Origin of the sequence: Kitasatospora sp. HPM-01-4 (assembly GCF_051374625.1) — a bacterium.
Lineage (GTDB): Bacteria > Actinomycetota > Actinomycetes > Streptomycetales > Streptomycetaceae > Kitasatospora.
Genome location: NZ_JBPQGP010000005.1, coordinates 1 through 461,373 on the forward strand (window position 1 = coordinate 1; position 461,373 = coordinate 461,373).

337 protein-coding genes, 1 tRNA gene and 23 pseudogenes (1 of these 361 only partly in view) are annotated in these 461,373 nt (G+C 71.6%); 173 read left to right on the forward strand and 188 right to left on the reverse strand.

Annotation, left to right across the window (positions count from 1 at the left end; translation table 11 throughout):
- Window positions 1-113 precede the first annotated feature (113 nt).
- Window positions 114-665 (forward strand): winged helix-turn-helix domain-containing protein, encoded by a 552-nt coding sequence (locus ACSMTC_RS00415; protein WP_436557593.1) that lies wholly within the window; start codon window positions 114-116, stop codon window positions 663-665.
- On the opposite strand, the gene ACSMTC_RS00420 is transcribed toward ACSMTC_RS00415, so the two are convergent.
- From ACSMTC_RS00420 to ACSMTC_RS00440, 5 genes and pseudogenes are all read right to left on the reverse strand, one after another.
- On the reverse strand, window positions 631-1,413 hold the full coding sequence (locus tag ACSMTC_RS00420) for an IS5 family transposase (RefSeq protein WP_436557594.1): 783 nt from the start codon (window positions 1,411-1,413) through the stop codon (window positions 631-633). The two genes, ACSMTC_RS00415 and ACSMTC_RS00420, sit on opposite strands and share 35 nt — an antisense overlap.
- A 1,094-nt stretch (window positions 1,414-2,507) precedes the next feature.
- Window positions 2,508-3,317 (reverse strand): SURF1 family cytochrome oxidase biogenesis protein, encoded by an 810-nt coding sequence (locus ACSMTC_RS00425; RefSeq protein ID WP_436557595.1) that lies wholly within the window; start codon window positions 3,315-3,317, stop codon window positions 2,508-2,510.
- 69 nt (window positions 3,318-3,386) lie between these two features.
- Window positions 3,387-4,019, reverse strand: coding sequence for a DEAD/DEAH box helicase (locus ACSMTC_RS00430; protein ID WP_436564925.1), 633 nt, complete (start codon window positions 4,017-4,019; stop codon window positions 3,387-3,389).
- Window positions 4,020-4,060: 41 nt separating this feature from the next.
- Window positions 4,061-4,303 (reverse strand): annotated as a pseudogene (locus tag ACSMTC_RS00435) (DEAD/DEAH box helicase); the annotation flags it as partial.
- Between the two features lie 118 nt (window positions 4,304-4,421).
- Complete coding sequence (locus ACSMTC_RS00440; protein WP_436557596.1) at window positions 4,422-5,912, reverse strand: hypothetical protein; 1,491 nt, start codon at window positions 5,910-5,912, stop codon at window positions 4,422-4,424.
- 614 nt (window positions 5,913-6,526) lie between these two features.
- Between ACSMTC_RS00440 and ACSMTC_RS00445 the strand changes: the two genes are divergently transcribed.
- Entirely contained in the window at window positions 6,527-7,327 is an 801-nt protein-coding gene (locus tag ACSMTC_RS00445) for a GNAT family N-acetyltransferase (protein WP_436564561.1), read from the forward strand.
- Between the two features lie 175 nt (window positions 7,328-7,502).
- Window positions 7,503-8,351 carry a patatin-like phospholipase family protein gene (locus ACSMTC_RS00450; protein ID WP_436557597.1) on the forward strand — a complete coding sequence of 283 codons (849 nt, stop codon included), beginning with the start codon at window positions 7,503-7,505 and terminating at the stop codon, window positions 8,349-8,351.
- Between the two features lie 407 nt (window positions 8,352-8,758).
- Here the strand turns inward: ACSMTC_RS00450 and ACSMTC_RS00455 are convergent, their stop codons facing one another.
- The 3 genes and pseudogenes from ACSMTC_RS00455 to ACSMTC_RS00465 all read right to left on the reverse strand — a co-directional run bounded on the left by ACSMTC_RS00455 (window position 8,759) and on the right by ACSMTC_RS00465 (window position 11,531).
- Window positions 8,759-9,946 carry an alpha/beta hydrolase family protein gene (locus ACSMTC_RS00455; RefSeq protein ID WP_436557598.1) on the reverse strand — a complete coding sequence of 396 codons (1,188 nt, stop codon included), beginning with the start codon at window positions 9,944-9,946 and terminating at the stop codon, window positions 8,759-8,761.
- A 318-nt stretch (window positions 9,947-10,264) separates the two neighbouring features.
- On the reverse strand, window positions 10,265-10,663 hold the full coding sequence (locus tag ACSMTC_RS00460) for a hypothetical protein (RefSeq protein WP_436557599.1): 399 nt from the start codon (window positions 10,661-10,663) through the stop codon (window positions 10,265-10,267).
- Window positions 10,660-11,531 (reverse strand): annotated as a pseudogene (locus ACSMTC_RS00465) (IS5 family transposase). The gene ACSMTC_RS00460 and the pseudogene ACSMTC_RS00465 overlap by 4 nt, the downstream one beginning before the upstream one ends.
- A 593-nt stretch (window positions 11,532-12,124) precedes the next feature.
- Between ACSMTC_RS00465 and ACSMTC_RS00470 the strand changes: the two are divergent.
- Window positions 12,125-12,235 (forward strand): annotated as a pseudogene (locus ACSMTC_RS00470) (VOC family protein); the annotation flags it as partial.
- A 193-nt stretch (window positions 12,236-12,428) separates the two neighbouring features.
- Here the strand turns inward: ACSMTC_RS00470 and ACSMTC_RS00475 are convergent.
- Together ACSMTC_RS00475 and ACSMTC_RS00480 are read right to left on the reverse strand one after the other, a co-directional pair.
- On the reverse strand, window positions 12,429-12,659 hold the full coding sequence (locus ACSMTC_RS00475) for a hypothetical protein (RefSeq protein WP_436557600.1): 231 nt from the start codon (window positions 12,657-12,659) through the stop codon (window positions 12,429-12,431).
- Between the two features lie 294 nt (window positions 12,660-12,953).
- Window positions 12,954-13,091 (reverse strand): hypothetical protein, encoded by a 138-nt coding sequence (locus ACSMTC_RS00480; protein WP_436557601.1) that lies wholly within the window; start codon window positions 13,089-13,091, stop codon window positions 12,954-12,956.
- 191 nt (window positions 13,092-13,282) lie between these two features.
- On the opposite strand from ACSMTC_RS00480, the pseudogene ACSMTC_RS00485 reads away from it, so the two are divergent.
- From ACSMTC_RS00485 to ACSMTC_RS00495, 3 genes and pseudogenes are all read left to right on the forward strand, one after another.
- A pseudogene (locus tag ACSMTC_RS00485) lies at window positions 13,283-14,154 on the forward strand (IS5 family transposase).
- A complete protein-coding gene (locus ACSMTC_RS00490; protein ID WP_436557602.1) occupies window positions 14,151-14,549 on the forward strand; it encodes a hypothetical protein in 399 nt (132 codons plus the stop codon). Before ACSMTC_RS00485 ends, ACSMTC_RS00490 begins: the two are co-directional and overlap by 4 nt.
- Before the next feature lie 102 nt (window positions 14,550-14,651).
- Window positions 14,652-15,494: an IS5 family transposase gene (locus ACSMTC_RS00495; RefSeq protein WP_436557603.1), complete on the forward strand. Its 843-nt coding sequence runs from the start codon at window positions 14,652-14,654 to the stop codon at window positions 15,492-15,494.
- A gap of 8 nt (window positions 15,495-15,502) precedes the next feature.
- Here ACSMTC_RS00495 and ACSMTC_RS00500 read toward each other — a convergent pair whose 3' ends face one another.
- On the reverse strand, window positions 15,503-15,958 hold the full coding sequence (locus ACSMTC_RS00500) for a hypothetical protein (RefSeq protein WP_436557604.1): 456 nt from the start codon (window positions 15,956-15,958) through the stop codon (window positions 15,503-15,505).
- 237 nt (window positions 15,959-16,195) lie between these two features.
- Window positions 16,196-17,170, reverse strand: coding sequence for a LuxR C-terminal-related transcriptional regulator (locus ACSMTC_RS00505; RefSeq protein WP_436557605.1), 975 nt, complete (start codon window positions 17,168-17,170; stop codon window positions 16,196-16,198).
- A 275-nt stretch (window positions 17,171-17,445) separates the two neighbouring features.
- On the opposite strand from ACSMTC_RS00505, the gene ACSMTC_RS00510 reads away from it, so the two are divergent.
- The 8 genes from ACSMTC_RS00510 to ACSMTC_RS00545 all read left to right on the forward strand — a co-directional run bounded on the left by ACSMTC_RS00510 (window position 17,446) and on the right by ACSMTC_RS00545 (window position 22,165).
- Window positions 17,446-17,586, forward strand: coding sequence for a hypothetical protein (locus ACSMTC_RS00510; protein ID WP_436557606.1), 141 nt, complete (start codon window positions 17,446-17,448; stop codon window positions 17,584-17,586).
- A gap of 9 nt (window positions 17,587-17,595) precedes the next feature.
- Entirely contained in the window at window positions 17,596-17,865 is a 270-nt protein-coding gene (locus ACSMTC_RS00515; protein ID WP_436557607.1) for a hypothetical protein, read from the forward strand.
- A gap of 411 nt (window positions 17,866-18,276) precedes the next feature.
- Window positions 18,277-18,735 carry a chromo domain-containing protein gene (locus ACSMTC_RS00520; RefSeq protein ID WP_436557608.1) on the forward strand — a complete coding sequence of 153 codons (459 nt, stop codon included), beginning with the start codon at window positions 18,277-18,279 and terminating at the stop codon, window positions 18,733-18,735.
- A gap of 345 nt (window positions 18,736-19,080) precedes the next feature.
- Entirely contained in the window at window positions 19,081-19,971 is an 891-nt protein-coding gene (locus ACSMTC_RS00525; protein ID WP_436557609.1) for a peptidoglycan-binding domain-containing protein, read from the forward strand.
- 67 nt (window positions 19,972-20,038) lie between these two features.
- Window positions 20,039-20,362: a peptidase inhibitor family I36 protein gene (locus ACSMTC_RS00530; protein ID WP_436557610.1), complete on the forward strand. Its 324-nt coding sequence runs from the start codon at window positions 20,039-20,041 to the stop codon at window positions 20,360-20,362.
- An 82-nt stretch (window positions 20,363-20,444) separates the two neighbouring features.
- Entirely contained in the window at window positions 20,445-20,735 is a 291-nt protein-coding gene (locus ACSMTC_RS00535; RefSeq protein ID WP_436557611.1) for a transposase, read from the forward strand.
- On the forward strand, window positions 20,732-21,622 hold the full coding sequence (locus tag ACSMTC_RS00540; RefSeq protein ID WP_436557612.1) for an IS3 family transposase: 891 nt from the start codon (window positions 20,732-20,734) through the stop codon (window positions 21,620-21,622). The genes ACSMTC_RS00535 and ACSMTC_RS00540 overlap by 4 nt, the downstream gene beginning before the upstream one ends.
- A gap of 231 nt (window positions 21,623-21,853) precedes the next feature.
- Entirely contained in the window at window positions 21,854-22,165 is a 312-nt protein-coding gene (locus tag ACSMTC_RS00545) for a CHAP domain-containing protein (RefSeq protein WP_436564562.1), read from the forward strand.
- Between the two features lie 426 nt (window positions 22,166-22,591).
- Here ACSMTC_RS00545 and ACSMTC_RS00550 read toward each other — a convergent pair.
- A pseudogene (locus ACSMTC_RS00550) lies at window positions 22,592-23,095 on the reverse strand (transposase); the annotation flags it as partial.
- Between the two features lie 336 nt (window positions 23,096-23,431).
- Between ACSMTC_RS00550 and ACSMTC_RS00555 the strand changes: the two are divergent.
- The 4 genes and pseudogenes from ACSMTC_RS00555 to istB all read left to right on the forward strand — a co-directional run bounded on the left by ACSMTC_RS00555 (window position 23,432) and on the right by istB (window position 28,022).
- Complete coding sequence (locus ACSMTC_RS00555; RefSeq protein ID WP_436557613.1) at window positions 23,432-24,385, forward strand: IS481 family transposase; 954 nt, start codon at window positions 23,432-23,434, stop codon at window positions 24,383-24,385.
- Window positions 24,382-25,716, forward strand: a pseudogene (locus ACSMTC_RS00560) (IS1634 family transposase); the annotation flags it as partial. The gene ACSMTC_RS00555 and the pseudogene ACSMTC_RS00560, both read left to right, overlap by 4 nt.
- A 186-nt stretch (window positions 25,717-25,902) precedes the next feature.
- A complete protein-coding gene (gene istA, locus ACSMTC_RS00565) occupies window positions 25,903-27,255 on the forward strand; it encodes an IS21 family transposase (protein WP_436557614.1) in 1,353 nt (450 codons plus the stop codon).
- Window positions 27,252-28,022, forward strand: coding sequence for an IS21-like element helper ATPase IstB (istB, locus tag ACSMTC_RS00570; protein ID WP_436557615.1), 771 nt, complete (start codon window positions 27,252-27,254; stop codon window positions 28,020-28,022). The genes istA and istB overlap by 4 nt, the downstream gene beginning before the upstream one ends.
- A 56-nt stretch (window positions 28,023-28,078) precedes the next feature.
- Here the strand turns inward: istB and ACSMTC_RS00575 are convergent, their stop codons facing one another.
- On the reverse strand, window positions 28,079-28,282 hold the full coding sequence (locus tag ACSMTC_RS00575) for a hypothetical protein (protein ID WP_436557616.1): 204 nt from the start codon (window positions 28,280-28,282) through the stop codon (window positions 28,079-28,081).
- Between the two features lie 152 nt (window positions 28,283-28,434).
- Here ACSMTC_RS00575 and ACSMTC_RS00580 point away from each other — a divergent pair.
- Window positions 28,435-28,767, forward strand: a pseudogene (locus ACSMTC_RS00580) (IS1634 family transposase); the annotation flags it as partial.
- Window positions 28,768-28,874: 107 nt separating this feature from the next.
- On the opposite strand, the pseudogene ACSMTC_RS00585 reads toward ACSMTC_RS00580, so the two are convergent.
- The 3 genes and pseudogenes from ACSMTC_RS00585 to ACSMTC_RS00595 all read right to left on the reverse strand — a co-directional run.
- Window positions 28,875-29,231, reverse strand: a pseudogene (locus ACSMTC_RS00585) (transposase); the annotation flags it as partial.
- 126 nt (window positions 29,232-29,357) lie between these two features.
- Window positions 29,358-30,206, reverse strand: coding sequence for an IS5 family transposase (locus tag ACSMTC_RS00590; protein ID WP_436557617.1), 849 nt, complete (start codon window positions 30,204-30,206; stop codon window positions 29,358-29,360).
- A gap of 139 nt (window positions 30,207-30,345) precedes the next feature.
- Complete coding sequence (locus tag ACSMTC_RS00595) at window positions 30,346-31,188, reverse strand: IS5 family transposase (protein ID WP_436557618.1); 843 nt, start codon at window positions 31,186-31,188, stop codon at window positions 30,346-30,348.
- Window positions 31,189-31,238: 50 nt separating this feature from the next.
- Here ACSMTC_RS00595 and ACSMTC_RS00600 point away from each other — a divergent pair, with 50 nt between their 5' ends.
- From ACSMTC_RS00600 to ACSMTC_RS00610, 3 genes and pseudogenes are all read left to right on the forward strand, one after another.
- The gene (locus tag ACSMTC_RS00600; RefSeq protein ID WP_436557619.1) at window positions 31,239-31,382 is read left to right on the forward strand and encodes a hypothetical protein; all 144 of its coding nucleotides are present in this window, start codon (window positions 31,239-31,241) and stop codon (window positions 31,380-31,382) included.
- 89 nt (window positions 31,383-31,471) lie between these two features.
- Window positions 31,472-31,990: a hypothetical protein gene (locus tag ACSMTC_RS00605; protein WP_436557620.1), complete on the forward strand. Its 519-nt coding sequence runs from the start codon at window positions 31,472-31,474 to the stop codon at window positions 31,988-31,990.
- A gap of 419 nt (window positions 31,991-32,409) precedes the next feature.
- Window positions 32,410-32,559: pseudogene (locus tag ACSMTC_RS00610) on the forward strand (IS110 family transposase); the annotation flags it as partial.
- A 53-nt stretch (window positions 32,560-32,612) separates the two neighbouring features.
- On the opposite strand, the gene ACSMTC_RS00615 reads toward ACSMTC_RS00610, so the two are convergent.
- On the reverse strand, window positions 32,613-32,798 hold the full coding sequence (locus ACSMTC_RS00615) for a hypothetical protein (RefSeq protein ID WP_436557621.1): 186 nt from the start codon (window positions 32,796-32,798) through the stop codon (window positions 32,613-32,615).
- 303 nt (window positions 32,799-33,101) lie between these two features.
- Between ACSMTC_RS00615 and ACSMTC_RS00620 the strand changes: the two are divergent.
- Window positions 33,102-34,585, forward strand: a pseudogene (locus ACSMTC_RS00620) (SDR family oxidoreductase); the annotation flags it as partial.
- Here ACSMTC_RS00620 and ACSMTC_RS00625 read toward each other — a convergent pair.
- The 3 genes from ACSMTC_RS00625 to ACSMTC_RS40625 form a co-directional block, all read right to left on the reverse strand.
- The gene (locus ACSMTC_RS00625; RefSeq protein ID WP_436557622.1) at window positions 34,566-34,973 is read right to left on the reverse strand and encodes a hypothetical protein; all 408 of its coding nucleotides are present in this window, start codon (window positions 34,971-34,973) and stop codon (window positions 34,566-34,568) included. The pseudogene ACSMTC_RS00620 and the gene ACSMTC_RS00625 sit on opposite strands and share 20 nt — an antisense overlap.
- Before the next feature lie 875 nt (window positions 34,974-35,848).
- Window positions 35,849-36,640, reverse strand: coding sequence for a DUF2785 domain-containing protein (locus tag ACSMTC_RS00630; protein WP_436557623.1), 792 nt, complete (start codon window positions 36,638-36,640; stop codon window positions 35,849-35,851).
- Window positions 36,641-36,785: 145 nt separating this feature from the next.
- Window positions 36,786-37,181: an SRPBCC family protein gene (locus tag ACSMTC_RS40625; RefSeq protein WP_473965319.1), complete on the reverse strand. Its 396-nt coding sequence runs from the start codon at window positions 37,179-37,181 to the stop codon at window positions 36,786-36,788.
- Window positions 37,182-37,686: 505 nt separating this feature from the next.
- Between ACSMTC_RS40625 and ACSMTC_RS00635 the strand changes: the two genes are divergently transcribed.
- The 3 genes from ACSMTC_RS00635 (at window position 37,687) to ACSMTC_RS00645 (ending at window position 40,084) form a co-directional block, all read left to right on the forward strand.
- The gene (locus tag ACSMTC_RS00635; protein ID WP_436557624.1) at window positions 37,687-38,247 is read left to right on the forward strand and encodes a DUF4253 domain-containing protein; all 561 of its coding nucleotides are present in this window, start codon (window positions 37,687-37,689) and stop codon (window positions 38,245-38,247) included.
- A 161-nt stretch (window positions 38,248-38,408) separates the two neighbouring features.
- A complete protein-coding gene (locus ACSMTC_RS00640; RefSeq protein ID WP_436557625.1) occupies window positions 38,409-38,774 on the forward strand; it encodes a hypothetical protein in 366 nt (121 codons plus the stop codon).
- A gap of 524 nt (window positions 38,775-39,298) precedes the next feature.
- Entirely contained in the window at window positions 39,299-40,084 is a 786-nt protein-coding gene (locus tag ACSMTC_RS00645) for an SDR family NAD(P)-dependent oxidoreductase (RefSeq protein ID WP_436557626.1), read from the forward strand.
- A 331-nt stretch (window positions 40,085-40,415) separates the two neighbouring features.
- On the opposite strand, the gene ACSMTC_RS00650 is transcribed toward ACSMTC_RS00645, so the two are convergent.
- Complete coding sequence (locus tag ACSMTC_RS00650) at window positions 40,416-40,553, reverse strand: hypothetical protein (RefSeq protein WP_436557627.1); 138 nt, start codon at window positions 40,551-40,553, stop codon at window positions 40,416-40,418.
- A 142-nt stretch (window positions 40,554-40,695) separates the two neighbouring features.
- On the opposite strand from ACSMTC_RS00650, the gene ACSMTC_RS00655 reads away from it, so the two are divergent.
- A complete protein-coding gene (locus ACSMTC_RS00655; protein ID WP_436557628.1) occupies window positions 40,696-41,751 on the forward strand; it encodes a S41 family peptidase in 1,056 nt (351 codons plus the stop codon).
- A 975-nt stretch (window positions 41,752-42,726) separates the two neighbouring features.
- Here the strand turns inward: ACSMTC_RS00655 and ACSMTC_RS00660 are convergent.
- Together ACSMTC_RS00660 and ACSMTC_RS00665 are read right to left on the reverse strand one after the other, a co-directional pair.
- Entirely contained in the window at window positions 42,727-43,137 is a 411-nt protein-coding gene (locus tag ACSMTC_RS00660) for a hypothetical protein (RefSeq protein ID WP_436557629.1), read from the reverse strand.
- 114 nt (window positions 43,138-43,251) lie between these two features.
- Window positions 43,252-44,838: a Na+/H+ antiporter gene (locus ACSMTC_RS00665; RefSeq protein WP_436557630.1), complete on the reverse strand. Its 1,587-nt coding sequence runs from the start codon at window positions 44,836-44,838 to the stop codon at window positions 43,252-43,254.
- Between the two features lie 695 nt (window positions 44,839-45,533).
- Between ACSMTC_RS00665 and ACSMTC_RS00670 the strand changes: the two genes are divergently transcribed.
- The gene (locus ACSMTC_RS00670) at window positions 45,534-46,637 is read left to right on the forward strand and encodes a beta-propeller fold lactonase family protein (protein ID WP_436557631.1); all 1,104 of its coding nucleotides are present in this window, start codon (window positions 45,534-45,536) and stop codon (window positions 46,635-46,637) included.
- Window positions 46,638-46,772: 135 nt separating this feature from the next.
- Here ACSMTC_RS00670 and ACSMTC_RS00675 read toward each other — a convergent pair whose 3' ends face one another.
- The 3 genes from ACSMTC_RS00675 to ACSMTC_RS00685 all read right to left on the reverse strand — a co-directional run bounded on the left by ACSMTC_RS00675 (window position 46,773) and on the right by ACSMTC_RS00685 (window position 49,144).
- Complete coding sequence (locus ACSMTC_RS00675) at window positions 46,773-47,168, reverse strand: winged helix-turn-helix domain-containing protein (RefSeq protein WP_436557632.1); 396 nt, start codon at window positions 47,166-47,168, stop codon at window positions 46,773-46,775.
- Complete coding sequence (locus tag ACSMTC_RS00680; RefSeq protein WP_436557633.1) at window positions 47,165-47,827, reverse strand: hypothetical protein; 663 nt, start codon at window positions 47,825-47,827, stop codon at window positions 47,165-47,167. The genes ACSMTC_RS00675 and ACSMTC_RS00680 overlap by 4 nt, the downstream gene beginning before the upstream one ends.
- 453 nt (window positions 47,828-48,280) lie before the next feature.
- Window positions 48,281-49,144: a helix-turn-helix domain-containing protein gene (locus ACSMTC_RS00685; RefSeq protein WP_436557634.1), complete on the reverse strand. Its 864-nt coding sequence runs from the start codon at window positions 49,142-49,144 to the stop codon at window positions 48,281-48,283.
- 153 nt (window positions 49,145-49,297) lie between these two features.
- Between ACSMTC_RS00685 and ACSMTC_RS00690 the strand changes: the two genes are divergently transcribed.
- Window positions 49,298-50,020, forward strand: a complete 723-nt coding sequence (locus ACSMTC_RS00690) for an SDR family oxidoreductase (RefSeq protein WP_436557635.1) — start codon at window positions 49,298-49,300, stop codon at window positions 50,018-50,020.
- 308 nt (window positions 50,021-50,328) lie between these two features.
- Here the strand turns inward: ACSMTC_RS00690 and ACSMTC_RS00695 are convergent, their stop codons facing one another.
- Window positions 50,329-50,922 (reverse strand): TetR/AcrR family transcriptional regulator, encoded by a 594-nt coding sequence (locus ACSMTC_RS00695; RefSeq protein ID WP_436557636.1) that lies wholly within the window; start codon window positions 50,920-50,922, stop codon window positions 50,329-50,331.
- Between the two features lie 124 nt (window positions 50,923-51,046).
- Between ACSMTC_RS00695 and ACSMTC_RS00700 the strand changes: the two genes are divergently transcribed.
- Window positions 51,047-52,156, forward strand: a complete 1,110-nt coding sequence (locus tag ACSMTC_RS00700; protein WP_436557637.1) for an FAD-dependent oxidoreductase — start codon at window positions 51,047-51,049, stop codon at window positions 52,154-52,156.
- Window positions 52,157-52,306: 150 nt separating this feature from the next.
- On the opposite strand, the pseudogene ACSMTC_RS00705 reads toward ACSMTC_RS00700, so the two are convergent.
- Window positions 52,307-53,164 (reverse strand): annotated as a pseudogene (locus ACSMTC_RS00705) (ISAs1 family transposase); the annotation flags it as partial.
- A 463-nt stretch (window positions 53,165-53,627) separates the two neighbouring features.
- Window positions 53,628-53,714, reverse strand: a pseudogene (locus tag ACSMTC_RS00710) (IS6 family transposase); the annotation flags it as partial.
- A 410-nt stretch (window positions 53,715-54,124) separates the two neighbouring features.
- Between ACSMTC_RS00710 and ACSMTC_RS00715 the strand changes: the two are divergent.
- Window positions 54,125-55,717, forward strand: coding sequence for an alanine/glycine:cation symporter family protein (locus ACSMTC_RS00715; RefSeq protein ID WP_436557638.1), 1,593 nt, complete (start codon window positions 54,125-54,127; stop codon window positions 55,715-55,717).
- 244 nt (window positions 55,718-55,961) lie between these two features.
- On the opposite strand, the gene ACSMTC_RS00720 is transcribed toward ACSMTC_RS00715, so the two are convergent.
- Window positions 55,962-56,657, reverse strand: a complete 696-nt coding sequence (locus tag ACSMTC_RS00720; protein WP_436557639.1) for an SDR family oxidoreductase — start codon at window positions 56,655-56,657, stop codon at window positions 55,962-55,964.
- A 117-nt stretch (window positions 56,658-56,774) separates the two neighbouring features.
- On the opposite strand from ACSMTC_RS00720, the gene ACSMTC_RS00725 reads away from it, so the two are divergent.
- The gene (locus ACSMTC_RS00725; protein WP_436557640.1) at window positions 56,775-57,647 is read left to right on the forward strand and encodes a helix-turn-helix transcriptional regulator; all 873 of its coding nucleotides are present in this window, start codon (window positions 56,775-56,777) and stop codon (window positions 57,645-57,647) included.
- Between the two features lie 636 nt (window positions 57,648-58,283).
- On the opposite strand, the gene ACSMTC_RS00730 is transcribed toward ACSMTC_RS00725, so the two are convergent.
- Window positions 58,284-58,724, reverse strand: a complete 441-nt coding sequence (locus ACSMTC_RS00730; protein ID WP_436557641.1) for a nuclear transport factor 2 family protein — start codon at window positions 58,722-58,724, stop codon at window positions 58,284-58,286.
- Between the two features lie 120 nt (window positions 58,725-58,844).
- On the opposite strand from ACSMTC_RS00730, the gene ACSMTC_RS00735 reads away from it, so the two are divergent.
- A complete protein-coding gene (locus ACSMTC_RS00735; RefSeq protein ID WP_436557642.1) occupies window positions 58,845-59,417 on the forward strand; it encodes a TetR/AcrR family transcriptional regulator in 573 nt (190 codons plus the stop codon).
- A 423-nt stretch (window positions 59,418-59,840) separates the two neighbouring features.
- Here ACSMTC_RS00735 and ACSMTC_RS00740 read toward each other — a convergent pair whose 3' ends face one another.
- The 6 genes from ACSMTC_RS00740 to ACSMTC_RS00765 all read right to left on the reverse strand — a co-directional run bounded on the left by ACSMTC_RS00740 (window position 59,841) and on the right by ACSMTC_RS00765 (window position 66,640).
- Window positions 59,841-60,296, reverse strand: coding sequence for a MarR family winged helix-turn-helix transcriptional regulator (locus ACSMTC_RS00740; protein ID WP_436557643.1), 456 nt, complete (start codon window positions 60,294-60,296; stop codon window positions 59,841-59,843).
- Window positions 60,283-61,143, reverse strand: coding sequence for an N-acyl homoserine lactonase family protein (locus tag ACSMTC_RS00745; RefSeq protein ID WP_436557644.1), 861 nt, complete (start codon window positions 61,141-61,143; stop codon window positions 60,283-60,285). Before ACSMTC_RS00745 ends, ACSMTC_RS00740 begins: the two co-directional genes overlap by 14 nt.
- Window positions 61,144-61,523: 380 nt before the next feature.
- Complete coding sequence (locus tag ACSMTC_RS00750) at window positions 61,524-62,297, reverse strand: helix-turn-helix transcriptional regulator (protein ID WP_436557645.1); 774 nt, start codon at window positions 62,295-62,297, stop codon at window positions 61,524-61,526.
- 31 nt (window positions 62,298-62,328) lie between these two features.
- Complete coding sequence (locus ACSMTC_RS00755; protein WP_436557646.1) at window positions 62,329-64,041, reverse strand: amidohydrolase; 1,713 nt, start codon at window positions 64,039-64,041, stop codon at window positions 62,329-62,331.
- Window positions 64,042-64,616: 575 nt separating this feature from the next.
- Window positions 64,617-65,831: a glycosyltransferase gene (locus ACSMTC_RS00760; protein WP_436557647.1), complete on the reverse strand. Its 1,215-nt coding sequence runs from the start codon at window positions 65,829-65,831 to the stop codon at window positions 64,617-64,619.
- Window positions 65,832-66,028: 197 nt separating this feature from the next.
- Window positions 66,029-66,640, reverse strand: a complete 612-nt coding sequence (locus ACSMTC_RS00765) for a TetR/AcrR family transcriptional regulator (RefSeq protein WP_436557648.1) — start codon at window positions 66,638-66,640, stop codon at window positions 66,029-66,031.
- 118 nt (window positions 66,641-66,758) lie between these two features.
- Here ACSMTC_RS00765 and ACSMTC_RS00770 point away from each other — a divergent pair, with 118 nt between their 5' ends.
- Together ACSMTC_RS00770 and ACSMTC_RS00775 are read left to right on the forward strand one after the other, a co-directional pair.
- Window positions 66,759-68,387, forward strand: a complete 1,629-nt coding sequence (locus ACSMTC_RS00770; RefSeq protein WP_436557649.1) for an amidohydrolase — start codon at window positions 66,759-66,761, stop codon at window positions 68,385-68,387.
- A gap of 39 nt (window positions 68,388-68,426) precedes the next feature.
- Window positions 68,427-69,899: an APC family permease gene (locus ACSMTC_RS00775; RefSeq protein ID WP_436557650.1), complete on the forward strand. Its 1,473-nt coding sequence runs from the start codon at window positions 68,427-68,429 to the stop codon at window positions 69,897-69,899.
- Window positions 69,900-70,030: 131 nt separating this feature from the next.
- Here the strand turns inward: ACSMTC_RS00775 and ACSMTC_RS00780 are convergent, their stop codons facing one another.
- From ACSMTC_RS00780 to ACSMTC_RS00790, 3 genes are all read right to left on the reverse strand, one after another.
- Window positions 70,031-72,226: a DEAD/DEAH box helicase gene (locus ACSMTC_RS00780; protein ID WP_436557651.1), complete on the reverse strand. Its 2,196-nt coding sequence runs from the start codon at window positions 72,224-72,226 to the stop codon at window positions 70,031-70,033.
- 146 nt (window positions 72,227-72,372) lie between these two features.
- Window positions 72,373-73,161 (reverse strand): phosphotransferase, encoded by a 789-nt coding sequence (locus tag ACSMTC_RS00785; protein WP_436557652.1) that lies wholly within the window; start codon window positions 73,159-73,161, stop codon window positions 72,373-72,375.
- Between the two features lie 263 nt (window positions 73,162-73,424).
- A complete protein-coding gene (locus ACSMTC_RS00790) occupies window positions 73,425-74,531 on the reverse strand; it encodes a DUF5937 family protein (RefSeq protein ID WP_436557653.1) in 1,107 nt (368 codons plus the stop codon).
- A 150-nt stretch (window positions 74,532-74,681) separates the two neighbouring features.
- On the opposite strand from ACSMTC_RS00790, the gene ACSMTC_RS00795 reads away from it, so the two are divergent.
- Together ACSMTC_RS00795 and ACSMTC_RS00800 are read left to right on the forward strand one after the other, a co-directional pair.
- Complete coding sequence (locus ACSMTC_RS00795) at window positions 74,682-74,888, forward strand: hypothetical protein (protein ID WP_436557654.1); 207 nt, start codon at window positions 74,682-74,684, stop codon at window positions 74,886-74,888.
- A pseudogene (locus ACSMTC_RS00800) lies at window positions 74,889-75,725 on the forward strand (IS630 family transposase); the annotation flags it as partial.
- 31 nt (window positions 75,726-75,756) lie between these two features.
- Here the strand turns inward: ACSMTC_RS00800 and ACSMTC_RS00805 are convergent.
- On the reverse strand, window positions 75,757-76,500 hold the full coding sequence (locus ACSMTC_RS00805) for an SDR family oxidoreductase (protein ID WP_436557655.1): 744 nt from the start codon (window positions 76,498-76,500) through the stop codon (window positions 75,757-75,759).
- Between the two features lie 99 nt (window positions 76,501-76,599).
- Here ACSMTC_RS00805 and ACSMTC_RS00810 point away from each other — a divergent pair, with 99 nt between their 5' ends.
- Both ACSMTC_RS00810 and ACSMTC_RS00815 read left to right on the forward strand, forming a co-directional pair.
- The gene (locus ACSMTC_RS00810) at window positions 76,600-77,502 is read left to right on the forward strand and encodes a LysR family transcriptional regulator (protein ID WP_436557656.1); all 903 of its coding nucleotides are present in this window, start codon (window positions 76,600-76,602) and stop codon (window positions 77,500-77,502) included.
- A 429-nt stretch (window positions 77,503-77,931) separates the two neighbouring features.
- Window positions 77,932-78,561 (forward strand): hypothetical protein, encoded by a 630-nt coding sequence (locus ACSMTC_RS00815; protein WP_436557657.1) that lies wholly within the window; start codon window positions 77,932-77,934, stop codon window positions 78,559-78,561.
- 531 nt (window positions 78,562-79,092) lie between these two features.
- Here the strand turns inward: ACSMTC_RS00815 and ACSMTC_RS00820 are convergent.
- Complete coding sequence (locus tag ACSMTC_RS00820; protein ID WP_436557658.1) at window positions 79,093-80,586, reverse strand: FAD-dependent monooxygenase; 1,494 nt, start codon at window positions 80,584-80,586, stop codon at window positions 79,093-79,095.
- Window positions 80,587-80,637: 51 nt separating this feature from the next.
- Between ACSMTC_RS00820 and ACSMTC_RS00825 the strand changes: the two genes are divergently transcribed.
- The 3 genes and pseudogenes from ACSMTC_RS00825 to ACSMTC_RS00835 all read left to right on the forward strand — a co-directional run bounded on the left by ACSMTC_RS00825 (window position 80,638) and on the right by ACSMTC_RS00835 (window position 82,093).
- A complete protein-coding gene (locus ACSMTC_RS00825; protein ID WP_436557659.1) occupies window positions 80,638-81,300 on the forward strand; it encodes a TetR/AcrR family transcriptional regulator C-terminal domain-containing protein in 663 nt (220 codons plus the stop codon).
- 129 nt (window positions 81,301-81,429) lie between these two features.
- A pseudogene (locus ACSMTC_RS00830) lies at window positions 81,430-81,738 on the forward strand (methyltransferase domain-containing protein); the annotation flags it as partial.
- Between the two features lie 22 nt (window positions 81,739-81,760).
- Window positions 81,761-82,093, forward strand: a complete 333-nt coding sequence (locus tag ACSMTC_RS00835) for a methyltransferase domain-containing protein (protein WP_436564563.1) — start codon at window positions 81,761-81,763, stop codon at window positions 82,091-82,093.
- On the opposite strand, the gene ACSMTC_RS00840 is transcribed toward ACSMTC_RS00835, so the two are convergent.
- Window positions 82,072-82,788 (reverse strand): AraC family transcriptional regulator, encoded by a 717-nt coding sequence (locus ACSMTC_RS00840; protein WP_436557660.1) that lies wholly within the window; start codon window positions 82,786-82,788, stop codon window positions 82,072-82,074. The two genes, ACSMTC_RS00835 and ACSMTC_RS00840, sit on opposite strands and share 22 nt — an antisense overlap.
- Window positions 82,789-83,023: 235 nt before the next feature.
- Between ACSMTC_RS00840 and ACSMTC_RS00845 the strand changes: the two are divergent.
- Window positions 83,024-83,207: pseudogene (locus ACSMTC_RS00845) on the forward strand (cold-shock protein); the annotation flags it as partial.
- 50 nt (window positions 83,208-83,257) lie between these two features.
- Here the strand turns inward: ACSMTC_RS00845 and ACSMTC_RS00850 are convergent.
- Window positions 83,258-85,420, reverse strand: coding sequence for a phosphocholine-specific phospholipase C (locus ACSMTC_RS00850; RefSeq protein ID WP_436557661.1), 2,163 nt, complete (start codon window positions 85,418-85,420; stop codon window positions 83,258-83,260).
- 130 nt (window positions 85,421-85,550) lie between these two features.
- Between ACSMTC_RS00850 and ACSMTC_RS00855 the strand changes: the two genes are divergently transcribed.
- Window positions 85,551-85,790 (forward strand): hypothetical protein, encoded by a 240-nt coding sequence (locus ACSMTC_RS00855; RefSeq protein WP_436557662.1) that lies wholly within the window; start codon window positions 85,551-85,553, stop codon window positions 85,788-85,790.
- A 251-nt stretch (window positions 85,791-86,041) separates the two neighbouring features.
- Window positions 86,042-86,803: a class I SAM-dependent methyltransferase gene (locus ACSMTC_RS00860; RefSeq protein ID WP_436557663.1), complete on the forward strand. Its 762-nt coding sequence runs from the start codon at window positions 86,042-86,044 to the stop codon at window positions 86,801-86,803.
- A gap of 321 nt (window positions 86,804-87,124) precedes the next feature.
- Here the strand turns inward: ACSMTC_RS00860 and ACSMTC_RS00865 are convergent, their stop codons facing one another.
- The 3 genes from ACSMTC_RS00865 to ACSMTC_RS00875 all read right to left on the reverse strand — a co-directional run bounded on the left by ACSMTC_RS00865 (window position 87,125) and on the right by ACSMTC_RS00875 (window position 89,671).
- Window positions 87,125-88,135 (reverse strand): terpene synthase family protein, encoded by a 1,011-nt coding sequence (locus ACSMTC_RS00865; protein ID WP_436557664.1) that lies wholly within the window; start codon window positions 88,133-88,135, stop codon window positions 87,125-87,127.
- A gap of 481 nt (window positions 88,136-88,616) precedes the next feature.
- Window positions 88,617-88,751, reverse strand: a complete 135-nt coding sequence (locus tag ACSMTC_RS00870; RefSeq protein WP_436557665.1) for a hypothetical protein — start codon at window positions 88,749-88,751, stop codon at window positions 88,617-88,619.
- 89 nt (window positions 88,752-88,840) lie between these two features.
- Entirely contained in the window at window positions 88,841-89,671 is an 831-nt protein-coding gene (locus tag ACSMTC_RS00875) for an inositol monophosphatase family protein (protein WP_436557666.1), read from the reverse strand.
- 194 nt (window positions 89,672-89,865) lie between these two features.
- Between ACSMTC_RS00875 and ACSMTC_RS00880 the strand changes: the two genes are divergently transcribed.
- A complete protein-coding gene (locus tag ACSMTC_RS00880; protein ID WP_436557667.1) occupies window positions 89,866-90,480 on the forward strand; it encodes a hypothetical protein in 615 nt (204 codons plus the stop codon).
- Between the two features lie 244 nt (window positions 90,481-90,724).
- On the opposite strand, the gene ACSMTC_RS00885 is transcribed toward ACSMTC_RS00880, so the two are convergent.
- The 6 genes from ACSMTC_RS00885 to ACSMTC_RS00910 form a co-directional block, all read right to left on the reverse strand.
- A complete protein-coding gene (locus ACSMTC_RS00885) occupies window positions 90,725-91,741 on the reverse strand; it encodes an NADPH:quinone oxidoreductase family protein (protein ID WP_436557668.1) in 1,017 nt (338 codons plus the stop codon).
- Between the two features lie 46 nt (window positions 91,742-91,787).
- On the reverse strand, window positions 91,788-92,153 hold the full coding sequence (locus tag ACSMTC_RS00890; RefSeq protein WP_436557669.1) for a MerR family transcriptional regulator: 366 nt from the start codon (window positions 92,151-92,153) through the stop codon (window positions 91,788-91,790).
- An 86-nt stretch (window positions 92,154-92,239) separates the two neighbouring features.
- Window positions 92,240-92,533 (reverse strand): hypothetical protein, encoded by a 294-nt coding sequence (locus tag ACSMTC_RS00895; protein WP_436557670.1) that lies wholly within the window; start codon window positions 92,531-92,533, stop codon window positions 92,240-92,242.
- A gap of 385 nt (window positions 92,534-92,918) precedes the next feature.
- Window positions 92,919-94,463 carry an FMN-binding glutamate synthase family protein gene (locus ACSMTC_RS00900; RefSeq protein WP_436557671.1) on the reverse strand — a complete coding sequence of 515 codons (1,545 nt, stop codon included), beginning with the start codon at window positions 94,461-94,463 and terminating at the stop codon, window positions 92,919-92,921.
- A gap of 393 nt (window positions 94,464-94,856) precedes the next feature.
- A complete protein-coding gene (locus ACSMTC_RS00905) occupies window positions 94,857-96,077 on the reverse strand; it encodes an MFS transporter (protein WP_436557672.1) in 1,221 nt (406 codons plus the stop codon).
- Window positions 96,078-96,634: 557 nt separating this feature from the next.
- A tRNA-Met gene (locus ACSMTC_RS00910) sits at window positions 96,635-96,708 on the reverse strand.
- A gap of 567 nt (window positions 96,709-97,275) precedes the next feature.
- Between ACSMTC_RS00910 and ACSMTC_RS00915 the strand changes: the two genes are divergently transcribed.
- Complete coding sequence (locus ACSMTC_RS00915; RefSeq protein ID WP_436557673.1) at window positions 97,276-97,674, forward strand: hypothetical protein; 399 nt, start codon at window positions 97,276-97,278, stop codon at window positions 97,672-97,674.
- Between the two features lie 182 nt (window positions 97,675-97,856).
- Here the strand turns inward: ACSMTC_RS00915 and ACSMTC_RS00920 are convergent, their stop codons facing one another.
- The gene (locus ACSMTC_RS00920; RefSeq protein WP_436557674.1) at window positions 97,857-98,624 is read right to left on the reverse strand and encodes an SDR family NAD(P)-dependent oxidoreductase; all 768 of its coding nucleotides are present in this window, start codon (window positions 98,622-98,624) and stop codon (window positions 97,857-97,859) included.
- 585 nt (window positions 98,625-99,209) lie between these two features.
- On the opposite strand from ACSMTC_RS00920, the gene ACSMTC_RS00925 reads away from it, so the two are divergent.
- The gene (locus tag ACSMTC_RS00925; protein WP_436557675.1) at window positions 99,210-100,637 is read left to right on the forward strand and encodes a CoA transferase; all 1,428 of its coding nucleotides are present in this window, start codon (window positions 99,210-99,212) and stop codon (window positions 100,635-100,637) included.
- Window positions 100,638-100,667: 30 nt separating this feature from the next.
- Here the strand turns inward: ACSMTC_RS00925 and ACSMTC_RS00930 are convergent, their stop codons facing one another.
- On the reverse strand, window positions 100,668-101,597 hold the full coding sequence (locus ACSMTC_RS00930; RefSeq protein ID WP_436557676.1) for a LysR substrate-binding domain-containing protein: 930 nt from the start codon (window positions 101,595-101,597) through the stop codon (window positions 100,668-100,670).
- Between the two features lie 697 nt (window positions 101,598-102,294).
- Between ACSMTC_RS00930 and ACSMTC_RS00935 the strand changes: the two genes are divergently transcribed.
- From ACSMTC_RS00935 to ACSMTC_RS00955, 5 genes are all read left to right on the forward strand, one after another.
- Entirely contained in the window at window positions 102,295-103,167 is an 873-nt protein-coding gene (locus ACSMTC_RS00935) for an alpha/beta fold hydrolase (RefSeq protein WP_436557677.1), read from the forward strand.
- A gap of 40 nt (window positions 103,168-103,207) precedes the next feature.
- Window positions 103,208-103,435: a hypothetical protein gene (locus ACSMTC_RS00940; RefSeq protein ID WP_436557678.1), complete on the forward strand. Its 228-nt coding sequence runs from the start codon at window positions 103,208-103,210 to the stop codon at window positions 103,433-103,435.
- A gap of 274 nt (window positions 103,436-103,709) precedes the next feature.
- Window positions 103,710-104,924, forward strand: coding sequence for a beta-ketoacyl-[acyl-carrier-protein] synthase family protein (locus ACSMTC_RS00945; RefSeq protein ID WP_436557679.1), 1,215 nt, complete (start codon window positions 103,710-103,712; stop codon window positions 104,922-104,924).
- Window positions 104,925-105,084: 160 nt separating this feature from the next.
- Complete coding sequence (locus tag ACSMTC_RS00950; protein WP_436557680.1) at window positions 105,085-105,615, forward strand: NUDIX hydrolase; 531 nt, start codon at window positions 105,085-105,087, stop codon at window positions 105,613-105,615.
- 323 nt (window positions 105,616-105,938) lie between these two features.
- On the forward strand, window positions 105,939-106,478 hold the full coding sequence (locus tag ACSMTC_RS00955; protein ID WP_436557681.1) for an RICIN domain-containing protein: 540 nt from the start codon (window positions 105,939-105,941) through the stop codon (window positions 106,476-106,478).
- Between the two features lie 795 nt (window positions 106,479-107,273).
- On the opposite strand, the gene ACSMTC_RS00960 is transcribed toward ACSMTC_RS00955, so the two are convergent.
- Entirely contained in the window at window positions 107,274-108,038 is a 765-nt protein-coding gene (locus ACSMTC_RS00960) for a class II aldolase/adducin family protein (protein ID WP_436557682.1), read from the reverse strand.
- A gap of 262 nt (window positions 108,039-108,300) precedes the next feature.
- A complete protein-coding gene (locus ACSMTC_RS00965; protein WP_436557683.1) occupies window positions 108,301-108,954 on the reverse strand; it encodes a TetR/AcrR family transcriptional regulator in 654 nt (217 codons plus the stop codon).
- 59 nt (window positions 108,955-109,013) lie between these two features.
- Between ACSMTC_RS00965 and ACSMTC_RS00970 the strand changes: the two genes are divergently transcribed.
- Window positions 109,014-110,417 (forward strand): aldehyde dehydrogenase family protein, encoded by a 1,404-nt coding sequence (locus ACSMTC_RS00970; RefSeq protein WP_436557684.1) that lies wholly within the window; start codon window positions 109,014-109,016, stop codon window positions 110,415-110,417.
- A 244-nt stretch (window positions 110,418-110,661) separates the two neighbouring features.
- Here ACSMTC_RS00970 and ACSMTC_RS00975 read toward each other — a convergent pair whose 3' ends face one another.
- Window positions 110,662-111,753 (reverse strand): vWA domain-containing protein, encoded by a 1,092-nt coding sequence (locus ACSMTC_RS00975; protein WP_436557685.1) that lies wholly within the window; start codon window positions 111,751-111,753, stop codon window positions 110,662-110,664.
- 325 nt (window positions 111,754-112,078) lie between these two features.
- Between ACSMTC_RS00975 and ACSMTC_RS00980 the strand changes: the two genes are divergently transcribed.
- Window positions 112,079-112,714 carry a DUF4232 domain-containing protein gene (locus ACSMTC_RS00980; RefSeq protein ID WP_436557686.1) on the forward strand — a complete coding sequence of 212 codons (636 nt, stop codon included), beginning with the start codon at window positions 112,079-112,081 and terminating at the stop codon, window positions 112,712-112,714.
- Between the two features lie 178 nt (window positions 112,715-112,892).
- Window positions 112,893-113,195, forward strand: a complete 303-nt coding sequence (locus ACSMTC_RS00985) for a DUF1330 domain-containing protein (protein ID WP_436557687.1) — start codon at window positions 112,893-112,895, stop codon at window positions 113,193-113,195.
- 109 nt (window positions 113,196-113,304) lie between these two features.
- Here the strand turns inward: ACSMTC_RS00985 and ACSMTC_RS00990 are convergent, their stop codons facing one another.
- Window positions 113,305-114,333 carry a saccharopine dehydrogenase family protein gene (locus ACSMTC_RS00990; RefSeq protein WP_436557688.1) on the reverse strand — a complete coding sequence of 343 codons (1,029 nt, stop codon included), beginning with the start codon at window positions 114,331-114,333 and terminating at the stop codon, window positions 113,305-113,307.
- Between the two features lie 177 nt (window positions 114,334-114,510).
- On the reverse strand, window positions 114,511-115,083 hold the full coding sequence (locus tag ACSMTC_RS00995) for a hypothetical protein (RefSeq protein WP_436557689.1): 573 nt from the start codon (window positions 115,081-115,083) through the stop codon (window positions 114,511-114,513).
- Between the two features lie 314 nt (window positions 115,084-115,397).
- Between ACSMTC_RS00995 and ACSMTC_RS01000 the strand changes: the two genes are divergently transcribed.
- Complete coding sequence (locus tag ACSMTC_RS01000; protein WP_436557690.1) at window positions 115,398-115,577, forward strand: hypothetical protein; 180 nt, start codon at window positions 115,398-115,400, stop codon at window positions 115,575-115,577.
- A gap of 103 nt (window positions 115,578-115,680) precedes the next feature.
- Here ACSMTC_RS01000 and ACSMTC_RS01005 read toward each other — a convergent pair whose 3' ends face one another.
- The 5 genes and pseudogenes from ACSMTC_RS01005 to ACSMTC_RS01025 form a co-directional block, all read right to left on the reverse strand.
- Window positions 115,681-116,253, reverse strand: a complete 573-nt coding sequence (locus ACSMTC_RS01005) for a hypothetical protein (RefSeq protein WP_436557691.1) — start codon at window positions 116,251-116,253, stop codon at window positions 115,681-115,683.
- Between the two features lie 345 nt (window positions 116,254-116,598).
- Window positions 116,599-117,444 (reverse strand): hypothetical protein, encoded by an 846-nt coding sequence (locus tag ACSMTC_RS01010; RefSeq protein WP_436557692.1) that lies wholly within the window; start codon window positions 117,442-117,444, stop codon window positions 116,599-116,601.
- Between the two features lie 348 nt (window positions 117,445-117,792).
- Window positions 117,793-118,113 carry a hypothetical protein gene (locus ACSMTC_RS01015; RefSeq protein WP_436557693.1) on the reverse strand — a complete coding sequence of 107 codons (321 nt, stop codon included), beginning with the start codon at window positions 118,111-118,113 and terminating at the stop codon, window positions 117,793-117,795.
- A 310-nt stretch (window positions 118,114-118,423) separates the two neighbouring features.
- Window positions 118,424-119,341, reverse strand: a complete 918-nt coding sequence (locus tag ACSMTC_RS01020; RefSeq protein ID WP_436557694.1) for a DUF6891 domain-containing protein — start codon at window positions 119,339-119,341, stop codon at window positions 118,424-118,426.
- Between the two features lie 421 nt (window positions 119,342-119,762).
- A pseudogene (locus ACSMTC_RS01025) lies at window positions 119,763-119,870 on the reverse strand (hydroxymethylbilane synthase); the annotation flags it as partial.
- Between the two features lie 53 nt (window positions 119,871-119,923).
- Here ACSMTC_RS01025 and ACSMTC_RS01030 point away from each other — a divergent pair.
- From ACSMTC_RS01030 to ACSMTC_RS01040, 3 genes are all read left to right on the forward strand, one after another.
- Entirely contained in the window at window positions 119,924-120,145 is a 222-nt protein-coding gene (locus ACSMTC_RS01030; protein WP_436557695.1) for a hypothetical protein, read from the forward strand.
- A gap of 365 nt (window positions 120,146-120,510) precedes the next feature.
- Window positions 120,511-121,473: a quinone oxidoreductase family protein gene (locus ACSMTC_RS01035; RefSeq protein WP_436557696.1), complete on the forward strand. Its 963-nt coding sequence runs from the start codon at window positions 120,511-120,513 to the stop codon at window positions 121,471-121,473.
- 66 nt (window positions 121,474-121,539) lie between these two features.
- Window positions 121,540-122,157, forward strand: coding sequence for a TetR/AcrR family transcriptional regulator (locus tag ACSMTC_RS01040; RefSeq protein ID WP_436557697.1), 618 nt, complete (start codon window positions 121,540-121,542; stop codon window positions 122,155-122,157).
- A 38-nt stretch (window positions 122,158-122,195) separates the two neighbouring features.
- Here the strand turns inward: ACSMTC_RS01040 and ACSMTC_RS01045 are convergent, their stop codons facing one another.
- The 4 genes from ACSMTC_RS01045 to ACSMTC_RS01060 all read right to left on the reverse strand — a co-directional run bounded on the left by ACSMTC_RS01045 (window position 122,196) and on the right by ACSMTC_RS01060 (window position 125,122).
- Window positions 122,196-122,783, reverse strand: coding sequence for a phosphoribosyltransferase family protein (locus ACSMTC_RS01045; RefSeq protein WP_436557698.1), 588 nt, complete (start codon window positions 122,781-122,783; stop codon window positions 122,196-122,198).
- A 232-nt stretch (window positions 122,784-123,015) separates the two neighbouring features.
- Window positions 123,016-123,489 carry a GNAT family N-acetyltransferase gene (locus ACSMTC_RS01050; protein ID WP_436557699.1) on the reverse strand — a complete coding sequence of 158 codons (474 nt, stop codon included), beginning with the start codon at window positions 123,487-123,489 and terminating at the stop codon, window positions 123,016-123,018.
- A 23-nt stretch (window positions 123,490-123,512) separates the two neighbouring features.
- The gene (locus ACSMTC_RS01055) at window positions 123,513-123,863 is read right to left on the reverse strand and encodes a hypothetical protein (RefSeq protein WP_436557700.1); all 351 of its coding nucleotides are present in this window, start codon (window positions 123,861-123,863) and stop codon (window positions 123,513-123,515) included.
- Between the two features lie 26 nt (window positions 123,864-123,889).
- Entirely contained in the window at window positions 123,890-125,122 is a 1,233-nt protein-coding gene (locus tag ACSMTC_RS01060; protein ID WP_436557701.1) for an alpha/beta hydrolase, read from the reverse strand.
- Window positions 125,123-125,188: 66 nt separating this feature from the next.
- Between ACSMTC_RS01060 and ACSMTC_RS01065 the strand changes: the two genes are divergently transcribed.
- The gene (locus tag ACSMTC_RS01065; protein WP_436557702.1) at window positions 125,189-125,725 is read left to right on the forward strand and encodes a helix-turn-helix domain-containing protein; all 537 of its coding nucleotides are present in this window, start codon (window positions 125,189-125,191) and stop codon (window positions 125,723-125,725) included.
- A gap of 102 nt (window positions 125,726-125,827) precedes the next feature.
- Here ACSMTC_RS01065 and ACSMTC_RS01070 read toward each other — a convergent pair whose 3' ends face one another.
- Window positions 125,828-126,607: an aminoglycoside phosphotransferase family protein gene (locus tag ACSMTC_RS01070; protein WP_436557703.1), complete on the reverse strand. Its 780-nt coding sequence runs from the start codon at window positions 126,605-126,607 to the stop codon at window positions 125,828-125,830.
- Between the two features lie 107 nt (window positions 126,608-126,714).
- Window positions 126,715-127,092, reverse strand: a complete 378-nt coding sequence (locus ACSMTC_RS01075) for a winged helix-turn-helix transcriptional regulator (RefSeq protein ID WP_436557704.1) — start codon at window positions 127,090-127,092, stop codon at window positions 126,715-126,717.
- 140 nt (window positions 127,093-127,232) lie between these two features.
- Between ACSMTC_RS01075 and ACSMTC_RS01080 the strand changes: the two genes are divergently transcribed.
- Together ACSMTC_RS01080 and ACSMTC_RS01085 are read left to right on the forward strand one after the other, a co-directional pair.
- Entirely contained in the window at window positions 127,233-128,201 is a 969-nt protein-coding gene (locus ACSMTC_RS01080; RefSeq protein WP_436557705.1) for an NADP-dependent oxidoreductase, read from the forward strand.
- A gap of 68 nt (window positions 128,202-128,269) precedes the next feature.
- Window positions 128,270-128,404 carry a hypothetical protein gene (locus ACSMTC_RS01085; protein ID WP_436557706.1) on the forward strand — a complete coding sequence of 45 codons (135 nt, stop codon included), beginning with the start codon at window positions 128,270-128,272 and terminating at the stop codon, window positions 128,402-128,404.
- Window positions 128,405-128,677: 273 nt separating this feature from the next.
- Here the strand turns inward: ACSMTC_RS01085 and ACSMTC_RS01090 are convergent, their stop codons facing one another.
- Window positions 128,678-129,760: a protein phosphatase 2C domain-containing protein gene (locus ACSMTC_RS01090; protein WP_436557707.1), complete on the reverse strand. Its 1,083-nt coding sequence runs from the start codon at window positions 129,758-129,760 to the stop codon at window positions 128,678-128,680.
- A gap of 186 nt (window positions 129,761-129,946) precedes the next feature.
- Here ACSMTC_RS01090 and ACSMTC_RS01095 point away from each other — a divergent pair, with 186 nt between their 5' ends.
- The 3 genes and pseudogenes from ACSMTC_RS01095 to ACSMTC_RS01105 form a co-directional block, all read left to right on the forward strand.
- Window positions 129,947-130,237 (forward strand): TetR family transcriptional regulator, encoded by a 291-nt coding sequence (locus tag ACSMTC_RS01095; protein ID WP_436557708.1) that lies wholly within the window; start codon window positions 129,947-129,949, stop codon window positions 130,235-130,237.
- A 155-nt stretch (window positions 130,238-130,392) separates the two neighbouring features.
- Window positions 130,393-130,725, forward strand: a pseudogene (locus tag ACSMTC_RS01100) (DUF4158 domain-containing protein); the annotation flags it as partial.
- A gap of 886 nt (window positions 130,726-131,611) precedes the next feature.
- Window positions 131,612-132,256: pseudogene (locus ACSMTC_RS01105) on the forward strand (Tn3 family transposase); the annotation flags it as partial.
- Between the two features lie 15 nt (window positions 132,257-132,271).
- On the opposite strand, the gene ACSMTC_RS01110 reads toward ACSMTC_RS01105, so the two are convergent.
- Together ACSMTC_RS01110 and ACSMTC_RS01115 are read right to left on the reverse strand one after the other, a co-directional pair.
- On the reverse strand, window positions 132,272-132,691 hold the full coding sequence (locus tag ACSMTC_RS01110) for a hypothetical protein (protein WP_436557709.1): 420 nt from the start codon (window positions 132,689-132,691) through the stop codon (window positions 132,272-132,274).
- 1,822 nt (window positions 132,692-134,513) lie between these two features.
- Window positions 134,514-135,059, reverse strand: coding sequence for a TetR/AcrR family transcriptional regulator (locus ACSMTC_RS01115; RefSeq protein ID WP_436557710.1), 546 nt, complete (start codon window positions 135,057-135,059; stop codon window positions 134,514-134,516).
- 437 nt (window positions 135,060-135,496) lie between these two features.
- Between ACSMTC_RS01115 and ACSMTC_RS01120 the strand changes: the two genes are divergently transcribed.
- From ACSMTC_RS01120 to ACSMTC_RS01130, 3 genes are all read left to right on the forward strand, one after another.
- Window positions 135,497-136,954 (forward strand): aldehyde dehydrogenase, encoded by a 1,458-nt coding sequence (locus tag ACSMTC_RS01120; protein WP_436557711.1) that lies wholly within the window; start codon window positions 135,497-135,499, stop codon window positions 136,952-136,954.
- A gap of 530 nt (window positions 136,955-137,484) precedes the next feature.
- Window positions 137,485-137,631, forward strand: a complete 147-nt coding sequence (locus ACSMTC_RS01125; protein ID WP_436557712.1) for a hypothetical protein — start codon at window positions 137,485-137,487, stop codon at window positions 137,629-137,631.
- Between the two features lie 218 nt (window positions 137,632-137,849).
- Window positions 137,850-138,905 carry an alpha/beta fold hydrolase gene (locus ACSMTC_RS01130; RefSeq protein ID WP_436557713.1) on the forward strand — a complete coding sequence of 352 codons (1,056 nt, stop codon included), beginning with the start codon at window positions 137,850-137,852 and terminating at the stop codon, window positions 138,903-138,905.
- Between the two features lie 82 nt (window positions 138,906-138,987).
- Here ACSMTC_RS01130 and ACSMTC_RS01135 read toward each other — a convergent pair whose 3' ends face one another.
- Window positions 138,988-140,172 (reverse strand): thiolase family protein, encoded by a 1,185-nt coding sequence (locus tag ACSMTC_RS01135; RefSeq protein WP_436557714.1) that lies wholly within the window; start codon window positions 140,170-140,172, stop codon window positions 138,988-138,990.
- Window positions 140,173-140,440: 268 nt separating this feature from the next.
- On the opposite strand from ACSMTC_RS01135, the gene ACSMTC_RS01140 reads away from it, so the two are divergent.
- Window positions 140,441-140,899 carry a winged helix-turn-helix transcriptional regulator gene (locus ACSMTC_RS01140; RefSeq protein WP_436557715.1) on the forward strand — a complete coding sequence of 153 codons (459 nt, stop codon included), beginning with the start codon at window positions 140,441-140,443 and terminating at the stop codon, window positions 140,897-140,899.
- A gap of 35 nt (window positions 140,900-140,934) precedes the next feature.
- Here the strand turns inward: ACSMTC_RS01140 and ACSMTC_RS01145 are convergent, their stop codons facing one another.
- Window positions 140,935-141,714 (reverse strand): enoyl-CoA hydratase-related protein, encoded by a 780-nt coding sequence (locus ACSMTC_RS01145; protein WP_436557716.1) that lies wholly within the window; start codon window positions 141,712-141,714, stop codon window positions 140,935-140,937.
- Between the two features lie 101 nt (window positions 141,715-141,815).
- Window positions 141,816-142,676, reverse strand: a complete 861-nt coding sequence (locus ACSMTC_RS01150; protein ID WP_436557717.1) for an SCO6745 family protein — start codon at window positions 142,674-142,676, stop codon at window positions 141,816-141,818.
- A 150-nt stretch (window positions 142,677-142,826) separates the two neighbouring features.
- Between ACSMTC_RS01150 and ACSMTC_RS01155 the strand changes: the two genes are divergently transcribed.
- Entirely contained in the window at window positions 142,827-144,257 is a 1,431-nt protein-coding gene (locus ACSMTC_RS01155; protein ID WP_436557718.1) for an aminotransferase-like domain-containing protein, read from the forward strand.
- Window positions 144,258-144,350: 93 nt separating this feature from the next.
- On the opposite strand, the gene ACSMTC_RS01160 is transcribed toward ACSMTC_RS01155, so the two are convergent.
- Window positions 144,351-145,919 (reverse strand): MBL fold metallo-hydrolase, encoded by a 1,569-nt coding sequence (locus tag ACSMTC_RS01160; protein ID WP_436557719.1) that lies wholly within the window; start codon window positions 145,917-145,919, stop codon window positions 144,351-144,353.
- 96 nt (window positions 145,920-146,015) lie between these two features.
- Here ACSMTC_RS01160 and ACSMTC_RS01165 point away from each other — a divergent pair, with 96 nt between their 5' ends.
- Window positions 146,016-146,660, forward strand: coding sequence for a TetR/AcrR family transcriptional regulator (locus ACSMTC_RS01165; RefSeq protein ID WP_436557720.1), 645 nt, complete (start codon window positions 146,016-146,018; stop codon window positions 146,658-146,660).
- Window positions 146,661-146,893: 233 nt separating this feature from the next.
- Here ACSMTC_RS01165 and ACSMTC_RS01170 read toward each other — a convergent pair whose 3' ends face one another.
- Window positions 146,894-147,286 (reverse strand): aggregation-promoting factor C-terminal-like domain-containing protein, encoded by a 393-nt coding sequence (locus ACSMTC_RS01170; protein ID WP_436557721.1) that lies wholly within the window; start codon window positions 147,284-147,286, stop codon window positions 146,894-146,896.
- A gap of 1,306 nt (window positions 147,287-148,592) precedes the next feature.
- On the opposite strand from ACSMTC_RS01170, the gene ACSMTC_RS01175 reads away from it, so the two are divergent.
- From ACSMTC_RS01175 to ACSMTC_RS01185, 3 genes are all read left to right on the forward strand, one after another.
- The gene (locus ACSMTC_RS01175) at window positions 148,593-150,920 is read left to right on the forward strand and encodes a GH92 family glycosyl hydrolase (RefSeq protein WP_436557722.1); all 2,328 of its coding nucleotides are present in this window, start codon (window positions 148,593-148,595) and stop codon (window positions 150,918-150,920) included.
- Window positions 150,921-151,253: 333 nt separating this feature from the next.
- Window positions 151,254-151,763 carry a hypothetical protein gene (locus ACSMTC_RS01180; protein ID WP_436557723.1) on the forward strand — a complete coding sequence of 170 codons (510 nt, stop codon included), beginning with the start codon at window positions 151,254-151,256 and terminating at the stop codon, window positions 151,761-151,763.
- 270 nt (window positions 151,764-152,033) lie between these two features.
- Window positions 152,034-152,684 (forward strand): prephenate dehydrogenase, encoded by a 651-nt coding sequence (locus tag ACSMTC_RS01185; protein ID WP_436557724.1) that lies wholly within the window; start codon window positions 152,034-152,036, stop codon window positions 152,682-152,684.
- A gap of 237 nt (window positions 152,685-152,921) precedes the next feature.
- Here the strand turns inward: ACSMTC_RS01185 and ACSMTC_RS01190 are convergent, their stop codons facing one another.
- From ACSMTC_RS01190 to ACSMTC_RS01210, 5 genes are all read right to left on the reverse strand, one after another.
- Window positions 152,922-153,839, reverse strand: coding sequence for an SDR family oxidoreductase (locus ACSMTC_RS01190; RefSeq protein ID WP_436557725.1), 918 nt, complete (start codon window positions 153,837-153,839; stop codon window positions 152,922-152,924).
- 300 nt (window positions 153,840-154,139) lie between these two features.
- On the reverse strand, window positions 154,140-154,406 hold the full coding sequence (locus ACSMTC_RS01195; protein ID WP_436557726.1) for a class I SAM-dependent methyltransferase: 267 nt from the start codon (window positions 154,404-154,406) through the stop codon (window positions 154,140-154,142).
- Window positions 154,407-154,607: 201 nt separating this feature from the next.
- A complete protein-coding gene (locus tag ACSMTC_RS01200) occupies window positions 154,608-155,033 on the reverse strand; it encodes a hypothetical protein (RefSeq protein WP_436557727.1) in 426 nt (141 codons plus the stop codon).
- A 191-nt stretch (window positions 155,034-155,224) separates the two neighbouring features.
- Entirely contained in the window at window positions 155,225-156,745 is a 1,521-nt protein-coding gene (locus ACSMTC_RS01205) for a glycosyltransferase family 39 protein (protein WP_436557728.1), read from the reverse strand.
- The gene (locus tag ACSMTC_RS01210; RefSeq protein WP_436557729.1) at window positions 156,742-157,476 is read right to left on the reverse strand and encodes a TetR/AcrR family transcriptional regulator; all 735 of its coding nucleotides are present in this window, start codon (window positions 157,474-157,476) and stop codon (window positions 156,742-156,744) included. The genes ACSMTC_RS01205 and ACSMTC_RS01210 overlap by 4 nt, the downstream gene beginning before the upstream one ends.
- A 184-nt stretch (window positions 157,477-157,660) precedes the next feature.
- Here ACSMTC_RS01210 and ACSMTC_RS01215 point away from each other — a divergent pair, with 184 nt between their 5' ends.
- Window positions 157,661-158,005 carry a hypothetical protein gene (locus tag ACSMTC_RS01215; RefSeq protein WP_436557730.1) on the forward strand — a complete coding sequence of 115 codons (345 nt, stop codon included), beginning with the start codon at window positions 157,661-157,663 and terminating at the stop codon, window positions 158,003-158,005.
- A 21-nt stretch (window positions 158,006-158,026) separates the two neighbouring features.
- Here the strand turns inward: ACSMTC_RS01215 and ACSMTC_RS01220 are convergent, their stop codons facing one another.
- A complete protein-coding gene (locus ACSMTC_RS01220; RefSeq protein ID WP_436557731.1) occupies window positions 158,027-159,463 on the reverse strand; it encodes an NF041680 family putative transposase in 1,437 nt (478 codons plus the stop codon).
- Between the two features lie 229 nt (window positions 159,464-159,692).
- Between ACSMTC_RS01220 and ACSMTC_RS01225 the strand changes: the two genes are divergently transcribed.
- Window positions 159,693-160,169, forward strand: coding sequence for a CbrC family protein (locus ACSMTC_RS01225; RefSeq protein ID WP_436557732.1), 477 nt, complete (start codon window positions 159,693-159,695; stop codon window positions 160,167-160,169).
- 131 nt (window positions 160,170-160,300) lie between these two features.
- Window positions 160,301-162,265: a S9 family peptidase gene (locus ACSMTC_RS01230; RefSeq protein ID WP_436557733.1), complete on the forward strand. Its 1,965-nt coding sequence runs from the start codon at window positions 160,301-160,303 to the stop codon at window positions 162,263-162,265.
- Window positions 162,266-162,381: 116 nt separating this feature from the next.
- On the opposite strand, the gene ACSMTC_RS01235 is transcribed toward ACSMTC_RS01230, so the two are convergent.
- The 3 genes from ACSMTC_RS01235 to ACSMTC_RS01245 all read right to left on the reverse strand — a co-directional run bounded on the left by ACSMTC_RS01235 (window position 162,382) and on the right by ACSMTC_RS01245 (window position 165,205).
- Window positions 162,382-162,774, reverse strand: coding sequence for an aggregation-promoting factor C-terminal-like domain-containing protein (locus ACSMTC_RS01235; protein WP_436557721.1), 393 nt, complete (start codon window positions 162,772-162,774; stop codon window positions 162,382-162,384).
- 743 nt (window positions 162,775-163,517) lie between these two features.
- Window positions 163,518-163,907 (reverse strand): nuclear transport factor 2 family protein, encoded by a 390-nt coding sequence (locus tag ACSMTC_RS01240; RefSeq protein ID WP_436557734.1) that lies wholly within the window; start codon window positions 163,905-163,907, stop codon window positions 163,518-163,520.
- Window positions 163,908-164,005: 98 nt separating this feature from the next.
- Window positions 164,006-165,205: an MFS transporter gene (locus ACSMTC_RS01245; RefSeq protein ID WP_436564564.1), complete on the reverse strand. Its 1,200-nt coding sequence runs from the start codon at window positions 165,203-165,205 to the stop codon at window positions 164,006-164,008.
- Between the two features lie 218 nt (window positions 165,206-165,423).
- On the opposite strand from ACSMTC_RS01245, the gene ACSMTC_RS01250 reads away from it, so the two are divergent.
- From ACSMTC_RS01250 to ACSMTC_RS01265, 4 genes are all read left to right on the forward strand, one after another.
- A complete protein-coding gene (locus tag ACSMTC_RS01250; protein WP_436557735.1) occupies window positions 165,424-166,014 on the forward strand; it encodes a TetR/AcrR family transcriptional regulator in 591 nt (196 codons plus the stop codon).
- Between the two features lie 255 nt (window positions 166,015-166,269).
- Window positions 166,270-167,106 (forward strand): patatin-like phospholipase family protein, encoded by an 837-nt coding sequence (locus ACSMTC_RS01255; RefSeq protein ID WP_436557736.1) that lies wholly within the window; start codon window positions 166,270-166,272, stop codon window positions 167,104-167,106.
- A 356-nt stretch (window positions 167,107-167,462) separates the two neighbouring features.
- Complete coding sequence (locus tag ACSMTC_RS01260) at window positions 167,463-168,647, forward strand: macrolide family glycosyltransferase (protein WP_436557737.1); 1,185 nt, start codon at window positions 167,463-167,465, stop codon at window positions 168,645-168,647.
- 395 nt (window positions 168,648-169,042) lie between these two features.
- Complete coding sequence (locus ACSMTC_RS01265) at window positions 169,043-171,349, forward strand: FdhF/YdeP family oxidoreductase (RefSeq protein ID WP_436557738.1); 2,307 nt, start codon at window positions 169,043-169,045, stop codon at window positions 171,347-171,349.
- A 13-nt stretch (window positions 171,350-171,362) separates the two neighbouring features.
- Here the strand turns inward: ACSMTC_RS01265 and ACSMTC_RS01270 are convergent, their stop codons facing one another.
- The 8 genes from ACSMTC_RS01270 to ACSMTC_RS01305 form a co-directional block, all read right to left on the reverse strand.
- Window positions 171,363-173,111, reverse strand: a complete 1,749-nt coding sequence (locus ACSMTC_RS01270; RefSeq protein WP_436557739.1) for an FUSC family protein — start codon at window positions 173,109-173,111, stop codon at window positions 171,363-171,365.
- A gap of 254 nt (window positions 173,112-173,365) precedes the next feature.
- Window positions 173,366-174,931 (reverse strand): FAD-dependent monooxygenase, encoded by a 1,566-nt coding sequence (locus ACSMTC_RS01275; protein ID WP_436557740.1) that lies wholly within the window; start codon window positions 174,929-174,931, stop codon window positions 173,366-173,368.
- 111 nt (window positions 174,932-175,042) lie between these two features.
- A complete protein-coding gene (locus tag ACSMTC_RS01280; protein ID WP_436557741.1) occupies window positions 175,043-176,155 on the reverse strand; it encodes an amidinotransferase in 1,113 nt (370 codons plus the stop codon).
- A 251-nt stretch (window positions 176,156-176,406) separates the two neighbouring features.
- Window positions 176,407-177,060: an isochorismatase family protein gene (locus tag ACSMTC_RS01285; RefSeq protein ID WP_436557742.1), complete on the reverse strand. Its 654-nt coding sequence runs from the start codon at window positions 177,058-177,060 to the stop codon at window positions 176,407-176,409.
- Between the two features lie 103 nt (window positions 177,061-177,163).
- On the reverse strand, window positions 177,164-177,754 hold the full coding sequence (locus ACSMTC_RS01290; RefSeq protein ID WP_436557743.1) for a TetR/AcrR family transcriptional regulator: 591 nt from the start codon (window positions 177,752-177,754) through the stop codon (window positions 177,164-177,166).
- A gap of 69 nt (window positions 177,755-177,823) precedes the next feature.
- Window positions 177,824-178,282 carry a hypothetical protein gene (locus ACSMTC_RS01295; protein ID WP_436557744.1) on the reverse strand — a complete coding sequence of 153 codons (459 nt, stop codon included), beginning with the start codon at window positions 178,280-178,282 and terminating at the stop codon, window positions 177,824-177,826.
- Between the two features lie 2 nt (window positions 178,283-178,284).
- On the reverse strand, window positions 178,285-178,584 hold the full coding sequence (locus tag ACSMTC_RS01300; RefSeq protein ID WP_436557745.1) for a cupredoxin domain-containing protein: 300 nt from the start codon (window positions 178,582-178,584) through the stop codon (window positions 178,285-178,287).
- 501 nt (window positions 178,585-179,085) lie between these two features.
- The gene (locus tag ACSMTC_RS01305; protein ID WP_436557746.1) at window positions 179,086-180,018 is read right to left on the reverse strand and encodes an aminoglycoside phosphotransferase family protein; all 933 of its coding nucleotides are present in this window, start codon (window positions 180,016-180,018) and stop codon (window positions 179,086-179,088) included.
- Window positions 180,019-180,112: 94 nt separating this feature from the next.
- On the opposite strand from ACSMTC_RS01305, the gene ACSMTC_RS01310 reads away from it, so the two are divergent.
- The 3 genes from ACSMTC_RS01310 to ACSMTC_RS01320 all read left to right on the forward strand — a co-directional run bounded on the left by ACSMTC_RS01310 (window position 180,113) and on the right by ACSMTC_RS01320 (window position 182,478).
- Entirely contained in the window at window positions 180,113-180,586 is a 474-nt protein-coding gene (locus ACSMTC_RS01310; RefSeq protein ID WP_436557747.1) for a hypothetical protein, read from the forward strand.
- A gap of 214 nt (window positions 180,587-180,800) precedes the next feature.
- Entirely contained in the window at window positions 180,801-181,478 is a 678-nt protein-coding gene (locus ACSMTC_RS01315; protein WP_436557748.1) for a GAP family protein, read from the forward strand.
- 124 nt (window positions 181,479-181,602) lie between these two features.
- Window positions 181,603-182,478 (forward strand): NAD-dependent protein deacetylase, encoded by an 876-nt coding sequence (locus tag ACSMTC_RS01320; RefSeq protein WP_436557749.1) that lies wholly within the window; start codon window positions 181,603-181,605, stop codon window positions 182,476-182,478.
- Window positions 182,479-182,573: 95 nt separating this feature from the next.
- On the opposite strand, the gene ACSMTC_RS01325 is transcribed toward ACSMTC_RS01320, so the two are convergent.
- On the reverse strand, window positions 182,574-183,749 hold the full coding sequence (locus ACSMTC_RS01325; RefSeq protein WP_436557750.1) for a GDSL-type esterase/lipase family protein: 1,176 nt from the start codon (window positions 183,747-183,749) through the stop codon (window positions 182,574-182,576).
- Between the two features lie 89 nt (window positions 183,750-183,838).
- Window positions 183,839-184,408: a TetR/AcrR family transcriptional regulator gene (locus ACSMTC_RS01330; RefSeq protein ID WP_436557751.1), complete on the reverse strand. Its 570-nt coding sequence runs from the start codon at window positions 184,406-184,408 to the stop codon at window positions 183,839-183,841.
- A 277-nt stretch (window positions 184,409-184,685) separates the two neighbouring features.
- Between ACSMTC_RS01330 and ACSMTC_RS01335 the strand changes: the two genes are divergently transcribed.
- The 3 genes from ACSMTC_RS01335 to ACSMTC_RS01345 all read left to right on the forward strand — a co-directional run bounded on the left by ACSMTC_RS01335 (window position 184,686) and on the right by ACSMTC_RS01345 (window position 187,752).
- On the forward strand, window positions 184,686-185,441 hold the full coding sequence (locus ACSMTC_RS01335; RefSeq protein ID WP_436557752.1) for a dienelactone hydrolase family protein: 756 nt from the start codon (window positions 184,686-184,688) through the stop codon (window positions 185,439-185,441).
- 334 nt (window positions 185,442-185,775) lie between these two features.
- Complete coding sequence (locus ACSMTC_RS01340; RefSeq protein ID WP_436557753.1) at window positions 185,776-186,726, forward strand: NAD-dependent epimerase/dehydratase family protein; 951 nt, start codon at window positions 185,776-185,778, stop codon at window positions 186,724-186,726.
- A gap of 255 nt (window positions 186,727-186,981) precedes the next feature.
- The gene (locus ACSMTC_RS01345; protein ID WP_436557754.1) at window positions 186,982-187,752 is read left to right on the forward strand and encodes a maleylpyruvate isomerase N-terminal domain-containing protein; all 771 of its coding nucleotides are present in this window, start codon (window positions 186,982-186,984) and stop codon (window positions 187,750-187,752) included.
- A gap of 11 nt (window positions 187,753-187,763) precedes the next feature.
- Here ACSMTC_RS01345 and ACSMTC_RS01350 read toward each other — a convergent pair whose 3' ends face one another.
- A complete protein-coding gene (locus ACSMTC_RS01350) occupies window positions 187,764-188,870 on the reverse strand; it encodes a serine hydrolase domain-containing protein (protein ID WP_436557755.1) in 1,107 nt (368 codons plus the stop codon).
- Between the two features lie 243 nt (window positions 188,871-189,113).
- Window positions 189,114-189,512 (reverse strand): hypothetical protein, encoded by a 399-nt coding sequence (locus ACSMTC_RS01355; RefSeq protein ID WP_436557756.1) that lies wholly within the window; start codon window positions 189,510-189,512, stop codon window positions 189,114-189,116.
- 725 nt (window positions 189,513-190,237) lie between these two features.
- On the opposite strand from ACSMTC_RS01355, the gene ACSMTC_RS01360 reads away from it, so the two are divergent.
- The 3 genes from ACSMTC_RS01360 (at window position 190,238) to ACSMTC_RS01370 (ending at window position 194,720) form a co-directional block, all read left to right on the forward strand.
- A complete protein-coding gene (locus ACSMTC_RS01360) occupies window positions 190,238-191,857 on the forward strand; it encodes an ABC transporter substrate-binding protein (protein WP_436557757.1) in 1,620 nt (539 codons plus the stop codon).
- Window positions 191,858-192,378: 521 nt separating this feature from the next.
- The gene (locus ACSMTC_RS01365; protein WP_436557758.1) at window positions 192,379-193,665 is read left to right on the forward strand and encodes a vanadium-dependent haloperoxidase; all 1,287 of its coding nucleotides are present in this window, start codon (window positions 192,379-192,381) and stop codon (window positions 193,663-193,665) included.
- 188 nt (window positions 193,666-193,853) lie between these two features.
- On the forward strand, window positions 193,854-194,720 hold the full coding sequence (locus tag ACSMTC_RS01370; protein ID WP_436557759.1) for an alpha/beta fold hydrolase: 867 nt from the start codon (window positions 193,854-193,856) through the stop codon (window positions 194,718-194,720).
- 273 nt (window positions 194,721-194,993) lie between these two features.
- On the opposite strand, the pseudogene ACSMTC_RS01375 reads toward ACSMTC_RS01370, so the two are convergent.
- A pseudogene (locus tag ACSMTC_RS01375) lies at window positions 194,994-195,371 on the reverse strand (dimethylarginine dimethylaminohydrolase family protein); the annotation flags it as partial.
- A gap of 231 nt (window positions 195,372-195,602) precedes the next feature.
- On the opposite strand from ACSMTC_RS01375, the gene ACSMTC_RS01380 reads away from it, so the two are divergent.
- The gene (locus ACSMTC_RS01380) at window positions 195,603-196,316 is read left to right on the forward strand and encodes a hypothetical protein (RefSeq protein WP_436557760.1); all 714 of its coding nucleotides are present in this window, start codon (window positions 195,603-195,605) and stop codon (window positions 196,314-196,316) included.
- Between the two features lie 35 nt (window positions 196,317-196,351).
- Here ACSMTC_RS01380 and ACSMTC_RS01385 read toward each other — a convergent pair whose 3' ends face one another.
- The 6 genes from ACSMTC_RS01385 to ACSMTC_RS01410 form a co-directional block, all read right to left on the reverse strand.
- Complete coding sequence (locus ACSMTC_RS01385; RefSeq protein WP_436557761.1) at window positions 196,352-196,996, reverse strand: response regulator transcription factor; 645 nt, start codon at window positions 196,994-196,996, stop codon at window positions 196,352-196,354.
- The gene (locus ACSMTC_RS01390) at window positions 196,948-198,255 is read right to left on the reverse strand and encodes a sensor histidine kinase (RefSeq protein ID WP_436557762.1); all 1,308 of its coding nucleotides are present in this window, start codon (window positions 198,253-198,255) and stop codon (window positions 196,948-196,950) included. The genes ACSMTC_RS01385 and ACSMTC_RS01390 overlap by 49 nt, the downstream gene beginning before the upstream one ends.
- 1 nt (window position 198,256) lies before the next feature.
- Window positions 198,257-199,057, reverse strand: a complete 801-nt coding sequence (locus tag ACSMTC_RS01395) for a CPBP family intramembrane glutamic endopeptidase (RefSeq protein ID WP_436557763.1) — start codon at window positions 199,055-199,057, stop codon at window positions 198,257-198,259.
- 163 nt (window positions 199,058-199,220) lie between these two features.
- Entirely contained in the window at window positions 199,221-199,433 is a 213-nt protein-coding gene (locus ACSMTC_RS01400; protein WP_436557764.1) for a DUF4287 domain-containing protein, read from the reverse strand.
- A gap of 176 nt (window positions 199,434-199,609) precedes the next feature.
- On the reverse strand, window positions 199,610-200,278 hold the full coding sequence (locus ACSMTC_RS01405) for a DUF4097 family beta strand repeat-containing protein (protein WP_436557765.1): 669 nt from the start codon (window positions 200,276-200,278) through the stop codon (window positions 199,610-199,612).
- Between the two features lie 297 nt (window positions 200,279-200,575).
- The gene (locus tag ACSMTC_RS01410) at window positions 200,576-200,875 is read right to left on the reverse strand and encodes a hypothetical protein (protein ID WP_436557766.1); all 300 of its coding nucleotides are present in this window, start codon (window positions 200,873-200,875) and stop codon (window positions 200,576-200,578) included.
- Between the two features lie 445 nt (window positions 200,876-201,320).
- Here ACSMTC_RS01410 and ACSMTC_RS01415 point away from each other — a divergent pair, with 445 nt between their 5' ends.
- Entirely contained in the window at window positions 201,321-201,539 is a 219-nt protein-coding gene (locus ACSMTC_RS01415) for a hypothetical protein (RefSeq protein ID WP_436557767.1), read from the forward strand.
- A 187-nt stretch (window positions 201,540-201,726) separates the two neighbouring features.
- Here ACSMTC_RS01415 and ACSMTC_RS01420 read toward each other — a convergent pair whose 3' ends face one another.
- A complete protein-coding gene (locus tag ACSMTC_RS01420) occupies window positions 201,727-202,857 on the reverse strand; it encodes a hypothetical protein (protein WP_436557768.1) in 1,131 nt (376 codons plus the stop codon).
- Window positions 202,858-203,199: 342 nt separating this feature from the next.
- Between ACSMTC_RS01420 and ACSMTC_RS01425 the strand changes: the two genes are divergently transcribed.
- Window positions 203,200-203,643, forward strand: coding sequence for a hypothetical protein (locus ACSMTC_RS01425; protein WP_436557769.1), 444 nt, complete (start codon window positions 203,200-203,202; stop codon window positions 203,641-203,643).
- A gap of 13 nt (window positions 203,644-203,656) precedes the next feature.
- Here the strand turns inward: ACSMTC_RS01425 and ACSMTC_RS01430 are convergent, their stop codons facing one another.
- Genes ACSMTC_RS01430 through ACSMTC_RS01440 form a run of 3 tightly spaced genes read right to left on the reverse strand, consistent with a single transcriptional unit; the run spans window position 203,657 to window position 207,957 of the window.
- Window positions 203,657-205,030, reverse strand: a complete 1,374-nt coding sequence (locus ACSMTC_RS01430; RefSeq protein WP_436557770.1) for a glucose-6-phosphate dehydrogenase — start codon at window positions 205,028-205,030, stop codon at window positions 203,657-203,659.
- A complete protein-coding gene (locus ACSMTC_RS01435) occupies window positions 205,027-206,856 on the reverse strand; it encodes a glycoside hydrolase family 15 protein (protein WP_436557771.1) in 1,830 nt (609 codons plus the stop codon). The genes ACSMTC_RS01430 and ACSMTC_RS01435 overlap by 4 nt, the downstream gene beginning before the upstream one ends.
- Window positions 206,857-206,907: 51 nt before the next feature.
- Window positions 206,908-207,957: an NAD(P)-dependent alcohol dehydrogenase gene (locus ACSMTC_RS01440; protein ID WP_436557772.1), complete on the reverse strand. Its 1,050-nt coding sequence runs from the start codon at window positions 207,955-207,957 to the stop codon at window positions 206,908-206,910.
- A 275-nt stretch (window positions 207,958-208,232) separates the two neighbouring features.
- On the opposite strand from ACSMTC_RS01440, the gene ACSMTC_RS01445 reads away from it, so the two are divergent.
- The 3 genes from ACSMTC_RS01445 to ACSMTC_RS01455 all read left to right on the forward strand — a co-directional run bounded on the left by ACSMTC_RS01445 (window position 208,233) and on the right by ACSMTC_RS01455 (window position 209,882).
- Window positions 208,233-209,267 (forward strand): lactonase family protein, encoded by a 1,035-nt coding sequence (locus ACSMTC_RS01445; RefSeq protein ID WP_436564565.1) that lies wholly within the window; start codon window positions 208,233-208,235, stop codon window positions 209,265-209,267.
- 107 nt (window positions 209,268-209,374) lie between these two features.
- On the forward strand, window positions 209,375-209,533 hold the full coding sequence (locus ACSMTC_RS01450; RefSeq protein ID WP_436557773.1) for a hypothetical protein: 159 nt from the start codon (window positions 209,375-209,377) through the stop codon (window positions 209,531-209,533).
- Between the two features lie 88 nt (window positions 209,534-209,621).
- Window positions 209,622-209,882 (forward strand): hypothetical protein, encoded by a 261-nt coding sequence (locus ACSMTC_RS01455; protein WP_436557774.1) that lies wholly within the window; start codon window positions 209,622-209,624, stop codon window positions 209,880-209,882.
- A 105-nt stretch (window positions 209,883-209,987) separates the two neighbouring features.
- Here ACSMTC_RS01455 and ACSMTC_RS01460 read toward each other — a convergent pair whose 3' ends face one another.
- Window positions 209,988-210,713 carry an alpha/beta fold hydrolase gene (locus tag ACSMTC_RS01460; protein ID WP_436557775.1) on the reverse strand — a complete coding sequence of 242 codons (726 nt, stop codon included), beginning with the start codon at window positions 210,711-210,713 and terminating at the stop codon, window positions 209,988-209,990.
- Window positions 210,714-210,888: 175 nt separating this feature from the next.
- On the opposite strand from ACSMTC_RS01460, the gene ACSMTC_RS01465 reads away from it, so the two are divergent.
- On the forward strand, window positions 210,889-211,467 hold the full coding sequence (locus ACSMTC_RS01465; protein ID WP_436557776.1) for a maltokinase N-terminal cap-like domain-containing protein: 579 nt from the start codon (window positions 210,889-210,891) through the stop codon (window positions 211,465-211,467).
- A 183-nt stretch (window positions 211,468-211,650) separates the two neighbouring features.
- On the opposite strand, the gene ACSMTC_RS01470 is transcribed toward ACSMTC_RS01465, so the two are convergent.
- The 3 genes and pseudogenes from ACSMTC_RS01470 to ACSMTC_RS01480 form a co-directional block, all read right to left on the reverse strand.
- Window positions 211,651-212,550 (reverse strand): aminoglycoside phosphotransferase family protein, encoded by a 900-nt coding sequence (locus ACSMTC_RS01470; protein WP_436557777.1) that lies wholly within the window; start codon window positions 212,548-212,550, stop codon window positions 211,651-211,653.
- A 441-nt stretch (window positions 212,551-212,991) separates the two neighbouring features.
- Window positions 212,992-213,471 (reverse strand): annotated as a pseudogene (locus ACSMTC_RS01475) (helix-turn-helix domain-containing protein); the annotation flags it as partial.
- 200 nt (window positions 213,472-213,671) lie between these two features.
- A complete protein-coding gene (locus tag ACSMTC_RS01480; RefSeq protein ID WP_436557778.1) occupies window positions 213,672-214,061 on the reverse strand; it encodes a hypothetical protein in 390 nt (129 codons plus the stop codon).
- A gap of 70 nt (window positions 214,062-214,131) precedes the next feature.
- On the opposite strand from ACSMTC_RS01480, the pseudogene ACSMTC_RS01485 reads away from it, so the two are divergent.
- Window positions 214,132-215,043: pseudogene (locus ACSMTC_RS01485) on the forward strand (IS982 family transposase); the annotation flags it as partial.
- 83 nt (window positions 215,044-215,126) lie between these two features.
- On the opposite strand, the gene ACSMTC_RS01490 reads toward ACSMTC_RS01485, so the two are convergent.
- From ACSMTC_RS01490 to ACSMTC_RS01500, 3 genes are all read right to left on the reverse strand, one after another.
- A complete protein-coding gene (locus ACSMTC_RS01490; RefSeq protein WP_436557779.1) occupies window positions 215,127-216,113 on the reverse strand; it encodes an aldo/keto reductase in 987 nt (328 codons plus the stop codon).
- 342 nt (window positions 216,114-216,455) lie between these two features.
- Complete coding sequence (locus tag ACSMTC_RS01495) at window positions 216,456-216,971, reverse strand: GNAT family N-acetyltransferase (protein ID WP_436557780.1); 516 nt, start codon at window positions 216,969-216,971, stop codon at window positions 216,456-216,458.
- A 365-nt stretch (window positions 216,972-217,336) separates the two neighbouring features.
- Window positions 217,337-217,912, reverse strand: a complete 576-nt coding sequence (locus tag ACSMTC_RS01500) for a MarR family winged helix-turn-helix transcriptional regulator (protein ID WP_436557781.1) — start codon at window positions 217,910-217,912, stop codon at window positions 217,337-217,339.
- 48 nt (window positions 217,913-217,960) lie between these two features.
- On the opposite strand from ACSMTC_RS01500, the gene ACSMTC_RS01505 reads away from it, so the two are divergent.
- Window positions 217,961-218,866, forward strand: coding sequence for an EamA family transporter (locus ACSMTC_RS01505; RefSeq protein WP_436557782.1), 906 nt, complete (start codon window positions 217,961-217,963; stop codon window positions 218,864-218,866).
- A gap of 198 nt (window positions 218,867-219,064) precedes the next feature.
- On the opposite strand, the gene ACSMTC_RS40630 is transcribed toward ACSMTC_RS01505, so the two are convergent.
- Window positions 219,065-219,160, reverse strand: a complete 96-nt coding sequence (locus ACSMTC_RS40630) for a hypothetical protein (RefSeq protein WP_473965320.1) — start codon at window positions 219,158-219,160, stop codon at window positions 219,065-219,067.
- A 572-nt stretch (window positions 219,161-219,732) separates the two neighbouring features.
- Here ACSMTC_RS40630 and ACSMTC_RS01510 point away from each other — a divergent pair.
- A complete protein-coding gene (locus ACSMTC_RS01510) occupies window positions 219,733-220,410 on the forward strand; it encodes a response regulator transcription factor (RefSeq protein ID WP_436564566.1) in 678 nt (225 codons plus the stop codon).
- A gap of 58 nt (window positions 220,411-220,468) precedes the next feature.
- Window positions 220,469-221,971, forward strand: coding sequence for a sensor histidine kinase (locus tag ACSMTC_RS01515; protein ID WP_436557783.1), 1,503 nt, complete (start codon window positions 220,469-220,471; stop codon window positions 221,969-221,971).
- A gap of 8 nt (window positions 221,972-221,979) precedes the next feature.
- Here ACSMTC_RS01515 and ACSMTC_RS01520 read toward each other — a convergent pair whose 3' ends face one another.
- Together ACSMTC_RS01520 and ACSMTC_RS01525 are read right to left on the reverse strand one after the other, a co-directional pair.
- Window positions 221,980-222,885: an SAM-dependent methyltransferase gene (locus tag ACSMTC_RS01520; RefSeq protein WP_436557784.1), complete on the reverse strand. Its 906-nt coding sequence runs from the start codon at window positions 222,883-222,885 to the stop codon at window positions 221,980-221,982.
- 377 nt (window positions 222,886-223,262) lie between these two features.
- Window positions 223,263-224,471: an MFS transporter gene (locus ACSMTC_RS01525; RefSeq protein WP_436557785.1), complete on the reverse strand. Its 1,209-nt coding sequence runs from the start codon at window positions 224,469-224,471 to the stop codon at window positions 223,263-223,265.
- Window positions 224,472-224,519: 48 nt separating this feature from the next.
- Between ACSMTC_RS01525 and ACSMTC_RS01530 the strand changes: the two genes are divergently transcribed.
- The 4 genes from ACSMTC_RS01530 (at window position 224,520) to ACSMTC_RS01545 (ending at window position 227,238) form a co-directional block, all read left to right on the forward strand.
- Window positions 224,520-224,852 carry an ArsR/SmtB family transcription factor gene (locus ACSMTC_RS01530; protein ID WP_436557786.1) on the forward strand — a complete coding sequence of 111 codons (333 nt, stop codon included), beginning with the start codon at window positions 224,520-224,522 and terminating at the stop codon, window positions 224,850-224,852.
- 380 nt (window positions 224,853-225,232) lie between these two features.
- A complete protein-coding gene (locus tag ACSMTC_RS01535; protein ID WP_436557787.1) occupies window positions 225,233-225,991 on the forward strand; it encodes a maleylpyruvate isomerase family mycothiol-dependent enzyme in 759 nt (252 codons plus the stop codon).
- Window positions 225,992-226,391: 400 nt separating this feature from the next.
- On the forward strand, window positions 226,392-226,964 hold the full coding sequence (locus tag ACSMTC_RS01540) for a class I SAM-dependent methyltransferase (protein WP_436557788.1): 573 nt from the start codon (window positions 226,392-226,394) through the stop codon (window positions 226,962-226,964).
- Between the two features lie 61 nt (window positions 226,965-227,025).
- Complete coding sequence (locus tag ACSMTC_RS01545) at window positions 227,026-227,238, forward strand: hypothetical protein (protein ID WP_436557789.1); 213 nt, start codon at window positions 227,026-227,028, stop codon at window positions 227,236-227,238.
- 80 nt (window positions 227,239-227,318) lie between these two features.
- On the opposite strand, the gene ACSMTC_RS01550 is transcribed toward ACSMTC_RS01545, so the two are convergent.
- The 6 genes from ACSMTC_RS01550 to ACSMTC_RS01575 form a co-directional block, all read right to left on the reverse strand.
- On the reverse strand, window positions 227,319-229,556 hold the full coding sequence (locus tag ACSMTC_RS01550) for a S9 family peptidase (protein ID WP_436557790.1): 2,238 nt from the start codon (window positions 229,554-229,556) through the stop codon (window positions 227,319-227,321).
- A gap of 14 nt (window positions 229,557-229,570) precedes the next feature.
- Window positions 229,571-231,355, reverse strand: coding sequence for an N-acetylglutaminylglutamine amidotransferase (locus ACSMTC_RS01555; protein WP_436557791.1), 1,785 nt, complete (start codon window positions 231,353-231,355; stop codon window positions 229,571-229,573).
- A complete protein-coding gene (locus ACSMTC_RS01560) occupies window positions 231,343-232,662 on the reverse strand; it encodes a carboxylate-amine ligase (protein ID WP_436557792.1) in 1,320 nt (439 codons plus the stop codon). The genes ACSMTC_RS01555 and ACSMTC_RS01560 overlap by 13 nt, the downstream gene beginning before the upstream one ends.
- A gap of 355 nt (window positions 232,663-233,017) precedes the next feature.
- Window positions 233,018-233,914: a glycosyltransferase family 2 protein gene (locus tag ACSMTC_RS01565; protein ID WP_436557793.1), complete on the reverse strand. Its 897-nt coding sequence runs from the start codon at window positions 233,912-233,914 to the stop codon at window positions 233,018-233,020.
- Window positions 233,907-234,614: an HAD family hydrolase gene (locus ACSMTC_RS01570; protein WP_436557794.1), complete on the reverse strand. Its 708-nt coding sequence runs from the start codon at window positions 234,612-234,614 to the stop codon at window positions 233,907-233,909. Before ACSMTC_RS01570 ends, ACSMTC_RS01565 begins: the two co-directional genes overlap by 8 nt.
- Entirely contained in the window at window positions 234,611-235,516 is a 906-nt protein-coding gene (locus ACSMTC_RS01575; protein WP_436557795.1) for a PfkB family carbohydrate kinase, read from the reverse strand. The genes ACSMTC_RS01570 and ACSMTC_RS01575 overlap by 4 nt, the downstream gene beginning before the upstream one ends.
- 362 nt (window positions 235,517-235,878) lie before the next feature.
- Here ACSMTC_RS01575 and ACSMTC_RS01580 point away from each other — a divergent pair, with 362 nt between their 5' ends.
- From ACSMTC_RS01580 to ACSMTC_RS01595, 4 genes are all read left to right on the forward strand, one after another.
- A complete protein-coding gene (locus ACSMTC_RS01580; protein ID WP_436557796.1) occupies window positions 235,879-236,631 on the forward strand; it encodes an HAD family hydrolase in 753 nt (250 codons plus the stop codon).
- A 43-nt stretch (window positions 236,632-236,674) separates the two neighbouring features.
- Window positions 236,675-237,991 carry an aspartate aminotransferase family protein gene (locus tag ACSMTC_RS01585; RefSeq protein WP_436557797.1) on the forward strand — a complete coding sequence of 439 codons (1,317 nt, stop codon included), beginning with the start codon at window positions 236,675-236,677 and terminating at the stop codon, window positions 237,989-237,991.
- The gene (locus tag ACSMTC_RS01590) at window positions 237,988-238,896 is read left to right on the forward strand and encodes an inositol monophosphatase family protein (RefSeq protein WP_436557798.1); all 909 of its coding nucleotides are present in this window, start codon (window positions 237,988-237,990) and stop codon (window positions 238,894-238,896) included. Before ACSMTC_RS01585 ends, ACSMTC_RS01590 begins: the two co-directional genes overlap by 4 nt.
- A gap of 110 nt (window positions 238,897-239,006) precedes the next feature.
- On the forward strand, window positions 239,007-240,281 hold the full coding sequence (locus ACSMTC_RS01595) for a hypothetical protein (protein WP_436557799.1): 1,275 nt from the start codon (window positions 239,007-239,009) through the stop codon (window positions 240,279-240,281).
- Window positions 240,282-240,310: 29 nt separating this feature from the next.
- Here ACSMTC_RS01595 and ACSMTC_RS01600 read toward each other — a convergent pair whose 3' ends face one another.
- Window positions 240,311-241,141 carry an SDR family oxidoreductase gene (locus ACSMTC_RS01600; RefSeq protein WP_436557800.1) on the reverse strand — a complete coding sequence of 277 codons (831 nt, stop codon included), beginning with the start codon at window positions 241,139-241,141 and terminating at the stop codon, window positions 240,311-240,313.
- A gap of 122 nt (window positions 241,142-241,263) precedes the next feature.
- On the opposite strand from ACSMTC_RS01600, the gene ACSMTC_RS01605 reads away from it, so the two are divergent.
- From ACSMTC_RS01605 to ACSMTC_RS01615, 3 genes are read left to right on the forward strand one after another with little or no spacing between them, the layout of a single operon-like run.
- Window positions 241,264-242,319, forward strand: a complete 1,056-nt coding sequence (locus tag ACSMTC_RS01605) for a zinc-dependent alcohol dehydrogenase (protein ID WP_436557801.1) — start codon at window positions 241,264-241,266, stop codon at window positions 242,317-242,319.
- On the forward strand, window positions 242,316-244,514 hold the full coding sequence (locus ACSMTC_RS01610; protein ID WP_436557802.1) for a beta-galactosidase: 2,199 nt from the start codon (window positions 242,316-242,318) through the stop codon (window positions 244,512-244,514). Before ACSMTC_RS01605 ends, ACSMTC_RS01610 begins: the two co-directional genes overlap by 4 nt.
- Window positions 244,511-245,518 (forward strand): ROK family protein, encoded by a 1,008-nt coding sequence (locus tag ACSMTC_RS01615; RefSeq protein WP_436557803.1) that lies wholly within the window; start codon window positions 244,511-244,513, stop codon window positions 245,516-245,518. Before ACSMTC_RS01610 ends, ACSMTC_RS01615 begins: the two co-directional genes overlap by 4 nt.
- A 21-nt stretch (window positions 245,519-245,539) precedes the next feature.
- On the opposite strand, the gene ACSMTC_RS01620 is transcribed toward ACSMTC_RS01615, so the two are convergent.
- Entirely contained in the window at window positions 245,540-246,487 is a 948-nt protein-coding gene (locus tag ACSMTC_RS01620; protein ID WP_436557804.1) for an ROK family glucokinase, read from the reverse strand.
- 266 nt (window positions 246,488-246,753) lie between these two features.
- Here ACSMTC_RS01620 and pth point away from each other — a divergent pair, with 266 nt between their 5' ends.
- Window positions 246,754-247,338, forward strand: coding sequence for an aminoacyl-tRNA hydrolase (gene pth / locus ACSMTC_RS01625; protein WP_436557805.1), 585 nt, complete (start codon window positions 246,754-246,756; stop codon window positions 247,336-247,338).
- Between the two features lie 201 nt (window positions 247,339-247,539).
- Entirely contained in the window at window positions 247,540-247,725 is a 186-nt protein-coding gene (locus ACSMTC_RS01630) for a hypothetical protein (protein ID WP_436557806.1), read from the forward strand.
- 121 nt (window positions 247,726-247,846) lie between these two features.
- On the opposite strand, the gene ACSMTC_RS01635 is transcribed toward ACSMTC_RS01630, so the two are convergent.
- The gene (locus tag ACSMTC_RS01635) at window positions 247,847-248,884 is read right to left on the reverse strand and encodes an aldo/keto reductase (protein WP_436557807.1); all 1,038 of its coding nucleotides are present in this window, start codon (window positions 248,882-248,884) and stop codon (window positions 247,847-247,849) included.
- Window positions 248,885-248,988: 104 nt separating this feature from the next.
- On the opposite strand from ACSMTC_RS01635, the gene ACSMTC_RS01640 reads away from it, so the two are divergent.
- Together ACSMTC_RS01640 and ACSMTC_RS01645 are read left to right on the forward strand one after the other, a co-directional pair.
- The gene (locus ACSMTC_RS01640) at window positions 248,989-249,621 is read left to right on the forward strand and encodes a TetR/AcrR family transcriptional regulator (RefSeq protein ID WP_436557808.1); all 633 of its coding nucleotides are present in this window, start codon (window positions 248,989-248,991) and stop codon (window positions 249,619-249,621) included.
- A gap of 414 nt (window positions 249,622-250,035) precedes the next feature.
- Window positions 250,036-250,776, forward strand: a complete 741-nt coding sequence (locus tag ACSMTC_RS01645; RefSeq protein WP_436557809.1) for a DUF998 domain-containing protein — start codon at window positions 250,036-250,038, stop codon at window positions 250,774-250,776.
- A gap of 29 nt (window positions 250,777-250,805) precedes the next feature.
- Here ACSMTC_RS01645 and ACSMTC_RS01650 read toward each other — a convergent pair whose 3' ends face one another.
- The gene (locus ACSMTC_RS01650; protein WP_436557810.1) at window positions 250,806-252,032 is read right to left on the reverse strand and encodes a glycosyltransferase; all 1,227 of its coding nucleotides are present in this window, start codon (window positions 252,030-252,032) and stop codon (window positions 250,806-250,808) included.
- A 533-nt stretch (window positions 252,033-252,565) separates the two neighbouring features.
- Between ACSMTC_RS01650 and ACSMTC_RS01655 the strand changes: the two genes are divergently transcribed.
- Window positions 252,566-253,630 (forward strand): class I SAM-dependent methyltransferase, encoded by a 1,065-nt coding sequence (locus ACSMTC_RS01655; RefSeq protein ID WP_436557811.1) that lies wholly within the window; start codon window positions 252,566-252,568, stop codon window positions 253,628-253,630.
- A 230-nt stretch (window positions 253,631-253,860) separates the two neighbouring features.
- Here ACSMTC_RS01655 and ACSMTC_RS01660 read toward each other — a convergent pair whose 3' ends face one another.
- From ACSMTC_RS01660 to ACSMTC_RS01670, 3 genes are all read right to left on the reverse strand, one after another.
- Window positions 253,861-254,550 carry an SDR family NAD(P)-dependent oxidoreductase gene (locus ACSMTC_RS01660; protein ID WP_436557812.1) on the reverse strand — a complete coding sequence of 230 codons (690 nt, stop codon included), beginning with the start codon at window positions 254,548-254,550 and terminating at the stop codon, window positions 253,861-253,863.
- Window positions 254,551-254,773: 223 nt separating this feature from the next.
- Entirely contained in the window at window positions 254,774-255,196 is a 423-nt protein-coding gene (locus ACSMTC_RS01665; protein ID WP_436557813.1) for a tautomerase family protein, read from the reverse strand.
- A 64-nt stretch (window positions 255,197-255,260) separates the two neighbouring features.
- Window positions 255,261-255,962, reverse strand: coding sequence for an SDR family oxidoreductase (locus ACSMTC_RS01670; protein ID WP_436557814.1), 702 nt, complete (start codon window positions 255,960-255,962; stop codon window positions 255,261-255,263).
- Between the two features lie 181 nt (window positions 255,963-256,143).
- On the opposite strand from ACSMTC_RS01670, the gene ACSMTC_RS01675 reads away from it, so the two are divergent.
- The gene (locus tag ACSMTC_RS01675) at window positions 256,144-256,713 is read left to right on the forward strand and encodes a TetR/AcrR family transcriptional regulator (RefSeq protein ID WP_436557815.1); all 570 of its coding nucleotides are present in this window, start codon (window positions 256,144-256,146) and stop codon (window positions 256,711-256,713) included.
- 133 nt (window positions 256,714-256,846) lie between these two features.
- Window positions 256,847-257,356, forward strand: a complete 510-nt coding sequence (locus ACSMTC_RS01680; RefSeq protein WP_436557816.1) for a DinB family protein — start codon at window positions 256,847-256,849, stop codon at window positions 257,354-257,356.
- Window positions 257,357-257,433: 77 nt separating this feature from the next.
- Here the strand turns inward: ACSMTC_RS01680 and ACSMTC_RS01685 are convergent, their stop codons facing one another.
- A complete protein-coding gene (locus ACSMTC_RS01685) occupies window positions 257,434-258,135 on the reverse strand; it encodes a type 1 glutamine amidotransferase (protein WP_436557817.1) in 702 nt (233 codons plus the stop codon).
- Between the two features lie 315 nt (window positions 258,136-258,450).
- Between ACSMTC_RS01685 and ACSMTC_RS01690 the strand changes: the two genes are divergently transcribed.
- The gene (locus tag ACSMTC_RS01690; RefSeq protein WP_436557818.1) at window positions 258,451-259,944 is read left to right on the forward strand and encodes an aldehyde dehydrogenase; all 1,494 of its coding nucleotides are present in this window, start codon (window positions 258,451-258,453) and stop codon (window positions 259,942-259,944) included.
- Entirely contained in the window at window positions 259,941-260,666 is a 726-nt protein-coding gene (locus ACSMTC_RS01695; protein WP_436557819.1) for a gamma-glutamyl-gamma-aminobutyrate hydrolase family protein, read from the forward strand. Before ACSMTC_RS01690 ends, ACSMTC_RS01695 begins: the two co-directional genes overlap by 4 nt.
- A gap of 82 nt (window positions 260,667-260,748) precedes the next feature.
- Here the strand turns inward: ACSMTC_RS01695 and ACSMTC_RS01700 are convergent, their stop codons facing one another.
- From ACSMTC_RS01700 to ACSMTC_RS01740, 9 genes are all read right to left on the reverse strand, one after another.
- Window positions 260,749-261,321: a MarR family winged helix-turn-helix transcriptional regulator gene (locus ACSMTC_RS01700; RefSeq protein WP_436557820.1), complete on the reverse strand. Its 573-nt coding sequence runs from the start codon at window positions 261,319-261,321 to the stop codon at window positions 260,749-260,751.
- Window positions 261,322-261,450: 129 nt separating this feature from the next.
- Window positions 261,451-262,917: an APC family permease gene (locus tag ACSMTC_RS01705; RefSeq protein WP_436557821.1), complete on the reverse strand. Its 1,467-nt coding sequence runs from the start codon at window positions 262,915-262,917 to the stop codon at window positions 261,451-261,453.
- Between the two features lie 237 nt (window positions 262,918-263,154).
- Window positions 263,155-263,526, reverse strand: a complete 372-nt coding sequence (locus ACSMTC_RS01710) for a TetR family transcriptional regulator (protein WP_436557822.1) — start codon at window positions 263,524-263,526, stop codon at window positions 263,155-263,157.
- An 89-nt stretch (window positions 263,527-263,615) separates the two neighbouring features.
- Window positions 263,616-264,464 carry a fumarylacetoacetate hydrolase family protein gene (locus ACSMTC_RS01715; protein ID WP_436557823.1) on the reverse strand — a complete coding sequence of 283 codons (849 nt, stop codon included), beginning with the start codon at window positions 264,462-264,464 and terminating at the stop codon, window positions 263,616-263,618.
- A complete protein-coding gene (locus ACSMTC_RS01720) occupies window positions 264,457-265,389 on the reverse strand; it encodes a 3,4-dihydroxyphenylacetate 2,3-dioxygenase (RefSeq protein ID WP_436557824.1) in 933 nt (310 codons plus the stop codon). The genes ACSMTC_RS01715 and ACSMTC_RS01720 overlap by 8 nt, the downstream gene beginning before the upstream one ends.
- Window positions 265,382-266,872 (reverse strand): aldehyde dehydrogenase, encoded by a 1,491-nt coding sequence (locus ACSMTC_RS01725; RefSeq protein ID WP_436557825.1) that lies wholly within the window; start codon window positions 266,870-266,872, stop codon window positions 265,382-265,384. The genes ACSMTC_RS01720 and ACSMTC_RS01725 overlap by 8 nt, the downstream gene beginning before the upstream one ends.
- A 52-nt stretch (window positions 266,873-266,924) precedes the next feature.
- Window positions 266,925-267,731: an acetoacetate decarboxylase family protein gene (locus ACSMTC_RS01730; RefSeq protein WP_436557826.1), complete on the reverse strand. Its 807-nt coding sequence runs from the start codon at window positions 267,729-267,731 to the stop codon at window positions 266,925-266,927.
- A gap of 73 nt (window positions 267,732-267,804) precedes the next feature.
- Entirely contained in the window at window positions 267,805-269,007 is a 1,203-nt protein-coding gene (locus ACSMTC_RS01735; RefSeq protein WP_436564567.1) for an NAD(P)/FAD-dependent oxidoreductase, read from the reverse strand.
- A gap of 32 nt (window positions 269,008-269,039) precedes the next feature.
- Entirely contained in the window at window positions 269,040-269,228 is a 189-nt protein-coding gene (locus tag ACSMTC_RS01740) for a ferredoxin (protein WP_436557827.1), read from the reverse strand.
- A 278-nt stretch (window positions 269,229-269,506) separates the two neighbouring features.
- On the opposite strand from ACSMTC_RS01740, the gene ACSMTC_RS01745 reads away from it, so the two are divergent.
- The 3 genes from ACSMTC_RS01745 (at window position 269,507) to ACSMTC_RS01755 (ending at window position 273,495) form a co-directional block, all read left to right on the forward strand.
- Window positions 269,507-270,862 carry a glutamine synthetase family protein gene (locus tag ACSMTC_RS01745; RefSeq protein ID WP_436557828.1) on the forward strand — a complete coding sequence of 452 codons (1,356 nt, stop codon included), beginning with the start codon at window positions 269,507-269,509 and terminating at the stop codon, window positions 270,860-270,862.
- Window positions 270,863-270,894: 32 nt separating this feature from the next.
- Entirely contained in the window at window positions 270,895-272,181 is a 1,287-nt protein-coding gene (locus tag ACSMTC_RS01750; protein ID WP_436557829.1) for a cytochrome P450, read from the forward strand.
- A 663-nt stretch (window positions 272,182-272,844) separates the two neighbouring features.
- Window positions 272,845-273,495: an NAD(P)-dependent oxidoreductase gene (locus ACSMTC_RS01755; protein ID WP_436564568.1), complete on the forward strand. Its 651-nt coding sequence runs from the start codon at window positions 272,845-272,847 to the stop codon at window positions 273,493-273,495.
- 247 nt (window positions 273,496-273,742) lie between these two features.
- Here the strand turns inward: ACSMTC_RS01755 and ACSMTC_RS01760 are convergent, their stop codons facing one another.
- Window positions 273,743-274,576, reverse strand: a complete 834-nt coding sequence (locus ACSMTC_RS01760; protein WP_436557830.1) for an MBL fold metallo-hydrolase — start codon at window positions 274,574-274,576, stop codon at window positions 273,743-273,745.
- A 349-nt stretch (window positions 274,577-274,925) separates the two neighbouring features.
- On the opposite strand from ACSMTC_RS01760, the gene ACSMTC_RS01765 reads away from it, so the two are divergent.
- The 5 genes from ACSMTC_RS01765 to ACSMTC_RS01785 all read left to right on the forward strand — a co-directional run bounded on the left by ACSMTC_RS01765 (window position 274,926) and on the right by ACSMTC_RS01785 (window position 280,773).
- Window positions 274,926-276,803 carry an MFS transporter gene (locus ACSMTC_RS01765; protein WP_436557831.1) on the forward strand — a complete coding sequence of 626 codons (1,878 nt, stop codon included), beginning with the start codon at window positions 274,926-274,928 and terminating at the stop codon, window positions 276,801-276,803.
- Window positions 276,800-277,327, forward strand: coding sequence for a MarR family winged helix-turn-helix transcriptional regulator (locus ACSMTC_RS01770; protein WP_436557832.1), 528 nt, complete (start codon window positions 276,800-276,802; stop codon window positions 277,325-277,327). Before ACSMTC_RS01765 ends, ACSMTC_RS01770 begins: the two co-directional genes overlap by 4 nt.
- A 386-nt stretch (window positions 277,328-277,713) precedes the next feature.
- Window positions 277,714-279,240: a multicopper oxidase family protein gene (locus ACSMTC_RS01775; RefSeq protein ID WP_436557833.1), complete on the forward strand. Its 1,527-nt coding sequence runs from the start codon at window positions 277,714-277,716 to the stop codon at window positions 279,238-279,240.
- A 135-nt stretch (window positions 279,241-279,375) separates the two neighbouring features.
- Window positions 279,376-279,678 (forward strand): hypothetical protein, encoded by a 303-nt coding sequence (locus ACSMTC_RS01780; protein ID WP_436557834.1) that lies wholly within the window; start codon window positions 279,376-279,378, stop codon window positions 279,676-279,678.
- Window positions 279,679-279,927: 249 nt separating this feature from the next.
- Window positions 279,928-280,773, forward strand: coding sequence for an NAD(P)H-binding protein (locus ACSMTC_RS01785; protein ID WP_436557835.1), 846 nt, complete (start codon window positions 279,928-279,930; stop codon window positions 280,771-280,773).
- A 5-nt stretch (window positions 280,774-280,778) separates the two neighbouring features.
- Here ACSMTC_RS01785 and ACSMTC_RS01790 read toward each other — a convergent pair whose 3' ends face one another.
- The 3 genes from ACSMTC_RS01790 to ACSMTC_RS01800 all read right to left on the reverse strand — a co-directional run bounded on the left by ACSMTC_RS01790 (window position 280,779) and on the right by ACSMTC_RS01800 (window position 283,366).
- Window positions 280,779-282,101 carry an LCP family protein gene (locus ACSMTC_RS01790; protein WP_436557836.1) on the reverse strand — a complete coding sequence of 441 codons (1,323 nt, stop codon included), beginning with the start codon at window positions 282,099-282,101 and terminating at the stop codon, window positions 280,779-280,781.
- Window positions 282,102-282,352: 251 nt separating this feature from the next.
- A complete protein-coding gene (locus ACSMTC_RS01795; protein WP_436557837.1) occupies window positions 282,353-282,619 on the reverse strand; it encodes a DUF6295 family protein in 267 nt (88 codons plus the stop codon).
- A gap of 3 nt (window positions 282,620-282,622) precedes the next feature.
- Window positions 282,623-283,366 (reverse strand): dienelactone hydrolase family protein, encoded by a 744-nt coding sequence (locus ACSMTC_RS01800; RefSeq protein ID WP_436557838.1) that lies wholly within the window; start codon window positions 283,364-283,366, stop codon window positions 282,623-282,625.
- 571 nt (window positions 283,367-283,937) lie between these two features.
- On the opposite strand from ACSMTC_RS01800, the gene ACSMTC_RS01805 reads away from it, so the two are divergent.
- Window positions 283,938-284,135: a hypothetical protein gene (locus ACSMTC_RS01805; RefSeq protein WP_436557839.1), complete on the forward strand. Its 198-nt coding sequence runs from the start codon at window positions 283,938-283,940 to the stop codon at window positions 284,133-284,135.
- A gap of 116 nt (window positions 284,136-284,251) precedes the next feature.
- On the forward strand, window positions 284,252-284,677 hold the full coding sequence (locus tag ACSMTC_RS01810) for a DUF302 domain-containing protein (protein ID WP_436557840.1): 426 nt from the start codon (window positions 284,252-284,254) through the stop codon (window positions 284,675-284,677).
- Window positions 284,678-284,833: 156 nt separating this feature from the next.
- Here the strand turns inward: ACSMTC_RS01810 and ACSMTC_RS01815 are convergent, their stop codons facing one another.
- Entirely contained in the window at window positions 284,834-285,160 is a 327-nt protein-coding gene (locus ACSMTC_RS01815; protein ID WP_436557841.1) for a hypothetical protein, read from the reverse strand.
- Window positions 285,161-285,889: 729 nt separating this feature from the next.
- On the opposite strand from ACSMTC_RS01815, the gene ACSMTC_RS01820 reads away from it, so the two are divergent.
- From ACSMTC_RS01820 to ACSMTC_RS01840, 5 genes are all read left to right on the forward strand, one after another.
- On the forward strand, window positions 285,890-286,732 hold the full coding sequence (locus ACSMTC_RS01820) for a GH25 family lysozyme (protein WP_436557842.1): 843 nt from the start codon (window positions 285,890-285,892) through the stop codon (window positions 286,730-286,732).
- A gap of 254 nt (window positions 286,733-286,986) precedes the next feature.
- Window positions 286,987-287,199, forward strand: a complete 213-nt coding sequence (locus ACSMTC_RS01825) for a hypothetical protein (RefSeq protein ID WP_436557843.1) — start codon at window positions 286,987-286,989, stop codon at window positions 287,197-287,199.
- A gap of 304 nt (window positions 287,200-287,503) precedes the next feature.
- On the forward strand, window positions 287,504-288,325 hold the full coding sequence (locus ACSMTC_RS01830; RefSeq protein WP_436557844.1) for a 2,3,4,5-tetrahydropyridine-2,6-dicarboxylate N-succinyltransferase: 822 nt from the start codon (window positions 287,504-287,506) through the stop codon (window positions 288,323-288,325).
- A gap of 57 nt (window positions 288,326-288,382) precedes the next feature.
- Window positions 288,383-289,636 (forward strand): acyl-CoA dehydrogenase family protein, encoded by a 1,254-nt coding sequence (locus ACSMTC_RS01835; RefSeq protein WP_436557845.1) that lies wholly within the window; start codon window positions 288,383-288,385, stop codon window positions 289,634-289,636.
- 141 nt (window positions 289,637-289,777) lie between these two features.
- A complete protein-coding gene (locus tag ACSMTC_RS01840; RefSeq protein WP_436557846.1) occupies window positions 289,778-291,328 on the forward strand; it encodes an AMP-binding protein in 1,551 nt (516 codons plus the stop codon).
- An 84-nt stretch (window positions 291,329-291,412) separates the two neighbouring features.
- Here the strand turns inward: ACSMTC_RS01840 and ACSMTC_RS01845 are convergent, their stop codons facing one another.
- Entirely contained in the window at window positions 291,413-291,814 is a 402-nt protein-coding gene (locus ACSMTC_RS01845; RefSeq protein ID WP_436557847.1) for a carboxymuconolactone decarboxylase family protein, read from the reverse strand.
- Between the two features lie 130 nt (window positions 291,815-291,944).
- Between ACSMTC_RS01845 and ACSMTC_RS01850 the strand changes: the two genes are divergently transcribed.
- From ACSMTC_RS01850 to ACSMTC_RS01875, 6 genes are all read left to right on the forward strand, one after another.
- Window positions 291,945-292,823, forward strand: coding sequence for a LysR family transcriptional regulator (locus ACSMTC_RS01850; RefSeq protein WP_436557848.1), 879 nt, complete (start codon window positions 291,945-291,947; stop codon window positions 292,821-292,823).
- 271 nt (window positions 292,824-293,094) lie between these two features.
- A complete protein-coding gene (locus ACSMTC_RS01855; protein ID WP_436557849.1) occupies window positions 293,095-294,009 on the forward strand; it encodes a hypothetical protein in 915 nt (304 codons plus the stop codon).
- Window positions 294,010-294,043: 34 nt separating this feature from the next.
- On the forward strand, window positions 294,044-295,924 hold the full coding sequence (locus tag ACSMTC_RS01860) for an HSP90 family protein (protein ID WP_436557850.1): 1,881 nt from the start codon (window positions 294,044-294,046) through the stop codon (window positions 295,922-295,924).
- Window positions 295,924-298,842, forward strand: a complete 2,919-nt coding sequence (locus ACSMTC_RS01865) for a hypothetical protein (RefSeq protein WP_436557851.1) — start codon at window positions 295,924-295,926, stop codon at window positions 298,840-298,842. Before ACSMTC_RS01860 ends, ACSMTC_RS01865 begins: the two co-directional genes overlap by 1 nt.
- Before the next feature lie 636 nt (window positions 298,843-299,478).
- The gene (locus ACSMTC_RS01870; RefSeq protein WP_436557852.1) at window positions 299,479-300,114 is read left to right on the forward strand and encodes a PadR family transcriptional regulator; all 636 of its coding nucleotides are present in this window, start codon (window positions 299,479-299,481) and stop codon (window positions 300,112-300,114) included.
- Window positions 300,104-301,507 carry an alpha/beta hydrolase gene (locus ACSMTC_RS01875; RefSeq protein WP_436557853.1) on the forward strand — a complete coding sequence of 468 codons (1,404 nt, stop codon included), beginning with the start codon at window positions 300,104-300,106 and terminating at the stop codon, window positions 301,505-301,507. The genes ACSMTC_RS01870 and ACSMTC_RS01875 overlap by 11 nt, the downstream gene beginning before the upstream one ends.
- A 131-nt stretch (window positions 301,508-301,638) precedes the next feature.
- Here the strand turns inward: ACSMTC_RS01875 and ACSMTC_RS01880 are convergent, their stop codons facing one another.
- Entirely contained in the window at window positions 301,639-303,231 is a 1,593-nt protein-coding gene (locus tag ACSMTC_RS01880) for an FAD-dependent monooxygenase (protein ID WP_436557854.1), read from the reverse strand.
- 48 nt (window positions 303,232-303,279) lie between these two features.
- Between ACSMTC_RS01880 and ACSMTC_RS01885 the strand changes: the two genes are divergently transcribed.
- The 4 genes from ACSMTC_RS01885 (at window position 303,280) to ACSMTC_RS01900 (ending at window position 306,950) form a co-directional block, all read left to right on the forward strand.
- Complete coding sequence (locus ACSMTC_RS01885; protein WP_436557855.1) at window positions 303,280-303,927, forward strand: TetR/AcrR family transcriptional regulator; 648 nt, start codon at window positions 303,280-303,282, stop codon at window positions 303,925-303,927.
- Window positions 303,928-304,062: 135 nt separating this feature from the next.
- Window positions 304,063-304,506 (forward strand): hypothetical protein, encoded by a 444-nt coding sequence (locus ACSMTC_RS01890; RefSeq protein ID WP_436557856.1) that lies wholly within the window; start codon window positions 304,063-304,065, stop codon window positions 304,504-304,506.
- A gap of 69 nt (window positions 304,507-304,575) precedes the next feature.
- On the forward strand, window positions 304,576-305,142 hold the full coding sequence (locus ACSMTC_RS01895; protein WP_436557857.1) for a hypothetical protein: 567 nt from the start codon (window positions 304,576-304,578) through the stop codon (window positions 305,140-305,142).
- Between the two features lie 200 nt (window positions 305,143-305,342).
- Window positions 305,343-306,950 (forward strand): ricin-type beta-trefoil lectin domain protein, encoded by a 1,608-nt coding sequence (locus tag ACSMTC_RS01900; RefSeq protein WP_436557858.1) that lies wholly within the window; start codon window positions 305,343-305,345, stop codon window positions 306,948-306,950.
- A gap of 245 nt (window positions 306,951-307,195) precedes the next feature.
- Here the strand turns inward: ACSMTC_RS01900 and ACSMTC_RS01905 are convergent, their stop codons facing one another.
- From ACSMTC_RS01905 to ACSMTC_RS01925, 5 genes are all read right to left on the reverse strand, one after another.
- Window positions 307,196-308,527 carry an RNA polymerase sigma factor gene (locus ACSMTC_RS01905; protein ID WP_436557859.1) on the reverse strand — a complete coding sequence of 444 codons (1,332 nt, stop codon included), beginning with the start codon at window positions 308,525-308,527 and terminating at the stop codon, window positions 307,196-307,198.
- Window positions 308,500-308,919, reverse strand: a complete 420-nt coding sequence (locus tag ACSMTC_RS01910; protein WP_436557860.1) for a YciI family protein — start codon at window positions 308,917-308,919, stop codon at window positions 308,500-308,502. Before ACSMTC_RS01910 ends, ACSMTC_RS01905 begins: the two co-directional genes overlap by 28 nt.
- 237 nt (window positions 308,920-309,156) lie before the next feature.
- Window positions 309,157-310,374: an alpha/beta hydrolase gene (locus ACSMTC_RS01915; protein ID WP_436557861.1), complete on the reverse strand. Its 1,218-nt coding sequence runs from the start codon at window positions 310,372-310,374 to the stop codon at window positions 309,157-309,159.
- A complete protein-coding gene (locus tag ACSMTC_RS01920) occupies window positions 310,364-310,492 on the reverse strand; it encodes a hypothetical protein (protein ID WP_436557862.1) in 129 nt (42 codons plus the stop codon). The genes ACSMTC_RS01915 and ACSMTC_RS01920 overlap by 11 nt, the downstream gene beginning before the upstream one ends.
- Window positions 310,493-310,637: 145 nt before the next feature.
- Entirely contained in the window at window positions 310,638-311,618 is a 981-nt protein-coding gene (locus ACSMTC_RS01925; protein WP_436564569.1) for a hydroxyacid dehydrogenase, read from the reverse strand.
- 348 nt (window positions 311,619-311,966) lie between these two features.
- Between ACSMTC_RS01925 and ACSMTC_RS01930 the strand changes: the two are divergent.
- Window positions 311,967-312,920: pseudogene (locus tag ACSMTC_RS01930) on the forward strand (DUF2264 domain-containing protein); the annotation flags it as partial.
- Between the two features lie 5 nt (window positions 312,921-312,925).
- A complete protein-coding gene (locus tag ACSMTC_RS01935; protein ID WP_436557863.1) occupies window positions 312,926-313,705 on the forward strand; it encodes a sugar phosphate isomerase/epimerase family protein in 780 nt (259 codons plus the stop codon).
- Between the two features lie 90 nt (window positions 313,706-313,795).
- Here ACSMTC_RS01935 and ACSMTC_RS01940 read toward each other — a convergent pair whose 3' ends face one another.
- Window positions 313,796-314,782, reverse strand: a complete 987-nt coding sequence (locus ACSMTC_RS01940) for a substrate-binding domain-containing protein (protein ID WP_436557864.1) — start codon at window positions 314,780-314,782, stop codon at window positions 313,796-313,798.
- Between the two features lie 925 nt (window positions 314,783-315,707).
- On the opposite strand from ACSMTC_RS01940, the gene ACSMTC_RS01945 reads away from it, so the two are divergent.
- On the forward strand, window positions 315,708-316,028 hold the full coding sequence (locus ACSMTC_RS01945) for a hypothetical protein (protein ID WP_436557865.1): 321 nt from the start codon (window positions 315,708-315,710) through the stop codon (window positions 316,026-316,028).
- Window positions 316,029-316,328: 300 nt separating this feature from the next.
- On the opposite strand, the gene ACSMTC_RS01950 is transcribed toward ACSMTC_RS01945, so the two are convergent.
- From ACSMTC_RS01950 to ACSMTC_RS01965, 4 genes are all read right to left on the reverse strand, one after another.
- Window positions 316,329-317,753: an alpha/beta fold hydrolase gene (locus tag ACSMTC_RS01950; RefSeq protein ID WP_436557866.1), complete on the reverse strand. Its 1,425-nt coding sequence runs from the start codon at window positions 317,751-317,753 to the stop codon at window positions 316,329-316,331.
- A gap of 162 nt (window positions 317,754-317,915) precedes the next feature.
- The gene (locus ACSMTC_RS01955) at window positions 317,916-318,647 is read right to left on the reverse strand and encodes a trypsin-like serine peptidase (RefSeq protein ID WP_436557867.1); all 732 of its coding nucleotides are present in this window, start codon (window positions 318,645-318,647) and stop codon (window positions 317,916-317,918) included.
- A 221-nt stretch (window positions 318,648-318,868) separates the two neighbouring features.
- A complete protein-coding gene (locus tag ACSMTC_RS01960; RefSeq protein ID WP_436557868.1) occupies window positions 318,869-319,192 on the reverse strand; it encodes a putative quinol monooxygenase in 324 nt (107 codons plus the stop codon).
- 50 nt (window positions 319,193-319,242) lie between these two features.
- Complete coding sequence (locus tag ACSMTC_RS01965; protein ID WP_436557869.1) at window positions 319,243-320,028, reverse strand: SDR family NAD(P)-dependent oxidoreductase; 786 nt, start codon at window positions 320,026-320,028, stop codon at window positions 319,243-319,245.
- A 323-nt stretch (window positions 320,029-320,351) separates the two neighbouring features.
- Here ACSMTC_RS01965 and ACSMTC_RS01970 point away from each other — a divergent pair, with 323 nt between their 5' ends.
- The 3 genes from ACSMTC_RS01970 to ACSMTC_RS01980 all read left to right on the forward strand — a co-directional run bounded on the left by ACSMTC_RS01970 (window position 320,352) and on the right by ACSMTC_RS01980 (window position 327,232).
- Complete coding sequence (locus tag ACSMTC_RS01970; protein WP_436557870.1) at window positions 320,352-324,359, forward strand: Pls/PosA family non-ribosomal peptide synthetase; 4,008 nt, start codon at window positions 320,352-320,354, stop codon at window positions 324,357-324,359.
- Between the two features lie 53 nt (window positions 324,360-324,412).
- On the forward strand, window positions 324,413-325,816 hold the full coding sequence (locus tag ACSMTC_RS01975; protein WP_436557871.1) for an aspartate aminotransferase family protein: 1,404 nt from the start codon (window positions 324,413-324,415) through the stop codon (window positions 325,814-325,816).
- Between the two features lie 288 nt (window positions 325,817-326,104).
- Window positions 326,105-327,232, forward strand: a complete 1,128-nt coding sequence (locus ACSMTC_RS01980; protein ID WP_436557872.1) for a carboxylate-amine ligase — start codon at window positions 326,105-326,107, stop codon at window positions 327,230-327,232.
- Window positions 327,233-327,391: 159 nt separating this feature from the next.
- Here ACSMTC_RS01980 and ACSMTC_RS01985 read toward each other — a convergent pair whose 3' ends face one another.
- The gene (locus ACSMTC_RS01985) at window positions 327,392-327,925 is read right to left on the reverse strand and encodes a ferritin-like domain-containing protein (protein WP_436557873.1); all 534 of its coding nucleotides are present in this window, start codon (window positions 327,923-327,925) and stop codon (window positions 327,392-327,394) included.
- A 328-nt stretch (window positions 327,926-328,253) separates the two neighbouring features.
- Between ACSMTC_RS01985 and ACSMTC_RS01990 the strand changes: the two genes are divergently transcribed.
- On the forward strand, window positions 328,254-328,583 hold the full coding sequence (locus ACSMTC_RS01990) for a DUF3040 domain-containing protein (RefSeq protein ID WP_436557874.1): 330 nt from the start codon (window positions 328,254-328,256) through the stop codon (window positions 328,581-328,583).
- Between the two features lie 90 nt (window positions 328,584-328,673).
- Window positions 328,674-328,829, forward strand: coding sequence for a DUF6131 family protein (locus ACSMTC_RS01995; protein ID WP_436557875.1), 156 nt, complete (start codon window positions 328,674-328,676; stop codon window positions 328,827-328,829).
- A gap of 15 nt (window positions 328,830-328,844) precedes the next feature.
- Here ACSMTC_RS01995 and ACSMTC_RS02000 read toward each other — a convergent pair whose 3' ends face one another.
- Window positions 328,845-329,570, reverse strand: a complete 726-nt coding sequence (locus tag ACSMTC_RS02000; RefSeq protein WP_436557876.1) for a hypothetical protein — start codon at window positions 329,568-329,570, stop codon at window positions 328,845-328,847.
- Window positions 329,563-330,117 carry an RNA polymerase sigma factor gene (locus ACSMTC_RS02005; protein WP_436557877.1) on the reverse strand — a complete coding sequence of 185 codons (555 nt, stop codon included), beginning with the start codon at window positions 330,115-330,117 and terminating at the stop codon, window positions 329,563-329,565. Before ACSMTC_RS02005 ends, ACSMTC_RS02000 begins: the two co-directional genes overlap by 8 nt.
- 603 nt (window positions 330,118-330,720) lie before the next feature.
- Between ACSMTC_RS02005 and ACSMTC_RS02010 the strand changes: the two genes are divergently transcribed.
- Window positions 330,721-332,466 carry an ABC transporter ATP-binding protein gene (locus ACSMTC_RS02010; RefSeq protein WP_436557878.1) on the forward strand — a complete coding sequence of 582 codons (1,746 nt, stop codon included), beginning with the start codon at window positions 330,721-330,723 and terminating at the stop codon, window positions 332,464-332,466.
- Between the two features lie 77 nt (window positions 332,467-332,543).
- On the opposite strand, the gene ACSMTC_RS02015 is transcribed toward ACSMTC_RS02010, so the two are convergent.
- Window positions 332,544-333,104, reverse strand: coding sequence for a DoxX family membrane protein (locus tag ACSMTC_RS02015; RefSeq protein WP_436557879.1), 561 nt, complete (start codon window positions 333,102-333,104; stop codon window positions 332,544-332,546).
- A 298-nt stretch (window positions 333,105-333,402) separates the two neighbouring features.
- On the opposite strand from ACSMTC_RS02015, the gene ACSMTC_RS02020 reads away from it, so the two are divergent.
- Window positions 333,403-334,122 carry a Clp protease N-terminal domain-containing protein gene (locus ACSMTC_RS02020; protein ID WP_436557880.1) on the forward strand — a complete coding sequence of 240 codons (720 nt, stop codon included), beginning with the start codon at window positions 333,403-333,405 and terminating at the stop codon, window positions 334,120-334,122.
- Window positions 334,123-334,129: 7 nt separating this feature from the next.
- On the opposite strand, the gene ACSMTC_RS02025 is transcribed toward ACSMTC_RS02020, so the two are convergent.
- Window positions 334,130-335,470, reverse strand: coding sequence for a phosphodiester glycosidase family protein (locus tag ACSMTC_RS02025; RefSeq protein WP_436557881.1), 1,341 nt, complete (start codon window positions 335,468-335,470; stop codon window positions 334,130-334,132).
- Window positions 335,471-335,863: 393 nt separating this feature from the next.
- Here ACSMTC_RS02025 and ACSMTC_RS02030 point away from each other — a divergent pair, with 393 nt between their 5' ends.
- The 5 genes from ACSMTC_RS02030 (at window position 335,864) to ACSMTC_RS02050 (ending at window position 339,888) form a co-directional block, all read left to right on the forward strand.
- Window positions 335,864-337,024: a methyltransferase gene (locus ACSMTC_RS02030; RefSeq protein WP_436557882.1), complete on the forward strand. Its 1,161-nt coding sequence runs from the start codon at window positions 335,864-335,866 to the stop codon at window positions 337,022-337,024.
- 30 nt (window positions 337,025-337,054) lie between these two features.
- Window positions 337,055-337,786, forward strand: coding sequence for a phytanoyl-CoA dioxygenase family protein (locus ACSMTC_RS02035; protein ID WP_436557883.1), 732 nt, complete (start codon window positions 337,055-337,057; stop codon window positions 337,784-337,786).
- A 405-nt stretch (window positions 337,787-338,191) separates the two neighbouring features.
- Window positions 338,192-338,458: a hypothetical protein gene (locus ACSMTC_RS02040; RefSeq protein ID WP_436557884.1), complete on the forward strand. Its 267-nt coding sequence runs from the start codon at window positions 338,192-338,194 to the stop codon at window positions 338,456-338,458.
- Complete coding sequence (locus ACSMTC_RS02045) at window positions 338,455-339,180, forward strand: acyl-CoA thioesterase (RefSeq protein ID WP_436557885.1); 726 nt, start codon at window positions 338,455-338,457, stop codon at window positions 339,178-339,180. Before ACSMTC_RS02040 ends, ACSMTC_RS02045 begins: the two co-directional genes overlap by 4 nt.
- Window positions 339,181-339,288: 108 nt before the next feature.
- Window positions 339,289-339,888, forward strand: coding sequence for an AAA family ATPase (locus ACSMTC_RS02050; RefSeq protein WP_436557886.1), 600 nt, complete (start codon window positions 339,289-339,291; stop codon window positions 339,886-339,888).
- 67 nt (window positions 339,889-339,955) lie between these two features.
- Here ACSMTC_RS02050 and ACSMTC_RS02055 read toward each other — a convergent pair whose 3' ends face one another.
- Complete coding sequence (locus ACSMTC_RS02055; protein WP_436557887.1) at window positions 339,956-340,849, reverse strand: DUF2268 domain-containing putative Zn-dependent protease; 894 nt, start codon at window positions 340,847-340,849, stop codon at window positions 339,956-339,958.
- Window positions 340,850-341,125: 276 nt separating this feature from the next.
- On the opposite strand from ACSMTC_RS02055, the gene ACSMTC_RS02060 reads away from it, so the two are divergent.
- Both ACSMTC_RS02060 and ACSMTC_RS02065 read left to right on the forward strand, forming a co-directional pair.
- A complete protein-coding gene (locus ACSMTC_RS02060; RefSeq protein ID WP_436557888.1) occupies window positions 341,126-341,503 on the forward strand; it encodes a PadR family transcriptional regulator in 378 nt (125 codons plus the stop codon).
- The gene (locus ACSMTC_RS02065; protein WP_436557889.1) at window positions 341,500-342,102 is read left to right on the forward strand and encodes an HAAS signaling domain-containing protein; all 603 of its coding nucleotides are present in this window, start codon (window positions 341,500-341,502) and stop codon (window positions 342,100-342,102) included. The genes ACSMTC_RS02060 and ACSMTC_RS02065 overlap by 4 nt, the downstream gene beginning before the upstream one ends.
- A gap of 388 nt (window positions 342,103-342,490) precedes the next feature.
- On the opposite strand, the gene ACSMTC_RS02070 is transcribed toward ACSMTC_RS02065, so the two are convergent.
- Window positions 342,491-343,183, reverse strand: a complete 693-nt coding sequence (locus ACSMTC_RS02070) for a DUF4232 domain-containing protein (protein WP_436557890.1) — start codon at window positions 343,181-343,183, stop codon at window positions 342,491-342,493.
- Window positions 343,184-343,394: 211 nt separating this feature from the next.
- Between ACSMTC_RS02070 and ACSMTC_RS02075 the strand changes: the two genes are divergently transcribed.
- Window positions 343,395-344,291, forward strand: coding sequence for a Vgb family protein (locus ACSMTC_RS02075; RefSeq protein ID WP_436557891.1), 897 nt, complete (start codon window positions 343,395-343,397; stop codon window positions 344,289-344,291).
- Between the two features lie 65 nt (window positions 344,292-344,356).
- Here ACSMTC_RS02075 and ACSMTC_RS02080 read toward each other — a convergent pair whose 3' ends face one another.
- Window positions 344,357-344,743 carry an aggregation-promoting factor C-terminal-like domain-containing protein gene (locus tag ACSMTC_RS02080; protein ID WP_436557892.1) on the reverse strand — a complete coding sequence of 129 codons (387 nt, stop codon included), beginning with the start codon at window positions 344,741-344,743 and terminating at the stop codon, window positions 344,357-344,359.
- Between the two features lie 848 nt (window positions 344,744-345,591).
- Between ACSMTC_RS02080 and ACSMTC_RS02085 the strand changes: the two genes are divergently transcribed.
- Window positions 345,592-346,134 (forward strand): GNAT family N-acetyltransferase, encoded by a 543-nt coding sequence (locus ACSMTC_RS02085; RefSeq protein WP_436557893.1) that lies wholly within the window; start codon window positions 345,592-345,594, stop codon window positions 346,132-346,134.
- A 37-nt stretch (window positions 346,135-346,171) separates the two neighbouring features.
- On the opposite strand, the gene rox is transcribed toward ACSMTC_RS02085, so the two are convergent.
- From rox to ACSMTC_RS02125, 8 genes and pseudogenes are all read right to left on the reverse strand, one after another.
- The gene (gene rox / locus ACSMTC_RS02090; RefSeq protein ID WP_436557894.1) at window positions 346,172-347,599 is read right to left on the reverse strand and encodes a rifampin monooxygenase; all 1,428 of its coding nucleotides are present in this window, start codon (window positions 347,597-347,599) and stop codon (window positions 346,172-346,174) included.
- 566 nt (window positions 347,600-348,165) lie between these two features.
- A pseudogene (locus ACSMTC_RS02095) lies at window positions 348,166-351,597 on the reverse strand (type I polyketide synthase); the annotation flags it as partial.
- A gap of 69 nt (window positions 351,598-351,666) precedes the next feature.
- Entirely contained in the window at window positions 351,667-366,969 is a 15,303-nt protein-coding gene (locus tag ACSMTC_RS02100; RefSeq protein WP_436564570.1) for a type I polyketide synthase, read from the reverse strand.
- Between the two features lie 57 nt (window positions 366,970-367,026).
- On the reverse strand, window positions 367,027-376,428 hold the full coding sequence (locus ACSMTC_RS02105; RefSeq protein WP_436564571.1) for a type I polyketide synthase: 9,402 nt from the start codon (window positions 376,426-376,428) through the stop codon (window positions 367,027-367,029).
- A 72-nt stretch (window positions 376,429-376,500) separates the two neighbouring features.
- Window positions 376,501-411,024, reverse strand: coding sequence for a type I polyketide synthase (locus ACSMTC_RS02110; protein WP_436557895.1), 34,524 nt, complete (start codon window positions 411,022-411,024; stop codon window positions 376,501-376,503).
- 233 nt (window positions 411,025-411,257) lie between these two features.
- Window positions 411,258-412,790, reverse strand: coding sequence for a PH domain-containing protein (locus ACSMTC_RS02115; RefSeq protein ID WP_436557896.1), 1,533 nt, complete (start codon window positions 412,788-412,790; stop codon window positions 411,258-411,260).
- Complete coding sequence (locus ACSMTC_RS02120) at window positions 412,787-413,287, reverse strand: PH domain-containing protein (protein WP_436557897.1); 501 nt, start codon at window positions 413,285-413,287, stop codon at window positions 412,787-412,789. Before ACSMTC_RS02120 ends, ACSMTC_RS02115 begins: the two co-directional genes overlap by 4 nt.
- A gap of 19 nt (window positions 413,288-413,306) precedes the next feature.
- A complete protein-coding gene (locus tag ACSMTC_RS02125) occupies window positions 413,307-413,816 on the reverse strand; it encodes a hypothetical protein (protein WP_436557898.1) in 510 nt (169 codons plus the stop codon).
- 200 nt (window positions 413,817-414,016) lie between these two features.
- Between ACSMTC_RS02125 and ACSMTC_RS02130 the strand changes: the two genes are divergently transcribed.
- Window positions 414,017-415,327: a sensor histidine kinase gene (locus ACSMTC_RS02130; RefSeq protein ID WP_436557899.1), complete on the forward strand. Its 1,311-nt coding sequence runs from the start codon at window positions 414,017-414,019 to the stop codon at window positions 415,325-415,327.
- A gap of 8 nt (window positions 415,328-415,335) precedes the next feature.
- On the opposite strand, the gene ACSMTC_RS02135 is transcribed toward ACSMTC_RS02130, so the two are convergent.
- A complete protein-coding gene (locus tag ACSMTC_RS02135; protein ID WP_436557900.1) occupies window positions 415,336-416,103 on the reverse strand; it encodes a nucleotidyltransferase family protein in 768 nt (255 codons plus the stop codon).
- 183 nt (window positions 416,104-416,286) lie between these two features.
- The gene (locus tag ACSMTC_RS02140; protein ID WP_436557901.1) at window positions 416,287-416,499 is read right to left on the reverse strand and encodes a hypothetical protein; all 213 of its coding nucleotides are present in this window, start codon (window positions 416,497-416,499) and stop codon (window positions 416,287-416,289) included.
- A 123-nt stretch (window positions 416,500-416,622) separates the two neighbouring features.
- Here ACSMTC_RS02140 and ACSMTC_RS02145 point away from each other — a divergent pair, with 123 nt between their 5' ends.
- Window positions 416,623-417,252, forward strand: a complete 630-nt coding sequence (locus tag ACSMTC_RS02145; RefSeq protein WP_436557902.1) for a response regulator — start codon at window positions 416,623-416,625, stop codon at window positions 417,250-417,252.
- 7 nt (window positions 417,253-417,259) lie between these two features.
- Here the strand turns inward: ACSMTC_RS02145 and ACSMTC_RS02150 are convergent, their stop codons facing one another.
- From ACSMTC_RS02150 to ACSMTC_RS02165, 4 genes are all read right to left on the reverse strand, one after another.
- Window positions 417,260-418,669, reverse strand: coding sequence for a class I adenylate-forming enzyme family protein (locus ACSMTC_RS02150; protein ID WP_436557903.1), 1,410 nt, complete (start codon window positions 418,667-418,669; stop codon window positions 417,260-417,262).
- 108 nt (window positions 418,670-418,777) lie between these two features.
- On the reverse strand, window positions 418,778-419,434 hold the full coding sequence (locus ACSMTC_RS02155; RefSeq protein WP_436557904.1) for a 4'-phosphopantetheinyl transferase family protein: 657 nt from the start codon (window positions 419,432-419,434) through the stop codon (window positions 418,778-418,780).
- The gene (locus tag ACSMTC_RS02160; RefSeq protein ID WP_436557905.1) at window positions 419,431-420,291 is read right to left on the reverse strand and encodes a metallophosphoesterase family protein; all 861 of its coding nucleotides are present in this window, start codon (window positions 420,289-420,291) and stop codon (window positions 419,431-419,433) included. The genes ACSMTC_RS02155 and ACSMTC_RS02160 overlap by 4 nt, the downstream gene beginning before the upstream one ends.
- Before the next feature lie 26 nt (window positions 420,292-420,317).
- A complete protein-coding gene (locus tag ACSMTC_RS02165; protein WP_436557906.1) occupies window positions 420,318-421,247 on the reverse strand; it encodes an ACP S-malonyltransferase in 930 nt (309 codons plus the stop codon).
- Between the two features lie 314 nt (window positions 421,248-421,561).
- Between ACSMTC_RS02165 and ACSMTC_RS02170 the strand changes: the two genes are divergently transcribed.
- From ACSMTC_RS02170 to ACSMTC_RS02185, 4 genes are all read left to right on the forward strand, one after another.
- Window positions 421,562-422,377, forward strand: a complete 816-nt coding sequence (locus tag ACSMTC_RS02170) for a carbon-nitrogen hydrolase family protein (protein WP_436564572.1) — start codon at window positions 421,562-421,564, stop codon at window positions 422,375-422,377.
- A gap of 144 nt (window positions 422,378-422,521) precedes the next feature.
- On the forward strand, window positions 422,522-424,177 hold the full coding sequence (locus ACSMTC_RS02175) for a flavin monoamine oxidase family protein (RefSeq protein WP_436564573.1): 1,656 nt from the start codon (window positions 422,522-422,524) through the stop codon (window positions 424,175-424,177).
- Between the two features lie 115 nt (window positions 424,178-424,292).
- A complete protein-coding gene (locus tag ACSMTC_RS02180; protein ID WP_436557907.1) occupies window positions 424,293-424,667 on the forward strand; it encodes a helix-turn-helix domain-containing protein in 375 nt (124 codons plus the stop codon).
- A gap of 730 nt (window positions 424,668-425,397) precedes the next feature.
- Window positions 425,398-428,238, forward strand: coding sequence for a helix-turn-helix transcriptional regulator (locus ACSMTC_RS02185; protein ID WP_436557908.1), 2,841 nt, complete (start codon window positions 425,398-425,400; stop codon window positions 428,236-428,238).
- Window positions 428,239-428,396: 158 nt separating this feature from the next.
- Here the strand turns inward: ACSMTC_RS02185 and ACSMTC_RS02190 are convergent, their stop codons facing one another.
- The 4 genes from ACSMTC_RS02190 to ACSMTC_RS02205 all read right to left on the reverse strand — a co-directional run.
- Window positions 428,397-429,158, reverse strand: a complete 762-nt coding sequence (locus ACSMTC_RS02190; RefSeq protein WP_436557909.1) for a thioesterase II family protein — start codon at window positions 429,156-429,158, stop codon at window positions 428,397-428,399.
- A 135-nt stretch (window positions 429,159-429,293) separates the two neighbouring features.
- Entirely contained in the window at window positions 429,294-440,717 is an 11,424-nt protein-coding gene (locus tag ACSMTC_RS02195; protein WP_436557910.1) for an SDR family NAD(P)-dependent oxidoreductase, read from the reverse strand.
- A 72-nt stretch (window positions 440,718-440,789) separates the two neighbouring features.
- Window positions 440,790-456,767, reverse strand: a complete 15,978-nt coding sequence (locus ACSMTC_RS02200; protein ID WP_436557911.1) for an SDR family NAD(P)-dependent oxidoreductase — start codon at window positions 456,765-456,767, stop codon at window positions 440,790-440,792.
- Between the two features lie 349 nt (window positions 456,768-457,116).
- On the reverse strand, window positions 457,117-461,373 hold the 3' end of the coding sequence (locus ACSMTC_RS02205; RefSeq protein ID WP_436564574.1) for an SDR family NAD(P)-dependent oxidoreductase. It continues 7,521 nt past the right edge of the window; 4,257 of the gene's 11,778 nt are visible here — the last part of the coding sequence; the start codon falls outside the window, past its right edge; the stop codon is at window positions 457,117-457,119.

Sequence of the window (461,373 nt, forward strand, 5' to 3'; positions counted from 1 at the left end):
GAAGCCGTTGTCGTACCGAACTTGATCGGCGTGTTTTCGCAGCTCAGGCATGATGTCGGCATGGGCGAGGCATGCTCGGGCCGTTGGGTTGTCTCGCTGGTGGAGGTGTCGGGATGGCGTCGGTCGTGGGTCTTCTCGAGGAGCGGGAACTGGCCCCGCGGGAGCGCGTGGAAGAGCTTCGGGAGGTGGCCGACCGGGTGCTCGCCGAGCTTGCGGAAGCGGAGACGGCCTGGCACGAGTGGTTGATCGCCAGGCAGCGCGTCGGCGAGGTCCTGTCCGTGCCGCGGCCCCTGGAGGCAGGTGAGGCCGGCTCTGCAGCTGGTGAGCCTCCAGTGTCGGAGCCCGCCACGAACGCGCCTGCCGAGGTTCCCGTGCCGAGGGCTGCTCGCGCGGGATCGATCGTCCCGGTGTGGCGTCCCGCGCTGTCCGTGGACGTGCTCGCTCCCGACTACCAGCGCATCCTCGCCACGCTCGCCGAGCGAGGGACCGGCCGGAACGCGGTGATGACGTGCCAGGAGATCGCCGCCGCGCTCGGGCTGGAGCCGGTCCCGGCGAGCGTGGAAGGGGTCCGGTCGAGGATGAAGCGGCTGGCGGACCGGGGCTGGGCCGTCGAGCCGTCCCCGGGCCGGTTCACGCTCGCCGCCGGGCCAGCCTGCGCGTCATGAGCATCGTCATCGACCAGAGCACCATCTGCTCGTGGACGGCGGGCAGCGTCTCGTAGTCGCGGACCAGACGCCGCGAGCGCATCAGCCAGCTCAGCGTGCGCTCCACCACCCAGCGCCTGGGTAGCACCACGAAGCCGGACGCGTCGTCGCTGCGTTTGACGATCTCGAGGGTGAGTCGCAGTGCCTGCTTCGCCCAGGTGACCAGGCGGCCCGCGTAGCCGCCGTCGGCCCAGACCAGGACGATCTTCCGGTAGCGGGCCCGCACCCGCTCCAGCAGGGGCATCGCGCCATCCCGGTCCGTCACGTTCGCGGCGGTGACCACCACGGCCAGCAGCAGTCCGAGGCAGTCGACCACGATGCGACGCTTGCGCCCCGGCACCTTCTTCGCCCCGTCGTACCCGCGTGAGGACGCCAGCACCGTGGCCGCCGCACGCAGGGACTGCGCGTCGATCACCGCGGCGGTCGGCTCCGGGTCGCGGCCGGCGTCCTCGCGCACCAGGCCCCGCAGCCGGTCGTGCAACTCGGCCAGCAGGCCCCGCGCACGCCACCGCCGCACGAACGCGTAAACGCGGTCCCACGCGGGAAAGTCGGCCGGCATCGCCCGCCACTTGATCCCGTTGTCCACCAGGTATCGGACAGCGTCCAACATCTGCCGGTGGCAGTAGCCCTCCGGCTGCCCACCCCGCCCCTCCAACCACGACGGAACGGGCAGCACATCCCTCACGACGGCCCACTCCGCGTCCGTCATGTCCGAGTCGTAGCGGCGCACACGGTCCGGACGGTCACCCGCATTCCCGAACCGGTGAGCGAGGCAATCACACGATCGGGCAGCCGAGTTGGACTCAACCGGCAGGACAGCGAAAGACTGCGACACAGGGCCTCCTGTGTGGTTGGGGCGTCGACAACCTCGAACTGAACAGGAGGCCCTGCCTTCATGCGCACACCACTTGGAGATCACCCGACCGGGTCGCCCCATTCGAACCGATGCTCACCATGATCGGTACGACAACGACTTCTCAGCCCGGAGCATGCCCGCTGATCAGGCGGGCACACCGGGAACTCCAAGATCCCCGACAGAGTCAAGCTGAGTGGGTGTTCTGCGAGTGCTCGACTGACTCGTGGTAGTTGAAGGCAGGTTGTCCGATTTCCGGGCTTCACGGCGGGCCGGGGATGAGCTGCCCCGGCTTTGGTGGAGTCCGCGATCGTGTGATCAAGCGGCCCGCGGGACTTTCTCCAGTCCCGTCCAGCAGGCCTGTTCGTATTCGTCGGGCGGGAGGTAGCCGAGGGCGGAGTGGAGCCGTTCACCGTTGTACCACGCGACCCCTTGGAAGACGGCCCGCTCGACCTCGCCTCCAGGCGTTTGCGGGCGTTGGCGGCGGCCTTCTCCTGGCGTTCCCGGTGCTTGTGGTGGCAGGGGCAGAGCGGCCACCGGGGCGGCGGGTCCACTGACCGTGGAGCCCATACTCGTAGATGCTCTCCTGCCCGGGGACCTGGCCGCAGCCGGCGCAGGCCAGGGTCCGCATCAGCTCGCGGTGGGCCCGGCGGGCCTTCTTCTCGCGGGCCTTCTGGCGCCGGTCGCAGGCGGCACGGTTGTCCGGGTTGTCCAGGGCTTCGGTCAGGAGGAGCACCTCGGCGAGGAGCTGACGCTCGACCTCATGGCCCGGCGCATCGGATTGCTCGCCCGTGCGACCCGCACAGTCGAAGCGGGAACCTGCTCACCGGAACGGGGACGAACGGACAACGCGCACCTCACCACCAGGTCGGCCCGCACCACAGCCACGAGCCCACCCACCGACCACGCTACTCAGCCAGGGAATCCCCAAGATCACCGACAGAGCCAAGCTAAGCGGCCGGGACGGGGGCCTGCTGCTCGCGGGCCTCGCGGAGGTCGCGGCGGAGCAGGACGACCCAACCGGTCGGGATCAGCGCGGCGAACAGCCACCACTGGATCGCGTAGGGCAGGTGGACGCCCTGGCCGACCACCGCGGCGTCGTTGGTGGTGGTGACGTTGGGGGCCGGCACCAGCTCGGCCTCGTCGGCGGCCGGTGGGGTGGGGCTGGTGGAGACCAGTTCCAGGTAGCCCGCGACGACCGGCCGCTTCAGCCGCGCGGCCTGCACGCCGCTGTCGATCCGCATGAACATCCGGTCCGGCAGGCCGGCGGGCTCGCGGATCCCGGTGCTCTTGAAGGTCTCATCGGGCCGCAGCCGGCCGGTCACGGTCAGCTCGCCGGAGGGGGCCGGCGGCACCGTCGGGTAGACGGTGGCGTCCGCGCCCGAGCTGACCCAACCGCGGTTGACCAGCACCAGATTGCCCCCGTCGGTAACCAGCGGGGTGATCACGTAGTAGCCGACCGTGCCGCCGCCCGCCGCGGTGCGCTGGCGGATCACGAACTCGTCCGACGGGTCGTAGCGCCCCGTCGCGGTGACCGGGCGGTACGTCTGCGTGCCAGGCACGGTCCGGCCGGGGTGCGAGATGACGTCCATCGCGACCGGCGGCGCCTTCATCGCGGCGGCGGTCACGGCGTTCTGCCGGTTGGTCTGCTCATAGCGGTGGTACTGCCATCGTCCGAGCAGGACCATCACCGGGATGATCGCGAAAAAGACGAGGGTCAGGACCAGCCAGCGCCGGGTCAGGAGAATACGGAACAGCACCAGGCGACGGTATCTCCCCCCGACTCACCGCCCCGAACCGGCCCCGAACCCGCCCCTCGGTTCGAACCCTCAAGCGCTCGGCTCGGCATCAGCCAGGCAGGTCAGCGTCTTCTTCCGGTCCCGTAGGGCCAACAGCCCCGGACCCCAACCATCACGACGACAGCCACCATCACCGACAACACCGGCGCGACCCGACAGTTCGGCGCTTTCACCGGACAAGCGGCCAAGGCCGTCGCCGTCCTCGCCGGTGTGCGCGGCGAAGTCCCTGAAGGCCTCGCGGCGGTCCTTGAGCCGGTCCGTCCCCGCGACGGCGCGTGCCCACAGCCGCTCCGGGCGGTCCTGGTCCTTCAGCAGTTCGGAGGCGGCCAGCAGGTCGCCGGCGAACGCACGCGCCGAAGCGATCCGCGAGTGGAAGGTGATCACGCGGCGCAGGTCCAGGTCGGCGACCGCGCGCAGCACGGCGATCTGCAGCGCCAGGCGCAGCAGGTCCTCGTTGGAGCGCTGCGAGCGGAGGTCGGCGACGGCGGGGAGGTTGAGGAGTTCGCGGAGGTCTTCGTCGGTGACGACGGGGACGAGGACGCGGTAGTCGGCGAGGTAGCCGTGCTCGATGCCCTGCCCGAGCCTCCAGGTGTAGACGGTGGGGCCGTAGATGCGCTCGTCGTCCATCGAACACAGCACCATCCCCTCCGCGACGTCGACCACCTTGGGATGCGGGTCTCATCGCCGACCCGCGGGGGCGCGGTGAAGTACAGCCGGCGCAGCGCGGGCACGTCCGCGTCGTTGTGGACAGCCGCCCACGGCTTGCCATCGGATCCAGCGGTACGGTGCGCCTCGTCGATGACGACCAGGTCCCACCGGGCCAAGCCGAAGTCACGGTGCGCCCGCACGATCCGCTCCAGGCTCGCGTAGGTCGCGTACACGGTCACCGGGTGGTTGTCCGAGGCGCCGTTGACCAGGTCCGTGAGCGCGACGGGCTGCGTGGTCACCGCCGCGTCAATCCGCCCACCGGCCTCCGCGCTCTCCAACGCCTCCTCCCGCGATTCTTCGTCGACCTCCCCACCTGTTGACGTGTTCGGTCTTTGATCATGGTGTCGGGTTGCCGGTTCACCGGTTTGTCAGTGGCCGCAGGAGGTGGGCGACTTCGGTGTGGCTGAAGTGCTCGGCCCAGCCCAGCGGTGTGGCACCGAACCGAGCGTCGCGGATGTTCGGGTCGGCGCCCAGATCGATCAGGAGGCTCGCGCCGGTCACGTCGGCGGCGGCCGCTGCCTGGTGCAGCGCGGTCTCCCATGGCTGTTCGAGGGGGACGTCGCCACGGCTCAGTGCGTTGACGTCGAATCCGAGTGCCGCCAGCAGGGGCACGGCGCGCCAGGCACGGCGGGCCGCCGCCCATACGATCAGCCCGGGCCGCCGCCGGCGTGCGGTGCCGGCGTGCGCGTGCAATCGCTCGACGGTTGCGTGTGCGCCTGCCAGGGCTGCCGCGACGAATGCGTCGACGCCGTCAGCCGGTGACCAGGCAGCGCCGTGCGCGTCCAGGTACCCCAGCGCCCGTGTGCTGCCGCACAGCGCGGCCAGGCGTGCCGGTGTGGTGCCGTTCCAGACTCGCAGGTGCGCCGGGCGATCGTCGGGGAACCGAAATGGGGCGCGCAGGTCGGCGCACTCGGCGAGCAGCCCTACCCGGTCGGCGAGATCGTGGGTGACCGCCCACCAGAGTTGATCGGCGATCAGGTCGGCGGGTGAGGGAATCGCGTCGCCCAGCCGCGCCCGCCACGGGCCGCCGCCGTGCCCGAGGCCGTGGTCGATCAGCAGACGCAGGTGGTCGTCGCTGGAACCGAACTGCCGGTTGTACATGGCCTGGGCGTCGTTGGGATCGGCGCCGGCAGCCAGGAGGGTGCGGGCCAGCGCATCGGCCCTCGGGTGGCCGGGCTGCCCGCCCTCGCCGCCGCCCAGCGCTCCGGCCAGCGCCGTGAAGGGCGAGGTCAAGCCGTGCCACAGGTAGCCGGCGTTCGGGTCGGCGCCGTGGTCGAGCAGCATGCGGGCGGCCCGGACGACCGCGTCCGCGCGGATGGAGGGATCATGCCGGGCGTACGCGAGGTACAGGAGGGGCTCCCAGGCGAACGGGCCGCCTTCGGCGGTGGCCAGCGTCGAATCCACGGCGAGCAGGCCGGCGAGCGCGTCGGTGTCGGCCGCGGCTGCCGCCGCGGGCACCGAGGTGGTGGTGAGTCCGGGGTGGGCGGCGAGCAGTGCGGCGGCCCGCCTCCAGCGGGCCGGGTCGTCGTCGTGGCCGTACCGCAGACACGCCAGCAACAGGAACTCGTCCGCAGGTGAGCTCGCCGCGTCGACCTGGTCCGGGGTACGGCGGTAGTGCCGGATGATCTGGACGTGCCGCTTGAGCGCGGCCCACGACGGGAAACCGTGGCGGCGGGCGATGACCAGTTGCGCACCGGCGAGTGATGGCGGGCGCGGCCCGTCCGGGTGGTGGGAGCCCACCAGGCCCAGCGCGTCCGGCGCACCGGACCTGGCCTGGTCGCGAAGGTCCTTCGCCTGCTTGCGCAGTTGCTCGAAGCTCGGATCGTCGGGAAGACGGACAGTCGCCATGGCGACCTCCTTCCAAGGCCCGCGGTCCGCTACGCGGGGCTGAAAGGAGGCAGAGAGCGATGCCGATACCGCAACGCACAGCCGGGTGGGCTCGGCCCTGTCCGCGGACGGGTGGCGCCCCGGGACGCCAGCAGAAGTCTAGCCGGGGCACCGTCACCGCACTCAAACGTGGTTGGTCAGGCCAAACAAAGACGGCCCAGGCCGTCGCAGGTCATCGCCAGCTACGCACTGATGCCGAGGTGGCGGGCTACGCATCCGTGTTCGGCAGCGGGGCGGCCGAGTGCACGATCCTCGGGTGCGGACGTGGCGCAGGTACCGCCTTCGCGAGGGCGGCCTTGACGGTCGTCGGGCTGGCGAAGATGTCGGACGCCACGGTGTCGGGTGCGACCCGGATGAGGTCTGCGCTCCACCGTGGGCACGGACCCAGTCGATCGTGGTTCACGCCGCGGCGACGACATCTCGGCCAGCGCTCTCTGCGGAGAAGACAAGGTGATCGGAGTCCCCTCGGCCCTACGGAATGACTCATGCTCATCGACCACCGGCCTCTGCTCGGACTGCGACTGACCACGCCTCGATTAGAACTCCGCCTGCCCTAGGACGAGGAACTCTCCGAGCTGGCCGACCTTGCGGCGGAAGGCGTCCACGATCCAGACCGCATGCCCTTCTCCGTCCCCTGGACAGATCTGCCTCCCCGGGAACGGGCACGCTCGGTGGTTCAGCACCACTGGCTCCGGCTCGGCAACTGGACCCCGGACAACTGGGCGCTGAACCTCGCGGTCTTCGAACACGGCCAGATCGTCGGTCAGCAGACGATCGCCGCCCGCAACTACGCGACCCTGTGTGAGGTCAACACAGGCTCCTGGATCGGCCTTCGACACCAGGGACGAGGCATCGGCACCGAAATGCGCGCAGCCGTCCTCCACCTGGCATTCGTAGGGCTGGAAGCAGCCGAGGCAACCTCCGGCGCCTTCGCGGACAACCCGTCATCGTTCCGGGTGTCCAGCAAGCTCGGCTACGAGCCAGACGGCATCGAGCACCTCACCGTGCGCGGCCAGGTCACCGTCATGCGCCGACTGCGGCTCTCGCGCGCGCGGTGGGAGGAGCACCAGCAGGCAAGCGTCGCAATCAACGGACTCAGCGCTTGTCTGCCCCTGCTCGGCCTGACGGACAAGACCAACGAACTGCCCGATGGGCTTCAATCACCGAACCCCCAACAACCCCACCCCACACCCCAACCACACCACCCCGGAACGTCAGCAACACGCTGCCACACGGGCTCAGCACGGGCCCCACGTTGCAGCGTGTTGCGGGACGGCGGATGGAACCGTTGCTGCCGGACCGGACGCCGAAGCGGGCCGGGATCGCCCAGCGGCTGGCGGACCGCTGCTGGCGCTGCGACATCTGACGGTCCGTGATCTCCCCGGGCCTGGTGGCCGCCCCGGTCAGCCGGCCGATTCGCGGCCGGCTCCGTTGAGACGGAGATCACCGTACGGACCGGAACGTACGGCTCCTCCGTCAGGTTGTGCCCGTACAACACCCGCGAGAACGGCTCGCGGTGTCGGGACGGACCGAAAGGAACGGGGACACCAGGTGGGGCGGGACAAGGCTCTTGTACTCGGAGGCGGCGGCGTGGCCGGGATCGCCTGGACGTTCGGCGTGCTCGCCGGGCTGGCGGACGGCCCGTCAGGAGTGGACGTCAGGACGCCGGATGTGGTGATCGGGACGTCGGCGGGCTCGGTGGTGGCGGCGCAGCTACGGTCCGAGGTGTCGTTGCCCGAGCGCTACGAGCAGCAGATCAAGCCACGGCCGGACGGCGCCGAGACGGAGCTGACGCCCATCGGACTCGACGTACAGGCGTTGTGGCTGCGGCTCACCGAGGCGCGTACCGGCACGGACGATCCGCAGGAGCAGCGACGCAGGGTCGGCGCGCTCGCGCTGGCGGCGTCGACCGTGGACGAGGCCGCCCGGCGGGCCTCGGTCGCCGCCCGGCTGGCCCTGCCCTCCTGGCCGGAGGGCGACGTGCGGATCACCGGGGTGGACGCCCATACCGGTGAGGACGTGGTGTTCACCCGGAAGTCGGGCGTCGACCTCCTCGACGCGGTCGCGGCGAGCTGTGCGGTGCCGGGTGTCTGGCCGCCCGCCACGATCGCGGGCCGCCGGTATGTGGACGGCGGCGTGCGCACCATGGTGAACGCCGACCTCGCCACGGGCTTCGACCGGATCCTGATCCTCGCCCCGCTCCCCACACCCGACCTCGACGAGCAAGTGGCCGAACTGGAGCGGCATTCCCGGGTGGTGGTGATCGCCGCCGACGAGGCCGCCCGGACCGCCTTCGGAGCGAACCCACTGGATCCGAGCACCCGTGCCCCCGCCGGCCTGGCCGGATTCGCGCAGGGGCAGGCGAACATCGAAACCGTGCGCGCCCTCTGGGGCGGGTAGCGGCCAGCGCGGTCGCGAACCCCTCGGAAAGGCCGTCGGCGGACGCGCGGCCTCAGCGGCCGTCGGCAGGGCGATTCTTGCCCGTAGTACGACCGGTATCAGCGCACGCGGCCCGCACCATCAACGCAGAAGTCCAGCTCCGAGCCCGCAGCTGAGGGGGTACCCCGAAGCCCAGGCGACGGGCGTAGAGGGTGGAACTTCCGGCGGCTGATCGGGTCGGCACTTGTCCCTTGCCAGTGAAGTTTGACCGTTTGCCATTGAACTTCGACCACTGCGACGCCCTCGGAATCCTGGCGTTGTCCCAGCGCGCCGGGATTCGAAGGTGCAGCGTAGCGGCCCGCGCCGACACGGGCCTGTTCCGGGGTGACCCGGGCCGGTCACCCCGGCGGGGTGTCGGCGCCGCGGTGTCAGGGCCGCTGCTGGAAGACCACCTCCGGGTCGGCCGGCGACGGGCTGTCCAGCAGCGGCTGTGGGATGCCCTTCAGCTGCTCGTCGAAGAAGGCCGCGACGTAGTCGCGGGTGAGCCGCGCGGCGCGCACCGCGGGGATCGAGCCGTCCACTCCGGGGATGCCCGCCTCGTGGGCGAGTACGGGCACGTCGGTGAAGCTGACGTGGTTGGAGCCGGTGATGGTCAGCCATCGCTTCCACCCGTCGAGGTCCGGCCAGTCCGTTGCCCAGCTCGACTCGTCGCCGCCCACGGCGTGGTTCGCCGGGTTGCCGAGCAGCAGCACCGGGCGGCCGCCGAGACCGCCGGTCGGCACCGGCACGAAGAACCTGCCGTCCAGGTCGGCGCCAGCCCGCACCCGCTGGTCAGCGGCCATGGTCGCGGTAACGGCGTTGCCTCCGAGTGAGTGCCCGGCCATTCCGATCCGCTTGCGGTCAATCAACTGCGCGTACTGCCAGGCCGAGTGGTGGCCGGTCAGCTGGTCCAGCACGAACGAGAGGTCCTCGGTCCGGCTCTGCACGTTTTCGGCGTCTGTCACGTTGGGCAGGTCGCACAGCGCGCAGCCGAGCGTCTGCCCGTCGGGAAAGGTCGTCCCGGAGTCCTCGTACGTGTGATTGACGAGCGCGACGACGTAGCCGCGGCTGGCCAGGTCCACGGCGAGGCCGGTGAGCGTCTGGCGCGGCAGTTCGAAGCCGGGCGAGAGCACCACCAGCGGGTACCTGCCGTGCTCCGGGCGGGCGTCGGTGGACGCGTAGGTACGAGTGTCGGCAAGCGTCTGCGCCGGGAACGCGCTGCCGACACCCTCCATGTTCAGGAAGAGCCGGGCCTCCTCGGTGGTCATGTAGGGAGCGGGCCTGCCGGTGCCGGGCCGGGCGGGGTAGTACATCGACACCATGAGCTGTCGTGGTCCCGCGCTCGGTACCCACGGGTCCGGGCGGTCCCGGTCGACCAGGTGCAGCGTGTTGACGCCGACCGCATGCGGGCCGGTCGGGCGTGGGAGTTCCAGCTGAACGCCCTGGCCGGCCGGGGCCGACGCGGTGGCGGCGGGGGCCTGTCCGGCGGCGGCGAACGCCGTACCCGCTCCGACGATCGGCAACGGCAGGACGAGCGCGAGGGCGACAACTACGGCGGTGCGACGGATACGAGTCATACCGACGACATTAGAAACCGAGCACCCCACCCCACCTCGTCACAGCGGCGGACCCGAACCCCGAACCGAACCCGGAGCGCGACCCCGGACAACCCCCGGACACCGGCGGACCGGGTCCCAGGGGCATGCGGCAACCGCGCAGCTCGGCGGGTTGGGCTCACCCCGTGACCCGTCCATGTGAGAGAGCAAGCAGACGGCCTCTCCATCGTCATTCAAGAGCTACCAGTCCTGGCTGACCACCAGGCATAGCGCCAGTTCGAAGCAGTAGAGACGGACCAGATCAACTGAGTGGCTTTGTAAATGAGTAGTGAGTGGACGTTAAGTCCGTTTCTGGTAGCGGCCTCGTCCGGGTTGGGTGAGGAAGGCTTGGTGGGTGAGGCGTCCGAGGCGGCTGCGGGTGATGTTGACGGACGCCTCGTCGGTGGGCATGCCGAGGAGGTCGTGCAGCTCGCGTGCCCGGAATGCCTGGTCGGGGTGCTGGTTGAAGGCATTCACGATGGCCTGGTAGGTGGTGTTCGTCTCGGGTGGTTCGGATTCGGTTCCCGCCGGCGTGACCTCCGCGATGATCTTTCGGGCGGTGGCCAGGTCTGTGAGCCGCGCTTCGGTCTCGGTCAGGTCGGCGGCGAGCTCTTCAATCCGGGCTCGTAGTTCTGCGGCCCGGGCGGCGGCCTCGTCCTGCCGGGTTCGGAGGTCTGCCAGGAGTTCGGCGACGTTCACGCTGCCAGTCCGAGGGTGTCGCGCCAGGCCGGGGCTGGTGTGGTGAGGCGGCGGGTCATGTTCGCGGTGGAGGCCCAGTAGACGCGTGAGGCGGAGGTGTCGGGCCTGCGGAGGTGTCGGGCCTGTGGTCGTACTCGCGAGCGAGGCGCCGATGCAGCATCAAGGTGCCGTTCGTCTGCTCCACCACCCACCGTTTCGGCTGCGGGACGAAGCCCTTGCCCTGGTCGGCCGGGTTGCGGCGGACGACTTCGACGTCGATGTCCAGCAGTGCACCGTGGATGACGACCTCGTCCTTGAAGCCCTGGTCCACCAGGGCCTTCTCCAGACGCATCCCGCACCGTTCGGCGGCCTGGTCGAGCAGGGCAGTGCCGGCGGTGTTGTCGTGAGCGGAGGCGGCCAGGACGACGACACCGATGATCAGCCCCATGACGTCGACAGCCAGTCCCCGCTTGCGGCCCGACACCTTCTTGTTCGCGTCCAGTCCCGTCGTGGTCTTCGGAACACCGGCGGCCGCGCGGACGGACTGGGTGTCGATGATCACGAGGGACCGGTCCTCTAATCGGCGGGCCCTCTCCCGGACCTGGCAGCGCAGGAGTTCCTGGATCCGCTGGTCGAGCCCGTCCTGGCGCCACAGGCCGAAGTAGTAGAACACCGCTGACCAGGACGGCAGGTCATGGGGCAGGTAGCGCCACTGACAGCCCGTCCGGTTCTGGTAGAAGACCGCGTTCACGATCTCCCGCAGGTCGCAGGACCCCGGGTCCCCAGTCGCCGACCGCGCCACCCGGTCCTGCTTCCAGGCAGTGATCATCGGCTCGATCAACGCCCACTGCTCGTCCGATAAGTCGCTCGGATACGCCCGTCTGTCCATGCGCCGCAGAACATCACCCGAACCCCGACGGGCACGCCAGTACGGTCGAGGTTCACACGAACGAGCGATCACAAGCCGAGAGAAAAGGGACTTAACATCCACTGAGAGCACCCAGGTGCTTGCTTCGGGACCATGGTTGTGCTCTGCACGACGAGGGGGCCCGGGTGCTGCCGGAATCCGAGGTCGATCTGTACGCGCCGATCCGTCGTGACTCGCGCGCCGGCCTGTCGCAGCGTGCCCTGCAGCGCAAGTACGGGGTCGGCTTCCTGACAGTGAAGAAGGGGTTGAGACCGAGCGGTGGACCGCGTTCCGCTCGCACTACGGCCTGGACAGCCTCTACTGCCAGCCCGGCATCCGCGGCGCCCACGAGAAGGGCGGCGTCGGGGGCCGGATCGGCTGACTCCGCCGCAACCACCTGGTCCCCGTCCCCGAGCGCCAGCAGACGAATCCGCCCCCGGACGCAGGGAACCGTGCGTCAACGCGGCACAGGCAAAATGCCTGTCGGGCGCCAGAGCGCGGATGGCACGATCTTCCAGTCACCAGTTCGACGAGGGAGGTCCGCATGACTGCGGCTGAGGAAATCCAGAACCTGCGGATGCTCTCTGGTGATGGCGGACCCCGAGGGCGATGAGTTCCGCATCATCCCCGAGGGCACCTTCGAACTCGACGACGAAGGAGACGCAAACTACCTGCTGACCGCTTAAGGGCTCAGATGCGGGTCGAGGTCGCCGAGCAACACCCGGCTGTCGCGCCCCGACCACACACGGGGGAAGCCCCATCCCGCAGGTCACAGCACACAGCGGTGCGGAGGCAGCGGAGGCGATGTTGGCGACGTGGGCCGCGGTCATCCCGCTGTCCTCAGGCCAGCGCAGTGGGATGTTCAGGGACTCCTGAAGCTCAGCCCGCGCGGACGAACTCCATGTTGATCGAGTACATGAACTGGCCGACGTTCACGCACTCCCAGCCGACGGCTTCGACGGATCGGACGACCAGGTCAATTTCCTTGCGGATTGCCTTCATGGGGTTCCTGACCCGGGCCATGCCCCGGGGGTCGATGTCGATGGACGCTTCGAAGGTGGCGTCCCCCTGCGCATATGCGCGCCTGGCATCCGCGACGAGCCTCTGCATTCGGATCGCGTGCACTATTCCCACGTGCGCCTCCCGCTCTGCTGCCGAGGGCCCGCTCCTTCTCACCCGCTCTACGAGCCCGGTGCGACTAAGAAGCCATTCCCTGATTTGGATGGCTCCATGCCGGAGACGACGATTCCTGAAGGACGGTCAGCTCCGCAGCGGAGGGGTTCGCTGCGCCGGTGGTATCCCGACGTGCGTTCGAGCGCCACAGGCGCCTGCGGCGTCGACTGGGGAAGGTGGCTGCGCAACGGATGCAGGTCATCGTTTACTGCGGCTTCGGCGAGGGGTGTCTCAGCTCGCCCCGAGGACGCCGAACGCGCGCGCTGCCCTCACAGAGGTCCAGGTGTAGACGGTGGGGCCGTAGATCTGCTCGTCGTCCATCGAACACAGCACCATCCCCTCGGCGACGTCGACCACCTCACGCGGCACCCGGGCCTCGTCGCCGACCCGCGGGCTGGCCGCGGTCTCCTTCGCTACCAGGTCCTGGGCCCCGCAGCCGACCGGTCAGCCCGTTCTCAGTGGATGTTAAGTCCCTTTTCTCTCGGCTTGTGATCGCTCGTTCGTATGAACCTCGACCGTACTGGCGTGCCCGTCGGGGTTCGGGTGATGTTCTGCGGCGCATGGACAGACGGGCGTATCCGAGCGACTTATCGGACGAGCAGTGGGCGTTGATCGAGCCGATGATCACTGCCTGGAAGCAGGACCGGGTGGCGCGGTCGGCGACTGGGGACCCGGGGTCCTGCGACCTGCGGGAGATCGTGAACGCGGTCTTCTACCAGAACCGGACGGGCTGTCAGTGGCGCTACCTGCCCCATGACCTGCCGTCCTGGTCAGCGGTGTTCTACTACTTCGGCCTGTGGCGCCAGGACGGGCTCGACCAGCGGATCCAGGAACTCCTGCGCTGCCAGGTCCGGGAGAGGGCCCGCCGATTAGAGGACCGGTCCCTCGTGATCATCGACACCCAGTCCGTCCGCGCGGCCGCCGGTGTTCCGAAGACCACGACGGGACTGGACGCGAACAAGAAGGTGTCGGGCCGCAAGCGGGGACTGGCTGTCGACGTCATGGGGCTGATCATCGGTGTCGTCGTCCTGGCCGCCTCCGCTCACGACAACACCGCCGGCACTGCCCTGCTCGACCAGGCCGCCGAACGGTGCGGGATGCGTCTGGAGAAGGCCCTGGTGGACCAGGGCTTCAAGGACGAGGTCGTCATCCACGGTGCACTGCTGGACATCGACGTCGAAGTCGTCCGCCGCAACCCGGCCGACCAGGGCAAGGGCTTCGTCCCGCAGCCGAAACGGTGGGTGGTGGAGCAGACGAACGGCACCTTGATGCTGCATCGGCGCCTCGCTCGCGAGTACGACCACAGGCCCGACACCTCCGCAGGCCCGACACCTCCGCCTCACGCGTCTACTGGGCCTCCACCGCGAACATGACCCGCCGCCTCACCACACCAGCCCCGGCCTGGCGCGACACCCTCGGACTGGCAGCGTGAACGTCGCCGAACTCCTGGCAGACCTCCGAACCCGGCAGGACGAGGCCGCCGCCCGGGCCGCAGAACTACGAGCCCGGATTGAAGAGCTCGCCGCCGACCTGACCGAGACCGAAACGCGGCTCACAGACCTGGCCACCGCCCGAAAGATCATCGCGGAGGTCACGCCGGCGGGAACCGAATCCGAACCACCCGAGACGAACACCACCTACCAGGCCATCGTGAATGCCTTCAACCAGCACCCCGACCAGGCATTCCGGGCACGCGAGCTGCACGACCTCCTCGGCATGCCCACCGACGAGGCGTCCGTCAACATCACCCGCAGCCGCCTCGGACGCCTCACCCACCAAGCCTTCCTCACCCAACCCGGACGAGGCCGCTACCAGAAACGGACTTAGAGGCTGCGCAGATAGGCGGTTGGTGGGACCAGTCGGCGGACGAGACAGGCACAGGTTCCTTGATCATGGAGTTGCGACGCTCTGTGATCATTGGGGAGACCTGTGCCTGTGCTGCCATTCTGGCTGACCGAACCGCTCTGGGACCAATTCGCCGCCCTGCTGCCGCAGCGGCCACAGTTCGATCCAGCCCACCCGCTGGGCTGCCACCGACGCCGGATCAGCGACCGGATCGTCTTCGACAAGCTGCTCCAAGTCCTGCGGTTCGGTTGCTCCTACGAGGCGATAGCGGACTCGACCTGCTCGGCCGCCACGATCCGAGGCCGCCGCGACGAGTGGATCGGCCTGGGCCTGTTCGCCCGCCTGAAGCAGATCGCCCTCCAGGCCTATGACCGCGTCGTCGGCCTCGTCCTCGACCAGATTGCCGTGGACGGCGCCATCACCAAGGCCCCCGGCGGCGGCGAAGCGGCCGGACGCTCACCCGTCGACCGGGGCAAGCAGGGCATGAAACGGTCCGGGATGACCGATGGCTACGGCATCCCGCTCGGCCGCGTCCTGGCCGGCGCCAACCGCCACGACTCGCCGCTCCTGGCGCCAACTCTCGATCTCCTGGAGGGACTTGGGCCGTTGCCCGACGAGATCACCGTCCACCTCGACGCCGGCTACGACTCGGACAAGTCCCGTGCCGTGCTCGACGAGCGGAAGCTGTGCGGTCAGATCGCGCGCAAGGGGACCAAGGCGCCGGTCCAGGCCACCCGGCGATGGCATGTCGAGCGCACCCACGCCTGGCAGAACGCCTTCCACCGCCTCGCCCGCTGCTACGAGCGCCGCACCAGCGTCATCGAAGCCTTCTTCGACCTCGCCGACACCGTCATCACCGTCCGCAGTCTGATCCGCCGAGCCTGGACCACCCACCGCTGGGACACCCGCCCCCGACGCCGCCCATGACCAGCCGCCTATCTGCGCAGCCTCTTAACGTCCACTAAGGCGTCGTCGACCGATAGGGTCTGCGACACGAACGCGTCCACCGTGCCCCGCCCTGCCTCGATGCGGATCTCCTCGCGCCGCGACGCCACGTAGCCGCGGACCATCTGGTAGGAGATATCGTCCGCACCGTGCTCGTCCACCAGCCGATCGGAGATCCGCTTCACCGTGTGCCGCTGCCTTCGCGGCGCGTCCAGGTCGGCCCGCAGCATCTGGTCGATCAAGGGCTTGAACGGGTCCAGCCTGGTTGCCCTGGGCCGCAGCTTCTTCCGCGGCTCCGGCCAGGCCGACGACAACGCCTTCTGCACTGTTCGGAGCCCGACGCCGTACTTGCGCTCCAGCGCACGGCCGGACAGGCCTGCCCGGGAGTCGCGGCGGATCGCCGCGTGCAGATCGACCTTGGACTTCGGCAGTACCCATGCCCCCACGTCGTGCAGAGCGCAACCATGGTCCCGAAGCAAGTACTCAGGTGCTGTCAGAACTCAGCGAGATCACTCTCCCGCGGCACAGGACGCTGTCGTCGCTGACCGACAGGTGCTGTCACGACTCACGTATAAAGCCGGCGGCTGCGGGCCCGGGGAGGCAGGGTGTGCAGGCTCGCAGTCGGTCGAGGGGGCGGCAAACCCTCGGAGTACCCCTATGGTGCCGGTACGGCTGCCTCGGGGTCATAGCCAACCCTTCCGCACGGCTTGGGCCCCTGCCTGGAAGCGGCTTTCGGCGCCCAGACGATTCATCAGGTCTTGCATCATTCGACGCACGGTCCGCAAGGACAGGCCCAGTTTGCGGCCGGCGGACTCGTCGGTGTGGCCATGGCCCAGCAGCTGCAGCAGAGCGCGCTCGGACCCGGTCAGGCCTTGATCGTCACGGGAGGCGGGCTGACCGAAGTCGGCTCCGCTGCGCCACAGTTCATCGAACAGTGCGTACAAGGGCTGGATGAGGGCCGCGCCGTGCAGTTCCAGTGCGCCACGGCGGCCGTCATCGGGGTCGCTCGGAATCAGGGCGATACTGCGGTCGACGATCACCAGTCGTAGCGGCAGTAGCGGCACGGTGCGCGTCAAGCCGCCCAGATCGGCCAACCATCGGGCATAGCGCCGGGTTTCGGGGTCGTTGCGGAAGCTGTCCTGGAAGATACTGCGGATGACTACTCCGCGCTCCAGCGCCAGCTGATTGGGGTGCTTGCCGGCCTGGATGGAATCGGGGCGAACGGCTCCTCCGCGCATCAAGGACAGGCATTCCTCGGTCGCGGTTGCCGCGAGTTCCTCAAGGCGGTCACGGACGGCTTCGAGGGAGTCCAGCCGCAGGACCATCTCATCATCGCGTCGTCGGTCGATGTACTCGGCGGAAAGGGCTTCGATCGCGGTCCGGGCGCTCTCTAATTGCTGCTGGCGAAAGAGCAGCCGGTTCTGGTTGTGGGCGAGCAGCCTGGTCAGTCCGACTTGCGGGCTGACGGCCCGCAGCGTACGGGAGTCGGTCGCGGGCCGCAGTAGCGTCAGTTCCAGCAGTTCGTCGAGTGCTTCCCGTACCTCTGCCTCCGAGAGGTGCAGATCGGCGGCGATCCGCTCGACTCCCCCGTCCGGCTCGGCCAGCAGGGTCCTGTAGACGCTCTCCGTCAGTGCGTTCAATCCGAGTGCTTGCAACACCGCGCCCCCTCCCCATGTCGGTGATCATCATCGGTGCATGGTGGTCGGAGACGCAATGCTTTCGCAGACGAAATGATCTGGCACTTAGCTGCCGAGCGACTTGGTGCCACCTCTGCAGCCGTGACACCGCCTTGCCCGGACGGCAAGATCTTCCTCGCCAGCGGAAAGCACCACAAAAATCGGGACGAGTTCCGCGAACCACGCACGGGCACAGCATGGTTACGAAACGGGAGAGAACAGTCGTGACCCACTCGATACGCATCGTTTGCACCGGCTTGACCGTCGCATTCACCGTCGGCCTGGGCTCCACCGCCGCAGGCGGCATCGTCGCCGATCGCTCGGCCGCCCAACGCACCGCCGCCGCCGCGGGTTTCGACTGGGATATCGCTCCCCCCGCACCACCCGCACAGAGTTGACCGGATCCCGTGCACCTGATCGCGGTGACTCTCGTCCGTCCTGACCCGGCGCCATCGCAACTGACGGCTGAGGCGGTCACCGATCTGATCTGGGTCCACAGCCAACGCGAAGACCGGGTGGAACACATCCGCGCCCGCGTCGACCTCAACCGCTACTGCATCGCCGCCGCGATCATCGCGGACACTCCGGATACGGCAACCGCGAACCTGCGCCGCGTCTGCGAACGCGCTCTGCGGCACGCGCCGGCCCTGCGTGGCTGGCGCCTCGTCCTCACATAAGACCTCCACGGACCGAGCCCACGGCCCTCCCGGCCGCATGAGTGCAGTCGCGCCGGGAGATCGAGAACCACCCGCCCGCCTCCGTCCGAACACCTCGGATCGGCCGGACACATGACGTCGGGCTCGGAAAGAAACACACCCGAGCGCGACAGCCCTGATGGCCGGCGCAGCGGCCGCCCGGGCTCCTCGGCCTCATCGGCCGGCGTCCGCGCGCCCCGAGGTCCCCGGCCGGGCCGCGCCGGCGGGGTGAACCGGCACCACGTGGCCTGTATCGAACCGCAGTGCCCCCGTCAACCCGGTACCGGGGAGGGGGCGGTGCGGCCCGTCCGCGGAAGAAGCCCAACTCCAACGCCCCGGCCGCGGCCGCGGGCGTCTCCTCCAATCCCGTTTCCTGGAAGAAGGTTGTTCGCCATGCGCGTCTTCACCAAGATCGCTGCCGTCGCGGCCCTTGCCGTGCCGATGCTCGTCGCTGTTCCCGGCGCCGCCAATGCCGCCACCGCCTCCGCTGCCTCGGCTGCCTCCGCTGCGGCTGGTTGTTCCAGTGTCACGCAGATCGGCAGCACCGCCTACCTCAACGTCGGCGGGCAGACGATGGCGTCGGTGAAGCAGTACAAGGGCTGCGGGAAGAACTACTCCTACCTGTACGTGTGGGAGGGCTACCGCTCCACCCACAGCAGCTGGAATGCGTGCACGGCCATCGTCACCAGCGGCGGGCACGTCCAGGACCCCCAGTGCGACTCCAACTTCGTGGAGCTGTGGTCCTCCGGCGCCGACACCCTGTCGCAGTGCACCCAGGCCCTGGGCTGGAACGGGACCGGCCCCATTCCCTACTCCGGCGACATCACCGTCAAGACCGACGAACGCTGCTGACCGCCCGGCCCACGGCGACCATCGCGGCGCCGGGTCCCCAAAGGGCTGTCGCTGACTGTTCGGCGGATTCCCCGAAGCCGGTCATGTCCATCGAGTAGTACCGCCCCCCGAACCGTCACCAGAACTTGTACCGGTCGCCCGGCGGCGCCGGGGCAGCGGCAAGTGCACCTGCCCCGGCGCCGCCCTTGTGCGCGGCAACCACGTCAGCGACGCCCGCACCGACCGGCAGTGCGGATAAGCGCCGCCCCGGCCGGGAGCCCTCCACCGGAGCCCCCACCCGCCCTGCTGCCCGACACCGGGACAAGGTCAGGGCCGATCCTCCACCGAACCAGAAGGAAGCACCGCATGGCATCCGTCATCAAGACCCAGAACGCCGCAACCCGACTGCTCACGGCCGTCGCCGTCCTGAGCGGCCTGGTGTTGGGCGCCGCACAGGCCCACGCGGCAACCCCGCCGCCCCCCGCCGAGGCATCGGCGCCCACCGCCACCGCGCTGCCCGCGGTGGACATGGAAGCCACTGTTCTGGCTGCCCAGATCGATCCCCGACGCCCCGACAACACGCTGACCCCGGGGGCCCATGACTCGGTCCTGGCCGTCGAGCAGGCCCTGCAGGCCCGCGGCCTCCTCGACGCCCGCTGGGTGGACGGCTACTTCGGCACCACCACCATCACCGCCTACGCCGCCTTCCAGCGCTCCCTCGGCTACAGCGGCCTGGCCGCCAACGGACTGCCCGGCGCCTCCTCCCTCACCGCACTCGGACAGGGCCGATACACCCTCACCCACCAGATCGGGCCCGGCGCGCACCTGCAACGCGACGGATACACCGTCAACACCCGCACCCAGAACATGCTCACCGAGGCCGAACGCCTCCTGGGCTTCCGCCTCACCCTGGACCAGGGCTCCTACAACCCCGGCGGCGATCCCACCTCCGCCGGCACCCACGACGGCGGCGGCGTCGTGGACATCAACGTCGACGGCATGTCCAGCAGCACCCGCACCGCCGTCGCCCAGGCACTGCGCCAGGTCGGATTCGCCGCCTGGGTCCGCAACCCCAGCCAGGGCGACTGGCCGTGGCACATCCACGCCGCGGCGATCAACGACACCGATCTTTCCACCCAGGCCCAGAACCAGACCGGTGACTACTACCTCGGCCTCAACGGCCTGGCCAACCACGGCGCCGACGACGGCCCCCGCATCCCCATCCAGACCTGGGAGCAGTACCAGCGCACCCACTGACCGCGCACGGCACCACCCCAGCACGAGCGAAACACCCGTCGATGACACGTCACGAAAAGAGAAAACCATGAAGAACATACGCACCACGCTCGCCGTCGCCGGCACCGCACTGGCCATGGCCGTTCCCCTCATCGGCGCCACCTCCACCCCCGCCTTCGCCGCGTCCCGCGACGGAGTCTGCGACGCCGGAGAGTTCTGCTACTACTACAACAGCGACGAGGCCGGCTCGGTCTCCGACTTCACCGGCTCCCTCAGCGACTACGGAGCCACCCAGCCGACCTGCTACGAATTCAAGGGCGCCGGCAACGGCCAGGGCATCTGCGTCAAGAACAACGCCGCATCGGTGTGGAACCGCACCGGGCAGACCGTCCGCGTCTACTACAACAGCTGAAGTTCCACCTTCGGCTCGGACACCTGGACACTGGGACATGTGAGCCCGGAGGAAGCAGTTTCAGGTGGGAACCAAGAGCAACATGAGTAAGCGGTATACGGCGGAGTTCAAGCGGGACGCGGTCGCGCTGGTTCGTTCGTCGCCGCATCGGAACGTCACCGAGATCGCCAGGGAGCTGGGGGTCAGCCCGGAGGGGCTGCGGGGCTGGGTCAAGCAGGACCGCACCGACCGGGGCGAGGGCCGGCCCGGGGATCTGACCAGTGCGGAGCGCGAGGAGCTCACCCGGCTGCGGCGACAGACGGTCGAGCAGCAGAAGACGATCGAGATCCTGCGCAAGGCAGCCGCCTATTTCGCGGCCGAGACGACACGGTGATCCGCTTCCGTTTCGTTGAGGACCACCACGGCGCCTGGGGCGTCAAGCGGATCTGCCGCGTCTTGGGCATCGCCCGCTCCTCGTTCTACGACTGGCGGGCCGGCGAGCAGGCCCGCCGTGCCCGGGAACGGGCCGAAGATCTGCTCGCTGCCGAGATCGCCGTGATCCACCTCGCCTCCCGCGGCGCCTACGGCGTCCCGCGCGTGCACGCGGAATTGCGCCGCCAGGGGCGGGCGGTCAACCGGAAGAAGGTGGAGCGGATCATGCGCGAGCGTGGGATCGCGGGCGTCACCCGCCGCCGGCGCCGTGGTCTGACCCGCCAGGCCCGCAAGCCCGTGTTCGCCCCCGACCTGATCGGGCGCGACTTCAGCGCGCCCCGGCCGGGGATGCGGTTGGTCGGCGACATGACCTTCCTGCCGACCGAGGAGGGCTGGCTCTACCTGGCGACCTGCATCGACCTGGCCACCCGCGAGGTCGTCGGCTACGCGATGGCCGACCACCACCGCGCCGAACTTCCGGTGGCCGCACTGCGGATGGCCGCCGGCCGTGGCGGTCTGGAACGTGGCTGCATTTTTCACTCGGACCGCGGCAGCGAATATACGTCGAATGAATTCCGCAGTGAGATAGGCAAGTTGGACATGAGGCAGTCGATGGGGCGAGTCGGCTCCTGTTACGATAACGCCGCCGCCGAGAGCTTCTTCGCTGTGTTGAAGGAGGAGATCGGCACGCGGATCTGGCCGGACCGCGCGACCGCCCGCGCGGAGGTCTTCGCGTTCATTGAGACCTTCTACAACCGCAGGCGTCTACGCAGGCACCCCGAGTGGGGCTACCTCACCCCACTCGAGATCCGCCAGCGACACCGGCAAGGTCACACCCTCGCGGCGTAGACAGAGAGTGTCCGAGCGCAGGGTGGAACTTCAAGCGGCTACGGCGGCGCCAGCCAGGACTTCGCCCCCGGCGCCAAGGGCAACCTCAACGCCACCCTGAAGAACAACAACGCCTCCCACCAGTTCCTCAGCGGCGGCGGCAACGGCAGCAACCAGACCCCCACCGACGACTTCGACCACGGCACCCGCGGCTTCGCCGCCGACAACTGCACCGCCTTCGCCGCCTACCGCATCGCCAGCCGTCTCGGCGTCCCGAACTTCAGCAACTCCTGGGGCGGCACCACCTGGGGCAACGCCAACACCTGGGACGACGCCGCCCGCCGCGTCGGCGTCACGGTCAACACCACCCCCACCGTCGGCGCCATCGCCGTCAACGACGTCCACGGCACCTACGGCCACGTCGCCTACGTCAACGCCGTCTACTCCGACGGCTCCTTCGACGTCGAGGAGTACAACTGGAACAACCGCACCGCGTACGGCACCCGCAGCCACGTCCACGTCAGCAACGCCGACACCGACTTCCAGTGGATGCTCCACTTCTGAGCAACCACCAGCAGGACACCGGCACACCCAGGCCAAAGGCAACTCCACAGCCGGGGTGATCCTGTGAGCGCGCGGGTCACGGCGGTGCGACGATACCCGCCGGAGCCGCAGCGGCACACGTCGAAGCCCCGTCAGGCAGGTGACCTTTCCAAGTCACCTCCGTCCAACGGGGCTTCGACACACCACCCGGGTTCCGCACCACACACACCAGGCGGCGACGGCTGGCCCCTCGCGCGCCAGGCTCTATGGCAGGGCCCGTTTCTCGCGGCTCCTGCGGCGTGAAGGAGTCCGACCGATCACGGCCATCCGGACGTGTCCCGGCCAGCATGCCCCAGAACGGCCGGCGGTCAGCCCAGGTCGAAGCCTTCGGGATCGTACTCGAAGTCCTCAGCTCTGAGTGGACGTTAAGACCGACCGGCAAATGGATCACTTGAGGCGGCGTGTGGTGGGACGGTCGCCCCACCGGTAGCGGGTGGTGGCGCGGCGGATCAGCATGCGGAGTGTGACGAGTGCGGCGGCCAGGTGGAGATAGAACTCGACGACCGCGCCGTTCCTCTCGGTACAGTGCCGCAGCTTGCCGTAGCCGTTCATCCACGAGTGCGTTCGTTCCACGGTCCACCGCTTGCCGGCCTGGATCGGGGCGGGTACGCCCTTGCGGGCGATCTCACCGGTGAAGCCCAACTCCCGAAGCAGACTTCGGGACTTGTTGTTGTCGTAGCCCCGGTCGAGGTTGACATTCACGTCCTGAGGAAGGGGCCCGACCTGCCCGATGGCGGCCTCGAGGGTTGGTCCGAGAAGAGGCGAGTCGTGGCGGTTGGCCCCCACGGCGACCAGGCCGAGCGGGACGCCGTGGGCCTCGGTGGCGATCGAGCGTTTCAGGCCCTGCTTTCCGCGGTCGACCGGGGACCGGCCCGCACGCTCGCCGCCGCACGCCCGGGTTCGACGTAATTCGCGGGTTCTAGAGGGTCTCCGGGGTTGAACGTGCAGGTCATCGGGCTGCGGTGGGTGCTGGCGCCCGAGAATGCCTAGAGACGCGACTTTTCTGATTCTCCTGCGCTGGCCTGCTGCTTCGGCCTATCGTCTGGAGTCGTGTACGTGAAGACGACGAAGCGGGAGAACAAGTCCGGGACGGTCCGGTACCTGCACCTAGCTGTACTGATCACGGAGGTTGGTGACAGGGCTCACGGCGTGGTGATCTTGAAATGAGTGAGGGCCTTCTGGCTCGGTGTGGATTGCGACATCTGCACCTCAGCCAGAAAGGCCCTCATGCCACACCGTAACGCACCGCTGACCGAGACCGGACGCCTGCGCCTGGCCCGCTGCGTAGTCGACGACGGCTGGCCGTTGCGGCGGGCCGCCGAGCGCTTCCAGGTCTCGCCCACCACGGCCAAGCGCTGGGCGGACCGCTACCGCATGCTCGGCGAGGCCGGTATGAGCGACCTCTCCAGCCGCCCGCACCGCAGCCCTCGGCGGACCCCGTCGCGCACCGAGCGGCGGATCATCAAGGTCCGCGTCCTGCGCCGCTGGGGCCCGGCCCGCATCGCCTACCTGCTGAAGCTCAACCCAGCCACCGTGCACCGCGTCCTCACCCGCTACAGGCTCGCCCGCCTGGCCCACCTGGACCGCGCGACCGGCCGCGTGGTGCGGCGCTACGAGCACAGCGCGCCAGGCGAGTTGGTCCACGTCGACATCAAGAAGCTCGGCAACATCCCCGACGGCGGCGGCCACAAGATCCTGGGCCGTGAGGCCGGCCGCAAGAACCGCTCCAAAGCCGGCTACAGCTACCTGCACAACGCCGTCGACGACCACTCCCGCCTGGCCTACAGCGAGATCCTGCCCGACGAACGCAAGGAGACCGCCACCGCCTTCTGGGCCCGGGCAAGCGAGTTCTTCGCCCGGGCAGGGATCACCGTCCAGCGCGTGCTGACCGACAACGGCTCCTGCTACCGCTCCCGGACCTGGCGCGATGCCCTCGCGGCCGAAGGCATCACGCACAAGCGAACCCGGCCCTACCGGCCCCAGACCAACGGCAAGGTCGAACGCTTCAATCGCACCCTGCTCGACGAATGGGCCTACGCCAGGCCCTACCGCACCGAACAGGAACGCCGCGACGCCTACCCCGCCTGGCTCCACACCTACAATCACCACCGCGGACACACCGCACTCGCAGGCAAACCACCCGCCAGCCGCGTCCCCAACCTCACGGGTCAGAACACCTAGCCCACAACGAGTGGGACCCGGTGAAGGGGCGGGCGGTGCCGAAGGTGCTGTTCACCTTCGGCCGCGAGGACGACCTGGACCGCGACGCGGTCAAGCGCCTGGTCGCGTCTCTATCGAGGCTGCTGGAGCCGGGGGACACCCTGGCCGCGACCGCCGCCTCCGACCTGGAGTTCGTCTCCTCGGTGCCGTTCGGCGGCGCCTACGTACTCGACCACCTCTGGCGCCGACTGCGGATCGATCAAATCGTGGGCCGAGTCGGGCAGCCCAAGCGGGGTCGCCGCCGGGACATGGCCGCGACCGAGCGGGTGCTGTTCGCCCTTGTCGCCAACCGCGCGCTGGCCCCGTCCTCGAAGCTCGCAGCCGCGGACTGGATCACGAACGACGTGCACATCGACGGCCTGGCCGATGCCGGCGAACAGACCTGCTACCGGGCGATGGACTGGCTGCACGAGGTCAAGGACGACCTGGAGAAGCAGGTGTTCGACGAGGTCGCGAACCTGCTGAACCTGGAGGTGGACCTGCTGTTCTTCGACACCACCAGCACCTACTTCGAGCTGGAGGAGCCCGACGAGCCGGTCGCCCGCGACAACGCCGGCCGCAGGCTGGAGGGCGACGGCCAGGCAGGCGGCGACGCGAAGCCGGTCGGGTTCCGGACCTACGGCAAGTCGAAGGACTCCCGCGACGACCTGCCGCAGATCGTCATCGGCATGGCCGTCACCCGCGACGGCATCCCGGTGCGCTGCTGGTGCTGGCCGGGCAACGCCTCCGACCAGACCCTGATCCGGCAGGTCAAGGACGAGATGCGGGACTGGACCCTCTCCAAGATCGTGTGGGTGGCCGACCGCGGATTCTCCTCCGCCGAGAACCGCCGCTACCTGCGCAAGGGCGACCACGCCTACATCATCGGCGAGAAGCTCCGCTCCGGGAGCCCCGAGGTGCAGGCCGCCCTGTCCCGGCAGGGCCGCTACCAGGACGTCGGCGAGAACATGCGCGTCAAGGAAGTGCGGATATCCGACACCGACCGGTTCGTGATCTGCCACAACCCTGAAGCGGCCGAGCGTGACCGGCACATGCGCGAACAACTCGTCGCCCAACTTGCCGACTTGATCGCCGACACCGACAAGCTCAGCGACTTCAAGCGGGGCGAACTGCGCGGCAGGATCGCCGACAAGCCCGGCCTGAACCGCTACCTTCGCGCCACCCCGGCCGGCAAGCTCCGCATCGACCAGGCGAAGATCAAGGCTGAGGAGAACCTCGACGGGAAGTACCTCCTGCGCTGCTCGGACCCTCACCTGAGCGCCGAGGACATCGCGCTCGGCTACAAGTGTCGGCGTACACGTGAACGTCCCCAGCCACGTACGGATGAACGTGGCCGCTTCTTGATGCGTCGTGGGCTGTTGCCCGACACTCTGCTGCTTGGTCGGTGAGGAGAGTGCGGAGGGCGGCTGACGGTGGTTCTGGATCCGCATCGCTGGTTGGAACTGAGGCGTTTCCGTGGCCTGTTCGATTCCGGGTCGATGAGTCTGTCGGAGATCGCCAGGGAGACGGGGCTGGACCGGAAGACGGTCCGTAAGTACCTCTCGGCCCCGGGCCCGGCCACCCCACCACGCCGGTCGTCGAACGGACGCTCGCGGGCAAGGGTCATCGACGAGTTCGCGCCGCTGGTCGACTCGATGCTCCGGGCGGAGGTCCTGATGAAGGCCGCCGTGATCCACGAGCGCCTGGCCACCGAGTACGGGTTCACCGGGAACTACCAGCGCGTCAAGCTCTACCTCCAGGAGGCCCGCCCGCGGATCGCCGAAGAACTCGGCATCACACCGAAGGAGCTGGCGGGGATGCACCGCCGGTTCGAGGTGATCCCGGGCGCCCAGGCCCAAGTGGACTGGGGGGACGAGGGCAAGATCCTCGCCCACATGGGCATCGACAAGGTCTACTCCTTCCACATGACGCTGTCGTACTCGCGCGACCCGTTCTGCTGCTTCACCACCAGCCAGGACCTGCAGACGTTCTTCGACTGCCACCGCAGGGCGTTCGCGCACTTCGGCGGGGCACCGATGACGATCGTCTACGACCGCACCAAGACCGTCGTCCGCCGCCACGTCGCCCCGGGCGAGGCGGTCCCGCTGCACCCGGAGGCGGTCGGCTTCGCCGGCCACTACGACTTCGACCCCGACGTCCTGGCCGCCTACCGCCCCACCGGCAAAGGCCGGGTCGAACGCCAGGTCCTGATCGTCCGCGACCACGTCCTGTCCGGCCGGGCCTTCTCCTCCATCGAGGAGATGGACTCCGCGTTCGCCGCCTGGGTGCCCATCCGGCGCGCTCAGATCCACAAGACACACCGCGAAGTCATCGGCGAGCGGGCGGCCCGCGACCACGCGGCCCTCAAACCGCTGCCACCCACCCCGTATCTGGTGGCCGAGCGGCACCTGCGGCCCGTCGGCAAGGACTGCCTGGTCGCCTTCGGCGGCAACCTCTACTCGGTGCCGGCCCGCAAGGTGCGACCGCGCCAGCTGGTCGAGATCCGGGCCACGAAGTCGCAAATCATGCTGCACTCCACCGTCCCCGGCACCGACGGCGAGACACTGCTGGCCATGCACGCCAGGGCGGTCGGCCGGGGTGCCCGCGTCGTCCAGGAGACGCACTGGGACGGCCTGCCCACCGGCAAGGGACGCCGGACCACCACGGGTGATGTCCCCTCCCAGCCCCGCCACGAGCGGCCTCTCGGCCGGGAAGCCGGACCCCTGCAATCCCTGCTGAACCGGGCCGCGATCACCCGCATCGAAGTCGGCCGCCGTCCGCTGTCGGTCTACGACGAGCTGACCGGTACCCGCCCCTTCACCACCAACCGACCGACGAAGGAACCCTCTTGAGCCAGCTGACCGGCAACCGCATCCGGACCACGGCCGCCAAGCTCGGCCTGCCCCACCTGGCGGAGACCATCAACGAGTTCACCCGGCGGGCGGACGAGGCGAAGATGGGCTACCTCGACTTCCTCGACCTGGTCCTGTCCGAGGAACTCGCCGTCCGCGACGACCGGCGCTTCCGCCAGGGCCTGCGGCTGTCGAAGCTGCCCCACCACAAGACAATCGACGAGTACGACTTCTCCTTCCAGCCCGACCTCGACCCGCGCAAGGTCAAGGACCTCGCCACCCTCTCTTTCGTCGAGGCCAAGGCCAACGCCGCCCTCCTCGGGCCGCCCGGGGTGGGAAAGACACACATCGCCGTCGGGCTCGCGGTCGCGGCCTGCCGAGCTGGTTACTCCATCTACTTCACCAGCCTCGACGACATGGTCCGCAACCTCAAGGCCGCCGAGACAGCCGGTCGCCTGGCCAACAAACTCGGCACCTACCTGCGGCCCGGCGTCCTGGTGGTCGATGAGGTCGGCTACCAGCCCCTGGAGCGAGCCGAGGCGAACCTGGTCTTCCAGGTGATCTCCAAGCGCTACGAGAAGGGCTCGATCATCCTGACCTCGAACAAGACCTTCAGCGAGTGGGGACAAGTCTTCGGCGACGAGGTCCTCGCCACCGCCATCCTCGACCGGCTCCTCCACCACTGCGACGTGATCTCCATCAACGGCCCCAGTTACCGCCTGAAGAACCGCCTCAAGGCCATCGAGCGAGACGCGGAAGTGGCCTGACATCCAGCCTCGTTGGACGTCGACTGTCCGCCGAGCTTGACCGGTGTCAGTGTGCGTCAGGAGTAGAAGCCTCGGCCGTACTCTTCGCGGTTCAGCTGGAAGTCGTCCGGTCGATCACGGCGGAGCTCCTCGTAGCGCGCGACGAAGGCGTCCAACGCCTCGTGCAACGTGCAGTCCGACACCTCCCGGATTGCCTTGATCGCGAAGACGATCCGGTGATCCAGGATGTCGCGGTCTACGCTCTCCGGCAGCTGTCCCATGGGGTCGACAGCGTAGCGGAGGCCCCGCGTGCACTGGGCCTGAGCGGTTGGGACCTCCTGGCAAGCAGCCAAGATCTGGCGCCAGAGACCGCCTGATAGCTGGGGACGTTTAGGCGTACGCAGTTGGGGAGTCAAGGCCGTACGCCGACAACAAGCAACTGCTGGAAGTCGAGCGCGGCTGGCGCGACATGAAGCAGATCATCGACCTGCGGCCCGTCTACCACCGACTCGAAGAACGCATCCGAGCCCACGTCGTCCTGTGCTGGCTCGCTCTCCTGCTGATCAGGATCACCGAGACCACCACCGGCGACACCTGGCCGCACATCCGACGCGAGCTCGACCGCCTCCACCTGGGCACCTTCACCGGCCCCACCGGAACGTTCCAGCAGGTCACCGCCCTGACGAAGCCTCAGCGGGACCTGCTCGCGAAGCTGCAGATCCCCGTCCCCAAGCAGGTCGTCGCGCTTCAGCCCGCAACCCGCTGACCAGCAGAAACGCGACCGCCTAGAGAAACGCCCTCCAGGCGGTCACAAGCACGTCCGCCCAGGTCAGACCCCGGATTCGCCACTCCAGGCTGCCGAATTATGTCGAACCCGGGGCACGGGGCCTTGGTGATGCAGCCGTCGACGGATATCTCGGACAGTTCCAGGCCGATCATGCGGTCGTACGCCTGGAGCGCGAGAGCGTGGACGGCCTCGGAAATGCCTTGTTCCGCCCATTCCTTGAGTCTTCGACGGATGGTGCGGTCCGAGCATCCGGGGCTGGAGAGGCGCTCGTAGCCCGAGCCGTGGACCAGTGCGAGTACCACGTGTTCGAACACGGTCCGGTCGGGGACTCTGCGGCGGTGGCAGCCGAGTGGGTGGCCCACAGCGAACTCCGGTCGTGTGGGCAGGAGTGCGGCGAATTGGTCCCAGAGGGGTTCGAGCAGGCAAGATGGCAGCGCGGGCACGGCTGTCCTTCGTGATCACTGAGCGTAGAGAACTCCATGATCGCGTGGACCCGTGCCCGTTCTGCCGTCCGGGCCACCTCGCCAGCACCTATTGCCGGTCGGTCTTAGAGGGTGTTCGATACCGATTTAGGCTGCCGCAGGCGGTTTCGGACGGAGGTATTGCCCGGTTCTGTCCGGGCTGGCGGTCAGGCGGTCGGTCATGGAGTTCACCATGGCCCACTGGATCATCGAGCGTGACCGGTCCGGCAGTTCCTCGTAGTCACGGTGGAGCCGCCGGTACCGGGACATGATCCCGAAGGTCTGCTCCACGCGCCAGCGGATCGGCTGGACGACGAAGCCTTTCTGCTCCTTGTCCCGGGCCACGACCTCGACGTCGATGTCGAGTGCGGCGCCGTGCTTGACGACGGCGTTGTTGTAGCCGGCGTCCACCCACGCTTTGGTCACGGTGGGCCACTGGGCGGCGAGGGTGTCCAGGACCTGCTTGCCGCCGGCGGAGTCCTGGACGCCGGCGGCGGTGACGATCAAAACCAGGAGCAGGCCGAGGGTGTCGGTGGCTATGTGGCGCTTGCGGCCCTTGACCCGCTTGCCGCCGTCGTAGCCCTGGCTGTCGGCCGGGGCGTTCGGTGAGGCTTTCACGGACTGGGCGTCGATGATCGCGGCGCTGGGCAGGATGCGGCGGCCCTTCTTCGCCCGGAGCTGGTCACGGAGTGTGTCGTGGATCCGCTCGGTGGTGCCGTCTCGTTCCCATTCCTTGAAGTAGCCGTAGACGGTGGTGTGGGGTGGGAAGTCGTGCGGAAGGTAGCGCCATGCGATGCCGGTCCGCGCGACGTAGAGGATCGCGTTGACCACCTCGCGCAGCCCGGTCGTGGGCTCACGTCCTTCGGCGCGGGTGCGTCGCCACTCCAGCAGCATGGGCTCGATGAGCTCCCACTGATCGTCCTTCAGGTCCGAGGGATACCGGCGTCGTTCCGTCACAGTTGATCAATATCGCGGACACGGACCCGGCCGCCACGAGATCCTGGAACCGAGTCCGCGCCGCAAGAACCAAAGCCGGACAGTTGGGGGGAATCCCCTATCGAACACCCTCTTAGAGGCTGCGCAGATAGGCGGCTGGTCATGGGCGGCGTCGGGGGCGGGTGTCCCAGCGGTGGGTGGTCCAGGCTCGGCGGATCAGACTGCGGACGGTGATGACGGTGTCGGCGAGGTCGAAGAAGGCTTCGATGACGCTGGTGCGGCGCTCGTAGCAGCGGGCGAGGCGGTGGAAGGCGTTCTGCCAGGCGTGGGTGCGCTCGACATGCCATCGCCGGGTGGCCTGGACCGGCGCCTTGGTCCCCTTGCGCGCGATCTGACCGCACAGCTTCCGCTCGTCGAGCACGGCACGGGACTTGTCCGAGTCGTAGCCGGCGTCGAGGTGGACGGTGATCTCGTCGGGCAACGGCCCAAGTCCCTCCAGGAGATCGAGAGTTGGCGCCAGGAGCGGCGAGTCGTGGCGGTTGGCGCCGGCCAGGACGCGGCCGAGCGGGATGCCGTAGCCACCGGTCATCCCGGACCGTTTCATGCCCTGCTTGCCCCGGTCGACGGGTGAGCGTCCGGCCGCTTCGCCGCCGCCGGGGGCCTTGGTGATGGCGCCGTCCACGGCAATCTGGTCGAGGACGAGGCCGACGACGCGGTCATAGGCCTGGAGAGCGATCTGCTTCAGGCGGGCGAACAGGCCCAGGCCGATCCACTCGTCGCGGCGGCCTCGGATCGTGGCGGCCGAGCAGGTCGAGTCCGCTATCGCCTCGTAGGAGCAACCGAACCGCAGGACTTGGAGCAGCTTGTCGAAGACGATCCGGTCGCTGATCCGGCGTCGGTGGCAGCCCAGCGGGTGGGCTGGATCGAACTGTGGCCGCTGCGGCAGCAGGGCGGCGAATTGGTCCCAGAGCGGTTCGGTCAGCCAGAATGGCAGCACAGGCACAGGTCTCCCCAATGATCACAGAGCGTCGCAACTCCATGATCAAGGAACCTGTGCCTGTCTCGTCCGCCGACTGCTCGACGAACGGGGCCGAACAGCGACGCTACATCGGCTCCGAGATCCTCGGCCGCTGCCGCCTTCACCTGATCGAGGGACAAACCCCCGACGAGACCACCCCGACCGCACTCGCCGCCTAACCTGCAACCGGATCACCGAGTAGCCGTCGATACACCACTCCAGCGGACGTGACCTGCATCCCGCATCCCAAGGACATCAGGGGGACCAGATGAACATCGCTTCGCGCTTGCGCACCACCGCCCTTGCCACCATCACCGCGCTTGCTTCCTTCGGACTCACCCTCCCGTTGGCGGGGACGGCGCATGCGGGCACCGTTCCGGGCTGCCGCACCGACAAGTACTACTTCGAGGTCGACGACGCCGCACTCACCCGCGCTGAGGGCGCGTTCATCCAGGTCAACATCACCGCGTGCTGGGACAACAACGGGCAGCTCGCCTCAGGGACCACCGCCACGGTGCAAGCTGCCACCAAGGGCGCGGCCGCAACCCTGTATGACGTAAGCGTCGCCAGCACCAACATGTGGACCACCGCCAGCTCGGAGGCTACCTACTACTTCGACGGCAACGTCGTCCTGAAGCAGTGCGTGATCACGAGCCTGCTGCCGCTGTGCGCCAACGACGAGATCAAGCTGACCGGCTACGCAGACAAGCCCAGCACCACCGGTGCCGCCGCCACGAGCTTGAACACCTGGGACTGGACTGTCAAACGGGTCAACAGCGACCACTAGACGGGGGCTTGACTGAGCAAGGAGCCCCCGTAGTAATCGCCGCAAAAACAACGGATATCGCTGACCAGCAGGAACGCGGCTTGGCCCGCTGGTCAGCCTTCCCGCCCGACGTGATGGGTAGGCACACCACACTCGCCGAGCCCATGGTCACGCCCGTGCCGCCCCGGCCAGCCCAGCCAACCGAGTAGCCGTCAGGGGATCTCGAATGAGTGGTACGGCCACTTCACGACGAGGAACGTGTTCTCCACCGCAACGTCCGGCCCGAGGACGGCCTGGACCGCGGCGAGCAGGTTCAGAAAGCGAACGGCGAACTCAGCCCAGTCCTCCGTGAGGTGGGGGTTGCGAACGATCTCGTGGTCACGGTGGGCGGCGGTCAGGAGCGCGGCGCGGCCCCGGGCAGACCCCGGCATGGACCACCCGATCGCCGATACCTCAAGAAGCGCGCTGAGGGCTGCGACCACGTCCAGGCCCTCATCGCCCTCGCCCGCCGCCGGGTGAACGTTCCGTGGGCCCTTCTGCGCGACGGACGGGAGTTCACCCCCGCCCAGCCGGCCGAGCAGACGGCTTGACTCGGTCATTGAAACTCCCGGGATCGTCGTGTGGGTACGAGTCGGAACCGGGCTCAGCCGAAGGTGGGGATGGTGGTGGGTGCCTGTGTGGGGCTCTCAGGTGTCCAGCGCGGGTCGTTGGCGAGCTGGAGTCGCTCCCACAGCGACCTGATGTCTTCCGCCCGGCCGCGCAGCGCGGTGATCAGGGATTCGAGGACCGTCCAGGAGGGGACGGCGGGCTTCTCCAGGACCGCTTTCACCGCATGCGCGGTGACGGCTGCCCGCAGGCTCCGCCAACGCCGGACCAGGTCGCGGCGGTGACGGTGAGCTTGAGCTCGGTGCCGGGCCACGGGCTTCCGCAGGCGATGAGGATCGTGCCGGTGCTGCGCAGGTGGGCGCCCGGGCGAGCCGCCGTCCGGGGCTCCAAGGGCCGCAGCGCGTAAGCCGTCCGCCGTACCGCAACGGCTCGAAGGCGTTTCGAATCACCGGCGCAGCCTGCCCGACGCTCGCCGCAGACCAAGCGATCATCGACCTGCCGTACCCCTCACCCTCCGGAGGTCCCGATGAACGATCCGGCTCCCACCGGTCTGCGGTGCCTGGTCACGGGCGCCACCGGCTACATCGGCGGGCGGCTCGTACCGGAGCTGCTCGCCGCCGGACACCAGGTCCGCTGCCTGGCCCGCGACCCCGGGCGGCTGCGCGACCACCCCTGGCGCGAGCGCGTCGAGACCGCACCGCAGACGTCACCACGCCGCAGAGCCTGCCGCCCGCCTTCCAGGACGTGGACGTCGCCTACTACCTGGTGCACGCGCTGACCACCGGGCCGGGCTTCGAGGCCACCGACCGTGCCGCCGCCCGGGCGTTCGCCGCAGCCGCCGCGGCGGCCGGGGTGCGCCGGATCGTCTACCTCGGCGGCCTGGTACCCGACGGCGTGCCGGCCGACCGGCTCTCCCCTCACCTGCGCTCGCGCGCCGAGGTGGGCCGGATCCTGCGTCAGAGCGCGGTGGCCACCGCCGAACTGCGCGTGGCCGTGATCCTCGGCTCCGGGTCGGCGTCCTTCGAGATGCTGCGCTACCTGACCGAACGCCTGCCCGTCATGGTGACCCCGAGCTGGGTCGACACCCGGATCCAGCCGATCGCCGTCCGGGACGTGCTGCGCTACCTCACCGCCGCAGCGACCCTGCCGCCCGACGTCAACCGCGCCTTCGACGTCGGCGGCCCGGATGTCCTGACATACCGCCAGATGATGCAGCGCTACGCCAAGCTGGCCCACCTGCGCCCCAGACACATCATCCCTGTGCCGGTCCTGACCCCCCGGCTGTCGAGCCACTGGGTCGGCCTGGTCACCCCCGTGCCGAACGCGATCGCCCGGCCGCTGGTCGAGTCGCTACGCCACGAGGTGGTCTGCACCGAGCACGACATCTCCCGCTACGTCCCTGACCCGCCCGAGGGGCTGCTCGGCTTCGACTCCGCCGTGCGCCTGGCGCTGCGGCGCATCCAGGACGCACAGGTCGCCACCCGCTGGTCCTCCGCCAGCATCCCCGGCGCCCCCAGCGACCCACTGCCGACCGACCCGCAGTGGGCCGGCGGGAGCCTCTACCAGGACGTACGGGAGCGCCGGGTGGCGGCCGACCCGCAAGCCGTGTGGCGGGTGATCGAGAGTATCGGCGGCGACAACGGTTGGTACTCCCTCCCCTTCACCTGGGCGCTGCGCGGCTGGCTGGACCGGCTGGCCGGGGGCGTGGGACTACGGCGCGGGCGGCGCGATCCGACCCGGCTACGGGTAGGTGACTCGCTGGACTTCTGGCGCGTGGAGGCCATCGACCGGCCACGACTGCTGCGCCTGCGCGCGGAGATGCGGCTGCCAGGCCTGGCCTGGCTGGAGCTGTCCGTCGTGCCCGACCCCGCTGGTGGATCGGTCTACCACCAGCGCGCCCTGTTCCACCCCCACGGGCTCGCCGGTCACGCCTACTGGCACGCCGTGTCCCCGTTCCACGCACTGGTCTTCGGCGCGATGGCCCGCAACATCACCAGTCGGGCGCTCGCCGCCGGTTGAGCCTGCCGCACCGGCCCCTTTCCCCCCAGAGCAGCCCGGCCACCGACAGCGCTCCCCACCCGACCGAGACCGCGAGCGCCGCCCGCCGGTGGCGCGCCGTGGGCAGGGTGCGGGACAGCAGTGCGGCGTCACCGAAGTCCGCCACGATCCGCAACAGGGTCGCGGTGCGCAGGCTCCGGTCATCCGGTGCCAGTGCCATCGCCGCACCGCAGGCGGCGTCCCGCAGGCCGAGCGGGCGAAGCGAGGCTGCCACCTCCGGTGCCACCCCGCCGGGGCCGGCCAGCCCGGACGGCCGGGCGAGCAGCTCCGGGCGCAGGGCCACGGCGATTCCGTAGACGGCCGTTGCGGCTCCGGTGGTGCGCAGCAGCGAGCGGTTCACCCGACCTCCTCGGTGGTTGTGCGGTATCAGGTGCCTGCCACACGTCATGAACGGCACGCTCTGGGGCGGACAGCAGAACGGCACAAGCACCACGCGCTGCCCGTTCGGGTGAGCCCATCCCCCGGGTCAGCTCGACTGTAGTCCGACCCGACGGCTCTGCCGAACCTGACTGTGCCCGCGCAGCGAGGTACGGACCTCGGAGCTGTCCCGGTCGGCGAACGCGACGATGATGCGGGTGGCCGCGAACTCCTCCCGCAGGCGGCCGCGCTCCCCTCGACAGCTGCCGGCCGCGCGCAGCTCGTCCACCTCGCCGTTGCCCCCATTCTCCGGGTCCCTCCCGGGTCGACTTGCTCGGCGGCACTCCCGTTCAGCGTGATCGCGTCCCGATGGCCGGCAGCGCGATCTACGGCTGCTGGCGGCGTAGTACCACCATCACCCTCGCACAGCCTCAACGAGTGACCGGGCCCCGGACCAAAACCGCCACGGCGACCTCGGCGCACCTCGACAGCACCGCTGATTGCCCCTCACGCGAGGTGCACACCCGCCGGAATGGCCCTCGGCACTGGTGGGCTCGCATATTCAACTGTCGCCAGTTCTCCGAGGAGTCCAACCGGCTGGTGACCTCGTGTGATCGCCAGCCGCGTACGGCTCCGCGCCCCGTCGGTCTCCTCCAGGAGGCGGCTGGTGGTCTTGTCGTGGTAGCCGAGAGCGTCCGTGACAACGGGGCGGGCAGTTCAAGGAGCCGCTGTCGGATGGCGGCGCCGCGGGCGGCTGCGACCGGGACGCCGATCCCACCCATGAGCGCGGAAAGGTGGTCGGGGCGGGCCGGCTGAGGAAGAGCCGGCGGGGTACCCGGCCGAACCGGGTGCCGTCGGTCAGCGTCTGACGATCCGGTCGAGGGCTGTGGCGATGCCGGACTTGACCGCGTCGCGGTGGTGGAGGGGTTCCGCGGGCAGTTCGCTGGTGGGGCGCACGCCCCGGTCGGCGAGGATGTAGAGCAGGCGCAGGGTGCGCAGGCAGTTGCTGATGTGAGCGGGCACCGGGGTGCTGATGCGGTCGGCCCCGAAGCGGTCGGCGATCGGTTCCAGCCAGCCGACGGCGTCGCGTTCGCTCAGGTCGGTGCGGGCGAGGACCCGGGCGATCGCCCGGGCGAGGCGGTCGTCCTCCATCTGGTCCCAGACGTGGTCGGTGGGCGCCGTCAGCCGCGCGGCGGCGAGGTCCAGCATCCGCACCGGCGCGACCTCGGGGTGGCGACCGAAGCTGGCAAGCAGGTCCGCGCCGTGCGCCACCGCGTGAAGCCAGCCGAGCGTCTCGTCGTGGCCGCGCAGATCCTGCTCCGCCGGGTACCAGTGCTCGAACGCGTCCACCCAGCCGGCCTTGAAGTCCCCCGCGGCCACCAGCATGTCGAGCACGAGGGGCGCGAAGGTGCGGGCCTCGACCCGCGGGTCGGTGAACCGGGTGGCCATCTCGTCCCCCAGCTCCAGCCGCCGGGACGTCCCGATCGCCCCGCGGGCGATCCAGGTCGCGAGGACGGCGTAGGGCGCACCGTCCCGGACCAGTGGATCGGGATCTGCCAGGGCACGGGACAGCTCGCGGACGAGGTCGCCCATGGGCCGGTCAGCGGGCACGGCACAGTCGGCGGCTTCGACGCTCTTCCAGTCGGTCATGACGGGCAGAATAGGTCTTTGCCGTTGCCGTACGCCTGCGAATTATGTCCAGGAATCCGTCTCACCAGCTGTGTGGTGTGGTCGTCGAGCGGGGTCAGCCGGGAGGTGGTGGTTCCGGAGAATGGGCCGAAGTCGCCGTCCATGGTCAGAAGGGTCGGGGGTCGTACCTGACGACGCGGAGGTGCTCCTCGGCCGGGCGCGGGATCGTGCGGGTCTGGCGGTAGGTGGATCCGCCCCCGATCGGGCCGGGGGAGGTCTGCTCGGTGTGGCTGAGCGTGTAGTTCCAGCGTGGGAGGTTCTCGGGCCGTGCGAGGTAGGCGAAGACCTCGCCGAGGGGCGCGTTGATGGTCAGGGTGTTGAAACGCTCCCGCTGCCGCGCGCCGGTGCTTCCCTCGGTACGAGCTGCCGTCTTCCGGTACGAGCACCACTTCCACTCCCCCGGGTACGCCGCGCAACCGGCTATGACGACACAGGTCTCTTGGTCCAGGAAGCCGGAGTCCGCACGCGGCCGGCACCGCGATCGGCATTCCGCTGAGGCCAGGGCAGGTCAGGCTGTATACGTACGGCATGACGTGCCTTCAGCCCACCGGGCCCGGAGTTGCTGATCGAGATCGTCGACGGCCTACCGCCGCAATCGGCATACTTGCCGCCCATGGCGGGCTGGCCGCCAAGCCTCGGCGGCTGTCGGCCGACAACTGATGAGTGCGGCCGTCCATCCGCTCTTGTTGTCAGCACACTGCCTTAGCGTGTCCGCGTGACCGATCCTCAGCCCCCCGCGCACCGAGCCCCACCATCTCCTTGCCTCCACAGCCGTCGGCCACCTCGCCCTGCCGACCCCGCTCCCGGCGGGCCGCCTCCTCGGATCCGACGAAGGCGACGACAGCGCACCCGTGATGTGGATGAGCGATGGACCGGCCCCCGCAGGGCTGTGGGAGGTCCTACACGGAGAGCGGGAGCGATCCGGCCTGTGGCCGCTGCTTCTCGCCCCCCTCCACGACGAGTCGGACTTCCGCCCCTGGCAATCCCAGGAGCTGTACCCGCGGCAAATGTCCTCCCCCGACGGACATGACGCCGTCGCCCTGCTGCGCGACTGGTGGGAGGGCGTGGCCTCCTGGGAGGCCGATGGCCCGGAGGAGGCCGACGAACGGCTGGCGGTCACCGCGCCGTTCGGGCCGGCCTGGCCCGGACTCGCCCCAGCCCCGGCCAGGATCCGCGATCCCGACGAGAAGGCGTGCTCCATCGCTGCGGAGATGCTGCGGGCTCGCCCGGGCATGCGGATCGGCCTTGTCCCTGCCGCCGGCGGTGCCGAGGCGCTGGCGGCCTGCGGATGGAGCGGCCCTGTGAACCGCGAGAACGACACCGGGAAGATCGCCAGTGTGCTCCGCAGCTGGGAGCGCCGCTTCGGCGCCAGGGTGGTCGGTGTCGGCTTCGACACCCTCTACCTCAGCGTCGCCGCCCCGCCCACCGACATGGACCACGCCCTGCTGATTGCGGCCGAGCACCTCGCTCTCTGTCCAGACAACATCCTGCAAGGCCATAGGGACACACTGGCCGAGTACGCCGCCGACCTCATCGACGAGGAGCTCTGGGTTCTCTGGTGGGACTGAGGTGCGGCTTCCCCGACGTCGGGCCGGTGCACCGCCGGCTTCCCGGCCCGGTACCGGGCCTGGGGTCCCTGTGGAGTGGACACAGCGTCGGGCCATCCACCGGTCGGTGCTGCCGAGCAGCGCTGGCCCGCCTGACGCGATCGACAGAGAGGCTGGACGGAGTGTCCGAGCAAGAGCAGTCCTGGTACGCGGTGCGCACCTTCTACCGCTGGACTCCCTGGAAGGAAGAGCCGTATGAGGAGCGCATCACGCTCTGGCAGGCGGCGGACCTGGACGCCGCGATGGCGCAAGCCGAGCGGGACGCGGCGCAGTACGCCAAGGAGAACAGCTTCGAGGTGCTGCCGCTCACCCAGGCGTTCGCCCTCGACGGCCGACCGGGGCACGGCAGCGAGGTCTACTCACTGCTCCACCGGACCGGGCAGACGCCGACCGCCTTCCTCGACCGCTTCGCCGCCCCCGACGACGAATCCGAGGCGCAGCCCGCGGCGAGAGGCGTCACCTCACCACCCCGCCCGGCAGCCTCCTGACCGCCTGAACGCAGCATCACACCCGCTGAACCCCCAGGCGGTCAGCCCGCCCACGCAGCACGGCACAGCACCACGAGCCTGACGCGAACTCAGCCGGCTCCCGACACATACGGGGTCCTCATCCAGACCGCGGGAAACCCCACTGCCTCTCGTGCCATCCGGCACTTCTCAGCCGACCTCACAGACCCCCAGGCCACACGGCCCGGGCACCCTGCCGGCCCGCCACAGCACAACAGGTCACAGTCTCCGGTCCTTCCCCGGATAGAGCTTCGCACGCGCAACACCAGCACCTCCCACCACGGATCGCCCGGGACGGACACCAACGCGGCCACCAACTCCCGGAGCGTCGAAGCCCTGTTGGAGCCGTGGTACTCCAGCCTTGGATCGTCAGATCGTGACGTTGACGGCTGGAACCAGAGCCCCTGCCGCCCCTGCGCTCCTCCACAGGGACGGTGGCATGGCTGGTACACCCGGCGTGGGTGTCCCTAGAGCCGCTTCGCCGACACGGGAAGGAAAGAAGACCCATGACCTCAGTAGACAGCAGCCGCTTCGCGGGCAAGGTCGCGGTGGTGACCGGAGGCAGCCGGGGAATCGGCGCGGCGGTCGCCGCGCGACTGGCCGCGGAGGGGGCAGCGGTCGTCATCGGCTACCTCGGCAACCAGCAGGCGGCGGACGAGTTGGTCGCCACGCTCGCGGCCGGCGGCGGCAGGGCACTTGCCCTGCGCGCGGACGTCGCCGACCCCGAGCAGACCAAGGCCCTGATCGAGCGGACCGTATCCGAGTTCGGCCGGCTCGACGCGCTGGCCTCGTGCGCCGGCATCGAGCACTTCGACGCCCTGGAGAACATCACCCCGGCCGACTTCGACCGCGTCTTCGCCGTGAACACCCGCGGCCAGCTGTTCGCCGTCCAGCACGCCGTCGCCCACATGCGCGAGGGCGGACGGATCGTGCTCACCTCCTCGGTAAGCGCCTCCCGCGCGGTGTTCGGTCACACCCTGTACGCCTCGTCCAAGGCGGCCGTGGAATCCATGGTCCTCAACCTGTCCGCGGAGCTCGGCCAGCGCGGCATCACCATCAACGCCATCGCCCCCGGCGGCACCGCCACCGACATGGCCGCCGAGCACGCCGCCAGCTACCTGCACCCGCAGCTGCGGGACTCGATGCCGCTCTCCCTTTGGCTGTCCGTCCACGGCGCGCTCGGCCGCCTGGCCCAGCCCGAGGAGATCGCCGCGGGCTACGCCTTCCTCGCCTCCGACGACGCCGCCTACATGACCGGCCGCACGCTGCCCATGGACGGCGGCTTCTTCTAGAAACCGTCTTGAGCTGACCCCTACCAAGAAGTCGCACCATCTGGCACAGCCAGGTCACATGCGGTCCTTCGCCGGGTAGAGCTTCGCGTGCAACACCCGACCTCCCGCCACCGGTCGTAGAGCCTGCCGCGCCGGCGCGGCCTGCGCTCCCTTGTCGGTGGGCATTCTCCTCGCGGAGGTCCGTCACCATCACCGGGCACACGCGGACGCCGCGCCCGGCCGGACCGGACCAGCACCGCAGCGCGGACCTCACCGGGACCCGCCCGCGGTTCGGGCAACTCCAAGACCTGCAGGCCCTCCGGACCGCCGAACTCGTGAACACCAACAACCTTCATGCCCTAGTGCAAAAGGAGAGGTAGACCGGGATGACGACCCAGGAGACCTTGCCCTGCCGGTAGGCCTGGCGCAGCGCGCGGCCGATGGCCTGGACGATGTCGGTGATCGAGCTCTTGGGGTCGGCGAGGCACACCGCACGGCCGCGATGTCGATCCCTTCCGACAGGAGGCGGGAGTTGGCGAGGATGCCGCACTCCTCGCCGTACCTTGTTGCCGTTCGGGCCGGGTGAGATCATCTGCCTGTCGGTGGGGCGGTGGCGCAACGGGGGGACGCGCATGGCGTACACGGAGATATGGCTGCGCCGGATCCGGGTCACAGCGAGCCTGCTGCTCTGCACGGTGCTGCTCGACATAGCGGGTACGGCACCGGTGGTTCCGGACAGCAGTGCGGCCACTTCGGATCCCGCGTCGGCTGCCATGTCCCCACAAGCCCGGGCCTATCTGGATCACGCGTTGGACCTGCTGCAGCGCTACTCCATCGCTCGCGACCACACCGACTGGTCCGACCTGCGTAAATGGATCTATCCGTTCGCCAGCGGGGCGCAGCGCACCGCCGACACCTACCGGGCCATTCAGACTGCGGCCAGGTTCCTCGACAAGCACAGCAGTCTGGAACCGCCCGCGATGGTCCGCGCGAAGCAAGCACCGCCTACTTCGGACCTGCCCGTGCCCACCGGCCAGGTCGAACCGGGCCGACTGGGCCTGCTCGTCCTGCCCGAGAGAGCACTCGGCGCAAACCTCGGGGACCGACAGTACGTACAGGCAGGCCGTGATGCGGTCGAGCGCCTGGACCGCGCGGGCGTCTGCGGCTGGATCGTCGATCTTCGGGGCAACCCCGGCGGCAGCATGGACCCGATGGTCGCCGCCGTAGCACCCCTTCTCGGAGACGGACCCCTCGGCCGTTTCATCGACCCGGACGGCACGGCGGACCACTCCTGGGGCATCAACGGCGGTGAGCTCCAACGCGACGGGCGAACGGAATCCTTCGGCACCACCTCCTACCGGCTGCGTCTGCCCAACCCTCCCGTTGCCGTGCTGACCGACGGGAGAACGGCCAGCGCGGCCGAAGCCACGGTGATCTCCTTCCACGACCGCCCACGCACCCGGTTCTTCGGCGCGCCCACAGGCGGATACCCCTCAGGCAACATCGTCTTGCCCCTGAGTGACGGCGCCCGACTTGTCATCACCAGCACGGCCGAGGCCGACCGCACCGGCCACCGCTACGACCCCGACAGGCCGCTCCTCCCGGACCAACCCACCCCGCCCGAGGAAGCGGACACCGCAGCACGAACATGGCTGGCCCAACAACCCGCGTGCGCCTCGGTGACCTGAAGCCACAGCCCGGCACGCGCCAGCCGCATCCCGCAACCGCCGCTGGAGACCGGATCCGAAGGCACGTAGCGCGGTAGTCAAGCCGTTGGGGTTGCCCGCGCCGTGCACGTACGCGGTGCGGCCCGGACGCGCCACACCCCCGGAGTCGCCGGGCCGGCCACCTGGCCGTGGTTGGCGTCGGGCGCGGCCGGGCGGGGCCTCGCGCTGACGGGTGCTCACGGCTGCTCCCGGTGGTGGTGGTCGGCTGCTGCTCTCCGGGATATCCGGCACTTCCGACAGCGGCCAAGCCCGTTCCGGGCCCGCACGCTGGCGCTGCGCTACGCCGAGTTCGGCGAGGACGTTCCCGTGCGACGGAGGTCCGGAGCTTCGCCAGACGACGCCGCGCTGCTCGTACTCCATGACGGATTCGACGCTGATGGCGATGGATGCTCCACATTCGCGGGTGATCATCCAGAGCGCCAGATCGATTCCGCTGGTGACACCGCCCGCGGTCACCAGGTTCCCGTCGTCAACGACTCGCGCGTCGATCACCTTGCCTCCCCGGGAGGCCACGCCGGGGTCCTGACGCAGGCCGCCGCCGTGATCGGACGGGCCACCGACCACGAGATCATCCCCGGCGGGCGGAACCCTGGAGGCAGGATCCCGGTGCCGGCGGGCGGGAGTACGAGTACCGTGGATATTGGCCTGCAGGGCGAGCGAGGGAGTTCGACCGGATGGGCCCCTGGCGATGGGCGAAGGCTCCGCGCGGGGCCGTTTGTCGCCGGTCGGGCTGAGAGGCTGGAAGGTCTGTGAGACCGGAAAGCGACCTCCATCACCTGATCCGGACAATGCCGGCGAAGGGAGCCCACCTTGCAGGTTTCTTCGCATGCGCGCACGGCGTCGCCACGCGGACGCGATCAACGCAGGGGATGGCGTACCGGTCAGTAGGCCTGGTGGACGGCGGTGTGAGACCTCAACTGGCGCGTGCTGCCGCAGCTACGCCTGGCCTGTGGCGGGCGGCGGACTCTCGGGCCACACCTCGAACGCCTGTGAAACCCCCGCGGGCGGTCCGGCACGGAAGCGGTCGCGGATCAGCGCCGCGACCTTGACCACGGCATCGGCTCTACCGCCGAGCTCCACTTTCACCGGGCCGGCACCGGCAGGTGCGAGGGCAACCGGCCGTGCGGCGGGTTCGGCGATCGGCGCCGACGTGTCCACCTGCCAGCGGGTGCGGGCCACCTGATCGGCGGGTGAGACATAGTCCCCGGCTGTGCCAGGACCTGGGACAGCGATCAGCCTGAACGACTCGCCCACCGCGTCGGCGACCACGTTCGCAACGGGCAGCGCACCGACGATCGACATGTGCACCATCGCGCTCGGTTCCCGTGAAGGGTTGGCACCGGTCATCGCTCTCCTCCGCGGTCGGCTCCTCTCCCAGGGTCTGCCGATGCCAGGCCTGCCGCACCTGGGCAGCGGGGCACCAGCCCTGTGCACAGCGGCCGGCGGCACGACGTCGGCCCGTCAGTCACGGGCACGGAGGCTGGCTTCCTCGAGGTCGAGTTCGCGCTGGATCCGGCGCCGGGTGGCGTTGCTGATCATGTTTGCGTCGTAGAGGCGCTGGAGCTCGGCCGCCTCGATGCCGATGAGTGTCCGGCGTATCTCGCGATAGGCGTCGGCGGGACGGGCGTCCGGGTCGCTGTAGTGGGCATCTTCCGCTTGGTGGATGCGCGCTTCCAGATGGCGACGGGCCTGTTTCAAGGCGGCCTCAGCGGCGGCGCCCAGTTCGGCGAGCTCATCCAGATCGCCGAGCTGTTTGAGCTCTTCGAGAGCGGTGTGGGCAATGTGTCGGCGGGTTTTGGCCTCCTCGCGGGCGGTGTGCTCCGGTTCCAGTGCGATGCCCGAGCGGCGGACGACAGGAGCGAGGGTGAAGCCCTGGAAGACAACGGTGAGCGCGATGGTCCCGGTGGTGAGCGTGAGGATGAGCGCCCGGTGCGGCAGCGGCTCCCCCGTGTGGGTGACCAGGGGGATGGAGAGCGCGGCGGCCAGCGGCATGACGCCCCGGGCGCCCGCCCAGGACAGGACGGCCGGAACGCGCCAGGAAAGGCGACCATCTCCCTCCTTGTGCCGGTACCGGATCAGGGCGGACAGCGGGAAGAGCCACAGCAGGCGGATCGCCAGCACCGTGAAGGCGATCACCGGCACCCACAGCAGCCAGCCGTGCTCGTCGTGTGCGAGGTGACGGACGGCAAAGGGGAGCTCGAGACCGATGAGGGCGAAGACGACGCTCTCCAGCAGGAAAGTCACGGTGTCGTAGACGGCGTGGATCTGGAGACGGACGGGGGCGTTGCTGAGCTTGTGGCCGGTGCTGCCGAGGACCACCCCGGCCACGATGACGGCGGTCACGCCGGAGGCGTGCGAGTCCTCCGCGATGACGTACGAGGCGTACGGAGTGACCAAAGCGATGACGGTCTCCAGCACGGGGTCCTCGGTCCGTCTGCGGATGAGGGTCACCACCGCGGCGACCGCCGCGCCGATGAGGGCTCCTCCGCCCGCGAGGATCAGGAACTGCTCGACGGTCCCGGACACGGTGATGGCGCTGCCGGAAACCGCGGTCGCCACGGCGACCTTGTACAGAACCAGCGACGTGGCGTCGTTGAACAGGCTTTCCGCCTGCACCATGGCCTGCACGCGCGATGGCAGGGACAGGCGCCGGCCGAGAGCGGTGACCGCCACGGGGTCGGTACTGGCCAGGACAGCGCCGAGAATCAACGCGGTCTCGGTGGTGAGCGGAGTGATCGCCCGGGCGACGTACCCGACAGCGACGGCCGAGGCCAGGACCAGACCGAAGACCAAGCCGGTCACAGGCCGCCACACGCTGCGCAGGTCACGGACGGAGATTTCCCCAGCCGCGGCGTAGAGCAACGGCGGCAGCACCAGCACACTGATCACGTGAGGCGGCAGGCGGACCTCGGGAACCCAGGGCATGAGACCGACGATCACACCGGCGATGACCAGGAGCGAGGGAGCCGGCAAGCTCCAGCGCCGGGCACCGGTAGCCACCGCCGTGGCCAGGACCACAAGCAGCAAGATGACGGTCAGACCAGTCATGCAACGTCCCCAACGGGTTACGACGTGTTACCACCCTCTGACCAGGTGCTCTACCAACGTAACCGGATTACGGACGCCGGCTCACCACCAGGCAGCCGGGGCCCACACCCTCTCCCGCGGCCGACGCCACCGCGAGATAAGCCGGCCCTTTCGCAACGCGGGTGCAAGGTCGGCTGCCCCGGCCTCAGATCCGCCCACGGCGCGCCGCCGGCCTGGAGGGCGGAAGCTGTTCGCTGCTGCGCAAAGCGAGCGCCGCGCTACGGGTGCGCTCCAGCCAGCCCGTGACTGGTCGCTCGGGCGAAAAGGCGTCGAACCACCATATTTCATACTGCGGCGCTTACGCTGACGCGCGGTGGCCTGTGCTCTTTGAGGGCCTGTCAGGCCGTGGCGCAGCCGCCGCGGGGCGGTGAGGCGTCACAGCACGCGGCCGTGGGCCCGGGTGGTGGCCGCGGTGGCGGAGCGGGCCGTGGCGGTCGCGTGTGCCGTCATCGCACGGCCCGTCCCGCCCCCCGGGGCCTGCGTCGCCACCCTATTGGGTTCTTCGAGCGAGAGGTACGGCGATGATCAGTTGCGGGAAACGACCACTGCCCGGCCCCGCCCGGCCGGATACAGGCCGGGGCCGGGCCCCGCGGTGGGCGGCGCGGGCACGCGCCCTGGTGGCGGGGCTGGTTGTGCTGGGGACTGGGGCACTGCCGGTGACGGCGGCCACGCCGGCCCGGGCCGCGACGTCGGGGACCTTCGCGTACGTCGCCAACCAGGCCGGCAACAGCGTGACGGTGATCAACGCGGCCACCAACACCGTCACCGCCACCATCCCCGTCAACGACCCCCAAGCGGTGGCGGTCACCCCGGACGGCACCCGTGCCTACACCGCCAACGGGCCCTTCAACACCGTGTCCGTCATCGACACGACCACGAACACCGTCACCACCACCATCCCCGCCGGCAGTGCCCCGATCGGAGTGGCGATCAGCCCTGACGGCACCACTGCCTACGTCGCCAACTTCGACGGAAACAACGTGTCGGTGATCAGCACCGCCACGAACACCGTCACCGCCACCGTCCCCGTCGGCAGCTTTCCGATCGGGGTGGCGTTCAGCCCCAACGGCACCACCGCCTACGTCGCCAACAGCAACTCGAGCACCGTGTCGGTGATCAACACCGCCACCAACACCGTCACCGCCACCTTCCCCGTCGGCACCAGCCCCCGAGGGGTGGTGGTCAGCCCCGACGGCACCACCGCCTACACCGCCAACGGCGGCTCGAACGACGTGTCGGTCATCAACACCGCCACCAACACCGTCACCGCCACCATCCCCGTCGGCCTCTTCCCCACCGGGCTGGCGGTCAGCCCCGACGGCACCACCGTCTACACCTCCAACTTCACCTCGAACACCGCGTCCGTGATCAACACCGCCACCAACACCGTCACCGCCACCATCCCCGTCGGCACCAACCCCAACGGGGTGGCGTTCAGCCCGGGCGGCACCCGCGCCTACACCGCCAACGGCGGCTCGAACAACGTGTCGGTGATCAACACCGCCACCGCCACCGTCATCGCCACCGTCCCCGCCGGCACCAACCCCTTCGGGGTAACCACCGCCAGAGTCCCGGTCGTGGCCACCGCCACCTGCCCCACCGGCAGCGTGATCACCGGCGGCGGATACCAGCAGAGCGGCGGCGCCGTCCCACCCGTCGAAACCACCAGCCGACCCGTCGGCAACACCTGGCAGATCCTCGCCGACAACCAGAACACCAACTACACCGACGTCACCCCCTACGCCGTCTGCGCGCCCTGACACCCCCAGGCCCCCACAGCCAGCGCTCCGACAGCCGGAGCACGGCCGCGGGGCACAACCACGACAACCGGACAGGACCCAGTGATACTGGAGGCCGCCACCCGCGCGGCGGCCTCCGAACGTCGAACAAAAAACTCAGCCCGGTGCGGGAGTAGCCGCGGAACCGGGGTCGGCTTCCCCTTCCCCGTCGCGTCCTTCGTATCCTCCAAGCCCTGCGAACGCTCCGGGTCCTTCGAGCTGGCGGATCAGGGTCTTGAGCGTCGCGATCTCGTCGTGCAGGGCCTTCTTGCCCGCCCTGGTGAGCTGGATCCAGGTGCGGGCGCGTTTGCCCTCGTAGCCCTTGTCGATCGTGACCAGACCTGCCTTCTCCAGGACCCCGAGGTGCTGGGAGAGATTGCCGGCGGTGAGACCGAGCGTGCTGCGGAGGAACGTGAACTCCACCCGCCGGGCTTCCTTCGACACCGCGAGGATGCCCAAGCGGACGCGCTGGTGCACGACATCGTCGAGGCTGCTGGTGGGGTGTTCGGTCATGCGGCAGACCGTCCCTGGAACCGCTGCAGCAGACCGAGGCCGACTCCGCCGAGCAGCAGCACACCTCCGCCGAGCAGGAGGCTCGGAAGGAAGCCCCACGGCGACGGGTCGGGACGGTCGCCGGAACCGAGCATGACGACCAGGTATCCGCAGGTGACGGCGAGGAGCGGCCAGCTGCGCTCGATCCGGGCGAGCAGCAGCAACGCCAGGCCGATCGTGCCGGCCGGGCTCACCACCGTGTTGAAGAACAGGCCGACGGGTGACGGTCCGTGGAGAGCGGCGAGGAACCCCGGGTGCAGGGCCGTCCACGCAACGTAGACGGTGACGAGCACGGCCAGGACAACACCCAGCGCCAGGTACGGTCCGACCCGGGTACCCAGGCCCAGCCGGTCGGAACGACGCAGGTAGAACCAGCTGATCGCGACATAGGCGAGCACCAGCGCCACCGGCCAGTACCACATCGCCGGCGGCAGGTCACCGACGGTGTGGTCGCCCTGGCCGTAGCGGACCACCGGCGCCGCGCCGAACCGCACCGCGGCGAAGACGAGGAGAGGGAACCAGGCACCCCGCTGCTCACGACGGACATGGCGGACCAGGGCCCGCCTCATTGCCAGGAGGTTGTGCGGGTCGCTCGGGGACGGGACAGGATGAGTCGTCATGCCGACAAGGTTTGCATCGCAAACCAGTTGTGTCTAGAGATCTATTTGCGACACGCCTGAAGGCGTCTCCCCGTGACCCAACCCTCTGGACCCTTCCGACCAGCCGACACCAGCGAAGTCGAGATCGGCTCGCCAGAGGGCCACGGTCGTCTTCAGGCGGTGCACCCGCTGGTAGCCGCTCAGCAGGATCGGGCCGTACCCGACACCGGAAAGGTGATCGGGGTCGAAGCCGTAGCGGGCGGTGAAGCGCGGCCACCGCGGGGCACCCTTCTTCCCCTCGGCGACCGGCAGGCCGTACGCGAGGCGCTGTTCGTCGGTGAGCAGGACCCCGCTCGACGTGGTCCCAGCAGCCGGTGCGAGCGAGGCGGTCGCGCTCGGTGTCTTCGCCGGAGCAGTCGAAGTCCCCGATGTTTCTCCGGGGTGCCACGAGCGTGCGGTTCGAATCCGCGCAGCTCAGGATGCGGGGGCGGACCAGCCGGCGAGGAGTCGGAGGGCGCGTTCGGAGGGGCTGTCGGGTTCTGCGGTGTAGAGGTAGAGAGCCTGGTCGGGGTCGTCCGGGAGGGCGAGCGACTCGTAGGCCAGGGTGAGCTCGCCGACGAGGGGGTGGCGGTAGAGCTTGATGCCGTGGGTGTACTGCAGGACGTCGTGGTCGGCCCACCACTGGCGGAAGTCCTCGTCCCTCACGGACAACTCGCCGACCAGACCGTTCAGCCTCGGATCGTGCGGATGGCGGCCCGCGTACAGGCGCAGGGCCGCCGCCGTGCCGCGGGCAGCGATCTCCCAGTCGGCGAGCAGGTCGTGGGCGGCCGGGTTCAGGAAGATGAAGCGGGCGAGGTTGCGGTCGCGGTGGGGCAGGGCGTCGAAGTCGGTGTAGAGGGCCTTGGCGAGGGGGTTGGCGGCGAGGACGTCCAGGCGGTGTCCGAGGATCATCGCCGGGGTGTCGGTCAGGGCGTCCAGGAGCCGCAGCAGTCCGGGCCGTACCCGCTGCGGCGGAGCCGCGCGGCGGCGGCCGGAGCCCGGCTTGGGTTTGGCCAGGTCGAACAGGTGGGACCGCTCGGCGGAGTCGAGCTGAAGTACGCGGGCCACGGCGTCCAGCACAGCGGCCGAGGCGTTCGGGGTGCGGCCGCGCTCCAGGCGGACGTAGTAGTCGACGCTGACCCCGGCCAGCTGGGCGACCTCCTCGCGGCGCAGTCCGGGTACCCGGCGCCGGCCGGCGTGCGGGCCGAGGCCCGCCTCGTCGGGTCGGATCCGTGCCCTGCGGGAGCGCAGGAAGTCCCGCAGTTCCAGGTTGGGTCCGCGCTCCGCTGACGTGCTCATTCCTTCAGGCTAGGGCGGTGCACGGGGCCTCGGTCACGCCAGAGGGGGTCTGTCGGACCCCCGGTGGACCCGGCCTCCTGTGCCGGCACGTGCGGGGCCCCGCACGGTGGTCTCATGGGATGCGACACCACACCCTGCTTCAAGAGGTATTCCATGGCCAAGCCCCTGATCGTCATCACCGGCGCCAGCTCCGGCATCGGCGCCGCCACCGCCCGCCTGCTCTCCGCACAGGGACACCCGCTGCTACTGCTCGCCCGCAGGCTCGAGCGGCTGGAGGAACTCGGCCTGCCGAACACGCTGTGCCGCAAGGTCGACGTCACCGACCACCGCGCCGTCGAGGAGGCCGTACGCGAGGCGGAGGAACGGTTCGGCCCCGCCGACGCGATCATCAACAACGCCGGGGCGATGCTGCTGGGCCACATCGCCGACCAGCCGGTCGACGAGTGGGACCGGATGATCGACCTCAACGTCAAGGGTGTGCTGTACGGCACCCGCGCGGTGCTGCCCGGCATGCTCGCCCGCGGCACCGGCACCATCATCAACGTCAGCTCCATCGCCGGCCGCAAGACCTTCCCCAACCACACCGCCTACGTCGCCACCAAGTTCGCCGTGCACGCCCTGTCGGAGAACCTCCGCGAGGAGGTCGCCTCGACCGGTGTCCGGGTAGTGACCATCGCCCCCGGCGCAGTGGAGACCGAACTGCTCTCCCACACCAGCGACGAGCAGATCAAGCGCGACTACGAAGCCTGGAAGAAGTCCGCCGGTGGCGCCCTGGACCCGCAGGCGGTGGCCGAGGCCATCGCCTACGCCTACCGGCAGCCGCAGAACGTCACCATCCGCGAGATCGTCCTCGCCAGCACCGGCCAGGAAGCCTGAACCTTCCAAGCCACCCGGGAACGGAACACGGAATTTCGAGCTCCCCGCTGGCGGCCTCGGGTCCGGACCAGGGCGGCGTCGTTCAGAGCTTTTGTCCGGCTTGATGCCGGTTAGCTTGCTTGGCCGCGTTGTTTGCCGTGGCAGTGGAACGGAGACAGCGCGGCTTCCCGGGCGATCACGAGGTGGCGAGTCCCTGATCACCATGGCGAATGAGGGTGCCTGCCCGCTCATCATCGCCTATCGCCGCTGCCTGAGGACCCCGCCGGCTGACGGTCGCGGAGCTACGGTCGGCCCGGCCAGAGGATCGGTCAGCTGCCCGGATGGGAGGCCGCCCAGCCGTGTTCGAGCAACGCGAAGGCCTCGTCGGCGGCGCGGCGCGGCTCGGCGTGCCGCAGGATGAGGCCGCGGGCCTCAAGCGCGAAGTGAGCCAGGGCGGTGCAGCTGACGTCGTCCTCGGGGGCGCCGACAGCCTCGGTAATGGCTCGCGCCAGGGCCGCTTCGTGGCGCGTCCACATGCGGTGGGCGTAGTCGCGCAGCGCGGGGGTCTCCTGCACCATGCGCGTGAAGTCGGCGAACCGCGGGTCCGTGGCGTGGACGGCGAGTTGGGTCTGTGTCAGCAGGATGTGCTCGCGCAGAGCCTGCGGGATCGACTGGCCGGGGGTGCGGTCGCGTACGGCGGCGACGAGTGCTGCTTCCAGGTCGTCGTCTTGGTCGAAGACCAGGGCTTCCTTGCCGGGGAAGTGCTTGAAGAGCGTGGTCACCGAGACGTCGGCGGCGTCGGCGATGTCCTTGACGCCGACCTGGTCGTAGCCGCGGTCGAGGAAGAGCTCGAGTGCGGCGTCGGCCAGGGACTGGCGGGTCTGGGCCTTCTTGCGCTCGCGGCGCCCGGTCGGTTCGGTCACACGCCTACCGTACCCCAGTGTGAAGCAACTACAAAAGTTGAGTCATTGCACTTATTTGGTGAGTGTGCTTTCTTGGTGAGGCCGGACCTCCCGGCGGCTCATTCACCTCCCGAGGGACACTCCCATGAACTCTTCCCGCGACCCCCGCATCGCGATCGTCGGCGCCGGACTCGGCGGCCTCACCTGCGCCCGAGTCCTGCAGCAACACGGCCGCCCCGTCACCGTCTTCGAACGCGAGGCCTCCGCCGACGCCCGCCCGCAAGGCGGCACCCTCGACCTGCACGCCGACACCGGTCAGGCCGCCCTGCGGGCGGCAGGGCTCGTCGACCGATTCCAAGCCCTCGCCCGCCCCGAAGGCGAGGAGTGGCGGGTGCTCGACTTCGCCGACGCCGCCCTCCTGGCGCATCAGAGGCCTTCCGCCGCCGACGGCCGCCCGGAGATCGACCGTGGCCAACTGCGCGGCCTGTTCCTGGACTCGATCACCGAGGGCACGGTGCGGTGGGACCGCGCCGTCAGCGCGGTCACCCCGCTGCCGGACGGCACCCGCCGGCTGCACTTCGCCGACGGCACCGCCGAGGACTTCGACCTGGTGGTCGGCGCCGACGGCGCCTGGTCCCGCGTCCGCCCGGCCCTGTCACACGCCGTACCCCGCTACACCGGCGTCACCTTCGTCGAGACCGGATTCGACCACTGCGACACCCGCCATCCCGACCTCGCGCGGCTGGTCGGCAACGGATCGATGCTGGCGAAGGGCGCCGGCAGGTCCCTGGTCGCCCAGCGCAACAGCAACGGCCACATCCGCGCCTACATCGCGCTCCGCGCGCCGGAGGACTGGCACGTGGCTGCCGGTATCGACCTCGGCGACCAGCAGGCCGTACGGACGCACCTGCTGACGATGTTCGACGGCTGGGACGAGAGCCTGCGCTACATCCTGCGCAACAGCGACAGCGGGTTCACCAACCGGTCCCTGTTCGTCCTGCCCGCCCCGCACACCTGGAAGCACGTTCCCGGCGTCACGCTGCTCGGCGATGCCGCGCACCTGATGCCCCCGGTCGGGCTGGGCGCCAATCTCGCCATGCTCGACGGCTCCGACCTCGCCCACGCCCTCGTCACCGAATCCAGCGTCGACGACGCCATCCGCGCCTACGAGAACATCATGCTGCCGCGCTCGATCGAGGCCGCGACTGGCAGTGCGCAGGGACTCGACCACCTGGTTCCCGCGAGGGCCTACTGAGCCGACTCCACCGCCCCCGGCCCCGCGGCCGTGCCGGCGTCGATCATGTGCACTCTCCCGGCCGTCGCATCCCCCCGGGTCGGTGACTGCGTAGACACGTTCCAGGGCGACCTTGCCGGTGGTGACGATCCTGCGGCGACGCACGATCTGCACGGCCTGGGCGGCATGGGGGAAGTCGAGGCCACAGGTGACGGTGGCGGTCTTGACACGGCGGATCTCGTCGCGGCCGTGTGCGGTGGCGCGGCTCTTGTCCAGCAGTGGAACGTCCCGCCAGGGCAGCTGCTTCAGGCGCTGCTGCAGCAGTGGCTGGTTCCCCTTGATCACCGCGATGTAGTGGACCTTCTTCTCCTCCACCAGGAAGCGGGCGTGTGCGACTTGTGAGTGCAGGGTGTCGAAGGTGACCACAGTGTCGGTCAGGTCGAGCGGGGCGAGCATCGGCCGGAAGACGGTGATTTCGTTGGTCTTGGAGCCGACCTCGCGCTGGGCGGCGACCAGGCCGGTTTCGGTCATCGCGGCGAGCAGGTGGACCTGGGTGCCGTCGGCGCGACGGGCGCCGCGAACGGTCTTGCCGTCCACGGCCAGCGAGTGACGGGGTCGCTCGGTTCGGCCCTGGCCGGGTAGCGGGCGGCCGGGGTCGCGGGCAGCGAGCCAGGTGCCGATTGCCGTGCCGAGGGCGTCACCGTCCACGCACTGCAGGACCCGGCGCACCGTGGCCTCGGCCGGGGGGATGGGACCGGACGGTTCGCGGCCTGGGCCGCCGAGAGCGGTGAGCACGGCGGGTGGCGTATCGGCGGCCCACTCCGTGATCGCGGCGAGGGATTTCGCGCCGGCCAGAACCGCGCATGCGGCGAGCGCGAGGATGAAGGCGAGGGGATGGCGGCGGCCATTGGCCCGTCGCGGATCTGGTACCGCTGCGAGGCAGTCCAGCAGACCCAGGTGATCCTCGGGCTCGACGGGCCGGACAACGGCGAGTTGGCTCAGGCCAGCGGGGATGGGCGAGGCAGGCACGGTCTTCCGTTGTGGTGATCAGGGACTCGACACCTCATGATCACCCGGAGGCCGCGCCTGCCTCCGTTCTGGCCCCGCGAACTTTACAGCCATGTCAGTCACCTGAACTGGCATCAAGTCGGACAGATCCTCTGAACGACGCCGCCCTGGGGTCCGGACACCGCCAAGCGATCACGTCGGGACAAGGACCGTGCCACTTTGCAACGCGGAGTGACCAGGACCGCAGGCCGCCAGCGAATAGGCGACACCTGAACGTGCGCGGCGTACCAGTCACCGCCACAGGTCAGCGGCGTTCCCGACGCTGATGTCCCGCAGATGAAGCCGGAGTTCGCCGCGGCGGATGACAATGATTACGACCGCTCCGCCGGCCCCGGGCAACTCCTGAGCCATGGTGTTCGAGTGCATTTCGGTACCGCAGTACGGCAGTTGATGCTCACACCGCCATCACGCTTGGCGCACCCCGGCGGAGCTGGTCCGGGACGATGACGCGGGGCACACACCGGCAGTTCTTGAGGAGCTTGCGGAAGAACCGCTTCGCCGCCTTCGAGTCGCTTGCCGGTCACGAGGGCTCCATTCCGCAACGCGACACCACCCGCGAGCGCGAGTCGGAACGCCTACGACACCCACAGGGATGCCGCCGAGACCGCGGAGCATGTGTGACTCGGGTCACGTTAACTTTTTCAATGGATTCCTTTCTTGCATTCGCAAGGAAGATGGGCCCTGAACCAACGAGTTCTACAGAGAAGATTGACCCTCGCCAAAGAATCATTCACCGGCACAGAAACGCCCTTCGGTCCACACGGGCGGGTGGGACTTTAGTCCCTAGATCCCTCTTGGCAATTCCTTGACTATTCCTTGACGAAGACGGAGCGGTGGTACCAGCCGTGGCTGGCGCCGCATCCGGACGTCCCCGCGGCCCCGCGTGGGCCGGCCACCCGAGCCGAGAGACGGATCCGCCCAGTGCAGCACCAGCTGACATCAGCCCAGCAGTTCCTCGCCTCCGACGGCGCGGGCGGCATCGAACGAACAGTCAACGAATTCTTCAATCCGCTCACCGAGGCCGTCTCGGGAGTGATCTTTGCCGAACTCACCGTATTCGGGGTCACATTCCCCTGGATCGTCGCGTGGCTCGTCGTCGCCGGCGCGGTCTTCTCGCTCTACTTCGGCGCCATCCAGGTCCGCGGATTCGCCCACGCCCTCACGTTGGTTCGGGCCAGCAGCCGCCGCCGCGGCGACGCTGGCGATCCCGGCGAGGTAACTCCCTTCCGGGCCCTGACCGCTGCGGTCTCCGGCACTGTCGGACTCGGCAACATCGCCGGCGTCGCGGTCGCCGTCACCATCGGCGGTCCCGGAGCCACCTTCTGGATGATCCTGTGCGGCCTCCTCGGCATGGCGATCAAGTTCGTCGAGTGCACCCTCGCCGTGAAGTACCGAGAGGTGGACGAGGACGGCACCGTCCGAGGCGGGCCCATGCAGTACCTGCGACGCGGGCTCGCGGACCGCGGGATGCCCCGGCTGGGCCGCTTCCTCGCCCCGCTCTTCGCCGCCGTCATCGTGATCTTCGCGGTCCTGGGCGGCAACATGTTCCAGATCAATCAGACCCTCGCGCAACTGCGCACCGTCACCGGCGGCGAGAACGGCTGGATGGGCGGCCCCGGCGCGGGCCTCGTCTTCGGCATCGTCACCGCCACACTGATCGCCGTGGTGCTGCTCGGCGGCATGAAGGTCATCGGTGCCGTCACCGCCCGACTGGTCCCGGCCATGGCCGCCATCTACATCGGCGCCTGCCTCCTCGTCATCGCCGTCAACATCTCCTCGGTGCCCACCGCCGTGACCTCCATCATCGAAGGCGCCTTCAACCCCTCAGGCGTCGCGGGCGGATTCATCGGCGTCATGATCATCGGGTTCCAGCGGGCCGCATTCTCCAACGAGGCGGGGCTGGGATCCGCTCCGATGGCCCACGCGGCGGTGAAGACCAAACACCCCGTCACCGAAGGGTTCGTAGCCATGCTCGGCCCCTTCATCGACACCGTCGTCATCTGCACCATCACCGCGCTGACCATCATCATCGCCCAGCCCCAAAGCTGGCTCACCGCCCGCGAAGCAGTCGCCAACGGCGAGGGCGCACCAGCCGGTGTGGCCCTGACATCGGACGCGTTCGCCACCGTCCTGCCCTGGTTCCCCTACGTACTGACCGTCGCGGTCGTCCTCTTCGCCTTCTCCACCGTCATCACCTGGACGTACTACGGTGAGCAGGGCTGGGCCGACATCTTCGGCCGCGGCAGGAAGAGCCTGCTGATCTACAAACTCGTCGTCTCCCTCTGCGCCATCATCGGCGCCATGCTGACCTTGGGATCGGTCCTCGACCTGGCCGACGCCCTCGTGTTCACTCTGGCACTCTTCAACGTCATCGGCCTCTACCTCATGGCACCCATCGTCAAGCGGGAACTCGCCTCCTACCGCGCCCATCTGCGCGCCAAGGCCGCCGCGCGCCAGGAGAACCAGGCGTCGCCGAGTGAACCCCAGGCAGAAACCGGCGCCCAGACTCCTTGAGTCCGGCTCGGCGTCCGACTTGGGAGTATCCGGGCCAGGCCCGGCGGTACCCGCGCACTTCGGTGACCCCGGCCAGTTCGAGAACCGCAGCGCCTGCGTCGACACCCAAGTCGAGGACCGCCTCCTCGACAACACCACCACCTGCCCGGCGAACCCGCTCCCAGCACCCCGCCCCGGCAACGGCCGCCTTCGCGACCGGACGGCCGCCGGGCAGGCCTGTGCCGGGGCAACACCGCGGTGCTGGTCACGCGGACTGGCCGAGGAACTCTCCGCCATCGACGTCGACCACGGTGGCGGTGACCGCCGGATTGGCCATCAGGGCGAGGACCATCGCCGCGACGTCGTCCGGCTCTCCGGGGTGCGCGATCAGCTGACGGTTGCCGGGATGTACTCCGATGCCACCGGGGCTGACCGCGTTCACCCGGATCGGGCCGAGTTCGTAGGCGGCATTGCGGGCCAGCGCCTCGATCGCGCCGTGCAGCGTTCCCCATACGCCGCGACCGTCGGAGGGGCGCCGGCTGCTGGAGCCCGACAGCAGGGTGACCGACCCGCCGTCACGGACGCGGCCGACGGCCGCCCGCAGTAGGTGGTAACTCAGCCAGAACCGGGCGAACGCCTCGCCCGCGACCGCCGCCGGAGTCTCCACGATGCCGCGGGCGGAGCTGGGATGCGCACCGCCCGCCAGCACGGCGACGTGATCCAGCGGCGGCAGCCCGGCCGCCTCCAGCAGCCGGACCGCGTCCTCGGGATCCTCCGGATCGGCGACCACGGTCCGCACCCCGGGCGGTGCGGCCACAAGACGGTGCCGGGAACGGCTGGACAGGGTGACGTCGGCACCCGCCGCGAGCGCCTGCCGTGCGGTGGCGAGCCCCATCTTCCCAGCGCCCACCACCAGGACACGGGCACCGGCCAGCAGCGGCGTGTAGTACGTGGTTGTCATGCCGAGCAGCCTGCAGCGACGCTCGCCCGCTGCCCAGCCCTCCCCCACTCGTACGCCGCCGGGGCGTATCCCTCACAGGGTCACCCCATGCCTCGGCCGTTCGGGCATAGTGACGACATGCAGCGCACCTCCGAACTCGGCGCCTTCCTGCGCTCCCGCCGCAGCCGACTCCAGCCACGGGACGTCGGGTTGAACCCGGTCGGCGCACGCCGCCAGGTGCCGGGGCTGCGCCGCGAGGAACTCGCGCACCTCGCCGGGGTCAGTGTGGCCTACTACATCCGCCTGGAGCAGGGCCAGAGCCACCAAGCCTCCGACGGTGTCCTCGACGCACTGGCCCGCGCGCTGCGCCTGGACGACATCGAGACCGCCCACCTGCACAACCTCGCCAAGCCGATGAGAGCCCACCGGCACGAACCCCTCCCCGAACGGCCGAGGCCCCAACTCTGCGCCATGCTCGACTCGTTCAACACGGTGCCCGCCTACATCGTCGGCCGCCGCACCGACGTACTCGCCTGGAACCGGCCGGCGCACGCACTGCTGGCCGCCCACCTCGACTACGAAGCCCCGCACGGTTCGGCCGAGGGCCGACCCAACATGACCCGCCTGCTGTTCCTCGACCCTCACCAGCGCAAGCTGTACCCGGACTGGAACCGCCGGGCCGGGGATGCGGTGGCCGCACTGCGACGGTCCACCGGAGCCTTCCCCGACGACCGGGACCTACTGGCCCTCATCATCCAACTCACCACTCTCAGCGAGGAGTTCACCGAGCTGCGGGCCGCTCACCCGATCGGCGAATGCGGCTCCACCACGGAGCGCTACCACCACCCGCTCATCGGATCCCTCACCCTCGACGAAGAGGTCATGCACCTCCCATCCGACCCGGGACAGAGCCTCGTCGTACTCAACGCCGAACCGGACTCCCCGTCCGCCTCAGCCCTCCAACTCCTCGCCACAACTCATCGGCACGGCTGCCCACAACAGAGCTCATGAGACACCGCACCGCAATCGTGGTGGGGGCGCAGGGGTTCGGCTGGGCCGAGCTCGACCAGGAGCAGCGGGACCTACTGACGGCGGGCGAGGCCTGTGGCCCATTCGACCTGGTCCCCGACCCGCCGCTCAACTCGCCTACACCGCAGGCATCGGAGACGAGCGCCACCGGCTGCGGGCGTTCATCGAGAGCCACCGCTCCGGCGCTCGCGCCAAACAGACCGCGGCACAGCTGGCAGCCTGCGCCGGGCTGTGGGAGCGGGCGGGCCCGAACGGTCGGGGCCGAGCGTGGGAGCGGCGCTGGCGCTCCTGCCCACAGCTACTGGTGGTCCTGGTCGGCACCGGTTGTACACCCGGCCGGCGCTGATCGGGCTGCCGTCGCGGGAGCAGGCATTGACGGCGAGGACGCCGCCGGGCAGCGGGTGCTGGTCGGTGGGCTGCCGACGGGCCGCGGCGGCCGGGTCACCCGGTCCGGGTGGCAGTACCGCACCCTCACGGCCGCCCCCGGCCTGGACGACATCGATGCCGGGGGCGGCCGTGAGGGCGGCAACGGTGGCGTCCCACAACGGCCGGCCGCCGTCGGCCGCAGGGGCAGAGGTGGTGCCACGCCTGCGCCGGTGCGGCCGCGGACGACCCGCGTCAGTTGCTTTCCAACGCCTCCACCAGCTGCGGCAGGTTGCCGCCGGCCACGACGAGCGCCAGGTGGTCGTGGAAGTCCCGACTGCTGACGATCAGACCGTCGCGGACACGCAGCACCTGGATGTTGGCGGCCCTGAAGGTCCGCCCGGTCGCGCGGTGATGCACCTGGTGGTCCCATTCGTTGACGATCACCTCCGGGTCGTCGGTCTCCCGGATCACCACGTTCATCGGGGTCAGCTCCACGGGGACGCTCGTGGCGAGTTCCATGAACCGCTCCTTGATCACCGCCCGCCCCTCGAACCGCCGCGGTCCGACGGGCGCGAACGCGATCTCCACCACGGCGTCCTCGGCGTAGAGATCCGCGAGCTCCGCGAACCGTCCCGCGCCGATACCCTCGAGCAGCTTCGTGAAGACCTCACGAGGTGACAGCTTTTCGGACATGATCAACCCCCAACGGGATCTTTCGCTAGAATCGGACTATCGACTCCGGTTCGACGATACGGACTAGCAACTCCGTTTGTCTAGAACGGATTCGCCGCCGACAGGAATGGGTGGGGAGAGATGAGCGGCACTCAGGAACGCCCGCTGCGGGCCGACGCGGCCCGCAACCGGGCCAGGCTGCTGGACGTCGCCACGCAGGTGTTCGTCACCCGCGGCGTCGGCGTGCCGACCGAGGAGATCGCCCGGGCCGCAGGGGTCGGGGTGGGCACGCTCTTCCGGCACTTCCCGACCAAGGAAGCGCTGTTGGAAGCCGTGATGGTGCGCAAGCTGGAGACGATCGCCACCCAGGCGGCACAGCTGCCCGCCGAGTCCGCTCCCGCCGAGGCGTTCTTCGACTGCTTCCGCCTGGTGGTCGAGCAGTCCGCCGGCAAGAGCGAATTCGCCCAAGCGCTCGCCGCCGCCGGTGTGGACGCGCACGCGGCGCTGCAAGAGTCCAGCTCGGCGATCCGGGCGCGGCTCGCCGAGCTGCTGGCTGGGGCGCAGCGGGCCGGGGCGGTCCGCCCGGAGCTGGGCCTGCCGGAGCTCATCGCCCTGCTGGTCGGTACGACCACGACGATGGAGCACCTCGGGAACGACGTATCGGCCCGGGAACGGATCTTCGCCGTGGTCTTCGACGGGCTGCGGCCACGCTGACCGGCCCGTCTTGCGTCCTCGCGTCCTCGCGTCCTGAACCGTGGTGAACCTTGGCCCGACCGAACGAGTCTGTCCCGCTTCGCGGGTCGCGTTCCCACCACACCCGCGCCCGAGTACCCGCCCGTGCCACGACGCCCGCGCCGCCTTCAGTCGCTTCCCGGAGACAGGCCGTCAGTTCGGGAGCCGGGCATCCGCGGAGTGGTCGAAGGCCCCGACGCACGCCATGCGAACCTCCCCGCGCCTTCCAGCGGGTCGGCCCGGCGAGCGACAGATGATAAAGCCATGTCGCCTTTGCGGACCGCCCCGGTCCGGCTCTGTCGCGGTGCTCAGCCGGCATGGGGAGGGCTGGTTGCCGTGATTGCTGAATCAGCAGTTCAGGGCCTCGGATACCTTCGAGGTACGTCCGGTGTGTCGGGTGGTCGGCTATGCCTGGTCCGTGGCGCGGAGGGCGAGGGCCTGACCGGCGGGGAGGTCCCGGACGAAAGCTCGGAGAATGGTCATGGCCGGTCCGAGGTCGTCGGTGGTGGCGTCGATGAAGGCGTAGAGGTCGTCTTCGATCCCCGCGATCCGGTGAGCGACGGTCCGGCCGTCGGGGGTGAGGGTGAGTTCGATGTGGCGGCGGTCGTGTTCGGAGACCGCCCGGTGGACGAGGCCGGCCTGGACGAGGCGTTCGACGAGGCGGCTGGGACTGTTGCCGCTCTCGCAGACCAGCAGGTCGCCCAGGCCGGACAGGGTGAGCGGTTGGCGGTCCTGCAGGAGGCGGAGGACTTCGGCCTGGGAGGTGGTGACGCCCAGGGGTTTGAGTGCCTGGCCGAGGAGGCGGTTGCCTTCGCGTTGGGCGGCCAGGACCAGGTAGCGGAATTCCTCAGCTGGACGCACGGGCCGACTTCCTGCCGGTGAGTGCGGCGGCCGCGTTCGGGTCGTGGGCGGCCAGGATCTTCAGCCCGGGGTTGCGGCGGCGGAACTCGTTGACCTGGGCGGTGGTCGCGTGCAGCTGGTCCTTCTCGCCGACGCCGGCGATGTGGCCTTCCTCCAGGAGGTGGTCGTCGTAGGTGAGGTCGCCGACCATCAGCAGCGGGTCGCGGCCGGGGCGGCGGACGAGCAGTGACATCGAGCCGGGGGTGTGGCCGGGGGTGGGGACCAGCACCAGGGAGCCGTCCCCGAACAGGTCGTGGCCCTGAGCGAAGGGCGCGATGTCCGGCGTGGGCTGGAAGTCGGGGTGCCGCCAGCGCAGGCCGGGGAGCTCGATGTGGTCGCGCAGCAACCCGCGCAGTTCCGGCCGGGGCTCGTGCAGGGAAGCCCATTCCTCGGCACTGACCCAGATGTCGGCGTGGGCGAGCTCGCGCAGCCCGCCGATGTGGTCCTGATGGAGGTGGGAGATGATCGCGGCCTTCACGTCCGCGATGTCGTACCCCTGGGCCGCCAGCTGGGCGGTGAGGGTCTGGTCTTCGCCGATCTCGAACCGGGCCAGCCGCTTGTAGGCCAGCCCGGAGAGCCCGCCGGGGAAGTAGCCGGGGTCGGTGACCGAGGCCCGGTCCTGGCCGGTGTCGAACAGCACCAGGCCGTCCTCGTGCTCGATCACGTACACGTTGATCGGCCGCGGCGCGGTCCAGCGCCGCGAGGTCATGATCCACCAGTAGAGCGGCTTGCGGGTGGCCTTCACGTGCTCGGGGTGGATCGCGACGCTGCCAGTGCTGACGACGGAAACCTTTTTGACCTTCTCCATGGAAAATACATTACACGACATGTATGTCGTGTCAATCATTGGACTCTGGTCCACCCGGAGCCCCGGGCAGGCGGACGAGGGGGTCGGCTGACGGGCCGGCTGCCGAGCCGGAAGGCAGCCCGAGCGGCAGATGTTCGGTCGAGCCGGATTCCAGCTCCCCCGAAAGCGAGTCCCGCCCCACGGGTGACCGACGGGTCAGGACACCCGCCCCGCCGGCTCGTACTCCTCATCGATCCCGCAGGGAGCTACTCCGAGTACCAGGTGCTCCATGGCCTGAGGCGGTGATCGGCGTCTCCCCTCGGGGAGTTCGGCGGGTGAGGAAGCGGGGTCTCCTGCGGGGGCATGTCCGCGGTCCGAGCGATTCGTGCTGCCGGCTCGTGTCAGCGGGAGGGTTCGATTCCCCAGCTGGCGGCGCGGGCGGCGGCGGCCGCGCGGTTGGGCAGGTCGAGCTTGGCGAGGATGTGCTCGATGTGGGTTCCCACGGTGCGCGGCGTGATGTGCAGCCGCTCGGCGATCTCCCGATTGGTGCGGCCGGAGGTCAGTTCGGCCAGCACCTGGAGCTCCCGTGGCGAAAGTCCGCCAGGCCGCCGCGGATCTGCGGCGGGGTCGGCTGCGGCGCTCTCCCCGGCTGGCGGGCCTGCGTGGGGTGTGACGGTCGCGGCGAGGGCCTCGGTGAGGAGGGTGACTGCGGCGCGCGCCGGATCGGGCGTGCGCCGCTGCCGGCGGGTGCTGACGTTCAGCATGCCGACGTATCGGCCGTCGGCGGCGAAAAGGCACTGGGCCACGCCGTCCTCGATGCCGAGGGGACACAGCACCTCCTGGAAGCCCGGGGATGCCGCCAGGAGCTGCCGGGGCACGTCCCTGAGCCAGAGACCGCCCCGGGCCGGGCTGTGGAGCACGGGGAACACCGGGTCGCGGTGGAGGCGTGTCTCGATGTAGGCCGTGGCGTCGTCCGGGTAGCTCCCGGCCAGGGTGGAGTGGCGCCGGCGCAGCGGATCCCACCGGGTCAGGGAGGCGTGGTCGTACTCCATCACCTCCGACAGCGCCGCCAGGACCGTGTCGACGCCGCTCGCGCCGCTCGCCACTCTCCTGGCGGCCTCACGGACGCGGACCGCCGCATCCAGGATGTCCGCCCCGCTCCGCTCCGCTGCCATCAGCCCAGGATGATCATGTGCCTGTGGTACGTCAATCGCGAAGGGCGTCGTGCACGACCTGCCCGCCCATGACGGTGAGGATGACGGGCATCGTCGGGAGGTCGTGGGGGTCGGCGGTGAGCAGGTCCCCGTCGAGCACGCAGAGGTCGGCGACCTTGCCCGGTTCCAGGGAGCCCTTCCAGTCGTCGGCGAAGTCCTGCCAGGCCGCGTTGATGGTGTACGTACGGATTGCCTCGGCCAGACCGATGCGCTGCTCGGGGCCGCTGACCCGGCCGGCGGCCTTCGACTCGCGCAGCACCATGGTGGCGACGCCCTGGCGCCAGTCCGGGTACGTGACGGGGGCGTCGGACCCGCTCGCGACCCGCACGCCGGCGTCGATGGCGTCGCGGTAGGGCCATGCGTACGCGGCCCGCTCGGCGCCGACGAACTCCTCCTCCATGTCGGCGACGGTCCACTTGATGGTGGGGTTCATGTTGACGCCGAAGCCGTGCGCGGCCAGCACCTTCATGCTGTGCGCGGTGAGGAAGTCGCCGTGGATGACGTAGTGACGGGCGTCGGGCCGCGGGCAGTCGGCCATGGCCGCGGCGAAGGCGTCCGCGACGGTGTCGATGGCCCGGTCGCCGGTGACGTGGACGCCCAGCTGGTGCCCGGCGGCGTGGGCGTGACGGATCATGGTGTCGATCTCGGCGGTCCGCTCGGTGTCGGTCTCGCCGCCGACGCACAGCGAGCCGCAGCCGCCGCCGACGTATGGCTCGTGCATCCAGGCCGTCTTGTTGGGGACTATGCCGTCGGCGAAGATCTTGACGCCGTGGATCGCGAGGCGGCGTGGATCGGCGTCGCCGGACTCGCCGAGGGGGGCGAGGGCGGCGAGGGCGCGGGCGAACTCCTCGGTGGCGCTCGCCATTCCGGTGGGCAGGAGCAGGACGCCGACGCGAGCGGTCAGTTCCCCGTCGGCCAGCAGCCGGCGGTAGACGTCGAGGGTCTCCGCACCGAGCGCGCCCCGCATGATGCCGGCGCCGCCGGGGCCGAGTCCGGGCTCGGTGTAGCTGGTCACGCCGAGCCGGGCGAGCGTGGCGAGGGTCGACCTGATCGCGTCGGTCCGCTCCTGCCTGCTGAGTGACGGCAGCGCGTTCTGGACGAGGGCCTGGGCCCCCTCGTGGAGCAGCCCGGTGGGCTCCGCGGTTTCGTCCACGACGATGGCCCCACCGGGCGGCGCGACGGTATGCCGGTCGATCCCGATGAGCTCCAGTGCCTTGGAGTTGACCCAGGTGGCGTGCCCGGAGAAGGAGTACAGGACGACCGGGTGGTCCGGGCTCACGGCGTCGAGATCGCGCCGCGAGGGCAGCCGCGACGGATCGGCGACGCACTCGTCGAGGTACCCGGTGTCCCAGCCGTGCCCCGTGATCCACTGCCCGCTCGGAACCCGCCCGACGGCCTCCCGCACCGCCTCGGCCACGTCCACGAGGGAGAGCACGGCGGGATGGCTGAGGTGGAGGGAGAGCGGCGGCGTCGCCATGCCGAAAGCACATCCGTGCAGATGGGAATCGTTGATACCGGGAAGCAGCGTCGCCCCCCGCAGGTCGACGACGCGGGTGTCGGGTCCGACGAGCGGCGCGACGTCGTCCCGCCCACCGACGGCACTGATGACCCCACCGGTTACCGCCAGGGCCGAGGCGACGGAGAACTCCGCATCGACCGTGACCACCCGCCCGCCGAGAAACACCAGATCCGCATACGTGTCCACTGAAGGTCCTTCCGAAAACCGGGCGCACCACGGCCACCCGCGAACGATCTCCCAAGGACTATGGCCGCTCCCCCACCCCTCGCACATCGGTCATCTCACCGATACGCGCCCCGCGGTGGCGGGCTGACGCCTCGTGCTCGGGATCGTGGAGGTAGGCGGTGGCGGCAAGGCGCGCACGGTCGTCGGAGACATAGCGCCCGGCCGTCACCTGCAGCCAGACCAACACGGGCCCCATATCCGCAGACACGACCGATAGTGATCGTCCAACTCTCCGACCAGGCCATCGCCAGTCAACAGCGACTGTCCCAACGACATGACTGATCCGCCGTGATCGGCGCCGCGCCACCCGCGCCGGACATCGATTCTCCTCGGGACGTGGTGCCGGCGAGGGCGGCGGTGAAGCGGGACGGCCATGAAGAGGGCGAGGACCGGGGCGGAGCCGGACAGCGAGACGCCGGGGGGGAGAGATCACGGAGCATTACCGGCTACTGGTCAAGTAAGCACAGACGTAAGCCCGTTGCCCCATGTCTCGGACAGCCCGGCACGGCAGCACGGCGATGAAGCATTTCCCTGGGTCACCCGGCGCCCTGTGAGCCGATGTGGGCGAGCAGCGGAGCGGCGCCGTCCTCTGCGGCGATCCCGCGGGCGAGTTCGGCCGCCCGGTGGCGGTGGGCCGGCTCGGACAGGCAGCCGCTGATCGCGTCGCCGAGGGCTTCGGCGGTGAGGTCCTGGAACGGCAGGGGCCGGGGGGCGACTCCCAGCCGGTGCAGCCGGGACGCCCAGAACGGCTGGTCCGCCATGACAGGTACGGGCAGGGCGGGTACTCCGGCCCGCAGTCCGGCTGCGGTGGTACCCGCCCCGGCGTGGTGGACGACGGCGGCGGCACGAGGGAACAGCCAGTCGTGCGGGACGTCGCCGATGGCCAGGACGTCGTCGCCGCAGCCGCTCAGGCCCGCCCACCCCGCCTGCACCACCGCGCGCACGCCTGCCCGCTTCACCGCCGCGGCCACCAGCTCACTGAGCCGCTCCCCCTGCCCCACCGCCATACTCCCGAACCCGATGAACACCGGGGGCGGACCGGCCTGGAGGAAGTCGACCAGTTCGGTCGGGGGCTGCCAGCGGTCCGGCCGCACGGGCCACCAGTAGCCCGCCACTTCGACCCGGGACGGCCAGTCCTCGGGGCGCGGCACCACCAGTGGGCTGAAGCCGTGGAAGACCGGCCGGATGTACGCCGCTGCCGAGGGCACGCCGGCGGGCAGCCCGAGGCGGGCACGCAGCCGGGTCACGGCGTCCGCGAAGACCCCTTCCGCGCGCCTCAGAACCTCCCGGCCCGCGGCGAGGTTGTCCTCCGGCCCCAGGTCGTCGGTGTTCCGCGCGTTGGGCAGCGGGAACTGTCCGGTGGCGAACGACGGTGCGAGGTAGGTGCCGATGACGGGGACGCCGAGCGCTTCGCCGGCCGTCCGGCTGAGCGGCGCCGGGCCGAAGGCGGTGAGCAGCAGGTCGGCTCCGCCCGCCACGGCCTCCGCCACCCCGTCGGCGAGCCCGTCCGCGTACGCCCTTGTCATCGCCTGGACCTCCTCCCGCGACGCCGCCCGGGACCAGTCTCGGATCAGCCCCTGCGGGTCTCCCGGCACAGGCCGGTACTCGAGACCGCACCCGCGGACGAGCGCGGCGAAGGACGGGTGGGCGGCCACGGCGACCTGATGGCCCGCGTCCAGCAGACGGCGCCCCAGGCCTGTGAAGGGCGCGACGTCTCCCTGTGAACCGGCGGTGACGATCAGAATGCGCATGGAGCGATTCTCCTCGGCGAATGCCGCCCGGTCACCATCGCCGGCCAGTAGACCCTCAGCCCACCCGGCTGCTGCAACCCCGAGCGCATGTGCTGTCGTTACTCGTGGACAGAGCCAGGTAGTCGCCGGCCGGGCGCATCGTGGCGCTCACTCGGGACACCCCGCCGACCTGCCGCCCGCCACCGTCAAGTAGTGGCTCAGGGGGCCAACAGGGCCCGGTAACCGGTGAGTTGGGCACGCAAGCCGAGCTCGAAGGCCTGGTCGGCGCGGGCCGGGCGGGAGGGGAGTGCGTCCAGTGCGCCCGCCAGGTGCGGGGTGGCGACGGGGTCGACCAAGTCGATCATCACCGAGGGGGCGACCAGATCGAGGGCCGAGCCGAGCACGAAGCTCTCCAGTGCGGTGATCACCGACAGGGTCGCCGACTCGGCGAAGCCGGCCTGCACCAGCACCGCCACCGCGCGGCCGTACATCACGTGCAGGAAGGGCTCGGTGAGCGGGGCCGTGGCCAGCAGCGGGACCAGCCCGGGGTGGGCGGCGAAGGCGTCCCGGTAGGAGCGGGCCCAGGCGGCGAGCGCCTCCTCCCAGGGCAGTTCCCAGTAGTCGCCGGCGCCGATCACCTCGCACAGGTCCTCGCGCAGCAGTGCGATGACCCCGGCGCGCCCGTCCACATGGTGGTAGAGCGCGGAAGGGCGCACACCGAGGGCGGCGGCCAGCCCGGGGATGGTGAGTTCGCCGCTCTCGTCGACCAGCCGCAGCGCCGCGGTAGCGATCTTCGTCCGGTCGAGCAGCGGAGTGCGCGGGCGCGCCACGGATCCCCCCGGGGTTATCGAAACGTAATTGAATTTGATTCAGTAAAACTCTTCCGACCCTCGGCGGGCCAGGTCTAAGTTTACCGAACCCAGTTCAGTTACTGCGGAGGCTTCCCCCATGACCACTCATGCCGCAGCCGAGCTGCTGTTCACCGGCGGCACCGTGTACACCGGCGACCCGCACCACCCCCAGGGCGACGCCGTCGCTGTCACCGGCGGCACCGTCACCGCCCTGGACGCCCGAGCACTCGCCCTCGCCGGGCCCGACACCGTCCGCGTCGACCTGGCCGGCGGCGCACTGCTCCCGTCCTTCGGCGACGGCCACGTCCACCCGCTCATGGGCGGACTCGGCCTGAACGGCGTCCCCGTCCGCGGGCTGACCAGCGTCCGGCAGATCGTCGACGCCGTCGCCTCCTGGGCCGCGGACCACCCCGGGGCCGAGTGGATCCAGGGCGACTCCTTCGACCCCTGGCTCGCCGAGGACGGCCGCTTCGACGCCCGCTGGCTCGACGAGGCCGTCGCCGACCGCCCCGTGGTCTTGCACTCCATGGACCACCACACCCTGTGGGTCAACAGCGAGGCACTGCGCCGCGCCGGACTCACCGCCGACACCCCCGAACCCGCCGACGGCGTCATCGTCCGCCGGGAGGACGGCAGCCCCCTCGGCACCCTGCGGGAGTTCGGCGCGATGGCCCCGGTCACCGCGCTCATCCCGGACCCCACCCCTCAGGAGCAGGTCGACGCCCTGCTCACCGCCGCCCGGCTGCTCGCCGCCGCCGGCGTCACCTGGGTCCAGGACGCCTGGGTCGAACCCCGACAGGTCGAACCCTGGCTCGCCGCCGCCCGCACCGGCGAGCTGCCCCTGCGCGCCAACCTCGCCCTCCTGCTGCAACCCGACGGCTGGCGCGGGCAACTCGACGCGCTGCCCGCGCTTCGTGCCAGGGTCGAGACCGAAGCCGCCGGCCGGCTCACCGCGCACAGCATCAAGTTCTTCGCCGACGGCGTCATCGAATCCGGCACCGCCGCGCTGCTCAAGCCCTACAGCGACTGCCCGCACTCGCACGGCGTCGCCAACTGGACCGCCGAGCAGCTCGCCGACGCCGTCGCCGCCGCCGACCGGCTCGGCTTCCAGGCGCACATCCACGCCATCGGCGACGCCGGCATCCGCCAGGCCCTGGACGCGATCGAGGCCACCGCCGAGCGCAACGGCCCACGCGACCGCCGCCCGGTCATCGCCCACGTCCAGCTGCTCGACCCCGCCGACCTGCCGCGCTTCGCCGCCCTGGGCGTGATCGCCAACTTCGAGCCGCTCTGGGCGCAGACCGATCCGCTGATGACCGAGCTCACCCTGCCGAGGATCGGCGCGGCGCGCGGCCGGCACCAGTACCGGATCGCCGCGCTGCTCGCCTCCGGCGCACCCGTCTCCTTCGGCAGCGACTGGCCGGTCACCCGCTACGAGCCGCTGGCCGGCATCGCCACCGCCATCACCCGGCAGACCCCTGCCGGGCAACCCGCCGAGGGCTGGCTGCCGGAGGAGCGGATCACCACCGCCCAGGCCCTCGCCGCCTACTCGGCCGGCGTCGCCCACCAGGCCTTCGAGGACGCACACTGGGGTGTCATCCGCCCCGGCGCCCGCGCCGACCTGGTCCACCTCGCCGCCGACCCCCACCGCGTCGCGCCGCTGGACCTACCGCGGGTGGCCGTCCTCGGCACCTGGCTGGGCGGCGTGCAAACCCACACCGGCTGACCCCCGCCCCTCCCCCACACCGTCCGAAGGGCAACGAGGATGACCCTCCCCACCCAGCAGACCGCCAGAGGCGGACCCACCGAGACCCCCACCCTCGAACGCGGCGTCCTCGGCGTCGGCGACATCGTCTTCTTCGTGGTGGCCGCCGCCGCCCCGCTCACCGTCATGGCCGGCGTCGCCCCGTTCGCCATCGGCTTCGGCGGCATCGGCGCCCCGATGGCCTACCTCGCCATCGGCACCGTCCTCGCGGTCTTCGCGGTCGGCTTCACCGCGATGACCCGGCACATCCGCAACGCCGGCGCCTTCTACTCCTACATCACCCGCGGCCTCGGCAGACCCGTCGGGCTCGGCGCCGCGCTGCTCGCGGTGTTCTCCTACAACGCCATCCAGATCGGCATGTTCGGCGCGTTCGGGTACTTCGCCCACACCACCGCCGCCGACCTGCTCGGACTCGACCTGCCCTGGTGGCTGTGGGCACTGGCCGGCGTGGCCGTGGTCTGGCTACTCGGCTACCGCTCGATCAACCTCGGTGCCAAGGTCCTCGCCGCATTGCTGATCGCCGAGACCGGCATCCTGCTGCTGCTCGCCGTCGCGGTCCTCGCCAAGGGCGGCGCCCACGGCATCAGCCTGGACTCCTTCGCCCCCACCAACGCCGCCAACAGCGGCATGGCCGGCGTGCTCGGCCTCGCCGCCGCCGCGTTCATCGGCTTCGAGGCCACCGCCATCTACCGCGAGGAGGCCCGCACCCCCGACCGGACCGTCCCCCGCGCGACCTACCTAGCGATCGCCTTCCTCGGCCTCTTCTACACCTTCATCACCTGGATGATCATCCAGGCGGTCGGCAGCGACAACGCCGTCCAGGCCGCCACCGACGACCCGGCCGGCATGTTCTTCACCGAGATGACCCGCTACGTCGGCGCCTGGGCCACCGACATCCAGCGCGTCCTGATCATCACCAGCCTGCTCGCCGCCCTGCTGGCCTTCCACAACACGATCACTCGGTACGGGTACACGCTGGCCGGCGAGAAGGTGCTGCCACCCGCCTTCGCCGCGATCCACCCCCGGCACCGCTCCCCGTGGATCGGCGGGACCGCGCAGTCCGCGCTGGCCGCCCTCTGCGTGGTCGCCGCCGCGGTGACCGGCGCCGACCCCTACACCCAGTTCTTCCTGTGGGTGAACTCGCCCGGCGTGGTCGGCATCCTGCTGCTCCAGGCGCTGGCGGCGTTCGCGGTGTTCGCCTTCTTCCGCCGCAACCCCGCCGCCGCGGCCGGCACCTCGCCGCTGCGCACGGCCGTCGCCCCGGTGCTGGCGGGCGTCCTGCTGATCGGCGCCACGGCACTGGTCTGCTGGCGCCTCGACCTCTTCACCGACGCCTCGGCGGCCGTCAACTGGTCACTGATCGCCATCGTCCCGGTGGTCTTCCTGGCCGGCGTCGGGCTGGCGCTGCGGATGCGGGCCCGCCGTCCCGAGCAGTACGCGAAGCTGGGCTCGACGGAGGTCGACGGCTGTTGAACCTGGAAGGGTGATGTCGGAGCTGTTCGGCTGACGGCGGCTGGACAGCTCCGACACCACCCTTTCCAGGCTTCGCCGCCAAGACCCGCGAGTGCACCCTCCTGCGACGAACGGCTCCGCGGCACAGCCGCTCAGGCCACGTGGTTGTAGGCGACGGCCCAGCCGGCCGCGATGCGGTCGCCTCGGGTGAAGACTGCGGCCCCGGTGCGTCCCGCTGACGGATCCTCGTACTGCGGTGCCGGATACGGCACTTCGAGTGCCGTGCCGGTGTGCCGTGCGGTGGCGGTCCCGTTCCAGGTGACCACGGTGGCCCCGCGAGGTGCCCGGATGTGCACGCGGTCGGTGTGAAGGGTGATCTCGGTGCCGGTGGTACGGGATGCGAGGAGGGTTCGGTAGTCGGCGGGGGTGAGGCGGCAGGTGCTGGGCGCCGTGGTGCCGGGCCAGTCCGGGGCGTCGATGTTCCGGGCTCGGGCCGCCTGCCGCATGGCGGGGACGAGGGTGTCGGCCTGACGGGTGCGGAAGGCCTGTTCGGCGTCGCGCTTGTGGGGCCAGTCACGGTAGTGGAGGCGCACGCCGGCTTTGGTGCACAGCCGCTCGACCAGGTCGCTGTCGTCCGCGTCGGCGCCGGTGGTGTCGACGCCGCGTTCGTGGGCCAGGGCGAGGGCGGTGGTGCGCACGGAGCGTTTGCTGCCGCAGAACACCAGGACGCTGCCGCCGTCGGCGGTGTGGCGGCGGGCGAGGTGGACGGTGTGGCCGGTGCGAGTTCGGTTGCGGGTGGCCCAGTCGGCCGCGTCGGCTTCGTCGGGCATGTCGGGCAGTTGCCAGGTCAGGCGGGTGGGTCGCCAGGGTGAGCGGATCAGTCGGGCGCCGAGCCAGGCGGCGAGTTGGTCGGCGTTGGCGACGGTGGCGGACAGGCCGACGATGCGCACGCGGGTCGCGTCCTCGCGGACCCGGGCGAGGAGTGCTTCCAGGACCGGGCCGCGGACCGGGTCGCCGAGCAGGTGGATCTCGTCGACGACCAGGCAGCCGACTTCGGCGAGCGCGGTGCGCAGCGAGCCGGCGCGGCAGATCGCCTCGAACTTCTCCGTGGTGGCGACCCACAGGTCGGCGTCGCGGATGAGGTCGGCGTCGACGGCCGCTTCACCGGTCAGGCGGACCACGCGCAGGCCTGCGCGGCGCCATGCGGCGAGGTCGCGGTCGAGTTCGTCGGTCAGGGAGCGCTGCGGGACGAGCCAGGCGGCTTTGCGGCCGCGGTCGTGGGCGGTGAGGGCGGCGACCATGCCGATGGCGGTCTTGCCGGCACCGGTGGGGGCGACGACCATCACGTGGTCGTCGCCGTCGATGACGGCGGGGACGGTGGCGGCCTGGACGGGGTTGAACGTGGGGTGGGGCAGCAGGGCCGTCCAGTGTTCGGGCACCAGTTGCCGGACGGGTACGAAGGCGGAGGCGTCGTCGGCGGGGAGTTCGTCCAGGGCGTCCCACTGGGCGGCGAACGCGTCCCGGGCCGCGTAAGCCGCAGGCCCCGCGGCCGGCGTCTGGGCCCCGGCCGGCCAGGCGGTCAGCTCGGTGCGCGCGCCGAGATCGGACACGGTGGTCACGTACTCGCTCTCCGCCCAGTGCTCGGCGGTACGCACCTGGGCACCGAGACCGGTCAGGGCGTGGCGCAGGTCGTCGAACCGCTCCCCCACCGGAACGATGACCCGTACGTCGTCGGCCGCGCGCAGCGTCTGCTCTGGCGGGCTCCAGGCCGGGTCGGTGACCTTTCCCCACCATAGCGCCCGGGTCTCCCTCTGCGCGGGCAGGGGCAGGTCCTCCGGCCATACCGGGCCGGCGGATACGGGCTCCTCGGCCGGGCGTGGCAGTCGGATCGCGGTCACCGTGACCCCCGGTCCGGCCGGGCACGGTCCCGTCTCGAGTCCTGCCAGCAGCCGCGCCGCGGCGCGAACCGTCATCGCGGGAGCGGCCTGCGTACGCGGGGCGACGGGAGCAGCGGGTGCTGCGGGTGCTGCGGGTGCCGCGGCCGCGGCGGTGCGCAGGAGTCTGTCGTAGGTCTTCACGCCGAGGTCGGCGAGGGTGAAGGCGCGTGGGCAGGTGGGGCAGACCACGGCGACGTAGCGGTACTGGCGTCCGCCGGACTCGTACGGGCGGCGCAGTGAGTGCAGTGGGCCGGCGCATTCGGGGCACGGGCGGGGTAGCTCTTCCTGGTAGGTCCAGCCCGGTTCGGTGAACCGCTGCAGCAGTCCTTCCTCGGGCAGGTCGCTCCCCCACCGTTCCCGGATGAGCTGTCGGACTGTCACGTCGCTGGCGTCGGAGTCTGTTTCGTGCACGGCGCTTACTGTGTCAGCAGGCTTCGCTCCAGTGCCAGAGTGTGCCTCCGGGGGATGCCGGGTGTTGGTGTCCTGCATCAGGAGTCCGTTCGGGTTCGGGCCGCGTTTTCGAGCTCTACAAGCTCCCGGCCGTCAGCACGCCATGACTACCAACGCTGACCTCGGACCTCAGGGACACTGGCGGCGAAGTTGTCCTCGATCCACTGGGCATCCGTCAGATAGCGGCGGTCGTGGCCCTCCGCCACGTGTCGGCTGAACGCCGGATGGCCCGCTGCGGCATGCCGGCGCATCCAAGCGACAAGAGCTCTCAGCCGCTCCGCAGCCGTGGCCGGCAGCTGGGCCCGCTCCGCCTGGGACAGGCCGTAGGAGTCGGCGAACAGGGAGAGACGGCGCTTTGCCTCCGGGATCGGCAAGGTGTGTTCCACCTCGTCCGGGGCGTACAACGGGACGAAGCGATAGGCGGTGTAGGCGGCGTCCCACACTCGGGGGCCGGGGTGGGCCGTGTCGAAGTCGATGAAGGCGACAGGAAGCCGCTCTCCAAAGACCGTGTTGTACGTCGCCGCGTCGCCGTGGCAGATCACCTCCGCCGGCTCGCGCGGGGGAAGCTGCCAGACATCGCCCCGCTCCCGAGCGAAGCCGGCGGAGGCGTCATGGAGACCGCGCAGCAGGCGCCCCGCGGCTACCAGCGAAGCATCGCTCCTCACCTCGGGTGCGGCGAAGTCGTGCCCAACCTCTCCAGGAAGGTACTCGACCAATTCCTCAGCACCGTCGTCGCTGAGCCCGAACGGGCGCGGAGCTCCAGTGAATCCCACATCGCGTAGATGCGCGAGCAGGCGCTGGACGGTGACGCTCCAGGGGCCGGCCGGGCGCCGGACCAGACTGCCTTCCCTGACGACTCGATTCACACCGCCAACAAGCACTTCTCGATCTTCCACGAAGCCAGGCTAGCCAGCCTGGACGCCGTCGGCAGCCGAGTTTCTGCGATCTTCCATACGGCACCTGCACCCGCAGACGGACCGGCAGTCCGTACTCCCGAACGGTCGGGACCGGCTCAGTCGCGCAGGTGACTCAGGCCGACCCGGCGGCGAACGGACTGCGGCGCGGGAGCGCCGGCGGTCAGCCGCCCAGGCGTGGTCCAGGTCCCGTGCCGGCGGCAATGGTCCGCTTCGACTGAGGCGGCCCGGGGCAGGTGGCCCGGTCAGCGGAGTATGCCCTCGAGGAAGTCGCTGCCCAGGCGGGCGACGACCGTGACGTCCAGCTGGTGCAGCGCGTACCGTCCGCGGCGCTGTGTGGCCACCAGACCCGCCTTCTTCAGGACGCTCAGGTGCCGGGATATCTCCGGGGCGGTCAGGCCGTGGATCTGGGCCAGTTCGCTCGTGGTGTACGCGCCGCGGGCCAGATTGCGGCACAGGCGCATGCGGACGGGGTGGGACAGGGCGGTCATGCGCAGGGTGAGCTGTTCGACCGAGGGCGGCTTCGCGAGCTCGGGGGAGCCGACCGGGTAGTGCACCACCGGTTGCCAGCCGTCGCGGTGCAGCACCATCAGGTGCGGCCAGCCCAGGCTGGTCGGTACGAGCAGCAGGCCGCCTCCCGCCGTGGCCGTACGGCCGTCGCCGAGCTTGTCGACCGTGATCCGGGCCGCCGCCTCGTCCAGGGTGACGGCCGGTGACAGGGAGGTGAGCGCCTCGGCCACGCCCTTGCGGCGCAGCAGCTCCGTTCTGTGGCGCGTGTCGGCCGCGAGCTGGTGGCGCAGGCGGGCCCAGGTGTCGGCGAAGAACGCCTCCTCGCAGTCTTCCAGGAGCTGGCGCAGCCAGTGCCGGATCTGGGGCGGGTCGGTCAGGAGCCGTTCGCTGAAGCGCATCTGCCGGGGTCCGCGCATCGCGGCCAGTTCCAGGGCGCGGCGGCGCTGTTCGGGGTCGTCGAGCGGGCCGGGGCTCGGCTCGCCGTAGGGCATCGGGCAGTTGAACTCCATGGCCGCGTCGACGAACTGTTGGTCCGTCAGTTTGTCCAGGAGGTCGAGTTCCTCGCCGAGTGTGGTTCCGGGGTGGGTGGTCCCGCCGGGGATGCCCGCGTAGGGGAGGAACAGGTCGGAGAAGGTGGTCCGCCACAGGAAGTCGGCCTCGCACATCCGGTCGGCCAGATGCGGGTCGAGGCGGGCGCTCACGCCGGTCGCCCAGCCCTGGAGCCCCGGGTGGTGCCCCGGCTCGGCCAGTGCGTGCAGGGCCATGCCGAGTTCGGCCAGTGGGGAGGGCACTGCGGCGACCTTCTCCGGCCGCAAACCCGCGATGTCGATGCGCACGCTCATGCGTCCATGCTGCACCAGCCCCACCGGCAAAGCCGCCGTCGTTTGACGGCAGCCGTCAAACGACGGGACTTTGCGTGCCGCACAGGCGCAGGCTGGGACCACCGGGGCAGCCGCGGAGCCCGACCATCCGTCCCGAGAATGCGATCCCCCATGAGCCTCACCCAGCAGTACCTCCTCGACACCCACCGTGCCCGCCAACTCGGCCAGCCCGCCCCGCCCGCGCCCGGCACGGGCGAGCTACGGCTCCTGCGCGCGCTGCGCGATTACCGGCGCTTCCGGGCACTCCTGGCCGGCTACCCGGCCCGCGGCCGGACACGGCACACGCCGGACCGCGGGGCACACCCCCGCACCCTGTAGCACCGGTTCAACGAGATCGGCCTGGCCTTTCTGGACCCTCGGTGGGCGGGAGGCCGTCCCCGCCCGCTCAGTCCTGACGACGAGGACTTCGTCGTTCAGACGGCCACCACCCACCCGGCCAAGTTGGCCAGCCCTTCACCCGCTGCTCAATCCGCAAACTCGTCGCCTACCCGCGCAACGTCCATGGCCGGGTGATCCGGATCGGCCGTGAGGCCCTGCGCTGTCCACTTTCACGACGCGGTGTCACCTTCCAGCGCACCAAGGCCTGGAAGGAGTCCACCGGTCCCGGGTACGACGCCAAGCTCGACCGGATCGAGCACGTCCTGGAACACTTCCCGGACCGCACGTTCGCGTTCGACGAGTTCGGGCCGCTCGGCATCCGGCCCACCGCCGGGTCGTGCTGGGCCGAGCAGGGTCAGCCCGAGCGGCATCCCGCGACCTTCCACCGCACCCACGGGGTGCGCTACTTTCACGGCTGCTACTCGATGGGCGATAGCACCTTGTGGGGCGTCAACCGCCGCCGCAAGGGTGCCGCGAACACGCCAGCCGCACTGAAGTCGATCCGTGCCGCCCGGCCCGACGGCGGCGCCCCGTCTACGTGATCATGGACAACCTGTCCGCCCAAAAAGGCGCCGACACTCGCCGCTGGGCGAAGAAGAACAAGGTCGAGCTGTGCTTCACCCCGACCCATGCCTCCCGGGCCAACCCGATCGAGGCCCACTTCGGACCGCTGCGGCACGCAAGGAACGCACCCGCGCCCGCATCCGCATCCGCATCCGCATCAGCAGCGAGAAGAGCATCCGCTGGGGCGGACGCCCCCTCGCCACCGCGGCCTGAACGACCCGGCGAACCTATGCGGTCAGAGCACCTAGAGTTGCGAACCCCCTCCGTCGACAGGGAACTCCGCTCCCGTCGTGAAGGTCGCACCGAACGCCAAGTAAGCCACCGCGGCAGCCACTTCCTCCGACGCCCCCAGCCGCTGCATCGGGATCATGCTCCGGTAGGTGTCCTCCATCATCTCGACGACGTCGGCAGGCAAGGAGCGGTTCAGGACGCCCGTGTCGATCGGCCCGGGGCTCACGGCATTGACGCGCACCTTGCGTGGCAGCAGCTCACGGGCCAGGGTGCGGGTCATCGACCGCAGGGCTGCCTTGCTCGCCGAGTAGACACTGAGCGCGTCCTGGCCCAGGACGTTCACCACCGACGTGGTGAGGACCACGCCGCTTCCCTCGCGCAACAGCGGCGCCAACGCCTGCACCGTGAAGTACGGGCCCTTGGCGTTGACGCTGAACAGCGTGTCGTACATCTCCTCCGTCGTCGAGTCGAACGGCGCGGACGCGGTGACGCCGGCGTTGACGAACAGCGCGTCCACCATGCCGAACCGCTCCTGGACCGTGCCGGCCAGCGCCTTGATGTCCTCCAGGGACGCGGCATCGCTGCGGACGGCGATCGCCTTGTCCCCCAACTGCTCCAGCGCGGCGTCCAGGGTGGATCGGGTACGGCCGGTGATCAGTACGTGCGCCCCACCGTCCGCGAACAACCGGGCCGCAGCCAGGCCGATACCGCTGCTCCCGCCCGTGATCACGATCTTCTTGCCGTCATAAGTGGTCATGTCCTCAAGTCAAATATCCACGCGCACACCCTGTCCAAGACCTGGTCCGCATGCCGTCATGCCCCAGGCGCATGACGGCGCACGACGTACCCTGGGCGGATGGACCTCGACCTGCGACTCGTGCGCTACTTCACGGTCGTGGCGGAGTACGGCAACTTCGGCCGGGCCGCCACCAGGCTTCACCTGGCGCAGCCGTCGCTGAGCCGTCAGATCCAGCGGCTGGAGGCTCAGCTCGGTGTCCGGCTGTTCGACCGCTCGCCGCAAGGCAGCAGCCTCACCGACGCCGGTCAGGCCTTCCTTCCCGGGGCCCGGATACTTCTCCAAGAGGCCGAGCAAGCCGCTCATACGGCCAGAGCCGCCGTCCAGCCCCGTACCATCACCGTCGGCTGCGCCGAAGGACAGGTCATCACCGTCTGCGTGCAGGAACTGCGCCGCCGGCACCCCGACAGCCAGGTCCGCACCAGGCACCTCGACTGGCGGGACACGGTCGCCCTCGCCGAGGGGCGGGTCGACGCCCTCGTCGCGTACAGGCCCCTGCCCTTGCCGACGGACGGCTTCCGGGTGACCAGACTCCATGAGGAGTCGCGGGTACTGGTCACGTCGGCAAATCATCATCTGGCGAACGAGAAAACCGTCAGCCTGCGGGCTCTGTCGGACGAGGAACTGGTCGCCTGCGCCAGCACTCCGGTCCTCTGGGGGACACCCAAGCCCGTCGGCAACCGCCCGGCACCGCCCCCTCCCGCGATCGACGACAGCTTCGAGGACAAGCTGGAACTCATCGCCACCGGCCACTGTGTCGCGATCTTCCCTGCCGGCGATCGACGCGCTGCTGTGCGCGAGGACATCGCCCTGGTGCCCGTCATCGACATCGATCCCTGCGAGGTCGTGCTCGTCACGCGCGCTGACGACCCCAACCCGCTGCTCGGATCGCTGGAAGACGTCGCACGTACATTGCTCGGCACAGCCTCCCGACGGGAGAATGACGAGCCGCCGGTCAACTGAACCCATTGCCTCTGCGAGGTGTTCCAGATGGCTGTGGCCGCGCTGCCCAGTCAGCGGGGCTGTCGACCGCTCCCGGTCGGCGTGGGGCCGAATCCACCGATTTCCTACTCGGTCCGTCAGCCGTACACCGTCACGCAACCGATCGCCCCGGCTGGAGACGTGCGGGCGAGGCAGCGGGCCCGTCCGTAGGATCGGGCAAGTCGGCTGAGGCCGCGCGGCGGCATCCTGGGCGGGCACCACTCCGAGTGGCATGTTCGCCTGTTCGGCTCAGTAGGGACGACGGCGCCCGGAGACCTCCCTACCGTGGACCCTGGGGGTTGCAGCCGAGCGGAGTCCGGCCCGAAGACATCTCGACCGTCGGCCGCGTACTCGCGCCGAACCTGTGAGTCGACTTCCACCGTGACCACGACAGGGTCCGCGTCGAAGGAGATGAAGAAGATGAACGCCACGCATGCCGCCCGCAATCCCGTAACTCCGACACTGGACGGGTCCAGGAGATCGCGCCACCACCTTCGGGGAGCCTCCCGGCGGATCGGGCTCGCGGCGACCGTCACGGCATTGTCGCTGTTGCCGATCGCCCCGTCCTCCGCCAGTGCGGCGGCTCCCGGCCGCCTCACGCTCCCGCAGGTTGTGCAGGAGGCCGTGAACAGAGCGCAACAGGAGCACCCTGGAGCGCAGTTCTACGGGGCGGACGCTGTCCTGCCGCGTCCCACGAGCGATCCCAAGGACGTTCAGTCCTGGTGGGTCCGCTTCCGAGCCAGGGACACGTCGAATTCCTTCCAGTACAAGTACGCGACCGACGGTCGGTACCAGGCCACGCAGCCATGGAAACTCCCTCTTGGGATCAAGGCCGTCTCCTCGTTCAAGATGACGGAGGAGCAGGCCCACGCTCTGGCTCTCGAGCACGGGCACACCGGTCAGTTCAAGGCCCTGTACTTCGGTGAGCCCGTCACGGTCCAAGCGCACCCCACCTACTGGTTCTGCATCCCGGGCGAAAACCAGACGGTGGCGGTGGACACCGTGACACACGACGTCACCACGCCGTGGGATTGCCCGTGACCCTTGTGTGAGCCTGAAGGTGCCGGGTTCCGGCTCCACCGCTGTCCGCCCGGCTCGGCCTACTGCCGGGCGGACACGCATCGTTCTCACCCGGAAGTGAATCCCCCTGCCCCGCCGGGCGCGATGCCCGGCGGGGCAGGCGCTCCGCTGATGCGTCCGGCTCCGGCCGCCACACTCGTCCAGCGCGTCCGGCTTCGCCGCCTGATCGTCGGTGAAGTTCTCCGCCTTGCGCCGACGGCGCATCCACGCACCCACCGCGCAGTCGTCCGGCTTCACGGTCGCGGGGATCGCCAGGTGCCCGCCTGGGAGCAGGCGGTGCTACACGGTGGACTGGTCGGCGCCGTCGGGCAGTTCGGGCCGCGGCCACTGGCCGGTGATCGCTGGCCGGTGATCGCCGGCAACCGCGTACCGTGAACGCCTGCTCGGAGGGTCCCGCCGGGGAGGCGTTCGGCCGACTGCCGCTGCTACTGCTGCCGCAGGGCTTCGTGGGGGCCGCTGGGGCTCGGCCCCCGCCCACCGGCCCCGCGCCACTCAGGCCGCGGTGGCGGTGACGGCCCGCCGGGCGGCTTCGACCAAGGCCGAGTGGTCGCGGAGTTCGCTGGCCCAGGCGAGGTGGCCATCGGGGCGGACCAGGGCCGCCGTGACGGCTTGCCACTCGCTTCGCCTGCCGACGAGCGGTGCGCTGTGGACGGCGAGCCCCGGGTGACTGGTACGGGCGAGTGAGCTGAGGGCGGTGCCGGCCCGGCCGGTGAGGTCGAGCAGAACGTGGTGGCCCGGCCGCAGCAGGGTGAAGAGGCGGGGACCCTGGGCACCCGCGGGGCCCGCCAGTGCGAGGTCCGGTACTCGCGAGCCGACGAGCGGATGTGCGACGGTGCCCTCGGGGGCCGGGTAGGCGACCGCGAACCCGGCGGTTCGGACGGCCAACTCCGCGCTGAAATCGTCGACTTCGCTGATGAGTTCGGAGAACAGGCTACGCAGAGCCAGCGTCTCGGGCGTGTGATCGGTCATCAGGGCGGTCTGTGCCCGGGTGATGCGCAGCAGCTCGACGCCGACCGGGTGGCGCTCGGCGTGGTAGCTGTCGAGGAGCCCGGCCGGCGCGGTGTCCGCCACTGTCCGGGCCAGCTTCCAGCCGAGGTTGAAGGCGTCCTGGAGCCCGACGTTGAGGCCCGGGCCACCGGAGGGGAAGTGCATGTGCGCGGCATCGCCGGCCAGCAGCACCCGCCCCTTGCGGTACTCGGCTGCCTGCCGGGTGCCGTTGCCGAAGCTGGAGAGCCAACTCGGCTCCCGCATCCCGTAGTCGGTGCCAGCGATCGAGCGCACCTTGGCCCGCAGCGCCTCGATGGTCAGGGTGCCGGGCCGGATGCGCACGCTCGCCGCATCGTTGCCGACCACCCGATAGGTGCCGCCCGGCAGCGGGAAGACCATCACGGCACCGTGCTCGTTGCCGACCGACGCCTGCTGCGGGGGCTCGTCGAGCAGCACGTCCGCCATCCAGGCCCAGACGGTGGCCGGAGAGCCGGGGAAAGCGATGCCGGCCGCTTCACGTACGGTGCTCCGGACGCCGTCGCAGCCGACCAGGTAGGCGGTGCGCAGCCGGTAGCGGCCGTCCGGGCCATCGACGTCGACGGTCACCGCCTCGGCGTCCTGGGTCAGTCCGGCGACCCGGTGCCCGCGCAGCAGGCGGACACCGACGGAGCGGGCATGCTCGGCCAGCAGCGCCTCTGTCCGGGCCTGCGGCAGGGCGAGCGAGAACGGGAACGGGGTGTCGAGGCCGCTGAAGTCCAGCCGGGAGGGCAGGGCCGCGAAGTGCCCGCTGGGCATCCGCAGCCCCTCGGAGAGGAAGGGTTCGACCACCCCGCGGCAGTCGAACAGCTCCAGGGTGCGCGGGTGCACGGCCAGGGCCCGCGAGTGCGGGTCGGGCTCCATCCGGGTCTCCAGCACCGTCACCGACGCACCGTGCAGTCGGAGTTCGGCGGCGAGCCAGAGCCCGACCGGACCACCGCCGGCAATGACGACCTGTTCCATCACAGACCTCCTTGGTCGCTGACCAATTACTGAATTCAGTAGACTAGGTCAGTGACCAAGAAGCAAGCCCCAGTGGCCCGCCGCCCCCGACTGGATCCCGACGCCGTGGTGCGCGCCGCCCTCGACCTGCTGGACGAGAAGGGCGCCGACGCCCTCTCGCTGCGCGGCATCGCCGAGCGCCTCGGCGTCCGGATGAACACGGTCCTCTGGCACGCCAAGACCAAGGCCCGCCTGCTGGAGCTGATGGCCGACGCGATCGTCGGCGAGATCCCGTTGACCGGCCTGCCCGAGCCCTGGGAGGAGCGCGTGCGCGAACTGGCCCGCCGCTACCGGCGCGCCCTGCTCGCCCACCGCGACGGATCAGTCGTCGTCGCCGGCACCTACGCCGCCGAACCCGCCACCCTGCGCTTCGCCGACACCGTGGTCGCCGCCCTCCTTGTCGGCGGCCTGGACGAGCGCCGGGCCACCTGGGTGTTCTGGAGCATTCAGTACCTGGCCCTCGGCCTCACCCAGGAGGAGCAGGCGATGACCGCCCAGGGCGGCGAGCACACCCTCGCCGGTGTGCTCGACGGCGACTACCCGGCGCTGCGCCGGGTCGCCCCGCACCTGGAGGAGACCGCCTTCGACGAGCGCTTCGAATTCGGCGTCGCGCAGATCCTGCGGCCTCTGCCGGACCGGCCCGATGTCCCATGTGCGGGTGGTACAAGAAATTAGGTCGGCGCACGCTCCACGGGCGTGACGTGCCGTCGGCCTCCCCCATCGCCGGCCTGGGATCCGGGCCGCGTATCCGGAGCAAGCGGTTCGTTCAAGACGGCGGTGGCTACCCGGTCCGAGACTGTCGCCATGACGGATGCGACCTTCACTCCCGCACTGGGCCGTTTCGCCCCCGCCCGGTTCTACGATGCCGTTGTCTCCCTGACCCGCGAGCGGTTGTGGCGGAGCGTGGTCGCCATGCACGTGGCACCGCGGCCGGATGAGGTGATCGTCGATGTGGGCTGCGGCACCGGGTCATTGGCGTTGCTGCTCGGCCGGGTCGAGCCGCAGGCCCAGGTGATCGGCGTCGATCCGGACCCGGAGGTGCTGGCGGCGGCGCGACGGAAGGCGAGGAGCGGACCCACAGCAGGTACGGCGGTCGAGTGGCGGGTGGGGATGGGGGACGCCGTGGCAACGGATCCTGGGTGCGGGTTCGGCGGACACGGTCGTCTCCAGCCTGGTGCTGCACCAGTGTCCGGTCGCGATGAAACGGGCGATCCTGACGTCCGTTCACGAGGTCCTGCGGCCTGGTGGCAAGGTGGTGATCGCGGACTACGGAGTGCAGCGGTCGGCGGCCATGCGGCTGGCGTTCCGGGCCGTTCAGCTGGCGGACGGCAAGCCGGACACCCAGCCGAACGCCGACGGAGTGGTGCCGCAGTTGATGACCGAGGTCGGGTTCCAGGACGTGCGCGAGGCGGAAGTGGTGTCGACGATCACCGGCTCGCTCTCGGTCTACGTCGCCCGCCGCGCTTGATCCACTCGCTCCCGCAGCAGTGACCGCACCGCGGACGGGGTGACGCCCATCATCTCGCGCATCTGTCGGCCGAAGTGTGCCTGGTCGGCGAAGCCGCCGTCCAGGGCCGCCTCGGCGAGTGTGCGGCCCCGACCGAGCGCGTTCGTTGCCCGGGCGAGCCGGAGCCAGATCCGCCAGCGGGTCAGGGGAAGGCCCAACTGCTGCTGCGCCAAGGCGCGCAGGCGCTGTGGTGACAACCCCAGCCGCGCGGCAAGGAGGTGCAGCGGGAGTTCGTGCTGCACCGTCAGCGCGTCCATGGCCGCCCTCAGCCGCTCGTCCAACTCGGCCGACGGGAGCACGCCTGCCGGGCGGAGCTCGCTCTCGGCGAGGTCGCACAGGTGGGGCACGACCGTGATGCCACCGCAGGCGGCGGCGCGCAGCCGGTCGGCAAACGCGCAGCGCGGGTCGACGAAGTAGCTGAGCGCGGCAGGAGTGGGTGCCATCCGGTGCCGGACCATGGGCGGCACGAGCAGCGCCACGCCGCGATGTGCGGCCCCCGTCGCATCCGTGATCGTCACCTCGCTGCCGTCCGCCACCGCGAGGGCGACCTGGAAGGCGGCGTGCCGGTGGAGCCGACTGTCTGCCAGCGGACCCTGGTAGCGGGCGTACCCTTCGCGGATGACGAATCCTCGCGCCGTCTCTCCGTCGGTCTGCACACCCCGATCCTGCCAGAGTATGGCCGCCGCCACTGCCCCGGCAGACGCATCGGGCCCACCCGTGCAGTGTGCGGCCGGCTCCGGTACACACCCGGGATGCTGACGCCGCCGCGAGCCGGACCGGCGCAGGTGGCGGCGGTACGCCCGGGTGTGTACCGGGGTGGGAGGACACCGGGCGGGCGGCGCCCCGACAACCGGTGGAGAGCCCTCACGCCCTGGTCGACTTCGGCACACCGTGAAGTGGTTCAACGCCGAGAAGGGGTTCGACTTCATCACGCCGGACATCCGGCCCGGACGTATTCGTCCACTACACGGCCATCGGCGGGTCCGGGTACCGGACCCTGACGGAGGGCGAACCGGTCGAGTACCGGGTCGAACAGGGCCCCACGGGCCCGCAGGCCGTCAACGTCGTTTCCGCACCCGCGCTGTACCCAGCCGCTCTCCGGCGGGGCACAGCGCGTCGGACCGGTCAGCGCGGGCCGGGGTCACTGGTGCCGGGGCGGCCGTTCTCGAGGTGCCCGGCCCAGCGCCGGCGGAAGGCAGGTCCGCCCGCGGCCGCGATGGTGATGTCGTACCAGCGGCTGTCGGCGCGCACGTCCAGCGTGAACTGCGCCGACGCTCCGGGGCGGATGCTACGGCTCAGCTTCGAGCCCTTCGCGTAGGCGTTGACGGCGGTCACCGTCCGGGTCACCGGCCCGTTGTTGCGGACCGTCACGTGGACCTTGGTGCTGGACGGGGTGAAGTGCGCGACGAGGTGGGCCTGGGCCTGACCTTCGAACTCCTGCACCGACCCGTTCGGGCCGTGGGCGATGAGGTGGTAGCCGCCGGATTCCGTCAGCGGCCAGACGTCGCCGAGGGTGTCGCCGGCCGAGACCGTGTAGCGGCGAGGGGCGGCCTTCGGCGCGGTCCGGTCGTAGACGTAGAGCCACGCGCCCGCCCGGCCCTGGTTGTCCAGCTCGAGTCGGAACCGCCCCGCCTCGTGCGACTCCTTCTCGTTGACCCGCAGGTCGTAGGGGAGGGCGCGGGCCGGTCGGGTGCCCGGCTCCTGGGTGGGCATCTGCTGGGGCAGCGGCACCTGGTAGGGCTTGCCGCTGGAGGCGATCGGCGCGGGCACCGGGATCGCGACCGGCCTCGGGTCGGCACCGGAGAAGTCGAGAGCCGAGGTGAGGTCGCCGCAGACCGATCGGCGCCAGGCACTGATGTTGGGCTCCTCGATGCCGAACCTGGCCTCCAGGAACCGCAGTACGGAGGTGTGGTCGAAGGTCTCCGAGCAGACCCAGCCGCCGCGCGACCACGGGGAGATGACCAGCAGCGGCACGCGCGGGCCGAGGCCGATCGGCTGCAGGCCGCCCGGATCGGCGCCGGGGACCAGCGGGCTCATCTCACCCGGGTACTTGCCGAGGTCGAGCAGCTCGTCGCCGAGGCTCGCCTCCAGGTCGCGGGAGACCATGCCCTGACCGTTCGGGCCGCTGGCGACCGGCGGCATCGGCGGGACGACGTGGTCGAACAGGCCGTCGTTCTCGTCGTAGTTGATGAGGAAGACGGTCCTGCCCCAGACCTCGGGGTTGGAGGTGAGCGCGTCCAGCACGAGGTTGATGTAGTAGGCGCCGTCGGTGGGCGTGGCCGAGGGGTGCTCGCTGTACTGGTAGGGCGGGACGATCCAGGAGACCTGCGGCAGCCGGCCCTGCTCGACGTCGGCGCGGAACTCCTTGAGCGTGTGGTCGGTGGCACCCTTGTCCACGAGGGGGCCTGACGCGCCCTCGGCGGTCTGGTACCGCTCGAAGAACATCAGCGAGTTGTCGGTGTAGTTGTCCGTGGGGGTGCCCGGCTCGCCGGAACCGCCCTGGTACAGCTTCCAGCTCACCCCGGCCGCCTCCAGGCGCTCGGGGTACGTGGTCCAGGTGTAGCCGTTGGTGTTGTTGCGCTCCCACAGGCCGGGGCCGTTGGGCTTGCGGCCGTAGACGTTGCGGGGGTCGCTGGTACCGGTCCACAGGTAGATGCGGTTGGGGGCGGTGTCGGCGTGCACGGAGCAGAAGTACGAGTCGCAGACGGTGAAGGCGTCGGCCAGGGCGAAGTGGTACCGCAGGTCCTGGCGCTTGAGGTGGCCCATCGTCATGACGTCCTGCTTTTGGTTCACCCACTGGTCGTGGCGCCCCTCGTTCCAGGCGAGGTGGCCGCTGCTCCACCCGTGGTCGGTGCCGGCCTGGTGCTCGGTGGTGTTCCTGGGGTCGATGTACCAGGGCAGCACCTCCTGCTCGGAGGCCGGCAGGCCGCGGTCGTGGTAGCGGCCCGTCTTCACCGTGGCGGCGGGCTGGTGCCAGTTCGGCCGGCCGTCGGGCAGCGGCGCGGGTCGCGGGTCGTCGAACCCGCGCACGCCGCGGAGGGTGCCGAAGTAGTGGTCGAAGGAACGGTTCTCCTGCATCAGGATGACGACGTGCTCGACGTCCTTGATCGAACGGGTCCTGCCGATCGCGGGCAGCGCCAGGGCCTTGCTGACCACGGGCGGAAACGCACCGAGGCCCGCGGCGGCCGCGGACGCGCCGCTCAACTGGAGGAATCGGCGCCGGTCTATGGAGGCCACGTGATGTCCCGTTCTGTCGTGAGTGTCTGGGTTCCGAGGAGGTCTGAACATAGGCGCCGCGACCGGGGCGTACGTGGTCCTGAGGCGAACGCCGTATGAGCGTTCGGCCAAATCCTGTTCAGCCAACTTCGCCGGATCCACCGAGGTCAGGCCGGGAGAGCGGGTGCGCGGATCCGCATGGATGATCTGGATCGATGCGGACGGACCGGGGCAGCAGGTCGGCGATGGCCTCGTAGGCGGGCAGGAAGCGGTCGCGCGGCGCGCGGCCTGCGGTGGGGTCCGGGCGGATCCCGACGAGGCGCCGGCGGGCGAGGTCGACCGGTTCACCGCGGCGCCACAGCGGGAACAGGTCGAAGCCGCCCGCTTCGAGGCTGCCACGCACCCGGAGTCGGAAGCTGACGCCGCGTCGGCGGCCGCGTAACGCCTGCCGCATCGGCACATGGCCGTCCTTCGAGTCGCCAAAGCCGGTTGTCCCGACCACGCGCGCCGAGCCGCAAAGGACGACCGGTCAGCAGAGCCGGTCTGCTGGCGGCCGCCGGGTTCCCGAAGCACCGGCGCTTGCGTCGACGAACTCCTGGAGGACGACGCCGGAACCGGGGCGTACCGGATCGGCGTCAAGCACCAGGACGACGCCAGTGCGATATGCCGCGATGACAAGACGGAGAGCGCAGCATGCCTACCGCCGAAAACCGTGCCCAGCCCGCACCTTTGGCCCGGGTGAACGACTATGACGGCTTCGCCGAAGCCTACTCGGCCCTGAGCGAGACCAGCCTCCTGAACGCCTATTACGAGCGGCCCGCGATGCTGTCCCTCGCCGGAGACGTGGCCGGGCGCCGGATCCTCGACGCCGGCTGCGGCTCTGGCCCGCTGTTCGCCGCGCTACGCGATCGGGGTGCCCTCGTCACCGGCATCGACGCCAGCGCCGGGATGCTGGAGCTCGCGCGGCAGCGGCTGGGTGCCGACGCGGCCCTGCACGTGGCCGACCTGAGCAACCCGCTGCCGTTCGCCGACGGTGCGTTCGACGATGTCGCCGCGTCGCTGGTGCTGCACTACCTGGAGGACTGGGGGCCGACGCTGGCCGAGATGCGTCGGGTGCTCCGGCCCGGCGGCCGACTGATCGCGTCGGTGCAGCACCCTTTCGTGGACTACGCGATCCAGGATCCTCGGCCCGACTACCACGCGACCACCCGCTACACCGACGAATGGACCGACCTGGTGGGCCGGCCCGCCCCGATGAGCTTCTGGCGCAGGCCACTTCACGCGATGACCGATGCCTTCACCGCGGCCGGCTTCCGCCTGGCCGTCATCAGCGAGCCACAACCCGATCCGGCCGCCCGCGAGCTTTACCCCGACGACTTCCAGGCCCTCTCGACCAACATGGGCTTCCTGTTCTTCGTCCTGGAGGTGCCCCCGGCTACCGGCTCGGCCGAGTAACGAGCAACCGGGGCAGAACCCCTCGCACCACGGAACACGACCGACCGGAGCCAGATCAACACGACCAGTCCAGCCACCGGTTGGGGCGGACACACCGTGCCTGGTCAGCACCGTCAGGCAGCCCGGGTCCCAGCCACGCGGGGTCGGGCCTCCAGGTGGGGCACGGGGCGGCGAACGGCCCGGCGCGGTACTGGAGGAGGCCGATGACACGCTCGCGGGCGTAGACCTACCGCTACCAGGCCACCCAGGAATCCCTCTTCCCTCCCCGAACTGACACACCACAGCAGCACGAAGGGGTGACGGCGTGGTCCCGGCACGCCCCTAGAAGACGTAGGCTGCCGATGTGCCCAGCCCGCGGGGCTTCGCGAGGGCTCCGAAGGTTGTCCGGCCGAAGCGGCCGGTCAGCTCGTGCCACCGGTACGAACCGGCCAGTGCCTCCTGCAGGGCCTCGACGAATTCCACCGCGTCGGGCGGTACGGCCCCCGGGGCCTCGGCCAGCGTGTTCACTCTCGCGGTCAGCAGAGCGTTGACGACGTCCCCGGCGCCACGCCGGTCGACCCCGAGGACCTTGTGGGTCACCTCCACACCGTTGTTGCCGACCGTGCCCTCGTCGACCTCCCGGTCGTAGGACACGATGTCGTTGTGCAGGCTGACGCAGTCCACGAACGCGTCCAGGGCGGTGCGGAACTCCCGGCGGCCGTACACGTGCTGCGGGAGCTCACCCATCGTGTGTTCCATCAGCACGGCGGTGAACTGCAGACCGCCGAAGTCGCGGCGGGCCCCCAGATACTCGATCAGGTCGGCCACCGCATGGTCGACGTGCTCGAGCTCCCACAACACCCCGTCCAGGAAGCGCCGCACGCTGCCGATGAACCGGTCACGCCAGAGCACGGTCATGGTCGCGGCCGTACCGGACCACAGATCGGCGAAGGCCCGCTCCACGGGGTTGTCCGGGACGAGCGGCCGCGGAAGGCCGTCCAACGGCAGGAACCGCATCAACCGCTCCACCTGGGCCTCGGCCGACGCCTGGTCGTGGTCGCGCCGGAAGAGCGGCAGGAAAAGATCGTCGACAAACCACAGTGCGACATGCCAAGCGGTCACCAGGTCCAACTCGCCGGCGCCGGCGTCCGGATGGGTCAAGGCGATGAACAGCGGGAAGTCAGCCCGGCTGAAGGTTTCCTCGCTCCACCTCTCCGGCCATGCCAGGTACTCCACATCGAACATGCCCATCCGCCCCGCCCACTCCTTGGCATGTGCGCGGGCCTGATCGACATGCGGGTTGAGACGGGACCGGAACGGCATGTGGAACTGCGGCTGTGCAAGGAAGCCCATGATCAGCAGCTTCCCGCTCCGGCACCCGCTCCGGGCGCCCATCATGCCGAAGATCACCCAAAAGTTTTGAGTTGCACGCCGCACCGTGACCATGGAGCGCCTGACCACCAAGGTCATCCCCGGGTCTTCCTGGTACAGACGACTCGCCCGAATGTCGCATCTGACGGCCTTGACAAAGGGATTGGGAAATCCACACAGCCCCCCGGAACACCACTACCACACCCGTGACGGATCATCACCGCCACTCCCCCGCCGCGATGTTCCGGGACGGCCGTAGACGTGCTCGTTACTCCCACTCCTCGGCAGCAGCCTCACCAGCGCGCTGAAGTGGCCCCGGCGCGCTGGCCGCGACTGGCACACCTACCTGGCCAGTCGTGCACACGGCGAAGGTGTCAGAACGATTTCCGACCAGGAGCGTCGGCGGCCTGCTCCCGGGCGGGAACGCACTCCGGTGCCGCAGAGGCCGGTCTCCCGCGAGATGTCAGTACGCGGCGTTGCGGAAGCGCCGCAGGCCGAGGAGAGCCGCGCCGGCCGCCCACAGGGCCGGGATCACCGTGCCGACCCAGTGGGCATAGGCACAGTGCGGCGTGCCGGTCCCGCAGGCCCGGGACGACACGGCCGGCCACGGCACCATCCCGCACCACCGCCGCTCTCGCCGCGCTGCTGCACGGCGAGAACGCGGTCCCGGTCGGTGTCCGGGCCGTCTCACACTCCGGCGAGCAGCTTTCGCACGCGGGCGGCGGTGTCGGCGTCGCGGGCCGCCGCGAGAGGCAGTTCGTTGCCGCCCTCGATCCGGAACGGTCGGCCCGAGACGGTGGTCTGGGCGCCGCCCGCCTCGGTGACGAGGAGCAGGCCGGCCGCATGGTCCCAGGCGTTCTCCCAGCAGAAGGCGGTGGCATCGAGGTCACCGCGAGCGATCGCCACGTACTCGAGCCCTGCGGAGCCTGCGCACGGCCGTGTGTTCATCCCGTCGACCTTCAGCCTGAGCAGGGAGCGTTTCTGCTCGGGCGTCGTGTAGTCGGGATGCGAGGTGGCGACTTCCAGAGTCGCCCCGGGCGTTGGGGAACCGGATTGCAGCGGAGTGCCGTTGAGCCGCGCGCCGCGGCCTCGGATCGCGGTGGCCATCTCGCCGAGGGCCGGGGCGTACGTCCACGACGCCAGCACTTCGCCGCGGTGGGCGAGGGCTACCAGGGTGCAGAAGCCGGCCTCACCCTGGACGAACGGCCGGGTACCGTCGATCGGATCGATGATCCATACCGCGACGTCACCGCGGAGCGCGTCGTACACACCGGGATCCGCGTGGACCGCTTCCTCGCCGACCACCACCGAACCCGGGAGGATATCGGTCAGGGCAGCGGAAAGGTACTCCTCCGCGCTCCGGTCCGCGATGGTCACCAGGTCATGCGGTCCCCTCTTCTCGGCCACCTGGTCGGCGGCGAGTTTCCGGAACCGGGGCATGATCTCCGCAGCGGCCGCGTGGCGGATGATCTCCTCCACCGTGCCCGCAAGACTGCCGACAGAGCGTTCGTCGAGCATCTGTTCATCCATCGTGAGTGGCCCTTCGTCGCATGGTCCGGGCCAGGGTAGATCGAGGCACCGACAACGTGGCCGCCGCCTTTGCGTGACGGCTCATCGGCCTGCTCCCGGACTCCGGCAACCGCCCGCGAGGTGAGGGCATCGGGGAGGTGGCGGGGTCGGGCCTGTCGGAGGGAGGTGGCACACTCGGCGGCATGAAGATGACCGAAGCGATCGAAGCGGTTCTGAAGGCGAACGATCCGGAGGGGGAGCCCGGGTATCTCGGCGAGTTCACCCTGGCGGGGCGGCTGTTGAGCCGCGGGGAGATCGCGGTGTGCGGGCTCGACGGTGGGGACTTCTTCACGTTCGACGACGTCGCCGACGGGCTGCACGAGGTGTACCTGGCGTACGACTGGGACGACGAGCGGGGCGCCACCGTCTCGGCGGTCGCGCTGGTCGCGAGCGGTACCACCCCGCAGGCGCTGACGGATGCGAGCTGGGAGGAGGCGTCGGACGACGTCAACCAGCTGAGCGAGGACGCCTCGGCGATCTGCTCCAGCACCCCGGACAACCTGGTCATCGGCGGGGCCCTCCACCGGACCGCCGGGTTCGCTCAGGCCGAGGACCCCGTGGCCCATGCCGTGGCCGAGTTCGAGGCACAGCAGCAGGCCGGCTCCCGGACCCCGGTGCTCGATGTCGTCGTCGACCCGGCGAGCGGCGCGAACGCCCTGGTCTTCCCCACGTGTGACTTCACGTCGAACAGCATCCTGGTCGGCCGGAACGAGAACGGTACGGGCGTCGGGATCTTCTGGTCCAACTTCGACGGGTGATGTTCGACGGGTGCCGGGCGGCTTGTCCCGCGCCAGGAATCCGAACCCGCGGCGCAGCGGCCGGGGTGGGCGGTCACCCGTTGACGCACCGGATCTCACCGCCGGTCGGCGCGCCGGTGGGAGCACCCGTGTCCACGCCACGAGTGTGCGCCGCCGTGGTCGCGGTCGCCGGCCCGGCCCGGCCGGCCACGGCGGCGCGGCCCGGGCGGGCGGGCGGCGAGGTTGCGGTGAAGCACAGGCGTTCCTAACGCCAGGGATCGAGGGCGAGCTTGCCCCGGGTCTGGCCGGCTTCGAGTTGCTCCAGCACCTTGGCCCCCTCGGCCAGGGGGTGGACCCGGGGGGTGCCGGGCGGGTACACGCCGTGGGCGATGAGGGCCTCGATCTCGACGAGCAACGACTGGTAGAGGGACGGGGCCGCGACCGCCAGTGCACCGATGTGCAGCCCCTTGACCTGGACCTGGTGGGTGAAGACCAGGTCGTGCGTGGTCAGGGTGGCATCGCCGGAAGCGGCACCGAACACGACGATGCGTCCGGTGATGGGTTTGGTGACCGACAGGCTGGTCTTGAACGTGGCCTGTCCCACTGACTCCAGGACCAGGTCGACACCGCCGGTCAGGCGGGTGATCTCCTCTGCCAGATCGGGGCGTCGGCTGTCCAGGACCTCGTCGGCGCCGAGCGCTTTGACGGTGTCGTGCTTCGCCGGTGACGCCGTGGCGATCACGCGGGCACCGTAGTGGCGGGCGAGGCGGACGGCGGCCTGCCCCACGCCTCCGGCCGCCGCATGGACGAGGACTGTCTCACCCGTCCTGATCTCGCCCAGCGGCTTCAGTGCGGCCAAGGCGGTGGCCCAGTTCAGCACCAGGCCGAGGGCTGCGGCGTCGCTCCAGCCGGACGGCACGGGCAGTACACCCGCGGCTGGCATCGTCATGTACTGCGCGAAGGCTCCCGGGCCGACTCCGACGACGTGGGTGCCGAGCTGCAGCGGGCTCTCGACCTCCGGACCGACGCCCACGATCTCGCCGGCGGCCTCGAAGCCCGCCACATAGGGGGCCTGCGGGCCTCCTCCATAAGTTCCACGGGCCTGCATGACGTCTGCGAAGTTGACCCCGGCGGCGCCTACCCGGATCAGGTACTCGCCGGGCCCCGGGGTGGGGCGGTGATGATCGGTCGTGAGGGCCAGATCCTTCGGTCCCCGATTCGATCGCTGGACCAGTGCTCGTACCGTCTGCTCAGCGGTGTGCTGCTGCTCGTTGATCTCCATGCACCGAACGTAGGACTCTGACACTTACGTCAAGGTCAAGCGGCGGCTACAGATCAGTACGGCGGGTCTCTCGCAGGTAGGCGTCGAGTGCCGCCTGCTGATCGCTGAGAACGGCGATGCGAGCAGCGAGCCGATCGCGATAGCTCTGCACCTCGTGCAGAAACTCCGAGCACACCGCGTCGGTGCCGGCTTCGGATCCGTCAGTGAGGCGGGGCAGGAGTTCCCTGATCAACCGCACGGGCAGCCCGGACTCCAGCAGCGAGCGGATGACCAGCACCCGGTCGATCGTGGACTGGCAGTAGTCGCGGAACCCATTGCTGAAACGGCCAGGGACGATCAAGCCCTCATCCTCGTAGTGCCGCAACGATCTCGCACTCACGCCGCTGACTCTGGAAGCTTCACTGATCCTCATACCTGGAGGCAACGTCCAGGAACACCACGATCTTCCAGCACCCTCGACGAAGTGAAGACCTGTCCAGGCGTCAACTCCCGCAACGCCTAGGAGTCCGCCAGCCAGGACAGCAGGCGGCCCTGCGACCAGCAGCGGCCAACGGCCTCGGCGCGCAGAGCCGACTGCTCGAACACCGCCAGGCCGATGATGCTGTGGCCGGAGGCGCGGCGATCGCCGAATGTCGGTATCGTCGGCGCGACCCCCATCCACTGCCCAGGTCCTGGCCCACTCGCCGACCTTGAACAACGGGTCGGCGAGGACAGCTGGTTGGCGATCAGTACCTCGATCACCTGATCGTCGGCCGGGTGATCGACCTTGAGGACCGGGCACAGCCCGTCCACGATCACGATCCCGGTGAGGTCCAGGCGGCGCAGGGACCCCGCGCAGGCCGGCAGCGCGCCCGGACGCCGGCGGCCCGGTCACGCCCGGTCTCCTCCCGGGCGTGACCGGGCCGGGCCCGGCGTCACCAGCGCGCGATCCGCTCCGCCGCGCTCTCCTCCGCCCGGCCGGGTCGCTGTCCCTCACCTTGCCACGGAACAACGCGCGGCAGCCGGCCGAACCTCCCCGCCGCCCTCGCCGGGGCCATCGTGGCCCGGTCCACCTCCGCCATCAGCACCGGCGCCCCGACTTCCGGCACCCGCCACACCGCGCCCTTCACACCGCGCCCGGACACACCTTGCCGCGAGCAAGGGAGTACTGAGCGCGGTGTTGGCCGCTGTCGGCGCGTCAGACGGCCGGCTTCTCGACGGAGGTCGGCTTGGTGGTGAGCAGCGCAGTGATCTCATCGGCGAGGTGCGGGCCGAGTTCGCCCCAGCCGTCCTTGTAGCCGTAGACACTTGCCAGGGTGCGGGCCTCGTAGTCGCCGTTCATGATCTCGATGTCGTTGGCCGTGATGAGTGCCGGGTGGGCGACGCCGACGGCCGAGGAGACCTTCATCAGTTCCTTGCGCAGGGTGCGCAGGTAGACAGCGGCCCGGGTGGCCTTCGAGGTGGGGTCGAGGCCGCGGGCCAGCCACGGGTTCTGGGTTGCGATGCCGGTGGGACACCTGTCGGTGTGGCACTTCTGCGACTGGATGCAGCCGATCGACAGCATCGCCTCACGAGCCACGTTGATCATGTCGGCACCCAGAGCGAAGGCGACCGCGGCGTTCTCTGGCAGGCCGAGCTTGCCGGAGCCGATGAAGGTCAGGTCGTCGGTCAGCCCCAGCTCGGCGAAGGTGCCGTAGACCCGGGAGAAACCCATCCGGAACGGCAGCGACACCGAGTCCGCGAAGATCCGCGGCGCCGCCCCGGTGCCGCCCTCGCCGCCGTCGATGGTCACGAAGTCGACACCGCGGTCACCACGCGCCATCAGCGTGGCCAGCTCCTGCCAGAAGCCCATCTCCCCCACCGCGCTCTTGACCCCGACCGGCAGACCGGTCTCGGTGGCGAGCAACTCGACGAAGTCGAGCATCGAGTCGACGTCGCTGAACGCGGTGTGCCGCGACGGGGAGGCGCAGTCCTTGCCGACCGGGATGCCGCGGATCCCTGCGATCTCCTCGGTCACCTTCGCGCCCGGAAGCATCCCGCCCAGCCCTGGCTTGGCGCCCTGGGAAAGCTTGATCTCTATCGCCTTGACCGGGGCGCCGGCGACCACGTCCTTGAGCTTGTCCAGGTTGAAGCTGCCGTCCTCGTTGCGGCAGCCGAAGTACGCCGTACCGATCTGAAGGACGAGGTCACCACCGCTGCGGTGGTACGGCGAGAGGCCGCCCTCTCCCGTGTTGTGCATCGTGCCCGCAAGCGCCGCCCCCTTGTTGAGCGCCGTGATGGCCGCGCCGGAGAGCGATCCGAAGCTCATCGCCGATATGTTCACCACGCTCGCCGGCCGGAACGCCTTGGCGCGCCCGCGCGGCCCGCCCAGCACCTTGGCCGAGGGCAGTGGGGCCTGCGGGTCGTGCGCGTCGGGCAGGGTGCCGGCGAACGTGCGCTGCTTCAGGTAGGCGTGCCCCTGCACGTGCTCGACGTCGACCTCGGTTCCGAACCCGAAGTAGTTGTTCTCCTCCTTCGCCGACGCATAGATCCAGGTGCGCTGGTCACGACTGAACGGGCGCTCCTCCTCGTTCGAGGTCACGATGTACTGCCGCAACTCCGGCCCGATCGTCTCCAACAGGTACCGGGCGTGCCCGATCACCGGGAAGTTCCGCAGCAGTGCGTGCCTCTTCTGGACAAGATCACGGGCAGCCACCAGCGCCACCGCCGTGGCGGCGGCCGCACCGATCCTCCGGGCGTTCATGAACGTTCCTCCTCGATGCACGACTCCATCACCAGGCGGTGAACGTCGTGGTGTCCTGTGGGCGTTGGGCGACGGGCACAGCCGAGGGATCGTCAGCGTCCGTCGAAGAACGCGACTGATATTAGGAGGCCACGCGGACAGACATGTGGTCAGGGGCTGGTCCGGGCTTCGGCCGCGCGCCGGCACGGACACACCGGCTCACCATCGACATCCGCCTGCACCGGAACGCGCCTGCGGTTGCCCTCCCAGCACGCGTTCCGCCACGCGGCCGGCCACTTCCCGAACACGTCGTGCACCCCGCGGGCCACCTCCCCGCCTCCTCCGCCGACAGGCCCCCGCACCGCCCGCTCCATCACCCCCATCGCCGAGGCGACCAGGCGCACCTGAGCGGTGTCAGCTCGGCCAGGTGAGGCGGCGAGCGAAGTGGGCCCAGGTGCCCAGGACCATGAGCGTGGCGGTGAGGCCGCCGAGCGTCATGACTGTGGACGGGGAGGTTCGGTCCACGATGAGACCGCCGATCAGCGCACCAACCGAGATGGTCGCCTGGAAGGAGGCGGTGAAGAGCACCGATGCTGCCTCGGGTGCATTTGGCGTCGCCTTGGCGAACCACGCCTGGGAGGAGACAGGAACGGCGCCGTAGGCGGTGCCCCAGACAATGAGAAGGGCCACGACGCCGACCTGCCGGCTTCCCAGGATCGGCAGGAGCAGGGTGACAGCCGCGATCATGGCAGCGGCGAGACCGAACGTAAGTCGGGGATAGCGCGTGACCACCGCACCGCCCAGGAAGTTGCCGACGATTCCTGCGGCACCGTAGAGCAGCAGGAAGACGGTGGTCAGTTGCGAGCTGGCGTCGGTGACCTGCTCCAGGAACGGCGTGACGTAGGTGTAGGTCCCGAAGTGGGCCAACACGATGAGGAAGGTCAGCAGCAACGCGAAACGCGTGTTGACACTCTTGAGCATGCCGCGCAGCACACTCAGGCGGGTCGTCTGAATGGGCGGCAGCGGCGGCACGACCAGCACGAACATGGTCAGTACACCGACCGTGAGGGCACCCATCACGACAAAAGCGGTGCGCCAGCCGGCCAGGTCTCCGATGAACATGCCAGCCGGTACGCCGAGCACGGAACCGAGCGGTACCGCAGAGAAGATCACTGACGTGGCGCGGCCGACTGCCTCGGCCGGCACCAGACGCTCGGCCAATCCCGCGCCGATCGACCAGAAGCCACCGATGACAACGCCGACGACGACACGGGAGACCAGGACAAGCCAGTAGCCGGGTGCCACGGCGGCCAGGAAGTTCGCCACGGTCAGCAGGAGCATGAACACGCACAGCATCAGCCGACGGTCGATGCGTGCTGTCGCCACGGTGACCACCGGTGCGGAGACGGCCGCGAGGAACCCGGGCATGGTCATCATGAGCCCGGCCATGCCGTCGGAGACGGCGAAGCTGGAGCCGATCTTGGTGAGCAGGCCGATCGGCAGGATCTCGGTTGTGACGATCGAGAAGATTCCCAGCATCACCGCAACCACGGCCAGCCACCCGATCAATGGAGATCGGGTCGGCAGACCGGCTCCGCCGGCGTGGTGTGTGGTGGCGGTGTCTGTTGAGACCATGAATTCCGTCCTGTGAAGAGCCTGCCGTTTCGTGATCAGTGCAGCAGGCTCCGCACGGGGAAGGCTGGCGGTACAGCGACATCACCATTGTGAGGCGATGGTGATGTCGCAGATCTGCTGACTCAGCGCCACAACATCAGGGCTGGACAGGCAGGGCTTCGGCAGAGTTGCCCGTTGTCCGGTTCGCGATCACCGCGTACAACCCGATCCGCTCGCCGGGTTGTGGGGAGCGGGCGGGCCCGAACTGTCAGGGGCGGGCGTGGAAGCGGCACTGGAAGGTATTCCCGCAGCTCCTGGTGGTCCTGGTCCGCAGCAAGGCAGGCGGCCTGCGTCGGGCGCTGGCGGACCTGCGCCGGGTCACCGAGGAAAACCCGGTCACCGCCGAAATACTCGTCGCCGTTCCGGCCAAGGGGCTGCTACTGACGGCGGCCTTCGCACTCAGACGGCGATCTGCCGGACGGTCAGCTTGCCCTCAACGCGGGCCCGCCCGCGCCGTCAGCCAACCAACGAACAGGGCCGGGGCCAGCGCACTCATGCGCCAGCCCCGGCCCTCATCGTAGCGGGGACAGGATTTGAACCTGCGACCTCTGGGTTATGAGCCCAGCGAGCTACCGAGCTGCTCCACCCCGCGTCGGTGAGACCACCCTATACGGCGATCGTGCCAACACGAAATCGGCTTCTCCCAACGGTCCGGCCTGCCCTTGCCGACCGCGCCCGCACCAGCCGCCGGCGCGCGCCCACCCGGCACACCCCCGACCTGCAGGAGACCTCGTACGGTCTGTTCGCCGCGCCCAGCCTCCGGCGGCCCCGCAGTCGCGCCGTCACCGCCCCGGTCGCCGAGCTCGCCCTCGCGGCGGCACGCTGGACCCAACTGCCGCCTGAATCACGTGCACCATCCCTGCCCGGCACCACGCGGACTTCGGCCGGATCCCCTCCCGGAAGACGATGTTCGGGCGAGAACGGGCACTGGCCGGCCGGCCACCCACGTCCAGCGGCCTCCCGCCGGGGCGGCGCGGGGCGAGGACCGCGTGGTAGTGCCGGTCGAAGGCCAGCAGTGCGGGCCGGGTCAGCCGCCAGGCGGGGACGGCGTTGACGCAGTCGGCCAAGCCGGGTCCCTGGCCGAGATGGCGGCCCATCAGCCTCTCCGCTTCCTCGCCTTTGATCAGCCCCGGGCACCGGTACGTACTGGAAATCCGGTTTGACCTTCAGCCTGGTCGGCTGGTCAGGTCAAGCCATGGAAACCAGCACAACCGGTGATCGAGTACCCGCAGAAGCGGTCAGGCTCCTTGAAGCACTTCTCAAGAGCGACAACCCTGTTCATCGCGTTCTGCGGGCCCAGATCCCGTATCTGCGGGTGACCGGGCGCTGCGCGTGCTCCTGCGCCAGCATTGAGCTCGGCCTGGACGAGACTCTCGTGCATGCCGCTCCCGTCGCCGACAGTCCCGTCGTCGCCGAGAGCGAAGTCCTCGATGCCGACGGGCAGCCCATCGGTGGAGTGCTCGTCTTCGCCCATGCCGGCTACCTGTCCTATCTGGAGACCTACACCTGGCTCGACGAGCAGATCACACAGTTCCCCTCCCCCGATCGGCTTCGCTGACGCTCCCGTGGAACGGCCTTCCAAACTGCAGGGCCCTGTGCGTTACGAGTGATCCCGTTCGGCAGCTCGCTCGAGGCGAGTGCTTAAGGATCAAGCTGGGCCACATCCGATAATTGATCTTGTAGGGCCGTCTGATCCGGCTCCGCGGCGCCTGACAGGATCTCCTCAGGCCAGGAGGGGATTCACGTGCTCGGGAACAGCGGCCCGCCCGCCAGGAGGCCGCCGTCGACAAGGAGGATGTGCCCGGTGACGTAGCTCGCCTTGTCGGAACCCAGGTACTGGACGGCCTCGGCGATCTCCTCCGGGGTACCCGCCCGGTGCATGGGCAGCACCGAATCGACCGCGTCACGCGCCGTGTCGTCACCGGTGAACCGCTCGTACATGGCGGTCCGGGTGTAGCCGGGCGCGACCGCGTTGACCCGGATACCGTGGGCGGCGCCTTCGAGTGCGGCCGCTTTGGTGATGCCGACGACGGCGTGCTTGCTCCCGACGTACACGGTCGCGCCGGGGTATCCCATCAGACCGTAGCCGGAGCTGACGTTGACGATGCTGCCTCCGCCCTGTTCCCTCATGGCCCGGAACTCGTGCTTCAGGCACAGCAGCGTCCCCTTGACGTTGGTGTCGAAGGTGAGCTGGTAACCCTCGTCGGTCACCTCGGTGACAGGGCCGGGTGTTCCCTCGGTGCCGGCGTTGTTGAAGGCGACATCGATCCGCCCGAACCTCGCCACCGCACGGTCGACGAGGTCCTTCACATCGGCCTCGAAGCGGACGTCGGCACGCACGAACTCGGCCTGGGCACCGAGGTCGGCCAGCTCGCTGGCCAGCTTCTCACCCACGTCCTCCCGGCGGCCGGAGACGACAAGGCTCGCGCCTTGACGGGCGTAGGCCAAGGCGGTGGCGCGGCCGATACCGGTAAGCGCGCCTGTGATGAGGACGACGGGATCAGACACGTCGATGGTCCTTCCTGTAATCACCCGGATGAACGACGGGTAGGCGGTTCGGAACCCGCACGACACCGGGTTCCTCTTCGAGCCGGGCGTATCCCCCGCTGCGCCCCCAAGGAAGGTGTCCCAGCCGGACGAAAGCCGCATCGGACCGACCGTCGTATCCATCGAACGGCGGCACTCGATGACCCGTACGGCCCACGGACGGCGGCACGGTCCTGGAACGCGTGATCGCCGAGGCCATCGCCGCGCAGTCGCGTGCCCGGCACGGGCGCGGGATCACCGTGCCTCCAGGGATGGCGGGGGAACGGTGGACGGTGGCGCCGGACGATCAGCGCTGTGCCGCCTCGCACCGGTATCCGGAAAACCCTGCGGAATTTGGCTCCGTCCAATACGGGATGGCAACCGAATCGATAGCGTGGAGGATATTTCCGCGGCGCCAGCTCGGATCATATGGCTGGGGATATCGGTGATTCGGGGAACTGGTATTGGACGGCGCTGAGCCGGATCGGCTGTTCTGGTGGAGGCCGCCCTGGTCGGGTCGGCCGCCGCGTCGGACGCGGTTCGTCGTCCCCGGAGGAGAATTCGGACATGACAGTCCAGCAGGAACAGCACACCGACGCCGCGTACGGTGCCCTTGCGGGCCTGTACCGCGAGTTGGGGTTCACGGCGGCGGACGCCGTCGGCACCGTGGTGATCAGCGGGGCCGATCCGGTGACGCCCTCGGTGCACCGGATCGGCGACGCCGCGGCGGCCGCGCTGGCCGCACTGGGCAGCGAGGTCGCGGCCGTCCACCGCGAGCGCGGTGGCGCGATCCAGGACGTCACGGTGTCCGTCGAGGCGGCGGTGCGCCAGCTGATGGCCGTGTTCTTCACCCGGATGCGGGGCATCCCGGTCGCGCAGCTGCAGGAGGACCCCAACCTGCTCGGCAACAGCGACTTCTACCGTGCCGCCGACGGCCGCTTCGTCTACGTGCTGTTCTCCTACCCGCAGTTGCGGGACATCGCTTGCCAGGTGCTGGACTGCCCGCCGGACCGGGGGCGGATCGCCGCTGCCGTTGCCCAGTGGGACGCACTGGAACTGGAGGATTCGATCTGCTCGCGGGGCGGCACCGCGATCGCCGTGCGGACCCGGCAGGAGTGGCGGGCGCATCCGCAGGGCCGGCTGCTGGACGAAGGGCCGCTGATCCGGATCGAGAGGCTCGGGGAGAGTGCGCCGGAACCGCTCCCGGCGGCGGACGGCGGCCTGCCGCTGGCCGGGGTGCGGGTGCTGGACAACACCCATGTGATCGCCGGCCCGATCGCCGCGCGGATCACCGCCGAGCTGGGCGCCGACGTGCTGCACATGTCCGCTCCCAGCCACCCGGACCCGGTCGGGATGATCGTCGAGACCGGGATCGGCAAGCGCGCCGCCTTCTGCGACCTGCTCGACCCGGCCCAGGCCGCCGCCTTCCGGTCCGTCCTGGCCGGCACCGATCTCTACGTCTGCAACTACCTGAACCTGGACGCCAAGGGCTTCGGCCCGGCGGCGCTGGCCGAGTACCGGCCCGGACTGGTCGTGCTGGACTTCCTCGGCTGGGGCACCGAGGGCCCGTGGGCCCAGCGCGGCGGCTTCGACCAACTGGCCTCCGCCGCCACCGGCTTCGCCGCCGAGGAGGGCTCCTTCGACGCGCCCCGGCTGCCCCCGACCTATCTGCTCAACGACTACCTCGCCGCCGTGCTGGGCGCCGCCGGAGCCCTGGAGGCGCTGCGCCGCCGGGCCCGGGAGGGCGGCAGTTACCGGGTCCACGTCAACCTGGCGAAGGTCTGCATGTGGGTGCAGGACCTCGGCCTGCTCCCCCACGCGCGGATGGCCGGGCTGCCGGCTCCCGACCCGCACCAGGACGAGGTCGAACTGGCCACCGTGCACGGCCCGTTCGGCGAGGTGTGCTACCTGCCCACCCAGGTGGGTTACTCAACGCTGGCGCCGCGGCTGACCCGCACCGCCGAGCCACTGGGCGCCTCGCCGTTCGCCTGGTGACGGCACCCGCCACCGGCTGGGCCGTCACGGTCACGCCTCCGGCCCGGCGGCCGCCGCGGGCCCCTCGATCTCCTGACGGTGACGCTTCATCAACTCCAGCAGGGTCTCGACGGCCGGGTCGGCCGCCGGGCGGCTCAGCGCCGCAACCGTAGTCACCAGCCGGTGGGCCTCCGCCAGCGGGACGAAGCGGATCATCGGGTGACCGAGCGCGGCGATCCGCTCCGGCACGAAGCAGACCGCCACGCGGGCCGCGGTGTAGCCCAGCATGCTGGTCAGCTCCTCGGCCTGGGCCCGGCTGCGCGGAACGAAGCCGGCCTCCCGGCAGACCTCCTGGATCAGATCGTGCATCCGGGCCATCGCCGACGGGGCGGCGGTGACGAACTCCTCGTCGCGGAGCCGGGAGAGCGGCACCGGGCCGGCGTCGGCGAGCGGATGGCCGAGCGGCACGGCCAGCACGGTGCGCTCCTCGGCCACCTCCTGCACCGCCAGATCCGCCTGATCGGTGACCGGCAGCCGCACCAGCGCCAGGTCCACCGCTCCCTGCCGGACCTGCTCGGCCAGTTCGGCGGAGTCCCGTTGGCGAACGTCCAGCCGGATCCCCGGCACCTCCCGAGCGGCCAGCGTGAGCAGCTGGGGCAGGTGCCAGTAGCCCAGGCTGCTCACGTAGCCGAGCCGAACCGTGCCCTCGACGCCCCGGCCGACCCGGCGCACCCGCGCCACGGCCGCATCCTGGGCTTCCAGCAACCGCTTGGCATCCGCGGCGAACGCCACACCGGCCGCCGTCAACTGCACACCCCGCCCCGCGCGTTCCAGCAGCGGCACACCGAGTCGGCGCTCCAGTCGCTGCATCGCCTGGCTCAACGGCGGCTGACTCATCGACAGCCGATGAGCGGCACGCCCGAAGTGCTTCTCCTCGGCGAGCACTACGAACTGTTCCAGCAGGCGCGAGGTGAGTTCCATCCGGTCACCCTAACGACCTGGTGCGTGCCGCTCGACGGCCGGCTCCCGACCGCCCTTGCCTCACTTTCGGTGGTGACGGAGAGCAGGGCAGCACGCCGGAGCGCACAGCACCTACGCCATCAGGCCGAAAACCCACAGCGGCGCACAAACGACCCTGCGAACTGGCGCTACTCGGAGTTGCCGAGAGCCTTGGGTTGCGAGGATTGGTTCACCGCGCGCGTATCCACCTGCGCCGAACTCGATGAGGCCATGGAGACCGCGCAACGGGCGACAACGGGCTGTTACATCGAGGTGATGACCGACACCTACGCGGCCCCGCCGCTGGCCAACCGGATGCACGAGCACCTCGGGACGCTCCACTCCACGTAACGCGGTGAGCGACCGAACCCGCCCGCCGCGGCTGTGACTGAGCTGAACCCCCACGACGTCGCGAATACGTAGCTACCGCGGCCCGCAACATGTGGTCGAAGCAGGTGTGTGGATCGGATGGTCCCCCTGCGGCGTCGGCCGATCGCGGTGGCGACCTGGTCGAGCTTTCAGCGACCATCTGGATCTTGGCCGCTGACACACGTGAATGGTGTCACTGTCACTCTGATGCCGTGCCGATTTCACCCGGTTGCGCCGAAGGGCGGGCGCGGTGGCAGCAGCTCGTGAACGCTGATGCGTGCTGTAGCTCCCAAGGGAATGCGAGGACAGCATGACGGCATCTGTGACCCATGGCATCCGACGCCGCGTACGGCGTCTCCACATTGCTGCGGCGGGGTGTGCCGTGGCCGCGTTCTGCTCGGCTCCGGTGGCCCCGGCTGTCGCGGCTGGCAGCGCGGGCGGCGGGAAGCCGACCATCGTGCTGGTGCACGGCGCCTTCGCCGACGGATCCAGCTGGAACGGGGTGATCCAACGGCTCGAACGCCGCGGCTACACGGTCATGGCCCCGGCCAACCCACTGCGCGGGCTGTACAGCGACTCCGCGTACATCGCCTCCGTGCTCAGGAGTGTCAAGGGGCCCATCGTGCTGGCCGGCCACTCGTACGGCGGCTCCGTGATCAGCACGGCCGCGGCCGGCAATCCCCAGGTCAAGTCCCTGGTGTACATCTCGGCGCTGATGCCCGACGTGGGTGAGAGCGGCATGTCGCTGTCCGCCCGGTTCCCGAGTGTCCTGAACACCGCCACCAGGTCCGTGCCCTATCAGGCGGGCGGAGGGGTCACCGGGACCGACCTGTACCTCAAGCACGACAAGGTGCACCCGGTTTTCGCCGCCTGTCTGCCTGTCAGCGAAGCGAATCTGCTGGCCGTCACCCAGCGGCCCGTGGCCACCACCGCGTTCTCGGAGAAGGCCAAGGTCGCGGCGTGGAAGTCCATACCGTCCTGGGCCCTTGTCAGCAGACAGGACATGACGATCAACCCGGACCAGGAACGCTTCGAGGCCAAGCGTGCCCACTCCCACACCGTGGAGATCGACACCTGCCACGTGTCCCCGATCGCCCGTCCCGACGCCGTAGCCGACCTGATCCTCCAGGCTGCCACCGCCACCGCGACGACGGGCGCACCACACACCACCCGAACAAGCTGAACAAGCCAGCCACCGATCCGCGCAGCCGACCGACCACCACTTGACTGCGAAGTCCGCAGGTCGTGATCGGCTGCCTACGAGCTGTCGATCCGGCTGGCCCATCCGCTGGCCGGTCCCCTCGCCGAGGCTGTACCCGGACGGCGAACTGCTGCACCGCCACCTGGACCTGGACGGCCTGGCCGCGGACGCCACTACCGACGCCGCCCGCGGCCGCCCGCTCACCTTCTCCGCTCTCGTGACGGCGGCCGCCCGCCCGTCGACGCCCTGACAGACAGCGACACGACGCACGGTTCGGCCGCCGTGTCCGGCAGTACCGCCGGAGCCCGTTGCCCGAGCGGATGCACCAAGACGGACCCACGCCCCGCCGTCCGGGCGCGGATCCGGGCGCCGCCGCGCCGGCCTACGTTAGTTGTTGGATTAGGACAATCTCTCGCTTTCGAATCGGTCGACTCCAACTCTGATTTCCCTTCTGAACGCTGGCAGGATCCCCATGAGAGCAAGTCAGGAACTATGTGGCATCCACACAATTCAAGGAGGCTCGTGTGACCCGTAACGGTCGTGTGCTGGTGACGGGCGTCGGTGCGATGACGCCGCTGGGAGCCGATGCGCCGTCGTCGTGGTCGGGGCTGCTGGACGGTAAGTCGGGGGTGCGTTTCCTGGAGGAGGAGTGGGCCGCGGACCTGCCCGTGCACGTTGCGGCCGGGCTCACGGTGGACCCTGCCTCCCTGCTTCCGAGGGCCGAGGCCAGGAAGCTGGACCGCGGTGAGCAGGTCGCCATCCTCAGTGCGCGCGAAGCCTGGCAGGACGCCGGTGCGCCGCAGGTCGAGCCGGAACGGTTCGCCGTCGTCATCGGCACTGGGACCGGTGGTGTCCTCAGCACGCTGGGGCAGGACGATGCCTTCGAACGCGCCGGGATCCGCCGACTGTCGCCGTTCGCGGTCCCCATGCTGATGCCCAACGGGCCGGCTGCCTGGGTGAGCATGGACCTGGGCGCGAAGGGAGGCGCCAGGACTCCGGTGAGCGCCTGTGCGTCCGGGGCGGAGGCCCTCGCCCTGGGGCAGGATCTGATCCGCAGCGGGCGGGCGGACGTGGTCGTCGCAGGTGGGGTGGAGGCGTGCCTGCACCCCTTCACCATCGCGGCGTTCGCCCAGATGAAGGCCCTCTCGACGCAGTCCGTGGACCCGGAGACCGTGTCCCGCCCGTTCGACGTCAAGCGGTCCGGGTTCGTCATGGGCGAGGGCGCGGGGATGATGGTGCTCGAACGCGCCGAGTTCGCCCGGGCCCGAGGAGCACGTGCCTACGGCGCGCTGGCCGGCAGTGCCGTGAGTTCGAGCGCCAACCACATCACGGCTTCCGACGCGGAAGGCCAGGCCTTCGCCATGGAGCTGGCGCTGCGCGACGCCGGCCTGGCCCCGGCGGACATCGGGGTCGTGCACGCCCACGCCACCTCGACGGAGTCCGGTGACCTGGCGGAGGCCGAGGCGATCGGACGAGTGATCGGCGGCCACGCCGCGGTGACGGCGACGAAGTCGATGACGGGTCACATGATGGGCGCGTCCGGAACGGTTGGCGCTATGACCGCTCTGTTCGCGCTCAGGGACGGCGCGGTGCCGGCCACGCGCAACCTCGACGAACTCGACCCGCGCGTGGAACTGGACGTGGTGCGAGGTGAGCGGCGCACCGGTCAGTGGTCTGCCGCGCTGGCCAACTCGTTCGGGTTCGGCGGGCACAACGTCAGTCTCGTCTTCACCAGGTGACGACGAGACCTTGACCGCCACGCTGGGCGGTATGCGCCCCACAGGCCCGGCTGCCGCCCACTCGTGATGCCGTGTCGTTGCTCAGACCGGCCTGACCATCGGGCCGGTCACGAAATCACGAGGTCAACCTCAGTAGAGGCTCGCTGAAAGAAGGCGCGGAATGCGATGGACGGTCCATGGTGAGCGGACGCTCCTGGACACCCCGTGGGTTCGACTGCGCTCGCTCGACGTGAGACAACCGGATGGCGTTCGCACCGACTACCACGTCGTACGGCTCCGGGACGTCGCCGTCACGGCGGCCGTAGACGACCAACGGCGAGTTCTGATGCTGTGGCGCCACCGATTCGTCACGGACACTTGGGCCTGGGAATTGCCCATGGGGCTGATCGAGGATGGTGAGACACCTGCGGCCGCCGCCGCCCGGGAATTGGAAGAGGAGACCGGATGGCGCCCGGAGGCGATGCGGGAGTTGATCTACGCGCAGCCGGCAGCAGGTATCACCGACTCCCAGCATTTCGTGTTCCGCGCAGACGGGGCGCGGCGTGTCAGTGAACCCACGGAACGCAACGAGTCGGACCAGCTGGAGTGGATCCCACTGACCAGAATCCCCGGCATGATCGCCCGCCGGAAAATCGTCAGCAGTGCGACGCTGGTGGGCGTGATGGCGATCCTGCTGAACGCGCAGGCCTGAGCGATGGCGTTACGAGGTCTGCCGGGCCGACGCGCGGGCGGCGTCGAGCACCTCCCGAGGACGAGGTGCGTACCCTCCCGGCGAGCGATCAGCCGGTCGATCGTCACCTTCGAGCGGGCCGGGGTCCCGGAGTCCGGCACGGCCAGCCGCTTCGTCCATGACGGGACGGCGGGAACTCCAGGTGTTGGCCGCCGCCCTGACCCACACCGGACCGGTATGTACGGCGCATTCACCGGACGTATATCTGCTGTCGACCACCCTCTACGACGTTGGTGACCAGTCCGGGACGCCGTCCCGGGCACCCCACCTTCTGGAGGCCATCCATGTCCATCGTCCGCAGGGTCGCCGTGGCGGCCGTCGCCGCCGTCGCCCTCGCCGGTGTCGCTGCCGGCACCGCCCAAGCCGACGGGCCCGGGCTCGGTTCGTCGGCGGGCGGGAGTGTTTCCGTCAACAACTACGCGTACCAGAACGGCAGCCTCGACGTGCAGGGGAACGGGCAGGCCAACGGCACCCGCGTGGGTACCTACGGCACCAACTTCTCCGAGGCGCAGCTCGTCAACTGGCGCGGCTTCGACGGTGACACCTTCGCCATCATGCCCGGTACGTCCGGCAAGGTCCTCGACCTGGACGTCGCGACCGGCACGGTGCAGATCTGGGACGCCGGTCCGGGGGCCGATCTCGGCGCCGCCAACGGCGGTGCGCTGCCCGCCAACCAGCGGTGGCACAGGTACTACAGCAGCAACGGCTGGAGTGTGCTGCAGAACGTCGCGACCGGGCAGTGCTTGAAGTCCAACGGTCTGGCCGCCTACCTCTCGGTCGCCGCCTGCAATCCCAGCGACTTCTCCCAGGTGTGGCACTTCTGATAGGGCGTGCGCAGGCGCCTCACCCGGCGCCTGACTCCGGTGGCACGCCGAGGAGTTCGCGCATGACGCGGGGGTAGGGCGTCCCTGCTGGTTCCGCTCTGGTTCCGCGTCGGGCTCTCTGGCGCGCCCGGAGGGGACGTGCACACCGGGCCGTCACCCGGCGGCTGCCCTGGATGTAGCGGAGCCCCGCACCGCCCGATGCCGTCGGCGATTCGGGGGCTCCGAGCGACGTCGGTCTTCAAGGCCCAGTTGTGGTCTTGGAGACCGACGTTGTCGTTTGGGGTGGGGTTCGATGTCGATGCGTCCGGCCGAGTCGCCGGCTGCCTGAGTAACTACGCTGCCACGCAAGTCACCTGAACCGGAAGCTCAGCATGGGCGGTGCGGGCTATCCGGAGACGTTCGGTGCCCTTGCGGTGGGCCTTCTCCGTGTCGTCGTCCTGGGCGACCTCGCCGACCGACTCCCCACCGTCTGCTCCGGACCCGCCGCAGCCGGGCGGCCGCGACGGAACTGGGTCGCGGGCTTCGTGGCACTGCTCACGCTTGGCGTGGCCGCCGTCGTCCTCAGCGCCCTGGGCGGCCGGGTGGCCGCCACCTCGTTCGCCTACGCGGCCCGGATGAGCGGCCAGCCGGGCGTGCTGACCGTCGGCCGCTGCTGGGGTGGCAACGCGGCCAAGCCGTACCTGATCACCTCCTGCGCCCGTTCGTTCCGATCCGACGACGGCCGGACGGTGACTCAGGCCGCGCGGGCCGGCGCCGGTCAGGTCCCGGCCGCCCGGCCGGTGGAACGGGGGCGTCCTAACGTTCCGGCTCCACCCGGCGTTCGGCGCGCCGTACCCAGTAGCGCCAGCCGGCCTCGATCTGGCTGGGCGGCCAGACGGTCGCGTCCTTCTCCAGGCTCTCCTCGCGGTCGGTCCAGTGCCGCAGCTCGCCCGCCGCCTGGGCGGTCAGCTGGAGGGTGCAGGCCCGTTCCAGCAGGATCGCGTACATCACGGCGTGGGCGAGGTCCCGGCCTGCGGTGAGCAGGCCGTGCTGCGGCATCAGGCAGGCCCTGGCCTGGCCGAGGTCGGCGGCGAGGGCCTGGCCGAGCTCCCTGGTGCGCACCAGGTTGGCGGTCGCGCGATAGCTCGGCAGGCCGTGTTCCGCGAAGACCACCGCGTCATGGCTCAGCGGACGCAGCGGCACCCCGAGGGCGCTGAAGGCGTTGGCGGCGGCCGAGTGGGTGTGCAGGGAGACCTGGACGTCCGGGCGGGCCCGCATCACCTCGGTGTGGATGTGGTACTCCAGGTGCACCCGTCCGGTGCCTGCGAGCGGTCGGCCATCCCAGGAGACCAGCAGCACGCGGTCCGGACGGACCTCCTCCAGGCCCCATCCCGCGGACTTCATCCACACCCCGCGTCCGGCCGGGTCGCGGACCGCGAGGTGACCCCAGACCATGTCCCCCTGCCCGGCCTCGGCGAGCACCCGGCTGCCGAGCGCGGCCAAGGCCGCCGCTTCCTCGTCGGTACGGGCGGCCTCCACGGCGGGCCTCGCGTCGTCCGGTCCGGGGGTGTTGACGTTCATTGGCGCTCCTCCTGCGGTTCCGTCGTCTCGCCCGGCCGTCGAACTCGCCGACACCCGCCGGCGTCCGCGCGACAACGACGGGGACCTCGGCCGGCCAAGACCCGTGCCCGGGGCCGGTGTTCACCACCCAAGGTAGCCGGTAGCCCGAGCCCGAACGACGGCAGGCCGGTTCAGACGGTGTGCTCGGTATGGTGGTCACCCCGGCCGGGGCCGGCTGCTCGACCACGGCAGCGGGGCGGGTCGGCGCCCGGGACCTGACCGTTCAGGCGGACCGCCCGCCCATGGCCCGCAGGACGAAGGGCAGCAGCCGGTCGGCGGTCTTTCGGGCCGTGGCCTCGTCGACGTCCTCGGGCGGTTGTGGGGTGAGCAGGAAGTGGCTCATCACCGGGCCGACCACCACCTCGCCGAGCAGGTCCACGTCCTTGACCGGCGGGATCTCGCCCCGCTCGGCCGCCCGCCGGACGACCTCCGCCACCCTGCGGTACACCGGCTGGAGGAAAGCCGTCACGAGCGCCTCGGCCAGGACCGTGTTGTGGGCGGCCTCGCCGATCAGGGCACGGATCAGGCGGCCGCCCTCGCCGGTCATCGCGGCGGCCTTGTCCCGCAGGACCACCCGCAGGTCGCCTTCGAGGCTGCCGGTGTCCGGCGGCTCGTACGACCCCTCCCCGTAGAGCGCGGCGGCGGCGATCACCAGATCCTCCTTGGAGGACCAGCGGCGGTAGAGGGTCGCGGTGGACACCCCGGCCCGGGCCGCCACGGCGGCGGTGGTCAGCCCGCCGTATCCGCTCTCCGCAAGGACGGCCAGCGTCGCGCCCAGCAGCGCCCGGTCCCGGGCGGCGTCGCGGGGGCGGCCCCGGCGCGGCGCGGGCCCGGCGGCCTGCTCGGCGGGGTGGGGCGGGGGCGTGCCGTGTGTCATGCCACAGATCCTACCGAAACCAGAAACGAAATTGTTTCGTTTCGTTTATGCTCGAGGGCATGAGCACTGACACCCTCACCACCACCGCGGCCGCCGACGCCGCCGCCACCGTCACCCGCCTGAACGCCGCCTTCGCCACCGGCCGTACCAAGCCCCTCGCTTGGCGCAAGGCCCAACTGCGCGCCCTGCGGCGCCTGCTGGTCGAACAGGAGGACGCCTTCGCGGCCGCTCTGCACACCGACCTCGGCAAGAACGCCACCGAGGCGTACACCACCGAGATCGGCTTCTCCATCAACGAGATCGACCACACCCTGCGCCACCTCGACCGCTGGCTGCGCCCGCGCCGGGTGCCGGTCCCGCTGGCGCTGCAGCCCGCCCGGGCCCGCACCGTCCGCGAGCCGCTCGGCACGGTGCTGGTCATCAGCCCCTGGAACTACCCGCTGCAACTGGTCCTCGCCCCGCTGGTCGGCGCGATCGCCGCCGGCAACTGCGTGGTGGTCAAGCCCAGCGAACTCGCCCCGGCCACCTCGGCCCTGCTCGCCCACTGGCTGCCCCGCACGCTCGACCGGCAGGCCGTCGCCGTCGTCGAGGGCGGAGTGGCGGAGACCACCGCCCTGCTGGAGCAACGCTTCGACCACGTCTTCTACACCGGCAACGGCACCGTCGGCCGTATCGTGATGACCGCCGCCGCCCGCCATCTCACCCCGGTCACCCTGGAACTGGGCGGCAAGAGCCCCGCCGTCGTGGAACCCGGAACCGACCTCGCGACGGCCGCCCGCCGCATCGCCTGGGGCAAGTTCATGAACGCCGGCCAGACCTGCGTCGCCCCCGACTACGTCCTCGCCATCGGCGACACCGCCACCGCCCTCGAAGGCCACCTGACCACCGCGATCCGCGAGCTGTACGGCGCCGAGCCGGCCCGGAGCCCCGACTACGGCCGCATCGTCAACGAACGCCACTTCGACCGCCTGACCGCGCTGCTCGCCGACGCCCGCATCGTCACCGGCGGCGACCACGACCGCGCCACCCGCTACCTCTCCCCCACCGTCCTCGCCGACGTCGCCCCGGACGCCCCGGTGATGCGCGAGGAGATCTTCGGCCCCGTCCTCCCGATCGTCCGCGTTCCCGACCTCGACGCCGCCATCGCCTTCATCACCGCCCGCGACAAGCCCCTCGCCCTCTACGCCTTCACCGCCTCAACCACCACCAAGCGCCGCCTCACCGCCGAAACCTCCTCCGGCGCCCTCTCCTTCGGCGCCCCCAACGCCCACATCGCCATCCCCGGCCTCCCCTTCGGCGGCGTCGGCGAAAGCGGCCTCGGCCGCTACCACGGCACCCACTCCATCGACACCTTCAGCCACCGCAAGGCCGTCCTCGACAAGCCCCTCCTCGCCGACCCCCTCCGCCTCGCGTACCCGCCCTTCACTCCCCTCAAGTCCCGCCTCCTGCGCCGCTTCCTCTGACAGGGCGTTCAACTGAGGTGCTCGCGCGAGTCGTTGAGGTGCTCGCTCGTCACTCCGCGCGAGCCGAGGCGGCCAGAGCCCGGCACTCCCCCGCCGGACACGCCGTCGAGCTCCTCGAAGCCGGGCGCCTCAACGAGCGGCTGCTCCTCCGTACGCGGCGCGGCGACAACCGCCTCGGCACCCGCCGCGAAACGATCGCCACCGTGGTGCCCCGCCGATTCCGTGACCGGATCGCGGTTCTCACCTACAGGATGACGAGCAGCTTGGTGCCCGGCACCAACTTCCGGTTGACGGACGTCGACTGGACGAACACGGTGTACGACGGGTTGTCGCCCGGCTTCACCGTGACCTCCGACTCCGGCAGGCCGAGGAGCTGGCGGGCCGCCGGACCCGAGAACACCCTGCCCGTCATCCGGCCGGTGGCCGGGTCCTTCTCCGCCACGGCGAGCTGCTTGCTGCCCTGGACCTTCTCACGCTTGGACAGCTCGTAGAACGCGCACCCGGTCTTGTACTGGTGCCCGGCGCTGGTGACGAAGTCGCGGATCTGCATCTGCTGGTCGACTGGGATCAGGATGTACTTGCCGGTGTCCAGGGCGTCGAGATTGGCCTTCACCTCGGCGGTGCTCAGATCCTGGCCCATCGCGAACAGGTTCCTGGTACCGCGCACGCCCTGTTCGCGGCCCCGCAGGAAGCTCGTGGCAGCCGTCTTGACGGTACCGATGGCCTCCTCCACGCCCTTGCTGGAGTCCGCATCCCAGATCGCGATGTTGCCCGCCGGGAAGCCGTACTCCTGAGCGGTGCGCTTGGCCAGGGAGTTCGGGACCAGGATCGCCGAGGTCCAGTGGTCAGGGAGGTCGTCCATGGCGCCCTGGATGCGGCCTATCCACGTGCGCAGGACGGCGGTGCCCCGGCCGCCGTCCATGCGGGTGTGCATCTGGCCGGTCTCCGAGCAACCGGAGGCGTTCTCCTCGCCGTCGGTGACGACGACCTGGAGGAAGGAGTGCTCCCCATACCCCTCCCAGATGTTCTTCAGGTCGTCGACGGACTTCACCGCCGCCTCGATCAGCGCCGTCGCACCGTTGTTGACCTCGTAAAGGCCCCGCAGCGACGGCAGGTGCTTGACGTCCATGTCCCAGACCAGGTTCTGCACCTCGTGATCGAAGGCGTAGAGGCTGATGCGGGTCTCGTGACCGAGCCGGTCGGACTCCTCCTGAAGGCCCTTCACGAACTCGTCCACCACGCGGACGAGCTGCGCCTCGTGCTGGTACATCGAGCCGGACTTGTCGACCACGAGCGAGACGTGGTTGACCTTGTGCCTGATCCTGTTCGCAGACATGGTTCTACCCCTTTTCCAACACTCTTCCGACGCCCTCCGGCGCCCCCTCCAAGGTTGTTTCCACGCTACGGCGGGGCACTGACAACGCCTTCCGGCCTGGGGCCGCAGATGCCGGCCGCCCGTACTTGAGGAAGACGGGCACTGACGGTGGAGCAGAAGACGTCAACCACTCATGAGTGCCTCTCAGGAAAATCTCATCCGGACGCAACCGGCCGCGCCTCCCCTGCATCCTTACTCCCGAGTAACGCACAGCCGGGCCGGGCGGAAGTGGCCCGTCGGCGGCTGTCCTGACGATCCGGGGGGATCCATGCGCTCGCGCTCACTGTTGACGGTTTCCGTATCCGCGCTGCTGGCCGGGCTCGGCCTGACGGCCTGCAGTTCCAGCTCCACCACCAGCCCGCCGAAGGCCGATGGGGCCGCACCGGCATCCGCCGCACCGATCGCGGGCCAGTCCGCCGCACCGGCCAAGGCCACGGCTCCGGTCTCCGGCGTGACCACGGAATCGACGGGTTCCGGCGGCTCACAGACCGCCAAGTGCCGTACGCAGCACCTGAGGTGGACGCTCACCCGCCTCGCCGACTCGGGCACCGGCGCGAAGGACCCGGCGAACGCCGAACTCGTCGCCGTCAACTCCGGCTCCGACAGCTGCACCCTGGCCGGTTACCCGAAGCTTGCGTTCCACGTGGGCAAGGGGCCGGAGGCCCTCGGGGTCGGGAAGGGCAGCCCTGCTCCGGTGACGCTGGGCGCGGGCAAGAAGGCGGTGATCGCCCTCCGCTACTCCGAGTTGAACGGCAAGGGGCCGGACAGCGGCAACTGCCAGGTCACTGCCAGTGCCGCCGATGTGACCGCGCCCGGTGACAGCACCGGAGTCCGGGTCCCGGTGGTGGACCAGAACGGCAAGCCGGCCGAGATCACCATCTGCGGCGACGAGGTCCGGATGAGCGCACCCGTCGCCCGGTAGGAACCGTCCGCGGCCGGCCCACCGGTGCCGGCCGCGGCGTCCACCGCGGGTGCACTCACCCGGCCGGTATCCGCAGCTCCGCGCTGCGAGGGCGGGCCGCCCAGCCGGTCACCACCACGGTGGCTGCCCTGGGCCCCGCCCGCCCGACCTGTCTCTCACGAACTGCCGAGGAGTCATCATGCCCGCACTGCTCATCCTGAACTACGACGTGACCGACCCGCAGCGCCTGGACGCCTACCGCCAGGCCGCTGCCCCCGTCCTGCTGGGTCCGGGCGCAGGCGAACTGCTCGCCAGCACCGACCAGACCGTCCACCTGCCCGAGGGAGGCCGTCCGGCCGGCGGCACCCACACGGTCGTCCTGCGTTTCGCCGACGCCGAACAGGCGCGTGCCGTCTACGAGTCCGACCGCTACCGGGAACTGCTGGAAGAACGCCTCGCGGCCACCGTCCCGTTCACGGCGATGATCGTGCCCACCCTCTGAAGCGAGGCCGGACGCCCTTCACTCGGGCCGGCCCCGGCCGCCGGGCCATGGCCGGTGTGACCTTGATGTCGTCGCGAAGCGGCTCCGGGGAGACGGGTCGGTCGGCCCGCTACGCGTGCGGTTCCAGGGTGATGTGCGGGGACAGCGCACGCAGGAAGTCGGGCGCGTCGAAGATCTCTCCGGCGGAGGCGACGCCGACCGTCCTGGTCCGTCCTGTGAGGATGCGGTCGACCGCCTCCACCGCGAGTGGCGCGGTGACGGCGTAGATGTCCTGGCCCCTTGGCGCGGCGCGCCGTTCGGTGCCGCCCGAGCGCACGACGACGTCGACGAGGAAGGTCTGCGCGGACCGCCCGTGCTTGTCGACCGCGGCCGGTGCCGGGGTGTCGGGGGATGACACGTCCCTGGCCGCCTCGACCGTCATGTAGGTGCGCACTTCGGGGATGGACAGGTGGCTGGGGATGGTGACGACGTCGGCCATCGTGAACTCCCCGATGACGGCCCGGGAGCCCATCGGGTCGGGGAAGGGCCACTGGAGGGCCGGCGGGTCGTCGTGGCGGTACTGCAGCCGCCCGTTGCTGTACACGACGCGTCCGCCGCCCCGCCGCTGCCGGGACACCGCGCCGGCCGTGCGCGTTCCGGTGGTGGGGTGCCAACTGCTCAGCCCGTACGCGATGTGGGCCTCGTCGGCCGCCGTCCAGTCGCCCATCGCGGCGGTGGCCAACAGGTCGCCGAGGCCGCCGTAGAAGGCCATCGCCGGGACGACCGCCACCCCTGCGGCGCGAGCGCGCTCGGTGAAGTGCGCGAACGTGTCGGCGTTGGCCTCGATCTCGGCCGCCACGTCCACGTACGGGATCCCGGCGCGCAGCGCGGCCTCGATCACGGGGGCGGCCGTCGTGGCGAACGGCCCGGCGCAGTTGATCACGGCTGCCGCTCCGGCCAGTGCACGGTCGAGCGAGGCCGGGTCGTCGACCGTCGCCGGGCGGGCGTCGAGTCCCGACGCGGACGCCAGGGCGCGCAGCTTGTCGGCGTCACGGCCGGAGAGGACCGGGACGAACCCGCGCTCCCGCAAATGCGCCACCACGAAGCGCCCGGTGTGCCCGTACGCGCCGAACACCGCCACCGTCAGTCCCGACCCCATGGGTTTCTCCCCGTACTCGAATTGCTCACTGAACCAGGTCCGGAAGCACCCACCACTGCTGCCTGTCCGGGCCGCGGCCGACGGCTCTCGGGCGTGGACCGGAACAGCGGGCGCGGAGACGGCGGGTGCGGCCGGATGGCGCCGCCGGGGGCTTCTGGTCGGGGTGTCGTCATGCAGTCATCGTCCTTCCCGGCCTTTGGTCAAGGCCGGCCTCCAACTCCGGTGGCGGTAGCAGTAGGAGACGGTGACGGCGGCGAGTAGCGGGCCCCAGAGCAGCAGCGGTGCGTAGCAGGCGTCCATCACGGCTAGCGCCATGCCGGTGGGGGCTCCCTTGGCGCCGCCGAAACCGTGGGCGTTGGGGATCGTCAGTGCCATGAGCGCCGCAGCGCCGAGGGCGGCCGGGACAGCCGCGGCCGGTGGCGGTACCCGTCGGCCGCCGAGTAGCGGGATCCACCGCGGCACGACGTCGCCCCAGGACTTCACCAGGCCGAGCGTGAGCAGCGCGAGGCCCTCGGTGCCGAGGCTCATCGCGATGCAGACCACGGTGAACCAGCCGGGAACACTGAGGTTGGATGTGTCGAAGCCGACCGGGACACCAAGGCCCATGACTATCCGCCAGAGGCCGGACGGGAGGGCGGTGGCGGCGGCGAGGTGCGCGGCTCGTACCGCCCAGCGGGGCGGGGGTTCCGAGTGGGCCGTTGAGGCGGTGCGTGGGCCCGTGGCGGGCTGCGTCAGGCGGCGAGTGACCATGGCTCTCATGCTGTGCGACGGCGCGCCCAGGCGGATCGGCCCACGGTCGGATCCGCCTCCCTCGCACGGGGGACACGTGTCGGCAGCTCCCCTCTCAGCGCGGTTGGAGCGGCTGGGCGGGTCCGTCCGGCCAGAGCCGCTGTCCATCGCGGTGACGGCGAGGCCGAAGCGCCCGGCGGCATCGACGTCAACGAATCCATGCCCGGCCACCACCACGCCTACGAAAGAAGAGATCGCCTTCCCCGGCGGCATCCGAACCGAGATCATCAAGGGCGCCTGGGAGATCGCACCGGACGGCTCCACGAGAGAGCGCTGTGCTGGACCAGACGACGGATCACCGCGAACGCGGAGGCGAGCTGTCCCAGCGCTACGTGCGCACCGCACTGGACGGCGTCGACCTGCGGCTTCTCACGAGCTGTCAGACACGGTTCGGTGGCACCTGGTCAAAGAAGGCCCAGGCGCTGTTTCCCGCACTCTTCCCGTCTTGCCGGTGACATCCCGATGAGATGAACTTGAGTCTCTCACCTGGGTGTTGGCGGCGCGGCGAGCGTTGCCCACACACAGCGTCCGGCCCAGGACGGCACTGCCGCCCACGCGCTACCCCGGCGACTGCGCGAGGTAGCTGATGATCTTTCCGAAGTAGGAAGACCGGTTGCTGATCAGTCCGATGCTGGCGGCGATCAGGCCGGCCTCGACCGGGAGGAAGGTCAGCCCTGCCACGGGAAGAGCAATCACCTTCAGCCGGAATCCGTCGATGCGGACACCCGTGGCCTGTTCGTGCTCTCGCAGCACGTCGGCGAGACGCGTACGCGGCTGGCCAGCCACGGGCGTGCCCGACCTTGCGAGTTCCCGCTTACGGTCGGAACTCCACCGGAGAATCTCGGCGGAGTTGCCCCGGACGACCTCACCGAGTGGCCCGTCGAGCGTCGGCGCGACGTGTGACTCGTGCCCCGGCGAGGCCATCGCCAGGTCCCACCACGATCGCCATTGCCGCTCGATTTCGGCGTTTCCCCTCACACCCTGGCCCACTGCCAGCGTCAGCGGCGGGTCGATGCGCGGCAGACCGAGCGGGTCGGCGAAGCCGAAGGCATCACGGATGGCCAGAGCGAAAGCCAGGTCGTGCGAATAGTCCAGGTTGACCGACCACGGTGCGCCCGACACTGCCGGCATCAGAACTGTTCCCTCCTCAGAAGACCCACGCCGTGCCGTTGGAATACCGGCGTAGCAGATCTCGCCCCCCCGGAGCAGTGCGTCGCCGGCAGGCACGGCTCCGGCCGTCTCCCAGGTCGCACCGCCTCTGCGGACGTCCCACTCCCCGTGCCGGGACGCACCCGCTCCCGGCTGCCGCCCCACGAACGGAAGTCCGGCCCCCGATTCTCCGACCTGTTGACCTGCCAGTGGTAGGCGGCCGCAGCCATGTTGAGGTCGGATCCAGTCCACCGCCTACCCCGCCTCACCGCCCTCCTGACGCGCGAGGGGGTGGCCCGATTGCGGCGGGCCACCCAACTCTTCGCGTTACTTCGGCACTTCGGCGGCCTGCCGCAGTTCCAGGGCGGCGTTCGCGGCGGCCTGGAGGTCCACGTCGCCCGCGTCACCGACCGCGTTGGTCATCACGCCGACCACGGCGCTGTCGTCGGCCCAGACGCAGATGCTGTCGGTCTCGGTCGACGTGGTCATCTTCTCGCAGGCCAGCTGTCCGCCGAGCGAGCCGGCGTTGAAGTACTGCCGACCGGTGAAGGTGTCGCCGTTGGTCCGCCCGGGGCCCTCGATACCGGTGAACATCGCGTCCACCTCGTGAGCGGGGACCACCACATCGCCCCAGCCGCCCCACGCGATGACGGCCCTGTTGCCGTCCTTGGCGTGGTAGACCGCGCTGACCGGGGTGGGCGTCCAGGAGTACTTGTCCGCGCCCGGGGCGAACGCCTGCCTGAGGCCGTTCTGCAGCTTCAGCGCCACCGGGTTGGCAGGGTCCTGCGGCATGTCCTGGAACTGCTGCGGCAGCACGATCTTGTGGTCACCGCCGTTGCCGACCGGGCGCTGGTTGAAGTGGCTCACGACCGCCAGGACGCCACCGCCTACGGTGATCAGCGCGACCACACCGACGACGATGAGTGCCACCTTCAGGCCGCGCATCGGCTGCTTGGGCTGCGGCTGGAAGCCGCCGTATCCGGGCTGGTGCTGCGGGTAGCCGTACCCCGGCTGCTGGGGCGGCGGAAATCCGGGCTGCGCAGGCTGCTTCGGGTAGGCATATCCCGGCTGCTGGGGCGGCGGAAATCCCGGCTGCGGAGGCTGCTGCGGGTAGCCGTACTGCGGCGGCTGGCCCTGTGGGTAGGGCTGGGGCTGCTGGTTCTGGCCGTACACGTGGTGTGGTCTCCCCCCGGTCCGCCCGTGCGGGCCGTACAGAATTCGATCATTTGAGCGTTCGGCACGCTACCGTACGTCGCCGCCGGGCAGGCCAACTGGTACCGGCTCCCCGCTCTCCGCCCTGTTCGCCGCTCTCGACGCGGTCGACGGTGAGGTCATCGGCTCACTCCACCGCCGCCGCGCTGTCGAGTTCAAGAAGTTCCTCGCCGAACTCGGCGAACCGCTGAGCACCACCGACCTCGCCACCCGACGCCCCTCGACCACCTCAAAGATCCGAGATCGGAGACAGCCTGATAGACCACCAGCGACCGATCAGCTTCCCGATCGACCTGTCGAGCCGAGCCACTACCTGTTCGCGGTGCCGCTTCTGGCCTGCCGGTCCCGGCGCCGCCGCTCCTCCTTCTCGGCACGGCCCTCGGCGAGAACCCGGCCACGCGAAATCCAGCCGGCGGTCGCCTCGATCACCAGCAGCAACACGCCGAGCCACGGGGCGATCTGGAATGCCCGCCAGTCGAGGACCACCACCGCGCCCACCAAGGCAACGGCGACGACGAGGGCGAACAGCACGCCGAGCGTGCCGCCGAGGAGCCGCTTGCCACGGTTCCCGAAACTGCTCCGTTTCAGCGCCTCGGTCGCGCTGTAGCCCTGCCCCTCATCATGGCTCACGATCGCCTCCCCCAACCTGCCCAGGCCAGCTGCCGCCAGCGTAGTCGACGTCCACCTGATCTGTGCCGACTACGCCGGCCACAAGACCCCGCGACCCGGAAATGGCCGGTCGGCCCCTCGCGCTTCCACCTGCGCCTCACCCCGGCTGACACGAGGGCACGACGCCGGATCTCCCTTGCCCTGGTAGGTCTTTGGATTCACCTGCGTCCATCCTTCTTGAGAGGCAGCGACTCCACCGACGTACATCACCTGGTAGGGGAGAAGTCCTCCCCCCGGAACTTCCTGTGGGTGTGACCGTTGACATCGGCCCCTATCCGACCAGGCGGCGCCGCCAGTCCAGGGGGGTGATGGTGATGGCCCGGCCGGGGTCATGGTCCCACTCGGTGTGGAGGCCGACTGCTTCCATGGCAGCCACGACCTCGTGACCGATGGCTGCGGTGGTCGCGGACGAGCCGTCGAAGCCGCCGTAGAGGAGCGTCAGTCCGTGGCCGGCAGCGGCGGAGTCCGTGCACTGGGTGTGGAAGTAGACGAAACCGCGGGCGTCGGGCCCGCCTTCACCGCCGATCTCGGACTGGCCGCAGCTACGACAACAGGTGAAGTTCTCACGGGCGGTGATACCGGCCTCCTGCAGGGCGGTGAACGCGCGAGTGAGCCGCTCAGGGTCGGTCTCGCCCCGCCATGTGGCCTGCTCCGCGACCCGCTCCAGCCACAACCGGTCGGCCAGCACCTCCGCCTGTTCGCGCGAGACGGGCCGGCGGTCCTCGGTGACCGGGTACTCCTCAGCGAGCTCGGCCAGTTCGGCGCGCGAGGCGTAGCCGCCGACCAGCACCTCACGGACGCGCCTCTCCAACTCCGCGTGCTCGTCTTCGTCGAGGTCGAGCGGCGGCACCTCGCGGGCAGGGCCCATGTCCAGCAGCGACCAAGCCAGGCCGGCCTCCCAAGCGGCCTCCTGGCGAGCCCAGCCGGTAATCGCCGCGATCACGGCCTCCGGACCGTCGGCCATCGCCTGGAAGTGCCGGTCAGCGGCACCGTCGCGGTGCTCCAGCGTGTAGTCGCCACCGGCCTTGTGCCAGACCTGGGCGAAGACGTCGGGCAGGTCGGGTATCCGCTGGATCACCAGGAACCGGTCACCGTCACCACCGATTCGCCGGACCAACCCGGCCAGCTCCTCGGCGGACACGCGGACGTGCCGCTCCCAGTTCTCCGTTTTCACCACGATCTCGAGCATGCGCAGACCCTGACACACCCCTCTGACAGCAGAGGTCCGGGCCTGCGGCACCGGCGACCTGCCCGCCACAGCCGTCACCGACTACCTGGCCTCCTTCTCGGAGGAGATGCAGTACGCGCTGTCCCATAGCGGCCAGTGGTGAGAGATCCCCGCAGCGGGGAGGCGAGTGCCGATCGGCTCGCGCAGCTGACGGGGCCCGTTGCCCTCGCGGTACCCGCTCCAGGACGGGCGTGGGGTGTCGCCCGTCGCCAGGGATCCGATCCTCCGTAACGGTTCCCCGGGCACTCAAGCGGGTCCCGGACCGGGAGCCTCCTGGAGGCGGGGGCCATCGGCCGGCTGTGAGCGCGCGCGGCCGGCCGCTCGACAACAGGACGCCACTGCCTTCACGCAGGCGGGCGCCTGTCCAGGGTGAGGCTGCCGGGGTGGGGCTGCCGGGGTGGACAGGGGCGTCGCGGATGTCGTCACTCTTGCGGTAGGCGCCGAACACCGTCCCGGCGGGCAGCGGCCGGTCGGCTGGCACATCCTTGAGGCTGGGAGCAGAGCCCACTGCCGTCCCCAGGCAGGAGCAAGCGATAAAGGAGCATGTCAGTGGAACACCAGCTTCGGGCGGAATACGACAGCTCCTCCGCCTCCCCGGATGCGCGGGTCAAGATCTGGCACGTCGTGCGCCGCGACGGCCTCACGGCAATGTGCGGGCGCGACCTGCTACCCGACTCAGCGGAGCGGTCCATTGACGCCTGGGGTACAGGGGAGCTGCGGATCTGCCACAGCTGCGGAGCCCTCTATCTGCGTGAATCCCCGTGAGGGGCGCCAGTCAGGTGAGCCCGCCTCGCGTAGTTCGGAGAACGGCCCCCCGCGACGCTCGATCTCGTCCTTGAGGACGACCAGGTTCTCCGGCCGCTCCTGCTCTCGCCAGGCGGCGCGACCTTGATCCACGGCTCGCCGTGCTTGCGGATGATCTCCACCCCGCCGGTCGTGCCGTCCTCCAGCGCGCATTGAATCGGGTCAGGGTACGGGATCCCAGACCACCGCAGACCCTCGGGCCGGGACGCCGGAGAGACCAACTCGCCTGCACCGGACAGAGTTTGGACTTGCTGGTCCAATTCTGGCCGCCTACCGTGCTGCCGTTCTCACAACGACGCGCCCGCTCACCCAGAGAGGTGTCACCCATGTACGCGATCCGCATCGAAGAGCACGGCGGCCCCGAGGTCATGCGCTGGACCGAGCTGCCGGACCCGTCCCCCGGCCCCGACGAGGTGCTGGTGCGGCTGGGCGCCGCCGGGGTGAACTACCTGGACACCGGCGCCCGCACACAGGGCGGCCCGGGCTGGGCGGCACCAACGGTCCTCGGCGCCGAAGGGATGGGCTACGTCACCGCCCTCGGCGAAGGGGTCCGGGACCTGGCCGTCGGCGACCGGGTGGCCTGGTTCTACCACCCGGGCAGCTACGCCGAGTTGCTCGCCGTACCGGCGGACTCACTGGTCAAGGTGCCCGAAGGCGTCACTGACGAGACAGCCGCCGCCGTGCTGCTCCAGGGCCTGACCGCCAACCACCTGAGCACCGAGACCTACCCGATCGGCCCGGGCGACACGGCCGTGGTGCACTCGGCGGCGGGCGGGGTGGGCCTGCTGCTCACGCAGATGGTCAGGGCCCGCGGCGGCCGTGTGATCGGCCTGGTCTCCCGTGAGGAGAAGGTCTCCGTCGCGAAGGAGGCCGGCGCCGACCACGTGCTGGTCCACTCCGGCGGCGGCTTCGAGGAGCGGATCAGGGAACTGACCGGCGGGCAGGGAGCCGACGTCGTCTACGACGGCGGCGGCACCGGGACGTTCCGCTCCTCTCAGCTGGCCCTGCGCCCGCACGGGGTGCACGCCTACTACGGCCCCTTCATGGGCGTCCCGACGCTGCGGCCCACCGATCTGCCCAGCAGCATCCTGCTGTCGTACCCCGTGGTGCACCACCACGTCCCCACCCGTGAGGCACTGCTGAGGCGGACCAGCGAGGTGTTCGGCATGGTCCTGGACGGGCGGCTCGCCCCGCGTGTCACGGGCCGCTACGCCCTCGCGGACGCGGCCCGGGCCCATGCGGACATCGAGTCGCGCAGGACCACCGGCAAACTGCTGCTCCTGCCCTGACCGGCCGCGACCCCGCCCGGCCGGACCCGCTTCAATGGGACGCGACAGCTCGCACCGGGAGGACACATGCCGTTGACCCGCAAGGGCGCCGCGACCCGGCAGCGCATCGTCGAGGGCGCCGCCGAACACATCCGGGAACACGGCGTGTTCTCGCTGCGCCTGGAGGACGTCATGGCCCTCACGGCGACCAGCAAGAGCCAGCTCTTCCACTACTTCCCCGGCGGGAAGGACGACCTACTGCTCGCCGTGGCCCGGCACGAGGCGGCCCGGGTGATCGACGACCAGCAGCCGGAGCTGGGCTCCCTCACCTCCTGGGCCGCCTGGCAGCAGTGGCGCGACAAGGTCGTCGCCCGCTACCGCGAACAGGGCGAGAACTGCCCGTTGCATGCGGCCCTCTCCCAGCTGGGCACGGCCACCGACGCCATGCGGACCGTGGCCCGCGAGCTGCTGCGGCAGTGGCAGCAGCAACTCGCCGCAGGCATCCGCCACATGCAGGGCAGCGGCGAGATCGCCCCCGCCCTGGATGCCGACCGCGAGGCCGCGGCCCTGCTGGCCGGCGTCCAGGGCGGCGTGCTGATCCTCCTGTCCACGGGCCACATCACCCACCTGGAGGCCGCCCTGGATCTGGGCATCGCCCGTCTGCGCGCCCTCCCACCGGGACCGTTGGCAGCCGGCCAACGGTAAGGAACGACCGACTGCCCGCACCCGCCCAGGTATCAGACCTACGCCGGACGCGACTTGGCCGATCGCGTCGCAGCCCGAGCTTCGGAGGGTGAGGGGGCGCAGGCCGGCAACTCATGGGCCTTTACCAACCCCGTCACGAGACCCAACAACTCCCGTCGTTCGTCCGGAAGTTGGTCGACGAGGACGCTGCAGCCGATCCAAGTGCCGCCGCACTCCTCGACCATCCGCTTGACGGTGATCCCCTGGCTGCCGGTCTCGATCCAGTCGTCCACCATCAGGACCCTGTCGCCCGGGCCGAGCGAGGAACGCTGGAGCCGGAGCGTGTGACTGCGTTGCCGGTAGTCCGGCTCAGTCCGGGCGCTGAGCTTGTCCCCCGGGAAGAGACCTTCGAGCTTCCTCACCGGAACGAAGCCGACACCCAGTTCGACCGCGGCGGCAGCACCGAGGAGGAACCCCCGCGACTCGATACCGCAGACCGCGGTGATCTGCGAATCCCTGAACGGCTCGACGACGCCGGCGACAACGGCGGCCAGAGCCGCGGGGTGTCTGAAGATCGCCCAGACGTCGGCGTGGCCATCGATCCATCGAAAGTTTTCCAGCAGAAGGTCGCGCGCGAAGAGGGGCATGGCGGGGAGTGTCCTGGCCTGGCCGGGACGGAGCAAGTCGTTATCCGGCAGGCCGTCGCGATCGGCCCCGGGCAGGGTCCAGGACTGCGGGGCGGGCAAACGACGCGGACCGGAAGTGCGCGGTGGGAACGACCACCTCCCGCCGGTAGTCGCCGGCCTGCGCACCGGCTGCCGCACCGGCCCGGGCGGCCGGCACTTGATCCGCGCGCCGTCAGGACCGCCCGGCCCCCGGTCAGCCGACCGCCGGAGAGCGGCGTTCGACGAGGACGACATCGCGCCAGCGGCCCTGGTGGCGGCCGAGACGTTCACGGGTACCGACGGTGCGGAAGCCGGCCTTGGCGTGCAGGGCGAGGCTGGCGGTGTTCTCCGGGAAGATGCCGGACTGCACGGTCCAGATCCCGGCGGCGTCGGTGGAGGCCAGCAGCGCCCGCAGCAGCGCGAGGCCCACGCCCCGGCCCTGGGCATCGGGGTCGACGTAGACGGAGTGCTCGACCACCCCGGCGTACGCGCGCCGATCCGACACCGGCACCACGGCGGTCCAGCCCAGCACCCGGCCGTCGCCGTCGACGGCGACCAGGCGGTGCTCGTCGAGGCGGGAGGCGTCGAACGCCTCCCATGCCGGCGCGGTGGTCTCGAAGGTGGCGTCGCCGCCGTCGATGCCGGCCTGGTAGACCGTCAGCACCTGCCCGGCATGCTCGGGGAGCATCGCCGTGACGGTCACCGCCGCGGTCACGCGGCGGCCTCGATGCCGAGCTCGGCGAGCAGGCCGAGGACGCGGGTCTCGATCTCGTCGCGGCCGAGGTGGGTCAGGAAGGCGGCGGCCGTCCGGGAGCGGTCGGCGTTGTGGACGCGGACGGACAGCACCGACGGTCTGGACTCAGTCACGGGCGGGACCTTCGGGGGCGGCGGCCGGTTGGCCGGTGGCGACTTGCGGGAGGTATCGGCGGGCGGGTCGGTGCGGGCAGTGTAGTCGTCGGCCTCGGGGCCGGCGGCGCCGGGCACCGGGATGCCGAGCCCGGGACGCACGGCCAGACGTGGGATCCCGACGGGCTCGGCATCCATGGGATCGCCTGTGTTCATCCCATCCCATGGTGCCGGTCGGCCCCCTACCGCCGTGCCAGCCAGGTCGCGATCTCGGCTACCACCGCCGGCTCGACGTGCCCCGGTAGCGCGTACTCGGCCGGGGTGGCGGGGCCGCTGCCGGGGATGAACAGGTGGTTGGCGTCCCGGTGGATCCGGATCGCCACCTCGGGCCGGTCTGCCAGTGCGGCCTGCCAGTGCGTCAGGTCGTCGGCGACGGTCACCTGGTAGTCCCGTCCGCCCTGCAGGATCAGCATCGGGCAGGCCAGTCCGGCCGCCGTGGCCACCGGGTCGTACCCGCGCAGGTCGAGCCAGTAGGCGGCGGAGAAGCCGAGCGGCAGCATTTCTGACGGTATGTCAGGCGTGAGTTCGGGGCCTGACACGAGCGCGGCCTGCCGGGTCAGCGCCGCCACCGCCTCGTCCGTACTCGGACCGGGGGCGAGCGCCGCGAGATGGCGGGCCACCCTGACGGCCGCCTCGTGCATCGGCTGGGCGTCAGCGGCCAGCAGCACCAGCCCCGCGATCGACGGGTCGGCGGCGGCGATCCGGGGCGCCACCTTGCCGCCCATGCTGTGGCCGAGCAGGTGGATCCGGTCCGCGGCCACCTCGGGCTGCTGCCGCAGTAGTTGGACGGCGGCGAGCGCATGCGGCAGGTACTCGTCGGCCATGGTGAAGTCCGGCGGCAGACGGTCCGGGTGCGCGAAGGTCGCCTTGTCGAAGCGCAGCACGGCCACCTGTCGGGAGGCAAGCCCCCACGCGAGGTCCTTGAGCGGCTTGTTCGGGCCGCTGCTCTCGTCCCGGTCGAACGCACCGCCGCCGCCGAGCAGCACGGCGGCGGGCCACGGTCCGGGGCCGACGGGCAGGCTCAGCGTGCCGGGCACGGCGAGCGGACCGGTACCGAGCAGGACTTCCCGCTCGGTGAACCGGGCCGGATCCGCGTAGTGCGGCGGCTGCCACTCGGCCTCGTTCTCCGGGGCGAGCCGCAGGCCGTGCAGAAGGCCGTCATCGCCAACCGACGTCACCACGGTGAAGCCGCCGTTCGCACAGGCCACCGGGATGCGCACTCGCACCAGGCCGGCCTCTCCGGGCTCGCTCACCGGCTCCCCGATCCTCCTCACCCCGCCCTGCCCGCCGGCCTCGGCCGCCCAGGCGAGCCGCAGCGCCTCGGCGGAGACCGCGGCGCGCAGCGGTGGCGCGAACAGCTTCACGATCTCGGCGAAATCCTCCGCCCGAAGCAGCGCGGCGAAGCCCTGCGCCACCTCTGGTGCCCCTCCCCCATCCATTCTCATACTTGAGAACAGTAGCAGGCATGAGAAGATTTGGACATGAACTCCCTGGAGCTGCTCGCCCACCCCATCCGGCTGCGGATCGTGCATGCGATGGGCGGCGGAAGGCTGCTGACCACCGCTCAGCTCTGCTCACGGATCCCCGAGGCCTCCAAGGCCACCGTCTACCGGCACATCGATCTGCTCGTGGACGGCGGGATCCTGGAAGTGGCCGAGGAACGGAGGGTGCGAGGCGCGGTGCAGCGGCACTACCGGCTGCGCCAGGACCGGGCAGTGATCGGCTCCGAGGTGGTCCACTCGCTCGGCACCGAGGACCACCGGCAGGCTTTCGCGACCGCGATGACCGCCCTGCTGGCCGAGTTCGACGCCTATCTCGACCGCGAGCAGGCCGATCCGGTGGCCGACCGGGTGGGCTACCGGCAGCATTCGCTCTGGCTCAGCCCCGCGGAACTGGACGAGCTGATCGGCGAGTTGCGCGCGGCCATCGTGCCCAGGCTGGCCAACCGTCCGAGCCCCGAGCGGGCGCAGCACCTGCTGAGTCCGATCAACTTCCCCCTGGAGGCCCCGCCTCAGTAGGCGGAGCAGCCGTCAACCGTGGCCGATCACATAGCGGTCGCGCGATCGGCCGGGCAGCCATTGCGAGATCGTCCTGGTCGGAGCCGACCGGGACGGGCATGCTCAGCCGCCCGAACCACCGAGGAGAGTGGTGCGTTCCGATCGGAGCCAGGACCGCTCGGCCAGCATCTCGGCCGCATCGCCGCGGGCGAGAAACGTCGCCCACGGTTCTTCGCCGCGCCCGCCGAGCCGTTCGATGCGCTCGGCCTCGCGGGACTGGACGGCATCCAGTGCATCGAGGACTGCTGCCGGACATGCCCCGTAGGCGGCGCAAAGGGCATCGAGCCGACTTCGCAGGGTGTGCCCACCCGCGATCGATGCCCTCTTCTGCTGCTCGATGGGGCGCAGCGGCACGGCGTACCAGGCGAGTTGAGCGAGATCGTCGAGGGCATGGCCGGGCGCCGCGAAGTCCCAGTCGATGAAACCGACCAGTCGATCGCCGTTCCAGACGGAGTTCCACGGGCCGAGGTCGCCGTGCCGGATGACCATGCCGGGCCTCCACTCGTCCTCCTGGCCCCGCCATCGCGCGCCCGTCGGCGGCCGGAAGCCCCGGACAGCGTCGTGGTACTCGCGCAGCCAGCGCCCCAGTTCGCTGATCCCGGCGGTCGACCGCAGAGCCGACGGCCAAGGTGCAAAGGCGGGTTCGCCGTGCAGCAGCGACAGCACCTCATCAGCGCCCTCGATGCCGAGGACTCGCGGAGCCCGGGTGAAACCCACCGCTTCCAGGTGGGTCAACAAGGCGTGCACCGCGGGCGTCCACTCGCCGACCGGCCGGCGGATCGTCTCGCCGATCCGCCGCACCGTGGTCACGCTGCCCTTGTCAGTGGCGCCGTCCTCGATCATTGGGTCAGCGTAGCCCTGCCACCCACGTCAGTGTCCTGAATATCCGTGCGCGGGACGTCGGCGCGACGCGCCCGAGGCAGGCAGCAGCGGATCTCGCGGGGCGGTGTTCACCGCACGGCCGGCTCGGGCGGGAAGGCCTGGTCGATGTTGTCCTCGACCCATGCGCGGAGCGCGTTGAGCGGGACCGCGGCACTGACCCCGAGCGGGGTGAGGGAGTACTCGACGTGGAGCGGGACGGCGGGGTAGACGGTGCGGTCGACGAGGCCGAACTCCTCCAGGCGGCGCAGGGTCTGGGTGAGCACCTTGGGGCTGACGCCTTGGAGGCGGCGCTGGAGTGCTCCGAACCGTTGGGGTCCGCCTTCCAGGGCGCCGATGGCGAGGGCGGACCATTTGTTGGCGAGCAGGTCGAGGAGGGTGCGGCAGGGGCACTGGGCGGCGTAGACGTCGTGGTGCGAGTGCTCGCCGCTGGGGCAGGTGGTGGTCATGCTCGCTCTCCTCACCAGGTCACTTCCCGATGGGAAGTAGAAGACCTTGAAGGTAACTGTACCCCTGGGGATAGCGTCGTCGACGTCAAGGGGGAGGCCGCCAACGGCTCTCCCGGTAACGTCGTTTCAGGAGATGACGCATGTCCGCAGACATGATGCGCGCGGTGGTCCAGGACACCTTCGGCGGCCCGGAGGTGCTGCGGGTCCAGCAGGTGGCGAGGCCGGTGCCGCTGCCCACCGAGGTGCTGGTGCGGGTGCACGCCGCCGGGATCAACCCGGTGGACTGGAAGACCCGCGGCGGCACCGGCATGGCGGGCCTGCTGGGCGAGCCGCCGTTCACCCTCGGCTGGGACGTCTCCGGCGTGGTGGAGGAGGTCGGCTTCGGCGTGACCACGCTGAAGGTCGGTGACGAGGTGTACGGGATGCCGTGGTTCCCGCGCGTCGCGAACGCCTACGCCGAGTACGTCACCGCCCCGGCCCGTCAGTGGGCCCGCAAGCCCGCCACCCTCGACCACGTGCACGCCGCCGCCGTGCCGCTGGCGGCACTGACCGCCTGGCAGACCGTCGTCGACACCGCCCACCTGCGGGCCGGCCAGCGTGTCCTGATCACCGCCGCCGCCGGCGGAGTCGGCCACTTCGCCGTCCAATTCGCCCGCCACCTGGGTGCCCACGTGATCGCCACCGCCAGCGCCGCCCGCCACCCCTGGCTCAAGGAGATCGGCGCCGACGAGGCAGTCGACTACACCACCACCCGCTTCGAGGATGGCATCAAGGACATCGACGTCGTCATCGACCTGGTGGGCGACGCCCATGACCGGACCAGTACCCGCTCGCTGAAGGTGCTGCGCCCTGGCGGCCTGCTGGTCGCCGTTCCGGCCGGCGTCTCCCCGGAGCTGGCCGCGGCCGCCGAGGCCGCCGGGGTGCGGGTCACCCCGTTCCTGGTCGAGCCGGACAGCACCGCACTGACGACGATCGCCGACTTGATCGACGCCGGTGAGGTTGTGGTGGAGGTGGAGGAGACCTTCCCGCTGGAGCAGGCCGGCGCCGCTCATACCCGCGGCGAGTCCGGCCGCACCCGGGGCAAGCTCGTCCTCACCGTCGCCGACTGACTGTGAGGATGTGAATGGCACCGCTCGGAGGTCTGACCCTCCAACTGGCTGACGCTTCCTCTGTCCTCGTGTGGAATCGTCGCCCGTCGCCGTCACCGACCCAGGGCGGACGTCCGAAGGCGTTCGACCGGGCCGACGGCGCGCCCTTCCTCGCCGCCGAGGAGGCTCTGACCACCCTCGGGTTCGAGCTGCCCGGTCACTGACCGACCACCGAAGGGTCAGCCTGTGGCGCCGGTCAGCCACGGCGATGCCGCCAACTCCTGGACCTGGTAAGCCGCTTGTTCAGCCGGCGACGACGGCGGCTCAGCGCACGCATCGCCCGTCTCGGTGTCGACTCGTCCACCCGCCCCGGCCGCCACCGCCGGATGATCGCCGCTGGTTGCCCATGGCGCCGGTGGATTCCGAGATCCACCGGCGCAAGGACGGCTGGGCTCGTGGGCCGCTCGTCGTCGGGCGGCCCACGCTGTGACCTGCGATCAGCCCTGCGCTTCGACGATGTCGGCGACCGCGCAGGCGATGTTGTCGGGGCCGCCGGCCCGGTTGGCCAGCTCGACCAGCTGCTGGACGGCCTGCTCGGGCTCGGCGATGGTGCTCAGTGCGGTGTGCAGGCTCGCTGTCGGCACCGTGGTGGACAGGCCGTCGGAGCAGAGGAGGTAGCGGTCGCCCGCGCGGGCAGTGTGCAGGGACAGGTCCGGGCGGTTGTCACCCGAGCCGGTGAGGACACGGATCAACAGCGCGCGCTGCGGGTGCGAGGCCGCCTCGTCGAGGGCCAGCCGGCCGTCGTCGACCATCGACTGCACCAGGGTGTGGTCGTGGGTGATCTGGAACAGCTCGCCGTCGCGCAGCAGGTACGCGCGAGAGTCGCCGATGTGGACCAGCGCCAGTTGCGAGCCCGACCAGAGCATCGCCGTGAGCGTGGTGCCCAGTCCCGGCAGGCTCGGCTCGGACTCGGTCAGGCCACGCACGTCCGCATCGGCCTGGGCGACCGCCTCCTCAAGGGCGTTGAGCAGGTCGCCGGCCGGCAGCTCGCCCTCGAGGTGTTTCAGCGCCTCGATCGCGGCCGCGCTCGCGCGGTCGCCACCGCCTTGGGAGCCCATGCCGTCGGCGACGGCGAGCAGACGGGTACCGGCGTAGGCCGCGTCGTCGTTGCGCTCGCGGACCAATCCGGCGTCGGAACGCGCGGCGTAGCGGATCTGCAGGTTCATCGGTGTTTCGGTCATGGCGGTGTCCCTCCCGGACAGGTGATCCACGAGGAAGGTGGCCAGGTCCTGCCGGGCAGCCGTCTCGGCCATCACCTGTGCCCAGTACCCGGCGACCTCGTCGGCCGCACGAGTGGGCTCCAGGTCCAGGACGAGCCTGATCCGCGCCAGGGGCATGCCGAGTCGGCGAAGCCAGGCGACGAGCCTGGCCCGTTCCAGCTGTCCCGGGTCGTAGAACCGGTAGCCGGAGCCGGGATCGACCTCGGCGGGCCGGAGCAGTCCGAGCTCGTCGTAGAGCCGCAGTGCCTTCGGCGACAGCCGAGACGCACGGGCGAAAGCCCCGATCGTCAGCAGCTCCACGCTCACCCCTCCTCGTGCCGGACGCGGTGCCCGGCCCCATCGATGCTGGGCCTTCCCCAAAGGTGAAGGTCAACGGGACCGATCCGTTCGCCAGCCGGCCCCGGACGGATTCCACCGTCAGTCAACAGTCCTGTGCGGGTTCGGGTCGTGGCGGCCACGAAAGGCAGAGCGACCCGGCATCGGATCGTGGTCGGCACCGCCCACCTGACCAGGGAGAAGGGGGCCGCCGACACGACTCTCGACGACGTACGCGCGGCGACGGCCACGAGCAAGAGCCAACTCTTCCACTACTTCCCTGACGGCAGGTCCGACCTCCTCCCCGCCGTCGCCGAGTATGAGGCGGGCCAGGTCCTGGAGTCACAGCAGCCCTACCTCCGCGACCTTTCGACGGGGAGTCGGGGCAGGGGTGGCGGAAGGCCGTGGCCGACCACTAGGGGTGCCGGTAAGAACGCTGTCACCAGCCGCAAACGGCGGTGATCTTGCGGGGGTGTCACCCGTGTGGGTGAGTCCGGGGTCGTACAGCTGCGCGGGGTGATGCCCCGAAAGGACGATCGACGACCGCGGCCCGTACCCCTTTGGACCTGGACGACCTGGTCGAGCACTGGACGCTGTTGAGGGACGAGCAGCCGCTCGTGTTCGGCAAGCGCGGTGCGACGCGACTGGGCTTCGCGGTGTTGCTGAAGTTCTACACGCAGTACGGCCGGTCTCCCCGGAGCCGGGCAGAGCTGCCGGGCGAGGCGGTGGAGTTCGTCGCCCGGCAGGTGCGGGTGCCTGCGTCCGAACTGGACGGGTATGAGTGGAGCGGCCGGACGGTCGAGTACCACCGTGCGCAGATCCGCGGGCACCTGGGTTTCCGGGAGTGCAGTGTCGCGGACGCGGACAAGCTGACGGCACGGCTCGCCGAGCACGTCGCCTGCAAGGAGCGGCGGCCGGAGCAGGTGCGGGTGGAACTGCTGGCCCGTTGTCGTACGGAGTGCATCGAGCCGCCCACCCCGGGGCGGTGTGACCGGATCGTGGGGGCGGCGCTGCGAGTCGCCGAGGAGACGCTGACGGCGAGGATCTCGGCGCAGCTCACGGTGGAGAGCATCGAGCGGATCGTGGCCCTGGTCGCCGGCGCCGACCAAGAGGACGACGCCGAACCCGGTGACGCCGGTGCTGGTGAGGGCGAGGACGGGCCGCCGGTCCTGGGGAAGGTCAAGGAAGCGCCGGGCAACGTCAGCCTGGAAACGATGCTCACCGAGATCGACAAGCTGCCCGCGGTCCGTGCGGTGGTCCACCCGGCGGTGTCCGGCGGTGAGCAGACGCTGCGGGAGCTGGTGCACGAGTTCAAGACCCGCGGCCCGGTCTACCGGCGCACCGTGCAGACCGCGCTCAAGGCGTCGTACACCAACCACTACCGGCGCGGGCTGATCAAGCTGCTGGACGTGCTGGAGTTCCGTTCGTCCAACCACACCCACCGGCCGGTGATCGAGGCGCTGGCGCTGGTGGCCCGGTACGCGGCGGCGGGCAACACCACGTACTACCCGCTGGGCGAGACGGTGCCGGTGCACACGGCGATGGGCGGGGACTGGGCCGAGGTTGTTCACCGCACCGACAAGCGCGGTCGGCGCCGGGTGGTGCGCATGGTCTATGAGGTCGTCGCGTTCCAGGCTCTGCGCGACCAGCTCAAGTGCAAGGAGATCTGGGTCGTCGTCGCCGACAAGTGGCGCAACCCCGATGAGGACCTGCCGCAGGACTTCGCCGAGCGGCGCGAGGAGAACTACCGCGAGCTGCGCAAGCCCCTGGATGCCGCCGTGTTCGTCGACGAGCTGCGCGAGCAGATGACCACCGAGCTGACGCTCCATCGCTGTGAACATAGCGAACGCCACCTTCACCGCCCGCAGCACCGAGTTGTGGGGCCAGGGTTCGACCGCGGTCGCCTCCGACTCCACCCACGTGCGCGCCTACGACCAGAACCTGTTCGCCGAGTGGCACTCGCGCTACGGCGGCCGCGGGGTGCTCATCTACTGGCACGTGGAGAAGAAGTCCCTGGCCATCCACTCCCAGCTGATCAACTGCACCGCCTCCGAGGTCGCCGTGATGGTCGAGGGCGCCATGCGGCACGGCACCACCATGGACGTCGAGGCCAACTACACCGACAGCCATGGCCAGTCGGAGATCGGGTTCGGCATCACGAGGCTGCTGAACTTCGACCTGCTGCCCAGGATCAAGCGGATCAACAAGGTGAAGCTGTACCGGCCGACCGCCGGCGACCCGGACGCCTACCCGCAGTTGGGCCCGGCGCTGACCCGCCCGATCCGCTGGGAACTCATCGCCCAGCAGTACGGCCAGATGATCAAATACGCCACGGCGATCCGTACCCGCACGGCCTCCCACCCCACCTACGCGGCCATGCTGGAGGTCGGCGGCGCTCAGAAAACCATCTTCGTGGCCCGCTACCTGCGGCTGCGGGATCTTTCCTGTCGGATCAACAGGCAGCCCAGGGCCCGCCGTTGACACGGGTCGGTTGGGTTACGAGTGGTCGTGGTGCTCGCGGCACTCGTCGCGCTCGTGGTGCTCGTGGTGCTGGTGGTTCTTGATCTTGGTGGGGTCGGTGGCGGTGTGGGTGGCGGTGTCGCCGCCCCCGGTGACCGTCGCGGTGTTGGTGACCTGGCGGGGGGTGGTGCAGGAGACGTCGACCTTCAGGGTGATGGGGGGGTAGCTGCTTCCGGCGGCGAGGACGTCGCTACGGGTGCAGGTGAGGGTGTTCAGGGTGCAGTTCCATCCCGTGCCGCGGATGCTGTCGGCGCTGAGCCCGACAGGGAGGGTGTCCTGCACGGTGACCTGGGTGCCGTTGGTCGGGGCGGCCCCGGGGGCGTTGCCCACGGTGATGGTGTAGGTGCCGTCCCGTCCCTGGGTGAAGTGCCTGGTGTGGGTCTTGGTGATGGTCAAGGACGGGACCGTGTAGGAGATGGTCACCTGGCCGTTGCTGTTCGCCGTCCCGATCGTCGAGGCGCTGAAGCTGGTTCCGGTGCCCGACGGGGTGACGAAGCTGCTGCCCCCACCACCGCCACCACCATTGGCGAAGCTAGCGCCGTTTAGGAGGTCGGTGGCTCCGCCGCCACCGCCGCCGGCGAAGTATCCTCCTCCGCCGCCTCCCCCGGCCCCAGCAGTAATGCACGCGGTGCTGTTGCCGCCGGTGCCCCCGGTGCCGGCCGTAGCGCCGGTGAAACCGCTCCCCGGGCCACCCGCGGTGGCCGTGCAAGCGGAATGGGAACTGCCGGGCGCACCGCCGGTGCCGCCGGTCATGGTGGTGGTGCTGCCGCCTTGCCCGCCACCTCCCGGCGAAGCGCCAAAAAGGGATGCTCCGGTGGTGCCGGCGGTGGCGTCCGGTGTGCCACCGTTGCCCCCGCTTCCCCCTGCAATTCCGGCGCTGGCGTTGGATCCGCCGGCACCGCCGCCACCACCAGCGACGACGAGGAGGCTGGTGCCGGTGCTGACGCTGGACGCCCCGCCTCCGCCGGAACCGCCCTGGCGAGCGCCATTGGGGCCGCTCGCACTGCCTCCTGGGGCGCCGCCGTTGAAGCCGCCGGCGCCGCTTTGGTTGCAGCCGGCGGCGCCGGTGCCGCCGACGTTGACGGTGTAGGTCGTCGGGGAGGCGGATGGCGGCAGAGTGGTCACCACCCGCGCCCCCGTCCCGCCCGACGCCGTGACAAGACAAGGTTTGCCGGTGTCGTCGGCGCCCCCGGCGCCATCCGCAGTGATCGTGACCACCGCGTTCGCGGGGACGGTGAGGCTCTGCGGGGCCCCGGTGAAGCCGAAGGTGAACGATGGGTCAGTTCCTCGTGCCCGTACCGGGGCGGTGGCCGGCTTGGCTCCCGTCGGTGCGGCGGCTACGGGTGGAGCCGTGGCCGCCAGCAGCGCCATACCGGACAGCAAAACGCTCCCCACCGACACCACCCCCACACCGCGCTCCCCACGCCGTCCACCCGAGCCGAGCGGACCGGACGCGCCGACGGCACGAACCGGGAGCATCCCAGCGCCCAGGGCCCGAAACACGGCCACGGGCCACCGACGGCCGTCCCGAGACCACGACAGATCGCCCTGTCTACGCGCACGAGCGCTCATCCGCGAGTTCACCTCTCCTCACAGCAAAGCGCCCCGCACCCCCCACACCACAAGGCACAAGCGACACGGGACACCTGACGAAGAATCATGACAAACCGCATTAGACAACCGGAGCCGATTACTTCGAGGTAGCAAGGCAATGAGCAACCCCGTGTGTCACGGCTCTGCCGCAGTAAATGCCGGATCTACTGCGGCAGAGCCCCTACGGTGATCACCGCGACCTGAGGCGGGGCATACCGGTCGCCAGGGCGAGGTGTACGCATTTACTGCGGCAGATCCGGAACGATAGGGCGGGCGTGACGATCGAACCAGTGACCGAACTCGGGAGCGGGGGCGCGCTTCAACTTCCGCGCGCCGGGTGGTGCCCCTGTCCGCCCCGCCCGTCGACTCGGTTGCCCGACACGTCGCCGAACGCGACCCCGCCGCACGTCGGCGCACGTGACCCTCGCCGTTTGCGGCTGGTGACAGCATTCTTACCGGCACCCCCACTACACGGAGTTGGGGCAGCGCTACTCCCTCGGCAGCCTCACCGCAGAACTCACGAACCGTCAGGTAAGGGCGCTCAGATCGTCGTCACGTGCGGAGAGTTCCGGCTGACGGAACGTCATATCCCGAAACGCTCCGCCGGCGAAGCGCAGGGCCAGGGTCAGGCCGTGCCAAGACCGTGCAGAAAAGCGTCAGCGACGAGATCGGCCGCCTGCGGGGGCTCCACCGCGGGGAACCGGTGGGCGACGCTGTCGACAAGTCCGTCGAGGACCGCGCGTGCCCAGGCCACATCAGTGCCGGCGCGCAGATGGCCCTCGTCCACAGCACGCTGGACGAAGGCGCTCAGTCGCGCACTCTGCACTTCGCGGCGAGCGCTGGCTTCGGGGTCCTGCTGCATCATCCGGCGGGTGTTGACGGGCCACTCGCGGCTGACGGGGACGATCCCCTCCAGGTAGCGGTGGAGGGCGACCGGCACCGGGGCCTCGGTCAGCCGTGCCTCGTCCAGGACCCGCTCGGCCGAGTCGAGTTTGGCCTGGAAGACGGCCCGCAGAAGAGCCTCGCGGTTCGCGAAGCGGCGATGGACGGTGGTGCGGTCGACACCGGCCGCGGCGGCGATGGCCGCCATCGATGTGCTCGGATCCTCCGCCAGGAGGCGGGCCCCGGTGCGGAGGACGGACGTCAGGTTGCGTGCGGCATCGGCTCTCATGGTCCGGCGATCCTAACGCGCAGTGGCGGTTACAGCGACATTATCCCGCCGTGAGCCGCATCCCACGCAACTACTGCAACATTGATGTTGCACTTCTGTGGATAATGACTACATTGGAGTTGCGAACCAGGGGACAGCAAGACCCGACGACGAGACGATGAGGCCTGCGCCATGACCCGGACTTGGCTGATCACCGGTGTTCCCAGGGGCTGGACGGAGCCCGGGCCCCCAAGGCTCGTCACCCCGGTGATCGAGTCGTCGAGGCTTTGCTCGAACCGGCGGCTCCGACTGGCCTGAAGGTGGAGCGACCGGAGGCCACGACACCGGCGACGGTACGGGCTCCCAGCCGCTCAAACGGTCTCTTCCGCCATCGCGACATCGCCGGGGCGCCCCGCCCCCCTGCACCCATCACGTCTCACACGAAGGAACCCGAAGACATGACTGTCCGAGACAAGCTCTACATCGGCGGCTCCTGGACCACCCCCAGCGACCCGGGCCTGCTGCTCGACGTGCTCTCTCCTCACGACCAGTCAGTGCTGGGCCGCGTCGCCCAGGCCGCGCCCGCCGATGTGGACGCGGCCGTCGCCGCGGCCCGCGAGGCCTTCGACCACGGCCCTTGGCCGCGTACCACCCCCGAGGAGCGGCAGGAGATCATCCGACGCTACGACGCGCTGCGCACCGCCCGCGCCGACGAGGTCGCCGCGGCCATCTCCGTCGAGAACGGCTCGGCCGGCTGGTTCACCAAGGCCGGCCAGCCCTTTCTCACCCGCCAGGTCCAGGCATACCTCAAGGCCGCCGAGGAGTTCGGCTGGGAGGAGGTCATCGAGCCCTCCGATCCGTCGGTGGCCTTCGACACCATCGTGCGGCGTGAGGCGATCGGCGTGGTCGCCGCCGTCATCCCGTGGAACTCGCCCTTCTCCGCCGCCACCGCCAAGCTGATCCCGGCCCTGCTGGCCGGCAACACGGTCGTTTTGAAGGTCTCCCCGGAGAACTCGCTCAGCATGATGCTGCTGGCGGATCTCTGGCACGAGGCCGGGCTTCCCGCCGGTGTACTCAGCATCCTTCCCGCCGACCGCGAGACCAGCGAGTACCTCGTCTCCCACCCGGACATCGACAAGGTCGCTTTCACCGGCTCCACCCGGGCCGGCCGCCGTATCGCGGCCATCGCGGGCCAGCACCTCAAGCGGGTCAGCCTGGAGCTGGGCGGCAAGTCCGCGGCCCTGCTGCTGGAGGACGCGGACCTGGACGCCGCCGTACAGGGCCTGCGCTTCGGCTCCCTGGGGAACAACGGCGAGGCGTGCATCCTGCAGACCCGCATCCTGGCTCCCCGTAGCCGCTACGACGAGGTCGTCGCCGCGCTCAAGGAGATGGTCGAATCGCTCAAGGTCGGCGACCCGTCCGACCCTGACACCTTCATCGGCCCGATGATCCGCCCCGACCAGCAGCAGCGCGTCATCGACTACATCAACATCGGCATAGCCGAGGGCGCCCGCCTGGTCACCGGCGGCCCGCAGGTCCCCGAGGGCCTGGAGAAGGGCAACTACGTGACCCCGACCCTCTTCGGCGATGTCGACAACTCCATGCGCATCGCCCAGGAGGAGATCTTCGGTCCGGTCCTGGCCGTCATCGCCTACGACGACGAGGACGACGCCGTCCGCATCGCCAACGACTCCGACTACGGCCTCTCCGGCGGCATCTGGACCGCCGACCCCGAGCGCGCCCTGGCCGTGGCCCGCGAACTGCGCACCGGAACCGTCACCCTCAACGGCGCGCCCGTCAGCTTCGACGGCCCGTTCGGCGGCTACAAGGCCAGCGGCCTCGGCCGCGAGTACGGCAAGGTCGGTCTCACCGGCTATGTCGAGCACAAGTCCATCACCCGGTTCCGGCGGTCGTAGCCGACCGTAGATGTCCGAGCCGCCGGGCCGGGGCCACCCCTCGGTGCGGCCGGCCACGGCCCGCACCGCTGCCGGCCGCTACTGACGCCGGTCAGGCCGGGGCCGGGCTGAGCCATCGCGAGCGCCAGTGGGTCGCCCAATCTCGCCTACCCTCCGATCACGGCGGCGACCTCCCCCACCGTCAACTCCCTTGCACCACCGTCCAGTCCCGCCGCCTCCTCGCCGAACGTCCGCCTGTGGATCAGCCCTGTGGGCCGGAGAAGCGCCGGCCTGGATCCTCAAGCGGTGGAAGACCTGGAGCGACCGGAACGCGGACTTCAGCGCCGGCTGGCCGGTCGACGACATCCTCACCTTCGCCACCATCTACTGGGTCAACCAGGCCATCGGCTCCTCGATCCGCGCGTACGAGAACGCGAGCCTCTACCCGCCGAAGCCCGTCAACGACCTGGAGCCCTACGTCCAGGCCCCGGCCGGACTCACGTTCCTGCTGAGCGACTCCTCCCCCCGGTGCGCAGACACCCGAGGAACGCGTGGAGATCTCCAAAGCCGGCGGCGGACGGTTCTACGCGGACATCCGCGATGTGAACGTCCATGAGAAGGGCGGCCACTTCGGCCCGTACGAGAACCCCGAGGCGTGGATCCACGACCTCCGCCGGACCTTCCGCATGCTGCGCTGATCCCCTGCCGGGCCACACCGCCGACGGTCCCGCGCACGGTGGCGCACCAGCGTGCACCACGGCCATGTCCAACTCGCCGCGTCGCGGCGCGAGTTCTTGCCGTACGGGAAGGAAAGCGAAACCCGGAACCGTGAACTCTCCGTCCGGCCCACCCGTTGATCACGCTGTTCCCGCCACAGCCCCACACGACCGGCAAACCACACGACGGAGGAATGAACATGATCGACAGGCGCGGCTTCAACAAGGCCATCGGGGTGGGCATGGGCGCGACCGCGCTGTCACTGACCAGCCTCCGGACGGACGCGAACGCCTCGGCCGCACCCCGGGGCGACACCGCGCCCGCGCCGGCCGTCACTCCCGGGGCCCACACCGAATTCACCACGCTGAAGCAGGTCCGCGCCGGACTGCTCGACGTCGGCTACGCCGAGGCGGGTCCCGCCCACGGCCCCGTCGTCATCTGCCTGCACGGCTGGCCCTACGACATCCACAGCTACGTCGACGTCGCCCCGCTCCTCGCCGCGCAGGGCTACCGCGTCATCGTCCCCTACCTCCGCGGGCACGGCACCACCCGGTTCCTCTCCTCCCGCACCTTCCGCAACGCCCAGCAGTCCGCCATCGCCCTGGACATCATCGCCCTCATGGACGCCCTCAAGATCCACCAGGCCGTCCTGGCCGGCTTCGACTGGGGCTCGCGCACCGCCGACATCATCGCCGCCCTGTGGCCCGAGCGCGTCAAGGCGCTCGTCTCCGTCAGCGGATACCTCATCACCGACGTCGAGGCACAGGCACGTCCTCTGCCGCCCGCCGCCGAACACACCTGGTGGTACGAGTTCTACTTCGCCACCGAGCGCGGCCGGCTCGCCATGGAGGACCCCGCCCACCGCCCCGGACTGTGCCGCCTGGTCTGGGAACTCGTCTCCCCCACCTGGAAGTTCGACGACGCCACGTTCGAACGCACCGCCACCGCCTTCGAGAACCCCGACTACTCCGCCATCGTCATCCACAACTACCGCTGGCGCCTCGGACTCGCCGCCGGCGAGCGCCGCTACGACACCTACGAGAAGAGGCTCGCCGCCCGCCCCCTCATCCACGTCCCCACCGTCACCCTCGACCCCGCCCTCGACCCCTTCACCGCCCCCGGCGACGGCAGCGGCTACCGCCAGTACTTCACCGGTCCCTACCTCCACCGCACCCTCGGCGATGTCGGCCACAACCTCCCCCAGGAGGCACCCGTCGCCTTCGCCCAGGCCGTCGTCGACGCGGACCACCTCTGAACCCAGCCCGCCGGGCCGCCGTTGACCGTCGCGCGGATCCATGACGCGCGAGCACGTCGCCGTAGCGGCCCGGCGGCGGGGCTCACCGCAGCGCCTCCAGGACGGTGGCGTTGGCGAGGCCGCCGGCCTCGCACATCGTCTGCAGGGCGTAGCGGGCGCCGCGCTGCCGCATGGCGTGGACGAGGGTGGTCATCAGGCGGGTGCCGCTGGCGCCGAGGGGGTGGCCGAGGGCGATGGCGCCGCCGTTGACGTTGACCTTCGCCGGGTCGGCGCCGGTCTCCTGGAGCCAGGCGAGGACCACACTGGCGAAGGCCTCGTTGACCTCGAACAGGTCGATGTCGTCCAGCCGGAGCCCGGCGCGGCGCAGCACTCTTTCGGTGGCCGGGATGACGCCGGTGAGCATGAGGATCGGGTCGGTTCCGGTGACGGCGAAGCTGTGCAGGCGGGCCAGGGGCCGCAGGCCGAGGCGGGCGGCCGTCTCGCCGCTGGTGATGAGGACGGCGGAGGAGCCGTCGTTGACGGGGCTGCTGTTACCGGCCGTGACGGACCAGTCGATCTGCGGGAAGCGCTCGGCGAAGGCCGCGTCGGCGAAGGCGGGCCGGAGCTGGGCGAGGATCTCGGGTGTGGTGTCGGGGCGCACCGACTGGTCCATGGCGACGACGCCGGCGGCCGTCTCGACGGGGGCGAGTTCGGCGGCGAACAGGCCGTCGGCGTGCGCCTTGGCCGCCTTCCGGTGGGAGGCGGCGGCGAAGGCGTCCAGCTGTCCGCGGGTGAGGGACCACTTGGCCGCGATGAGTTCGGCGCTGATGCCCTGCGGGACCAGGCCGTCGGGGTACCGGGCGGCGACGGACGGCCCGAAGGGGTCCGCCCCGGCCGGGACGTTGGACCACATGGGTACGCGGCTCATGGACTCCACTCCGCACGCCACCACCACGTCGTACGCCCCGGAGATCACTCCCTGGGCGGCGAAGTGGACGGCCTGCTGCGAGGACCCGCACTGCCGGTCCACGGTGGTCGCCGGGACGGATTCCGGGAATCCGGCCGCCAGCCAGGCGTAGCGGGTGGTGTTCATCGCCTGCTCCCCGACCTGGTCGACACAGCCCCCGATCACGTCGTCGACGAGCGCGGGGTCGATCCCGCTTCGCTCCACGAGGGCGCGCAGGCTGTGGGCGAGCAGTTCGACGGGGTGGACGTCGGCCAGGGCGCCGCCCGGCCTCCCCCTGCCGATCGGAGTCCGGACGGCTTCCACGATGACGGCGTCGCGCACGGCGACCGCCTCCTTTCAACAGGTGTTGTGCGGGCGGGACTTGAGGACTCGTCCGGCGCTCCCCGCATCGGCTTCCGACCGGCCGTCGCGCGTGTGCGGGTCAGACATGTGCCCGGAACCGGTTCACCTCCGGCGTGCACACCGCACTTCTCGTCGGCGGCATCGCCGCGGCGTGTTCGCACCCACCTCCCACAGTAAGTTGGGAAAGTGAACCCACGATAGGACGATGAGTTGGAAAAGCAAACCCACCTGCCCTACCGTGGGTGCCATGACCGCTCCCGCGACACCGCGCCCCTGCTCCATCGCCGACGCGCTCGGCGTCGTCGGCGAGAAGTACTCCCTCCTGGTTCTGCGCGAGGTCTTCTTCGACGTGCACCGGTTCGACGCCATCGCCCGCAACACCGCCGCGCCACGCGACGTCCTCACCGCACGGCTGCGCCGCCTGGTCGACGCGGGAGTCCTGGAGAAGGTCCGCTACAACGAGCGCCCGCCGCGGTACGAGTACCGCCTGACCCCGGCCGGCGAGGAACTGCGCCCGGTCCTGCTGATGCTGCTGCGCTGGGGCGATCGCCACCTGAAGGACGTTCCGCCGACCGTCTTCGAGCACTCCTGCGGCGCGGACCTCGACCCGGTCGCCGTCTGCCGCGCCTGCGGCGAGGAGGTCCGCGGCCGGTCCCTCACCCCACGCTTCCAGGTCCCCGGCTGGACCGCCGCAGGGCCCTCCTGAGCAAGGAGACCGCACGGCGACCCGGCCGGATCGGTTCAGTGACGGCTGAGGAACCTGGCGAGGCCGTCGGTGACGCCCGGGGTGGGGACGGTGCTGGCGAACCAGGCGGCTTCGACCGCGAGGCCCTCGTCGATGGGGAGGTTGATGCCCCGGGTGACGGCGTTCAGGCAGGCGGTGACGGCTGAGGCCGGGTGGCGGATGATGCGCTCGGCCAGCGCCGCCGCCTCGTCGAGCAGCCGGGCGGCGGGGACCACGCGGTTGACCAGGCCGAGTTCGGCAGCGCGGGCCGCGTCGATCGGATCCCCGGTGAGGATCAGCTCCAGACCGAGCTTGCGGCCGACATGGCGGGGCAGGCGCTGCGAGCCGCCGAAGGGCGGCGGGAAGCCGAGGGTGATCTCGGGCTTGGCGAAGGTGGCGTGCTCGGCGGCGAGCGCCAGCGGCGCGGCCTCGGTGATCTCACAGCCTCCGCCGTAGGCAAGGCCGTTGACGGCGACGATCACCGGCTTGGGGAAGGTCTCGATCCGGCGGGTCAGCCCCTGGCCGCGCGCGACGATCTCGCGCAGCGCCCGCTCGGTCCCGCCGGCGATGGAGACCGCGAGGGAGGGGATGTCTGCGCCCGCGCTGAAGGCGCGCTCTCCGGCGCCGGTGAGGATGACGGCGCGCAGCGTGTCGTCCTCCTCCACCTCGTACAGCGCCGCGAGCAGGGCGTCGATGGTCGGGTAGTCCAGGGCGTTGAGCTTGTGCGGACGGTCGATGGTGAGGGTGGCGACGGCGCCGTCCCGGGTACGGCGGACGGTCGGCAGGGCGGTGGTCACGGGTGGAAGGCTCCGATCGGGGTCGAGAGTGAGGGCGCTTGCGGTGGGGTTCGAGGGGAGACGCGTGTGTGTTCTCCTGCGGTCGGTGAAGGGGAGATGGCTCAGGGCCGGGGTGCGCCGATCGGGTTGGGTACCGGGACGACACCGGTGTCGACGAGGTGGCGGCTGAGCGGAGCGGCCAGGCGGATGGCCTCCTCCACTCCGGTGGTGCCGAGCAGGGTGACCGGATCACCGGCCAGCCGGTCGGTGGCGTGCTCGATCTCCCGCCGCAGCGTGCCGCCGCCACGGGTCAGCCGGGAATCCCGGTCGAGCAGCCCCCGGCCGGTCAGACGGCGGCGGGCCTGCTCCCACTCGGTGTCCGACCAGCCCCGGCTGGTCTGCAGCAGCTCCCGGGAGAGCCGGCCGGTCGCGACGTGGGTGAGGGTGGCCTCCAGCCCGGTCAACCCGGCGTGAGCCACCGCGATGACGTGGCCGTCGCCGCGGTGCTCGCGCAGCACCGTGGCGGCCAGCCAGAGCCGTCCGACCAGGTCGCCGGGGCGCGGCACGGCGGACCAGGCGGCGGCCAGCGTCCGGCCCTCGTAGCCGCAACCCTCGACCGCACGCTCCAGCAGCGCCACCAGACGCTCCAGGTCGGCACGGCCGGTGGGCGGCAGCGAACGCTCCAGGGCGGCCCGCACCGCGCTCAGCCGGACGTCCAGCACCTTCTCGGGAGTGGCGTACGCCCAGGCGTCGGGCAGCGCCCGGGCCACCCTGGCGGGTGCGAAGGCGAAGCACAGGGCGTTCGCCGCCGGCGCGCGCAGCGGGCCGACCGGGGCGATGCGGCCCGCGAAGTAGCCCATCCAGAAGCCGACGAGCCCGATCGCCCGGGACGCCTCGGCCGGCTCGGGCGCGAAGTACGCCACCGCGTGGATCGGCTCGATCGCCTCCCACAGTCGCCTGGCCAGCGTGGGACTGGGTTCCACGATGCCCTCCTGTTCCCGACGGATGTCCTGACGGATGTCCCGACGGCTCTCCCGGCGGATGTCCCGACGGCCGGGCCGCAGGAACCTCGGCTGCCGTCATCGATCAGCCTGCTCGTTGTCCGGGCTCCGGGACAGTGCCAATATGGCGGAATGGACCAGGATCTGGGGTGGTGGGTGCGGATCGCCCTGGACGGCTGGCGAGAGCAGCCCGGCCCGCACTACCGACGCCTCGCCACGATGCTCGCCGAGGCGGTCGAACGCGGACGGGTGGACGCCGAGGACCGCCTGCCCGCCGAACGCGTACTCGCGGACGCCCTGGGCGTGAGCCGGGGCACGGTCGTACGCGGCTACGAGGAACTGGCCCAGGCCGGGCTCGTCGAACGCAGGCAGGGCGCCGGCACCTTCGTCCGCCCCAGGCCCAGCTGGACATGGACCTCGCGCGAGACCCCGGGTGCCGCGACGCTCCAGCGCCGAACGGCCGATGACGACGACACCATCGACCTCTCCCTGTCGGTCCCCGCCGGAACCGGCCATCTGCCGCCCGTCGAGACCTCACTCCAGGCCGCGGACCTCGACGGACACGGACTGCACCCGGCCGGACTGCCCGAGCTGCGCACCGCCCTCGCCGACCACCTCACCCACCGCCTTCGCCTGCCCACCACGCCCGAGCAGCTGATCGTCACCTCAGGCGCCCAGCAGGCGCTCTCCCTGGTCGCCGAGGCACTCATCTCCCCGCAGCGCCCGGTGATCACCGGCTGTCCGACCTACCCGGGGCTCGTCGGCACCGTGGCCGCACGTCAGGGGCGACTGGTACCGGCCCCCGTGGACGCGCTCGGTCTCCAGGTACCCGCCGTCGCCCGGGCCGCCGCCCGGCTGCACGCTCCGCTGATCTACCTGGACCCGGCCGCCCACAACCCCACCGGCGCGATCCTCGGCACCGCCCGCCGCGCTGAACTCCTCCACGTGGCGAGGCGTCACGATGCCGTGGTGGTGGAGGACCTCGCCCAAGCCGGGCTCGGCCTCCACCCCGAACAGCCGCCACACCTCCCCCTGGCCGCCGACGACGACTCCGTCATCGCCCTGGGCTCCCTGTCGAAGACGTTCTGGGCCGGACTGCGCATCGGCTGGCTGCGCGCCCCGGGACCGCTGCACGGCTACCTGCTACGGCTGCGCACCGCCCACGACCTGGCCCCCGGCGTGCCCGCCCAACTCCTCGCCACCCGCCTGCTGCACGCCGCCGACACCGCCTGGCACGAGGAGCTGCGCCGAGCCCTGCGCGAGCGGCGGGATCTGCTGATCACTCTGCTCGAACAGCAGCTGCCCGCCTGGCAGGCGCATGTGCCGCAGGCCGGGCCCTCGCTCTGGGTGACGCTGCCGGTGGCCGACAGCGACTCCTTCGCCCACCTGGCCGCCCGCTACGGCGTGCTCGTCTCCCCCGGTGCCACGGCCTGCGTCGACGGCCGCCACCGCGACGGCCTGCGGCTGTCCTTCGCCGAATCGCCGCACACCCTGCAGTCGGCCGTCGACCGGCTCACCGCCGCCTGGGAGGAACACGCCCGCCAACTGGCCGCCAGCCGTTAGCTCATGACCTCGCCGTCACGGCGGGCGCCGCACCGCCGGGGGTACTGACGGCACCGGGCGGCCGTGGCGGACGTCCGTGTTCCGGGCGACGCCTCAGGCGCGGACCGCGTTCGCCTCGTCGGCACCGTCGGCCGCGTCGGGCTTCCCCGCTCCCACGGCTTCGGCTTCGGCGAGCCAGCCGTCGAGCGGGACCCGGCAGGAGTTGAGGATGCCGGCGACCAGCACGTAGGTGCCGACCAGAGCGAGCAGTTCCAGCAGCTGCGGCGTGGAGTGACGTGTGGTCAGCTCCTGCCAGGTCGCCGGGGACAGCGTGTGCACCTCGCACAGCTCGTCGACGGCCCGCAGCAGCACACGGTCGGCCTCGTTCCAGTCAGGGTGGTCCGGCCCGTCCGGGACGCGGGTGATCTCGTCTTCGGTGAGCCCTGCGACAGCGGCGAGGCGGACGTGGTGGCGCCACTCGTACGTCGAGCCGGTTCGGTGGGCGGTCCTGAGGATCGTCAGTTCCCTCTCGCGGGGCGGGATCAGCCCCTGGTTGAGCCGGGTGAGCAGGGGAACCAGGGCGACCAGCAGGTCGGGGTGGTGGCCGATGGTCGCCAGGACGTTGAGCACCGGACGGCCGGCCAGCGGCCCGGCTCCTTCGTCGAAGAGCTGCGCCGCCGGGCCTTCCAGGCGTCCGGCCAGGGCGGCGATCTCGGCCGCGGGCCGCGGCGCTATGCGGGGAGTCGGGTCGGCGGGACGCGGTGCGGTGTACTGGTCGAGACGGCCCAGCAGTTCCGCCTCGGTGGGAGTGCCGTCGCGGTTGAGCTCGCGGTAGACGGCGCCGATGTTGAGCAGCAGACGTTCCGGGTCGACCCAGTCGGCGATGCCGTCCAGGTCCATCTCCCGGGCGGCCCGCAGTACGGGTACGCCCGCCTGGTGCGCGCGGACGGCGTGGTCGCGGACCCGCTCCAGGTAGTCGCGGAAAGTGCGGACCCCGGTCTTGCCGACGACCGGGCCGTGCCCGGGCACGATCTTCTCCACATCCAGGCCGAGGATGAGGTCGCAGGCGGCGATCCAGCTCTCCACCGGACCGCTGTGGATCACTGGGTGGCAGCCGGCGAACAGGATGTCCCCGGCGAACAGCACGGCCGCGTCCGGCACATGGACCAGCACGTCCCCGTCGGTGTGGGCCGGACCGACCTCGATCAGGCGGACGGTGCGTCCGCCCACCGTGACCTCCAGTTCGCCGTTGAAGGTCCGGGTCGGCGGGGTCGGGGTGATGCCGGTGAAGTCGAAGGTCCCTCGCATGCGCTGGGCGACCCGGGGAAGCGGGGTCTCGCCCGGCGAGGCGAGCAGTTCGTGCAGGCGGTCGCGGCGCATGGCGGCCCCGGCGGCCTCGGAGGCCACGATCACGGCATCCGGGAGCAGTTGGTTGCCCCACCAGTGGTCGCCGTCACTGTGACTGTTGACCAGGGTGCCGATGGAGAGCCGGGGCAGGGCCCGGGTGATGGCCGCGAGCATGGCATGGGTCTGCGGGACGGTGAACAGGGTGTCGACGAGCAGGCCTTCGCCGCCGGAGACGATCAGTCCGGCGTTGCTGTAGCCCCAGGAGCCGTTGGGCTGCAGGTAGGCGTAGGTGTCCGGAGCGATCTCGTGCAGACCGAGTGTGTAGGGGACGTCCATCGTTGGATCTCCTCACTGGGTGTACTGGGCGCACCTGGTGTACTTGAGTACCAATAAGTACTTCAATCCAATAATGGATTCAAGTACACTTATGGCATGAGATCGACAGCACCGCAGGGACCGGGCCAGTCGCAGGACCGAACGGACCGGCGCGGACAGCGCCGCAGCGCGACCCGGGAGCGGCTGCTGACCGCCGCGTTGGACCTGTTCGCCACCCAGGGGTACGCGGCCACCACGTACGACCACATCGCCGAGCGCGCCGACACGGGGCGCCAGACGGCGTTCAACCACTTCCGCCGCAAGGAGGACTTCGTGACCGCCTGGGTGCAGCGGCGGCACGAGGTACTGGACAGGGAGGACGCGTCCAACGGCGGATCCTCCGTCGAGGCACTGGCGGACGAGCTGCGCGTACTCGCGGAACTCAACGAGCGGGACTATGCGCTGGCCAAGGAGCTGCACGACAGCGGGGTGCTGCACACCGCGTTCGCCGTCGGCGCCGAAACGCCCCGCTCGATCCTCGCCGCCGTCATCCGCGGCCGGCAGAGCGGCGAGATCCGCCGCGATCTCGACCCCGAAACCATCGCAGACCTGGTCTTCGACGGCTATGTGACCGCCCTGAGCCGCTGGCTTCGCGCAGATGGAGCCTTCCCGCTCGCCGAGGCCCTGCTCGAAAGACTCGACATCCTCGCCACCGGCTTCGCGGCCCACCAGCCCGCCTCCGACCGTCGTGAATCGAGCTGACGACCGCCAGCAGGATCCGGATGCGGCCGTGATCCTGATGCCGGACACCCGTCAGCGCCTCCGGCTCGGTGCCGTCCCGATGCTCACCATCGGCCGGTCCGGCAACCGGCCGGCGATGCGTGCACCGGCCGTGCGCACCTGGCCACTCCCGGGCGGACAGGCAGGCCGAAAGGGGCCCGGTGCGTGTGCACCGGGCCCCTTTCGGGTGAGGCTGTGGGGAGCCGTGGGTCGGCTTAGTACCAGTGGTGGGCGGCCCAGAAGGACCAGGCGGCGTTCGGGCTGCCGTAGCGCTCACACATGTACTTGTAGGCCCACTTGATCTGGGTGGTCGGGTTGGTCTTCCAGTCCGCACCCTCGGAGGCCATCTTGGAGGCCGGCAGAGCCTGGCCCAGACCGTAGGAACCGCTGCTCGGGTTGGTCGCGGTGACGCTCCAACCGCTCTCGTGCGAAATGATGTTGCTGAAGGAGGCCAGCTGGTCCGCCGGGACGATGCTCGCGGCGATCTGCTGCGGGGTGGCAGCGGACGCGGCGGTCGGGGCGACCACGGCACCGATGGTGGCCACACAGGCGGCACCGGCGAACAGGGCAGCGGACTTACGCAGACGAGCGGTGAACGAAGCAGACAAGAGCGGTCCTAACTCAGGGGACAGGAATACACACCCGCACAACCCCCGAATCAGGGGGATGGTGCACCCGGTGTGGCCCGGCACCTGGATCGTTTGGTTCAGACGGACTGAATCCGCGTGATCCGAGCCGGTCGGCCACGAGCCGGGCGAGAAGCCCGATGCGTCGTGGCGACTGAAGCCATTGTTAGCGGGCCGGGCCGCGCTCTCCAAGGCCCCGGAAACGCCCCGTCCACGACGCGGCGTCGTAGCACCACCACCGACCGCCGCCCACAGGCCACACCCGCCTACCCCCCAACCCGCCCCCCAAACCCCACCCCCGAACTCTCTCCCGAACACCGTGATCACGGCCCTGAGCTGCGCCGATGCCGCACCGGTCGACCGGCGGGGCGTCGGGTGCCCCCGAGGCGGTGACCCCGGCCGGCAGGGCGCCGCGCAGCCGGTGGGCGCGGGCGACTATGCCCGGTAGTGGACCCCTGGCCGGCTGTGGCCACCGTCACGGGCGATCTAAACCTATTCGCCGCATTTCATCCGTTTTGGGCACTCGTGGAACCCGAAAGACCCCCGGCAAAAGGTGACCCAGGCCACCGGAAAGCGAGTGACCCGGGTCACGAACAATGCTGTGGCGCAGACCACAAATAGCCATCCATGTGACGCGGGACATAGAAAGCTCCGCCCGAGAACCGCCCCGGCGGCGTCGACCGTGAGCACGATGCGGAGGCGCTGGCGCTGCTTGAGCACTCCGATACACCCTGGCCCTCCCGACGACGGGGGCCGCGCGGTGGTGGTGTCACCCGGCAGGCGCGGGGGTCAGGCAGCCGGTCGAGCTGGGGTTCTTGAGGTCGAACAGCACGACGACCAAGGCGGCGAGCACGATGACCTCATCCGCCAGGAGCACCCCGGCACCTCAGCCGCAGACCGGTCGGCCACGCCCACCGGCACCCGTCCCACATCGCGGAGCCGATCCGACAGCATGCCCGCAGCCGCCCGCCCCCTCGCCCCGGCTGCGGTCCGCCACGCCCTCGAGCGCCTGTTGGAAATTGTTGACTATTGGTCAATTCGCGTTCATATTGAGCTGTATTCGACCTGAATCCCCCGCTCTCTCCTCCGTCCCGGAGACCACCCATGGGTCGCAGATGCACGTCTCCGACGTGTCGCACCGCCTTGAGCGCAGCCCTTCTGTCCGGGGGAGACCGGGTGAGGGCCTCATCACCCGGCGGTGGCTCTGAGCCGCTGTGACTGCTGTGACCGCTGTCGAACACGGCGACGCCGTCGCCCTTCTCCCCCTCCCCACCCTCTGGAGAGCTCCGTGTCTGTCATCGTGGGCCCCGGCGCGTTCAGGGCGCCTGGTCCGTTGCCGAGAGCGGCGCGACCCGCACTGCGCGGCCGGGCGACCGTGGGCCTTCTCGCCCTGCTCGCCGTACTGATCCCCCCGCTCGCCACCACGGGCCCGGCGGCTGCGACCGCGCGGAGCACCTCCGCGCAGTCGAACGTGAACCTGGTCAACCCGTTCATCGGAACCACGGGCAGTAGCGCCACCGAGTACGGCGGCATGCTGCCGAGCACGGCGCCGCCCTTCGCGATGACCCGGTGGTCGCCGATGACACGGGACAACCGCGTCGGGCGGCTGCCGTACCACCTCGGCGACCCGAAGATCACGGGCTTCATCGGCACCCACCAGCCCGCGATCTGGATGGGCGACTCCGGCTACGTGGTCGGCATGCCGGGGATCGGTCCCGTCAAGACCGCCGAGGCGGACCGCGGCCTGCCGTACAGCCACAGCGACGAGACCTCCGCGCCCGACAGGTACACGGTGGACATGCACCCCGCGCCGGGCCGGACCCTGCGCGCCGAGCTCACCGCCACCTCCCGGGTCGGTGTCCTGCGAGTGACCTACCCGCGGAACACGGCGACCAACTTCGTGATGCAGGCGACGCGCTCCGGGATCGCCGGGAACGTGCACATCGACCCCGCCAGGCGGGAGATCAGCGGCTACAACCCCAACCGCCAGGACAGCGACCTCGGACCGTTCAAAGCGCCTGGTTTCAAGGGGTACTTCGTCGCACGCTTCGACACCGCCTTCGCCGGCTACGGCACCGCCGGCGGCGCCACCCAGTACGACGGCCAGGCCGACCGCACCGACCAGAACGTCTCCGGCTACGTGCGGTTCCCGGCCGGCACGGTGACCGTCACCGTGCGGATCGCCACCTCGTTCATCTCCGTGGACCAGGCGCGCGCCAACCTCGACGAGGAGGTGCCGGACAAGCAGGGCTTCGGCACCACCGCAGCCAGGACCAGGGCTGCCTGGGCCGACAAGCTCGACCGGGTCCACATCCAGGGGGCGACGGCCGACCAGCTCGCCATCTTCTACACCGCGATGTTCCACGCCCTGCAGTACCCGTCCGAGATGTCCGAGCACGGGCGCTACTACAGCGCCTACGACGACAGGGTGCACAACGGCGTCAGCTACACCGGCTACTCGCTGTGGGACACCTTCCGCGCCGAGAACGCCTTCCTGACCCTGTTCGCCCCCGAACGCATCGACGACATGGTCACCTCCATGCTGCAGGACTACCGGCAGGGCGGCTGGCTGCCGTTGTGGAAGAACATCACCGAGACCAACATCATGGAGGGCACCAACGCCGACTCGGTCATCGCCGAGGACATCGTCAAGGGCTTCCACGGCTTCGACCTCGCCCTCGCCTACCGGGCCGTGCGCAAGGACGCGATGACACCCCCGGACGACGACACCACCCTGTGGTACGGCGACCGGCAACAGGGCACTCCCGTCGAGGCCCGGGCGGGCCTGACCACCTATCTGGAGAACGGCTGGGTCGCCGCCGACCACACCGCCGAGGCGGGGTCGCGCACCTTGGACTTCTCCTACGAGGACTGGGCCGTCGCGCAGGTCGCCAAGGCCACCGGCCACACCGCCGACGCCGCGTACTTCCTGAACCGCAGCGCGAACTACAAGAACCTGTACAACGCCGCGACCGGTTTCATGCAGGCCCGCAACCTCGACGGCTCCTGGGCCGACGGCGCCTGGACCGAGGGCGACCGGTGGATCTACACCAACGACGTGCTGCACGACGTCCCCGGCCTGATCGCCCTCAAGGGCGGTGACGCCTCCTACAGCGCCTGGCTCGACAGCTACTTCGCCGGCGGCCACAACGACCAGACGAACGAGCCCAGCCACCACGTCCCCTATCTGTACGACTACGCCGGCCGCCCGTGGCGGACCCAGCAGCTGGTCCGGCAGATCGCCGACGCCAACTACCACAACGCCCCTGACGGCCTCTCCGGCAACGAGGACTGCGGCCAGATGTCGGCCTGGTACCTGTTCTCCGCGATGGGCTTCTACCCGGTGAACCCGGCCTCCGGCCAGTACGTCGTGGGCAGCCCCTTCTTCGACAAGGTGACCCTCGACCTCCCCCGTGCGAGGCGCCCGCTGGTCATCTCGTCCCCGAACGCGCCGTCCAGCCCGTACGTCCAGGCACTCAGCGTGAACGGCAGGAGCATCACCAAGCCCTTCCTGAGCCAGAGGGACCTGACGGGCGGCGGCGAGCTCGCCTTCACCATGAACACCGCGCCGCAGGCCTGGAGCGCCACCACGACCCCGCCCCCGACGTCCGGGTGATCGGGTCTGCCGCCGGCGGTCCCGGGTTCGAGCCTGCCATCGAGGGGCCGGCGGTGTCGGTGGAACCCGCGGACCGGCGCGCGGGTCGTGCGGGCAGTGCGTGCCGCTGGCGTTCGGAGTCGGTGGCGAACGGGCGCCCCCACCGGCGACAGCGGCTGCATCCCGGTGGGCGACAGGAAGAATGCGTTGCGGGTTGGAACCGGACGGACAGTGACGGGACTGGCAGGCTCGATGCCGCGACGACCGGGGAAGGTCGTTTTCTTCCTGACCACTCGGAGAGGTGTCATGCAACGCTTCGCAGCCGTGGGAATCGTCGGCGCTTGTCTGGCAGTGATGAGTCCTGTCCCAGGGTCGGCCCATGCGATGGAGGTGGCCGACAACCTCACCTGCGAGGGCACCGGCATCACGCTGACGCTGGCCCAACCGGTCACCTCGGTGGCGTCGGCCAACTCCTACCAGGCCTCCGGCACCCTCGGTACCTGCTACAGCCAGGACGGCTCCCACACGAATGTCGACCACGGCATCATGACGGCAAGCGGGAGCGGGACTTTCGACTGTGTGGACTTCCATTCCTTCACCGGCCAGGCGGTCTTCGACTGGTACGACAGCGACAACACCTGGCTGGGGTTCACCACCGTCTCCTACCAGGGAGGGGAGAGAGGAAGCCCGGGATCCGACAGACTGCCCAACAACGAGACCGGCACCATCGATGTCACGAGCACACTGCTGCCGCTGAACACCTACCGGGGAAGCTTCGCGCCGACGGACATCACCGGATCCTGCGCCGACACGGGGATCACGGCCATCACCGGAGACTACGAGGCGGACTTCAGCCTCCTGTAACCATGGCCCACCGCCCGCGGAAAACAAGCCGACGACGTTCGGCGGCCTCCGGCCGCACGCTCCGCGTCCGCCCCGGCGGTGCCGCGCCGGGGCCGGCGACAGGGCCGCTCCGGTGAGACGGCCACGGGGCACGTAGCACACGCCGTCAACCACGTGTCCGATTCCAAGGGAGTGCGTTCGAGCTTCACTGTGCTGAACTGGCCGTGCTGCCATACAGTTTGACCAGAACTCACACTACTGGCCGCGTCCGGGACACCAAGAGGAGCACCCTTGGCACACAACGCAGACATCCATCTCAGCGTGACATCCACCGTCGCCGCCCTGCGTACCGAGCTTCCGGAACTCGAACAGCACCAGATGCGGCTGGAAGCGGAACTGGCCGCCGTCACCGGCCGGCTGGAAGCGGTGCGGGACGCACTGCGCGCCCTGCAGTCGCTGTCCACGGCCCCGCTGCCCCGGCAGACGGCCGGCCCAGCCGCGCTGTCGGCGCCATCAGCGGCGTCGGCGACGTCGGCGACGTCGGCGACGGAGCCGGATGGCGAACAGGCCACCGCCAGCACGAAGGCCGTCTCTCCGGTGGAACCGCGGAACGCGGCGCGCCGCAGGGCTCCGGCGAAGACGGCCACGACGACGAAGGCGCGCAAGAGCGCCGATGCGAAGACCGCCGACGCGAAGACGGCCACGGGCGTCGCGTCCCAGGCTGTCCCGGCACGCAGGCGCACCCCCGGGCTGAGTGCCGGTGTCCTGGCGTACCTGGCCGAGGTGAAGGAACCGGTCCGGGCCGCGCAGGTCACCCGGGCCCTGGGCCGTGAGACCACCCCCGCCAATGTCAACGCCGTACGCACCAGCCTCGAACGCGCGGTGAAGGCGTCCCAGGCACAGCGCACCGGCCGCGGCCTCTACCAGGCACTCCCCCGCTGACGCCCCGACCCCGCAGCGCGCCCCGGCATCCGTGCGGCCGCCCGCCCGGGGTGCCCCCGATGCGGCCGACGTGGCGCTCCCTCGCCGCAACGGCCGCACGGATGCCGTCAGTTACCGAGTGCTTTCGGGTCCGGATGGGTCAGGTGCGGACGCCTTCCCCGTACTCTCCCGGCTCAGTCGAAAGCCGTCGGGGCGGTCACGGCGCAGCTCTTCGTACCGCTGGACGAACGGTGACGGTCAGCGGTACCCGGTCTGGTCGGCCGGCTTTCCGCTCTCCTGGACCTCGACCAGGTACCGCCAGCAGTCGGGCCTGCTGCCGTCGTGGTCGGTGAAGCCGTAGACCCGGGCGAGTTGTCCGCTCGACAGCGACTGCCCGTTCCAGCGGCTGACTTCGGGATCAGCCGCCAGCGCGGCCACGGCGCGCCCGACGTAGTACGGGCTCTCGGAGATACCGAAATGCGGCTCGCGCTCCACCGCGTCGCGCCAGGTTTCCTCGGTGACGCCGAAGTGGTCGAGCATGATCTCGGACCGCATCCAGCCGGGGGTGAGCGCCACCGCGGTCGCGCCACGCGGCCCCACCTCGTGGCCGAGAGCGAAGGCCATGCGCAGCACGGATGACTTCACCAGGTCGTAGAAGAGGGAGTTGCGGTAGTGGTCTCGGTTGTACTCGGCGGTGCCGTCGGTCATCTCGACCACCAGGCCGCCCGGACGCCGTAGCAGCAGTGGCAGGGCGTAGTGGCTGGTGATGGCGTGTGTGTCCACCCCGAGCCGCAGCAGCCGCAGCCCGTTGTCGAGATCGTGCTCCCAGACGGGGGTGTCCCACCCGAAGAGGTTCTCGCCGCCCCAGACGTCGTTGACCAGGACGTCCAAGCGGCCCTGCTCGGCGTCGATCCGCTCCACAAGGGCACGGACCTCATGCGGAACCAGATGGTCGGTCGGGACGGCGATCCCGCGCCCGCCGGCCGCGGTCACCAGGTCGGCGGTGTCCTCGATGGTCTCCGGGCGGTTGTACTCCGAGCGGCGCTCGCGGGTGGTGCGCCCGGTCACGTACACCGTCGCCCCGGCCGCGCCGAGCTCGACCGCGATCCCCCGGCCCGCCCCGCGCGTCGCTCCCGCGACGAGTGCGACCTTGCCGTTCAATGCCGCTGTTGCCATGCATCCACTCCCGCCCTGATTGCTGTCGGACCGGCGCCCGAACGAACGGACGCGGGCCCATTCTGATACGGGGGTCTGACAACGGGCCCGATCCGCCGCGGAAGCCGCCGGCCGTCCGGCGGCGACCGCCCGCACCGGAACCCGCCCTGTCCGCTCCCGCAGATCATCCGTCACCGCCCACGGCGGGCTCCTCCCCCTCCCCGCGGAGGTTCCAACGAACGGCCGGGTCAGGAGACATGACCCCGGGCAGCAGCTGTGTCGGCTCCGCTCAAGGATTGCGTCGGAGCGATGCGCCCGGCGTCAGCCGGGACGGCGAGCCATCACGTAGGCGCGACGGGTCCCCACCTCCTGTGGGTAGCTCGCCCGCTCAAGCCTCGCCTCCACGATCAAACCGGCCTCCTCCAGCCAGCCGATGACCGTCCCGGTCTCGAAGTAGCGGAAGTCCGCATCGACTTCGTGCCCCCACCACTCGGCCAGGTGCCGTATCTCGGTGCCGACGTGGAACGAGACAAGGACCACGCCGGAAGGACACAGCACGCGCCGCATCTCCTCGAAGGCCGCCCGCATCCTGACGTACCTTGGCGTGATCACTCACTCTTGTCATCGGCCAAGCATCACACGGTAGTTGGTCCAGGCGCACCGCACCGCCCGCAAGCTGCCGGGCCGGCCTGCGCAGCTGGACGCCAAGGACGAAACCACGGAACAGGCCTGGAACAGCGCGGCCGCGGACAGTGGTTGTACCGGCTGTCCGCGGCCGCGCTGCCGGACTCAGCGAACCTCGACCGTCACCAGGTCAGAGGTCCTCTCCCGTACGGGCTGACGGTCGACCGGGCCGGTGAGGCCGTACACCACCGCACGGTATTCCAGGGCGCCGCTGTGCGCGGCCTTGACGTGTGCGGTGGCCTGCGCGTCGGTACCCGTGGCGACCACGGCGCCGCAGGTCACCTGGTGCCACGCCTGCCCACCGCTGCGGCCCTCCAGGCAAACCCGCAGGTAGCTGGCAGCGTCGTCGTCCCCGTGCGCCGTGACCGTGAAGGTCTTGCCGACCTTCGCCGTGTGCGGCGCCGTGATGTCCACACCCCCCTTGGCGAACGCCGGTACGGCGGCCAGAGTCACCGAGGCCAGACCCAGCGCACCAATCACGGCCACACGGCCGCCCCGCGCCTTCATCCCGGCCTTCTTCGTCCTGGTCATGGATTTCCCTCCCGTGGATCTCCCCCGCATGCTGAGAGACCCACCCCCTTCGCGAAAGCGCCCGGTTGCGCCTCGCTACTTACCCAGACGAGCCGGCCGCACCGCCCGGTTGCGCCCCGCCCGGCATCATCACGGATCCACGACAAGACCCGCCGACCGTGCGCGCGCCGCCGAGGTCACGGGAGGCCTCCTCAGTCGAAGTGCTTGAGATGCGGCCAGAGTTGCGCCCAGTCGGCGCGAGGGTCCTGGCAGAGGTAGACCGCGGTGCCGCGGATGGTCTCGCTGTTGCTCAGGCCGCCGGGCAGCGTGTAGGTCGCGACCTTGGTGACCTTCGCCCAGCCACGGCGCAGGTCATCAGCGGTGAAGCTTCCCACGCACAGCGCGGTCGACGGCGATCCGGGCGGCGGCCCCCACAGCGCGTGGTTGTTGTGCCCGCTGTAGACGGGGTTGTCGACCCCGGCCGCGGGCCCGAGGACGGTCAGCGCGCCGGCCTCCCCGTAGTCGCTGGTGAAGATCGGTGTGTCAGGAGGCAGCGGCCCGGCGGCCTCTGCGACCATGTCCACGAACCGGGGCCAGCCGTACGTCTCCATCGGGACGGGGTCCAGCGCACGCAGCGCGCCGGCCGTGCTGACCGGCAGTATCGGCAGGAAGAGCAGGGCCGTGCTGAGCGCGGACGCGGTGAGCAGCGTCGGCCAGGCCCGTCTGCCGCGCGGCGTGTCGGCCGCCTCCACGCGCACCCCGCCCGCCGCGAACAGGCCGGCCAGGGCCGGGGCCGCGTAGTACTGCTTGCCGCCGCTGAGCGTGAAGACGACCACGGCGACGGTGGCGACGGCCAGCACCCAACAGTGCCCACGCTCCCGTGGTGACCACAGGTGCCGTATGCCGATCACCCAGAGGCCGATCAGCAGCATCCCGCCCAGGTACAGCGGTAGCTCCGGGAGCTTGGCGAGCGAACCGAGCGTGCCGCCCTGTTGCCGTGAGAGCTGGCCGGCCATGTCCAGGTTCGGCCAGTGGTGCGACGCGTCCCAGAGCACGTTCGGCAGTGCGATCAGCACCGCGAGCAGCCCCGCCAGCCAGGGCCCACGCGTACGCAGCACCTCCCGCCGGAACAGTGCCAGGCCCACGGCGATCCCGGCGAGCAGCACGGCGACCGTGTCCTTGTTCTCCAGACCGATCCCGGCCACCAGACCCGCGCACAGCCAGGCGCGCACGGTGCCGAGTCGCAGCGCCCGCGCCACGAGCACGAACAGGGCCACCCAGACCAGTTGGTCGATGACCGTGGGGCCGAAGAACGACGAGCCGCCGACGAAGATCGGGCAGGTGGCGATCGCCGCGGTGGCGATCGCCTGCGCGCGTCCGCGTCCGCCGAGCTCCGCGGTGAGCAGCGCGGTCAGCAGGGTGCAGCCGCCCTGTGCCGCCACCGCGAGCACGCGCAGTGGCACCAGTCCGCCCTCGCCGGGAAGCGCAGCGGCCAGCCTCGCCAGCACAGGGGTGAGCGGCGGCTGGTCGACATAGCCCCACGCGAGGTGGCGGCCGCAGATCACGAAGTAGAACTCGTCGCCGTCCCAGCCGTAGCGCGTGGCCACGGCCAGGTGCACGGCGACGGCGATCGCCAGGACCGCGGCGATCGGCCTCCACGCGAGCGGAGCTCGACGGCTGCGGGCGGCCGGCTCAGCCGCCGCGTTCGCCGGTAACGCAGAAGTCTCAGTCATTCAGGTGCTCCGAAGAGTGGCGGGTCGGTGAGGAAAGCGCCGGCCGGCAGGAACGCGGCCGGCACGAGATGACGGACGGTGCGGCGGCAGTCCTCGTCGGAGAGCATCGCCGAATCCGGGTCGCCGTGCCGGTGCATGGCGAACCAGGCGATGGTCTCGACGATGAAGCGAGCCGCGGCCGGCACATCGGGCACCGGGCGCAGCAGCCCCGCGTCGATGCGTGCACTCAGGAACTCTCCGAGCCGGGCCAGCATCCCGCGCCGCGTCTCGACGAAGTACCACTGGGCCAGCTCGGGCAGGTCGGCGGAGCAGCGGTCGAACAGCGCGAGGACGGTCCTGTTCTGTTCGACGAACCCGTAGATCCCTTCCACGATCTCGGCCAGCTCCCGGCCGGCCGACGGCCCCGGCGGCCGGCCCAGGGACCGGGCGAGATCCGCGAACCCGCTGTGGGCGGCCGCCCACGCCTTGACCTCCGTGACGATCCGCTCGGGAGGGGGCGCCGTGACGGGCGGCCGCAGGGACTCGACGGCCTGCGGATCGAGGACGCGCAGCAATGCGAGGTACAGGAGTGCTTGCTTGCTGTCGGCGTAGGTGTAGACGGCACCGTGGCTCAGCCCCAGGGCGCCGGCCACATCGGATATCCCGGCCGGGCGGAAACCCTTGGTGATGAACACTCTCACCGCGGCGTCCGCGATCTGGCTCAACGGCCGGGCAGGGACTCTTCCACGCATGCCGGGAGCGTAGATTGACTGACTCAGTCAGTCAACTGACGGCCGCAACCCTGCTCGGAGTCGAACAGGCTCACCCCGCCCGTGTCCGACGCGCGTTCAGGAACCTTCCCTCGAAGACCGCTTCCCCGGTGTGCGCACCGGGAGATGAGGCCACCCGTGGAGGCCGCACGTTCAACTGGTCCGGTTGAATGGACACATGGGAAGAGACCGAGGCCAGAAGCGGATTCCGTTCGGCCTGCCGAAGGACATCGTTCTGCTGGCAACACCGAGTGGCTGGCGCCACAGCATCACCGCCACAGACGGCGCCCTCTTCTGCGGCCGACTGTCGAGGGTTCCCGTCGAGGCTGATGCCGAGCAGGCCAAGGACGGCGCCGCCGCGATGCTGCTGGAACTCGGGCGCGAGTTCCACGGAACCGCTCTCGAGGTCATGTGGGAACCCACTCAGCTGCCGGGCTCCTTGAGCGGCCGCATCCAGCAGCGTCCTGAACCGCACGCTGGTGAAGCCGCCCCGCACACAACCGGGCGTTGAACAACAAGGTCAGCTTGTTCCTTAACGTTGAGCTTGATCGCGTTCGGTCAGTGTCTCGGGGCGTTTGACGGTCTTGCCTACGTCGTAGCGGGTGGCAGGGCGGCGGTTTCGGCTTCCTGATGGCCGTCCCGGTCCTGGCCGGGACGGTTTGGGTGCACGGGCCGGACAGCCCAGTTGGGGTCGGATGTTCCGGAACCCGCGGCGGACGCGCGTCGGGGTCAGTGTGCCCGCACGGTGCGGCTTCTCCCAGGGCTTGTGCTGGTCTCTTGCGAGCGGCAGCGCGAGGCGGAGCTGGGTGTGCGCCGTGATGACCAGCCAGGTCCAGCGGTCGGCCGCCTCGGGGTTACGCAGCCGTGGGCGGGTCCACCCGAGGGTCTGCTTGAACAGGCGGAAGGTGTGCTCCAGGTCGAATCTCCGCAGGTAGCAAGACCAGACGAAGTCGACGTCAGCGGCGGTGGCGCCGGTACGCGAGGACCACAGCCACACCGGGGGCGCGTCGCGGTCGCCGGGCAGGTGCTCGACCTTGAGGCGGATCAGGGTGCCCTCGACGAGCGGGAGTTCGCCGTCCAGGTCGATCCATGCGGAGCGGTGAGTGAGCCTGGGATGGACACGGTCCCACGCGCGGGCCTCGGCCTTGCCGTAGCGGCCGGTGTCGTTCGCCGTGGTGACCGCGGGCTCGGGCCAGGTCTCGGGTTTGGCGAGGCGGAACTCCGGCCCGTGCTTCGGCGGCCGGCCGCCCTTCGGCTGGTAGACCCGCGGTGGGGTCGGCAGCCGCAGAACGCGGTCGGAGCGCAGGCGTCCGACCAGCTCGACCGGCAAGTTCCGCAGCAACCAGGCCAGGCGCATTACGTCGTAGCCGGCGTCCATCACGATCAGGATGTCCCGGTCCCCAGGCAGCCACTGGCCAGCAGCGATGAGGCGCTCGACCACCGCGCGCAGCTGGCCGGCGGTCACGGCTGCGGCGTCGTCCTCGGGGCCGAGGCGGACCGCGTCCAGGATCGCAGTCCACGAGGTGCGGCCCGGCGATAGGGCGGCGATGAAGGAGTACGGCCAGCCCGGGATGATCTGCGCTGCCGCGCGGGAGCGGCCGTGGACGTGGCAGAACAGCCGCTCGGGCGAGCACGCGGCGTCCGAACGCAGCCACGGCGAGACGTCCACGGTCAGCACGAGCCGCCCGTCGAAGCGGGGCAGCGGCAGGCCGGCCAGTAGCTCACGCAGCCGGTCCGCGTCCAGGCGGCCGTGGTTGAGGGCGGCGTAGAGGGATCCGTAGCCGCGGCGGTGCTCGGCGGTCAACGACAGCTCCACCGGTGTCTTCACCGGCCCGTCCGCGCACAGCAGCGCGTCGGTCAGCTCGAAGAACGCGTCAGCCCGTGCGGACAGGCAGCCGTAGAAGTCCATCCGGAAGTGTGACAGTTGCGCGAACGCGTCCCGTTCGCTAATCCGCTGCAGCACACTCATCGCCACGGCCCCGTCGTCGATTCCTTGATCTCGTCGCAGAGTTCAGGATCACTACAGGGCCGCCCTCACGTCCGGCGATCACACGATCGAGTGACCTCGTCCGAGGCAGTGATCAACCGAACCTTGGCGGGGCAGCACAGCTGAGTGGCCGGAACCACGGTGATACGGTCGCTGGCCGTGACAGAGCCGCTTCCAGAGTTCCCGTATCACCCCGACCCGGCGGCCACCGGTGCCGTCGTCCCGTCCCACGGAGTGCAGTTGCTGCAGTCGGGCCCGCGGCTACATCTACACCGGACCCGTCTACGCAGCGGAGAACCTCCGCGATCGGTTGTGTCCCTGGTGCATAGCGGACGGAAGTGCGGCCGAACGCTTCGAGGCCCAGTTCACAGACGTGGTCGACGATGTTCCGCTGGACCGGCTGTTCGCGATCACGCAACGTACGCCAGGATTCAGCGGGTGGCAGCAGGAACACTGGATGATCCACTGCGGCGACGGCGCGGCCTTCCTCGGAAGCGCCGGAGCAGCCGAGCTCGTGAACTACCCCGAAGCATGGGCATCAGTGCGGCAAGAGCTCAGTCACGGCCCCTGGGCCTCGTCGCAGGCCGAGCAGTACCTCATGGCGTTGTCCAAGAACGGCCAGCCGACCGCCTACCTCTTCCAGTGCCGAGTCTGTGGCACCCACCTCGCATACGCAGACGCCACGTAGCCTCTGGAACCGGGTGAGAGGTTAAGGAACAAGGTCAGTACCTGTTCCCGAACCCCCGTGGGTGCTGAACACACCCCAACGGCGTCCGGGTTCTGTGCCGCACGGCAGGATATGCGGACACGTTGTTGTGGATGGGGGACCAAGTGACCGAGGTGTCAATGGAGTTGCTGGCCGAGTTGATGGTCGACAGCGCGGCGCCGCTGTACCCCGCGGTCTCGCCGGACGGCTCCCTGGTCGCCTACGCGGTGAAGACCGTCGGCGTCAGAGAGCGTCTGGTGAGTGCGCTGTGGGTGGCGGATGCCGCCGGTGGTCCGGTTCCGCGTCAGTTGACTGACGGTAGCGCATGGGTCGGGGCTCCTCAGTGGGCTCCGGACTCGCGGTCTCTGTACTTCGTCACCGGTCGGCAGTTGCACCGTCTGCGGCTCGATGACGGGTCGGCGGAAGCGGTGACCGCCTGGCGCGGCGGCGTCGCCGGTTTCCGACCGCTGGCCGACGGCCGGGCGGTCGCCGTGGTCGCCGTCGACGAACCGGACGCCGAGGACGAGCGCAGGCGGGCTGAGGGCGATGACGCGGTGGTGTGGGACGAGCGTGCGCACCCGGCACGCCTGCGACTACTCGACCTTGACAGCCGCCGGATGCGCCTGGTGGCCGCCCTCGGTGAGCGGCACGTGGTGGAGGTGGTGCAGCGGCCGGACGGCGGCCCGCTGGCGGTGCTCAGCTGGGCGGACCCGGAAGAGGACTCCGGCGCCTTCGCCGCGGAACTGCACCTGGTCGACCCGCACACCGCCGCGGTGCACGACCTGGGCCCGGTCGGTATGGACGCCTGCTCACCGACCTGGTGGCGGGCCGAGGAGGTGTGGCACCTGTCCTGTCTGGCGACCACGCCGCCCGGGCCGGTCGGCGGAACGGCGGTCTTCGACATCACCGTGCCGGATGCCGGGCCGGCGCCGGAGCACCGCAACCTGACCGCGGGGATGTCCGTCTGCCCGACGGAGCTCGTGCAGGTCGCCGAGGGCACGCCGCTGGCACTGTTCGCCGACGGGCTGGACACCGCGCTGTACCGACTGGACCCGGCCGGTACGGCCTTTCGGCCGGTGGCCACCCGGCAGGGCATCGCCCACGCCCTCACCGCCAGCCGGACCGGCGAGACGGTCGCCATGCTCGCGGGCGCAGCCGACGAACCGAAGAACGTCCACGCCGGGCCGCCCGGCGGCCCCCTGACCCGGGTGAGCGACACCCGGCCCGAAGTGCGAGAGGTCCGGTGGGGCCACCAAGAACGCCTGTCCTACCAGGCCTCGGACGGACTCACCCTGGACGGGCTGCTGCTCCTGCCGCCCGGTACGAGTCGTCAGGACGGCCCGTTCCCGCTGATCACCCTGGTCCACGGTGGGCCTTACGGACGGTACGCCGACGAGTTCCAGTTCCACATCGAACTACCACCGGCACAGTGGCTCGCGGTCGCGGGCTACGCCGTCTTCCTGCCCAACCCGCGCGGCAGCCAGGGCCGTGGCCACGCCTTCGCCGCGGCGGTGGCGGGCGCGGTCGGCGGAGCCGAGTGGAACGACATCACCGACGGCATCGATCTGCTCGTCACGGAAGGGGTCGCGGACCCGGATCGGCTGGGGATCGGCGGCTGGAGCCACGGCGGCTTCATGGCCGCCTGGGCGGTGGCGCAGACCGACCGGTTCAGGGCGGCTGTGATGGGCGCCGGAATCAGCGACTGGGGCATTCAGAACGCGGTCGGCGACCAAGGAGCCGACCGGGAGTCCGCGCTGAGCGGCAGCTGCGGCTGGGAGGGACCGGGCCCTCACCCCCATGACCGGGTCAGCCCCCTCTCCTACGCCGCACGCATCCGCACCCCGGTGCTGATCCTGCACGGCGAGGACGACACCAACGTCCCCCTCAGCCAGGCCGTGCTCTTCCACCGAGCCCTGCGGCACTTCGGCGTCGAGCACCAGTTCGTCGTCTACCCGCGGGAGGGGCACATGATCAGCGAACGAGCCCACCGGCTCGACCTGCTCCGCCGCACCCGCGCATGGTTCGACCGCCACCTCGGCTCCCCCCCGACGCCACGCACCGTCGGCCCTACGGCATGACGTCCTCCAGCCACACGGGGCCGAGCCGGAGAAGCGAGGGTAGGCAGGCCGAAAGGGGCCCGGTGCGTGTGCACCGGGCCCCTTCCGGGTGAAGCTGCGGGGAGCCGTGGGTCGGCTTAGTACCAGTGGTGGGCGGCCCAGAAGGACCAGGCGGCGTTCGGGCTGCCGTAGCGCTCACACATGTACTTGTAGGCCCACTTGATCTGGGTGGTCGGGTTGGTCTTCCAGTCCGCACCCTCGGAGGCCATCTTGGAGGCCGGCAGGGCCTGGCCCAGACCGTAGGAACCGCTGCTCGGGTTGGTCGCGGTGACGCTCCAACCGCTCTCGTGCGAAATGATGTTGCTGAAGGAGGCCAGCTGGTCCGCCGGAACGATGCTCGCGGCGATCTGCTGCGGGGTGGCAGCGGACGCGGCGGTCGGGGCGACCACGGCACCGATGGTGGCCACACAGGCGGCACCGGCGAACAGGGCGGCGGACTTACGCAGACGAGCGGTGAACGAAGCAGACAAGAGCGGTCCTAAGTCAGGGGACAGGAATACACACCCGCACAACCCCCGAATCAGGGGGATGGTGCACCCGGTGTGGCCCGGCACCTGGATCGTTTGGTTCAGACGGACTGAATCCGCGTGATCCGAGCCGGTCGGCCACGAGCCGGGCGAGAAGCCCGATGCGTCGTGGCGACTGAAGCCATTGTTAGCGGGCCGGGCGGCGCTCTCCAAGGCCCCGGAAACGCCCCGTCCACGACGCGGCGTCGTAGCACCACCACCGACCGCCGCCCACAGGCCACACCCGCCTACCCCCCAACCCGCCCCCCAAACCCCACCCCCGAACTCTCTCCCGAACACCGTGATCACGGCCCTGAGCTGCGCCGATGCCGCACCGGTCGACCGGTGGGGCGTCGGGTGCCCCCGAGGCGGTGACCCCGGCCGGCAGGGCGCCGCGCAGCCGGTGGGCGCGGGCGACTATGCCCGGTAGTGGACCCCTGGCCGGCTGTGGCCACCGTCACGGGCGATCTAAACCTATTCACCGCATTTCATCCGTTTTGGGCATCTGCGGAACCCGAAGGACCCCCGGTAAAAGGTGACCCAGGCCACCGGAAAGCGAGTGGCCCGGGTCACGAACAATGCTGTGGCGCAGACCACAAATAGCCATGTGACGCGGGACACGGAAAGCTCCGCCCGAGAACCGCCCCGCGCCTGCGGTCGGTGCCGCCGCACCCCGGGGTACGGCGGCACCTTTGCCCTTCGGGAGCTCAGCCGATGAGTTGGGCCTGGAAGACGGCCTGGTTGAAGAAGGCCTTGGCGTCCTTGATGAGACCCGCGTCGTCGAGTTCGTAGATGTTGATGCCGGACCAGTTGACCGGCGTGCCACTCGGAGTGACGGCGGCGCCACTCCAGGAAACGGCGACCTGGTTGCCGACTGTGTGCGCCTCGTGAGGGGTCAGCCCGAGGAAGGGCTGGAAGTTGGGCAGGACGGAGGCGATGAAGTCGCGGATCGCGGCGCGTCCGGTGATGGGCGGGGTCCCGACCGGGTCGTGGAAGACGCCGGTTTCGGCGAACGCCCCGGCCCAGGCATCGACATCACCTGCCTGGGAGGCGCGGAAGAACTGAAGTACTGCCGGGGGCATGGCCGGAAACGTCATGGGAGGTCCTTCGGGTCACGGAGAGGGAGGAGGGAAACGCAAGGCGCAGCAAGGGAGTTGGGCGGCCGGAGGTGCCCGCGTCGCGGCTCGGCCACCGTTCACCTCGCTGCCGCCCCGGGCCGGGGCGGCCACGGCTCGATCTGAGCGGCGGGGGGCTGGCGGCGCCTGCCGCCGCCGGTGAGGTGTACGGCGAGCGCGAGGGCGGCGGCGAACGCGAGGACCGCGCACACACCCGGCCAGCCGCGAAGGGCGTAGGCGCGGATACCCAGCCAGGACCCGGCGCTGCCGCCGAGGAACGAGCAGGTCATATAGGCGGTGTTCAGGCGGCTGCGGGCCTCGGGGCGCAACCGGAAGATGCGGGCCTGGTTGGCGACCTGGCTGCACTGCACCGCGACGTCGAGCAGCAGGAGCCCACCCGCCAGTGCCATCAGCCCCGCCGTGCCGCCCAGGGTGCCCGCGGTGAGCGCGGCCGCCGCGGCGAGGGTCCCGAGGATGCACCACAGATTGACCCGGTCCGCGCCGTGCCGGTCGACCCAGCGTCCTGCCGCCGGGGCACAGAACATGCTGGCCGCGCCGATCAGCGCCAGCGCGCCGACCGTCTGTCCGTTCATGCGGTAGAGCGGGCCGGTGATCAGCAGGGCGAGGGCGGTCCAGGCGGCGCTGAAGCCGCCGAACAGGGTGGCCTGGTACAGCGCGGAGCGTCGCAGCTCCGCCTGTGTGCGCAGCATCCGTGCGCTGGCGGCGAGCAGGGACACGTAGCGGTCGCGTACGGCCGGGGTGGTGGCGGGCAGAGCCTTGGCGAGGGCCAGGGAGAGCAGTGCGGTCAGCACGGCGGCGATCAGATAGGGAGCGCGCCAGCCGAGCTGTTCGCCGAGCACGCCGCCGAAGGTGCGGGCCAGCAGAATTCCGCCGATCAGACCGCCCTGGAGGGTCCCGATCACGCTGCCCTGCCGGCCGTCTGCGGCCAGGCCTGCCGCCATGGGCAGCAGTAGCTGCGGTACGACGGTGGTCACGCCGACCACCGTGCTCGCCGCGAGGAGCAGGCCGGTGGCCGGGGCGAGCCCTGCGGCCAGCAGGGCGAGGCTGGTCGCGGCGAGCAGCGCGGTGATCAGCGGGCGGCGCGGGAGCCGGTCGCCCAGCGGAACCAGCAGGAAGATCCCGGCGGCGTAGCCGAGTTGGGTCAGTGTCGCCACTTTCGCCGCCGCGTCCGGCGCGATGCCCAGGCCGTGGGCGATGAGCGGCGTGATGGCCTGCGGGAAGTAGACGTTGGCCACGCTGACGCCGCAGGCCAGCGCCATGACCAGCGGAAGCCGGCGGCCCGGCCCTGCCGGTGCGGACGGGGTGGCCGATGCGGGTGAGACGGGTGATGTGAGCAGGGTGGGAGAGGCGGGTGGGGCGGGCGGATCGTTCCGGGGCATCACAGCTCCAATCGAACGAACTAGATAGTTCGGATCGGGGAAGAGCGTTGCAGACCGCCCGGCGCTCGTCAAACGAACCAGTTCGTTACAATCCCTCCATGGCCTACGACTCGACGGCAACCAAAGAGCGGATCCTTGCGGCGGCGGCCGCCGAATTCGCCGCACACGGCGTCGCCGGCGCGCGTGTGGACCGCATCGCCGCCCAGGCCCAGGCCAACAAGCGCGCGATCTACGACTACTTCGGCGACAAGAACAAGCTCTTCGCAGCAGTCCTCGAACACCTCATGGCCGACCTCGCCCAGGCCGTCCCGCCCGGTAGCGACGACCTCCCCGCCTACGCCGAGCGGCTCTTCGACTACCACCGCGCCCACCCCGAGGCGCTGCGCCTGCTCCTGTGGGAGGCTCTCGAGCTCGGCGACCAGCCCGTCCCCGGAGAGGAGGCCCGCACCAGGCACTACGAGGAGAAGATCCAGGCCGCCGCCGATGCGACCGATGCCGCCGCGGACCAGGACGGCGACGCCCGGACCCGCCTGTTCCTCACCCTCGGCCTGGTCGGCTGGAGCCTTGCCATGCCCCAGCTGCGCCGCATGATCCTCGGCCCCGACCAGTCGCTGGACCGCCTCCGCCCCGCCATCGCACAGGCCGTACTCGCCATCTCCGCACCTCACACGCCGACTGACGGGAAGTAGCCGCCCGGCTTCGCCGCCACAGCCGGGCGCCGACACCCGTTCGTGCAAGCCGATGTGCCGGACCATGCCCTTGATCCGCATATGCGGGACCGCGTTACGACGACTTGACCCCGACACCGGTCTCAAGGTCTAACCTGCGAGGCGCGAGATACGAACAGGCAGTCCAGCAGGACGACTTCGACGTCTTCTCGGGAACGGCCCGGACACCGGGCCGGACATGGACGGCCCACAGGACCGACACACGGGAGAACGCTGGTGGCTCAGGAATCGACGGCCGTGGTGCTCGGAGGTGGCGGCCTCGCCGGGATCGGCTGGACCATCGGGGCGCTCGCCGCGCTCCAGGAGTGCGGGGTGCTCCGGCTGGACTCCGTCGGCCACGTGATCGGGACCTCCGCCGGTGCCGCCGTGGCGGCCGCCGTGCTCCAGGCCGGATCGGCGGGCGCCGAGTACGACAGGGCGGTGCGCAAGACCCGCCGCAACCGCGAACTCGCCCCAGCGGTAGCCCTGGCCGACGTGTTCCCGGACGTGATGGCCGTCCACGGCAGCGAGGACTCCGTGGCGGTGAAGACCGAGCGTCTCATCCGGCTGTCCCGGGAGCGATCCGGAGTCGATCCGTCCCTGCGCCGTGACGCGGTCGCCCGGCGGGTCGAGAGGGACTGCTGGCCCGACGGCCGGTTCGACATCACCGCCGTGCGCGCTGACGGCAGCAGGACCGTCTTCAGCCGCGGATCGGGGGTCGGCCTGGTGGACGCCCTCACCGCCAGCTGCGCCGTGCCCGGGCTGTGGCCGGTGGTCCGGATCGACGGCGAGGACTACATCGACGGTGGAACGTTCTCCCTCACCAACGCCGAACTCGCCCGTGACGCCGACCAGGTGATCGTGTTCCAGCCGATGCCGGAGCTTCCGGCGTACGCGAGCGCGGAGCGTCAGGAAGTCCTGGACCGCGCCGTGGTGATCGAGCCGTCCGAGCGGGCCCGTGTCGGATTCGGCTCCGATCCGTTCGACCCCGATGTGCGGGGCGTGGCCGCCGTACTCGGCTACGAGGACGGTCTCGCGGCGGTGGAGGCCGTGGCAGCGCTGACCGGAAGGTGAGCTCCGCGGGCGACGCATCGACGAGGGTGGCGGTGAAGCCGGGTCTCTGGAAGCACCCGGCCTTCCCGCCGGGACGGTCAGCCGGGCTTGACGACCGCATCTCGTCCGACCCAACCCGGCAGTCCCACCCGGGAGTTCACCCTCAGGTGCGATCGGACAGCGCACCACCGGCACCCCGGGCGGGTGACCTCGAGTCCACCGCGAGGGCCCGCCCTGGATGGGCCGCCGACCGATGTCGGCCCGGTCCGCGCCGCCATGGCAGGCGAGACGATACGTATTGTTTTGACAGGTGAGCTGACGGCGCGTCAGGCTGCCAGGTGCAGGATGCGTAACGACGTACGAGGAGAGGACCCGGTATGTCCCGCCCAGCACACATCGCCATGGTCAACGTCCCGGCGCACGGCCATGTCAACCCCAGCCTGGAGGTGATCCGGGAGTTGGTCGACCGCGGCCACCGGGTCAGCTACGTCAACGACCCGTCGTTCGCCGAGCAGATCGAGTCCACCGGCGCCCGGCTCGTGCCCTACGACACGACCCTGCCGTTCCTCAACGGCGCGGTCGACCCCGAGGCCGCGGCCAATGTGCACGGCATAATCCTGGAGGACGCGAAGGCGATGCTGCCCCGACTGCGGGAGGCCTTCCAGGACGACCGGCCCGACCTCGTCCTGTACGACTTCATGGCGTACGCGGGCCGGGTGATGGCCGACGGCTGGGGCGTGCCGTCCATGGCGATCTCGCCGTCCATGGTCACCTGGGACGGGTTCGAGAAGGACATGGCTGACCAGTTCCAGGTGGCGCGGGATTCCCTGGCGGCCGAGCGGTACCCGGAGCGGTTCGCTCAGTGGCTGGTCGAGAACGGGCTGGAGCCCCGCGACCCGTTCGCGTACATGCTGCACCCGGATCGCGGGGTCGCGCTCATCCCGAGGGCGCTCCAGCCCAGGATCGACCTGGTGGATCAGGAGGTCTTCTCCTTCGCCGGGCCCTGCCTCGGCCCGCGCGAGTACCAGGGCGGCTGGACCCGTCCGGAGGGCGCGGAGAAGGTGCTGCTGATCTCGCTCGGTTCGGCCTTCACCCACCAGCCCGGCTTCTACCGCGAGTGCCTGAAGGCCTTCGGCGACCTGCCCGGCTGGCACGTCGTTCTCCAGGTCGGCAAGGCGACCGACCTGGCCGGGTTGGGAGAGATCCCGGCCAATGTCGAGGTGCACCGCTGGGTGCCGCAGTTCGCCGTGCTCCAGCAGGCCGATGCCTTCGTGACCCACGCCGGGATGGGCGGATGCAGCGAGGGTCTGTACTGCGGGCTGCCGATGGTCGCGGTACCGCAGGCCGCCGACCAGTTCATCAACGCCGACCGGCTGGTCGAGCTGGGCGTCGGGCGCCGGCTGGACACCGCGGAGGCCACCGCCGAGGCGCTGCGCTCCGCCGTGCTGGAGCTGACCGGCGACCCGGCGGTGGCGGCCCGGCTGGCCGAGATCAGCCGCGAGGTGCGCGCGGGCGGCAGCTCGGCCAAGGCCGCCGACCTGATCGAGGCGGCACTGGCCTGATCATGCGGTCGTCGCCGCCCAGACCGCCGGGGCGGCGGCGACAGCCCGGTGCGAGAGGTACGGCCCGGCGCGAGAAGTGGGGCGCGGTCGTGCCCGCCGACCGGTTCGGCCGGGGCTCACCAGCCCCGGCCGGCTTGCCGGAGTCCCGTCGGCCGACTCCGGGGCGCAGCCGGAGCATCGTTCGGCCGACCGGGCCCACAGAAGTACATCGCACACGGATGACCGTGAAACCGCAGCCAGGAACGGCCACACCTCGGCACTCCGCACGGGATCCGTCAGTCGACCCGCTCTGCGCTACGAGCCGGGTGAGCCGCGTGGCGGGCATTGATCAACCGGCATAGCCTGACCGAAGTCTGATTTTCGGCCCACGTCGACGCGGCGGAAGGGTGAGGATCTTGAGTGCCTCCGATGGCGAGCGGCCGGAACTCCGGGTGGGCCCCGTCTCCACGGGCGAGCCGCAGTTCGACCCGTACCACCACCCCGCTGCGGGCTGGGGAGCGGCCAAGAGCGTCACCAACGTGCTGGTTCGCGAGGGCGCACTGGTCGACGGCCCGCGGGCCGTCATGAAGATGAACCACGAGAACACCGGCTTCGACTGCCCCGGGTGCGCCTGGCCCGACGACACCAAGGGCCTGAAGCTGGACATCTGTGAGAACGGCATCAAGCACGTCACCTGGGAGATGACCCGCAAGCGGGTCGGCCGCGAGTTCTTCGCGGCCCACACGGTGAGCGAACTGTCCGGGTGGAGCGACTTCGCGCTCGAGGACCAGGGCCGGCTGACCGAGCCGATGGTCTACGACCCGGGCACCGACCGCTACGTCCCGATCAGCTGGAAGGACGCCTTCGAACTGGTCGGCCGTACCCTGCGCGAGCTGGACGACCCGAACCAGGCCGCCTACTACACCTCCGGCCGGCTGGGCAACGAGGCGACCTTCCTGTACCAGCTGATGGCCCGTGAGCTGGGTACCAACAACCTGCCCGACTGCTCCAACATGTGCCACGAGGCCAGCGGCCGGGCCCTCCAGGCCTCCCTGGGCACCGGTAAGGGCACGGTGGACCTCAAGGACTGGGAGGCCACGGACGCGCTGTTCATCATCGGCGTCAACGTCGCCTCCAACGCGCCCCGCATGCTCACCTCGCTGGTCAAGGCCCAGCACCGCGGCGCGCAGATCGTGCACATCAACCCGATCGTCGAGGCCGCCGCCCGTCGTGCCATCGTGCCGCACGACTTCATGGACATGGCCCTCTTCAAGTCCACCCGGACCAGCACCCTCAACCTCCAGGTGCGCATCGGTGGCGACATGGCGCTCATCCGAGGCATCGCCAAGGCCGTCCTGGAGCAGTCGCACTCCGACCCCAAGGCGCTGGACGGCGAGTTCATCGAGCGTCACACCGCCGGCTTCGACGAGTACAAGGCCCTCTGCGAGGCCACCTCGTGGGAGGAGATCGAGCGCCAGTCCGCCATCTCCCGCGCGGACATCCTCAAGGCCGCCCGGATCTACCGCGACGCCGACCGGTCCATCTTCAGCTGGTGCCTGGGCGTCACCCAGCACGAGCAGGGCGTCAGCGCCGCCCGGGAGATCATCAACCTGCTGCTGCTCCGCGGCAACCTGGGCCGCGAGGGCGCGGGCCCCTCCCCGGTGCGCGGCCACAGCAACGTCCAGGGCAACCGCACCTGCGGCATCGACCACCGTCCCACCGAGGAGTTCCTGGACCGCCTCGCCGCGGTCTGCGGGATCGACCCGCCGCGCAAGCACGGCCTGGACACCGTCGGCACCCTCCAGGCGATGCACCGCGGCGACCTGAAGGTGTTCATCGGCATGGGCGGCAACTTCGCCCTCGCCGTACCCGACAGCCCGCACACCTACGAGGCACTGCGCGGGTGCGACCTCACCGTCCAGGTCAGCACCAAGCTGAACCGCAGCCACCTGGTGCACGGCAGGCAGGCGCTGATCCTGCCCTGTCTGGGCCGCACCGAGAAGGACCACCAGCGCGGCGGCCTCCAGAGCACCTCCGTCGAGGACTCGATGAGCATGGTGCACCTGTCGGTCGGCATGAAGAAGCCCGCCTCGCCGCACCTGCTCTCCGAGCCCGCCATCATCGCCGGCATGGCCCGTGCCGCGCTCCCCGGCAGTACGACCCCGTGGGAGTGGTACATCGAGGACTACGACCGCATCCGCGACACCATGGCCCGGGTCCTCGACGGCTTCGAGGACTTCAACCGCCGGGTGCGCCTGCCACTCGGCTTCCGCATCAAGCAGCCCGCCCGTGAACTGGTCTTCCTCACCCCGTCCGGGCGCGCGGAGTTCTCCCACGCCCCGCTTCCGGACGTCGTCCCGCAACCCGGCATGCTGGCGCTGGGCACCATGCGGTCCCACGACCAGTGGAACACCACGATCTACTCCGACAACGACCGCTACCGCGGCATCAGGAACCTGCGCGAACTCGTCTTCATGAACAGGGACGACATGCGCGAGCGCGGGATCGAGGAGTTCGCCCCGGTCGACATCACCGCCTTCGCCCGGGACGGGAGCACCCGTTCCCGCAACGGCTTCCTCGCGATCCCGTACGACATCCCGCGCGGAAACGCACTCGGCTACATGCCCGAGATGAACGTGCTGCTCGCGCTCTGCGACTACAGCACGGAGAGCGACCAGCCGATCATGAAGCACCTCAAGGTCACCATCACCGCCGCCACCTGATCGGCGGTCACCGTCATCGGCCGAGCCGGTCCAGCAGCAGGTACGCGCGCTGTTCCGCGGCCGCGAGCCTGGCGGGATCGATCCCCGCCGGCCACAACTCGCCCGCTGCGGCGTCGTCGGCCGCCCGCAGCTCCACCACCGCCGAGGCCAGGTCCGCCTGGACGGCCGGGAGCAGCTGCTCCGCACGGTCCTCCAGCGCCCGCTCCGCACGGGCGGTCGCCTCCAGGCATGCCGCCAGCGCCCGTTCCACCCGGACCGCGGCCCGGTCGTGGACCACCAGCAGTGCACAGAGCAACCCGATGGCGATGCCCAGAACGCTGCTCAGCGCCCGGTCCCGGATGAGCCGCTCGGCCGGAGCCGGCAGGGTCAGATCGGTGAGCAGCAGCGCCATCGGCGTGAGAAAGACCACGCCCAGGCCGTAGTTGCGGGCGACCATGTCCTCCAGCAGGAACTCCAGCGCCACGATCACGAGGACGAGCTCCGTGGGAGTCGGCTGGAGCTCCAGGACACCGAGGGCGATGGCCAGTCCGGCGACCGTGCCGAGGGTGCGCTGGACGGTACGGTGCGCCGTTGTCCGGATGTCGACCGAGTGCAGTACCGCGGCGGCCGAGATCGCGGCCCAGTAGGCGTGTCCGAGGTGCAGGGCCACGGCGAGGCCGCCCGCGACGCCGGTGCCGAGGACCATCCGCAGCGCGGGGACCAGAAGGACCGCCCGGCGGCTTTCGCGTCTGTGGTGCTTCCCCGTCAGCAGTTCGGCGGCGCGCAGTTCTGCGGCGCGCCGGGTGGCCGGACCGGCCGGGCGCGGCCCGGTCCCGGCGGCAAAGTCCACTCCCCCGGCCCGTGCCGCCGTCACCGGAGACGACAGCTGGGGCACGAGCGGAGGGTCCCGGCGGCGCCGGTCCGCCAGGAGCCTGGCCTGCCGGCGCAGGTACGGCGCCAGTGGTGCGAAGTCCTCGGCCGGCTGGCGCGCGGAGCCGATCAGCAGCGACCACGAGAGATCGGTCAGGTGCACGCACAGCCCGGTCCGGTCGTCCAGGCCGGCGGCCGTCGGCGGCGCGATGCCGAGGGACTGGTACGCCTGCAGGACGGCCGCGGTCGCCCGGGCCCGGGTGCGCCCGCCGGGGTGCCCGGTGCCGGTGCCCTCCAGCAGATCGGCGAGCTCGTGCAGGGCGGCGGCCACGGCGAGCCGCCGGGGATGGTCCGGGTGCACGAACCGGCCCGCCATGGCCAGGCCCCAGGCCAGGGCCGCGCCCGCCGCGGCCACCCCGGTCTGGGGAAGGATGTCGGCGGGGTCGGGCGAGCCGTTGGCCGCCACCGCGAAGGAGAAGAGCAGCAGCACCGCACCGAGCCCGCCAAGCCCCGCGGCGTCACAGGTGAACTTGGCCGTCCCCGCCACCACGGCCGTCGCCACGACCACCACGGCCGCGCCGGCGCCCCCCGCCCGTGGATCGGCTGCCACGGCCAGCGCGGAACCGCCGCCCACACACGCCGTCATCGCCAGCGCGACGACCGCGAGTACCCGGGCCCGGCGCGGGTAGGGCATGTTGCGCCCGAACGTGGTGGTGAAGGCGCCGAGCATGGCGTAGACGGCCAGATCGACCTTCCCGGCCAGCGCCAACGGCAGTGCCGGCAGTGCCATGGCCAGTGCGGCGCGGAGCGCGAACGGCGCCGCACCCTCGACCCTGTTCAGGGCGAGCGCACCTCGCGGGGAGAGCACGCGCGCCACGGCGGCCGCCGAGCGCCGCCAACCGCTCCCGGTCATGGCGGGAAGGCGAGGTCGCGAACTGGGCATATCGGGTGTATACCACCGGCTCCGGGCCGGGTCGTGGATCACCCGGAGCGTCGGCGGTGGTGACCAGGCCGTCGGCCTGCTGTTCGCGCTCCCACAGGGCGTGGGGCCGACCGTCCTGGCGGGTGATCAGTTCGGTCCAGCCGCCGCGTAGCGTGGAAATGGCGTCCGCCGTGGTGGCGGCCGGCATTTCACACCGGCTGTACCGTTCGGGTTCCTCCGCCGGATCAGCGGGGTGCCGAGCGGGTGATCGCGGTGAGGGCGTGCTGGAGGGCGGAGTCGCTCGGTGACCGGTCGCGCCAGCGGGCACCGATGTGGCCGTCGGGCCGGATGAGCAGTGCTCCGTGCGACTGGAGGCCGCAGAGCTCGGCGTGCGCCCCGGGAAGGGCCTCGATGTGCAGCGGCCATGCTGCGGTGGCCTGTTGCTCCCAGTGGGCGGGCTCCGGAGTGAGCAGGGTGAACCGTTCGCCGACGGCGTCGAGCGTGGAGCGGTCGTGTGTGAGCCAGAGGTGCGGCATGCGGCGGCCCGGCTCTGCCGTGGGAACGTAGTCCGTACCGTCGGACGGCTCCGGTGGGGTGCCGTGGTCGGCGAGGACGGCGTCGGAGCGGTAGGTAACCCCCAGCACGAGACCGAGTTGGGCGAAGTACCGTTCCGACCACGGCAGTTCGATCCGGGCCGACGCCGCCTCGCCGCTCCGGGGCCGGCCGCGGCGCCGGTTCTGTACCTGCAGCATGAGTCGCGCGTTGGCCACCGCCTGGCCGAGAGTCCGGTGGGCGACGGGTCGTCGTTCCGACTCATAGGTGTCCAACAGGGCCGATCCGGCCCACCCTTGGAGAACACCGGCCAGTTTCCAGCACAGGTTGTGCACATCGGCGATGCCGGCGTTCATGCCCAGGCCGCCGACGATGGGGATCGCGTGTGCGGCATCGCCCGCCAGCAGGATCCGGCCGCGGCGGAAGCGTTCGGCGACGAACGCGTTCATCACCCAGTGCTGAACCCGCACCACTTCGACCTGCGGGCCGCCACCGGGGCCGAGGGCGTGCGAGACGAGGCCGGGCCAGTCGGCGCCCGCGGCGTCTTCGGGTGTGGGAACGAACCAGGCCCAGCCTCCTTCGGGGTAGAGCGGGGCGAACAGCCCGTGCGCGGTGAAGTAGACCCCGGCGGGCCGGTGAGCGCACCAGCGGTCGAGGTCGGCGTCGAACACGACGGTGGTGAAGCCCCCCATCGCCCCGGGACCGGCGGTGTCGATTCCCAGCCGCTGCCGGACGGTGGAGTCGGCGCCGTCGGCCGCGAGTACGTAACGGGCACGGACCCGGCTCTCCTCGCCGCGCCGGTGGTCGACGAGCAGGGCCGCGACGCTCTCGGGTCCTTCGGCCAGGCCGATGAGCTCGACTCCGAAGCGCACCTGTGCGTCCGCCGCGGAGAGCAGGGTGGGTTCAAGCCGGTCCTGCGAGGTGACCGCACCGGTCACGGGGCTCTCGGGTACCGGCGCGTTGACCCCGACCATCGCCGCTGTGGCGAAGTCGCGGTCCCGCATGGTGTCGCGGAAGCGGATGCGGCCGTACTCCGGGGCGAACGCCCGGGCCCTGACCCTGGCAGCGATCCCGAGCTGGCGGAAGATCTCCATCGAGCGCACGTTGACCAGCCGGGACCGGGGAAAAGGTGACAGCTCGCGGTGCTTCTCGACCAGCAGTGTCCGCACGCCCCAGCGTTCCAGCAGCGCTCGGGCGGTGAGCCCGACCGGCCCGCCACCGACGATCAGTACCGCCACCTCCGCGTCTGCTGCGGGCATGTCGGGCTCCTCCCGCTCCCCCGTGCCTGTCGGGGCACCCGGGGACCCTTCCTGGCAGCCCCGGCCAGGACACCGTGTCAGGACCTCCGCTACCGGCGGTCGGTGGACCGGTCAGTGGAAATACGATTCCAGCACGCCGCGACGCCGGATATCGAGCGTCGCACAGTGGAACGAGCCACCGAACGGCGCGTAGTGCAGCAGGTCGCACGGGATCGGCTCGAACCCCCATTTTTCGAGCGCGCGCAGCATGCCGGTGTGGTGCCGCTCCGCGATCACCCGTTTTTCGTCGACCATGAGGATGTTCATGCTGAGCCACTTGCCGCACATCGAGGTGATCCTGAGCAGGCGGTCGTCGATCGGGTCGGGCTCGGGGGCGATCAGGATGTCCCAGGAGCCCAGGATCTCGGGCAGGCGGTCGATGTCGACGTATTCGGGATTGACCAGCACCCTGCCGGGCGAGAGCGGAAGGAACGTCGTGTCGATGTGCATGGGCGTGCGGCAGCGGCTCTCGATCTCGTGGATTCGGTAGCCGGGTCCGAGATGGCGGCGCAGCCAGTCGATGCCCATCCGGTTGGTGACATTGCTCCGCGTGACGAAGAGGTCGCGTCCCGCGCGTACGAAATCCGCTGCGTCGAACACCGGCTCGAACTCGGTGAGGATGTAGCGCATGGGCTCGCCGGCCTCGGGGGCGCGGAAATCCGCCTCGAACAGTGCGTCGGTCAGCTGCGGTCTCGGCGCCGCCGTCCAGCGCGCACCGCGCCGGAAGTAGTCCTTGAGGATCTCACGGTAGGAATGGGTCTCGAAATACCTGCACGGCCATGCCATCGGCGTCTCGATGATCTCGTCGCCGACCACGAGCATGCTGTCGCGCGGGCAGGTGCTGCAGAAGCCACGTGACGACCAGTCAGGGGCACCGAAGCGCTTCCCGTGGTCCACCTCGCCCGGGCGCGTCACCGTGATGCCGAGGGACTGCAGGAGAGTGACGAACTGATCGAGCTCGTGCTGCGCCCGCTCGATCATCATGCGCGGATACCGGTAGCCGGCGGCGAGCCGCTGCAGCCGCGCCGCCCACGGGGGGATGTTGCAGGCCACGACCGGATGGCTGGAGGGGATCCTCGCGCCGTCGAGACGCCCGACGACGATCTCCTCCAGCGGGTCCCACTCGTTGTGCGAACTGACCGGCGAAACGGGGGATTTCGCGGTCGTGACCGGCGGCGTCGGCATCACGGGTGGTCCTCAGCCCGCACAGGGGCATCGTCGTCCACCACCGCCGCCGGAATTCCGGGTCTCTCCACTGCCGACATGCCCAATCGCTTTCGGTCGCAGAAATGAGTAACTCACTGTACCCAGACATGCACTCAGGGTGGCGAGGCGGGGCCGTTCACGCCCCTCGCCGGATGCCGGGGCGGCACCCGGCCGGCTCATGCGGTACGTCAGCGCCGATATGAGGACGGGGGTGGGTGCCCGATCTCCCGTCAGCCGGCCGGTGAGGCGGCGATTCGACCGGGGCACGCGGCGGCGAACTCCGCCGCGTCGAGCTCGTCGCCGAAGTGGTGGATGACGTGCTCGCGGACGTGTTCCTGCTGGACACGGGTGAAGGCCGCGCAGGCGTCGTGGATCACATGGGCGGCGTAGCCGCGGTCGTGGGCCTCGCGCAGCGTGGACTCGACGCACACATGGGTGGCGAAGCCGGCCAGGTACAGGTCGGTGACGCCGAGGCGGCGCAGGATCAGGTCGAAGTCGGAGGAGCCCGCGAAGGCGCTGGCGCCGGCCCGGCCACGCACGACCGGCTCCCCGGGGGCGGGCCGGAAGGCCTCGGCGAACCGGACGCCCTCACTGCCCTCGATCCAGGTGCCCGCCTTCGGGATCGCGGCCCGCAGGCCGAGCCGGGCCGGGGTCCAGCTCTCCAGCTCCGGCGCGCCGGGTGTGAGCACGAGCGGGACGTGCACGACGGGGACTCCGTGCGCCCGCGCGGCGTTCAGCGCGGTGGCGGCGGCGTGGACGGCGGTGTCGAGCAGGTCGCGGTCCTCGACGAGGTGGTTGAGGCGGCCATGCTCGGGGTCGAGCCACTCTCGCTGGAACTCGATCAGAACGAGGGCGGCGTTCGGGTGTGCGGGGGTGACGGTCATGGACGGCCTCCTTGGCCGGAGCAATTCCAACTGACGAGTTGGACTCTATCGCGCGTCGGCGAGATCTCCAACCAGTCAGTTGGAGATCTCGCCGGAGAGGCGGTCAGAGTGCGAGCCGGCGCGCCATCTCCACCACGGCGGCACGCCGCGCCACCGGATCCTCATCGGCCGTTCCACCGAGGATCATGCGGGCCAGCTGTGGCACGGCGAACTGCCAGCCGGCGAGGGCCACGATGGCGTAGAGCAGTTCCCTCGGCGCCAGCGGCGCCCCGGCGGCCGCCTGTCGGGCCCGGGAGACGGCGGCGACCTTCTCCTCGTAGTAGGCGGCGCGCCGCTCCTCTCCCGCGACCGGACCGGCGGCCTCACCGTGCAAGGCCTCCCACTGCAGCAGCCGCAGCAGGTGCGGATGGGCGAGGTGGTAGTCGAAGACCCGGCCCGCGTACTCGGGGAGGTCCACCGGCCCGCCGTCCGGCCCCTCCAATGGCACAGCGGCGGCGAGCTGCTCCAGCTCTCGTTGGACCACCGTCTCGAACAGGCTTCGCTTGCCGCCGAAGTAGGGGTAGATGCGTTCCTTGTTCACCCCTGCCGCGGCCGCGATGCGGTCCACCCGCGCACCCTCGGGCCCGTGCGCGGCGAACTCGTCCACGGCTGCGTCGAGCAGCAGTCTCTTGGTCTTAGCGGTGTCCCATGCCATGCGCTCAGCATAGGAGGATGCCAACTGGCCGGTTGGACCTGGCGCCCCGGCCCCGCCGAGGGGCCGGCCTCAGCCTCGTACTCGCCGCGGCGGGCCGGCGATCCGGAATCCGGCGCACGAGGCCGCGGCGGCGACGGCTACCGCGACCGCGGAGGCGATCTTCTCCGGGAACCAGGTCGGCTCGTACATGTCCGGCAGCGGACCGATCGCGCCCACGTCCACGTACCGGTAGAGCAGCACGGCGCCGAGAGCGCTGATGGACACCAGGAAGGTGAACGCCCACACCGGCCGCCGCCGGCCGAGGAGCAGCACGAGGAGCGCCGCCAGTGACGCCGCGGCGGCTTCGATGCGGAACAGCGTGCCCTGGCTGATCTGCTGCCCGACGGGGTCGTAGGCGGGGGCGAGGTCGGCGTGGATGTACGCGTCCACGGCCAGCGCCGCGGCGGTCACCACCTGGAGCAGTCGCAGGGTGGCGATCCGCGCGCCGGAGGCGGTGCGGCGCGGGCGGCCGCCGGAACGGGTAGTCACGGCTACCGCCCGGAGGTGCTCGCCGTGGCGCCGTTGGAGGCCGGGGCTGCCGCACCGCCCCCGCCGACCTTCAGGTGGGTGTCCATGCCGAGCGCCCGGTGGTCGTCGATGGGACACCACAGATCGTAGGTGCCCGTCTGGAGCGTGACGGTGAGCTGCGCCCGGCCGCCGGGAGAGATGGTCGGAGTGTGCGCGGCGGAGACGCCGGGCCCGGAGACGGCCAGCGAGTGTGCCACGGCCCCGGCGTTCTCCACGAGGAGCGTGTACGTACCTGGTGCCACCTCGGTCTTCGAAGGGGCCACCGAGAACTCCTTCTCCGTCACGGTGATCGTCGCGGCCGCCGGCGTGCTCGCACCCGGACTCCCGCTCGCGCCCGGACTCTTGCTCGCGCCCGGGCTCCCGCTCGCGCCAGGACTCTTGCCCGGAGCCGGGGCCGAGCCGCCGGAGCACGAGGTGGCGGCGGTCAGCGCCACGACCGCCAGGAGCACCGTCCTGCCGAGTGTCAGGCCCGTGGCCCGGCACCGCCGATGTGTCCTGACACTGCTCGTACTCCGGTGCCCCTCGGGTGCGCTGCGCACGGAGGATCCGATACGGTCCACGGCCATGTTCCCGCCTCTCTTCCGGAACGAGACTGGCGTAGATGTCCGGCTGTCCGGGCGACGACACTCTCCGGGCGCGGGTCATCCACCCGGTCAGATCAGGACTGCCGACGGGCGAGCCGCCGCGGTGGCACGGAAAGCGCCACCACGCCGATCGGACGGGACCTCCGGACCGGCCCCCCGTGAACCGCCGACCCGTACGGCCTAACGGCCTTCCGTGAGCAACTCCGCCAGCCGGTCCGCGAATTCGATGATCCAGTCCAGCCGTGGCCCGCTGCGGGCCACGCGGAATCCATGCCGGCGGCCCCAGAACGCGGCCTGGACGGCATGGAACTGGGCCCAACGCCTGACGCGTTCCCGATCGACCTCCGCGGCCTCGGCGAACACGTCCAGAGCACGGTGGACGGCCCTGCACAGGTCGTCCGCTTCCAGCAGCGTCAGCGCGCGCGACTTGAGCAGCGTGCCGCCGTCGTAGGCGGGGTCCCCCGCATACCCCTTGGGGTCGACGGCCAGCCATGGTTCGCGGTCGGCACGCAGGATGTTCCTGGCGTGGAGGTCGCCATGGACCAGGGTGTCCGGCTGGACGCGCCCCAGCTCGCGGACGGTCACCACGGCGGTGTCCACCACGCGAGGCGACAGCGGGTGTGCCAGCTCATCGGCGTCCTTGCGCAGCCGCTCCTCCCAGTCGTCGGCCCGCTCCCGCAGCCGGGGAAGGCCGGGCGGCGCGGGGACGGCCAGCCGGCGACTGATCCGACCCGCGACCCTCACCACCTCGTCGCCGTCCTCGACCTCCGCCAGGGTCGACGTCCGGACCCGCTCCAGCAGCATCGCGAAACGCTCGTCGTCCCGCTCGTGCAGCAGAACGGCTCCTCTCCCGCCCCACGCCGCGAACGCGTCCGGTTCATGGACGTTGCCGGGATGCGGAAACGACACCTTCAGTACGGCGGCCCCTCCGACCCGCCGCCGTACGGGGACGATGACCCCGACACCGCCGTGCATGACCTCGCCGTCCGGCAGACACGCCCAGCGCTCCAGCAACTCGTCCACGATGGTGGGCAGTTCCGCGAGCCATGCCGCCCCGGGTGCCCCTTCACGCCGGACGGTGCTCCGCGCGAACTCCGTTGGAATCCCGATCATTCGGGCACCCTACCCTCCGGCCCGGGCACATCCGCGAACCGCCGACCGGACACCAAGGATCCGGCCGGCGCGGGCAGTTGACTACAGTGGCGAGGTGATCCTCCTACTGATGATCCTGGCCGGGGGGATCGTCGCCATCGGGCTCGCCTGCTTCGGCTTGGCCGCCCTGGCCCGGCCCCGCCCCGGGCGTACCGGCACGGGCAGGTCCTCCCGCGGCCTGGCCGCCCTCGCGGGAGCCGCCGCCGTCGCCATGTACGTGTGGGGCGCGCTCCACATCGTCGGTGCGCTCATCGAGGCCGAGAGCGGTGGCGCGGACTCGAGCCCGGCTCCGGCATGCGTCAGGGCCGGAGGGGTCGGGAACGCGGCCCACGTCGACGGATACCGCATCGACTACCTGCCCGTCCGCTTCGTCTGCCACCTGGAGAAGGGCGGCGGCAGCTTCACCGCCGACAGCGCGCCCCGCTATGTCGCCCCGGCGGTCCTCGGGCTGGGGCTGACGGCGGTGGCCCTCCCCATCCTCACCGCGTTCGCATCGGAGTGCCGCCTCAGAAGGAAGGAGTCGGCCTGACCGGCGCCGGGCACAGCCGCGGCCGCCATGACGTTCGACTCGCAGCGCTCACCCTGGGTGCGACGTCCCGGCGGACCGGGTGGGAACCTGCCGGCGCCGGCCGACGATGACCCGTTTGGGCGGCCAGGCGAGAGGTGCCGGAAGGGTGGCGGCTCGGTACCGTCCAGGAGGGACGTCCCGGAGCGGCCGGACGTGCGTGGCGGAAGGGCGGGCGGTGCTCATCCAGGCGATCGGGGCCGTGCTGCCGCCCGCGCTTGCGGTTGCGCTCAGCCCCTTCCCACTGATCGGCGTCGTGCTGATCCTGGCCGGCCGGCACGGCGGCCGAAACGGCCTGCTCTTCTCGGTCGGCTGGATCCTCGGGCTCACGGTCGTGGCCACCGTCGTCGTGGTGGCGTTCGGTGGAGCCGCCGACCCCGACAGCACGTCGTCGGCGATCGCTGACTGGGGGCGGGTGTTCGCCGGGGCCGGGCTCATCGTCCTGGGCGCGCGCAAGTGGTGGCTGCGTCCGCGGTCGGGTGACGAGGTCAGGACGCCCCGGTGGGCGGCGTCACTGGAGAACGCGACCGCGGGGCGGGCGCTGCTCCTCGGTGCGCTGCTGTCGGGCGCCAACCCGAAGAACTTCGTCCTGACCGCGTCGGCTGCCGCATCGATCGCGGAAGCGCGCGAGCACGGCGTGGGGACCGTGGAGGCCGTGCTGGTGTTCGTGCTCCTCGGCTCCGGCACCGTCCTGGGCGCCGTCCTCCTCCACGCCGTGGGCGGAGCGCGTGCGGCGTCATTCCTGGACGGTGTACGGCGGTTCATGGTGGCCAACAGCGCCGTGATCGTGGTGGTCGTACTTCTCGTCCTGGGCGCCAATGTCCTGGGCAACGGGCTTGCCGGACTCGGCCGTTGAGTGGACGTGGGGGACGTCGGACACCTGCCGGGGCCGGACCGTCCGGCATCACCCCGTCCCCTGGTCCGAGACGCCGGACTCCGTGACCGGTGGGCCCTGTCGGGTATGGCGCTACGCTGGCGGCATGAGTGTGACCGCAACGCTCGACGGTGCCGACACCGCAGGCCTGGAGACGCTCGTACGGCTGCTGGCCGGGCGGGGCGTGGTGGTGCTGAGCGGCGCTGGACTCTCCACGGAGTCGGGCATTCCCGACTACCGGGGTGCCACCGGCAGCCGACGCCGCCACACGCCGATGACGTACCAGGAGTTCACGGGCAGCGAGGCGGCCCGCCGCCGGTACTGGGCGCGCAGCCACGCCGGCTGGCACACGATCGCCCGGGCCGAGCCCAACACCGGGCACCGCGTGGTCGAGCAACTGCGCCGCTCGGGCCATGTGTCGGCGGTGATCACCCAGAACGTGGACGGTCTGCACCGCGCGGCCGGCACCCGCGGGGCGGTGGAACTGCACGGCGGGCTCGACCGGGTGGTCTGCCTCGGGTGCCGGCGCAGCAGTACGCGCGATGAACTCGACCGGCGTCTGGAGGAGTTGAACGGCGGCTTCCGGGACGCCGGAGCCGTCCTGCGCCCGGACGGCGACGCGGAGCTGCCGCCGGGGCTGGTGGACGCCTTCCGGGTCGCGCCGTGCCGGGCGTGCGGCGGTGTCCTCAAGCCCGACGTGGTGTTCTTCGGCGAGAGCGTGCCCAAACCCCGGGTCGAGCGCTGTTACCGACTGGTCGACGCCGGGCGGGCGCTGGTGGTCCTCGGCTCGTCCCTGACCGTCATGTCGGGCCTGCGCTTCGTACGCCATGCCGCCCGCGCGGGCACGCCCGTGGCGATAGTGAACCAGGGCGCGACCCGCGGGGACGGCCTGGCCTCGACCAGGATCAGCCTGCCCCTGGGCGCCGCGCTGAGCGAGGTGGCCCGGCGGGTCGGGGAGGTGGGCGTGCCGCCCCTGTCCTGACCGGCCGCATCCACGCCGCCGGGGCCCGGGTCCGTCGCGGAGCCCGGTGCCGGCACGACCGCGTCGCGGTGCGCCCCCGCGCGTCCGCCGCCCGGTCAGCCGGTCTCGGCGGCGAAGGGGCCGCCGGCGCCGAACGCGATTCGCGCGAAGTTCCCGCCGATACGGCGGTGTCCCGCGGGGTCGGGGTGGACCTCGTCGGGCAGCGGCAGTTCGGCGTAGTCCCGCTCGCCGTAGAGCTCACGGCCGTCGAGGTAGTGCAGGTTCGGATCGTCGGTCGCGCGCTGTTCGACGATCCGGGCGAGTGCGTCGCGGATGACGGTGAGCGTCAGCCGCCCGGCGGCGCGTTCGGCCGGGTCGCCCGTCGCCTTGAACCGCAAGGTCCCCCCGCCGAAGTCGGCCATGAGGGGGCCGGGGGTGTCCTCCTGGACCGGGCACAGGAGGGCCGACACCACCAGCAGCGGCGTGGTCGGATGTCCCTCGCGGATGGTGTCGAGGAAGCCGTGGACCGCGGGGACGAAGGCGCGCAGGCGCATCGCGTCGGTGTTGACGACATTGATGCCGATCTTCAGGCTGATCAGGTCCGCGGGGGTGTCCCGCATCGCGCGGGCGGTGAACGGGTCGAGCAGCGCGCTGCCGCCGAACCCCAGGTTGACCAGGGCCACTCCGCCCTGGGCGGCGGCCAGGGCCGGCCAGCCGGAGGTCGGGCTGGCGGCGTTCGAGCCGTGGCTGATGGAACTGCCGTGGTGCAGCCACACCCTGCGTCCGCCGGCCGCCGCCGGCTCGACCGGGGCGTCGGTGCGCAGGGCGATCAGCTCGGTGATCTCCGTGTGGGGGAGCCAGATCTCGACGTCCTTGTCACGCCCGGGCAGACCGGTGAAGCAGGCGGTGCCGGGAGGCCCTTCGCGCAGTTCGACGGACTGGGTGGTCATGTCGATCACACGGACGTTCCCGCCGGTCACCGTGGACTGGGCCGCGAGACGGCCGTCGACCAGCAGGTCGTACACGCCGTCCGGCTGGGCCGGGAGCCCCCGGTAGAGCCTCTTCGTGGGCAGCGTGTCCAGTTCGACGGTGGTGGCCTGGGTACGGAAGGCCAACCGCACGCCGGACGGCTGGGCCTCGGCCACCGCCAGTTGGTCGTCGGGGATCTGCCGACGGGCCCAGGCGGGCAGCCGGTGCGGCAGCAGACCGTGCGCGGTGCGTTCCACGTCCAGGGCGCCGCGCAGGATGTCCTCGGTGATGGGTGTGGTGATCCGGTGGTGCTCGGTGTTCATCGCCTCAGCCTGTCGGTCGGATCTTGCGGTCTGTTCGGATGCGCCGGTGCGCGGCGCGGCGGGCCGCCGATGGCGGTGCGGCCCGATGGTCAGGGTGTGGCCCGGTTCCGCAGCAGGGCGTCGAGGGAGTCCACGATCCAGGACCAGGACTCCTGCGGATCGACGGCGGTGTGGCTGAAGCCTCCGCCCATTTCCAGGCTGACGTAGCCGTGGAAGACGCTGCCCAGCATCCGGACCGCGTGCGTCTGGTCCGGCTCCGCCAGGTCGTAGCCGCGCAGGATCGCCCGCGTCATCTGTGCGTGCCTGACTCCGGCGCTGGCAGCCGCGGTCTCGGGGTCGAGCCTGAGCCGGGCGGCGGCGTAGCGGCCCGGGTGCTCCCGGGCGTAGTCGCGGTAGGCGTCCGCGAAGGCGGCCAGGGCGTCCTTGCCGGCCCGCCCGGCCAGAGCAACGGCGACCCGGTCGGCGAGCTCCTCCAGCGCGAACAGGGCGATCCTGGTCTTGAGGTCCTGGGAGTTCTTCAGGTGCGAGTACAGACTCGCGACCTTGACGTCGAACCGCCGGGCGAGCGCCGAGACGGTCACCTGATCGAAGCCGACCTCGTCGGCCAGTTCCGCCCCCGCCCTGGTCAGGCGTTCCGTGGTCAGCCCTGCTCGAACCATAACGTTTCTCCCATCCGGCGACAGTCATTATGCATTTGCCTAAAATCTTTAGGCAACGGACATACGGCCGACCGGCCTCCGAGCCGGACGTCCGCCCGGCCGCGCCCGCCCTGAGCCAGGCCGGAACGTTCCGTCGACCCTCGTGGTGTGAGGGCATCGAGTTCAACCGTCTGGCGGAGCGTCAAAAAGATGACATGCTGATCCCGACCGCTCAGGACACGAAGGCCCTGCCCTCGACATCGGGCAGGGCCGGAGGCAGAAGGAGCAACACCCGCTCATGACGCTGGTACGCACGACCTCCCTGGACCTGCCGACCAGGGACGGCCTGGCCGACGCCTACCTGGCCCACCCGGACGACAACACCCCGCACCCCGGAGTCCTGCTCTACATGGACGCCTTCGGCCTGCGCCCACGGCTGAAGGAGATGGCCGAGCGCATCGCCTCCGCCGGCTACACCGTTCTGGTCCCGAACGTCTTCTACCGGCACGGACGCGCGCCGGTGATCGACCTGCCGGAGTTCATCGACGTCTCCGAGCGGCCGGAGCTCTTCGGGGCCCTCGGCCCGATCCTCAGCTCGCTCACCCCGGAACTGGCGATGTCCGACGCCAAGGCCTACCTCGACTGGCTGGCCGACTCCCCGCTGGTCGCGGACGGGCCGGTGGGCCTCACCGGCTACTGCCTGGGCGCCGGGCTGGCGCTGCGGACCGCCGGCACCTTCCCGGAGCGGGTCGCCGCCGCGGCCGGCTTCCACGGCGGCCGCCTGGCCACCGAGGCCCCGGACAGCCCGCACCTGCTGGCCGACCGGATCACCGCCGAGCTGTACTTCGGGCACGCCGACCACGACCACGCCCTCCCGCCCGAGCAGATCGCCGGCCTCGACAAGGCCCTGGACGCCGCCGGTGTCCGCTACCGCAGTGAGGTGTACGAGGACGCCGAGCACGGCTTCACCCAGGCGGACACCGCCGCGTTCAACGCCGAAGCGGAGCAGCGCCACTGGCGCGAGCTGCTCGCCCTGCTCGACCGCGCGCTCTGACGCGGCCCGCCGCAGGCCGCCGCGGACGGTGATCCCGGCGCGTCCGAGGCGGATAGCCGACCGCGGCCGGGCGGCCGTCACGGTCACCCGGCCGCGGACTCGGCGGCGCATCGCGAAGCGCGCCGTGGAAGCACGGCCGTCGCCGACCGGCCCCCGATGCGGCTGAACGTGCCTCAACTATGCTGTGATATAGGACGCTTCTGGCGATTCGTCGACTTTCTCCCCCTAATCGGCGCTCTTCGCCCGCCGACGCGGGCCGTTCTGCCGACATCGGATCAACAGCCCTTGATCATGGCCGTGTTACGAGCTCCAGGGGCCGGGTTAAGGTGTGCGGGTGAGTCTTCATGTGGTTGTCGGATACGGGCCCGCCGGGGCGGCCACCGCGCGGTTGCTGGCCGAGCAAGGACATTCGGTCCGCGTGGTCACCAGGTCGGGCCGTCCCCCGACGCCCGGCATCGAGCATCTGGCGCTGGACGCGAGGACTCCCGAGCAGCTGATCGAGGCCGCCCGCGGCGCTGCCGCCATCTACGGCTGCGCCGCGCCGCCCCTCCATCGCTGGGCGACCGAATGGCCGCCGCTGGCCTCGTCGCTCTGCGCGGCGGCCGAGGCGACCGGAGCCGTCCTGGTCATGCTGGGCAACCTCTACGGCTACGGCCCGGTGGACCGTCCCCTCACCGAGGACCTGCCGCTCGCGGCGACCGGCCCGAAGGGGCGGGTGCGGGCGGCGGCCTGGGAGCAGGCGCGGACACTGCACGAGGCGGGTCGCATCAGGGCGGTCGAGGTGCGCGCCTCGGACTTCTTCGGGCCCGGAGTGACCGAGGGGGGCCACCTGGCCTCGCGGGTCATGCCGCGCCTGCTGGGCGGCAAGCCCGTCGCGGTGCTCGGTGACCCGGACGCGCCGCACAGCTGGACCTATCTCCCCGATGTGGCCAGGGCGCTGGTCGAGCTCGCGGGCGAGGAGCGGGCCTGGGGACGGGCATGGCACGTGCCCACCGCCCCCGCCCTGTCGATCCGGGAGATGGTCGAGCGGATCGCCGTCGCGGCCGGTTCGGGTCCTCTCCCGGTGCGGAGGCTGCCGTCGGCGGTGCTGGGCCTGGCGTCGGTCTTCTCACCGCTGATCCGCGAACTGCGGGAGGTCCGCTACCAGTTCGACCGGCCGTTCGTGATCGACTCGTCTGCCTACGAGTCCGCGTTCGCGGTGCGCGCCACCCCGGTCGAGGAGCAGCTCAAGGCCACGGTGGAGTGGTGGCGTGAGCGGCTTTCCACCCCGGCGGCGGGTGGATGAGCCCGCGCGCCCGGGCATGGACGGCCGGGGCCGCCGTTGAGGGCGGGGCTTCTTTTTAGGCCGGTGCGTCGTTGAGGCCGGTTCGTCGTTGAGGCCGGTGCATCGTTGAGGCCGGTGCGAGTCGGCACGGTGGAGAGGCGGCGAGGCCCGGGCGGCCCTTGCGAGGTTCGAGGCCCGGTTGCCCGGAGCGGTGCGGGAGGGCGACCGGTACCGACGGTGGTTTGACCGCCCGCTCCGCAGGGATACCCATGGCGCATGATCCCATCCCATGTCAGCGGCACCCTTCCGGAGTTGGTCCCCTTCCTCCACGCGGTACAGGCACGAAGACCCGACGACGGCACCTGGTGCGAGGCGTGGACGGTACGTGACGTCGTGGCCCACCTGGCGGGCAACGCCGAGGAACTGGCCCGGGTGCTCCAGGCCTTCCTCGCGGGAACGCCGGTCGAGACCCGGGGCTTCGATCGGGAGGCCCCCTACCGGCGGATGTCCGACGCGGAGCTCTGGTCGGCGTTCATCGCCCGGTGCGAGCAGCTCACCGAGGTCACTGCGGCCGCCGCGACCGACCTGTCACCGGAGACCGAGGTGAGGTGGACCGGCCGGACCGTGAAGGCTCCCTTCTTCGCGGAACACATGCGCGAGGAACTGATCCTGCACCGCTGGGACCTGACCGGCGATGACCGAACAGCCCTGCAGGCGCTCAACGAGCCGTGGATGACGGAGCACAGCGTGGTGTCCGTCGGTCGGCCACTGCTGGCGCGGGGCTCCGCCGCCCTGGACCCGGGGCCCGCCGGACGGTTCGAGGACCGCCTGCGCACCCCGGGCACGGACGACGTCGTGGTGACCTCGGGCCCGGACGGCGGCAGCATCCGGCTGGCCGCCCCCGAGGGCCCGGCCACGATCGAGAGCGACGCGGCTGTGCGGGTCCTGCTCCTGTGGGGACGGCGCCCCGCGGACCCGTCACGCTGGCACAGCGCAGTCGGGCCCGAGGCCCTGCGCCGGGTGCGGACCCTCCTGAGCGGCTACTGAGACTGGGGGGGTCAGCTCGCGGCGGCCGCCTTGGCGACGATCTCGCTGATCCGGTCGACGGCGGCGGAGGGGCCGGGGAAGAAGCGGTTCTTGGTCAGGGCGAAGGAGAGACCGTTCTCGACGTCCGCATAGGCCGCGCTTCCGCCCATGCCGACCATGCCGAACACGCGCGGGGTCTCGTGCGGGTCGGCGCCGGGCCGGCCGAGGTTGTAGCCGAGGGCGCGCGGCAGCGGGAAGCCGACCATCTGGTCGACGTCGGACGTGGCCAGGGCGGAGACCTCGGCCAGCCGCTCGGGAGAGATCAGCCGGACGCCGTCCACTTCGCCGAGCAGTGCCGCGTACATCCTGGCCACCGCGCGGGCGGTCATGGTGCCGCCGGCCGGGATCTCGGAGGTGAGCACCACGGTGCTGTTGCCGTACTCGGCGTTCGGCAGGACGGCCGGCGGGGTCGCCTTGAACAGCGGCAGGTCCGCGGGCATCGAGGCCAGGACCTCGGCGCTGCCGGGCGCGTCCTCCATCCGGGCCAGCCGCTTCAGCTCGGAGTCCGGCACCCGGAGGAACAGCTCGTCGGCGATCCCCAGCGGCTCGGCGACCTCCTCCCGCAGGACCTGGGAGATCGGCTTGCCGGTGGCCCGGCGGACGATCTCACCCATGACGTAACCCCAGGTCACGGCGTGGTAGCCGGTCCTGGTGCCGGGTTCCCACCAGGGCTCGGTGCCGGCGATCAGGGCGCACATCCCCTCCCAGTCGGCCAGGTCCTCGGGCGTGATGCCGCCCGGGAGGGCCGGGACGCCGATCGAGTGGGTCAGGGCGTGCCGGACGGTCGCCTTCTCCTTGCCGTGGGCACCGAACTCCGGCCACAGCTCGGCGATCGGTGTGTCGTACGCGAGGGCGCCGCGCTCCGCAAGGACGTGCACCACGGTCGCGGTCACGCCCTTGCCGGTCGAGGCGCTGAAGATCGGGGTGTCCGAGGTGACCGGACGGCCGGTCCCGGGGTCGGCGAGACCCGCCACCACGTCCACCACCAGCTCGCCGTGCCGGTACACCGCGACCTGGAGCCCCTGCTCGGCCCCGGACTCGACCAGCTGGTCGACGGCCTGTTGCACGAGTTTCCGCATGATGTTCAAACCCTCCCGATCGGTGGCCGCGGTGCCTGTGGGGCACCGCTCACCCGGTCTGTCGGAGCCGGAAGCCGCTTCTCGACATCCGCCGGCCGGATTTCCTCCGCGGTCCCCTCGGGCCCGCCGGGGAGGGCGGGATCACCCCGGGACCGAACAGTCGGCCGCAGCCGGAGCACAGCGGCCGGAGGGCAGCGGCCGGGCCGACGGTTCGAGGGGCGCTGCCTCGGATACCGCTGTCGCTCAGATACCGCTGTCGAGCCGGATCGGCGTGGTGAGGAGGAGCAGCCGGCCGGCGCCGACCGCGGCCGTGAACTCGAAGGGGTTGGCGAACGGACCGGTGACCAGCAGCAGGGTGCGATGCGCGCGGACGGCGCGGCGCCACTCGCGAGTGACGCCTATCTCGCCGTCGAACCAGGCCTCGCCGCCGGGCCGGTGGATGACCAGACGGGACTCGTCCAGGACGGCCGACCAGGACGGCCGGGGACCGGCGGTCAACGCGAGAGCGGTGTCACGGTCCGCCCAGCCGTCCTCGGGAGCCGGCAGGCGGCCGGGGGCGGCGGGGACGACCAGGACCGGGCGGCGGTCGAACAGGAATTCCGGCCACGGACGACCGTCCAAGCCGGTACTGATCATCTCCATACACGCTCCCTTCCCCCACCCGGCCCAGCCACCCGGCCCGCCAGACGGACCACATCATCGTCCAAACGCCAGCCGCGGCGCGAGCGAATCCCGGATCATGCGGCGCGGATCCGCGGTCCGTGGATCCCACCGGCCGCACTCCTCGCCGGTTGCGGCGCAGCTGTCCACCGCAGCGGCGCCGGGATGCTCACCACGGCGGCCGCCGTAGCCGCGGACCGGGCCCGGAACATACCGTGCCCAGCTGACCGGAGCAGGCCGATCCGGTGAGCCGCGGCGCTCGGTGCTCGCCGCCCGGGTCCGACGTGGTGGCCGCCGTCCCGTGACCGACCTGCCGCAGGACGGCGAGGACGAGGGCTGCCGAGCAGGGGCCTTCCGCTGGATCCACGCCCTCTGGCGCACTGTGAGCTTGCTCTCTCACCGAAGATGAATAAACCGGACATTAGCTGACAACTTTTCGGCTACAGGGCGCCGAGCGGCCGCCGCCAATTCGCATTGTTCACCTGCCGGTGCAATTCGGAAATGTCCATATGGCACGCTACATCCCGACCAGTGCCTAGCACGAACATATGATCGACAATCCCCGCCGTGCCATCGCTGTCACGGGAGACCCCGTTGACGTTCCGACAGTGCGGTCGGACGGAACCGCAGGCGTTCGCCGTATCCCGGCGCACCGGGCGGCAGTCATCGGCATCCGGGCGGACCCGCAGGAGAAGGAACGTATCCGCATGACCTCAGCCAATCGACTGGCCGCGCTCGGATGTGCCGCGCTGGTCGCGACCACGGTGGCCGGCTGCGCCTCGGCCACCAAGGCCGTCACGGGCGGCTCGTCGAACAACGGCCCGATCACGATGGGCACGGTCAACACCACCAACGTGCTCGACCCGGCCGGTGCGTACGACTCGGGCTCCTGGCTGCTGCTCGACAACGTCTTCCAGTCGCTGCTGAAGTTCCCCGAGGACGCCACCTCGCCGCAGCCCGACGCGGCGAAGTCCTGCGACTTCACCGGGTCGGACGCGCTCACCTACGAGTGCACACTGCGCGACGGGCTGAAGTTCTCCAACGGCGACCCGCTGAGCAGCGAGGACGTCGTGTTCTCGATACAGCGCATGCTCAAGATCAACGACCCGGACGGTCCGGCCATGCTGTTCTCCACCGTCAAGTCGGTGGAGGCCAAGGGCGACCGGGGGGTGGTCTTCCATCTGAAGTCGCCGGACGCGGTGCTGCCCGCCAAGCTGGCCTCCGCCGCCGGGTCGATCGTGGACCACCAGGTCTTCCCCGCCGACAAGTTGCTCTCCAACGACAAGATGGTCGGCTCGGGCCCCTACAAGATCGACTCGATCGAGGACCTGGCGGGCAGCCAGACCCACGCCCTGGGCAAGGTCGCCCTCTCCGCCAACAGCCAGTACGGCGGCGACGTCAAGCTGCAGAACGACAAGTTCGTGGTGCGCTACTACAACGCGTCCGAGGACATCAAGGCGGACCTGGACAAGGGCGGCCTCGACCTCGTCGACAGCAACAGCCTCCCCCCGGCCACCACCGCCAAGCTGAACGACGACCAGCTGGCCGGCAAGGGCGACTTCAAGGTGACCACCGGGGACAGCGGCGACACCCGGTTCCTGGCCTTCAACACCAAGGACGCCACGGCCGGCAACCTGGCCGTCCGGCAGGCGGTGGCGCAGCTGGTGGACCGCAAGGCGCTCGCCCGTGACGCGTACGCCGAGACCGTCGATCCGCTCTACTCGCTGATCCCGGCCGGGATCACCGGGCACAACACCGCCTTCTTCGACAAGTACGGAGACCCGGACGTCGGCAAGGCGAAGCAGATCCTCGCCGGTGCCAAGGTCCAGACCCCGGTCCCGATCAAGCTCAACCTCGCTTCGTCCAGCAGCCGCTCGGCCGACCGCGAGATCAACACCCTCAAGAAGCAGCTGGAGGACAGCGGCCTGTTCCAGGTGACCCTCCAGCAGGAGAACGACTTCCAGAAGTACACCCAGGGCTGGGCGTCCGGTGCCTACCAGGCCTACCTGGTGAGCTGGAGCTCCGACTACCCGGACCCGGACGACTTCATCAGCCCGCTCCTGGTCGACGGCGGCACCTTCCACACCGGCTGGAACGACCCGAAGGTCTCGCAGCAGCTGGTGCCGGACGGCATCAAGCAGATCGACCGTGCGGCGGGCGGCGTCTACGCGCAGATCCAGAACTCGGTCGCCGACCAGGTGCCGCTGGTCCCGCTGTTCCAGAGCAAGTCGTTCTACGTCTCCCGCGGCAACGTCACCGGTGTCGAGAACACGGTCGACGCCACGGGCGTCTTCCGCTTCTGGGACATCGGCCGGGCCAAGAAGTGAGCTGACGGCGCGGACGGCGAAGGGCGGCCCCTCCCGCCGGGAGGGGCCGCCCTTCGCCGTCCTGGGTTCCGGGGATTCCGGGTGCCCGGCGGTAGGCCGATGACCGCCGGGCCCGGGTTGCGGCATGGGCCGGGTACCCGCACTCTGTACCTGGCAAGCGGCCTTGACGACGCGGAAAGGCGATCAGGCCGCCTGACCGTTCAAGCCCGGTCAACACCGAGACCTTGGTACGGATGACGCGTGCCGCCTCATGGGCCGGTATCCCGGCGAGTCCGGTCGCGATTCTCCGACGACCCTTTTCCAGCACAGGAATCAGGCGTACGGGAACCGGCTTCACACTTCCCGTCGAACTCCGGAGCAGGCATCCGGGGTACTTCCTTCCAGCACGCGATGCGGACTCCCCGCTCGATCCGCGGTGTCCGCCGACCGTCTGGCCCGCAGTGGCCCACGTGGTCGAAGTGGTCGAGCCGTATGACCACCGGTTGCCACGGCCCGCCACCCGCGACAAGGAGCCACAGGCCATGGGTGGAAAGCAGAAGACACTCGCCGTACTGATCGGAACCGCGCTGGCGGCCGGACTCACCGGCCCGGCCTTCGGGTCCACCGCCACCACCGCGGCGCACTCGCCCTCGCTGCCCGCCGCCGCCCCGGGGTCCGGGATGCCGGTCGTGGAGTGGAACCGCGAGCTCATCACCATCCTGGGCGATCCGAAGGCCCAACCGTCCACCGTCCACCCCACGCGCAGCTTCGCGCTCCTCCAGGCCGCCGAGTACGACGCGGTGGTGTCGATCACCCGGTCCGGCCCGGCCTACCTGTTCTCGGTGTCCGCGCCCCGGGGCGCCCGTGCGGATGCCGCGGCGGACCAGGCGGCCCACGATGTGCTGGCCGCCCTGTACCCGGCCAAGCGCGCGGGTGTGGACCAGCGGCTGAGCGGCCAGCTGTCCGCGATTCCCGACGGCTCCGGCAAACAGGCGGGCATTCGCGTCGGAGCCGAGGTCGCCCGCCGGCTCGTCGCCCTGCGGTCCCATGACGGGTCCTCGGCCACGCCGCCGCGGTTCAGCCCCGGCACCATGGCCGGCGACTACCGGCCCACGCCGACCGACTTCCCCACCCCGGTGTTCACCGACTGGGGCTCGGTCAAGCCCTTCGTGCTCACCGGCGGGAGCCAGTTCCGCCCGGCGGCGCCGCCGGCCGTGGGCAGCGCCGAGTACGCCACCGCGCTGAACGAGGTCAAGAGCCTGGGGAGCAAAACCAGTACCACCCGCACCCCCGATCAGACCGCGGCCGGGAAGTTCTGGGCGGCAGCGCCCGTCTGGAACGTCTGGAACCAGATCGCGCAGAACCTCGTCATCTCCGAGAACACCGGCCTGGAGAAGGCGGTGAAGGTCTTCGCCCGGCTGGACCTGTCCCTCGCCGACACCGCGATCGCGATGTACGACGCCAAGTACGCTTACCGTGTGTGGCGGCCCGTGACCGCCATCCGGCTCGGTAACACGCACTACAACCCGCGCATCGTCGGCGATCCCGGCTGGTCCCCTCTGCTGCCGACCGCCCCGGATCCGTCCTACCCCGGTGCTCACGGCGCTCTCAGCCAGGCGGCGGCGACGACGCTCGCCGGGTTGTACGGCGCGCAGCACCGCCTCTCGGTGACCTCGAAGGGCGTCACCCGGACCTTCGCCGGCTTCCAGGACGCCGCCACCGAAGCGTGGCTCAGCCGGATCTGGACCGGCCAGCACACCTCCATCGACAACCGCGCGGGACAGCAACTCGGCACGCGGGTGGCCGACTTCGTGGCACGCCACCTCTGAGTGCCCGCCCCGGCGGCAGCGCACCGCACGGCGGTGGCCGACGGCCGGCCGTACCCGATGCGCCGGGTACGGCCGGCTCCTGCCGCGGCGCACCGCCCGGAGTCATGAATGGCTGCCGGCGGGAGATTCGCTTAGCCTGCGAAGTGGCCCGGAACTGCTTCGGAATCCCCGGCAGGAGGTCGGATCGGATGGCCGTTCACCATCGCTACGCCACCGTACGGGGGCGGCAGCTGTTCTACCGGGAGGCCGGACCGAGCGACGCCCGGCACGTCGTGCTGCTGCACGGCTTTCCGACCAGCTCGTTCATGTTCCGCCACCTCATCCCGTCCCTCGCGGACCGGTACCACGTCATTGCCCCCGACCACCTCGGATTCGGCCTGTCCGATGCTCCGGGGGTCGACGAATTCGACTACACCTTCGATGCGTTGACGGAGCTGACCGCCGGACTGCTCGACCAGCTCCGCATCGACCGGTACGCGATCTACGTCCAGGACTACGGCGCACCCATCGGCTGGCGGCTCGCGCTGAACAACCCGGACGCCATCACCGCGATCATCACCCAGAACGGCAACGGCTACGAGGCCGGCTTCGTCGAGGACTTCTGGAAGCCCGTCTGGGCCTACGCCAAGGACCCGAATCCGCGGACCGAGGCCGCGATCCGGCCCGCGCTCGGGCTCGAGGCCACCAAGTGGCAGTACCTGCACGGCGTCCCCGATCCCAGCCTGGTCAGCCCCGACACCTGGTACCACGATGCCGCGCTGCTCCAGCGTCCCGGGAACGACCTGGTCCAGCTCAGGCTGTTCCGCGACTACGTCACCAACCTCGCGGTCTACCCGCGGTTGCACGAGTACCTCAGGGCCGGCAGGGTTCCGCTGCTCGCCGTCTGGGGCCGCAACGACGGAATCTTCGGACCGGCCGGAGCCATCGCCTTCGGGGACGACGTTCCCGACGCCGAGGTCCACCTCCTGGACGGCGGCCACTTCCTGCTCGAAAGCCATCTCGAAACGGTCGCCGAGCACATCCGGTCCTTCCTCGGCAGAGCACTCGACCACTAGGGACCCGAGCTCGTCCTACGGAGCGCCGAACCGGGCTTAGACCGACCGGCAATAGGGCCCGCGGCGTCGCGTGCCGATAGCTCTCGCCTGGACGCACATCCCTCGTCGCGCGCAGCGCCGCTGCGCTCTCCTCACGATGCACGCCCAGACTCGGCTCTCGCCCCGCTCCTTGATCCACGCTCCCTATTGCCGGTCGGTCTTAGCCGTCCCGCACGCACCGATGCGGCCTTCGCCGCCGGGCAGGCGGCGAAGGCGGACCGGATCCCCGGCCGGTCACCGGTCGCGGAGCTCCAGGGTGCAGCACTTGACGCTGCCACCCGCCTTGAGCAGCTCGGTGAGGTCCACTCCGATCGGTTCGAAGCCGCGTCGGCGCAGCTCGCCGATCAGGTGGGTGGCCGACTCGGGAAGCAGTACGTGGCGCCCGTCGGAGAGCGCGTTGAGGCCGAAGACGGCGGCGTCCGCGTCGGTCGCCAGGATCGCGTCCGGGAACAGCTCGCGCAGCACCGCGCGGCTGCCGGGGGTGAAGGCCGCCGGGTAGTACATCACCTCGTTCTCGGCGAGGACGGCGATCGCGGTGTCCAGGTGGTAGAACTTCGGGTCCACCAGGGTCAGTCCGGTCACCGGGATGCCGAAGAACTCCTGGGCCTCGCTGCTGGGGGTCTGGCTCGGCCGTTCGGCGACCGCCGCGCTGCGGCGCGGACGCTGACACCGACGGAGCCCACGGCTACCGTGCCGGTCCGCTGACCGGGTCGGCACGGTAGCCCTGAGGGCGGACCACCGGTTGCCGGGCCCCGCCCGTACCGTGCCCGGCCCCGCCGGAACCGGTCGCCGAAACCGGTCGACGGAACCGGCCGGGACGGACCAGCATGGTCACTCGTGACGATGACGAAGCAGTTCCTGGTCCGGGCGGCCGCACGCAACAACGCCGAGTGGTGCGCGACGATGAGCCGGTCGCACGGCCTGGCAGGCGAGTTCGGGCCGCAGGCCTGGGCCGCCCCGGCCCGGACGCCGCTCTACTACCCCGACGCGGTGACACTGGCGCCGGGCGCCGGAGCGGCCGCACTGGCGGACCGGATCGATACCGCCGTGCCCGGCGCCAGCGTCAAGGACAGCTTCGCCGACCTCGACCTCACAGAGGCCGGCTTCCGGGTGCTGTTCGACGCGCAGTGGATCCACCGCCCGCCGCTCCCTCCCGCCACCGCGCCGGATCTCACCTGGGACGTGGCCGGCAGCCCGGACGCACTGCGGGCCTGGGCCCTCGCCTGGGACGGCGGGGAGGGCAACGCGGACCTCTTCCGCCCCGAACTTCTCGACGCCCCGGCCACGTTCGTGCTGGCCGGCCGTTCCGCCGACGGCCGGGTGGCCGCCGGCGCGGTGGCCAGCCGCAGTGACCACGTGGTCGGGATCTCCAACGTCTTCGACCTGGAGGGCGGCGCCGAGGCGGCCTGGCCGGGGGTGCTGGACACGGTGCACCGGCTCTTCCCCACCCTGCCGGTGGTCGGCTACGAGCACGGTCAGGACCTGGATGCCGCGCTCCGTCAGGGGTTTGAGGCGATCGGTCCGCTGCGGGTCTGGCTGCACGGTTCCGATGCGTAGCGGTCCGTCGAGCACCTCGGTTCGGCGTCCGGCCGCTACCGCTTGAGGTAGGCCAGGACGGCCAGGACACGGCGGTTGTCGTCGGCGGACGGTTCGATCCCCAGCTTGGCGAAGATGCTCGCGGTGTGTTTGGCGACCGCGCTCTCACCGATGTGCAGGGCGTTCATGATGGCGACGTTCGACCGGCCCTCCGCCATCAGTTCCAGCACGTCGTGTTCGCGCGGGGTCAGCTGCGCGGTGTTTCCCCTGGCGTCGCTGCGGGCCAGGAGTCTGGCGATGACCTGGGGGTCCATGACCGTGCCGCCGGCCGCGACGGTGCGTACCGCGTCGATGAACTGCGCGGTGTGCGTGACCCGGTCCTTGAGCAGGTATCCGATCGCGCCCTGGCCTCCGGCCAGCAGTTCCTGGGCGTAGAGCTGGTCGACGTACTGGGAGAGGATCAGGACGGGCAGGGCCGGGCGTATCCGCCGGGCCTGGAGGGCCGCCTGCAGGCCTTCGTCGGTGAAGGTCGGCGGCAGGCGGATGTCGACCACGGCGACGTCCGGCGCCTCGTCGAGCAGTGCGCGCAGCAGGGCCGGACCGTTGTCCACGGCCGCGACCACCTCACAGCCGTGCTCCCGCAGGGTCCGTGTCAGCCCGTCCCGGAGCAGGAAGAGGTCTTCGGCGAGGACGACGCGCACGGTATCTCCAGGGTCGCGGTGGTAGGTCCGCCCTGCGGGCTGTGCAGGGCGAGAGTTCCGTCGAAGATACTCAACCGGCGCTGGACGCCGTGCAGTCCGCTTCCCCGGGAGGCGTCCGCACCGCCGCGGCCGTCGTCGGTGACCGTGACTCGCAGTGTGCCGTCCTCGTGCTCCAGGAGGATGCGCACCTCGTGGGCGCCGGAGTGCTTGGTCGCGTTGGCGAGGAGCTCGCCGACCGCGAAGTAGGCGGCGGACTCCACGGGTGCCGGGAGCCGTCCGGGCAGATCGGTCTCGACGTGGACGTCGAGGAAGCTGTCGAGCGCCAGGGACCGGACGGCGTCGCCGAGACCGCGGTCGGCGAGGATCGGAGGGTGGATGCCGTGGACCAGGTCCCTGAGGTCCTGGAGCGCCCGGGCCGAGGTCGCGCGTACTTCGAGCAGCAGCTCACGGGCGGCCTGCGGTTCGGTGTCCAGGAGCCGGGTCGCCTCGTCCAGGGTCATGCCGAGGGCGACGAGCCGGGCCTGCGCCCCGTCGTGCAGATCCCGCTCGATGCGCCGGAGTTCGGCCGCCTGGGTATCGAGTGCGTCGGCGCGGGTGTCGGTGAGGTGCTCGATGCGGCGGACGAGTTCGGTGGTGTACGGCGCGGAAAGCGCACGCCGGCTCCAGCCGCCGTGCAGCCTCAGCGCCACGGGGGCGAGGCGCAGCCCCGCCGCGATGAACGTGAGCCCGAGGAGGAGGGCGGCGAGCATGGTGGCGGTGGAGTGGACGGGGATGAAGGCGTACCAGTTGCCGTCGTCGATCAGCCGCCAGATGAACGGCTGCACCAGCACGCCGAACACCCCGTAGTCGACGAGCGCGAGCGGCACCGCGACCAGCACTCCGCCGATCCACGGCTCCAGCCACGCCCAGCCGAGGTCGCGCCAGAACCCCTCGTCGCCGAGGACGGCGGCCGCCCGCCCGCGAAAGCTCCCGGAGGCTTCGCGGACGAGCGGTTCGGGTGGGCTGATGTGTGTGCCCGTCCAGCGGACGGTCCAGGACCGGTAGCGGTCGGAGAGCCTGCGCAGGGCCGCCGCGGCGGGTGGCAGCAGGGGAAAGCCCGCGGCGATCGGGAGCAGCAGCAGCGCGCACACCACCAGGGCACCGGTGGCGGACACCGCGAACGCTGCCAGTGACAGCAGCTGGCACCGGCCGACGGCAGCCCAGCCGCCGACTCCCGGGCGCCTGTCCCCCCGCACCATGACCACCCGTCGCTCCCTCACGTCAGCGCGCTCCGTGCGCCGCCGGGATCCTAACCGCCGGTGCCCTCAGCACCCACGGCACCGCCGCCAGCAGGCACGCGCCGCCGAACAGCACCATGGGCAGCGCCGTGCCGGACTCGTCGTCCATGAACAGGAGCATCCCCAGGTTGACCAGGGTGTGGAAACCGCCCGCCAGCAGCAGCCGGTTGGCCCGCACGTGCTCCAGGGCGAGACCGAGGATGACGGACATCGCCACGGTGGCCAGCAGGAATCCGGCCGCGTACGCCGGAGCGTGCGCGAAGATCTGCACATGCCACACGCCCCACACCGCACCCACCAGGGCCGACGCGGTGAGCGGGCCGAACCGGGTGCGCAGCAGGGGCTGGAGCAGGCAGCGCCAGCCGATCTCCTCGCCGCACGCGCCGACCAGCTGTGCCACCACGATCAGCGCGAAGGGGTCGCTCAGCGTACCCGGATCGGTCATCCGGAGGCCGCCCTCCACCCACGCGTACCCACCCGCACTGAGCGCGATGATCAGCGGTGCCGTGAGCAGCAACAGCAGCCCCCGGCTCGGCCCGCCCCGCACGGCCCGCGCTGCCTCCCGCCTCCGGGGCAGGGCCCCGGCGAGCCTGCTCCGTACCCGGGAGGGCCACAGCAGGGCCACCGTCACCACCCCGGCGGCGGGGCCGAACTGCGTCAGCTGGACCACCTCGGGCGGTATCCCCGTCGCGGGCTGCACCGCCCCCAGCGCCCCCGCCGCCACGAAGGCGACCGCGAGGTACACCCCCGCCTCCGCCTTCCACTCCCGCTTCGATTCCCGCATGCCGCCTGGCCTCCTGGTCGCTCGGTCCGTTCGCGTCACCGTCCACGGTGCCGGTCCGAGAACCCGCGGTCATTGCGGCTAGCTACCCAGTTGGGGTGTATCCAGGTACACCCCGTCCACGCCCGAGGACATGGTCGACTGGTACCAGGGGGAACTCACGGGCCTACTTGCCGCTCTCCTCGGCAAGGGTGTGGGCGACCAGGGCGTTGGCGTGACCGTGCCCCAGTCCGTGCTCGGTCTTGAGCCAGGAGACGATGTCCATGTGCTTGGTCAGGGGTGAGGAACGGATGAGGTCCTTCCAGTCCGCTATCGGACGGCCGTACTTCTTCTCGATCGAGGGAAAGTAGCTCGCGGGGCCCTTCACAGGTTCGGTCATGGCTGCAGTGTGCCATTCCGCGACCAGGAAATGATCTTGGAAGTGCGGCTTCTCACACTCGGGCGATCCCGTCACTGACCTGGCGTCAACTACGTGTCGCTGTCGGTATGGTCGGTCGCCGCCATGGCCCCGGTCGCGACTGACGGCACACCGGAGCGCCGCCGCACCGCCATGGCTCAGTCGTCCGTGACGGACACGCTGCCGCCGTCGGTGTGGGCCTTGATCCGGTGCGGGGAGGCGGGGTCGACCGCCACACCGACGGACCGGTTCGTCACACTGCCGCCGAGATCCACCGCGTAGGAGCCTTTGGGCAGCCTGACACTGACGGCGCCGCCACCGCTGTGGGCGTCGACCTGGTCCGGCGTCTGGTCGAACCCCACGTTTACGCTGCCGCCGTCGGTGCGGGCGGTGACGTCCTTGGCCACGGAGTGGCTGATCTCGACGGAGCCACCGTCGGTGTGCGCGTAGGTCGCACCGGACAGCCCCTCGACGCTGATGCTCCCGCCGTTGTTCTCCAGGTGCGTGGCGGCGCTCCGGGGCAGCTCGACCCGGTACGCCACGTCGCACTTGGCACCCAGCCCCGTGGAGCCGCAGCCGGTCGCCCTGAGGGTGAGCTCGCCGTCCTGGACGGAGTGCGAGGTGCGGGGCCTGCCCTCCGAGTAGATGTAGGTCTCCACCACCTTGACCGTGCTCCGGTCGGTGGCGACGACCTCGATGCTGCCGCCGCGGTCCTCGACCCGAAGGGACTTGACCGCATCCGCCACATCGTAGGTCTGGGAATCGGTCCTCGATTCGACGGCCGAGCAGCCGCCGGCGAAGGCGACCGCGGCTACCGCGGTGGCCACCGCCCACGTCCTTCCGTGGACGGCGGTACGGGAACGGACATTGGTGGACACGGATTTCCCCTCCAGGACAGCACATCGGTCGTACCTCGGACATCCTGCTCCGGTGGAACCGGACGGGGCATCAGGAACAACCCTGCAAAGCCCCTGACATCGGCCGACGACATCTCAGGGGCGGAGTCGGGGTCGGCCGGACTCCCCCGGGCCGCTCCGGTTGCGCCGGGAGGCCGCCGTCCTGTCCGCGGCACCCACCGGGCCGCGGGCCGGCCACCCCGCGCGGCCGGCCCCGACGGCTCCGGGCTACTGACCCGTGAACTGCTGGTAGTTGAGGCCGTTGCAGCCGAAGGCGCGGAGCCCGTAGGCGAAGCTGTCGTCGATGCAGCGGCCGGTGTTGAGGTTCCTGATGGCCCCGGTGTCGTTGAGCTGCGGGGCGCCGGGGTGCAGGACGGCGGCCGGCTGCGAGTCCGCCGGGAGCGAGGACGAGCCTGCGGTGTTCACGGCCGAGGCCGTACCGGATGCGGCGATCATGAGGGTCGCACTCGTCGCGAGCGCCGTGACAAGCCGGGCCGAACGGCCCGCCAGCAACCTTCGGAATCCCATGGTGCCTCCTGTCGAGAGGACGCCGCACGCTTGCCCGTCATCGGGCGACACGTGGCCCAGGCCGCGCGGGTGGGACCGGCGTCGTCACCGAAGCTAGCCTGCCGTGTCGTGCCCGTGCCAGAGGCGCCAAAGCGGCTGATCAGGCGTTCAGTGGCGTGCCGGGGCGGCCGTCGACGTCCGCACCACCATCAGGTGCTCCGCACGCTCTTCACTCGGCGCCGGTCCCGTTCCGTGCACCAGGTTCCACAGCCCGTCCCGCCGGGCCGGGGCGCCCCGGCTTGATCGGTGGCGACGGCCCCCGCGGCCTCACCACCCGCCGACGGTTTCCCCATCCGGCTTCCGGCCACGAACTCCGGTGCGCCGCCCGGTGGATGTCAACTTTCGTCGAAGGCGGTGTGGCCTTCCGGCTGATGTCGCGTCCCGCCGCGCCGACTAGCCTGGAGCCATGAATGAGCCCCTGAGAAAGCTGCTGGGCTTCGTCAGCTTCGTTCTGATCGTGGGCGGTGTCAGTGGTCTGCTGCACGAGTGGTTCGACTGGCTCCGCCTCTTCGGCTTCATGCGATACCTGGTCCCCGGCGGTTATGAGATCTACGGATACGGCGTGATGATCGCGCTGGGCGTCGCGGTGGGCGGGCTGAGCGAGCGCGGGCGGAACAGCCGCTAGCCGATGCGGACGCCATGGCCTGGTGCTCCGGCTTGCAGCTCGTGAGGTGACCGAGGTGGGAGACCCGGCAGTGGCCGATGTACCGGCCCTCCCCGAGCCCCACCTGCGGTGCCCACCCCGGCCCCGGACGGCTGCGCGGCACGCCACACCGACCGCCTGCTCCCGGACGGCGGTGCCGGGCTCCCGGCTACCGGCTGTGCTGGCTGGCGGTGTTCTTGACGGGTCGCAGTTCGGTCGGCAGCGGCCGCGTCCTGGACAGCTTCACCGCGACGCCGCGGGCGAGGTCGAAGGCCACTACCGGGTCGGCCTGGTCCACCCAGGGGTGGGCGCCGCACCACGGCCCGATCACCCGGTACTGCTCCAGCGCCTCCGCGTACATCCCGGCCCGGCCGAGGTAGTCGACGAGCAGGTGCCGGAGCACCGGCAGGCGTGAGTCGTCCGCCGGAACGGCCGCCAGCGCCTCGGCGACCGCCTTCAGCCGTCGCCTCGCCGCCCGGTTCGCCGGCACCGCGCGGGGGCCGTTGCGCTTCTCCAGCTCGTGGAGCGCGTGCAGGTAGATCCCGGCCAGCGGACTGCCCGCGGGAGCACCGTCCGCGGCGCGCTCGGCGAAGGCCATCATCTCCTCGTCCGTGCCGAACCACTTGGCACACCAGTACTGCATGCCCTGCCAGTGCCCCTCGTAGTGGTGCGGGGCACGCGAGACCAGTCCGTCCCACAACGGCTGGAACCGGTCCGGCCGGTACTGGGCGCCACGTGCCGCCGTCACCATGACCACCCACGGCCCCGGGTCCTCCGGTGCCAGCAGCGCGGCCCGGTGCGCCGCCTCGATCGCGGCGGGCAGCAGCTCGCGGAACTCCGCCATGTTCTCGGCCGGCACCTCGTGCGCGTACCCGGAGCCCCGGATCTCCCAGGCCCGGTGCACCATCCGCTGGGCCTCCAGGGTCGCGGCATCGCAGCTTCCCGGGTCCGCCGAGCGCCAGGCCGTCAGCCAGGCGTCGTCCTGTTCGGCGATCTCGGCCAGCAGTGCCAGCCGGGACCAGCGCTCGTCCCAGTCCCGGCCGGCCGCCTCCACATGTGCGGCGGCCGGCCGCCAGTTCCCGCCCCAGGCCGCGTCTGCCACCGCCTGCGACCGCGCGCGTCGTTCGGCGGATATCGGCGGTCCGGCCCGCCGGGGATCGAGCCCGTCACGCGGCACCAGACCGTACGCGGCCGCGGAGAACCCCGAGCGGGCCCATGTGACGGCCCTGCCCCTACGGTTGGCGCCCCTCAGCGGAGCGATGACGAGAACGGCCAGCAGCAGGATCAGAAAGTACGTCACAGCGGATGATCATCCCTGGTCACACGGGGCGCGGGCAACGGAGATCAACGCGGTCGCCGCGACAGCCGGCCTCAGGGCCCTCGCCCGAAGGCCCCGACCAGAGTCCCCGACGGCTGTGCCGGACGACGCCATCGGTCTCCGGGCATCGCACCGACGGTTCACCGATCCGGCGACCTCGCGCGTGCCTCGCCGCGTGACCCGGCATCCGAACCCGCCTTCCGTCACGACCCGTCGGGTGTCCATACCCTATGGTGGTGCCGCGCCGCCTTCCTGGTGCGGCGCCGAAACCGGGGGGTTGACGTGCAGAGTTCTCACAGTGGGCCGGCTCTTCTCATAGCCGTGGTGATCATTGGTCTGGTGGTGCGCCGACAGCTGCGCACCCGTCCGGTGCGGCCCGTCGGATCGCTGGTCACCCCGGCGGTCTTCGGTGTCCTGGGCATCCTCGGGATCGCCTTCGGTGCGGCCTCGGTCGTCAAGTACCATCCGCTGACCGCGCTTCCCGTCGTCCTCCTGGTGGTGAGCCTGGCCGCCGCGGCCGGCCTCGGCGCGGCCAGGGCGCGGACCGTGCGGGTCTGGCGCGACCCCCAGGGTGAGGTGCTGCGCAAGGGGACGGCGGCCACCACCGGGCTGTGGCTGACCTCGCTGGCGGTGCACCTCGGGCTGGGCCTGTGGATCGACCACGCGGCCGGGACCGGAGTGCTGGGGACCGCGTCGCTGTACGCGTACCTGGCAATCGGCCTGGGGACGCAGAACCTTCTGGTCCGCGGACGGGCCGCCGCACTGTGACCCGGGCCTGACGCTAGTGCTCCGGCCGACGCCGAGGCGGCCCGTCCGAGCCCGCCGGGTACTGCTCCAGCGGGACCAAGTCCCGTTCCCAGGCGGACAGTACGGGTGTGAGGACCCGCCACGCCTCCTCGGCCTCGTCGCCCCGGATGGACAGGGCGGGATCCCCCTTGAGGGCATCCAGCAGGAGCCGGCCGTAGGCGGGCAGCCCGGCCGGTTCCATCCGGGCGGTCAGCGAGAGCGGGTTGAGGCCATGGGCCTGGAAGCCGGCGCCGGTCAGCTCCAGGGCCAGCTCTTCCGGCTCGAGTCCGAAGCGGAGCACGTTGGGCAGGGCTTCTGCGCTGCGGCCGAAGGGCGGGTGAGGGGCGGGACGGAAGCGCACCACGACCTCCTTGCGGTCCGCTCCGAGTGCCTTGCCGCTGCGGAGCCGGAACCTCGTTCCGGCCCAACGCGGGCTGTCCAGTTCCAGTTCCACCTCGGCGAAGGTCTCGGTACGGCGGCTCGGGTCCACGCCTTCCTCGTCGACGTAGGCGGGGATGTCACGGTCGCCGATCCGACCGGGCAGATAGCGCGCACGGCGGGTGCGGTGCACCACGTCCTCGTCGCTGAGGCGCCGTACCGACCGCAGTACGTCGACCTTGCGGTCGCGCAGGTCCCGCTCGCCGAGGGTGGCCGGCGGTTCCATGGCCACCAGGCAGAGCAGCTGGAGCAGGTGGTTCTGCACCATGTCCTTCAGTGCCCCGACGGTGTCGTAGTAGCCGGCCCTGCCTTCCAGGGCGAGCGTCTCGTCCCAGACGATCTCCACCTCGGCGATGTGGGTGCCGTTCCAGACGGGCTCCAGCACGCGGTTGGCGAGCCGGCTGCCGAGCACGTTCTGGACGGACGTCATGGCCAGGAAGTGATCGACCCGGAACACCGCCTGCTCCGGCAGGAGTTCGGCGAGCAGGCCGTTCAACTCCCGCGCACTGGCCAGGTCTTCGCCGAACGGCTTCTCCAGCACGATCCGGCTGCCCGGCGGCAGTCCCGCGCGGTGCAGTGCGGTGACCACGCGGGGGAAGAGCGCCGGCGGGAGGGCGAGGTAGACGGCGACCGGCCCTTCACCGCCGATGGCCGAGGCGACGTCGGCGGGGTCGGTGACATCAGCCCGTCGATAGCGGGCCGATGCCGCGATCGCCTGCTTCACCTCGGCCGCGCAGGCTCCGCCATGGCGGTCGAGCTGGGCCGCGATCCACTCCCGGTACTGCTCGCTGTCCCAGTCCTGCCGGCTCGCGCCGGTCAACCGCAGCCGGTCGCCGACGTGTCCCCCCGCCCGCAGGGCGGCCAGCGCCGGCAGGAGGTAGCGCGCGCTGAGGTCACCTGTCGCACCGAAGATGGCGAGCCGGTCGATCATGTCTGAGTGCCTGCCTTCGCTCGGGCGAGGTTCACGCCACTGGCGATGATCCCGATGTGGCTGAACGCCTGCGGAAAGTTGCCCATGAACTCTCCGCTGGACGGGTCGATCTGCTCCGACAGCAGCCCCAGCGGGCTCGCCCGGGCGCACAGCGAGGCGTACAGCTCCTCGGCCTCCTCGGTCCGGCCCTGGCCGATCAGGTTGTCCACCAGCCAGAAACTGCACAGCACGAAGGCGCCCTCGTCGCCGGCCAGACCGTCGGGCGCCTCCTCGTGCAGGTAGCGGTAGAGCAGCCCGTCACCGGCGGACAGGCGCTCGGCGATGGCGGCGGTGGTCGCCACCATCCGGGGGTGATCGGCCGGCACGACCCGGCGCAGCGGCAGCGCGAGCAGGCTCGCGTCCACGACGCCGCCGCCGTCCAGGTGGGCGCTGAGGGTCCGTGCGTCCTCGTCCCAGGACTGCTCCAGGATGAGTTCGCGCAGCCGGTCGGCCGAGGTCCGCCAGCCGGCGATCCGCCCGGACAGGTTCAGCCGCTCACCGATGGCCGCCGCCCGGTCGAGGGCCACCTGGCACATCCCGGCGGAGTAGGTGAACACCCGGCCCTCGCTGCGCACCTCCCAGATTCCCTGGTCCGGCTGCCGCCAGGCCTGGCCGGCTGAGTCGGCCAGCCCGGCCAGGCTGGCCCACAGCGCGGGCTGGATCTCGCCGCCGGAACGCAGCCACTGGTCGGCGCAGTCCAGGATCTCGCCGTAGACGTCGTGCTGGCGCTGGTCGGCCGCGCCGTTGCCCCATCGCACCGGGGCGGAGCGCCGGTAGCCCTCCAGCTCGCTGTCCTCGACCTCGTCCGGCACCGGGCCACCGTGGAGGTCGTACATGATCCGGGGCCGCCGGCTGTACTCGAAGGCGTCGAGGACCCAGCCGAGGAAGGCGTCGGCCTCGCCGCGGAAGCCGATCCGGCGCAGGGCGAACACGGCGAAGGCCGTGTCGCGGATCCAGGCGTAGCGGTAGTCCCAGTTGCGGATCCCGCCGATCGGTGCCGGCAGGGAGGAGGTGGGCGCCGCGGCCAGTGAGCCGTTGGCCCAGTCGTCGCACAGCTTCAGCGTGATCGCGGCGCGCCTGACCAGGGCCTCCTCGGGGCCGTCGTAGTCGAAGTGGTTCATCCAGCGGCGCCACGCGTCCGCGGTTCCCCGCAGCATCGCATCGGTGTCGAACCGGTGGTGGCGGTGGAAGCGGCCCCAGGACAGGACGAGGTCGAGGCGATCGCCCTGCCGCAGGTCGTACGTGCCGTGCATGCCGGTGAGGGGACGGTTGGACCGTAGGTGGAGCCGTAGGTCCGGCCGCCGGGACGGACGCACTTCCAGTCCGCTGAACATGACCCTCGCCTGCCCGCCGCCGCGGGGCTCCAGGTCGGCCCGCAGGCGGACGTTCCCGGCCAGGACCACCGCCGAACGCACCAGTTCGGCCCGGTCGGCCGGGGCGTCATCGGTGAGATCGGCGCCGGAGCGCAGGGCCAGCGCATCGGTGATCCGGACCAGTCCGGTGGTGCTGCGCAACTCGGTGGTCAGCACGCCGGTGTCAGGTTCGTAGCGCTGCCGCGCCTCCACCAGGTGCTCCGGTGCCAGGGTGAAGTGCCCGCCCCGAGCCTGGTCCAGCAGGCCGCAGAACAGGGGTTCGGCATCGAGCCTGGGCAGGCACATCCACGGGATGGAGCCGTCCAGGCCGACCAGCGCGGCCGTCGTGCCGTCCCCGATGAGGCCGTGGTCCTTCAGCGGCAGGTAGCCCTCCTGCCTGCGGACCGGCCGGAACGGTGGATCGGGATCGTGCATTCCTCCTCGCTTTCACGGCGCCGGGACGACCGCACCACCTGAGGTGCGCGTCTAGAAGGCGATCATGACTTTCACGACGTCCTCGAGTTTCCTGTCCGAGACCTCGAAGGCCCGCTCCATGTCGTCGAAGTGGAACTCATGCGTCGTCAGGTGCGACGGGTCGACGCGTTTCGTCTCCAGCACCCGCAGCAGTCGCTCCATGCGGAGCCTTCCCCCGGGGCAGAGACCCGTCGCGATCGTCTTGTCCGCCATTCCGACGCCCCATTCGACGCGGGGGATGCGCACGAACTCCCCTTCGCCGAAGTAGCCGATGTTGGAGACCGTGCCTCCGGGCTTGGTGATCTTGATTGCGGTCTGGAAGGTCACGTCCGCGCCGAGCGCCTCGATGGCGGTGTCGACTCCCTGGCCGTCCGTGAGCTCGAGGATGCGCTCCACGACGTCCTCGCTGGTGAAGTCCACGATCAGGTCCGCGCCGTAGGTCCGCGCGAGCTTCTGCCGGCTGGGAACCGATTCGACTCCGATGACGAGGCCTGCGCCGCGGAGCCTGGCCCCGGCCGTCGCCATCAGGCCGACCGGCCCCTGCGCGAGCACTGCCACGGTCCCGCCGATCGGGATGTCTCCCTTCTCGGCGCCCATGAATCCGGTCGACAGCATGTCGGCGCAGTAGACCGCCGCTGCGTCGGAGATCCCGTCAGGGATCTTCGCGAGATTGGCGTCGGCGTCGTTCACATGGAAGTAGTCGGCGAAAACCCCGTCCTTGGAATTCGCGAACTTGAAGCCGCCGAGCGGTCCGCCGGACTGCGACGGATAGCCGTTCTGGGAGGCCGGGTCGCCCCAGTCGGGAGTGATGGCGCCGACCAGCACACGGTCGCCGGGCCGGAAGTCCCTCACCTCGCTCCCCACGGCGTGCACGACGCCGACCGCTTCGTGTCCCAGCGTCAGGTCGTTCCGAGGGCCGATGCCGCCCCGGACGGTGTGGGAGTCCGAGGTGCAGATGAGGGCCCGGGTCGTCCGGACGACGGCGTCGCCTGGACCCGGCTTCGGAACGGGTTTCTCCATGAAACCCACCCGCCCGATCTCCTTCATCACGAACGCCTTCAACTGCTTGGTCCCTCCTGCCGTCCACCACCGTCACCGAAGCGGCGCCGAGGCCCGCCTGACCGGCAGCGTCCTGGCCGTGCCCGCCATGGCCGACCGCCGGTTCCCACGCTCTCACCGGCCGGGCGGCATCGCGATCCGGCCGCTTCGGCGGTTAGGCTTTCCAGTGAAAGCCGATCCGTGTGGGACGGGGCCTGCGTGAGCCGGTCGTGATCGCCCCGGACCCGCCTTACCGGCCCCGTGCGCGCAGGGCGGAGGACGCTGTGGACCACAAGGGCATGGGGCGGGCCTTCATCGGATCGTTCACCTCGGCGGGCGGACGCGGGATCGTCGTGGCCGACGTGGATCCGGACACCGGTGCCCTGACCGTGACGGGCGCCGTCGACTCCGTCGCCGACCCGTCATATCTCGCCGTCGCGCACACGGAGGCCGGCCCGGTTCTCTACGCCGTGTCGGAGACGGCGGCAGGGGCGGTCGCCGCCTACGACATCTCCGGGCCGGTGCCCCGCCCGCTCGGCGCGCCCGTGGCGGTGTGCGGAGACGGGCCCACACATCTCACGGTCGTCCACGGCCACCTGCTGACCGCCAACTACGGCTCCGGCAGCGTCACCGTGCTGCCGCTCGCCGCCGACGGCACCCCGCACCACCCGAGCAGTGTGCTGCACCACGAGGGCAGCGGACCGCACCCCGACCGCCAGCTGACCCCGCACGCCCACCAGGTACTTCCCGATCCGTCAGGGCACTGGGTACTCAGCGTCGACCTCGGCACCGACTCGGTACGCATCTGCTCCCTGCACCCGGAGACGGGAGTACTGGCACTCCACGGCGAGACCGCGCTGCCGCCCGGCACCGGGCCACGGCACCTCGCCTTCCACCCGGCCGGGGGTCATGTGTACGTGCTCGGCGAACTGCGGCCCACCGTGACCGTGTGCCGCTGGGACCCGGCGGCCGGCACGCTGGAGCCGGTGGGGGAAACCCCGCTGGTCCCGGGCGGCGAGGACGTCCCCGCCCTTCCCTCGGCCCCGGTCGTCTCACACGACGGCCGCTACCTGTGGGCGGCGGTACGCGGCACGGACACCATCGCCGTACTCGCCCTCGACGAGACCGGTGAGACGGCGGAGCCGGTCGCGTCGGTGCCGTGCGGCGGCCACTGGCCACGCGACCTGGTACTGCACCCCTCGGGCACCCGCCTGTACGCGGCGAACGAGCGCTCGGGCGATGTCACCCGGTTCGACCTCAACCTCACGACGGGCCTCCCGCACCGCACCGGCTCGCTGTCAGTCCCGGCGGCGTCCAACGTCATCTTCGTCTGAGGGCGCCGAACCGCCGGCGAAGGCGGCGGCGCTGACCACCGCGGGTCCGGCCATGGGCGCCAGCATGTTCTTCGGGCTGCGCACCCCCGCTCATCTGGAACGAGACCGTGTGTCTGGTCCAGGGCCTCTCGATCGGCATGGTGATCGGCCCGGTGACGGCAGGACTCATGAGCGCCCTGCCGTTGGAACGGGCCGGCGCCGGATCCGCCTTCACCGGAGCCGTCCTGCTGGTGACCGCGCTGCGTCCCACTCGGCCTCCGGCCTGACGTCCGCCCGGTATCCTTCCGGCGCCCCGCCACTCGAGGACCGCCGACCGAGCTGCGCCACCACCGGTCCCGGCCTATCGTGATCAGCATGAGCGAGGCCAACCTCACGCCCGCCGCCCAGCGAGCCGCCGACGCCTACGCGCGCACCGTCGTTCTCCTCGGCCGCTGCGGCGAGGCAAGCCACCAGGCCGACTGGGCCGCACTCGCCGAGCACGCCGGTGCGCTCAGCACCGCCGCCGACGAGCTCTCCACCGCCGCCGGTGCGGTGACCCGCGAGGAGGGTTCCGTGACGCCCGGTGAGTTCCACGCCGCGGCGCAGCACGCCATCCGCCGGATGCAACCCGAGTGACTCCACCGGCGTCTGACGGGACGATCGCCTCACCCGCTCCTCGCTGTGGCACACCGGTTCGCGGTGCTCGCGCCCGCGCCGGGATGCGCCTCCACCGGTGCGGGCTCAAGGTCGTGGGCCGGAGCGGTCCCGGTCGATGGCGACGGCATCGGCCGGTCCGCCGGTGTCCGGAATCAGGAAGCCCCGGACGGTGGCGTTGAACGCGTGCGGTGCCGTCATGGGCAGCAGATGCCCGGCGTGCGGAACGGTGATCAGGTGGGCTCCCGGGATGGCCGCCGAGGTCCGGCGGGCATCCGGCAGGCTGGTGCGATCCCGCTGACCGCACAGTACGAGCGTGGGTGCGGCGATCCGCGGAAGCGCGTCGGAGAGGTCGCTCGTTTCGAGCGCGTCCAGCACGTCGTTCCAGCCGCGGCGGCCGGGGACGTCGGAGATCGCCCGGACCAGCCAGCCGGGGCGGTGCCGTTCGGTCCGAATCCGCCGTGACGAGGTCCGGCCCGGTGCGATCTCAGGACCGCCGACCAGCACCAGGCGCGCGAGGAGGTCCGGGTACTCGGCTGCGACTCGTGCCGCCACGATCGCTCCGAGCGAGTGGCCGCACAGGTGAACCGGCCGCAGCCGTCGGGCGGTCTCGACCACGGACTCGACTGCCGCCGTCAGGCTGAACGGGCCCGGCGTGCCACCGAATCCGGGCAGGTCGGGGGCGACGACATGGAAGTGATCGGACAGCGCCTCCAGCTGACGTCTCCACATACGTGCGCCGTGGCCACCGCCGTGCACCAGGACCAGTGCCGGAGACTCGGCGTCGCCGGTCTCCAGAACATGCGCTCTCATGATCACAATATGGCAGCATCGCGGCCGCCGGGCCAGACCGGCCCGGACCGGCGGACCTGTCCGGCCGGAGCAGCGACCCGGTACCGCCGGCCCGCTCGGGAAGACCGCCGTTTCCGCTGGATTCGTTGACAGCCGGTCAGAAGACTAGTCCGGAAGCACGCGTAGGGGAGCTTGTATGGCCACCATCCACCAGACCACCATGACGCCCACCAAGCTGGAGCTGCTCACCGAGTGGCTGCCCAAGCAGGACTGGTACCTGGGCGACGCGGCAACACCGGTGCTGGTCAAGGCCGGTGGGTTCCGGTTGGACGATCCGGAGGGCGAGGTCGGGATCGAGTTCATGGTCGTGGTGGACACCACCGCACAGGATCCGGTGGCGTACCTGGTGCCGATGGGCTACCGGGGTGCGGCGCTGGAGGGCGCCCCCGGCGGGGCGCTGATCGGCACCTCCGAGCACGGGGTGCTCGGCACCCGCTGGATCTACGACGGCGTCCACGACCCGGTGGTGCTGGCGCAGTTGAGCGCGCTCCTGCGCGGCGAGGCGACGCCGCAGCGGCAGAGCGAGAGCGACACCCCGGACCCGACCGTCACCGTGCACGGAACCGTCCCTGCCGACGGGCTCGACGTGCGGGTCAACCGTGTCCTGCGGTCCACGCAGACCGCGGAGGGGTCGCCCGTGGGCCTCGTCGCCGGGTGGAGCTGGCCGGACGGAACGGCCGTGCGGGGCGTACTCGCGTCCGTCGCGCGGCGGTAGGTCCTCAGCCCGGGCGAGGTACCCGCTGTGGTGGCCCCGGGCCGATGGGGTCGCACGGCGATCGGGCTGCCGGTGGTGACCCGATCGCCTTTCCGCGGTGGGGCCGCCACCGGCGGATTCCGACTCTCCCACGACCGGCCTCCCACGACCGGCCTCACGCGACCGGCTCTCCCACGACCGGCCTCACACTGCGTGCTCATGGTCGGCGAGGACTTCGCGGATGACGTGCCGTGCGATCGCCGCCATCACCGGGTTGGTGTCACGGTAGTAACGCAGTTCGAGGAGCGCGATCGACAGCGCCCAGCCGCGACCTCGCGCCCAGGCCGCGTCATCGGCCTCCACTCCGGCCCGGAAGGCGCCCCGAGCGTCGGCCGGCAACACGTACCAGGCCGTGATCAGGTCGACGGCGGGATCGCCCAGCCCCAGGCAGCCGAAGTCGATGACGGCGCTGAGCCGGCCCTGGGCCACCAGCAGGTTTCCCGGTTGCAGATCCGCGTGGATCCAGACTGCCGGACCGGGCCACCCGGGGGCCGGCAGTGCCGCCTCCCAGGCGGCACTCACCGCGTCGGTGTCGACCGTTCCACGCAGATCCGCGATCGCGGCGCGGGTGGCGGTGTCCCGCGCTGCCAGAGGCTCACTGCGGTAGGAGGCGGGCCCGCCCGCGGGATCGATGCGGTGCAACGTCGCGACGAATTCCGCCAAGTCCCCTGCGAGCAGGCCTGGTTCAGCGATACGCCCGACGACGGGATTCGTGCCGTCGAGCCATCTGTAAACGGACCAGCGCCAGGGATAGCCCTCGGCGGGCATCCCCTTCCCCAGCGGCGTGGGGACGGCGACGGGAAGCGGCGGGGCAAGCCGCGGCAGCCACCTGTGCTCCTTCTCGACGTCGTCGGCGGCTCCGGCGATGCGGGGAAGCCGCACCACCATGTCCTCACCCAGCCGGTACATGGCGTTGGACGTACCGGCGGACTCGACCGCCTCGACAGGAAGCCCGGCCCACTGCGGGAACTGCGCGCCAATCAGCCGACGCACGAGCGGTACGTCGATATCCGCCTCGTCGGCGTGCATCCTGCCGGCGCGCATGAGTACCTCCCTGAAGCGGTGACCGGTCCACCGGTGCGCCTTGGACGTCAACGGACGCCGACGGCACGGTCGCCACGGATCGGCCGTTGTCGGCCGACGGCAATGGGACCGTTCCGGGGCGGCACCCGTCAACTCGTTTCCCACGGCGGCCCGCTGGCCACGACCGGCGCGGGTGTTCAGAGGACGAGGCGTCGGATGGTCAAGGTGCGACCGAGTCCGGTCGGAACGCCGAGCCGACGGAGCCCGTTCCGCAGTGCCCGGAGGTTCGCCGCAGGCCGAGCACCAGCTCGGTGGCGCTGAACACGTCGCTTCACGTGAGGGAGCACTCCCGCGAGTGTGCGGCCGACGGGGTGCGCGGCTTCTGGCGCTCCCTCGGGGATTCCGAGCGGTTCAGCTCTCGCCTGTGGGCAGGAGTGCCAGGGCCTGCTGGAGATTGCAGGCGGGGTCGCGGGAGGTCTTCCAGGTCTTCACGCGTTGAAACGAGACGCCCTCCTCGCGGAGCAGGACCCGAAGGCCCTCGTGGCTGATGTCGTCGACCACCCCCTCGGCGACCAGGAAGTCGGCCAGCTTGGCCAGACTCCAGGTCGAGAACGGCAGGCCGTGCTCGGCCGGCTTGGACTCGGCGATCTTCTTGATCTCCCGGCGCTCGGGGAGCGTGAACGTCCTCGGGCGCCCGCCCCGGTACTTCGGGTAGAGCGCTTCGAAACCGTCGGCGTTGAAGTTGTGGATCACGTCCCGGACCCGGTCCGTACTGGTGAACGTGACCTCGGCGATCTTCGCCACGGGCATACCCTGAGCCGACAGCAGCACCATCTGGGCCCGCCGCCAGGTCACCACCGACCCAGTACCCCTGCGGACGATCCGCAACAACCGTCTGCCCTCGTCGTCATCGATCTCACGGACCTGCACGCGTTCAGCCACGTGATCATTCTGACCGCCCGGCGCCGCCCGACCCAGCAACCGGACGACACATCGACGGGGCGAACACTGCCCGATGCGGCACTGGATGATCAATTCCAAGGGATGCCTACGGAGGGTGTGGGGTGGGCGGCGGCCGAAGCCACCGCAAGACGGTCAGGCGGCGGGCTGCCGGCCCTGGTTGTCGAGGTGGCAACGGGCGGTCAGGCGTCAGGGTCGACTTCGGGGTGCGTGAATCGGACGGGCTTGCCCAGCGACCGGGCGTAGGCGATTTCGGCTCGGGTGCTGTCCCCGATGTAGTCGCCGACTACGAGCACTTCATCAGCGAGCCGGATCTTCGCCCGGTGCAGGTCGTCGAGTCGAACCTTCAGTGCCTCGGCCTCGACAGGATCGGACCAAAGTTCGTGAGGCGACTTCATGTCACAGCCCGGTTTGACGACAATCTTTCCGGCTTTGGTCTCTCGCAGATCGGCCTCGGTCATCTCGCTCATGAAGCGGGTGGAGCCGCAGATCACGACGATACGCGGGAGGATCAACAGCTTCTTCGCGTTGGCGAGCTTCTCCTCGGGGGTGAGCAGTTGCGGGTATGACACTGGTTCCTCCTGGTGGTGTGGTCCAAGGGGTGCCTGCGGAGACGAGAACGAGGGCGTCCAAGATCGTTTTGTGACGAACGACGTGGACACCCTCGCGACAGCACTCTATGCAACGACCGACGACATGCTGAAGGAACATCCCGACCTGGCGCCGTGGCGCCCGCCGGTCGGCATCACGCCCAGCCTGAGCGATGCCGAACTGGTCACCCTCGCCACGATGCAGGCCATACCCGGCTACACCTCCGAGGCCAAATGGCTCCGCCATGCCCGTGCCCACCTGCGGCACCTTTTCCCCTACCTGCCCCAGCAGCCCGGCTACAACAAGCGGCTGCGCAAGCCCGCCGGTCTGATGCGAAGCATCAACCGGATCCTGGCCACCGCCACCTCGGTGTGGTGCGACGACGTATGGGTCGTGGACTCCACCCCGGTGGAATGCGGCCGTTCCCGCGAGACCGTCAAACGCTCCGACCTGGCAGGTTGGGCCGAATACGGCTACTGCGCCAGCCACAGCCGCTTCTTCTGGGGCCTGCGCCTGCACCTGGTCTGCACCCTTTCAGGGCCTGCCCATCGCTTCGCTCTGACTGGGGCCAAGGCCGACGAACGCGAGACCCTCCTTGACCTCCTGGCGGCCGAATGCGAGCTTCTCCGAGAACGTCCCCGACAGACTCACATCGGCGACAAGAACTACTTCGGCCGTGGTTTCGAACGTGAACTGTCCGAGTATGGAGTCCAGTTGCTGCGGCCTGCCCGTAAGGGTGAACGGGAACGGCCTGGCGCAGCCCTGTTCAAGCCGCTTCGACAGGTCATCGAATCGATCAACGAGACCCTCAAGGGGCAGCTTGACCTCGAACGGCACCGAGGGCGCACACCCGGAGGTGTCGTAGCCCGCGTCATGCAACGCATCCTCGCGCTGACCGCCGCGATCTGGCACAACAACGCCACGGGACAAACCGTCCTGTGCTCACTGGTCGCCTACGATCACTGCTCCCTTGGAATAGATCATCTAGTCACCCGCCAGTGCTCGGGCGTCCTCGGCAACGTGTCGGCCACCCGGCCGGGGACGGCTCACGCCCAGGGGAGCCCGGAGCGGGTGCGCCAGTACGCCTCGGCGGGCTCTGCGAGCCCGGGCAGCTCGTCGGGGACGAGGTCGAGCCCGGCGGCGGTGAGGTTGGAGGCCAGCTGCTCCGGGGTCGCGGCGCCGGAGAGCACGATGTCCGCCCAGGGCTGGGCTGCCGCCGCGGCCAGCGCGAGGGCGTCGCAGGACGCGCCGGTCCGGGTGGCGAGGGAGCGCAGCGCGGCGGTGTCGGGGCCGGTGGCGTTGCGGCCGGCGAGGCGGCCGTTGGCCATGGCCTCCTTCACCACCACCAGCCATCCCGCCGCGTGCGCCTCGGCGAGTGCCGGCCCGGCGGACGGCTCCAGCAGGTTCCAGGTGGACTGGACGGCGGCGAACAGCGGTTGTCCCTCCACCGTCACCTCCAGTGCCGCCCGGACGGCCTCGGCCTGCGCCGGACCGCTGGTCGAGATCCCGACCCGGACGCCCTCCGCGGCCAGCGCCGCCAGCCGCGCGTGCAGCACGGGGTCGGTCAGCGCCGGACTGTCCGGGGTGACCGAGTGCACCAGGTACACGTCCAGATGCCGGCCCAGCAGCGCCCTGGTCTCCTTGATCTGACGGTCGAACACCGCCACGGAGTGCTCCTTGACTTCGTGCACGGGCACCCCGCTGGCCCGCCAGTCGGCGGTGTAGGTGTAGCCCCACTTGCTGCCCACCACCGCGTCGGCCGCGGCCTGCGGCCTGGCTGCCAGCCACTCGGCGACGAACTCCTCGGCGCGGCCGTAGGACCGGGCCGTGTCGAAGTACCGCACGCCCGCCGCGTAGGCGGCGTCGAGCAGTTGGTGCGTCCGCTCGCGCATCGCCTCGACGGTGCGCTCGGCAGGCAGGTCGAGGTCGCGACCGAGCGTGATGTAGCCGGGCCGCCCGACGGCGGCCGTACCCAGACCGAAGCGCGCGAGCGACGGGCTGACGGAGGGTCCGGTGGCGGGTGCGGCCGGCATGGCGAGGGTCCCTTCGGTGGTTTCCGCGGGCGGGGACGGCGTGCCCCACCCGCAGCGGAACCCTATCTTCCGCCCGACTGCCGACCGCCGTGGTGTGCGGGATAGGCACGGCCGGGTGCGCTGGTCGCCGTCCGCTGCTGGGGCGGGACGCCGCAGGCCCCGGTGGCGGGCCGACCGTACCCGTGGCCGGGTTCCGTTGCCCGGGGTGCGGCCCGGCCTGGTGCTCCGGCGGCGTGCCGCTCGGCCCGCGGGCGCGGTCGGCCGTGCTCGTCAGCAGGTCCTGGACCGAAAGGGGGCACCGGCCGCGCGGGGCCAAGGCCACCGCACGGCCGGCCGGGTCCGTCAGATACCGAAAGGCGCCGCGTAGCGGACGGTGCCGCCGGGCAGCGGGTGGGCCTCGTCCAAGGTGAGGGCCATCAGAGCCTCGTCCGGAACGTCGATGGTGAGGCCGATGCCGTGGGTGGAGGCGCGGGTGAAGCCGAAGCGCGGGTAGTACTCCGGGTGCCCGAGGACGACCACGTGGTGCTCGCCGATCTCCTTCGCCGCCTTGAGGGCGGCGCGGATGGCCGCGGACCCGGCGCCGGTCCTCTGGTGTTCCGGGAGTACGGCGACGGGGGCCAGGCACAGGGCCGGGGAGTCACCGATGTGGCAGCGGGTCAGCAGGGCGTGGCCGACGGGCGTGCCGTCGTCCTCGGTGCTGACGACGGACAGGCCGTCGATCCAGCAGGGGTCGGCGCGCAGGGCGTCGACGAGGTCGGCCTCCAGCGGGGTGTCGAACGCTGCGAGGTTGATGTCGCGGATGGTCGGGATGTCGGCCTCGGTCTCGGCGCGAGTGATCCACTGGTTGCGTGTACGCATGACGGGATGAAGATCCGTTTCAGACGGGATTCGTGCGGGAACGACCTCGCGAGCTCACGCTCTCAGCGAGGCACGGGGTTACCAGGTCAGTCCGTCGCCCGGGACGTGAGGGCGGTCCGGGCGCTGCTCGTCGCAGTGGCCTTGAGCGCGGTCATCAGCCCCACCTCCCTTTCCTGTCCTCGAACCCTGATCAGCACGAACCCAGCGAAGCTACCACGCACCGCGGGAGACCGTCGAACGGATTGACCGGCGACCCTGCCGAAACCGGAAACCGCCGCCCGGACCGACGGACAGCCCTGCCGGACAGGCCGAAGCCGCCACCGGCCCGCCGGGGCGGAGGCACCGCGCGGGGCGGCCCGCGCCGCTCAGCGGCCGCGGTCGTCACCGGGGCCGTGGTCGTCGCCGGGGCCGTGGTCGAGGCCGTCGAGCCGGCGCTGCCAGGTGGCCAGCAGCGTCTCCAGTGCGGCGGCCTCGTCCGGGCTGAGCAGGCCGAACAGGCGGTGCTCGTTGCGCATGTGGGCGGTGAACGCCTCGTCGATCAACCGGCGCCCGGCCTCGGTGAGGGCGACCACCCGGCCGCGCCGGTCGTCCTCGGCCGTGCGGCGGGTGACCAGTCCGGCCCGCTCCAGGCGGTCGATCCGTTTGGTCATGGCACCGGTGGTGACCATGGTGTGCGCGGCCAGCTCGCCGGGGGCCCGCTCGTACGGCTCGCCCGCGCGGCGCAGCGCGGCCAGGACGTCGAACTCGCCCTCACCGAGCCCGTAGCGACCGTAGACCAGGCACAGCTCGTCGGTCAGTCGGGCAGCCAGGCGGTGCAGGCGGCCGATCACCGCCTGCGGCGAGACGTCGAGGTCGGGGCGCTCACGGCGCCACTGGGCCTGGATGAGGGCTACGTGGTCGGCCGGTCCCGCGGCGGCTTCCGGCGTGTGGTGCTGCTCCATGAGACCACCCTACCGCCATTAGCTTCCCAGGAAGCTATATTGGCTTCCATGGAAGCCAATCTGCGATGGCTCGCCCTCACCGCGATCGCGCCGCTGGCCTGGGGCGCCAACTACTACGTCACCCGCGAGTTCCTGCCCGCCGACCGCCCGTTGTGGGGCGCCGCGCTGCGGGCACTGCCGGCCGGGCTGGTGCTGCTGGCCTTGTCCCGGCGCCGCCCACGCGGGGCGTGGTGGTGGCGCTCGGCTGTGCTCGGACTGCTCAACACGGCCGCCTTCTTCGTGCTGCTCTACACCGCCTCCCAGCTGCTGGCCACCAGCGTGGCCGCCACCGTCATGGCCGCCTCCCCGCTGGCGATGCTCCTGACCGCCTGGGCCCTGGCCGGGCAGCGCCCCGCCCGCGCCCACCTGGCGGGCGCGCTGGTGGGTCTGGGCGGGGTCGCACTCACACTGCTCGGGGGATCCGGCCCGGTGCGCCCGGCCGGCCTGTTCGCCTCGGCGGCGGCGATGCTGGTCTCGTCCGTCGGCTACGTGCTGGCCGCCCGCTGGCGCGAGGGCGCCGACCCGCTGGCCGCCACCTCCTGGCAGCTGACCTGCGGCGGCCTGGTCCTGCTACCGGCGGCCGCCCTCGTCGAGGGCCCGCCGCCCACGCCGAGCGTCCCGGTACTCCTGGCGTTCGGCTACACCACCCTGGTGGCCACCGCGCTCGCCTTCGCCCTCTGGTTCGCCGGCCTGCGCCACCTGCCCGCCGGCAGCGTCGGTCTGCTCGGCCTGCTCAATCCACTGGCCGGTGTCCTGCTGGGCGTGGCGGTGGCGGGAGAGAAGCCGGGGCTCCGTCAGACCCTCGGATTGGCCCTAGTGCTGGCCAGCGTCCTGCTCGGCCGTCCGCGCCCGCCGGCCCGCGTCGCGCCCCCCGCCACCACGCCCGCACACCCGCCGTCCCGGGCGCGCTGCTGATCCCCGCACCGGACGCCGCGCCGCCACCTGCCATCGGCACCGACCGCTGCTCCCCCGCCGCATGCCGCCCGGCCCCGCCCTCAGGGGCCAGCGCGCCCCGCCGACGACGCGCATCCGCCGGCGGGGCCGGTCTCGGCCCCGCCGGCGGCGACGGTCACAAGCGGCGCCACCAGGAACCGCCGACCGGTCGGTCAGCACTCAGCACTGGGGCCGCTTACCGTGGTTGGCCCCGTGCTTGCAACGCGTCTTCTTCTTACGGCGCCGCTTCGATGACATGGCCACTCCTCTCACCATCGTGCCTTCGCCCCCGGTTCCACCGTTCCACACCAGGGCTCACTCGGCGCGCCGTCCGCGACGGACAGGCGCTGCCGACAACGGCACGCCGGGCCGTACCCACGTGGTCACGGGCGCCCGGCCGGCCTTCTCAGTCGCCGGGCGGTCCGCCGGTGACACCGAAGGTCGCTCGTCCGGCCTCCGAGGGCCGTGGACTCCGGCACAGGTGCGGCGCACCGGGAGGTCCACCTCGGTCGGCACCCTCGGCAGGCGCGGCGGCCGGGCGGAACGCAGACGGCCGGGACCCGACCGGAGGACCGTGGTCCGAGCGGCCGGCCACGGGCACAGGCACGGGCACGGGGGTGAGCGCGGCCGCGCCGAGCATGATGCGAATCAGCCTGCGATACAAGGAAGTTGGCCTCCTCGGCGGACGCGTTGCGGGAACGCGAAACGGCGGACGCGTCACGGGGAACGCGGACCGGGCTGGACACCAAGCAGACTGCCGGAATCACCCTGAATGACGGCTTAATAACCTTAAGAAGCTTTAAGGACCATTTGGTGGGCAATCTTCCCTCCCTGGCATGCTGGAGCGCATGAACATCCTGCTGGTGGACGACGACCCCGACGTGTCCGCCGCCGTCCGGCGCGGTCTGGAGGCGGAGGGCTACACCGTCGACCTGGCCACCGACGGGCTGACCGGCCTCCAGTTGGCGAAACGTCACCCCTACCGGGCGATCGTCCTCGACATCATGCTGCCGGCCCTCAACGGCTACCGGGTCTGCGCGGAGCTGCGCCGGGCCGGAGTCGACACCCCGGTCATGATGCTCACCGCCAAGGACGGCGAGTACGACGAGGCGGAGGGCCTGGACACGGGCGCTGACGACTACCTCACCAAACCGTTCTCGTACGTCGTGTTCATCGCCCGGCTGCGCGCACTGATCCGCCGCAGCCAGGGCTGCGGCGACCCCGTCATCCGCCTCGGCGATCTGTGGCTGGACCCGCTCGCCCGCCGTTGCGGACGCGGCGAGCGGACCGTCGCCCTCACCTCCCGCGAGTTCGACGTGCTGCACTGCCTGGCCCGCTACCCCGGCCAGGTCCTTTCCAAGGGCGAGATCCTCGACGAGGTCTGGGACACGGCCTACGAAGGCGACGGCTCGATCGTCGAGGTCTACGTGAGCAATCTGCGCCGCAAGCTCGACGCTCCGTTCGGCCGCCGCAGCCTGCAGACCGTACGCGGCGCCGGTTACCGGCTGGTCGACGACCGTGGCTGAACCGACACCGGAACCCCCGCGCCCGCGGCGGTCGCGGCACGACCGGAAGGAGAGGCGAGTGCCCCGCGCCCACCGGGTGCTGCCGGGGCGGGCGCCGTGGTCCGGCCGGATGCCGACCCGGCTGCGCACCTCGGTCGCGGCGGGATCGGCGGCCCTGTTGCTGCTCGGCGGCGGCGCCTGGTGGCTGCGTGAGCACGTCTACGGGTCGCGGCTCGCCGCCAACCAGTCACAGGCGCTCTACCAGGCCAGGACCATCGCCCGGGACAACGCGGCCGATCAGGGCGCCACGACCGTCCGGCACGCCGACACCGTCGGACTCCCCTACGTCGTGCTCGACCCGACCGGGCGGATGGTCGTGGTGGGCGGCCCGCTGGTGGGGCAGACCCTGATCCGGGACGAGCTCACTCCGGCCCCGAAGTTCGCTCCGCCCAGCTGGAGCACCGTACGCACCGTCAGGATCGGCCACCGTCCCGGCGGCGGACGCTACGCCGGACGCACCTTCACCGCCGTCGGCGCCTACAGCCACGTCCTGCCGATGCCCGCCGACCAGGGCAGGAGCGCCTTCACCGGCGAGGGTGACTACACCGTGTACGTTCTGGTCACCCCCTTCGAGGCCGAGGATGCGGTCGCCGCCGTCGACCCGGCCCTGCTGGTCGGCGTCCCGGTCGCGGCACTGCTGGTCGCGGCCATCGCCTGGGCCTCCACCAGCCGGGCGCTGCGGCCGGTGGAGGCGATCCGCGCCGAACTCGCCGAGATCGGCGAGCAGCGGTTGGACCGGCGAGTGCCGGTACCCGCCGCCAGGGACGAGATCTCCCGGATGGCGGTCACCACCAATGACACCCTCGACCGGTTGCAGCGGGCCGCCGAACAGCAGCGCCGGTTCGTCGCCGACGCCTCGCACGAGCTCCGCAGCCCGATCTCGGCCCTGCGCACCAATCTCGAGGTCTCGCTCGCCCACCCCGAGCGGACCGACTGGCCCACCGGCACCCGAGAAGCGCTCCGCGCCGTCAAACGCCTCCAGCAGCTGACCGAGGACCTGCTCTACCTCACCCGCCCCGGCACGGCGGAGTCCGCGGCGACCGTGGTCGACCTCACCGACCTTGCCCAGGACCTGGTCACCGAGACCCGCCATCTGCTGCCCGGTGGGCCGACCGTGGAACTGGACGCCGCCGGGCCCGTCCTGGTGCACGGCCGACAGCTCGCGCTCCACCGGTTGCTGCGCAACCTGCTCGACAACGCCGTCCGGCACGCCCGCAGCCAGGTCCGGATCACGGTCCGCGGCACGGGCGACACCGCCGTGGTCGACGTCCACAACGACGGCGCCGGGATCCCGCCCGAGGACCGCGAGCGGATCTTCGAACGGTTCACCCGCCTCGACGAGGCCCGCAGCCGCGACAGCGGCGGCAGTGGCCTCGGCCTCGCCATCGCCCGCGAGATCGCCACCCGGCACCACGGCACCCTGCGGCTGGCCGGCCCGTGCTCCGACGGCGGCACCGGCGACGGCGGAGTGCCGGACGGCGGCTCCGGAGCCACCTTCAGGATCCGACTCCCACGCGTCTGAGGCGGCCCTCACGTCTCCGGCGATCCGAGGGGTGATCGCGCGGGTGGTGGGTCACCGCTGTCGGAGCTGTCCGGGGGCGCGATGCCGTCCTGCGAGCCGGCGCGGGCGTGGAAGACGCCCCACCGGAGGAGGCCGGAGCGGCAGGCCTCGACCCACAGGGGCAGGTTCGCGAGCAGGCTTTCGAGGTAGGCGGGGCCGAGGAGGCCTTCGAGCTCGGCGGCGCGGCTGCGGGTCTCCTCCTCGATGCGGATGTAGTGGGTCAGCAGGTGCTGGTCGAGCTGCTCGAAGTCGACACCGTCCAGGCCCAGTTCGGTGAGCGCGCGCTGGTAGTAGCGGGGCGTGGCCAGGGTGGTGACGTGCAACCGGGCGAGGACGTCGCGCAGTTGTCCGAAACCGGCGGTCTCCGCGGCCATCACGTCGGTGAAGACCAGCTCACCGCCCGGCCTCAGCACACGGACCGCCTCGGCCAGCAGGCGGTCGCGGTCCGGGCTGTGGCAGAAGGCCTCCTGGGACCAGACGACGTCGAAGTGCGCCGCGGGGAAGGGGATGTCCTGGAAGGAGCCGGTCACCACGCTGATGCGGTCGTCCAGGCCGCGCTCGGCGTTGGTCCGGCGGTGGCGTTCGTTCTGGGTCTCGCTGATGTTGAGTGCGGTCACCCGGCAGCCGAAGGTCCGGGCCAGGTAGCGTGCGGGACCGCCGTAGCCGGAGCCGAGGTCCAGCACGCGGGTTCCGGGCCCGAGGCGGTCGGCGATCCGGGTGGCGGTGTGCGCGACCGTGCGGCGGGAGGCGTCCGCGACCGCCTCACGGGCGTGGGCGTAGATCCCGGTGTGGATGTCCTCACCACCCCACACCGCCGAGTAGAAGCCGTCGACCTCACCGGCCGCGTAGTACCGACCGGCGTCTTCCTCCGTCACTTTCGACCTCCCTGCTCGCTCGGTGCTCCCGGACGGGAGACCGCCTCGGCCCATGCTGCCAGCTGCTCCCGGCCCCGACCGCGGAACACGCCTGGCAGCCGGGCCGCCTGCTCGCCGACCGTGGTGGACGGTGGCCGATTCGGCCGGAGTTGGCGATCGGTCACGCGTTCCCTGCCACCGGGGCGACCGCACCGGCCCCGCGGTCGTCCGTGCTGCCGAGTGCCGAACTGACCGCAGTGTGACGGTACTTGCGAGTGCGACGGGCACCCGGTCGCCGCCGCGCACGGCCCGCAGCCGAACTCCATCGGTGCGGGCCGTGCGCGGGCCCCGCCAGCGGCCGTGCGCGGGCCCCTTCAGCGGGCCGTGCGCGAGCTCCGTCAGCGGGCAGCCGGCTGCCTGTGGGGTACCGAGCCCTTCGATTGCCGTACCGGCGTGGCGATGTGTCGGACGGTCACGATGGTGGCGATGGCGATGACACCGGCGGCGATGGGGACTGCGAGAGGCCCGAAGACCCCGAGGGCGAGTCCGCCGACGGCGCCGGCCGCGGCGACACCGAGGTACTGCGCGGAGAAGTGCAGGCCCAGAGCCAGCGAGCGCTGGTCGGGGGCGAGGGTCGCGACCCGGGTCTGCTGGCTGATGCCACCGGACCACCAGGCCGCCCCGAAGATCAGCATGATCGGGAACGTGACGGCACTGCCGGCCGTGGTGTGCGCGTGCACGCCGGTCAGCAGTGCGATGAGCGCGATCACGGCGGTGACCACGAGCAGTGCGATCCGCAGCACCCGGGCCAGTGCGAAGCGCGCCAGCACCCGTCCGATCACCCGGCCGCCGATGAGTCCGCCCGCGCCGAAGACCACCATCAGGACGGCCACGCCGGTGCTGTCCGCCCCGGTCGCGGCGCCCATGACCGGGGAGAGATACGTATAGAGGGTGTAGGAGGCCAGGAACAGCCCGAAGGTGGTGGCCAGTGCCCACCGGATCGACCGGTTCCCCAGCAGTGCGAGCCGGCCGCCGCCGGGCGCCGGGGACAGCGGCACCTCGGGCAGGAACACTCCCACCAGTAGCGCGGTGAGCACCGCCAGGCCCGTGACGAGCAGGAAGGACACCCGCCAGCCGAACGCGGACCCGATCACCGTCCCGATGGGCGCGCCCGCCGTCAACGCCAGCGCGTTACCGGTGGCCGTCACCGATATCGCCCGCGGCAGCAGTTCGGGCGGGGTCAGCGCGGCCGCCGCCGCGGCGGCCGGGGCCAGGAACAGGGCCGCGCCACCGGCGGCCAGGATCCGCGCGGTGATCAGCACGCCGATGTCCGGTGCGACCGCGGCGAGCAGGTTCGCGGCCGCGAAGAACACTGCGGCGCCGATCAGCAGCCGCTTCGGCCGGACACTGTGGAACAGCCTGATCAGCGGTGGCCCGCCGAGCGCGTACGCCACGGCGAAGACGGTCACTAACTGGCCGCACAGGGCCACCGAGGTGTGCATGTCGTGGGCGACGGCGGGCAACACACCGGCGACCACATAGCCCTCCGTGCCGACGGTGAAGGTGCCGAGGGCGAGGAGATGGATCCGTGGATTCAGCATCGACATAGATCCAACGGTACAACAATCATTGAACCATCGGAGTACTCTGGGCGCATGCGTGACGCTTTCCATGCCGATCCGGCGACCGTGACCCTGGCGGCCGCGATGAACGGGCTCAGCGACCCGCTCCGCCTGCGGATCGTGGCTCTGCTGGCCCGCGATGGTGAGACCGAGTGCTCGGCGATCTACCAGGAGCTGGGCATCAGCAAGTCCAACGCCTCCCACCACTTCCGGATCCTGCGCGAGTGCGGACTGCTGCGCCGCACCCACCAGGGGCAGCGACAGAGCGCCCGGCTCCGCACCGACGAGTTCGAGGCCCGCTTCCCCGGCCTGCTCGGCGCCGTACTCGACAACATCGACTCCGACCGGCAACCGGCCGGATCCTAGGGTCCGACGACACTCGGCCCGGGACCGCCGAAACTCCGGCAGGCCGAACCAGGAGGCTCCGTCAGCGGTCCGGTCGGCACAGGAAGATCAGACGCCCGCCCACGGGGCCCGAGCGGCGCGCAGATTGCCGGCGTCCGGCAGAGGCAGGCCACCTGGCGCCGAACGGATCCCCCTGCGGCACCAAAGCGATTCGGACGGGCCCACTCAGCGGGTCGCACCGTTGATTGACACCCTCACCCTTTGAACCTATCTTCATCATTACTTGAAGATCTCAACCATTCAGGTCATCAAGTCTCTGCCCTGCCGCATCTTCGCTGGGCCGCTGCCAAGCCGCTCGGCTGACGCTCCGATCCGACGGACAAGACCAGAAAGCCACCACGTTGAGCACCGCCGTGGACCACCGCGCCGCCGTCGCCGCCGAGACGGCCCATCTCGTCCGAACCGTCCGCTCCGCCGATCCGGCCGCACCGGTACCCTCCTGCCCCGGCTGGACACTGACCGACCTCATCCGGCACACCGGCAGCGTGCAGCGCATGTTCGCCACCCTGCTGCGGCAGCGGATCCAGCAGCGGCCGACCAGCCGGGACGTCGACCTCCAGCTGCCCGCCGACCTCGCGGACTACCCCGACTGGCTGGCCGAGAGCGCGGCGGTGGCCGCCGAGTCGTTCGCCGCCACCGACCCGAACGCGCCGATGTGGGCCTGGGGAGCCGACCAGCACGCCCGCTTCTGGGCCCGCCGGATGCTGTTCGAGACCCTGGTGCACCGGGCCGACGCCGAACTCGCCCTCGGGCTGCGCCCCGACATCGACCGCGCGCTCGCGGTGGACGGCGTCGACGAGTTCCTGGTCAACCTGCCGTTCGCGGCCGTCTTCGCCCCGGGCACCGCCCAGCTGCGCGGCCCGGACCGGACCATCCGGTTCACCTGCACGGACGCGGACGGCGACTGGCTGGTCCGGCTGCGCCCCGACGGCTTCGGGCTCGACCCCGCCGGTTCGGACCGCCCCGACGCCACCGTCGAGGCCACCGCTGCCGATCTCCTGCTGCTGCTCTACGGCCGGCTGGACCGCACCGCCGACACCGTCCGCACGGACGGGGACCAGGAACTGCTCGCGCACTGGTTCACCCACTCGGCGTTCTGACCGCGACCGGGGCGCACCGCCCCGGCCACCCCCTCATCCAGGTCACCCCCGCCCCTTCTCCCGGGCCGGAGGGTGACCTGGCGTCCGTCTGCTCATCGCCGTCGGCGGCCACGGCCACCTCTCCACCAACGGCGGCCACGCCCTTGACGGCGGCGCCGGAGAGGCTCGCTGCACCCGGCGAACCCGCCCCGGATCGAACAGCCTCCCGGAGACGCCTCGCAGCACGGCACCCGCCCGAGGCGGCCCCGGGCAAGCCGACGGCAAGGTCGCGCAAGGCCGGTGGCAAGCGCTACGGCAAGCCATCGGCAAGGAGGCCCGGCCAGAGTGGGAGCCGTCGCCAGGACCGCCGGCCGAGCGGTGGGCGACGGCGACCGATGACGGGACAGGGCAGAGGAGAGCCATGGCAGCCGCGCGGAGTGAGACGGTCGACCCGGCGCTGACGACGTACGAGTCGCTCGCGCCCTTCTACGACCGCTTCACCCGCTACGACGACTACCTCCGCTGGAGCGGCCTGCTGGATGATCTGATGCAGCGTCATATCGTGCCCGGACGGCGCCTGTGGGATGTGGCCTGCGGCACCGGCAAGAGCACCGCCGCCTTCCGCGACCGGGGCTACCGGGTCCTGGGGTGCGACCTGAGTGCGGCGATGATCGCCGAGGCGCGGGCGAAGCCGGAGAACCGCGGCATCGAGTTCCACCAGGCGGACATGCGCGACCTTCCCGGGCAGCTCGGGACGGCGGACCACGACGTGGTGCTGTGCATGGACGACGCGGTGAACAACCTGGTCGGCGAGGCGGACCTGGACCAGGCCTTCGCCCTCTACATGGACGCCGTACTCGCGGCCTTCGAGGACGACGTCCCCACCGTGGAGCGTTCCAGCGCACGCGGGGTCGAGCTCTCCGCCCGCTACGGCCTGCGCTACTGGAAGGCCATGCTGCAGGTGTGCCAGGGCTGGGCGCTGGCACACCGGTGAGGAGCAGCCCGGAATCCGCCTCATCCGCTCCGCGCTCACCGAACTCCGTGCCTCCCGGACGGTGTTCAGGCTCCCGCTGCACCTCGGCCTGCTCGCCCAGGCCCAGCACCGTGCCGGGCGGTTCACGGAGGCCAGGGCCACCCTGAACGAGGTCCGCGCCGCGGTCGAACTCCGCGGCGAGTACGCCTACCTCCACCCCCGCCTGCCCGTGGGCCGCGTCAGCGCCGCCCTGCCCGGCCGCGGCGGTGACCGCCTGGCCGCGGTGTTCCGCTGAGTCGCGGGCCCCTGGGCACGGGCGGGGGCACGGACGGGGTGACTCTCCGGGGGAACGCCGCCGAACGGGGAACGGTGGCCTCAGCCGACGAGGTGGCGTTCGATCCAGGCGGCCGCGGTACGGCGGAACAGGACCCGGTTGCGGGTGTTCCTGAACTCGTGGCCCTCGTTGGGCAGTACCAGCAGTTCGGCGGGGATTCCCCGTTGGCGGGCCGCCCGGACCATCTGCTCGGACTCGCCCGGTGGGACGTTGGTGTCGTGCTCGCCGTGGACGGCCAGCAGCGGTACCCGAAGGGCGTCGATGCGGCTCATCGGGGAGAGCGCGTGCAGCAGGTCACGGTCGCGTTCGGGATGGCCGTACTTGGCGGCGGCCGATCGCGCGATCCACGGCTCGGTGCCGGCGAAGAACGTCAGGAAGTCCGACATGCCGCACACCGAGACACCGGTGCGGAACAGCTCCGGATGCCAGACCAGGGAGGCCAGCGTGAGGTAGCCGCCGTAGGAGTGACCCATCACGGCCAGCCGCCGGGGGTCGGCGAGTCCGAGGGTGATCAGGTGCGCCGCGCAGTCCGCGACGTCGTCGATCGCCGCGAACCGCCCGGCTCCGAGGTCGGCGTTGACGAAGGAGCGGCCGGCGCCCAGCGAGCCGCGCACGTCGGGCGCGAAGACGGCCAGGCCGTGGCCGAGCAACTCGTGGTAGAGCGGATCGAACACCGGTCGCTCCTGCTGCTCCGGCCCGCCGTGCAGATGGACGACGCACGGGGTCCGGAGGTCGGAGTCGTGGCCGGGGGCGCGGTAGTACCAGCCGCCCAGCTCCAGCCCGTCGCGGGCCCGCAGGCGCAGGTGCACGGGCCGCACCGGCGGGCGGCCGGGTGCGACGGCGTCCTCGTCACGCGAGGACCACGGTGTACGCAGGGGTGACCCGCCGTCCGCCGTATGCCAGACGCCGGGCCGGCGGAGGGAACCGGACACGGCCAGCACCAGTCCCTGAGGGCCTGCCGGACTGATCCGGGTCACCACCTCGTGCGTCAACGGCACCGAACGCACGGGGAGTTCGGGCGGAGCGTGTCCGCCGTCCACCTCCGCCCCGCCGGCCACCTCCACCCCGCCGTCCACCTCCGCCCCGACGCCGTCACCGCCGCCGGCCCAGCGCCGGAGCGTGGCGGGCAGGGCGATGGTCTCCAGCTCGGTGCGGCCGTGCATGTTCCACGCCAGGACGGCGCTGTGGCCGTCGTCCTGGATCCACAGCAACTCCAGGTCGGCGCCTTCGCGTTGGGCGGTCACCAGACGGCGCAGACAGGCACCGTCCGGCCCGAGCTCGGCGGTGACCAGGGCCGCGAACTCGCGGTCGGCGTCGCTGCGCAGGTACAGCCTCCGGCCGTCGGGCGAGAACCGGCCGATCCAGGGGTCGCCGTCGGCCACCCGTACCGTGTAGGCCGTCTCGCGGGTGCCGGTCCGCAGCACCACCGCCTCACGCCCGCCGCGCGGCCCTCGCAGCAGCAGGGCGAGCCGGCCGTCCGGGGTGGTGTCGCACACCCGCAGCGTGGCGCCCGCCGGTTCGGTGGCGATGAGTTCGGGGGGCCACACGCCGGCCGGATCGGCCAGGTAGGCGGCCAGGCCCCCGCCCGTGAGGTGCGGCTCGGGGGCGGGCTCGTAGGGCGCCGGCTTCGGGGGGCGCAGCACTCCGGCACTGGGGAACGGTGTCCCGACCTCGCCGTGGTGGGCGCCGCCGAGCAGCACCGGGCGCCCGTCCCGGCTGGTCCACTCGCTCGGGGGCACCTCCTGGTACGGCGCGGGAGCGGTGGTGCCGCCGTACTCCGTGACGGGGAAGCCGACCAGCGGATCGGTGGTGGTGATGGCGAGGGCCGAACCGTCGCGGGTCCAGCGGCCGAGGTAGGCGGTGCTGCCCGCCACCGCGCCGGCCAGCACCCGGCGGTCGCTGCCGTCCGGCCGGACGCAGAGCACGCGGGTGTGTTCGCCGCCGCCGGGGGCGGTGGTGTAGGCGATCCAGCGGCCGTCCGGGGACCAGGAGACCTCGATGACCGGGTCGGTCCCGGTGTCGAGGAGGTGCACGTCGTCGCCGTCGGCCGATCCGGTCCACAGCTGCGGTACGCCGCCGCGGTTGCAGATGAAGGCCACCCGCCCGCCGGTGGGGTCCGCCGACGGGTACCAGCAGCCGTGGGCGGTCACCGGGCTGTGGCCCTCCCGGGTGTCGTGGGCGTCCGGGAGGGCCACGGCCAGGGGGGCCGCCAGGCCCGGGGCCACGGCCAGGGGGGCCGCCGGCCCGGGGGCCACGGGATCGGCGCGCTGGTCCACCACGGTCCGGCTCCCGCTCAGCTGATCCCGTGGGACTGCAGCCACATCTCCAGCAGGGCCACCTGCCACAGGGCGTTCGCCCCGCGCGCCGTGCGATGGGCGTCCGGTGCGGCCAGCAGCTCGGCCAGGTACGCCTCCCGGAAGATCCCCCGGGATCGGGCCTCGGGGGCCGACAGGGCCTGCTGGATCCGGTCGAGCACCGGCGGGGCCATCCGGCGGATCGCCGGGACGGGGAAGTAGCCCTTGGGCCGGTCGATGACCTCGCGCGGCAGCAGCTTGCGGGCGGCGTCCTTGAGGACCCCCTTGCCGCCGTGGGCGAGCTTGAACTGCGGCGGGCAGGCGGCGGCCAGCTCGACCAGCTCGTGGTCCAGGAACGGCACGCGTGCCTCCAGACTCCAGTCCATGGTCATGTTGTCGACCCGCTTGACCGGGTCGTCGATCATCAGGACGTGGGTGTCCAGCCGCATGGCGGCGTCGAGGGCGGTCTCGGCTCCCGCGGGCGCCATGTTCGCGTGGACCAGCTCTTTGGAGACGTCGTGGTCCACCAGCAGCTCCGGTTGGAGGATCCGGCCCAACTCGGCGTGCGACCGGTCGAAGAACACCCGGGCGAACGTCTCGGGCTCCCGCTCGCGCGGCACGGCCGCCAGAGCGGGGTGCCAGCGGTACCCGGCGAAGATCTCGTCGGCACCCTGCCCGCTCTGCACGACGCTGACGTGTTTGGAGACCTGTTCCGCCAGCAGGTGGAAGGCGACCACGTCGTGGCTGACCATCGGCTCGCTCATGGCCGCCACCGCCCGGTCCACGGCGGTCCGCAGCCGGTCCGAGGTGACCATGATCTGGTGGTGGTCGGTGGCGAACTCCCGGGCCACCAGGTCCGAGTAGCTGAACTCGTCGCCCTGCTCGCCGCGTTCCGCCTCGAACCCCACGCTGTAGGTGGCCTGGTCGTCCTGGCCCGCCTCGGCGAGCAGCGCCACGATCAGGCTGGAGTCCAGGCCACCGGAGAGCAGCACTCCGAGCGGTACGTCCGCCACCGTGCGGCGCCGGACAGCGGTGCGCAGCGCTTCGAGCACGGCTTCCCGCCAGTCGGCGGCGTCCATGCCCGCGTGCTCGGGCCGACGGCTGTAGGACGGCTGCCAGTAGCACTGGTCGTGCTGGTTGCCGCCCGGCTCCACGACCCGCACGGTGGCGGGCGGAAGTTTGCGGACTCCGGTGAGCACGGTGCGCGGTGCCGCCACCACACCGTGCAGGGTCAGGTACTGGTGCAGTGCGGCCGGGTCGATGGAGGTGTCCACCCCGCCGCCCGCGAGCAGGGCGGGCAGTGAGGAGGCGAAACGCAGCCGGTCCGCCCGCTGCGCCAGGTAGAGCGGTTTGATTCCGAGCCGGTCGCGGGCGAGCACCAGCCGACCGGTGTCCAGCTCGGCCATGGCGAAGGCGAACATGCCGAACAGTCGTTCGACACAAGCCGTGCCCCACTGCCGGTACGCCTTGAGCAGCACCTCGGTGTCGGAGGTGGAGAAGAAGCGGTGGCCCAGGTCGCCCAGCTCCTGCCGCAGCTCCCGGTAGTTGTAGATGCAGCCGTTGAAGACGACGGTGAGCCGGCCCTCGGAGTCGGTCATCGGCTGGGCGCCGCGTTCCGACAGGTCGATGATCTTCAGCCGCCGGTGGCCGAGCGCCATGGCGCCCTGCGACCACAGTCCCCGGCCGTCGGGCCCGCGAGCCGCCAGCCGGTCGGTCATGCGCTCCACGGCGGCCAGGTCGGGGCGCCCGCCGTCGAAGCGGATCTCTCCGCTCAGCCCGCACATGCCGTCTCACCCCCGTTCGAGCGGTGGCGGAGGGCCGACCGGCGGACTGCGGCGATCGTCGGGTCGCAGCCGCCGGCGAACGGCTGTCCGTGCGCGACCGCCGTCCGGCCCGTCCGGTGCGGCACGGCGCCCGACCGGCGGTCCGCGAGCCGGGTGGCCCGGTTCTGCCGGTAGCGGGCCGACAGGCCCCTGCGGTCGATCCGCGCACGGGTACCGGCTTCCACCGGGTGCGCCCGGGTCCGGGCGACCAGGAAGTCGACGGCCGCCGTCAGGCCGCCGTCGGCGGCGACGCGCCGCAGCTGGTGGGCGGCGTCGCCGAGCCCCAGCGTCTCCTCGGCCAGCCCCGAGACCATCTCCCAGTCGCCGAACTCCTCCAGGGGCGGCCGCAACCGCGCCAGCAGCGACCGGACCACGGTGCGGGCCGGCCTCGCCAGGCCGGTGGCCGGATCGACCAGGTCGCCCGCCAGCCCCGAGCGGGCGGCACGCCAGGTCATGGCGCGCAGCCAGTGCTGCCGGAAGTGCCGGCAGCCGTCTGATCCCCGCACCGCCTCGCAGGCATCGGCCACCAGCGCGCGGAACAGCCCGGCGATCATCACCACCGTCTCCACGCGGGGGCAGGCGTCGCAGACCCGCAGCTCCAGGGTCTGCTGGTGCGCGGACGGCCGGATGTCGTAGTAGACCATCCCGGCGTCAGTGATCACTCCGGAACGAATCAACGCCGTCACGGTCGCGTCGTAGTCGGCCGCCGAGCCGAAGCAGCCGACCGGACCGGTGGTGGGCCAGCGTTGCCACAGCAGGGTGCGCCAACTGGCGTAACCCGTGTCCGCGCCGAGCCAGAAGGGCGAGCTGGCGGACAGCGCCAGCAGGGTGGGCAGCCAGGGCGAGACCACGCACATCGCCCGGATGCCCGTGTCGCGGTCGGGCACGTCCACATGGAACTGCGCGCCGCAGATCAGCTGCTCGTCGGCCACCAGGCGGTACTCGTCGGCCATGTGCAGGTACCGGGGGTGCGGTGTGGCGTACACCGACCCCATCCGGGCCAGTGGCGCGGTTCCGGCCGCGACCACCGCCAGGCCCAGCGGGGCGGCCGCGTCGACCAGGGTCCGCCGGGACCGGGCCAGGTCGGCGTGGAGAGCGTCCAGCGAGACGTGCACTCCGCTGTTGGACTCGACGACCGACTGCAGGAACTCGGTGGTGAAGCCGCGGCCCGGTAAGCGGTCCAGCACCTCGCGGGCTCGTGCCACCAGCATCCGGCTCTCCACATCGACGATGTGGAACTCCTCCTCGACTCCCATCGACACGGTCATCGGGCACCTCCGAACCGGTTCGACGGCACGGCGGGCTGCTACACCGCCGCACCCTGGACGGCTGCTCAGCGCGGTCGTCCGCCCCCAGAACACCAAACTCCCACGACCGCCCCCGCACCGCATCAGGACCCGAGCCCGCCACGACCGCCCGCCGTGCCCGCCCGCTGGGCCCGCCCACCGCGAGCACCCGCCCACCGCGCCGGGAGAGCACCCCGACGGGGCCCCGCCGGACGGGTGACCCTCACCGCGGGCCCGCAGTCCCGCGGGGTGCCCTCCCGTCCACGCTTCGAGCGGGTGGTCCGGTCCCCGGGCAGGCCACCCGCCGCCCGCGGTGGACGGCGGGTGGCCGGCCCGATCACAGGTAGGGCCGTCGGTGGCGGACGCTTCCGGCCACCCGGCCGGCGCGCAGCGCCAGGCCGGCCAGCCAGGCGCTGCGGCGTTCCGGGGTGGCGGCCAGGTCCCCCGCGTGGACGAGCAGTCGCCACCACGCCCGGACGGCCTCGCCGATCCGGGAGCGGGGCATCCCGTAGGCGCGGAAGTCCCGGTAGAGCCGGGGGTGCGACCTGCCGTAGCAGTAGAGCTGGCGGGCGATCGCCAGCGGCCCGTCGCGGAGCCGGTAGTGCACGACGGCGTGCGGTGAGAAGCCCAGCTCGTACCCGGCCAGCTGGGCCCGCCAGAAGAACTCGACATCGTCGGAGCCGTAGCGGTAGCTCTCGTCGAAGCCGCCGAGCCGCCTCCACAGCTCCTTGTGGAACCCGCAGTTGGCGCCCGCCGGGTAGGGCAGGAAGCCGAAGGTGTCGAGCAGCGAGTCGGACTCCTTCGGAGGGCGCGCGGCCAGTGCCACGGTTCCGTTGAGGGAGCGGCGCTCCAGTGCGCCGCCGGCGGCCGGGCTGGTCCGCAGGGTCTCCACCATGGCGGCCATCCAGCCGGGCGCCACGATGTCGTCCGCGTCGCAGCAGAGCACCAGTTCGCCGCTGGCGAGCCGGCAGCCGATGTTCCGGGCGTGGTTGGCGCCGCTCGCCTCCGGGGCGCTCACCGGTCTCAGCTGCGGCATCCTCCGCTGCCAGGACCGCAGGACCGCCCGGGTGCCGTCGCTCGAACCGTTGTCGACCACGACGGCTTCCCAGGGCCCCGGGTAGGTCTGCCGGTACAGGGCGTCGAGCTGCACGGCGATCGTCGCCTCGGCGTTGCGAGCGGGGATCACGACCGAGACCAGCCCTGCCCGCGGCGGGCCCCCGGCGGGCTCAGCCATCGTCCGCTCCGGCCCGGGACCACACCGCGCGGATCAGTGCCGTCAGGTCCCGCAGATCCGGCAGGACCGAGTCCGCTCCCGCCTCCCGCAGCTCCCGCACGCCGCTCGCCCCCGAGGCGACGGCGACCACCCGGGCCCCGCCGTCCCTGCCCGCCGCGACGTCCCGTGGGGTGTCGCCGATCAGGACGGTGTTGCCGGCGTCGAAGACCTGGCCGTGGACGGTCGCGGCACGGCGCTGGGCGACGGCGACGAGGGCGGCCCGTTCGACCGCGTCGTCCCCGTAGGCGCCGATCCTGAGGTCGACGAAGGGGTCGAGTCCGAAGGCGGCGAGTTTCAGGGCGGCGTTCGCGCGCAGGTTCCCGGTCAGTACGGACTGGACGACGCCGGCCCGCGTCCGCAGGTCGGCGAGGGCCTCGCGGGCGCCGGGCAGGGCCCGTCCCGAGGCTCTGAGTTCGGCGGCCTTAAGCGCGAGTTCCCGGACCAGCACCTCGGCCACTCGGTGCCGGGCGAACGGGCTGACGCCGTGCCGGCGGAACAGCTCGTCCATGATGTCGGGTTCGGTCCGGCCCGAGATGTCCACCTGATGGGCCGGGAGGCGGCCGGTGAGCCGCTCGAAGGCGCGCGGGTAGATCTCGGCGCACGCGGCCGCCTGGGAGATCAGGGTGCCGTCGATGTCCCACAGCAGCAGGGTCGCGCTCATGCGGCGGCCTCCCGCGAACGGGCACCGACCGGGGGCCGGGCTTCGAACGGCCCTCTCCGCGCGGTGCAGGCCGCACCGCGGCGCGCCGCGAACTCCAGCGCCTCCGGGGCAGGCGCACCCCCGGCGAGCGCGTAGGTCAGGGCGGCGGCGAAGTTGTCGCCGACCCCGTAGGTGTCCATCAGGGGGCTGGGGGCCTCGGTCGCGTGGTAGCGGCGCGGTGGTTCGCCGTGCCGGACGAACCGTCCGCCGCGGATTCCGTCGGTGGTGACCAGCAGCCGCGGCGGTCGCGACAGCAGGGTGCCGTCGTAGCGCTCGGCCGGGTCGTGCGCGCTGCCGACCATGGCGTCGACCGCCACACCGGACCCCGACACGGTCGCGAGCTCGCGCGAGGTCACCACCAGTACGCCCGCCTCCCGGGCCGCCCGCAGCACGGCGGTGTCCCCGGCGGTGAAGAACACCGCGTGGAAACCGGCCAGTTCCCGCCAGTCCACGGCGTCTCCCCCGGCGGGCTGGAGCCGTTCGCCGAGGGTGACGGTGGTGCGCTCTCCGGAGTCGTCGACCATGCTCACCGCCTCGCGGGTCCGCCCCGGGCGCGGCGCGGCCAGCACCCGCACTCCCCGCCGCTCCAGCTCCGTACGGGAGCGGAGCCCGGCCTCGTCGTCGCCCAGGGCGGTGAAGAAGGTGCAGCCGCCGGCCAGTTCCGCCAACTCCACGGCGGCCACCGCACCGCCGCCCGCCGGACCCTGCCAGAGCGGGTCCGCGTGGATCACGTCACCGGGGGCCGGCACCTTCCGGACCCGGGCGATCGTGGTCCACTCGACGTGTCCCACCACCGCGACCCGGAGCCGGTCGGATCCGCCGGACCGGCGGAAGAGCGTTTCACCAAGAACGTTCTCGTCCATCAGTTCGTCGACTCCCGTGCTGGACCCGGGAGAACCGGGCGTGGGATTTCCGCACGTCTGCTCCCAGGGCACGACGCCGTCGGAAACATCGTCCGAGTGTGGCACTCCGGTGCGCGGCCGGGAAGGACGTCGCGGCAAATCGACAGAATCTCCATCTGCCGGGCCGACACCTGTTCCGGTATCGCCGCGGGCTCCCGGCGGACCGGACGGCAACGCACTCTTCCCATCCCGTGGCGCACCTGCCTAGCCTGTCACTCGCCGGTCGGCGGGCCCCTGGGGTTCCCGCACGGCCGGACACCCGCACAACGAAGGCCGCACCGACGCACACCCGACAGTCCGTACCCAGTTGTCCGGAGGGCTGCGTGAAGTCTCCCCTTGTGCTGCCCGTAACGGAATCCTCCACTTCGCCTACGATCCGAGCGGTCCTTTTCGATTTCGACGGAACACTGTGGGACCCGGAACCCGACATCTTCCGCGCCCACTCCGAGATCTTCCTGGAATTCGGTCACCGGCTCTCCGCCGATCTGTGGTCCTCGGTCGTCGGCACTATCGGATTCGATCTGTGGGCGCATCTGGAACGGCTCACCGGAGCGCCGGTGGACCGCCGGGCGGCCCAGGAGCGGGTCCGCCGCAGAGAGCGCCAGCTGCTCGGCTCTCTGCGCGGCCGGCCCGGGGTGCACTCCCTGCTGCGGACGGTCGACGCCCTCGGCATCTCCCGGGCCATCGTCAGCAACTCGACCCGGAGCTGGATCGCCGAGTACGCGCGGCAGTGCGGCCTCTGGGAGGGGTGGAGCACGGTGCAGTGCGCCGACGGCGACCCGGCCCGTGCGAAGCCGGAACCGGACCTGTACGTGGCGGCGCTCGCCGCGCTGGGCGTCCCCGCGGAGCAGGCCGTGGCCTTCGAGGACTCGCCCAGCGGCCTGCGGGCCGCGAAACGGGCCGGGATCCGGTGCGTCGCGGTACCGAACCAGATCACCGCCGCGCTCGACCTCGGCGAGGCCGATCTGCGGTTCGACTCCCTCGAACAGCTCGATCTGCCCGCGCTCCTCGGAGCGTTCCCCGGGGACCCCGCCCGCCGCCCGGCCGCTACCGCAGCGGTTCCGACCGCCAGGTGACCGTGCCCGACCCTCGCACCGCCGACCCGTCTCAGGAGGGCTCATGACGCATGCCGACCCCGCCACCCGCGCAACGGTCCGAACTCCCGTGTCGGAACAGGACGTCGGGAACGTCCTGGACCACTACTACTACCTTCCGGACAAGCTCCGGGTGGTCGGCGGCGAGGGCGTCTACCTGTACGCCGACGACGGGCGGCGCTATCTCGACTGCTCCGCGGGGACCTTCAACCTGAGCCTGGGCTACGCCCACCCCGAGATCGTCGAGACCGTGCGCGAGCAGGCCGCCAACCTCATCCACGTCACCTCCAAGTTCCAGACCGGGCCGCTGAACGAGCTGGTGGCGAAGCTGGCCGAGGTCTCACCGCCGAACCTCACCCGGGTGCATCTGAAGTCGGCCAGCGGATCGGACGCCAACGAGAGCGCCGTCAAGATCGCCCAGGCGCACACCGGCAAGTCCGATGTGGTCACCCTCTTCCGCGGGCACCTCGGACAGACCCTGGCCATGATCGGCGCCTCGGGTGCGGCCTTCCGCCGCACGCCCTTCCCGTCGATGCTCCCCGGCGTCGTGCACGTCCCCGACCCGCACTGCCTGCGCTGCTTCTACAAGCAGGAGCGGGCCACCTGCGGCCTGCTCTGCGTGGAGCGGATCAACGACTTCATCGACTACGCCAGCACCGGCCGGGTGGCCTGCGTGGTGCTGGAGCCGATCAGCGGCAACGGCGGCAACGTGGTGCCGCCCGACGGCTACCTCCAGGCGCTCAAGGAGCTGTGCGAGGAGCGCGGGATCATCCTGGTCTTCGACGAGATCCAGACCGGATTCGGCCGCACCGGGCAGATGTTCGCCGCCGACCACTTCGGCGTCGCACCGCACATGATGACCTTCGGCAAGGGGCTCGGCGGCTCCGGGATGCCGATCGCCGGCATCCTCACCGAGGACCGGCTGACGGGCGTGGAGGGGCACCACATCAACTCCACCTTCGGCGGCAACGTCCTGGCCGCGGCCGCGGCCGTGAAGACCATCGAGGTGATCAGCCGTCCCGGGTTCCTGGAGAACGTACGGGCGGTGGGCGCGCACGTGACGACCCGGCTGCGCGAACTGGCCACCCGGGTGCCGTTCGTGCGGGAGGTCCGCGGGGTGGGCCTGATGATCGGGATCGACATCGTGGACCGCGCCGGGCAGCCCGACGCCCGGCTCACCAACCACCTGGCCGAACTCGGCCTGGAGCAGGGGCTGTTGCTGCGGACCTCGCTGTACGGGCACGGCAACGTGCTGAAGGTACGACCGGCCCTGATCATGACCATGCGAGAGGCGGACGAGATGTGTGACCTGCTGGAGCGACTGTTCCTCTCGGTCGCATGAGGGCGCTGGTCCAGGGCCTGTCCCAGCGGATCCGGGCCGCCGTCAACAGCGGCCGGGAGAGTGTCGGCAGCCGCTATGTCACGGGTACCGCGATGGGCGGCGACGCCGAGTTCCCCGTCGACGTCCTCGCCGAACGGGCGGCCTGGGACTACCTGCGGGACGTGGGCGCACCCGTGGCCGTCTACACCGAGAGCGAAGGCCTGCGGACGATCGGCTCGAACCCCCGGCACGTGCTGGTCATCGATCCCATCGACGGCACCCGGGGCGCCGCCGCCGACCTGGAGATGGCCTGCGTCTCCATCGCCGCGGCCCGCTTCACCGACTCGCCCGTCATCGGCGACATCGAGTACGCGATGCTCCAGGAGCTGAAGTCGGGCAACTGGCTGTACGCCGACGTCCACGGGGACGGGATCGAGAGCGGCGGCTACCACGCTCCGGTGCCCCGGCTCTCCACCACCGCGGACCTTGAACGGATGTTCTGGTCACTGGAGTTCAACGGCCACCCGGCCCGGCTGATGCTCGACGCCTACGGCCACCTGGTGGACGCCTCGGCCAACCGGGGCGGCGTCTACGTGTTCAACAGCGCCTCCTTCTCCATCTCCCGGATCATCACCGGCCAGATGGACGCCTACGTCGACATCGGCAACCGGCTGCTGCGCGACCGCCCCGAGACCGAACCGGACTTCCGCCGGGTCGGCCACGGCAGCATCCTGCACCTGTTCCCGTACGACATCGCGGCCTCGGTCTTCCTGGCGGAACGGGCCAAGGTCACCATCACCGACGCCTACGGCGGCTCGCTGCACGACACCCTGCTGCTGGACATCAGCCCGGGCAACCAGCGTTCGTGCATCGCCGCCTGCACCCCGAAACTGCACGCGGCGCTGATCGAGTCCATCCGCTGGTAGCGCCGGGGCTCCAGCGTGCCGGGAGCCGGGGCGCCCCCGGAAGAGCACCCGACCGCACGGCCGGGGCGGAGGCCACGCCGCCCCGGCTCCGGGACAAGGAGGCCACGCCGTTGACCGGCACACAGCACAACGAGGTCCAGCACATCGACCTGCCCCAGGGTCCCTGGGCCGGCGAGTGGACCGACCAGCGGGCCCTGGCGGCCGTCGCCGACACCCTCGGGCTGAGCATCGGCGAGGAGATCCTCGACGGCGGCTCCCCCGCCCGGGTACACCGGGCCACGACGGCGGCCGGGGACGCCCTGGTGGTCAAGGTCCTGGTGGCCGGGGAGGGTGCCGTGGACGGCCACGACCTGGCCTCCTTCCGGCACAAGCTGCGCCAGGTCGAGCTGATCCGCGCCGGCGCACCGCGGCTGGCCGCGCGCTACCTGCCGGTCCTGCACTCCCTGGACGCCGACGGCTGGTCGGCCTGCACCACGCCCTACTTCGCCTCCACGGACCTCGCGGCCCCGCTGCGCGGGTCTCCCGACGGGGTGGAGACGTTCTTCCGCCACTACCCGGCCGTCGTCCGGACCCTGGTCCTCGACGGATACGCGGCACGGGCCTTCCCGACCCCGGAGGGCCACCTGGCCTCGGTCACGGTGGGACGCTTCCTGCGACGCCTGCCCGTCCTGCGCGGGGCGCTGCCGGCCGACCTGTTCACCGCCGACCGGTTCGTCGTCAACGGCGTCCCGTGCGACGCCCCGCACCTGGTGCTGGAACGCCTGACGGTCCGTCACCGGCAGCGGCTGGCCAGGATGGCGCCGCCGCGGCTGATGCTCCCCGCGCACGGGGACGCCAACACCCGCAACCTCCTGCTCCGCGAACTTCCGGGCGCCGGCGCCGACTTCCGGATCATCGACCCGCGCGGCGCCACCGAGCCCTGGGATCCGGTGTACGACCTGGCGAAGACGCTGTTCAGCCTCAGCGTGTGGGATCCCGGGCTGCGGCTCGGTTTCGCGGTGCGCCGCTCGGGGCGTCACGGCTACGAGGTGGGGTTCCGGCAGCCCTGCTATCCGGGGTACCGCGCGGCGGTCCACCGGTTCCTGCCGTTCCTGCGCTCGGACGAGGGCCTGTCCGAGCTGTTCCGGGACGATCCGCACTGGCCGGAGCGGCTGCTGCTGATCCACGACCTCCATGTGCTCGCGGAGGCCCCGTGCCGGCTGTCGGACCCGAAACCCAAGCCGGACCTTCGGGGCGTCAACTCCACGCCGGCTGAGCTGGCCCTCGGCCACTACCTCCTCGGCACGCTGCTGATCAACGATCTGGACGCCCGACTCGGCCACCCGGGCGAGCTGGACGCCGACCGCCACCTCGCCCTGGTGGCCGACCACCTGCCGAACGGATGACGAGTCCCGCGGTGCTCCCCGCGCTCCGGTCAGCCGCGCACATCCGCCGCCAGGTGGGCGAGTGCGGTGTCCAGATCCGGTCCCAGCAGGGCGTGCCGGATACTCCTGAGCACCAGCCGGGGCGGACGCGGGCAGTCGGGGTGGATGTCCGCATCACGCACCGGGACCACCCGGGTCGGCAGGCCGAGCGCCCGCTGGACCCTCGTCATCAGCTCGAACCGGGTCACCACCTCGCCGCCGCCGTAGTGCACCACCCCGGCGCGGTCCCAGAGTCCGGCCAGCGCCGGGCCGAGGCTCGGCAGGTACAGCGGCGCGCACACCAGGTCCGTCTGGGCGGCGGTCGTGGGCGCGGCCATCCGCGCCAGGAAGGTGTCCGCCCAGGGGCTGCGGCCGAAGACCATCGGAATGCGCACCACCAGATGGGTGCCGTCCGCGAGCAGCAGGTCCTCGGCGGCCGCCTTGGTCCGGCCGTAGACGTTCACCGGGGACCTCGGGTCGTCCTCGGTGTACTGGGACCGGGTGCCGTCGAAGACGTAGTCACTGGAGAGGAAGACCACTTTGGCCGCCGAGGTGCGCACCGCGTCCAGGAGCACCTCGACCGGACGGACGTTCAGCGCGTGCGCCCGCCCCGGATCGCCCTCCGCCGCCTCCAGCGGTACCAGCCCGGCCGCGTGGACGACGAGGTCGAATCCGCCTCCGCCCGCCAGCCCGGCCAGCGCCCGCTCGTCCCGCAGGTCCAGCGGAACCAGCCCCGGGACCCTCCGGGCGGCGAAGGTGCCGACCACCTCGTGCCGGGCGGACAGCGCGGTCCACAGTCCGCCTCCCACGAACCCCGACGCACCGAGCAGCAGAATCCTCATACGGAAACCTGACCATCTGTCATATATAGCTTTCACCACGGATGTTGGCCATCGTGTGCACCATCGCGGAAGGCGATGACACCATGCGGACCAGTCCTGGGGGAAGAGGGGGAGGAAGCGGGATGAAGGCGCTCACGTTCGGGAAGCCGGGCCGGATCGGCCTCCAGGACCGCCCGGTGCCCGTGCCGGCGGTGGACGAGGTGCTGGTCAGGGTGGCGGTCACCGGCATCTGCGGGACTGACCGGGCGATCGTGCTCGGCGAGTTCCCCGCGAAGCCCGGTGTGGTGCTGGGCCATGAGGCGGCCGGCGAGGTGGCCGCGGTCGGGCCCGCGGTCGCCTCGGTCGCGCCCGGCGACCGGGTGGTGGTCAACCCGACCTTCTACTGCGGGCGGTGCCGCACCTGCCGCCGGGGGCTCCCCGCCCACTGCGAGGCGAAGGACGGGCGGGAGATCGGGGTCGACCTCGACGGAACGATGGCCGAGTACGTCGTGGTGCCCGACCGGTTCGTCCATCGCCTGCCGGCCTCGATGTCCTACCGGCGGGCCGCGCTGGTGGAGCCGCTGGCCTGTGTGCTGAACAACCTGAGGGCGGCCGGGCCGCGCTGGGACGACCGGATCCTGGTGCTCGGCGCCGGCCCGATCGGCGCACTGTGCGCCCTGGTGCTGGCCCGGCGTGGCGCCAGGGTGGCACTGGCCGACCGGGATCCGGTCCGTCTGGAGCTGGCCCGTACCCTGCTGCCGCGCGAGGTACGGGTGCGGGCCGCGGACGGGGCGGGTCGGGGCGCGCCCGCGGCCGACACCGTCATCGACACCACCGGGACCCTGCCCGGCGGCATCCTGAGCACCCTGGCGGCGGCGGGCACCGTGGTGGTGATGGGCGAGCGGGAGGCGGCCGTGGCCGAGGTGCCCCTGCGGTCCCTGGTGACCAGGGGTGTCCGACTGGTGGGCGCGGGCCCGTACCGCCCCGCGGACTTCGAGCTCGCCCTCGATCTGGCGGCCGACCTGCCGCTCGACTCCCTGGTCACCCATGTGCTCCCGCTGGACCGGTACGCCGAGGCCCTGGCGCTGCTGGCCGTTCCGCTCGCCGGTCCGCACCCGCTCCAACCGCCCGCCGGGCCCGCCACCGGATACGCCGCGCTGAAGGTGCTGCTGGCCTCGAACGAGCGGATGGCGTCTTGAGGCGCGACGCCGGCCGGGCCACCGGCGCCGCCCGTCCCCGCGCGCGGGCCGCGATGGTGGACGGAGCCCTGTGGCTGGACGGCGCACCACGGTTCCTCATCGCCGGCGAGTACCCCTACTACCGGGATCCTCCCGAGCGGTGGCCGGCCAAGCTACGGGCCATCCGGCAGGCCGGGATCGAGGTGGTCACCTGCTACGTGCCCTGGCGGCACCACGAGGTCGCCGACCGCGACGGGCGGCGCTTCAGCTTCGACGGGGAGGGCAACCGCGATCTCCTCGGATTCCTGGAGCTGGTCGCCGCCGCCGGACTGCTCGCGGTGCCGAAGCCGGGACCGTTCGTCCATGCCGAACTGCCCTTCGGCGGGCTGCCCGACCGGGTCAGCCCCACGGTCGACCCCGGCCGCCAGGCCGCGCTCTCGGCCACCGGGGAGCAACTCCGACCCCAGCGGCTCGCCCTTCCCTCGGCCGGGGACCCGGCCTTCCTGAACGATGCCGCGACCTGGCTGCGCGCGGTCGGCCGGGCCCTGCGACCGTTGCTCCACCCCGAGGGCCCCGTGGTCGCGGTGCAGATCGGCAACGAAGGGCACTACGGCGAGACGGCCCTGGCGATCGACGCCCTCGACTACTCACCGTCGGGGGTGCGCGGCTTCGGTGCCTTCGCCCCCGGCCTGGCTCCACCCGCACCCCACGGCCCGCTCTCCGCCGACCGGCTGAGCCTGCTGCTGCGCTGGGGCGAGTGGTCGGCCGAAGCGCTCGACGCGGGGATGACGGCCCTGGCGGAGGAACTCGGGCTGGACGTCCCGGTGTTCGCCACCTGCTCACCGCCCGCCCGGGCGGAGCGGGTTCCCCGCCGGGCGGCCGGTCGGTACGACGCCTGGCTGGCCAGGAACCGGCCCGGTCGGCGCACCACGACGCCCCGCGCGTACACCAGTTGGGCGGGGAACGTGCTCTCGGACGACGAGGCCCTGGTCAACTACGTCCTGGCGGCCAAGCGGGGGCGCGGGCCCAACATCGAGGAGAACTGGGGACTGAGCTGGGTGGATCCCGCCTGTGCCTTCCCGGTGGTTCCGGTCCACCACGCCCTGCTCGGAGTCGCCTGCGGGGCGACCGGCATCGACGTCTACCCCGCCTGTGCCACCGAGGGCTGGGGCGAACACCTCGTGGTGGACCGCGGCCACCTGGCGGAGACCACCGGCGATCCGGCACAGCTCGACCCGCCGTACGGGGAGGCGGCACCGATCCGGGCGGACGGCTCCCGGGGCCCGGCCTTCGCCGCGCTTGGCGTGCTGACCCACTTCCTCGCCGGGCAGGGGGAGGCGCTGGTCCGCTCCCGTCCGGAGCCCGGGATAACCTGGGGCGTCCACCCGCCGTACGCCGCGATCGGGGCGTGGGACACCGGGACCGACAGGCCCGTCACCCCGGCCGGGTACCCGCCGCCCCCGTCGGCCGTTCGGACCCTGGTGCCGTTCGCCGTCCACTGCCTGGAGCACAATCTGCCGTTCCGCCTGGCCGAGTTGACCGGGGAGGCGGTACCCGGCCCCGGGGACGGACCGCTGGTCACCGTCTCGGGCTTCTTCATGGAGCGGGCCCTGCAACGGCGCCTCGCCCGCTTCGCCGAGGGCGGCGGGTCCCTCCTCCTTTTGGGCGAACTCCCGCGGCTGGACGAGGAGTTCCGGCCGTTCACCGAACTTGCCGATGCGGTGCGGCGGTTGGCGGCATCCGCCGGGCGCTCGTCCCGGGTCCGCGCGGTGGCGCTCGAGGACCGGCCGGTCGGCGCGGCCCTGGCGGACTGGCAGGCGCCGGGTGGACTGACGGCCCGTCCGGAGCCGGGCGGATGGCTGGAGTTCCGGACGACGACGGCGGATCCCGAGGAGTGCTTCGTCTTCCTGTTCAACCGGTCGGGAGAGCCGCGGCGGGCCCGCACCGAGTGGCGCGGGCGGCTCGTCGGAGCCGACCTGGCGCCCGGCGGCTGCGCGGCCGTCCGGATCTCGCACGGCCGGCTGCACGCCTGCTATGTGAAAGGATTGAACGAGCAGACCGGCGAGGGATCGCCGGTCAGGGTGCGGGTCGGTGACGACCTGCTCACCTCGGAGCACCCGTGCGACCTTTCCGCGGTGCGCCGGCCGAGCGGTTTCGACCTCCGCACCGCCGGCGGGCCACGGAACCAGCGGATGACCCTGCCGGAGGCACTGTGACGACACCGCCGCTCGGGACGACACCGCCGCGGCCATCGGGCGCCGGGGAGGCGGAGGCCGTCGGCCTCGACGTCGGCGCCACCAAGATCGCGGCACTGAGGATCACCCGGGACGGCACGGTGCTGGCCCGAGCCCGCTGCGACACTCCTCGCGGCAGCGCGCAGGACCTCGTCGCCACCCTCGCCGACCTGGTGAAGCAGGTGCGCGGCGACCGGGTCGCAGCGGTGGGGGCCGGGCTGCCCGGAATGGTCGACGCCCGCACCGGGGCGCTGGTCTTCGCCCCCGGCCTGGACTTCGCCCGGGCTCCGCTGCGGGAGCTGATCGAGGAAGCGGTCGGCCTGCCGGTACGCACCGACAACGACGCGAACACCGCCGCCTGGGCCGAGTACCGGCTCGGTGCCGGCCGGGGCCACGACCACATGGTGCTGGTGACGATCGGCAGCGGACTGGGCTGCGGCATGGTGGTCGGAGGGCGGCTGCTGCGGGGCTCGCACGGCTACGCGGCCGAGGTCAGCCACCTCGTCGTCGATCCGCGGGGGCCCCGGTGCGAGTGCGGTGCGTACGGGTGCTGGGGAGTCTCCGCGTCGGGCCGTGCCATCGCCCGGCTCGGCTGCGAGGCCGTCGCGGCCCGTCCGGCGTCACCGCTGGCCCGTCTGATCGGCCCGGAGCCGTCCGGCGCGGGTGAGGCGGTGACCCGGGCGGCCGGCGAGGGCGATCCGGAGGCCGCCGGGATCCTGGCCCGGGTGGGCGCCCTCACCGGCCGGGGGCTCGCCGCGCTGGCCAACATGCTGGACCCGTCGGTCCTGGTCGTGGGCGGCGGCCCGATCTCCGCCGGAGAGCTCCTGCTCGGCCCGGCCCGTGCCTCGTTCGACCGCTGGCTGTACTCCCCCGCCGACCGTCCTCCGGTGCCCATCGTGCCCGCCCGCTTCGGGAACGAGGCCGGGGCGATCGGCGCGGCCCTGCTGGCGCTCGAGGAGCTCGCCGGCCGCTCACCGGCGGGGTGACCGGCCGGTCGCTCCCCAGGCTCACCCCTGGGGCCGCCTGGCCAGATCCGCCACCCCCACCAGGCCGGCGTCGTTGCCCAGCTCCGCCGGCCGGACGGCCGCCTCGGGCCGGTGGCCGCGCCCGGTGAGGTGCCGGCCGAACGACTCCCGGACCCGGTCCAGCAGCAGGTCCCCCGCCGCACCCACACCGCCGCCGATGACGATGCAGGCGGGATCGAGCGCGCCGGCCAGCGCGGCGAGGCCCACGCCCAGCCAGCGGCCGAGTGCGGCGAAGAGCCCGAGTGCCGCCTGGTCCCCCTCCCTGGCCGCCTGGGTGAGCAGCGGGCCGGTCAGCCCGTCGGCGGTGCCGCCCGCCCGCCGCAGCAGTGGCGCGGCCGTCGGCGCCCCGGCGGCCACCAGGGCCCTCGCCTCCCGTACCAGCGCGGTCCCCGAGCCGTACATCTCCCAGCAGCCCCGGTTGCCACAGCCGCAGACCAACCCGCCGGGCACCAGCGGCAGATGGCCGAACTCGGCCGCGACACCGTAACGCCCGCGGTACAGACCGCCGTTGACGACCAGGCCACCGCCGATCCCGGTGCCGACCGTGACACAGACCACCGGATCCTCACCGCGGCCGGCGCCGAACCGGGCCTCGCCCCAGGCCGCGGCGTTGGCGTCGTTCTCCACCGTGACCGGCAGGTCGAGCTCCTTCTCGACGACGGCCCCAAGGGGTTCAAACTCCCAGCCGATGTGCTTCGCGAACAGCACGGTGGCGCGCTTCTCGTCGACGAAGCCGGCGGCGCCCAGTCCCACCGCGGCCACCTGGTGGCCGCCGCGTACCGCCCTGACGACACCGCAGACGGCGGCTGCGACGCGGCCGGGTTCCTGAGGGGTGGTCACTCGCACCCGGCGCAGTATCCGCCCCGCGTCGTCGACCACCCCGGCCGCGATCTTGCTGGCGCCTATGTCCACACCGATGGTGAGTGCCATCGCCTCGAAGCCTCCCGCAGGATGTCGGACGGTGTCCCAACCGCTCGGTGCGGACGGGCCCTTGGGCATTCTGCTCCCCGCGGTGCGGCGGCGGTCAGTGCCCTTCCGGCCATCGGCGGCCGGCTCCCCGGGCGCCTCCCCGGCCGGGACCGGCCCGTGACGGGCACCTCCTCCACCGACGCGCCGATCGGGCGGTGGTGCAGAATACCTTCCGCGCCGGCCGGTCCATGGCCGGCTCGGTACCGCTATCCGGAGGTTGTGAGCCCTTGAAGTCCGATGAGCGCTGGCTGGTCGCCGGCCTGGGCAACCCCGGGCCGTGGTTCCGCGGGACCCGGCACAACGCCGGGTTCCTGGCCGTCGACCGGCTCGCCGAACGCCATGGAGCGAAGTTCAGGCTGCGCGCGGCCCGCTGCCGTGTCGCGGAGATCGAGATCGACGGCCGGCTCGTGGTGCTGGCCAAGCCGCAGTGGTCCATCAACCTGTCGGGCAACCCCGTCCGCACCGCGATGCGGATGTACGGCGTTCCGGCCGAGCGGCTGCTCGTGGTGCAGGACGATCTGGACTTCCCCTTCGGCGCCGTCCGTCTGAAGCGCGGCGGCGGTCCGGGCGGGCACAACGGGGCGCGTTCGGTGGGCGAGGCCCTGGGGACCCGCGACTACATCCGGCTCCGCTTCGGCATCGGACGTCCGCCGAAGGGCCAAACGATAGGGACCTTCGTGCTGAAGGAGTTCTCGGAGGCCGAGCGGACGGAACTGCCCGCACTCCTCGACCGCTGCGCGGACACCGTCGAGGCGCTGGTCACCCACGGCCTGAACAGGGCACAGGACCGGCTGCACACCGTCGGCACGTGAGGCGGCGCCGGGGCATCCGCTGTACGGCACGGGGCTCCGGCGCCACTCCGACGACGGTCCGGTGACGGTCCCGTGGCACCGTCCGGCCACCGGTGCCCGTCGGCGGCGCGGTCACCGATATGCGGGCCGTCCGGGTGAGTGCCACGCTGTTCTGGGGACGTCCGCCCCCTCGTCCCGCCCTCGCCTGAGGAGGGAAGGAGCATGGACGACAGAGCACGCGAACCGTACGGCGACTCGCACTACATGGCCGACATGACCGAGGAGACCCAGTCCGAACAGGAGCAGGAACGCCAGCTCCGGCAGCACCGCCAGGAACCCCGGCGCAGCGCTCCGGCCGATGAGGGAACCTCCTTCGACGACCAGGACGACCTCGAAGATCTCCGGTGACCCGGGGTACGCAGGGGTGTTCTCCGGCTGAGCCGGGAGAACACCCCTGGTCGTACGGCCCACGGCGGTACGGCCGCGCCACCTGGCGATCAGCCGCTCGCCCCACCCCGGATCGACCGGTTCAGCCGGCGATCGGCGGGTTCAGCCGGGCGAAGGCCTCCTGCCGCCGGTAGGGGAAGTACGGGTAGGGCGCGGTGCGGCTGCTCGCCGCGTCCAGCCGGGCGACCTGGTCGGGCGTCAGGCTCCAGCCCACGGCACCGAGGTTCTGCCTCAGCTGCTCCTCGTTGCGGGCGCCGATGATGACCGAGGACACCGTCGGGCGCTGCAGCAGCCAGTTGATCGCGATCTGCGGGATACCCCGGCCCGTCTCCTGGGCGATCTCCTCCAGGACGTCGACCACCCGGTAGAGCTGCTCGTCCTCGACCGGCGGGCCGTAGTCGGCGGTGTCGTGCAGCCGGCTGCCCTCCGGGAGCGGCAGGCCGCGCCGGATCTTCCCGGTGAGCCGCCCCCAGCCGAGCGGGCTCCAGACCACCGCGCCGACGCCCTGGTCGGCCGCGAGCGGCATCAGCTCCCACTCGTAGTCCCGGCCGACCAGCGAGTAGTAGACCTGGTGCGCGACATAGCGGGGAGCACCCAGCAGCTCGGCCGCCGCGAGCGACTTCATCACCTGCCAGCCGGAGAAGTTGGAGACACCGGTGTAGCGGATCTTGCCCGCCCGGACGAGATCGCCCAGCACGCCCAGGACCTCCTCGACCGGTGTCGTGGCGTCGAAGGCGTGCAGCTGGAAGAGGTCGATGTAGTCCGTGCCGAGCCGGCGCAGCGCGTCCTCGACGGCCTTGATCAGGCGCGATCGCGAGGTGCCCGCGTCACCGGGGCCGTCCCCCGTCGGGAGCCCCGCCTTGGTGGAGATGATCACCTGGTCCCGGCGCCCCTTGACGGCCTGGCCGAGCACCTCCTCCGAGGCGCCGTCGGAGTAGACGTCCGCCGAGTCGAACATGGTGAGCCCGGCGTCCAGGCTGATGTCCAGCAGGCGGCGCGCCTCCTTGGCGTCGGTGGTGCCCCAGGAGCCGAAGAGCGGCCCCTGTCCGCCGAAGGTTCCCGTACCGAGGCTCAACGCGGGCACCCTGAGCCCGGACGCCCCCAGCTGCCTGTACTCCATGGCTGGTCCTCTCGCCACCGCAGACCCACTAAAGGGACTGCAGTTCCGTTAAGATGGCCCCAATCTAGCAGCCCCGGCACGACTAATGGAACAGGAATCCCGTTATGGCGATAGATCCGGCCACCGAGAGCCAGGACCAGGGGAAGACCCGGCCCGGCGGACGCACCGCACGGGTACGCGCCGCCGTGCTGCGGGCGGCCGGCGACGCCCTTGCCGAGCACGGCTTCGCCCACCTGGACCTCGGCGACATCGCCCGCCGTGCCGAGGTCGGCCGCACCACCGTCTACCGCCGCTGGGGCACCCCCACCGCGCTGGTGGCCGACCTGCTGCTGGACATGGCCGAGCAGTCACTGCCGCGCACCGAGACCGGCTCGCTCCTCGAGGACCTGCGGGCCAACGCCCGCCTCGTCCAACGCACCCTCACCGACCCCCGCCAGGGCCCGCTGTTCAAGGCGGTCATCGCGGCCGCCACCTGCGACCCGCAGACCGCCGACGCCCTGCACCGCTTCTACCGCACCCGCATCGCCGAGTGGGCGCCCTGCGTGACCCAGGCGATCCACCGCGGCGAACTCCCCGAGGACACCGACCCCCACGAGGTCGTCCGCGCCGTCTCGGCCCCCCTCTACTACCGCCTCCTCGCCAGCGGCGAGCCGCTCGACCCCGCCGCCGCGGACCAGGCCGCGGCGGCCGCCGCGGCCGCGGCCCGAGCCGGCGCCTACGGCCTCCGCAAGCCCTGACCCCCGGCCGGACGGCGGACTCCCCCGCGACCGGCCGCCCGACGGCCACAGCCGCGGCATCGGAGTGCTCATTCCTCCGGTGCGGCGTCAGTCCCGTTTTCCGGTGGGCGATATCAGCGGGCCTGCGAGCACCGGAAGATCGCCGCCGGGAGGCTTGAGCTCCCGGACGATGAGGGCACCCCCGCCGAGAGGCCGGCCAGGGCCCGCGTGACGCCCGCCGGCGCCGGGGTACGCCACCACCGGGGTCACCGGTTCGGGTGAAGCATGGCGGTGCGGGACACGCGCGTGCACGACGGCGGGCACCAATCAAGACCGGGGCTACGGCGGCCCGTCCGGTGACGGCGCAGCGGCCGGACGGCGCGCATCCGTCCAGTTCCGGTGATCCGTCCGCGTGATACGTCAAGGGAGACAGCGGTGCCCGCTTCGGTCGCAGCACAGTCCCCGGCCCGGGCGCTGCCGGCAGGTGTGCGCCGCATCGCGGCCGCCGGGACGCTGGCAGTGGCGTCGGTGGTCTACAACGACTGGGTCCTGCAGTTCTTCCTGCCCACCGGGCTGGCCCAGCGCGACTCCTACGTCAGCGAGCTGTTCGCGGCCGACCAGCCGTACCGGCTGCTGTTCGGCTCGGTCGAGGTGGTCTGCGCGGGGCTGATCACCGCGGGCGCCGTGCTCGCCCGGGGCCTGTTCCCCGGCCGGCTGGCCGCGGCCGGGTGCGCCTGTCTGGCCGCGCTCGGCGTGTTCTCGGTGGCCGATGTCCTGCTGCCGATGCACTGCGCGCCCTCGATCGAACACGGCTGCCCGGAGGGCAACCCCTGGCACACCACGACCAGCGGCCTGGTCCACTTCGTGCTGTTCGCCTCGATGGCGCTGTTCATCGCCGCGTCCCGGCACTCGGTACCGTCCCTCACCCTGGTGCGCCGCTGGGGTCCCTGGCTGCTCCCCTTTTCGATGGCGGCCGCGATCGCCACGACCGGCCCGTTCCTGGGCCACCCGGGCGGGCACGGCCTGGTGCAGCGGATCCATCTGCTCTCGGCCGGAGTGTGGTTCGCACTGCTGGCCACCGAGGCCGGCCGCGCCCGCGCCGCGGCCCCCGCCTGGTGGCGCTCGCGGCGGAACACCGCCGACCGCCGGAGGACGGGCACCCGTCCCCGGCGTTGAGCCGGTCGCCTAAGCGATCCCGCGGGGGTTCACGCGGACACCTGCGCCCTTCCCCGGCCGACCGCGTCGAGCAGCAGCTTCGCGGCCACCGCCGCGCCGTCGGTTCGGATCGTGCCGGCCAAGGCCGTCGCCCGTGCACGCGTCTCGGGGTCCAGCGCCGTGCCGAGCGCCGCCGACAGGGACTCGACGGTGGGGAGCGGGCCGTCGTGCGCCGTGCCGATGCCCAGGTCGGCCACCCGGCCGGCCCAGTACGGCTGGTCCGCCGCCTGGGGCACCACCACCTGCGGGGCACCGGCCCTGGCGGCCGTGGCCGTCGTTCCCGCACCGCCGTGGTGCACGACGGCGGCCACCCTGCGGAACAGGTCCTGGTGGTTGGCCTCGCCGACGGCGAAGCAGTCGTCCTGATCGTCGATCAGGCCCAGGCCGGACCAGCCGCCGGAGACGAGTGCGCGGCGGCCCTGCCCGCGGATCGCCTCGATGGCGGCGCTGGCCACGTCCTGCGAGACCCGACGGCTGCTGCCCAGGCCCACGTAGACCGGTGGCTCGCCGGCGTCGAGGAATGCCAGCAGGTCGTCCGGCAGCGGGCGCTCGTCCGGCAGGATCCACGCGCCGGTGTGGACGACGTCGAGTTCCGGGGTCTCCTGCCACGGGGCCAGGGTCGGGTCCGCCGCGAGCCACGGGTGGTCGGTGAAGACGAAGGTCCGGACGTCGTCCACCGGTGGCAGGCCGACCGAGGCCCGGTGGGCGTTGAGCGCCTCGCCGTGCAGCGTGTTGAAGATCTGGGCGTTCAGGTCCCACAGCATCCCGTTGTCGGCACTCTCCGGCGGGAGCGGCTGGCCCGGCAGCACCATCGGCGGCGGCGCGTGGTGGGGTGACGGCAGCAGGTACGGGGCGAAGGTCGCGTACTCGTAGTGGATGCCCAGCTTCTCCGCCGCCGAGCGCGAGGAGAAGTGCGCGAGGCCGCTTGCCAGGAGCGCGTCGCATCCCTCGGCCGCCGCGGCCACCGCGTCGAACTGCGCGGCCAACTCGGCCGCGCGCCTTGACGCTTCCGCCGCCGACGACGGCCGCACCATCGAGCGCATCGGCTGGCCGACCGGCACCAGCGGCAGGCCGAAACGGTCCAGCAGCTCCACGAAGTCCTCATCCGGCGGCGCACACACCCGCACCTGCGCACCGAGCGCCCGCAACTCCACCGCGAGCGCCACCAGCGGTTCGACGTCCCCCCGCGAGCCATACGTCGACAACAACACACGCACTTCGCGAATCCCCATTTCCGTAGACTCCGGCGGCCAAGGATTGTGGCCACGGCCGACGATTCTGCGGCACCACCGGGGCCTTGCCGCAAGGCCCCCGGTGCGTTATATGTTGATCATGGCGAGGAGCTGACGCCGACACCGGAGCGTCTGCGTCTTCCGCCGGTCGGCAAGCCCGCAGCGGCCGGCCGGAGTCCGTGCTTCCCGCGCGGGGCAGTTCGGGGCACACCCCGCCGCCCGTGGCCTTCGGTCCCCTCCCGGAATCGTCTCCTCCTCCCAAGGGATCGCCATGAAACTCACCGGACGCCTCGGCGTGCGCGTCGGTACCCTCGGCACCACCGGCGCTGCGACCGCCGCACCTGCCGGCGCCGCCGCGCCCTACACGGTCCTCCGCCTTCCATGACCTCCCGATAGACCCGGAGTATCGTCGTTCGCGCGAACGGCGAGAGGAGGTTCCCTCCGCCACAAACCGTGAGTCGGGTTCGGTTCCGCGGGGCTCGGCCGGGTCGATCGGAGGTGTGGTCGTGTCGGTCGACATGAGTACCGTGGACGAAGCGAAGTTGAACGAACTGCTCGGGAAGGTCGTGACCGACCTGGGCGCGGTCGCGGCGGTGCCCCTGGCCCTCCTCGGCGAGAGGCTGGGGCTCTTCCGGGCCCTCGTGGACGGCGAAGCCGTCACCCCGGTACAGCTCGCGGAGCGCACCAAGACCACCGAGCGCAACGTCCGCGAATGGCTGGCCACGATGGCCGCCAGCGGATACCTGACCTACGAGGGCGGTGACCGCTTCCGCATGGCGCCGGAACAGAGTGCCGTCTTCGCCGACGAGAACAGCCCGGTCTTCGTGCTGGGCGGGTACCAGTCGTTCCTGTCCTGCGGCTCGGCCGGGGAGCGGGAGCGGCTGGAGCGCGCCTTCCGGGACGGCCGCGGCGTCGGCTGGCACGAGCACCACCCGGACCTGTTCACGGGGACGGCCCGCTTCTTCCGTCCGGGCTACGCCGCGCACCTGGTGGGCGAGTGGCTGCCCGCGCTGACCGGTGTGGTGGAGAAGCTACGCACCGGCGGCAGGGTGGCCGACGTGGGCTGCGGACTGGGCCACTCCGCCGTGATGATCGGCGAGGCGTTCCCGGCCGCGCTGGTCACCGGCTTCGACAACCACGGGCCGTCCGTCGACGCGGCCCGGAAGCTGGCCGCGGAGATCGGTGCCAAGGACCGGGTCTCGTTCGAGGTGGCCGGTGCCAAGGACTTCGCGGGCGGGCCGTACGAACTGATCACGTTCTTCGACTGCTTGCACGACATGGGCGACCCGGTCGGTGCCCTGGCCCACAGCAGGGAGCAGCTGGCCGAGGGCGGCAGCATCATGATCGTGGAGCCCTTGGCGGGCGATCGGCTGGAGGAGAACCTCAACCCGCTGGGCCGCGCGTTCTACGGCGCCTCGACCCTGATCTGCACACCGGTCTCGCAGTCCCAGGAGGTCGGCCGCGCTCTGGGCGCCCAGGCGGGCGAGGAGCGCACCCGCCAGGTCGCGTCGGAGGCCGGCCTGACCCGTTTCCGCCGGGCGGCAAAGACCCCGTTCAATACCGTCTACGAGGCCCGCGTCTGACCTCGGAACGCCGGTGGCCCGCTCACGCCGAGGACATCCTGATCCTGACCGGGCACTCGCCAACTCATCTATCAGATCGCCGAGTTGTGCACATGGGACGCAACGGAAGGCAGGACGGGCCAGGGCCGCACAGGCCCACTTCTCGGTGACACTCAAAGGACCTGTGCGGCCGTCATCACGTCACGCCCCTGGTCGAGCGGAATCGTGGACCGCGTCGTGAACCCCGTCGCCTACCAGGGCAGCCGGCCCGCCGCGCCGAAGTAGCCGCCGGTCGGGCCGTCCGGCCCCAGCTGAGCCATCCGAACGATGATCTCGGCGCCCTGCTCAACGGTCTGCGTGCCCTCGTGCCGGTTCAGGTCCGTCGCGGTGTAGCCGGGCTCCACGGCGTTGATCCGCATCTGCGGGAACTCCTTGGCGAACTGCACGGTGAGCATGTTGACCGCGGTCTTGGAGGCCGGGTAGGCGGCCCCCGGGTACCCCTGGCCGGCCCGGGCCAGCGAGGCCAGGCCACTGCTGACGTTGACCACGACCGGGGCAGCGGAGCGTTCCAGCAGCGGCAGGAAGGCGTGGGTCACCCGGACCAGGCCGAAGACGTTGGTCTCGAACACCTCCCGCGTCACGTCGGCGGTCAGCTCCGCGGCGCCGATGATGTCGCCCTCCGGCGACCGCACCTCGATTCCGGCGTTGTTGACCAGGACGTCCAGGCCGCCGTCGGCCTCAACGGTGGCCACCGCGGCGGCGACCGACGCATCGTCGGTGACATCGAGCTGCACGAACCGGGCGCCGAGCTCGGCCGCGGCCGCCGTGCCCCGCTCGATGCTTCGCGCTCCCAGGTAGACGGTGTGGCCCGCGGCGATCAGGCGGCGGGCGGTCTCGTGGCCGAGGCCCTTGTTGGCTCCGGTGATTAAGGTTGTCGTCATGGGCACAGCTTCCCTCCGGGAGATGCGGTCGGCCAGTGGTTTACGACGCGGTCCGCGCTGCCGCTCCACCAGGGCGCCGAGGCCCATCGTGCGATCGCTCCCCCTCTGACGGTGCGTCCTGCGGGATTGCCGGGCCGGGCCCCTGCCCGCGCGACCGGCACCACCCGGCCGGGAGCCGGCCGGGCGGTACGTCGGTGTGGGGCGGGCGGGGACGGCAGCCGGGTCAGTAGGGGGTCGGGCGGTTGTCCCGGGCCCACTGCTGTTCGGCGTCGCTGCCCGGCGGAGGAGGAGTGAGTCCGTCGATCATCCACAGGTCCCGCGGTGTCTCGTCGATGTGGAACTCGCAGTACAGGCCGCGTTCGGCGGTGTGGGGCGCGAGGAGGGTGGCGAGTGCCTCGCGGGTGCGCTTGCGCAGCCGGGGATCCTCGGTGTGGCGGGCGATGTGCTCGACCACGATGCGTACGGCGGCGCCGTTCGGCTCGCCGCCGACGTGGAAGGAGTCGGCGGCGACCCCGTGGAAGAGGACCATCACATAGAACGGCGGCAGCCCGAAGCTGGTGTAGAACTGCGTGATGTCGGTGGAGAGTTGCTGCTTCTGCCCGGGGGTGTAGGCGCCGGGAGGGTGGTAGACGTGCCACAGCGGCATGGTGGTTGTTCTCCTCGGTGGTCCTGGGCGGGCTCCCGGCAACGGGTGCCCGGTGGTGGGGTTCTCAGCGGCGGAAGGGCAGGGTGAGGTTCCCCACGGGGCCCGACAGGGCGGCCTTCAGGGAGCGGGCGAGGTCGTCGACGAGCACCTCGTGCTCGCCGCGCTCCACGCCATCCAGGACGGCGCGGGCGACCGCGGCGGGCGGGAGCTTGTCCACGTCGACGGCCGCGACCATCTCGGTGTCCGCGAAGCCCAGGTGCACGCCGACGACCTGGGTGTGCTGCGCGGCCAGTTCCAGGCGCAGCGAGTTGGTCAGCGACCACAGGGCGGCCTTGGAGGCGCCGTACGCCCCGGCCCCCGCGCCCCAGGACAGCACCGAGTGGATGTCGACCAGCGCGCCTCCGCCGCGCGCGGCCAGCACCGGGGCGAAGGCCTGGGCGATGCGCAGCGGGCCGATCACGTTGGTCTCGAAGGTGTCCCGGACACGGGCGAGGTCGGCGCTCAGCAGTGGCTCCGGGTGGAGCACGCCGGCGTTGTTGACGACGAGGTCGACGTCGACGGCGCGCATCGCAAGGGCGGCCACGGAGGCGTCGTCGGTGACGTCGAGCGCGGGGACCTCGATGCGCGGGTCCTCGCTGGTGTCGGGGATGCGGGCGGTGGCGTAGACCTTCCGTGCGCCGCGGGCGAGCAGTTCCTCGACGAACGCCCGGCCCAGGCCTCGGCGGCCTCCGGTGACCAGGGCGGTGGAGCCTTCGATCACGGTCATGCGTGTGTCTCCTCGCTCTCTCAAGGCACGGCGGCCCCGCCGCTGGGGTGTGGCGGGGCCGCGCCTCCATGCTTAGATTATTACCATCATCTAAATGGGATGGGAAAGTAGGGGCGCCGCCGTTGAGCACACAGGCCGTGCGGGACAGGCACGGGCCGTACGAGAGAGAGGGAGTCGCGCCATGCCCCGCGTGTCACGCGCCGAAGCCGAACGCAACCGCCGCCAGGTGATCGACCACACCGCCCGGCTGATCCGTGAGAAAGGCGCCGACCAGGTCAGCGTCCCCGAGGCGATGGCCACCGCCGGACTCACCCACGGCGGCTTCTACCGGCACTTCGCCTCCAAGGACGACCTCCTCGCCCAGGCCCTCACCGCCGCCTTCACCGAACGGCGCGAGGCGATGGAACAGCTCGCCGACCAGCCTTCCGGCGAGCGCTCGCCGCGCCAGGAGTTCCTCGACCGCTATCTGTCCGCGCCCCACCGCGACCACCCCGGCCAGGGCTGCGCCGCCGCCGCGCTGGCCGCCGACGCCGCCCGCGCCGAGCCCGGCTCCCCACTGCGCGCCGCCTTCACCGACGGGCTGCGCGAGCTGGTCGACGGCTACGCCCGGCTGCCCGAGCCGGCCGAGCGGGAGGCCGCGCTCGCGGACCTGTCCACGATGGTCGGCGCCCTACTGCTGGCCAGGGCGAGCCAGGACGAGGACCTGTCCGCCGATCTGCTGGCCGCCGCCCTGCGCCGACTGTCCGCATAAAGGGGGAGATCCGCACAGGTCAGGGGCGTGCCCTCCGACGCCGACGCGCCCAAGGTCGCCGTTCTGTCCGGGCTCACCCCGACCCGGGATGCGCGGCTCTCGCCCGCACGCCCATCGCTGTCATGATGGTCCGATGGGCGACCAGAAGAGGTTCGGACCTCCGCGGGTGGCCGATGAGCGCACCACGCTGACCGGCTTCCTCCAGCGCCAGCGCGACACGCTGGCCATGGCGTGTACGGGGCTCACCGCCGAGCAGCTCAAGGAGAGGGCCCTGCGGCCCTCGGGCCTCTCCCTGCTCGGTCTCGTCCGGCACATGGCCGACGTCGAGCGGACCTGGTTCCGGAACGTGCTGAACGGCGAGAACAGCAGCGCCCACTGGCCCCGGAGCGAGGGCGGCGCCTTCGACGTCGACACCGCGGACCCGGCCGAGGCGTTCGAGATCTGGCACGAGGAGTGCGCCCGGTCCCGCGCCATCGTGGACGCCGCCGAGTCCCTCGACGTCACCGGGCGGTACCGGGACGACGTCTTCTCGCTGCGCTACGTCCTCACCCACATGATCGAGGAGTACGCGCGGCACAACGGCCACGCCGATCTCCTGCGCGAGCACACCGACGGAAACACCGAACACCGAAAGGACCGGTAGCGCCGTCAGCCTGCGCCCCCGCCCCCCGACGGAGCCGAGCCGGACCCACGCCTCCGGCCGATGGCAACGGCGCCCGGTCACGGCCGCGCCACCCGGTCGAGGAAAGCGTCCACCAGGTCGAACGTCCGCCTCCGGGCCCCCCGGCCCAGCTCACGGGTGCGGGTCAGCAGGTCCTGCGGCTCCAGGCCCTGATCCCGTGCCTCTTGCGCGAGGCCGTGGTCAAGCCACATCCGCAGCATCTCCTCGGTGAGTTCGGGGTGGAACTGGACGCCGAGGGAGCGGCCGATCCGGTACGCCTGGGGGCCGGCCGTGCTCCGCGCCAGTTCCACCGCACCGGGCGGCAGGGTGAACCGGTCGTAGTGGGACTGGAACCAGGGGCCTGGCGGCACCAGCTCCGGGACGTCGGTCTCAATGCCCAGCCAGCCCAGTTCGGCGTGCGCGGCACGCTCCACCGAGCCGCCGAGCGCGGTGGCGAGCGCCTGCGCCCCGAAGCAGACACCGAGCACAGGGATTCCCAGCGCGTGCGCCTCGCGCAGCAGTTTCAGCTCGCCGCCGACCCAGCCACCGATCGCCTCGTCGTCGACGGACCAGGGGGCGCCGAGCGGGACGATCAGGTCGTAACCGCCGGGATCGGGGAAGGAGAAGTCGACCGTCGGGGCATGGCGCCGTCCGGCCGGGACGATGGTGACGGCCTCCAGCTCGTAGCCGCGCTGGGCGAGGCGCTCCCCGATCAGGCCGGGCAGCGAGATGTGGTCGTGTTGGATGATGAGCGCGCGCACGCGAGACGTCCTCCGGTTCCGGGGGCCGCCCGCGGGGCGGGCCCTGCGTTCCATGGTTTCGGCTGCTCAGGGGCCGTGCTCAGCGGCGCCCGCGAGTCGAGGTCCCGCCGCGGCGGACACAGGCCGTACACGGACGCCGCAGGTTGTCGTTTGGAGCCGTACGAACAGGCGGCAGCGGAAGCGTACGACGCGGACTTCCGGCACCACAAGAGCCCACCACGGAGCGGGAAACATGCGCACATCCCCCTTGTGAGGGCCGAATGGGGCACCTATTGTTTGGAGCCAAATGACTCTGCCAGACACGGAGGTCCCCCGATGCCGGAGGTCGTCACCCACGAGGAGTGGCTGCGCCGCGCCGACGAGCTACGTCCGCCCACCGCACACCACATCGACGGCACGGACGAGCCGGGCAGCGGCGGCGACTACGCCGTGGTCTCGCCCCGCGACGGGAAGACACTCACCCGGGTCGCCGACGCCTCGCCCGCCGAGGTCGACCTCGCCGTGGCCGCCGCCCGCCGGGCCTTCGACTCCGGCCCCTGGCCGAGGCTCGCACCGGCCGAGCGCGGGCGCGTCCTGCTGCGCCTCGCCGACCTCCTGGAGGAGCACCGCAGCGAGCTGGCCCTCACCCTGAGCCTGGAGATGGGCAAGCCGATCAGCGATGCGTACGGCATCGAGCTGCGCGCCGCGATCACCACCTTCCGGTGGTACGGGCAGCTCGCCGACAAACTCACCGACGAGTCGCCGCACGTCTCCCCCGACGCGCTCGCCCTGATCACCCGGGAGCCGGCCGGGGTGGTCGGCGCGGTCGTGCCGTGGAACTTCCCGCTCACCCTGGGCTCCTGGAAGGTCGCCCCGGCGCTCGCGGCCGGCTGCACGGTGGTGCTGAAGCCCTCGGAGTCCTCGCCGCTGTCCGCACTGATGCTGGGCCGGCTGGCCACCGAGGCCGGGCTGCCGCCCGGAGCGCTCAACGTCGTCTCCGGCGACGGTCCCACCGCAGGCCGGGCCCTCGGACTGCACCCCGGCGTGGACGTGCTGGCGTTCACCGGTTCCACCGCCGTGGGACGGCACTTCCTGCGCTACGCCGCCGACTCCAACCTGAAGCGGGTCTGGCTGGAACTCGGCGGCAAGTCCCCGAACATCATCCTCCCCGACGCCCCCGACCTGGACGCCGCGGCGGCCACCGCCGCCTGGGGCATCTTCTTCAACCAGGGCGAGATGTGCACCGCCCCCTCCCGCCTGCTGGTACACACCTCGATCGCCGAGCGGGTCACCGAGGCCGTGGCGGCCCGGGCCCGCGCCCTGCGGATCGGCGACCCGCTCGACCCCGCCACCGAGATGGGTGCGCTGGTCGGCGAGAGCCACCTGGAGCGGGTGCTGGGGCACATCGCCGCCGGCCGCGCCGATGGCGCCAGGCTGCGCACCGGCGGCTCCCGCACCCTCACCGGGAGCGGCGGGAGCTTCCTCGAACCGACCGTCTTCGACCGGGTCGCCCCGGACTCCCGGCTCGCCCGCGAGGAGATCTTCGGCCCCGTGCTCTCCGTACTCGCCTTCGACGACCTCGACGAGGCCGTGGCGCTCGCCAACGACACCGAGTACGGCCTGGCCGCCGGGCTGTGGACCTCCGACCTGACGACCGCGCACCGCGTCTCGCGCGCCCTGCGGGCCGGGACGGTCTGGGTGAACTGCTACGAGGAGGGCGACCTGACGGTGCCGTTCGGCGGCATGAAGCAGTCCGGCAACGGCCGCGACAAGTCGGCCCACGCGCTGGAGAAGTACACCGAACTCAAGACCACCTGGATCCAGCTTTGACCGCGCACCGGCCGCTGATCGCGATCCCCGCCCGGTTCTCCGCCACGGCCTCGGCGCTGCGCTACGCGGCGGAGGTCAACGCCCGCGCTCTGATCGAGGCGGTCTGGCGGGCGGGCGGCGAGCCCGCCACCATCCACCCGTACGCCCCCTCGGGCACCGCCGACCCGGCCGAGGTCGCCGCCCGGCTGAACCGGTTCGACGGGGTGCTGCTCCCGGGCGGCGGCGACCTGGCGCCGAACCGCTACGGGCACGACGAGGCCCACCGGAGTGTCTACGACGTCGACGACCAGCAGGACGGCTTCGACCTGGAGGTGGCCCGCCGGGCGCTGGCCGCCGGACTTCCGCTGCTGGCGATCTGCCGGGGTCTGCAGGTGGTGAACGTGGCGCTGGGCGGAACCCTGCACCAGGACATGGGCGGCCCCGACCGGGAGCACCGACACCTCGTGCACCCCGTCTCCGTGCGGCCGGGCTCCACGGCGGCCGAGGCGCTGGGGGCGGAGCGGGTCGAGGCGTCCTGCTACCACCACCAGCGGGTCGACCGGCTGGGGGCCGGAGTCGAGGTCACCGCCCGGGCCGCCGACGGCACCCCGGAGACGCTGGAAGTACCCGGTGCGGCCGGCTGGTTCGCCGCCGTCCAGTGGCACCCGGAGGACACCGCCCATCGGGACCCGGCCAACCAGGGCCTCTTCGACGCGCTCGTCCGCGCCGCCCGGCACGGCTGAGTTCACTCCCCGGAGAAGAAACGCCGGCGACCGCCGGGCCGACCCTCCACGGCCCGGCGGTCGCCGGTTCGGTGCTGTCCGCTCAGGCCTTGGGCCGCCGGCCACTGCGCCGCGGCGCCGGCTCGGCCCCGGCCAGCAGACTCAGCCGGCGCTCCTCGCCGTTCGTCTCCACCTGCACCACGATCCGGCGCAGGGCATCGGCCGTGCTCCGGCACTCCTCGGTGCTGAGCGGAGCGGCCACGAACGCCTCCTCCGCGTTGAACTCCGGGAAGAGGCGCTGCATCAGGGACTCGCCCTCCTCCGTGAGGCTCAGCAGCACCAGCCTGCCGTCGAAGGGATGGTCGGCGCGCCTGACCAGACCGCGCGACTGGAGGGTGCGGGAGACACCGGTCAGGGTGCCCTTGGAGATCCCGGCCTCCTCCGCGACGTGGCGGGTCTCCGACTCCCCCCAGATCCAGATCACCCAGAGCACCACGAACGCCGTCCAGGTGAGGTCGGAGCCGCGCAGCACCGAGTTCTCGAAGTGCTGCCGCACGGCCGACGCCGCACGGTGGATGTTGGCGACCACCGCCATCTGGTCGTGCTGGATGGGGATGCCGCCGAGTTTGGCCTGGACGAGTTTCTCGGCCTCCGTGATGGAACGCTGGCCCGGCAAAGGTCCCCCTCCTTTCGCAGCGCAACGGATCGCCGTCGGCTGCGGCTGCGGCGAATCGATCATTCGGGGTCAAATTGTAAGGGGTCGAGCCCCTGTTCGGAGGCTCGACCCCGGGGTCGGACGGCCCCGTCAGCCGTCGGCGCCGACGGCCGCTCTGACCCGGGGCAGCCGGGAGAGCCCGGCGCACACCAGGAACACCAGTGGGACCGCGGCGGCGAGCACCGCCGCGGTGACCGCGTCACCGCCGATCAGCGTGGTGAAGTTCGCCACGATGAGCCAGATGGCCGCCGCGATGCCGAGGACTCCGAGGGAGGGGGCGATCACGGTGTTCCAGACCCGGTCGTCCAGCCGCTCCCGGCGGAAGAACACGATCACCGAGACGGAGGTGAGGAAGTACATCAGCATGATCGCCAGCACCGCGACGCCGCTGCCCCAGGAGAAGAGCGTCATCACGGGGTCCCTGCCCGTCAGCGCGAAGGGCATCACGAGCACCAGGGCGATGGCCGTCTGGACGGCTCCGGCGACCCCCGGGGACTGCCGCCGGTTCAGACTGCTGAGGCTGCCGGGCAGCAGCCGCCGCCGGCCGAGCGAGAAGAGGTAGCGGTTGGCCGAGTTGTGGAAGGCCAGGATGCCCGCGAAGAGCGAGGTGGCGAGCAGGAAGGGGAGCACGTCGCCGGTCCAGCCGCCGAGCCGGTCGGCGATCGGGGCGAAGACGAAGACGGAGGCGTCCCCGCTCTTCAGCGCGGCGTCCGCGGCCGCGGCTGCCTTCGACGGACCGTACGCGGAGACCAGCGTCCAGGTGGTGAGGGCGAAGAACAGCGTGATGACGCTGACGGCCAGGTAGGTGGCGCGCGGGATGGTCTTGCGGGGCTCGCGCGCCTCCTCCCCGTAGATGGCCGTGGCCTCGAACCCGAGCATCGACGCCAGGGCGAACATCAGGGCCACGCCCGGGGCGCCGCTGAGGGCTGCGGACGGCGAGAAGGTGTGCGCCGGGGCGAGCCCCTCGGGTCCGCCGCCCCGCACCAGGACCACGACGGCGAACGCGAGCAGGATGCTCACCTCGGCGAGGACGAACACCGCGAGCACCTTGGCGCCCATCTCGATGCCCGCCGCGCCGAGCAGTTGGACGACGGCCATGGTGACCAGGACGCAGGCCCACCAGGGCACGTTCCATCCCAGGTAGTGGGAGAACAGGCCGCTCACGAGGGACCCGTAGAGCCCGTACATGGCGGCCTGCACGGCGTTGTAGGCGAAGAGCGCGACGCCCGCGCTGCCCGTCCCGGCCACGTCTCCCAGGCCCCTGCCTATGTAGCCGGCGAAGGCTCCGGCGTCCACCACGTGGCGGCTCATGGCGACGTAACCGACGGAGAACAGCAGGACGAGCGCTCCGGCCGCCAGATAGGCGGCCGGGGTGCCGGGGCCGCTGCCCAGTGCGATCGCGATGGGAGCGGCCCCGGCGATGCCGGTGAGCGGCGCCTGCGCCGAGAGGACGAAGAAGACGATGCCCAGGACTCCGAGTGCGTCGGGCTTGAGGGATCTGCTCGGTCTGCGGGCTTCGTCCGTGGCCCCCTTGGGGCCGATCGTTTGCGTGTCCACGCCGTTCACCTGTCGTTCGCGGGGGAAGGAGGATCGTTTTGAGTCAAACGAGTTTCCCCATCGTGGATCCGCGACAGCGGCCTGACAAGGGGGTTGCGGTGGCAACTTTCCGCGCCTGAACGGACCAAGGGCACGCCCCCGCCATGGAGCCGCCCGGCGTCACCGTGAAAGCCGGAACGCCCATCCCCAAGGCCTGATGGCGGGCACGGAGGCAGAGGGAAGGAGAGACCCGCTCCGTCAGGATTCGTCGGCCGGAGCGGCGACCCCGAGCAGTCGCAGCAGCGACCGCAGTTCGCCCAGCGCGGCATCGGTGACGTCCTGCTCACCGAACGTCAGCTGATGCAGCACCAGTCCGTCCAGGGCGGCGAAGACCAGCCGTGCCAGCGGTCGGCCGCCGCGCGGCAGCATCCGGGCCCACTCCCGTTCGGCAGCGCCGAAGTGGTGGACGACCAGTCCATGGGTGACCCCGGCCTCCTTGGCCGCGGCGCGGTACGTCAGATTGCGCAGGCCGCCCCGGGCGACCACCCGCACGGCGGCGGCGAGCAGCGCCTCGCGCCCCTCCCCGTAGTTCAGCCGCCGCTGCGTGACCACCTCGCCTGGTCTGGTCACAGCGGGATCCTGACGGGCGGTGTCACGGCGGCTGCGCCGCCCCGGGCCGCTGTGCGCGGGCCCGGCGCGGCGCTGTCCCGCCGCACCGCTCAGGGGCGCTTGGGCGCCCGGATACCGCGGAACTCCCAGTCCCCGCCGAGCGCGGTGGACAGGACCTCCTCGGACTCGGTGGGCTGCGCACCGCAGTCGTCGCGGACCGGGATCGGGCCGGTGACGATGTGGTTGGTGAGCCGCCCCAGCCCCTCGACCTCCACCTCGACCACGTCACCGGGCTGCACCGGCCGGGAGTTGGCGGGGGTGCCGGACAGCAGCACGTCGCCGGGGTGGAGCGTGATGGTGCGCGCGATGTCGGCGACGAGGTAGTGCATGTCCCACTCCATCTCGTCGGTGGAGCCGTTCTGCACGATCTCGCCGTTCACGTAGGTGCGCAGGTACTTGCCGTGGAAGTCCCAGTCGGTGACCAGGCCGGGGCCGAGCGGGCAGAGCGTGTCGGAGCCCTTGACCCGCAGCATGGAACCGGCGTCGGTGTCGCGGAAGTCGTGCAGGCCGTAGTCGTTGGCCACGGTGTAGCCGCCGATGTAGTCGCCCGCCTGGGCCGGGGAGATGTTGCGGCAGGTCCTTCCGATGACGATGGCCACCTCGCCCTCGTAGTTGAGGTACTTGCAGCCCTCGGGGCGGACGATCGCGCCGCGGTGCGAGTTGAGCGCCGAGGTCGGCTTGTGGAAGTAGGTGGGGGTGGGAGTCAGCCTGATCTGGAACTCCTCGACCCGGCTGCGGTGGTTGAGGTGGACCGCGACCACCTTGCTGGGGACGACCGGAGGCAGGTGGTGGGCCTCCTCGGCCTTGACCCGGCGGCCGTCGCCGGCGACCAGGTCGTCGTCCTCGCGGACGACCAGGACGGCGGCGCCGTCCAGGAGGATGCGGCGGTACTCAGGCATCTGCGGACTCCGTCTCGGTGGGGGCGGTGCGGGAGTGGTCGGCGCCGGTCCAGCCGGCCTCGGGACGGTCGAACCAGAGCAGGGCCTGGCCGGTGCCGATGGAGTTCTCGTACTCTCCGTACTGGCGGGCGGGTGCGGTGCAGCTCTCCCCACCCAGCGCCCCGACCATCATCAGGTAGTGGAAGAACCGGGCCTCGGGCCTGTACCGCCAGAACTCCGGCATGGTCTCCAGCACCCGGCCGTGGCGGCCCTGCTTGAACCAGTCGATCCGCTCCAGGTCGGCCTCGCGGGCCTGCGGGGTGAAGATGTGCGTGGGGTCGCTGGCCTCGTGGTCGCGCAGCTCCCGCAGCGGCCAGAAGGTGTGCGAGAGGGCGCCGGAGGCGACCAGCAGCACCTTGCGGTCGGTGGCGGCGATGCCCTCGGCCAGCGCCCGGCCCAGGCGCAGGTGGTCCTCCATGTCGCCGGTCTGGCAGACCCCGATGGTGACCCAGCGCTTGTCGGGCAGTCCCTCGCCGAGGTACTTCCACAGGTTGATGGTGGCGTAGTAGACCGGCAGGTAGGCGTCGTCGATCGCGGTGATCCAGGTGCCGTGCTTCTCGGCGAACGACGCGATGTTCCGGGCCAGTTCGGGATCGCCGGGGTAGTCGAAGGGCAGCCGGCACATCCCCCGCGGCAGCTCCTCGGAGGTGAACAGCCCGGCCCTTCGGTCCTGCGCGGTGACCACGAACTCCACCGTGGTGGCCCAGTGCGAGTCCAGGACCACGACGGTGTCGTAGTCGAGGGTCTCGAAGACGTCCTTGCGGAGCTCCCGAAGGCCGGTGACGAGGGTGAGCTCCTTGCCCTCGTTGAGCTCCTTGCGGGTCTCCTCCGGCAGCATGATGGTGGGGACGTGCGCCAGCAGTCCCGCACCGACGATCTCACCCATGGTCCCGCCATCCCTTCGGAGCGGCGACGGTGTTCTTGACGTCGCAGTAGAAGTCGAAGCTCCAGGTGCCGCCCTCACGGCCGATGCCGGAGTGGCGCGAGCCGCCGAACGGCGCCTGCAGGTCGCGGACGAAGAAGCAGTTCACCCAGACCGTGCCGGCCACCAGTCGGGCGGTCACACGGTCGGCGCGTTCCCGGTCCCCGGTGGCCAGGACGGCGGCGAGGCCGAAGCGGGTGCCGTTGGCCAGCTCCACCGCCTCGTCCTCGGTGTCGAAGGTCTGCAGGGTGAGGACCGGTCCGAACACCTCCTCCTGGACGATCTCGCTGTCCTGCGCCACGCCGGTCAGCAGGGTCGGGCGGTAGTAGAGGCCTCCCAGACCGGAGTTGGGACCGCCGCCGAGCACGGCCCGGGCGCCGGCGTCGAGGGCGCGGCGGACAAAGCCGTCGATCTTGTCGAGCTGGCGCTGGTGGATGTTGGGGCCGAGGTCGGTGGCCTCCTCGCGCGGGTCGCCCTGGGTGAGGCCGGCGGCCTTGGCGACGAACCGGCGGGTGAACTCCTCGGCGATCGAGTCCTCCACCAGCAGCCGGGTTCCGGCCAGGCAGACCTGCCCGGCGTTGTCGTACTGCTCGACGGCCAGGTCGACGGCCAGGTCGAGGTCGGCGTCGGCGAAGACCAGCAACGGGGATTTGCCGCCCAGTTCCAGGCTGACCGGGGTGAGGTTGGCGGCGGCGGCCTGGGCGATGCGCCGGGCGGTGGGAACCGAGCCGGTGAAGCTGATCCGGCTGACGTCCGGGTGGGAGACCAGGGCGGCGCCGGCTTCGGCTCCGTAGCCCTGAACCACGTTGAGGACGCCGTCCGGCAGGCCCGCCTCGGCGGCGATGTCCGCCAGCAGGGAGGCGGTCAGCGGAGACCACTCGGCCGGTTTGAGGACCACCGTGTCGCCGGCTGCCAGTGCCGGGGCGACCTTCCAGGTGGCCAGCATCAGCGGCGCGTTCCACGGGGTGATCAGCGCACAGGGGCCGGCCGGGTCCCAGGTGACGTGGTTGGTGTGGCCTCGTGTCTCGAAGTCCTCGTGACCGAGCGTCAGCAGCCAGTCGGCGAAGAAGCGGAAGTTGTGCGCGACGCGCGGCATGACCCCGCGGCGGTGCGAGCGCAGCAGGGCGCCGTTGTCGGCGGTCTCCACCTGCGCGAGTTCCCCGATGCGCTTCTCCACACCGTCGGCGATGGCGTGCAGCAGCCGGGCGCGCTCGGCGCGCGGTGTGGCGGCCCACCCGGGGAAGGCGGCCTTGGCGGCGGCCACGGCGGCCTCGGCCTCGGCGGCGCCGCCGCGCGCCACCTCGGCGAGGGTGCTGCCGTCGATCGGCGAGCGGTCGGTGAAGGTCTCGGCGGAGGCCACTCGGCGGCCCCCGATCCAGTGCCGGGTGTCCACGGGGACGCCGGCGACGGTGGCGGTCACCGCTGCGGTGCGGGGCTGTTCGGACATGTCCTGTGCTCCAGGTGACGGTTGTTCGGTGGCGGGGCGCTGTGGGCGGGGGCTACTCGGCGCCGGAGGTGCCGGACTCCAGCAGGGTGCCGCCGTCCCACACCACACCGACCTGGCGGTAGTAGGCGCCGATCGGCTCGCGGATCTCCAGCCGGGCCAGCTCCTCGGTGGGGGCCTCGAAGAGCTCCAGCTCGGCGTCGGCCGCCCACGGCTGCCCGGCTTCGAAGGACGCGGCGCCGCTCTCGATCAGCTCGTCCAGGGCCAGGCCCTTGCCCTTCTCGATCGAGGGCAGCCAGCGGTGGTGGGCCATCGGGTGGCCGTTGACGAAGCCGTTGGTCCCGGACGGCTCACGCAGCGTCACCACGGCCTGGGCGAGGCGCCGGTCGGCCGCGGCGAGGGTGGCGCCGAACCGGGCGCCGGCCTCGATCCGGGGCGCCGGGCCGTACGGGTGCGGCCGGGTCATGTGGATCGAACCCAGCTTCTTGGGGTAGCCCTGGTGCAGGCCGCGGGCGATGGCGAAGTCCTTGTCCACCCAGATGTAGACGCAGCGCGAGTAGGTGCGTCCCCGGTAGGAGCAGCGCACGACCACGAACGCCTCCTTGTACTGGGAGCGCACCGGGTCCAGCAGCTCCTGCCGGGAGGCGGAGCACGACTGCCAGTCGGCCCAGATCAGCGCGACCGCACCGGGGTCCTCCTCGGCGAGCTCCAGCGGTGCGGGGAGCAGCTCGCGGACCTTGGCGGGGTCGGTGCGGTACTCGATGGTGATCAGGTCCCCCGAGTAGTGCCACGGCGGCGAGGGGATCAGGGAGGACCCGCCGGTGGCGGTCTTGGGGTGGAAGTAGCCGCGGACGCCGGCCATGGTTGCTCTCCTCGGTTCTCAGGGGTCGTGAAGTCGCTGCTGGGGGCGCGGAGTCGCTGGGGAGGCTCGGCGTTCAGGCCGCGCCGGCCGGCGATGCCATCAGCCGGGCGCGGTAGCGGGCGGCGCCGGCGGCGGCCGGTCCACCGAGCGCCACGACGCCGACCAGGCGGTCCTGCACGTGGTAGCCGACCAGCAGGTCGCCGGCCGGGTCGCCGTCGAGCACCCGGGCGTCCGCGGTACCGAGCGCGGGCGCGCCGAAGGACTGCAGCCGGTACTCGTACTGGTCGCTCCAGAAGGACGGCAGCGGGGCGAACGGCGGCGTCTCGACAGGTGTCCCCAGGAGCCCGGCCACCAGGGTCCTGGCGGCGTGCTTGGCGGTGTCGCCGGGGATGGACCAGTGCTCGACGCGGCGGGGAACGCCGTCGTAGCGGGCGTTGGGGAACCGCGCCACGTCGCCGACCGCCACCACGTGCGGCAGGCCCTCGGCGCGCAGCTGCTCGTCGCAGAGCACGCCGTCGGAGAGGTCCAGGCCGTTGCCGTCCAGCCACTCGGTGTTGGCGATCGAGCCGACCGCCTCCACCACCACGTCGGCGGGCAGCACGGTGCCGTCGGAGAGGACCACGCCACTGACCCGGTCCTCCCCCTCGAAGCCGGCGACGCTCTGCCCGAGGGCGAAGCGGACGCCCCGCGCCCGGTGGCGCTCCAGCAGCGCGGATGCCAGCAGCTCGCCCAGCGGCCGCAGCATCGGCAGCGGCTCGGGGTCGACCACGGTCACCTCGGCGACACCGAGCCCGCGGGCGGTGGCGGCGACCTCACAGCCGATGAAGCCGGCGCCGACCACGACCACCCGCGCTCCGGGCCGGGTCAGCTCGGCGCGCAGGCCCTCGGCGTCGGCCAGGGTGCGTACGGTGCAGCGGCCGCTGCCCGGACCTTCGGGGCCGGGGCAGCGCAGCCGCCGGGGGCGCATGCCGGTGGCCACCACCAGTCCGTCGAAGGCCAGTTGCCCACCGTCGTCGAGGGTGACCACGCGGGCGCCGAGGTCGGCGGAGACGACGGCGGTACCGAGCCGCCAGACCACGTCGGCGGCGCAGGCGCGCGGGCGGAACGCCAGCGACTCGAAGGGCGCCTTGCCCGCCAGCACCTCCTTGGAGAGCGGGGGGCGGTTGTAGGGCATGTGGAGCTCGTCGCCGACGACGACGATCTCCTCGGTCCAGCCGGCGCTGCGCAGTTGCTCGGCGGCGCGCAGGCCGCCGAGCGAGGCGCCGGCGACCACGATCCGGCCGGTGCCGGTGCTCGCGGCCACGGCGGTCAGTCCTCGACCGAGATGGCCTGCAGCGGACACACGTCGGCGGCGTCCTCGACGTCCGCACGGAGCGCCTCGTCCGGCTCACTGACGAACACCAGGTGCCCGTTCTCGTTCATCCGGAAGACGTCGGGTGCGGCGAAGACGCACTGGCCGTGGTCCTGGCACTTGTTCATGTCGACGACGACCTTCATGGCCGGTCCTCCTGGGGTCACATGGGGGTGTCGTTTGGTTCCAAACAACATAGGGAGCGGACCACCTCCGGTCAATAGTCATCCAGGCGGATAGAAATCCTGGACGGCCCTCTTGTCAGGCGGTGGGCCGATCCCTACTGTTTGGAGCCAAACGAGAAGCTCTGGCCCGCCGCCCACGGCTGAGCCGCGATCCCGCACCGGACCTCGTTGCCACCCCCTCCCCCACCCCTCCCCCGGGCCCCGGAGTCCGGGGACCCGCCCGTATGAGGAGCCAGTCGGTGAGCGCTCAAGAGACCCCCCAGATCCGGAACCACATGGACCGGCTCACCGCCCAGGGCGTCGACGTGGTCCGCGTGATCTACCCGGACCTCATCGGCGTCGACCGGGCCCGTGACGTCCTGCTGGAGCACCTGCCGTCCGCCTGCGACCACGGTCTCGCCTTCTGCCGCGCCGTCTACCACACCAGCCCCCAGGGCGACGTGGTCGACGTCGCCGGCGGTCTGGACGCGGGACTGCCCGACGTGTGCGTCCGCCCCGACCTGTCCACCCTCCTCCCGCTTCCCTGGGAGCCGGGCGTGGCGTGGTGCCTGGGCGACACCACCGACCCGGTCACCGGCCTCCCCTGTCCCGAGTCACCGCGCGACCTGCTGCGCTCCGTGCTGGACCGCTGGTCGGCGCTGGGACTGCGCCCGGTGGTCGGACCGGAGCTGGAGTACTACCTGTGCGACGCGGCCCCCCAGACGCCGGCCGGCTGGCGGCGCTACGCCGACGCGTCCGGCAACGTCTACAGCGCCGGCCTGCGCGGCGACCCGGACCGCCACCTGCTGCGGACCCTGCGCCACCTGCGCGACCTCGGCCTCGGCGTCACCGCGGGCAACCACGAGTTCAGCAGCGGCCAGTTCGAGATCAACCTCAACCACTCCGAAGCGCTGGACGCCGCCGACCGCGCCTTCCGTTTCAAGGCCGCCGTCAAGGAGCTGGCCCGCGCCGAGGGGCGGCTCGCCACCTTCATGGCCAAGCCCTTCAACGACGAGGGCGGCTCCGGCTTCCACCTCCACTTCTCGGGCCTGAACGCCTTGGGACGCAACGCCTTCGACGACCCCTCGGACCGCTACGGGCTGTCCGACACCGCCCGGTGGGCCATCGCGGGCATCCTCGCGCACGCCCCGGCCCTCGCCGCGCTTCTCAACCCGACCATCAACTCCTACAAGCGCTTCGGCCCGGACACCCTCGCCCCCTGGCTCATCGACTGGGGCCTGGACAACCGCAGCGCGATGGTGCGGATACCGCCGGAGCGCGGCTCGGGCTCCCGCCTGGAAGTGCGCCTCGGAGACGCCAGCGCCAACCCCTACCTGGCGATCGCGGCCACCCTCGCGGCGGCCCTGCTCGGCATCCAGGCCGCCGAGGAACCCCCCGCGCCCCTGGAGGGCTACGGCTACGACACCGCGAAGTCCCCCGTCCTGCCGATGAGCCTCGACGCCTCGCTCGACGCCCTGGACGCCGACGGCGACCTCACCGAGCTGCTGGGCGCGGACTTCACCTCATCCTTCCTCTGCTACAAGCGCGATGAACTCCAGCGCTTCCAACGGCACGTCACCGACTGGGAGTTCACCGAGTACTCCTACCACCTGTGACCCACCGCACGACCATCCCACGGAGCTGCACCATGACGACCCCCGCCCAGACCGCCGACGTGCGCGAGCCCCTCCCCCTGGACGAGGTGGACCTGGCCGACCACGACAAGTTCCTCGACGGCGTCACGCCCTGGCGGATGTTCCACACCCTGCGCCACGAGGACCCGGTGCACTGGCAGCCGGAGCCCGAGCCCAACTCCGGTTTCTGGGCCGTCACCCGCCATGCCGACATCGCCCGCGTCGACCGCGACTCGGAGACCTTCACCTCCACCCGGTTCGTCAACCTGGAGGAGGTCGACGACGACCAGATCAAGAAGCGCGCCTCCATCCTGGAACTGGACGGCGTCCGCCACCGTGCGATGCGCAGCCTGCTGCAGCGCCAGTTCGGCGCCGGGGTCATCAACCAGTACGCGGACTTCCTGCGCGGCCTGACCGCCAGGACGCTCGACGCGGCTTTCGCCAAGGGCGGCTTCGACTTCGTCGCCGACGTCTCGGCCGACTTCCCGATCAACGTCCTGGCCCGGCTGCTGGACGTTCCCGAGGAGGACACCCAGCAGCTCATCGACTGGGGCAACCGCATCATCGGCAACACCGACCCGGACTACGCCGATGTCCTGCTGCACAGCGAGGAGAGCGAGAAGTACCGCGACCTGCCGTTCCGCTCCCCCGCCGCGCTGGAGGTCTTCGAGTACGGCCGGGAGCTGGCGCGGCAGCGGCGCGGCGGCGACGGCGCCGACCTGGTCTCCAGGCTCGTCAACGAGACCCCGAGGGACGGTGTGCCGCTGTCCGCCCGGGACTTCGACAACTACTTCCTGCTGCTCGTCGTCGCCGGCAACGAGACCACCCGGCACGCGATCTCGCACTCCATGCTGGCGCTGATCCAGCACCCCGAGCAGCTCGACCGGCTGCGGCAGGACCCGTCGCTGATCCCCAACGCGGTCGAGGAGTTCCTCCGCTGGGCCTCCCCGGTCTACCACTTCCGCCGCACCGCGACCCGCGATGTGGAGCTCGGCGGGAAGCAGATCAAGGAAGGCGACAAGGTCGTCATGTGGTACGCCTCCGGCAACCGCGACGAGGCGGTCTTCGGGAACCCCTACGACTTCGACGTGACCCGTCGGAACAACGACCACGTCACGTTCGGCAAGGGCAGCCCGCACCTGTGCCTGGGCAATCTGCTCGCCCGCACCGAGATGCGGATCATGTTCGAGGAGCTCATCCCCCGCATCGCCGACATCCGCCTCACCGGCGACGTCCCCCGGGTCCGCTCCAACTTCGTCAACGGCATCAAGAAGCTCCCCGTGGAAGTCACCCTGGTCTGACCCGCACGCCGCGGTGGAAGCCGCGAGCCCGGTGAGCCCCGAGAGCTGCGGCGGCAGCGCCATGGGCTGTATGTGCCAGGCCGCAGATCCGGTATCGAGAACCGACAAGCGATGGGAGGGACGGATGACCGACATCGTGACGCGTCGGCTTCGGCTACATCGCGCCGGTCGATGAGAGCGGGGTCGGCGTCGACTCCGTGAGCGCACCGAGTCACTGGATGAGCCGGGTGACCCGGAAAGGCCCGAGGCTTAGACCGACCGGCGGTAGGGAGCGTGGATCAAGGAGCGGGGCGAGAGCCGAGTCTGGGCGTGCATCGTGAGGAGAGCGCAGCGGCGCTGCGCGCGACGAGGGATGTGCGTCCAGGCGAGAGCTATCGGCACGCGACGCCGCGGGCCCTATTGCCGGTCGGTCTTAGTTCTCGGATCGTCCGCAGTGCCCTCCCGTCGAAGGCGGCGGCCTTCTCGGTGGTGCCTCTCCGCCGAGAAGGCCGCCGCCTTCCGCAAGGGGGCTCGCCGACGCCCAGGGGATCCCTGGCTGGTCGGCACCGCCCCGGGCCGCCCAGGCGGATGTGAGGGAATTCGACTTGTTTCTGCGGGATGCAACGGATCTGTCCGGATACTCTCCTGATGCCCGATCACCATCACCCGCAGGAGGAGAGCGCTTTGGCCAAGATCGTGATCTTCGGAGCCAGCGGAACCATCGGCAGCCGGATCCTGGACGAGGCCCTTCGCCGCGGCCACCAGGCCACCGCAGTCGTGCGTGACCCTGCCAGGCTCACCAGGTCCGACCCGAACCTGACCGTTGTCACCGGTGACGTTCTCGACCCCGAGTCCGTCGCTGCCGTGGCCAAGGGGCACGACGTCGTCGTCAGCGCGGTCGGCGGTGGCGACGGCCCGGGGCACATCGCCACCATCAGGCCCGCGGCCGAATCCCTGGTCGCCGGACTGCGTACGCTCGGTGACGGGGCTCCGCGCCTGATCGCGGTCGGCGGAGCCGGCTCACTGCGCAAGCCGGACGGTACGCAGGTCTGGGACGCGGAGGGCCTGCCGGTGTTCGTGCTGCAGATCATGCACGCCCACGGTGACGCCCTGGACTTCTTCCGCACCGTCACCGACGTGAGGTGGACCAATTTCAGTCCCGCCGCCGTGATCCAACCGGGCGAGCGCACGGGCGCCTACCGCACCGCTCTGGACGACCTGGTCATCGACAGCGACGGCAACAGCCATATCTCCGCAGAGGATTACGCGGTCGCCCTGCTCGAGGAGATCGAGACGCCCCGGCACATCGGTGAGCGCTTCACCGCGGGGTACTGAGCGGGCCTGTCGCTCGGCCACGCACCACCGCTCAACCACACCATCGCTCAGCCACACACCACCGCTCGGCCCAGGACCCCCGCCCAAGGTCCCGGGCTCCGCTGGGTCGCTCCGCGCGCGTACGGGCCGGACGGACACACCCGAGGTCGGTCGGCCCCGCGTCTGCGGGGACGGTCCCGGCGTCCTGGCCAGGGCCGGGCCGGCAGCGACATCGGCCCGGCCCTGCCCGGTTCCGGGCTGTTCCCGCCTAGCGGACCGGCCGGGTGCCGCGGGCGCGGACGAACTCCACCGCGTCGTGGGAGCAGAACAGCTCGATCTCACCGTCGTGGGTGCGCCGCAGTTCGCGCAGACGCTCCTGGTTGTTCCGGCGGGCCTGGTCGTCGACGGAGATCTGGCGCTGGAAGGCGGCCAGTCCCGGCGGGCAGCGCAGGCCTGCCGGATCGATCTCGGTGTGCGAGAAGTAGGCGTCGCCGCAGTCCAGCAGCCAGCCGCCGCCCTGCCTGACGGCGACGCCGCAGTGGCCCCGGGTGTGCCCCAGCAGAGGTACCAGCAGGATCTCGGGCTCCGAGTCGGTCAGCGGCCCGACCGCCTCGAAGCCGAACCAGGACTCGCCGGCGGCCTCGTGCTCGACCCACTTCGGGCCGTGCGCCCACTGCGCCGGGCGGTAGCGGTCGCGTTCGCCCCGGGTGGCGAGGGCTCGGGCGGCCCGCAGCTCGTCGGCGAGGACGTGCACCTCGGCGTGCGGGAAGTCGGAAAGACCACCCGCGTGGTCGAGGTCCAGATGGGTGAGTACGATGTGGCGGACGTCCTCCGGGCGGTAGCCGAGCGCGCGGATCTGGTGCAGGGCCGTACGGGCGGGCGTCAGCCGTGGCCGGCTCACCGCGTGGAACCTCCGCCCCAGCCGCGCCGGGTCCGCCACGTCCTCGGTACCGAAACCGGTGTCGACCAGGACCAGTCCGTCGGCGCCCTCCACGAGCAGGCAGTGGGTCACCATCCGCGCGGTCAGCGGGCCGCCGGACCCCATCAGTAACCGGCCTCCGACCGGGCACATGCTGCCGCAGTCCAGGTGATGAACGGTCATACGACCTCCAGCGGATGTTCGTGCCACCGGCCATCGGCGGCACCGGCCACAGTGACGGGAGAGGGTCTCGGCCGTCCAGAGCATTAAACGGCGGCCGGGCGGAGAACGTTCGTTCCCCGGCCGCCGACGGTCCGGCGGAGAACCACCGCACCCCCGCGCAATGCCACCGGGTGAGCGCGCGGGGCGCCCGCCCGTCTGCTCCCGCGCCCCGTCCACCTCCGCGCGCCGCCCGCAATCCCAGAGCACCTGCCGCTCATCGGATGAGCGGATTATCGTTAGCTGACGAGAGCTATCCGAATTCTCCGGACCAGGGCAGGCGGATGACCGCCGGCCACAGCAGGAGGCGGCGGTGACGGTCGACGACACGCCCAGGGGAAGAACCGGAAGTACTGGGAGAAGCAGCGGAGGCGGCGGGAGCTCCCGGTGGGCCGCGGTCCCCGAGCACCCGCGTTACAGGTGGGTCGTACTCTCCAACACCACGCTCGGCACCCTGATCGCCACCATCAACGCCTCGATCGTCCTGATCTCGCTCCCCGCCATCTTCAACGGCATCGGCCTGGATCCGCTGCAGCCGGGCAACGTCGGCTACCTGCTGTGGATGCTGATGGGTTACCTGCTGGTCAGCGCCGTGCTGGTGGTCACCCTCGGGCGGCTCGGCGACATCCACGGAAGGGTGCGGATCTACAACGCCGGGTTCCTGGTCTTCACCGTCACCTCGGTCGCCCTCTCGCTCGACCCCCTGCACGGCGGGGCCGGAGCACTCTGGCTGATCGGCTGGCGGGTGCTCCAGGCGGTCGGCGGCTCGATGCTGATGGCGAACTCGGCGGCGATCATCACCGACGCCTTCCCGGCCGACCGGCGCGGCATGGCGCTCGGGGTGAACATCGTTGCCGGGATCGCCGGTTCGTTCGTCGGACTGGTGCTGGGCGGGCTGCTGGCCGAGTGGGACTGGCGGACGATCTTCTGGGTCAACGTGCCGATCGGCCTCGTCGGCACCGTCTGGGCGTACCGCTCGCTGCGCGACACCGGGGTGCGGCGGCCGGCCCGGATCGACTGGTGGGGCAACGTCACCTTCGCGTTCGGCCTGACCGCCCTGCTGGCCGCGATCACCTACGGGATCCAGCCCTACGGCGGCCACACCATGGGCTGGACCGACCCGTGGGTGCTGGCCGGGCTGATCGGCGGCGTGGTGCTGCTGGCGGTGTTCTGCCTGGTCGAGTCCCGGGTCGCCGAGCCGATGTTCCCGCTGGCGCTGTTCCGTGATCCGGTCTTCGCCGGCGGCAACGCGGCCACCCTGCTGGGCTCGATCGCCCGCGGCGGCCTCCAGTTCATGCTGATCATCTGGCTGCAGGGCATCTGGCTGCCACTGCACGGCTACGACTACGCCGACACCCCGCTCTGGGCCGGCATCTACCTGGTGCCGCTGACCCTCGGCTTCCTGGCCGCCGGGCCGGTCGCCGGCTATCTCTCGGACCGGGCCGGGGCCCGCCTGTTCGCCTCCGGCGGGCTGGTGGTGATGGCCCTCTCCTTCGCCGGACTGCTGTTGCTGCCGACCGACTTCGGCTACCCCGCCTTCGCCCTCCTGGTGTTCCTCAACGGCCTCGGCGGCGGCCTGTTCGCGGCGCCCAACACCGCACTGATCATGTCCAGCGTTCCGGCGCACGTCCGGGGCGCCGCCTCCGGTATGCGCGCCACCTTCCAGAACGCGGGCATGGTCCTCTCGATCGGCGTCTTCTTCTCACTGATGATCGCCGGGCTGGCCGGGTCGCTGCCGCACACGCTCAGCGCCGGACTGACCGCGCAGGGCGTGCCCGCCGCGGACGCCCGTGCCATCGCCGCGCTGCCACCGGTGGGCACCCTGTTCGCCGCGTTCCTCGGCTACAACCCGATCCAGCAGCTGCTCGGCCCGCGGGTGCTCGGACAGCTCCCCCCGGCCAGTGCGCAGACCCTGACCGGCCGCGAGTACTTCCCGCAGCTGATCTCCGGGCCTTTCCACCACGGCCTGGTCGTGGTGTTCTGGCTGGCCATCGCGATGTCCCTGGTCGCCGCGGCCGCCTCGCTGGTCCAGGGCCGCGACCGCGCCGCGCGGCCCGCCGCGCCGGCCGGACTCCCCGAGGGGACCGCGCCGGTGGAACGGATCACCATGGACACACCGACCGGGCTCGCCGCCGGGAAGCACACGGTACAGCCCGGGCAACCGGACCCCAGGGAGCCCGAGGGACGATGACCAGCACTCCCCGAATACCGCCCGAGACCGGCCGTGACACGCTCTCCCCCGGCACGATCGCCCGCCTGCGCCTGGTCATAGCCCGGCTCAACCGCCAGATGGCACAGGCCTCCAGCGCCAAGGACCTGACCTTCGCCCAGCTCTCCGCGCTCGCGCGGATCGAGCAGTACGGGCCGCTGCGGCTGAACGAACTCGCCGCCCGGGAACGGGTCGCGGTCCCGTCCCTGATCCGGACGATCGGCCCGCTGACGGCCGACGGCCTGGTCGCCAAGACCCCGGACCCGCACGACGGCCGGTGCCAGCTCCTGGAGCTCACCCCGGCTGGTCTGGCCGCCATCACCCGGATCCGCCAGGAACGGTCCGAGCTGCTGGCCCACGGCAGCGGACGGCTCACCCCGCAGCAGTGCCGGGACCTGGAGGCGGCCGTCCCCGTGCTCGAACTCCTCCTCGACGAGCCCGAACCGGCCCAGCCGACTCGACCGGCCCAACCGATCCAGCCGGCCCAGTCCGCCGAGGACCGCTGACGCCCGCTCCGGATGGGCCGACGCGCCTGACGCCGCATCACCTGGCCGGCTCAGCGGTGGCCGGCGGTTCGGCACAGGGACCAGCAGGGCGGCAAAGGAGGCAAGGGCGGGCCCGGGACGGGTTCGGTGTCGGCCAGTCAGCCGCCAACGGTGACACCTGCGGACGAACCCTGCCCGCACCGCCCCGGTGCGGGCAGGGCACTTCCCCGCCGCTGCCGTCGTGCACGCCGTGCGGACCCCGCTGATACTGGGCCGACGGGTGGTAACGGAGCGATTCAGCCGAATCACGTTCAGCGATCTGAGGTGCTCTGGCCTTCGTGTCCGCGACCGGTCACCCGCCCGGCGGTGTACCACCGCCAGGACTCGGATGGAAAGGGACACGGGGCATGCTGAACCGACGCCACATTCTGACGGCCGCCACCATCGGCGGCGCGGCGGCCTTGTTCCCCTTGGGCCGCATGATGGACCCGCCGAAGACGAGGCACGTGCCCGAGGCCCCGCCCGAGGCGCCTGCGGCTCCGGCCCACGCGGGAGATGAGGACCGGTCACTCGCACATGCCGTCCCGTTCGCCCAGGCCATGCCGATCCCTCCGGTCCTCCGCCCGACGTCGACGTCGGCGTCCTCGGAGGTGTACCGCATCCAGATGGCCGAGACCCGGGTGGAGATCGTCAAGGGGCTGCAGAGCACGGTCCGGGCCTACGGCGGCTGCTTCCCCGGCCCGACCATCCGGGCGCTGCGGGGTCGCGAGGTGGTGATCCAGCAGACCAACGCCCTGGACGTGCCGACCACGGTCCACCTGCACGGCGGCCACACCCCCTCCCTCTCCGACGGCCTGCCGATGGACCTGATCCAGCCCGGCGGGTCGCGCGAGTACCGCTACCCCAACAACCAGGTGGCCGCCTCGCTCTGGTACCACGACCACGCGCACGAGCTGGAGGCCGAGAACGTCTACCGCGGCCTGCACGGCGCCTATCTCCTCAGCGACCCGCACGAGAGCAGCCTGCCGCTGCCCAACGGCGAGTTCGACATCCCGCTGCTGATCCGGGACGCGCGGATCGAGGCCGACGGCACCCTGAGCTACGTCTCGCCGTACGAGTGCCCGCACATGCTGGTCAACGGCAAGGAGCGGCCGCACTTCGCGGTGGCGGCCCGCAAGTACCGCCTGCGCGTCTACAACGTGGCGCCCAACCGCCACCTCTCACTGCGTTTCGCGGACGGCGCCCACTTCACCCAGATCGCCTCCGACGGCGGTCTGCTCGCCGCGCCGACCGCGCTGGACGAACTGACGCTGACCGGTGCGGAGCGGGCCGAGATCGTCGTCGACTTCTCCCGCTACCCGGTCGGCACCTCGGTGGTGCTGGAGAACACGGCCGCGCTGGACTCGGAACGGCCGGAGGTGCTGCGCTTCGACATCACCCGCAAGGCGGAGGACCCGAGCCGGGTGCCCAGCGTGCTGGCCACCCTGCCACCGGTGCCGAAGGCCACGGTGGAGCGGGAGTTCTTCATGGAGACCTTTCCCGACACCAGGATCAACGGGCGCAAGTACGACCCGGACCGGCCGGACATCGAGACCGCCCTCGGCACCAGCGAGATCTGGACGATCCACAACTGGCCCAACCGCCGGCCGGCCGGGGTCTTCCACGCCCCGCACTCGTTCCACACCCATCTGGTGCAGTTCCGGCTGCTGGACCGCGACGGCCGGCCGCCCTCCCCGGGCGAGGCCGGCCTGAAGGACACCATCGCCATCTACCCCGGCCAGACCGTCCGGATCGCCATGACCTGGAACGACTACCCCGGCGAGTACGTCTACCACTGCCACCACCTGGTGCACTCCTCGCACGGCCAGATGGGCCGGATCGACGTCCTGCCCGCGGAGCCGAAGCAGCCGGCGGCCCGCCAGTCCGGGAAGTGAGGGCGGCCCCGGAGCGCACCCGGCCGTGGTGGCGGTCCGCGACGGGCCCCCGCTCCGCCTCGCCCGTGCTCCGGGGCCGATCCGGCGCCGGGGCGTGCTTGACAGATAGGCAAGGCTTACCTAAGTTCTGCAGGCATGTTCCGTCACCAAGCCGACTCGGTCGGCCCGTCCACCCGCTCGGACCGCCGAGGGACGGCCTCGCTGCCCATCGATCCGCAGGCCGACATCGGCCGCCGGGCATGGGTGGCCTGCCCGAACTGCGACGACGCCCGCGACTGCGCCCCGTGCGGGGGGCAGCGCGGTTGCGACGAGCACTGGCGCTATCTCCTCTCCAACACCGGCAGCCTCCTCCACCTGCAGTGCCCCGCCTGCACCCACGTCTGGGACCACGAGACCGGGTTCGGCGCGACCCGGCGCCGCCGCCGCTGGTCGCTCTGAGCCCGTCCCCGCCTGGCAGACGTGGCGGACCGCCCGGCCGCCCGGCCGGGGTGAGCCCCTGCGCACCGCTCGAAGATGGCCGGAAACCATCGCCTCCCTCCCCTGGCCGGAAACAACCCATCGGCGAGTCCGTTGTACCCGCGTGCGGCCGACCAGCGCCCAGCGGAGCCGCATCCGGGTCGGCCACGGTCACCGCGATCGTCGACGCCCCGGTTCCCGACCCCATCCGGAGGACACCCTGTGATCGTTGTGAGCGGAGCGACCGGCAACATCGGACGCCACCTCGTCGACCTGCTGCTCGCCCAGGACGCGGCCGTCCGCGCCCTGACCCGCGACCCCGAGCGAGCCGGGCTGCCGGCCGCGGCCGAGTCGGTGCGGGCCGACCTGACCGACCCCTCGTCCCTGGAGACGGCGCTGGCGGGTGCCGAGTCGCTCTGGCTCAACCTCGCGGCCGGCGGCGGCGAGGCGGCGGAACAGGTCGTCGACGCCGCCGTCAAGGCGGGGGTGCGCCGGATCGTCCTCAACTCCTCGCTGTCGGTGACCGACACCCCCGCCGACGACGAGTTCTTCATCTCCCGGATGCACGCCTCGGTGGAGCGCCTGATCCGGGCCTCCGGGCTGGAGTGGACTTTCGTCCGCGGCGGTATGTACGACACCAACGCGCTCCAGTGGGCCCCGGGGATCAAGACCGAGGGCGTGGTGCGCGGGCCGTTCCCCGAGGCGGTCGCCGCGCCCGTCCATGAGGCGGACCTCGCCGCCGTCAGCGCCCGCGCCCTGCTGGACCGCAGCGGCGCGCTGCTCGGTACCGCCCCCTACGTCACCGGGCCGCAGGCACTGACCCTGGCGGAGCAGGCCGCCGCGATCGGGCGCGCGATCGGCCGCGAGGTCCGCTTCGAGACGATCCCGGTCGAGACGGCCGCCGACGAGCTGGTCTCCCGCGGCTTCCCCAGGGAGGGCGCCCTGCGGTTCCTCGGCCTCCTCGGTTCCTCGGCCGGCACGGAGCCCCAGCTCACCGACGAGGTCCTGCGCATCACCGGACGCCCGGCGCGCACCTTCGACGAGTGGGCCGCCGACCACGCGGACGACTTCCGCTGACCGGATCAGGGGGCCGAGTCCGGGATCTGCGGATTGCGCGCGTAGGCGAGGGCGGGCGGCCCGAACGGGGTGGTGTCGTCGGTGCTGACCGCGACGCAGCCCGGGGCCGCCGCCGCGTTGAGCGGGTCCGCGGCGGTCGGCGGTGCGGTCGGCGCGGTGGCGCCGCCGGTCAGGTTCTCGAACAGCCGGTTGCCCGTCCCGGCCGGGGGCCGCGCCATCGGCCGGGACAGCGGACCGGCCGAAGGCGCGGTGTCCGAGGGCACCGCCATGGCGGCGGTGAGCGGCTGGTCGTCGGCGATGGCCCGGAACACCGCGGCGGCCTCGGGGGCCGGGCTGAGCCGGTCGGCGTCGGCCGGGTCCGGGACGCTCGGCATGGTCAGGAAGGTGAGCCGGTCGGTCGGCACCCGGTCCAGCTGGTAGGCCAGCGAGATCAGGTCGGAGACACCCCCCAGGCCGTCGTCGACGGTCAGCGACCTGGTGGCCAGGTCGGCCAGGCTGTACACGGCGGCCGGGTCGGCGAGCGTACCCGCGTTCTTCAACTTCCGTACCAGCGCGGCGAGGTAGACATGCTGAGCGGCTTCCCGCCCCAGGTCCCCGCCGTCGCCGAAGCCGTGCCGGGTACGCAGGAACTGCAGCGCCGCCACGCCCTTGAGGGTGTGCGTCCCCTTGGCCAGCTTGAGGTGCGAGTACGGGTCGTAGACGTCGTCGCCCACGCAGACGTCGATCCCCCCGACGGCGTCGGACAGGCTGACCACGCCCGCGAAGTCCACCATCGCGAAGTGGTCGACCGGTATCCCGGTGAGCTGGTGGACCGCGGCCACCGTGCAGCCGGGGCCGCCGTTCTGCAGGCTGCCGGTGATCGGCACCCGGCGCTGCGCGGGGTAGGTCTGCCCGGTCGCCGGGTCGGTGCACTCGGGGAGGTCCACCACGGTGTCCCGTGGGATGCTCAGGACGGTCGCGCTGCCGCGGTCCGAGGAGAGGTGGACCAGCATCTCGACGTCCGCGTTTCCCCCCGGCCCGCAGTCGCCACCGAGCTCGCAGTCGGCCGGGGTCTCCCGGGTGTCGGATCCGATCACCAGGATGTTCATCGGGCGCTGCCCCGTGCCGTCCTTCCGCTCCGCCCCGGGGGACCCGGTCCCCAGGAACAGTGCGGAGTGCCGGATGTTGCCGTTGAGGTGCAGGTACACCCATCCGCCCGCCGCCCCCGCCAGGACCAGCAGCAGGCCTAGCGTGAGGGCGATCCACCTGGCGACCCGTCTGCGGCGGTCCCTGGGCCTGGCCGGCGCACCGGCGGTCCGCCGGGGCCTCGGCATGGGCTTGTCCGTCATCCAAACCAACCCCATCCGGGTGCAGCGGGGATCGGTCCGACGTCAGTGCCCGGGAACTCCGGCTGGACGGGTGGGCGTTCTACGGCCGGGACGCGTCGGCGGTACGGGAAACCACCCGTTCAGCCGACTGTACGCCGTCCGGTACCGCGCTGCCCGCCCAGCCCGGGTGCCGTGGGCGGTGCCGTGACCGGCCCCACCGCCCCACCGCCGGTCCCGCTCAGCCGACCCCATCGCCCAGCTGTCAGCCTCCCTCAGCCGGCCAGTCCGGCCGGCACCTCCGCCAGCACCTCCTGGACCGCTGCCACCAGCCGGCGGGCGGACGCCGCGGTGAGCTCCACCGCCACCCGCGCCGAGGGGCCCTTGGACGGATCGGAGAGGTCGATGTTCAGGGTGTGCTCGGCCATCGCGTGCACGGGGTGGTCGAAGTACACCGTCACATCGGTCACCCGGAACCAGGGGCCGCCCGGCCCCTTGGCGCTGCCGTCCACGGTGTCCGTGAGGGTCGTGTAGGTGCACATGGCTCATGCCCCCAGGTGCTTGGCGTAGAAGGCGGTGATCCGTTCCCAGCCGTCGTTGGCCGCGGCAACGTTGTAGGAGGGGCGGTCCACCGAGAAGAAGGCGTGGCCCGCGCCCTGGTAGCTGTGGAACTCGAAGTCCTTGCCGTGAGCGGTCAGGATCCGCTCCAGCTCCGCGACCTCCTCCGGGCCGGGGATCTTGTCCTCGGCGCCGAACAGGCCGAGCAACGGCGCACGCAGCTGCGGCAGTTGGGCGACCAGATTGGTAATCCGCAGTGGAAAGCCCTCCGGCGGGGTCCCGGTGACGAAGGCGCCGTAGCAGTCCACCGCGGCGTCCAGGTCCAGACTGCAGGCCGCCAGCACCGCCTGCCGCCCGCCCGAGCAGTAGCCGATCACCCCGACACGGCCGTTGGAGCCCGGCAGGGCGCGCAGATGGGCGGCGGCGCCGGCCGCGTCCCCGAGCAGCCGGGCGTCGGGAACTCCGCCGGCGGCCCGGGCCACGGCGGCCGCATCGTCCGGCGCCGCCCCCGGAGCCTCCCGGTAGTACAGGTTCGGGCAGATCGCGTCGTAGCCCAGCTCGGCGAAGCGGCGGACGATCTCCTTGGTCGCCCGGTCGTAACCGGGCATGTGGTGGATGACGACGACGCCACCGCGCCGCTGCTCACCCTGCGGACGGGCAAGATACGCCTCGATCTCGTCACCGCCGTGACCAGTGATCATGATGGTCCCGGCGCTCAGGGAATCGTTCATGGCGCCAGCTAAACACCGGGGACCGGCCCGCGCCTCGTCTGCCGCGCCCGTGGCACGCGGGGCGCCGGCCGCCGCACAGTGGCGGACGGGGCGAAGCGGGCGCACACTTGTTGCAGCTGATCAGCACAGCATCCACACGGACGGAGCTCGGCCGAGCCCGTCCCTGTGGTCAGGCGCCGTGAACCGTATCTTCGGATACCTGAATCACAGGCTCCGCGTCGATGCAGACATCGACGGAGCCCAGGCCGCTGAAAGCGGCGGATCGACAGATCCTGATTTCCGCTCCGCCGCGGCGGAGCACCCGGAGGCCCGGCTGTTACCGGGCCTCCCCCCTTGTGCGGAACCCCTGTACAGAACCGGCACAGGACTCTCGTACGGAACCCGCGTACGGAAACCCGGCGGCCCGGTCGGCCGCGACCGGGCCGGACCGCGGACGGTGCTCGCCCGGGTGCGCCCAGTCCACCCCTACGCCGCACGGGTGAATCAGTGCGCCATGCTGACCAGGCCATGACCCCGGGCCCGCCACGGCGTTGACCCGGCGCAACGACCACCCCCGCCCGGGAGACCCGCCATGCGCCCACTCGCCGACGCCACCACCACCGCCGGGATCATCGCGGCGGTGGCCGCAGCGGTGTTCCTCGTCCTGCTGATCGGCGGGCTCGCCCGTACCGCCGCCCGCGCCGAGCGGATCGCCGCCAGGCACCGTGAGGAACGAGCCCGCGACGCCGCCGCCGAACACCCGTCCCCGCCTGACGGGGACACCAGGTGAACGCCGTGCCCCGGCCCGGTCCGACGGGATGAATCCACCGTGTCAGAGCCCGCTTCCCGCCTTCCGGGAACCGATGCTCGCAGCATGAACGGATCAACGGGCCCGGGAGACGGACGATGAACGCACCCCCGCAGGAAGCCCCGGCGGGCGCACGCCCGACCGACGGCATCACCCACCGGCGCAGCCCGTACGGTGTCGACGAGACGGTCGAACGGCTCACCCGGGCGATCCACCGGGCCGGGGCCAAGCTCTTCTGCCTGGTCGACCACAGTGGCGAGGCGGAGCACGCCGGGCTGGTGCTCCGCGACACCAAGCTGCTGGTCTTCGGCAGTCCGGTGGGCGGCACCCCCGCGATGGTCGCTTCGCCGCTCAGCGCCCTCGATCTTCCCCTCAAGGTGCTGGTCTGGCGGGACGACTCCGCCGTCACCTGGATGAGCTATCTCGCCCCGGGCTGGCTGGCGGCCCGCCATGGACTGGCGTCCGAGGTGGCGGCCCCGCTGTCGGCCACCGATGCGCTCACGGGCCAGGTGGCGGCGGGCTGAGCCCTGCGGGCCCGGCCTGGTGCGGCGGGTGCGCCGGCCGGCCCGTCACGACCGCGTGTCCGTGCGAAGTCCCCGGAGCTCCAACCCGGCCGACCCCGGCCCCGGCGAGTGGCGGGCGCCGGTGGGATCCCCGTCGGCGCCCGCCACTCGACACGTTCAGCCCTGGCCCTGCTCGGCGGAGGCGTCGGCCTCCCGGTCGCCGGACTCTCCGTGCCCGCGGTGCGTCCCGGCCGGAGCCACGGTCCTGCTTTCCAGGACGGACCCCGGGATCGGAGCGGCTCCGGACTGCCCGGTGACCAGGACACCGACCGCTTCGGCGAGCTTGGTGAGCGGCTGCAGCGGCTCGCGTGGCACGGCGCGGGCCTCGGCGCCGCGGTGTCCGGCCGCCGCGGCGGTGCGGATGGCCGCCGATTCCCTCCGGAGGCGTTCGACTTCCGCCTCCAGTGCTTCCAGGCGTGCCCGCAGATCATGTGTCTCGCTCATGTGATCCATTGTCCAGGCGTTTTCCTTCGCTGACGGTCCGGCCATGGCCGGCAGGGGTCCGGGCGGCTCTCCGCCCGTACGGACGCCGTGAGTTGTGGCGGATGCCATGTTCTGTTCCTCTTGACGCCCACTCAAGCGCGCACCCGGCCTGGGCGGGCGACCGCGAGCGCTCCCCCGCGCCGTCGTCTTCGAACTCCGCCTCGCGGGCGTTGAGTTCACTTCGCAAAAGGGAGGTGACCCAACGCTATTGGAAGGCGGGTATCCGGGTATCAGCAATCCGGACGAGGCAGGTGTCCGGACCGAATCCGCCGGCATTCCGCTCCGGTGGTGCGCGAAGCACCGCGAGGGGCGGCGGCACGCACCATGCTTCTGCTTCGGACATCGAAACCGCGCTACGTACGAACCGATCCCCTGAGCCGGGTCACCGTGCTCGACCGACGCCCGGCCGCCCCGGCCGCCCCGGCCGCAAGGACTTTCGACAGCATCGACGACATACCTGTACTTCCGCCACGGATTCAGGCCGGTGGCTGTGACGGGCCTTCGGTACCGATCGGGCACAGTACATCTCCCCTCCTCGCGGCAGGCACCGTAGTACTCGGCCGCGGCACCGAGCCCGCGAGACCCGTAACGCCGTCCTAGAGGGCCGCCGAGCGATCCGTGAGGAGGCGGGGCCGCCCGCACCGCCGCCGCACTCCACCCCGCTAACACCCGACCTAAGGAGCAGTGGACATGGGTATCTACGGTCAGGACTGGTCGAGCTACCAGTCCGCCACCCCGGACACCAGCGGTCTCTCCTTCGCCTTCATCAAGGTGACCGAGGGTCTGACGTACGCCAGTCCCGTGTGGACCGCGCAGCGGGACCACGCCCGCGCCGCGGGCCTCGTCGTCGGCTACTACCACTACCCCCACATGGCCAACCCGGTACCGGCGGAGGCGACCCACTTCCTCTCCGTGGCCCAGCCGCAGCCCGGTGACCCGCTCGTCCTGGACTGGGAGGGGTACGACAACGCCAACTCCTCGGTACCGAAGGCCAGTCAGCTCGCGTACAAGGAGGCCTGGCTGCGGTACGTCAAGCAGCGGATGCCGCACAATCCGGTCGGCATGTACTGCAACCTCGACTACTGGCGGCACGTCGACACCACCAGCTACTTCGCCGACTTCCTCTGGATAGCCACCGCCGGCCTGCCTGCCGGACAGCCCGGCATCCAGGCCGCCTGGCTCTTCCACCAGTACTCGGACTCGGGCGGCGTGGACCGGGACTACTGCCACCTCGACAGCACCGGCGCGCTGCGCTCCTGGGCGCTGTCATTCGTGCCGTCCGGCCAGGTGTGGCCCGGCGAGTACCTGAGCCTGCAGTCCCCGATGATGCACAGCTCCAATGTGCGGGCCTGGCAGCAGCGGATGTCCGACCGCGGCTGGCCCATCGCCGTGGACGGCTGGTACGGTCCGCAGAGCGCAGCGACCGCTCGCGCCTTCCAGAATGACTCAACTGCCCATGGCTGGCCGCTTGTTGCGGACGGGATCGTGGGTCCGGAGACATGGCGCGCTTCATGGGAGCGACCGATCTCTTAAAGACCTGCACAAGGTGCTCCGGCGCAAAGGCGCTGACAGAATTTCATGCGCACCGAGGGCAACCGGATGGTCGGCATCCCTGGTGCAAGGGCTGCCGAAGCTCGCTTGGAAAGGCTGAACGGCTAGCCCGAAACGAGGCACGACGCGAGGCTGAGGCAGCCAAAGACCGGAAACGCGAAGCCCGCCAACCTCCCCCGGGCGAGCACCTGTTCACGGTGTCCCGGGCGAGAGCGGGCGAGCCGTAGTGCAGGGCCATGGCGGGTGTCACATCCAGCGAGCCGCAGCCGGGATCGGACCTGCGCGGCTTCACCACCGTCCCGGTCGACCGCGGTGACCACTTCGTGCCGTCGGGCACGAAGGGCCTGATCAGCCGAGTCGAGGAGGCCTACGGGTTCGTCGTCTTCGGCAAGATCGTCGGCGTGGAAACGGGCCTTTCCCATGCCACCATCGGCCCTCACTGCCGATAAGTGGACCTTTCAAGTTAGCCAAAATCCACTTTTCAGCCTTCATATCCATACCTAACGGGCGATTTGATCTGCGATTCCCAGCATGTGAGACTGAGTCAGCCAGGCCGTTACCGCGAGGTAACTCGCTGCGCACACCGCTGTGCTGACACCCCGTGGATACAGGGGGAAGCCGATCGCCGTAGCCGGGGATCACGCGGTGGGCGCGGTTCGTCCGCGCCGCCTGGCAAGCGGCCCCGGTGGTTACCGGAGGGCCCTCCGTTCTTACAGGAAGCGTTGAAGCGCAATGCGAAACCGTGCTGCCGATGTGGCGATTCTCCGTAGCGAGATCGAGGAACTCTGGGAGCGGCGGGACGAGGTCCCGCTCCACTCCGCCGAGGTGGTCGCCACCGTCGACGCGGCGATCGATCTGCTGGACACGGGCCGGGCGAGGGTGGCCGAGCTCGTGGACGGCGAGATCGTGGTCCACGAGTGGCTGAAGTCCGCCATTCTCCTGCTGTACAAGCAGGCCAGGCCGGTGGAGACCCAGTTCGGCCCGTTCGAGTGCGCCGACAAGATCCCGCTGAAGTCCGGGATCGGCGGCTCCGGCGTCCAGGTCTCGCCGGGGGCCGTGATCCGGCGCGGCAGCTACCAGGAACCCGGAGTCGTGGTGATGCCCAGTCACATCGGTATCGGCTCGTACGTCGGCGAGGGCACCCTGGTCGACTCATGGGTCGGTATCGGCTCGTGCGCCCAGATCGGCAAGCGGGTCCACCTCTCGGGCGGGGTCGGGCTGGGCGGCATGATCGAGCCGCCGATGGCCAAGCCGGTGGTGATCGAGGACGATGCCTTCATCGGCGCCCGGTCGATGATCTACAGCGGCGCCCGGGTCGGTGAAGGCGCGCTGCTGGGCGCCGGGGCACTGCTGACCGACACCATTCCGGTCATCGACGCCGCCACCGGGGAGGAGCTCAGCCGGGGCGTCGTCCCGCCGTGGACGGTCGCGGTGCCCGCCAACCGCCCGCGCGAGTTCGCCGGCGGCACCTTCGGGTTGCCCTGCCTTCTGGTGATCAAGCACCTGAAGAAGGGCGAGCGCCATGACAAGGCCAAGCTCAACGATGTGGTGCGCACCCAGCCGCCGGTGCTCTGACCGCGGCACCGCCCGACACACCGTCACCACTTCACATCCTTCGAGGAGTCATCTCCCTTGTCCGCCAACGGAATCCTTTCGCTACTCAACGGCCGTCCCGAGCTGAGCGATCTCCACTCCCGGCTCACGGCCTTCCTGGACACCCACCTGCCCGAGCCGCTCTGCGAGGCGGACCCGCGCCCCGACTGGCTGGCCCTGCGGAGGCTGGCCGCGGAGGCCGGACTCACCGGCATCGACATCGCTCCCCCGGATGGGCCCGGTGCGGAGGGGCCCGGTGCGGCCGGGCCCGGTGCGGAGGGGCGGGTGGCCCAGGGGGTGGCCATGTTCCTCGCGGGCCGGCGGGACTGCGACGCACGCGAGATCTTCAGCACCGGCCACGCCGCCATGGCCCTGCACTACGGCTCGCCCGCTCTCGCCCGGGACACCCGTGAACAGGTGCTCACCCGGGGGAGGTTGGCGGGTGTCGCGTCCAGCGAGCCGCAGTCGGGATCGGACCTGCGCGGCTTCACCACCGTCCTGGTCGACCACGGTGACCACTTCGTGCTGTCGGGTACGAAGGGCCTGATCAGCCGGGTCGAGGAGGCCTACGGGTTCGTCGTCTTCGGCAAGATCGTCAGCCGGGAGGAGGCCGGCAGTGTCGACCTCCGGGAAGTGCCGCTGTCGGCGGTCTGGGTGCCGATGGACACCAAGGGCGTGCTGACCGAGACCACCGAACCCCTCGGCATGCGGGGCTGGAGTTTCGGGCACCTGCACTTCGTCGACGTCCGCCTGGACAAGGACCTCCTCCTCGGGGCCCCCGGCGACGGGCGCCGGATCTTCGACACCCACTTCTCCGCCTGGCGGCTGATGATGTCGCTGGTCTGCCTCGGTGCCGCGTCGGCGGCGATCCAGGAGTCCGCGGCCCGTACTCGTGGGCGGAGCGTGGGCCGTACGCCGCTGGCCGCCATCCCCTCCGTCGCCGCCCGGATGGGGACGGCCGCCGCCGAGGTCGAAGCCGCCACCTCCTGGTGCTTCGCCCTGCTGGAACGCATCGACCGGGGCGACGTCGACGCGGCCGCCTGCTCGGCCGCCAAGGCACTGGCGACCGACGTCGCCTACCGTGCCGTGGACCTCGCCCTCCAGCTGCACGGCAGCGAGGGGTACACCCGGCACACCCCGATGGAGAAGCGGCTGCGGGACATCCGCGGGCTGCGCATCGCCGACGGCCCCAACGACACGCTCTACAGCGTCCTGGCGCACTCCCTGCTGACCGAGGGCGCGCGGGCCGAAAGCCCGCAGGCCGAGGGCGCCGGGCTCCTCGCCCACCACTGAACACCGAGCGGAACTCCCCCGCCGCCCCGGCCGGTGCCGGCGCGGTTCCAGGCCGAGGCGGCCGGGGCTCCGCCCGCCAACTCCCCTACCAGCCGGGCCGGGTGACGGTGACCTCCGCACCACGGCCGCAAGGAAAGGCACATGCCCGCCACCACACCACCCTTCCGGACCGAAGTGGAGCAGATCCTCGCCGCCCTGGGCTCCTCCCCCGGGCGGGAAGTCCTCGTCCACCAAGGGCGTAGCGTCACCGCGGGTGAACTGCGCGACCTCACCCACCGCCTCGCGCGGGCCATGCGCGCCCTGGGCATCGACCGCGGCCACACCGTCACCCTGCTGAGCGGGAACCTCCCGGAGGCCCTCGCCGCGCGCTACGCCGCCAACCTCCTCGGCTGCCGGGTCAACCAGCTCTACACCCGGCTGTCGGCCGCCACCCAGGCCGTGATGGTCCGTGACGTCGAGACCCATGCGCTGATCGTCGATCCCCGGTTCGCCGACCGGGCCACGGAGATCACCGACCGGGTCCCGGTCGAGAGCGTGCTGGTCCTCGGCCCGGGGAGGGCGGGCCGGGACCTGCTGGCGCTGGCCGCCGAGCAGCCGGCCGACCCCTTCCCCTGCCGGGCCCGCCCGCAGGACGTCCGTACCATCCGCCACTCCGGCGGCACCACCGGCCACTCCAAGGGCATCTGCGTCAGCTACGGGCAGGTCCGCCCCTTCGGCCCCGACCTGCCCGAGGACCCTCAGGAACCGCCCCGGCTGCTGGTGTGCACCACCATCGCGCACGCCGCCGGCCAGATGACCGACAAGGTGCTGCGCGCGGGCGGCAGCGCGGTGCTGCTGGAGGACTTCGACCCGGCCGCCGTGCTGGAGGCGATCGAGCGCGAACGCATCACCGATCTGTTCCTGATGCCGCCGCTGCTCTACCAGTTGACGGACCACCCGCTGTCCGGCCGCACGGACACCTCGAGCCTGCGCCGGCTCAGCTACGGCGGCTGTCAGGCGTCCCCGACCCGGATCACCGATGCGCTGCGGCGCTTCGGGCCGGTGCTGGTCCAGCTCTACGGCCAGCACGAGGCCGGCATCATCAGCGTCCTCGCCGCCGAGGACCACGATCCGAACCGCCCGGAGCGGTTGCGCTCCGTCGGCAGGGCGGCACCCGGCTACCGGGTGGCGATCCGCGACGAGTCCGGCCTGGACCTGCCCGCCGGCACGCCGGGCGAGGTCTGCGTGCGCTCCGACACCCTCATGCAGGGCTACTGGAAGCAGCCCGAGCTGACCGCCTCGGTCCTCAGGGACGGCTGGCTGCACACCGGCGACATCGGGTACCTGGACGACGACGGCTACCTGACCATCGTCGACCGGCTGAAGGACCTGATCAACACGGGCGGCGGTCACGTGTACACCTCCGAACTGGAGGATCTGCTCAACTCCCACCCCCAGGTGCGGCAGAGCGCCGTGTTCGGCGTCCCGGACGCCGACCGGGTGGAGCGGGTGCATGCCGTCGTCGTGCCGGTACCGGGCAGCCGGATCGACGCGGAACAGCTGTGCGCCATGGTCCGTGAGCGGCGGGGCGCGACCCACGAGCCCTACCGCATCGCCTTCGCCGAGGCACTGCCGCTGACGGACGCCGGCAAGCCGGACAAGAAGCTGCTGCGGGCAGCCGCCGGGCAACTCCCGGGACCCGCCGGGTCGTAGCGTCCGCTCCGGCCGCCGGGCCCGCTCTCCCTGCCGCCGGCCGGCCGCCGGAGCACGGCTGCCGGCCGGCGGCTCGGCACGGTGTCACGAGACATTGGTCAGCGGAAGCAGTCCCCGCTCGCCGAAGACCTTCTTGGCGACGAGGGTGGCGTTGATCGCCCGCGGCATCCCGCAGTACACCGCGGAGTGCAGCAGCGCCTCGGATATCTCCATCGGGGAAAGGCCGACGTTGAGCGCGGCGTTGATGTGCACATCCAGCTCGATCTCGCAGCCACCGAGCGCCGTCAGGATCCCGAGGGTGACCAACTGCCGCTCCCGGGGCGCCAGTTCCGGACGGGCGTACATGTCGCCGAACGCCCAGGCGACGATCTGGTGGCCCAGCTCGGGTGAGGTGTCGGCGAGCGTGTCGACCACGCGCCGGCCGGCCTCGCCGTCGATCCGCTCCAGTACCTCCAGGCCGTGGGTGTAGCGGTGCTCACGGGTCATGGGTGCCCTCCAGGGTCATCGGGGCGAGTGGCTCCGCCGCTCGCCGGTGTGTGACCAGAGTGGCCCGGCGCGGACCCGGAACTGCCCATGAGGCATCGTGATCTATCCTTTCCATGCCTGGGAGGTATGGATGGACCTGCGGATACTCGGCTACCTCATCGCGATCGCCGAAGAGGGGAGCATCAGCGCGGCGGCCCGCCGCCTGCATCTCACCCAGCCGACCCTGACCCGTCAACTTCGAGACTTGGAAAGGCGGTTGGACGTCGCGCTGTTCACCCGTGAAGGCCGGGGTCTGACCCCGACCTCGGCCGGCCGGGTCCTGGTCGACCGGGCCCGCTCGGTGCAGGCCGAGATGCGGACCGCCCTGGACGAGGTCCGGCTGGCGGCACAGGGCCTGACGGGTCGGCTGACCGTCACGTTCTCCGGCTCCGGTATCAACGGGCCGCTGGGCGAGGCGCTGGGGCGCGTCCGCAGGGAACTGCCCCGTGTCGACCTGCGCCTGGAGGAGAGCTTCAACGACGCCGAGATGTCCGACGGCGTGCTCGACGGCCGCTACGACATCGCCGTCCAGCGGCTTCCACGGCGCGACGCCCGGCTGGCGACCGCGCCCTGGTGGCGGGAGCCGCTGACCCTCTTCCTGCCCGCCGCCCATCCGCTGGCCCACGCGGCCGGACCGGCACCGCTCGCCTCACTGGGGCAGATCCCGCTGGTGATCTGGCCTCGCGAAGTCTCACCCCATTCGTACGACGAGATCCACGACCTGTGCCTGCGCGCCGGGGTCACCCCCAGGATCGGGGCGGAGGGCAGGACCGTCCAGACCCTGCTGGCCCTCGTGGCGGCCGGATTCGGCGCCGCCGTCCTGGCCGACTCCCACCGCGCGCTGCGCCGGGTCAGAGTCGCGGCGCGGCCGCTGGCCGAAACCTCCACCACCCTGCACCTGGTCTGGCGCGCGGAGGACCCCAGCCCACTGGTCAAGCGGTTCCGCGCGATCCTCGCCGACAGCGGCTGAGCCGGCCCTCACATCCTGACTGCCCGTCGGCCACGCGGGCCCCGGTCGGCACCGGCGCTGACCTGGGGTTGGGCGACCTGGATGTCAGCGGCACGTGATATGTACTGCGACTGGGACGGCCGGTGCACGGCCGTTCGAAAGATCACGATGATGCTCTGGGGGTCATATGCCGCTTTTCCGACGCAGCACCGGTGCTGACGCATCGGGGGGCGGGGCGGGCCGGCGGGGGTTCGGCTTCCGGCGGCGAGCCGCGCACAGGCCGGACACCCTCGTGCTGGACCCGGCCTGCGGGGACGAGGAGCTGCGGCTGCTGCTCGCCCAGGCGGCCGAGGGGGACTGGGCGGCACTGCGGCCCGGTCTGGCGGCCGTCGAGGACGCCTCCGAGCTGACCTGGCTCCTGTCCGCGCTGTCCGAGGTCGGCGGGGTCGAGGAGTGGACGGCCAAGGCCATCGCCGACGGACCTGACGATTCGCCGGCGCTGCTGCTCTCCGGTGCCCGGCACGTCTCCTGGGCGTGGGAGGCCCGCACCGGGCAGCGCGCCGCGCAGGTGTCCGAGGAGCAGTGGCGACTGTTCCACGAACGGCTGGAGATCGCCGAGGAGCAGCTGTTCGAGGTGGCCGAGCGGGAGCCGGAGTGGCTCGCCCCGTGGTACTTCCTGCAGATCAGCGGGCGCGGTGCTTCACTCGGCCGGGACATCGGCCGCTACCGCTTCGAGGCCGCGCTGCGGCGCCGCCCCGGGCACCTCGACTCGCACCGGCAGCGGCTGCAGCAGCTGTGCGCCAAGTGGGGCGGCTCGCACGAGGAGATGCACGAGTTCGCCCGCGACTCGATGCTCTCCGCCCCCGAGGGCAGCCCGCTGGGCGAGTTGGTCGCCCTGGCGCACCTGGAGCACTGGCTCGACCTCGCCGACGGCGCGGACCACGCCTACCTCACCAGCCGGGCCGTCCGGTCCGAGCTGCACGAGGCCGCCGAGCGGTCCGTCCTGCACCCGGCGTACGGGCGCCCGCGCGGCTGGCAGCGCGCCCACAACACCTTCGCCATGGTCTTCTCGCTCATCGACGAGCCGCAGACCGCGCACCGACTGTTCCAGGAACTCGACGGAGTCGTCACCGAGTCGCCCTGGTACTACCTCTCCGGCGACCCGGTCGACAGCTACCGCGGCCACCGCGACCTGTGTGCCCGCTGACGGCCGCCCGCACCGCCGTTCCCCACCTTCACCCATGCGATCGAAAGAACCTCCGGTGTCCCCATCCGAGAACCCGACGAGCGCGCACACCTTCCAGGTGGACCTGCGCGGCCTGGTGGACCTGCTCTCCCACCACCTCTACTCCAGCCCCCGCGTCTACCTGCGGGAGCTCCTGCAGAACGCGGTCGACGCGATCTCCGCGCGGCAGGCGCTCGATCCGGCCGCACCGGCCCGGATCACCGTCAGGACCGACGGCGGACTGACCGTCACCGACACCGGCGTCGGCCTCACCGAGGCGGACGTCCACACCTTCCTCGCCACCATCGGCCGCAGCTCCAAGCGCGATGCCGAGGGCCGGCTCGACGGTGCCGGGCTCGCCCGCGCCCGCGGTGACTTCATCGGCCAGTTCGGCATCGGTCTGCTGGCCTGCTTCGTGGTCGCCGACGAGATCACCGTGGTCACCCGCTCCGCCGCCACCGCCGACGCGCCCGTCATCGAGTGGCGCGGCGGTTCCGACGGCCGGTACACCATCAGGACCCTGCCGCCGGAGGCCAAGCCCGAGCCCGGCACCACCATCCGCCTGGCTCCGCGCGCCGACGCCGCCGAGTGGACCCGCTCCGACCGGGTCCTCTCGCTCGCCCGGGACTTCGGCAGCCTGCTGCGCCACGAGGTGACCGTGGTCGACGACCGGGGCACCGCCACCCTGGTCAACCGCACCCCGCCGTGGGCCGACCGGCACGGCTCCCCGTCGGCCCGCCGCGAAGCGCTGGCCGAGTACTGCCGCAGCACCTTCGACTTCACCCCGCTGGACACCATCGAGCTCGACCTGCCGGTGGTCGGGCTGCGCGGCGCCGCCTACGTCCTGCCGGACGCCGCCCCGCCCTCCCGCCGGGCCGGGCACCGGGTCCACCTCAAGGGCATGCTGCTCACCGACCAGGCCCACGAACTCCTGCCCGAGTGGGCGTTCTTCGTCCGCTGCGTGGTCGACACCGACAGCCTGCGCCCCACCGCCTCCCGCGAGGGCCTGTACGCCGACGAGACGCTCGCCGCCGTCCGCGACGCCCTCGGCGCGCGCATCCGCGACTGGCTCACCGGCCTGTCCGCCAGCGACCCGGCGCTGCTGCACCGCTTCATCGGCGTGCACCACCTGGCGGTCAAGGAACTGGCCCGCTACGACGACGAGTTGCTGCGGATGCTGCTGCCGTGGCTCCCGTTCGAGACCACCGACGGCAACGTCACCCTGGACGAGTTCGCCCGTGCCCACCCGGTCGTCCTGGTCACCCGTACCGTCGAGGAGTTCCGCCAGGTCGCCCCGATCGCCGGCGCCGCCGGTCTCGGCGTCGTCAACGGCGGCTACACCTACGACCGCGATCTGGTGCACCGGCTGCCGGAGATCCGCTCCGGCGTCTCGGTGTCCGACCTCGACCCCGGTACGGTCACCGCGCACCTGGACACCGTCGACCCGGCCGCCGAGCTCGCCGCCGCCGGCTTCCTCAGCATCGCCCGCGAGGTGATCGGGCGCTTCGACTGCGATGTCGCCCTGCGCAGCTTCCACCCCACCAGCGCCCCGGCCCTGCTGCTGGACAACCGGGAGGCCAGGCACGAGCGCACCCGGGCCCAACTCGCCGATGAGGCGGACGGGTTGTGGGCCGACATCCTCGGCTCGCTGCGCGCCGAGGCGCCCCGCGCCCAGCTGGTGCTCAACCACCTCAACCCGCTGGTGCGCCGCGCCGCCTCCATCACCGACCGCGAACTCGCCGTCACCGCCGTGGAGGCCCTGTACGGCCAGGCGGTGCTGCTCACCCGCCGCCCGCTGCGGTCGAGCGAGAGCGCCCTGCTCAACCGGTCGTTCATCAGCCTGCTCGACCACGCCATGCTCGGCCACGAGTCGGCCGGCCCCCGGAAGGAGTCGTGATGCTGGACACCATCGGTGCGGTGATGACCGCCCTGCGCGAGAACGACGCCCGCCCCTACGGCCGGCAGCGGACCGTCACCGCCGAGGAACTCGTCGATGCCGCCGAGCAGTTCGACGACACCGACGTGCGCTCCATGGCACTGCTGGAGCTGATGGAGGCGTACGAGTACGACGGCGAACGGAACAAGATCCCGGTCGTCTTCGCCAGGGTGCTGAAGCTGTGGGACACCGACCCGGACGGGTTCGGCGACTGGGCCCGCCACCAGGTCCTGTGGCGGTTCAAGTGGGTCGCCACCGCCCTGCTCGGCACACCCGACGTCCCACTCGACGCCATCCGCCGGTGGCACACCGAGCTGCGCGACCGCTACCGGGCCGCCGGGCACGGCCTCCAGCCGTACTACGCCCAGCGCTACCACCTGGCCGCGCACACCGGTGCCGGTGTCCAGGACGCCTTCGAGCTGTGGGCCGCCCGTCCCCGCACCGAGCTGAGCGACTGCGCCGCGTGCGAGATCCGCTCCCGCGCCGCGCACCACCTGCGTGCCGGGGACGACCGACGGGCCCTGGACGCCTGGCGGCCGGTGCTCGACGGCGCGAGCACCTGCACCGAGGAGCCCTACCTCAGCCAGGCGTACGCACTGCTGCCGCTGCTCCGCCAGGGCCGCCTCGACGAGGCCCGCTCCGGCCACCTGGTCGGCTACCGCTTCGCCCGCGGCAAGACCGGGATGGCACGGGCGGTCGGCCTGCACCTGGAGTTCTGCGCGCTCTCCGGGAACGAGCCGCGCGGGCTGGAGATCCTCTCCGAGAACCGCGACCTGTTCGGCGTGAGCGGGGACCCGCTGGCCCGCCTCGACTTCCTGACCGGTGTGGAGGTGCTGATCGCCGCTCTGGCCCGCGGCGGCCACGGCGGGCTCACCGTGAGCGGCCCGCCGGGGTCGGGCTGGACCGTGGACACACTGCTCGCCCATGTGCGTTCCGAGGCGGACGCGCTGGCCGCCCGGTTCGACGCCCGCAACGGCACCGGCGAGGTCGGCGAGAACCGCCGGGCCCGCCTGGCGCAGCGGCCGCTGCTCGCCGAGCCGCTCGCCCTCGGGGTCCGCGCCCCGGCCTCCTCGGAGCTCGTGAGCGCGCCGGCCACGCCGCCGGTGCCGCTGCGCGAGACCGAGCCGGAGCCGGAGGACTTCGCCGCCCTGGTGGTCCGGGCCCGTGAGCTCGACCTGCTCGGCCACCCGGACGCGGACCGGCTCTGGCGCGGCGTCATCGACCGCTTCACCTCCGAGGACTACGTCCACGCGGAGGGCACCCCGGCGGGCAGCGTCGGGCGGCTGCGCGCGGAGATCGCCGAGCAGCGGGCGCACGAGGCGCTCGACCGGGACGACCTGGTCCAGGGGAAGGCCGGGCTGCTGGCGGCGGCCGAGCTGTTCGAGCGGGAGGGGCTGCCCGGTAAGGCCCTGATGCTGCGCACCCGCGCCCTGGTGGTGGGACTCTCCGGCGAGACCGGTACGGCGGCCGACTGGCCGGCGCTGGACGAGGCGCTGCGCCGTGCCCGGGAACTGCTCGCCACCGAGGAGGGCATGGCAACCGACGACTACCTGGTGGTCCTCCAGTGCCGGGCCTTCGCCGCCCACCACGAACTGCTCCACGCTTCCGAGGAGCGGTCCGCCGAGGCCCTGGAGCGCTTCGGGCACGCCGTCGAGGCCTACCGGCGCGAGAGCTCCGAGCGGGGCTCGGCCCGCCGCACGGCGCTCGCCCGCCAGTACTCCGCCGACGCCGCCGCCCGCCGGGGGCGGCTGGCCGAGGCCGCCGCGGAGCTGCGGGAGACCCTGGAGCAGCTGGAGGCCGCCGAACTGCCGTGGCAGACGCCCCGGGTGCTCGGACTGCTCGGGCAGGTGCTGCTCCAGCAGGGCGCACACGCCGAGGCCGCCGAGGTCTTCCACCGGGCGCTGGCCGCGGCCGCCCGGTGGGCGGACGACTCCTATCCGTTCGGGGCGACCTACATGCTGCTCGGCCACGCCGCCACACACCTCCAGGACACCGGCGCGGCGGTCCGGGCGCTGTCCGAGGCCGCCGCGCGGTTCGACCGCCTTGGAAGCGAGGGCGCCGAGGACGCGGCCAGGGTCCGGCTGCAGCTCGCCGAGATGCTGCGCGAGAACGGCCGGGCGGCCGACGCGGTCGCCGTGCTGGAGTCGGTGCTGCTCGATACCGGCGCACCGGAGCTGGACGAGCGGCTGCTGGCACAGGTGCGGCTGGACCTCGCCCGGGGCCTGTTCGAGCTGACGGAGTTCCGGGACGCGGCGGAGGAGTTCCTCCGGCTCGCCGACGCGGTCGCCGGCTGGGAGGAGCAGGACACCCACACCATGGTCGCGTGCGAGGCCACCGTCGCCCTGGCCCAGGCGGGCCGCTGGGAGGCCGCGCACGCGGCCCGTGAGCGTGCTCTCGCCTCCCACGCCAGGGCCGCCCGTCCCGACCAGGTCGCCGCCACGCTGCGGGAGTTCGCCCGGCTCACCATGCGGGCGCAGGGCCCGGACGGCCTGGAGGCCGCGCTGGAGCGGCTGGCCGAGGCCGATGCCGTACGGGAGCGGGCGGCCGCGCACGGAGAGGACCACACCGACTGGTACCTGAGCGGTGCCGCCCACTACGAGCGTGCCCGCGTCTACGCCGTCGCCGATCGGTTCGAGACCGCGCTGGCCTCGGCGGAGCTGGCGATCGCCGCCTACGAGGCGGGCGGCGAGCAGGCCGAGTCGCCGCGCGCCGAGGCGGTACGGCTGGCCGCCGTGATCGAGGGCACCGATCTCGGCCGCCGCGACGCCGCCCGCGCCCGCCTGGCCGCCGCCGTCGAGCGCTGCCGCGCGGCCGGCCTCTCCGAGGCGGCCGCCGTCCTGGCCGACCTGAGCGACCGTCTCGCCGAGCCGGCCGCCTGATCCGCCGTCCGCAGCGCGGTTCCCGGCCGCACGCCGTCTCCGTGCGGCCGGGGGCTCGCCGCGGCCCCGGGCTGTCCACCCGTTCCGGCCCTCTGCCCTGTGGGGCGGCTCTCCGGGCGTGTGGGCGGACGTCGGGCGCGGCCCCGGTGTGCCCCCACTAGAGATAGAGCTACCCCCCGCCACGGGTACGGCCGCCGGCCGGCCGCCTGCACCGGCAGGCCCCTGCTCGTCCTGTCGCCGTTGCTGATGGCCGCCGCCGTCGGAACGCGTATCACCGTGTCGTCGCGGATCTGACGGACCACCACCGTGCCGCCGCACGGCAGTCCTGGTACCGGAACCGACCGCATCGCGCCGCATGCGCCCGCCTCGGCGTGCGGCCGCTCCGCTGCCCCGGCCGGCCGATCTGTCGCACCGCCGCACCACCGCATCGCCGCCTTCCCGTCCACGACCACCCGGCCCACGGCGAGCGGCTCCCCCCCTGACCGGCCGGAACTCCTCCCCGGACAGCTCCGGGCGGCAGCAACGGAGATGACGGCACATCAGAGAACCGAGGCCACCCGCGCTGCAGTAGACTAGCCGCATGAACGTATCTGGCAGATACATACCGGCCGCCATCCGGCGACGGAGGTCCCGCCCATGACGTCCGCCGACCTCACCCCGACCGCCTGGACCATCCTCGGTTTCCTCTCCCTGCATCCCCGCAACGGCTACCAGCTGCGCCAGGCCGCCCAGCGTTCGGTGGGCCACTTCTGGGGCGTGAGCTACGGTCAGCTGTACCCCCAGCTGAAGCTCCTCGCCGAGGACGGTCTGATCGAACCGGATCCCGAACCGGCCGCTGCCGGGGCGGCCGGTCCGGCCGGCGGGCGGTCGTCCCGGAGCGCCGCGCCCTGGCGGCTCACCCAGCGGGGCAACGAAGCGCTGCGAGGCTGGCTGCGCCGGCCGCCGGAGCCGCGGCAGCTGCGCGACGAGGGCCTGGTCAAGCTGCTGTTCAGCGACGAGGCGGGGCCCACGGCGATGCTGGAGCTCATCGCCCGCCGCCGCGCGGACGTGCTGCTCCGCAAGGAACTCGCCGAGCAGATCGTCCCCGGCGCGCACTGGCCGAAGGCCACCGACCGCCGCCCGCAGAGCCTGCTGGCGGCCCGCCTGGTGCTCGCCCACACCCTCACCCTGTGCGAGGCCGAACTCGCCTGGTGCGACACGGCGGAACAACTCGTCGCCGAACACCGCGGGCCGCTCGCCGACCACCCCCCGGAGCTCCGCCATGACGCCTGACCACCCCGGCAGCCGGGCCCTCGGCCGAAACGGCGGCCGGCCACCGCGCGACATCACCGTGGTCCGGGTCCTGCTGCTGCTCACCGGCGCGGCGACCGCCGTCAACGGACTGCTCGAACTCAACCCGACCTACCGCGCATCCACCCACTGGCTGGGCTGGCTGCTGATCGCCCTCGGCGCCGCCTGCTGGCTGACGGTGCTCCGACTGCGCTCCCCAAGGCGAGGAGTGCGCGAACTCCCGGTCCTACTGGTGGTGTTGGCGCTCACCCGGATCTACCAGGCAGTGGAGTTCAGCAGCGCGGCGGCCGCACTCGGCCTGGTACTGCCCGCACTGGTCCTCTGGCGACTGCGCCGACCCGCGGCACGCGACTGGCTGCGGCCGGACGGCCCGGTCACGGCACCCGCGCGACGCGCACTGGCCCTCTTCGGCGCGGTCGGCCTCACCGCGTCCGCCCTGGTCACGCTAGCCGCGGCGGGTACGGCGACGGCGGCCTGGCCCTGCAGTTTTCCGCAGCCGACCAGCGGTGCACTCGACACCACCACGGCCGGCGCCGCTTCCGCCGCGCCGACCGGCCACGTCGACGCGAGCGACGGGGTCCGGCTGGCCTACTACGCCTACCTTCCGGCCCACCCGGTGGCCTCGCTGGTCTTCTACCACGGCTCCGGCGCCAACAGTGCCGCCGGCTACCTGCCCCTCGGCGACCTGGCCGCGAAGTACCGCATCGCCACCTACCTGGTCGACATCCGCGGCCACGGCGCCTCCGGCGGCCCCCGGGGCGACGCCCCGACCCCGGAGCAGGTGTGGGACGACGTCGGCACGGTGGCCGACTTCGTCCATCAACGGCAGCCCGGGGTACCGGAGTTCCTCGGCGGGCACTCCGCCGGTGCCGGGCTGGTCCTGAACAGCCTGGCGCACGTGCACACGCCGATCGCCGGCTACGCCTTCCTCGCCCCGGACTTCGGCCTGCACTCCGACACCGAACTGGTCGGCGGTGCCTCGAACTTCGCCACCGTGTGCACCCGCCCGTTCGTCGTCAACGCGCTGAGCAACCATGTGCTGGACGGCCACGCTCCGGCACTCGGCTTCGCGTACTCGCAGGCCCAGGTTCGCTCCGCCCACCTGGTCGCCCGGTACACCGTCAACATGGCCCTCGCCCAGAACCCGGACGGGAGTTCCACCGATCTGCGCGGCATCCGGGCACCGCTGGCCGTCTGGATCGGCGCCGAGGACGAGGTGTTCAGCCCGGACAAGGTGCTCGCCTACGCCCGGCAGAACCGCCCGCCCGGCGCGGCGACCACCCTGGAGACCGTACCGGGCGCCAGCCACCTGGGCATCCTCGACCAGGCGGTCGACCGCCTCGGCCCCTGGATCACGGCCGCCGCCCGCTCCTGACCCTCCCGGCGGCCTCGCCCCGGGCCCGCCGCGGGGAACGGCCCGGGCCACCGGGTCGCCCGGGCGGTGCCGAGGCGACCCGGCCCGCGCCGCCGGGGTCGGGGGCACGCGGGTGCCGGCCCCACCGCGCCCTACGGCGCGCCGAACCACCGGACAAGCGCGGCGGTGAGTGCTTCCGCGCTCGCGACGTGGTCGTCGGCAAGGTCGCTCGCCCACGCGGTGAAGCCGTCCGGACGCACGAGCAGCCCACGCAGCCCGGAACGGTCCGGACAGCGCGTGGTGACCACGTCGATCCGGCCGTCGTACCTCCCCGCCGACGCCCGGAGATCCTCGTCGTCGGCCAGGTCGAACAGCACGCCCCGGCCACCGTGGAGGTGGCCGGCAAGCCTGCTGCCGTCCGCCAGCAGGAGGTCCGGCGCACTGCGGCCGACCAGTGGATGGCCACCGGCAGGGCCGTACTGCTGCCGGACACCGGAGAGCTGCTTGACGACATAGGTGGTCCCGGCAACGCTTGCGGTCAGGTCGGCGACCACCTCGCGCAGCGCCCGGACGTGCCGGGACGGAGCCATCAGCGCCACCTGCGCCCTGGTCCAGTCCAGGACCCACTCCCCCACGGGATGCCGTTCCGCCGTGTACGAGTCCAGCAGCTGCTCGGGCGCCCGGCCGCCGACCACCGCGGCGAGCTTCCAGCCGAGGTTCATCGCGTCCCCGATGCCCAGGTTCAGCCCCTGGCCGCCGAACGGCGAGTGCACATGGGCGGCGTCACCCGCCAGCAGCACCCGGCCCCGGCGGTACTCGCTCACCTGGCGGGCGTTGTCCGTGAACCGCGTCGCGGTCCGCACTCCGGTGACCGTGACGTCCACGCCCGAGACGCGGCGCAGGCTCTGCTGCAGCTCCTCGGCGGTGACCGGGGCGTCCCGGTCGGCGGGCGGTCCGTCGAACTCGACGGTCAGGATGCGGCCGGGGACCGGGCCGTGCACATAGACACCGGTCTCCGTCCAGTTCCACCCCGGGACCAGGGCTTCGGCCCCCGTCATCTCGACCATCGCCTGATGGCCCGTGATCTGCGGATCGGTCCCCGGGAAGGCGAAACCGGCGAGCCGTCGGACCATGCTGCGGCCGCCGTCGCACCCCACCAGCCAGCCAGCCCGGATGCCCTCGCTCCCCTGCCCACCTGACGCACCGTCCACCGCGTCGGCGACGTGGACCGTCACCCCTTCGGCGTCCTCGTCGAAGCCGGTGAGCTCGACACCCCGCCGCAGTTCGACACCGAGCTCCGCCGCACGCTCGCCGAGGATGCGCTCGATCTCCTGCTGCGACACCAGACTGATGCCGGCGGCGGGTCCGAGGTCGGCGAAGTCGGGCTCCGCCGGGTCTACCCGGTCGGCGCTCAGCATGATCCCGGCAAAGTGCCCCGCGACCTTGTGAGCCGTGCGATCGGGCCCCTCCTGTGCTCGGTTGTGCTGAGCGAACACCTTGAACCGCTCCAGGGCCCGCTGCTGTGACTCTGCCAGCGCGGACAGCAGCCCGCGCCGGTAGAAGGCCTCGGCGGTCACGGTGTTGACCGCACCTGCCTTGATCGTCGGATCGATCGACGCCAGACGCTCCAGCACGACCACGCGTGCCCCGCCCAGCGCCAGCTCGCCGGCGAACATCAGTCCTACCGGACCGCCCCCGGCCACCACCACGTCGTAGTCCAGGCCCCTGCCTGTGCTCTGCTCCATACGGCTGACTATAGTCACTAAAACTTTATGGTCGCTACAATTTTTCCCATGCCAGCCACCAACGGAAGCGGCCGCGCGGAACCCACCCTGCGCGAGCGCAAGAAACGGGAGACCCGGAAGCGGATCTCCGACGCGGCGACAGCCCTGATCATCGCCCGCGGCTTCGACAGCGTGACGGTCGCCGAGATCGCCGAGGCCGCCGGCGTGTCCGCGATGACCGTGTTCAACTACTTCCCCCGTAAGGAGGATCTCTTCCTCGACCGCATCCCCGAGGCCGTCGAACTGTTCTCATCGGCCGTCCTGAACCGCCCGGACGGCGAGACGCCGCTCGCCGCACTGCGCCGACTGGCACTCGAACTGCTCGACCAGCGAAGCCCGTTGGCCGCGGTCGGCGACACCTTTCCACGCCACTGGCAGGTCGTGATCGACTCGGCCGCACTGCGGGCCCGGGCCCGCGAGGGTCTCGATGAGATCGAACACGCCGTGGAAGCCGCGATCCGCCGGACCACCGGCCCCGAGGAGGCCGATCCGGCCATGACGGCGGCCCTCGCCATCGCCGCCTACCGCACCGTCTACCTCGCCACCGCCCGCCGCCTGCTCGCGGGTGAGCGCGCCGACGACCTGGTCGAGGACCACCGCCTCCGGGTGCACCGGGCGTTCGACGCCGTGGAACGGGGGCTGCCGGCCGGGCGGTAGGAGAGCCCTGTCCCGCCTTCGTCCTCCGGCCGGCGGCGGGACACCCTTCTCCAGCGACTGGCTTGATACCGCGTAGTTGTGACTCCACGTCAGCGCATAGCGTTCCTCCGCATCCCTACTTTCCGGAGGTACGCCATGCGAAGGCGAACTGTCACCGGCGCGCTTGCCGCCGTCTGTCTGCTCCTGCCGTTCCAGGCCCAGGCCATGGCCCAACCGGGCGTGGCCAGCCCGCAGTTGGCGAACGCGCTGTGGGACAAGTGCGAAGCCGCGCTCGACTCGCCGCACGAGTCGCACACCAACCCGGACGTCATCAACGTCCATGCCGACATCAAGGGCTGCAAGCAGAAGATGCCCGAGTACTCGATCTCCGTCACCCTCTCCAAGGACGGCGAGCAGGTAGCGCACAACACCGGCTCCGGCAAGAACAAGTTCAAGGCGCGTGTCGTGGCCAACTGGCCGCCACCGAAGGGGCAGTGCCACTCGTACACGGCCACCGCGACGTTCACCATCACCGCTGAGGGGAAGGCGCACACCACCACTCTGACGAACCACAGCCAGGGCAAGATCTGTATCAAGTAAAAGCGTACGGTGGCCGGACCGGACACCACTCCGGCCCGGCCACCCGCGTCCAACGTCGAGGCGAACAGCATGAACCGGTACACCGTCTTCCTCGCGGTCACCGACCGCACCTCCCGCCCTGATCCGGCCTTCGCCGTCACCGCGCTCGCCGTGGAGACCGAACGCCTCGGGGAGGCCGAGAAGCGCGCGGCGGCCGCGCTCGCCGGTCTGGCACCCGCCTCAGCCTGGCTCGATCTGGCACCGTCCACCCGGCGGGAGACGGTCACCCGGGTGCGCGCCGTGCCCCATCACGCGGTGGACCACACCGAGCACGACCGCGCCCCCGGCCTCTCCTCGTCCCCCCTGGGCGACTGCCTGCGCAGCCTCGCCGCCGGCGGCCCCTTCGCCGAGGTCGCCGCACACCCGCACGCCGTCTACGTCACCGGCGGGTACCCGATCGGGGAGCCGTCGGCCCTCCCCTTCCTCGCCGGTGCCCAGGCCGTACATCCCGACGCCGAGGCGCACTACCCCGCGCTCGCCCGCCTCGCCGCCCTGCTCGCGACGGCCGCGGCACCCTCGGTCGACGCCGCCGTACCGGACGAGGAGGACCTGTACGACGCCTTCGACCGGTACACGCTCGGTGGCCTGACCTGGTAGCCCTCGCCGCGCTGACCCGGTCGTGGTCCGGGTGCCGACGGTCAAGGGGCCGACCCGCGACGAGATCGTCGCCGCCGGGGTGACCGCCGGTCCGCGAGGCGGTCACGTATTCGATGCCTTCGGCATGAGTCGAGCAATCCACTCGCACTACAGTCTGATCCCGGCGGGACACACCCGTCTCTTTCACAGGGGGAGCAGACTTGAAGCTTCATCACCGTCTTGATCGCCGGCGCGACCGCTCGCGCCGGCAGCGGGCGCGATCCGTCGTCGTGACGCTCGCGCTGGTCGGCGGGCTGCAGGGTGGACTGGCGGGGGCGGCGGCAGCCGATCCGGCGGTGTCACTGTGCACCTCCGTCAACGGGCCGTTCGGCTCGGCGACGGTGGGCAACGGTCGATACCGGATCATGCCGGACGAGTGGAACTCCTCGGCCGACGTGTGTATGCGCAGTGACGGAGGCCCGAACTTCACGGTCACCAGCAGCGCACTCACCAGCGCTTCGAACACCAGGCCCGGGGCACCGGGCGCGTACGCGCGCATCGAGTACGTGCCGCGGGCAGGTGAACTCCCCATGCCGGTGGCCACGATGGGCGACACCCTGACCAGCTGGCAGACCACCAGCGCGGTCGCGGGACAGTACGACATCGCCTACGACCTCTGGTACGCGGACGCGGCCGACGGGTGCGGCCCGACCACGTCGCACGAGCTGATGATCTGGCTCAACCGGCAGGGCGGGCCCGTCCCACTGGGCACCGCCACCCAGCAGGTCACCCTCGGCGGCCGGACGTACCAGGTCTACCAGCACCAGGACGCCACCAGCGGCAAACAGGTCATCAGCTACCTGATGACCACACCGGGCAACTCCGTCTACGACCTGAACCTGCGCACGGTCACCGCCGACGCCGTGGTCCGCGGCTATGTTCCCGCCAACGGTGAACTCTGTTCCGTGCAGGCGGGCTTCGAGATCTGGAACGGGGGTGCCGGCCTGGCCACCACCTCCTTCTCCTACCAGCCCGCCGCCGGCCTCCCCACCGGAAACGTGACATCCGGTCTTCCCGGCAAGTGCCTCGACGCCGGGAACAACGCGGCCGACCCTGACAACTCCAGCATGCCCGCGGACATCTGGGATTGCGCCGCGACGCCGGGCCAGACCTGGACGGTCGGCAACGACGGTACCGTCAAGGCCCTCGGCAAGTGCCTGGACGTCACCAACGGCGGACTCACCAACGGAACCCCGGTCCGGCTCTCCCCTTGCGACGGCACCGGTTCCCAGGTGTGGACGCAGAACGCCAAGGGCCTGCTGAACCCGCAATCGGGACTCTGCCTGGCCGACCCCGCCGCCTCGACCACCAACGGTACCCAGCTGATCCTCTGGACCTGCGGCGCGAGCGGACAGGACTGGCGCCACCCGTACAGCGGGCAGCCGATCTGGAGTTCCTTCATCAACAAGGTGACCAACTACTGTCTGAGCGGCGGAGTCGAGAACAGCGCCTCGGTCAGCCTGCACACCTGCAGCACCAGCCCCACCCCGCCGCAGAACTGGGAGCTCGTCAACGACGGTACCCTCCGTGTCTCCACCGGTTCCTGCCTTGACGCGGGTACCGCCGGCACCTCGGGCAGCACGGTCCAGCTCGCCCCGTGCTCCGGATCGACGACGCAGCAGTGGCTGCTGTCACCGACCGGCTATCTGCTGAACCCCGCGTCCGGGAAGTGTCTGGACGACCCGAAGTCCACCGCCGTGCCGGGCGTCCCCCTGAACCTGTGGACCTGCAACGGCACCGCGGCCCAGATCTGGTACTCGGCAGCCTGAACCCGGGACGCCGGCGGGCACCGCTTCCTCGCGGAGCACCGCATCCTCCGCTACCTGACCGGGCCAGGGGTGCGGCCGGCGCCGGACGCGTCCGACCGGGCCGCGCTGGAACGGATGTGCCCCCGGCTTACCGTGCGCGTCCCGCCCGTCCTGCCGTTCTGACGCACGGCGACTGCACGGAACGGGTCAGGGCCGTCGTGGAGCGGTTCGGATGAGGCGAGGCGGCCGCACCGGGCGGGTGGACATCACTCCAGCGCGGCCGCCTTGCGCAGCAGCACCGACCGCTCGCGGGCGTTGCGGCACAGCCGGGCGGCGAGCTCCAGCTCGGCCCGGGCCTCGGTGGTCCGGCCGAGCCGGACCAGCAGTTCGCCGCGCACGCTCGGGAGCAGGTAGGACCCCGACAGGCGGCCGGAGACGGCCAGTTCGTCGACCATGCGCAGCGCCTGCTGCGGTCCGGCCGCCATCGCGACGGCCACGGCCCGGTTGAGCTCGACGACGGGTGAGGGGGCCACGCGGCCGAGCGCCTCGTAGAGGAGCACGACGCGCTCCCAGTCGGTCTCCCGCACCGAGGGCGCGGCCGCGTGGCAGGCGGCGATCGCGGCCTGCAGACCGTACGGTCCGAGGCCCCGCCCGGCTGCCGTGGCCCGGCCTAGCGCGGCCAGACCGCGACGGATCGCCGACCGGTCCCACAGCCGCCGGTCCTGGTCCTCCAGGAGCACCGCCTCCCCGTCGGGCCCGGTACGCGCCGGAAAGCGCGCGGCGGTGAGTTCGAACAGTGCGAGCAGCCCGTACACCTCCGGCTCAGCGGGCAGCAGGGCGGCCAGCATCCGGGCCAGCCGAACAGCCTCGTACGCGAGATCAGGGCGCAGCAGGCGGTCGCCGGTCGTCGCCGTCGAGCCCTCCGTGAAGATCACGTACAGGACGCTCAGGACCCCGCCGAGCCGCTCGCGCCGCTCCTCGGACGGTGGCAGCTCGAACGGGACGTGCGCCGCGGCGATCGTCTTCTTCGCCCGGGTGATCCGGGCCTGGACGGTCGGGGTGGGCACGAGGAACGCCCGGGCGATCTCCTCGCTGGAGAGACCGCCCACCACGCGCAGCGTGAGCGCCACCCGGGCCTCGGCCGAGAGCACCGGATGGCAGGCGGTGAACATCAGCGCGAGGACGTCGTCGTCGACCCGGTCGGGGTCCCACGGCAGGTCGTCCGGCCGGCCGGGCGCGGCCACCTCGCCCGAGCTGAACTCGCCCTCGGCCAGCCGGCCCGCGAGCACGGCGTACCGCTCGTCCAGCGCCGACCTGCGGCGGAAGGCGTCGATGGCCCGCCGCCGTGCGGTCACCAGCAGCCAGCCCACGGGGTTGGCCGGCGCACCGTCGCGCGACCAGGTGACGAGTGCCTCCGCCAGCGCCTCCTGTGCGACGTCCTCGGCGAGCGCGAAGTCCCCGGTGTAGCGGGCCAGTGCACCGACGATCCGTGCGGACTCGATCCGCCATACGGCCTCGACGGCCCGCCGCGCCGACTCGGCGCGCGGCGGGCCGTCGGGGGTCGCGACCATCAGAGCTGGCCGGTCCGCTCGCGCCACGCCCGCTCCTTGACGATCCACTCGTTGTCCTGCGGGAACTCGTCGATGCCCGGGACGCGGCGGATCTCGCACTTCGAGCCGGCCACCGCCGGGAGCCGCTTGGCCCACTCGACGGCTTCCTCCTTCGAAGCGACGTCGATCACGTAGAAGCCGCCGAACAGCTCCTTCGTCTCACCGTAGGGACCGTCGGTGACCACCGGCGTCTCCCCGCTGAAGTCGACCACCACGCCCTGGGACGGGTCGTCCAGTCCCTCGGCGGCGACGAGCACGCCCGCCCGGATCAGCTCCTCGTTGAAGCGGCCCACCGTCTCGAGCATCTCCTCGAAGGGCGTCTGCATCATCTTCGCGACGGACTCGTCCGTTCCTCGCATGATCAGCATGTACTTCGCCATCTTCGGTCTCCTTGATCGGGGGTCGCCTCTCGACCCTCTCCATCCCCAGGTCGAACGGCGTGATCGCGAATCGACATGCCAGACGCACATGGACCACTTTTTTCGACAGACGCTTTCGTATCACGCCCGGACAGGGAGGTCCTCGACCGCGGCCGGGGCTCCGCGATCCCGAGGCCGGCCGTGCGTGCGTGCGTGGGTACGGCGCGACAGGTCGCTGACCGAATCCTGTACACAGGCTCACGACGCGGTGCGCTCCACGTCGACCTGGGGGTACGGCGAGGACCGGTCGGCCAGCAGCGGTTCCGGCAGGCCGCGGGCCACATGGTCGACGAACGCGGCCAGGTAGGCGTCGGTGATGGTCAGCGCGTCGTCACCGTCGATCGGCCCGAGCCCGACCGCGAGCCGGATCGGCGCGGCCAGGTAGTAGGCGCCGTAGTCACTGAGGTTGAAGTGCTCGGCCCCGTTGATCCGGTAGCTCCAGACGGGCCCGGTACTGGCTGCCAGCAAGGCGCGGGCGGCGTCGCGTCCGGACTGCTCGTCGGTGTTGCCCGGACGGCAGGTTCCGGTGACGCAGGAGCTCTGGCTGGCCAGCAGCATCATCGGCTTGTCGAGTCCGGTGTGGACGACCGCGCCGAACTGGGTGCCGTCCAGGTCGGCGGCGCCGGCGCAGCGCGGGTCGTCGTGGCAGGCCTGCAGCGCGGCGGCTCCGCCGAAGGAGTGGCCGAGGTAGACGGTGGTGGCCGCGTCGACGTGCCCGGCGAACCGGCCGGAGCCGTCCAGCGCGGCGACCCGGGTGGCGGCGAAGCGGTCGTCGGCCGCCCATACGCCGACCAACCGGTCGTGGACCGGGCGCATGGCCGCCGTGTCGGACTCCTGCGGGTCGCCGGTGGGTGTCGAGGCCACCTGCCGTCCGTTCAGCACGGTCAGCTTCGCGCTGTAGGTGGGGGTGATCCCGGCGACCAGGTATCCGTGGCTGGCCAGGTTCTCCGCGAACGTGGTGTACTGCGGCGCGGCCAGGCCCAGCCCGGGTTCGAGCACCACCACGGGGAACCGGCCGGCAGCGACGGCGGCGTCGGCGACGGCGTGCACCCGGATGTCGTCGAAGCTGGTCTCGCCCAGCCCGGGCAGGCCGCCCACGTGCAGCCCCGACCATGCGCCCGGGGCGTAGGGCGCGGGTGGCGCGCCAGGGTCGGGTGCGGCCGGGTACCACAGCCACGCGGACAGCTCCCGCGGCATGCCCGGATTCGGGGCGAGCGGATCGGTGCGGGTGTGGTCGGTCCAGTCGGCCGTGGTCCGGCCGACCGGATAACGGCCGGTCGGGGCGGGCAGGGTGACCTGCTGCCCCTGCCGGACCGCCACATAGCCGATGTAGCCGCCGAGCGTCGTCACCAGCGCGATCACCAGAACGAGCAGGGTCCTAAGGGTTCGGCGCAGCCATCGACGGTCAGTGCGCATCGACGCCTCCCCTGCTGCGTGCGACGGCGGCCCGCGGGCCGTGTGCCCAGGAGGCCGCCGCCGCGCGCTGTCCTGCGGGCAGGAAGTCCATATGACTGCTCGTCATGTTCTCTCGCATGATCCGATAGTACACACTGCGTACTACACGCCGCGTAGTATGGCCCGGCGCCGGAACGAAAGCGGCGGCACCCCGCAGAGCGCCGCGAGCTGTGCACCCCCTCGCCCCGACGGGTCGGTCGAATCCCTCGGGGGGTGGCGACCGGTCAGGCGGTGTGGTGGATGTCCTGCGGAAGGACGGGGTGTGCGAAAGGCCGGCCGGCGGTGTACCTGGCGAGTTCGTCGACGGCGGCTGCCGCCATCCGGTGCAGTTCGCCACCGAGCGAGCCGGCGATGTGCGGGGTGAGCAGGACGTTGGGCAGGTCGTAGAGCGGCGAGTCGGCGGGCATCACATCAGGGGTGGTGACGTCGAGGACGGCGCTCAGGCGGCCGGCCACCAGCTCCTCGGTCAGCGCGTCCTGGTCGATCAGCGAGCCGCGCGAGGTGTTCACGAGCGTCGCCCCGTCGGGCATCAGCGCCAGCATCCGGCGGCTGATGATGCGGTGGGTGGCCGGGAGTTCAGGGGCGTGGACGCTCACCACGTCGCTGAGGGCGCAGAGTTCGCCCAGGGCCACGGCGCGGGCGCCGAGCGCGGCGGCCTCCTCGGCGTCCACGTACGGGTCGTACAGCAGCAGTTCGAGGTCGTACGGCTGGAGCAGCTCCATGACGCGCCGTCCGATCCGGGAGGCGCCGACGATGCCGACCGTCCGGCGGTAGTTGCCGACGCCCGAACCGGCGGCCTGCCAGTCGCGCGGGGCGCGGCGCCGGCGGTACTCGGCGCTGAACCGCAGCACCTGCTTGTTGGCGAACAGGATGGCGGCGACGGTGTACTCGGCGACCGGGAGGGCGTTGGCCCAGGCGGCGGAGGTGACCTGGATGCCGCACTCCCAGCAGGCGTCGGTGATGTGGTGCTTGACCGAGCCCGCCGCGTGCAGGACGGCGCGCAGCCGGGGTGCGGCGGCGAGCACGGTCCGGTCGATCGGCGGGCAGCCCCAGCTGCTGACGATGACCTCGACCTCGGCCAGGGCCGCGAGGGCTTCGCGGGTGCCGAAGTCGTCGATGACGACCGCGGGGTCGAGGCGGGCGAGACCGGTGAGCCGGGCCAGTGTGCGGGAGTCGATCAGGTGGGGTGCGAGCGCGGGGTGCATCGCCAGCAGGGCCCGCGGCCGCGGTCGTTCGGCGGGGCTCGGGCCTGGGGCACCGGTGGAGGTGGTCTGCGTGTCGGACACTCGGTTCTCCAGGGGCTCCTCGAAGTGGCCCGGGTGGGCGGTCACCTGACGCTGCTTGCGGTGAGACCGGGGTGTGGCCATCCTGCGACCGGCTCCGATCAGCGTCAACGGTTCCGGATCAATTGATCCGACTTGATCGATGGCTGGTCGCCGAACCCGCCACGGTGGCGGGATCTCTCTCCTGCAAGCTGATCATTCGGTCGACCGTCTTGACGGGTGATCCGGCGATTTCTAGATTCGATCAGCCAGTCCCGACCAAGGAGCACAGCCATCGACCACTACAACGGCTGGGCCTTCCACCTGTACCCGCTCCTGCACGCCCGGCTGAGCGGGTCGAAGGACCTCCTCGACACCTACGGGCCCCGCCTCGCCGCCTATCTCGACGGCTACGCCGGAACGTTCGGCGGCGACGGCGCCCCCATGCACCAGGGCCGTTCGCTCATCTACCGTTTCGCGGCCGCCGCGCCGCTCTGGGCGGGCGCCCTCACCGGCCATACCCGGCTGACGCCCGGCGCCACCCGCCGGCTGGCCTCCGGCACCCTGCGGTACTTCGTCGACGGCGGGGCCGTCGCTGCGAACGGCCTGCTCTCACTCGGCTGGTTCGGCCCGTACGACCCGATGGTCCAGGCGTACTCCCGCCCGGCCTCGCCGTACTGGGCGAGCAAGGGCTTCCTCGGCCTGCTGCTGCCGGCCGACCACCCCATGTGGACGGCGGTCGCGGAGCCGGGCCCGGCCGAGACCGCGGCCGCGGCCGTCCCGCTGCCCCGGCCCGGATGGCTGATCCAGTCCACCGCCGCCGACGGTATCGTCCGCCTGCACAACCACGGCAGCGACGACCAGCCCCGTGACCGGGTGCTGCCCGACAGCCCGCTCTACGCCCGGCTCGCGTACTCCACCGCCACCGGACCGGACGGTCTCCGCCTGACCTCCGCGCTGGAGAACATCAGCGGCTTCACCGCCGCCGAGTCGCACGGGCTGCCGAGCGGTACCGCCCTCGGCTCCATGGCCGCGGTGCCGGTGCTGACCGGCAGCACTGGCACCGAGGCCACGCTGTTCGTCAGCGCGGCCAGGCTCGCCCGAGCCGCGCCCCGGCCGTTCCGGGAGCTCCACGTCCGCGTCGACGGGAACCGGATCCGCGTGCGTCGGCCGGACGGTGACGAGGACGAGGCCGTCCTCGCCCCGGGTGACGTCACCGTCACGACCGTCCGCCCTGGGATGTGAGCGCCATGCGACTGGCCTTCTCCACCCTGGGTCTGCCGGGCCGTCCGCTGGCCGAAGCCCTCCGGCTGGCCGCCCTGCACGGCTGGGCCGGCCTGGAACTGCGCTGCCGCACCGGCGAGCCGGTCCACCCGGCGATGACCGCCCACGAACGGGCGAAGGCCGTCCGGGACTTCGCCGACGCCGGTATCACCCCGCTGACCCTCGCCACCTACCTGGGTGTCGCGGCCCCCGGTGACGACCGTGAACTGATCGCCGGGCTGCGCGACGGGCTCCGGCTCGCGGCCGATCTGGGCACCCGGTACCTGCGCGTCTTCCCGCGCGGCGGCGACGGGGTCATCGCCGCGGCCGACGCCCGCGCGGCCCGGCGGCTGGCGGCCGTCGCCGAAACGGCGCGGGCCCTGGGCGTGCGGATCCTGCTGGAGACCCACGACTCGCACCGTGGCGGACGGGACGTCGCCCGGGTACTCGACCTGGTGGACCACCCGTCCGTCGGTGCGCTGTGGGACCTGATGCACACCCACCTGGCCGGCGAGACGCCCGTCGAGTCCCACGCGGCCCTCGCTCCGCACCTCGGCTACGTCCAGGTCAAGGACATCGCCGGCCCGGACGACCGCACCCCGCTGCCGCTCGGCGCGGGCGTGCTGCCCATCACCGAGTGCACGGGCCTGCTGCCCCCGGGCTGCTGGGTGTCGTGGGAGTACGAGGCGGCATGGTTCCCCTCGGCCGCCCCGCTCGACGGTCTGCTCGGGCCCGCGGCGAGCTTCCTCGGCCGGCCCGCCGGCTGAGTCCGGTCAGCCGGCCCGCCCCTCCCGCGCACCGCCGCACGAGGTACGGACCTTCAGCTCCGGCAGCAACTGGACGTGGTGGACCGGAAGTTAGGACCCGCTGCCGATGCGGCGCAGCATCAGCTCGACCGCCGTCGCGCCCACGCCCCGCTTGGGCGGGGCGACGGCGGTGAGCGGCGGCGCGGCAAGGGCCGCGAACACGTCGTCGTACGAGATCAGCGCCAGGTCGTCGGGCGCGCGCAGCCCACGGGCGCGCAGCAGCGGCGCCAGTTGGATCGCCTCCTGGTCGTTGTGGACCAGCACGGCGCGCACGCCCTGACCGACGGCCTCGGCGATCCGCGTCGCGATCGCCTCCGAGTCGAGCCCGGGGCGGTGGATGTCGACCACCGGCCGGGGCTTGAGCCCGAGCAGCCGGATGCCGTCCGCATAGCCGGCTCGCACCTGGTGGGCCGTCCAGGTGTCCTCGCGCGCGGCCAGCACCACCGACTCGTGCCCAAGCGCCCGCAGGTGGCGCAGGGCGAGCAGGACGCCGTGACGGTGGTCGGAGCCGACCGAGTCCAGCTCGGCGGCGGCGCTGTCCGCGGGGGCGATGCGCTCCACCAGGACGGCGGGCACCGGAAGATCGCGCACCCAGGAGGTGTCACCGGGTGAGACGCCCGGGTGCCAGTTGGGGGTCAGCAGCAGGCCGTCGGGGCCGGCGTCCAGCAGCTGCTCCGCCTGGGTGCGGTCGTCCGCGGCGTCATACGGGGCGATCCCGAGCACCAGCGTGGCCCCGGCGGCCGCGGCGGCGGCGCGGGCTCCGCCGATCACCTCGTCGAAGTACGAGCCGACGGCGGGCACGAGCATGCCGAGGACCAGGGGGCGGCCCTCGGGGCCGGGTGAGGAGGTGTCGCGCGGGAGCGAGACGGCGCCGTGGGAGCGGCGCAGCAGGCCGCTGTCGGCCATCGCCGCCACATCCCGGCGCACGGTGACCGGCGCGGTTCCGATCCGGGCGGCCAGCTCCATCACCCGGACCGTGCCCAGTTCGCGGACGACCTCCAGGATGCGGGCCCGCCGTTCCTCCGCAGTGATGGTCACTCGATCGCAGACTGATCGAGTGGGCGGCGTGAAGATCAGGAGACTTCGGGACGATCGACATCAACAGGCCTGTCCGGAGGCCTGGTCGCCCGCTGCTCCGGCATCGGAGCGGCGGGCGTACGGTGCGGTCCGGGGGCGGCCCCACCCGCCCCCGGTCCTGCAATCCGTTCCGGCCGGCCCCCACAGCCGGCCGGAACGGCCCGCGCCCCACAGCGCGGGAGCATCGCGGCCACGATGGCCGTCGTATCGGTGATGAAGAGCGCCGCCCCGGTCGCTGCCGGTCCGTCCTGACCGGTCACCTCCAGGACCAGGGGCGGCGGTTCGGGCCCATGGCGGGCTTCGAAGTCGCCGGCGGGACGGGCGCGCCGGATCCACGGTGTGAACGGCCGGTCAGCCGTACCGTCCCCTCGACGCGGCGGTCGGGGGTCTTCTGCTGCCGTGTTCGGACATGAGGGGCTTCCTCTCGGACAGTCGGACCGGGCGGGACGGGGACTGTGGTGCTCGCTGCCCTGCCCAAGTAGATCCTCGCGGTTCCGGGGCGCCCGGCCCAGGGGCCGTAAGTCCCTGTCTTCGCGGCCACCGGTCCCGTCCCCGGCACGTCGGGAGTCCTGTTCCGGTCGCCGTGAGCCGGGTTGACGGTGCGTCGGACGCCGGTCCGGCTGCTCCGACTGCTGATGGCCGGTCAGATCGGGATGATCGATGCGATCTTCTGTGGCACCGGTGACACCGGGCGGCGGCGGTCGCTGTACGCACCCGGCGTCGGTCGCTGTACGCGCCGGCGCCCTGTCGCTACGTCACACACCGGCCGCTTCCGAGGCGCTCCCCGGCGCCGGGCGGGGGCGGGGCCGGCGGGACATTGTCCCGCCTCCGTACCAAAGCCGCTTCACGCCGTGACCTGCGGCCGCGCGGGTGGTTGGATCAAGGTGTGATCGATCCCGAACATCGCTGTCAGCCGTCCGCCGCCCGTGCCGACTGGTCGCTGGTGCACCCTATGCTCACCGCGCTCAACCAGGCCGGTATCCCCATCCGCGGTGGCGACCTGGAGCAGCTCCGGCTCGCCGCCGGCCTCGGACCGGACTTCGCCCAGGCTTTCACCCGCTGGATCCGCGAAGCCCAGGCCGCCGGCGCGGCTGCGGCGGTTCCGGTGGCACCGTCCCGCCCGGTCCGCGCCGTCGCACCGGCGCAGGTCGCGGAACTCCCCGTCCCCGCCCGGCCGCGTCTCGGCCAGGAGCGCCACGCCTCCTGACCTCCCCGGCACCCGGGTGCCGCCGCCTCCGCCGTCACCGAACGGCCGGGGAGGCCGGGCGGCACCACCCGTGCCCGGCCGGGCCGTGACCACATCCCTCGCATCACTCTTCCGGGCGTCCGTCGGCGGTCTCTCCCCGGGCGGCACCCCGATCACCCGCCCCGGGCCCCAGTCGGCCGCCGGCCCGTCGCCTCTCCTCGGTCACTCCCGGTGCGGCGGGGGTGCCCCGTTCACGGGTACCTCGAACGGGTGGTCCGGCAGACGACGCTCGAACGGCACCCGGCCCGGCGGAGAGCGGCTCTAGGAAGCGGCCGGTGGCGCGGCCGGATCGGTGAGAAAGCCGACCGCCGCGTCGACCGCCGCCGGGTTGTTGAGCCAGGCGGTGTGGCCGTCACCGTCCCAGCGGAGCAGCCTGCTGCCGGGCAGGGAGCGCCGGACCGACTCGGCGAAGGCCGGCGGAGTGGACACGTCGTGCGCTCCGGAGAGCAGCAGTACCGGGGCGAAGCCGGCGGGCACCCGCCAGCTGTGCGGTGTCCAGCGCGACTGCGCGGGCCAGCCGGCGCAGCCGCTGACGATGTCCCAGAACTCGGAGTACCCGCGCAGGGTCGGCGCGGCTCGGCGCACCTGACGGACCATCTCCGGGAGCCCGGCCTCGGCGGCGGCCGGCACGGGAACGTCCTGGCAGATGATCGAGCGGTACGGCGCGTACTCGGGATTCTGCGCGGAGGTGAGGGGGCCGAGGGGTGCGAGGCTCGCCGTCTCGGAGGTCTGGCGCAGCGCGGTCGCGAGCGCGGGGTAGAAGGCGGGCGTCTGGAGGCCGTTGTTCACCGCCTGGGCGATCTCCTCGGCACGTACCCGGCGCTCGCCGTCCACGATCTCCCCGGCGTCGGCGCGGCGCAGCAGCGCGGTCAGGAAGCCGGAGACGTCCTGGCCGTGCAGTGCGCTCTCCGGGTGGCCGGCCGACCACTGCGCGAACCGGCTCACCCCGTCCTCCACGGCCATGGCGTCGAGGAGGACCATCCGCTGCCAGGAGAGTGACCGGTCCACCACGCCGTCCACCACCATGGCCCGGACCCGCCCCGGGAACAGCTCGGCGTAGCTCTGCGCCACCATCGAGCCGTAGGAGATGCCGAGGAAGCTGATCCGCTGCTCGCCCAGTGCCGCGCGTACGGCGTCCATGTCCCTGGCGACGGTGGCGGTGTCGAGGTGCCCGAACAGGGGGCCGCTGCCCTGGGCGCACGCCGTCCCGAGCTTTCGGTTGCTGCGCACGAGGTCGGCGGCGGCGGCCCGGTCGGCGGGGAACCTGCTCACCGCGGGGTCGATCGGCGGCGGGCAGTGGAGCGGTGGGTTGGTGCCGGTGCCGCGCGGTTCCACCGCGACGATGTCGAAGCGTTCGCGCAGCGCCGCCGGGAAGTACTGCTGCCTGGCCTGGGTGGAGCGCAGGTAGCCGGCCTCGCCCTCGCCCGGCCCGCCGGGGTTGAAGAAGAGCGTGCCGACCCGGTGGCCCGGGTCGGCGGCGGGCAGCCGCGCGACCTGTATCTCGGTCCGCTCCGACGCCCCGGGGCTGGACCAGTCGAGCGGCACGGAGATCCGGCCGCACCGGACGGTGTCCGACTCTCCCGCCCCGGCGCACCGCTCCCAGGCGATCGGCGGCGCCGAGGACGCCGCCCTGGCCACCGGGAGGGGAGCGAACGCCGCCACCGCCGTGAGAGCGGACAGCGCCATACGGATCAGCTTTCGGTCTTGCATGCGCACCCTTGTCGCTGGTTCTCGTGTACGAACCAGCACGCTATCCGCGCGCCGCAGGCCCCACATCGACCTGCGGCGGTACTTCGCGCGAAGGGTTCTCCTACCTGAGGCTGACTGGGCATCAGACCTGTGGCAGGCTCACGAGGCGGAGGACACCGCGCTCTCGTAGAGGTCTTCGATGGTGTCGTCGAAGGCCGCGCTGTAGGAGACGTCGGCGGTGTCGCCACCGCGCTGGTAGCCGCCGATGACTCCGACGACCCTGCCGGTGGACTCGCTCACGAAGGGCCCGCCGCTGGTTCCCCCGGTGTAGGAGGGGCAGACGATCCTGCGCTGGTGGGCGCTGAAGGCGGTGGTCGCGTTGGTGCAGAGCAGCGGCAGGTCGGTGCGGTCGGGGTAGCCGTAGAGCCGGACGGTCTCGCTCAGGCTCTCGCCGACGCCCAGGGGGAGTCCGCCGACCACGCTCTCGATCTGCCGTCCACCGTCGTCGGGAGCCACCTGCAGGAAGGCGAAGTCCTGGTCCGGATCGCTGCTCCGGCTCCAGCCGCTCGTCTCGAACACCTTGACGACTCGCCATGTCCCGTACGGCGCCGCCCCGTTGCGGTATCCGGGGGCGAAGACGGCGCTACCGGGCGAGGACAGGCAGTGTGCCGCGGTGACCAGCAGGTTCCCGGTGTCGCTGTGCACCACGGAGGCGGTACAGAAGTGGTTGCCCGGTGCGACCGTGCCCGAGAAGAGCGCACCCACCCTGTCGGCCTCCGGCCCGGGCGGGGCGGTCGAGGTGGTGGGCCCGGAGGCCGCCGATGCCGCCACCGGGGCACCGAACATGATCACTGCCGAGGTCAGCGCGCAGCCGATCCAACGAGCCTTCATGAGAGTCCTCCCCCACCGGGCCCGTCCGTCGGGCCCGCTGCTGACGGAAAGCCTGCCATCCGCGGGACCCGCCGCGGTCGGTGTATCACCCGATCGAGTGGCAGTGGAGGCCGCGACCGCGTCCCGCCTCGCGACCCATCCCACACCACTGCCCCGACCACGGCGGGAACGGCCGTGGTCGGGGCAGCGGACAGTCGGTGAAGCGTCACACCGTCGGTGTGTCAGTCGATGCCGAGCTCGCCCATCTTGCTCCAGCCGGTGGCGCCCTCGATGGTGGTGCTCACGATCTGCGGCGCCCGCTGGACGAGCGGACGCATCGTCTCCAGGGCGGCCCGGAAGTGATCCGAGTTCACATGCGCCTCGCCCGCGCCGTCCTTGAAGGCCTCGACCAGCACATAGGTGTCGGGCTCCTCGATGCTGCGCGACCACTCGAACCAGAGGTTGCCCTCCTCCGCGCGGGTCGCCTGGGTGAAGGCCTCGACGTGGGACGGCCAGGAGTCGACGTATTCGGGCTTGACCGGGAATTTCACGACAATGAAGATCACGATCGAGAGTCTAACCCGCCTCGGTCCCGGCCCTTCCCGCGCACCGCCGGTCAGCGGTCCTGGTATGTCGGGCGAACCATGATCTCGTTGACCGCCGCGTGCGCGGGTTGGGTGACCACGAACAGGATGGCGCGGGCGATGTCCTCGGCCCTCAGCCAGAGGTTCTTCGGCAGGTCGAAGGCGGTGGCGAGCCTGGTGTCCTCGGACGTCATCTCCGTCGCGGTCACGCCCGGCTCGACCAGGCCGACCCGCACCCCCCGCCTGCCGACCTCCTGGCGCAGCGCCTCGCCGAACGCGCCCACCGCGTGTTTGGTCGCCGAGTAGACGCCGTTGCCCCGGCGCGCCACCCGCCCGGCGACCGAGCTGACGGCCACCAGGTCGGCGACTCCGCGCGGCCCCTCGGCGGCCGCCCGCAGCAGGTGCGGCAGCGCGGCGTGCGAAGTGTGCAGGACCGCCTTGAGATTGAGGTCGATCATCCGTTCCCAGTCCTTCGGATCACCGTCCTCCAGGGTGTCCAGCGCCGCGTAGCCCGCGTTGTTCACCAGCACGTCCAGTCGCCCGAGGCGGCGGACGGCGTCTCCGACGGCCTGCCGTGCCTGGCCCGCGTCGATCAGGTCGGCGGTGATCGCGACCGAGGTGCCGCCGAACCCCTCGATCTCGGACGTCAGTTCCGCCAGCCGTTCGGTCCGGCGCGCGACCAGGGCGACCCCGGCACCCTGCCGGGCCAGCGCCAGCGCGGTGGCCGCGCCGATCCCGCTGGACGCGCCGGTCACCAGCGCCGCGCAGCCGGACAGCGGCAGCCCGTCCGCACCGGCGCCCGTCTCGTTCACACCCATGGTCACCCTCCGAAGTCCGTCAGCGGCATGGACCGGCGGCAGCGCCCCGTCCGGTTCCCGATTCTGCCGCGCCCACCGGAGAAATCGGAGATTCCATTACGCCATCAAGGTGTCCGACAGCCGACGCCTTTCCCCGGCGGAATACCGGTCATACGTATATGAGCAGTCTGAGAAAACGGGCCTGCTCAGGCCGTACCGCCGACCGCCTTCACGGTGAAAGCAGTCGTTGCGCGCCGTACCGCGGAGGCCGGTTGACGGTATGTATTGTCCGGAGGATTCAGCGCGAATTCGGGAATTTCCCTGCCGACCGGCCAGGAGGAGCTTTGCCACGTACGGATTCAACCGCGGGTTCGGTCGCGCCGGAGGGGTTCGCCCTGCCCGAGGCGCGGCAGCTGGTCGAGTACTTCGAGCGGACCTGTGACCGCGTGCCGGGGAACATCGCGGTCGTCTGCGGTCCCGATCGGCTGACGTACGCGGAACTCGACCGCCGGGCCAACCGGTTGGCCCGGTTGCTGCGGCAGCGGGGCGCGGCACAGGGGCGGACGGTCGGGATCCTGCTCGAACGGTCCCTGCACACCTACGTCTCCCTGCTCGCGGTGCTGAAGTCGGGCGCGGCCTACGTACCACTGGACCCCTCGTTCCCGGCCGAGCGGGTGGAGTTCATCGCCCGCGACGCCGGGATGTGCGCTCTCCTCACCACCACCTCGACCCGGGAGCGCACCCAGGGACTCGACTGCCAGGTCATCGAACTCGACCTGCTGGAAGGCGAGTTGGCCGATCAGTCGGACACCCGCCCCGGCGTCGGGGTGGACCCGTCGTCGGTCTGCTACGTCATCTACACCTCCGGTACCACCGGACGCCCCAAAGGCGTGGCGGTCTCGCACGCCAACATCGTCAACTTCCTGCGGGTCGCCGCCCCGGTCTACCGGGTCCGCGAGGAGGACCGGGTCTACCAGGGCCTCTCCATCGCCTTCGACTTCTCCCTGGAGGAGATCTGGCCGGCCTGGGCCTCGGGTGCGGTACTGGTGGCCGGGCCGACCGACGACCGCCGGGTCGGCGACGGGCTGGCCGCCTTCCTCACCGAGCAGGAGATCACGGTGCTGTGCTGCGTGCCGACCCTGCTGTCCACCATCGAGCCCGAAGTCCCCTCCCTGCGCAGCCTGCTGGTCAGCGGCGAGGCCTGCCCGCCCGACCTGGTACGCCGCTGGGCACGGGAGGGCCGACGGCTCCTCAACGTGTACGGCCCCACCGAGTCGACGGTCACCGCGACCTGGACCGAGCTGTCCCCCAACCGACCGGTCACCATCGGAGTTCCGCTGCCCACCTACCGCGTCTACCTCCTCGACCAGCGGCTGCGGCCGGTCCCCGACGGCGAGAGCGGCGAGATCTGCGTCGGCGGCCCCGGGGTGGCCATCGGCTACCTCAACCGGCCCGAGCTCACCGCCGAGCGCTTCGTCGCCAACCCGGTGCGGGCCGACCTGGCCGACAGCCCGCGCATCTACCGCACCGGCGACCTGGGACGGCTGAACCAGGCCGGCGAGATCGAGTTCCTCGGCCGGATCGACACCCAGGTCAAGATCCGCGGCTACCGGATCGAACTGGCGGAGATCGAGGAGGTGCTCCGGGAGGACCCGGCGGTCGAGAACGCGGTGGTCACCCCCCGGGAGCAGGACGGAGTCGTACACGACCTGATCGGGTACGTCACGCTGACCAACCACCCGGACCAGGAGGACGACGGGCTGCGCAAGCGCCTGCACACCACCCTGCGACGCAGGCTGCCCGAGTACATGATCCCCTCCTACGTCGAGGTACTCCCCGAGTTCCCGCTGCTGACCGCCGACAAGGTGGACCGCAAGGCGCTGCCCGCCCCCGTCTCGGTTCCCCTGGCCGGTGGCACCCGGCCGCACGCGGCCCCCGGAACGCCACTGGAGCAGCGCATGGCGGCGGTCTGGCAGGAGGTCCTCGGCCGCCGGGAGCTCTCGGTCGAGGACGACTTCTTCTGCGACCTGGGCGGCCACTCCATGGCGGCCGCCCGGCTGATGTCCCGGCTGCGCCACCTGCCGGGCCTCGAGCGGCTCGCGATGGCGGACCTGTACCTCCAGCCGACGGTGCGCTCGCTCGCGGCGTTCGTCGAGCACGGGGCCACGGCCGCGGCGCAGCAGCAGGCCACCGGCCCGCCGCCGCGGCGGCACTCCACCCTCCGGGTGGCGCTCTGCGGAGCGGCCCAGCTCGCCGCACTGTACGGGTGGCTGCTGCTGCTCGGACTGCCGGCGCTGGTCGTGCTCTACCGGGTACTGGCCTCCTGGGACGTCCACGCGGCCGACCTGGGCGGCAGCGGACCGCTGGGCGCGCTCACCCACCTCGGTTACGGCCTGTTCGTGCCGGTGGCGATCGTCTGGCTGTTCCTGGACCTGCTGGTACTCCCGGTGATCGGCTGCCGGGTGGTGCTGGCAGGCGTCCGGCCGGGCTGGTATCCGCTCTGGGGCGTCACCTACCTGCGGTTCTGGCTGTACACCAAGATCCTCACGATGACACCGGTCGGGCTGCTGGCGGGCTCTCCGCTGCTGCCGGCCTTCCTGCGGCTGCTCGGCGCCAGGGTCGGGCACCGCTGCCATGTCTCGGCTCCGGTCCCCCTGCCGTGCCTGGTGGAGCTCGGCGACGAGGTGAGCGTCGGCTACGGGGCGCGGCTGCAGGCCTACGCGGTCGAGGCCGGCTGGCTGCGGCTGGCACCGGTCCGACTGGAGGACGGCAGCTTCCTGGGGACCAACAGCGTGGTGCTGCCCGGTGCGGTGATCGGTGCGGGCGCCCTGGTCGGCGAGCAGTCCCTGGTGGCCGCGGACCACGTGGTGCCGGCGGGTGAGCACTGGTCGGGCTCACCGGCGGCTCCGCGGGAGGCGGTGCCACTGGTGCTGCAGTCCCTGGCTGAGCAGCCCGACGACCGCCCCTGGCCCGCGCGGGTACTGGCGGGCTACACGCTGGGGGCGACGCTGCCGGCCCTGCTCCCGGCCGCCGTCCTCGCCGCCGGGGCGACGGTCGTGGTCCTGGTGGCCCAGCGGTACGGCTTCGCCTGGGCGCTGCTGTCGACGCTGGTGACCGGCCCGGTGATCGTCCTCACCACCTGCGTCCTGATCGTCCTGGTCAAGCGCGCGGTGCTGCCCAGGGCGCGGGCGGGCATCCATGCGGAGCGGAGCGCCTTCGGAGTCCGCAAGTGGATCGCCGACAGCATGCTGACCATCAGCCTGGCCATGATCCACTCGCTGTACTCCACGCTGTACCTGGTGCCGTTCCTGCGGATGCTCGGTGCCCGCACCGGGCGCTGGTCCGAGGTGGCCACCGTCAGCTTCGTCGACCCGGACATGCTGATCATCGGCGAGCTCAGCTTCGTGGCGGACGTTAGCGTGGTGGCACCGGCCGTCTTCCACCGGGGCCGGATCGCGCTGGCTCCGGCCGAGGTCGGCAAGCGCAGCTTCGTCGGCAACGGCGCGCTGCTGCCCGGCGCCTGCCGGATGGGCGACAACAGCCTGCTGGGCGTGCACTCGGTGGCGCCGAGCCGCCCGATCGGGCCCGAGACCACCTGGCTGGGCTCGCCCGCGCTCTTCCTGCCCCGCCGGGAGGAGAGCCGGAACTTCCCCGCGAAGTACACCTACGAGCCGAGCCCCGGGCTGATCGCGGCCCGCCTGGCCATCGAGTACTTCCGGGTGACGCTGCCCTCGACCGTCGGCATGCTCTCCGTACTGCTGGCCGTCTACGCCGGGGTCGCGCTGGCCCGGTCCACCTCGCCGCTGCCGGTCTTCCTGCTCGGCCCCGCCCTGATCCTCGGTGCCGGGGTGTTCTCCACCCTGGTCGTGGTGGTGCTCAAGTGGCTGGTCATCGGCCGCTACCGGCCGCGCGTGGAACCGCTCTGGGGCGTCTGGGTCCGGCGGACCGAACTGATCACCGGCCTGTTCGAGAACCTGGTGGTGCCCAGCCTGGTCGCCTACCTCACCGGCACGCCCCTGATGGCCTGGGTGATGCGGCTGTTCGGGGCCCGGATCGGCCGGCGGGTCTGGCTGAACACCACCTTCCTGACCGAGTTCGACCTGGTCGAGGTCGGCGACGACGCGGCCGTCGGGGAGCTCACCTCACTGCAGACCCACCTGTTCGAGGACCGGGTGATGAAGATGTCCACGGTCAAGGTCGGCGAGGCCAGCTCGATCGGCCTGCGCTGCGCCGTGCTGTACGACGCCGAGGTCGGCGCGGGCACCTCGCTGGACGGACTGTCCCTGGTCATGAAGGGCGAACACCTTCCCCCGCACACCCGGTGGCGCGGCATCCCCGCCCGTCCGTGCTGAACCGCCCTACCGGGTGCCCGTACCAACCCCACCCACCACTCTGGAGGCAACGCATGACCTCGCTCGACGAACTCCGCACCTGGTCCGGCCCACAGGTCCACGGTGATCTGCCCGGGCCCCGCTCCGCCGAGCTGCTCGCCCGCCAGGCGCAGCATGAGTCGAATGCGCGTAGTTATCCTCGGCGGTTGCCGATCGCGATCGCGGAGGCCTGTGGGAGCCTGGTGCGTGATGTGGACGGCAATGTGTTCATCGATTTCCTGACCGGTGCCGGTGTGCTGTCGCTGGGTCACAATCACCCGGAGTTGGTTGCGGCGATCACCGCGCAGCTCGGTGTCCTGACGCATGGTCTGGACTTTCCCACGCCGGCCAAGGACGCCTTCACCCAGGCGCAGTTGTCGATGCTTCCGCCTCATCTGCGGGACCGTATGAAGATCCACTTCTGTGGGCCGACCGGTGCGAACGCGGTCGATGCCGCCGTCAAGCTGTGCAAGACCGCCACCAAGCGCGGTGACATCATCACCTTCCAGGGTGGTTTCCACGGCAGCAGCCATGCCGCGATGGCGCTGACCGGGCTCGTTTCCCAGAAGCAGCCGGTGGCCAACCCCGTCCCCGGCGTCCACTTCTTCCCCTACTCCTACTGCGCGCGCTGCCCCCTGGGTCTGACTCCGGACAGCTGTGCGACCAACTGCGTCGCCTATCTCGAACGCGCGCTCACCGACGGCAACGGGGGCGTGCCGCTGCCCGCCGCCGTCATCATGGAGATGGTTCAGGGCGAGGGCGGCATCATCCCCGCCCGCCGTGACTTCGTCCGCCGCATCCGCACCCTCACCAGGGAACTCGGCATCCCCCTGATCGTCGACGAGGTCCAGACCGGCTGCGGACGCACCGGCACCTGGTTCGCCTTCGAGGAGTACGGCATCGACCCCGACGTCATCATCGCCTCCAAGGCCCTCAGCGGCATCGGGACCCCCGTCGCCCTCATCCTCTACGACCGCGACCTCGACACCTGGGCCCCCGGCGCCCACACCGGCACCTTCCGCGGCAACCAACTCGCCTTCGCCGCCGGCACCCAGGCCATCCACATCATCCGCCGCGACGACATCCTCACCAACGTCGTCCAACGCGGCCGGCAGATCACCGAACGCCTCGCCCCCCTCGACGACAACCCCTACGTCACCGAGATCCGCGGCCGCGGCCTGGTGTGGGGCATCGAGTTCGCCGACCCCGCCAGCCACCGCCCCGCCGGAAAACTCGCCGCCCGCGTCCAGGCCACCGCCCTCCGACACGGCCTCATCGTCGAAGTCGGCGGCCGCGAGGACTGCGTCGTCCGCCTCATGCCCCCACTCAACGTCACCCCCGACACCGTCGACACCGCCTGCACCATCCTCCTCGACGCCATCACCGAAGCCACCGCCGGCTCCGGGGGCCCGGTCGGCGGGGTGCGCTCATCGGCGTGAGGGTCAAGGGGGCCGGGCCACCCGTCCGATCGCTCCAGTGGCGTCCACCCCCGGCCCGGCGTACCGTCCGGAGCCGGAACAGCGACTCCCGTTGGAGAATGGACGGGGGGCAGCCGGCCGACGTGCCGGGCCGCTGAGAGGACTCCCCATGACGATCTCCGTCCTGCCGGATCCGGACCGCCACCCGCCGGGCCCCGGCCCCCTCCCGCATCCCGGCCCCGGGTCCGGCGATCCGGCCGCACTGCCGCCGCACCCCGGTCCGGACCCGGGGCCTCCCCCGCCACCCGCGTGGTAGCCGCACGCCGTACGGACGCACTGTCCGAGCCGCTGAGCCTGGGCGTCGAGGAGGAGTTCCTGCTGGTCGACCGGCGCACCCGCCGGCCCGTGCCACGGGCACCCGAGGTGATCGCCGAGGCCGGTCTCACCCTGGACACGCGCGTCCAGGCGGAGTTCTACCCCACCCAGGTCGAGGTGTGCACCGCTCCGGTGCGCTCCGCCGACGAGCTCCGCGCCGAACTGGTCTTCCTGCGCCGGACGGTGGCGGACGCGGCCCGGCAGGCGGGCTGTCTGCTGGTCGCCAGCGGCACCCCCGTGCTGCCCGGCCGGATTCCGTCCGAGGTCACCGACATCCCCCGCTACCGACGGATGGCCGAGCGTTTCGGCGCGGTCGCCGACGGCAACGGCGGCGGTGTGTGCGGCTGCCACGTGCACCTGGGCACTGCCTCGCGGGCCCAGGCCCTGGCGCTGGCCAACCACCTGCGGCCCTGGCTGCCGGCCGCGCAGGCGCTCGCCGTCAACTCCCCCTACAACGAAGGCCGGGACAGCGGCTTCGCCAGCTGGCGGGCGATCCTGTGGAACCGCTGGCCGACCGTCGGCCCCGCTCCGATCCTCGACGAGGCCGGGTACGAACGGCTCGCGGACACCCTGGTCGACTCCGGCCTGCTGCTCGACCGCGGGATGATCTACTGGTACGCACGGCCCTCCGAGCACGTGCCGACCCTGGAACTCCGGGTCGCCGACGTCAACGCCGACCTCGACACCACCATCCTGCTCGCGCTGCTGCTGCGGGGCCTGGCGACCGCTCTGCTGGCGGAGGTCCGGGACGACGCCGCGCCGCCCGAGGTGTCCGGGCCGCTGCTGCGCGCCGCCCACTGGCAGGCCGCCCGGGGCGGTCTGGAGGGAGACGGGGTGGATCCGTTCACCGGGCGGGCGCGGCCGCTACGGGCCCTGTTGGAGGAGCTCGCGGTACGTGCGGCGCCGGGACTGCGGGTGAGCGGTGACCACGCGCTGGTGGAGCGGCTGATGGCCGGACTGCTGGCCGCGGGAACCGGCGCGAGCCGCCAGCGCGGGGCCTTCCACCGGTGCGGCCGGCTGCGGGACGTGGTGGACGCGCTGGCGGAACTGACCGTTCCCTGAAGGGTTCTGGGCGATCCGGTGCCCGCACTCGCGACCCTCGGCACTCGGGCCCTCCGGTGGTTCGGGACCGGCCGAGTGCACGGACACGCCGACCGCCCACGGGTGGCACCGGCCGTGCGCGGGCTCCGGGACACACCGGGCGCGTGCGGGCGGCACGCTTCACACGGCCAGCAGCTCACCCAGGGCGTCCGCGTTCTCCCGCTGGTCCACCAGGACGGATTCGACCAGCCGCCTGGTGGTGGGGTCCCGGTCGCCCAGCCAGTCGGCGACCTCCCGGTAGGTGGAGACCATGATCCTGGCCGCTTCCAGGTCCTGCTCCAGCATGCCGCGCAGTTCACCGTCGTTCGGCGTGGAGTAGTCGGTGTGCGCGCGCTGGGCGAGGGTGGCGGGGTCGAAGTTGGGCTGGGCGCCGAGCTGCTTGATCCGCCCGGCGATGGCGACCGCGTGCCGCATCTCCTGCTCGGCGTGCCGGTCGAGGAGGGCCCGCACCTCGGACCGGTTCTCACCCCGGATCGCCAGCGCCTGCCGGCTGGAGCGGAGCCAGCCGAGCACCTCGGTCGCGACCACGTCGTTCAGGACGCTGACCACCCGCTCGGTGTCCAGCCCGTACCGGGTGGTCGCCGGCCCCGCGGACATGGTCTGCAGGGCCTCCCGGCGGATCCGGTTCACATCCAGCGCGAGACCGTGGCTCATGGCGTTCTCCTTCCGCGCCGGTCGTCACTGCTCAGCGTCTCTCCGCCGCGGCCGCTCGGAAACCCCGCGGCCGGCGCCGGTCCGCATCCCCCGGTTGGACGCGGGCCGAGGCCCGCTCGACAGTGGAGACAAGGCGTTACGAGACCGAGAGGTGCGCCGGCTCGCGGGACCGAAACCCGCCGCGGCGCTTCGGCCGGCCGTGGACGGCGACAATGGTGGTGACCTTCTGGACGCCGCACGCGCTGACCGGGCGGCGGTGTCAAAGGCGGCGTCCACCGGGCTACAGCCCGGCGGGAACCGGTCACCGGCTGGTATGGAGGTGACGACGATGGGCGATCCCGGCCTGTCCCCGCGGGAGCGGCAGATCCTCACCGAGATCGAGGCGGAGCTGCGCACCAACACCGGACTGGACCGCCGGCTGAGCACCATGCGGCCCGGCCGGCTGCGGTCCGCCTTCCAGGCGCTGTGCCGGGTCCCGGTGTCCGTCCTGGTCCTGCTGGCGGCCTGCTCGCTCGGGCTGCTGTCGGTCGGTGTCCAGCTGCGCTCGACCGCCGCGCTGACCGTGTTCGCACTGATCTGGGCCGCGACGGCGGTGCTGCTGCTCGCCCGCGGCATCCACGGGCTGATCGAGCGACGACGGAGCGCGAGAGGCCGGTGACCCCCGGTGGGCCCGCCCGACCGGGCGATTACGGCCCCGCGCGTGAGGGCACACGCCAGGACGAGGGGGGTCACCCAACGGGAGGTCGTCGTGATCGTCCTCGGAGTCATCCTTCTGATCATCGGATTCATCACCGGCATCGCCATCGTGTGGACGATCGGCATCATCCTCGTCGCCATCGGGCTCATCCTGTGGGTTCTCGGCGCCCTGGGCCACGCCGTCGCCGGCCGGAAGCACTACTGGTAACGGTCACCACCGACGCTATGTCTCCGGCGGAGGGTACATCGGTACGAACGCGGCGGCCGCCAGCACCGTGCCGTCCTCGGCGAGCAGCCGGATCGCGGAGACCGGCGCCGAGCCCTGCGGGTACGGGCCGTCCCAGTACCCGTACCCGCCGGGGACGGCGAAGGGGCCGATGGTGATGCTTGAGCCGTCGCTGCGCTCGATCTCGCACTTGACCTTGCCGGCGATCGAGGTCCCCGCGGCGTCCAGCGTCACGTAGTACCAGGGCGACGGCCCGGTGGAGACCAGGGCCCGCCCGATGGTACGGCCGGCCGCGACCAGCTTGGCGCTGACCAGCGCATGGCCCGCCGACGGGGCGGGGACGGTCACCGCCGGCGGATTCGGCTGCTGGGAGGCACCGAGCACCCAGCCGCCCACACCGCCGAAGGCCAGGGCCGTCGCCGCCGCGGCCACCGGGAGAGCGAAGCGGTAACGGGCGACACGGCGCTTGATCCTGCGCATGGGCGACAGTCCGAGCCTCCGCAGTGCCCGGGCCTCGAAGCCGACCGGAGGCTCGCTCCCCGGGACCAGATCCACCAACCGGTCCGCGGTGAGCGCCAGTTCGCGGATGTCCTCGTGGCAGGCGGGGCAGGACTGCAGGTGGGCGATGGCGGTGGCCCGCTCGCAGGCGGGCAGCACGCCGAGTGCGAGTTCCGCCCCCATCTCCCGGAGCTGCGCGCAGCTGAGTCCGCCGGCGTCACTCATGGCCGGTCCTCCTCTGCTCTGCCAGGGAGGCGCGGAGTTTCCCCATCGCTGCCCTGATCCGGGTCTTGGCGGTGCCCAGCGGCACCTTCTCGAACTCGGCGATCTGCTGGGCGGTCATCCCGTAGATGCCGGACATCACCAGCGCCCTGGCCTGTTCCCGCGGCAACTCGGCCAGGGCGCCGCGGAGTTCCTCCGAGGTCTCCTCGGCGATCGCCTGCCGCTCGGGGGTGCGCGTGACGGCCTCCAGGAAGTGCGCCAGCTCCTCGGGTTCGAGCGGGACGGTCCTACGGGTCCGGATGGTGTCCACCGCCAGGTTGTGGGCGATGGCCGCCAGCCAGGTGCGGACCGACCCGCGGCGCGAGTCGTACACCTGGCCGTAGCGGCAGGCCCGTTCGAAGGTCTGCTGGGCGATGTCCTCGGCCAGCTGGATGTCGCCCGTCACCGCGAGCGCCACACCGAAGATCTTGTGCTGGAACCGGCGCACGAAGGCCATGGCGATCTCGGGGTCGCCGGTCATCAGACCCGCCAGCAGTGCCTCGTCAGGCATCCGCTCCAGGGAGGCGCCTATCCGGTGCATAACTTCACTACGTACCACCGTGCGGGAGGGATTGCCCGGCAGGAGCCGCTCACGCCGCGGCACATCGCCCGCCATGGACCCCGCGCCCTGGGGGGATGTCGCCCGCCAAGGCCCCCTCGCCGCACCGGCGGGATCGCGTCGGCAATCCCTGCCGCCGGGTTCCACGTAGTAGTTGGTGGCCCCGACTAAGACCGACCGGCAATAGGGAGCGCGGATCAAGGAGCGGGGCGAGAGCCGAGTCTGGGCGTGCATCGTGAGGAGAGCGCAGCGGCGCTGCGCGCGACGAGGGATGTGCGTCCGAGGGCCCCTCCTGCCCGATGGCGGGCAAGGAGGGAGAGAGCTATCGGCACGCGACGCCGCGGGCCCTATTGCCGGTCGGTCTAAACCCGAGAGCGAGAGAGGAGACCAGGGTGAGCATCTTCGGTCGATTCGGTTTCGGTCGGCACGGCAGGCACCGCCACCACCGCCGGCACCGTCGCCACCACCGCTACTGAGCGGGGCGGCAGGACCCCCTACGACCGGGGGCCGACCGCGAGCCGGCCGGCCCCCGCCCGCTGCGACGGAGGCGGCGTCTTGGAGTCTTCGGCACCCGCGTCCGCTGCGGACGGACCGGTCGCGCCCTCGCCCGCGGTCCCCGCGCGAGTGGTCTTCCGTCGGTTCTGGCCGTGGGCGCGCCCCGACGCGCCGTTGCTGGCGGTCAGCGCCCTGCTGCTGGTGGCGGGGAGCTTCGGGGAGCTGGTGTCGGTCTGGCTGTTCAAGGACCTGATCGACCAGGTCCTGGTCCCACGGCGGTTCTCGGGCTTCTGGCCGCTGGCGCTGGCCATGCTCGGCACGGCCAGCGGCGCCGCGCTGCTCACCTTCGCGGGCGGCTACGGCGCCTGCCGCGCCGCCGAGCGGTTCATGCTGCGGCTGCGCACCGCGACCGTCGCCCATCTGCACACCCTGCCGCCGGACACCCTGGCGCGGCGCCGGCCCGGCGATGTGGTCTCCCGGCTCACCCGGGACGTCGCCGCCGTGGAGCAGCTGGTCGTCTCCGGGCTGGTCGAGGGCGGCTCGGCGCTGTTCGGGCTGCTGCTGTTCGCGGCGGCCGCGGTGTACCTGAGCTGGCCGCTCGCGCTCGCCGCACTGGCCATGGCCCCGCTGTTCTGGGCCTCGGCGCGCTTCTTCGGCCGACGGCTGCTGGCGCGCGAGCGGGTGGCCCAGCGCCGGGCGGGCGGCGTCAGCGCGGTGATCGAGGAGAGCCTGCGCAACTCGGAACTCGCCCGTACCTGCGGCCAGGAGGCCGGCGAGGTCGAGCGGGTCCGGCGCGAGGGCCGGGCGCTGATGGACGCCGAGCTGGCCGGCGCGCGGCTCGCCGAGCTGTACCCGCCGTTCCTCAATGTGCTGGAAGTGCTCACCGGTCTCGCCGTGGTGGGCATCGGCGCGTACGAGCTGGAGCGCGGTGTACTGAGCCTGGGCGGACTGCTGGCCTTCGCCGCGTTCACCGCCCAGCTCTTCGAACCGGCCAGGGAGCTCTCGGAGTTGGCATCGGTGCTCGGCACCGCCGGCGCCTCGGCCGAGCGCATCCTGGAACTGCTGGACACCCCGAGTCCGGTGCTCGAACGCCCGGGTGCCCGCGAGCCGCGCACGGTCGCCGGGCGGCTCTCCTGCGAGCACCTCCGCTTCTCCTACCCCGGCAGCTCGGGCCCGCCGCTGCTGGCGGACCTCAGCTTCGAGATCGGCCCGGGCGAGGTTCTGGCGGTGATGGGACCGAGCGGCTGCGGCAAGACCACGCTCGCCAAGCTGATGGTCCGCTTCCTGGACCCCGACCACGGCACGGTGCGCCTCGACGGGGTGGACCTCCGGGAGCTGACCCTGCACTCGGTGCGCGGGGCCGTGACGCTGCTTCCCCAGCAGACGGCGGTGTTCCACGGCAGCATCGGCGAGAACATCGCCTACGGCCGGCCGGGCGCCTCGCAGGCCGAGATCGAACGGGCGGCCAGGGCGGCCGACGCGCACGGCTTCGTCACCGAACTGCCGGACGGCTACCGCACCGAGATCGGCCGTGACGGCTTCCAGCTCTCCGGCGGGCAGTACCGGCGGATCGCGATCGCCCGGGCCTTCCTGCGCGGCACGCCCGTGCTGGTGCTGGACGAACCCACCGCGGGACTGGACGACCGCTCCGCCGAAAAGGTGATCGCACCGCTGCGGCAGCTGATGGCCGGGCGCACCACGGTCCTGATCACGCATGACCTGGTGTTCGCGCGTACCGCCGACCGCATCCTCTGGCTGGGCCGGGCCGACGCCCGCGAGCTTCCGGGCGTCGGCCGGGTCTTGTGATCCTCCCCGCACGGATCTTCCCCCTACGGATCCTCCCGCACCGCGGCGAGTCACCTGCCCGGAGTCCCCGTGCGCGGCTAGAGGGTCACTCCCTGCAGGGCCAGCACCCCGGCGGCGCCGGCACCGCCGAGCCCCAGGGCGGTGGCCATGCCCCACCACCCGCCCTGGCCCCAGCGGAACGGGCGGTCCAGCGCCAGGCGTCCGGGGCCGGTGCCGGCCAGGGCGATCGCGATCAGCGACAGACACAGCGGGTACTCCAGACCGCCCTCGTCGTCCCACAGGCCGTGCCCCGAGGTGACGGCCATCGCGTTGACCATCACCCCGACCACGGCCGCGGCTGCCAGCGGGGTGAACAGCCCGAGGGCCAGGCACAGGCCGCCGCCGAGCTCCGAAGCGCCTGCCAGCGCGGCGAAGAGAACCCCGGGACGGTAGCCCAGGGCCTCGAAGCTCTTGGCGGTGGCGCCCAGGCCGTGCCCGCCGAAGAGCCCGAAGAGCTTCTGGGCGCCGTGGCCGGCCACCAGCAGCGGCGCCAGCCGGAGCACCAGCAGGGCGAGATCGGCGGCGGACACCGGTGGCGCGTGCGCGGAGACGGCGGCGGGGCGCGGAGCGGCCCACAGCCGCTCGACACTCGGTTTCATGGCGAAGCACTCCTCCCGCGCGCCGCCACCGCCGCGAGCGGCGGTCGTCTCCAGGGGCGCCGACGCGCAGATCGGGTCGGTCGGGCGCGGCTCGGGCCGCCGTCGACCGGGTTCGGAACAGCCGGACTGACACCGCCTCACCGAAGGAACCCGCGCGTCTCATCGCTAACCCTCCGAGGAGGGAAGCCGTGATCCGGCAACGTCTGTATCTACTACGGGGCAGTCCGAGGAACGGATTCCCCGAAGAGGTGTCAACTTCTGGTTGACAGCACAGAAGCGTCAACCTACGGTTGACACTATGGGCAATCCGATCCGCACCAGCGTTCCCGTCCGCCTCGACGACCTGATCGAGGCCATCAAGAAGACCCACTCCGACGCGCTCGACCAGCTGTCCGACGCGGTCATCGCGGCGGACCACCTCGGCGACATCGCCGACCACCTGATCGGCCACTTCGTCGACCAGGCCAGGCGCTCGGGCGCCTCCTGGACCGACATCGGCCGGAGCATGGGGGTCACCCGGCAGGCCGCACAGAAGCGCTTCGTCCCCAAGGACCCCGGCGAGCCGTCGGACCTCGATCCGAGCCAGGGCTTCAGCCGGTTCACCGAGGAGGCCCGCAACGTCGTCATCTCGGCCCAGAACGAAGCCCACGCCGCGGGCAACGACGAGATCGGCCCCCTCCACCTGACCCTCGGCCTGCTCGGCGAGCCCGAGGCACCCGCCGCCCGGGCCATCACCGCGCAGGGCGTCGCACTCGACGCCGTCCGCCGGGCCGTGACCGCCGCACTGCCCCCGGCCGCCGACCGGGTGCCCGACCTCATCCCCTACGACGGCCAGGCGCGCAAGGCCCTCGAACTCACCTTCCGCGAGGCCCTGCGGACCGGCCACAACCACGTCGGGACCGAGCACATCCTGCTGGCCCTGCTCGAACTGGAGCACAGCACCGGCCCGCTCAGCGGTCTCGGCCTCACCAAGGCCGCCACCGAGGCCCACCTCCCCGCAGCGCACTCCTCGGACTGACGGACCGTCAACCAGCGAATACCGCAATGCCGTTGGGCACCGATCGCTCCTGACCCCGGTCCAGGTTGTTGCGGACTCGCACCCGGCCGCCGCCCGGGTCGCGGGTCGCCAGGGTGGCGGACCCGCCGCCGTCCAGATAGGCGCCGTCCGCACAGCCCAACGACCGCAGTAGCTCGGCGAGTTCACCGACGGTCAGGCCACTGGAAGCGTTCTCCCGCCCGTCGGTGGACAGCAGGTGCAGTACGCGTCCCGACGCGGCGATCCCGATCGCCGTACGGGGCTCCGCCACCTCGGTGTCCAGGCCCGGCAGCGGCGCGTGGCCGCGGACCAGCGGGTAAGCGCCGAGCGCGAAGGCGAACGGCACCCCGGCGCTGGACTCGAGGGCGTAGTCCACCGTGACCGGGGTGCCGGGTGCCAGCCCGCGCAGCGCTCGGGCGCCGGCCTCCCGCCCCAGCAGCACCACCGCGTCCTGCGGGATCGCACCCCGGCCCGGCGCCTCGGACACCGACACGACCTTCCCCTGGCGTACCGTCACCTCGTAGACCTCCCCCGTGCACGGCGCGGCACGGTTCTCGTCGTTCCCGCAGACCGCGCGGGCACGCGAGGCCGACCCCCACTGCGGGGTGAACACGCCGATCGAGTCCACCGGCAGGGCGTACTGGTTGAGCCCGCGGAGGTCCAGCGTGCCCTTGGGCGTACTAACCCGGCCGCGCAGTGTGAGCCGGGCGGTCCGCGCCCGGCCGTCCGTCCCGACCCCGAACACGTCCTCGCTGCTGTCCCCCTCCGGCGGCGTCCAGCCGAACCGCTGCCCCTGCGGCACCGCGGCCTTCAGCGGCCGCCCGTCCAGCACCATCGGGCCCGAGGGGGCGCCGGTCGCCTCCACCCCCGGGTGCTGCTCCTCACTGATGTCGAAGAAGTCGCCGTTGATCGCGCCGACCGCGCCCCGCTCCGCCGCCATCCCCGCCACCGGCGACCCGGAGGAGACCGCGCCCGGGAACAGCAGCCCGGCCCGGACCCCCGGGTGCCGCAGATCCACCGTCAGCAGGTGGACGCGCGTGCCGCCATGGGAGCTCGGTGCGGTGAAGGACCGGTACTCCACACCCGGCACCACCTGCTCCGGCGCTCCGAAGCGGCCCTCGTCCGGGGCGGTGTAGGGCTCCTCCGGCGCCGGCCTGGCGGGCGCGGCGGCTGGCGCGGCGACCGGTACGGGTAGCGCCAGCGGCACAGCGGCGGGCCCGGACGAGACCACCCGACCGTCCGCCGAGGGGAGCGGCACGGGCAGCGGGTCGAGGGACGTGCTCAGGACGACGAACAGGAAGGCGGCAGCGGCATGGGGGACGGGCCTCATGGGGTCACTGTGCTGAAAACCATATGGCACCACTAATAGGCGCGACGCTCACACCCCCGGCTCCACCCACAGGGAGGCGTGGCAGGTTTCAGCAGCGAACGGACCGCGAGTGACGCCGAGTCAGCGAGCTGCGGGCCACGGCGCCTTTCGGCTTGCCGGAGGATCGACCGGTGTGCCACTCTCTTCGCCGTCTCCTGTGAAAGGGCAGCTCATGACACTCGGCATGGTTCTCGGCGATTCCTCCCCGCGCACTTCGACGCGGGAGCGGTAGCCCTGTCTGCCTGAGGTGTCCACCCGAGTCGCGGCTCGGGCCCTGCTGCCTGTTCTGCTCGCTCCTCGCTCCTCGTCGAAGTGCTCTTCGTGCCCCGCACGTTCGATCACGAGGAGTCCTCGATGTCCACGATCCACAGGACCGACGTCAACAACGCACCACGATCCGCCCGTTGGCACTCCGAGAGCGGAATGCCGCTCCCCCGTCGCGTAGCGGTGGCCGATGACGGCATGAAGGCCGCCACCGCCCACCGACTCGCCTGCGAGGGCACCGCGCTGCTGTGGCAGGGCGACTTTCCGGGCGCCCGGCAGCTGCTGCGGGCCATGGGCCGCCGCCTCGACCGGAAACCCCTGCCCCCGGCCGCCTCCGCCGCCGAGGCCTTCCGGCTGCACCGCCGGGCGCGCGGTCACCGCGCCCGGGTGCTCGGCCGGCTGCTGGTCCCGCTGGCGGAGGACCACTCCCTGGCGCTGCGCCGGGCCCCGGACGTCCGCCAGGCGTGTGCGGAGGCCTACGGCCCTCCGGACGCGCCGACCGTGGTCCCGCTCACCGAGCTGCTGGGGGTGATCGGGGCACATCAGTGGCGCCTCAAGGGGGTGGAGATACCCGCTCTCGGCTCAAGGATCCACCCGCACTTCGGGGTCTTCTCCCCCACCCGCGGCGAGTACGTGGATCTGGTGGCCCGGGCGCCGCTCCCCGCGGCGGTGGTACGCGGCACCGCGCCCCGTACCGCGTTCGACCTCGGCACCGGGACCGGTGTGCTGTCGGCGGTGCTGGCCCGCCGTGGATTCGACCGGGTCACGGCCACCGACATCAACCCGCGTGCCCTCGCCTGTGCCCGGGAGAACGTCCACCGCCTCGGCCTCGCCCGGCGGGTCGAGGTGGTGGACGGCGGCCTGTACCCGGACGGTCGCGCCGCACTCGTCGTGTGCAACCCGCCCTGGCTCCCCGCCCGTCCGACATCCGCCGTCGAGCAGGGCGTCTACGACCCGGACGGCCGGATGCTGCGCGGCTTCCTGACCGGGCTGGCCGGCCACCTCGAACCGGACGGTGAGGGCTGGCTGGTCCTGTCGGACCTGGCCGAGCGGCTCGGGCTGCGGACGCGCGGCGAGCTGCTGTCCGCCTTCGACTCGGCCGGCCTGCGGATACTGGACCGGATCGACACCCGCCCTCGGCATCCGCGTTCCCGGGACACCACCGACCCACTGCATACGGCCCGTGCCGCGGAGGTCACCTCGCTGTGGCGGCTGGCCCCGTCCGCCGGCACCGGGAAAACGGATGGCTGACGGGTGGCGGGCCGGTCTACGGTGGCGGCCGTGCTGAATCAGGAGCAGTTGGCGGAGTTCGCCGAACGGGGCTTTCTCGTGCTGCCGAAGGTGGTGCCGCGGGAGCTGGTGGACTCGGCGTCGCGGGTGATCGACGAACTTCTCGAAGGTGAGCCGCCGGGTCCCGAGGTGCGAGGGTCGCACTTCTACTTCCGCGAGACCGTCGGGACACCGGCGCTGGCAGCGCTGCTGACGGACAGTCCGGCGTTCGGGATCGCGGAGTCGCTCACCGGGCCGGGAACGCTGGAGGTGCCCTGGCAGGTGCAGGTGTCACTGAACATCCCGCCGTTCCCGCACCGCCCGGGCATGCACCACCTCGACGGGTTCCCGCCCGAGCCGGACGGCCGCCCCGGGACGTTCACCATGCTCGCCGGGGTGCTGATGTCCGACCAGCTCCACGATGACGGGGGAAACCTGTGGGTGTGGCCGGGGACCCATCTGACGCACGCGGAGTACTTCCGCGAGCACGGACCGGACGCGTTCCTCGCGGCGGGCGGCTACCCGCCGATCCGGCTGCCCGAGCCGGAGCAGGTCCACGGCCGGGCCGGGGACCTCCTGCTGGCGCACTTCCTGCTCGGCCACAACGTCGGGGGCAACACCTCCGAGACGACGCGGCGCGCGGTCTACTTCCGGGTGAAGCGGACCGGCCACGACCCTCGCTGGCGCGACTTCCTGCAGGACCCGTGGCTGGACTACGACGCGGTGTGTGAGACCGCCGGCTGACCGGACCGGCCGAGCCGGGCACGTCCGACCACCGGAGGATCCCGGGCGCGATCGAAACGGGGTTTTCGAACGCTCCTCAAAGATATCCGGCATATGTTCGAGATTCCCGGAGCGGAAAACCAGAAAAGCAGTCCACTTGCCGATAGTCGCATCGGATCAGACCATAAGAAGGCCAGCCCGGACGTTATTCCACTACTCCAGAAGCAGGCAATCTGTCCAATCCTCGCACAGAACTCCCGACAGAGTGCCGGATTGGGATAACGTAATTCCCGCAAGGGCGGGTCCGGGGGAATCCAGTGCAGCGACCGGGTCCAGCCGTTCCAGCTATCCATCACTTCAGGAGATGTTGTGCACGATTGCCGACCCGGACTTGGGTCGACTGCCTCTGACGGTCTGCAGTTCGCGGTGGACGCGCTCACGGCGTTCCCTGGCAGGTCCAGGGCCGCGGGTGGAGGCGTACGTGAGCGGTTCGCCGCCGTCGCCGAGCTCTGCCGGACCGTGGACGGAGCGCTCGACGCCCTGGTCGTCCGCACTGCGGCCGAGGCAGCCGAAGAAGGTTGGACCGCCGGGGAGATGGCCGCCGAGCATTCGGGGTACCACGCCCGGCTCCGGCGGGCGCTGCTCACCTCGTCGGCCGGGGGCCACGGCAATGCCGGGCGGAAGAAGCAGTGAGCACTCTCTCCCCCAGCCCGAACGCTCACGTCCTGCGCTGCCCCACCCGCTGGGGTGACGTCGACGAGAACGGCCACATCAACAACGCCCGCCTGGTCTCGTACATCCAGGAGGGAATTCACGACCTGTTCCACCACCATGCCAAGGCAGCCCGGGAATCGCTTTTCCCGGCCGGATTCCTGATCGCGCGCCACGAGATCGATTACCTGGAGCAGCTGCACCACCGACCCGAGCCGCTGGAGGTCCGGCTGACGGTGGAACGACTGGGACGCAGTTCCGCGCACGTCCGGGTGGATGTCTGCCGGGGTCCGATGGTCTATATGACCGCCCGCACGGTCGTGGTCGCGCGTGACCGGGCCTCCGGCCGATCGCGCGTGCTGAGCCACGCGGAACGCCTGTTCCTGTCCGCCTACCTGCCGGCCGGCGACCCCCACCTCCCCGCTCCGCACGCCGCCGCCGCGCAGCACGAGCAGAACCCGGTGGAGGTCCGGGAGTTGGAGACATCGGCGGTGGGCGCACCCGGTGAGTCCGGTGGCCGCCCGCGCTGCTCGGTGCTCGCCGGTCCGCACGGTGAGCGCGAGGTCGCACACGGCCAGCAGCGCTCCTGGGTCCGTGACCGCGACTACCGGCGGATCGGCGCCCATGCGCCGATCCCGTGGGGCAGGCCCCTGTCCCCCGCCCGGACCGACCGGCCACTGAGCCAGTCCGGTCCCCGCCCGTAGCCGGGCGGCCCGAAGCGGCTCGGGTGGGCCGAGCTGCGGTCGTCCCCCGGGTCTTGCGGTCCGGGGGTGGCGGCAGGCGCGCTGCGGCGGTGCGGTAGCGTCGAGCGCGTGAGCAACACGCAGTGGGACGTACTTCTTCTCGGCGGTGCCTCGGGTGTGGGCAAGAGCCGGGTGGCCGCACAACTCGCCCGGGAGTCCGGGGCGTTCATCGTGGAGTTCGACGACGTGGTGAGCGCCGTCCAGACCATCACCACCGCCGAACAGCACCCGGGCCTGCACCGCTTCGACGACGTTTCCGACGCCTCCCGGCTCGACTCCGAGCGGGTGGTGGAGCTGCAGATCGCCACCGCGAACGCACTGGAGCCCGCCGTACTCGGCGTCGTCCGCAACCGGCTGACGATCGACGTGCCCGCGGTGGTCGAGGGTGACTACCTCACCCCGGCCGCCGCGGTCCGGGCGATCCGGGAGAGCGCGGCGGCGGGCCGCAGCGTGCGGGCGGTGTTCCTGCACGAGGAGGACACCGCCCGGGTCACCGCCAACTACGCCGAACGCGAGCCGGAGGGCGGCGACCAGAGCCGTCGGGCGGACGTCAGCGTCCGGTACTCGCGCTGGCTGGCCGGGGAGGCCGAACTCCATGCGCTGCCGGTGGTGAACTGCCGCCCGTGGGACACCCTCTCCCAGCGGATCCGGCAGGCCCTGTCCGGCTGACCCCGGCCATCGAGGCGCCTGACGGCTGCCGCGCGCCCGGCTGGTGCCCCTCTCCGCCGATGACGGGTCAAGCGCTGGTCGGCACACCCGCGTTCATGAGGATCTCGCGCACCGGCAGCGCGGTACTCTCGGCCGCGGTCAGCCCGGTGGCCGCCAGGTGCGCGTCCACGATCCGCAGTCCCGCCGCGTACCCGGCGAAGTCCGGCAGTCCCAGGGGCTGTTGCCCCATGATCTGCGCGGTGGCGTCGCCGAGGACGTAAGCGGTCGCGTTGTGCATCCCGGCCACGTCGATGTCGGCGGTGATCCTCGCGTGGACGCGGTCGAGTTCGGCGCCGGTCAGCGCCTTCGACCACGGTCCCATGGCCTGCTCGCCGGCCAGTTCCCGGACGAACGCCTCGGCCAGTCCCTCGGAGACGACCCATTCGCCGACCGTGACGGTCATCGGGTTCCACACCACGTTGGAGTAGCGCACGTTGTGGTGGAGCTCGTGCGCAGCGGCGTAGCCGGCCTTCTCCAGAGACGTCTCGGTGGGCCACATCGTGAGGTGGATCGCGCCCGGGATGCCGCCCATACCGAAATATCCGGCGCTTCGGCCCGTCAGGTGGTCGTCGTCGGGGTTGCCGAGCACCACGACGACGTGCACGGTCTCGGCGTGCCTGATGCCGGGCACCGCACCGCCGATCCGCTCCCACGCGGCGGCGAGGCACTCCTCGGTCCGGCTCCACACGCCCGCGTCCCGCATCCGCCGCACGGCGGGCAGATACCGTTCGTCCTCACGGTCGAGCCGGAAGCCGCTGCCCAGCTGCTGGTGCGTCCGGACCAGGTCGACATCACCCATGACCTCGGACATCACACTCTGGAGCGGGCTGAGCATCTCCCTCAGGGCGTCCGGCCGTTGCTCCAGTGGCCGCTGCAGGAGATCAATCATCGCTGACGCCGTGTCATGAACAACAATCTTCATGACACGGGACCGTAGGACCTCACGTTACGTGAGAGTCAAGCCGCCTTGACGTCCGGTCATGGCGGCCGGTGCGCACCGCACGGTGCGCCGACCGACCGGGGCCGGCGCCCGGCCGACCGTGGCCCTGCGGCCTGCCGAAGAGGCGCAGCGGCTACCGGACAGCCCGTCACTTCTTCCCAACCATGGCGCCCCACCTGTCACTTGGCTGTAGCGGCGCGAGTCACCGCGCGCCCGAAAGCGTCGAGCTATCTTGTTCCGCATGCTATCTTGCTTTGCATGGTACCTGGCACAACAGACACTGACGGCCCCGGCGCGGCGGACGGGTCGGTGGCCACTCAGCTGCGCAAGGGGGTACTGGAGTACTGCGTGCTGGCGCTGCTGAGGGACGGCCCGCGCTACGGGGTGGAGCTGCTGCAGGAGCTGGGCCGGTTCCCGATGCTGGCGACCAGCCAGGGCACGATCTACCCCCTGCTGTCCCGACTGCGCCGCGCCGGGCTCGCCGACACCTTCCTGCGCGACTCGGCCAGTGGCCCGTCGCGCCGCTACTACACCCTCACCGCCGCCGGTCGCGGTGCGCTGGAGGAGTTCACCACGCTGTGGCCCGCCTTCCGCGCAGCCGTCGACCACGTCCTCGCCCCAGGAGAGAACCCGTGAACAACCCCATCGAGCACCCGCTGGTCCGCGCTTACCTCGACGAGCTCACCCGGCACACCGCCCCCCTGCCCGAGGAGCGCCGCCGCGAACTGCTGGCGGACCTTCGCGAGCACATCGAGGTCACACTGGCGGACTTCGACCCCGCCGACGAGGAGGCGGTACGACAGGTCCTGAACCGCCTGGGCCACCCGCGGGAGATCGCCGCCGCCGCGCTCGCCGAGGAGGGCCAGGCGTGCCCCGAGCCGGAGAGCTCCGGCCGCACCACCCTCACCCTGGCCCTCGCGCTCCTTCCGCTACCACTGCTCCTCGTCCCGGTCCTCGGGCCCGTCCTCGCGCTGGCCACGGCCGTCACCGCCCTGATCCGGGTCTGGAAGTCCCCGCAATGGACCAGGCGGGACAAGAAGTGGGCGACCCTGCTCTTCGTCTCACCGGTAGTGGTCACGCCACTGGCCGCCGCCGCCCTCGCCGCGTCCTCGGCCGGCCTGACCCCGTCCATGCTCCTTTCCGCCTGGCCGGCGGGCTTCTGCCTTCCCCTCCTCGCGGCGTTTCGGCTCGCCCGCTCCGCCGCCCGCCTTCGCACCGGCGCCGTCACAGCCTGACCCCATCCGCGGGAACGTCTCCGTCACCTGCCGGATCGGTGAACTCGGCCTGCGCGTAGGCCCGGACGGCACCTACCGGGAGCTCGCCGCACCGGAGCGGAACCACCGGGCATCCGGCATCGCCCCGGGCTCGGAGGGCTCCACCGCGGCCCGGCTGTACGCGCGGCCGGCCGCCGACATCCGGACCGGTTCACCCGGTGTTACGGACTTCGACGCGGGCTTGCGACCGCACCGGCCGCCCGAAGCGACCGGGCGCCAGGCTGGCATCGGATCCGTCAAATCCTCAGCCGGCAGGCCGGGTTGGGCGCTCCCGAGGGGACACCCGCCAAGTCGCCGACCGCGAACGGGGAGGCCCGGGTGGTGTTCCCGGGGCCTCCCCTGCCGGGTGCTACGGCAGCAGGACGCCCTCGTTGGAGGGCTGCAGGGAGCCGACCCGCAGGCCGGCGGAGGAGACCAGCAGCTGCGGGACCTGCTGCCCGTCCACGCCGATCACCTGGGCCGTGAGCTGGGTGGTCTCGTTCGGCGGGGTCACCACCAGGCCGGCCAGCACCTTGCAGCTGGGGTCGGCCTTGTCACAGGCGGACCAGGCCAGGCCGGAGAAGGCGGTGGTGCCGGGCTTCAGGACGGCCTGGACCGACGGACCGGGGTACGGCACCCGGGTGGTGGGCACCTCGACCCTGCTGTTGTCGGCCAGCAGCCCGCCGTAGCCGAGATAGCCGTACACGGTACAGGTCCGGGAGCCCTTGTTCACCAGCATCACCATCGCGGATCCCGGCCGGTCCGGCTGGAGTTGGACGTCGGCGCGCAGCTCGTCGGTGTGGCACCGCTGGGTGGCGGCCGGAGTCCCGCTCGCGCCGCGCGCGCCCGGGTGCGTGGCCGCCGGGGAGGTCGCCTTGGCCGCACCAGTCTTCTCCACCGCCTCACCGGTGCTCCGGCCGCCGGCGGAAGCGGGAGCAGGCGGCTGGGAGCCGCCCGCCGGTGTGGCGCCTGATGCGCTCTCCCCCGAGCAGGCGGTGGCCCCCAGACCGAGCAGGGCCACCGTGACGACGGCGGCGGCGAATCGGGACGGACGCGGATTCATGGTCCCCTCCAGTGAGTTGATCGGCTCAGCACTCGCCCTTTACCCACGCCTTATCCGCCACCACGGTTCTAGGCCGATTGTGAGGACCGTGTAACGGCACGAGCCCACGGCCGGACCGCCGCACGCCCCGGCCGGGGCGGTGGCCTGGGCAGGGGCTACGCTCGGCACACGGCCGACTCGGGGGCGGCCGACCGATCGGGAGGAAGACCGTATGACGTCCACTCAAACTCATGTGATCACCGAGATTTCGGTCGCCGAGGCGACGGCGGGGCCCTACGGCATCATCGCCGGTCCGGACGGCGCGCTCTGGTTCACCCTGGTCCACGCCGGCCGGATCGCACGGCTGACTCCCGACGGCGTGTGCGAGCAGTTCGAGCTGGACTCGGCGGACTGCGGGCCGACGGTGATCACGCCGGGCCCGGACGGCGCGCTGTGGTTCACCCGGTACCGGGACCACCGGATCGGGCGGATCACCACCGACGGCGAGTCGGTCTCGTTCGCCCTCCCCACCCCGGAGGGCGGCCCGTTCGGGATCACGGCCGCCGCCGACGGCGCTCTCTGGTTCACCCTGACCAACGCCGACCGGATCGGGCGGATCACCACGGACGGCCAGGTCACGGAGTTCCCGCTCCCCGCCCGGCACGTCTTCCCGTCGGCGATCACCGCCGGTCCCGACGGTGCGCTCTGGTTCACCCTCAACCAGGGGAACGCGATCGGCCGGATGGAGCCCGGCGGAGAGGTCACGCTCCACCCGCTGCCCACTCCGCAGGCCGCCCCGGTGGGCCTCACCGCCGGCACCGACGGCGGGCTGTGGTTCGTGGAGATCGGCGCGGGCCAGATCGGACGGATCGACCCGGACGGCACGATCGAGGAGTTCCCGCTGCCGGACCGCTCGGCCCGCCCTCACGCGATCACCGTCGACTCGGCGGGCACCTGCTGGTTCACCCAGTGGAGCGGCAACAGCGTCGGATCCCTGACCGCCGGCGGGCGGATCGAGGAGTACGCCCTGCCGAGCCCCGGCTCCGAGCCGCACGGCCTGGCCATCGGCGCGGACGGAGCGCTCTACGTCGCGCTGGAGACGGGGGCCATCGCGCGGCTGCAGGTCTGAGAGCAGGCCGAAGGGGCCCTGACGGCAGTGCCGTCAGGGCCCCTTCGGTGCTGGTACCGGGGTTTTTAGTACCAGTGGTGGGTCTGCCAGAAGGCCCACGCGGCGTTCGGGCTGCCGTAGCGGGTGTTCATGTAGTCCAGGGCCCACTTGATCTGGGTCCGCGGGTTGGTACGCCAGTCGGCACCGGCGGAGGCCATCTTGGAGCCCGGCAGCGCCTGGGCCAGGCCGTAGGCGCCGGAGGACGGGTTGACGGCCGTCACGTTCCAGCTGGACTCGTGGGAGATGATCTGGCTGAAGGAGGCCAGCTGGTTGGCGGGGACCAGCTGCGCGGCGATCTGCTGCGGGGTGGCCGCCGAGGCGGCGGGAGCGAGACCGGCACCGAGGGCGGTCAGACCGGCGACGGAAGCGAGCAGGGCGACACCGGTACGCATACGAGCGGGGAAAGCGGGCATGAAGATAGAGACCTCAATCGGGTTGGCCGTGTCCTCGCCCGTTCCAGGGCTCACGTGACCGGACAGGGGTTCACGTAGGCCTGGGCGGGGCCACGGCGGCACGACGACGCGTCTGCGTTCGGTGCCAGGGGGTTGTTCCGCGGCGGGACAGGAGCCGCGGTCTCTGACGACTCGGCCATTCTTAGCGAGCTGCGGCTCGGCGGCCAAGACCCTCTGATACGACGCCTCGTCGTAGTGGCGAAGGGGCCTTGACGGGCGCGGATCAGCCGTCGTTTCCCACCGAGCCAATCCCTAAACCTGACATATCGGACATTTTCCCGGAGCTTTGACATGCCCTCTGACCTGGGCGGACAGCGCCCAGGGGTGGCCGGAAGACATGGTTCGGACCCGGAATGGCGTGACCATGGTCAACTGGCGGGGTTCGGCGGACATCGCACCTTCGGCGATCAACTATCGGCAGTCGTGGACGCCGGGGCGGTGTGACGACCCTCACCGGATCGGGCCGGTTCGCGAGGAACACCGGGACGAATCCGCCACCTCGGCAGAGCCGGTTCTGGAGGCCGGACGCGAGTGACGGGCCCGCCGGAAGGCGGACTGACGACAGCCTGGCGGCGGACCCTCCGGACGGCGGGGCGGACAGCGCGCGGACGAACACAGGACGAAGAGCGCAGGGCTCCCCTATTAACGGCGAGAGACCGTATTTCCCCTGTTCAATGGCGCGAGAGGACGCGCCCAGCGACACGGGAGGACGCACTCACCCGCCGGCAGGGAGCAGCCCGCCATGCCCTCCGAGTCTCCGCAGAGAACACCATTGCCTCAGATGTAATAGGCAAGTAGGCTCTGCGCCTATGACATCTGCACCTATGGCATTGACCTTCACTCTGGACCCTCTGCTGGACCACGCACTGCGTGAGGAGTTGGTCGGGCTCTGGACGGACGCCAGCAACGCCGGCGGTGCGGTCGGCTTCGCCGCACGGGTGACGGTGGACGAGGTGCGGCCCGTCGCGGAGCAGAGCTTCTCGGGCGTCGGGCCCGGCCTGCCGGACCGTCTGCTGGTCGCCCGCGAGGCGGAGACCGGGCGGCTGGTCGGCTCCCTCTTCTTCAAGGACATGCGCTTCGCGCTGATGGACCACTGGCGGCTGCTCACGGCGGTCATGGTCCACCCGGACTTCCAGGGCCTGGGGTACGGCCGGGAGCTGCTGGGCGAGGCGGAGCGGATCGCCCGCGGCTGGGGGCTGAGCGGTCTGCGGCTGAACCTGCGCGGCGGACACGGCCTTGAGAAGTTCTACGGCCGCTGCGGCTACACCGAGGTGGGGCGGGCTCCCCGGGCGATCCGGGTCGCCCCGGACGACGAGCGGGACGAGGTCACCATGTGGCTCGACCTGCGCTGAGGCCTGGGCCCCGCCCTTTCGGACCGTGACCGCGTGCTCAGTCGACGGCCACGCCGAACCACTGTGGCAGCCGGCTGAGCAGGTCCTGCTGGTCTTCACCGACCCATGCCACGTGGCCGTCCGGCCGCAGCAGCACCGCGGGCACGTCCAGCTCCTCACTGACGTCGATGACGTGGTCGACCCGATCCGCCCAGCCGGCCACCGTGAGCCGGCCGGTCTGGTCCAGCAGAAGTCCGCGGCCGCCGTGCATCAGCTGGTAGAGGCGGCCCTGCTTCAGCTTCACGTCCCGCAGCCGCCGGCCGAGCAGTTCGTGGCCCTCGCCGAGGTCGTAGCGGACCCCGACCGCGGTGATCATCTCGGTCACGTACCGGTTCACCTCCTCGAAGTCCATCAGCTTCGAGAAGAGTTCCCGCAGCGCGGTCGCACCCGGCTCGGAACCCAGCAGCGTGATCTGCGCGCGGGTGTTGTCCAGCACACGGGCGCCCACGGGGTGCCGTTCGGCGTGGTAGCTGTCCAGCAGCCCCTCCGGAGCCCAGCCGTTGACCTCGGCGGCCAGTTTCCAGCCGAGGTTGAACGCGTCCTGCACACCGAGATTGAGCCCCTGCCCTCCGGTCGGCGGGTGGATGTGCGCCGCGTCGCCGGCCAGCAGCACCCGGCCGACCCGGTAGCGCTCGGCCTGCCGGGTGGCGTCGCCGAACCGGGACAGCCAGCGCGGCGAGTGAGCGCCGAAGTCGGTGCCCGCGAAGGCCCGCAGCTGCTTCTTGAACTCCTCGAGGGTCGGCGCGGTCGCACGTTCCTCGGCCACGCCGTCGGCGGGCACGACGAGGCGGTACACCCCGTCCCCGTTGGGGATGGCGCCGAACCGCAGTTGGGTCCTGCGGACTTCCGCGACGACGGCGGCAACCGTCGCCGGGTCCTCGGTCACCTCCATATCGCCCAGCAGCGTCTCGACCCTGGCGGGCTCGCCGGGGAAACCGACCCCGAGCCGCTTGCGCACCGTGCTGCGGCCGCCGTCGCACCCGACGAGGTAGCGCGAGCGCAGCCGCGTGCCGTCCGCCAGCTCGACGGTCACCGCGTCCTCGTCCTGGCTCAGTCCGACCACTTCGCAGCCGCGCCGGATCTCGGCCCCGAGTTCGAGGGCACGCTCGTTGAGCAGCCGCTCGGTGACCGGCTGCGGGGTGGTGAGACCGTAGGGGTGAGCCGTGTCCAGCCGCTCCGGCCACGGCTTGTGGACGCCGCCGAAGAAGCCGCCGACCTGGAACTTCTCACTGACCGCGAGGAACCGGTCCAGCAGGCCGCGCTGGTCCATCAGCTCGACGCTTCGAGCGTGCAGGCCGCGCCCTCGGGACTGCCTGGTCGGCTCGGTCAACTTCTCCAGTACGACCACATGTACGCCGTGCAGCCGCAACTCGCCGGCCAGCATCAAGCCGGTCGGTCCGCCGCCGACCACGATCACGTCAATCATCAGAACGCCCGTTCAATGAGATGGATTTGGGCCGACCGCTCCGCGCGGTCCGGCGGCACGCACACCCGCACCTCCGCGCCGAGTGCCCGCGACCGAAGCGCGAGTCCGCGGTTCGACGTCCCGCGCGAACCCATGCGTCGACAGATGCGCTTGCACGTCGTGCAGCTGTCATTTCCGCAGGTTCTGGCCCTGGCCGGCCATTCTGCGGCACGACCCGGGCCTTGCCGCAAGGCCCCCCGTGCGCTATATGTTGAGAGTGGCAAGGAGTGGATAACCTCCTTGCCTTTGCCATTTGTTGTCCGCTGTGGACGACTTGTTGTCCGCTGTGACCGGGCCGCCTCTTCCCGAAGCGGCGTCGCGACGCACAGAGCGGTACGCCGGCCCGGGACATCCCAATTCCGCTGTTTGCCCCGGCCGTGGCAGGGCCGGAACGGACAGTGGGCAGGGGGTGGCGGCCGTGTCGGCCGCCACCCCCTGCCCACTGTCGGGGACTCCCACCGTCAGGGAGCCGGAGGTCAGGCGAGACTGTCGTCGATGAAGGCGAACAGCTCCTCGTCCGAGGCCGAGTCCAGGCTCTCCACGTCCACCAGCTCACCCGGCTCGGCCGGTACGGAATCGACCAGCGGCTGCGACTCGCTCCAGCGGGTGGCGAGCGCATGCAGGCGCATCTGGATCCGGGCGCGGGTGACACCGTCCGGGCTGCTCGCCGCGAGCGCGGCCTCCAGCCGGTCCAGCTCCTCGATCACGGCGGCGGAGGGGTTCGCCGCACCGTCCGAGGCCAGCTCGCCGCGGAGGTGGGCCGCGAGCAGCACGGGCGTCGGCTGGTCGTAGACCAGCGAGGCCGGCAGCGTGAGGCCGGTCAGTTCGGCGAGGCGGTTGCGCAGCTGTACGGCCGTCAGTGAGTCCAGGCCGAGGTCACGGAACGCCTGCCCCGGATCGACCTCTTCCGGCCCCGGGTAGCCCAGGACCGCTGCCGCCTCGGCCCTGACCAGAGCGAGGACGAGGTTCTCGCGCTCGGTCTCGGAGAGTCCGGCCAGCCGCTCGCGCAGCTGGGGTTCGGCCGGGCTCGCCGCGTCGATGGCCGACTCACCGGTGTCCGTGGCGCTCGGCTGTTCCGCGCGCCGGCGGCGGGCCCACTCGGACATCGCGGGCAGGGCGAAGCTGAGCGGCAGGTCGCCGTCGACGCCCAGGGTGGTGGTCAGCGCGTCGAGGTCCTCGCGCTCGACCAGCTCCCAGAACTCGGCGTCCATCGTGCCGAGTTGGGCGCCCGCAGCCTCGACCTCGGCCGCCTCCGGCCAGTAACGGTGGCGCTGGAAGGCATAGGTGGGCAGGTCCACCCGGCGGGCACCGGTACCGGCGAAGAACGCCTCCCAGTCCACGGCCGCGCCGCGCACCTGGGCCTGGGCCACCGCGGCGGTCAGCGTCCGCACCTCACGACGGCCCGAACGCAGCGTCGGGGCGAAGGCGGCCGGTTCGGTGACGCAGTGCTCGCCGAGTGCCGACAGCACCCCGTCGGGGCCGAGTTCGAGGAAGGTACGGACGCCTTCACGCTCCAGCGTCTGGACGGCGTCGTGGAAGCGGACGGCCTCGCGGACGTGCCGCACCCAGTACTCGGCGGTGCGGATCTCGTCCGTGATGTCACCGGTGAGCGTGGAGACGATCGGGATCCGGGGCGCCTGGAACACCAACCCCTCCACGATGGTGCGGAACTCCGCCAGCATCGGCTCCATCAACGGCGAGTGGAACGCATGGCTCACCGTGAGCCGCTTGGTCTTACGACCCTGGGCCTCCCAGTCCGCCGCGACCTCCAGCACCGCCCGCTCATCACCCGAGATCACCACCGACGACGGACCGTTGACCGCGGCGATCCCCAACTCATAGGTGACGTACGGCAGTACCTCACCCTCGGACGCCTCGACCGCCACCATCGCACCACCGGAAGGCAGCGCCTGCATCAACCGGCCACGAGCAGCCACCAGCACAGCGGCATCCTCCAGCGACAGCACCCCCGCCACATGCGCGGCAGCGATCTCACCGATCGAATGACCCGCCAGGAAGTCCGGACGCACACCCCACGACTCCACCAGACGGAACAGCGCCACCTCGATCGCGAACAGCGCCGGCTGGGTGTACTCCGTCCGATCCAGCAGCTCGCCCGCGAACATCTCCTCACGCAGCGGACGCCCCAGATGCCGGTCCAGCTCCGCACACACCGCATCCAGAGCCGAAGCGAACACCGGGAACGCCTCGTACAGCTCGGCGCCCATCCCAGCCCGCTGACTACCCTGCCCGGTGAACAGGAAAGCGGTCTTGCCCTCGGCCGCCTTGCCCACGACGAGCTGGGCATCGGAGGAGCCCGAGGCCAGCGCGTCCAGAGCGCGGAGCGCCTCGGCCCGGTCCTCGGCGATCACCACCGCGCGGTGGTCCAGGGCCGCGCGGCTGGTGGCCAGCGAGTAGGCCACGTCGGAAGGCACCGACGAGGACTGCGCCGCCAGCCGGTCGCGGAGCCGCGCCGCCTGCGCGCGCAGGGCGGCGTCGTTCTTACCGGAGAGCAGCCACGGCAGGACCGCCGGAGCAAGGTGGCCGTCCGCCGCAGGGGCGGCGGGGGTCTCGGCGGGGGCCTGCTCCAGGATGGTGTGGGCGTTGGTGCCGCTGATGCCGAAGGAGGACACCGCCGCGCGGCGCGGACGGCCGGTCTCGGGCCAGGGCCGCGCCTCGGTCAGCAGCGAGACCGCGCCCGCCGACCAGTCCACGTGCGAGGTGGGCTCGTCGATGTGCAGGGTCTGCGGAAGCATGCCGTGCTCCATCGCGAGCACCATCTTGATCACGCCCGCGACACCGGCGGCGGCCTGGGTGTGGCCGAGGTTGGACTTCACTGATCCCAGCCAGACGGGCTGGTCCTCGGGGCGGTGCTGACCGTAGGTGGCGAGCAGCGCCTGCGCCTCGATCGGGTCGCCGAGGGTGGTGCCCGTACCGTGGCCCTCCACCGCGTCCACCTGGTCGGACGTCAGTCCGGCGTTGGCCAGTGCCTGCTTGATCACGCGCTGCTGGGACGGACCGTTCGGCGCCGTCAGACCGTTCGAAGCGCCGTCCTGGTTCACGGCGGAGCCTCGGACGACCGCCAGCACCGGGTGCCCGTTGCGCTGGGCGTCGGAGAGCCGCTCGACCACCAGCAGCCCGACGCCTTCGGCCATGTTGGTGCCGTCGGCGGCACCGGCGAAGGACTTGCAGCGGCCGTCCGCCGCCAGGCCGCGCTGGCGGCTGAACTCGATCAGCGTGCCGGGGTTGGGCATCACCGTGACGCCGCCGGCCACGGCCAGCGTGCACTCGCCGGTCCGCAGTGCCTGCACCGCCAGGTGGAGCGCGACCAGCGAGGCCGAGCAGGCGGTGTCCACGGTGACGGCCGGACCCTCAAGGCCGTAGGTGTAGGAGAGTCGGCCGGACATCACGCTGGCGGTGTTGCCGGTGCCGAGGTGGCCTTCGAAGCTCTCGGCCGACCGCATCAGGACCGGTACGTAGTCCTGGCCGTTGGTGCCGACGAACACACCGGTCCGGCTGCCGCGCAGGGACTCCGGGTCGATGCCCGCCCGCTCGAAGGCCTCCCAGGAGACCTCGAGCAGCAGCCGCTGCTGGGGATCCATGGCGAGCGCCTCGCGCGGCGAGATACCGAACAGGGCGGCGTCGAACCGGTCGGCCTCGTTCAGGAAGCCGCCCTCGCGGGTGTAGGCGGTGCCCTGGGCGTCCGGGTCCGGGTCGTACAGGCCCTCGATGTCCCAGCCACGGTCAGCCGGGAAGCCGGAGACCGCGTCACCGCCGGAGGCCAGCAGCTGCCAGAGGTCCTCCGGGGAGTTCACCTCGCCGGGGAAGCGGCAGCCCATGGCGACGATCGCGATCGGCTCGCGGGCCTTGTCCTCCAGGTCGCGCAGCCGGTCATGGGCATCGTCGAGGTCCTTCAGGACACGCTTGAGGTATTCACGGAGCTTGTCTTCATTGGCCATCGGAACGCTGCCCATTCGAATCGTCGGGTTGGAGGCTGAGGGGGTTGCGGAGGAGTGCGTCCAATGCGCTCAGCCCCTGCCGAACTTCTTGTCGATGTAGTCGAAGATCTCGTCGTCGGAGGCGTCCTCGTCGAGTGCCGCCGAACCCGCCTCCCCGGCCTGGGCGTTGGCCTCGTTCCAGGTGGTGAGCAGAGCCTGGAGGCGGGCCGCGATCCGGGTGTGGGCGGTGTCGTCGGAGAGCCCGGCGGCCGCGAGCGACGCGAGCGAGGTCTCCAGACGGCCCAGTTCCTCGATCAGTTGCGGCTCCGCCCCGGTGGCGCCGGGGGCCACCTCGCCCCGCAGGTACTCGGCCAGCAGGGCGGGCGTCGGGTAGTCGAACACGAGCGTCGCCGGCAGGCGCAGCCCCGTGGCGGTGTTGAGGCGGTTGCGCAGCTCGACGGCCGTGAGGGAGTCGAAGCCCAGTTCGCGGAAGGCCTGCCCGCCGCCGACCAGGTCCACCGAGGAGTAGCCGAGGACGGCGACCACGTGGCCGCGGACCAGGTCGAGCAGCACGCGCTCCTGCTCGGCGGTCGAGAGGTCCGCCAACTTCCGGGCCAGGCTGGCCGGTTCGGCTTCCGCGGTGGCGGCGACCGCCGCTGCGGCTCGCCGTACCGGGACCCGGACCAGGCCGTGGAACAGCGTCGGAAGGGCGCCCGGGGTGGCCGCGAGAGCGCGCAGTGCCTTCACGTCCAGGTGCATGGGCACCAGTACCGGCTCACCCGGCACCGTCAGGGCGGTGTCGAAGAGCGTCAGGCCCTGCTCGGCGGTCATCGCCAGCACCCCGCCGCGCGCCGACCTGGCGAGGTCGACCTCGCTCAGCCGGCCTGCCATTCCCCGGCGTTCGGCCCACAGGCCCCAGGCCAGGGAGACCGCGGTGAGACCGCGGGCGCGGCGGTGACGCGCCAGCGTGTCCAGGAACACGTTCGCCGCACCGTAGTTGCCGACGCCCGCGCCGCCGAGGGTGCCGGCGGCGGCCGAGAACAGGACGAAGGCGGAGAGGTCCAGGTGCTCGGTGAGCTCGTGCAGGTTGACCGCCGCGTCCACCTTGGGACGCAGCACCCGGTCCACGCGCTCCGGGGTGAGCGCGCCGATCACGCCGTCGTCCAGTACCGCGGCCGTGTGGACCACCGCCGTGAGCGGATGCTCAGCGGGAACCCCGGCCAGCAGGGCGGCCAGCGCCTCCCGGTCGGCCGTGTCGCAGGCGGCGATGGTCGCCTCGGCGCCCAACTCGGCCAGTTCGGCCACCAGTTCCGTGGCCCCCTCGGCAGCGGGGCCGCGGCGGCTGGTGAGCAGCAGGTGCCTGACTCCGTGTTCGGTCACCAGGTGGCGGGCCAGCAGGGCGCCCAGTCCGCCGGTGGCTCCCGTGATCAGCACGGTGCCCTGCGGGTCCAGCGGCCGGGCCGCCGGGGTGTCGGTGTCCTCCACGACCGGGATCCTGGCCAGTCGGGGCACCAGGGCGGTACCCGCGCGGAGGGCGAACTCGCTCTCCCCGGCGGAGACCGCGGTCGGCAGTCCCGGCAGCAGTCGGCGGGAGGCCTCGTCGTCGTCCAGGTCCAGCAGGACGAACCGGTCGTGGTTCTCGGTCTGTGCCGCCCGGACCAGGCCCCAGAGCGGTGCGTGGACCGGATCCGCCTCGGTGTCCTCGGAGGTCGCGACCGCGCCCTCGGTCACCAGGACCAGTCGGCCGGCGGAGAGCCGGTCGTCGGCGAGCCAGTCCTGCAGCAGGGCGAGGGTGCGGTGCGTGGCCGCGTACACGGCGGGCACCAGGTCCTGCGCGGCGCCGTCGGCCGCCGTGCAGGCCACCAGGACGGTGTCCGGTACGGGACCGCCGTCCGCCACCGCCGCCGAGAGCGCGGGCAGGTCGGCGTAGGAGTCGACGCGGGCGCCGGCGGCTTCCAGGGCGTGGCCGAGCTTGAAGTCGTCGGCGCCGAGCACGGCCCAGTGGCCGCCGGTCGCCGTCGGCTGCGGGACGGCCAGCGGCGTCCACTCCACCCGGAGGAGAGCATCATGCCGGGCGGCCGCGTTGGTCCCAGCGAGCTGCTCCGCCGAGACGGGACGCAGGACGAGGGACTCCACGGAGGCGACGGGCGCGCCCGTGCCGTCGGCCACGGCCAGGGAGACCGCGTCCGGCCCGGACGGCGTCAGACGGACCCGCAGTTCGGAGGCCTCGGTGGCGTGCAGGGCGAAACCGTTCCAGGCGAACGGCCGGCGGGCCTGGGGCTCCTCATCGGCCGTGTTGCCGGCCGTGTCACCGGTCGCGAGCGCCAGGGACTGCAGGGCGGCGTCCAGGAGCGCCGGGTGCAGACCGTAGCCGCCCGCCTCGGCCAGCAGGCCTTCCGGCAGGCCGACCTCGGCGTACACCTCGTCACGGTACTGCCAGGCCCTGCGCAGCCCCTGGAAGGCCGGACCGTACAGCAGCCCGGCCTGCGCCAGCCGCTCGTAGTGGCCCGCCACCGGCAGCTCGACGGCGTCGGCGGGGGGCCAGCTGCCGGAATCGAGCGGTGCGGCGGGGGCGGTGGCGGCGCTGAGGGTGCCGCCGGCGTGCCGGGTCCAGAGCGCCGAACCGGTGGCGTCCTCCGGCCGCGCGTACAGGTTCAGTGCGCGGCGTCCCGACGCGTCGGGTCCGCCCACCACGAGCTGCAGCTGGAGGCTGCCCTCCTCGGGCAGGACCAGCGGGACTTCGAGGGTGAGCTCCTCGACCAGACCGCAGCCGACCTGGTCCCCGGCGCGTACGGCCAGCTCGACGAAGGCCGTGCCCGGCAGCAGTACGGTGTCGCCCACCGCGTGGTCGGCCAGCCAGGGGTGGGTGCGCAGCGAGAGCCGACCGGTGAACAGGAAGCCGTCGGAGTCGGGGAGTTCGACGGCCGCGCCCAGCAGCGGATGCTCGGCGGAGGCGAGACCGGCCGACGCGACGTCCGCCGTCCCGGTGCCGGACGGTTCCACCCAGTACCGCTGGCGCTGGAAGGCGTAGGTCGGCAGGTCCACCCGGCGGGCGCCGTGCTCGGTGAAGAACGGCTGCCAGTCGATGGCGATGCCGCGTACCTGGGCCTCGGCGAAGGAGGTGAACAGCCGCTCCAGGCCGCCCTCCTGGCGGCGCAGGGTGCCGAAGGCGGTGGCGTCGCGGCCGGTCCGCTCGATGCTCTCCTGCACCGCCATGGCGAGCACGGGGTGCGCGCTGACCTCGACGAAGGTGCCGACGCCGTGGTCCTCCAGCAGTGCGCGCGTCGCGTCCGCGAACTCCACCGTGGCACGGAGGTTGGTGTACCAGTACTCGGCATCCATACCCGAGCCGTCGACCAGCTCACCGGTCACCGTGGACAGCAGCGGCACCCGACCCGCACGCGGGGTCACGCCCTGCAGAACATCCAGCAGTTCGCTGCGGATCGACTCCACCTGCGCCGAGTGCGAGGCGTAGTCCACCGGCACCCGGCGGGCGCGAACGCCGTCCGCCTCACAGGAGGCGATCAGCTCATCCAGCGCGGCCGGCTCACCCGAAACCACCACCGACGACGGCCCGTTCACCGCCGCGACCGAGATCCGCGCCCCACCCCACACCGTCAGCCGCTCACGCACCGCCTCCACCGGCAACGCGACCGACACCATCCCACCACGACCCGCAAGCCCACCAGCGATGGCCCGACTGCGCAGCGCCACCACACGCGCGCCGTCCTCCAGCGACAACGCACCCGCCACCACAGCAGCGGCGATCTCACCCTGCGAGTGACCGACCACCACCGACGGCTCCACACCCGCAGCACGCCACACCTCGGCGAGCGAGACCATCACGGCCCACAGCACCGGCTGGACCACATCCACCCGCTCCAGCCACGCCTCACCCACCTCGCCACGCACAACGTCCAGCAGCGACCAGTCCGTGTGGGACTCAAGCGCGGCCGCACACTCCCCCATCCGCTCCGCGAACACCACAGAGCTCTCCAGAAGCTCCACCGCCATCGCCGCCCACTGCGACCCCTGCCCCGGGAAGACGAACGCCACCTTCCCCGCCGAACCGGCCACGCCCTGGACCACACCCGCACCCGGCTCACCGGACGCCAGCGCCTCCAGACCCCGAACAGCAGCCTCACGGTCACCCGCGACCACCACCGCCCGATGCTCGAACCCGGCCCGGGACGCCACCAACGAGTAACCCACATCCGCCAGCGACAGCTCCGACCGCTCCGCCAGGTGCACACTCAACCGCGCAGCCTGCCCCCGCAGGGCGGACTCGGTGCGACCCGACAACAGGAGCGGGGCGACCGTGTCGGTGGCCCGGGGGGTGTCAGCCGCCGGAACCGAGGGCGCCTGCTCCAGGATGGTGTGGGCGTTGGTGCCGCTCATACCGAAGGAGGACACCGCCGCGCGGCGCGGGCGGCCGGTCTCCGGCCACGGCCGGGAATCGGCCAGCAGTTCCACGGCACCGGCGGACCAGTCCACGTGCGGCGAGGGCTGGTCGATGTGCAGGCTCTGCGGCAGCGTGCCGTGCTCCATGGCGAGCACCATCTTGATCACGCCCGCGACACCGGCGGCGGCCTGGGTGTGGCCGATGTTGGACTTCACCGATCCCAGCCAGAGCGGCGATGCCGCGTCACGGTCCTGGCCGTAGGTGGCGAGCAGGGCCTGGGCCTCGATCGGGTCGCCCAGTCGCGTCCCCGTACCGTGCGCCTCCACCGCGTCGATCTCCTCGGCCGTGAGGCGGGCGTTCGCCAGGGCCTGGCGGATGACGCGCTGCTGGGAGGGGCCGTTGGGGGCCGTCAGACCGTTCGAGGCACCGTCCTGGTTGATCGCGCTCCCGCGTACCACCGCCAGGACCGGGTGGCCGTTGCGCTCCGCGTCCGACAGCCGCTCCACCAGCAGCATGCCGACACCCTCACCCCAGCCGGTACCGTCCGCGTCGGCCGAGAACGCCCGGCAGCGGCCGTCCTCGGCCAGGCCGCGCTGGCGGCTGAAGGAGACGAACGCGCCCGGCGAGGACATCACCGTCACACCGCCGGCCAGCGCCATGGTGCACTCGCCGCCGCGCAGCGCCTGCACCGCCATGTGGAGGGCGACCAGTGAGGAGGAGCAGGCGGTGTCGACCGACACCGCCGGACCTTCCAGGCCGAAGGTGTACGAGAGCCGGCCCGAGACCACGCTCGCGGCGTTGCCCGTGCCGAGGAAACCGCCGAGCTCCTCGGAGGCGTCCATGGCGAGCTGGAGGTAGTCCTGCCCGTTGGTGCCGACGAACACACCGGTCCGGCTGCCGCGCAGGGACTCCGGGTCGATGCCCGCCCGCTCGAAAGCCTCCCAGGAGGTCTCGAGCAGCAGGCGCTGCTGCGGGTCCATCGCCAGCGCCTCACGCGGCGAGATCCCGAAGAACGTCGGATCGAACTCGGCCACGTCGTAGAGGAACCCGCCCTCCCGGGTGTAGGCCGTGTTCGCCTGCTCCGCGTCACCGCTGTACAGCGCCTCCAGGTCCCAGCCACGGTCGGTCGGGAAGCCGGAGATCGCGTCCGTCCCCGTCGCCAGCAGCTGCCACATGTCCTCGGGAGTACGGACCCCGCCCGGGAAACGGCAGCTCATCGCGACGATCGCGATCGGCTCGTCGTCCACGAGGCCGCTCAGTACGGGCAACCCGGACCGGTCGTCGGCGCCGCCGAGCAGCTCGGACCGCAGGTGGTCGGCCAGCGCGCGCACCGAGGGGTAGTCGAACACCACCGTGGCGGGCAGCGCCAGGCCGGTCGAGGTGGCCAGCAGGTTGCGGAACTCGACGGCGGTCAGCGAGTCGAATCCGAGTTCCCTGAACGCCTTGCCGACCTCGATGCCCTCCGGGTCGGCGTAGCCGAGGACGGTCGCCACATTGGTGCGCACCAGGTCAAGGAGCGCGGTGTCCCGTTCGGCCTCGGAGAGGCCCGCGAGCCGCTGCGTCAGAGCGGTCGGGCCGCCGGTCGCCGACCGGTCGCCGACGGCCTCGTCGATCGCCCGGCGGGCCTCCGGCAGCTCGTCGAGCAGCCGGCTGGGGCGAGTTGCGACGAACGAGGGGGCGAAGCGCTCCCAGACGAAGTCGGCCGCGGTCACGGTCACGTCGTCGGCGGACAGTGCCCGGTGCAGGAAGGCGATTCCCAACTCCCGTGCCATGGCGGGGAGTCCACCCCGGTGCAGGCGCTCTTCGAGGGTGCGGTCGGTGGCCATGCCGCTCCCGGCCCAGGGGCCCCAGGCGATGGAGGTGGCGGCCAGACCGTCCGCCCGGCGCTGCTCGGCGAGCGCGTCCAGGAAGGCGTTCGCGGCGGCGTAGTTGCCCTGACCCGCGCTGCCGATGACACCTGCCACGGAGGAGAACAGGACGAAGGCGGAGAGGTCGGAGGTCAGTTCGTGCAGGTTGAGCGCGGCGTCCACCTTGGGACGGGCCACGGTCGCGAACCGCTCGGGCGTCAGACCGTCCACCACACCGTCGTCCAGCACACCGGCGGTGTGGAACACCGCCGACACCTCAACGGTGGCGAGCAGCTCAGCCAGCGCCTCACGGTCGGCCACATCACACGCGGCCACCGTGACGGTTGCGCCCAACTCGGCCAGCTCATCACGCAGTTCGACCGCACCGGGAGCCTCCAGACCACGACGGCTGGTCAGCACCAGGTGCTCGGCACCGTTACGGGCCAGCCAGCGCGCAACCTCCGCACCCAACGCACCCGTACCACCCGTCACCAGAACCGTCCCGGACGGCTTCCAGGCGACGCCCTCGCCACGCACGGCCCGCACCAGACGACGGGCGAACACACCCGACGCCCGCACCGCGACCTGATCCTCACCACCCGCCAGCACACCCGCCAGCCGCGACAGCGCACGCTCGTCCAGCACCTCCGGCAGATCGACCAGACCACCCCAACGCTCCGGATGCTCCAGCGCCACCACCCGGCCAAGCCCCCAGACCTGAGCCTGAGCCGGGCTGCCGAGCCGGTCACTGCGACCGGTCGACACCGCACCCCGCGTCACACACCACAGCGGAGCAGCGATACCGGCATCACCCAGCGCCTGTACCAGCGCCAGCGTCCCTGCCACACCGTCGGACACCGTCGGCAGTGCCAGCACCCCGGAGACCGGAGTTCCGTCCGCTGCCTTCCGTAGGCGCACGGCGGTCTCCGCGCGATCCGTACCGAGCTCGACCGGGCGGACGTCCGCACCGCGTTCGGCCAGGATCCGGACCACGGCCGTCGCAGCGGCGTCCTCGGCCGGAGCCGCCACCAGCCAGGTACCCGACAGCCCGCTCGGGGCCGGGTCGGCGATCGGCTTCCAACTGACCTGGTAGCGCCAGCCGTCCACCGTGGACTCGGTACGGCTCTGCCGACGCCAGGCCGACAGAGCGGGCAGGAGCGTGCCCAGCTCGCCGTCACCGTCGACCTGCAGGGTGGCGGCCAGGGCGTCAAGGTCCTCGCGCTCCACGGCTTCCCAGAACCGCGCGTCCACCTCGTCCACCGCAGCGGCCGGCCGGGCCGCCGACTCCAGCCAGTACCAGTCGTGCTGGAAGGCATAGGTGGGCAGGTCGACGCGCCGTGCGCCGCGACCGGCGAAGACCGCCTGCCAGTCGATGACCGCACCACGGACGTACACCTGGGCGAGGGCGGTCGTCAGCGCCCGCACCTCGGGACGGCCCGCGCGCAGCACCGGCGCGAAGGCCGCGTCCTCGGTAGCGCTCTCCTGGCCCATCGCGGACAGGACGCCGTCCGGACCCAACTCCAGGAAGGTACGGACTCCTTCGGCCTCCAGTGCCTGGACGGCGTCGTGGAAGCGGACGGCGTCACGGACGTGGCGCACCCAGTACTCGGCGGTGCGCAGCTCACCGGTGACCTCACCGGTGAGGGTGGACACGATCGGGATCCTCGGCTCGCCGAAGGTCAGCCCCTCGGCAAGCGCACGGAACTCGGCCAGCATGCCGTCCATCAACGGCGAGTGGAAGGCATGGCTGACGGTGAGCCGCTTGGTCTTGCGACCGTCGGCGGCCAGCTTCTCCGCAACCGCCAGCACTGCCTGCTCGGCACCGGAAATGACCACGGAGGTCGGGCCGTTGACGGCGGCGATCCCCAACTCGTCGGTCAGCAGCGGCAGTACCTCGTCCTCGGTGGCCTGCACCGCCACCATCGCGCCACCGGTGGGCAGTGCCTGCATCAGCCGGCCGCGAGCGGCGACCAGAGTGGCGGCGTCCGCCAACGACAGCACACCCGCCACGTGCGCGGCAGCGATCTCACCGATCGAATGACCGGCCAGGAAGTCCGGCCGTACGCCCCACGCCTCCACCAGACGGAACAGCGCCACCTCGATGGCGAACAGCGCCGGCTGGGTGTAGGCGGTCTGGTCGAGCAGCTCGCCCGCGAACATCTCCTCGCGCAGCGGACGCTCCAGATGCCGGTCCAGCTCCGCGCACACGGCGTCGAGGGCAGAGGCGAACACCGGGAACGCCTCGTACAGCTCCCGGCCCATCCCGACCCGCTGGCTGCCCTGGCCGGTGAACAGCAGGGCGAGCTTTCCGCCGGTCCCGGCGGAGCGGACGATCCCGGCGGCCGGGTCTCCGGCTGCCAGCGCCCGCAGCGTGCGGGTGAGTTCCTCGCGGTCCTCGGCCACCAGCAGTGCCCGGCGGTCCAGGGTGGCTCGGGTGGTGGCCAACGAGTAGGCGATATCGGCGAGTTCGGCCTCCGGCCGGGTCTCGACGAAGGACAGCAGCCGGCCGGCCTGTGCTCGCAGGGCGTCCTCGCTCTTCGCGGAGAGCAACCACGGCAGCACGGCGGAACGTACCGGATCGACGTCTGTGGACGTCGGCTGTTCGGCGGGCTCGGGGGCCTGCTCGATGATGGTGTGCGCGTTGGTGCCGCTGATGCCGAAGGAGGAGACCGCGGCTCGGCGCGGGCGTCCGGTCTCGGGCCAGGGACGGGCCTCGGTGAGCAGTTCGACGGCGCCCGCCGACCAGTCCACGTTGGGCGAGGGTTCGTCCACGTGCAGGGTCTGCGGCAGCGTGCCGTGCCGCATGGCCATCACCATCTTGATGATGCCCGCGACACCGGCGGCGGCCTGGGTGTGGCCGATGTTGGACTTCACCGAGCCCAGCCACAGCGGCGAGGCCCCGTCACGGTCCTGGCCGTAGGTGGCGAGCAGCGCCTGCGCCTCGATCGGGTCACCGAGCGTGGTGCCGGTGCCGTGCGCCTCGACCGCGTCGACCTCGTCGGCCGAGAGCCCGGCGCCGGCCAGGGCCTGGCGGATGACGCGCTGCTGGGAGGGGCCGTTGGGAGCGGTCAGCCCGTTGGAGGCGCCGTCCTGGTTGACGGCGCTTCCCCGGACCACGGCCAGGATGGGGTGGTTGTTGCGCCGGGCGTCGGAGAGGCGTTCGACCAGCAGCATGCCGACACCCTCGCCCCAGCCCGTGCCGTCCGCCGCAGCGGCGAAGGACTTGCACCGGCCGTCGGCCGAGAGGCCGCGCTGGCGGCTGAAGTCGACGAAGGTCTCGGGGGTGCCCATCACGGTGACACCGCCGGCCAGTGCCATGGTGCACTCGCCGTTGCGCAGTGCCTGGATCGCCCAGTGCAGGGCAACCAGTGAGGAGGAGCAGGCGGTGTCGACCGTGACGGCCGGGCCCTCCAGACCGAGCGTGTAGGCGACACGGCCGGAGGCGATGCTGCCCGAGTTACCCGTGCCGAGGTAGCCCTCCACACCGTCCGGCAGCTCACCGACACCCGTGGCGTAGTCGTGGTACATCACACCCGCGAACACACCGGTACGGCTGCCGCGCACGGTCGCCGGGTCGATCCCCGCCCGCTCGAACGCCTCCCAGGAAGTCTCAAGCAGGAGCCGCTGCTGCGGGTCCATCGCGATCGCCTCACGCGGCGAGATCCCGAAGAACGTCGGGTCGAACAGACCCGCGTCATGCAGGAACCCCCCCTCACGGGCATACGAGGTGCCCTGGTGATCCGGATCCGGGTGATAGAGACCATCGAGATCCCAGCCACGACCCGTCGGGAACCCCGAGACCGCGTCCCTGCCCTCGAACACCAGCCGCCACAGATCCTCCGGCGACTCCACACCACCCGGATAACGGCAGCTCATCCCGACGATCGCGACCGGCTCGTCATCCAGCACCACCACCGGAGCGGCAACCGACGCCCCGGCCTCCTCACCCACCAGCTCCGACCGCAGGAAAGCGGCCAACGCGGCAGGACTCGGATAGTCGAACACCAGCGTCGCCGGAAGCCGCAGACCCGTCACACCGTTCAGCTCATTGCGCAGCTCGACCGCCGTCAGCGAATCGAACCCCAGCTCCTTGAACGCCCGACCCGCCTCCACCGCAGCCGCATCCGCATAACCCAGCACCGACGCCACCCGCGCACACACCAGATCGAGCAGCGCTTCCTCGCACTCGGCAGCGGACAGCCCGGCCAGACGGCTGACCAGCTCCGAGCCGCCCGTCGAGCCAGCCCGCACCGCGCGGCGGGCCGGGACACGGACCAGTCCGCGCAGCAGTGGCAGGACTTCCCTGCCGGAGTCCGCTCGGAGCGCGGCCAGGTCGAGCCTGATCGGCAGCAGGGACGCGTCGGCGGCGGCAGTTCCGGCGTCGAACAGGGAGAGGCCTTCGGTGGTGGAGAGCCCCTGTACTCCCGAGCGGGTCATCCGGTCGACATCGCCGCTGCCCAGGCCGGCCGCCATACCGGTCGCCGTTCCGGCACCTTCGGCCCACAGACCCCAGGCGAGGGAGGTCGCCGGGAGTCCGGCAGCCCGGCGGCGGGCCGCGAGGGCGTCCAGGAAGACGTTGGCGGCGGCGTAGTTGGCCTGGCCCGGACCTCCGAAGGTGCCGGCGGCGGAGGAGAACAGGACGAAGGCGGTCAGGTCGAGACCGGCGGTGAGCCGGTGCAGGTTCCAGGCCGCGTCCATCTTCGGGCGCAGCACGGTGTCGATGCGGTCGGGGGTCAGCGAGGGGACGGTGCCGTCGTCCAGCACACCGGCGGTGTGCACGATTCCCCGCAGCGGGAACTCCGCCGGGACGGACGCCAGCACCTCCGCCAGCGCCTCCCGGTCGGCGACGTCGCACGCCGCCCAGTGGACCTCGGCACCCGACTCGCGCAGCGCGGCGGTCAGTTGTGCCGCGCTCTCCGACTCGCCACCGCTGCGCGAGACCAGCAGCAGGCTTCGGATGCCGTGTTCGGCCGCCAGGTGGCGGGCGACCAGACCGCCGAGGGTGCCGGACGCACCGGTCACCAGGACCGTACCGCTCGCGTCGAACCCCGGTGCGGCGGCGGATGCTTCGACGCGTGCCAGACGAGGGGCCCGTACGGCGCCGTCGCGGATCGTGAACTCCGGTTCGCCCGAGGCGAGTGCCCCCGCCAGGAGCTCGGCGGCGGCACCCTGGGCGTCGAGGTCCACCAGCACGAAGCGGTCGGGGTTCTCCGCCTGTGCGGAGCGGACCAGACCCCAGACCGGGGCATGGGCGAGGTTCTCACCGCCCGCGGCCGCGCCACGGGTCACCAGGACCAGACGGGAGGAGGCGAACCGCTCGTCGGCCAGCCACTCCTGGATGACGCCGAGCACACCGTGCAGCGTGGCACGGGCGGTTGACGGGAGGTCGTCGCTGTCCACGGGGGCCAGCGCGAGGAAGACCTCCTCGGGCACGGATCCGCGTTCCTCAGCGGTACGGCCCAGGGTGGCGAGGTCGGCGAAGCACTCGGTGCCGGTACCGGTCGGGTCCACGCCGAGAGCCGCCCAGCGGCCCGCGGGTGCGGCCGGGACCGGCAGCACGGTCCACTCCACCCGGAACAGGGACTCCACGAACCCGCCACGCACCTGCTGGTCGCCGATCTCGCGCAGCACCAGCGACTCCACCGAGGCGACGGCCTGACCCGTCTCGTCGGCGAGCGCCAGCGAGATCGCGTTCGTGCCGGTGCGCGAGAGCCGGGCCCGCAGGACGGCGGCGCCCGAGGCGTGGAGGGTCACGCCGTTCCACGAGAACGGGATCCGGCCGCGTCCGGTGTCCTCCAGCAGGTCGACGGTGCCCAGTGCGTGCAGCGTCGAGTCCAGCAGCGCCGGGTGCAGGCCGAAGGAGGCGGCGGTGTCGTGGGCGTCCTCGGGCAGTGCCGCCTCGACGAACACCTCGTCGCCCAACTGCCAGGCGGCGCGCAGGCCCTGGAACACCGGACCGTAACCGAAGCCGAGCTCCGCCAGGCGCTCGTACAGGTCCGCCACGTCGACGGCGACCGCACCGGCCGGGGGCCACTCCGCCAGTTCGAACGAGGCCTGAGCCTGGGCACCAGGCGCGAGCACACCGGTGGCGTGCCGCGTCCAGGGCTCCTCCGCGAGCGCGTCCTCGGCCCGCGAGTGCAGACTCAGCGAACGCCGACCGCTCTCGTCCGCCGCGCCCAGCGCCAGCCGCAACTGGACGCCACCACGCTCGGGCAGCACCAGCGGCGCCTCCAGCGTCAGCTCCTCCAGCAGCCCGCAGCCGACCTGGTCACCAGCCCGGATGGCCAGCTCCACGAAGGCCGTACCCGGCAGCAGCACACTGCCCATCACCGCGTGATCAGCCAGCCACGGGTGCGACTGCACCGACAGACGACCCGTGAACACCACACCGTCGGAATCCGGCAGCTCCACACTCGCACCCAGCAGCGGATGCCCGGCCGAACCCAGCCCGATCGACGCGACATCGCCCATCGAGCCACCGCCTTCGAGCCAGTAGCGCTGGCGCTGGAAGGCGTAGGTCGGCAGGTCCACCCGGCGGGCGCCCTGGCCGGCGAAGACCGCCTGCCAGTCGACGTTCATGCCACGGACGTACGCCTGGGCGAGGGCGGTGGTCAGCGTCCGGACCTCCGGGCGGCCTGCCCGTAGTGCGGAGGCGAAGACGACCGCCTCGGTGGCACAGTCCTGGCCCATCGCGGAGAGCACCCCGTCCGGGCCCAACTCCACGAAGGTACGGACGCCTTCACGCTCCAGTGCCTGGACGGCGTCGTGGAAGCGGACCGCTTCGCGGACGTGGCGGACCCAGTACTCGGCGGTGCGGATCTCCTCGGTGATGTCACCAGTGAGGGTCGAGACGATCGGGATCCGGGGCTCGTTGAAGGTCAGCCCCTCGGCGATCGTGCGGAACTCGGCCAGCATCGGCTCCATCAGCGGCGAGTGGAACGCGTGGCTGACGGTGAGCCGCTTCGTCTTGCGACCCTGGGCCGCCAGCTGCTCCGCGACCGCCGTGACGGCCTGCTCTGCACCCGAGATCACCACCGAGGTCGGCCCGTTGACCGCCGCGATCCCCAACTCCTCGGTCAGCAGCGGCAGAACCTCATCCTCCGAGGCCTGCACCGCCACCATCGCACCACCGACCGGCAGCGCCTGCATCAACCGACCACGAGCCGCCACCAGGGCAGCGGCGTCCGCCAGCGACAGCACCCCGGCCACATGCGCGGCGGCCAGCTCACCGATCGAATGACCGGCGAGGAAGTCCGGCCGCAGGCCCCACGCCTCGACCAGACGGAACAGCGCCACCTCGATCGCGAACAGCGCCGGCTGCGTGTACCCGGTCTGGTCCAGCAGCTCGCCCGCGGACATCACCTCGCGCAGCGGACGGTCCAGGTGCCGGTCCAGTTCCGCGCAGACGGCATCCAGGGCGGCGGCGAACGCCGGAAGCTCGGCGCACAACTCCTCTCCCATGCCCAGCTGTTGGCTTCCCTGACCGGTGAACAGGAAGGCCGTCCGCCCCTCGGCCACCGTGCCCTGCACCAGGTTCGCCGCCGGCTCACCGGCCACCAGCGCACCCAGCCCGCTCACCAGCTCCGCGCGCTCACCCGCGACCACCACCGCACGACGCTCCAGCGCCGCCCGCCCGGTAGCCAACGAGTAAGCCACATCCACCAGTTCGGCATCACCCGCAGACAGCAACCGCTCCGCCTGCGCCCGCAGCGCCACCTCACCCCTCGCCGACAGCACCACCGGCACCACCGACGGCGACACACTCGCCTCAACAGCAACCGCCTCGACGGCCGGAGCCTGCTCCAGGATCGTGTGAGCGTTGGTGCCGCTCACTCCGAACGCCGATATGCCGGCCCGGCGCGGCTCGCCGGTCTCCGGCCACGGACGGGCCTCGGTGAGAAGTTCGACGGCGCCCGCCGACCAGTCCACGTGCGGAGAGGGCTGGTCGACGTGCAGGGTCTGCGGCAGGACACCGTGCCGCATGGCCATCACCATCTTGATGACGCCCGCGACACCGGCGGCCGCCTGGGTGTGACCGATGTTGGACTTCAACGAGCCCAGCCAGAGCGGACGGTCCTCAGGACGCTCCTTGCCGTAGGTGGCGAGCAGCGCCTGCGCCTCGATCGGGTCACCCAGCGTCGTGCCGGTGCCGTGCGCCTCCACCGCATCGATCTGACCGGTCGTCAGGCCGGAGTTCTCCAGTGCCTGGCGGATCACCCGCTGCTGGGAAGGGCCGTTGGGCGCCGTCAGACCGTTGGACGCACCGTCCTGGTTCACGGCGGAGCCACGGACTACGGCCAGCACCGGGTGACCGTTGCGACGGGCGTCCGACAGCCGCTCCACCAGCAGCATGCCCACGCCCTCGGACCAGCCGGTGCCGTCCGCCGAGGCGGCGAACGCCTTGCAGCGACCGTCCGAGGCCAGGCCGTGCTGGCGACTGAACTCCACGAAGACGTCCGGCGTGGCGAGGACGGTCACACCGCCGGCCAGCGCGAGCGAGCACTCACCGTTGCGCAGCGCCTGCACCGCGAGGTGGAGCGAGACCAGCGAGGAGGAGCAGGCGGTGTCCACCGTCACCGCCGGGCCCTCGAACCCGAAGGTGTAGGAGAGGCGGCCGGAGACCACGGCGGCCGCGTTCCCGGTGAGCATGTAGCCCTCGACGCCGTCCGGCAGCTCGTCCGTCACCGCGCTGTAGCCCGACGCGGAGGCGCCGACGAAGACGCCGACCGGCTTGCCGCGCAGCGAGGTGGAGTCGATACCGGCCCGCTCGAAGGCCTCCCAGGAGGTCTCGAGCAGTAGGCGCTGCTGCGGGTCCATCGCCAGCGCCTCACGCGGGCTGATCTCGAAGAACGCCGGGTCGAACCGGGCCGCCTCGTGCAGGAATCCGCCGCCGCGGGCGTAGAAGGTGCCCTGGCGGTCGGGGTCCGCGTCGTAGAGGTCGGAGAGCTTCCAGCCACGGTCGGTGGGGAACTCGCCGATGGCGTCGCCGGAGGCCGCGAGCAGCTGCCACAGGGCCTCCGGCGACTCCACGCCGCCGGGGAACCGGCAGCTCATCGCCACGATGGCGATCGGCTCCCTGGAAGCCGTGATCAGCTGCTGGTTCTGCCGGCGCAGCCGCTCGGTCTCCTTGAGGGAGGCCCGCAGCGCTGCAACGACTTTTTCGTTGGGCGTGGTCATCATGAGCTCCGCACTTCGAACGTGTCAGGATTCGTTGCTGTCGAGGGCGATGTCGATGAGGCTCGCCACGTCCATCGTGTCGATCAGGTCCAACTCATCGCCGCTGCTGGGAGTTGTGCTGTCGTCGTCGGGGTCGGCGAGCTTCAGCAGGGTCTCCAGGAGTCCCACCTCCCGGAACCGGGCCAGCGAGATGCGCTCGAGTGCCGCGCGCAGCTCGGCCTCCTGCGGGTCGAGGGCCGCCTCCCGGACGCTGTCCGGGAAGAGCTCGTCACGCAGGTGCTCGGCGAGGGCTCCGGGCGTCGGGTAGTCGAACACCGCGCTCGCCGGGAGGCGCAGCCCACAGGCCGCGTTCAGCCGGTTGCGGAGTTCGACCGCCGTCAGCGAGTCGAAGCCCAGTGCCCGGAAGGCCCTGGCCGGTTCGACCGACTGCGCGCCCGGGTAGCCGAGCACTCCGGCCACCTCGCCGCGCACCAGCTCCAGCAGCGCGCGGTCCCGGTCGGCCTCGGACAGTCCGGCCAGCCTGGCCTTCACTCCGGCCGCCTCGCCGTTCTCCCCGGTGCTCCCGGCGGCGTCCGGACCGGTGGCCGACAGCTGCCGGACCTCGGGCAGTTCGCCGATCAGCGGGCGCGGGCGGGCCGCGGTGAAGGAGGGGACGAAGCGTGCCCAGTCGACGTCGGCGACGATGCCGGTGGCCTCGCCGCTCTCCAGCGCCCGCTGGAGTCCGGTCAGGGCGGAGCCGGGCGCCATCACGGGCAGTCCGAACCGGCGCAGGTGCTCCTCCGCGGCTTCGCCGGCCGCCATGCCGGCCTCGGCCCAGGGGCCCCAGGCGATCGAGGTCCCGGCCAGGCCGCGGTCCCGGCGGGACTCGACCAGGGCGTCCAGGAAGGCGTTGGCGGCGGCGTAGGCGGCCTGGCCGCCACTGCCCCAGACACCCGCGATCGAGGAGAAGGTGACGAAGGCGTCGAGTTCGGTCCCGGCCAGCAGGGCGTCCAGGTGGGCGGCTCCGGCCGCCTTGGCCTCGATGACGGCGGCCAGGTCGGCCGGGGTGCTGTCCGTCAGGGCGGCGTCCGCGACCACTCCGGCCGCGTGGACGACGGCGGTCAGCGGCTGCTCGATCGAGGCGAGCAGGGCTGCCAGGGCCGCACGGTCGGCCACGTCGCACGCGGCGACGGTGACGTCCGTACCCGACTCGGCGAGTTCGGCGCGCAGTTCGGCCACTCCGGGCGCGTCCGGGCCGCGGCGGCTGGTGAGCACCAGGTGCTCGGCGCCGTTGCGGGCCAGCCAGCGGGCGACCTGGGCGCCGAGGGCCCCCGTACCGCCGGTGACCAGCACGCTGCCGCGCGGCTTCCAGGCGACCGCGTCGCCCCGGGTCGCGCGGACCAGCCGGCGGACGGACAGGCCCGACGGCCGCAGCGCGAGCTGGTCCTCGGCTCCGGCAGCGGTCAGGGCGACGGCCAGCAGCTCCCGCGTGCGCTCGTCGGCGGTCGGCGGGAGGTCGATGAGGCCGCCCCAGCGCTCGGGGTGTTCCAGGCCGACCACTCGGCCGAGGCCCCAGACCTGCGCCTGTACCGGGTTCGGCAGGCGATCCGACCGGCCGGTGGACACCGCGCCGCGCGTCACGCACCAGAGCGGGGAACCCACCTCGGCGTCGCCGAGCGCCTGCACCAGCAGGGCGGTGGCGGCGAGACCGGCGGGCATCCCCGGGTGCTCCGGGTGCGGGGTCTCGTCGAGCGCGAGCAGCGAGAGGACACCGGCCGGTGCGCCGCCGGCGTCGAGTTCCCCGCGCAGGTGGGCCACGACGGCGGCGCGGTCCTCGGCCTGGGTGAGGGTCAGCTGACGTACCTCGGCGCCGCGCTCGGTCAGCGTGGTGGCCGCGTCCAGGACGGCGGCGTCCTCGCTGTGCCCGGCCGGGACGACCAGCAGCCAGGTGCCGGAGACCGCGGCGGCGCCGGTCTCGGTGAGCGGCTTCCAGGTGACCCGGTAGCGCCAGCCGTCCACCGTGGACTGCTCACGGCTCTGGCGGCGCCAGGCCGTGATGGCGGGCAGGGCGGAGCTCAGCGGCTGGTCGCCGTCGAGGCCGAGGGTGGTGGTCAGGGCGTCGAGGTCCTCGCGCTCGACCAGCTCCCAGAACCGGCTGTCCACCGAGTCCGGGGCGGCGACGGGGGCTTCGGCCGCCTTCGGCCAGTAGCGGTGGCGCTGGAAGGCGTAGGTGGGCAGGTCCACCCGGCGGGCACCGGTACCGGCGAAGAACGCCTCCCAGTCCACGGCCGCGCCGCGCACCTGGGCCCGGGCCACCGCGGCGGTCAGCGTCCGCACCTCACCACGGCCCGAACGCAGCGTCGGGGCGAAGGCGGCCGGTTCGGTGACGCAGTGCTCGCCGAGTGCCGACAGCACCCCGTCCGGGCCCAACTCCACGAATGTACGGACGCCTTCACGCTCCAGCGCCTGGACGGCGTCATGGAAGCGGACGGCCTCGCGGACGTGGCGCACCCAGTACTCGGCGGTACGGATCTCCTCGGTGATGTCACCGGTGAGGGTGGAGACGATCGGGATCCGGGGCGCCTGGAACGCCAGCCCCTCCACGATCGTGCGGAACTCGGCCAGCATCGGCTCCATCAGCGGGGAGTGGAAGGCGTGGCTGACCGTGAGCCGCTTGGTCTTACGACCCTGGGCCTCCCAGTCCGCCGCGACCTCCAGCACCGCCCGCTCATCACCCGAGATCACCACCGACGACGGACCGTTGACCGCGGCGATCCCCAACTCATCGGTGACGTACGGCAGTACCTCACCCTCGGACGCCTCGACCGCCACCATCGCACCACCAGTGGGCAGCTGCTGCATCAACCGGCCACGAGCAGCCACCAGAGAAGCGGCATCCTCCAACGACAGCACCCCCGCCACATGCGCGGCAGCGATCTCACCGATCGAATGACCCGCCAGGAAGTCCGGACGCACACCCCACGACTCCACCAGACGGAACAACGCCACCTCGATCGCGAACAGCGCCGGCTGGGTGTACTCCGTCCGATCCAGCAGGCCCTCGCCGTCCGCGACGAGCATCACCTCGCGCAGCGGACGCTCCAGATGCCGGTCCAGCTCCGCGCACACCGCGTCCATCGCCTCCGCGAACGCCGGGTACGTCTCGTACAACTCCGCTCCCATGCCCAGCCGCTGACTGCCCTGGCCGGTGAAGAGGAAGGCGAACCTGCCGCCCTTGGCCGAGCCCTGGACCACGTTCGCATCGGGGTTTCCCGAGGCCAACCCCTGTACACCCCCCGCAAACCCCTCATTGTCGGCGGCCACCACCACGGCGCGGTGCTCCAGTGCGGAACGCGTCGTGGCCAGCGAGTACGCCAGATCGAGCAGCCCGGACGGGTCCCCGGCTCCGGCCGCCCAGGACGCCAGCCGGCTCGCCTGCGCCCGCAGTGCCTCCTCGCTGCGGGCCGACACCAGCAGCGGCAGCACGGTACGGACTCCGGGGTCGCGCGGCTCGGTGGGCCGGACGGGTGCCTGCTCCAGGACGACATGGGCGTTGGTTCCGCTCATCCCGAAGGAGGACACGCCCGACCGGCGCGGACGGCCGGTCTCCGGCCACCGGGCGGCCTCGGTGAGCAGTTCGACCGCACCCGCCGACCAGTCGACCTGGGCGGACGGCGCGTCGATGTGCAGGCTCTGCGGCAGCGTGCCGTGCTCCATGGCGAGCACCATCTTGATCACGCCCGCGACACCGGCGGCGGCCTGGGTGTGGCCGATGTTGGACTTCACCGAACCCAGCAGGAGCGGACGGTCCTCAGGACGGTCCTTGCCGTAGGTGGCGAGCAGCGCCTGCGCCTCGATCGGGTCGCCCAGTGCCGTGCCCGTACCGTGCGCCTCCACCGCGTCGACCTCGTCGGGCGACAGCCCGGCGCTGGCGAGCGCCTGGCGGATGACACGCTGCTGGGAGGGGCCGTTGGGGGCGGTGAGGCCGTTGCTGGCGCCGTCCTGGTTGACGGCGCTTCCCCGCACGATGGCCAGTACCGGGTGGCCGTTGCGCTCGGCGTCGGAGAGCCGTTCGACGAGGAGCATGCCGACGCCCTCGCCCCAGCCCGTGCCGTCGGCGGCGGCGGCGAAGGGCTTGCACCGGCCGTCCGCCGCCAGGCCGCGCTGGCGGCTGAACTCGATGAAGGCGCCCGGCGTGGACATCACGGTGACACCGCCGGCCAGCGCCAGCGAGCACTCGCCGCTGCGCAGCGCCTGTGCCGCGAGGTGGAGCGCGACCAGCGAGGAGGAGCAGGCGGTGTCGACGGTGACCGCCGGGCCCTCAAGCCCGAAGGTGTAGGAGAGGCGGCCGGAGACCACGCTGGCCGCGGTGCCCGTGCCGAGCTGGCCCTCCAGTCCGTCCGGCGAGTTCGCCGCGACGGTGAGGTAGTCCTGCCCGTTGGTGCCGACGAACACACCGGCCTGGCTGCCGCGCAGGGACTCCGGGTCGATGCCCGCCCGCTCGAAGGCCTCCCAGGAGGTCTCGAGCAGCAGGCGCTGCTGCGGGTCCATCGCCAGCGCCTCGCGCGGCGAGATACCGAAGAACGTCGGATCGAACTCGGCCACGTCGTAGAGGAACCCGCCCTCCCGGGTGTAGGCCGTGTTCGCCTGCTCCGCGTCACCGCTGTACAGCGCCTCCAGGTCCCAGCCACGGTCGGTCGGGAAGCCGGAGATCGCGTCCGTCCCCGTCGCCAGCAGCTGCCACATGTCCTCGGGAGTGCGGACACCGCCCGGGAAGCGGCAGCTCATCGCGACGATCGCGATCGGCTCGTCATCGGCCTCACTCTGCGGTACCGGCTGCGCGGCCACGGTCTCCTGACCGAAGAACTCCGTCCGCAGGTACTGGGACAGCGCGTTCGAGGTCGGGTAGTCGAAGACCAGGGTGGTCGGGAGGCTCAGTCCGGTGACGGCACCCAGGCGGTTGCGCAGCTCGACGGCGGTGAGCGAGTCGAAGCCCAGCTCGCGGAACGCCCGTCCCGCGTCCACCGCTTCGGGCGCACCGTAGCCGAGCACGGCGGCGACCTCGGTGCGGACCAGGTCGAGCAGAGCGGCGCCGCGTTCGGTCTCCGAGAGGGCGGCGAGGCGCTGGGCGAGGGGGCTGCGCTGGGCGGACGCCTCGGGCGCGGCCTTCGCGAGCGCCTCGCGGGCCTCGGGAATCTCGTCGAACAGGGTGGTGGCACGGGGCGAGGCACCCGGGTCGGCCAGCAGTACCTCCCAGGCGATGTCGGCGACCGCGACCGTGGTGTCGCCGTTCTCCAGCGCCTGGTGCAGGGCGGCGATCGCCGACTCGGGGGTCATCGGCGGGACACCCTCGCGGCGCAGCCGCTCTTCGAGGGTGCGGTCGGTGGCCATGCCGCTCCCGGCCCAGGGACCCCAGGCGATGGAGGTGGCGGCGAGGCCGTCGGCCCGGCGCTGCTCGGCGAGCGCGTCCAGGAAGGCGTTGGCGGCGGCGTAGTTGCCCTGGCCGGCGTTGCCGATCGTGCCTGCGGTGGAGGAGAAGAGGACGAAGGCGGAGAGGTCGGAGGTCAGTTCGTGCAGGTTGAGCGCGGCGTCCGCCTTCGGGCGGGCCACGGTGGCGAACCGCTCGGGCGTCAGGCCGTCCACCATGCCGTCATCGAGCACACCGGCGGTGTGGAACACCGCCGACACCTCGACGGTGGCGAGCAGCTCGGCGAGCGCCCCACGGTCGGCCACATCGCACGCGGCCACCGTGACGGTTGCACCCAACTCGGCCAGTTCATCGCGCAGTTCGACCGCACCGGGGGCATCCAGGCCCCGGCGGCTGGTCAGCACCAGGTGCTCGGCTCCGTTACGGGCCAGCCAGCGCGCGACCTCCGCACCGAGGGCACCCGTCCCGCCGGTGACCAGGACCGTGCCGGACGGCTTCCAGGCCACGGACTCACCTCGCGGGGCCCGGGCGAGGCGCCGGGCATGGACACCCGAGGCTCGTACGGCGACCTGGTCCTCGCCGCCGGTGAGCACACCCGCCAGCCGGGCGAGGGCAAGCCCGTCCAGCGTCTCCGGCAGGTCGACCAGACCGCCCCAGCGGTCGGGGTGCTCCAGTGCCACCACCCGGCCAAGTCCCCAGACCTGGGCCTGAGCCGGGCTGCCGAGCCGGTCGCTACGGCCGGTCGACACCGCACCCCGCGTCACGCACCACAGCGGGGCAGCGATGCCCGCGTCACCCAGTGCCTGGACAAGAGTCGCGGTGAGCGCGGCAGTCCCGTCCTCGCCCAGGGCGAGCAGAGACAGCACACCCGCGACCGCCGTCCCGTCCACGACCGCGCCGCGCAGCAGCTCGGCCATCGCACCGCGATCGGTACCGACCGGCTCGACCCGGCACACATCCACGCCCCGAGCGGTCAGCATCCCGACCACGGCCGCCGCAGCGGCGTCCTCGGCCGGAGCCACCACCAGCCAAGTCCCCGACAGCGCACCCGAGGCAGCGTCGGTGACCGGCTTCCAGGTGACCCGGTAGCGCCAGCCGTCCACCGTGGACTGCTCACGGCTCTGCCTGCGCCAGGCCGACAGAGCAGGCAGCAGCGCGCCCAACTCGTCGCCGTCCGCCAGCTGCAGGGTCGCGGCCAGGGTGTCCAGGTCCTCGCGCTCGACGGCCTCCCAGAAGCGGGCGTCCGCCTCGTCGGCCGGCGTCGCCGTCGCGGCGGCGGACCCACCGCCCGACTCCAGCCAGTAGTGCCCGTACTGGAAGGGGTAGGTCGGCAGGTCGACCCGGCCGGCACCGCGACCGGCGAAGAACGCCTCCCAGTCCACGGCGACGCCACGCACATGTGCCCGGGCCAGGCCGATGGTCAGCGCCTCGGCCTCGGAACGGCCGGCGCGCAGCAGCGGTACGAACGCCGCGTCCTCGGTCACGCAGTGCTGACCCAGCGCGGACAGGACACCGTCCGGGCCCAACTCCACGAACGTACGGACGCCTTCACGCTCCAGCGTCTGAACGGCGTCGTGGAAGCGGACGGCCTCGCGGACGTGGCGCACCCAGTACTCGGCGGTGCGGATCTCCTCGGTGATGTCACCGGTGAGGGTGGAGACGATCGGGATCCTCGGCTCACCGAAGATCAACCCCTCCACGACCGTGCGGAACTCCGCCAGCATCGGCTCCATCAGCGGGGAATGGAACGCGTGGCTCACCGTGAGCCGCTTGGTCTTACGACCCTGGGCCTCCCAGTCCGCCGCGACCTCCAGCACCGCCCGCTCATCACCCGAGATCACCACCGACGACGGACCGTTGACCGCGGCGATCCCCAACTCATCGGTGACATACGGCAGTACCTCACCCTCGGACGCCTCGACCGCCACCATCGCACCACCAGAGGGCAGCTGCTGCATCAACCGGCCACGAGCAGCCACCAGAGAAGCGGCATCCTCCAACGACAGCACCCCCGCCACATGCGCGGCAGCGATCTCACCGATCGAATGACCCGCCAGGAAGTCCGGACGCACACCCCACGACTCCACCAGACGGAACAACGCCACCTCGACCGCGAACAGCGCCGGCTGGGTGTACTCCGTCCGATCCAGCAACTCGCCCGCGAACATCTCCTCACGCAGCGGACGCCCCAGATGCCGGTCCAGCTCCGCACACACCGCATCCAGAGCCGAAGCGAACACCGGGAACGCCTCGTACAGCTCGGCGCCCATCCCGACCCGCTGACTGCCCTGCCCGGTGAACAGGAACGCGAGGGTGCCGTCGGTGACCGAGCCCTCGACGACGTACTGCGGTGTGCTCTCGCCGGAGGCCAGCGCCTGGAGGCCGCGGTGGAAGTCGGCCGGCTGGCCGGCGATGACCGCCGCGCGCCGCGGCAGCGCCGAGCGGGTGGTGGCGAGGGAGTAGCCGACGTCGGCCGGGTCGAGTCCGGGGTCCGCGGTGAGGCGGTCCAGCAGCTGCCGGGCCTGGGCCCGCAGCGCCTCGGCGCCCTTGGCGGAGAGGAACCAGGGGACGAGCGCCGTGTTCACGACGGGGGCGGCAACGTCCTCCACGGCATCGTCGGCCTTCGGGACCGGGGGTGCTTGCTCCAGGATGGTGTGGGCGTTGGTACCGCTGACGCCGAACGAGGAGGTGGCGGCGCGGCGGGGTTCGCCGGTCTCGGGCCACGGGCGGGCCTCGGTGAGCAGCTCGACGGCGCCGGCCGACCAGTCCACGTGCGGAGAGGGCTGGTCGACGTGCAGGGTCTTGGGCAGCACTCCGTGCTGGAGGGCCAGCACCATCTTGATCACACCGGCGACACCCGCCGCCGCCTGGGTGTGGCCGATGTTGGACTTCAACGAGCCGAGCCAGAGCGGACGGTCCTCAGGACGGTCCTTGCCGTAGGTGGCGAGTAGCGCCTGCGCCTCGATCGGGTCACCGAGGACCGTGCCGGTGCCGTGCGCCTCGACCACGTCGACCTGGTCCGCCGTCAGCCGGGCGTCCGCCAGTGCCTGGTGGATCACCCGCTGCTGGGAGGGGCCGTTGGGGGCGGTCAGACCGTTGGAGGCGCCGTCCTGGTTGACGGCGCTTCCCCGGACCACGGCCAGCACCGGGTGCCCGTTGCGACGGGCGTCCGACAGCCGCTCGACCAGCAGTACCGCCACGCCCTCGGACCAGCCGGTGCCGTCCGCCGCGGCCGCGAAGGACTTGCAGCGGCCGTCGGCGGCCAGTCCGCGCTGACGGCTGAACTCGACGAAGACGTCCGGGGTGGCCATCACGGTCACACCGCCGACCAGCGCCTTCGTGCAGTCTCCGCGCCGGAGCGCCTGGCAGGCCCAGTGCAGGGCGACCAGCGAGGAGGAGCAGGCGGTGTCCAGGGTGGCGGCCGGGCCCTCCAGGCCCAGCGTGTAGGAGATCCGGCCGGAGAGCACACTGGTCGCGTTGCCGGTCAGCAGGCGGCCCTCGACGCCCTCCGGCACCTCCTTGAGCTCCGAGCCGTAGCCCTGGTAGCTGCCGCCGACGAAGACGCCGGTACGGCTGCCGCGCAGGGTGGCCGGGTCGATCCCCGCCCGCTCGCACACCTCCCAGGAGGCCTCGAGCAGCAGGCGCTGCTGCGGGTCCATGGCGAGCGCCTCACGCGGCGAGATCCCGAAGAACTCGGGGTCGAACTCGGCCGCGTCGTGCAGGAATCCGCCACCGGAGGCGTAGAACGTGCCCTGGTGGTCCGGGTCCGGGTGGTACAGCCCGTCGATGTCCCAGCCGCGGTCGGTGGGGAACGGCGAGATGGCGTCGGCTCCGGTGGCGACCAGCTGCCACAGGTCCTCGGGCGACCGCACGCCGCCGGGGAGCCGGCAGCTCATCGCCACGATGGCGATCGGCTCCTGCTCGGCCTCCTCGACCTCGCGCAGTCGGCGGTTGGCCCGGCGCAGCTCGGTGGTCATCCACTTGAGGTGGTCGAGGAGCTTCTTTTCGTCTGCCATCAGTGGGCTGCCTTCCGGGAAGCCGGGACAAGTGCGGTCGTCACGCTCGTCGCGTGGTGGATTGCGGTCGTCACGTCAGGACCTGCCGAATTCCTTGTTGATGATGTCGAAGAGGTCGTCCGCCGAGACGTCGTCGAGCTCGTCCTCGTCGGCGCCGTCGGCGGGGCCGTCGGCGGCGTTCCACTTCGAGAGGAGGGCCTGGAGTCGGGCCGTGACGCGGGCGCGTTCGGCGTGGTCGGGCGAGATGGCGGAGAGCGTCCGGTCCAGCGCGTCGAGTTCGGCGAGTACCGGAGTCGTGTCGGCGGGGCCTTCTCCGACCAGTTCCGCCCGCAGGTGCTCCGCCAGAGCGGCGGGGTTCGGGTAGTCGAACACCAGGCTGGCCGGCAGGCGCAGTCCGGCGGCCGCGTTCAGGCGGTTGCGCAGCTCGACGGCGGTGAGCGAGTCGAAGCCGAGCTCGTTGAAGGCCCGTCCGGCCTCGACCGCCCCGGCCCCGGCGTAGCCGAGCACGGCGGCCACCTCGGTGCGCACCAGGTCGAGCAGAGCGCGTCCCTGGTCGGCGGCGGCCAGGCCGCGCAGCCGCTCCTGGAACGCCGCCGCCCGGTCCTCGGTACCCGCCTCGGCCGTGGCCTCCGCGAGCGCCTCGCGGACCTCGGGGAGCTCGGTGATCAGCGGGCGGGGGCGCGCGGCGGCGAAGGCCGGCGCGAACAGCGCCCAGTCGACGTCGGCGACGGTCAGCGCCGTGTCCTGGTGGTCCAGGGCCTGCTGGAGCGCGGCGATCCCGAGCTGCGGGGCCATCACCCGCAGCCCGCGCCGCCGCAGCTGCTCGGCGGCGTCGTCGTCGGCCGCCATCCCGATCTCGCCCCACGGTCCCCAGGCCACCGAGGTGGCCGCGAGTCCGGCCGCGCGGCGCCGCTCGGCCAGGGCGTCCAGGAAGGCGTTGGCCGCCGCGTAACCGGTCTGGCCGCCGCTCCCCCACACCCCGGCGATCGAGGAGAAGAGGACGAAGGCGTCCAGTTCGGTGTCGCCGAGCGCGGCGTCCAGGTGGACCGCTCCGGACACCTTGGCGTCCACGACCCGGGCCAGCTCGGCCAGGTCACTGTCCATCAACGCGGTGTCCTGGGTGACGCCGGCCGCGTGCACCACCGCGCGCAGCGGGGTGACGGAGTCGGCCGCGAGCCGCTTGACCAGGACCTCCACCGCCGAGCGGTCGGCCGCGTCGCAGGCCTCCAGGGTGACCTGGACGCCCGACTCGACCAGTTCGGCACGGAGTTCGGCCGCACCCGGGGCGTCGGCGCCCCGGCGTCCGGTGAGCACCAGGTGCTCGGCGCCGTTCCGGGCCAGCCAGCGCGCGACCTCGGCACCGAGCGCACCGGTGCCGCCGGTGACCAGGACCGTGCCGCGCGGTGTCCAGGCGGCGCCGGCCGTCCTCGGCCTGGTGGCGCGGACCAGCCTGCGGACGAACACGCCCGAACGGCGGAGTGCCAGCTGGTCCTCACCGTCCGCGCCCGTGAGAGCCCCTGCCAGCCTGGCCAGGACACGCTCGTCCACGGCCTCCGGCAGGTCGACCAGACCGCCCCAGCGCTCCGGGTGCTCCAGGGCCACCACCCTGCCCAGACCCCAGACCTGGGCCTGGGCCGGGCTGCCGAGCCGGTCGCTGCGGCCGGTCGAGACCGCACCCCGCGTCGCGCACCACAGCGGTGCGTCGATCCCGGCGTCGCCCAGGGCCTGGGTGAGCAGCGTGGTCGCGGCGAGTCCGGCGGACAGAGCCGGGTACACCGGGTGCTCCCGCTCGTCCAGGGCCAGCAGCGACAGCACTCCGGTCAGGTCCTCGGTCTCCGCGTGTGCGGTGCGGAGCTCGGCCGCGAGTGCGCCACGGTCGCAACCGGCGGTGTCGACGGTGATCCGCCGGACCCGGGCACCGCTCTCGGTGAGGGTGCGGGCCACCTCGGACACCCAGCCGTCCTCGGCCTCGGCGGACGGTACCGCCAGCAGCCAGGCGCCGGGGACCGGGGCGTGGTTCTCGGCGGCCGGCTTCCAGGTGACCTGGTAGCGCCAGCCGTCCACCACCGACTGCTCGCGCTGCTGGCGACGCCAGGCGGAGAGCACCGGCAGTACGGGCGAGAGGGCGTTCAGCGGGGACTGCGCGTCCGCCGCGTCCAGCTCCAGGGTCGCGGCCAGAGCAGCCAGATCCTCGCTCTCCACGGCCTCCCAGAAGCGGGCGTCGGTCGAGTCCGAGCCCGTGCCCGCCTGGTTGGCGGCGGCCGGCAGTGCCTCCGGCCAGTAGTGCTGGCGCTGGAAGGCGTAGGTCGGCAGATCCACCCGACGGGCACCCTGACCGGCGAAGACCGCCTGCCAGTCGACGGCCGCACCACGGACGTACGCCTGGGCGACAGCGGTGGTCAGCGCTTGCACCTCGGGGCGGCCTGCGCGCAGTGCCGAGGCGAAGACGACCGCCTCGGTGGCACACTCCTGACCCATCGCGGAGAGCACCCCGTCCGGGCCCAACTCCACGAAAGTGCGGACACCTTCAGACTCCAGTGCCTGGATCGCGTCGTGGAAGCGGACGGCTTCGCGGACGTGGCGGACCCAGTACTCGGCGGTGCGGATCTCGTCCGTGATCCCACCGGTGAGGGTGGACACGATCGGGATCCTCGGCTCGCCGAAGGTCAGCCCCTCGGCGATCGTGCGGAACTCGGAGAGCATCGGCTCCATCAACGGCGAGTGGAACGCGTGGCTCACCGTCAGCCGCTTGGTCTTGCGACCCTGGGCCGCAAGCTGCTCCGCGACCGCCGTGACGGCCTGCTCGGCACCCGAGATCACCACCGAGGTCGGCCCGTTGACAGCGGCGATCCCCAACTCGTCGGTCAGCAGCGGCAGTACCTCGTCCTCCGAGGCCTGCACCGCCACCATCGCACCACCAACCGGCAGCGCCTGCATCAACCGACCACGAGCCGCCACCAGAGCGGCCGCATCCGCCAGCGACAACACACCCGCCACATGCGCGGCGGCCAGCTCACCGATCGAATGACCAGCGAGGAAGTCCGGCCGCAGGCCCCACGCCTCGACCAGCCGGAACAACGCCACCTCGATCGCGAACAGCGCCGGCTGCGTGAACCCGGTCTGGTCCAGCTCCTCGCCGCCGAAGACAACCTCCCGCAGCGGACGGTCCAGATGCTGGTCCAGGTGCGCGAACACCTCGTCCAGCGCATCCGCGAACACCGGGAACGCCTCGTACAGCTCACGGCCCATCCCGGCCCGCTGGCTCCCCTGCCCCGTGAACAGGAACGCCACCTGACCGTCAACCACCGTGCCCCGCACCAGGTTCGCGGCCGACTCACCGGCCACCAGCGCACCCAGCCCGCTCACCAGCTCCGCGCGCTCACCCGCGATCACTACCGCACGACGCTCCAGCGCCGCCCGCCCGGTAGCCAACGAGTAAGCCACATCCACCAGTTCGGCATCACCCGCAGACAGCAACCGCTCCGCCTGCGCCCGCAGCGCTGCCTCGCCCTTCGCCGAGAACACCACCGGCACCACCGACGGCGACACAGCCGCCTCAACAGCAACCGCCTCGACCACCGGCGCCTGCTCCAGGATCGTGTGAGCGTTGGTACCACTGATACCGAAGGCGGAGATGCCCGCCCGGCGCGGACGGCCGGTCTCCGGCCAGTCCGTGGTCTCGGTCAGCAGTGAGACCGCACCGGACGTCCAGTCCACGTGCGGGGTGGGCTCGTCGACGTGCAGGGTCTGCGGCAGCACACCGTGCCGCATCGCCATCACCATCTTGATCACACCCGCCACACCGGCAGCCGCCTGCGTGTGGCCGATGTTCGACTTCACCGAACCCAGCAGCAGCGGCGAGGACTCATCCCGGTCCTTGCCATACGTCGCGAGCAGGGCCTGCGCCTCGATCGGGTCACCCAGCCGCGTACCCGTACCGTGCGCCTCCACCGCGTCCACCTCACCGGCCGTCAGCCCGGCCGAGGCCAGCGCCTGCCGGATCACCCGCTGCTGCGAGGGACCGTTCGGCGCCGTCAGACCATTCGACGCACCGTCCTGGTTGATCGCACTGCCACGCACGATCGCCAGCACCGGGTGGCCGTTGCGCTCCGCGTCCGACAGCCGCTCCACCAGCAGCATGCCCGCGCCCTCGCCCCAGCCCGTACCGTCCGCGGCACCCGCGAACGCCTTGCACCGGCCGTCCACCGACAGACCACGCTGACGGCTGAACTCCACGAACAGATCCGGCGTCGACATCACCGTCACACCACCGGCCAGCGCCAGATCACACTCACCGTTGCGCAGCGCCTGCACCGCCAGATGCAACGCCACCAACGACGCCGAACACGCCGTATCCACCGACACCGCCGGACCCTCGAGCCCGAACGTGTACGACAGACGACCCGACACGACACTCGTCGCCGTACCCGTCAGACGGTGGCCCTCGACACCTTCCAGGCCGTCCACCAGCAGGTTGGCGTAGTCCTGGCCGTTGGTGCCGACGAACACACCCGCCTGGCTGCCGCGCAGCGTGGCCGGGTCGATGCCGGCCCGCTCGAAGACCTCCCAGGAGGTCTCGAGCAGCAGCCGCTGCTGCGGGTCCATCGACAGGGCCTCGCGCGGCGAGATGCCGAAGAACGCCGGGTCGAACTTGGTGACCTCGTCCAGGAAGCCGCCCTCGCGGGCGTACGTGGTGCCCTGGTGGTCCGGGTCCGGGTGGTAGAGGCCGTCGAGGTCCCAGCCACGGTCGGTCGGGAACTCGGCGATGGCGTCACCGCCCGCGACCAGCAGCTGCCAGAGCTCCTCGGGTGTGGTGACACCGCCCGGGAAGCGGCAGCTCATCGCGACGATGGCGACCGGGTCGTCGTCAGCAGCGGCCGACACGACCACCGGCGCGGCCGTCTCGGGCTCCTGGCCCAGCAGTTCGGACCGCAGGTGCTCGGCCAGCGCCGTCGCCGACGGGTAGTCGAAGACCAGCGTGGCCGGGAGCCGAAGACCGGTGGCCGCGTTCAGACGGTTACGCAGATCGACAGCGGTCAGCGAGTCGAACCCGAGCTCCTTGAACGCCCGACCCGCCTCCACGGCATCCGAACCCGCGTAACCCAGCACAGCCGCGACCTGCGCACGCACCAGCTCCAGCAGCGCACGGCTCCGCTCCACCTCCGACAGACCCGCCAGCCGCTGCGCCAGCGAGGATGCTCCGTCGGCAGCGCCACCAGACGGTGTGAGCGCCGCCTCCATGACCTTGCGCGCCTCGGGAATCTCGTCGAAGAGCGCACTCGGGCGGACTGCGGCGGTCTCGGCCGCCACCTTGTCCCAGTCCACATCGGCGATCGTCAGCGCGACGTCACCGTTGTCCAGGGCGTGCTGCATCGCGGTGATCGCCAGACCGGGCGCCATGCCGACGACGCCGTCGCGGCGCAGTCGCTCGGCGACCACGTCTTCGGTGGCCAGGCCGGCCTCGGCCCAGGCACCCCAGGCGATCGAGGTGGCGACCAGGCCATCGGCCCGGCGCTGCTCGGCGAGTGCGTCCAGGAAGGCGTTCGCGGCGGCGTAGTTGCCCTGACCCGCGCTGCCGACCGAACCCGCCATCGACGAGAACAGGACGAAAGCGGAGAGGTCCGAGGTCAGCTCGTGCAGATTCAGCGCCGCGTCCACCTTCGGACGGGCCACGGTCGCGAACCGCTCCACCGTCAGACCGTCCACCACACCGTCATCCAGCACACCGGCGGTGTGGAACACCGCCGACACCTCGACCGTGCCGAGCAGCTCCGCCAGCGCCCCACGGTCGGCCACATCACACGCGGCCACCGTCACAGCAGCACCCAACTCGGCCAGCTCATCACGCAGTTCAACCGCACCGGGAGCCTCCAGGCCCCGGCGGCTGGTCAGCACCAGGTGCTCGGCACCGTTACGGGCCAGCCAGCGCGCGACCTCCGCACCCAGCGCACCCGTACCACCCGTCACCAGAACCGTCCCGGACGGCTTCCAGGCCACGGACTCACCACGCGCGGCCCGCACCAGACGACGGGCGAACACACCCGACGCCCGCACCGCGACCTGATCCTCGCCACCCGCCAGCACACCCGCCAGGCGCGACAGCGCACGCTCGTCCAGCGTCTCCGGCAGATCGACCAGACCACCCCAACGCTCCGGGTGCTCCAGCGCCACCACCCGGCCCAGACCCCAGACCTGAGCCTGAGCCGGGCTGCCGAGCCGGTCACTGCGTCCGGTCGACACCGCACCCCGCGTCACACACCACAGCGGAGCAGCGATACCGGCGTCACCCAGCGCCTGGACCAGCGCCAGAGTCCCGGCGGTTCCGGACGGCACACCCGAACTCTCGCTGTGCGGGGCCTCGTTCAGTGCCAGCAGGGACAGCACACCCGCGACGGAGTCACCGGCGGCGACCGTCTCGCGGAGCAGTTCGGCCACCGCGACACGGTCAGCACTGGCCGCGTCCAGCTCGATCCGGCGCACGTCCACGCCACGGCCGGACAGCATCCGGACCACACCCTCAACGGCCGCGTCCTCGCCGTACCCCGCCGGGACCGCCAGCAGCCAGGCGCCCGACAGCACACCCGCACCACCGTCCGTGACCGGCTTCCAGCTCACCCGGTAGCGCCAGCCGTCCACCGTGGACTGCTCACGGCTCTGCCGGCGCCAGGCCGACAGCATCGGGAGCACGGCGCCCAGCTCGCTGCCGCCCTCGACCTCCAGGGTCGCGGCGAGTGCGTCCAGGTCGCCCTTCTCCACGGCCTCCCAGAAGCGGGCATCCGCCTCGTCGACCGGCGCGGCACCGGCCACCGGTGCCGCCGCCTCCAGCCAGTACCACTCACGCTGGAAGGCGTAGGTCGGCAGCTCCACCTGCCGCGTGTTCAGCCCCGCGAAGAACGACTGCCAGTCCACCCGAACGCCCCGCACATGGGCCTCGGCGAATGAGGTGAACAGCCGCTCCAGGCCGCCCTCCTGGCGGCGCAGGGTACCGAAGGCGGTGGCGTCGCGGCCGGTCCGCTCGATACTCTCCTGCACCGCCATGGCGAGCACAGGGTGCGCGCTCACCTCGACGAAGGTGCCGACGCCGTGGTCCTCCAGCAGTGCGCGCGTCGCGTCCGCGAACTCCACCGTGGCACGGAGGTTGGTGTACCAGTACTCGGCGTCCATACCCGAACCGTCGACCAGCTCACCGGTCACCGTGGACAGCAGCGGCACCCGACCCGCACGCGGGGTCACGCCCTGCAGAACATCCAGCAGTTCACTGCGGATCGACTCCACCTGCGCCGAGTGCGAGGCGTAATCCACCGGCACCCGGCGGGCGCGAACGCCGTCCGCCTCGCACGAGGCGATCAGCTCATCCAGCGCGGCCGGCTCACCCGAAACCACCACCGACGACGGCCCGTTCACCGCCGCGACCGAGATCCGCGCCTCACCCCACACCGTCAACCGCTCACGCACCGCCTCCACCGGCAACGCGACCGACACCATCCCACCACGACCCGCAAGCCCACCAGCGATGGCCCGACTGCGCAGCGCCACAACACGCGCCCCGTCCTCCAGCGACAGCGCACCCGCCACCACAGCGGCCGCGATCTCACCCTGCGAGTGACCGACCACCACCGACGGCTCCACACCCGCAGCACGCCACACCTCGGCGAGCGAGACCATCACGGCCCACAGCACCGGCTGGACCACATCCACCCGCTCCAGCCACGCCTCACCCACCTCGCCACGCACAACGTCCAGCAGCGACCAGTCCGTGAACGGCGCCAACGCGACGCCACACTCCCCCATCCGCTCCGCGAACACCACAGAGCTCTCCAGGAGCTCCACCGCCATCGCCGCCCACTGCGACCCCTGCCCCGGGAAGACGAACGCCACCTTCCCCGCCGAACCGGCCACGCCCTGGACCACACCCGCACCCGGCTCACCGGACGCCAGCGCCTCCAGACCCCGAACAGCAGCCTCACGGTCACCCGCGACCACCACCGCCCGATGCTCGAACCCGGCCCGGGACGCCACCAACGAGTAACCCACATCCGCCAGCGACAGCTCCGACCGCTCCACCAGGTGCACACTCAACCGCGCAGCCTGCCCCCGCAGGGCCGAGGCACTCTGCGCGGACAGCAGGAGCGGGACGGTGCGGGAGTCGGTCTCCGCCGGCTCCTCAACAGCCACCGGGGCGTACTCGAGGATGGTGTGCGCGTTGGTACCGCTGATACCGAACGACGACACCGCCGCACGACGCGGACGACCCGTCTCCGGCCACGGCCGCGACTCCGTCAGCAGCGACACCGCACCCGAAGCCCAATCCACCTTCGGCGAGGGCTCGTTCACATGCAGCGTCTGCGGCAGCACACCCTGCCGCATCGCCATCACCATCTTGATGATGCCGCCGACACCCGCCGCCGCCTGGGTGTGACCGATGTTCGACTTCAGCGAACCCAGCCACAGCGGACGGTCCTCCGGGTGCTCCTGACCGTAGGTGGCGAGCAGCGCCTGCGCCTCGATCGGGTCACCCAGCGTGGTACCCGTACCGTGCGCCTCCACCGCATCGACCTCATCGGCCGACAGACCCGCGTTCACCAGCGCCTGCCGGATCACCCGCTGCTGCGACGGACCGTTCGGCGCCGTCAGACCGTTCGACGCACCGTCCTGGTTGATCGCCGAACCACGGATCACCGCGAGCACCGGGTGCCCGTTGCGCTCCGCGTCCGACAGCCGCTCCACCAGCAGCATGCCGACACCCTCACCCCAGCCCGTGCCGTCCGCGCCGGCCGAGAACGCCCGGCAGCGGCCGTCCACGGAGAGCGCCCGCTGACGGCTGAAGTCGACGAACACCTCCGGGGTGGACATGATCGCCACACCGCCGGCCAGTGCCATGGTGCACTCGCCATTGCGCAGCGCCTGGATCGCCCAGTGCAGGGCAACCAGTGAGGAGGAGCAGGCGGTGTCGACCGTGACGGCCGGGCCCTCCAGACCGAGCGTGTAGGCGACACGGCCGGAGGCGATGCTGCCCGAGTTACCCGTGCCGAGGTAGCCCTCCACACCGTCCGGCAGCTCACCGACACCCGTCGCGTAGTCGTGGTACATCACACCCGCGAACACACCGGTACGGCTGCCGCGCACGGTCGCCGGGTCGATCCCCGCCCGCTCGAACGCCTCCCAGGAAGTCTCAAGCAGCAGCCGCTGCTGCGGGTCCATCGCGATCGCCTCACGCGGCGAGATCCCGAAGAACGCCGGGTCGAACAGACCCGCGTCATGCAGGAACCCCCCCTCACGGGCATACGAGGTGCCCTGGTGATCCGGATCCGGGTGATAGAGACCATCGAGATCCCAGCCACGACCCGTCGGGAACCCCGAAACCGCGTCCCTGCCCTCGAACACCAGCCGCCACAGATCCTCCGGCGACTCCACACCACCCGGGTAGCGGCAGCTCATCCCGACGATCGCGACCGGCTCGTCATCCAGCACCACCACCGGAGCGGCAACCGATGCCCCGGCCTCCTCGCCCACCAGCTCCGACCGCAGAAAAGCGGCCAGCGCGGCAGGACTCGGGTAGTCGAACACCAGCGTCGCCGGAAGCCGCAGACCCGTCACACCATTGAGCTCATTGCGCAGCTCGACCGCCGTCAGCGAATCGAACCCCAGCTCCTTGAACGCCCGACCCGCCTCCACCGCAGCCGCATCCGCGTAACCCAGCACCGACGCCACCCGCGCACACACCAGATCGAGCAGCATGGCATCCCGCTCCGCCACGGACAGCCCGGCCAGACGTCCGGCGAGACCCGAACCGGCCGCCGCACCAGACGAGTTGGCCTCGACGGCCCGGCGAACGGGCGTCCTGACCAGTCCGCGCAGCAGGGCGGGGAGAGTGCCCGCCACCGCCTCGGCACGAAGCGCCGCCAGGTCGAGCCGCATCGGCACCAGCGTCGCCTCGTCCGCGGCGCACGCCGCGTCGAACAGCGCCAGACCTTCGGCCGCGAGCATGCCCTGTACGCCGCCACGGCTCATCCGCCGTACGTCGACCTCAGCCAGGCTGCCGACCATGCCGCCGTCCGCCCAGGCACCCCAGGCGAGCGAAGTCGCGGGGAGGCCGGCGGCGCGGCGGCGGGCGGCGAGGGCGTCCAGGAAGACGTTGGCGGCCGCGTAGTTGCCCTGGCCGAGGCCGCCGAAGGTGCCGGCGGCGGAGGAGAACAGGACGAACGCGCTCAGGTCCAGCTCAGCGGTGAGCTCGTGCAGGTTGAGCGCCGCATCCACCTTCGGACGCAGAACGGTGTCGATCCGCTCCGGCGTCAGCGCGGAGACGACGCCGTCGTCCAGCACACCCGCCGTATGCACCACACCCGTCAACGGGAACTCGGTGGGAACCGACGCCAGCACCTCCACCAGCGCACCACGGTCCGCGACATCACAGGCCGCCACCGCCACCGACGCACCCGACTCGGCCAGCTCGGCCACCAGTTCGGCCGCACCCGGCGCATCCGCACCACGACGCGACACCAGCAGCAGACTGCGCACACCGTGCTCGGCCACCAGATGACGCGCGACCAGAGCACCCAGCATCCCGGACGCACCCGTGATCAGCACCGTGCCGCTCGCATCGAACACCGGCCGCGCCACATCGGACACCGCCGCCACCCGCGCCAGACGCGGGACCCGTACGGCCCCTTCCCGGACTGCCAGTTCCGGCTCTCCGGAGGCCAGGGCACCGGCCACGGCTCGGTACGAGCTCTCCGCACCGTCGAGGTCGAGCAGCACGAACCGGCCGGGGTTCTCGGACTGCGCGGAGCGCAGCAGGCCCCAGACCGGGGCGTGGACCATGTCGTCACCGCCGGCGACGGCACCACGCGTCACCAGCACCAGGCGCGAGGAGGCGAACCGCTCGTCCGCCAGCCACTCCTGCACCACACCGAGCACACCGTGCAGCGCGGTACGGACAGCCGAGGCGGTGTCGGCCGAGGCGGAGTCCGCCGGCGAGACGAAGACCGCATCGGGCACCGCCACGCCGCCGTCCACGGCCGCACCGAGCGCGGCCAGGTCGGCAAAGCTCTCGATCCCGGTACCGAACGGATCGGTCCCGAGGACCGCCCAACGGCCCACGGAGGCCGCAGACGCCGGCAGCGCGGTCCACTCCACCCGGAACAGCGACTCCACGAAGCCAGCGCGGGCGGCCCGGACCTGCTCCTCGGACACCTCGCGCATCGCCAGCGACTCAACGGAGGCGACCGGCTTCCCGGACTCGTCCGCCAGCAGCACCGACACCGTGTCCCGGCTGCCCGCAGGGGACATCCGTACCCGCACCGCCGAGGCGCCGGCCGCGTACAGGGTCACGCCGTTCCAGGCGAACGGGAGGCGTCCGCCGCCGTTCTCCTCCAGCAGGTTGCCGATGCCCACCGCGTGCAGCGCGGCGTCGAGCAGTGCCGGGTGCAGACCGAAGAGTGCGGCATCCGCACGGGCACTCTCGGGCAGCCGGACCTCGGCGTACACGTCCTCATCCTTGCGCCAGGCGGCGCGCAGGCCCTGGAACACCGGACCGTAACCGAAGCCGGCCTCGTCGAACACCTCGTACAGGTCCTCGACCCCGACCTCGGCCGCACCGGCCGGGGGCCACTCCGCCAGCTCGAACAAGGCCTGGGCCTGAGCACCCGGCGCGAGCACACCGGTGGCGTGCCGGGTCCACAGCTCCTGGCCGGAGGCGTCATCCGTCCGCGAGTGCAGACTCAGCGAACGCCGTCCGGAGTCGTCGGCCGCCTCGACCGAGAGCTGGACCTGGACTCCGCCATGCTCGGGCAGCACCAGCGGCGCCTCCAGCGTCAGCTCCTCCAGCGACCCGCAGCCGACCTGGTCACCGGCTCGGATGGCGAGCTCCACGAAGGCGGTACCCGGCAGCAGCACACTGCCCATCACCGCGTGATCGGCCAGCCACGGGTGCGACTGCACGGAGAGCCGGCCGGTGAAGAGGAACCCGTCGACGGCGGCGAGCGAGACCGCCGCACCGAGCAGCGGGTGCCCGGCCGCAGTCAGACCAACTGCCGTGACATCACCGGTGGTTACGGCCGACCGCTCCGGCCAGTAGTGCTGGCGCTGGAAGGCGTAGGTCGGCAGGTCCACCCGGCGGGCGCCCTGGCCGGCGAAGACCGCCTGCCAGTCGATGGTTGCACCACGGACGTACGCCTTGGCGACAGCGGTGGTCAGCGTCTGCACCTCGGGACGGCCCGCGCGCAGCAGCGACGCGAACACTGCGTCACCGGTCACACACTCCTGACCCATCGCGGAGAGCACCCCGTCCGGGCCCAACTCCACGAAAGTACGGACACCTTCAGACTCCAGTGCCTGGATCGCGTCGTGGAAGCGGACCGCCTCGCGGACGTGGCGCACCCAGTACTCGGCGGTGCGGATCTCCTCCGCGATCCCACCGGTGAGGGTCGACACGATCGGAATCCTCGGCTCGCCGAAGGCCAGCCCCTCGACGACCGTACGGAACTCCGCGAGCATCGGCTCCATCAACGGCGAGTGGAACGCGTGGCTCACCGTCAGCCGCTTGGTCTTGCGACCCTGCGCCGCCAGCTGCTCCGCGACCGCCGTGACGGCCTGCTCGGCACCGGAAATCACCACCGAGGTCGGCCCGTTGACAGCAGCGATCCCCAACTCGCCGGTGACGAACGGCAGTACCTCATCCTCCGAGGCCTGCACCGCCACCATCGCACCACCAACCGGCAGCGCCTGCATCAACCGGCCACGCGCGGCCACCAGAGCAGCCGCGTCCGCCAGCGACAGCACACCCGCCACATGCGCGGCAGCGATCTCACCGATCGAATGCCCGGCCAGCACATCCGGCCGCAGACCCCACGCCTCGACCAGACGGAACAGCGCCACCTCGATGGCGAACAGCGCCGGCTGCGTGAACCCGGTCTGGTCCAGCCCCTCGCCCGCGAACACCACGTCGCGCAGCGGACGGTCCAGATGCTGATCCAGGTGCGCGAACACCTCGTCCAGCGCATCCGCGAACACCGGGAACGCCTCGTACAGCTCACGGCCCATACCGGCCCGCTGGCTGCCCTGCCCCGTGAACAGGAACGCCACCCGACCGTCAACCACCGTGCCCCGCACCAGGTTCGCGGCCGACCCACCGGCCACCAGCGCACCCAGCCCGCTCACCAACTCCGCACGCTCACCCGCCACAACGGCTGCGCGGTACTCGAAGTCCGCTCGCGTGGTCGCCAGCGAGTAGCCGAGGTCCGTCACGGTCGGCTCGGAGTCGGCATCGACTCGCGACCGGAGCTCCTGGGCCTGGGCCCGCAGCGCCGCCTCGCCCTTCGCCGACAGCACCACCGGCACCACCGACGGCGACACGGTCGCCTCAACGGCCACCGTCTCGACGGCCGGAGCCTGCTCCAGGATCGTGTGAGCGTTGGTACCGCTGACGCCGAAGGCGGAGATGCCCGCCCGGCGCGGACGGCCGGTCTGCGGCCAGTCCGTGGTCTCGGTCAGCAGCGAGACCGCGCCCGAGGCCCAGTCCACGTGCGGGGTCGGCTCGTCGACGTGCAGGGTCTGCGGCAGCACACCGTGCCGCATCGCCATCACCATCTTGATCACACCCGCCACACCGGCAGCCGCCTGGGTGTGACCGATGTTGGACTTCACCGAGCCGAGCAGCAGCGGACGGTCGTCCGAGTGCTCCTGGCCGTAGGTGGCGAGCAGGGCCTGCGCCTCGATCGGGTCGCCCAGTCGCGTCCCCGTACCGTGCGCCTCCACCGCATCGACCTCACCGGCCGTCAGCCCGGCCGAGGCCAGCGCCTGCCGGATCACCCGCTGCTGGGACGGGCCGTTCGGCGCCGTCAGGCCGTTCGACGCTCCGTCCTGGTTGATCGCACTGCCACGCACGATCGCCAGCACCGGGTGGCCGTTGCGCTCCGCGTCCGACAGCCGCTCCACCAGCAGCATGCCCGCGCCCTCGCCCCAGCCCGTACCGTCCGCGGCACCCGCGAACGCCTTGCACCGGCCGTCCACCGACAGACCACGCTGACGACTGAACTCCACGAACAGATCCGGCGTCGACATCACCGTCACACCACCGGCCAGCGCCAGATCACACTCACCGTTGCGCAGCGCCTGCACCGCCAGATGCAACGCCACCAACGACGCCGAACACGCCGTGTCCACCGACACCGCCGGACCCTCGAGCCCGAACGTGTACGACAGACGACCCGACACGACACTCGTCGCCGTACCCGTCAGACGGTGGCCCTCGGCGCCTTCCTGTCCCTCGGTCAGGAGCGAGATGTAGTCCTGGCCGTTGGTGCCGATGAAGACACCCGACTGGCTGCCGCGCAGGGTGGCCGGGTCGATGCCGGCCCGCTCGAAGACCTCCCAGGAGGTCTCGAGCAGCAGCCGCTGCTGCGGGTCCATGGCGGTCGCCTCACGCGGGCTGATGCCGAAGAACGCGGAGTCGAACCGGGTCGCGTCCTGGAGGAAGGCGCCCTTACGGGTGTAGATCTTGCCGAGCTGGTCCGGGTCCGGGTCGAAGAGGCCGTCCAGGTCCCAGCCACGGTCGGTCGGGAAGTCCACGACCGCGTCTCCGCCGGCCATCAGCAGCTGCCACAGCTCTTCGGGCGAACGGACACCACCGGGGAAGCGGCAGCTCATCGCGACGATCGCGATCGGCTCGTCCTTCACCGGGGCGGCTACCGCGATCGGTGCGGCCATCTCGGGCTCCTGGCCCAGTAGTTCGGACCGCAGGTGCTCCGCCAGCGCTGTCGCCGACGGGTAGTCGAAGACCAGCGTGGCCGGGAGCCGAAGACCGGTGGCCGCGTTCAGACGGTTACGCAGATCGACAGCGGTCAGCGAGTCGAACCCGAGCTCCTTGAACGCCCGACCCGCCTCCACGGCATCCGAACCCGCGTAACCCAGCACAGCCGCGACCTGCGCACGCACCAGCTCCAGCAGCGCACGGCTCCGCTCCACCTCCGACAGACCCGCCAGCCGCTGCGCCAGCGAGGAGCCGGTCGCGCTCTTGGAGTCCTCGGCCTGCGCCTCGGCGGCGGCCAGGAAGCGTACGACCTCCGGGATCTCGCTGAACAGGGCGCTCGGCCGGATGGCGTTGAACTCGGCGGCAAGCCGGTCCCAGACGATATCGGCGATCGTCAGTGCCACATCGCCGCTGTCCAGGGCCTGCTGCATCGCGCTGATCGCCAGACCGGGCGCCATCCCGGGTACACCGTCGCGGCGCAGTCGCTCGGCGACCACGTCATCGGTGGCCAGGCCGGCCTCGGCCCAGGCACCCCAGGCGATCGAGGTGGCAACCAGGCCATCGGCCCGGCGCTGCTCCGCGAGTGCGTCCAGGAAGGCGTTCGCGGCGGCATAGTTGCCCTGCCCCGCACTGCCGACCGAACCCGCCATCGACGAGAACAGCACGAACGCGGAGAGGTCGGACGTCAGCTCGTGCAGATTCAGCGCCGCGCCCACCTTCGGACGGGCCACGGTCGCGAACCGCTCCACCGTCAGACCGTCCACCACACCGTCATCCAGCACACCGGCGGTGTGGAACACCGCCGACACCTCGACAGTGCCGAGCAGCTCCGCCAGCGCCCCACGGTCGGCCACATCACACGCAGCCACCGTCACAGCAGCACCCAACTCGGCCAGCTCATCACGCAGTTCGACCGCACCGGGAGCCTCCAGGCCCCGGCGGCTGGTCAGCACCAGGTGCTCGGCACCGTTACGGGCCAGCCAGCGCGCGACCTCCGCACCCAGCGCACCCGTACCACCCGTCACCAGAACCGTCCCGGACGGCTTCCAGGCGACGCCCTCGCCACGCACGGCCCGCACCAGACGACGGGCGAACACACCCGACGCCCGCACCGCGACCTGATCCTCGCCACCCGCCAGCACACCCGCCAGCCGCGACAGCGCACGCTCGTCCAGCACCTCCGGCAGATCGACCAGACCACCCCAACGCTCCGGATGCTCCAGCGCCACCACCCTGCCAAGCCCCCAGACCTGAGCCTGAGCCGGGCTGCCGAGCCGGTCGCTACGACCGGTCGACACCGCGCCTCGCGTCACACACCACAGCGGAGCAGCGATACCGGCGTCACCCAGCGCCTGGACCAGCGCCAGCGTCCCGGCGGCACCGCCGGTGACTCCGCCACCGGCCGCGAGCACGGTCTCGTCCAGCGCGAGCAGCGACAGCACACCGGACACCGACACACCGTCGGCGAGCGCCTGCCGGAGCGAGTCGCCCACCGCACCGCGATCGGCACCGGCCGGCTCGACCCGGCGCACGTCCACACCACGGCCGGCCAGCATCCCGACCACGGCCGCCGCAGCGGCGTCCTCGGCCGGAGCGACCACCAGCCACGTCCCCGACGGCGCACCCGCACCGCCGTCCGTGACCGGCTTCCAGCTGTCGCGGTAGCGCCAGCCGTCCACCGTGGACTGCTGCCGGCTCTGCCGGCGCCAGGCCGACAGAGCGGGCAGTACCGAGCTCAGCGGCTGGTCCCCGTCCAGGTCGAGCGCCGAGGACAGCGCCTCCAGGTCGCCCCTCTCCACGGCCTCCCAGAAGCTCGCGTCCACCGCGTCGACCGGGACCTCGACCGTCGTGACGGATCCGTCCGACTCCAGCCAGTAGCGCTCGCGCTGGAAGGCGTAGGTCGGCAGCTCCACCCGGCGCGTGTTCAGCCCCGCGAAGAACGACTGCCAGTCCACCCGAACGCCCCGCACATGGGCCTCGCCCAGCGAGGTGAACAGCCGCTCCAGGCCGCCTTCCTGGCGGCGGAGTGTCCCGAAGGCCACCGCGTCCCGGCTCGTCGCCTCGATGCTCTCCTGCACCGCCATCACCAGGACGGGGTGCGGGCTGACCTCGATGAAGGTGCCGTACCCGTCGGCCAGCAGGGCCTCGATGGCCTCCCGCAGCCGGACGGTCTCACGGAGGTTGGTGTACCAGTACTCGGCGTCCATACCCGAACCGTCGACCAGCTCACCGGTCACCGTGGACAGCAGCGGCACCCGACCCGCACGCGGGGTCACATCCTTCAGAACATCCAGCAGTTCGGTACGGATCGACTCCACCTGCGCCGAGTGCGAGGCGTAATCCACCGGCACCCGGCGAGCCCGGACGCCGTCCGCCTCACAGGAGGCGATCAGCTCATCCAGCGCGGCCGGCTCACCCGAAACCACCACCGACGACGGCCCGTTCACCGCCGCGACCGAGATCCGCGCCCCACCCCACACCGTCAGCCGCTCACGCACCGCCTCCACCGGCAACGCGACCGACACCATCCCACCACGACCCGCAAGCCCACCAGCGATGGCCCGACTGCGCAGCGCCACCACACGCGCACCGTCCTCCAGCGACAACGCACCCGCCACCACAGCAGCGGCGATCTCACCCTGCGAGTGACCCACCACCACCGACGGCTCCACACCCGCAGCACGCCACACCTCGGCGAGCGAGACCATCACGGCCCACAGCACCGGCTGGACCACATCAACCCGCTCCAGCCACGCCTCACCGGCACGACCGAGCAGCACATCCTCCAACAACCAGTCAGTGAACGGCGCCAACGCAGCACCACACTCGGCGATCCGCGACCGGAACACCTCGGACTCATCCCACAGCCCGGCACCCATCGCCGCCCACTGCGACCCCTGCCCCGGGAAGACGAACGCCACCTTCCCCACAGACCCGGTCGCCACGCCCTGGACCACACCCGCACCCGGCTCACCGGACGCCAACGCCTCCAGACCCCGAACAGCAGCCTCACGGTCACCCGCGACCACCACCGCCCGGTGCTCGAACCCGGCCCGGGACGCCACCAACGAGTGCCCCAGGTCAATCAGGCCGATCTCGGTCTGCTCGGAGAGCAGGGACAGCAGTCGCGTCGCCTGGCCCGCCAGCGCCTTGTCGTTCTTCGCGGAGAGCAGCAGCGGGACGGTGCGGGAGTCGGTCTCCGCCGGCTCCTCAACAGCCACCGGGGCGTACTCGAGGATGGTGTGCGCGTTGGTACCGCTGATACCGAACGACGACACCGCCGCACGACGCGGACGACCCGTCTCCGGCCACGGCCGCGACTCCGTCAGCAGCGACACCGCACCCGAAGCCCAATCCACCTTCGGCGAAGGCTCGTTCACATGCAGCGTCTGCGGCAGCACACCCTGCCGCATCGCCATCACCATCTTGATGATGCCGCCGACACCCGCCGCCGCCTGGGTGTGACCGATGTTCGACTTCAGCGAACCCAGCCACAGCGGACGGTCCTCCGGGTGCTCCTGACCGTAGGTGGCGAGCAGCGCCTGCGCCTCGATCGGGTCACCCAGCGTGGTACCCGTACCATGCGCCTCCACCGCATCGACCTCATCGGCCGACAGACCCGCGTTCACCAGCGCCTGCCGGATCACCCGCTGCTGCGAGGGGCCATTCGGCGCCGTCAGACCGTTCGACGCACCGTCCTGGTTGACGGCGGAGCCGCGCACCACCGCGAGCACCGGGTGCCCGTTGCGCTCCGCGTCCGACAGCCGCTCCACCAGCAGCATGCCGACACCCTCACCCCAGCCCGTGCCGTCCGCTCCGGCCGAGAACGCCTTGCAGCGGCCGTCGGCCGACAGACCGCGCTGGCGGCTGAAGTCCACGAAGGTCTCGGGCGTGGCCATCACGGTCACGCCACCTGCCAGAGCCATGCCGCACTCGCCGTTGCGCAGTGCCTGGATCGCCCAGTGCAGAGCAACCAGCGAGGAGGAGCAGGCGGTGTCGACCGTGACGGCCGGGCCCTCCAGACCGAAGGTGTAGGCGACACGGCCGGAGGCGATGCTGCCCGAGACACCGGTGCCCAGGTAGCCCTCGACACCGTCCGGCAGCTCGCTGATACCGGTCGCGTAGTCGTGGTACATCACACCGGCGAACACGCCGGTACGGCTGCCGCGCAGCGTGGCCGGGTCGATGCCCGCCCGCTCGATGGCCTCCCAGGAGGTCTCGAGGAGGAGGCGCTGCTGCGGGTCCATGGCCAGGGCCTCGCGCGGGCTGATGCCGAAGAACTCCGGGTCGAACAGACCGGCGTCGTGCAGGAAGCCGCCCTCGCGGGCGTAGGTGGTGCCCTGGTGGTCCGGGTCGGGGTGGTAGAGGCCGTCGAGGTCCCAGCCGCGGCCGGCAGGGAAGCCGGAGATCGCGTCCCTGCCCTCGGACACCAGCCGCCACAGATCCTCCGGCGACTCCACACCACCCGGGTAGCGGCAGCTCATCCCGACGATCGCGATCGGCTCGTCGTCCAGCACCGCGACCGGGCCGGTGACGGAGGTCTCGGGCGCCTCGCCCAGCAGCTCGGTGACCAGGAAGGCCGCCAGTGCGATCGGGCTCGGGTAGTCGAAGACCAGCGTGGCGGGCAGTCGCAGGCCCGTCGCGCCGTTGAGCTCGTTGCGCAGTTCGACCGCCGTCAGCGAGTCGAACCCGAGTTCCTTGAACGCCCGCCCGGACTCCACCGCAGCGACGTCGGCGTAGCCCAGGACGGATCCGACCCGGCTGCGGACCAGGTCCAGCACTGCCTGCTCCCGCTCGGCGGCGGGCAGCACGAGCAGTCGGCCGGCCAGCTCCGAGCCGCCCGTCGAGCCTGCCCGCACCGCGCGGCGGGCCGGGACGCGGACCAGTCCGCGCAGCAGGGCGGGGAGGGTACCGGCGGCGGCCTGCGGGCGCAGCGCCGCCAGGTCGAGCCGCATCGGGACCAGGGCCGCGTCGCCCATGGCGACGGCGGTGTCCAGCAGTGCCAGGCCCTCGGCCGAGGACAGACCGTGGATACCGCTGCGGCTCATGCGCTGGACGTCGAGCTCGTCCAGGCTGCCGACCATGCCGCTGCTGTCGGCCCACGGACCCCAGGCGAGCGAGGTCGCGGGGAGGCCGGCGGCGCGGCGGCGGGCGGCGAGGGCGTCCAGGAAGACGTTGGCGGCCGCGTAGTTGCCCTGCCCGGGGCTGCTCAGAGTGCCGGCGGCGGAGGAGAAGAGCACGAACGCGCTCAGGTCCAGACCGGCGGTGAGCTCGTGCAGGTTGAGCGCCGCGTCCACCTTCGGACGCAGAACGGTGTCGATCCGTTCCGGCGTCAGCGCGGAGACGACGCCGTCGTCCAGCACACCCGCCGTGTGCACCACACCCGTCAACGGGAACTCAGTGGGAACCGACGCCAGCAGCTCCGCCAGCGCCGCACGGTCCGCGACATCACAGGCCGCCACCGCCACGGACGCACCCGACTCGGCCAGCTCGGCGACCAGTTCGGCCGCACCCGGCGCATCCGCACCACGACGCGACACCAGCAGCAGACTGCGCACTCCGTGCTCGGCCACCAGATGACGCGCGACCAGAGCACCCAGCATCCCGGACGCACCCGTGATCAGCACCGTGCCGTCCGCGTCGAACACCGGCCGTGCCACATCGGACACCGCCGCCACCCGGACCAGACGAGGTGCTCGCAACGCGCCTTCGCGTACGGCCAGTTCGGGCTCACCGGAGGCCAGCGCGGCCGACAGCGCCTCACGGGAGAACTCGCCGCCGTCGACGTCCAGCAGTACCAGGCGGTCGGGGTTCTCGGACTGCGCGGAGCGCAGCAGGCCCCAGACCGGGGCGTGGACCATGTTGTCGCCACCGGCCGCCGCGCCACGGGTCACCAGGACCAGGCGCGAGGAGGCGAACCGCTCATCCGCCAGCCACTCCTGCACCACACCGAGCACACCGTGCAGCGCGGCCCGGACAGCCGAGGCGGTGTCGGTCGAGGCGGAGTCCGCCAGCGAGACGAAGACCGCATCGGGCACCGCCACGCCGCCGTCCACGGCCGCACCCAGCGCGGCCAGATCGGCGAACTTCTCGGCGCCGGTGCCGACCGCTCCGAGCGAATCCGCGCCGAGCAGCGCCCAGCGGCCTGCGGGCGCGGCCGAGACCGGCAGGGAGGTCCACTCCACCCGGAACAGCGAGTCCACGAGCCCGCCCGTACCGCGCACCTGCTCTGCGGCGATCTCACGCGAGACCAGCGACTCGACCGAGGCGACCGGCTGCCCGGACTCGTCCGCGAGCAGCAGCGACGCCGTGTCCTCGCTGATCTCGGACAGTCGCAGGCGCAGTGCGGCGGCACCGGTCGCGTACAGCGTCACGCCGTTCCACGAGAACGGGATGCGGGCCTGCCGGGGGCCGTCCGCGCCTTCGGGGCCGGTGATGTCGAGGCCGAGGGCGTGCAGTGCGGCATCCAACAGCGCGGGGTGCAGGCCGTAGCGCTCGGCGTCCTCGTGCTCGCTCTCGGGCAGCCGGAGCTCGGCGTACACCTCCTCGCCCTTGCGCCAGGCGGCGCGCAGGCCCTGGAACACCGGACCGTAGCCGAACCCGGCGGCGGCCAGGCGCTCGTACAGGTCCGCCACCTCGACCGCGACCGCACCGGCCGGGGGCCACTCCGCCAGTTCGAACGAGGCCTGAGCCTGGGCACCCGGTGCGAGCACACCGGTGGCGTGCCGCGTCCAGGGCTCCTCCGCGAGCGCGTCCTCGGCCCGCGAGTGCAGACTCAGCGAACGTCGACCGCTCTCGTCCGCCGCGCCCAGCGCCAGCCGCAACTGGACGCCACCACGCTCGGGCAGCACCAGCGGCGCCTCCAGCGTCAGCTCCTCCAGCAGCCCGCAGCCGACCTGGTCACCGGCTCGGATGGCCAGCTCCACGAAGGCGGTACCCGGCAGCAGCACACTGCCCATCACCGCGTGATCGGCCAGCCACGGGTGCGACTGCACCGACAGACGACCCGTGAACACCACACCGTCGGAATCCGGCAGCTCCACACTCGCACCCAGCAGCGGATGCCCGGCCGAACCCAGCCCGATCGACGCGACATCGCCCATCGCCAGGATCGGGGTACGCGGCCAGTAGCGCTGGCGCTGGAAGGCGTAGGTCGGCAGGTCCACCCGACGGGCACCCTGACCGGCGAAGACCGCCTGCCAGTCGACGGCCGCACCACGAACGTACGCCTGGGCGACAGCGGTGGTCAGCGTCTGCGCCTCGGGACGGCCCGCGCGCAGCAGCGACGCGAACACCGCGTCCCCGGTCACACACTCCTGGCCCATCGCGGAGAGCACCCCGTCCGGGCCCAACTCCACGAACGTACGGACGCCCTCAGACTCCAGGCTCTGGATAGCGTCGTGGAAGCGGACCGTATCGCGGACGTGGCGCACCCAGTACTCGGCGGTGCGGATCTCCTCCGCGATCCCACCGGTGAGGGTGGACACGATCGGAATCCTCGGCTCGCCGAAGGCCAGACCCTCGGCGATCGTACGGAACTCGGAGAGCATCGGCTCCATCAGCGGCGAGTGGAACGCGTGGCTGACGGTGAGCCGCTTGGTCTTGCGACCCTGCGCCGCCAACTGCTCGGCCGCCGCCAGAACGGCATCCTCGGCACCCGAGATCACCACCGAGGTCGGCCCGTTGACCGCCGCGATCCCCAACTCCTCGGTCAGCAGCGGCAGAACCTCATCCTCCGAGGCCTGCACCGCCACCATCGCACCACCAACCGGCAGCGCCTGCATCAACCGACCACGAGCCGCCACCAGGGCAGCGGCATCCGCCAGCGACAGCACACCCGCCACATGCGCGGCAGCGATCTCACCGATCGAGTGTCCGGCCAGCACATCCGGCCGCAGGCCCCACGCCTCGACCAGCCGGAACAGCGCCACCTCGACCGCGAACAGCGCCGGCTGCGTGAACCCGGTCTGATCCAGCCCCTCGCCCGCGAACACCACCTCACGCAGCGGACGGTCCAGGTGCTGGTCCAGGTGCGCGAACACCTCGTCCAGCGCATCCGCGAACACCGGGAACGCCTCGTACAACTCAGCGCCCATACCAGCCCGCTGGCTCCCCTGCCCCGTGAACAGGAACGCCACCCGACCATCAACCACCGTGCCCCGCACCAGGTTCGCGGCCGACTCACCGGCCACCAGCGCACCCAGCCCGCTCACCAGCTCCGCGCGCTCACCCGCGACCACCACCGCACGACGCTCCAGCGCCGCCCGCCCAGTCGCCAACGAATAAGCCACATCCACCAGTTCGGCATCACCCGCAGACAGCAACCGCTCCGCCTGCGCCCGCAGCGCCACCTCACCCCTCGCCGAGAACACCACCGGCACCACCGACGGCGACACAGCCGCCTCAACAGCCACCGTCTCGACCACCGGAGCCTGCTCCAGGATGGCGTGCGCGTTCGTGCCGCTGAAGCCGAAGGACGACACGGCGGAACGCCGCGGCTCTCCGGTCTCGGGCCACTCGGTGAGCTCGGCGAGCAGTGAGACCGCACCGGACGTCCAGTCCACGTGCGGGGTGGGCTCGTTGACGTGCAGGGTCTGCGGCAGCACACCGTGCTGCATGGCGAGCACCATCTTGATGACGCCGGCGACACCTGCGGCGGCCTGCGTGTGGCCGACGTTGGACTTCACCGAACCCAGCCACAGCGGCTGCTCGTCCGAGTGCTCCTGGCCGTAGGTCGCCAGCAGGGCCTGCGCCTCGATCGGGTCACCCAGCGCGGTACCGGTGCCATGCGCCTCGACCGCATCGATCTGGCGGGCGGTCAGACCAGCGTTCTCCAGCGCCTGCCGGATCACCCGCTGCTGCGAAGGGCCGTTCGGCGCGGTAAGACCGTTGGACGCACCGTCCTGGTTGACGGCGGAGCCGCGCACCACCGCGAGGACCGGGTGACCGTTGCGACGGGCGTCCGACAGCCGCTCCACCAGCAGCATGCCCACGCCCTCGCCCCAGGCGGTACCGTCCGCCGAGGCGGCGAACGCCTTGCAGCGGCCGTCGGCGGAGAGCCCGCGCTGGCGGCTGAAGTCGAGGAAGGTGTCCGGGGTGGCCATCACGGTGACACCACCGGCCAGCGCCAGGGTGCACTCTCCGTTGCGCAGCGCCTGCACCGCGAGGTGCAGCGCGACCAGCGAGGAGGAGCAGGCGGTGTCGATGGTGACCGCCGGGCCCTCAAGCCCGAAGGTGTAGGAGAGGCGGCCGGAGACCACGCTGGCCGCCGTACCGGTGCCGAGCTGGCCTTCCAGCTCCTCCGGGGAGTTCATCAGCAGGGCGAGGTAGTCCTGGCCGTTGGTGCCGGCGAAGACACCGGTACGGCTGCCGCGCAGCGTGGCCGGGTCGATGCCCGCGCGCTCGAAGGCCTCCCAGGAGGTCTCGAGCAGCAGGCGCTGCTGCGGGTCCATCGACAGGGCCTCGCGCGGCGAGATCCCGAAGAACGCCGGGTCGAACTCGGCGGCGTCGTAGAGGAATCCGCCCTCGCGGGTGTAGATCTTGCCGACCTGGTCGGGGTCCGGGTCGTACAGGGTCTCGACGTTCCAGCCCCGGTCGGTCGGCAGACCGGCCATCGCGTCGCCGCCGGAGACGAGCAGCTGCCACAGCTCCTCGGGTGTGGTGACACCGCCCGGGAATCGGCAGCTCATCGCGACGATCGCGATCGGCTCGTCGTCGGCGACGGCGAGGGCGGCGGCCGGGGTCGCGGTGGCGGAGGCGCCGCCCAGCAGCTCGGAGCGGAGGTGCTCGGCGAGGGCGGTGGCCGACGGGTAGTCGAAGACCAGTGTGGTCGGGAGGCGGAGGCCGGTGGCGGCGTTGAGTCGGTTGCGCAGCTCGACGGCGGTCAGCGAGTCGAAGCCGAGCTCCTTGAACGCCCGCCCGGCCTCCACCGACTCCGCGCCGGAGTGGGCGAGGACGGCGGCGACGTTGGTCCGGACGAGGTCGAGCAGGAGGCGCATCTGCTCGGCCTCGGACAGGCCGGCCAGGCGTCCGGCCTGCGAGGTGGTCGCGGCGGCGTCCGTTCCGCCGGCGGCGGACACCGCCTGGCGGGCCTCGGGAATCTCGTTGAACAGCTCGCTCGCCCGGGCGGCCGTCATCGCGGGGAGGAACCGCTCCCAGGCGATGTCGGCGACGGTGAGCGCGAAGTCGCGCTGATCCAGGGCCTGCTGGAGGGCGGCGATCGCCAGCTCGGGGGTCATCGGCGGGACACCCTCGCGGCGCAGCCGCTCTTCGAGGGTGCGGTCGGTGGCCATGCCGCTCCCGGCCCAGGGGCCCCAGGCGATCGAGGTGGCGGCCAGACCGTCCGCGCGGCGCTGCTCGGCGAGCGCGTCCAGGAAGGCGTTCGCGGCGGCGTAGTTGCCCTGACCCGCGCTGCCGACCGAACCGGCGATCGACGAGAACAGGACGAACGCGGAGAGGTCCGAGGTCAGCTCGTGCAGGTTGAGCGCGGCGTCCACCTTGGGACGGGCCACGCTGGCGAACCGCTCGGGCGACAGACCGTCCACCATGCCGTCATCCAGCACACCGGCGGTGTGGAACACCGCCGAAACCTCGACGGTGGCGAGCAGCTCCGCCAGCGCCTCACGGTCGGCCACATCACACGCGGCCACCGTGACGGTTGCGCCCAACTCGGCCAGCTCATCGCGCAGTTCGACCGCACCGGGAGCATCCAGGCCCCGGCGGCTGGTCAGCACCAGGTGCTCGGCTCCGTTACGGGCCAGCCAGCGCGCGACCTCCGCACCCAGCGCCCCCGTACCACCCGTCACCAGAACCGTCCCGGACGGCTTCCAGGCCACGGACTCACCACGCGCGGCCCGCACCAGACGACGGGCGAACACACCCGACGCCCGCACCGCGACCTGGTCCTCGCCACCCGCCAGCACACCCGCCAGCCGCGACAGCGCACGCTCGTCCAGCACCTCCGGCAGGTCGACCAGTCCGCCCCAGCGATCGGGGTGCTCCAGTGCCACCGCCCTGCCAAGCCCCCAGACCTGAGCCTGAGCCGGGCTGCCGAGCCGGTCGCTGCGACCGGTCGACACCGCACCACGCGTCACACACCACAGCGGAGCAGCGATACCGGCATCGCCCAGCGCCTGGACAAGAGTCGCCGTGAGCGCGGCAGTCCCGTCCTCGCCCAGGGCGAGCAGGGACAGCACACCCGCGACCGCCGTCCCGTCCGCGACCGCGCCGCGCAGCAGCTCGGCCATCGCACCGCGATCGGCGCCGACCGGCTCGACCCGGCGCACGTCCACACCACGGCCGGACAGCATCCCGACCACGGCCGCCGCAGCGGCGTCCTCGGCCGGAGCCACCACCAGCCACGTCCCCGACAGCACACCGGAGACGGCCTCACCCACCGGCTTCCAGCTGTCGCGGTAGCGCCAGCCGTCCACCGTGGACTGCTGCCGGCTCTGCCGGCGCCAGGCCGACAGAGCCGGCAGCACCGAGCTCAGCGGCTGGTCCCCGTCCAGGTCGAGCGCCGAGGACAGCGCCTCCAGGTCGCCCCTCTCCACGGCCTCCCAGAAGCTCGCGTCCACCGCGTCGACGACGGCCGCTCCGGCGACCGGGGCAACCGTGTTCTCCAGCCAGTACCACTGCCGCTGGAACGCGTACGTCGGCAGGTCCACCCGGCGGGCACCCTGGCCGCCGAAGAACGCCTGCCAGTCCACCGTGACACCACGCACGTAGGCCTGCGCGAGAGCGGTCGTCAGTGCGTGTACCTCGGGGCGGTCGCCGCGCAGCAGCGGTGCGAACACCGCGGCCTCGCTCACGCACTCCTGGCCCATCGCCGAGAGCACCCCGTCGGGGCCCAACTCGACGAAGGTACGGACGCCTTCACCCTCCAGTGTCCGCACCGCGTCGTGGAAGCGGACCGCCTCGCGGACGTGCCGCACCCAGTACTCGGGCGAACGCAACTCGTCAGCCGAAGCCGCTCGGCCCGTCAGCGTGGAGACGACCGGGATGCGCGGCTCGGCGAAGGTGAGCCCCTCGGCCACCGCCCGGAACTCGGCGAGCATCGGCTCCATCAGCGGCGAGTGGAAGGCGTGGCTCACCGTCAGCCGCTTGGTCTTGCGCCCATCGGCGGCCAGCCGCTCCGCAACCGCCAGCACCGCCTGCTCGGTACCGGAGATCACCACCGAGGTCGGCCCGTTGACGGCGGCGATCCCCACCTCACCGTCCAGCAGCGGCAGTACCTCGTCCTCCGAGGCCTGCACCGCCACCATCGCACCACCCGAAGGCAGTTCCTGCATCAGGCGGCCGCGAGCGGCCACCAGCACAGCGGCGTCCGCCAGCGACAGCACACCTGCCACGTGCGCGGCCGCCAGCTCACCGATCGAGTGCCCGGCCAGCACGTCCGGCCGCAGGCCCCACGACTCGACCAGGCGGAACAGTGCCACCTCGATCGCGAACAGCGCGGGCTGCGTGTACCCGGTCTGGTCCAGCCCCTCGCCGCCGAACACCACGTCACGCAGCGAACGGTCCGAGTGCCGGTCCAGCTCGGCGCAGGCCGCGTCGAACGCCTCGGCGAAGACCGGGAACGCCTCGTACAGCTCGGCGCCCATACCGGCCCGCTGGCTGCCCTGGCCCGTGAACAGGAACGCCAGCCGTCCTCCGGCCACCGATCCCCGCACCACGTCGGCGGTCGGCTCACCGGCCGTCAGCGCGCCCAACTGCCGCAGGTAGTCCTCGGGTTCACCGGCGACGACGACGGCGCGGTGCTCCAGCGCCGCCCGGCCGGTCGCCAGCGAGTAGGCGACGTCGGCCGGGGCGAACCCGGGCTCGTCGTCGAGGTGCGAGAGCAGCGCCAGCGCCTGGTCCCGCAGGGCGTCCTCGGTCTTGGCCGAGATGACCCACGGCTGGACGGCGGGCGCCGGACGCGAGGCGGATTCGGTCGCCTCCGCCGCCGGCGCCTGCTCGATGATGGTGTGGGCGTTGGTGCCGCTGAAGCCGAAGGAGGAGATGCCGGCGCGGCGCGGCTGTCCGGTCTCCGGCCACGGCCGGGCCTCGGTCAGCAGCTCGACCGCGCCCGAGGACCATTCGACGTTCGGCGAGGGCTCGCCGAGGTGGAGGCTCTTCGGCAGGGTGCCGTGCCGCATGGCCATCACCATCTTGATGACGCCCGCGACACCGGCGGCGGCCTGGGTGTGGCCGATGTTGGACTTCAGCGAACCCAGCCACAGCGGACGGTCGTCCGAGTGTTCCTGGCCGTAGGTGGCGAGCAGGGCCTGCGCCTCGATCGGGTCACCGAGCGTGGTGCCGGTGCCGTGCGCCTCGACCACGTCGACCTGGTCGGCCGCCAGGCCCGCGGAGGCCAGCGCCTGCCGGATCACCCGCTGCTGGGAGGGGCCGTTCGGTGCCGTCAGACCGTTGGACGCACCGTCCTGGTTGATCGCACTGCCGCGCACGATCGCCAGCACGGGGTGCCCGTTGCGGCGCGCGTCGGACAGCCGCTCGACCAGCAGCATGCCAGCGCCCTCGGACCAGCTGGTGCCGTCGGCGACGGCGGAGAAGGACTTGGAGCGGCCGTCCTTGGCCAGGCCGCGCTGGCGGCTGAAGTCGATGAACGCCTCGGGCGTGGCCATCACGGTCACACCGCCGGCCAGCGCCATGGTGCACTCGCCCTGCCGCAGGGCCTGCACGGCGAGGTGCAGCGCGACCAGCGAGGAGGAGCAGGCGGTGTCGACGGTGACCGCCGGGCCCTCCAGGCCGAAGGTGTAGGAGAGGCGGCCGGAGGCGATGCTGCCCGAGGTGCCGGTACCGAGGTAGCCCTCGACGCCGTCCGGCACCGCGCCGATCCGGGTGGCGTAGTCGTGGTACATCACACCGGCGAAGACGCCGGTACGGCTGCCGCGCATGGTGGCCGGGTCGATGCCGGCCCGCTCGAACGCCTCCCAGGAGACCTCCAGCAGCAGTCGCTGCTGCGGGTCCATGGCCAGGGCCTCACGCGGGCTGATACCGAAGAACGCGGGGTCGAAGAGGCCGGCACCGTGCAGGAAGCCGCCCTGGTCGGCGTAGCTGGTGCCGGGGTGGTCCGGGTCCGGGTCGAAGAGGTGGTCGAGGTCCCAGCCGCGGCCGGCCGGGAACTCCGAGATCGCGTCGGTGCCTGCCGTGACCAGCTGCCACAGCTCTTCGGGCGAGGTCACGCCGCCGGGGTAGCGGCAGCTCATACCGACGATGGCGATCGGCTCGTCGTCCACCCTGGGCGCCGGGAGCTGGGCGGAGGCGGTCGTGTGGTCGGCGCCGGCGATCTCCGAGCGCAGGTACTCGGCCAGTGCGGCGGGCGTCGGGTAGTCGAAGATCAGGGTCGGCGGGAGCCGCAGACCGGTGACGGAGTTGAGCTCGTTGCGCAGCTCGACCGAGGTCAGCGAGTCGAAGCCGATCTCGTTGAACGCCCGGCCCGCCTCGATCATCTCGGGCGAGGCGTGGCCCAGGACGGCGGCCACGCGGACCCGCAGCAGTTCGAGGATCTCGCGGTCCAGCTCGGCCTCGGACAGCCCGGCCAGTCGGCGCATCAGTTCGGAGCCGCCGGCGGCGGCCGCACGCGCGGCCCGGCGGGACGGGGTGCGGACCAGTCCGCGCAGCAGGGCGGGGAGGGTACCGGCGGCCGCCTGCGGGCGCAGCGCGGCGAGGTCGAGCCGCATCGGGACCAGCAGGGCCTCGTCGCTGCCGGTGGCGGCGTCGAAGAGGGCGAGGCCCTCGGTGTCGGACAGGCCGGTCATGCCGGAGCGGGCGAGCCGCTGGAGGTCGGCGGCGTCGAGGGTTTCGGCCATGCCGCCCTCGGCCCACAGGCCCCAGGCGAGGGCGGTCGCGGGGAGGCCGGCGGCGCGGCGGTGGGCGGCGAGGGCGTCCAGGAAGGCGTTGGCGGCGGCGTAGTTGGCCTGGCCGAGTCCGCCGAAGGTGCCCGCGTTGGAGGAGAAGAGCACGAAGGCGGTCAGGTCGAGACCGGTGGTGAGCTCGTGCAGGTTGAGCGCGGCGTCCACCTTCGGGCGCAGCACGGTGTCGATCCGCTCGGGGGTGAGCGCGGTGATGATGCCGTCGTCCAGCACGCCGGCCGTGTGCACCACGCCCGTCAGCGGGAACTCGGTGGGAACGGACGCCAGCACCTGCGCCAGCGCCGCCCGGTCCGCGACGTCGCAGGCCGCCACCGCCACCGACGCACCCGACTCGGCCAGTTCGGCGACCAGTTCGGCCGTACCCGGCGCATCCGCACCTCGGCGCGAGACCAGCAGCAGACTGCGCACTCCGTGCTCGGCCACCAGGTGACGCGCGACCAGGGCGCCCAGCATCCCGGACGCACCGGTGATCAGCACCGTGCCGTCCGCGTCGAACACCGGCCGCGCCACCGAGGAGGGCACGACGGCGCGCGCCAGCCTGGGCACCCGTACGACGCCCTCGCGGACCGCGAACTCCGGCTCTCCGGAGGCCAGCGCGCCTGCCAGGACCTCGACCTGCATGCCCTGGGCGTCCAGGTCGGCCAGCACCAGTCGGCCGGGGTTCTCCAGCTGTGCGGAGCGCACCAGGCCCCAGACCGGCGCGTGGACGAGGTTCTCGCCGCCGGCCGCCGCGCCACGGGTCACCAGGACCAGGCGCGAGGAGGCGAACCGCTCGTCCGCCAGCCACTCCTGGACCACATCGAGCACACCGTGCAGGGCGGTACGGACGGCTGAGGCGGTGTCGGCGGCCGAGTCGGCGCCGTCCAGGGCGAGGAACACCTCGCCCGGCAGCGGCAGTCCGGCGTCCACGGCCGCGCCGAGCGCCGCGAGATCGGTGTGGCTCTCGATGCCGGTACCGAACGGGTCGGCGCCGAGCACGGCCCAGCGGCCGCCGCCGGTCGCGGCCGAGACCGGCAGCGTCATCCACTCCACCCGGAACAGCGAGTCCATCCGGCCGCCGCGGGCGTCCTGGAGCTGCTCCTCGGAGATCTCGCGCAGGGTGAGGGAGTCGACCGTCATCACCGGCTGTCCGGCGCCGTCGGCGAGTTGGAGGGCGACCTCGCCGCGGCCCAGCGGGGTGACCCGCAGGCGCAGCGCCCGGGCTCCGGTGGCGTGCAGGGTGACGCCGTTCCAGACGAACGGCAGACCGCCCCGGACCGCGCCGTCGGAGCGGTCGGCGCCGAGCGCGTGCAGTGCGGCGTCCAGCAGGGCGGGGTGGAGGCCGAAGCGGTCGGCGTCGCCCTGTGCCTGCTCGGGCAGTTCGATCTCGGCGAAGATCTCGCCGTCGCGCAGCCAGGCGGCCCGCAGGCCCCGGAAGGCCGGTCCGTAGCCGAAGCCGGTCTCGGCCAGGCCGGTGTGGATGTCCTGGACGTCCACCGGGTGGGCGTCGGCGGGCGGCCACTGGGCGAGTTCGAACGGGGCGCGGGGGCCCGCGGTGGTGAGTACGCCGGTGGCGTGCCGGGTCCAGGGCTCCTCGGCCTGGGCGCCCTCGGGCCGGGAGTGCAGGCTGAAGGAGCGGCTGCCGTTCTCGTCGGCGCCGCTGACCACGATCTGGAGCTGCACGCCGCCCTGTGCGGGCAGCAGCAGCGGTGCTTCGAGGGTGAGTTCCTCGACCAGGTCGCAGCCGGTCTGGTCGCCGGCCCGGACGGCGAGCTCGACGAAGGCGGTGCCGGGGAGCAGCACGGTGCCCATGACCGCGTGGTCGGCGAGCCAGGGGTGGCTGTCGAGCGAGAGCCGGCCGGTGAACAGGAAGCCGTCCACGTCGGCGAGCGAGACCACGGCGCCGAGCAGCGGGTGGTCGGCGGTGCCGAGGCCGATCGAGGCGGCGTCCCCGGTGGGGCTGCCGGCGTCGAGCCAGTACCGTTCGCGCTGGAAGCCGTAGGTGGGCAGGTCGACGCGGCGGGCGGACCGGCCCGCGAAGACGCCGTCCCAGTCCAGGGCCGCGCCCCGGACGTGCGCCTGGGCGACGGCGGTGGTGAGCGTCCTGGTCTCGGGGCGGCCCGCGCGCAGGAGCGGTACGAAGACCGCGTCCTCGCCGGCGCTCTCCTGGCCCAGTGCGGTGAGCACGCCGTCCGGGCCCAGCTCCAGGAAGGTGCGGGCGCCCTCACGCTCCAGGCTCTGGACGGCGTCGTGGAAGCGGACGGCCTCGCGGACGTGGCGCACCCAGTACTCGGGGGTGCGGATCTCATCGGCGGCGATGATGTCGCCGGTCAGGGTGGAGACGATCGGGACGGTGGGCTCCCGGTAGGTCACCACCTGGGCGCAGCGCCGGAATTCGGTGAGCATGCCGTCCATCAGCGGCGAGTGGAAGGCGTGGCTGACCGTGAGCCGCTTGGTCTTGCGGCCCTGGGCGGCGAGCTGCTCGGCGATCGCCAGGACGGCCTGCTCGGCGCCGGAGACGACCACCGCGGCGGGGCCGTTGACGGCGGCGATGCCGACCTCGCCGGTCAGCAGCGGCAGGATCTCGGCCTCACTGGCCTGGAGTGCCACCATCGCACCGCCGGTGGGCAGTTGCTGCATCAGGCGGCCGCGGGCGGCCACCAGCAGTGCGGCGTCTTCCAGTGACAGCACGCCCGCCACGTGCGCGGCGGCGAACTCGCCGATCGAGTGTCCGGCCAGCAGGTCCGGCCGCAGGCCCCAGGACTCGACCAGGCGGAACAGGGCGACCTCGATCGCGAAGAGCGCCGGCTGGGCGTAGGCGGTCCGGTGGATCAGTTCGCCTTCGGCGGAGCCCTCGGCGGCGAACAGGACCTCGCGCAGCCGGCGTTCGAGCTGGAGGTCGAGGTAGCCGCAGGCCTGGTCCAGTGCCTTGGCGAACACCGGGAAGGTCTCGTAGAGTTCGCGGCCCATGGCGAGGCGCTGACTGCCCTGGCCGGTGAACAGGAAGGCCAGTCGGCCGTCGGTGGCCGTGCCCTGCACCAGGCCCGCCGCGGCGTTGCCGTCGGCGAGGGCGTCGAGGGCGTGCCGGAACTCCTCGCGCTCGCCGGCCACCAGGACGGCGCGGTGCTCGAAGCCCGCACGGGTGGTGGCGAGGGAGTGGCCGAGGTCGGCCGGGGTGTGCTCGGTGTGGGCGTCCAGGTGGGCGCGCAGGCGCTCGGCCTGGGTGCGCAGCGCCTCGGGAGTCCTGGCGGAGAGCACCCAGGGCAGCAGCGCGGGCGCGTCGTCGTGGTCCGGCCCGGCCGTGGGCTCGTCGACCGCCGGGGCCTGCTCGATCACGGCGTGCGCGTTGGTGCCGCTCATACCGAAGGAGGAGATGCCCGCGCGGCGCGGCTGACCGGTCTCCGGCCACGGCCGGGCCTCGCTCAGCAGCTCGACGGCTCCCGAGGTCCAGTCGACGTGCGGGGTGGGCTGGTCCAGGTGCAGGGTGCGCGGCAGGACGCCGCTGCGCATCGCCATGACCATCTTGATGACGCCGCCGATACCGGCGGCGGCCTGGGTGTGGCCGATGTTGGACTTCAGCGAGCCGAGCAGCAGCGGACGGTCCGCCGGGTGCTCCTGGCCGTAGGTGGCGAGCAGCGCCTGCGCCTCGATCGGGTCGCCGAGACGGGTGCCCGTGCCGTGCGCCTCGACCGCGTCGACCTGGTCGGCCGTCAGTCCGGCGTCGGCCAGGGCCTGCCGGATGACGCGCTGCTGGGACGGGCCGTTGGGGGCGGTCAGGCCGTTGGAGGCGCCGTCCTGGTTGATCGCGGTGCCGCGCACGATCGCCAGCACCGGGTGGCCGTTGCGCTGCGCGTCGGAGAGCCGCTCGACCAGCAGCATGCCGACGCCCTCGCCCCAGGCGGTGCCGTCGGCGGCGGCGGCGAAGGGCTTGCAGCGGCCGTCGGGGGCGAGGCCGCGCTGGCGGCTGAAGGCGATGAAGGAGCCGGGGTTGGCCATCACGGCGACGCCGCCGGCCAGGGCGATGCCGCACTCGCCGCGGCGCAGCGACTGGACGGCGAGGTGCAGCGCGACCAGTGAGGAGGAGCAGGCGGTGTCGATGGTGACCGCCGGGCCCTGGAAGCCGAAGGTGTAGGAGATGCGGCCGGAGGCGACGCTGGCGGCGTTGCCGGTGACCAGGTAGCCCTCCATGCCTTCGCCGGCCTCGTGCAGGCGCGGGCCGTAGTCCTGGGCCTCGGCTCCGATGAAGACACCGGTGCGGGACTCGCGCAGGGTGCCCGGGTCGATGCCGGCCCGCTCGAAGGCCTCCCAGGAGGTCTCCAGGAGCAGCCGCTGCTGCGGGTCCATGGCGAGGGCCTCGCGCGGCGAGATGCCGAAGAATCCGGGGTCGAAGGTGTCGGCGTCGTGCAGGAAGCCGCCGTGCTGCGCGTAGCTGGTGCCGGGGTGGTCCGGGTCCGGGTCGTAGAGGCTGCCGAGGTCCCAGCCGCGGCCGGCCGGGAAGGCCGAGATCGCGTCGACGCCGTCGGCGACCAGCTGCCACAGCTGCTCCGGGGAGTGGACGTCGCCGGGGAACCGGCAGGCCATTCCGACGATCGCGACGGGCTCGTCGTGAACGGGTGTGTGGAATTCGTCAGGGCCGGTTTCGGCGGTGATTCCGAGGATTTCCGTGCGCAGGTGCCTGGAGAGCGAGGCGGGGGTCGGGTGGTCGAAGACCAGGGTGACCGGGAGGCTCAGTCCGGTGGCCGCGGTGATCCTGCTGTGGAGGTCGACGGCGGCCAGCGAGTCGAATCCGAGTTCCAGGAACGGCCGGTCGGCTCCGACGGCGGCGGACGACTTTCCGCGCAGGGATTCCCTCGCCTGGTCGAGCACCAGGTTCAGCAGCAGCCGCCGCTGTTCCGCCTCGGGCAGTTCGGCCAGCTTCTGCCGCCAGGACGGGAATTCTTCCGGCTTTCCGGCATCCGCACCGTCCGGCTCCGAAATGAAACCCTCGGACTGGTTCATCATCACGCGCTCCACTACCCGGCAGACGGTATCCAAGACCTTTGGTCAGCCTGTCATGGGCGGCAAGCACCAGAAAGCCCCTAAGGGACCCCTAAGCACCCCTACGATTTCGACCGGCGACCCCTGTTTTCCGGGGCCGCCGGTCGGCGTGGTCATTCTGCGGATCAATCCCTGGGAATTGTTCCCGGGAATCGCCCGACAATACCTCGTCGGGGCGTTCCAGGAAATCCGCTTCAGTAGTCGCGTTCCAGGAAGGGTGTGAGCAGCCCGGGTACCGCCTCCTCGGCGAAGGCCAGTCCCTCCTCGGCGGCCAGGTCGCGGACCCGGTACGCGCCGCTGCCGGCCGCCGTGGTGGCGGTGAGGGTGAGCAGACCCGAGCGGCGCTGGAAGACCGACCGGCTGACGGTCAGTCCGATGATGCCCTCGCGGCGCAGCGCGACCGTGCGATGGGCGAAGGTGCCCGCCCGGGCGACCAGGTAGCCGTCTGACAGGCCGTGGCCCAGGGTGCGGTAGGCGTCCTGGGCCAGCAGCCAGCCGGCGGGCAGCAGGACGGCGGCGGTGATCCCGGCCGCGGTGAGGAAGCCGGTGCGCCAGGCGCCGGGCAGCCAGATGGCGGGCACCGCGAGCGGCGCCACGGCCAGGGCGGTCACCAGCAGCCCCCGGTTGACGCGGCGGCGCAGCGCCGTTCTCGGGTGCGGGCGCAGCCGGGCGAGGGTGGTCGGGGAGTCCTGCTCGCCGAGGACGTCGGCGGCCACCCGGATGATCTCGGCGCGTGGCGCGGGCGGCATCAGGGCGCCTCGTTTGCGGTTCTCCTCGGCCGAGCCGAGGCCGCTGGCGACCGCGTGCAGGCGGGCGCCGCCGCCCCAGCGCAGCATCATGGGTTCGACCACCTCGATGCCGCGCAGTCGCCGTTCCTCGATCGAGACCGAGCGGTGGATCAGCAGGCCCCGGCGGACCCGGAGGATGCCGCCGTCCTCGCGCTCCAGCCGGAACCCGGACCAGCCCTCGACGTAGAGGCCGACCGCGCCGATGGTGCCGAGGACGGCGATGGCGAGCAGCAGGGCCGGGATGCCGAGCCACAGCGGGACCGAGCTGAAGGCGGCCACCAGGTCGTGGACGATGCCGAGTTCGAGCGGGTCGATCTGCATCTCGTGCAGGGTGCGGTAGCTGATGCCGAGTACGGCGAAGAGCCCGCCGACGCCCCAGATGGTCAGGGGTGCGTAGCGCAGCCAGGAGCGCTGGAGTTCGGCGATCGGGGTGTTCTCCTCCGGCGCGGCGGCGTCCGGGTCGGCGAGCAGGGCGGCGCGCCGGTTGAGCAGGTCCTGCCGCAGTGCGGTGGCCTGGCCCCGGGTGACGCCGTCCAGGGAGAACTTGCGGTTCGACGAGCCGCCGTGGGCGGCGGCGCCGATGCTGACCGAGGCGAGTCCGAAGACCCGGTACAGCGGGCGGGCGGTGATGTCGGCGCTGCGGATGCGGTCCAGCGGGATGGAGCGGCGGCTGCGGAAGAGCAGGCCCGAGCGGAGTTCCAGGCGCTGATCGGTGATCCGGTAGCCGGTGGTGAGGAAGCGCATCAGGTTGAGGCCGGCCACGATCGCGAAGGCGACGGTGAAGGAGCCGAGCGTGATCAGGGCCTGCAGGTTGAGCTTTCCGCCGGTGCCGATCAGGGTGCCGGTGCCGGTGACCACCGGGGCGAGCAGCCAGCTCAGGTGGACCGGTATCAGTCGCGGGCTGAGCCGCTGCCAGGCCGCCTCGGTCTCAGTACTCACGTCGCGTCCCCCGGGGTGGCCTGGGTGGCCTGGGTCAGGTGTTCCACCACTTCCAGGGCCTTGCGGTGGTCGATCCCGCGGATCTTCAGATCGCCGGCGGCCGAGGCGGTGGTGACCTTGATTCCGGAGAGCCCGAACAGCTGCTCCAGCGGGCCGCGTACGGTGTCCACGGTCTGGATCCGGGACAGCGGCGCCACCCGCCACTTCTGCCAGAGCCAGCCGGTGGCGGTGTAGACCGCCTGGTCGGTGGTCTCCCAGCGGTGGACCCGGTAGCGCCACAGGGGCATGACGACCATGTACGCGATCCCGGGCAGCGCGACCGCCAGGAAGATCCAGCCGAAGACGAAGCGGGCCGGCGGGATCAGGAGGTACAGGAGGCCCACGACGAGCATGGTGGGAACGGGGATCAGCGAGGCCTGGACGGTCCACCAGGCGATGGCACGACGCTCCACCCGATGCCGTGGCGGTCGAAGCCGGAGGGTTTCCAAATGACGCACGCTCAGATCCTAACGAGTGCTATCGGGCGGTGATCCGGAGCCGACGGCGGCGGTTCATCACGACCACCGTCCGTGCGAGCACCGTTGCGAGAGCCATCAGTACGAGCGAGTTGGAGAACACCTCGGGGCCGCTGATCCGGTACTTGACGGCGAACTTGATGATGTCGGCGGTGTACCAGTGCTCGATTCCGTAGACGAAGAGCACCCGGGCCGCCGACATCACCAGCCAGAACAGTGCATACAGCACTCCGGCCCTGGTGTAAACCTGACCGCTGGAATCCCGGTGCGCCGGCAGCATCGCACCGGCGGTCAGCCCGAGAATGACGCCGATCCCGACCCCGACGAGTTGCAGCGACAGATCGTTCCCGTCGAGTTTCGGCGTGTGGAAGAACAGCACCATGACGACCGCCACCGCTATCAGCGGCCGGATCAGCCGCATTGTGGTGATGCGCCGGCGGCCGAGGTCGCTGGCCAGAATGACCACCAGCACCGTGCCGCTGACCACCAGGGTGATCATGAATCCGCTCATCGCGCCCGCGCTCCAGATGACTTGTCAGCCGATGGTTTCCGCCGCTGTTTCCGGCTGTTCTCAGGCTAGGCAGCGAGCGGACGGCCCGAAACAACCTGCCAGTTGAACCGGCTGTCCACCGATCGGTGGACAGCCGCCGGCGGCCGGGGCCCCGGGCGTGCGGTGCGGCCGGCGGACCGGCCGTGGTAGGACTGGTCAGCGTGCCGTCCCGAACCGCCCCTGACCAGCCCCCGCTCGATCGGCCCTCGGCCGGTCCGTCCCCCGCCGATCGGTCCGCCACCGATCGGTCCGCCGTCGATCAGTCCGGCACCGATCAGTCCGTCTCGGAAGCGACCGAACGCCTGGACCCGGTGGTCCGCTGGTTCGGGCTCTGGGACGCCTACTTCGGCCTGTCCTACCTGGTCACCACCGGCCTGCTGCTGACCTCCCCGGGCCCGCCGGGCCGCCTGGCCGGGGCGATCGCCGCGCTGACCCTGATCGTCCCCTGGTACGCCGGGTTCGGCCGGCCGCTGATGCTCGGCGGGACCAAGTCCGGGCGCCGCGGCCGGTGGTTCGCGCTCGGGCTGATCGCCCTGTTCGGCCTGGCCACCGCGCTCGACGTCAGCAGCGCCTTCGCCCTGTTCGCGATCTGCCCGATGCTGCTGATGTCGCTGCCGTCGGCGCCCGGGATCGTGGTGGTGCTGCTGGCCAACCTCCTTCCGCTGGTGATGGTCTGGGCCACCAGCGGCGACCCGGGGTCGGCCGTGCTCGGCATCCTGCCGACCACCCTGCTCGGCATCGCGCTCGCGGTCCTGCTCGGGCTGTGGATCACCAGGGTGGTGGAGCAGAGCCGCGACCGCGCGCGGCTGATCGAGGAGTTGGAGCTGAGCCGGGAGCGGGTGGCCCACCTCTCCCACCAGGCCGGGATCGCGGCCGAGCGCGAGCGGCTGGCGCGGGAGATCCACGACACCCTGGCACAGGGACTGACCAGCATCATCGCGCTGATCCAGGCCGCCGACTCGGAACTGGAGGACTCGCCCGAACTGGCCCGCCGGCACCTGGCGCTGGCCGCCCGCTCCGCCACCGACAACCTGGCCGAGACCCGCGGCTTCGTCGCCGCCCTGACGCCGGTCGCCCTGCGCGGCAACTCCCTCGGCGAGGCCGTCCGCCGCCAGGGCGAGACCCTGGCCGCCGAGACCGGCCTCGCCGTCGACTACCGCGTCAGCGGTACCGAGTTCCCGCTGCCCACCGCGGTGAGCGTGGTACTGCTGCGCACCGCCCAGGAGGCGCTGGCCAACATCCGCAAGCACGCCGGAGCCGAACGCGTCTCGCTGACGGCCGAGTTCACCGACGCCTCGGTACGGCTGCTGGTCGAGGACGACGGCCGCGGCTTCGCCCCGGAGCGGGAGGACGACCACGGCTACGGGCTGCGCGGAATGCGCGCCCGGGTGGCCGAGATCGGCGGCACGGTCGAGGTCGACAGCTCCCTCGGCCGGGGCACCGTGGTCGATGTCCGCGTCCCGCTGGGCTGACCGCCCGTTCAGGCTCCGCCGGCGGCCTCCCCCAGCAGCTCCGCCGCCGCGTCGATCGCGGCGGTGAGCGCCTGCGGGTCGGGGCTCAGGGCGCTGAGGATGCGGTCGATGCCGCGGAGTCCGGCACGGTCCAGCAGGGTCTTCTCGTTGGTGACCCACTCGCCCCGGGCCGCCAGGACCGCGTGCGCCGCCTGGCAGGCCGCCGAGGCGATGGCCCCGGCGCAGTCGGTGAGGTGCCCCCGCCCGGCGTGGGCGGCCCGCGCGTAGTCGAGGGTGAGCCTGGCCCCGCCCCACCACTGCCCCGGCGCCTGCCGTTTCAGCGCCTCGGGATACCCGGGCCTGGGCAGCACACCGTGCAGGACCTGGTTGCCGGCCAGCTCCGCGACCACGATGTAGCTCGGCACACCGGCCAGGTGGAACAGCAGCCGCTCGACGTGGAAACGGCCCTCGCGGGCCTCGGCGAGGTGGTGCTCGACCTCGTCCAGATCCCGGTAGTGCACATCGACGCGCCGGCCGCGGACCTCCAGCCAGCCACCGCCGTTGAACACTCCGCCGCCCCATCCGCCGATCTCGGAGACCTCTCCCGGCCAGCCCACGGCCCTCAGGTCCTGCGGGGAGAACGCCCCTCGGTAGTACACCGCGAAGTCCCAGTCACTGTCGGGCCGGTGCTTTCCGGCGGCCCGCGAGCCGCCCAGCGCGACCGCTTCCACGGTCGGCAGCGCCGCCAGCTCGGCCGTGACGTGGTCGAGGAATGATTCGTCGTCCTGTGCGTGCATGGGCGTGAGCCTAGGGGCACCGCTCACCCGGCGCCGGTCCTTTTCCCGGCCACCGCTCGGATACGCCCTGCGGCGGGCGGCGATCCCGGCCGCCTACACGGGCCGGACCGGCCGCTGCCCCCGTACCGGCCCGCTCCGGCCGGTACGGGGGCAGCGTGGTCGCAACCGTCCGCAGGCTTGCGCCTACTGCTCGTCGTCGATGTCGTCCCTGAGGTCGTCCAGGTTCTGTTGGCCCTGTTGCTGTGCCTGGGAGGCCTTCTGCTGGGCTTCGTCCTTCTTCGGGCTCTTCCCCAGCATCTCCTTGGCTTCTTCCTCAAGCTGCTGGGCCTTGTCCCTGAACTTGTCGCCAATCCCCATGATCACTCCAATGCCGTGGTGTTCGGGGGCGTTTTCCACGCTTGCACGCCTCCCCCGGCCCCGCACCTCGGCACCCCTGCCGGGGCCGGGGCCCGGCCGGTGGCCCGGTCGCCGGGTACGGAAGGATGCGGCTGGACAGCACCGAGCCCCCGGAGGCAGCCGATGACCCCGCAGCCGATCACCGTCCTGATCGCCGACGACCATCCCGTGGTACGGGAGGGGCTGTCGGCGATGCTGGAGTCCGCCCCGGGGATCTCGGTGGTCGGGATGGCGGGGGGCGGGGAGGAGGCGGTGGTGCTGGCCGCCTCGCTCGATCCGGACGTGGTGCTGATGGACCTGCGGATGGGGGCGATGGACGGGGTCACCGCCACCGCCCGGATCCTGGCGCACTCGCGGCGCCCCAAGGTCGTGGTGGTCACCACCTACGAGAGCGACGCCGACATTCTGCGCGCGGTGGAGGCCGGTGCCGCCGGGTACCTGCTGAAGGGCAGTTCGCGCTCCGACCTGATCGAAGGCGTCCGGGCCGCGGCACGGGGCGAGACCGTGCTCTCCCCCGCCGTCGCGGGCAGGCTGTTCCGCGCCAAGGCACAGGAGCCGCAGGCGCTTTCGGGACGGGAGCGCGAGGTGCTGCTACTGGTCGGACGCGGGCTGACCAACGCCGACATCGGCCGTCAACTGCACATCGGTGAGGCGACCGTGAAGACTCATCTGCTGCGGGTCTTCAAGAAGCTCGACGTCTCGGACCGCACGGCGGCGGTGCTCGCCGCGATGGAGCGCGGACTGCTGGACTGACGGATCGTCAGGCGGCGGCCTGCGCGAGTTCGGTCATCTTCCGCTTGTCCGGCTTGCCGTTGCGGTTGAGCGGGAACTGCTCCAGCACCACCACCCGGTTGGGCTGCTCGTAGACCGGCAGCAGCTCGGCCAGGAACTCCCGCCAGTAGCCGGCCTCGCGCAGTTGCTCGTCCTCCACGAAGAAGACCAGGCTGCTGCCCCGGCGCTCGTCGGGCAGCGGGACGATCCGGGTGGAGCAGCCTCCGGCGGCGGCCTTGCGCTCGACGATCTCGGGATAGAGGGTGTAGCCGTTGCGGTGGACCGCGAACTTGCGTCCCAGCACGAAGAGGTTGCCCTCGGCGTCGAGGTAGCCGAGGTCGCCGGTGCGGAAGACCTGCTGGTCGACGGGGTCGATGCCGCCGTCCTGGGTGAGGTAGCCGATCATCACGTCGGGGGTCTCCACCAGGAGCTCGCCGACCTCGCCGGCCGCGAGTTCGCGGTCCTCGTCGTCCACCACCCTGATCCGCAGGCCGTCCATGGCCTGGCCGCAGGAGACGGGGTTGTCGCAGGTCGCGAAGGCCACGTTGCCGGCCTCGGTGCTGCCGTAACTGTCCAGCAGCGGCAGGCCGAAGCGCTCGACGTAGCGGTCCACCAGCGCCTGGTCCAGCGGGGCCGCGCCGCTGCAGAACATCCGGACCGCCTCCAGTGAGGAGGTGAGCTGCGGGCGCTGCCCCAGGATGGTGAGGATGCTGCGGTAGGTCGCCGGGGTCGCGTCGATGACGGTCGCGCCGAAGTGCCCGGCCATCCGCAGGGCGCGGTCGGCGCGCTTGTAGGGGGCGACCACCAGCGAGCCCTGGACGATCCAGGCGATCAGCACCATGGACAGGCCGTACTGGTGCGAGAACGGCAGCAGCGGCAGCAGCACGTCGTCGGCGTTGTGGCCCATGTGGTGCGCGTTGCGCTCGAGGTTCTTCAGGAACCGGCCGCCGTTCTTGACGATGCCCTTGGGCTCACCGGTGGATCCGGAGGACCACATGATCAGGGCGTCGTCCAGAGCGCACCAGGCGTCGAAGCAGAGCTTGCGGTCGGTCACCTCCAAGTCCGGTGCGGACGCGAGGAGTTCGTAGAGGTAGACCGGGTCGGCGTCGGCGGGCACCGGGGCGTCGTCGTCCACCAGCACCACCTTGGTCCCGGCCCGCCGGATGATGGCGGCGGTGGTGTCCTGCTTCTCCTGCTGGTCCACCAGGACGATGGAGGCTCCCACGTGCATCAGGGCGAAGAGGACCGAGACGTAGGCGATCGAGTTCCCGGCCTTGAACAGCACCCGCTCGCCGAGCCCGACTCCCCGCTCCCGCAGCACCTGCGCTATCCGCAGGGTGTCCCGCTCGAACTCGGCGAGCGTCATGACCGACGTCTCCGCAAGGATCTTTGCCGCCATCGGCTTCTCTTCCTTCTCGTGCCCGGCGGCCGGCGCCGACAGTCGCGGTCGCGGCATCCGACGAGCAGATCTGTGTTTTCGAGTCCTGCGGGCGCGGCGAGGCGCACCTCAGGAGTGCAGTACGGTGATCGCCGTGACCACCAGGCCGTCCTCGGCCAGCCAGCGGCCCTCGAACCCCGGCAGCCGCCGGCCCTCGACCACTGGTCCCGGTACCAGCAGGCGGGCGGTGAAGGTGCCGTCGGCACCGAAGGCGAGGGTCGCCTCGGAGAAGTCGAGCATCACGCCCATCAGCGGGAACCACGCCTTGTAGACGCTCTCCTTGGCGCTGAACAGCAGCCGGTCCACGGACACGGCCGGGTCGGTGGCGGCCAGCTCCCTCAGCCGGGGCAGTTCCTCGGGGCGGGCGATCGCCTCCAGTACGCCCTCGCGCAGCGGCGCGTTGGGCTCGGCGTCGATGCCGATGGTGAGCACCTCGGCGGCCGGGGCCAGCGCGGCGGCCCGGTAGCCGAGGCAGTGGGTCATGCTGCCCACCACCTGTTCCGGCCAGCGCGGTGCGCCCCGCTCACCGGGCAGCAGCGGGGCGGCCGGATGTCCGAGCTCGGCCAGCGCCCGCCTGGCACAGGCCCGTACCGCGCGGAACTCGCCCTGCCGGCGCGGCACGGACTGCCGGATGTGCGCCGCCTCCTCGGGGAAGAGCTCGATCGGCTCGTCCTCGGCCCTCGTCTCGGCCGAGGCCACCTGTGCCGGGAGAATGCGTTCTATCACCGTGCCACCTCCGGGAATATCTGACGCAGACCGCTCGGGGCGGCACCGCCCCGGCGGCGCCACTCCCGCGGATAGCCCACCGAGACCTCCTCGAAGCGGACGCCGTCGTAGTGGGTGACCCGGGGGATGTGCAGGTGGCCGTAGACGACCGCCGCGACGTTGAAGCGGGTGTGCCAGTCGGCGGTGGCGGTGGTGCCGCACCACTGCGCGAACTCCGGGTAGTACAGGACGTCCGTGGGCTGGCGGACCAGCGGGTAGTGGTTGACCAGCACCGTCGGCACGGCCGGGTCGCAGGCCGCCAGGCGCTCCTCGGTCTCGGCCAGCCGCGCCCGGCACCAGGCCTCCCGGCTCGGATAGGGGTCCGGGTGCAGCAGGTACTCGTCGGCGCAGACCACACCGGACTCGTGTGCGCGGGCCAGCGCCTGCTCCTTGGTGACGGCACCGACGGGCCGGAAGCTGTAGTCGTACCCGACGAAGAGCGGGGCGATCCTGAGCGGCCCGGCCTCGCCCTGCCAGACGGGGTACGGGTCCTCGGGGGTGTGCACGCCCAGGCCCCGGCAGAGCTCCACCAGGTGCCGGTAGCGGGCCACTCCGCGCAGCTGCACCGGGTCGCTGGGGTGGGTCCACAGTTCGTGGTTGCCGGGCGCCCAGACCACGGTGGCGAAGCGTTCGGTGAGCACGCCGAGCGCCCACTCGATGTCCGCCACCAGTTCGCCGATGTCACCGGCGACGATCAGCCAGTCCTCGGGGCCGCGCGGGTGCAGGGCGCGGACGATCTCGCGGTTCTCCTGGTAGCCGATGTGCAGGTCACTGGTGGCGAACAGGGTGCCACCCGGTCCACTGGAGCTGTTCGACAAGGGTGCTGCCTTCCGGTCGCGGGCCGTCAACTGATGGGCCGAAGGGCCGACTCTGGTGCGATCGTCGTGGTGGCGAAGTTGTCCACGGTGCACTTGAGGCGGCGCAGCAACCGGTCCCGGCCGACCACGCTGATCCGCTCCACGCCCTGGGCCGCCAGGGTGTCGACGATCCCGGGCCAGCGCATCGGGTGGACGTAGCCGCCGAGGATCCACTCGCGGGCCTGCTCGGCGGTGGTGACCAGCGTGCCGTCCTGGTCCGAGACGATCGGGATCCCGGGGTCGCTGAACTCGTGGTCGCGCAGGACCTCGTCGATCCGGTCGCGCAGCGGACCGAAGATGCCCGCGTGGGCGGGCGGGCGCATGGTGTAGAGGGAGTAGCCGCCGACCGCGCCGATCCGCCCCTTGAAGCCGTCCAGGGCCCGTTCGCTCAGCGAGACCATGTACAGGTCGTGGTCCAGGTACGAGGAGATCTCGAACCACTCGTCGGCGGCGGTGAGTTCGGCGAGCAGCTCGTCCAGGGTCTCACGCGGGACCTTGACGAAGGAGTGGGTGACGATGTCGCTGTGCTGCTCGGTGAAGTAGTCGTGTTCGCACCGGGCGGTCTCGGCGACCAGCCGGACGGCCCGGTCGAAGGGGAGCACGCCGGCGTGGGTCGCGGCGGCCATCTTGCCGAAGCTGACCCCCGCGCAGTAGCCGTCGGGTTCGGGCCGGGACCTGCGGTTCCACTCGACCAGCGCGAGCGAGGTGACGAAGGAGGTCACCTGGGCGACCTCGGCGTAGTCGTCGTCGCTCTCGCGCAGGGCGTCGAAGACGCTGTAGCCGAGGACCTCGTCGGCGACGGCGAAGCGCTCCCTGGCCTCGGCGTTGACGATCATGAATCTGCCGAAGTCGGCGAACCGCGAAGGGCCCATGGCGGGGAAGACGGTCGCACTGCTCCGCGGCTCTCCGGTCGTCATCTCAGCCCGTTCTCTCAGCGGTTGTCATCGCGTTCGAGCCTAGCCAGCCGCGCTCCTTCCGCTACCCCTGTCCGCTCCCCTAGGCCCCCCTAAGGGCATGTCCGACGGTTCACGTCGGATCAGCACGTGACGTCGGGTGCCCGGCTGGGCGCGCCGCCCGCACGGCCGTCGGCACCCTTCGGGTGCGGACCAACGCTTCTGGACAGCGCAAATACGTTGGGGTAGGGGCGAGTTAGGGGTTGTCCGACTTACCGCAGGGCCATAGTTTCGGCCCGGAAATGACCGTTCCGGATGACTCCGCCGCTACCGGGAGATTGCTCGCCATGAGGATTGCTTGCTGGCAGGCCGCGACCGGCTCCCCCGGTGTCCCGCAGCTGCTGGAGCGGCTGCGCGAGGCGGCCGGCCGCGCGGCGGAGGCGGGGGCGGAACTTCTCGTCGCTCCCGAGATGACCCTGGGCGGGTACCCGCTCCGGCCCGGCACGCTGGCCGAGGTGTCCGAGCCCGTCGACGGTCCGCTCTGTGCGGCGGTGTCGGGTATCGCCCGTGAGCAGGGCATCGCCATCGTGCACGGCTGGCCGGAGGCGACCGGATCCGCGGTCTTCAACGCGGCCCGGCTGGTCTCCGCTGACGGCGCCACCCTCGCCGCGTACCGCAAGGCGCACCTGTTCGGCGAGGTGGACACCTCCCGGTTCGCGCCGGGTGACCACGGCGTGGTGCAGGCGGAGCTCGGCGGCCTCAGGGTCGGCCTGCTGGTCTGCTATGACGTCGAGTTCCCCGAGGCGGTGCGTGCCCACGCGCTGGCCGGCACCCAACTGCTGGTGGTGCCGACCGCGTTGATGCGGCCGTGGGAGTTCGTCGCGCGGACGATCGTTCCCGCCCGGGCGTTCGAGAGCCAGCTCTACGTCGCCTACACCAACTGGATCGGCGAGCGGCTCAGCCTGGACTTCTGCGGTCTGACCACGGTGGCCGCCCCCGACGGCACCCGGCTGACGCTGGCGGAGCCCGTCGAGGGCCTGCTGCTGGCGGAGGTCGACCCGGCCGTGGTGGCGAAGGCGCGCGCCGACACCCCCTATCTCCACGACCGGCGCCCCGAGCTCTACGAGGGCCCGCCCGCCGCCCGGCTGGGCTGAGCGGCTGGGCTCTCGCGGACCGGGCCCCGAAAGGTGTCCCAGATGTCCCAGATTCCCTCCGGCTCCCAGGAGCGCCCGCCGGCGCGTACCACGCGCCCGGCGGCCCAGCCCGAACCCCCGGCACCGCGTGCCGGGCGGTCGGCGATGCGTCCCACGACCGCTCCGCTGACCATGTTCGGCCCCGACTTCCCCTTCCCGTACGACGACTGGCTGCACCATCCGGCCGGGCTCGGCGCGGTGCCCGAGGAGCGGCACGGCACACCGGTGGCGGTGGTCGGCGGCGGGATCGCGGGCCTGGTCGCGGCGTACGAGCTGATGCGGCTGGGGCTGCGCCCGGTGCTCTACGAGGCCGGGAAGCTGGGCGGCCGGATGCGCGCGGTGCCGTTCGAGGCGGATCCCACCCACGTGGCCGAAATGGGGGCGATGCGATTCCCGGTCTCGGCCACCACGCTGTTCCACTACATCGACCTGCTCGGGCTGAAGACCCGCCCGTTCCCCAACCCGCTCTCCCCGCACACGCCCAGCACCCTGGTGCACCTGGGCGGCGAGCGCCACTTCGCCCGGACCGTCGAGGACCTCCCGGCGGTCTATCAGGAGGTGGCCGCCGCCTGGGAGAAGACCCTGCGGGAGGGGGCCGAGCTGGCGGTGATGGAGGACGCGGTCCGGCGACGGGACGCGGCGCTGCTCAAGGCGGTGTGGAACCGGATGGTCCGCACCCTGGACGACCAGTCCTTCCACGGCTTTCTCGCCGCTTCGCCGTACTTCCGCTCCTTCCGGCACCGGGAGATCTTCGGGCAGGTCGGCTTCGGCAGCGGCGGCTGGGACACCGACTTCCCCAACTCCGTGCTGGAGGTGCTGCGGGTGGTGTTCACCGGTGCCGACCAGGACCATGTGAGCATCGTCGGCGGCACCGGCGGGCTGATCGAGGGGCTCTGGACGCTGGCCGCGGACCAGGCGGTACACTGGCCGGCCGGCACCTCGCTCGCCGGGCTGCACGACGGCCGGCCCCGCCCCGCGGTGACCGCGCTGCGGCGGGTGGCCGACGGGGTGGCGGTGGAGGACGCGCGGGGCGTGCTGGAGACGTACCCGGCGGTGGTGTTCACACCGCACGTGTGGACGCTGCTGAACCGGATCGACTGCGACCCCGAGCTGCTGACCGCGCCGCAGTGGACCGCGGTCGAGCGGACCCACTACATGGGGGCCTCCAAGCTGTTCGTGCTCACCGACCGCCCGTTCTGGCTGGACCGCGACCCGCGCACCGGCCGGGACCTGATGAGCATGACGCTCACCGACCGGATGCCGCGCGGGGTCTACCTGTTCGACGACGGCCCCGACCGGCCCGGGGTGATCTGCCTCTCCTACACCTGGAACGACGACTCGCTGAAGGTCGCCACTCTCAGCGACGACCAGCGGCTGGAGCGGCTGCTCGCAGAGCTCCACAGGATCTACCCAGAGGTCGACATCCGAAAGCACATCAGCGGGCCGCCGGTCTCGGTAACATGGGAGACGGAGCCCCTGTTCATGGGTGCTTTCAAGGCGAACCTTCCTGGTCAGTACCGTTACCAGCGTCGGCTCTTCACCCAGTTCGTGCAGCGCGGCGCCGGGGACGGGCCGAGTGGTCTCTTCCTGGCCGGTGACGATGTGTCATGGACGGCTGGGTTCGCCGAGGGGGCGGTCACGACGGCGCTCAACGCGGTCTGGGGTGTGGTGGACTCCCTCGGGGGTGCCAGTCATCCGTCCAATCCCGGGCCCGGTGACGTCTTCGACGAGATCGCCCCTGTCCTCCTGCCGGAGGAGTGAGCGCCCCCTACGGGGGTAGGGGTGCGGGGTCGAGGTCGCACGACGGGGGAGATTTGGTGTTGGGCGGGGGAAAGCCGGGCCGTGTGCGGCCGGGCGGGGCACCTTTGGGCTGGTCATGACACAGTTGATCAACGCGTCGGAGCGCACCTGGGTGGAGCTCCTCACCGGTCTGACCGAGGAGGACTTCGAGGAGCTGCTGGAGACGCTGCGCTCCCGGGCCGAGACCGACGGCCCCCGGGCCGGGCGCCGCTGGACGCTCTCCCTGGAGAACCGGGTACTGCTGGTCACGACCTACTGGCGGACCCAGCTGACCATGCGTGAGGTCGCCACCGTGTTCGGGGTGTCGAAATCGGCCGCCGACCGGATCGTCGGCCATCTCGGCGCCCACCTGGAACTCTCCTCACCTGGCCGCCGGCGCTGCCGGCTCTCCCTCAGGTGCGACCGGAACGAGGCCGAAGGTCCCTCCTCAGTACCGGCCCAACGCTCCTAAGCTGGCCTGACGGCCGGTCTGCCACCGCGGAACGCGGTGGCAGACCGGCCGTTCGCGTATGTACGGCGACAATTACGGGACAGTCTGATTCCGCTACCAAGATGGCTGAATCCAGCAGGTTTGACGCAGCGATGAACGAATTTTGACCGGATGACCGCAGCCAAGTCGCGAAGGTTAACTCCACGTGCCGCGCTCCACACCGTTGCCACACACAAATTCTGTCCGATTTGCCCTGCTTCGCCAGTCGCACCCGCGCCCCTGGCACCCCCTATCGCCACCCCTACTGCTCCTAGCCCCTTCAATTATTGATCGGTTCCTGACGGCAGCCATCGTCCGGCGGGCCGCAAAAGTGTTATGTTCAGACCCGTTGTCCCGCAACTTGATCGGCGCCGGCTGAGGACCGCCTACGCCCGTAGAGTGCGGGGCGTAAATTCGCCATAAATAAATGGTTGAAGCTCGGATAACTCTTGTCCGCTTGTCCAGTATTCAACCGTCGTGGCGACTTGCCAGCTCATCCGGGGGAACACTGACGTGTCATCACTTCCCGTCTCCAGACGGCGAACCGCTCCTGCAGCCTGATCTGCCAGCGTCCTGTCGCCCACTCACCTGAGACGACGGCAGATCGGCACCACTCTCACTCTCAGAACAGACCCCTGCCCGCGGTGCAGTCCTCCCTTTTCACGGACATTCCCCGGGCGGGAATCGGGACCTGAAGCAAGGAGTCCACCACATGACGGCCCGTTCCGGCCTCATCGAACGCAGCGAGGAATTGCGGCTCCTGGCCCGGCTCACCGGCGACCCGCTCCAAGGCCCGGGCTCCGTCGGCCTGGTCGTCGGTCCGGTGGCCAGCGGTAAGTCCGGAGTGCTCAACGCCCTGTGCGAGGAGGCCGGCCGCTCCGGCGTCACCGTGCTCCGGGCCATCGGGGCACAGGCCGAATGCCATACGCCGCTGAGTATCGTCGGACAGCTGCTGCGGCAGGCCCCGATCACCACCGAACGCCACGAACAGGTACGCCGACTGCTCGCCATGTGCGAACGCGCCGTGGCGGAGCACCCGGCAGCGGTCGGGCCCGGGCAGGAGCCGTGGCTGCTCCCGAGCGATCTGGTCCAGGAACTGTGCGCGGTGCTCTTCGAGCTCTCCACCGTCCGACCACTGCTGATCTGCGTGGACGACGTCCACCACGCCGACGCGCTCTCACTCCAGTGGCTGCTCTTCCTGATCCGTCGGCTCGGCACCGCTCCGATCACGGTGGTCCTCACCGAGCGCACCTCCGCGCAGCACCCCCATCCCGCCTTCCACGCCGAACTGCTGCGCCAGCCGAACTGCCTGCGCATCCTGCTCGGCCCGCTCACCCGCCAGGGTGTGGTCCAGCTCCTGGAGTCCAGACTCGACGCCGAGCGAGCCGACCAACTGGCGGCCCGTTTCGATGCTCTGACAGGCGGTAACCCGCTGCTGATGCACGCCCTGCTGGAGGATCTGCGCACCTGCACCCGGCTGCCCTCCGAGCAGCGCCCGTCCACACTGGGCGCCGGGTACGCCTTCTCCCAGGCCGTCGTCAGCTGCCTGCACCGCAGCGAACCCTCCGCCCTCGCGGTGGCCCGCGGGATCGCCGTGTTCGGCGAGAGCTGCACCACCCACCTGCTCGGGCAGCTGCTCGACCTCTCCCCCGCCACGGTGGAGTGCGTCATCCGCGGCCTGGAGTCGGCCGGCCTGCTGGAACACGGGCAGTTCCGGCACCCGGCCGTGCGGACCGCCGTCCTGCACGACGCCGACGCGCTCGACCTCAGCCGGCTGCAGCACCGCGCCGCCCACCTGCTGTACACCCAGGGCGCTCCCGAACGGGCCATCGCCGAGCGGCTGTTGGCCTCCAACGAGCCCGGCGAGGCCTGGAGCACCCGGGTACTGTGCGACGTCGCCCGCCAGGCGCTCTTCGACGGCGACGCGGACCTGGCCAGACGCTGCGTCGAGCACGCCCACCGGGTCTGCACCGACCGCCGCGAGCGCGGCGAGGTGCTCACCCTGCTGGCCGGTGTCGAGTGGCAGCTCCAGGCCGGCAACGCCACCCGGCACCTGCCCCAGCTCACCGCGGCCCTGCGCGCCGGCGAGCTCGGCGACCGGCACAGCGTGGTGGTCGTCAAGTACCTGCTGCGGCACGGCCGGATCACCGAGGCGACGGCCGTACTGGACCACCTGCTGGCCGCGCGGGGCCGCCCGGTCGAGGGCCGCACCACCGCCGAACTGCAGACCGTCAGGATGCTGCTGACCAGCTCCTACCCCGGCGCGCTGGCCGAACTCCCCCCGTTCGGTCCCTGCACCGTCGACGCGGACCGCGCCCCCGCCGCGGTCCGGGCCGACCCTCAGCTGCAGGCCGCCGCCGTGCTCGACGAGGTGCTCAGCGGCTGCGCCGGCGAGAACACCTTCCTCGGCGCGGAGCAGGTCCTGCGGACCATCCGGCTGAGCCACCGCTCCTGGGAGCAGGCCGAGTTCGCCCTGCTCGCCCTGATCTACGGCGACCAGCTGGACCGTGCGGCCGTCTGCTGCGACCAGCTGCTCAGCCGGATCGGCCGCGCCGCGGAGGGATGGCGGCCGCCGCTGCTGGCGCTGCGCAGCCAGATCGCCTTCCGCCAGGGCCGGCTGGTCGAAGCGGAGCGTTTCGCCAAGACCGCCCTCGAGGAGATGCCCTGGCAGGGCTGGGGCGTGACGATCGGTCTGCCGATGGCCGTCCTGCTGATGGCCCAGACCGCGATGGGCAAGTACGAGGACGCGGCGGAGCTGCTGAGCCGGCCGGTGCCGCAGGCCATCTACAAGTCCCGCTACGGACTGCACTACCTGTACGCCCGGGGCGAGTACCGGCTGGCCACCAACAACCCGCATGCCGCCCTCGACGACTTCCTGATCTGCGGCGAGATGATGCAGGAGTGGGGCATCGACCTGCCGACCCTGGTGGAGTGGCGGGCCGCCGCCGCCCGGGTCCACCTGAGCACGGGCAACCACCAGCAGGCCAAGGTCCTGATCGACGAGCAGTTCAAGCGGCTTCGGCCCGGGCCCTCCCGCTCCCGTGGCATCGCGCTGCGGCTGGGTGCCGCCGTCGCCGAACTCCGCTACCGCCCCTCGCTGCTGCGCCAGGCCGTGGACGAGCTCCAGCGCTGCGACTCCCCCGTCGAACTGGCCCTGGCGCTGGCCGATCTGGGCTACGCCTACCAGAACCTCGGTGACCACAAGCGCTCCCGGACCATGATGAACCGGGCCTGGCAACTGGCCAAGGAGCACTCCGCCGAGCCCATCCTGCGGGGCCTGTCCAGCATGTTCTGCGACGTCCGCGAGGAGGCGCCGCAGTCCGCCGCCGCCGCTCCGCTCGCGGGCGACCTGAGCGACGCCGAACGGCGGGTGGCCTCGCTGGCGGCGCTCGGCCACACCAACCGGGAGATCGCCCGGGAGCTGTTCATCACGGTCAGCACGGTGGAGCAGCACCTGACCCGGGTCTACCGCAAGCTCAAGGTCACCCGGCGCAGCGATCTGCCGGGCGAGCTGTGCCTGGTGTCGACGGGCAACAGCGCGTCCTACGCCTGACGCTCCGTTCCGTCCGGGGCGTTCGACGTTCCGTCCGGCGCGTTCGACCGGCGTTCTCCCGGGGCGCGGGGAACCGAACGACCGGCCTGCCACACTGTGCAGGACCGGTCGCGCGGTTCCCCGCGCCCCTGGTGGTTCTCCCGGCCGCCCGGAGGCAGTCAGCCGGCGTGGGCGCCCAGCTGGTCGGTGATCTCGGAGAGGACCGCCTGCTGGTGGGCGGCGAGGTAGAAGTGGCCGCCGGCGAAGACGCGCAGCGAGAACTCGCCGGTGGTCTCCTCCGCCCAGGCCTTGACCTCCTCCACGGTGGCCTTGGGGTCGTCGTCGCCGGTCAGGGCCACGATCGGGGTGCTCAGCGGCTCACCCGGGGTGCGCCGGTAGGTCTCGATGGCCCGGTAGTCGTTGCGGATCGCGGGCAGGATCATCCGCAGGATCTCCTCGTCGCCGAGCAGCGCCGTGTTGGTCCCGCTGAGGTCCTTGAGATCGGCGACCAGGCCCTCGTCGTCCCGCAGGTGGACGCTCTCCTCCCGGTGCGTGCCGGGGCCGCGCCGGCCCGAGGCGAAGAGCACGGCGGGCGGGCGCCCGTCCGCCTCCAGCCGCCGGGCCAGCTCGAAGCCGAGGATCGCGCCCATGCTGTGGCCGAAGATCCCCAGCGGCCGGTCGTCCAGGGTGCGGACCATCCGGTGGACCTGGTCGGCCAGCTCGGCGATGGTGCCGATGCCCGGCTCGCTCCGGCGGTCCTGACGGCCCGGGTACTGCACGGTGAGGACCTCGATCCTCGGCGACAGCGCCGCGGACACCGGGAAGTAGAAGCTGGCCGAGCCGCCGGCGTGCGGCAGGCAGAGCAGGCGCACCTTGCTGTCGGGTGCCTGGTGGAAGCGGCGTATCCACAGGTCGTACTCGGCGGCGGTGGGCGTGGTCATCGGTTCCTCATCTCTTGGTACATGACGGTCGGTCAAGTATGACCCGATGGAGATCCACCGGGGCTGTCCCGGCCCGCCGGGGGCCGGGCCGGGACAGCGGTCGGCAAGGGGGGCGCTTCCACCACCCCGGCGCGTTCAGCACACCTCGCGCAGCCAGTTCTCGATCAGCTCGGCGGTGGCGGCGGCGTGTTCCTCCATCACGGTGAAGTGGTCACCCCGTCCGTCCAGCGCGGTGTGCTCCAGCGGCCAGGACGCCCGTACGTCCGCCTCGGCCACACCGTCCGACCCGGGGGCCGTCAGTGCGTCCACGGCACGGACCAGCAGGGTGGGCGCGGCGATCGCGGTGGGTCGCCGCTCGGCGAAGAGCCGCAGGTAGCCGCCCATCGCGGTGAGCCGGGCGTCGTCCATCGGGACGTACGCGCCCTCGCGCGCGAGCATCGCACCGGTGAGAGCGGGGAGCAGGTCCTCGGCCCGGCCGCCCGGGCTCCCGCCGCCGGTCCTGACGTCGGACTCACTGCCGACCCCGCCGCCGACCCCGCCGCCGACCCCGCCGCCGACCCCGCCATCGGCCTCGAAGGAGTAGGTGTCCACCAGGACGACCGCGGCCGGAGCGGAACCCAGTCCCTCCAGACGGGCCGCGGCGGCCTGGGCCACCAGACCGCCCGTGGAGTGCCCGAGCAGGACGAAGGGGGCTCCCCCGGCCGCCCGGAGCACGCCCTGGGCAACGGCCTCGGTGACCGCCTCGGCGGTGGCGGGCAGCGGCTCCCCGTCCCGGAATCCCGGCAGCGGCAGTGCGCGGACCGCTCGCCGGCCCCGGAAGGCGGCGGAGATCCGGGCGTACTGGTGCGGGCCGGAGATCGCCAGCAGCGAGGGCAGGCAGACCAGTACGGGCTGCTCGGGCCCGTCGGCCAGCCGGACCGGCTCCGGCACCAGGCCGCTCGCCTCCCCCACGTCGAAGGACGGCCGGAACCGAGAGGCCGCGATCAGCAGCTCCATGAACTCCCGGCTGCGGCCGGTCTCGGCGGCGCCGCGCAGCAGGGTACCGATGGTGCCCAGCGGGCGGGCGTCCCCGGTGCCCGGCTCGGAGGCGGTGGCGGCCAGCTGCTCCCGCAGGCGGGCGGCCAGCAGCTTCGGGGTGGGCTGGTCGAACAGCAGGGTGGCGGGCAGCCGCAGACCGGTGGCCAGGGCCAGCCGGTTGCGCAGCTCCACCGAGGTGAGCGAATCGAAGCCCAGCTCCAGGAAGCCGCGTTCGACCTCCACCGCCTCCGGGCCCGGGTGGCCGAGGGCGGCGGCGGCGTGGCCGCGCACCAGGTCGAGCAGGATCTCCTCCTGCTCGACCGGGGCCCGTCCGGCGAGCTTCGCGGTCAGGGCGCCGGCCGTCTCCTGGACGGCCGTCGCGGACCTGCGGGCCGGCCCGCGGACCAGTCCGCGCAGCAGCGCCGGCACCTGTCCGGTCGCGGCGGCGTGGGCGCGCAGACCGGCGAGGTTCAGCCTGGCCGGGACCAGCAGCGCCCGGTCCGGTGCATCGGCCGCGTCGAACAGCGCCAGGCCGTCCGCGACGGAGAGCGGCGCCACCCCGCCGCGGGCGAGGCGCTGCAGGTCCGCCTCTCCGAGCTCGCCGCCCATTCCGCCGTGCTGCTCCCACAGGCCCCAGGCCAGCGAGACGGCGGGCAGCCCGTGGGCCCGCCGGTGCGCGGCGAGGGCGTCCAGGAAGGCGTTGGCCGCGGCGTAGTTGGCCTGTCCGGGGCCGCCGAAGACGCCGGCCACCGAGGAGAACAGCACGAAGGAGGAGATGGCGTGACGCCGCGTCAGTTCGTGCAGGTGCCAGGCGGCGTCCGCCTTGGGGCGCAGCACCCGGTCGACCCTTTCCCGGCTGAGCGAGGCGACGGCGCCGTCGTCCAGCAGGCCGGCGGCGTGCACCACGGCGGTGAGCGGGTGCTCGGCCGGCACGGTGTCGAGCAGCGCGGCGAGGGCGTCCCGGTCGGCCACGTCGCAGGCGGCCAGGCGTACCTCGGCGCCCAGTTCGGCCAGCTCCCTGCGCAGTTCGGCGGCGCCTTCCGCCTCGCCGCCCCGCCGGGAGGCCAGGAGCAGGTGGCGTACGCCGCGTTCGGCGACCAGGTGGCGGGCCAGCAGTCGGCCCAGCGAGCCGGTGGCTCCGGTGAGCAGCACCGTGCCGGACGCGTCCAGGTCGGCGGCGGAATCCGCCGGACGGGCCACCCGGGTGAGCCTGGGTACGTACAACCGGCCGTCACGCAGTGCCAGTTGGGGTTCGGCCCCGGTTGCCGCCGCGGACAGTGCCCGGCGGTCGTCCCGGTCGAGGTCGAGCTGGACGATCCGGTCCGGGTTCTCGGTCTGGGCCGAGCGCACCAGACCGCAGACCGCGGCGGCGGCCAGGTCGGGTACGTCCTCTCCCGCCCGGGTGGACACGCCGCCCCGGGTGACCAGGATCAGCCGCGCGCTCGCGGTGAACTCCTCGGCCAGCCAGGCCTGGAGCAGCTCCAGCGCCCAGCCCGCCGCCCGGTGGGCGGCCTGCGCGGCGTCCTGGCCAACTGCCGTGGGCGGACAGCACACGAGCACGTTCTCCGGCACGGCGGCACCTGCCGCGACCGCCACCGCCAGCGCGTCCAGGTCCGGGTAGGCGATCGCTCCCTCGGGCGCGAGCTCCGGTGTGTGCGGGCCGAGTACGGCCCAGCTCCCGGTGCCGGCGGTGTCGGTGGCGGGAGCGGTCACCCACTCCAGTCCGAACAGCGCGTCGTCCGTGCCTCCGCCCGTACCGAGCTGCTCCGGCGAGAGGGGGCGCAGCGCCAGCGACTCGATCTCCGCCACCGGTCGGCCCGCCGGGTCGGCCAGCTCCAGTGCCAGTGCGTCATCACCCAACGAGCGGATCCGTACCCGGAGTTCGGCCGCCCCCGTGGCGTGCAGGGTGACACCGCTCCAGGCGAACGGCAGCCGTCCGCGCCCGGTGTCCGCCAGCAGACCGCCGAGGCCCAGGGTGTGCAGGGTGGAGTCGAGCAGTGCGGGGTGCAGGCCGAAGGCCGCGGCCTGTGCCCTGGCCTCCTCCTCCAGCGCGACCTCGGCGAACAGTTCGCCGTCGCGCCGCCAGGCGGCCCGCAGCCCCTGGAACGCGGGACCGTAGGAGAAGCCGAGCGCGGCGAATCCCTCGTACAGGCCGTCCAGCTGGACCGGTTCGGCGCCCTGCGGCGGCCACTCGGCCAGGTCGGGGCCCGCACCACCGGCGGCGGCGGAGAGCACACCGGTGGCGTGCCTGGTCCAGGGCAGATCGCCCGCCGCGCCCTCGGGCCGCGAGTGCAGGGTGAGGCGGCAGCGCCCCTCCTGGTCCGGTGCGCCCACGGCCACCTGCAGCTGGATCCCGCCGCGTTCGGGCAGGACGAGCGGGGCCTCCAGGGTGAGTTCCTCCAGGTGGCCGCAGCCGACCTGGTCGCCGGCCCGGATCGCGAGCTCGACGAAGGCGGTTCCCGGCAGCAGTACCGCACCCATCACGGCGTGGTCGGCCAGCCACGGGTGGGTGTCCAGGCCGAGCCGTCCGGTGAACAGTTGCCCCTCGGCGTCGGCCAGCGCGACGCTCGCGCCCAGCAGCGGGTGGTCGGCCGCCCCCAGACCGACCGCGGCGACGTCGCCGAAGAAACCCGTGTACGGCTTGGGCCAGTAGCGCTGCCGCTGGAAGGCGTAGGTCGGCAGGTCGACGTGCTGGGCACCGGTACCGGCGAACACCGACGTCCACTCCAACTTGACGCTTCTGACGTGTAGTTGGGCCAGAGCGATGGTGGTGCTCCACGCCTCCGCGCGGTCCCGGCGCAGGACGGGGGTGAACACCGCCGGTTCGGTGACGCAGTCCTGGGCCATGGCGGTGAGGGTGCCGTCGGGGCCCAGCTCCAGGTAGGTGCGGACGCCTTCGGCCTCCAGTGCCTGGACGGCGTCGTGGAAGCGGACGGCCTCGCGGACGTGGCGGACCCAGTACTCGGGGGTGCGGATCTCGTCGGTGATCCCACCGGTGAGGGTGGAGACGATCGGGATCCGGGGCTCGTTGAAGGTCAGGCCTTCGACGACCGTGCGGAACTCGGCGAGCATCGGCTCCATCAGCGGCGAGTGGAAGGCGTGGCTCACCGTGAGCCGCTTGGTCTTGCGACCCTGGGCCGCCAGCTGTTCCGCGACCGCCATGACGTCCTGCTCGGCACCGGAGATCACCACCGAGGTCGGCCCGTTGACCGCCGCGATCCCCAACTCACCGGTGACGAACGGCAGCACCTCATCCTCCGAGGCCTGCACCGCCACCATCGCACCACCGACCGGCAGCGCCTGCATCAGCCGGCCACGAGCGGCCACCAGAGCGGCGGCATCCGCCAGCGACAGCACCCCAGCCACGTGCGCGGCGGCGATCTCACCGATCGAATGCCCGGCCAGGAAGTCCGGCCGGACACCCCAGGACTCTGTGAGCCGGAACAGCGCCACCTCGATCGCGAACAGTGCCGGCTGGGTGTAGGCGGTCTGGTCCAGCTCCTCGCCGCCGAAGACCACCTCGCGCAGCGGACGCTCCAGGTGCCGGTCCAGCTCAGCGCAGACCGCGTCGAAGGCCTCGGCGAACACCGGGAACGCCTCGTACAACTCGGCGCCCATACCGGCCCGCTGGCTCCCCTGCCCGGTGAACAGGAACGCCGATCGGGCCCCCGGGGCGGCCACGCCCTGGAGGGTGTTCGCCGCCGATTCGCCGTTCGCCAGTGCCTTCAGGCCGTCCAGCAGCTCAGTCCGGTCGACGCCCACCACGGCGGCCCGGTGGCCCAGGGAGGCACGGGTGGTGGCCAGCGACCAGCCGATGTCAGCGGGATTGAGCTCCGGCTCCACATCCAGTGCGGCCAGCAGCCGCTCGGCCTGGCCCTGGAGCGCCTGCGCGGAACGGGCGGACAGCACCCATGGCACCACGGCGGGAGCGCTCCGGCGCTGTTCGGCGTCCTGTAGGGGGGCCTGCTCGACGATCACATGGGCGTTGGTGCCGCTGATGCCGAAGGAGGAGACCGCAGCGCGCCTGGGCCGACCGGTCTCCGGCCAGGGGCGGGACTCGGTGAGCAACTCCACCGCGCCCGCCGACCAGTCCACGTGCGGGGACGGCTCGCTGACGTGCAGCGTCTGCGGCAGCACACCGTGCCGCATCGCCATCACCATCTTGATCACACCCGCCGCACCGGCAGCAGCCTGCGTGTGGCCGAAGTTGGACTTCACCGAGCCCAGCCACAGTGGCGCGTCCTGGTCACGGTCCTTGCCGTAGGTGGCGAGCAGCGCCTGGGCCTCGATCGGGTCACCGAGCGTCGTACCGGTCCCATGGGCCTCGACCGCGTCCACCTGGTCGGCCGACAGCCCGGCGTTGGCCAGCGCCTGCCGGATCACCCGCTGCTGGGACGGGCCGTTGGGAGCGGTCAGACCGTTGGAGGCGCCGTCCTGGTTGACGGCGGAGCCACGGACGACGGCCAGGACCGGGTGGCCGTTGCGGCGCGCGTCGGACAGCCGCTCGACCAGCAGCATGCCCACGCCCTCGGACCAGCTGGTGCCGTCCGCGTCAGCGGAGAAGGACTTGCAGCGGCCGTCCGCCGCCAGCCCGCGCTGCCGGCTGAACTCCACGAACGACGCCGGGGTGGCCATCACCACCACACCGCCGGCCAGCGCCAGCGTGCACTCACCGGAGCGCAGCGCCTGGCTCGCCAGGTGCAGGCCGACCAGTGAAGAGGAGCAGGCGGTGTCGATGGTCACCGCCGGGCCCTCCAGGCCGAAGGTGTAGGACACCCGGCCCGAGGCCACGCTGCCGGAGCTACCCGTGCCCACGTAGCCCTCGAAGCCCTCCGCCGACTGCTGGAGCAGCATGCCGTAGTCGTTGTACATCACGCCCGCGAAGACGCCGGTCCGGCTGCCGCGCAGGCTGCCCGGGTCGATGCCCGCCCGCTCGAAGGCCTCCCACGAGGTTTCGAGCAGCAGCCGCTGCTGCGGGTCCATCGACACGGCTTCGCGGGGGGAGATCCCGAAGAACGCCGGGTCGAACTCGCTGGCGTTGTGGAGGAACCCGCCCTCGCGGGTGTAGGTGGTGCCCTGCTGGTCCGGGTCGCTGTCGTAGAGCGCTTCGGTGTCCCAGCCACGGTCGGTGGGGAAGCCCGAGACGCCGTCGATGCCGTTGGCCACCAGGTGCCACAGGTCCTCGGGGCTCTGGACCCCGCCGGGGAAGCGGCAGGCCATGCCGATGATCGCGATCGGCTCGTCGTCGGCCGCCGCTCGGACGACGACAGCCGTGTCGGGAAGGGAGCCGACCAGTTCCTCATGTAGCAGCCCGGCGAGCGCACGCGCGCTCGGGTAGTCGAAGACGAGCGTCGCGGGCAGGCGCAGGCCGGTGGTGGCGTTGAGGCGGTTGCGCAGCTCGACGGCGGTGAGGGAGTCGAAGCCCAGGTCCTTGAACGCCCGCTCCGCGTCCACCTCGTGAGCTCCGGCGTAGCCCAGCACCGCGGCCGTCTCGGCCCGTACCAGATCCACCAGCGCCGCATCACGCTCGGCCTCGGGGAGCGCGGCGAGGCGCTGCATCAGCGAGGAGACGGCGGGACTGCCCGTGGCCGCTGCGGCCGAGCGGCGTGCGGCGACCCGGACCAGGCCGCGCAGCAGCGGGGGCAGCATGCCCGCCTCGGCCTGGCCACGCAGACCCGCGAGGTCGAGCCGGATCGGCACCAGGACCGGGTCGCCCGAACGCAGCGAGGTGTCGAACAGCCTCAGGCCTTCCTCGGCGGTCAGCGCACCTACACCGCCCCGCGCCATCCGCTGCACATCCGCCGTGTCCAACTCCCCCGCCATACCGCCGTCCTCGGCCCACAGGCCCCAGGCGAGCGAGGTCGCCCGAAGACCGGCCGACCGACGCTGCTGAGCGAGGGCGTCCAGGAAGCTGTTCGCGGCGGCGTAGTTGGCCTGCCCCGCATTGCCGAAGACACCGGCCGCCGAGGAGAACAGCACAAAGGCGGTGAGGTCGTGGTCCCGGGTCAGCTCGTGCAGGTTCCAGGCCGCGTCCACCTTCGGGCGCAGCACCGCATCGATCCGCTCGGGGGTGAGGGAGGAGATCACACCGTCGTCCAGCACACCGGCCGTGTGCACCACGGCCGTCAGGCGGTGCTCGGCGAGCAGCGCCGCCAACGCCTCACGATCAGCGACATCACAGGCAGCGAAGACCGGCTCAGCGCCCAACTCACGCAGGGAATCAGCGAGTTCCTCAGCGCCTTCGGCCCGAGCCCCGCGCCGCGAGACCAGCAGCAGCCTGCGCGCACCGTACTCAGTCACCAGATGCCGGGCGAACAGCGCACCCAGCGTGCCCGTCGCACCCGTCACCAGCACCGTACCCTCCGGGTCCAGCACCAGCCGCTCGGCTTCATCAGTCGAAGGCACACGGGCCAGACGCGGTGCGAGGGCCTTGCCCGCGCGCAGGGCCAGCTGGGGCTCACCACTCTCGACCGCCGCCGACAGCAGAGCCAGCGAGGTCGGGTCCTCGTCCAGGTCGATCAGCACGATCCGGCCCGGGTTCTCCGACTGCGCCGAACCCAGCAGACCCCACACAGCGGCCGAGGGAAGGTCCAGAACATCCGCGTCAAGGGCCGCCACCGCACCACGCGTGACCACCACCAGCCGGGTGTCCGCCAGCAACTCCTCCGCCAACCACTCCTGCACCACCGCGAGCACACCACGCACAGCGGCATGCGTCGCAACGGCCACATCCTCAGCCAACCCCGGCAGAACAGGCACCAGGATCGTCCCCGGCACACCGCCAGCCACCAGCGCGCCCAGGTCCTCGAACCGCTCGACACCGGCGAGACCGAATGCGTCCGCACCAAGAACCACCGCACCGTCAAAGGCGGCGCCGGACGGCAGGACAGCGCCGGTCCACTCCTGGCGGAACAGCGACTCATGGTGAGCCGCCCGGGCCGTGGACAGCTGCTCGACCGCCACGGGTCGCAGTACCAGCGACTCCACGGTGGCCACGGGCGCTCCCGTGCCGTCGGCGATGCCGAGCGATACCGCGTCCGCACCCTGCGGCGCGATCCGCACCCGCAGGGCGGTGGCACCGACGGCGTGGAGTTCGACACCGTTCCAGGCGAACGGCAGGCGGGCCTGCCCGGTGTCCGCCAGGACGCCGCCGAGGCCGATCGCGTGCAGCCCGCTGTCGAGCAACGCGGGGTGCAGCCCGAACTGATCGGCCTGTGCCCAGCTGCTCTCCGGCAGCTCGACCTCTGCGAACAGCTCGCCGTCGCGCCGCCAGGCGGCCCGCAGCCCCTGGAACACCGGTCCGTAGCCGAACCCCGCTGCGGCGAAACCCTCGTAGAGCGAGTCGACCGGAACGGTCTCCGCGTTAACCGGCGGCCACTCGGCCAGGTCCGGCGCAGCGGAGGGCGCGCCCGTGGCCGGACCGAGCAGACCGGCGGCGTGCCGGGTCCACGGTTCCTCGGCCGGGGCGTCCTCGGCCCTGGAGTAGAGGCTGACGGTGCGCCGGCCGGAGTCGTCCGGAGTGCCGACCCAGAGCTGGACCTGAACCGCGCCCTTGGTCGGCAGGATCAGGGGTGCCTCCAGCGACAGCTCCTCCAGCCGGGTGCAGCCGACCTGGTCGCCCGCTCGGATCGCCAGTTCCACGAAGGCGGTTCCCGGAAGCAGCACCGTGTCACCGACGGCATGGTCGGCCAGCCAGGGGTGGGAGTCCAGCGACAGGCGCCCGGTGAAGAGATGGCCGTCCGCGTCCGCGAGAGCGACGCTCGCTCCAAGCAGGGGGTGATCGGCCGATCCCAGGCCGGCGGACGCCACGTCGCCGATCCATCCGGTGAGTGGGCGCGGCCAGTAGCGCTCGCGCTGGAAGGCGTAGGTGGGCAGGTCGACGAGCCGCGCACCGGTACCGGCAAAGACGGCCTGCCAGTCCAGCTTCGCGCCACGGACGTGCAGCTGAGCGAGAGCGCTGGTAAAGCTCTCGGCCTCGGCGCGGCCCCGACGCAGAACGGGGGCGAACGCCGCGTCCTCGGTCACACAGTCCTGCGCCATGGCGGCGAGGGTGCCGTCCGGACCGAGCTCCAGGAAGGTGCGGACGCCTTCGCGCTCCAGAGTCCGCATCGCGTCGTGGAAGCGGACGGCCTCCCGGACGTGGCGGACCCAGTACTCGGGGGTCCGGATCTCGTCGGTGAGGTCGCCGGAGAGGGTGGAGACGATCGGGATGCTCGGCTCGTTGAAGGTCAGACCCCCGACGACCGTACGGAACTCGGCCAGCATCGGCTCCATCAACGGCGAGTGGAACGCGTGGCTCACCGTCAGCCGCTTGGTCTTACGACCCTCGGCCGACAGCCGCTCCGCAACCGCCGACACCGCAGACTCGGCACCGGAAATCACCACCGACGACGGCCCGTTGACCGCAGCGATCCCCAACTCACCTGTGACGAACGGCAGCACCTCGTCCTCCGAGGCCTGCACCGCCACCATCACACCGCCAATCGGCAGCGCCTGCATCAACCGACCACGAGCCGCCACCAGAGCAGCGGCATCCGCCAGCGACAGCACCCCAGCCACATGCGCGGCAGCGATCTCACCGATCGAATGCCCGGCCAGGAACTCCGGCCGGATGCCCCAGGACTCTGTGAGCCGGAACAGCGCCACCTCGATCGCGAACAGTGCCGGCTGGGTGTGGGCGGTCTGGTCCAGCTCCTCGCCACCGAACACCACCTCGCGCAGCGGACGATCCAGATGCGGGTCCAGCTCAGCGCAGACCGCGTCGAAGGCCTCGGCGAACACCGGGAACGCCTCGTACAACTCCCGGCCCATACCGGCCCGCTGGCTCCCCTGCCCCGCGAACAGGAACGCCACCCGGCCAGCCGCACCGGCGACGCCCAGCACCGCCCGCGACGCAGGCTCACCGCTCGCCAGCGCCGCCAGCCCGGCACGCAGTTCGTCACGGTCCGAGCCCACCACCACCGCGCGGTGCTCGAACGAACCGCGCGTGCTCACCAGCGAGAAACCGATGTCCAGCGGCGACAGTTCGGGCTGTGCCTCGAGATGGGCCAGCAGCCGTTCGGCCTGCCCGCGCAGTGCCTCCGCCGTCCGGCCGGACAGCGCCACCGGCGCCTTCCGGGTGTTCTCCTGGTGCTCCTCGCCCTCCACCGCCTCGGCTTCGGGCGCCTGCTCCAGGATGATGTGGGCGTTGGTGCCGCTGAACCCGAACGAGGACACCGCCGAACGGCGCGGCTCACCGGTCTGCGGCCACGGCCGCGTCTCACTCAGCAGTTCCACCGCACCCGCCGACCAGTCCACGTGCGAGGACGGCTCACCCACATGCAGCGACTGCGGCAGCACACCGTGCCGCATCGCCATCACCATCTTGATCACACCCGCCGCACCCGCGGCCGCCTGCGTGTGGCCGAGGTTGGACTTCACCGAACCCAGCCACAGCGGACGGTCCTCGGCGCGCTCCTTGCCGTAGGTGGCCAGCAGCGCCTGCGCCTCGATCGGGTCACCGAGGGTCGTACCGGTCCCGTGCGCCTCCACCGCGTCGACCTGGTCGCTGGTGAGAGCGGCGTTGGCCAGCGCCTGCCGGATCACCCGTTGCTGCGACGGACCATTGGGAGCGGTAAGACCGTTGGACGCACCGTCCTGGTTGACGGCCGACCCCCGGACGATGCCCAGCACCGGGTGCCCGTTGCGCCGGGCGTCCGAGAGCCGCTCGACCAGCAACATGCCGACGCCCTCGCCCCAGCCGGTGCCATCGGCGTCGTCCGAGAACGCCTTGCAGCGCCCGTCCGCCGCCAGGCCGCGCTGACGGCTGAACTCCACGAAAGTGCCCGGCGTCAGCATCACGGTCACACCGCCGGCCAGCGCCAGCGTGGACTCTCCCTGGCGCAGCGACTGGCAGGCCAGGTGCAGGGCGACCAGCGAGGAGGAGCAGGCGGTGTCGATGGTCACCGCCGGACCCTCCAGGCCCAGCGTGTACGACACCCGGCCCGAAGCGATGCTCCCCGAGGTGCCCGTGCCGATCTGCCCCTCGGCTCCCTCGACCGACTGCTGGAGCAGCATGCCGTAGTCGTTGTACATCACACCTACGAACACACCGGTCCGGCTGCCCCGCAGCGTCGCCGGATCGATGCCCGCCCGCTCGAACGCCTCCCAGGAGGTCTCCAGCAGCAGCCGCTGCTGCGGATCCATCGACATCGCCTCACGCGGCGAGATCCCGAAGAAGCCCGGATCGAACGCTCCCGCGTCCTGCAGGAACCCGCCCTCACGGGCGTACGAGGTCCCCGGGTGGTCCGGGTCCGGGTGGTAGAGGCTCTCGACGTCCCAGCCACGGTCCTCCGGGAAGTACGACACCGCGTCGCTGCCGGTGGACACCAGCCGCCACAGGTCCTCGGGCGAGGAGACACCACCCGGGAAGCGGCAGGCCATACCGACGATGGCGATCGGCTCGTGCTCGCCGTCCTCCATCTCCTTGAGTCGGCGGCGGGTCTCGTGAAGATCCGCCGTCACTCGCTTGAGGAAGTACCGAAGCTTTTCCTCAGCCGCCATCTCAGCCGGCATGTCAGGTCACCTCTCGGGATGTTGCAGAAGAATCGGGCGATCAGGCAGGTCGGACTGCGGTCAGGAGATGCCGAACTCCTTGCCGATGAAGTCGAAGAGGTCGTCATCGGTGGCCTCTTCGAGCTCCTCGGCGACGGTGGCTTCCTCGGCCGGGGTCTGCTGGTCGTTCCACCTCGCGAGCAGGGACTGCAGGCGGTTGGCGACTCGGAGGTGCCCCTCGTCGTCGGGCGCGGTCTCCAGCAGGGCGGCCTCCAGTCGGTCCAGCTCGGCCAGCAGCGGCACCAGTACGGCAGCCGGGTCGGGGACGGTCTCGGCGTGGAGCAGCGCGACCAGGGCCGCCGGGGTCGGGTAGTCGAAGACCAGGGTGGCCGGCAGCCGCAGACCGGTCACCGCGTTGAGGCGGTTGCGCAGTTCGACGGCGGTGAGGGAGTCGAAGCCGAGGTCCTTGAACGCCCGGTCGGCGTCCACCGCGTCCGGGCCCGGGTATCCGAGGACGGCCGCGACCTCCGAGCACACCACCTCGCGCAGGACCGCCTCGCGGTCGGTCTCCGGCACGCCCAGCAGCCGCTGCGCCAGAGACGGACCGGTCGCCTCGGTGGCCGCTGCGGCCGAGCGGCGTGCGGCGACCCGGACCAGGCCGCGCAGCAGCGGGGGCAGCATGCCCGCCTCGGCCTGGCCACGCAGACCCGCGAGGTCGAGCCGGATCGGCACCAGGACCGGGTCGCCCGAACGCAGCGAGGTGTCGAACAGCCTCAGGCCTTCCTCGGCGGTCAGCGCACCGACACCGCCCCGCGCCATCCGCTGGACGTCCGCCGTGTCCAACTCCCCTGCCATACCTCCGTCTTCGGCCCACAGGCCCCACGCGAGCGAGGTCGCCGGGAGTCCGGCGGCGCGGCGCTGCTGGGCTAGGGCGTCCAGGAAGCCGTTGGCGGCGGCGTAGTTGGCCTGACCCGCATTGCCGAAGACACCGGCCGCCGAGGAGAAGAGCACGAAGGCGGTGAGGTCGTGGTCCCGGGTCAGCTCGTGCAGGTTCCAGGCCGCGTCCACCTTCGGGCGCAGCACTGCATCGATCCGCTCGGGGGTGAGGGAGGAGATCACACCGTCGTCCAGCACACCGGCCGTGTGCACCACGGCCGTCAGGCGGTGCTCGGCGAGCAGCGCCGCCAACGCCCTACGATCAGCGACATCACAGGCAGCGAAGACCGGCTCAGCGCCCAACTCACGCAGGGAATCAGCGAGTTCCTCAGCGCCTTCGGCCCGAGCCCCGCGCCGCGAGACCAGCAGCAGCCTGCGCGCACCGTACTCAGTCACCAGATGCCGGGCGAACAGCGCACCCAGCGTGCCCGTCGCACCCGTCACCAGCACCGTACCCTCCGGGTCCAGCACCAGCCGCTCGGCTTCATCGGCCGAAGGCACACGGGCCAGACGCGGTGCGAGGGCCTTGCCCGCGCGCAGGGCCAGCTGGGGCTCACCGCTCTCGATGGCGTTCGGCAGAGCGCGCAGTGAGGCCGGGTCCTCGTCCAGGTCGACCAGCACGATCCGGCCCGGGTTCTCCGACTGCGCCGAACCCAGCAGACCCCACACAGCGGCCGAGGGAAGATCAGGCGCTTCCGTGCCGGCGGTCGTCACCGCACCACGGGTCACCACCACCAGACGGGTTTCCGCGACCGTTTCCTCCGTCAGCCACTGCTGCACCAGCGCGAGCGCACCGTGCACGGCGGTGTGCGTCGCAGCGGCCACATCCTCAGCCTCAGCTGGCTCCGGCAGAACAGGCACCAGGATCGTCTCCGGTACGGCACCGGCCACCAGCGCGCCCAGGTCGGGGAACCGCTCGACACCGGCGAGGCCGAGATCGTCCGTACCAAGGACCACCGCACCGGCAAGGGAGGCGGCGGACGGCAGGCCGACGCCCGTCCACTCGGTCCGGAAGAGCGAGTCCTCGCCGCTCGCACCCGCCAGCTGCTCGGCATCGAAGGCCCGCAGCACCAGCGACTCCACCGACGCGACCGGCACACCCGCACCGTCCGCCACGGTCAACGACACCGCATCCGCACCAGCCCGCGACAACCGCACCCGCAACTCACGAGCACCCGCAGCGAACAGCGACACCCCAGACCACGCGAACGGCAACCGACCCCGACCCGTGTCCTCCACCAGGCCACCCAGCGCGACCGCGTGCAACGCGGCATCCAGCAGCGCCGGATGCAGACCGAACAAGCCCGCCTCCGCCTGAGCCACCTCCGGCAGCGCAACCTCGGCGAACACCTCGCCATCACGCCGCCAAGCCGCCCGCAACCCCTGGAACACCGGACCATAACCGAACCCGGCGGCCACAAAACCGCCGTACAGCCCGTCAACCGACACCGGCTCGGCACCCGCAGGCGGCCACTCCACCAGATCGAAGGACTCCTCGGCACCACCCTCCGCCAGCAGACCCGTCGCATGACGCGTCCACGGCTCATCCACCAGCGCGCCCTCCACCCGGGAGTGGAGGCTGACGGTACGCCGGCCGGAGTCGGACGGGGTGCCCACCGAGACCTGGACCTGAACCGCGCCCTTGGCCGGAAGGACCAGCGGCGCCTCCAGTGTCAGCTCCTCGACGCGGCCGCAGCCCACCTGGTCACCCGCGCGGACCGCCAGTTCCACGAAGGCGGTTCCGGGCAGCAGCACGGTGTCGGCCACGGCATGGTCGGCCAGCCACGGGTGGGAGTCCAGCGACAGCCGTCCGGTGAACAGGTGGCCGTCCGCATCCGCGAGCGCCACCGAGGCACCCAGCAGCGGGTGGTCGGCCGTCCCCAGACCGGCGGACGTCACGTCCCCCACCTGGCCGGAGTGGACTCGCGGCCAGTAGTTCTCCTGCTGGAAGGCATAGGTGGGCAGGTCGACGCGCCGGGCACTGGTGCCCGCGAACAGGGCCGTCCAGTCCAGCTTCACACCACGGACGTGCAGCTGAGCGAGAGCACTGACGAAGGTCCGGTTCTCCGAGCGGCCCCGGCGCAAGGCGGGCGCGAACACCGCGTCCTCGGTCACACAGCTCTGGGCCATCGCGGAGAGGGTGCTGTCGGGCCCCAGTTCGAGGTACGTGCGGACGGCCTCGCGCTCCAGGGTCCGGATGGCGTCCTGGAAGCGGACGGCCTCGCGGACATGGCGGACCCAGTACTCGGGCGTGGTCAGCTCGTCGGTGACCTCTCCGGTGAGAGTGGAGACGATCGGGATCCGGGGCTCGTTGAAGGTCAGACCCTCGGCGACGGTCCGGAACTCGGCCAGCATCGGCTCCATCAGCGGCGAGTGGAACGCATGACTCACCGTCAGCCGCTTGCTCTTGCGGCCTTCGGCGGCCAGCTTCTCCACGGCCTCCAGCACAGCCTGCTCGGTACCCGAAATCACCACGGAGTTCGGCCCGTTGACCGCCGCGATCCCCAACTCATCGGTAAGGAAGGGCAGTACCTCGGCCTCGCTCGCCTGGACCGCCACCATCGCACCGCCGGCGGGCAGTGCCTGCATCAGCCGGCCACGAGCGGCCACCAGAGCTGCGGCGTCCGCCAGCGACAGCACACCCGCGACATGCGCGGCGGCGATCTCACCGATCGAATGCCCGGCCAGGAACTCCGGCCGGATGCCCCAGGACTCCGCGAGGTGGAACAGGGCCACCTCGATGGCGAACAGCGCGGGCTGCGTGTACCCGGTCTGGTCCAGCTCCTCGCCACCGAAGACAACCTCGCGCAGCGGACGCTCCAGGTGCGAGTCCAACTCCGCACATGCCGCGTCGAAAGCTTCGGCGAACACCGGGAAGGTCTCGTACAACTCGGCACCCATGCCGACCCGCTGGCTCCCCTGGCCGGTGAACAGGAACGCCACCCGGCCGGCCAAGCCGGCAGTCCCGACCACGGTCCGCGCCGCCGCCTCTCCCTGCGCCAGCGCCTCCAGCCCGGCGCGCAGCTCATCCCGGTCCGAGCCCACCAGCACGGCGCGGTGCTCGAACGAACCGCGGGTGCCCACCAGCGAGAACCCGACATCGACCGGCGAGAGGCCGGGCTCGGCGTCCAGTCGCGCCAGCAGCCGGCCCGCCTGCCCGTGAAGTGCCTCGGGCGTCCGTCCGGACAGCACCCACGGGGTCGCCGACGGGCCCTCCGGCTCGGCGGCCGCGGCCTCGGCTTCGGGCGCCTGCTCCAGGACGATGTGGGCGTTGGTGCCGCTGAACCCGAACGAGGACACCGCCGAACGGCGCGGTTCACCGGTCTGCGGCCACGGCCGCGTCTCACTCAGCAGCTCCACCGCACCCGCCGACCAGTCCACGTGCGAGGACGGCTCACCCACATGCAGCGACTGCGGCAGCACACCGTGCCGCATCGCCATCACCATCTTGATCACACCCGCCACACCGGCAGCAGCCTGCGTGTGCCCCAGGTTCGACTTCACCGAACCCAGCCACAGCGGACGGTCCTCCGAGTGCTCCTGACCGTAGGTGGCCAGCAGCGCCTGCGCCTCGATCGGGTCACCCAGCCGGGTACCCGTACCGTGCGCCTCCACCGCATCCACCTGGCTCGCCGTCAGATTGGCGTTGGCCAGGGCCTGGCGGATGACGCGCTGCTGGGACGGGCCGTTGGGGGCGGTGAGGCCGTTGGACGCACCGTCCTGGTTGACGGCGGAGCCGCGCACGATGCCCAGCACCGGGTGCCCGTTGCGCCGGGCGTCCGAGAGCCGCTCGACCAGCAGCATGCCGACGCCCTCGCCCCAGCCGGTGCCATCGGCGTCGTCCGAGAACGCCTTGCAGCGCCCGTCCGCCGCCAGGCCGCGCTGACGGCTGAACTCCACGAAGGTGCTGGGTGTCAGCATCACGGTCACACCGCCGGCCAGCGCCAGCGTGGACTCTCCCTGGCGCAGCGACTGGCAGGCCAGGTGCAGGGCGACCAGTGAGGAGGAGCAGGCGGTGTCGATGGTCACCGCTGGACCCTCCAGGCCCAGCGTGTACGACACCCGGCCGGAGGCGATGCTCCCCGAGGTGCCGGTACCGACGTGACCCTCCGCGCCCTCCGCCGACTGCTGGAGCAGCATGCCGTAGTCGTTGTACATCACGCCGACGAACACGCCGGTCCGGCTGCCCCGCAGCGTCGCCGGATCGATGCCCGCCCGCTCGAACGCCTCCCAGGAGGTCTCCAGCAGCAGCCGCTGCTGCGGATCCATCGACATCGCCTCACGCGGCGAGATCCCGAAGAAGCCCGGATCGAACAGGCCCGCGTCGTGCAGGAACCCGCCCTCACGGGCATACGAGGTGCCCGGGTGGTCCGGGTCCGGGTGGTAGAGGTTGTCCAGGTCCCATCCACGGTTGTCGGGGAAGAAGGAGACCGCGTCCCGCCCGCCGACGACCAGGCCCCACAGCTCCTCGGGCGAGGAGACACCGCCCGGGAAGCGGCAGGCCATACCCACGATCGCGATCGGGTCGTCGTCCGTGGCGACGGTTGCCGGGATCGGGAGGTCGGTGGTCGGCAACGCGCCCAGCAGCTCGCTGCGGAGCAGCTCGGCGAGAGCACCCGGGGTCGGGTAGTCGAAGACCAGGGTGGCCGACAGCCGAAGACCGGTCACCGTGTTGAGGCGGTTGCGCAGTTCGACGGCGGTGAGGGAGTCGAAGCCGAGCTCCTTGAACGCCCGCTCGGCGTCGACCGAGGCGGCGCTCGGGTAGCCCAGGACAGCCGCCACCTCCGCGCGCACGAGGTCGAGCAGAGCCGACGCTCGCTCGGCCTCGGGGAGGGTGGCCAGTCGCCGGCCGAGCGCCGATCCGCTGACAGCACCGGGACCCTCACTGCCGCCGGCTTCGGTCGCGCGGCGCATCGGGGCCCGTACCAGGCCGCGCAGCAGCGGCGGCACCATGCCACGGGCTGCCTGGGCGCGCAGAGCTGCGAGTTCGAGCTGGATGGGCACCAGGAACGGGGCACCGGAACCGATCGCGGCGTCGAACAGCAGCAGGCCGTCCTCGGCGGTCAGCGCGGCGACACCACCGCGTGCCATCCGTTCCACGTCGGACCGGACCAGGGCGGCGGCCATTCCGCCGTCTTCGGCCCACAGGCCCCAGGCGAGCGAGGTCGCCGGGAGTCCGGCCGACCGGCGCTGCTGGGCGAGGGCGTCCAGGAAGCTGTTGGCGGCGGCGTAGTTGGCCTGTCCGGCCGCGCCGAACAGGCCCGCGGCGGAGGAGAACAGGACGAAGGCGGTGAGGTCGTGGTCCCGGGTCAGCTCGTGCAGGTTCCAGGCCGCGTCCACCTTCGGGCGCAGCACGCCCTCCAGCCGCTCGGGGGTGAGGGAGGAGATCACGCCGTCGTCCAGCACACCGGCCGTGTGCACCACAGCCGTCAGGCGGTGCTCGGCGAGCAGCGCCGCCAACGCCTCACGATCAGCGACATCACAGGCGGCGAAGACCGGCTCGGCGCCCAACTCACGCAGGGAGTCCGCGAGTTCCTCAGCGCCCTCGGCCTGAGCCCCGCGCCGTGAGACCAGCAGCAGCCTGCGCGCACCGTACTCGGTCACCAGATGCCGGGCGAACAGCGCACCCAGCGTGCCCGTCGCACCCGTCACCAGCACCGTACCCTCCGGGTCCAGCACCAGCCGCTCGGTCTCGGCAATCGCCGGGACCCGGGCCAGACGTGGCGCGTAGCCACCGCTGGTCCTTACGGCCAGCTGCGGCTCACCGGAGGCGAGCACACCGGGCAGCGCCTGGAGCGAGGCCGGGTCCTCATCGACATCGATCAGCACGATCCGGCCCGGGTTCTCCGACTGCGCCGAACCCAGCAGACCCCACACAGCGGCCGAGGGAAGGTCCAGCACATCCGCGTCAAGGGCCGCCACCGCACCACGCGTGACCACCACCAGCCGGGTGTCCGCCAGCAACTCCTCGGCCAGCCACTCCTGCACCAACGCGAGCGCACCACGCACAGCGGCATGCGTCGCAGCGGCCACATCCTCAGCCTCAGCCGACCCCGGCAGAACAGGCACCAGGATCGTCCCCGGCACCGACAGCCCGGCCGAGACCGCAGCCCGCAGCTCAGCCAGCTTCCCGAACTGCTCGGCATCGTCCAGCCCGAGATCATCCGCCCCGAGCACGGTCACCACGTCCGGGGCCGCGACAGGCGGAAGGGCAGCGCTGACCCACTCCGGGCGGAACAGCGACTCATGGCCACCGCTCGCACCCGCCAACTGCCCGGCGTCGAACGGCCGCAGTACCAGCGACTCCACCAATGCGACCGGCACACCCGCACCGTCCGCCACGGTCAACGACACCGCATCCGCACCGGCCCGCGACAACCGCACCCGCAACTCACGAGCACCCGCCGCGAACAGCGACACCCCAGACCACGCGAACGGCAACCGACCCCGACCCGTGTCCTCCACCAGGCCACCCAGCGCAACCGCGTGCAACGCGGCATCCAGCAGCGCCGGATGCAGACCGAACAAGCCCGCCTCGTCCCGGCTGCTCTCGTCCAGCGCGACCTCGGCGAACACCTCGCCATCACGCCGCCAAGCCGCCCGCAGCCCCTGGAACACCGGACCATAACCGAACCCGGCAGCCACAAAACCGCCGTACAGCCCGTCAACCGACACCGGCTCGGCACCCGCAGGCGGCCACTCCACCAGATCGAAGGACTCCTCGGCACCACCCTGTGCCAACAGACCCGTCGCATGACGCGTCCACGGCTCGTCCACCGGCGCGCCCTCCACCCGGGAGAACACGGACACCGGACGGCGGCCCGTGGAATCGGGCGCCCCGACCGACACCTGGACCTGCGTCCCTCCCTTTGCGGGCAGGACCAGCGGCGCCTCCAGCGTCAGCTCCTCCAGCCGGTCGCAGCCCACCTGATCGGCTGCCCGGACCGCCAGTTCCACGAAGGCGGTTCCCGGCAGAAGCACCGCGTCACCGACGGCATGGTCGGCCAGCCACGGGTGCGCCTCCAGCGACAGCCGCCCGGTGAACAGGACACCGTCCGCGTCCGCCAGAGCGACGAAGGCTCCCAGCAGCGGGTGCTCCGCGAGGTCGAGGCCGAGCTGGGCCGCCGCCGCGTCGCCCATCAGGACCGGCGGGGCCTCCAGCCAGTAGCGCTCGTACTGGAAGGCGTAGGTGGGCAGGTCCACGCGCCGCGCACCGGTACCGGCGAAGGCGGCCTGCCAGTCCAGCTTCACACCACGGACGTGCAGCTGCGCGAGAGCGCTGGTGTAGTTCTCGGCCTCGGCACGGTCGCGGCGCAGAGCCGGCACGAACACCGACTCCTCGCTGACGCACTCCTGACCCATCGCGGTGAGCGTGCCGTCCGGGCCCAACTCCAGGAAGCTACGGACGCCTTCGCGCTCCAGAGCCTGAACCGCATCGCAGAACCGGACCGCATCGCGGACGTGCCGCACCCAGTACTCGGGGGTCCGGATCTCGTCGGTGATCCCACCGGTGAGGGTGGAGACGATCGGGATCCGGGGCTCGCCGAAGGTCAGACCCTCGACGACCGTACGGAACTCGGCCAGCATCGGTTCCATCAACGGCGAGTGGAACGCATGGCTGACCACGAGCCGCTTGATCTTACGGCCCTGGGCCGCCAGCTTCTCCGCGACCGTAAGGACGGCCTGCTCGGCACCCGAGATCACCACCGAGTTCGGTCCGTTGACCGCCGCGATCCCCAACTCATCGGTGACGAACGGCAGTACCTCGGCCTCGCTCGCCTGGACCGCCACCATCGCACCACCAACCGGCAGCGCCTGCATCAACCGGCCACGGGCCGCCACCAGAGCGGCCGCATCCGCCAGCGACAGCACACCCGCCACATGCGCGGCAGCGATCTCACCGATCGAATGCCCGGCCAGCACATCCGGCCGCAGACCCCATGCTTCGACCAGACGGAACAGCGCCACCTCGATGGCGAACAACGCCGGCTGCGTGAACCCGGTCTGATCCAGCCCCTCGCCACCGAAGACCACCTCGCGCAGCGGACGATCCAGGTGCGAGTCCAACTCCGCACACACCGCGTCGAAAGCCTCGGCGAACACCGGGAAGGTCTCGTACAACTCGGCGCCCATGCCGACCCGCTGGCTCCCCTGCCCCGTGAACAGGAACGCCACCCGACCGGCCGCACCGGCGACGCCCAGCACCGCCCGTCCGGCTGACGCGCCCCGCGAGAGGGCTTCCAGGCCCGCGCACAGCTCGTCCTGGTCCGAACCCACCAGTACCGCGCGGTGCTCGAACGCCGAACGCGTAGTCGCCAGCGAGAAGCCGACGTCGACCAGCGACAGCTCGGCCCGCTCCTCCAGGTGCTCCAGCAGCCGTCCGGCCTGCGCCCGCAGTGCCTCCGCCGTCCGACCCGACAGCACCAGCGGCAGCGGCCCGGCCGGCGGCACGGACGGTGCGGCGTCGGATGCCGGCGGCTGCTCGATGATGGTGTGCGCATTGGTGCCGCTGATACCGAAGGAGGACACGCCCGCTCGGCGCGGACGGCCGCTCTCCGGCCAGGGCCGGGCCTCGGTCAGCAGCTCCACCGCGCCGGCCGTCCAGTCCACATGGGTGGACGGCTCGCCGACGTGCAGGGTCTGCGGCAGCACGCCGTGCCGCATCGCCTGCACCACCTTGATGATCCCGGCGACACCGGCGGCGGCCTGGGTGTGGCCGAGGTTGGACTTCACCGAACCCAGCCACAGCGGACGGTCGTCCGAGTGCTCCTGGCCGTAGGTGGCCAGCAGCGCCTGCGCCTCGATCGGGTCACCCAGCGTGGTACCGGTGCCGTGGGCCTCGACCAGGTCGACCTCGTCGGCCGACAGTCCGGCTGAGGCCAGCGCCTGCCGGATCACCCGCTGCTGCGAGGGGCCGTTCGGCGCCGTCAGACCGTTGGAGGCACCGTCCTGGTTGATCGCGGAGCCACGCACGATCGCCAGCACCGGGTGGCCGTTGCGCCGGGCGTCCGAGAGCCGCTCGACCAGCAACATGCCGGCGCCCTCGGCCCAGCCGGTGCCGTCGGCGTCGTCGGAGAAGGACTTGCAGCGGCCGTCGGCGGCCAGTCCGCGCTGCCGGCTGAAGTCCACGAAGGTGTCCGGCGTGGACATCACCGTGACACCGCCGGCCAGGGCGAGCGAGCACTCACCGGCACGCAGTGCCTGGATCGCCCAGTGCAGCGCGACCAGCGAGGAGGAACAGGCGGTGTCCACGGTGACGGCCGGGCCCTCCAGGCCCAGGACATAGGACACCCGGCCGGAGGCGATGCTCCCGGCGCTTCCGGTACCGAGGTAGCCCTCGACGCCCGGGGGGATGGCGGGCAGGCGGGAGATGTAGTCGTGGTACATCACGCCCGCGAAGACACCGGTCCGGCTGCCGCGCACCGACTCCGGGTCGATACCGGCCCGCTCGAAGGCCTCCCAGGAGGTCTCCAGGAGCAGGCGCTGCTGCGGGTCCATCGCCAGCGCCTCGCGCGGCGAGATACCGAAGAACGCCGGGTCGAACTCGCTTGCGTTGTGCAGGAACCCGCCCTCGGCGGTGTAGGAGGTGCCGGGGTGGTCGGGGTCCGGGTGGTAGAGGTTCTCGACGTCCCAGCCACGGTCGGTGGGGAACGGCGAGATGCCGTCCACACCGTCGCTGATCATGCGCCAGAGGTCCTCGGGCGAGCGCACCTCGCCCGGGTAGCGGCAGGCCATTCCGACGATGGCGATCGGATCGTCGGCTCGGTTGGCCAGGACCGGCGCCGCTTCGGCGGCCGCCTCGCGCAGTCCCAACGCCTCGGTGAGCAGGTAGTCGGCGAGCGCGGTGGGGGTGGGGTAGTCGAACACCACGGTGGCCGGGAGCCGGACGCCGGTCGCGGCGTTGAGGCGGTTGCGCAGCTCGACCGAGGTCAGCGAGTCGAAGCCGGTCTCCCGGAACGCCTTCCCCGGCTCGACGGAGTGCGGGCCGGCGTGGCCGAGGACGAGGGCGACCTGGGTGCGGACCAGTTCCAGGAGCGCCCGCTGCTGCTCCTCCTCGGTCAGACCGAGCAGTCGGGCCAGCAGTGAGGCGCCCGCTGCGGACGTGCCGGCCTCGGCCGCACGGCGGTTCGGGGTACGGACCAGTCCGGTGAGGATGGCGGGCAGTCGGCCGGCCCTGGCCTGGACCCGCAGTCCGGCCTGGTCGAGACGGATCGGCACGGCGACGGCGGCGTCCTGTGCGAGGGCCGCGTCGAACAGGGCGAGGCCCAGTTCGGTGGTGAGCGGGGCGACACCACCGCGCGCCATCCGCTGGACGTCGGCCTCGTCGAGGGTGTCGGCCATACCGCCCGCCCACAGGCCCCAGGCGAGCGAGGTCGCCGGGAGTCCGGCCGACCGGCGCTGCTGGGCGAGGGCGTCCAGGAAGCTGTTGGCGGCCGCGTAGTTGGCCTGTCCGGCCGCGCCGAACAGGCCGGCGGCGGAGGAGAACAGTACGAAGGCGGTGAGGTCGTGGTCCCGGGTCAGCTCGTGCAGGTTCCAGGCCGCGTCCACCTTCGGGCGCAGCACCGCATCGATCCGCTCCGGGGTGAGGGAGGAGATCACACCGTCGTCCAGCACACCGGCCGTGTGCACCACGGCCGTCAGGCGGTGCTCGGCGAGCAGCGCCGCCAACGCCTCACGATCAGCGACATCACAGGCGGCGAAGACCGGCTCGGCGCCCAACTCACGCAGGGAGTCCGCGAGTTCCTCGGCACCCTCGGCCTGAGCCCCGCGCCGTGAGACCAGCAGCAGCCTGCGCGCACCGTACTCGGTCACCAGATGCCGGGCGAACAGCGCACCCAGCGTGCCCGTCGCACCCGTCACCAGCACCGTACCCTCCGGATCCAGCACCGGAAGCTCGGCTTCATCGGCCGAAGACACACGGGCCAGGCGAAGCGCGAACGCACCGCCCGCACGCAGCGCCAGCTGCGGCTCACCACTCTCGACCGCCGCCGACAGCAGACCCAGCGAGGCCGGGTCCTCATCGACATCGACCAGCACGATCCGGCCCGGGTTCTCCGACTGCGCCGAACCCAGCAGACCCCACACAGCGGCCGAGGCCAGATCCGACACCGCACCATCGCCACCGGCCGCCACCGCACCACGCGTGACCACCACCAGCCGGGAACCGGCGAACGCCTCCTTCGCCAGCCAGAGCTGCACCAGGTCGAGCGCCTTGCGCACGGCGGCCCTGACGTCGTCGGCCGACTGCTCCGCTCCACCACCGAACCCGAGCGGGAGGAACACCGAACCGGGAGCCTGGCCGTCGGTGGCGAGGCGTGCGGCCAGGGCGTCCAGGTCCTGCGGTGTGTCGACGCCGTGTCCCGCTACCAGCATGGCGACGGCCAGCCCGAGCTGGTCGACTCCCACCACGGTGTGGCGCTCGGCGGTGCCGTCGGGGGACTCGGGCAGCGGGACGGCCGTCCACTCGACGCCGAAGAGCGAGTCCTTGGCAGCGGCCACGCGGTTGTCGGTCTTCCGGAGCTGGTCGGCGGCCACCGGGCGGAGCATCAGGTTCTCCACCGTGCAGACCGGCTCGCCCGAGGCGTCGAACGCGGCCAGCGAGACGGACTCCGGGCCTGCGGGCACGATGCGCACCCGCAACGCGGCGGCGCCGACGGCCTGCAGTGCGACACCGGTCCAGGAGAACGGGAGCCGTCCCTGGCCTTCGCCCATGGCACCGCCCAGCGCGGTAGCGTGGAGTGCGGCGTCGAGCAGCGCCGGGTGCAGACCGAAGCCGGGTGCGGCGGCGGCCGCCTCGTCCGGCAGCGAGACCTCCGCGAAGATCTCGTCACCGCGCGACCAAGCCGCGCCGAGAGCCCGGAAGGTGGGTCCGTAGCCGAAGTCGGCGGCTGCGAGGCCCTCGTAGAACCCGGACAGCTCTACCGGCCGGGCGTCGGCCGGCGGCCAGTGCGCGGGGTCGAAGTCGCCGACGCGCTCGGTCCTGGCGGCGCCGCGCGATGAGGTGAGCAGGCCGTCGGCGTGCCGGGTCCAGGGCTCCTCTTCGTCGGCGTCCTCCGCGCGGGAGTACACGGTCAGCTGGCGCGCACCGGAGGCCTCCGGCCGGCCGATCCACAACTGCACCTGTACACCGCCGTGTTCGGGCAGCACCAGCGGCGCCTCCAGGGTCAGCTCCGCCAGCCGGTCGCAGCCCACGTGGTCGCCGGCCCGGACGGCCAGCTCGACGAAGGCGGTACCCGGGAGCAGCACGGTGCCGCCGACGGCGTGGTCGGCGAGCCAGGGGTGGGTCTGCAGGGAGAGCCGGCCCGAGAAGAAGAAGCCGTCACCTTCGGCAAGGGCGACCGCGGCACCCAGCAGCGGGTGGTCGGCCGAGCCGAGACCTATCGCGCGGGCGTCGGTGACCAGCGGCGTGGTGCGGTCGATCCAGTACGCCTCGCGCTGGAAGGCGTACGTGGGCAGGTCGACGTGCCGGGCGCCGGTGCCCGCGAAGACGGCCTGCCAGTCCAGCTTCACACCACGCACGTGCAGCTGCGCGAGAGCACCGGTGAAGCTCTCGGCCTCGGCACGGTCACGGCGCAGGACCGGTGCGAACAGTGCGGTCTCGGCCGCGCACTCCTGGCCCATGGCGGTGAGCGTGCCGTCAGGACCGAGCTCCAGGAAGGTCCGGACGCCTTCGGCCTCCAGGCTCTGGATCGCGTCGCAGAAGCGGACCGCTTCGCGGACGTGGCGGACCCAGTACTCGGGAGTGCGCAGCTCGTCGGTGATCCCGCCGGTGACGGTGGAGACGATCGGGATCCGGGGCTCGTTGAAGGTCAGGCCCTCGACGACCGTAAGGAACTCGGCGAGCATCGGCTCCATCAGCGGCGAGTGGAAAGCGTGGCTGACCGTGAGCCGCTTGGTCTTACGACCCCGGGCCGACAGCCGCTCCGCAACCGCCAGCACCGCCGACTCGGCACCAGAAATCACCACCGACGACGGGCCGTTGACCGCCGCGATCCCCAACTCGTCGGTGACGAACGGCAGTACCTCATCCTCCGAGGCCTGCACCGCCACCATCGCACCACCAACCGGCAGCGCCTGCATCAGACGGCCACGAGCCGCCACCAGAGCAGCGGCATCCGCCAGCGACAGCACACCCGCCACATGCGCGGCAGCGATCTCACCGATCGAATGCCCCGCAAGGAACTCCGGTCGCACACCCCAGGACTCTGTGAGCCGGAACAGCGCCACCTCGACCGCGAACAACGCCGGCTGGGTGTAGCCGGTCTGATCCAGCCCCTCGCCGGTGAAGAGCACCTCACGCAGCGGACGCTCCAGGTGCGGGTCCAGCTCAGCGCAGACCGCGTCGAAAGCATCGGCGAACACCGGGAACGCCTCATACAACTCCCGGCCCATCCCGGCCCGCTGGCTCCCCTGCCCCGCGAACAGGAATACCACCCGACCGGCCGCACCGGCGACACCGAGCACCGCCCGCGACGCAGGCTCACCGCTCGCCAGCGCCGCCAGCCCGGCAACCAGCTCGTCACGGTCTGCCCCCACCACCACCGCGCGGTGCTCGAACATCGATCGCGTGGCCGTCAGCGAGAGGCCCACATCGACCGGCGAAAGGTCCTGCTCCGCGTCCAGCCGGGCCAGCAACCGGCCGGCCTGCCCGCTCAGCGCCTCCGCCGTCCGGCCGGACAGCACCCACGGCACCACCGCGGGAGACCCGGCCGGCTCCTCGGCCACCGCCGCTTCGGCGACCGGCGCCTGCTCCAGGATCGCGTGCGCGTTGGTGCCGCTGAAGCCGAACGACGAGACGCCGGCGCGGCGCGGCTCACCGGTCTCCGGCCAGGGCTGCTCCTCGGCGAGCACCCGCACCGAGCCCTCGGCCCAGTCGACGTGCGGGGACGGCTCACCGGCGTGCAGGGTCCTCGGCAGCACTCCGTGCCGCATGGCCAGCACCATCTTGATCACACCGGCGACACCTGCGGCGGCCTGGGTGTGGGCGAGGTTGGACTTGACCGAGCCGAGCCAGAGCGGGCGCTCCTCGGAGCGGTCCTGGCCGTAGGTGGCGATCAGCGCCTGGGCCTCGATCGGGTCGCCGAGGACCGTGCCGGTGCCGTGCGCCTCGACCGCATCGACCTGGCGCGCCGTCAGCTGTGCGTTCTCCAGGGCCTGCCGGATCACCCGCTGCTGCGACGGACCGTTCGGCGCGGTCAGGCCGTTGGAGGCACCGTCCTGGTTGACCGCCGTGCCGCGCACGAGGGCCAGCACGGGGTGCCCGTTGCGGCGGGCGTCGGACAGCCGCTCCAGCAGGAGCATGCCGACGCCCTCACCCCAGCCGGTGCCGTCGGCTTCGGCCGAGAACGCCTTGCAGCGCCCGTCGGCGGCCAGTCCGCGCTGGCGGCTGAAGTCGACGAACGCCTCGGGGGTGGACATCACGGTGACACCGCCGGCCAGCGCCAGCGTGGACTCCCCGGAACGCAGCGACTGCACGGCGAGGTGCAGCGCGACCAGGGAGGAGGAGCAGGCCGTGTCGATGGTGACGGCCGGGCCTTCCAGGGCCAGGGCGTAGGCCACCCGGCCGGAGGCGATGCTGGCGGAGCTGCCGGTGCCCAGGAACGCCTCGACGCCCTCGGGGACGGAGTGCAGCCGGGCGGCGTAGTTGTGGTAGATGACACCGGCGAACACGCCGGTGCGGCTGCCGCGGAGCGTGGCGGGGTCGATGCCCGCGCGCTCGAAGGCCTCCCAGGAGGTCTCGAGGAGGAGGCGCTGCTGCGGGTCCATGCCCAGCGCCTCGCGCGGTGAGATGCCGAAGAAGGCGGGGTCGAACTCGGTTGCCCCGTGCAGGAATCCGCCCTCGTTGACGTACGAGGTGCCCGGGTGCTCGGGATCCGGGTGGTAGATGGCCTCGAGGTCCCAGCCCCGGTTGACGGGGAAGCCGTCGACGGCATCGCGGCCCTGGCTGACCAGCTGCCAGAGCTCTTCGGGGGAGCTGACGTCGCCGGGGAACCGGCAGCTCATTCCGACGATCGCGATCGGCTCGTGGTCCGCCGCCTCCACCTCCTGGAGGCGCTGGCGGGTTTGGGCCAGATCGGCCGTGACCCACTTGAGGTAGTCACGAAGCGTTTCTTCATTCGCCATTAAATGCCCACCTCTTCAACGCATCCAGTCGGCTCACGTCGTTTCGACGGATTTCACCGGCAGGAACTCGCAGCTTTCTCGGCAAACGCCGACGACATGCGGGAAAGCCCCTGGGCGAAGTTGTCGGCAACTTCGGGCACCAGGAGCTTCGCCAAGATCGCCTATTGCAATTCGCGATCCGAGATTATGGTTCGGCCTGATCGGCCCTCAACCCCTATCCGGCCCCTAGGGGCCACCTGATCGGTAATAGCCGGAAAGGAAATTGCCCCACCCCTTACGACGGCCGGCCCCGGCCGGGACGCCGATGGCATCCCGGCCGGGGCCGCACCCGCTGCGAGGCGGCGACCGGTCAGCTGTCGCCCTGCGAGCGGCCGAGCTGCTCGTGGATGAAGGCGAACAGCTCCTCGTCCGAGGCGGCCTTGAGCTGCTCGGTGTCGACGGCCGGAGCCGCCGGCTCGGTTCCGGTACCGGAGAGCCGGCCGAGCAGGGCCTGGAGCCTGGCCGCCAGCGCGGTACGGGCCTCCCCGTCCGGCATCGGAGCGGTGTCGAACGCGGCCTCCAGGCGGTCGAGTTCGGTCAGCAGCGGCTCCCCGGCGACCGGTGCGGTCTCGGTGAGCAGCAGCTCGGCGAGGGCGGCGGGGGTCGGGTGGTCGAAGACCAGGGTCGCGGAGAGCCGCAGCCCGGTGGCCGCGTTCATCCGGTTCCGCAGCTCGACGCCGGTGAGGGAGTCGAACCCGAGCTCCTTGAAGGCCCGTTCGGGTTCGACGGCCTCCGGTCCGGAGTGTCCGAGCACGGCCGCGACCTGGGTGCGGACCAGCTCCAGCAGGAGCCCTCGGCGGTCCTCCTCCCCCAGTCCGGCCAGCCGCTGCTCCAGGCTCGGCCCCTCCGCCGCCCCGGTGGCCGCCGCTCGCACGGCGCGGCGCGCGGGGGTGCGCACCAGGCCGCGCAGCAGCGGCGGGACGGCGGCGGGGTCGGCGTGGTCGCGCAGCCCGGCGACGTCCAGGCCCATCGGGGCGAGGGCGGGCCGGCCGACGGTGGCGGCGGTGTCCAGCAGGGCCAGCCCCTGGGCGGAGGCGAGCGGGGTGATGCCGCCCCGGGCCATCCGCTGGAGGTCGGCCTCCGACAGGGTGCCGGTCATACCGCTGCTCTCCGCCCACAGGCCCCAGGCCAGCGAGAGGCCGGGGAGGCCGGACGCGCCGCGCTGCCTGGCCAGTGCGTCGAGGAAGGCGTTGGCGGCCGCGTAGTTGCCCTGTCCGGCGCCGCCGAAGGTGCCGGCGACGGAGGAGAAGAGGACGAACGCCGCGAGGTCGGCGGAGGCGGTGAGCTCGTGCAGGTTGAGGGCGGCGTCCACCTTGGGCCGCAGCACGGTGTCGACACGGTCGGGGGTGAGCGAGGCCACCACGCCGTCGTCGATCACTCCGGCGGTGTGCACCACCGCGGTGAGCGGGTGTTCGAGGTCCCCGAGCAGCGCGGCGAGGGCCTCGCGGTCGGCGGCGTCGCAGGCCGCGACGGTGACCTCGGCTCCCAACTCCTCCAGCTCGCTGGCGAGTTCGGGGGCTCCGGGGGCCTGGAGTCCGCGCCGGCTGGTGAGCAGCAGGCGGCGGGCACCGTGCTCGGTGACCAGGTGGCGCGCGACCAGGGCGCCGAGGGTCCCGGTGGCACCGGTGACCAGGACGGTGCCGTCCGGGTCGAGCGGGGCGGGGACGGTGATGACCACCTTGCCGATGTGCCTGGCCTGGCTGACGAAGCGGAAGGCCTCCGGTGCGCGCCGGATGTCCCAGCTGGTGACCGGGAGGTGCTGGAGCGCCCCCTGCCGGAACAGGTCGATCACGGCGGTGAGCATCTCGTTGATCCGGTCCGGACCGGCCTCGATCAGGTCGAAGGCCCGGTAGCGGACGCCGGGGTGCTCGGCCGCGACCTGCCCGGGGTCGCGGACGTCGGTCTTGCCCATCTCGATGAAGCGTCCGCCGCCCGGCAGCAGGCGCAGTGAGGCGTCGACGAACTCCCGGGCGAGCGAGTCGAGGACGACGTCCACGCCCCGGCCCGCGGTGGCGGCGAGGAACTTCGGTTCGAAGTCCAGGTCACGGGAGGAGGCGATGTGCCGGTCGTCCAGGCCGAGGCCGTGCAGCGTGCCCCACTTGCCCGGGCTGGCCGTGCCGTACACCTCGGCGCCGAGGTGGCGGGCGAGCTGGGCGGCGGCCATGCCGACGCCACCGGCGGCCGCGTGCACCAGGATCGACTCGCCGGCCTTCAGGCCGGCGAGGTCGACCAGGGCGTAGTAGGCGGTGAGGAACACCACCGGGACGGACGCGGCCTGGGCGAAGGTCCAGTCCTCGGGCATCCGGGTGACCATGCGCCGGTCGGTGACCGTGACCGGGGCGAAGCCGCCGGAGAGCATGCCGAACACCCGGTCGCCGACGGCGAGGTCGGTGACTCCGGGGCCGACCTCCAGGACCACGCCGGCGCCTTCGAGACCGAGCAGTCCGGCGTTGCCCGGGTACATGCCCAGCGCGTTGAGCACGTCGCGGAAGTTGAGCCCGGTGGCGCGGACGCCGATCCGGATGTGTCCGGGGTCGAGCGGTGCCACGGCGGCCGGGAACTCGATCAGCCGGAGGTTCTCCAGCGTGCCCTTGACGGGGATGCCCAGCCGCCAGGCGACCGCGTTCTCGGGCGGGGTGAGAGCGGCGTCGGTGGGGATCCTGGCCAGGCGGGCGGCGTGGCAGACGCCCTGGCGGACCGCCAGTTCCGTCTCGGCCGAGGCCAGGGCCCCGGGGACGGCCGCGATCGAGGACCCGGCGGCGTCCAGGTCGAGCAGGACGAAGCGGTCCGGGTTCTCGGACTGGGCCGACCTGATCAGACCCCAGACCGAGGCCTGGGACAGATCGGCGAGCTCCTCACCGGCGGCCGCCGCCACGGCTCCCCGGGTCACCAGGACCAGGCGCGCGTCGGCGAACGAGCCGTCGGCGAGCCAGGACTGGGCGAGTGCCAGGGCACGGTGGGTGGCGGCGCGTACGGCGTCGGCGGTGGTCCGCGCAGCCGGAGCGAACGGCACGAGCACCGTGTCCGGGACGGGCGTACCGGAGGCGACGGCTGCGGCCAGTGCGGCCAGGTCGGCGTACTCCTCGGTCTCGATGCCCGCCTTGCGGAGCTCCGTGGACAGCTCGCCGCCTTCGAGCACGGCCCAGCGGCCGGCCGTGGCGTCCGTCGTCGCCGGGAGCTCGGCCCACTCGACCTCGAACAGCGATTCGTGGTGGGCGCTGCGGGCGCCGCGCAGCTGCTCGGTGGCGACCGGGCGCAGTACCAGGGACTCCACCGTGGCCACCGGTGCGCCGGTGGTGTCGGCGATCGCGAGCGCGACCGAGTCCGCCCCCTGCGGGGTGATCCGGACCCTGAGGGCGGTGGCGCCGGTAGCGTGCAGGGTGACACCGCTCCAGGCGAACGGCAGGCGGCCCTGCTCGGCGCCCGTCTCCTGGAGGAAGGTGCCGTGCAGCGCGGCGTCCAGCAGTGCGGGGTGGAGGCCGAACATGCTGCCGTCCGACTCGGCGTGCTGCGGCAGGACGACCTCGGCGAAGACCTCCTCGCCGCGCCGCCAGCCGGCCGTCAGGCCCTGGAAGGTGGGGCCGTAGGCGAATCCGCCGCCGGCCAGGCGCTCGTACAGTCCGGTGACCTCGACGGCCGTGGCGTCGGCGGGCGGCCAGACGGTGAGGTCGACGGGCTCCGTACCCGGGTCGCCGGTGGCGAGTGCGCCGCTGGCGTGCCTGGTCCACGGCTCGTCGGGGTCGGCGTCCTCGGCGCGGGAGTACAGCGCGAACGGCCGGGTGCCGCCCTCGTCCGCCGGGTTCACCGACAGCTGGAAACGGATGGCGCCGGTCTCCGGGAGGACGAGCGGTGCCTCCAGGGTGAGTTCCTCCAGCCGGTCGCAGCCGACCTGGTCGCCGGCCCTGATCGCGAGTTCGACGAAGGCGGTGCCCGGAAGCAGTACGGTGCCCGAGACCGCGTGGTCGGCCAGCCACGGGTGGGTGTGCAGGCCGAGCCGCCCGGTGAACAGGCAGCCGTCGGACTCCGCCAGCGGGGCGGCGGCACCGAGCAGCGGGTGCCCGGGGGCGACCAGCCCGGCGGAGGCCACGTCGGCGGCCCACAGGGCGGGTGCCTCCAGCCAGTAGCGCTCACGCTGGAAGGCGTAGGTGGGCAGGTCGACGCGCCGGGCGCCGGTGCCCGTGAAGACGGCCTGCCAGTCGAGCGCGGCCCCCCGGACGTGGGCCTGGGCCAGGGCAGCGGTGAAGCTCCGGGCCTCGGGCCGGTCGCGGCGCAGGACGGGTGCGAACACCGCTCCCTCGACGCACTCCTGGCCCATCGCGGAGAGCACCCCGTCGGGGCCCAGCTCCAGGTAGGTGCGGATGCCTTCGCGCTCCAGGGTCCGCATCGCGTCGCAGAACCGCACGGCCTCGCGGACGTGGCGGACCCAGTACTCGGGGGTGCGGATCTCGTCGGTGAGGTCTCCGGTCAGGGTGGAGACGATCGGGATGCGGGGCTCGTTGAAGGTCAGACCTTCGACGACCGTACGGAACTCGGTGAGCATCGGCTCCATCAGCGGCGAGTGGAAGGC

Excerpts from the sequence above, each read along its gene's own strand:
- ACSMTC_RS00415 (WP_436557593.1), top strand. The coding sequence starts at position 114 with ATGGCGTCGGTCGTGGGTCTTCTCGAGGAGCGGGAACTGGCCCCGCGG.
- ACSMTC_RS00420 (WP_436557594.1), bottom strand. The coding sequence starts at position 1,413 with ATGACGGACGCGGAGTGGGCCGTCGTGAGGGATGTGCTGCCCGTTCCG.
- ACSMTC_RS00440 (WP_436557596.1), bottom strand. The coding sequence starts at position 5,912 with ATGGCGACTGTCCGTCTTCCCGACGATCCGAGCTTCGAGCAACTGCGC.
- ACSMTC_RS00455 (WP_436557598.1), bottom strand. The coding sequence starts at position 9,946 with ATGACTCGTATCCGTCGCACCGCCGTAGTTGTCGCCCTCGCGCTCGTC.
- ACSMTC_RS00475 (WP_436557600.1), bottom strand. The coding sequence starts at position 12,659 with ATGCAGAGGCTCGTCGCGGATGCCAGGCGCGCATATGCGCAGGGGGAC.
- ACSMTC_RS00520 (WP_436557608.1), top strand. The coding sequence starts at position 18,277 with ATGCGCGTCTTCACCAAGATCGCTGCCGTCGCGGCCCTTGCCGTGCCG.
- ACSMTC_RS00525 (WP_436557609.1), top strand. The coding sequence starts at position 19,081 with ATGGCATCCGTCATCAAGACCCAGAACGCCGCAACCCGACTGCTCACG.
- ACSMTC_RS00530 (WP_436557610.1), top strand. The coding sequence starts at position 20,039 with ATGAAGAACATACGCACCACGCTCGCCGTCGCCGGCACCGCACTGGCC.
- ACSMTC_RS00535 (WP_436557611.1), top strand. The coding sequence starts at position 20,445 with ATGAGTAAGCGGTATACGGCGGAGTTCAAGCGGGACGCGGTCGCGCTG.
- ACSMTC_RS00555 (WP_436557613.1), top strand. The coding sequence starts at position 23,432 with ATGCCACACCGTAACGCACCGCTGACCGAGACCGGACGCCTGCGCCTG.
- istA (WP_436557614.1), top strand. The coding sequence starts at position 25,903 with ATGAGTCTGTCGGAGATCGCCAGGGAGACGGGGCTGGACCGGAAGACG.
- ACSMTC_RS00575 (WP_436557616.1), bottom strand. The coding sequence starts at position 28,282 with ATGGGACAGCTGCCGGAGAGCGTAGACCGCGACATCCTGGATCACCGG.
- ACSMTC_RS00605 (WP_436557620.1), top strand. The coding sequence starts at position 31,472 with ATGAACATCGCTTCGCGCTTGCGCACCACCGCCCTTGCCACCATCACC.
- ACSMTC_RS00630 (WP_436557623.1), bottom strand. The coding sequence starts at position 36,640 with ATGACCGACTGGAAGAGCGTCGAAGCCGCCGACTGTGCCGTGCCCGCT.
- ACSMTC_RS00635 (WP_436557624.1), top strand. The coding sequence starts at position 37,687 with ATGTCCTCCCCCGACGGACATGACGCCGTCGCCCTGCTGCGCGACTGG.
- ACSMTC_RS00645 (WP_436557626.1), top strand. The coding sequence starts at position 39,299 with ATGACCTCAGTAGACAGCAGCCGCTTCGCGGGCAAGGTCGCGGTGGTG.
- ACSMTC_RS00655 (WP_436557628.1), top strand. The coding sequence starts at position 40,696 with ATGGCGTACACGGAGATATGGCTGCGCCGGATCCGGGTCACAGCGAGC.
- ACSMTC_RS00660 (WP_436557629.1), bottom strand. The coding sequence starts at position 43,137 with ATGACCGGTGCCAACCCTTCACGGGAACCGAGCGCGATGGTGCACATG.
- ACSMTC_RS00665 (WP_436557630.1), bottom strand. The coding sequence starts at position 44,838 with ATGACTGGTCTGACCGTCATCTTGCTGCTTGTGGTCCTGGCCACGGCG.
- ACSMTC_RS00675 (WP_436557632.1), bottom strand. The coding sequence starts at position 47,168 with ATGACCGAACACCCCACCAGCAGCCTCGACGATGTCGTGCACCAGCGC.
- ACSMTC_RS00680 (WP_436557633.1), bottom strand. The coding sequence starts at position 47,827 with ATGACGACTCATCCTGTCCCGTCCCCGAGCGACCCGCACAACCTCCTG.
- ACSMTC_RS00685 (WP_436557634.1), bottom strand. The coding sequence starts at position 49,144 with ATGAGCACGTCAGCGGAGCGCGGACCCAACCTGGAACTGCGGGACTTC.
- ACSMTC_RS00690 (WP_436557635.1), top strand. The coding sequence starts at position 49,298 with ATGGCCAAGCCCCTGATCGTCATCACCGGCGCCAGCTCCGGCATCGGC.
- ACSMTC_RS00700 (WP_436557637.1), top strand. The coding sequence starts at position 51,047 with ATGAACTCTTCCCGCGACCCCCGCATCGCGATCGTCGGCGCCGGACTC.
- ACSMTC_RS00720 (WP_436557639.1), bottom strand. The coding sequence starts at position 56,657 with ATGACAACCACGTACTACACGCCGCTGCTGGCCGGTGCCCGTGTCCTG.
- ACSMTC_RS00725 (WP_436557640.1), top strand. The coding sequence starts at position 56,775 with ATGCAGCGCACCTCCGAACTCGGCGCCTTCCTGCGCTCCCGCCGCAGC.
- ACSMTC_RS00730 (WP_436557641.1), bottom strand. The coding sequence starts at position 58,724 with ATGTCCGAAAAGCTGTCACCTCGTGAGGTCTTCACGAAGCTGCTCGAG.
- ACSMTC_RS00735 (WP_436557642.1), top strand. The coding sequence starts at position 58,845 with ATGAGCGGCACTCAGGAACGCCCGCTGCGGGCCGACGCGGCCCGCAAC.
- ACSMTC_RS00745 (WP_436557644.1), bottom strand. The coding sequence starts at position 61,143 with ATGGAGAAGGTCAAAAAGGTTTCCGTCGTCAGCACTGGCAGCGTCGCG.
- ACSMTC_RS00750 (WP_436557645.1), bottom strand. The coding sequence starts at position 62,297 with ATGGCAGCGGAGCGGAGCGGGGCGGACATCCTGGATGCGGCGGTCCGC.
- ACSMTC_RS00760 (WP_436557647.1), bottom strand. The coding sequence starts at position 65,831 with ATGCGCATTCTGATCGTCACCGCCGGTTCACAGGGAGACGTCGCGCCC.
- ACSMTC_RS00770 (WP_436557649.1), top strand. The coding sequence starts at position 66,759 with ATGACCACTCATGCCGCAGCCGAGCTGCTGTTCACCGGCGGCACCGTG.
- ACSMTC_RS00775 (WP_436557650.1), top strand. The coding sequence starts at position 68,427 with ATGACCCTCCCCACCCAGCAGACCGCCAGAGGCGGACCCACCGAGACC.
- ACSMTC_RS00790 (WP_436557653.1), bottom strand. The coding sequence starts at position 74,531 with ATGAGCGTGCGCATCGACATCGCGGGTTTGCGGCCGGAGAAGGTCGCC.
- ACSMTC_RS00795 (WP_436557654.1), top strand. The coding sequence starts at position 74,682 with ATGAGCCTCACCCAGCAGTACCTCCTCGACACCCACCGTGCCCGCCAA.
- ACSMTC_RS00805 (WP_436557655.1), bottom strand. The coding sequence starts at position 76,500 with ATGACCACTTATGACGGCAAGAAGATCGTGATCACGGGCGGGAGCAGC.
- ACSMTC_RS00810 (WP_436557656.1), top strand. The coding sequence starts at position 76,600 with ATGGACCTCGACCTGCGACTCGTGCGCTACTTCACGGTCGTGGCGGAG.
- ACSMTC_RS00815 (WP_436557657.1), top strand. The coding sequence starts at position 77,932 with ATGAAGAAGATGAACGCCACGCATGCCGCCCGCAATCCCGTAACTCCG.
- ACSMTC_RS00820 (WP_436557658.1), bottom strand. The coding sequence starts at position 80,586 with ATGGAACAGGTCGTCATTGCCGGCGGTGGTCCGGTCGGGCTCTGGCTC.
- ACSMTC_RS00850 (WP_436557661.1), bottom strand. The coding sequence starts at position 85,420 with ATGTTCAGACCTCCTCGGAACCCAGACACTCACGACAGAACGGGACAT.
- ACSMTC_RS00855 (WP_436557662.1), top strand. The coding sequence starts at position 85,551 with ATGATCTGGATCGATGCGGACGGACCGGGGCAGCAGGTCGGCGATGGC.
- ACSMTC_RS00860 (WP_436557663.1), top strand. The coding sequence starts at position 86,042 with ATGCCTACCGCCGAAAACCGTGCCCAGCCCGCACCTTTGGCCCGGGTG.
- ACSMTC_RS00865 (WP_436557664.1), bottom strand. The coding sequence starts at position 88,135 with ATGGGCTTCCTTGCACAGCCGCAGTTCCACATGCCGTTCCGGTCCCGT.
- ACSMTC_RS00875 (WP_436557666.1), bottom strand. The coding sequence starts at position 89,671 with ATGCTCGACGAACGCTCTGTCGGCAGTCTTGCGGGCACGGTGGAGGAG.
- ACSMTC_RS00880 (WP_436557667.1), top strand. The coding sequence starts at position 89,866 with ATGAAGATGACCGAAGCGATCGAAGCGGTTCTGAAGGCGAACGATCCG.
- ACSMTC_RS00885 (WP_436557668.1), bottom strand. The coding sequence starts at position 91,741 with ATGGAGATCAACGAGCAGCAGCACACCGCTGAGCAGACGGTACGAGCA.
- ACSMTC_RS00890 (WP_436557669.1), bottom strand. The coding sequence starts at position 92,153 with ATGAGGATCAGTGAAGCTTCCAGAGTCAGCGGCGTGAGTGCGAGATCG.
- ACSMTC_RS00900 (WP_436557671.1), bottom strand. The coding sequence starts at position 94,463 with ATGAACGCCCGGAGGATCGGTGCGGCCGCCGCCACGGCGGTGGCGCTG.
- ACSMTC_RS00905 (WP_436557672.1), bottom strand. The coding sequence starts at position 96,077 with ATGGTCTCAACAGACACCGCCACCACACACCACGCCGGCGGAGCCGGT.
- ACSMTC_RS00925 (WP_436557675.1), top strand. The coding sequence starts at position 99,210 with ATGACAGTCCAGCAGGAACAGCACACCGACGCCGCGTACGGTGCCCTT.
- ACSMTC_RS00930 (WP_436557676.1), bottom strand. The coding sequence starts at position 101,597 with ATGGAACTCACCTCGCGCCTGCTGGAACAGTTCGTAGTGCTCGCCGAG.
- ACSMTC_RS00935 (WP_436557677.1), top strand. The coding sequence starts at position 102,295 with ATGACGGCATCTGTGACCCATGGCATCCGACGCCGCGTACGGCGTCTC.
- ACSMTC_RS00950 (WP_436557680.1), top strand. The coding sequence starts at position 105,085 with ATGCGATGGACGGTCCATGGTGAGCGGACGCTCCTGGACACCCCGTGG.
- ACSMTC_RS00955 (WP_436557681.1), top strand. The coding sequence starts at position 105,939 with ATGTCCATCGTCCGCAGGGTCGCCGTGGCGGCCGTCGCCGCCGTCGCC.
- ACSMTC_RS00960 (WP_436557682.1), bottom strand. The coding sequence starts at position 108,038 with ATGAACGTCAACACCCCCGGACCGGACGACGCGAGGCCCGCCGTGGAG.
- ACSMTC_RS00965 (WP_436557683.1), bottom strand. The coding sequence starts at position 108,954 with ATGACACACGGCACGCCCCCGCCCCACCCCGCCGAGCAGGCCGCCGGG.
- ACSMTC_RS00970 (WP_436557684.1), top strand. The coding sequence starts at position 109,014 with ATGAGCACTGACACCCTCACCACCACCGCGGCCGCCGACGCCGCCGCC.
- ACSMTC_RS00975 (WP_436557685.1), bottom strand. The coding sequence starts at position 111,753 with ATGTCTGCGAACAGGATCAGGCACAAGGTCAACCACGTCTCGCTCGTG.
- ACSMTC_RS00985 (WP_436557687.1), top strand. The coding sequence starts at position 112,893 with ATGCCCGCACTGCTCATCCTGAACTACGACGTGACCGACCCGCAGCGC.
- ACSMTC_RS00990 (WP_436557688.1), bottom strand. The coding sequence starts at position 114,333 with ATGGGGTCGGGACTGACGGTGGCGGTGTTCGGCGCGTACGGGCACACC.
- ACSMTC_RS00995 (WP_436557689.1), bottom strand. The coding sequence starts at position 115,083 with ATGGTCACTCGCCGCCTGACGCAGCCCGCCACGGGCCCACGCACCGCC.
- ACSMTC_RS01005 (WP_436557691.1), bottom strand. The coding sequence starts at position 116,253 with ATGCCGGCAGTGTCGGGCGCACCGTGGTCGGTCAACCTGGACTATTCG.
- ACSMTC_RS01020 (WP_436557694.1), bottom strand. The coding sequence starts at position 119,341 with ATGCTCGAGATCGTGGTGAAAACGGAGAACTGGGAGCGGCACGTCCGC.
- ACSMTC_RS01030 (WP_436557695.1), top strand. The coding sequence starts at position 119,924 with ATGTCAGTGGAACACCAGCTTCGGGCGGAATACGACAGCTCCTCCGCC.
- ACSMTC_RS01035 (WP_436557696.1), top strand. The coding sequence starts at position 120,511 with ATGTACGCGATCCGCATCGAAGAGCACGGCGGCCCCGAGGTCATGCGC.
- ACSMTC_RS01040 (WP_436557697.1), top strand. The coding sequence starts at position 121,540 with ATGCCGTTGACCCGCAAGGGCGCCGCGACCCGGCAGCGCATCGTCGAG.
- ACSMTC_RS01045 (WP_436557698.1), bottom strand. The coding sequence starts at position 122,783 with ATGCCCCTCTTCGCGCGCGACCTTCTGCTGGAAAACTTTCGATGGATC.
- ACSMTC_RS01050 (WP_436557699.1), bottom strand. The coding sequence starts at position 123,489 with ATGCTCCCCGAGCATGCCGGGCAGGTGCTGACGGTCTACCAGGCCGGC.
- ACSMTC_RS01055 (WP_436557700.1), bottom strand. The coding sequence starts at position 123,863 with ATGAACACAGGCGATCCCATGGATGCCGAGCCCGTCGGGATCCCACGT.
- ACSMTC_RS01065 (WP_436557702.1), top strand. The coding sequence starts at position 125,189 with ATGAACTCCCTGGAGCTGCTCGCCCACCCCATCCGGCTGCGGATCGTG.
- ACSMTC_RS01070 (WP_436557703.1), bottom strand. The coding sequence starts at position 126,607 with ATGATCGAGGACGGCGCCACTGACAAGGGCAGCGTGACCACGGTGCGG.
- ACSMTC_RS01075 (WP_436557704.1), bottom strand. The coding sequence starts at position 127,092 with ATGACCACCACCTGCCCCAGCGGCGAGCACTCGCACCACGACGTCTAC.
- ACSMTC_RS01080 (WP_436557705.1), top strand. The coding sequence starts at position 127,233 with ATGTCCGCAGACATGATGCGCGCGGTGGTCCAGGACACCTTCGGCGGC.
- ACSMTC_RS01115 (WP_436557710.1), bottom strand. The coding sequence starts at position 135,059 with ATGAGAGCCGATGCCGCACGCAACCTGACGTCCGTCCTCCGCACCGGG.
- ACSMTC_RS01120 (WP_436557711.1), top strand. The coding sequence starts at position 135,497 with ATGACTGTCCGAGACAAGCTCTACATCGGCGGCTCCTGGACCACCCCC.
- ACSMTC_RS01130 (WP_436557713.1), top strand. The coding sequence starts at position 137,850 with ATGATCGACAGGCGCGGCTTCAACAAGGCCATCGGGGTGGGCATGGGC.
- ACSMTC_RS01140 (WP_436557715.1), top strand. The coding sequence starts at position 140,441 with ATGACCGCTCCCGCGACACCGCGCCCCTGCTCCATCGCCGACGCGCTC.
- ACSMTC_RS01155 (WP_436557718.1), top strand. The coding sequence starts at position 142,827 with ATGGACCAGGATCTGGGGTGGTGGGTGCGGATCGCCCTGGACGGCTGG.
- ACSMTC_RS01160 (WP_436557719.1), bottom strand. The coding sequence starts at position 145,919 with ATGGACGTCCCCTACACACTCGGTCTGCACGAGATCGCTCCGGACACC.
- ACSMTC_RS01165 (WP_436557720.1), top strand. The coding sequence starts at position 146,016 with ATGAGATCGACAGCACCGCAGGGACCGGGCCAGTCGCAGGACCGAACG.
- ACSMTC_RS01180 (WP_436557723.1), top strand. The coding sequence starts at position 151,254 with ATGAGTCCTGTCCCAGGGTCGGCCCATGCGATGGAGGTGGCCGACAAC.
- ACSMTC_RS01190 (WP_436557725.1), bottom strand. The coding sequence starts at position 153,839 with ATGGCAACAGCGGCATTGAACGGCAAGGTCGCACTCGTCGCGGGAGCG.
- ACSMTC_RS01195 (WP_436557726.1), bottom strand. The coding sequence starts at position 154,406 with ATGCGGGCGGCCTTCGAGGAGATGCGGCGCGTGCTGTGTCCTTCCGGC.
- ACSMTC_RS01200 (WP_436557727.1), bottom strand. The coding sequence starts at position 155,033 with ATGACCAGGACGAAGAAGGCCGGGATGAAGGCGCGGGGCGGCCGTGTG.
- ACSMTC_RS01205 (WP_436557728.1), bottom strand. The coding sequence starts at position 156,745 with ATGACTGAGACTTCTGCGTTACCGGCGAACGCGGCGGCTGAGCCGGCC.
- ACSMTC_RS01210 (WP_436557729.1), bottom strand. The coding sequence starts at position 157,476 with ATGCGTGGAAGAGTCCCTGCCCGGCCGTTGAGCCAGATCGCGGACGCC.
- ACSMTC_RS01220 (WP_436557731.1), bottom strand. The coding sequence starts at position 159,463 with ATGAGTGTGCTGCAGCGGATTAGCGAACGGGACGCGTTCGCGCAACTG.
- ACSMTC_RS01230 (WP_436557733.1), top strand. The coding sequence starts at position 160,301 with ATGGGGGACCAAGTGACCGAGGTGTCAATGGAGTTGCTGGCCGAGTTG.
- ACSMTC_RS01240 (WP_436557734.1), bottom strand. The coding sequence starts at position 163,907 with ATGACGTTTCCGGCCATGCCCCCGGCAGTACTTCAGTTCTTCCGCGCC.
- ACSMTC_RS01245 (WP_436564564.1), bottom strand. The coding sequence starts at position 165,205 with ATGGCGCTGGCCTGCGGCGTCAGCGTGGCCAACGTCTACTTCCCGCAG.
- ACSMTC_RS01250 (WP_436557735.1), top strand. The coding sequence starts at position 165,424 with ATGGCCTACGACTCGACGGCAACCAAAGAGCGGATCCTTGCGGCGGCG.
- ACSMTC_RS01260 (WP_436557737.1), top strand. The coding sequence starts at position 167,463 with ATGTCCCGCCCAGCACACATCGCCATGGTCAACGTCCCGGCGCACGGC.
- ACSMTC_RS01270 (WP_436557739.1), bottom strand. The coding sequence starts at position 173,111 with ATGACCGGGAGCGGTTGGCGGCGCTCGGCGGCCGCCGTGGCGCGCGTG.
- ACSMTC_RS01275 (WP_436557740.1), bottom strand. The coding sequence starts at position 174,931 with ATGCCCGCAGCAGACGCGGAGGTGGCGGTACTGATCGTCGGTGGCGGG.
- ACSMTC_RS01280 (WP_436557741.1), bottom strand. The coding sequence starts at position 176,155 with ATGCCGACGCCGCCGGTCACGACCGCGAAATCCCCCGTTTCGCCGGTC.
- ACSMTC_RS01285 (WP_436557742.1), bottom strand. The coding sequence starts at position 177,060 with ATGACCGTCACCCCCGCACACCCGAACGCCGCCCTCGTTCTGATCGAG.
- ACSMTC_RS01290 (WP_436557743.1), bottom strand. The coding sequence starts at position 177,754 with ATGGCATGGGACACCGCTAAGACCAAGAGACTGCTGCTCGACGCAGCC.
- ACSMTC_RS01305 (WP_436557746.1), bottom strand. The coding sequence starts at position 180,018 with ATGATCGGGATTCCAACGGAGTTCGCGCGGAGCACCGTCCGGCGTGAA.
- ACSMTC_RS01320 (WP_436557749.1), top strand. The coding sequence starts at position 181,603 with ATGAGTGTGACCGCAACGCTCGACGGTGCCGACACCGCAGGCCTGGAG.
- ACSMTC_RS01325 (WP_436557750.1), bottom strand. The coding sequence starts at position 183,749 with ATGAACACCGAGCACCACCGGATCACCACACCCATCACCGAGGACATC.
- ACSMTC_RS01330 (WP_436557751.1), bottom strand. The coding sequence starts at position 184,408 with ATGGTTCGAGCAGGGCTGACCACGGAACGCCTGACCAGGGCGGGGGCG.
- ACSMTC_RS01335 (WP_436557752.1), top strand. The coding sequence starts at position 184,686 with ATGACGCTGGTACGCACGACCTCCCTGGACCTGCCGACCAGGGACGGC.
- ACSMTC_RS01345 (WP_436557754.1), top strand. The coding sequence starts at position 186,982 with ATGATCCCATCCCATGTCAGCGGCACCCTTCCGGAGTTGGTCCCCTTC.
- ACSMTC_RS01350 (WP_436557755.1), bottom strand. The coding sequence starts at position 188,870 with ATGCGGAAACTCGTGCAACAGGCCGTCGACCAGCTGGTCGAGTCCGGG.
- ACSMTC_RS01355 (WP_436557756.1), bottom strand. The coding sequence starts at position 189,512 with ATGGAGATGATCAGTACCGGCTTGGACGGTCGTCCGTGGCCGGAATTC.
- ACSMTC_RS01360 (WP_436557757.1), top strand. The coding sequence starts at position 190,238 with ATGACCTCAGCCAATCGACTGGCCGCGCTCGGATGTGCCGCGCTGGTC.
- ACSMTC_RS01365 (WP_436557758.1), top strand. The coding sequence starts at position 192,379 with ATGGGTGGAAAGCAGAAGACACTCGCCGTACTGATCGGAACCGCGCTG.
- ACSMTC_RS01370 (WP_436557759.1), top strand. The coding sequence starts at position 193,854 with ATGGCCGTTCACCATCGCTACGCCACCGTACGGGGGCGGCAGCTGTTC.
- ACSMTC_RS01380 (WP_436557760.1), top strand. The coding sequence starts at position 195,603 with ATGACGAAGCAGTTCCTGGTCCGGGCGGCCGCACGCAACAACGCCGAG.
- ACSMTC_RS01395 (WP_436557763.1), bottom strand. The coding sequence starts at position 199,057 with ATGCGGGAATCGAAGCGGGAGTGGAAGGCGGAGGCGGGGGTGTACCTC.
- ACSMTC_RS01400 (WP_436557764.1), bottom strand. The coding sequence starts at position 199,433 with ATGACCGAACCTGTGAAGGGCCCCGCGAGCTACTTTCCCTCGATCGAG.
- ACSMTC_RS01410 (WP_436557766.1), bottom strand. The coding sequence starts at position 200,875 with ATGGGATTCCGAAGGTTGCTGGCGGGCCGTTCGGCCCGGCTTGTCACG.
- ACSMTC_RS01415 (WP_436557767.1), top strand. The coding sequence starts at position 201,321 with ATGAATGAGCCCCTGAGAAAGCTGCTGGGCTTCGTCAGCTTCGTTCTG.
- ACSMTC_RS01430 (WP_436557770.1), bottom strand. The coding sequence starts at position 205,030 with ATGATCGACCGGCTCGCCATCTTCGGTGCGACAGGTGACCTCAGCGCG.
- ACSMTC_RS01435 (WP_436557771.1), bottom strand. The coding sequence starts at position 206,856 with ATGCACGATCCCGATCCACCGTTCCGGCCGGTCCGCAGGCAGGAGGGC.
- ACSMTC_RS01445 (WP_436564565.1), top strand. The coding sequence starts at position 208,233 with ATGGGGCGGGCCTTCATCGGATCGTTCACCTCGGCGGGCGGACGCGGG.
- ACSMTC_RS01455 (WP_436557774.1), top strand. The coding sequence starts at position 209,622 with ATGAGCGAGGCCAACCTCACGCCCGCCGCCCAGCGAGCCGCCGACGCC.
- ACSMTC_RS01460 (WP_436557775.1), bottom strand. The coding sequence starts at position 210,713 with ATGAGAGCGCATGTTCTGGAGACCGGCGACGCCGAGTCTCCGGCACTG.
- ACSMTC_RS01465 (WP_436557776.1), top strand. The coding sequence starts at position 210,889 with ATGGCCACCATCCACCAGACCACCATGACGCCCACCAAGCTGGAGCTG.
- ACSMTC_RS01470 (WP_436557777.1), bottom strand. The coding sequence starts at position 212,550 with ATGCGCGCCGGCAGGATGCACGCCGACGAGGCGGATATCGACGTACCG.
- ACSMTC_RS01490 (WP_436557779.1), bottom strand. The coding sequence starts at position 216,113 with ATGCCGGCCGCACCCGCCACCGGACCCTCCGTCAGCCCGTCGCTCGCG.
- ACSMTC_RS01495 (WP_436557780.1), bottom strand. The coding sequence starts at position 216,971 with ATGCGTACACGCAACCAGTGGATCACTCGCGCCGAGACCGAGGCCGAC.
- ACSMTC_RS01500 (WP_436557781.1), bottom strand. The coding sequence starts at position 217,912 with ATGGAGCAGCACCACACGCCGGAAGCCGCCGCGGGACCGGCCGACCAC.
- ACSMTC_RS01505 (WP_436557782.1), top strand. The coding sequence starts at position 217,961 with ATGGAAGCCAATCTGCGATGGCTCGCCCTCACCGCGATCGCGCCGCTG.
- ACSMTC_RS40630 (WP_473965320.1), bottom strand. The coding sequence starts at position 219,160 with ATGGTGAGAGGAGTGGCCATGTCATCGAAGCGGCGCCGTAAGAAGAAG.
- ACSMTC_RS01510 (WP_436564566.1), top strand. The coding sequence starts at position 219,733 with ATGAACATCCTGCTGGTGGACGACGACCCCGACGTGTCCGCCGCCGTC.
- ACSMTC_RS01525 (WP_436557785.1), bottom strand. The coding sequence starts at position 224,471 with ATGTCGATGCTGAATCCACGGATCCATCTCCTCGCCCTCGGCACCTTC.
- ACSMTC_RS01530 (WP_436557786.1), top strand. The coding sequence starts at position 224,520 with ATGCGTGACGCTTTCCATGCCGATCCGGCGACCGTGACCCTGGCGGCC.
- ACSMTC_RS01540 (WP_436557788.1), top strand. The coding sequence starts at position 226,392 with ATGGCAGCCGCGCGGAGTGAGACGGTCGACCCGGCGCTGACGACGTAC.
- ACSMTC_RS01555 (WP_436557791.1), bottom strand. The coding sequence starts at position 231,355 with ATGTGCGGGCTGAGCGGAGAGATCCGCTTCGACGGCGGGCGCCCCGAC.
- ACSMTC_RS01560 (WP_436557792.1), bottom strand. The coding sequence starts at position 232,662 with ATGACCGTGTCGATGGGAGTCGAGGAGGAGTTCCACATCGTCGATGTG.
- ACSMTC_RS01565 (WP_436557793.1), bottom strand. The coding sequence starts at position 233,914 with ATGGCTGAGCCCGCCGGGGGCCCGCCGCGGGCAGGGCTGGTCTCGGTC.
- ACSMTC_RS01570 (WP_436557794.1), bottom strand. The coding sequence starts at position 234,614 with ATGAGCGCGACCCTGCTGCTGTGGGACATCGACGGCACCCTGATCTCC.
- ACSMTC_RS01575 (WP_436557795.1), bottom strand. The coding sequence starts at position 235,516 with ATGGACGAGAACGTTCTTGGTGAAACGCTCTTCCGCCGGTCCGGCGGA.
- ACSMTC_RS01585 (WP_436557797.1), top strand. The coding sequence starts at position 236,675 with ATGACGCATGCCGACCCCGCCACCCGCGCAACGGTCCGAACTCCCGTG.
- ACSMTC_RS01590 (WP_436557798.1), top strand. The coding sequence starts at position 237,988 with ATGAGGGCGCTGGTCCAGGGCCTGTCCCAGCGGATCCGGGCCGCCGTC.
- ACSMTC_RS01600 (WP_436557800.1), bottom strand. The coding sequence starts at position 241,141 with ATGAGGATTCTGCTGCTCGGTGCGTCGGGGTTCGTGGGAGGCGGACTG.
- ACSMTC_RS01605 (WP_436557801.1), top strand. The coding sequence starts at position 241,264 with ATGAAGGCGCTCACGTTCGGGAAGCCGGGCCGGATCGGCCTCCAGGAC.
- ACSMTC_RS01620 (WP_436557804.1), bottom strand. The coding sequence starts at position 246,487 with ATGGCACTCACCATCGGTGTGGACATAGGCGCCAGCAAGATCGCGGCC.
- ACSMTC_RS01630 (WP_436557806.1), top strand. The coding sequence starts at position 247,540 with ATGGACGACAGAGCACGCGAACCGTACGGCGACTCGCACTACATGGCC.
- ACSMTC_RS01635 (WP_436557807.1), bottom strand. The coding sequence starts at position 248,884 with ATGGAGTACAGGCAGCTGGGGGCGTCCGGGCTCAGGGTGCCCGCGTTG.
- ACSMTC_RS01640 (WP_436557808.1), top strand. The coding sequence starts at position 248,989 with ATGGCGATAGATCCGGCCACCGAGAGCCAGGACCAGGGGAAGACCCGG.
- ACSMTC_RS01655 (WP_436557811.1), top strand. The coding sequence starts at position 252,566 with ATGAGTACCGTGGACGAAGCGAAGTTGAACGAACTGCTCGGGAAGGTC.
- ACSMTC_RS01660 (WP_436557812.1), bottom strand. The coding sequence starts at position 254,550 with ATGACGACAACCTTAATCACCGGAGCCAACAAGGGCCTCGGCCACGAG.
- ACSMTC_RS01665 (WP_436557813.1), bottom strand. The coding sequence starts at position 255,196 with ATGCCGCTGTGGCACGTCTACCACCCTCCCGGCGCCTACACCCCCGGG.
- ACSMTC_RS01670 (WP_436557814.1), bottom strand. The coding sequence starts at position 255,962 with ATGACCGTGATCGAAGGCTCCACCGCCCTGGTCACCGGAGGCCGCCGA.
- ACSMTC_RS01675 (WP_436557815.1), top strand. The coding sequence starts at position 256,144 with ATGCCCCGCGTGTCACGCGCCGAAGCCGAACGCAACCGCCGCCAGGTG.
- ACSMTC_RS01680 (WP_436557816.1), top strand. The coding sequence starts at position 256,847 with ATGGGCGACCAGAAGAGGTTCGGACCTCCGCGGGTGGCCGATGAGCGC.
- ACSMTC_RS01690 (WP_436557818.1), top strand. The coding sequence starts at position 258,451 with ATGCCGGAGGTCGTCACCCACGAGGAGTGGCTGCGCCGCGCCGACGAG.
- ACSMTC_RS01715 (WP_436557823.1), bottom strand. The coding sequence starts at position 264,464 with ATGCCTGAGTACCGCCGCATCCTCCTGGACGGCGCCGCCGTCCTGGTC.
- ACSMTC_RS01720 (WP_436557824.1), bottom strand. The coding sequence starts at position 265,389 with ATGGGTGAGATCGTCGGTGCGGGACTGCTGGCGCACGTCCCCACCATC.
- ACSMTC_RS01725 (WP_436557825.1), bottom strand. The coding sequence starts at position 266,872 with ATGTCCGAACAGCCCCGCACCGCAGCGGTGACCGCCACCGTCGCCGGC.
- ACSMTC_RS01730 (WP_436557826.1), bottom strand. The coding sequence starts at position 267,731 with ATGGCCGGCGTCCGCGGCTACTTCCACCCCAAGACCGCCACCGGCGGG.
- ACSMTC_RS01740 (WP_436557827.1), bottom strand. The coding sequence starts at position 269,228 with ATGAAGGTCGTCGTCGACATGAACAAGTGCCAGGACCACGGCCAGTGC.
- ACSMTC_RS01750 (WP_436557829.1), top strand. The coding sequence starts at position 270,895 with ATGACGACCCCCGCCCAGACCGCCGACGTGCGCGAGCCCCTCCCCCTG.
- ACSMTC_RS01760 (WP_436557830.1), bottom strand. The coding sequence starts at position 274,576 with ATGACCGTTCATCACCTGGACTGCGGCAGCATGTGCCCGGTCGGAGGC.
- ACSMTC_RS01770 (WP_436557832.1), top strand. The coding sequence starts at position 276,800 with ATGACCAGCACTCCCCGAATACCGCCCGAGACCGGCCGTGACACGCTC.
- ACSMTC_RS01775 (WP_436557833.1), top strand. The coding sequence starts at position 277,714 with ATGCTGAACCGACGCCACATTCTGACGGCCGCCACCATCGGCGGCGCG.
- ACSMTC_RS01780 (WP_436557834.1), top strand. The coding sequence starts at position 279,376 with ATGTTCCGTCACCAAGCCGACTCGGTCGGCCCGTCCACCCGCTCGGAC.
- ACSMTC_RS01790 (WP_436557836.1), bottom strand. The coding sequence starts at position 282,101 with ATGACGGACAAGCCCATGCCGAGGCCCCGGCGGACCGCCGGTGCGCCG.
- ACSMTC_RS01795 (WP_436557837.1), bottom strand. The coding sequence starts at position 282,619 with ATGTGCACCTACACGACCCTCACGGACACCGTGGACGGCAGCGCCAAG.
- ACSMTC_RS01800 (WP_436557838.1), bottom strand. The coding sequence starts at position 283,366 with ATGAACGATTCCCTGAGCGCCGGGACCATCATGATCACTGGTCACGGC.
- ACSMTC_RS01805 (WP_436557839.1), top strand. The coding sequence starts at position 283,938 with ATGCGCCCACTCGCCGACGCCACCACCACCGCCGGGATCATCGCGGCG.
- ACSMTC_RS01810 (WP_436557840.1), top strand. The coding sequence starts at position 284,252 with ATGAACGCACCCCCGCAGGAAGCCCCGGCGGGCGCACGCCCGACCGAC.
- ACSMTC_RS01815 (WP_436557841.1), bottom strand. The coding sequence starts at position 285,160 with ATGAGCGAGACACATGATCTGCGGGCACGCCTGGAAGCACTGGAGGCG.
- ACSMTC_RS01820 (WP_436557842.1), top strand. The coding sequence starts at position 285,890 with ATGGGTATCTACGGTCAGGACTGGTCGAGCTACCAGTCCGCCACCCCG.
- ACSMTC_RS01825 (WP_436557843.1), top strand. The coding sequence starts at position 286,987 with ATGGCGGGTGTCACATCCAGCGAGCCGCAGCCGGGATCGGACCTGCGC.
- ACSMTC_RS01840 (WP_436557846.1), top strand. The coding sequence starts at position 289,778 with ATGCCCGCCACCACACCACCCTTCCGGACCGAAGTGGAGCAGATCCTC.
- ACSMTC_RS01845 (WP_436557847.1), bottom strand. The coding sequence starts at position 291,814 with ATGACCCGTGAGCACCGCTACACCCACGGCCTGGAGGTACTGGAGCGG.
- ACSMTC_RS01850 (WP_436557848.1), top strand. The coding sequence starts at position 291,945 with ATGGACCTGCGGATACTCGGCTACCTCATCGCGATCGCCGAAGAGGGG.
- ACSMTC_RS01860 (WP_436557850.1), top strand. The coding sequence starts at position 294,044 with ATGCGATCGAAAGAACCTCCGGTGTCCCCATCCGAGAACCCGACGAGC.
- ACSMTC_RS01865 (WP_436557851.1), top strand. The coding sequence starts at position 295,924 with ATGCTGGACACCATCGGTGCGGTGATGACCGCCCTGCGCGAGAACGAC.
- ACSMTC_RS01870 (WP_436557852.1), top strand. The coding sequence starts at position 299,479 with ATGACGTCCGCCGACCTCACCCCGACCGCCTGGACCATCCTCGGTTTC.
- ACSMTC_RS01875 (WP_436557853.1), top strand. The coding sequence starts at position 300,104 with ATGACGCCTGACCACCCCGGCAGCCGGGCCCTCGGCCGAAACGGCGGC.
- ACSMTC_RS01880 (WP_436557854.1), bottom strand. The coding sequence starts at position 303,231 with ATGGAGCAGAGCACAGGCAGGGGCCTGGACTACGACGTGGTGGTGGCC.
- ACSMTC_RS01885 (WP_436557855.1), top strand. The coding sequence starts at position 303,280 with ATGCCAGCCACCAACGGAAGCGGCCGCGCGGAACCCACCCTGCGCGAG.
- ACSMTC_RS01890 (WP_436557856.1), top strand. The coding sequence starts at position 304,063 with ATGCGAAGGCGAACTGTCACCGGCGCGCTTGCCGCCGTCTGTCTGCTC.
- ACSMTC_RS01895 (WP_436557857.1), top strand. The coding sequence starts at position 304,576 with ATGAACCGGTACACCGTCTTCCTCGCGGTCACCGACCGCACCTCCCGC.
- ACSMTC_RS01910 (WP_436557860.1), bottom strand. The coding sequence starts at position 308,919 with ATGGCGAAGTACATGCTGATCATGCGAGGAACGGACGAGTCCGTCGCG.
- ACSMTC_RS01915 (WP_436557861.1), bottom strand. The coding sequence starts at position 310,374 with ATGCGCACTGACCGTCGATGGCTGCGCCGAACCCTTAGGACCCTGCTC.
- ACSMTC_RS01920 (WP_436557862.1), bottom strand. The coding sequence starts at position 310,492 with ATGCGAGAGAACATGACGAGCAGTCATATGGACTTCCTGCCCGCAGGA.
- ACSMTC_RS01925 (WP_436564569.1), bottom strand. The coding sequence starts at position 311,618 with ATGCACCCCGCGCTCGCACCCCACCTGATCGACTCCCGCACACTGGCC.
- ACSMTC_RS01935 (WP_436557863.1), top strand. The coding sequence starts at position 312,926 with ATGCGACTGGCCTTCTCCACCCTGGGTCTGCCGGGCCGTCCGCTGGCC.
- ACSMTC_RS01950 (WP_436557866.1), bottom strand. The coding sequence starts at position 317,753 with ATGGCGCTGTCCGCTCTCACGGCGGTGGCGGCGTTCGCTCCCCTCCCG.
- ACSMTC_RS01955 (WP_436557867.1), bottom strand. The coding sequence starts at position 318,647 with ATGAAGGCTCGTTGGATCGGCTGCGCGCTGACCTCGGCAGTGATCATG.
- ACSMTC_RS01965 (WP_436557869.1), bottom strand. The coding sequence starts at position 320,028 with ATGGGTGTGAACGAGACGGGCGCCGGTGCGGACGGGCTGCCGCTGTCC.
- ACSMTC_RS01975 (WP_436557871.1), top strand. The coding sequence starts at position 324,413 with ATGACCTCGCTCGACGAACTCCGCACCTGGTCCGGCCCACAGGTCCAC.
- ACSMTC_RS01985 (WP_436557873.1), bottom strand. The coding sequence starts at position 327,925 with ATGAGCCACGGTCTCGCGCTGGATGTGAACCGGATCCGCCGGGAGGCC.
- ACSMTC_RS01990 (WP_436557874.1), top strand. The coding sequence starts at position 328,254 with ATGGGCGATCCCGGCCTGTCCCCGCGGGAGCGGCAGATCCTCACCGAG.
- ACSMTC_RS02000 (WP_436557876.1), bottom strand. The coding sequence starts at position 329,570 with ATGAGTGACGCCGGCGGACTCAGCTGCGCGCAGCTCCGGGAGATGGGG.
- ACSMTC_RS02005 (WP_436557877.1), bottom strand. The coding sequence starts at position 330,117 with ATGCCTGACGAGGCACTGCTGGCGGGTCTGATGACCGGCGACCCCGAG.
- ACSMTC_RS02015 (WP_436557879.1), bottom strand. The coding sequence starts at position 333,104 with ATGAAACCGAGTGTCGAGCGGCTGTGGGCCGCTCCGCGCCCCGCCGCC.
- ACSMTC_RS02020 (WP_436557880.1), top strand. The coding sequence starts at position 333,403 with ATGGGCAATCCGATCCGCACCAGCGTTCCCGTCCGCCTCGACGACCTG.
- ACSMTC_RS02025 (WP_436557881.1), bottom strand. The coding sequence starts at position 335,470 with ATGAGGCCCGTCCCCCATGCCGCTGCCGCCTTCCTGTTCGTCGTCCTG.
- ACSMTC_RS02030 (WP_436557882.1), top strand. The coding sequence starts at position 335,864 with ATGTCCACGATCCACAGGACCGACGTCAACAACGCACCACGATCCGCC.
- ACSMTC_RS02055 (WP_436557887.1), bottom strand. The coding sequence starts at position 340,849 with ATGAAGATTGTTGTTCATGACACGGCGTCAGCGATGATTGATCTCCTG.
- ACSMTC_RS02060 (WP_436557888.1), top strand. The coding sequence starts at position 341,126 with ATGGTACCTGGCACAACAGACACTGACGGCCCCGGCGCGGCGGACGGG.
- ACSMTC_RS02070 (WP_436557890.1), bottom strand. The coding sequence starts at position 343,183 with ATGAATCCGCGTCCGTCCCGATTCGCCGCCGCCGTCGTCACGGTGGCC.
- ACSMTC_RS02075 (WP_436557891.1), top strand. The coding sequence starts at position 343,395 with ATGACGTCCACTCAAACTCATGTGATCACCGAGATTTCGGTCGCCGAG.
- ACSMTC_RS02080 (WP_436557892.1), bottom strand. The coding sequence starts at position 344,743 with ATGCCCGCTTTCCCCGCTCGTATGCGTACCGGTGTCGCCCTGCTCGCT.
- ACSMTC_RS02085 (WP_436557893.1), top strand. The coding sequence starts at position 345,592 with ATGACATCTGCACCTATGGCATTGACCTTCACTCTGGACCCTCTGCTG.
- rox (WP_436557894.1), bottom strand. The coding sequence starts at position 347,599 with ATGATTGACGTGATCGTGGTCGGCGGCGGACCGACCGGCTTGATGCTG.
- ACSMTC_RS02110 (WP_436557895.1), bottom strand. The coding sequence starts at position 411,024 with ATGAACCAGTCCGAGGGTTTCATTTCGGAGCCGGACGGTGCGGATGCC.
- ACSMTC_RS02125 (WP_436557898.1), bottom strand. The coding sequence starts at position 413,816 with ATGAGCGGATTCATGATCACCCTGGTGGTCAGCGGCACGGTGCTGGTG.
- ACSMTC_RS02135 (WP_436557900.1), bottom strand. The coding sequence starts at position 416,103 with ATGCACGCACAGGACGACGAATCATTCCTCGACCACGTCACGGCCGAG.
- ACSMTC_RS02145 (WP_436557902.1), top strand. The coding sequence starts at position 416,623 with ATGACCCCGCAGCCGATCACCGTCCTGATCGCCGACGACCATCCCGTG.
- ACSMTC_RS02150 (WP_436557903.1), bottom strand. The coding sequence starts at position 418,669 with ATGGCGGCAAAGATCCTTGCGGAGACGTCGGTCATGACGCTCGCCGAG.
- ACSMTC_RS02165 (WP_436557906.1), bottom strand. The coding sequence starts at position 421,247 with ATGACGACCGGAGAGCCGCGGAGCAGTGCGACCGTCTTCCCCGCCATG.
- ACSMTC_RS02175 (WP_436564573.1), top strand. The coding sequence starts at position 422,522 with ATGCGTCCCACGACCGCTCCGCTGACCATGTTCGGCCCCGACTTCCCC.
- ACSMTC_RS02180 (WP_436557907.1), top strand. The coding sequence starts at position 424,293 with ATGACACAGTTGATCAACGCGTCGGAGCGCACCTGGGTGGAGCTCCTC.
- ACSMTC_RS02185 (WP_436557908.1), top strand. The coding sequence starts at position 425,398 with ATGACGGCCCGTTCCGGCCTCATCGAACGCAGCGAGGAATTGCGGCTC.
- ACSMTC_RS02190 (WP_436557909.1), bottom strand. The coding sequence starts at position 429,158 with ATGACCACGCCCACCGCCGCCGAGTACGACCTGTGGATACGCCGCTTC.
- ACSMTC_RS02195 (WP_436557910.1), bottom strand. The coding sequence starts at position 440,717 with ATGGCGGCTGAGGAAAAGCTTCGGTACTTCCTCAAGCGAGTGACGGCG.
- ACSMTC_RS02200 (WP_436557911.1), bottom strand. The coding sequence starts at position 456,767 with ATGGCGAATGAAGAAACGCTTCGTGACTACCTCAAGTGGGTCACGGCC.